This is a genomic window from Pseudomonas sp. LBUM1674 (assembly GCF_059695635.1).
Window position 1 is genome coordinate 6,248,020 of sequence record NZ_CP166779.1, and the last position, 461,373, is coordinate 6,709,392.

Annotated in this window: 406 protein-coding genes, 9 tRNA genes, 6 rRNA genes, 11 pseudogenes and 1 riboswitch (2 of these 433 cut by a window edge); of the genes and pseudogenes, 203 read left to right on the forward strand and 229 right to left on the reverse strand. The window is 59.1% G+C overall.

Annotated features, from left to right (window positions below; translation table 11 throughout):
- The 10 genes from ACA067_RS28630 to ACA067_RS28675 form a co-directional block, all read left to right on the forward strand.
- A protein-coding gene (locus tag ACA067_RS28630; RefSeq protein ID WP_497459532.1) for an ATP-binding protein crosses the window boundary here: on the forward strand, positions 1 to 1,186 show its 3' portion. The gene continues 581 nt to the left of window position 1, outside the view; 1,186 of the gene's 1,767 nt are visible here — the last part of the coding sequence; the start codon falls outside the window, past its left edge; its stop codon occupies positions 1,184 to 1,186.
- 380 nt (positions 1,187 to 1,566) lie between these two features.
- The gene (tnpA, locus tag ACA067_RS28635) at positions 1,567 to 1,899 is read left to right on the forward strand and encodes an IS66-like element accessory protein TnpA (RefSeq protein ID WP_074758583.1); all 333 of its coding nucleotides are present in this window, start codon (positions 1,567 to 1,569) and stop codon (positions 1,897 to 1,899) included.
- Entirely contained in the window at positions 1,896 to 2,231 is a 336-nt protein-coding gene (tnpB, locus tag ACA067_RS28640) for an IS66 family insertion sequence element accessory protein TnpB (RefSeq protein ID WP_074758581.1), read from the forward strand. The genes tnpA and tnpB overlap by 4 nt, the downstream gene beginning before the upstream one ends.
- A 61-nt stretch (positions 2,232 to 2,292) precedes the next feature.
- Positions 2,293 to 3,855 carry an IS66 family transposase gene (gene tnpC / locus ACA067_RS28645; protein WP_497458018.1) on the forward strand — a complete coding sequence of 521 codons (1,563 nt, stop codon included), beginning with the start codon at positions 2,293 to 2,295 and terminating at the stop codon, positions 3,853 to 3,855.
- A 98-nt stretch (positions 3,856 to 3,953) separates the two neighbouring features.
- Positions 3,954 to 4,568 carry a LysE family translocator gene (locus ACA067_RS28650; protein ID WP_461984405.1) on the forward strand — a complete coding sequence of 205 codons (615 nt, stop codon included), beginning with the start codon at positions 3,954 to 3,956 and terminating at the stop codon, positions 4,566 to 4,568.
- A gap of 1,256 nt (positions 4,569 to 5,824) precedes the next feature.
- A complete protein-coding gene (locus tag ACA067_RS28655) occupies positions 5,825 to 7,225 on the forward strand; it encodes a YfjI family protein (RefSeq protein ID WP_497459533.1) in 1,401 nt (466 codons plus the stop codon).
- Positions 7,209 to 7,559 (forward strand): hypothetical protein, encoded by a 351-nt coding sequence (locus ACA067_RS28660; protein ID WP_497459534.1) that lies wholly within the window; start codon positions 7,209 to 7,211, stop codon positions 7,557 to 7,559. The genes ACA067_RS28655 and ACA067_RS28660 overlap by 17 nt, the downstream gene beginning before the upstream one ends.
- Complete coding sequence (locus tag ACA067_RS28665; protein WP_497459535.1) at positions 7,546 to 8,526, forward strand: integrase domain-containing protein; 981 nt, start codon at positions 7,546 to 7,548, stop codon at positions 8,524 to 8,526. Before ACA067_RS28660 ends, ACA067_RS28665 begins: the two co-directional genes overlap by 14 nt.
- Complete coding sequence (locus ACA067_RS28670; RefSeq protein WP_122552632.1) at positions 8,523 to 8,816, forward strand: hypothetical protein; 294 nt, start codon at positions 8,523 to 8,525, stop codon at positions 8,814 to 8,816. The genes ACA067_RS28665 and ACA067_RS28670 overlap by 4 nt, the downstream gene beginning before the upstream one ends.
- 275 nt (positions 8,817 to 9,091) lie before the next feature.
- On the forward strand, positions 9,092 to 9,820 hold the full coding sequence (locus tag ACA067_RS28675) for a hypothetical protein (RefSeq protein WP_447889934.1): 729 nt from the start codon (positions 9,092 to 9,094) through the stop codon (positions 9,818 to 9,820).
- Between the two features lie 181 nt (positions 9,821 to 10,001).
- Here the strand turns inward: ACA067_RS28675 and ACA067_RS28680 are convergent, their stop codons facing one another.
- On the reverse strand, positions 10,002 to 11,081 hold the full coding sequence (locus tag ACA067_RS28680; RefSeq protein WP_447889933.1) for a helix-turn-helix transcriptional regulator: 1,080 nt from the start codon (positions 11,079 to 11,081) through the stop codon (positions 10,002 to 10,004).
- A gap of 156 nt (positions 11,082 to 11,237) precedes the next feature.
- Here ACA067_RS28680 and ACA067_RS28685 point away from each other — a divergent pair, with 156 nt between their 5' ends.
- Positions 11,238 to 12,578 carry a hypothetical protein gene (locus ACA067_RS28685; protein WP_497459536.1) on the forward strand — a complete coding sequence of 447 codons (1,341 nt, stop codon included), beginning with the start codon at positions 11,238 to 11,240 and terminating at the stop codon, positions 12,576 to 12,578.
- Positions 12,579 to 12,686: 108 nt separating this feature from the next.
- On the forward strand, positions 12,687 to 12,980 hold the full coding sequence (locus ACA067_RS28690; protein WP_447889931.1) for a hypothetical protein: 294 nt from the start codon (positions 12,687 to 12,689) through the stop codon (positions 12,978 to 12,980).
- A gap of 189 nt (positions 12,981 to 13,169) precedes the next feature.
- On the opposite strand, the gene ACA067_RS28695 is transcribed toward ACA067_RS28690, so the two are convergent.
- Together ACA067_RS28695 and ACA067_RS28700 are read right to left on the reverse strand one after the other, a co-directional pair.
- Positions 13,170 to 16,391: a hypothetical protein gene (locus tag ACA067_RS28695; protein WP_497459537.1), complete on the reverse strand. Its 3,222-nt coding sequence runs from the start codon at positions 16,389 to 16,391 to the stop codon at positions 13,170 to 13,172.
- 187 nt (positions 16,392 to 16,578) lie between these two features.
- Positions 16,579 to 17,292, reverse strand: coding sequence for a hypothetical protein (locus ACA067_RS28700; RefSeq protein ID WP_497459538.1), 714 nt, complete (start codon positions 17,290 to 17,292; stop codon positions 16,579 to 16,581).
- Positions 17,293 to 17,665: 373 nt separating this feature from the next.
- Between ACA067_RS28700 and ACA067_RS28705 the strand changes: the two are divergent.
- A pseudogene (locus ACA067_RS28705) lies at positions 17,666 to 17,796 on the forward strand (LysR family transcriptional regulator); the annotation flags it as partial.
- A gap of 363 nt (positions 17,797 to 18,159) precedes the next feature.
- Here the strand turns inward: ACA067_RS28705 and ACA067_RS28710 are convergent.
- Together ACA067_RS28710 and ACA067_RS28715 are read right to left on the reverse strand one after the other, a co-directional pair.
- On the reverse strand, positions 18,160 to 18,471 hold the full coding sequence (locus ACA067_RS28710) for a hypothetical protein (RefSeq protein WP_497459539.1): 312 nt from the start codon (positions 18,469 to 18,471) through the stop codon (positions 18,160 to 18,162).
- 46 nt (positions 18,472 to 18,517) lie between these two features.
- Positions 18,518 to 18,799, reverse strand: coding sequence for a DUF2790 domain-containing protein (locus tag ACA067_RS28715; RefSeq protein ID WP_497459540.1), 282 nt, complete (start codon positions 18,797 to 18,799; stop codon positions 18,518 to 18,520).
- A gap of 1,226 nt (positions 18,800 to 20,025) precedes the next feature.
- Here ACA067_RS28715 and ACA067_RS28720 point away from each other — a divergent pair.
- The 6 genes and pseudogenes from ACA067_RS28720 to ACA067_RS28745 all read left to right on the forward strand — a co-directional run bounded on the left by ACA067_RS28720 (position 20,026) and on the right by ACA067_RS28745 (position 24,805).
- Positions 20,026 to 20,673, forward strand: a complete 648-nt coding sequence (locus ACA067_RS28720; protein WP_497459541.1) for a ferric reductase-like transmembrane domain-containing protein — start codon at positions 20,026 to 20,028, stop codon at positions 20,671 to 20,673.
- 774 nt (positions 20,674 to 21,447) lie between these two features.
- Positions 21,448 to 22,538, forward strand: a pseudogene (locus ACA067_RS28725) (IS110 family RNA-guided transposase).
- A gap of 369 nt (positions 22,539 to 22,907) precedes the next feature.
- Positions 22,908 to 23,054 (forward strand): annotated as a pseudogene (locus ACA067_RS28730) (hydrolase); the annotation flags it as partial.
- A gap of 136 nt (positions 23,055 to 23,190) precedes the next feature.
- Entirely contained in the window at positions 23,191 to 23,886 is a 696-nt protein-coding gene (locus ACA067_RS28735) for a hypothetical protein (RefSeq protein WP_497459542.1), read from the forward strand.
- A gap of 242 nt (positions 23,887 to 24,128) precedes the next feature.
- Entirely contained in the window at positions 24,129 to 24,512 is a 384-nt protein-coding gene (locus ACA067_RS28740) for a DUF6124 family protein (protein WP_497459543.1), read from the forward strand.
- Between the two features lie 38 nt (positions 24,513 to 24,550).
- Entirely contained in the window at positions 24,551 to 24,805 is a 255-nt protein-coding gene (locus ACA067_RS28745; protein WP_497459544.1) for a hypothetical protein, read from the forward strand.
- A 128-nt stretch (positions 24,806 to 24,933) separates the two neighbouring features.
- Here ACA067_RS28745 and ACA067_RS28750 read toward each other — a convergent pair whose 3' ends face one another.
- Positions 24,934 to 25,182 carry a helix-turn-helix transcriptional regulator gene (locus ACA067_RS28750; RefSeq protein ID WP_497459545.1) on the reverse strand — a complete coding sequence of 83 codons (249 nt, stop codon included), beginning with the start codon at positions 25,180 to 25,182 and terminating at the stop codon, positions 24,934 to 24,936.
- A 305-nt stretch (positions 25,183 to 25,487) separates the two neighbouring features.
- On the opposite strand from ACA067_RS28750, the gene ACA067_RS28755 reads away from it, so the two are divergent.
- The 4 genes from ACA067_RS28755 to ACA067_RS28770 all read left to right on the forward strand — a co-directional run bounded on the left by ACA067_RS28755 (position 25,488) and on the right by ACA067_RS28770 (position 29,065).
- Positions 25,488 to 25,922 (forward strand): hypothetical protein, encoded by a 435-nt coding sequence (locus ACA067_RS28755; RefSeq protein ID WP_497459546.1) that lies wholly within the window; start codon positions 25,488 to 25,490, stop codon positions 25,920 to 25,922.
- Positions 25,919 to 27,379: an ATPase domain-containing protein gene (locus tag ACA067_RS28760; RefSeq protein WP_497459547.1), complete on the forward strand. Its 1,461-nt coding sequence runs from the start codon at positions 25,919 to 25,921 to the stop codon at positions 27,377 to 27,379. The genes ACA067_RS28755 and ACA067_RS28760 overlap by 4 nt, the downstream gene beginning before the upstream one ends.
- A gap of 10 nt (positions 27,380 to 27,389) precedes the next feature.
- Positions 27,390 to 28,412 (forward strand): sensor histidine kinase, encoded by a 1,023-nt coding sequence (locus ACA067_RS28765; RefSeq protein WP_497459548.1) that lies wholly within the window; start codon positions 27,390 to 27,392, stop codon positions 28,410 to 28,412.
- A 386-nt stretch (positions 28,413 to 28,798) separates the two neighbouring features.
- Entirely contained in the window at positions 28,799 to 29,065 is a 267-nt protein-coding gene (locus ACA067_RS28770) for a DUF6124 family protein (RefSeq protein ID WP_497459549.1), read from the forward strand.
- 220 nt (positions 29,066 to 29,285) lie between these two features.
- Here the strand turns inward: ACA067_RS28770 and ACA067_RS28775 are convergent, their stop codons facing one another.
- Both ACA067_RS28775 and pmrG read right to left on the reverse strand, forming a co-directional pair.
- Positions 29,286 to 30,119, reverse strand: coding sequence for a phosphatase PAP2 family protein (locus ACA067_RS28775; RefSeq protein WP_497462862.1), 834 nt, complete (start codon positions 30,117 to 30,119; stop codon positions 29,286 to 29,288).
- 26 nt (positions 30,120 to 30,145) lie between these two features.
- Entirely contained in the window at positions 30,146 to 30,817 is a 672-nt protein-coding gene (gene pmrG / locus ACA067_RS28780) for a lipopolysaccharide core heptose(II)-phosphate phosphatase PmrG (protein ID WP_497459550.1), read from the reverse strand.
- A gap of 342 nt (positions 30,818 to 31,159) precedes the next feature.
- On the opposite strand from pmrG, the pseudogene ACA067_RS28785 reads away from it, so the two are divergent.
- Positions 31,160 to 32,221: pseudogene (locus tag ACA067_RS28785) on the forward strand (methyl-accepting chemotaxis protein); the annotation flags it as partial.
- A 144-nt stretch (positions 32,222 to 32,365) separates the two neighbouring features.
- Entirely contained in the window at positions 32,366 to 33,079 is a 714-nt protein-coding gene (locus ACA067_RS28790; protein WP_497462863.1) for a methyl-accepting chemotaxis protein, read from the forward strand.
- Positions 33,080 to 33,236: 157 nt separating this feature from the next.
- Here the strand turns inward: ACA067_RS28790 and ACA067_RS28795 are convergent, their stop codons facing one another.
- From ACA067_RS28795 to mdaB, 9 genes and pseudogenes are all read right to left on the reverse strand, one after another.
- Positions 33,237 to 33,530, reverse strand: a complete 294-nt coding sequence (locus ACA067_RS28795; RefSeq protein ID WP_497457514.1) for a helix-turn-helix domain-containing protein — start codon at positions 33,528 to 33,530, stop codon at positions 33,237 to 33,239.
- Entirely contained in the window at positions 33,530 to 33,844 is a 315-nt protein-coding gene (locus ACA067_RS28800; protein ID WP_497459551.1) for a hypothetical protein, read from the reverse strand. The genes ACA067_RS28795 and ACA067_RS28800 overlap by 1 nt, the downstream gene beginning before the upstream one ends.
- A 301-nt stretch (positions 33,845 to 34,145) precedes the next feature.
- Entirely contained in the window at positions 34,146 to 35,600 is a 1,455-nt protein-coding gene (locus tag ACA067_RS28805; RefSeq protein WP_497459552.1) for an N-acyl-D-amino-acid deacylase family protein, read from the reverse strand.
- A 1-nt stretch (position 35,601) separates the two neighbouring features.
- Positions 35,602 to 36,462: a MurR/RpiR family transcriptional regulator gene (locus ACA067_RS28810; RefSeq protein WP_497459553.1), complete on the reverse strand. Its 861-nt coding sequence runs from the start codon at positions 36,460 to 36,462 to the stop codon at positions 35,602 to 35,604.
- Positions 36,463 to 36,477: 15 nt separating this feature from the next.
- Positions 36,478 to 37,637, reverse strand: a pseudogene (locus ACA067_RS28815) (GntT/GntP/DsdX family permease).
- A gap of 287 nt (positions 37,638 to 37,924) precedes the next feature.
- On the reverse strand, positions 37,925 to 39,370 hold the full coding sequence (locus ACA067_RS28820; RefSeq protein ID WP_497459554.1) for a SulP family inorganic anion transporter: 1,446 nt from the start codon (positions 39,368 to 39,370) through the stop codon (positions 37,925 to 37,927).
- A gap of 221 nt (positions 39,371 to 39,591) precedes the next feature.
- Complete coding sequence (locus ACA067_RS28825) at positions 39,592 to 40,485, reverse strand: NAD-dependent epimerase/dehydratase family protein (protein ID WP_497459555.1); 894 nt, start codon at positions 40,483 to 40,485, stop codon at positions 39,592 to 39,594.
- A 103-nt stretch (positions 40,486 to 40,588) separates the two neighbouring features.
- On the reverse strand, positions 40,589 to 41,500 hold the full coding sequence (locus tag ACA067_RS28830) for a LysR family transcriptional regulator (RefSeq protein WP_497459556.1): 912 nt from the start codon (positions 41,498 to 41,500) through the stop codon (positions 40,589 to 40,591).
- A 166-nt stretch (positions 41,501 to 41,666) separates the two neighbouring features.
- Entirely contained in the window at positions 41,667 to 42,257 is a 591-nt protein-coding gene (mdaB, locus tag ACA067_RS28835; protein ID WP_497459557.1) for an NADPH:quinone oxidoreductase MdaB, read from the reverse strand.
- 160 nt (positions 42,258 to 42,417) lie between these two features.
- Between mdaB and ACA067_RS28840 the strand changes: the two genes are divergently transcribed.
- Positions 42,418 to 42,732 (forward strand): putative quinol monooxygenase, encoded by a 315-nt coding sequence (locus ACA067_RS28840; RefSeq protein WP_497459558.1) that lies wholly within the window; start codon positions 42,418 to 42,420, stop codon positions 42,730 to 42,732.
- Here ACA067_RS28840 and ACA067_RS28845 read toward each other — a convergent pair.
- Positions 42,722 to 43,486, reverse strand: a complete 765-nt coding sequence (locus tag ACA067_RS28845; RefSeq protein WP_497459559.1) for a sulfite exporter TauE/SafE family protein — start codon at positions 43,484 to 43,486, stop codon at positions 42,722 to 42,724. The genes ACA067_RS28840 and ACA067_RS28845 overlap by 11 nt on opposite strands.
- Before the next feature lie 231 nt (positions 43,487 to 43,717).
- Here ACA067_RS28845 and ACA067_RS28850 point away from each other — a divergent pair, with 231 nt between their 5' ends.
- From ACA067_RS28850 to ACA067_RS28865, 4 genes are all read left to right on the forward strand, one after another.
- The gene (locus tag ACA067_RS28850; RefSeq protein WP_497459560.1) at positions 43,718 to 44,602 is read left to right on the forward strand and encodes a LysR substrate-binding domain-containing protein; all 885 of its coding nucleotides are present in this window, start codon (positions 43,718 to 43,720) and stop codon (positions 44,600 to 44,602) included.
- Positions 44,603 to 44,647: 45 nt separating this feature from the next.
- Positions 44,648 to 45,223: an NAD(P)H-dependent oxidoreductase gene (locus ACA067_RS28855; RefSeq protein WP_497459561.1), complete on the forward strand. Its 576-nt coding sequence runs from the start codon at positions 44,648 to 44,650 to the stop codon at positions 45,221 to 45,223.
- 49 nt (positions 45,224 to 45,272) lie between these two features.
- Positions 45,273 to 45,644, forward strand: a complete 372-nt coding sequence (locus ACA067_RS28860) for a MerR family transcriptional regulator (RefSeq protein WP_497459562.1) — start codon at positions 45,273 to 45,275, stop codon at positions 45,642 to 45,644.
- Positions 45,645 to 45,767: 123 nt separating this feature from the next.
- Complete coding sequence (locus ACA067_RS28865; protein WP_007946320.1) at positions 45,768 to 46,112, forward strand: cupin domain-containing protein; 345 nt, start codon at positions 45,768 to 45,770, stop codon at positions 46,110 to 46,112.
- A gap of 166 nt (positions 46,113 to 46,278) precedes the next feature.
- Here the strand turns inward: ACA067_RS28865 and mmsB are convergent, their stop codons facing one another.
- Together mmsB and ACA067_RS28875 are read right to left on the reverse strand one after the other, a co-directional pair.
- The gene (mmsB, locus tag ACA067_RS28870; protein ID WP_497459563.1) at positions 46,279 to 47,166 is read right to left on the reverse strand and encodes a 3-hydroxyisobutyrate dehydrogenase; all 888 of its coding nucleotides are present in this window, start codon (positions 47,164 to 47,166) and stop codon (positions 46,279 to 46,281) included.
- Positions 47,167 to 47,176: 10 nt separating this feature from the next.
- Positions 47,177 to 48,703: a CoA-acylating methylmalonate-semialdehyde dehydrogenase gene (locus ACA067_RS28875; RefSeq protein WP_497459564.1), complete on the reverse strand. Its 1,527-nt coding sequence runs from the start codon at positions 48,701 to 48,703 to the stop codon at positions 47,177 to 47,179.
- Between the two features lie 162 nt (positions 48,704 to 48,865).
- Between ACA067_RS28875 and ACA067_RS28880 the strand changes: the two genes are divergently transcribed.
- Positions 48,866 to 49,813 carry a LysR family transcriptional regulator gene (locus ACA067_RS28880; RefSeq protein WP_497459565.1) on the forward strand — a complete coding sequence of 316 codons (948 nt, stop codon included), beginning with the start codon at positions 48,866 to 48,868 and terminating at the stop codon, positions 49,811 to 49,813.
- A 444-nt stretch (positions 49,814 to 50,257) separates the two neighbouring features.
- A pseudogene (locus ACA067_RS28885) lies at positions 50,258 to 50,532 on the forward strand (metal/formaldehyde-sensitive transcriptional repressor).
- Between the two features lie 410 nt (positions 50,533 to 50,942).
- On the opposite strand, the gene ACA067_RS28890 reads toward ACA067_RS28885, so the two are convergent.
- Positions 50,943 to 51,860, reverse strand: a complete 918-nt coding sequence (locus ACA067_RS28890; protein ID WP_497459566.1) for a MerR family transcriptional regulator — start codon at positions 51,858 to 51,860, stop codon at positions 50,943 to 50,945.
- A 164-nt stretch (positions 51,861 to 52,024) separates the two neighbouring features.
- Here ACA067_RS28890 and ACA067_RS28895 point away from each other — a divergent pair, with 164 nt between their 5' ends.
- The 7 genes from ACA067_RS28895 (at position 52,025) to ACA067_RS28925 (ending at position 57,552) form a co-directional block, all read left to right on the forward strand.
- The gene (locus tag ACA067_RS28895; RefSeq protein ID WP_497459567.1) at positions 52,025 to 52,471 is read left to right on the forward strand and encodes a PAS domain-containing protein; all 447 of its coding nucleotides are present in this window, start codon (positions 52,025 to 52,027) and stop codon (positions 52,469 to 52,471) included.
- Positions 52,472 to 52,596: 125 nt separating this feature from the next.
- A complete protein-coding gene (locus tag ACA067_RS28900; RefSeq protein WP_282482366.1) occupies positions 52,597 to 53,019 on the forward strand; it encodes a nuclear transport factor 2 family protein in 423 nt (140 codons plus the stop codon).
- Positions 53,016 to 53,765: an SDR family NAD(P)-dependent oxidoreductase gene (locus ACA067_RS28905; RefSeq protein ID WP_497459568.1), complete on the forward strand. Its 750-nt coding sequence runs from the start codon at positions 53,016 to 53,018 to the stop codon at positions 53,763 to 53,765. Before ACA067_RS28900 ends, ACA067_RS28905 begins: the two co-directional genes overlap by 4 nt.
- Before the next feature lie 6 nt (positions 53,766 to 53,771).
- The gene (locus tag ACA067_RS28910) at positions 53,772 to 55,019 is read left to right on the forward strand and encodes an NAD(P)/FAD-dependent oxidoreductase (protein ID WP_497459569.1); all 1,248 of its coding nucleotides are present in this window, start codon (positions 53,772 to 53,774) and stop codon (positions 55,017 to 55,019) included.
- Positions 55,016 to 55,828 (forward strand): DUF1365 domain-containing protein, encoded by an 813-nt coding sequence (locus tag ACA067_RS28915; protein WP_497459570.1) that lies wholly within the window; start codon positions 55,016 to 55,018, stop codon positions 55,826 to 55,828. The genes ACA067_RS28910 and ACA067_RS28915 overlap by 4 nt, the downstream gene beginning before the upstream one ends.
- On the forward strand, positions 55,803 to 57,062 hold the full coding sequence (locus ACA067_RS28920) for a class I SAM-dependent methyltransferase (RefSeq protein ID WP_497459571.1): 1,260 nt from the start codon (positions 55,803 to 55,805) through the stop codon (positions 57,060 to 57,062). The genes ACA067_RS28915 and ACA067_RS28920 overlap by 26 nt, the downstream gene beginning before the upstream one ends.
- A 1-nt stretch (position 57,063) precedes the next feature.
- Positions 57,064 to 57,552, forward strand: a complete 489-nt coding sequence (locus ACA067_RS28925) for a DUF2878 domain-containing protein (RefSeq protein WP_497266554.1) — start codon at positions 57,064 to 57,066, stop codon at positions 57,550 to 57,552.
- A 55-nt stretch (positions 57,553 to 57,607) separates the two neighbouring features.
- Here ACA067_RS28925 and ACA067_RS28930 read toward each other — a convergent pair whose 3' ends face one another.
- The 4 genes from ACA067_RS28930 to ACA067_RS28945 form a co-directional block, all read right to left on the reverse strand.
- Positions 57,608 to 58,144: a DUF3833 domain-containing protein gene (locus ACA067_RS28930; RefSeq protein ID WP_348123559.1), complete on the reverse strand. Its 537-nt coding sequence runs from the start codon at positions 58,142 to 58,144 to the stop codon at positions 57,608 to 57,610.
- 10 nt (positions 58,145 to 58,154) lie between these two features.
- On the reverse strand, positions 58,155 to 58,712 hold the full coding sequence (locus ACA067_RS28935; RefSeq protein WP_497459572.1) for a chalcone isomerase family protein: 558 nt from the start codon (positions 58,710 to 58,712) through the stop codon (positions 58,155 to 58,157).
- 385 nt (positions 58,713 to 59,097) lie between these two features.
- The gene (locus ACA067_RS28940; RefSeq protein WP_497459573.1) at positions 59,098 to 60,552 is read right to left on the reverse strand and encodes a TrkH family potassium uptake protein; all 1,455 of its coding nucleotides are present in this window, start codon (positions 60,550 to 60,552) and stop codon (positions 59,098 to 59,100) included.
- A gap of 187 nt (positions 60,553 to 60,739) precedes the next feature.
- Complete coding sequence (locus ACA067_RS28945; protein ID WP_497459574.1) at positions 60,740 to 61,675, reverse strand: LysR family transcriptional regulator; 936 nt, start codon at positions 61,673 to 61,675, stop codon at positions 60,740 to 60,742.
- A gap of 117 nt (positions 61,676 to 61,792) precedes the next feature.
- Here ACA067_RS28945 and ACA067_RS28950 point away from each other — a divergent pair, with 117 nt between their 5' ends.
- From ACA067_RS28950 to ACA067_RS28960, 3 genes are read left to right on the forward strand one after another with little or no spacing between them, the layout of a single operon-like run.
- Positions 61,793 to 62,212 carry an ester cyclase gene (locus tag ACA067_RS28950; protein ID WP_497459575.1) on the forward strand — a complete coding sequence of 140 codons (420 nt, stop codon included), beginning with the start codon at positions 61,793 to 61,795 and terminating at the stop codon, positions 62,210 to 62,212.
- Between the two features lie 3 nt (positions 62,213 to 62,215).
- Entirely contained in the window at positions 62,216 to 63,304 is a 1,089-nt protein-coding gene (locus tag ACA067_RS28955; RefSeq protein ID WP_497459576.1) for an SDR family oxidoreductase, read from the forward strand.
- 17 nt (positions 63,305 to 63,321) lie between these two features.
- On the forward strand, positions 63,322 to 63,864 hold the full coding sequence (locus tag ACA067_RS28960) for a histidine phosphatase family protein (RefSeq protein ID WP_497459577.1): 543 nt from the start codon (positions 63,322 to 63,324) through the stop codon (positions 63,862 to 63,864).
- Positions 63,865 to 64,148: 284 nt separating this feature from the next.
- On the opposite strand, the gene ACA067_RS28965 is transcribed toward ACA067_RS28960, so the two are convergent.
- The gene (locus tag ACA067_RS28965) at positions 64,149 to 64,568 is read right to left on the reverse strand and encodes a DUF5625 family protein (RefSeq protein ID WP_497459578.1); all 420 of its coding nucleotides are present in this window, start codon (positions 64,566 to 64,568) and stop codon (positions 64,149 to 64,151) included.
- Between the two features lie 482 nt (positions 64,569 to 65,050).
- On the opposite strand from ACA067_RS28965, the pseudogene ACA067_RS28970 reads away from it, so the two are divergent.
- Positions 65,051 to 65,188, forward strand: a pseudogene (locus ACA067_RS28970) (LysR family transcriptional regulator); the annotation flags it as partial.
- A gap of 43 nt (positions 65,189 to 65,231) precedes the next feature.
- Here ACA067_RS28970 and recD read toward each other — a convergent pair.
- The 10 genes from recD to aptA all read right to left on the reverse strand — a co-directional run bounded on the left by recD (position 65,232) and on the right by aptA (position 83,523).
- Positions 65,232 to 67,337, reverse strand: coding sequence for an exodeoxyribonuclease V subunit alpha (recD, locus tag ACA067_RS28975; protein ID WP_497459579.1), 2,106 nt, complete (start codon positions 67,335 to 67,337; stop codon positions 65,232 to 65,234).
- Positions 67,334 to 71,023: an exodeoxyribonuclease V subunit beta gene (gene recB / locus ACA067_RS28980; RefSeq protein WP_497459580.1), complete on the reverse strand. Its 3,690-nt coding sequence runs from the start codon at positions 71,021 to 71,023 to the stop codon at positions 67,334 to 67,336. Before recB ends, recD begins: the two co-directional genes overlap by 4 nt.
- Positions 71,020 to 74,472, reverse strand: coding sequence for an exodeoxyribonuclease V subunit gamma (gene recC, locus ACA067_RS28985; RefSeq protein ID WP_497459581.1), 3,453 nt, complete (start codon positions 74,470 to 74,472; stop codon positions 71,020 to 71,022). The genes recB and recC overlap by 4 nt, the downstream gene beginning before the upstream one ends.
- Before the next feature lie 149 nt (positions 74,473 to 74,621).
- A 5S ribosomal RNA gene (gene rrf / locus ACA067_RS28990) occupies positions 74,622 to 74,737 on the reverse strand.
- A 152-nt stretch (positions 74,738 to 74,889) separates the two neighbouring features.
- Positions 74,890 to 77,782 (reverse strand): 23S ribosomal RNA (locus ACA067_RS28995).
- 239 nt (positions 77,783 to 78,021) lie between these two features.
- A tRNA-Ala gene (locus ACA067_RS29000) sits at positions 78,022 to 78,097 on the reverse strand.
- Positions 78,098 to 78,131: 34 nt separating this feature from the next.
- Positions 78,132 to 78,208 (reverse strand) — tRNA-Ile (locus tag ACA067_RS29005).
- Positions 78,209 to 78,332: 124 nt separating this feature from the next.
- Positions 78,333 to 79,869: ribosomal RNA gene (locus tag ACA067_RS29010) — 16S ribosomal RNA — on the reverse strand.
- Together the 16S, 23S and 5S rRNA genes with 2 tRNA genes alongside form the textbook arrangement of a ribosomal RNA operon.
- Positions 79,870 to 80,503: 634 nt before the next feature.
- Positions 80,504 to 81,997, reverse strand: coding sequence for a CoA-acylating methylmalonate-semialdehyde dehydrogenase (locus tag ACA067_RS29015; RefSeq protein WP_497459582.1), 1,494 nt, complete (start codon positions 81,995 to 81,997; stop codon positions 80,504 to 80,506).
- 176 nt (positions 81,998 to 82,173) lie between these two features.
- Entirely contained in the window at positions 82,174 to 83,523 is a 1,350-nt protein-coding gene (gene aptA / locus ACA067_RS29020; RefSeq protein WP_497459583.1) for an omega-aminotransferase AptA, read from the reverse strand.
- Between the two features lie 139 nt (positions 83,524 to 83,662).
- Between aptA and ACA067_RS29025 the strand changes: the two genes are divergently transcribed.
- The 3 genes from ACA067_RS29025 (at position 83,663) to ACA067_RS29035 (ending at position 85,919) form a co-directional block, all read left to right on the forward strand.
- Positions 83,663 to 84,583 (forward strand): LysR family transcriptional regulator, encoded by a 921-nt coding sequence (locus tag ACA067_RS29025; protein WP_064679855.1) that lies wholly within the window; start codon positions 83,663 to 83,665, stop codon positions 84,581 to 84,583.
- A gap of 97 nt (positions 84,584 to 84,680) precedes the next feature.
- Positions 84,681 to 85,331: a TetR/AcrR family transcriptional regulator gene (locus tag ACA067_RS29030; protein ID WP_497459584.1), complete on the forward strand. Its 651-nt coding sequence runs from the start codon at positions 84,681 to 84,683 to the stop codon at positions 85,329 to 85,331.
- A gap of 6 nt (positions 85,332 to 85,337) precedes the next feature.
- A complete protein-coding gene (locus tag ACA067_RS29035; RefSeq protein ID WP_497459585.1) occupies positions 85,338 to 85,919 on the forward strand; it encodes an IMPACT family protein in 582 nt (193 codons plus the stop codon).
- 543 nt (positions 85,920 to 86,462) lie between these two features.
- Here ACA067_RS29035 and ACA067_RS29040 read toward each other — a convergent pair.
- Positions 86,463 to 86,885 (reverse strand): hypothetical protein, encoded by a 423-nt coding sequence (locus ACA067_RS29040; protein ID WP_497459586.1) that lies wholly within the window; start codon positions 86,883 to 86,885, stop codon positions 86,463 to 86,465.
- 82 nt (positions 86,886 to 86,967) lie between these two features.
- Here ACA067_RS29040 and ACA067_RS29045 point away from each other — a divergent pair, with 82 nt between their 5' ends.
- From ACA067_RS29045 to ACA067_RS29055, 3 genes are all read left to right on the forward strand, one after another.
- The gene (locus tag ACA067_RS29045; RefSeq protein WP_497462864.1) at positions 86,968 to 87,318 is read left to right on the forward strand and encodes a MerR family transcriptional regulator; all 351 of its coding nucleotides are present in this window, start codon (positions 86,968 to 86,970) and stop codon (positions 87,316 to 87,318) included.
- A 25-nt stretch (positions 87,319 to 87,343) separates the two neighbouring features.
- Entirely contained in the window at positions 87,344 to 88,030 is a 687-nt protein-coding gene (locus tag ACA067_RS29050) for an SDR family oxidoreductase (RefSeq protein ID WP_497459587.1), read from the forward strand.
- A gap of 252 nt (positions 88,031 to 88,282) precedes the next feature.
- Positions 88,283 to 89,641 (forward strand): 8-oxoguanine deaminase, encoded by a 1,359-nt coding sequence (locus ACA067_RS29055; RefSeq protein ID WP_497459588.1) that lies wholly within the window; start codon positions 88,283 to 88,285, stop codon positions 89,639 to 89,641.
- A gap of 142 nt (positions 89,642 to 89,783) precedes the next feature.
- Here ACA067_RS29055 and ACA067_RS29060 read toward each other — a convergent pair whose 3' ends face one another.
- Positions 89,784 to 90,872 carry a calcium:cation antiporter gene (locus ACA067_RS29060; RefSeq protein WP_497459589.1) on the reverse strand — a complete coding sequence of 363 codons (1,089 nt, stop codon included), beginning with the start codon at positions 90,870 to 90,872 and terminating at the stop codon, positions 89,784 to 89,786.
- Positions 90,873 to 91,237: 365 nt separating this feature from the next.
- On the opposite strand from ACA067_RS29060, the gene ACA067_RS29065 reads away from it, so the two are divergent.
- Complete coding sequence (locus ACA067_RS29065) at positions 91,238 to 92,191, forward strand: adenosine deaminase (protein WP_064679941.1); 954 nt, start codon at positions 91,238 to 91,240, stop codon at positions 92,189 to 92,191.
- 144 nt (positions 92,192 to 92,335) lie between these two features.
- Here the strand turns inward: ACA067_RS29065 and ACA067_RS29070 are convergent, their stop codons facing one another.
- Together ACA067_RS29070 and vimR are read right to left on the reverse strand one after the other, a co-directional pair.
- Positions 92,336 to 93,070, reverse strand: a complete 735-nt coding sequence (locus ACA067_RS29070; RefSeq protein WP_497459590.1) for an ArsR/SmtB family transcription factor — start codon at positions 93,068 to 93,070, stop codon at positions 92,336 to 92,338.
- Between the two features lie 133 nt (positions 93,071 to 93,203).
- Positions 93,204 to 94,133, reverse strand: a complete 930-nt coding sequence (vimR, locus tag ACA067_RS29075; RefSeq protein ID WP_497459591.1) for a transcription regulator VimR — start codon at positions 94,131 to 94,133, stop codon at positions 93,204 to 93,206.
- Between the two features lie 119 nt (positions 94,134 to 94,252).
- On the opposite strand from vimR, the gene ACA067_RS29080 reads away from it, so the two are divergent.
- The 3 genes from ACA067_RS29080 (at position 94,253) to ACA067_RS29090 (ending at position 95,991) form a co-directional block, all read left to right on the forward strand.
- Entirely contained in the window at positions 94,253 to 94,546 is a 294-nt protein-coding gene (locus ACA067_RS29080; protein ID WP_497459592.1) for a putative quinol monooxygenase, read from the forward strand.
- Positions 94,547 to 94,575: 29 nt separating this feature from the next.
- Entirely contained in the window at positions 94,576 to 95,589 is a 1,014-nt protein-coding gene (locus ACA067_RS29085) for a zinc-binding alcohol dehydrogenase family protein (RefSeq protein WP_497459593.1), read from the forward strand.
- 231 nt (positions 95,590 to 95,820) lie between these two features.
- Positions 95,821 to 95,991, forward strand: coding sequence for a hypothetical protein (locus tag ACA067_RS29090; protein WP_497459594.1), 171 nt, complete (start codon positions 95,821 to 95,823; stop codon positions 95,989 to 95,991).
- Between the two features lie 6 nt (positions 95,992 to 95,997).
- Here ACA067_RS29090 and ACA067_RS29095 read toward each other — a convergent pair whose 3' ends face one another.
- Together ACA067_RS29095 and ACA067_RS29100 are read right to left on the reverse strand one after the other, a co-directional pair.
- A complete protein-coding gene (locus ACA067_RS29095; RefSeq protein WP_497459595.1) occupies positions 95,998 to 97,194 on the reverse strand; it encodes a multidrug effflux MFS transporter in 1,197 nt (398 codons plus the stop codon).
- Between the two features lie 250 nt (positions 97,195 to 97,444).
- Positions 97,445 to 97,642, reverse strand: a complete 198-nt coding sequence (locus tag ACA067_RS29100; protein ID WP_497459596.1) for a heavy-metal-associated domain-containing protein — start codon at positions 97,640 to 97,642, stop codon at positions 97,445 to 97,447.
- Between the two features lie 146 nt (positions 97,643 to 97,788).
- Here ACA067_RS29100 and ACA067_RS29105 point away from each other — a divergent pair, with 146 nt between their 5' ends.
- From ACA067_RS29105 to cueR, 3 genes are all read left to right on the forward strand, one after another.
- Positions 97,789 to 98,172 (forward strand): hypothetical protein, encoded by a 384-nt coding sequence (locus ACA067_RS29105; protein ID WP_497459597.1) that lies wholly within the window; start codon positions 97,789 to 97,791, stop codon positions 98,170 to 98,172.
- Positions 98,173 to 98,342: 170 nt separating this feature from the next.
- Positions 98,343 to 100,736, forward strand: a complete 2,394-nt coding sequence (locus tag ACA067_RS29110) for a heavy metal translocating P-type ATPase (protein WP_497459598.1) — start codon at positions 98,343 to 98,345, stop codon at positions 100,734 to 100,736.
- On the forward strand, positions 100,733 to 101,146 hold the full coding sequence (cueR, locus tag ACA067_RS29115; RefSeq protein WP_497459599.1) for a Cu(I)-responsive transcriptional regulator: 414 nt from the start codon (positions 100,733 to 100,735) through the stop codon (positions 101,144 to 101,146). Before ACA067_RS29110 ends, cueR begins: the two co-directional genes overlap by 4 nt.
- 64 nt (positions 101,147 to 101,210) lie before the next feature.
- Here the strand turns inward: cueR and ACA067_RS29120 are convergent, their stop codons facing one another.
- Positions 101,211 to 102,104 (reverse strand): PA4780 family RIO1-like protein kinase, encoded by an 894-nt coding sequence (locus ACA067_RS29120; protein WP_150747300.1) that lies wholly within the window; start codon positions 102,102 to 102,104, stop codon positions 101,211 to 101,213.
- A 501-nt stretch (positions 102,105 to 102,605) separates the two neighbouring features.
- Between ACA067_RS29120 and arfA the strand changes: the two genes are divergently transcribed.
- Positions 102,606 to 102,770, forward strand: a complete 165-nt coding sequence (arfA, locus tag ACA067_RS29125) for an alternative ribosome rescue factor ArfA (RefSeq protein ID WP_017340991.1) — start codon at positions 102,606 to 102,608, stop codon at positions 102,768 to 102,770.
- A 62-nt stretch (positions 102,771 to 102,832) separates the two neighbouring features.
- A complete protein-coding gene (locus tag ACA067_RS29130) occupies positions 102,833 to 104,155 on the forward strand; it encodes a lytic murein transglycosylase (RefSeq protein ID WP_497459600.1) in 1,323 nt (440 codons plus the stop codon).
- Between the two features lie 117 nt (positions 104,156 to 104,272).
- Here ACA067_RS29130 and ACA067_RS29135 read toward each other — a convergent pair whose 3' ends face one another.
- From ACA067_RS29135 to ACA067_RS29195, 13 genes are all read right to left on the reverse strand, one after another.
- Positions 104,273 to 105,223 carry a S66 peptidase family protein gene (locus ACA067_RS29135; protein WP_497459601.1) on the reverse strand — a complete coding sequence of 317 codons (951 nt, stop codon included), beginning with the start codon at positions 105,221 to 105,223 and terminating at the stop codon, positions 104,273 to 104,275.
- A 175-nt stretch (positions 105,224 to 105,398) separates the two neighbouring features.
- On the reverse strand, positions 105,399 to 106,421 hold the full coding sequence (lipA, locus tag ACA067_RS29140) for a lipoyl synthase (RefSeq protein WP_497459602.1): 1,023 nt from the start codon (positions 106,419 to 106,421) through the stop codon (positions 105,399 to 105,401).
- 1 nt (position 106,422) lies between these two features.
- A complete protein-coding gene (lipB, locus tag ACA067_RS29145; protein ID WP_497459603.1) occupies positions 106,423 to 107,070 on the reverse strand; it encodes a lipoyl(octanoyl) transferase LipB in 648 nt (215 codons plus the stop codon).
- Positions 107,070 to 107,345, reverse strand: a complete 276-nt coding sequence (locus ACA067_RS29150; protein ID WP_008152827.1) for a DUF493 domain-containing protein — start codon at positions 107,343 to 107,345, stop codon at positions 107,070 to 107,072. Before ACA067_RS29150 ends, lipB begins: the two co-directional genes overlap by 1 nt.
- An 80-nt stretch (positions 107,346 to 107,425) precedes the next feature.
- Positions 107,426 to 108,583 carry a D-alanyl-D-alanine carboxypeptidase family protein gene (locus tag ACA067_RS29155; RefSeq protein ID WP_497459604.1) on the reverse strand — a complete coding sequence of 386 codons (1,158 nt, stop codon included), beginning with the start codon at positions 108,581 to 108,583 and terminating at the stop codon, positions 107,426 to 107,428.
- Between the two features lie 182 nt (positions 108,584 to 108,765).
- Positions 108,766 to 109,782, reverse strand: coding sequence for a septal ring lytic transglycosylase RlpA family protein (locus ACA067_RS29160; protein ID WP_497459605.1), 1,017 nt, complete (start codon positions 109,780 to 109,782; stop codon positions 108,766 to 108,768).
- Complete coding sequence (gene mltB, locus ACA067_RS29165) at positions 109,782 to 110,792, reverse strand: lytic murein transglycosylase B (RefSeq protein ID WP_497459606.1); 1,011 nt, start codon at positions 110,790 to 110,792, stop codon at positions 109,782 to 109,784. Before mltB ends, ACA067_RS29160 begins: the two co-directional genes overlap by 1 nt.
- A 17-nt stretch (positions 110,793 to 110,809) precedes the next feature.
- Complete coding sequence (rodA, locus tag ACA067_RS29170) at positions 110,810 to 111,913, reverse strand: rod shape-determining protein RodA (protein WP_168187363.1); 1,104 nt, start codon at positions 111,911 to 111,913, stop codon at positions 110,810 to 110,812.
- A 31-nt stretch (positions 111,914 to 111,944) separates the two neighbouring features.
- Entirely contained in the window at positions 111,945 to 113,840 is a 1,896-nt protein-coding gene (gene mrdA / locus ACA067_RS29175) for a penicillin-binding protein 2 (RefSeq protein ID WP_497459607.1), read from the reverse strand.
- Positions 113,841 to 113,850: 10 nt separating this feature from the next.
- Positions 113,851 to 114,318, reverse strand: a complete 468-nt coding sequence (gene rlmH / locus ACA067_RS29180; protein WP_007937439.1) for a 23S rRNA (pseudouridine(1915)-N(3))-methyltransferase RlmH — start codon at positions 114,316 to 114,318, stop codon at positions 113,851 to 113,853.
- Positions 114,319 to 114,327: 9 nt separating this feature from the next.
- Entirely contained in the window at positions 114,328 to 114,822 is a 495-nt protein-coding gene (gene rsfS, locus ACA067_RS29185; protein WP_154855662.1) for a ribosome silencing factor, read from the reverse strand.
- Between the two features lie 72 nt (positions 114,823 to 114,894).
- Positions 114,895 to 115,617 (reverse strand): nicotinate-nucleotide adenylyltransferase, encoded by a 723-nt coding sequence (nadD, locus tag ACA067_RS29190; RefSeq protein ID WP_497459608.1) that lies wholly within the window; start codon positions 115,615 to 115,617, stop codon positions 114,895 to 114,897.
- A complete protein-coding gene (locus ACA067_RS29195) occupies positions 115,586 to 116,857 on the reverse strand; it encodes a glutamate-5-semialdehyde dehydrogenase (protein WP_497459609.1) in 1,272 nt (423 codons plus the stop codon). Before ACA067_RS29195 ends, nadD begins: the two co-directional genes overlap by 32 nt.
- Before the next feature lie 189 nt (positions 116,858 to 117,046).
- Between ACA067_RS29195 and ACA067_RS29200 the strand changes: the two genes are divergently transcribed.
- From ACA067_RS29200 to ACA067_RS29210, 3 genes are all read left to right on the forward strand, one after another.
- Entirely contained in the window at positions 117,047 to 117,742 is a 696-nt protein-coding gene (locus tag ACA067_RS29200) for a DNA-3-methyladenine glycosylase (RefSeq protein ID WP_497459610.1), read from the forward strand.
- Between the two features lie 49 nt (positions 117,743 to 117,791).
- Positions 117,792 to 119,108: a bifunctional DedA family/phosphatase PAP2 family protein gene (locus ACA067_RS29205; protein ID WP_497459611.1), complete on the forward strand. Its 1,317-nt coding sequence runs from the start codon at positions 117,792 to 117,794 to the stop codon at positions 119,106 to 119,108.
- Between the two features lie 411 nt (positions 119,109 to 119,519).
- The gene (locus ACA067_RS29210) at positions 119,520 to 123,062 is read left to right on the forward strand and encodes a calcium-binding protein (protein WP_497459612.1); all 3,543 of its coding nucleotides are present in this window, start codon (positions 119,520 to 119,522) and stop codon (positions 123,060 to 123,062) included.
- Positions 123,063 to 123,192: 130 nt separating this feature from the next.
- Here the strand turns inward: ACA067_RS29210 and ACA067_RS29215 are convergent, their stop codons facing one another.
- From ACA067_RS29215 to ACA067_RS29225, 3 genes are read right to left on the reverse strand one after another with little or no spacing between them, the layout of a single operon-like run.
- Complete coding sequence (locus ACA067_RS29215; RefSeq protein ID WP_497459613.1) at positions 123,193 to 123,783, reverse strand: LON peptidase substrate-binding domain-containing protein; 591 nt, start codon at positions 123,781 to 123,783, stop codon at positions 123,193 to 123,195.
- 10 nt (positions 123,784 to 123,793) lie between these two features.
- On the reverse strand, positions 123,794 to 124,510 hold the full coding sequence (locus tag ACA067_RS29220; RefSeq protein ID WP_497459614.1) for an LrgB family protein: 717 nt from the start codon (positions 124,508 to 124,510) through the stop codon (positions 123,794 to 123,796).
- Positions 124,507 to 124,869 (reverse strand): CidA/LrgA family protein, encoded by a 363-nt coding sequence (locus ACA067_RS29225; protein WP_497459615.1) that lies wholly within the window; start codon positions 124,867 to 124,869, stop codon positions 124,507 to 124,509. Before ACA067_RS29225 ends, ACA067_RS29220 begins: the two co-directional genes overlap by 4 nt.
- 197 nt (positions 124,870 to 125,066) lie before the next feature.
- On the opposite strand from ACA067_RS29225, the gene ACA067_RS29230 reads away from it, so the two are divergent.
- The 3 genes from ACA067_RS29230 to ACA067_RS29240 all read left to right on the forward strand — a co-directional run bounded on the left by ACA067_RS29230 (position 125,067) and on the right by ACA067_RS29240 (position 128,022).
- Positions 125,067 to 125,522, forward strand: coding sequence for a MaoC family dehydratase (locus ACA067_RS29230; protein WP_150767562.1), 456 nt, complete (start codon positions 125,067 to 125,069; stop codon positions 125,520 to 125,522).
- A gap of 112 nt (positions 125,523 to 125,634) precedes the next feature.
- Positions 125,635 to 127,353: a C13 family peptidase gene (locus ACA067_RS29235; protein ID WP_497459616.1), complete on the forward strand. Its 1,719-nt coding sequence runs from the start codon at positions 125,635 to 125,637 to the stop codon at positions 127,351 to 127,353.
- A 27-nt stretch (positions 127,354 to 127,380) separates the two neighbouring features.
- The gene (locus ACA067_RS29240; RefSeq protein WP_497459617.1) at positions 127,381 to 128,022 is read left to right on the forward strand and encodes an oxidoreductase; all 642 of its coding nucleotides are present in this window, start codon (positions 127,381 to 127,383) and stop codon (positions 128,020 to 128,022) included.
- A gap of 86 nt (positions 128,023 to 128,108) precedes the next feature.
- Here ACA067_RS29240 and ACA067_RS29245 read toward each other — a convergent pair whose 3' ends face one another.
- The 4 genes from ACA067_RS29245 to ACA067_RS29260 all read right to left on the reverse strand — a co-directional run bounded on the left by ACA067_RS29245 (position 128,109) and on the right by ACA067_RS29260 (position 132,502).
- Positions 128,109 to 128,393, reverse strand: coding sequence for a YceK/YidQ family lipoprotein (locus tag ACA067_RS29245; protein WP_497459618.1), 285 nt, complete (start codon positions 128,391 to 128,393; stop codon positions 128,109 to 128,111).
- Positions 128,386 to 129,018 carry a flavin prenyltransferase UbiX gene (ubiX, locus tag ACA067_RS29250; protein ID WP_497459619.1) on the reverse strand — a complete coding sequence of 211 codons (633 nt, stop codon included), beginning with the start codon at positions 129,016 to 129,018 and terminating at the stop codon, positions 128,386 to 128,388. Before ubiX ends, ACA067_RS29245 begins: the two co-directional genes overlap by 8 nt.
- On the reverse strand, positions 129,015 to 130,364 hold the full coding sequence (gene mpl / locus ACA067_RS29255) for a UDP-N-acetylmuramate:L-alanyl-gamma-D-glutamyl-meso-diaminopimelate ligase (protein ID WP_497459620.1): 1,350 nt from the start codon (positions 130,362 to 130,364) through the stop codon (positions 129,015 to 129,017). The genes ubiX and mpl overlap by 4 nt, the downstream gene beginning before the upstream one ends.
- 224 nt (positions 130,365 to 130,588) lie before the next feature.
- Positions 130,589 to 132,502 carry a sigma-54-dependent Fis family transcriptional regulator gene (locus ACA067_RS29260; protein ID WP_497459621.1) on the reverse strand — a complete coding sequence of 638 codons (1,914 nt, stop codon included), beginning with the start codon at positions 132,500 to 132,502 and terminating at the stop codon, positions 130,589 to 130,591.
- 290 nt (positions 132,503 to 132,792) lie between these two features.
- Between ACA067_RS29260 and exaC the strand changes: the two genes are divergently transcribed.
- The 11 genes from exaC to ACA067_RS29315 all read left to right on the forward strand — a co-directional run bounded on the left by exaC (position 132,793) and on the right by ACA067_RS29315 (position 143,310).
- On the forward strand, positions 132,793 to 134,313 hold the full coding sequence (gene exaC / locus ACA067_RS29265; RefSeq protein WP_497459622.1) for an acetaldehyde dehydrogenase ExaC: 1,521 nt from the start codon (positions 132,793 to 132,795) through the stop codon (positions 134,311 to 134,313).
- A gap of 112 nt (positions 134,314 to 134,425) precedes the next feature.
- Entirely contained in the window at positions 134,426 to 135,874 is a 1,449-nt protein-coding gene (gene eat / locus ACA067_RS29270) for an ethanolamine permease (RefSeq protein WP_497459623.1), read from the forward strand.
- 52 nt (positions 135,875 to 135,926) lie between these two features.
- Positions 135,927 to 137,321, forward strand: a complete 1,395-nt coding sequence (locus ACA067_RS29275; protein WP_497459624.1) for an ethanolamine ammonia-lyase subunit EutB — start codon at positions 135,927 to 135,929, stop codon at positions 137,319 to 137,321.
- An 8-nt stretch (positions 137,322 to 137,329) separates the two neighbouring features.
- On the forward strand, positions 137,330 to 138,154 hold the full coding sequence (eutC, locus tag ACA067_RS29280) for an ethanolamine ammonia-lyase subunit EutC (RefSeq protein WP_497459625.1): 825 nt from the start codon (positions 137,330 to 137,332) through the stop codon (positions 138,152 to 138,154).
- Between the two features lie 113 nt (positions 138,155 to 138,267).
- Positions 138,268 to 138,729 (forward strand): GNAT family N-acetyltransferase, encoded by a 462-nt coding sequence (locus ACA067_RS29285; RefSeq protein ID WP_497459626.1) that lies wholly within the window; start codon positions 138,268 to 138,270, stop codon positions 138,727 to 138,729.
- A gap of 318 nt (positions 138,730 to 139,047) precedes the next feature.
- Positions 139,048 to 139,704, forward strand: a complete 657-nt coding sequence (locus tag ACA067_RS29290) for a DedA family protein (RefSeq protein WP_497459627.1) — start codon at positions 139,048 to 139,050, stop codon at positions 139,702 to 139,704.
- 6 nt (positions 139,705 to 139,710) lie between these two features.
- The gene (locus ACA067_RS29295) at positions 139,711 to 140,532 is read left to right on the forward strand and encodes a M90 family metallopeptidase (protein ID WP_497459628.1); all 822 of its coding nucleotides are present in this window, start codon (positions 139,711 to 139,713) and stop codon (positions 140,530 to 140,532) included.
- A gap of 273 nt (positions 140,533 to 140,805) precedes the next feature.
- Entirely contained in the window at positions 140,806 to 141,333 is a 528-nt protein-coding gene (gene ppa / locus ACA067_RS29300) for an inorganic diphosphatase (RefSeq protein ID WP_028620880.1), read from the forward strand.
- 229 nt (positions 141,334 to 141,562) lie between these two features.
- Positions 141,563 to 142,309 carry a S24 family peptidase gene (locus ACA067_RS29305; protein ID WP_497459629.1) on the forward strand — a complete coding sequence of 249 codons (747 nt, stop codon included), beginning with the start codon at positions 141,563 to 141,565 and terminating at the stop codon, positions 142,307 to 142,309.
- A 469-nt stretch (positions 142,310 to 142,778) separates the two neighbouring features.
- On the forward strand, positions 142,779 to 143,018 hold the full coding sequence (locus ACA067_RS29310) for a type II toxin-antitoxin system RelB/DinJ family antitoxin (RefSeq protein ID WP_497459630.1): 240 nt from the start codon (positions 142,779 to 142,781) through the stop codon (positions 143,016 to 143,018).
- A gap of 40 nt (positions 143,019 to 143,058) precedes the next feature.
- A complete protein-coding gene (locus ACA067_RS29315) occupies positions 143,059 to 143,310 on the forward strand; it encodes a type II toxin-antitoxin system RelE family toxin (RefSeq protein ID WP_497462865.1) in 252 nt (83 codons plus the stop codon).
- Positions 143,311 to 143,382: 72 nt separating this feature from the next.
- On the opposite strand, the gene ACA067_RS29320 is transcribed toward ACA067_RS29315, so the two are convergent.
- The 6 genes from ACA067_RS29320 to ACA067_RS29345 are packed head-to-tail and all read right to left on the reverse strand — an operon-like array spanning position 143,383 to position 153,559.
- Positions 143,383 to 144,198: a YfaP family protein gene (locus ACA067_RS29320; RefSeq protein WP_497459631.1), complete on the reverse strand. Its 816-nt coding sequence runs from the start codon at positions 144,196 to 144,198 to the stop codon at positions 143,383 to 143,385.
- A 3-nt stretch (positions 144,199 to 144,201) separates the two neighbouring features.
- Entirely contained in the window at positions 144,202 to 145,821 is a 1,620-nt protein-coding gene (locus ACA067_RS29325; protein WP_497459632.1) for a DUF2300 domain-containing protein, read from the reverse strand.
- Position 145,822: 1 nt separating this feature from the next.
- A complete protein-coding gene (locus ACA067_RS29330) occupies positions 145,823 to 150,388 on the reverse strand; it encodes an alpha-2-macroglobulin family protein (protein WP_497459633.1) in 4,566 nt (1,521 codons plus the stop codon).
- Positions 150,385 to 151,050 (reverse strand): DUF1175 domain-containing protein, encoded by a 666-nt coding sequence (locus ACA067_RS29335; protein ID WP_497459634.1) that lies wholly within the window; start codon positions 151,048 to 151,050, stop codon positions 150,385 to 150,387. The genes ACA067_RS29330 and ACA067_RS29335 overlap by 4 nt, the downstream gene beginning before the upstream one ends.
- Positions 151,020 to 152,732: a DUF2138 domain-containing protein gene (locus ACA067_RS29340; protein ID WP_497459635.1), complete on the reverse strand. Its 1,713-nt coding sequence runs from the start codon at positions 152,730 to 152,732 to the stop codon at positions 151,020 to 151,022. The genes ACA067_RS29335 and ACA067_RS29340 overlap by 31 nt, the downstream gene beginning before the upstream one ends.
- 35 nt (positions 152,733 to 152,767) lie before the next feature.
- Positions 152,768 to 153,559, reverse strand: coding sequence for a YfaP family protein (locus tag ACA067_RS29345; protein WP_497459636.1), 792 nt, complete (start codon positions 153,557 to 153,559; stop codon positions 152,768 to 152,770).
- Positions 153,560 to 153,838: 279 nt separating this feature from the next.
- Between ACA067_RS29345 and ACA067_RS29350 the strand changes: the two genes are divergently transcribed.
- The 5 genes from ACA067_RS29350 (at position 153,839) to ACA067_RS29370 (ending at position 160,236) form a co-directional block, all read left to right on the forward strand.
- Positions 153,839 to 154,984: a Fic family protein gene (locus tag ACA067_RS29350; protein ID WP_497459637.1), complete on the forward strand. Its 1,146-nt coding sequence runs from the start codon at positions 153,839 to 153,841 to the stop codon at positions 154,982 to 154,984.
- A gap of 108 nt (positions 154,985 to 155,092) precedes the next feature.
- Positions 155,093 to 155,335, forward strand: coding sequence for an exodeoxyribonuclease VII small subunit (locus ACA067_RS29355; protein WP_064680011.1), 243 nt, complete (start codon positions 155,093 to 155,095; stop codon positions 155,333 to 155,335).
- A complete protein-coding gene (gene ispA, locus ACA067_RS29360) occupies positions 155,332 to 156,219 on the forward strand; it encodes a (2E,6E)-farnesyl diphosphate synthase (RefSeq protein ID WP_497459638.1) in 888 nt (295 codons plus the stop codon). Before ACA067_RS29355 ends, ispA begins: the two co-directional genes overlap by 4 nt.
- A gap of 92 nt (positions 156,220 to 156,311) precedes the next feature.
- Positions 156,312 to 158,210, forward strand: coding sequence for a 1-deoxy-D-xylulose-5-phosphate synthase (gene dxs / locus ACA067_RS29365; protein WP_497459639.1), 1,899 nt, complete (start codon positions 156,312 to 156,314; stop codon positions 158,208 to 158,210).
- Between the two features lie 142 nt (positions 158,211 to 158,352).
- Positions 158,353 to 160,236 (forward strand): TonB-dependent receptor domain-containing protein, encoded by a 1,884-nt coding sequence (locus ACA067_RS29370; protein ID WP_497459640.1) that lies wholly within the window; start codon positions 158,353 to 158,355, stop codon positions 160,234 to 160,236.
- 109 nt (positions 160,237 to 160,345) lie between these two features.
- Here the strand turns inward: ACA067_RS29370 and ACA067_RS29375 are convergent, their stop codons facing one another.
- The 12 genes from ACA067_RS29375 to nrdR all read right to left on the reverse strand — a co-directional run bounded on the left by ACA067_RS29375 (position 160,346) and on the right by nrdR (position 169,326).
- Positions 160,346 to 161,149, reverse strand: coding sequence for a cobalamin-binding protein (locus ACA067_RS29375; RefSeq protein ID WP_497459641.1), 804 nt, complete (start codon positions 161,147 to 161,149; stop codon positions 160,346 to 160,348).
- A complete protein-coding gene (locus ACA067_RS29380) occupies positions 161,146 to 161,565 on the reverse strand; it encodes an MFS transporter (protein ID WP_497459642.1) in 420 nt (139 codons plus the stop codon). The genes ACA067_RS29375 and ACA067_RS29380 overlap by 4 nt, the downstream gene beginning before the upstream one ends.
- Positions 161,562 to 162,179: a GTP cyclohydrolase II gene (gene ribA / locus ACA067_RS29385; RefSeq protein ID WP_497454230.1), complete on the reverse strand. Its 618-nt coding sequence runs from the start codon at positions 162,177 to 162,179 to the stop codon at positions 161,562 to 161,564. Before ribA ends, ACA067_RS29380 begins: the two co-directional genes overlap by 4 nt.
- A 252-nt stretch (positions 162,180 to 162,431) precedes the next feature.
- Complete coding sequence (locus ACA067_RS29390) at positions 162,432 to 163,169, reverse strand: substrate-binding periplasmic protein (protein ID WP_497459643.1); 738 nt, start codon at positions 163,167 to 163,169, stop codon at positions 162,432 to 162,434.
- Positions 163,170 to 163,191: 22 nt separating this feature from the next.
- Entirely contained in the window at positions 163,192 to 163,695 is a 504-nt protein-coding gene (locus ACA067_RS29395) for a phosphatidylglycerophosphatase A family protein (protein WP_128872471.1), read from the reverse strand.
- Entirely contained in the window at positions 163,692 to 164,657 is a 966-nt protein-coding gene (gene thiL / locus ACA067_RS29400; protein ID WP_497459644.1) for a thiamine-phosphate kinase, read from the reverse strand. Before thiL ends, ACA067_RS29395 begins: the two co-directional genes overlap by 4 nt.
- 178 nt (positions 164,658 to 164,835) lie before the next feature.
- Positions 164,836 to 165,336 carry a transcription antitermination factor NusB gene (nusB, locus tag ACA067_RS29405; RefSeq protein ID WP_154854745.1) on the reverse strand — a complete coding sequence of 167 codons (501 nt, stop codon included), beginning with the start codon at positions 165,334 to 165,336 and terminating at the stop codon, positions 164,836 to 164,838.
- Complete coding sequence (ribH, locus tag ACA067_RS29410; protein WP_128872473.1) at positions 165,333 to 165,809, reverse strand: 6,7-dimethyl-8-ribityllumazine synthase; 477 nt, start codon at positions 165,807 to 165,809, stop codon at positions 165,333 to 165,335. The genes nusB and ribH overlap by 4 nt, the downstream gene beginning before the upstream one ends.
- A gap of 91 nt (positions 165,810 to 165,900) precedes the next feature.
- Positions 165,901 to 166,992: a bifunctional 3,4-dihydroxy-2-butanone-4-phosphate synthase/GTP cyclohydrolase II gene (ribBA, locus tag ACA067_RS29415; protein WP_403102729.1), complete on the reverse strand. Its 1,092-nt coding sequence runs from the start codon at positions 166,990 to 166,992 to the stop codon at positions 165,901 to 165,903.
- Between the two features lie 30 nt (positions 166,993 to 167,022).
- Positions 167,023 to 167,685: a riboflavin synthase gene (locus ACA067_RS29420; RefSeq protein WP_497459645.1), complete on the reverse strand. Its 663-nt coding sequence runs from the start codon at positions 167,683 to 167,685 to the stop codon at positions 167,023 to 167,025.
- A 46-nt stretch (positions 167,686 to 167,731) separates the two neighbouring features.
- A complete protein-coding gene (gene ribD / locus ACA067_RS29425) occupies positions 167,732 to 168,865 on the reverse strand; it encodes a bifunctional diaminohydroxyphosphoribosylaminopyrimidine deaminase/5-amino-6-(5-phosphoribosylamino)uracil reductase RibD (protein ID WP_497459646.1) in 1,134 nt (377 codons plus the stop codon).
- Positions 168,862 to 169,326 (reverse strand): transcriptional regulator NrdR, encoded by a 465-nt coding sequence (gene nrdR / locus ACA067_RS29430; protein WP_003228656.1) that lies wholly within the window; start codon positions 169,324 to 169,326, stop codon positions 168,862 to 168,864. The genes ribD and nrdR overlap by 4 nt, the downstream gene beginning before the upstream one ends.
- A gap of 128 nt (positions 169,327 to 169,454) precedes the next feature.
- Here nrdR and ACA067_RS29435 point away from each other — a divergent pair, with 128 nt between their 5' ends.
- The 3 genes from ACA067_RS29435 to trxA all read left to right on the forward strand — a co-directional run bounded on the left by ACA067_RS29435 (position 169,455) and on the right by trxA (position 171,638).
- Positions 169,455 to 169,913: a YbaY family lipoprotein gene (locus ACA067_RS29435; protein WP_497459647.1), complete on the forward strand. Its 459-nt coding sequence runs from the start codon at positions 169,455 to 169,457 to the stop codon at positions 169,911 to 169,913.
- Positions 169,910 to 170,563 carry a class I SAM-dependent methyltransferase gene (locus ACA067_RS29440; protein ID WP_497459648.1) on the forward strand — a complete coding sequence of 218 codons (654 nt, stop codon included), beginning with the start codon at positions 169,910 to 169,912 and terminating at the stop codon, positions 170,561 to 170,563. Before ACA067_RS29435 ends, ACA067_RS29440 begins: the two co-directional genes overlap by 4 nt.
- 202 nt (positions 170,564 to 170,765) lie before the next feature.
- The gene (gene trxA, locus ACA067_RS29445) at positions 170,766 to 171,638 is read left to right on the forward strand and encodes a thioredoxin (protein ID WP_497459649.1); all 873 of its coding nucleotides are present in this window, start codon (positions 170,766 to 170,768) and stop codon (positions 171,636 to 171,638) included.
- Positions 171,639 to 171,758: 120 nt separating this feature from the next.
- Here trxA and ACA067_RS29450 read toward each other — a convergent pair whose 3' ends face one another.
- Positions 171,759 to 172,106, reverse strand: a complete 348-nt coding sequence (locus ACA067_RS29450; protein ID WP_497459650.1) for a hypothetical protein — start codon at positions 172,104 to 172,106, stop codon at positions 171,759 to 171,761.
- A 134-nt stretch (positions 172,107 to 172,240) separates the two neighbouring features.
- Between ACA067_RS29450 and ACA067_RS29455 the strand changes: the two genes are divergently transcribed.
- The 5 genes from ACA067_RS29455 to ACA067_RS29475 all read left to right on the forward strand — a co-directional run bounded on the left by ACA067_RS29455 (position 172,241) and on the right by ACA067_RS29475 (position 176,445).
- The gene (locus tag ACA067_RS29455) at positions 172,241 to 172,819 is read left to right on the forward strand and encodes a DUF2796 domain-containing protein (RefSeq protein WP_497459651.1); all 579 of its coding nucleotides are present in this window, start codon (positions 172,241 to 172,243) and stop codon (positions 172,817 to 172,819) included.
- A 170-nt stretch (positions 172,820 to 172,989) separates the two neighbouring features.
- Positions 172,990 to 173,700: an ABC transporter ATP-binding protein gene (locus tag ACA067_RS29460; RefSeq protein ID WP_497459652.1), complete on the forward strand. Its 711-nt coding sequence runs from the start codon at positions 172,990 to 172,992 to the stop codon at positions 173,698 to 173,700.
- Position 173,701: 1 nt separating this feature from the next.
- Positions 173,702 to 174,967, forward strand: coding sequence for an ABC transporter permease (locus tag ACA067_RS29465; protein ID WP_497459653.1), 1,266 nt, complete (start codon positions 173,702 to 173,704; stop codon positions 174,965 to 174,967).
- A gap of 11 nt (positions 174,968 to 174,978) precedes the next feature.
- Positions 174,979 to 175,497 (forward strand): DUF3299 domain-containing protein, encoded by a 519-nt coding sequence (locus ACA067_RS29470; RefSeq protein WP_497462866.1) that lies wholly within the window; start codon positions 174,979 to 174,981, stop codon positions 175,495 to 175,497.
- Positions 175,498 to 175,746: 249 nt separating this feature from the next.
- On the forward strand, positions 175,747 to 176,445 hold the full coding sequence (locus ACA067_RS29475; RefSeq protein ID WP_497459654.1) for an OmpW/AlkL family protein: 699 nt from the start codon (positions 175,747 to 175,749) through the stop codon (positions 176,443 to 176,445).
- 157 nt (positions 176,446 to 176,602) lie between these two features.
- On the opposite strand, the gene pgnE is transcribed toward ACA067_RS29475, so the two are convergent.
- Together pgnE and ACA067_RS29485 are read right to left on the reverse strand one after the other, a co-directional pair.
- Positions 176,603 to 177,532, reverse strand: coding sequence for a UDP-N-acetylglucosamine epimerase PgnE (gene pgnE / locus ACA067_RS29480; protein ID WP_497459655.1), 930 nt, complete (start codon positions 177,530 to 177,532; stop codon positions 176,603 to 176,605).
- Complete coding sequence (locus tag ACA067_RS29485) at positions 177,525 to 178,409, reverse strand: sugar nucleotide-binding protein (protein WP_497459656.1); 885 nt, start codon at positions 178,407 to 178,409, stop codon at positions 177,525 to 177,527. The genes pgnE and ACA067_RS29485 overlap by 8 nt, the downstream gene beginning before the upstream one ends.
- Before the next feature lie 339 nt (positions 178,410 to 178,748).
- On the opposite strand from ACA067_RS29485, the gene ACA067_RS29490 reads away from it, so the two are divergent.
- Complete coding sequence (locus ACA067_RS29490) at positions 178,749 to 183,065, forward strand: DEAD/DEAH box helicase (RefSeq protein WP_497459657.1); 4,317 nt, start codon at positions 178,749 to 178,751, stop codon at positions 183,063 to 183,065.
- A gap of 184 nt (positions 183,066 to 183,249) precedes the next feature.
- Here the strand turns inward: ACA067_RS29490 and ACA067_RS29495 are convergent, their stop codons facing one another.
- A complete protein-coding gene (locus ACA067_RS29495; RefSeq protein ID WP_497459658.1) occupies positions 183,250 to 185,367 on the reverse strand; it encodes a mechanosensitive ion channel family protein in 2,118 nt (705 codons plus the stop codon).
- Between the two features lie 317 nt (positions 185,368 to 185,684).
- Between ACA067_RS29495 and ACA067_RS29500 the strand changes: the two genes are divergently transcribed.
- From ACA067_RS29500 to ACA067_RS29520, 5 genes are all read left to right on the forward strand, one after another.
- Positions 185,685 to 186,896 carry an MFS transporter gene (locus ACA067_RS29500; RefSeq protein ID WP_497459659.1) on the forward strand — a complete coding sequence of 404 codons (1,212 nt, stop codon included), beginning with the start codon at positions 185,685 to 185,687 and terminating at the stop codon, positions 186,894 to 186,896.
- A gap of 213 nt (positions 186,897 to 187,109) precedes the next feature.
- Positions 187,110 to 188,036 (forward strand): DUF72 domain-containing protein, encoded by a 927-nt coding sequence (locus ACA067_RS29505; protein WP_497459660.1) that lies wholly within the window; start codon positions 187,110 to 187,112, stop codon positions 188,034 to 188,036.
- Positions 188,033 to 188,830: an endonuclease/exonuclease/phosphatase family protein gene (locus ACA067_RS29510; RefSeq protein ID WP_497459661.1), complete on the forward strand. Its 798-nt coding sequence runs from the start codon at positions 188,033 to 188,035 to the stop codon at positions 188,828 to 188,830. Before ACA067_RS29505 ends, ACA067_RS29510 begins: the two co-directional genes overlap by 4 nt.
- Positions 188,827 to 190,110 carry a cardiolipin synthase ClsB gene (gene clsB, locus ACA067_RS29515; protein WP_497459662.1) on the forward strand — a complete coding sequence of 428 codons (1,284 nt, stop codon included), beginning with the start codon at positions 188,827 to 188,829 and terminating at the stop codon, positions 190,108 to 190,110. Before ACA067_RS29510 ends, clsB begins: the two co-directional genes overlap by 4 nt.
- The gene (locus ACA067_RS29520) at positions 190,110 to 191,096 is read left to right on the forward strand and encodes a lysylphosphatidylglycerol synthase domain-containing protein (RefSeq protein ID WP_497459663.1); all 987 of its coding nucleotides are present in this window, start codon (positions 190,110 to 190,112) and stop codon (positions 191,094 to 191,096) included. Before clsB ends, ACA067_RS29520 begins: the two co-directional genes overlap by 1 nt.
- 140 nt (positions 191,097 to 191,236) lie before the next feature.
- On the opposite strand, the gene ACA067_RS29525 is transcribed toward ACA067_RS29520, so the two are convergent.
- From ACA067_RS29525 to ACA067_RS29535, 3 genes are all read right to left on the reverse strand, one after another.
- On the reverse strand, positions 191,237 to 191,995 hold the full coding sequence (locus tag ACA067_RS29525; RefSeq protein WP_497459664.1) for an alpha/beta hydrolase family protein: 759 nt from the start codon (positions 191,993 to 191,995) through the stop codon (positions 191,237 to 191,239).
- Positions 191,985 to 193,094: a DUF3182 family protein gene (locus ACA067_RS29530; protein WP_497459665.1), complete on the reverse strand. Its 1,110-nt coding sequence runs from the start codon at positions 193,092 to 193,094 to the stop codon at positions 191,985 to 191,987. Before ACA067_RS29530 ends, ACA067_RS29525 begins: the two co-directional genes overlap by 11 nt.
- 288 nt (positions 193,095 to 193,382) lie before the next feature.
- On the reverse strand, positions 193,383 to 194,375 hold the full coding sequence (locus tag ACA067_RS29535; RefSeq protein ID WP_497459666.1) for a GlxA family transcriptional regulator: 993 nt from the start codon (positions 194,373 to 194,375) through the stop codon (positions 193,383 to 193,385).
- Between the two features lie 102 nt (positions 194,376 to 194,477).
- Here ACA067_RS29535 and ACA067_RS29540 point away from each other — a divergent pair, with 102 nt between their 5' ends.
- From ACA067_RS29540 to ACA067_RS29580, 9 genes are all read left to right on the forward strand, one after another.
- Entirely contained in the window at positions 194,478 to 195,032 is a 555-nt protein-coding gene (locus ACA067_RS29540; RefSeq protein WP_497459667.1) for a cysteine hydrolase family protein, read from the forward strand.
- Positions 195,033 to 195,297: 265 nt separating this feature from the next.
- A complete protein-coding gene (locus tag ACA067_RS29545; RefSeq protein ID WP_497459668.1) occupies positions 195,298 to 195,879 on the forward strand; it encodes a YjfI family protein in 582 nt (193 codons plus the stop codon).
- 16 nt (positions 195,880 to 195,895) lie between these two features.
- Positions 195,896 to 196,594 carry a PspA/IM30 family protein gene (locus ACA067_RS29550; protein ID WP_497459669.1) on the forward strand — a complete coding sequence of 233 codons (699 nt, stop codon included), beginning with the start codon at positions 195,896 to 195,898 and terminating at the stop codon, positions 196,592 to 196,594.
- A gap of 169 nt (positions 196,595 to 196,763) precedes the next feature.
- The gene (locus tag ACA067_RS29555) at positions 196,764 to 197,327 is read left to right on the forward strand and encodes a rhomboid family intramembrane serine protease (protein ID WP_497459670.1); all 564 of its coding nucleotides are present in this window, start codon (positions 196,764 to 196,766) and stop codon (positions 197,325 to 197,327) included.
- Positions 197,328 to 197,378: 51 nt separating this feature from the next.
- On the forward strand, positions 197,379 to 198,053 hold the full coding sequence (locus tag ACA067_RS29560) for a DUF2491 family protein (RefSeq protein ID WP_497459671.1): 675 nt from the start codon (positions 197,379 to 197,381) through the stop codon (positions 198,051 to 198,053).
- A gap of 15 nt (positions 198,054 to 198,068) precedes the next feature.
- Entirely contained in the window at positions 198,069 to 198,497 is a 429-nt protein-coding gene (locus ACA067_RS29565; protein ID WP_497459672.1) for a DUF350 domain-containing protein, read from the forward strand.
- An 18-nt stretch (positions 198,498 to 198,515) separates the two neighbouring features.
- Positions 198,516 to 199,244: a DUF1190 domain-containing protein gene (locus tag ACA067_RS29570; protein WP_497459673.1), complete on the forward strand. Its 729-nt coding sequence runs from the start codon at positions 198,516 to 198,518 to the stop codon at positions 199,242 to 199,244.
- A gap of 12 nt (positions 199,245 to 199,256) precedes the next feature.
- The gene (locus ACA067_RS29575) at positions 199,257 to 200,414 is read left to right on the forward strand and encodes a glutathionylspermidine synthase family protein (RefSeq protein WP_497459674.1); all 1,158 of its coding nucleotides are present in this window, start codon (positions 199,257 to 199,259) and stop codon (positions 200,412 to 200,414) included.
- A 155-nt stretch (positions 200,415 to 200,569) separates the two neighbouring features.
- Positions 200,570 to 202,780 (forward strand): OsmC domain/YcaO domain-containing protein, encoded by a 2,211-nt coding sequence (locus tag ACA067_RS29580; RefSeq protein WP_497459675.1) that lies wholly within the window; start codon positions 200,570 to 200,572, stop codon positions 202,778 to 202,780.
- Positions 202,781 to 202,853: 73 nt separating this feature from the next.
- On the opposite strand, the gene ACA067_RS29585 is transcribed toward ACA067_RS29580, so the two are convergent.
- Together ACA067_RS29585 and ACA067_RS29590 are read right to left on the reverse strand one after the other, a co-directional pair.
- Positions 202,854 to 203,384 carry a single-stranded DNA-binding protein gene (locus ACA067_RS29585; protein ID WP_008145505.1) on the reverse strand — a complete coding sequence of 177 codons (531 nt, stop codon included), beginning with the start codon at positions 203,382 to 203,384 and terminating at the stop codon, positions 202,854 to 202,856.
- Positions 203,385 to 203,393: 9 nt separating this feature from the next.
- Complete coding sequence (locus ACA067_RS29590; protein ID WP_497459676.1) at positions 203,394 to 204,791, reverse strand: MFS transporter; 1,398 nt, start codon at positions 204,789 to 204,791, stop codon at positions 203,394 to 203,396.
- Between the two features lie 191 nt (positions 204,792 to 204,982).
- Here ACA067_RS29590 and uvrA point away from each other — a divergent pair, with 191 nt between their 5' ends.
- A complete protein-coding gene (gene uvrA, locus ACA067_RS29595) occupies positions 204,983 to 207,817 on the forward strand; it encodes an excinuclease ABC subunit UvrA (RefSeq protein ID WP_497459677.1) in 2,835 nt (944 codons plus the stop codon).
- Between the two features lie 64 nt (positions 207,818 to 207,881).
- Here uvrA and bfr read toward each other — a convergent pair whose 3' ends face one another.
- The 55 genes from bfr to tyrS all read right to left on the reverse strand — a co-directional run bounded on the left by bfr (position 207,882) and on the right by tyrS (position 250,403).
- A complete protein-coding gene (gene bfr / locus ACA067_RS29600) occupies positions 207,882 to 208,346 on the reverse strand; it encodes a bacterioferritin (protein WP_007943775.1) in 465 nt (154 codons plus the stop codon).
- Positions 208,347 to 208,495: 149 nt separating this feature from the next.
- On the reverse strand, positions 208,496 to 209,950 hold the full coding sequence (locus tag ACA067_RS29605) for a catalase (RefSeq protein WP_497459678.1): 1,455 nt from the start codon (positions 209,948 to 209,950) through the stop codon (positions 208,496 to 208,498).
- A 187-nt stretch (positions 209,951 to 210,137) separates the two neighbouring features.
- Positions 210,138 to 210,524, reverse strand: coding sequence for a 50S ribosomal protein L17 (gene rplQ / locus ACA067_RS29610; protein WP_008145500.1), 387 nt, complete (start codon positions 210,522 to 210,524; stop codon positions 210,138 to 210,140).
- A 42-nt stretch (positions 210,525 to 210,566) separates the two neighbouring features.
- Complete coding sequence (locus ACA067_RS29615) at positions 210,567 to 211,568, reverse strand: DNA-directed RNA polymerase subunit alpha (protein ID WP_003186012.1); 1,002 nt, start codon at positions 211,566 to 211,568, stop codon at positions 210,567 to 210,569.
- Between the two features lie 22 nt (positions 211,569 to 211,590).
- Entirely contained in the window at positions 211,591 to 212,211 is a 621-nt protein-coding gene (gene rpsD / locus ACA067_RS29620) for a 30S ribosomal protein S4 (RefSeq protein WP_003210056.1), read from the reverse strand.
- Positions 212,212 to 212,229: 18 nt separating this feature from the next.
- Positions 212,230 to 212,619, reverse strand: a complete 390-nt coding sequence (gene rpsK, locus ACA067_RS29625) for a 30S ribosomal protein S11 (RefSeq protein WP_002555466.1) — start codon at positions 212,617 to 212,619, stop codon at positions 212,230 to 212,232.
- Positions 212,620 to 212,649: 30 nt separating this feature from the next.
- On the reverse strand, positions 212,650 to 213,006 hold the full coding sequence (gene rpsM, locus ACA067_RS29630; protein ID WP_003186020.1) for a 30S ribosomal protein S13: 357 nt from the start codon (positions 213,004 to 213,006) through the stop codon (positions 212,650 to 212,652).
- Between the two features lie 129 nt (positions 213,007 to 213,135).
- On the reverse strand, positions 213,136 to 213,252 hold the full coding sequence (gene rpmJ / locus ACA067_RS29635) for a 50S ribosomal protein L36 (RefSeq protein ID WP_002555468.1): 117 nt from the start codon (positions 213,250 to 213,252) through the stop codon (positions 213,136 to 213,138).
- A 28-nt stretch (positions 213,253 to 213,280) separates the two neighbouring features.
- Positions 213,281 to 214,609 carry a preprotein translocase subunit SecY gene (gene secY, locus ACA067_RS29640; RefSeq protein ID WP_064680055.1) on the reverse strand — a complete coding sequence of 443 codons (1,329 nt, stop codon included), beginning with the start codon at positions 214,607 to 214,609 and terminating at the stop codon, positions 213,281 to 213,283.
- On the reverse strand, positions 214,610 to 215,047 hold the full coding sequence (gene rplO, locus ACA067_RS29645; protein ID WP_064680056.1) for a 50S ribosomal protein L15: 438 nt from the start codon (positions 215,045 to 215,047) through the stop codon (positions 214,610 to 214,612). It lies immediately after the preceding gene.
- A 3-nt stretch (positions 215,048 to 215,050) separates the two neighbouring features.
- Entirely contained in the window at positions 215,051 to 215,227 is a 177-nt protein-coding gene (rpmD, locus tag ACA067_RS29650; protein WP_003186033.1) for a 50S ribosomal protein L30, read from the reverse strand.
- Between the two features lie 2 nt (positions 215,228 to 215,229).
- Positions 215,230 to 215,730 (reverse strand): 30S ribosomal protein S5, encoded by a 501-nt coding sequence (rpsE, locus tag ACA067_RS29655; RefSeq protein WP_007943782.1) that lies wholly within the window; start codon positions 215,728 to 215,730, stop codon positions 215,230 to 215,232.
- A gap of 3 nt (positions 215,731 to 215,733) precedes the next feature.
- A complete protein-coding gene (rplR, locus tag ACA067_RS29660; protein WP_003186037.1) occupies positions 215,734 to 216,084 on the reverse strand; it encodes a 50S ribosomal protein L18 in 351 nt (116 codons plus the stop codon).
- A gap of 10 nt (positions 216,085 to 216,094) precedes the next feature.
- Positions 216,095 to 216,628 (reverse strand): 50S ribosomal protein L6, encoded by a 534-nt coding sequence (gene rplF, locus ACA067_RS29665; protein ID WP_003176412.1) that lies wholly within the window; start codon positions 216,626 to 216,628, stop codon positions 216,095 to 216,097.
- A 12-nt stretch (positions 216,629 to 216,640) separates the two neighbouring features.
- Positions 216,641 to 217,033 carry a 30S ribosomal protein S8 gene (rpsH, locus tag ACA067_RS29670; protein ID WP_003186040.1) on the reverse strand — a complete coding sequence of 131 codons (393 nt, stop codon included), beginning with the start codon at positions 217,031 to 217,033 and terminating at the stop codon, positions 216,641 to 216,643.
- Positions 217,034 to 217,242: 209 nt separating this feature from the next.
- Positions 217,243 to 217,548 (reverse strand): 30S ribosomal protein S14, encoded by a 306-nt coding sequence (gene rpsN / locus ACA067_RS29675; protein ID WP_003176414.1) that lies wholly within the window; start codon positions 217,546 to 217,548, stop codon positions 217,243 to 217,245.
- Between the two features lie 13 nt (positions 217,549 to 217,561).
- Positions 217,562 to 218,101 carry a 50S ribosomal protein L5 gene (gene rplE / locus ACA067_RS29680; RefSeq protein ID WP_003176415.1) on the reverse strand — a complete coding sequence of 180 codons (540 nt, stop codon included), beginning with the start codon at positions 218,099 to 218,101 and terminating at the stop codon, positions 217,562 to 217,564.
- Positions 218,102 to 218,123: 22 nt separating this feature from the next.
- Positions 218,124 to 218,438 carry a 50S ribosomal protein L24 gene (gene rplX, locus ACA067_RS29685; protein ID WP_003176416.1) on the reverse strand — a complete coding sequence of 105 codons (315 nt, stop codon included), beginning with the start codon at positions 218,436 to 218,438 and terminating at the stop codon, positions 218,124 to 218,126.
- 11 nt (positions 218,439 to 218,449) lie between these two features.
- Positions 218,450 to 218,818, reverse strand: a complete 369-nt coding sequence (gene rplN, locus ACA067_RS29690; RefSeq protein WP_002555479.1) for a 50S ribosomal protein L14 — start codon at positions 218,816 to 218,818, stop codon at positions 218,450 to 218,452.
- A gap of 23 nt (positions 218,819 to 218,841) precedes the next feature.
- Positions 218,842 to 219,108, reverse strand: a complete 267-nt coding sequence (gene rpsQ / locus ACA067_RS29695) for a 30S ribosomal protein S17 (RefSeq protein ID WP_003176419.1) — start codon at positions 219,106 to 219,108, stop codon at positions 218,842 to 218,844.
- Positions 219,109 to 219,110: 2 nt separating this feature from the next.
- A complete protein-coding gene (rpmC, locus tag ACA067_RS29700) occupies positions 219,111 to 219,302 on the reverse strand; it encodes a 50S ribosomal protein L29 (protein ID WP_008030901.1) in 192 nt (63 codons plus the stop codon).
- Positions 219,302 to 219,715 (reverse strand): 50S ribosomal protein L16, encoded by a 414-nt coding sequence (rplP, locus tag ACA067_RS29705; protein WP_008145497.1) that lies wholly within the window; start codon positions 219,713 to 219,715, stop codon positions 219,302 to 219,304. The genes rpmC and rplP overlap by 1 nt, the downstream gene beginning before the upstream one ends.
- 12 nt (positions 219,716 to 219,727) lie before the next feature.
- Positions 219,728 to 220,414, reverse strand: coding sequence for a 30S ribosomal protein S3 (rpsC, locus tag ACA067_RS29710; RefSeq protein ID WP_003176422.1), 687 nt, complete (start codon positions 220,412 to 220,414; stop codon positions 219,728 to 219,730).
- A 13-nt stretch (positions 220,415 to 220,427) separates the two neighbouring features.
- Complete coding sequence (rplV, locus tag ACA067_RS29715) at positions 220,428 to 220,760, reverse strand: 50S ribosomal protein L22 (RefSeq protein WP_003103908.1); 333 nt, start codon at positions 220,758 to 220,760, stop codon at positions 220,428 to 220,430.
- Between the two features lie 13 nt (positions 220,761 to 220,773).
- Positions 220,774 to 221,049, reverse strand: coding sequence for a 30S ribosomal protein S19 (gene rpsS, locus ACA067_RS29720; RefSeq protein ID WP_002555486.1), 276 nt, complete (start codon positions 221,047 to 221,049; stop codon positions 220,774 to 220,776).
- Between the two features lie 16 nt (positions 221,050 to 221,065).
- The gene (gene rplB, locus ACA067_RS29725; RefSeq protein WP_003210080.1) at positions 221,066 to 221,890 is read right to left on the reverse strand and encodes a 50S ribosomal protein L2; all 825 of its coding nucleotides are present in this window, start codon (positions 221,888 to 221,890) and stop codon (positions 221,066 to 221,068) included.
- 14 nt (positions 221,891 to 221,904) lie between these two features.
- Positions 221,905 to 222,204 carry a 50S ribosomal protein L23 gene (rplW, locus tag ACA067_RS29730; protein WP_002555488.1) on the reverse strand — a complete coding sequence of 100 codons (300 nt, stop codon included), beginning with the start codon at positions 222,202 to 222,204 and terminating at the stop codon, positions 221,905 to 221,907.
- Complete coding sequence (gene rplD, locus ACA067_RS29735; RefSeq protein ID WP_007896707.1) at positions 222,201 to 222,803, reverse strand: 50S ribosomal protein L4; 603 nt, start codon at positions 222,801 to 222,803, stop codon at positions 222,201 to 222,203. Before rplD ends, rplW begins: the two co-directional genes overlap by 4 nt.
- Before the next feature lie 12 nt (positions 222,804 to 222,815).
- Positions 222,816 to 223,451 (reverse strand): 50S ribosomal protein L3, encoded by a 636-nt coding sequence (rplC, locus tag ACA067_RS29740; protein WP_003186059.1) that lies wholly within the window; start codon positions 223,449 to 223,451, stop codon positions 222,816 to 222,818.
- Positions 223,452 to 223,531: 80 nt separating this feature from the next.
- Positions 223,532 to 223,843 (reverse strand): 30S ribosomal protein S10, encoded by a 312-nt coding sequence (gene rpsJ / locus ACA067_RS29745; RefSeq protein WP_003186070.1) that lies wholly within the window; start codon positions 223,841 to 223,843, stop codon positions 223,532 to 223,534.
- A gap of 158 nt (positions 223,844 to 224,001) precedes the next feature.
- Entirely contained in the window at positions 224,002 to 225,195 is a 1,194-nt protein-coding gene (gene tuf, locus ACA067_RS29750) for an elongation factor Tu (protein ID WP_497449149.1), read from the reverse strand.
- Between the two features lie 31 nt (positions 225,196 to 225,226).
- Positions 225,227 to 227,332, reverse strand: coding sequence for an elongation factor G (fusA, locus tag ACA067_RS29755; RefSeq protein WP_128872502.1), 2,106 nt, complete (start codon positions 227,330 to 227,332; stop codon positions 225,227 to 225,229).
- Between the two features lie 30 nt (positions 227,333 to 227,362).
- Positions 227,363 to 227,833 (reverse strand): 30S ribosomal protein S7, encoded by a 471-nt coding sequence (rpsG, locus tag ACA067_RS29760; protein WP_002555493.1) that lies wholly within the window; start codon positions 227,831 to 227,833, stop codon positions 227,363 to 227,365.
- Between the two features lie 118 nt (positions 227,834 to 227,951).
- Positions 227,952 to 228,323, reverse strand: coding sequence for a 30S ribosomal protein S12 (gene rpsL, locus ACA067_RS29765; RefSeq protein WP_002555494.1), 372 nt, complete (start codon positions 228,321 to 228,323; stop codon positions 227,952 to 227,954).
- A 216-nt stretch (positions 228,324 to 228,539) separates the two neighbouring features.
- Positions 228,540 to 232,739: a DNA-directed RNA polymerase subunit beta' gene (rpoC, locus tag ACA067_RS29770; protein ID WP_462011127.1), complete on the reverse strand. Its 4,200-nt coding sequence runs from the start codon at positions 232,737 to 232,739 to the stop codon at positions 228,540 to 228,542.
- Between the two features lie 64 nt (positions 232,740 to 232,803).
- Positions 232,804 to 236,877, reverse strand: a complete 4,074-nt coding sequence (rpoB, locus tag ACA067_RS29775) for a DNA-directed RNA polymerase subunit beta (RefSeq protein WP_497459679.1) — start codon at positions 236,875 to 236,877, stop codon at positions 232,804 to 232,806.
- A 220-nt stretch (positions 236,878 to 237,097) separates the two neighbouring features.
- The gene (rplL, locus tag ACA067_RS29780) at positions 237,098 to 237,463 is read right to left on the reverse strand and encodes a 50S ribosomal protein L7/L12 (protein WP_497459680.1); all 366 of its coding nucleotides are present in this window, start codon (positions 237,461 to 237,463) and stop codon (positions 237,098 to 237,100) included.
- Between the two features lie 80 nt (positions 237,464 to 237,543).
- The gene (gene rplJ / locus ACA067_RS29785) at positions 237,544 to 238,044 is read right to left on the reverse strand and encodes a 50S ribosomal protein L10 (protein WP_008145489.1); all 501 of its coding nucleotides are present in this window, start codon (positions 238,042 to 238,044) and stop codon (positions 237,544 to 237,546) included.
- A gap of 198 nt (positions 238,045 to 238,242) precedes the next feature.
- Positions 238,243 to 238,938, reverse strand: a complete 696-nt coding sequence (rplA, locus tag ACA067_RS29790; protein WP_007896626.1) for a 50S ribosomal protein L1 — start codon at positions 238,936 to 238,938, stop codon at positions 238,243 to 238,245.
- Positions 238,938 to 239,369 carry a 50S ribosomal protein L11 gene (rplK, locus tag ACA067_RS29795; RefSeq protein WP_003210097.1) on the reverse strand — a complete coding sequence of 144 codons (432 nt, stop codon included), beginning with the start codon at positions 239,367 to 239,369 and terminating at the stop codon, positions 238,938 to 238,940. Before rplK ends, rplA begins: the two co-directional genes overlap by 1 nt.
- A 117-nt stretch (positions 239,370 to 239,486) precedes the next feature.
- Positions 239,487 to 240,020 carry a transcription termination/antitermination protein NusG gene (gene nusG, locus ACA067_RS29800; protein ID WP_007896622.1) on the reverse strand — a complete coding sequence of 178 codons (534 nt, stop codon included), beginning with the start codon at positions 240,018 to 240,020 and terminating at the stop codon, positions 239,487 to 239,489.
- 9 nt (positions 240,021 to 240,029) lie between these two features.
- Positions 240,030 to 240,398, reverse strand: a complete 369-nt coding sequence (gene secE / locus ACA067_RS29805) for a preprotein translocase subunit SecE (protein ID WP_150766964.1) — start codon at positions 240,396 to 240,398, stop codon at positions 240,030 to 240,032.
- Between the two features lie 45 nt (positions 240,399 to 240,443).
- A tRNA-Trp gene (locus ACA067_RS29810) sits at positions 240,444 to 240,519 on the reverse strand.
- A 169-nt stretch (positions 240,520 to 240,688) separates the two neighbouring features.
- Positions 240,689 to 240,764 (reverse strand) — tRNA-Thr (locus tag ACA067_RS29815).
- A 26-nt stretch (positions 240,765 to 240,790) separates the two neighbouring features.
- Positions 240,791 to 240,864: transfer RNA gene (locus ACA067_RS29820), tRNA-Gly, on the reverse strand.
- A 24-nt stretch (positions 240,865 to 240,888) separates the two neighbouring features.
- Positions 240,889 to 240,973, reverse strand: a tRNA-Tyr gene (locus ACA067_RS29825).
- A 142-nt stretch (positions 240,974 to 241,115) separates the two neighbouring features.
- The gene (locus ACA067_RS29830; protein ID WP_497459681.1) at positions 241,116 to 241,556 is read right to left on the reverse strand and encodes a hypothetical protein; all 441 of its coding nucleotides are present in this window, start codon (positions 241,554 to 241,556) and stop codon (positions 241,116 to 241,118) included.
- A gap of 7 nt (positions 241,557 to 241,563) precedes the next feature.
- Positions 241,564 to 242,313 carry a pantothenate kinase gene (locus tag ACA067_RS29835; RefSeq protein ID WP_497459682.1) on the reverse strand — a complete coding sequence of 250 codons (750 nt, stop codon included), beginning with the start codon at positions 242,311 to 242,313 and terminating at the stop codon, positions 241,564 to 241,566.
- Positions 242,303 to 243,262, reverse strand: coding sequence for a bifunctional biotin--[acetyl-CoA-carboxylase] ligase/biotin operon repressor BirA (gene birA, locus ACA067_RS29840; RefSeq protein WP_497459683.1), 960 nt, complete (start codon positions 243,260 to 243,262; stop codon positions 242,303 to 242,305). The genes ACA067_RS29835 and birA overlap by 11 nt, the downstream gene beginning before the upstream one ends.
- Positions 243,263 to 243,398: 136 nt before the next feature.
- A 5S ribosomal RNA gene (gene rrf / locus ACA067_RS29845) occupies positions 243,399 to 243,514 on the reverse strand.
- A 158-nt stretch (positions 243,515 to 243,672) separates the two neighbouring features.
- Positions 243,673 to 246,565 (reverse strand): 23S ribosomal RNA (locus ACA067_RS29850).
- 239 nt (positions 246,566 to 246,804) lie between these two features.
- A tRNA-Ala gene (locus ACA067_RS29855) sits at positions 246,805 to 246,880 on the reverse strand.
- 34 nt (positions 246,881 to 246,914) lie between these two features.
- Positions 246,915 to 246,991 (reverse strand) — tRNA-Ile (locus tag ACA067_RS29860).
- 124 nt (positions 246,992 to 247,115) lie between these two features.
- Positions 247,116 to 248,652: ribosomal RNA gene (locus ACA067_RS29865) — 16S ribosomal RNA — on the reverse strand.
- 551 nt (positions 248,653 to 249,203) lie between these two features.
- Complete coding sequence (gene tyrS, locus ACA067_RS29870) at positions 249,204 to 250,403, reverse strand: tyrosine--tRNA ligase (protein WP_497459684.1); 1,200 nt, start codon at positions 250,401 to 250,403, stop codon at positions 249,204 to 249,206.
- A gap of 213 nt (positions 250,404 to 250,616) precedes the next feature.
- On the opposite strand from tyrS, the gene ACA067_RS29875 reads away from it, so the two are divergent.
- Complete coding sequence (locus ACA067_RS29875) at positions 250,617 to 252,050, forward strand: OapA family protein (RefSeq protein WP_497459685.1); 1,434 nt, start codon at positions 250,617 to 250,619, stop codon at positions 252,048 to 252,050.
- 3 nt (positions 252,051 to 252,053) lie between these two features.
- Entirely contained in the window at positions 252,054 to 253,145 is a 1,092-nt protein-coding gene (locus tag ACA067_RS29880; protein ID WP_497459686.1) for an anhydro-N-acetylmuramic acid kinase, read from the forward strand.
- A 70-nt stretch (positions 253,146 to 253,215) separates the two neighbouring features.
- Here the strand turns inward: ACA067_RS29880 and erpA are convergent, their stop codons facing one another.
- Together erpA and argC are read right to left on the reverse strand one after the other, a co-directional pair.
- Positions 253,216 to 253,566 (reverse strand): iron-sulfur cluster insertion protein ErpA, encoded by a 351-nt coding sequence (gene erpA, locus ACA067_RS29885; protein ID WP_007947969.1) that lies wholly within the window; start codon positions 253,564 to 253,566, stop codon positions 253,216 to 253,218.
- A gap of 167 nt (positions 253,567 to 253,733) precedes the next feature.
- Positions 253,734 to 254,768 carry an N-acetyl-gamma-glutamyl-phosphate reductase gene (argC, locus tag ACA067_RS29890; RefSeq protein ID WP_497459687.1) on the reverse strand — a complete coding sequence of 345 codons (1,035 nt, stop codon included), beginning with the start codon at positions 254,766 to 254,768 and terminating at the stop codon, positions 253,734 to 253,736.
- Positions 254,769 to 254,903: 135 nt separating this feature from the next.
- Here argC and hemJ point away from each other — a divergent pair, with 135 nt between their 5' ends.
- The 6 genes from hemJ (at position 254,904) to coq7 (ending at position 259,447) form a co-directional block, all read left to right on the forward strand.
- Positions 254,904 to 255,332, forward strand: coding sequence for a protoporphyrinogen oxidase HemJ (gene hemJ, locus ACA067_RS29895; RefSeq protein WP_497459688.1), 429 nt, complete (start codon positions 254,904 to 254,906; stop codon positions 255,330 to 255,332).
- Between the two features lie 30 nt (positions 255,333 to 255,362).
- Positions 255,363 to 256,331, forward strand: a complete 969-nt coding sequence (locus ACA067_RS29900; protein WP_497459689.1) for an NAD(P)H-dependent flavin oxidoreductase — start codon at positions 255,363 to 255,365, stop codon at positions 256,329 to 256,331.
- A gap of 90 nt (positions 256,332 to 256,421) precedes the next feature.
- Positions 256,422 to 257,396, forward strand: a complete 975-nt coding sequence (locus tag ACA067_RS29905; RefSeq protein WP_497459690.1) for a DUF805 domain-containing protein — start codon at positions 256,422 to 256,424, stop codon at positions 257,394 to 257,396.
- Between the two features lie 62 nt (positions 257,397 to 257,458).
- A complete protein-coding gene (locus ACA067_RS29910; RefSeq protein ID WP_150768029.1) occupies positions 257,459 to 258,247 on the forward strand; it encodes an SDR family NAD(P)-dependent oxidoreductase in 789 nt (262 codons plus the stop codon).
- 79 nt (positions 258,248 to 258,326) lie between these two features.
- Positions 258,327 to 258,665: a histidine triad nucleotide-binding protein gene (locus ACA067_RS29915; RefSeq protein WP_128873945.1), complete on the forward strand. Its 339-nt coding sequence runs from the start codon at positions 258,327 to 258,329 to the stop codon at positions 258,663 to 258,665.
- Positions 258,666 to 258,799: 134 nt separating this feature from the next.
- On the forward strand, positions 258,800 to 259,447 hold the full coding sequence (coq7, locus tag ACA067_RS29920) for a 2-polyprenyl-3-methyl-6-methoxy-1,4-benzoquinone monooxygenase (RefSeq protein WP_497459691.1): 648 nt from the start codon (positions 258,800 to 258,802) through the stop codon (positions 259,445 to 259,447).
- 75 nt (positions 259,448 to 259,522) lie between these two features.
- Here coq7 and ACA067_RS29925 read toward each other — a convergent pair whose 3' ends face one another.
- Positions 259,523 to 259,945 carry an OsmC family protein gene (locus ACA067_RS29925; RefSeq protein WP_003228794.1) on the reverse strand — a complete coding sequence of 141 codons (423 nt, stop codon included), beginning with the start codon at positions 259,943 to 259,945 and terminating at the stop codon, positions 259,523 to 259,525.
- A gap of 247 nt (positions 259,946 to 260,192) precedes the next feature.
- Here ACA067_RS29925 and crp point away from each other — a divergent pair, with 247 nt between their 5' ends.
- Positions 260,193 to 260,837, forward strand: a complete 645-nt coding sequence (gene crp, locus ACA067_RS29930) for a cAMP-activated global transcriptional regulator CRP (RefSeq protein ID WP_497459692.1) — start codon at positions 260,193 to 260,195, stop codon at positions 260,835 to 260,837.
- A 24-nt stretch (positions 260,838 to 260,861) separates the two neighbouring features.
- Here the strand turns inward: crp and ACA067_RS29935 are convergent, their stop codons facing one another.
- The 4 genes from ACA067_RS29935 to ACA067_RS29950 all read right to left on the reverse strand — a co-directional run bounded on the left by ACA067_RS29935 (position 260,862) and on the right by ACA067_RS29950 (position 264,146).
- Entirely contained in the window at positions 260,862 to 261,563 is a 702-nt protein-coding gene (locus ACA067_RS29935; protein WP_497459693.1) for a lipoate--protein ligase family protein, read from the reverse strand.
- A gap of 97 nt (positions 261,564 to 261,660) precedes the next feature.
- On the reverse strand, positions 261,661 to 262,497 hold the full coding sequence (gene trpC / locus ACA067_RS29940) for an indole-3-glycerol phosphate synthase TrpC (protein ID WP_497459694.1): 837 nt from the start codon (positions 262,495 to 262,497) through the stop codon (positions 261,661 to 261,663).
- Positions 262,494 to 263,543, reverse strand: coding sequence for an anthranilate phosphoribosyltransferase (gene trpD, locus ACA067_RS29945; RefSeq protein ID WP_128873950.1), 1,050 nt, complete (start codon positions 263,541 to 263,543; stop codon positions 262,494 to 262,496). Before trpD ends, trpC begins: the two co-directional genes overlap by 4 nt.
- Before the next feature lie 9 nt (positions 263,544 to 263,552).
- Positions 263,553 to 264,146 carry an aminodeoxychorismate/anthranilate synthase component II gene (locus tag ACA067_RS29950; protein ID WP_154852410.1) on the reverse strand — a complete coding sequence of 198 codons (594 nt, stop codon included), beginning with the start codon at positions 264,144 to 264,146 and terminating at the stop codon, positions 263,553 to 263,555.
- 406 nt (positions 264,147 to 264,552) lie between these two features.
- Between ACA067_RS29950 and estP the strand changes: the two genes are divergently transcribed.
- The gene (gene estP, locus ACA067_RS29955) at positions 264,553 to 266,460 is read left to right on the forward strand and encodes an esterase EstP (protein WP_497459695.1); all 1,908 of its coding nucleotides are present in this window, start codon (positions 264,553 to 264,555) and stop codon (positions 266,458 to 266,460) included.
- A gap of 190 nt (positions 266,461 to 266,650) precedes the next feature.
- On the opposite strand, the gene trpE is transcribed toward estP, so the two are convergent.
- From trpE to ACA067_RS30000, 9 genes are all read right to left on the reverse strand, one after another.
- Positions 266,651 to 268,132, reverse strand: coding sequence for an anthranilate synthase component I (gene trpE / locus ACA067_RS29960; protein ID WP_497459696.1), 1,482 nt, complete (start codon positions 268,130 to 268,132; stop codon positions 266,651 to 266,653).
- A 71-nt stretch (positions 268,133 to 268,203) separates the two neighbouring features.
- Positions 268,204 to 269,022: a phosphoglycolate phosphatase gene (locus ACA067_RS29965; protein ID WP_497459697.1), complete on the reverse strand. Its 819-nt coding sequence runs from the start codon at positions 269,020 to 269,022 to the stop codon at positions 268,204 to 268,206.
- The gene (gene rpe, locus ACA067_RS29970; RefSeq protein ID WP_028621492.1) at positions 269,019 to 269,693 is read right to left on the reverse strand and encodes a ribulose-phosphate 3-epimerase; all 675 of its coding nucleotides are present in this window, start codon (positions 269,691 to 269,693) and stop codon (positions 269,019 to 269,021) included. Before rpe ends, ACA067_RS29965 begins: the two co-directional genes overlap by 4 nt.
- Before the next feature lie 256 nt (positions 269,694 to 269,949).
- Positions 269,950 to 270,774, reverse strand: coding sequence for an ABC transporter permease (locus ACA067_RS29975; protein ID WP_497459698.1), 825 nt, complete (start codon positions 270,772 to 270,774; stop codon positions 269,950 to 269,952).
- Between the two features lie 12 nt (positions 270,775 to 270,786).
- A complete protein-coding gene (locus tag ACA067_RS29980; RefSeq protein ID WP_497459699.1) occupies positions 270,787 to 272,034 on the reverse strand; it encodes an ABC transporter permease in 1,248 nt (415 codons plus the stop codon).
- Positions 272,035 to 272,232: 198 nt separating this feature from the next.
- Positions 272,233 to 273,276 (reverse strand): ABC transporter substrate-binding protein, encoded by a 1,044-nt coding sequence (locus tag ACA067_RS29985; protein WP_497459700.1) that lies wholly within the window; start codon positions 273,274 to 273,276, stop codon positions 272,233 to 272,235.
- Between the two features lie 50 nt (positions 273,277 to 273,326).
- Positions 273,327 to 274,451 carry an ABC transporter ATP-binding protein gene (locus ACA067_RS29990; protein ID WP_497459701.1) on the reverse strand — a complete coding sequence of 375 codons (1,125 nt, stop codon included), beginning with the start codon at positions 274,449 to 274,451 and terminating at the stop codon, positions 273,327 to 273,329.
- Positions 274,452 to 274,793: 342 nt separating this feature from the next.
- Positions 274,794 to 275,423, reverse strand: a complete 630-nt coding sequence (locus ACA067_RS29995; RefSeq protein ID WP_428278099.1) for a response regulator — start codon at positions 275,421 to 275,423, stop codon at positions 274,794 to 274,796.
- Between the two features lie 157 nt (positions 275,424 to 275,580).
- Positions 275,581 to 277,977: a PAS domain-containing sensor histidine kinase gene (locus tag ACA067_RS30000; RefSeq protein ID WP_497459702.1), complete on the reverse strand. Its 2,397-nt coding sequence runs from the start codon at positions 277,975 to 277,977 to the stop codon at positions 275,581 to 275,583.
- Positions 277,978 to 278,049: 72 nt separating this feature from the next.
- Here ACA067_RS30000 and ACA067_RS30005 point away from each other — a divergent pair, with 72 nt between their 5' ends.
- Positions 278,050 to 279,042: an alpha/beta hydrolase family protein gene (locus ACA067_RS30005; protein WP_497459703.1), complete on the forward strand. Its 993-nt coding sequence runs from the start codon at positions 278,050 to 278,052 to the stop codon at positions 279,040 to 279,042.
- Positions 279,043 to 279,177: 135 nt separating this feature from the next.
- Here ACA067_RS30005 and ACA067_RS30010 read toward each other — a convergent pair whose 3' ends face one another.
- The 3 genes from ACA067_RS30010 to ACA067_RS30020 are packed head-to-tail and all read right to left on the reverse strand — an operon-like array spanning position 279,178 to position 281,634.
- Positions 279,178 to 279,945 carry a DnaJ domain-containing protein gene (locus ACA067_RS30010; RefSeq protein ID WP_497459704.1) on the reverse strand — a complete coding sequence of 256 codons (768 nt, stop codon included), beginning with the start codon at positions 279,943 to 279,945 and terminating at the stop codon, positions 279,178 to 279,180.
- A 1-nt stretch (position 279,946) separates the two neighbouring features.
- Positions 279,947 to 280,618 (reverse strand): N-acetylmuramate alpha-1-phosphate uridylyltransferase MurU, encoded by a 672-nt coding sequence (gene murU, locus ACA067_RS30015; protein WP_497459705.1) that lies wholly within the window; start codon positions 280,616 to 280,618, stop codon positions 279,947 to 279,949.
- Positions 280,615 to 281,634 (reverse strand): aminoglycoside phosphotransferase family protein, encoded by a 1,020-nt coding sequence (locus ACA067_RS30020; protein ID WP_497459706.1) that lies wholly within the window; start codon positions 281,632 to 281,634, stop codon positions 280,615 to 280,617. The genes murU and ACA067_RS30020 overlap by 4 nt, the downstream gene beginning before the upstream one ends.
- Positions 281,635 to 281,764: 130 nt before the next feature.
- On the opposite strand from ACA067_RS30020, the gene ACA067_RS30025 reads away from it, so the two are divergent.
- The 11 genes from ACA067_RS30025 to ACA067_RS30075 all read left to right on the forward strand — a co-directional run bounded on the left by ACA067_RS30025 (position 281,765) and on the right by ACA067_RS30075 (position 295,958).
- Positions 281,765 to 284,563 carry an LPS-assembly protein LptD gene (locus ACA067_RS30025; protein WP_497459707.1) on the forward strand — a complete coding sequence of 933 codons (2,799 nt, stop codon included), beginning with the start codon at positions 281,765 to 281,767 and terminating at the stop codon, positions 284,561 to 284,563.
- The gene (surA, locus tag ACA067_RS30030; RefSeq protein WP_497459708.1) at positions 284,538 to 285,860 is read left to right on the forward strand and encodes a peptidylprolyl isomerase SurA; all 1,323 of its coding nucleotides are present in this window, start codon (positions 284,538 to 284,540) and stop codon (positions 285,858 to 285,860) included. The genes ACA067_RS30025 and surA overlap by 26 nt, the downstream gene beginning before the upstream one ends.
- Positions 285,857 to 286,846, forward strand: a complete 990-nt coding sequence (gene pdxA, locus ACA067_RS30035; RefSeq protein WP_497459709.1) for a 4-hydroxythreonine-4-phosphate dehydrogenase PdxA — start codon at positions 285,857 to 285,859, stop codon at positions 286,844 to 286,846. Before surA ends, pdxA begins: the two co-directional genes overlap by 4 nt.
- Complete coding sequence (rsmA, locus tag ACA067_RS30040; protein WP_497459710.1) at positions 286,843 to 287,661, forward strand: 16S rRNA (adenine(1518)-N(6)/adenine(1519)-N(6))-dimethyltransferase RsmA; 819 nt, start codon at positions 286,843 to 286,845, stop codon at positions 287,659 to 287,661. Before pdxA ends, rsmA begins: the two co-directional genes overlap by 4 nt.
- Positions 287,662 to 287,784: 123 nt before the next feature.
- Positions 287,785 to 288,165: a Co2+/Mg2+ efflux facilitator ApaG/CorD gene (apaG, locus tag ACA067_RS30045; protein ID WP_497459711.1), complete on the forward strand. Its 381-nt coding sequence runs from the start codon at positions 287,785 to 287,787 to the stop codon at positions 288,163 to 288,165.
- A complete protein-coding gene (locus ACA067_RS30050; protein WP_497459712.1) occupies positions 288,165 to 289,049 on the forward strand; it encodes a symmetrical bis(5'-nucleosyl)-tetraphosphatase in 885 nt (294 codons plus the stop codon). The genes apaG and ACA067_RS30050 overlap by 1 nt, the downstream gene beginning before the upstream one ends.
- A gap of 33 nt (positions 289,050 to 289,082) precedes the next feature.
- Positions 289,083 to 289,412 carry a thiosulfate sulfurtransferase GlpE gene (gene glpE / locus ACA067_RS30055; RefSeq protein ID WP_497459713.1) on the forward strand — a complete coding sequence of 110 codons (330 nt, stop codon included), beginning with the start codon at positions 289,083 to 289,085 and terminating at the stop codon, positions 289,410 to 289,412.
- Positions 289,413 to 289,709: 297 nt separating this feature from the next.
- Positions 289,710 to 291,632: a PrkA family serine protein kinase gene (locus ACA067_RS30060; protein WP_045059965.1), complete on the forward strand. Its 1,923-nt coding sequence runs from the start codon at positions 289,710 to 289,712 to the stop codon at positions 291,630 to 291,632.
- Between the two features lie 202 nt (positions 291,633 to 291,834).
- Positions 291,835 to 293,106: a YeaH/YhbH family protein gene (locus tag ACA067_RS30065; protein ID WP_497459714.1), complete on the forward strand. Its 1,272-nt coding sequence runs from the start codon at positions 291,835 to 291,837 to the stop codon at positions 293,104 to 293,106.
- The gene (locus ACA067_RS30070; RefSeq protein WP_128873971.1) at positions 293,103 to 294,665 is read left to right on the forward strand and encodes a SpoVR family protein; all 1,563 of its coding nucleotides are present in this window, start codon (positions 293,103 to 293,105) and stop codon (positions 294,663 to 294,665) included. The genes ACA067_RS30065 and ACA067_RS30070 overlap by 4 nt, the downstream gene beginning before the upstream one ends.
- 63 nt (positions 294,666 to 294,728) lie before the next feature.
- On the forward strand, positions 294,729 to 295,958 hold the full coding sequence (locus tag ACA067_RS30075; RefSeq protein WP_497459715.1) for a multifunctional CCA addition/repair protein: 1,230 nt from the start codon (positions 294,729 to 294,731) through the stop codon (positions 295,956 to 295,958).
- 93 nt (positions 295,959 to 296,051) lie between these two features.
- On the opposite strand, the gene folK is transcribed toward ACA067_RS30075, so the two are convergent.
- The gene (folK, locus tag ACA067_RS30080) at positions 296,052 to 296,570 is read right to left on the reverse strand and encodes a 2-amino-4-hydroxy-6-hydroxymethyldihydropteridine diphosphokinase (RefSeq protein ID WP_497459716.1); all 519 of its coding nucleotides are present in this window, start codon (positions 296,568 to 296,570) and stop codon (positions 296,052 to 296,054) included.
- The gene (gene folB, locus ACA067_RS30085) at positions 296,561 to 296,917 is read right to left on the reverse strand and encodes a dihydroneopterin aldolase (protein WP_008027044.1); all 357 of its coding nucleotides are present in this window, start codon (positions 296,915 to 296,917) and stop codon (positions 296,561 to 296,563) included. The genes folK and folB overlap by 10 nt, the downstream gene beginning before the upstream one ends.
- A gap of 74 nt (positions 296,918 to 296,991) precedes the next feature.
- Between folB and plsY the strand changes: the two genes are divergently transcribed.
- Positions 296,992 to 297,561 carry a glycerol-3-phosphate 1-O-acyltransferase PlsY gene (gene plsY, locus ACA067_RS30090; protein ID WP_497459717.1) on the forward strand — a complete coding sequence of 190 codons (570 nt, stop codon included), beginning with the start codon at positions 296,992 to 296,994 and terminating at the stop codon, positions 297,559 to 297,561.
- Positions 297,562 to 297,583: 22 nt separating this feature from the next.
- Here plsY and tsaD read toward each other — a convergent pair whose 3' ends face one another.
- Positions 297,584 to 298,609 carry a tRNA (adenosine(37)-N6)-threonylcarbamoyltransferase complex transferase subunit TsaD gene (gene tsaD, locus ACA067_RS30095; protein ID WP_497459718.1) on the reverse strand — a complete coding sequence of 342 codons (1,026 nt, stop codon included), beginning with the start codon at positions 298,607 to 298,609 and terminating at the stop codon, positions 297,584 to 297,586.
- Between the two features lie 199 nt (positions 298,610 to 298,808).
- On the opposite strand from tsaD, the gene rpsU reads away from it, so the two are divergent.
- The 5 genes from rpsU to ACA067_RS30120 all read left to right on the forward strand — a co-directional run bounded on the left by rpsU (position 298,809) and on the right by ACA067_RS30120 (position 307,353).
- Positions 298,809 to 299,024: a 30S ribosomal protein S21 gene (gene rpsU / locus ACA067_RS30100; protein WP_002551877.1), complete on the forward strand. Its 216-nt coding sequence runs from the start codon at positions 298,809 to 298,811 to the stop codon at positions 299,022 to 299,024.
- A gap of 482 nt (positions 299,025 to 299,506) precedes the next feature.
- Complete coding sequence (gene dnaG / locus ACA067_RS30105; RefSeq protein WP_497459719.1) at positions 299,507 to 301,474, forward strand: DNA primase; 1,968 nt, start codon at positions 299,507 to 299,509, stop codon at positions 301,472 to 301,474.
- 67 nt (positions 301,475 to 301,541) lie between these two features.
- Positions 301,542 to 303,392 carry an RNA polymerase sigma factor RpoD gene (gene rpoD, locus ACA067_RS30110; protein ID WP_497459720.1) on the forward strand — a complete coding sequence of 617 codons (1,851 nt, stop codon included), beginning with the start codon at positions 301,542 to 301,544 and terminating at the stop codon, positions 303,390 to 303,392.
- Between the two features lie 122 nt (positions 303,393 to 303,514).
- Positions 303,515 to 307,261: a bifunctional diguanylate cyclase/phosphodiesterase gene (locus tag ACA067_RS30115; RefSeq protein WP_497459721.1), complete on the forward strand. Its 3,747-nt coding sequence runs from the start codon at positions 303,515 to 303,517 to the stop codon at positions 307,259 to 307,261.
- Between the two features lie 15 nt (positions 307,262 to 307,276).
- Positions 307,277 to 307,353, forward strand: a tRNA-Ile gene (locus tag ACA067_RS30120).
- A 218-nt stretch (positions 307,354 to 307,571) separates the two neighbouring features.
- Here ACA067_RS30120 and ACA067_RS30125 read toward each other — a convergent pair.
- Positions 307,572 to 307,757: pseudogene (locus ACA067_RS30125) on the reverse strand (YjaZ family protein); the annotation flags it as partial.
- 457 nt (positions 307,758 to 308,214) lie between these two features.
- Between ACA067_RS30125 and ACA067_RS30130 the strand changes: the two are divergent.
- Positions 308,215 to 308,522, forward strand: a pseudogene (locus ACA067_RS30130) (DUF3077 domain-containing protein).
- A 102-nt stretch (positions 308,523 to 308,624) separates the two neighbouring features.
- Complete coding sequence (locus ACA067_RS30135) at positions 308,625 to 309,107, forward strand: YjaZ family protein (RefSeq protein ID WP_497459722.1); 483 nt, start codon at positions 308,625 to 308,627, stop codon at positions 309,105 to 309,107.
- Between the two features lie 207 nt (positions 309,108 to 309,314).
- Here the strand turns inward: ACA067_RS30135 and ACA067_RS30140 are convergent, their stop codons facing one another.
- A complete protein-coding gene (locus ACA067_RS30140; protein ID WP_497459723.1) occupies positions 309,315 to 309,962 on the reverse strand; it encodes a peptidase M41 in 648 nt (215 codons plus the stop codon).
- 147 nt (positions 309,963 to 310,109) lie between these two features.
- Entirely contained in the window at positions 310,110 to 312,464 is a 2,355-nt protein-coding gene (locus tag ACA067_RS30145; RefSeq protein ID WP_497459724.1) for a glucose/quinate/shikimate family membrane-bound PQQ-dependent dehydrogenase, read from the reverse strand.
- A 175-nt stretch (positions 312,465 to 312,639) separates the two neighbouring features.
- On the opposite strand from ACA067_RS30145, the gene ACA067_RS30150 reads away from it, so the two are divergent.
- The 10 genes from ACA067_RS30150 to ACA067_RS30195 all read left to right on the forward strand — a co-directional run bounded on the left by ACA067_RS30150 (position 312,640) and on the right by ACA067_RS30195 (position 323,688).
- On the forward strand, positions 312,640 to 313,101 hold the full coding sequence (locus ACA067_RS30150; protein WP_497459725.1) for an Lrp/AsnC family transcriptional regulator: 462 nt from the start codon (positions 312,640 to 312,642) through the stop codon (positions 313,099 to 313,101).
- Positions 313,102 to 313,321: 220 nt separating this feature from the next.
- Positions 313,322 to 315,004 carry a flavin monoamine oxidase family protein gene (locus tag ACA067_RS30155; RefSeq protein ID WP_497459726.1) on the forward strand — a complete coding sequence of 561 codons (1,683 nt, stop codon included), beginning with the start codon at positions 313,322 to 313,324 and terminating at the stop codon, positions 315,002 to 315,004.
- A 12-nt stretch (positions 315,005 to 315,016) separates the two neighbouring features.
- Positions 315,017 to 315,811: a carbon-nitrogen hydrolase family protein gene (locus ACA067_RS30160; protein ID WP_497459727.1), complete on the forward strand. Its 795-nt coding sequence runs from the start codon at positions 315,017 to 315,019 to the stop codon at positions 315,809 to 315,811.
- Between the two features lie 105 nt (positions 315,812 to 315,916).
- A complete protein-coding gene (gene pqqF / locus ACA067_RS30165) occupies positions 315,917 to 318,349 on the forward strand; it encodes a pyrroloquinoline quinone biosynthesis protein PqqF (protein WP_497459728.1) in 2,433 nt (810 codons plus the stop codon).
- 157 nt (positions 318,350 to 318,506) lie between these two features.
- Complete coding sequence (gene pqqA / locus ACA067_RS30170) at positions 318,507 to 318,581, forward strand: pyrroloquinoline quinone precursor peptide PqqA (protein WP_009045898.1); 75 nt, start codon at positions 318,507 to 318,509, stop codon at positions 318,579 to 318,581.
- A gap of 85 nt (positions 318,582 to 318,666) precedes the next feature.
- Positions 318,667 to 319,578, forward strand: a complete 912-nt coding sequence (gene pqqB, locus ACA067_RS30175) for a pyrroloquinoline quinone biosynthesis protein PqqB (protein ID WP_497459729.1) — start codon at positions 318,667 to 318,669, stop codon at positions 319,576 to 319,578.
- A 149-nt stretch (positions 319,579 to 319,727) separates the two neighbouring features.
- Positions 319,728 to 320,480, forward strand: coding sequence for a pyrroloquinoline-quinone synthase PqqC (gene pqqC, locus ACA067_RS30180; protein ID WP_497459730.1), 753 nt, complete (start codon positions 319,728 to 319,730; stop codon positions 320,478 to 320,480).
- The gene (gene pqqD, locus ACA067_RS30185) at positions 320,477 to 320,752 is read left to right on the forward strand and encodes a pyrroloquinoline quinone biosynthesis peptide chaperone PqqD (protein WP_008024193.1); all 276 of its coding nucleotides are present in this window, start codon (positions 320,477 to 320,479) and stop codon (positions 320,750 to 320,752) included. Before pqqC ends, pqqD begins: the two co-directional genes overlap by 4 nt.
- A 16-nt stretch (positions 320,753 to 320,768) precedes the next feature.
- Complete coding sequence (gene pqqE / locus ACA067_RS30190) at positions 320,769 to 321,899, forward strand: pyrroloquinoline quinone biosynthesis protein PqqE (RefSeq protein ID WP_497462867.1); 1,131 nt, start codon at positions 320,769 to 320,771, stop codon at positions 321,897 to 321,899.
- Positions 321,865 to 323,688 carry an alpha/beta hydrolase family protein gene (locus tag ACA067_RS30195; protein WP_497459731.1) on the forward strand — a complete coding sequence of 608 codons (1,824 nt, stop codon included), beginning with the start codon at positions 321,865 to 321,867 and terminating at the stop codon, positions 323,686 to 323,688. Before pqqE ends, ACA067_RS30195 begins: the two co-directional genes overlap by 35 nt.
- Before the next feature lie 167 nt (positions 323,689 to 323,855).
- On the opposite strand, the gene ACA067_RS30200 is transcribed toward ACA067_RS30195, so the two are convergent.
- Complete coding sequence (locus tag ACA067_RS30200) at positions 323,856 to 324,014, reverse strand: YqaE/Pmp3 family membrane protein (RefSeq protein WP_003228885.1); 159 nt, start codon at positions 324,012 to 324,014, stop codon at positions 323,856 to 323,858.
- Positions 324,015 to 324,217: 203 nt separating this feature from the next.
- On the reverse strand, positions 324,218 to 325,501 hold the full coding sequence (locus ACA067_RS30205; protein ID WP_497459732.1) for an aspartate aminotransferase family protein: 1,284 nt from the start codon (positions 325,499 to 325,501) through the stop codon (positions 324,218 to 324,220).
- A 169-nt stretch (positions 325,502 to 325,670) separates the two neighbouring features.
- On the opposite strand from ACA067_RS30205, the gene ACA067_RS30210 reads away from it, so the two are divergent.
- Positions 325,671 to 326,594, forward strand: a complete 924-nt coding sequence (locus ACA067_RS30210; RefSeq protein ID WP_497459733.1) for a LysR family transcriptional regulator — start codon at positions 325,671 to 325,673, stop codon at positions 326,592 to 326,594.
- 247 nt (positions 326,595 to 326,841) lie between these two features.
- On the opposite strand, the gene ACA067_RS30215 is transcribed toward ACA067_RS30210, so the two are convergent.
- From ACA067_RS30215 to bioB, 8 genes are all read right to left on the reverse strand, one after another.
- On the reverse strand, positions 326,842 to 328,620 hold the full coding sequence (locus ACA067_RS30215; protein ID WP_497459734.1) for an acyl-CoA dehydrogenase C-terminal domain-containing protein: 1,779 nt from the start codon (positions 328,618 to 328,620) through the stop codon (positions 326,842 to 326,844).
- 190 nt (positions 328,621 to 328,810) lie between these two features.
- Positions 328,811 to 330,607, reverse strand: a complete 1,797-nt coding sequence (locus ACA067_RS30220) for an acyl-CoA dehydrogenase C-terminal domain-containing protein (RefSeq protein WP_497459735.1) — start codon at positions 330,605 to 330,607, stop codon at positions 328,811 to 328,813.
- Positions 330,608 to 330,914: 307 nt separating this feature from the next.
- Positions 330,915 to 332,720, reverse strand: a complete 1,806-nt coding sequence (locus ACA067_RS30225) for a phenylacyl-CoA dehydrogenase (protein ID WP_497459736.1) — start codon at positions 332,718 to 332,720, stop codon at positions 330,915 to 330,917.
- 294 nt (positions 332,721 to 333,014) lie between these two features.
- Positions 333,015 to 333,695 (reverse strand): dethiobiotin synthase, encoded by a 681-nt coding sequence (gene bioD, locus ACA067_RS30230; protein WP_497459737.1) that lies wholly within the window; start codon positions 333,693 to 333,695, stop codon positions 333,015 to 333,017.
- Positions 333,692 to 334,504: a malonyl-ACP O-methyltransferase BioC gene (gene bioC / locus ACA067_RS30235; protein WP_497459738.1), complete on the reverse strand. Its 813-nt coding sequence runs from the start codon at positions 334,502 to 334,504 to the stop codon at positions 333,692 to 333,694. Before bioC ends, bioD begins: the two co-directional genes overlap by 4 nt.
- A complete protein-coding gene (locus tag ACA067_RS30240) occupies positions 334,497 to 335,228 on the reverse strand; it encodes an alpha/beta fold hydrolase (RefSeq protein WP_497459739.1) in 732 nt (243 codons plus the stop codon). The genes bioC and ACA067_RS30240 overlap by 8 nt, the downstream gene beginning before the upstream one ends.
- Positions 335,221 to 336,399, reverse strand: a complete 1,179-nt coding sequence (bioF, locus tag ACA067_RS30245; RefSeq protein WP_497459740.1) for an 8-amino-7-oxononanoate synthase — start codon at positions 336,397 to 336,399, stop codon at positions 335,221 to 335,223. The genes ACA067_RS30240 and bioF overlap by 8 nt, the downstream gene beginning before the upstream one ends.
- Before the next feature lie 172 nt (positions 336,400 to 336,571).
- Complete coding sequence (gene bioB / locus ACA067_RS30250) at positions 336,572 to 337,627, reverse strand: biotin synthase BioB (RefSeq protein ID WP_497459741.1); 1,056 nt, start codon at positions 337,625 to 337,627, stop codon at positions 336,572 to 336,574.
- Between the two features lie 93 nt (positions 337,628 to 337,720).
- Here bioB and ACA067_RS30255 point away from each other — a divergent pair, with 93 nt between their 5' ends.
- The 5 genes from ACA067_RS30255 to rarD all read left to right on the forward strand — a co-directional run bounded on the left by ACA067_RS30255 (position 337,721) and on the right by rarD (position 343,627).
- On the forward strand, positions 337,721 to 338,461 hold the full coding sequence (locus ACA067_RS30255; protein ID WP_497459742.1) for a double zinc ribbon domain-containing protein: 741 nt from the start codon (positions 337,721 to 337,723) through the stop codon (positions 338,459 to 338,461).
- Positions 338,462 to 338,673: 212 nt separating this feature from the next.
- On the forward strand, positions 338,674 to 339,438 hold the full coding sequence (locus ACA067_RS30260) for a TOBE domain-containing protein (RefSeq protein WP_497459743.1): 765 nt from the start codon (positions 338,674 to 338,676) through the stop codon (positions 339,436 to 339,438).
- A gap of 58 nt (positions 339,439 to 339,496) precedes the next feature.
- Positions 339,497 to 341,398: a PhoX family protein gene (locus ACA067_RS30265; protein WP_497459744.1), complete on the forward strand. Its 1,902-nt coding sequence runs from the start codon at positions 339,497 to 339,499 to the stop codon at positions 341,396 to 341,398.
- A gap of 195 nt (positions 341,399 to 341,593) precedes the next feature.
- Positions 341,594 to 342,568, forward strand: a complete 975-nt coding sequence (locus tag ACA067_RS30270; protein WP_064680141.1) for a serine/threonine protein kinase — start codon at positions 341,594 to 341,596, stop codon at positions 342,566 to 342,568.
- Between the two features lie 171 nt (positions 342,569 to 342,739).
- On the forward strand, positions 342,740 to 343,627 hold the full coding sequence (rarD, locus tag ACA067_RS30275; RefSeq protein ID WP_497459745.1) for an EamA family transporter RarD: 888 nt from the start codon (positions 342,740 to 342,742) through the stop codon (positions 343,625 to 343,627).
- Positions 343,628 to 343,842: 215 nt separating this feature from the next.
- Here the strand turns inward: rarD and ACA067_RS30280 are convergent, their stop codons facing one another.
- On the reverse strand, positions 343,843 to 344,361 hold the full coding sequence (locus ACA067_RS30280; RefSeq protein ID WP_497459746.1) for a glycine cleavage system transcriptional repressor: 519 nt from the start codon (positions 344,359 to 344,361) through the stop codon (positions 343,843 to 343,845).
- Between the two features lie 568 nt (positions 344,362 to 344,929).
- Here ACA067_RS30280 and ACA067_RS30285 point away from each other — a divergent pair.
- Complete coding sequence (locus ACA067_RS30285) at positions 344,930 to 347,107, forward strand: malate synthase G (RefSeq protein ID WP_497459747.1); 2,178 nt, start codon at positions 344,930 to 344,932, stop codon at positions 347,105 to 347,107.
- 159 nt (positions 347,108 to 347,266) lie between these two features.
- Here the strand turns inward: ACA067_RS30285 and ACA067_RS30290 are convergent, their stop codons facing one another.
- On the reverse strand, positions 347,267 to 347,713 hold the full coding sequence (locus tag ACA067_RS30290; RefSeq protein ID WP_497459748.1) for a response regulator: 447 nt from the start codon (positions 347,711 to 347,713) through the stop codon (positions 347,267 to 347,269).
- Between the two features lie 254 nt (positions 347,714 to 347,967).
- Between ACA067_RS30290 and ACA067_RS30295 the strand changes: the two genes are divergently transcribed.
- From ACA067_RS30295 to ACA067_RS30330, 8 genes are all read left to right on the forward strand, one after another.
- Positions 347,968 to 349,908 (forward strand): putative nucleotidyltransferase substrate binding domain-containing protein, encoded by a 1,941-nt coding sequence (locus tag ACA067_RS30295; RefSeq protein ID WP_497459749.1) that lies wholly within the window; start codon positions 347,968 to 347,970, stop codon positions 349,906 to 349,908.
- Entirely contained in the window at positions 349,905 to 350,612 is a 708-nt protein-coding gene (locus ACA067_RS30300) for a 3'-5' exonuclease (RefSeq protein ID WP_497459750.1), read from the forward strand. The genes ACA067_RS30295 and ACA067_RS30300 overlap by 4 nt, the downstream gene beginning before the upstream one ends.
- A gap of 221 nt (positions 350,613 to 350,833) precedes the next feature.
- Positions 350,834 to 351,352: an RNA polymerase sigma factor gene (locus ACA067_RS30305; RefSeq protein WP_497459751.1), complete on the forward strand. Its 519-nt coding sequence runs from the start codon at positions 350,834 to 350,836 to the stop codon at positions 351,350 to 351,352.
- A complete protein-coding gene (locus ACA067_RS30310) occupies positions 351,349 to 352,320 on the forward strand; it encodes a FecR domain-containing protein (RefSeq protein WP_497459752.1) in 972 nt (323 codons plus the stop codon). Before ACA067_RS30305 ends, ACA067_RS30310 begins: the two co-directional genes overlap by 4 nt.
- 247 nt (positions 352,321 to 352,567) lie before the next feature.
- Entirely contained in the window at positions 352,568 to 355,006 is a 2,439-nt protein-coding gene (locus ACA067_RS30315) for a TonB-dependent siderophore receptor (RefSeq protein WP_497459753.1), read from the forward strand.
- A gap of 72 nt (positions 355,007 to 355,078) precedes the next feature.
- A complete protein-coding gene (locus ACA067_RS30320) occupies positions 355,079 to 356,209 on the forward strand; it encodes a PepSY-associated TM helix domain-containing protein (RefSeq protein ID WP_497459754.1) in 1,131 nt (376 codons plus the stop codon).
- Positions 356,206 to 356,385 carry a hypothetical protein gene (locus ACA067_RS30325; protein ID WP_497459755.1) on the forward strand — a complete coding sequence of 60 codons (180 nt, stop codon included), beginning with the start codon at positions 356,206 to 356,208 and terminating at the stop codon, positions 356,383 to 356,385. Before ACA067_RS30320 ends, ACA067_RS30325 begins: the two co-directional genes overlap by 4 nt.
- Positions 356,386 to 356,597: 212 nt before the next feature.
- Positions 356,598 to 357,227, forward strand: coding sequence for a glutathione S-transferase (locus ACA067_RS30330; protein ID WP_497459756.1), 630 nt, complete (start codon positions 356,598 to 356,600; stop codon positions 357,225 to 357,227).
- Between the two features lie 170 nt (positions 357,228 to 357,397).
- Here ACA067_RS30330 and ACA067_RS30335 read toward each other — a convergent pair whose 3' ends face one another.
- The 5 genes from ACA067_RS30335 to ACA067_RS30355 all read right to left on the reverse strand — a co-directional run bounded on the left by ACA067_RS30335 (position 357,398) and on the right by ACA067_RS30355 (position 362,619).
- On the reverse strand, positions 357,398 to 357,760 hold the full coding sequence (locus ACA067_RS30335) for a DUF6124 family protein (protein WP_497454346.1): 363 nt from the start codon (positions 357,758 to 357,760) through the stop codon (positions 357,398 to 357,400).
- Positions 357,761 to 358,543: 783 nt separating this feature from the next.
- Positions 358,544 to 359,914 (reverse strand): cell envelope integrity protein CreD, encoded by a 1,371-nt coding sequence (creD, locus tag ACA067_RS30340; protein WP_497459757.1) that lies wholly within the window; start codon positions 359,912 to 359,914, stop codon positions 358,544 to 358,546.
- Positions 359,915 to 360,102: 188 nt separating this feature from the next.
- The gene (creC, locus tag ACA067_RS30345; protein ID WP_497459758.1) at positions 360,103 to 361,521 is read right to left on the reverse strand and encodes a two-component system sensor histidine kinase CreC; all 1,419 of its coding nucleotides are present in this window, start codon (positions 361,519 to 361,521) and stop codon (positions 360,103 to 360,105) included.
- Positions 361,521 to 362,201: a two-component system response regulator CreB gene (creB, locus tag ACA067_RS30350; RefSeq protein WP_497459759.1), complete on the reverse strand. Its 681-nt coding sequence runs from the start codon at positions 362,199 to 362,201 to the stop codon at positions 361,521 to 361,523. The genes creC and creB overlap by 1 nt, the downstream gene beginning before the upstream one ends.
- Before the next feature lie 187 nt (positions 362,202 to 362,388).
- Positions 362,389 to 362,619, reverse strand: a complete 231-nt coding sequence (locus ACA067_RS30355) for a hypothetical protein (RefSeq protein WP_497462892.1) — start codon at positions 362,617 to 362,619, stop codon at positions 362,389 to 362,391.
- On the opposite strand from ACA067_RS30355, the gene ACA067_RS30360 reads away from it, so the two are divergent.
- Positions 362,524 to 363,447, forward strand: a complete 924-nt coding sequence (locus tag ACA067_RS30360; RefSeq protein WP_497462868.1) for an RHS repeat-associated core domain-containing protein — start codon at positions 362,524 to 362,526, stop codon at positions 363,445 to 363,447. The genes ACA067_RS30355 and ACA067_RS30360 overlap by 96 nt on opposite strands.
- Positions 363,448 to 363,491: 44 nt before the next feature.
- Here ACA067_RS30360 and rloA2 read toward each other — a convergent pair whose 3' ends face one another.
- A complete protein-coding gene (gene rloA2, locus ACA067_RS30365) occupies positions 363,492 to 363,998 on the reverse strand; it encodes a retropepsin-like aspartic peptidase RloA2 (RefSeq protein WP_497459760.1) in 507 nt (168 codons plus the stop codon).
- A gap of 231 nt (positions 363,999 to 364,229) precedes the next feature.
- Between rloA2 and yihG the strand changes: the two genes are divergently transcribed.
- Positions 364,230 to 365,117, forward strand: a complete 888-nt coding sequence (gene yihG, locus ACA067_RS30370; RefSeq protein ID WP_497459761.1) for a 1-acylglycerol-3-phosphate O-acyltransferase, YihG family — start codon at positions 364,230 to 364,232, stop codon at positions 365,115 to 365,117.
- 1 nt (position 365,118) lies between these two features.
- Here the strand turns inward: yihG and ACA067_RS30375 are convergent, their stop codons facing one another.
- The gene (locus tag ACA067_RS30375) at positions 365,119 to 365,673 is read right to left on the reverse strand and encodes a DUF2780 domain-containing protein (protein WP_497459762.1); all 555 of its coding nucleotides are present in this window, start codon (positions 365,671 to 365,673) and stop codon (positions 365,119 to 365,121) included.
- Between the two features lie 281 nt (positions 365,674 to 365,954).
- On the opposite strand from ACA067_RS30375, the gene ACA067_RS30380 reads away from it, so the two are divergent.
- Positions 365,955 to 366,911: an RHS repeat-associated core domain-containing protein gene (locus ACA067_RS30380; RefSeq protein WP_497459763.1), complete on the forward strand. Its 957-nt coding sequence runs from the start codon at positions 365,955 to 365,957 to the stop codon at positions 366,909 to 366,911.
- A 161-nt stretch (positions 366,912 to 367,072) separates the two neighbouring features.
- Here ACA067_RS30380 and fdhA read toward each other — a convergent pair whose 3' ends face one another.
- The 8 genes from fdhA to ACA067_RS30420 form a co-directional block, all read right to left on the reverse strand.
- Entirely contained in the window at positions 367,073 to 368,272 is a 1,200-nt protein-coding gene (fdhA, locus tag ACA067_RS30385) for a formaldehyde dehydrogenase, glutathione-independent (RefSeq protein WP_007947729.1), read from the reverse strand.
- Between the two features lie 220 nt (positions 368,273 to 368,492).
- Positions 368,493 to 369,350, reverse strand: coding sequence for a formyltetrahydrofolate deformylase (gene purU, locus ACA067_RS30390; protein ID WP_497459764.1), 858 nt, complete (start codon positions 369,348 to 369,350; stop codon positions 368,493 to 368,495).
- Between the two features lie 140 nt (positions 369,351 to 369,490).
- Entirely contained in the window at positions 369,491 to 370,123 is a 633-nt protein-coding gene (locus ACA067_RS30395; RefSeq protein WP_497459765.1) for a sarcosine oxidase subunit gamma, read from the reverse strand.
- A gap of 193 nt (positions 370,124 to 370,316) precedes the next feature.
- Positions 370,317 to 373,334, reverse strand: a complete 3,018-nt coding sequence (locus ACA067_RS30400) for a sarcosine oxidase subunit alpha (RefSeq protein WP_497459766.1) — start codon at positions 373,332 to 373,334, stop codon at positions 370,317 to 370,319.
- Positions 373,331 to 373,660 (reverse strand): sarcosine oxidase subunit delta, encoded by a 330-nt coding sequence (locus tag ACA067_RS30405; RefSeq protein WP_008147095.1) that lies wholly within the window; start codon positions 373,658 to 373,660, stop codon positions 373,331 to 373,333. Before ACA067_RS30405 ends, ACA067_RS30400 begins: the two co-directional genes overlap by 4 nt.
- Positions 373,661 to 373,674: 14 nt before the next feature.
- On the reverse strand, positions 373,675 to 374,925 hold the full coding sequence (locus ACA067_RS30410; RefSeq protein ID WP_007947735.1) for a sarcosine oxidase subunit beta: 1,251 nt from the start codon (positions 374,923 to 374,925) through the stop codon (positions 373,675 to 373,677).
- A 23-nt stretch (positions 374,926 to 374,948) separates the two neighbouring features.
- Entirely contained in the window at positions 374,949 to 376,202 is a 1,254-nt protein-coding gene (gene glyA / locus ACA067_RS30415) for a serine hydroxymethyltransferase (RefSeq protein WP_214379345.1), read from the reverse strand.
- Between the two features lie 298 nt (positions 376,203 to 376,500).
- On the reverse strand, positions 376,501 to 377,217 hold the full coding sequence (locus ACA067_RS30420; protein WP_497459767.1) for a TraX family protein: 717 nt from the start codon (positions 377,215 to 377,217) through the stop codon (positions 376,501 to 376,503).
- Between the two features lie 131 nt (positions 377,218 to 377,348).
- Between ACA067_RS30420 and ACA067_RS30425 the strand changes: the two genes are divergently transcribed.
- The 3 genes from ACA067_RS30425 to ACA067_RS30435 all read left to right on the forward strand — a co-directional run bounded on the left by ACA067_RS30425 (position 377,349) and on the right by ACA067_RS30435 (position 380,209).
- Complete coding sequence (locus tag ACA067_RS30425) at positions 377,349 to 378,389, forward strand: threonine aldolase family protein (RefSeq protein ID WP_497459768.1); 1,041 nt, start codon at positions 377,349 to 377,351, stop codon at positions 378,387 to 378,389.
- Between the two features lie 244 nt (positions 378,390 to 378,633).
- Positions 378,634 to 379,167 carry an REP-associated tyrosine transposase gene (locus tag ACA067_RS30430; protein ID WP_497459769.1) on the forward strand — a complete coding sequence of 178 codons (534 nt, stop codon included), beginning with the start codon at positions 378,634 to 378,636 and terminating at the stop codon, positions 379,165 to 379,167.
- Positions 379,168 to 379,384: 217 nt separating this feature from the next.
- Positions 379,385 to 380,209, forward strand: a complete 825-nt coding sequence (locus ACA067_RS30435) for an SDR family oxidoreductase (RefSeq protein ID WP_497459770.1) — start codon at positions 379,385 to 379,387, stop codon at positions 380,207 to 380,209.
- Positions 380,210 to 380,336: 127 nt separating this feature from the next.
- Here ACA067_RS30435 and gbcB read toward each other — a convergent pair whose 3' ends face one another.
- Positions 380,337 to 381,437: a glycine betaine monooxygenase reductase subunit gene (gene gbcB, locus ACA067_RS30440; RefSeq protein WP_497459771.1), complete on the reverse strand. Its 1,101-nt coding sequence runs from the start codon at positions 381,435 to 381,437 to the stop codon at positions 380,337 to 380,339.
- 283 nt (positions 381,438 to 381,720) lie between these two features.
- Between gbcB and gbca the strand changes: the two genes are divergently transcribed.
- Positions 381,721 to 383,016: a glycine betaine monooxygenase oxygenase subunit gene (gbca, locus tag ACA067_RS30445; protein ID WP_497459772.1), complete on the forward strand. Its 1,296-nt coding sequence runs from the start codon at positions 381,721 to 381,723 to the stop codon at positions 383,014 to 383,016.
- Positions 383,017 to 383,144: 128 nt separating this feature from the next.
- Here gbca and ACA067_RS30450 read toward each other — a convergent pair.
- From ACA067_RS30450 to ACA067_RS30490, 9 genes and pseudogenes are all read right to left on the reverse strand, one after another.
- Positions 383,145 to 383,273, reverse strand: a pseudogene (locus ACA067_RS30450) (metallophosphoesterase); the annotation flags it as partial.
- Positions 383,274 to 383,994: 721 nt separating this feature from the next.
- Positions 383,995 to 384,996, reverse strand: a complete 1,002-nt coding sequence (locus ACA067_RS30455) for an RHS repeat-associated core domain-containing protein (RefSeq protein WP_497459773.1) — start codon at positions 384,994 to 384,996, stop codon at positions 383,995 to 383,997.
- Positions 384,997 to 385,096: 100 nt separating this feature from the next.
- Entirely contained in the window at positions 385,097 to 385,663 is a 567-nt protein-coding gene (locus ACA067_RS30460) for a GNAT family N-acetyltransferase (RefSeq protein WP_497459774.1), read from the reverse strand.
- Positions 385,664 to 385,788: 125 nt separating this feature from the next.
- Positions 385,789 to 386,559, reverse strand: coding sequence for an electron transfer flavoprotein subunit beta (gene etfB, locus ACA067_RS30465; protein ID WP_497459775.1), 771 nt, complete (start codon positions 386,557 to 386,559; stop codon positions 385,789 to 385,791).
- Positions 386,560 to 386,574: 15 nt separating this feature from the next.
- Positions 386,575 to 387,795, reverse strand: coding sequence for an electron transfer flavoprotein subunit alpha (gene etfA / locus ACA067_RS30470; protein WP_497459776.1), 1,221 nt, complete (start codon positions 387,793 to 387,795; stop codon positions 386,575 to 386,577).
- A complete protein-coding gene (gene dgcB, locus ACA067_RS30475; RefSeq protein ID WP_497459777.1) occupies positions 387,795 to 389,747 on the reverse strand; it encodes a dimethylglycine demethylation protein DgcB in 1,953 nt (650 codons plus the stop codon). Before dgcB ends, etfA begins: the two co-directional genes overlap by 1 nt.
- A 163-nt stretch (positions 389,748 to 389,910) precedes the next feature.
- On the reverse strand, positions 389,911 to 391,971 hold the full coding sequence (gene dgcA, locus ACA067_RS30480; protein ID WP_497454366.1) for a dimethylglycine demethylation protein DgcA: 2,061 nt from the start codon (positions 391,969 to 391,971) through the stop codon (positions 389,911 to 389,913).
- 15 nt (positions 391,972 to 391,986) lie between these two features.
- Positions 391,987 to 392,517, reverse strand: coding sequence for a DUF5943 domain-containing protein (locus tag ACA067_RS30485; RefSeq protein WP_128874052.1), 531 nt, complete (start codon positions 392,515 to 392,517; stop codon positions 391,987 to 391,989).
- A 78-nt stretch (positions 392,518 to 392,595) separates the two neighbouring features.
- Positions 392,596 to 393,573 carry a dipeptidase gene (locus ACA067_RS30490; protein ID WP_008033250.1) on the reverse strand — a complete coding sequence of 326 codons (978 nt, stop codon included), beginning with the start codon at positions 393,571 to 393,573 and terminating at the stop codon, positions 392,596 to 392,598.
- A gap of 235 nt (positions 393,574 to 393,808) precedes the next feature.
- Between ACA067_RS30490 and ACA067_RS30495 the strand changes: the two genes are divergently transcribed.
- From ACA067_RS30495 to ACA067_RS30515, 5 genes are all read left to right on the forward strand, one after another.
- On the forward strand, positions 393,809 to 394,210 hold the full coding sequence (locus tag ACA067_RS30495) for a lysozyme inhibitor LprI family protein (protein WP_497462869.1): 402 nt from the start codon (positions 393,809 to 393,811) through the stop codon (positions 394,208 to 394,210).
- A gap of 215 nt (positions 394,211 to 394,425) precedes the next feature.
- Positions 394,426 to 394,680 (forward strand): type II toxin-antitoxin system RelE family toxin, encoded by a 255-nt coding sequence (locus ACA067_RS30500; protein WP_497459778.1) that lies wholly within the window; start codon positions 394,426 to 394,428, stop codon positions 394,678 to 394,680.
- A complete protein-coding gene (locus tag ACA067_RS30505) occupies positions 394,664 to 394,987 on the forward strand; it encodes a helix-turn-helix domain-containing protein (protein ID WP_497459779.1) in 324 nt (107 codons plus the stop codon). Before ACA067_RS30500 ends, ACA067_RS30505 begins: the two co-directional genes overlap by 17 nt.
- A 32-nt stretch (positions 394,988 to 395,019) precedes the next feature.
- The gene (locus ACA067_RS30510; RefSeq protein WP_497459780.1) at positions 395,020 to 395,436 is read left to right on the forward strand and encodes a DUF3010 family protein; all 417 of its coding nucleotides are present in this window, start codon (positions 395,020 to 395,022) and stop codon (positions 395,434 to 395,436) included.
- A 161-nt stretch (positions 395,437 to 395,597) separates the two neighbouring features.
- Entirely contained in the window at positions 395,598 to 398,342 is a 2,745-nt protein-coding gene (locus ACA067_RS30515) for an RHS repeat protein (protein ID WP_497459781.1), read from the forward strand.
- Here ACA067_RS30515 and ACA067_RS30520 read toward each other — a convergent pair.
- Positions 398,339 to 399,334, reverse strand: a complete 996-nt coding sequence (locus ACA067_RS30520) for a GlxA family transcriptional regulator (RefSeq protein ID WP_497459782.1) — start codon at positions 399,332 to 399,334, stop codon at positions 398,339 to 398,341. The two genes, ACA067_RS30515 and ACA067_RS30520, sit on opposite strands and share 4 nt — an antisense overlap.
- A 209-nt stretch (positions 399,335 to 399,543) precedes the next feature.
- Here ACA067_RS30520 and choX point away from each other — a divergent pair, with 209 nt between their 5' ends.
- From choX to ACA067_RS30550, 6 genes are all read left to right on the forward strand, one after another.
- Positions 399,544 to 400,488 (forward strand): choline ABC transporter substrate-binding protein, encoded by a 945-nt coding sequence (gene choX / locus ACA067_RS30525; RefSeq protein ID WP_497459783.1) that lies wholly within the window; start codon positions 399,544 to 399,546, stop codon positions 400,486 to 400,488.
- A gap of 73 nt (positions 400,489 to 400,561) precedes the next feature.
- Positions 400,562 to 401,449: a 3-dehydrocarnitine:acetyl-CoA trimethylamine transferase CdhC gene (cdhC, locus tag ACA067_RS30530; protein WP_497459784.1), complete on the forward strand. Its 888-nt coding sequence runs from the start codon at positions 400,562 to 400,564 to the stop codon at positions 401,447 to 401,449.
- A 141-nt stretch (positions 401,450 to 401,590) separates the two neighbouring features.
- Positions 401,591 to 402,556, forward strand: a complete 966-nt coding sequence (locus tag ACA067_RS30535; RefSeq protein WP_497459785.1) for an L-carnitine dehydrogenase — start codon at positions 401,591 to 401,593, stop codon at positions 402,554 to 402,556.
- A 164-nt stretch (positions 402,557 to 402,720) separates the two neighbouring features.
- On the forward strand, positions 402,721 to 403,197 hold the full coding sequence (locus ACA067_RS30540) for a thioesterase family protein (RefSeq protein WP_497459786.1): 477 nt from the start codon (positions 402,721 to 402,723) through the stop codon (positions 403,195 to 403,197).
- Between the two features lie 22 nt (positions 403,198 to 403,219).
- The gene (locus ACA067_RS30545; protein ID WP_497459787.1) at positions 403,220 to 404,383 is read left to right on the forward strand and encodes a gamma-butyrobetaine dioxygenase; all 1,164 of its coding nucleotides are present in this window, start codon (positions 403,220 to 403,222) and stop codon (positions 404,381 to 404,383) included.
- A gap of 413 nt (positions 404,384 to 404,796) precedes the next feature.
- The gene (locus ACA067_RS30550; protein WP_497459788.1) at positions 404,797 to 405,060 is read left to right on the forward strand and encodes a hypothetical protein; all 264 of its coding nucleotides are present in this window, start codon (positions 404,797 to 404,799) and stop codon (positions 405,058 to 405,060) included.
- Between the two features lie 104 nt (positions 405,061 to 405,164).
- On the opposite strand, the gene gbdR is transcribed toward ACA067_RS30550, so the two are convergent.
- Both gbdR and ACA067_RS30560 read right to left on the reverse strand, forming a co-directional pair.
- The gene (gene gbdR / locus ACA067_RS30555; RefSeq protein WP_046029844.1) at positions 405,165 to 406,268 is read right to left on the reverse strand and encodes a choline metabolism transcriptional regulator GbdR; all 1,104 of its coding nucleotides are present in this window, start codon (positions 406,266 to 406,268) and stop codon (positions 405,165 to 405,167) included.
- 540 nt (positions 406,269 to 406,808) lie between these two features.
- Positions 406,809 to 408,185 carry an L-serine ammonia-lyase gene (locus ACA067_RS30560; RefSeq protein ID WP_497459789.1) on the reverse strand — a complete coding sequence of 459 codons (1,377 nt, stop codon included), beginning with the start codon at positions 408,183 to 408,185 and terminating at the stop codon, positions 406,809 to 406,811.
- Positions 408,186 to 408,620: 435 nt separating this feature from the next.
- On the opposite strand from ACA067_RS30560, the gene ACA067_RS30565 reads away from it, so the two are divergent.
- The 3 genes from ACA067_RS30565 (at position 408,621) to choV (ending at position 411,668) form a co-directional block, all read left to right on the forward strand.
- Positions 408,621 to 409,571, forward strand: a complete 951-nt coding sequence (locus ACA067_RS30565; RefSeq protein WP_497454378.1) for a choline ABC transporter substrate-binding protein — start codon at positions 408,621 to 408,623, stop codon at positions 409,569 to 409,571.
- Between the two features lie 76 nt (positions 409,572 to 409,647).
- Complete coding sequence (choW, locus tag ACA067_RS30570; protein ID WP_497459790.1) at positions 409,648 to 410,493, forward strand: choline ABC transporter permease subunit; 846 nt, start codon at positions 409,648 to 409,650, stop codon at positions 410,491 to 410,493.
- Entirely contained in the window at positions 410,490 to 411,668 is a 1,179-nt protein-coding gene (choV, locus tag ACA067_RS30575; RefSeq protein ID WP_283181978.1) for a choline ABC transporter ATP-binding protein, read from the forward strand. Before choW ends, choV begins: the two co-directional genes overlap by 4 nt.
- Before the next feature lie 189 nt (positions 411,669 to 411,857).
- Here choV and ACA067_RS30580 read toward each other — a convergent pair whose 3' ends face one another.
- A complete protein-coding gene (locus tag ACA067_RS30580; protein WP_497462870.1) occupies positions 411,858 to 413,807 on the reverse strand; it encodes a BCCT family transporter in 1,950 nt (649 codons plus the stop codon).
- A gap of 378 nt (positions 413,808 to 414,185) precedes the next feature.
- On the opposite strand from ACA067_RS30580, the gene betI reads away from it, so the two are divergent.
- The 10 genes from betI to ACA067_RS30630 all read left to right on the forward strand — a co-directional run bounded on the left by betI (position 414,186) and on the right by ACA067_RS30630 (position 428,775).
- The gene (betI, locus tag ACA067_RS30585; RefSeq protein ID WP_045059882.1) at positions 414,186 to 414,779 is read left to right on the forward strand and encodes a transcriptional regulator BetI; all 594 of its coding nucleotides are present in this window, start codon (positions 414,186 to 414,188) and stop codon (positions 414,777 to 414,779) included.
- Between the two features lie 110 nt (positions 414,780 to 414,889).
- Complete coding sequence (betB, locus tag ACA067_RS30590) at positions 414,890 to 416,362, forward strand: betaine-aldehyde dehydrogenase (protein ID WP_497459791.1); 1,473 nt, start codon at positions 414,890 to 414,892, stop codon at positions 416,360 to 416,362.
- A 171-nt stretch (positions 416,363 to 416,533) separates the two neighbouring features.
- Positions 416,534 to 418,237 carry a choline dehydrogenase gene (betA, locus tag ACA067_RS30595; protein WP_497459792.1) on the forward strand — a complete coding sequence of 568 codons (1,704 nt, stop codon included), beginning with the start codon at positions 416,534 to 416,536 and terminating at the stop codon, positions 418,235 to 418,237.
- A gap of 281 nt (positions 418,238 to 418,518) precedes the next feature.
- Positions 418,519 to 419,961 carry a TldD/PmbA family protein gene (locus tag ACA067_RS30600; RefSeq protein ID WP_497459793.1) on the forward strand — a complete coding sequence of 481 codons (1,443 nt, stop codon included), beginning with the start codon at positions 418,519 to 418,521 and terminating at the stop codon, positions 419,959 to 419,961.
- A complete protein-coding gene (locus ACA067_RS30605; protein WP_497459794.1) occupies positions 419,961 to 421,298 on the forward strand; it encodes a TldD/PmbA family protein in 1,338 nt (445 codons plus the stop codon). The genes ACA067_RS30600 and ACA067_RS30605 overlap by 1 nt, the downstream gene beginning before the upstream one ends.
- A gap of 143 nt (positions 421,299 to 421,441) precedes the next feature.
- Positions 421,442 to 422,869, forward strand: coding sequence for a multidrug transporter subunit MdtD (gene mdtD, locus ACA067_RS30610; RefSeq protein ID WP_497459795.1), 1,428 nt, complete (start codon positions 421,442 to 421,444; stop codon positions 422,867 to 422,869).
- Positions 422,870 to 423,131: 262 nt separating this feature from the next.
- Positions 423,132 to 424,469 carry an ATP-dependent RNA helicase DbpA gene (dbpA, locus tag ACA067_RS30615; protein ID WP_497462871.1) on the forward strand — a complete coding sequence of 446 codons (1,338 nt, stop codon included), beginning with the start codon at positions 423,132 to 423,134 and terminating at the stop codon, positions 424,467 to 424,469.
- 132 nt (positions 424,470 to 424,601) lie between these two features.
- Entirely contained in the window at positions 424,602 to 425,780 is a 1,179-nt protein-coding gene (locus ACA067_RS30620) for a BaiN/RdsA family NAD(P)/FAD-dependent oxidoreductase (RefSeq protein ID WP_497459796.1), read from the forward strand.
- 250 nt (positions 425,781 to 426,030) lie between these two features.
- Positions 426,031 to 428,214, forward strand: a complete 2,184-nt coding sequence (gene yccS, locus ACA067_RS30625) for a YccS family putative transporter (RefSeq protein ID WP_497459797.1) — start codon at positions 426,031 to 426,033, stop codon at positions 428,212 to 428,214.
- Between the two features lie 108 nt (positions 428,215 to 428,322).
- Positions 428,323 to 428,775 carry a GNAT family N-acetyltransferase gene (locus ACA067_RS30630; protein WP_497459798.1) on the forward strand — a complete coding sequence of 151 codons (453 nt, stop codon included), beginning with the start codon at positions 428,323 to 428,325 and terminating at the stop codon, positions 428,773 to 428,775.
- Between the two features lie 126 nt (positions 428,776 to 428,901).
- Here ACA067_RS30630 and ACA067_RS30635 read toward each other — a convergent pair whose 3' ends face one another.
- The 3 genes from ACA067_RS30635 to ACA067_RS30645 are packed head-to-tail and all read right to left on the reverse strand — an operon-like array spanning position 428,902 to position 431,894.
- Positions 428,902 to 429,198, reverse strand: coding sequence for a winged helix-turn-helix domain-containing protein (locus ACA067_RS30635; protein WP_085688643.1), 297 nt, complete (start codon positions 429,196 to 429,198; stop codon positions 428,902 to 428,904).
- 35 nt (positions 429,199 to 429,233) lie between these two features.
- The gene (locus ACA067_RS30640; protein WP_497459799.1) at positions 429,234 to 429,725 is read right to left on the reverse strand and encodes a M48 metallopeptidase family protein; all 492 of its coding nucleotides are present in this window, start codon (positions 429,723 to 429,725) and stop codon (positions 429,234 to 429,236) included.
- Positions 429,726 to 429,770: 45 nt separating this feature from the next.
- A complete protein-coding gene (locus ACA067_RS30645; RefSeq protein ID WP_497459800.1) occupies positions 429,771 to 431,894 on the reverse strand; it encodes a putative bifunctional diguanylate cyclase/phosphodiesterase in 2,124 nt (707 codons plus the stop codon).
- Positions 431,895 to 432,217: 323 nt separating this feature from the next.
- Here ACA067_RS30645 and ACA067_RS30650 point away from each other — a divergent pair, with 323 nt between their 5' ends.
- Positions 432,218 to 432,886 (forward strand): polysaccharide lyase family 7 protein, encoded by a 669-nt coding sequence (locus tag ACA067_RS30650; RefSeq protein ID WP_497459801.1) that lies wholly within the window; start codon positions 432,218 to 432,220, stop codon positions 432,884 to 432,886.
- Positions 432,887 to 433,034: 148 nt separating this feature from the next.
- Here the strand turns inward: ACA067_RS30650 and ACA067_RS30655 are convergent, their stop codons facing one another.
- From ACA067_RS30655 to tkt, 8 genes are all read right to left on the reverse strand, one after another.
- Positions 433,035 to 433,430: a hypothetical protein gene (locus ACA067_RS30655; protein ID WP_497459802.1), complete on the reverse strand. Its 396-nt coding sequence runs from the start codon at positions 433,428 to 433,430 to the stop codon at positions 433,035 to 433,037.
- Positions 433,431 to 433,600: 170 nt separating this feature from the next.
- Entirely contained in the window at positions 433,601 to 434,035 is a 435-nt protein-coding gene (locus ACA067_RS30660; protein WP_497459803.1) for a DUF3757 domain-containing protein, read from the reverse strand.
- A 215-nt stretch (positions 434,036 to 434,250) separates the two neighbouring features.
- Positions 434,251 to 435,315: a class II fructose-bisphosphate aldolase gene (gene fba / locus ACA067_RS30665; protein WP_008151974.1), complete on the reverse strand. Its 1,065-nt coding sequence runs from the start codon at positions 435,313 to 435,315 to the stop codon at positions 434,251 to 434,253.
- A gap of 253 nt (positions 435,316 to 435,568) precedes the next feature.
- Positions 435,569 to 435,901: an MliC family protein gene (locus tag ACA067_RS30670; protein ID WP_497459804.1), complete on the reverse strand. Its 333-nt coding sequence runs from the start codon at positions 435,899 to 435,901 to the stop codon at positions 435,569 to 435,571.
- A 56-nt stretch (positions 435,902 to 435,957) separates the two neighbouring features.
- On the reverse strand, positions 435,958 to 436,179 hold the full coding sequence (locus ACA067_RS30675; RefSeq protein WP_497459805.1) for a hypothetical protein: 222 nt from the start codon (positions 436,177 to 436,179) through the stop codon (positions 435,958 to 435,960).
- Positions 436,180 to 436,213: 34 nt separating this feature from the next.
- On the reverse strand, positions 436,214 to 437,377 hold the full coding sequence (locus ACA067_RS30680) for a phosphoglycerate kinase (protein ID WP_150658412.1): 1,164 nt from the start codon (positions 437,375 to 437,377) through the stop codon (positions 436,214 to 436,216).
- Positions 437,378 to 437,389: 12 nt separating this feature from the next.
- Positions 437,390 to 438,457 carry an erythrose-4-phosphate dehydrogenase gene (gene epd, locus ACA067_RS30685; protein WP_497459806.1) on the reverse strand — a complete coding sequence of 356 codons (1,068 nt, stop codon included), beginning with the start codon at positions 438,455 to 438,457 and terminating at the stop codon, positions 437,390 to 437,392.
- 165 nt (positions 438,458 to 438,622) lie between these two features.
- Positions 438,623 to 440,620 (reverse strand): transketolase, encoded by a 1,998-nt coding sequence (tkt, locus tag ACA067_RS30690; RefSeq protein WP_497459807.1) that lies wholly within the window; start codon positions 440,618 to 440,620, stop codon positions 438,623 to 438,625.
- 273 nt (positions 440,621 to 440,893) lie between these two features.
- Here tkt and ACA067_RS30695 point away from each other — a divergent pair, with 273 nt between their 5' ends.
- The 4 genes from ACA067_RS30695 to ACA067_RS30710 all read left to right on the forward strand — a co-directional run bounded on the left by ACA067_RS30695 (position 440,894) and on the right by ACA067_RS30710 (position 445,554).
- Positions 440,894 to 441,889, forward strand: coding sequence for an ArsR/SmtB family transcription factor (locus tag ACA067_RS30695; protein ID WP_497459808.1), 996 nt, complete (start codon positions 440,894 to 440,896; stop codon positions 441,887 to 441,889).
- 18 nt (positions 441,890 to 441,907) lie between these two features.
- Positions 441,908 to 443,098 (forward strand): methionine adenosyltransferase, encoded by a 1,191-nt coding sequence (gene metK / locus ACA067_RS30700; RefSeq protein WP_064680209.1) that lies wholly within the window; start codon positions 441,908 to 441,910, stop codon positions 443,096 to 443,098.
- A gap of 283 nt (positions 443,099 to 443,381) precedes the next feature.
- On the forward strand, positions 443,382 to 445,061 hold the full coding sequence (gene ligB, locus ACA067_RS30705) for an NAD-dependent DNA ligase LigB (protein ID WP_497459809.1): 1,680 nt from the start codon (positions 443,382 to 443,384) through the stop codon (positions 445,059 to 445,061).
- A gap of 97 nt (positions 445,062 to 445,158) precedes the next feature.
- Positions 445,159 to 445,554, forward strand: a complete 396-nt coding sequence (locus tag ACA067_RS30710) for a DUF1090 domain-containing protein (protein WP_497459810.1) — start codon at positions 445,159 to 445,161, stop codon at positions 445,552 to 445,554.
- 41 nt (positions 445,555 to 445,595) lie between these two features.
- Here the strand turns inward: ACA067_RS30710 and ACA067_RS30715 are convergent, their stop codons facing one another.
- The gene (locus ACA067_RS30715) at positions 445,596 to 446,045 is read right to left on the reverse strand and encodes a c-type cytochrome (RefSeq protein ID WP_497459811.1); all 450 of its coding nucleotides are present in this window, start codon (positions 446,043 to 446,045) and stop codon (positions 445,596 to 445,598) included.
- Positions 446,046 to 446,173: 128 nt separating this feature from the next.
- Between ACA067_RS30715 and mltA the strand changes: the two genes are divergently transcribed.
- Positions 446,174 to 447,358 (forward strand): murein transglycosylase A, encoded by a 1,185-nt coding sequence (mltA, locus tag ACA067_RS30720; protein WP_497459812.1) that lies wholly within the window; start codon positions 446,174 to 446,176, stop codon positions 447,356 to 447,358.
- 116 nt (positions 447,359 to 447,474) lie between these two features.
- On the opposite strand, the gene ACA067_RS30725 is transcribed toward mltA, so the two are convergent.
- Together ACA067_RS30725 and ACA067_RS30730 are read right to left on the reverse strand one after the other, a co-directional pair.
- A complete protein-coding gene (locus ACA067_RS30725) occupies positions 447,475 to 447,858 on the reverse strand; it encodes an MAPEG family protein (protein WP_497459813.1) in 384 nt (127 codons plus the stop codon).
- Between the two features lie 56 nt (positions 447,859 to 447,914).
- Positions 447,915 to 448,748: an EamA family transporter gene (locus ACA067_RS30730; RefSeq protein ID WP_497459814.1), complete on the reverse strand. Its 834-nt coding sequence runs from the start codon at positions 448,746 to 448,748 to the stop codon at positions 447,915 to 447,917.
- 328 nt (positions 448,749 to 449,076) lie between these two features.
- Here ACA067_RS30730 and ACA067_RS30735 point away from each other — a divergent pair, with 328 nt between their 5' ends.
- Positions 449,077 to 450,246, forward strand: coding sequence for an MFS transporter (locus ACA067_RS30735; protein ID WP_497459815.1), 1,170 nt, complete (start codon positions 449,077 to 449,079; stop codon positions 450,244 to 450,246).
- 176 nt (positions 450,247 to 450,422) lie between these two features.
- On the forward strand, positions 450,423 to 451,694 hold the full coding sequence (locus tag ACA067_RS30740) for a cation:proton antiporter (RefSeq protein ID WP_497459816.1): 1,272 nt from the start codon (positions 450,423 to 450,425) through the stop codon (positions 451,692 to 451,694).
- On the opposite strand, the gene ACA067_RS30745 is transcribed toward ACA067_RS30740, so the two are convergent.
- Both ACA067_RS30745 and ACA067_RS30750 read right to left on the reverse strand, forming a co-directional pair.
- Positions 451,695 to 452,582 (reverse strand): formate/nitrite transporter family protein, encoded by an 888-nt coding sequence (locus ACA067_RS30745; protein ID WP_497459817.1) that lies wholly within the window; start codon positions 452,580 to 452,582, stop codon positions 451,695 to 451,697.
- A gap of 271 nt (positions 452,583 to 452,853) precedes the next feature.
- On the reverse strand, positions 452,854 to 453,246 hold the full coding sequence (locus tag ACA067_RS30750; RefSeq protein WP_059402550.1) for an acyl-CoA thioesterase: 393 nt from the start codon (positions 453,244 to 453,246) through the stop codon (positions 452,854 to 452,856).
- Positions 453,247 to 453,444: 198 nt separating this feature from the next.
- Positions 453,445 to 453,543, forward strand: a riboswitch (S-adenosyl-L-homocysteine riboswitch).
- Positions 453,544 to 453,566: 23 nt separating this feature from the next.
- Between ACA067_RS30750 and ahcY the strand changes: the two genes are divergently transcribed.
- The 5 genes and pseudogenes from ahcY to rhlE2 all read left to right on the forward strand — a co-directional run bounded on the left by ahcY (position 453,567) and on the right by rhlE2 (position 460,171).
- The gene (gene ahcY / locus ACA067_RS30755; RefSeq protein ID WP_497459818.1) at positions 453,567 to 454,976 is read left to right on the forward strand and encodes an adenosylhomocysteinase; all 1,410 of its coding nucleotides are present in this window, start codon (positions 453,567 to 453,569) and stop codon (positions 454,974 to 454,976) included.
- A 193-nt stretch (positions 454,977 to 455,169) separates the two neighbouring features.
- Positions 455,170 to 456,015: a methylenetetrahydrofolate reductase [NAD(P)H] gene (gene metF, locus ACA067_RS30760; RefSeq protein WP_497459819.1), complete on the forward strand. Its 846-nt coding sequence runs from the start codon at positions 455,170 to 455,172 to the stop codon at positions 456,013 to 456,015.
- Positions 456,016 to 456,090: 75 nt separating this feature from the next.
- Positions 456,091 to 457,169 (forward strand): annotated as a pseudogene (locus ACA067_RS30765) (hypothetical protein).
- A gap of 87 nt (positions 457,170 to 457,256) precedes the next feature.
- On the forward strand, positions 457,257 to 458,072 hold the full coding sequence (locus ACA067_RS30770; RefSeq protein ID WP_497459820.1) for a substrate-binding periplasmic protein: 816 nt from the start codon (positions 457,257 to 457,259) through the stop codon (positions 458,070 to 458,072).
- A gap of 221 nt (positions 458,073 to 458,293) precedes the next feature.
- The gene (rhlE2, locus tag ACA067_RS30775) at positions 458,294 to 460,171 is read left to right on the forward strand and encodes an RNA helicase RhlE2 (protein ID WP_497459821.1); all 1,878 of its coding nucleotides are present in this window, start codon (positions 458,294 to 458,296) and stop codon (positions 460,169 to 460,171) included.
- 275 nt (positions 460,172 to 460,446) lie between these two features.
- On the opposite strand, the gene ACA067_RS30780 is transcribed toward rhlE2, so the two are convergent.
- Together ACA067_RS30780 and ACA067_RS30785 are read right to left on the reverse strand one after the other, a co-directional pair.
- Positions 460,447 to 461,034, reverse strand: a complete 588-nt coding sequence (locus ACA067_RS30780) for a YceI family protein (protein ID WP_497459822.1) — start codon at positions 461,032 to 461,034, stop codon at positions 460,447 to 460,449.
- Positions 461,035 to 461,066: 32 nt separating this feature from the next.
- Positions 461,067 to 461,373: the 3' portion of a cytochrome b gene (locus ACA067_RS30785; RefSeq protein WP_497459823.1), read on the reverse strand. The gene runs 245 nt beyond the window's last position; only the last 307 of its 552 coding nucleotides appear in the window; its start codon lies beyond the right edge, outside the window — the gene reads right to left on this strand; it ends in the stop codon at positions 461,067 to 461,069.

Consider the following 461,373-nt stretch of genomic DNA (forward strand, 5'->3'; position numbering starts at 1 on the left):
CATCAATGGTAAACCGCTGGGCATTGATGATCTTGAAGGCGAATTCACTGAAGTGCGGGGTACGTTTCCTGATGCGGGAGATGCAACTCTTCGTTTTGCGATTAGCAAAAAGAAGAGTGGTCTGAGACGCCCCGGCATTACTTTGATGGTGGAAGGAAAGGCAGTCGGCAAGCCTGGTTTTTTTGGGCTGGAGAACAGCGATGAGATTTCTGCTCGTCTGCTGAGAAAGTTGTATGGCGAGGTCGAAGCTGACGGGCTGATGGATTATGTGACAGCCGGTTGGGACTCGGTAATCGAAAACAGCGAGGCCTACCTACAGATCGTCACCTTCGTGCAGGGAAATTTGGTTGAGGCTTTCCGCTCTACGCACGGTATGGAAATGCGGATGGCGCATGCTCGCTTGAAAAAAGCGGTCGCCGGCCGATTGGAAAAACTGCCCCAGCACAAGCGCGAGTTCGCAGATCGAGCAATCAAAAAGGTTTTGAAAAAGTATTACGACGAACCTGCTCACAAGGTACAGGCCCTCGCGTTTGTCGTTCTTGAGGCCGTAGAACGCACCGAATACCGCTCTATCGTCGAGCATCTCGCTGAAGCAAATCGCGGCGATATCGTTAACCTTGCTGATGCGCTGGAGAGCTTTGGCCTTGCCGACATGGCCGTTCTGGTCGATCAAGCTAGAGCCAGATTGCAGTTCTTGGACGACTTGGAGCGCCTAGTCCGAAATGAAGGCTGCCTTGAGTCAACGGTACACAAAGCTATAGAAGTGAATCTTTGGATTTTGGGTGCTGCATTCACCATCTTCAGCTCCAATATCACTTTGAAACGGCAGATTGAGGAGCTGCTGAAACAGAAGTACTCCGGAGCGCAAGGCACGACCCGCCCAGACTTGCTGTTAAATGAAAGCTTGCTGGGGGAGTTCTTGCTGATCGAGTTTAAGCGTCCCTCGCATCCTTTGAGCTTTGCAGATTACCAGCAAGCAACTAGGTATCGGCATGAGCTTACCGGGTATAGCGCTAAGCCAATAAAAGTTCTAGTAATAGGAGGGCGGATTGATGGCTTCCCGACCCGAGAGCTTGAGCCTGGAGTCAGCTGCCTATTGTTTACAGATATTATTTCCACAGCACGCCGACAAATTGAATGGCAGCTTCAACGTGCACCGGGTTTTCCTGGCGCGCGGCTGGTGTAGGCCGTCTCTAGTGGGTTTTGGACAGATTCCTGACTCTAGCCTTCGGAATTCAGCGACCCCGGGACTGCTCGCCATTATGGCTTGTGGCAGCTGAAAAAAGGGCTCTGAGGTCGGGATACCTGATGCGGCAACAGGCCCGATACAAAAACTGAAGACGGCTTCTGCAATTTTATCTAGAAGCGCGCTGAGCTGCCTGAAACAGGCCCTGGACAGACTGCATTGTCGAGGGCCTGCAATGTCCACGCTACTGATTCAAGTGGTCCGAGCGCGCTTGCTACGTATCCGTCCGGCCAAGTCATCTACCCAGCGCTGCAAAGCCAAGACATGGTGTGCACTTAATTTAAGTGGACACCAGTTCTAGCCTTTTAAGCGGGTATTTCATGCAGCCACAACGCCGTTCCTACTCCAACTCCTTCAAAGTCCAGGTCATCCAAGAGTGCGCCCAGCCTCGTGCCTCGATTGCCAGCGTCGCCCTCAGCCATAGCCTCAACGCAAACCTCGTCCACAAATGGATTCGGGTTCATGCGCAGAAAAGCACGGCGCTGCAACCTGCATTCATTCCGTTACCCATCCAGTTGGCCGGAGCAAATTCGCAAGCGGCATCCTCGAACATCTGCGTTGAGATCCAGCACCCGAGCGGCACCGTCAAAGTGAACTGGCCAAGCGAAAATGCTGCTGCCTGCGCGACCTTTCTTCGAGACCTGCTGCGATGATCCGCATCGACTTCATCTGGCTCGCTACTGAGCCGATGGACATGCGAGCGGGCACCGAAACCGCGTTAGCCAGGGTGATCGCGGTGTTCGGTGCGGCGAAGCCGCACTGTGCTTATCTGTTCGCCAACCGCCGGGCCACTCGGATGAAAGTTCTGGTGCATGACGGCTTCGGGATCTGGCTGGCGGCTCGCCGTTTGAATCAAGGCAAGTTCCACTGGCCAGGCATTCGCCAGGGTTCTGAAATGCAGTTGGGTACCGAGCAACTCCAGGCGTTGGTGTTGGGCCTGCCATGGCAGCGCGCGGGCTCCGGCGGCGCAATCACACTGCTTTAACAGCTGCCATTAGCCTATCGATCTATCGCCGTGAATTGTCTGGTCTGGCAAAATCGGCACCATGACTTCGCTCCCCAATCCCGACCACCTTACCCCTGAACAACTGCGCGCTTTGGCGGCGCAGTTGATACAGCGTGTCGAGACGCTCGACCAGCAAATCGAGACCATGGGCAAGAAGATCAACCGCGATCAAACGGTGATCGAGAAGCTGACCCACGAGATCGCCCAACTCAAGCGATTGAAGTTTGCCAAGCGTAGCGAGCAGATGAATCCGCAGCAGGCCAGCTTGCTCGATGACCTGATCGATACCGATATCGCGGCAATTGAAGCAGAGCTTCAGGCGTTGCAAACAGCTCCGACGCCGACCGAGAAAAAGCAAAAGCCCAAGCGCACTGCATTGCCAGCAGAGTTTCCACGCACGTTGATCCATCACGAACCGGACAACACTCACTGTCCATGTGGCTGCGCACTGAAACGCATCGGTGAAGACGTCAGCGAGAAGCTGGACTACACGCCCGGCGTGTTTACCGTTGAGCGCCATGTCCGTGGCAAATGGGTCTGTGATGACTGCGAAACACTGATCCAGGCGCCGGTTCCGGCGCAAGTCATCGACAAGGGCATCCCGACCGCCGGGCTACTTGCCCACGTCATGATCGCGAAGTTTGCTGACCATTTGCCGCTTTACCGTCAGGAATCGATTTTCGGTCGTGCCGGCTTGGCGATTCCACGTTCAACGTTGGCTCAATGGGTTGGCATGACGGGCGTGCAGTTGCAGCCTTTGGTCGATGCGCTGCGCGACCTAGTGCTCGGGCAGCAGGTTATCCATGCCGATGAAACGCCGGTGCAGATGCTTGCTCCGGGCTCAAAGAAAACCCATCGCTCTTATGTGTGGGCCTACGCCACCAGCCAGTTCTGCGAAACAGCGGCTGTTGTCTACGACTTCAGCCCGAGCCGCGCTGGGGAGCATGCTCGCAACTTCCTGCAAGACTGGAAGGGCAAGCTGGTGTGTGATGATTTTGGTGGCTACAAGGCCAGTTTTGAACTCGGCGTGACCGAGATCGGCTGCATGGCCCATGCACGGCGCAAGTTCTTCGAACTGCACGCCACCAACAAAAGCACGCTCGCAGAGCAAGCCTTGCGCTACATCCAGTTGCTGTACGAAATCGAGAGCGAAGTCCGCGACCTGGAGCCGGATTTACGGCGCCGAATACGCCAAGAAAAAGCCGTGCTGGTGATGGATATGCTGCACGCCTGGATGATCGCCCAGCGCGATCTCGTGCCTGAAGGCTCAGCAATCAGCAGAGCACTGGATTACAGCCTGAAACGCTGGGCAGCGCTGTCGCGCTACCTCGATGACGGGACTGTACCCATTGATAATAACTGGTGCGAGAACCAGATCCGGCCCTGGGCTCTTGGACGTAAGAACTGGCTCTTCGCAGGGTCGCTACGCAGCGGCAAGCGGGCTGCGGCGATCATGAGTTTGATCCAGTCTGCGCGGCTGAATGGTCATGATCCGTATGCATATTTGAAGGACGTGCTCACGCGGCTGCCGACGCAGCGGGCGAGTGAAATCGATCAGTTGTTGCCGCATAGGTGGCAACCTATCTTGTTACGCAAGGCTTGATGCCCGGACGCATACGTAAAAAGCCCCTAATCTGAAGGTGCTGTGTAAAACTCTTACTTTGGTGACGATCACCGCCTACAGACCTCGCGAGAAATCATATGATCGACGGTTCCGCTGTTTTGACAGTGTTTTTGGTCTACTTGGCTGGTGTCGTTATTCCTGGGCCGAATTTCGTTGCAGTCGTCCATAAGGCGGTGGCTGCGACACGGTCTGAAGCCCTGGCCTTGGTAGCGGGAATCGTGGTGGTCAACCTGTTCTGGTCAACCTGTGCGATTGCAGGGCTTGGGATTGTATTTGCTGCGCTCCCCTGGGCTGCGCTTGTTGTAAAGGTGCTGGGGGCAGCCTATCTGATGTGGTTCGGGCTCCGATTGCTAATCAACGCAGGGAGGAACGCTCTCGGCCCGCTAAATGATGCCGTCGCCGGCAGTTGCCGACAGTCCTTTACTCAAGGGGTGATCACCAACATTGGTAACCCCAAGTCCATGGCCTTCTATGCCGCTGTTTTTTCAGCCGCAGCTCCCGCCCACGTTTCGCTAGGCACGTTTTTGTCGATGCTGGCAGTTGTAGTGGTGGTTTCAATGGCTTGGTATGGAATGGTCGCAATCGCTCTTTCGCAGCCTAAGATTGCTTCCGCTTATCAAGGGAGGAAAAAAGCAATTGACCGCCTGTGCGGTGGGTTGATTTTGTCGTTGGGAATCCGCCAGCTGGTTTAGCAATCCTGTGACTGAAAACTGGGCTGGGTAGGTGACTTCGCTGGACGCATACCTTGCTACTTTTCGGTGTGCAACTCAATGGCGGGGGAGCGCATGACACAGGTCGATGGCCTTACGATCTGGTCGTCCGCTTTTGGCCGATTCTGTTGAAAAAATCGACCCGGCCTGGCCAGCCATGCATTGAGTGGTGAAAACGCCATTTTTGCACGCTGCTACGTCAAATCTGAGCCCTGAACCTTCTGTTCAACACGCGGATTTCAATCTCAGAGGCGTACTTTTCTGCCGTGGAAATCGAAGCCGACTTTTTCAACAGAATCGGCCGTTCTCCGCCGGTCGTCACTACGGTGTGTGCTGGTCAAGTCGAATGCAAACGGTTGATCAGCACGAATGCAATTGACTGGTCAGTGACAATGCAAATGGTCAAGTCCATGCAATTACGCAGGCTCACATTAAAAACCGACGAACGACCACCCGGCCATGGAAAACCACCGGGTTCCAAGGTCTTCCAGCGCTACCGATTGGCGCAAGAGTCGCCCCCAAAATACGGTTGACCGCGAGCAGAACGAGCGCTAAACCAGAACCGTACCAGCGCTGTCCTCGACAGCAACCAGGTAGCCAGAACCTTTGAGGCTACGCCACACCGTGGTGGTTCTCCCCCAAGTGTGATTAGCGTCCGGCGGCTCGCACGGTCACAGCGATGTGATGGATGCCCACTCTTCCAGAATGCCCACTGCGGCAACTGATGCCCCCTCCTGGCTGCTCTGCAGCAACTTATCCGCTTGGCCATTTCTTGCGCCAACCTGTTGCCCGTCTCTTTGCCCCTAAAGAGACGGGCGCATATCACACTGCTGCAGCCCTGCTCGCACAGGCCTTTGCGGCTTTCCCCCTCGTGACAATCGGCGTGACAAACACCGAATGCTCACTCGCCACAGCGATGCCGATGATGGTGCCGCAGCCCACGGAATGGACTGCACTTGACTGACAGTCAGGCATGCCCCAGTCATCGCCTCACTGCCTTCACCCGACTCAGGATCTCGCCGCACCGGACTCGTCAGCCAGTGCAGCCTCCACCCGCCCACCGCTATCGGTGTTCAGGAGGCCAGATCATGAGATGCCCAAGCTCCCGGTCGTAAGGAGCCGTCAGTCCCGCGTTAATGGATAAACCTCACAGGTCGCAGGGGCCTTGATCCCTGATAACACTCAACAACCGTGGCGGGATGAGTGAGGACGAAGTCGATAATCTCTGGAGAATGGCGATGCAACTGTGCGAAGCGTTCGAGCCCCCACAACCCTTGCTGGAATACCAGCAGGCGCCACTGCCCTACCCAGTCGAAGCACTCGGGGATTTGTTAGGCCCTGCGGTCGAACGACTGGCCGAGGTGATCGGCGTGCCCTGCGCCATGGCGGCGCAATCGGTGCTGGCCAGCGCTGCCCTGGTGAGCCAAGGTCATGCCAATGCCCAACTTGATGGCCGAACCTATCCGCTGTCCCTCTACCTACTGACGGTGGCGTCCTCGGGTGATCGCAAAAGCGCGGTGGATCAGCTGGCACTGAAGGCGGCGCGCGACTGGGAACGCCAGCAGTGGACCCTGTATGCGGAAAAGCTCAAAACCTATCGTGCAGCCAGCAGCCTCATGACCAAACCCAAAACCGCAAAAAAACACGCGGAGACGGAAGGCAGTGAGCTGTCCGAGCCGGTACCGCCGAGACTGATCATTGCCGAGCCCACCATTGAGGCCCTGGTCAAAGGTCTGTGCCAGGGCTTGCCCAGCATGGGCTTGTTCAATGATGAAGGTGGACAGTTCTTGGGCAGCAGCACCATGAGCAAAGAGAATCGGCTCAAGGCGATCACTACCTTGTCGACACTGTGGGATGGCAGCCCGATCGACCGGGCGCGCTCCATGGCCGGGGAAAGTCTTCGTGCCTATGATCGCCGCCTCAGTCTGCACCTGATGCTGCAGCCCTACCTGGCCAACCAACTGTTCAAAGACCCGGTGATCAATGGCCAAGGCATCCTCGGCCGTTGCCTGATCAGTTGGCCCGAGCGCCTGGCCGGCCAGCGACTCTACAAGGCGATCGACCTGACCCGGGATGCCCGAGTCCAGCGCTACCAACAACGGATCACGGCCTTGCTGCAAAAGCCCTGGTCGCTTCACCAGGATGGCTCACTCAATCCCGCAACACTGGAGCTGACTGCCCGGGCCCGTCGTGCCTGGATTGATATTCACGACACCATCGAGTGCCAGTCCGGCGAGTTCGGCGAGCTGGCCGGCGTCCAGCCTGTCGCGAGCAAGGCCGCGGCGAATGTACTGCGCATCGCGGGTGTGCTGGCCATGGTTGAAGAGGCCAGCGCGTTGGACGAAGCACACATTCAGCGCGCCTCCACGCTGATGGATTACTACCTGGCCGAGATCCAGCGCCTCACCGAACAGGCCCCAGTCAATAGCCGATGCGAAGAGGCGGATCGATTGCTGCGCTGGTTGGTGCAGAAAAGCTGGACCCGCTTCACCATTCGCGACGTCAATCGCAACGGCCCTCGCTTTGCCCGCAAGAGCGCTGACCATACCGCCTCTTTATTGGTCGTACTGATCACGCATCGCTGGCTGAGCAGCCGCGACGGAAAAACGTTCGAGGTCCGTCATGTTTCGCCTCAATGACGCGGTGCGCCGCTACCAGGCGCAACATCAAGTGCAACCAGAATCGCGGCGTGTCGCCGCCTCTGTAGCCACCCTGTCGCCACGCGCCAGGCCAGCAACGACGCGGGTTGTCGCCACTGTCGCCGCTGTCGCCACACCACCTCTGGAGCTTACCAATCTCGCCCAACTGATCGAGCAACTGCGTGAGGAAGGGGCACTGCTGCAACACCACGAGAACGCCCTCCTGATCCGCCCGACACACTGGCGGCAGGTGGACAGACTCAGCCCTCACTGGAAAGCCCTACTGCTCTTTCTGCAAACAAACGAAAACGGTGATGACGATGACCTTGATTAGTCGGCGTGATGGTCGCAATTTTGGCTATGGCCGCCAGCTGAGCTATGCCGGCTCACAAGCGCTAAAGGGTTTGTTTGCCGGCGGCCACTTCGCCACGGTCAAAGCGCATAGCGATCGCTGGCGAGCGTTCGTGCGTTGGTGTCGGTCCGAGGACGGCCCCGGTTACAACGATGCGCGCCAGATCGATCGACAGACGCTGCAAGACTACGCCGCTTACCTGCGCCAGCAGATCCAGCAAGGTGAACTCTGCATCGCCACCGCGCAGAACCGCCTGAGCAGCGTTAACCGCACCCTCGCTGCGCTGCGCGGTGATCAAGACGTGAGGATCGCCAGCCCGAGCCAGGCGTTGGGACAGAAGCGCTCGACCATACGCACCCGCGCGCCAGATGGCCAAGACCACCAACAGGTGCGCCGAGTACTCGAGGCGCTTGGCGAACAGCACCACGAGCGGGTTGCCGCGATTGTCCTGTTGGCCCGAGCAACCGGCATGCGCCTGCGCGAAGCGATCCTGGCTGACCTGCCACGCTTGCACCGCGAAGCCGAACACTTAGGCCGCATCAATATCCAGGACGGCACCAAAGGCGGCCGCTCAGGCGCTTCAGCGCCGCGCTGGGTCGTGGCCAATGAAGAGGTAAAGGCGGCACTACAATTGGCTCGTCATGCATCGCCGCCCCGCAGCCGCAACTTGCTGGCTCGAGACGAAAGCTACGCCGCGTTCCTGCAACAGACCGTGCTCCCCGCCCGCGAAAGACTGCATGAACATGGACTGAAGGGTTTCCATGAACTGCGAGCGGCCTACGCCTGCGAGCGTTACGAACAGCTCACTGGCCACGCCGCACCGGTCAATGGTGGCCACTGCTATCGCATTGACCGCGACCTTGATCAACAGGCGCGCCAACAAATCAGCCTAGAGCTCGGGCATAACCGGATCGATGTGGTTTCGGCCTACATTGGAGGTCGAGAGTGACCAAACCATTCGATATAGCGCTGTTCCTGAGCGGCGTACTGACCGGCTCGCAGGTCACGCAGCAACGACACCTACGGCAAGCCCGAATCATGCAAGCGGCCATTCAACAGCGATGGCAGCGAGACAATCCCTGGACCTGGCAGCTCAAGCATGTGCGCTGGTTTCTCACTCAGCACCTGAAAGACCATTCCGGCGCCACCCGGTATTACTATCGACTCACCGCTCTGCTGATCTGGAAGCGATTAGGGAACGGCCGGCAATTGCTGATGGATCGCTCGAATCGTGAGTAGGCAGCCTTCCAGGCACACTTGTCCGCCGTCATCTATCTCAGCGCGGATATCCTCTTGCTGATGAACCTGCTCGAAGCACACGCGGCAACGGCAAAAAGCGGCCAAAAGCGGTCAGTCGTGACGGTTAGCTATCGGCCAAAAGCGGGAACTCGGTAAACACAGCTTTGGGCTAAGGCGGACATTCACCAGCTCATCCTTGCTGGAGCATGGCCTTCTAATCGAGTGCATATTCCTGCGATGCTTGTCTTTGGATCTTCGTATTCCCAAGGAATCTCATGACAATCGAAAACGACAAATACCTGCGAATCAAGGCAGAGATCGAACAAGCCTACAAGCGAACCGTGCGAACGAACCGCAAGCAGCAAAAGTCCAGTAGAAACTACCGTCTGGGAACTCAATACTTTTGGTTCGCAATGATAAGCCCGTCCGTTCTTGCAGTGTTGCTGGCCGTACTCGGTAAGTCCATCCACGCCTATTGGCTTTTCAATATCAGTTGGGTACTGATTGCTGTGTCTTATCTGGCCCTATTCTTCTACCCCTTCATGGGTATGGTGCTATACCGCCATTCGCTGAAGAAAGTGCTCGCTGCTCCCTTTGCCTCTCTGTTGGAATGGAACGTTAAAACGGTAATGCAAGTCGACGCACAGTACTTGCCCGAACTTGCAGCACTCTCCCAGGAGACTCTCAAGCTCGGCGCGCTCGAACTCAAAAGCGAGCGCAACGGATTCGAAAAGCGCACCTATATGGTTACCGGCGCCTTGGAAAAGGTAGGAATTTTCCCTGGCTCGCTCGCCTTGTTTATAGGCATTTCGACTCTCATTAAAACCCTCGACGGCGCTGGTATCAGCGCACGTATGGACTGGGTATTCGCAGTAGCAGTGGCGAACGTCTTTTTCTTCTTCATGTGCGGCTACGTGCAAATGATGATTGTGCAATATGACCGTATGATCGCGCTCACTGAGCTGGCAATAGAGCTTAAGAAACAACACCTCGAATCCGACTAAGCGGTGTGCTAAATAACGCTGCCGACCCACCTACCGCAATGACCCACGGGCGTGGTTTGCAGGTGCAGCCAGGCGGCTTTTCTCATGCATGGACTTTACCGATCGGCAGTGGCAGCGCGAGTGCTGGGCCGCTGTCGGCCAAAAGCAGGTACTCGAGAGCGACTTCGAAATCAGGAACGATTCAGGCTGAGTGCCCAAGGTGCCCATATGCTTGGGCCATTTGCCTGACGCAACTGCTGATGCTTTCCCGCAACTGGGCCGGTTCAAGTACCTCGATGGCGGCACCGTGGCCGAGAATCCACCATTCAAGGCCTTGGGTGTACTCGTAATCACATTCCAGCATCCAGTCGCCGGTACCCAGAGGGGTCAGCACCTGATTTTCTGTCAATGGGGTCTCCGACTCATCCAGCCTCTCACGAAGTGCCTCATTGATCCTCATTTTTAATCGGACGGGGCCGTGCGCTTTGTGAATTTTCTGAACATGCTCAGCCGGTTCGAAATTCTCCGGTGTCGATACTCGGCGAGACTGAAGTACATGAACGGTTTCGAAGCGTTGAAGTGGCAGCTTGCGAATGATCTGATCACCGTCCAACTGGCAAATCAGGTAAATGCTTGAGTCCTGGTAAGCAAGACCGAGAGGGTTCAGGAGCATGCTTTTGGTATCTTTGCTTCGACGAGATCGGTAGCGCCCCCTGACTTGGGTGCCCTCCAGAATAGCGGTCTGGAAAGCGTGAAGCACCACACTGGAGACCTTGGCTGGGCGGAGTTGAACTTGCTGGGTTCCGTGCACGACCTTTCCAACCCAGCCATGTTCCAGTGAATGATTTTTTCTAAGAATGTCTCTGGACCGTTCATAGATCGGTTTCAAGTCAGCTAGCGCTGCGTGGTGCAAGAGGTGCTGAGCGTGCTCGTAAAGTGTCACGATTCCCAGAGCCACACGGCTGGACTTCAGTTGGGAGGGTGATAATTCCAGTGCCTCTGCCCGCCCATAGCCACCCGCAAAGTTCAGATCAATAGGACTTTCATCATTTAAAAACCACGTCGGGGTTTCATGTTTACCACGCGATTTCACCTTGAGTACCCCTGCCTTTGCCATGACTTCCAGATCACGCTGGATCGTTCGAATGTCCGCACCACTGTCATCGCTACCCTGTAACTCAGCCGCTGTAATGCCCTTCCCCTTGGACGACATCACATTGCGTAGCAGTTCGAATCGCCGCTTCAAGGTCTTTATGGCATTTGGCAAATCCTGCTTGGTCACATTCAGCTTCTCTGTTGGCCCGCATTAGGATACGAAGATCAAGGCGTCTCTATAGGCGTTAATGCGGGATAAACTAGTCGCCCCTGTGCGACAGGTTATGTCGCACCTAAAGGGATACTAGCGCAACTCAAGTCGCCCACCACAAGGAATCGGGACATGCATCGCGATCAGTACCTCGGCACCACTTCTTCCACCACGACAAATCATGTGGTGGGTGACTTTGTCGATTGGCTGGCCAAAAACCTGAGTAGCACAGCGCTTTTCACTCATGAATACACGGACCGCCGCAGCGGCATCCTTTGGAAATGCCAAGGGCTTCAAGACGCTTGCGCACGCTATCAATGGCGGCACAAAGGCGCTCTTGGCGTTCCACCAGGAACAGACCTCACCAGCAACGGTGCAGCGCTGAACGCACTGAGTAGCGCGTTGCATAGCAGCATCAACCCGGCAAACGACAAGGCTGCATTTTCCGCTGCTGCAGATGTGATGACATGGGGCGGCGTCCAGGCAGGAAACATTCGCTGGCTGAGTATCAACATTAACAACCTGGCCCAGACTCTGACGTCGACAGCCGCCGCATTGACCCGCGGCGACTTGGCTGAGCAGATCCTCGTGAGTAATGATCTACGCTTTAACGCTGGCATGACTAAGGTCTACTCGCTGCTGGTCAACGATTTCATCATTTACGACAGCCGTGTTGCGGCCGGCCTGGGCTGGATTGTCGTGAAGTATTGCCAGGAGAAGCAGCTCTCGAGTGTCCCCGCCGAACTCGCCTTTCCCTGGGCGCCTTCGAAAGAGGGCCCTCATGCCAAGTCGCCCAAGAACCGCAACCCTGGTCGGGATGGTTTCAGCTTTCCGCGTTTGATCGCCGGTGCTCACCATGCAGAGTGGAATCTCAAGGCCAGCTGGATTCTGGCAGCGGCATTGGCCCGGGCACCTGCCAGCAGCTTCGCTGCCTCCTCTGCCGTACCGGCGCTACGCCAACTGGAGGCTGCATTGTTCATGATCGGTTATGACCTGCCCCGTGACGGGAGCAATGCTCAGGCTATATTGACCACACCCCCGATGCCTGGTGACGCTTGGACCGAGTGCTACACCGCTGCAAGAGGGAATAAGTTCCACTACCAGATTGACGACGGCGCAATACGGCTCCATGAAGGCCGCCGCTACCCGATCGTGGTCATCAACAAGATGTTGAATATTCTTTGGGAAGTATCGGGCAGCACGCCATTCCCACTAGCCAACAGCGCAACGAAGGTCCGTGCCGGCGAAAGCGCGTTTGGTATCGGCAAAGCCTACTACGAGGCGACCGACAAGAAGGGTAACCCGCCTGACGCCAGCGCGCTTGCAGCCATACTTCAAGATATTGGTGCACTGCGCTTCATACCGGGCCGTCGTGACGCGTGGTCGATCAATACTGAAGTGTTCCCCCGCGAAGGGATGATTGACGTCACTGCACTCATCACCCGCGAAATCGAGCTGCTCGAAGACCTGTAGCCAATCACTTGAACCGGAGCGTGCATCGTGCACGCTCCGAGATTCTTATCCCTTCAACTTGTAAAGGAGGCCGCCATGTCAACCAGATAATGATATGGAGATTTGGATATGGCACGCACCTACAGGCGCCGTGGCTGCCAGTACGATTATATTTTTGTGCTCTGGGACATCGAGCCCGAGCTGCTCACTTCGCGCTCTCCCGCAATCCGCAAGCGTTTGGCGCGTTTTCACAGCGACAGCTTCGCAAGTCAGCGAGAGACGCCGCCGAGACGTTTTCGAAAGGTCACCGATCGCAAAATGCGCTCCGGAAACCTAGCGATCCTCGTACTTTGGCTCAAGAACCCGGACTTCGATCTGCTGTTTTGCGATTTCCGCCGCTGCCCTGCGTGGAGGCCCATGTAAGTCCTGATGTAACGCCAGAATCGACATTCAGGTGTTCGTAACGAGCGAATGCAGCCCTTGGTAACAGACAGCAATCGGCCAGAAGCGGATGCTCGACCCCATCTGACTTCAGCCAAATGCATCATTCGTCGCAAAGGCAAAAAAACCAGAGGCGCCGTTGATGGGACGCCTGGGTCAGGTGACTTACCCTTATCTGGTTTCAAATGAACGAAGCTTCGCCAGCGCACGACTGATCGGAGGATTTTCCATACCTGCCGGAACAAAGATATCGTCGTCAGGCTTGATCGCCGAAATCTCTTGGTCGTTTTCATCGATCTCCCAGGCATACATGAAAATGACGCCAGAAGTTATCAAATGGCTAACGAGCTTGCCCTTGGCATTCACTGTAGCGACATGACACTTCTTATGTACTTCGTAATCCTTCAAAAATCTGTCAATGTTTTCAGAGGAACTTGGCGTCATAGTATGTAGTCTAGACAGTCCCGCTTGGACTCTCAAAGACCCATCTTCAGATCGATCAAGATCACTTGTAACCGCCACGCGATAATGCGCAGGATTCTGACTGTCAATGCCCCGTATCAATGCGATGCGCAACGTATTGTTGGAATCTTTGTCTCCGATAGTTTTTGCGATGTTCTCGAATATCTTGTGTCCGATAGCGGCATTCTCGAAGCCGAATATCAGCACTGGAATTTCGCCTTCGCATGTCTGAAAGCCTAAACCCCTCCAGCCGGCTTTACTCCACAGGCTTTCTTGGATAATAGAAACAACTTTAAGCTCTCTATGCTTCATTGTTGAAAACTGAAACGGATGTTTCGGGCGCTCCTCAGACTCATCAGATTTAGAGGGCCAGTCCATAGGTTCTACATTGTGGTGCTCATGCCAGGTTACGCGCCGAGTTGGCTTGTAAAGTTCTAAGGCATCATCCTGATGAGATTCGATGCCTGGTACAGCATCACGCCCCATAAAATAGCTGTCCAATCCAATATTACAATTGAAGACAACTGATCGCTCCAAGGCCTTGTCTTCCCGAAGCATCTCTTCGATTTTTGACCAGCTTATTTGAGGGCAAATAATGGACACAAAGTGAAGGCAGAATTCACTGTAAAATTGTCTGATCGTATCTCGTTGTTCATCGGTCAAACTGGCGATGCTGAACGGTGAACAGAGGATCTCCGCAGAGGTCACCTGCGCAGCGGTGTCGAAGCTGTGCTGCAGTATGAAGCCATCCTCATCTTCCAATAAGATATCAATGTTCACGGCGGGCACTGTAGCCGTTGCATGATCTGCCATCATCGGTGCACAGAAGCTCTCCAGCACAGCCAGCAATTGCTGCGCTAACTCAATGCATGGAGATTTTACCGGGAAGGACGCAGACACCTTACAACCCAAGATACAGGAGCTTATGGTTGTCCAGCGATCCAGATAAAGGTCGAGCGGGGCCACCGGAGCACCCATATCGATACTGCGCCACATGTTCATAAGGTGAAAATCAATTGGCTCACCCTCAGGCCCCGCTTTATCTTCATGGCCTAAGCATACCAATAGCGCATCTGCACTGAGCCCTAGATCCAACTGATTCAGCTTGTCCGGCAGCCAGGCTATTCTTTCAACGTCTGAAAAATTAGCATTGAGAAATAGCTGACCAATTAGAACCTCATAATTCATTTTCTGATTTTCTGTCCACAGCTTTTCATCCACCGCTTGAGAGACAAGTTGAGCTAAGTGGTACCAAGTCAAAGACTGACTCACACGACCTAGTTGACCTTCGATCCACATGAGTCGTTGGTAAATAGCAGCTTGCTTAGCACTGCTTCGCTGTTCCTTCAGTGCGTCAGAGGTGACCACATAAGCTGCCATCAGCGCTGCTCCTCGCGCAGCCCACAGCAGGCCCTGCTTATCGTATGCATGGGACAGCATATAAAGGGCAGCGAAGACTTCCGCCTTGCTTTCACTGCTATACAGCCCATACAGGGATAACCCGAAGCACTTGATCGCCCTGTAATAATCCTGTTTATCGCTGCTCAGCGCTCCTCGTCTCAGGTACTTATCTGCCTTTATCCGGCTATTTTCCCGTTCCCCCGCATCATCAATGAGCTTATCCATGAGATATTCGTAGGCCTTGAGATCTCCAAAGGCCACGTCGAGTTCTTCGAGCAAGTTGACGAGACGAGCCATAGGGTAGCCAATCAGCTTATGAGCACTATCAGCGATTTCGCTCAAAGACCGGAATGTATTACTGGCTTGCTCCTCATTTTCGGCAACCAGCAGATCCAGAAGCGCCAGAGAGGTCTTGGCTTGTAATGCGCCGCTTATCATGTCCGCGTTGTCGGCTATCGAGTTCAGTTTCTCTCGAATGGTGGCCTCAATGGAGTTCATATCAAGGGTACACTTACCGTCTCGATGAGTGGTGACCACCAGATTGAACAACGTTACGACTTTTTCCCACACCTCAACGTTGTCGGTCTCTCGGGCCACGCCGAGCGCTTTCTCAAAGGTTTCCTCAAAGAGATCGGCATTTTCCAGCCACCAGTACGCGGCCCAGGTTAGCTGGTAAAGGGCGTCGAAATGCTGTCTCTGGGTACCAAACTTTTTCGCTGTTCGCACAGCAATATTGAACTGGTGCTCCACAGCAACGGCATCATGTTCCAGCTCTTTGTAAATGATGGCCCGCTTGGTGTAGAGGTCGACCTGGGAGAGCGTCAGATGGTCCGGATCTTCAATCTGTTCGATCTGGCGTTCGATCTCTGTGAGCTGAATTTGCTTGTCAGCGTCGAATGGGCCGATCTGAATTTTGCTCTCAATGCTGCCTGTAAGACCCAGGTGATCGATGGCGAGTTGCTGATTCTTGGGCTGCAGTGTTTTATCAAGCAGCCAAGTGCGATCGAGGATTGTGACCTTGACGCCATACTTTTCGGAAAGCTCGTCTTGGAGCTCTGCTCTGGAGCTGTTCTTGATGAAACGGCTGGAGACACAGAAGATTTGAACGTAGCCACGCCCTGTCGACATGATGCTCTCGACGTCCTTTCTGCATTTTGCCCTCCAATCTTTCTGTGTACTGACACCGAATGCCCATCGCTCGGACTCCGGGGTCTCGTTTAATCCCCAGAAAAAGGCGATTTGGCTGGCTACAGGATACGTCTCGGTATCGGTTTTACCGTCTCCACCCGCAGTCGGGCCGGTCTGGGCAACAAGGTTGGGGCAAATTTCTCGCTCACAAAGCTTCCGTACGAATATCTCGAACTCAAGCTCTTGGCTTCGATTGTTCAGGGTCTCGAAGTGATACTCCAGCATGGAGCGATCGATAGTCGACTCCTGTAGCTTTAAAGAGTCCGAGAACTGCTCCGGACGTCTCGCTCGCAGAAAGTCTTGCGGCTTGGTTATCTTGGTAGCCGATTGTTTCTTATCCATCATCCACTCCTGAAATGATCACTGGCACTGCCCGGCTACGATCAACGCTCTGGCCCTAGGTTAATGCAGGGCTCGACGTCATCGTGATGGTGTGCGGTACACGATGACTGGGAACGTCCGCGCACACTGGGTGAGCGGACGGTCGTATACACCAGCCCCTATTACCAAGGCTGATGCTTGCTCGAATTTATGGTGCTGGCCTCTCGGCCTGCCAAAAATTGCAGCTGAAGTTGTTCAACCCCCCACCGTAGGGACTAGGTCTCACCGCGAACACCTCAGGCACAGCATCACCGTCGCCACCATCGCGGAAGAACTCCCTCATAGAGAAGAGGGCCTGAGCCTTCAAACGCTCCCATTCTCTGTACAGAGTGTCTTCTAGATCCCTCGCTTCTTGGGCGGCGCTGGGTTTGCGCTTGGGCAGCGGCAACGTGTAGCTGGGCTGAGGGTAGAAATCGTAGACGAACGTCAGGTGCCCGTACTTCCAGTCCGCAGACGGCGACGCTCGCCAGCGAAACGACACTTGCACTGACAGTCGCTTACTGAGATGGAAAGGCGGCCTGATCTGATCATCAATGAAGAACAGCTCACCCTCTTTACGCTCAGTTTCGAGCCGCCCTTTCATCTGCTGCAAAGCGTGAATGAGGTCATTGCCGGCATACAGCGCATCCTGCCGAGTGCGTTCGCGCTTGGCATGGGCCTTGGCCCTGCTGTACTCAGCGATCGCTTGTTGGAACCGATGGAGCTTGGTAGCCACGTAGGGCCCACAGTCACTGAGACCGAGGCCATGAATCGGCCCTACGCGCCCTTCATCCAGGCACTGGCGTACCGCTGCCAGAAGCACCGCTTCATCGACGTCGCTGATTGCCGCTTGCTGATCACTGGGCAAGATAATGTACGACATAACCAAAACTATCCTTGTGTAATGGAGGCTTGGCTAAGGCCTCATCTCAGCCCTTGGCCACTAGCAAGCCTTCGCCCGCGCCTATGGGAGATTGATTGTCCATGATGGCAGGAAGCTCTTGAGGTTAATTGGGCGATGCTGTCACAAATTCTCAGATAGGCACAATGCCAGCATTGCTGGCTCCTGAAGGCGGACCGATCAACTGCTGCAAAACGTTGAGCGTGTATCTCCCCTGTTTTTGTCGACGCCTTCAAGCTTCAAGGAGGGCTGCTAACCCTGCGTACCTGTCCGCTTTTGGCCGTTTTCTGCTCCTCGCGACGGGCAGAAAACGGCCAAAAGCGGGCAGTCGACGCAACGCCAGTCTAATGATGTGGCGGCAGCGCATCTGCTAGGCTTTGGCGCGGTTACCGATCCCATCAGGAAAAGCTTGAAGACCAGCTACAAGCCATCAAAGGCCTGCAACAAGGCCAGGTGCGAGTTGTTATAAGTGAGGGTTACGTCGATACCCGAAGATTCAGTTCTGCGGGATACTCTCCCAGCAACACGCGCAAATTTTTGAGGGAGCACCGATATAATGCCGACGAAGGCAAAAGCCAACGTCTATGACAATGTGATCGGTCCGCTGGCCTTGCGGGTGCATTTTGTTCTCCACTGCCAATGTCACAGTCGACGAAGCATATCTTGCAGAGATTTTGGCCGTCCGCCCTGCGGTATCTGCCGACTGTTTCAAACATAATTGTAGTCCTGAGACATCCCGCAGGCTGACCACCGTCTGAGCTTCGAACAACTGATCCAGTGGCGCTCAGTTGACAACCATGGAGCCATTTACCTGGATCAGCAGGACCATCGAGTCTGGCTAAAACCATCCTAAGAAATGCGGTCCGGTTGCTTCCCCGTCGATGCCCTATCGAAACCATCAGAGGCTTGGGACTGGGTTTTCTTGCCTTGTGGGGCGCGACTATAACCATCCAGCGCGACAAGTTCATGTTTCAGGTCCAGTTGAGTGCGGCTGGAACCGTTCTCCGTCAGCGTCGGCTGCGTCCCTGCACAGGCAAGTGAGCGTTGTTGAAAGCAGACCCCGCTTTCGCTCCGATTATGCTCTGCGGCTGCGTTTGCATGTATGGCTGCGCCGGCGAAGTTAAAAACAATAATAGTTAGATAGCTCTTGAGAGTTTTCATAAGTGATTCTTTAACAAATGATTGGAAGTAAACGGCGGATGTAGCATCAATTGCCGTCGTTGCAATTCTCGGCCAGCTTGCTGTAGCCCAGAACCCGCTTTTGGCCTTGCGACTCCAGATAGCTCATCTGTACACGCCAGGACTGGATCTTTTCTTCGGTCAGACAAAGCACTTTCTGAATGTCAAGCTGGATGCCGTAGGTGAGATCTCGATCGCTTCGTTGGTTTGCGCCGTGGTTGGCAGAGCTGCGATGTTCATGAGTGAACAGGCAGCAGCTGCGATGGCTTTGAAATTCATTGTCGTTCCCCGTGTTCGATGAATAAATCATGGTTTGTTAGCCGATCCAGTTGGTCTCGATGGGCCCCATTGAACGCTTTTCAGGTATATATACTGTGTCGAAAAAAACACCGATAAATTCTTTTTGTGTCTGAGGGGCGTTGCGATACAAAGCGATACAATCAGCGCCGTTTTGCATGCGCTGCCTTGCATACATCGGGCGCCCACAGACAGGTGCTTCTGACACCGCCAAACTGCGCCCATTAATGAAGGTACGTTTTATGAAGCATGTCGCGGCAATTGCCTAAGAAATGTCGGCTATTTACCGTAGTGATCGTAGTCGGTCTGTGGTGTGCGCTTTCTTGGAATCCAACTAGGTCGATATGGCTACCCTAGACGACAGATGCCGGGCGACGATGGCCTGCCCTCTGTGCAGCGAGCGTGTGCACAACCAGCATAAGGCCACGCCGAGCGGCTTGCTCATCTCGCGTTTAGATAACGCTGATCACAGCATCCGCCTTAAAGCGTGCTGAAGATTCGCTTGGCAAACCGTTTGCTGCTCGAGAAATGCGTCGCATAGGCACGCCGCCGTCCAGCCTGGTGGTGCAGAAAAGCGGGCGCCTCGTTAGGTTCAGACCCCAGCAATTGGACACTACCGCCCGTTACCGTGAGACGAAAACGAATTCCCGGTCCGCAATGAGAGGTGCCAATTACTGTCTTCTGCGGGGTGCTGATTGGTCACAATGGAGGCTCAGTCGGCACGCAGTAACTTAGTTTAACCAAGGCAGCGGAGCCAACCTGTTCGACCGGTCCATCGTCTTGCTTGTCAGCTACCTACACCATCCGCTGAGAGCAGCCACATCTAATGCGCACCATAGATAGTTTTTGTACCCCACTGTATCCAGTGCACCCATAGACTCATAAACATTCAAAACGACCGGATTCGGACATAACAGGATCACCCCACCCTGCAAGAATTCGCCACGCCGGCTAGCCCTTGACCAGGGTTTTCGTTCGAACAGTTGGCATTGCATCTTGGTTCGTCAATGTTCGCTACGGCGTCGTATGGCGCGCTCTTTCCGCCAAAACTCAATCAGAAACGGGTGCAGCGACACAAAGTACGTATGCCTCGATCTGGGTTTCAGTGGAAACGAATGGCGGTAGCTGATGTTAGGAAAAGCACAGTGCTGTCGCCTGTGTCACAGCAGGGATCGCAGACTGTAGCAAAAGTCGTCCGACTTATCGGGCGATCCCAAACCTTACTGAGGAATACTTGCCATGAATATTCAATCCAAGAGTTTGCGAGGCTGGCAGTTGTTCAGCCTGATCGCGGTACTGGTTACGGCGATGAGCGCTACGGCCATAGCAATCCAGCCAGACCTTGTCGACGGGCTTCGCAGTGCCATACGCGCCACCGCACGTTCATCCTTCGTGCTCTTCCTGATCGCCTTTACGGCCTCTGCCTTCGCCGTACTGGTACCGTCACCGCTCTCAAAAGCTCTAGTCCGTGAGCGTCGCTTCATTGGGCTTGCCTTTGCTTTTTCACACTTGGTGCATGCCGTAATGGTCTACGTCTATGCGCTAGTTGATACGGAATTTCGGCAGTCGGCCACAGTGGCGAACAACATTCCAGGCACGATTGGCTATATGTTTATCCTGCTGTTGGCGCTGACTTCATTCAAATCGTCAGCCCGTTTATTAGGGCCAAAAGCCTGGAAGAAACTGCACGTTACCGGTATGTGGGTTATTGCCGCCGTATTCATCTACGCCTACTTCACGGATATCTCTAAGAGCGCCTGGTACGTCCTCCCCTTCGGTCTCATTTGCGGTGCGGTAGCTGTCCGCTTGGTTGGCAAACTGGCAATAGCTAACAAGCGCAACCAAACCAAGCAGACACCGAGCCGCCAGGCTGCCAGCGCATCTTAATGCGTAGAACATAAGGTCAGTGTCGGAGACCGCCGTTAGCCAAGCGGCGATCCACGGCACAACCTTTTTTAGGCAACTTAATTCAGAAGCAATTACACCGATTGCTGTCTAAATTACCGCCAACGCTAGCTTCGGGTCGTTCACTGCAGGCAGCGCGGCGGACTGAGCTGATCAAGCCGAGAAATTGCCACTGACAATATTTCCGCACGTTCCTTAGGTTACGAGTTCAAAAAAAGGGGTTCTAGTGAAATCCATATCACCATAGAGTCCTGCAGCCAACGGACACAGAAGGAGTCTCAGCTAGCCGCGATCAGGGCCAAGATTATCTTGATCTTTTCCGGTGATAGCTCCGCACCTAATGCCATGATTTCTGCCCGAAAAACGGGTTCTCTTGAGCGTCCGCTTCTGGCCGATTTCTGCCTGTCGCAACCGGCAGCTATGGGTAGTTCACTGCCAATCATGGTTACGAAACGTGCTGATCAGATCGAATGCAAACGGGTGGTCAACTGGAGTGCAGTATTCCAATTGGTATTCCAACTAAAAATAAAATTATATATTAATGTTATAAATCAACAATTTACTAAACGGATTCAAATTACCCCGGCCCACCAATCGAAGCTAACGAAGCCCGCCAAGTGCGGGCTTTGTTGCATCTGGGATTCGGTAATCGATGGCCCGCACATCCCCTGTGTAATTGAATGGACTCGCCCAAGCCGAGGCGTCTATGCGCCACGGTGGCATTCTATGAAAGCCAACGACAGCGAGGGCGAGGCCATGAGCAAGCATACGACGATAATCAAATCCTTGTCGCCAGCCGATCTTGCGGCGTGCACGACAGTAGCGGTGGATCTTGCGAAGAATGTGTTTCAGGTCGCGGGGGAAGATTCCCTTGGCCAAGTGGTCCACGAACAACGGATCAAGTCCCGTGAAGCTTTCCACCGGTTCCTGCGCCAGTTGCCGGCGGATGTGACGGTACTGATGGAGACCGGGCCGGGCGCGCAGGCCTGGGCACGGCTATTACAGGCGCAAGGCAATCCAGTGCGGATACTGCCGGCGCAGCGTGTGGCCGAGCACCGTAGCGGCGCGAAGAATGACCGCAACGATGTGCTGGCGATATTGCGTGCAGGCCGAGACCAAAAAATTGCAGCAGTGCCGGTTAAGAGTGAGTCGGCGTTAGCAATGCAAGCGCTGCACCGCGTCCGGCAGGGATGCATGCGACGGCACACGGCCTTGGGTAACCAGATGCGTGGCTTGCTGCTGGAACACGGCATTGCCATGGCGCAGGGCGAGACAGCCCTCAGTCGAGGTGTACCGCGGGTACTGGAAGACCCCAGCCATCCGCTACCGGATATGTTGCGCGAACTGATCGCCGAAATACTGGTTGAATGGAGCCAACTGGGCGAACACATCAACGTGCTGACGGGACGCCTGGAAGCCAGTGCACGCGCGGACGAAACGGCGAAACGACTGATGACGATACGGGGTGTCGGCCCGATCTTCTCCACGGAGATGCTGGCCAAACAGACCGAACCTGAACGCTTTGCCAACGCGCGCCAGTTCGCCGCCTATTTCGGCACGGTGCCCGAACAGCACAGCACCGGGCAAAAGATTCGACTGGGCAAGATGTGCAAGCGCGGTGATGCCTACCTGCGCAGCTTGGCGATTCAAGGTGCGCACGCCGTATTGAGGCAGGTGCGGCCAGATTCGGAGCATCCAGATGACCAGCGTCTGCGACGCTGGTTGAGCCGTCACGGTCAAAAAGGCGCGGCGGTGCGGTTAGCCAACCGCAACCTGCGCATCATGTGGTGCTGTTGCAAAACGAGCAGACCTATGATCGACAACCGGCCACTGGTCAGAGGCTGTGATGAGGGACTGATCGAGAGGATTTGACAGAGTTCTGCCACCGGGGCGCTGAGCCGCCTCAACCCATGCTGAAGAACATTGACCCCAGGTCAGACCGTCGCGGATAGATGCCTGAGCTCCTACCGGCCCTTGAGACCTGAATGTAATTGGTATCCCGCGAGCTCACCCAATGTTGGCCAGAAGCCGATGAAGGCTTCCTCGAATAGGCCTTATACATAGATGCAACCGGGTAGCAGTGTTCAAAAGCGGGTTGAAAGTGGGGGCGAGTCCATACATAGGAGCTGGCTTGCCAGCGAAGACGCCAGCCAGACCACCACAAAATCCCGCGGCCGCATCAACCACCGTCGCCGCGACCGTCCTCGGAGACGCCCATGCACCAAGCCCTCCTCATCATCGACGTCCAACCCAGCTTCACCCCACCCCAATGGCTCATCGACGGCATCCGCACATTGATCGGCACCCTGCCCAGCGCCGCCACCGTCGAACAGCACGACGAATCTAAAACACCCTTCCAGAAACATCATTTCAAGCACACCGTGACATTGGACAAACTGCAGCAACGTTAAAGTCGGGATGCTTGGCGCTACACCCTCTATGCTGCTGTCTCATCTACGTGGACAACACCACCGAACAGAAGCATTCAGGAAGATGTACATGATTGCCCGGATTTCAGCTTCCTTCGCTGTCACGATTTCTTTGGCTGCCCACGCCACCGCCGAGGTCGCACCTCTTGTCGAAACCCCTTTCAATAACGGCGCCGAAACCGTGACGGCCACCCAATCCATCAAAGGCCCGCTCACAGCACAGTACCTTTCATCGAGCCTTGTCGGTGATACCACGGACAGCATCCAGCCGTACGACCAAACGCTCGAATTGCAGGGCATTCGTTTTCATGTGACGACGGCGTTGGTCGATGGAAATCCTGTGCTCTACATCGCACCCCAAGGGCTGGAAATCGATAACTCGAAGGTGACTCACCCTCTTACCGGCAACATCGTTCGGGCGGAGGTCGCGGACCTTGATCGCGACGGCTCACCCGAGATTTACGTCTTCGTCAGATCATCGGGGCGATCGATGGCGGGCGAGCTCGTTGCCTACTCCGCTAACCGCAAGAAATCGCTCAGCGAGATTTATCTGCCACCTGTCAGTGACAACCCGAAAATTGCAGAGGGTTACCAAGGCGAGGATGAGTTCGCTGTGATGGAAAATGCGCTGGTGCAGCGGTTTCCAGTCTATGACGGTACTGACGCCGGGGCGGGGCGGACGGGAAAAATGCGGCAGGTTCAGTACAGGTTGATCCCAGGGGAGGCAGGGTGGCTGTTGAGGGTTTCTGAGGTGACGGAATACTGAGATATTTTTTTGGGTGCCACAGAAATGACCACCTCTGATCCGTTAGCTACTAGGCGAGTAGGCGAGTAGGCGAGTAGGCGAGCGTGTAGTAACAGTCCTAGGAAATTTCCTGCAAGTTGTAGCGCCTTCCATGAACTGGCGGACGCTACTACTGACCGATAATCTTCTCTCTTCGCTGTAACTCAGCGAACGGTTTTGACAGGCCGAAAAAGCGTGGGGTCCCGAAACTATTGGAGTCTTCCATGAAAAACAACATCCCAAATTCGCTTGAAAAAGCGAACCTTGCAGAATCAGAAACCCTCAGCTTGGCCGAACTCTCCGAAATCACCGAACGACGCGTCAGTGCCCGCCTCCGCAATCCCAATCACCCCGATCCCGTCAGCCACGTCTTCACCATCCTCCCCAACATCGACACACCCTCCCTGCTCGCTCACGCCTGTGAAACCCTGGCCTCGCTCAACGTCATGAGCACGGACCTTGCCTGCGATCTGGAAAGCTCTCGCCGCAACGTAGCGTTGGCGATCCAGCAGTTGGCGGTGGTGGCCGAACTGTTGGTAAACCGAGCGCTGGACAATCTGGACCCACCCGATGGATTGCCAGAGCCCCAGCCCACCAGCCACCCCTGAGTGGCGACGCTCCTTTGTTACCGACTGGAGGTTTTGTCATGGATCGATACATGCCGGTTACCGGCATCGATTGCAGCATTGCGTCGCTGTTGATCGACACCGAAGCGCCGCTGGACGTGTTGCATGAAACCGCGGCCTACCGCATTCGCACGGCAACCCAATTGCTGGAGACCTTCGCCGTAAACGAAAATGTTCACAGTGAACTGGCGCGGGTGTTGGTCACTTCACTGCGCGACGGCTGCGATTTGTTGGACGTCGTCGGGCGGCGATTGCAGGCGCAGGTTTTGATGTAAAAAGAAAATGGGCGACCGCTGAGTTCGCCCATTTTTAGACTGTCATCCAACGCGGCTTTATGCACAACGACTCAACAGAAAGTTTCACTTTATGTAACCTTCTGTGGAGTCCGCCTCCTCACATTTATTCAGAACAGCTCCCCAAGTTCTTCAAGAGTCGGCATGGCCGCTGGAACAACGGTGATCTCACAATCCAAAGCGCCCAATACACGCGCATACGCCATCATGCTCACAGATAGAGCACCCTTTTCCACGGCAATGACTTTCTGCCGCGTCAGCCCGGCTAGTTCGGCTAGCTGTGCTTGCGTGTGGCCACGATTTATACGCTTTTCACGTATTTGTTTGCCAAGCCGCGAGGCTAGTAGGGTGTAGTCCATGTTCGGTTACCGTGACATTGATGTCAAAGTGTAGCGCATACGTAACATTAAGCGATTCACAAATCATTCTCCTATTGCAGCAGATGCGCCATGCAGATGAATTTTTCTTCACCCCATCGCCCCTCAACAACCGGTACATTGCACTCGCTCTTCAAGAAACTACGGTTTGCCCGCCCTCCCGCGGGCTTTTTTTTGCCTTTTGTATGGCCAGCTGCATTCTGTAACCACCCTCCTCTGACGCAAATCACTCCCCACACCTCCATAGGGTGTACCATCAAAGACTGTCCATCAGATATCAGTTAGCCATGTCCACGCTAAGCGAAGAGAGCCGTCAGATCGTAGCTTCTCTGACGCACCGCGTTGGCCCCAACGCTGACATTGCGACCGTCGCACAAGCGATCGCTTCGATATTGCAGGCTATGGACGCCGCCCTCACGCCCATCCTTGGCCAGCAAGGGGTTGTCGCGCTTTATCGCCGCAGCCTTCATCTGTGCGTCGCCAATCATCCGCGTCTGGCCGGCACCTATGACGGTGTGCAGGCCTCCCTGGATCTGCCTGCCCTCAAGTCCGTACTCGTTGAGCAAAGCGAAGCCGATGCCCTGTTTTTCGGTGAAGTGTTGCTGACTACTTTCTACCAGCTGCTGACCACGCTGATCGGGCCCTCGCTCACCGCACGTTTGCTTCGTGGCGTGTGGGAACCTTCTTTGAGCGACACCCTTTCGCAGGAAACTTCGCAATGAGCACCAAAGTGACTATCAACCGTCTGGCCACCGGCGTGCCAGGACTGGACGAGGTGCTGGGCGGAGGTTTGCCGGAGTTTTCGTTCAACCTGATCGCCGGCCCGCCTGGCTGCGGCAAAACCACCCTGGCGCATCAAATGATGTTTGCCCTGGCGACGCCTGAACGCCCGGCGTTGTTCTTTACCGTACTCGGCGAGCCGCCGCTGAAGATGCTGCGTTATCAGCAGCAATTCGACTTTTTCGACAGTGAAGCGATCAACCAGTCGATTCGCTATGTCAACCTGGCCGACGATACCTTGGCCGGGAATCTGGACGAAGTGCTGCGGCGCATTGTCAGCGAGGTGGAGGCTCATTCCCCGGCGCTGGTGTTTGTCGACTCGTTCCGTTCCGTGGTGCTGGCCAGCCAGACCCAGGACAACCCCAACAACAACCTGCCGCAGTTCGTTCAGCAATTGGGTATGTTGATGACTACCTGGCAGGCGACGACCTTCCTGATTGGCGAATACTTCACCGAAACCGACACCAACCCGATTTTCACCGTGGCCGACGGCCTGATCTGGCTGCGCCAGAGCGTTCAGCGCAACTCCATGGTGCGCAAGATGGAAATCATGAAGATGCGCGGCCAGCCGACGCTGCCCGGCCTGCACACCTTCCGCATCGCCACGTCGGGCATCAAAGTCTTTGCGCCTGCGGCACTGAACCCGGATGAAGCGCCGCAGGTGTTCCCGATCAAGCGGTTGAAAATGGGCGTGGCGCAGCTCGACGAGATGCTCGGCGGTGGCCTGCCTTGCGGTTACTCCTTGCTGGTGGCCGGGCCGTCGGGCTCGGGCAAAAGCATTCTGGCCTCGACATTCCTCGCTGAAGGCGCGCGCAATGGCGAAACCGGCGTGATTGCAGTGTTCGAGCAACGACCCAATCACTCCCAGAACTCCACCCTCGCCAGCCTGATCCAGAGTGGTCAAGTCGGTCTGGTGGACAGCCGCGCCCCGGACCTGTCCATCGACGAAATCGTGCAGTTGTTGTTGAGCGAGGTCACCCGGCTGAAAGCCACCCGCGTCGTCATCGATTCGCTGTCGGGCTTCGAGCTGGCGCTGGCGCCGACCTTCCGCGAAGACTTCCGTGAGTCGCTGTCGCGCATGGTCACCGCGCTGACCAGGGTCGGCGTCAGCGTGTTGATGACCTCGGAGCTGGAAGACCGCTACACCGACTTGCGTTTCAGCCCTTACGGCACGGCGTTTCTCACCGACGCCATCATCGTCCAGCGCTATATTGAAGTAGAAAGCCGTTTGCTGCGCATCATGGCCGTGGTCAAGGTGCGAGCCAGCGCCCATTCCGATGAACTGCGCCTGTACCGCATCGACAACAACGGATTACAGATTGGCGAGATGTTGCCGGACCAGGAAGGTTTGCTCGGAGGCCGGCCTACCCGGCGGCGTTTAAGCAGAGACGATGGATGAGCAAAAATTCATGAATGAGGCAAATGGCAAGAACGAGCAAGCGATGGTCACTGCCGCTCGCGAACTGTTCCTGCTCGGCCAGAAAACCGTTGAAGCGCGGGCAGTACTGGCGGCATTGCATAAGGAAATGTGCGACGCCAATACCCAGCTCGCCGATAGCCAGCAGATCGAGCAACTGATCGAAGCCAACCAGCAATTGGTTCTGGCGATTCTGTTGGCGCAGTCGGATGCTGAAAAACCAAAAGTCACGCAGGCAGAACAACGGCTGTACCTGGAAATGCGCGAAGCCAACGAGCAATTGGTGGTTGCCGCCCTAAGCGCGCAACACCTGCAAGCCTCGGCCGAACACGCGCTGGAACAGCAACGCAACGTCCTCACCTTGGTGGCCCACGAACTGCGCAATCCGCTGACCCCGATAAGCATGATTGCCGGCCGACTGGTGCGGGTGCCTAGTGAGGAACTGCCCCGCATGCAGAAGTTGATCGAAGGTCAGGTGCAGCACATGTCTCGGTTGGTGGAAGATTTGCTCGACGTCGCTCGCGCCAGCACCGGCAAGTTTCGCCTCGATTGCCGCATTGTCGATATGTTTCAGATCATCCATGAGGCGATAGAAATCTGTAACCCGGTCATGATCGCTCACAACTTGCATTTCAGCGCAGAACTGCCCGAGTGCGCGCTGGCAGTGAGCGGCGATTCTGTGCGGCTCGCTCAGATTCTCGGCAACCTACTGGGCAATGCGGCCAAGTACACACCGGCGGGCGGTACGGTCAGCCTTTCGATCACCGCAGAGAACGGCGTGTTGGAGATGAGCATCCGCGATACCGGCATCGGTATCACCGCCAAGGCACTGCCGTTCATATTTGAGCCATTTGTGCAGGATGTTCACGCGATCGGTTTCAACGGCGCAGGCCTGGGCATCGGCCTGACAGTGGTTCGCGAGCTGGTCGAGGCCCATGGCGGCACGGTCATCGGCCTGAGCGATGGCGACGGCAAGGGCAGTACCTTTATGGTGACGTTGCCCTTGGTGGTTTGAGTTTTTCCAATAATCGCTATGCCCCCTGACCAGCGCTGGTCCCGGCGCCTTGCGTGACATGTCCTACGTGTGAAGAAAACCAGAAGAAAAATCCCACAGGACTTTAAGGTTGTCGGTCGGAAGCTCGCTCAATAACCTTTGGCAGTCGCTGAAAACTCAGCGATCGGGTGTGAGATCCCGGCAAAAAGTATGCATCTAGCGCCAGTGCCTTCATAATTGGCGCCAGCTTATCCGCTGCCAGAAAATGCGTTATGGCGGCTGTGTGCGGGCAGACTTCGGTCTGGCCGGGTGCCTACTACCGGTGATCTCACACTGCACATAGCTGCCACCTCTTCGCCGCTTGAGATCCGGCAAGTGATGGCTCCCATTTCAGTAGGAGTTTTCACATGGATAAATTAACCCCCGATCCCCCCTGCGAAACCGCCAGACCCTATCGCCCCAACACCCTGTTCATGGTCGTCCCGGACATGGACACCGAAAGCCTCCTCGCCCATGCCTGCGAGTCATTGGCTTCAGCCAACGTCATGGCCAATGATTTCGCCACCTACCTGAACGGTCCGCAGCGCAACACCGCGCTGGCCATTGCGCAGATCATCATGTTGGCGGAGCTGGCAGTGAACCGGGCGTTGGATAACGTCGATCCGCAGGGGTAGGCAGGCGTTCATTCAGGTGTACGGCGTTATCGCTCATCGCGAGCGAGCTCGCTCCCACAGGGGGCATCGTCGTCCACGGATTCGGTGTACGCCATCGATCACTGTGGGAGCGAGCTTGCTCGCGATGACGGCCGACCCGTTAATGGAGAGGTCGTCTGCCCCACCGCTTTCGCGAGCAGGCTCGCTCCCACAGTTGATCTGCGACAACAAAAAACCTACCTCAATTGACGGGCTGAGGCTGAGCCACTGACGCCGGTTCTTCATGCTGTTGCAGAACCGGCAACTCCAGCCGCGCTCGCCCATAAAACGCCAGCGCCGTCAGCAAACACGCCAGCCACACGAAGATCCCCGCCCAAAAGGTGTGGGACATGTAGTGCCAGCCTTGTAGAACCCGCGTCGTGCCGTAGACGAAACCGAGCGCCAGCGAGCCGTACATTACCGCTCTGGAATGGCGCCAGCGGTAGCGGCGCGCGACGAAGTACAACGCCAGCATGGTAAAACCACCCGAAGCATGACCGCCCGGCCAGCAGCGCCCGTCCCCGGCAACGTTCAGCAGATCGAAATTCTGGTACCACTCCTTGTGTTCAATTTTTCCACCGTACTGGGTCGTTTCGATCGGGCAATACACACTGGTATGGCCCTTGAGGTAGTGGATCACGCCCGTGCTAATGGAGAACGCGAACACCACATAAAGGAAATCACGACGGTGCTTGCTGGCGAATCGAAGCACCGGAGCGACCTTGATCTTTTCCAGGAGCGCGACGATTTTCGAATGTTTTTCAGACTTCAGACGCGGCCAGAGAAATGACAGCAAGGCGCCGACGATCGCGATCTCGCCGGTCCAGTTCGGGATGATCCGCGTCCATTTGTGGGTGATCTTTTCGAACAAATGGATTTGATCCAGCGGGAACACTTTCGCAGTCGGGTCATAGAAAAGGTCGCTGAAGGCGATGTCGATTCTGGTCAGATCGAACATCAGGAAAACCACGACCGCACAGGCCAGCGGGATACCGAAGTTCACCCAGTAAAAACGCGAACGGGAGGAAATCAACATTGAGTGCCCTGATCGAGAAAGTGAATTCATTCGCGGGTCACCGAGCGCCAGTCCGAGGCTTCGATGAAACCGAGCATGCGCGGTGCCTGTAACGATTCGGCCGAAATGAACAAGGAAGCGCCGTAACCCAGGGTCGAGCTTGGCAACTTGAGGTCTTTCAGGAGTTGCGACATGCATTCGCTGTGGGTCACCAGAATCAGATTGCGGCCCGCCACTTTGTGCGCCAGGGCGTCACGCAACATGGTGCCCTTGCAATTGATCAACCAGTCTTCATCGAAACTGACCTTGTTGAACATATAGCCGGCGGTCTGCGCTGTCCGCATGACCGGGCTGTTGTAGATGTCGGCCTTGTTCAAGCCCAGTTGCTCGAACTGAGCACCCACCGCCACCGCCACGCTGCGAGAACGCTCGGTGATGCCGTCATTGCCGCTCAGGCAGGCTGCCGAGGAGTGATCGCAACGTTCGACGTGGCGCACCAGCACGATCATCTCACCTTTGGCCCAGCCGGCCGCCAACGCACGGGCGCCCGCCACATTACCGTCGGCCAGGTCCGGCACGGCGGCGGGTCGCAACAGCCATACCGTCAACGGGATCACCAGCAGCGCCGAGGCCAGCACCACAGCCCCGTTGCGATAGCGGGCCAAACGGCTCAGGTCGAGGGAGCGTTTAAACCCGAACAGACTCAGTCTCAATTCCACATCAAGCCGCCTCGCCGGCATGCATCACTGTCATTCGATGCCGCGAGGGTAGAGAGGCGCGCGTTGGCTGGGAGTGAAACGGTTGTGAAAAAAAGCTTAAAAACAACAGCAAAAAATCGCAGCCTGCGGCAGCTCCTACATTGGAAAACGCGCACTCCTGCATGAACGTTGTAGGAGCCCTGTAGGAGCTGACGAGTGAAACGAGGCTGCGATCTTTTGATCTCCCTACAGTTCCCAACCTCGCTGCCGATACACACCTGCTACCTACCTTGCTGGCGCCCAAAAACAACAATCTTCCAGCCAACCGACGATCAAGAAACACAACGTTCCTGGAGGAATTTGATGAATAGCTGGTTCGGCAATATCAGCGTGAACCTGAAACTGGGCCTGGGGTTCGGCCTGGTCCTGACCCTGACCTGCATCCTCGCCCTGACCGGCTGGACGAGCCTGGGCGGTTTGATTGACCGCAGCAACTGGATGAGCGACATCACCCAGCTCAATGCCGGCCTGACCAAACTGCGCGTGGTTCGTCTGCAATACATGCTGACCAACGGCGACGAAACCGCCGCGCAAAACGTACAGACCACCCTGGACGCGTTCTCCGCCCAGCAACAAGCGCTGCTGGTGAAATTCAAGAGTCCGGAAAACCTCAAGTTGTTGAGGGAACAAGGCGCCGTCATCGAGGCTTACAAGACGTCCCTGAACAAAATGCGCAGCGCCTATCGCACCGGTAACAGCGCCCGCGACGTCATGGGCAGCAACGCCGAAACCGCCAGCAAACTGATCGACGCCATCAACACCGCCGTGCTGCAAATGCCCCCGAGTGATCAGCGCTTCGAACAGTTCCAGGCCATCACGGCCGCCAAGGAAGCCTTCTTGCTGACCCGCTACGAAGTGCGCAGCTACACCGCCACCACCAATGCCGAGACTGAACAAAAGGCCGTCCGCCAACTGGATATGGCGATTGCCAGCCTGAAGTCACTGCACGGGCATTTCGCCGAGACTCAGCCTGACACCCTGCGTCAGCTGGAAACCGCGCTGAGCAACTACCGCAGTGCCTTGCAGGCTTATAAAAACGCCAGCAACGACGCCGTCCAGGCGCGCAAGGAAATGACCGACCAGGGCGCCGCCATCGTGTCCCTGAGCGATCAGCTGTATCAGATTCAGCTCGAGCGCCGTGACGCCGAAAGCGCCCAGGCCCGCACCCTGCAACTGATCAGCACCCTGCTGGCATTGTTGGTGGGCATCATTGCTGCCGTCATCATCACTCGCCAGATCACCGGCCCGTTGCGCGACACCCTGGCCGTGGTCGAGCGCATCGCCAGCGGCGACCTGTCCCACGACGTCAAGGTGACCCGCCGCGACGAACTCGGCGTATTGCAGCAAGGCATTGCGCGCATGGGCGTCACCCTGCGCGATTTGATCAGCGGCATTCGCGATGGCGTCGCCCAGATTGCCAGCGCCGCCGAAGAGTTGTCAGCCGTGACCGAGCAGACCAGTGCCGGGGTCAACAGCCAGAAGATCGAGACCGATCAGGTGGCCACGGCCATGCATGAGATGACGGCCACGGTGCAGGAAGTCGCGCGCAATGCCGAGCAAGCCTCCCAGGCGGCGGCTGCCGCTGACGGCGAAGCTCGCGAGGGCGACAAGGTGGTCAACGAAGCCATCGCCCAGATCGAACGCCTGGCCAGCGAAGTGGCGCGTTCAACCGAAGCCATGAATGTGCTGCAACAGGAAAGTGACAAGATCGGCAGCGTCATGGACGTGATCAAGGCTGTTGCTGATCAGACCAACCTGCTGGCGCTCAACGCCGCCATCGAAGCGGCCCGTGCCGGTGAAGCCGGTCGAGGTTTTGCCGTGGTGGCCGACGAAGTCCGTGGCCTGGCCCAACGCACCCAGAAATCCACTGAAGAAATCGAAGGCCTGGTCGCCGGCTTGCAAAATGGCACCCAACAAGTGTCGGCGGTGATGAACAACAGCCGCACCCTGACCGACAGCAGCGTGGCGCTGACCCGCAAGGCCGGCGTGTCACTGGAAAACATCACCCGCACAGTGTCCAACATCCAGTCGATGAACCAGCAGATCGCTGCCGCCGCCGAGCAGCAAAGCGCCGTGGCCGAAGAGATCAGCCGCAGCATCATCAACGTGCGCGACGTGTCTGAACAGACGGCCGCCGCCAGCGATGAAACCGCAGCGGCCAGTGTTGAACTGGCGCGGTTGGGCAATCAGTTGCAGATGATGGTGAGTCACTTCCGGGTGTAGATGGTAACGTCTATTGAATCCCGCTGAAGGTCTCTGTGAGAACAGCAAGCCATTAACTTAACTTGCAGCAAACGTAAAAAACAACAAACCCCGCAATTAGCGGGGTTTGTTGTTTTTCGGGCGCGATGGCAATGGAGCACATCGAGATACAAGTATTCTAGCGCTGCTCAAGGGCAGCTAACACATGCCCAGGGTCATTGTGTATGGCGCGCAACAACGCTCGAGCAGGACCTTCTGGCTCCCGCCGACCTTGCTCCCAGTTCTGAAGCGTTCCCAGCGCGACATCAATCGCTTTGGCAAACCGCGCCTGTGATAGCCCTGTGGCCTTGCGGATCATTTTGACCTTTACCGCGTCAACGTGAAACTCACGCGATGGCGGACGCTCGCCACGATCAATCTCATCCATCTGGGTCATGCTTTCGACCAGACGGTTGAATAGATTCTTTTCCATCATTTCCACCCTCTGTTTAATTCGATCAGTACTTTCTTTTCGGCTGGGGAGAGATCATCTTTGATCCCCTTGCGGTAGATCAGAATCAGCCGGATCTGATAGGCCGCTGAGATGTGGTAGTAGATCACCCTGACCCCACCTCTCTTACCTTTCCCGTTCGCGGCCCAGCGGACCTTTCTCAATCCATTGGTCCCTTGAATCACATCACCGGCCGCGGGGTTCTCGGCCAGGTACTCTTGAAATTCGCCGTAGCTTTCATCGCTCAGAAGCTCGCCAAGGTCTTCTGTAAAAATAGGGGACTCAATGAATATCATCTTGATGCGCTGTCCGTCATTGGCGTATACGCAGGATAGTCAATCATGCTTTGGCGCGCAACACCCTGCCGATCATTCAGTCTGTGGTGAATGACAGATCCAATCGCGGGCAAGCCCGCTCCCACAGGGTGCAGATCAGACCTGTGGGAGCGGGCTTGCCCGCGATGGCGATATGACAAGCAACCTATAGCCCCAACTAATCACGAGATTCTGGATTTCTCTGATGCCGCCATGAGACAAAGATCAAAAGATCCCAGCGTTCGGCAGCTCCTACATTGATATGTGTTTCTGCGTACCACGCTCAATGAAAGCCTCTGCGCAAATCCCCTTCCCGCGCCAGAAACCGCCCTGCCCTTTTGCCATTCGCCTGCCCCTCGCAGTAACTCAACACGCCATTGACCCAAACCCCATCAATCCCTTCCGCCGCTTGCTGCGGATCATTGAAGTCCGCCACGTCGCGAATTGTTGCAGGATTGAACAACACCAGGTCCGCCCAATGTCCTTCGCGGATTTCGCCACGTTCTTTCAAGCCGAACCGCGCCGCCGACAATCCGGTCATCTTGTGCACCGCGGTGTGCAGTGGAAACAGCCCCACATCGCGACTGAAATGTCCCAGAACCCGTGGAAACGCGCCCCACAAGCGCGGATGCGGAAATGGGTCTTCCGGCAATCCGTCGGAGCCAACCATCGACAGCGGATGCGTGAGGATTCTTCGCACATCGGCCTCGTCCATACCGTAATACACCGCGCCGGCCGGTTGCAGGCGGCGGGCGGCATCGAGCAACGGCACGCCCCACTCGGCGGCGATGTCCATCAGGTCGCGGCCGCCCAACTCCGGGTGCGGCGTGGACCAGGTGATGGTGATGCGATGGGCATCGGTCACTTGCTTGAGGTCCAGGGTCGATGAGCTGGCCGCGTAGGGATAACAGTCACAGCCCACCGGATGGGTTTTCGCCGCTTGTTCCAGGGACGCCAGCAATTGCGGACTGCGCCCCCAGTTACCGGCGCCGGCACATTTGAGGTGGGAAATGATCACCGGGGTTTTCGCATGGCGGCCGATCTGGAAGGCCTCATCCATGGCTTCCAGTACCGGTTCGAATTCGCTGCGCAAATGGGTGGTATACACCGCGCCGAAAGCGCTCAGCTCTTCAGTCAGTTGCATCACTTCGTCGGTGGACGCCGAGAACGCGCTGGCGTACGCAAGACCCGTGGACAAGCCCAATGCACCGGCCTCCAGGCTTTCACGCAGCTGTTCGCGCATCGCATTGATTTCATCAGGCATGGCGCTACGAAACAGGTCGTCGAGGTGATTGCTGCGCAATGCGGTGTGGCCGACCAGAGCCGCCACGTTCAACGTGGTATTCGCCGCTTCGACGGCTGCGCGGTAAGCACTGAACGTCGGATAAACAAACGCGGCGGCCGTGCCGAGCAGGTTCATCGGATCTGGCGGATCGCCGCGCAAACTCACCGGCGAAGCGCTGATCCCGCAGTTGCCGACAATCACCGTGGTCACCCCCTGGCTGAGCTTGGGCAACATCTGCGGCTGACGGATCACCACGGTGTCGTCGTGGGTGTGCACGTCGATGAAGCCTGGCGCCAATACGCGGCCGGCGGCGTCGATTTCTTCGATGGCGCTGGCGTCGAGGTCGCCGATGCGTTCGATGCGACCCTTCAGAATCGCCATGTCGGCGGGATAACCTGGGGTGTTGCTGCCATCGATGATCAGGGCGTTGCGAATCAGCGTGTCGTACTTCATGTCAGTCTCCCAGCGGCAGGTGATCGTCACCGCCGCGGTAGTCGTCCAGGGCGAGTTTGATCCGCCGCAGACGCTCTTGATTGTGTTCAGGGTTGGCCAGCGCCAGTTCGGTGGCGAGCACGTCGATGGCCAGCAACATGCCGTAGCGCGCCGCCGTGGGTTTGTAGATGAACGAGGTTTCGACGCCTTGCAGCGGCAGCAGCACATCGGCCAATTGCGCCAGCGGCGAGTCGGCCCGGGTGATGGCGAGAATGCGTGCGCCGTAGCTGCGCGCCAGTTCGACGGCTTCGAGCAGTTCGGGGGTGATGCCGGTCAGCGAACAGGCAATGACGGCGCGGTCGGCATCGAGGCTGGCGGCGGTGACACGCATCATCACCGGGTCGTGGCACACCGCGATCGGGTAGCCGAATCGCACCAACCGCACTTGCAGTTCATCGCTGCACAAGGTCGAGCAACCGCCCATGCCGAAGGCGTGGATCATCCGCGCCTTGCCCAGCAACTTCACCGCGTCGGCGAAGCGCGACTCGTCGAATGCCGACAGATGCTGGCGCAGGGTCGATTCGATATCGCCAACGATCTGTCCATAGAACGCCGACTGGTCGGGTGTGCCCGCCGGGTCGAGGAAACGGCTGCCGACGCCGCTGGCCTGGGCCAGTTGCAGGCGCAGGTCGCGCAAGTCGCGACAGCCGACGGTGCGGGCGAAACGCGAGAGCGTGGCGGTGCTGACTTCCGCCCGCTGCGCCAGTTCATCGAGGCTGGCGGACGCGGCAAATCCTACGTCGTCGAGCATCAGCCGGGCGATGCGTCCTTCGCCGGCGCTGAAGGAGTCCTGACGGGCGCGGATCTGGTAGAGGATGTCCATGGCAGGCGGCTCCGGCTAAAGCAGATAAGAAAGGCCGACGGTCAGACCGAAGGCGACCACCGAGATAATGGTCTCGAGTACGGTCCAGGTCTTGAAGGTCTGGGCGACGGTCATGTTGAAGTATTCCTTGATCAACCAGAAGCCGCCGTCGTTGACGTGGGAAAAGATGACCGACCCGGCGCCCGTCGCCAGCACCAGCAGCTCCGGATGGGGATAACCCAGACCAATGGCCACAGGCGCAACGATGCCCGACGCGGTGGTCATGGCCACGGTGGCGGAACCGGTGGCGATGCGCATCAAGGCGGCGAACAGCCAGCCCATCAACAGCGGTGACAGATGGAAGACCTGGGCCAGGCTGACGATCTGATCGGTCACCCCGGCATCCACCAGAATCCGGTTCAAGCCACCGCCCGCGCCTACCAGCAAGGTGATGCTGGCGGCAGCACCACCGGCAGCAGAATGGTCGCCATGGTGATGCCGAAACCCGGCAGGCTGTCGCGCGGTTCACGCTCGAGGAACTGACGTTCCAGGGGATTATCTTCCGGCAGCTGAATGCGCGGCACGATGAACTTGGCGTACAGGGGGCCGGCGATGATCGCGGTGGGAATGCCGATCAGAATCGCGTAAAGCAAGGTCTGCCCCACGGACGCCTGATAGGCCTGCACCGCCAGCATCGCCGCCGGATGCGGCGGCACCAGCGCATGAACCACCGAAAGCCCGGCGACCATTGGCAAACCGACCATCAGAATCGAAACGCCGACGCGCCGCGCCACGGTAAAGGCGATCGGCACCAGCAATACAAAACCGACCTCGAAGAACAGCGGCAGGCCGACCAGAAACGCGATGCAGACCATCGCCCAATGCGCATTTTTCTCACCGAAGCGGTCGATCAGCGTACGGGCCATCTGCTTTGCGCCCCCGGACTCGGCCATCATCTTGCCGAGCATCGTCCCCAGCGCAACCACCAGCGCGATATGCCCCAGGGTTTTGCCCACCCCGGCCTCGTAAGCGCCCACCACACCGGACGGCGGCATACCCGCGAGCAAGGCCAGGCCGATGGACACCAGGGTGATGACAATGAACGGATTGAGTCGGTAACGGGCGATCAGAACGATCAGCGCAATGATGGCGACGGCGGCATAAACCAGCAGCCAATAGCCGAAGGACGGTGTCATGCGGTACTCCTCGAAAGGGTCACGTCGAATGGGTTGCGAAACTCATAAATCATTTCGAGGCGTGATTTTCAAACGAGGTGAAAGTAATTTTCGTGCAGAGGTAAGGGATGTCGCTGAGAGGTATGCGGTGTCGGACGATATGAAAATCGGATAGTGAGACTTTCATCGCCCCGACGCTGATCGTTCCCATGCTCTGCGTGGGAATGCAGCCCGGGACGCTCTGCGTTCCAAGAGCGAACGCGGAGCGTCCGGCGAGGCATTCCCACGCAGAGCGTGGGAACTATCATTCAGTCGTGGGTCATGTGGGCACGTTTGAGCAACTTCTTGCAGCGTTCCGACAAGTGCAGCACACGCAAGTGCTTGCCCGCCTTGTCGTAGCGTTCACGCAGGGTCTTGAGCGCAGCGATGGCCGAATAGTCAACAAAGCTCAGGTGGCGACAGTCGATGGTGACCACGGAGGGGTCATTGGCGGGATCGAACTGGTTGAGAAAAGGCGTAGTCGATGCGAAGAACAGCGTGCCATGCAGGAGGTAAAGCTTGCTGCCGTCGGCTTCCAGGTGAGCGTCGGCATAGAGCTCGCGAGCCTGTTGCCAGGCGAAGTTGAGCGCGGCAATGATGATCCCGCAGAGTACGGCGGTGGCCAGATCGGTGAACACCGTAATCACCGTGACTGCGATGATCACCAACACATCGTTCAGCGGGACTTTGTTCACCACCCGCAACGAAGCCCAGGCAAACGTCTGCTGTGCGACCACGAACATGACCCCGACCAGTGCCGCCAGCGGGATGCGCTCGATCAGCGGCGACAAAAACAAGATGAACAATAGAATCAGGACACCGGCCACCACACCGGACAGTCGGCCACGACCACCGGAACTGAGGTTGATCACCGTCTGGCCGATCATTGCGCAGCCGCCCATGCCGCCGAACACACCGGAGACCATGTTGGCCGCCCCCAGCGCCACGCATTCGCGATCCGGGAAGCCACGGCTTTCGGTGATCTCGTCGGTGAGGTTCAGGGTCAGCAGGGTTTCCAGCAGGCCGACCAACGCCATCAATATCGCGTAAGGGGCGATGATGTGCAGGGTTTCCAGGTTCCAGGGGATGTCTGGCAGCGCGAGCGTCGGCAAGCCGCCGGCAATGTGTGCCATGTCACCCAGGGTGCGGGTTGGCAAGCCGAGCAGATAAACCGCGAGGCCAACACCCAGGATTGCCACCAGCGCCGGCGGTACGGCGCGGGTCAAGCGCGGCAACAGGTAGACGATGGCCATCGTCACCGCTACCAGCCCCGTCATCAGGTACAACGGCTCTCCGCTCAGCCAGGTGTCACCGCTCTTGAAGTGCTCCAATTGGGCCAGCGCGATGATGATCGCCAGGCCGTTGACGAAGCCGAGCATCACCGGGTGCGGCACCATGCGCACCAGTTTGCCGAGCCGCAGCAGACCGAACGCCAGCATGATCAGGCCCCCCAGCAGCACGGTGGCCAGCAAGTACTGCACGCCGTGCTGGACCACCAGCGCGACGATCACCACCGCCATCGATCCGGCGGCGCCGGACACCATGCCCGGCCGCCCGCCGAAGAGCGCGGTCAGGGTGCAAATGATGAAGGCGCCGTAAAGGCCCATCAAAGGATTGAGGTGGGCCACCAGCGCGAAGGCGATGCATTCTGGGAGCAAGGCGAAGGAGGTGGTGAGTCCGGCCAGCACATCGGCGCGCAGACGTTTTGATTTCATGGTTTACCCGGCAATACAGGCCGCAGGAAGTGGCCGGAAAAGAGAGGTGCGGATGTTACGGAATCGAGGGCGGCCCGGCCAGTTGTCGGGTTGCTGAAAACGCAATCGCGGGCAAGCCACGCTCCCACAGGTAGTGTGTCGTTCGCGAAATTGATGAACGACACAATACCTGTGGGAGCGTGGCTTGCCCGCGATGAACGATGACGCGGTCTAGAGCGAACTCACACCATCTCGTCCCGAATCCACTCAACCACCGAAGTCCGCTTCGGCGCCCAGCCCAGCAGTTCACGCGCATGCTTGCCGCGAACCCGGCTGTTGGAACCCAAGCCATAATTGGCCATCTCATAACCCCACTCGGCTTCGGCCTCTTTCAGCGGCCAGTCTTGTGGCGCCCCCAGATTCAGCGCCAGCGCAATCGCAGTGGTCATGTCGATGAACGACGCCTCACCGCTTTCGACGAAGTAGAAGGTGCCCGGTACGTTTTTGGTCAGCGCCAGCAGGTACAGGGACACCACGTCCTCGATGTGCACGTTGGACCAGATGTTCTGGCCCGGGCCGACATGCCGGACCACACCGCTTTTGCGTGCCTGCTTCAGCAAACGCGGCAACTGTACGCTGTCACGATTGACGCCGAGGCTGTGACCGTAGATCAGGGTGTTGCAGATAACGGCTGAGTTCACCCCGTCTTTGGCAGCGGCGAGGATCAGGTTATCGATGGCCACGCGAGCAGCCTTGTCCACCGTCGGCTCCGGCAGGCTGTCTTCGTAATAGATGACGTCGCTGGATTTACCGCCCGACGCATCGCCGACAATGCTCGACCCGCTGGTATGCAGGAACACTTTGTTGGAACCGCGCAGCGCATCGAGCAAGGCGTCCACTGCGCCGCGATGGTCGCTGCTGGCGGCATTGATGACGGCATCGGCAGTCCTGGCTTGTTCGGCCAGTAGTGCACTGTCGTCCAGCGTGCCGATCACCGGGGTGATGCCCAGTGCGCTCAGTTCATTGGCTTGTTCGGCGCTGCGCACCAGGCCGGTAACCTTGTGACCTGCCCGGACCAGACCGGTGGCGATGGAGCCGCCGATAAAACCGGCAGCGCCGGTAATGAATACGTTCATGGAGAAACTCCCTGCGTCAGTAAGTGATGCAACCAGTATCGAGGAGTGATGCCTGGGGAAACAGGCGGCGTGGCCCAATTCACTCTTGCGCAGGGGTCACGAATCAGCCCTTGAAGTCCGCTATTGCATAATCCGCCAATTTGCCCTGGATGAAGTCCAGGAAACACTGAATGCGCAGCGCCAGTTGCGAGTTTCGGTAGTACACCGCATTGATCGGCTGACGATAGCCGCTATTGAATTGCGCCAGCAGCACCTGCAGCCGCCCGGCACGGATGTCGTCGATCGTCATGAAATGCGACAGGCTGGCGATGCCCTGCCCTGCCAGTGCCAGGTGCCGGATGGTCTCGCCGCTTGAGGCGCTGATCGACGCCTGGATCGGCCAGCGATCACCGTGTACATAACGCAGCGGCCATTGATTCAAGCCTTCGTTCTGGGTAAAGCCCAGCAGCGTGTGCCCGGACAAATCCGCCACTGCAACCGGCACGCCGTGTTTTTCAAGATAAGCCGGGCTGGCGACGATGTGCAGCGGACTGCATCCCAGGGAACGAGCGTGCAAGGTCGAGTCGGCGAGCGTGCCGATGCGGATGGCGATGTCGGTGCTTTGCTCGAGCAGATCGATGATCAGGTCATTGCTGTTGAGCTCGAGCTGGATGTCCGGATAGAGACTGCGGAACTCATCGATATACGGCACGATGGCGTGCAGCATGAACGGCGAGGCGGCGTTGATCCGTAGACGCCCGGACGGGGTTTGCTGGCGTGAGGTCAAGCGCTCTTCAAGTTCGTCCATCTGATCGAGAATCAGCTTGGCGTGCTCGAAGAAGTACTTGCCCTCCTCGGTCAGGTCCATGCGCCGCGTGGTGCGGTTGATCAACGTGGTATCGAGCTTTGCCTCCAGCCGCGACAAGGTGCGACTGACCGCCGAAGGCGTTTGTCCGACCTGTTCGGCCGCGGCCGAAATCGACCCGCATTCGATCACGCAGACGAAAATCTGCAATTCATCGGATCTGGCTTTCACGTGTGTCCTCTTTGACGAATTGGCGTGACATGAATCGCCAAGATCGCAGCCTTCGGCAACTCCTACAAGGATTGCGCCTCCCGGAATCTTGGGTGTACGCCATCTGTAGGAGCTGCCGAAGGCTGCGATCTTTCCCGCCGTTGCGACGGATACTAGCCGGAAAAATTCAGGCAGGCAGACCAAACACCTCGGTCAAATGCTGCTCGTAACGCGCCACGTCGGCTTCGATATTGGGGCGTTTCATCACGTCAACACTCAGGAAGGTTGGCAATCCGGTCATGCCGAGGAATTCGTTGGCCTTGTGGAACGGGAAGTACACCGCGTCCACACCCTTGGCTTCGAAAAAGTCGGTCGGGTCATCGAACGCTTGCTGCGGCGCGTTCCAGGTCAGCGAAAGCATGTACTGCTTACCCTGTAACAGACCGCCGCTGCCATACTTCTGCGAGGCATCGGAACGGGTGCGGCCGTCGCTGGCGTAGAGGCTGCCATGGCCTTCGGTGAAGACTTCGTCGATATATTTCTTCACGGTCCAGGGCGCGCCCATCCACCAGCCGGGCATCTGGTAAATGATCACGTCGGACCAGAGGAATTTGGCGACTTCTTCGGCGACGTCATAGCCCTCGTCGATGAAGGTGGCTTTCACATCCACGCCGCCGCGATCCAGCACACCCAGCGCGGCGTCATGCAGGGTGGCGTTGTAGCGGCCATCGGAGTGGGCGAACTTTTTGCTGCCATTGAGCAACAGGACTTTTTTCATCAGAGGTCTCGGAAGGTTGAAATTCGATGGCGGCATCGTATCGATCTGCCTCGCGCGGAATAAGCGTTGAATTCGCAAAAATCATTTGACCCATACGCACGAATCGACAGGCGATTGTTGCCATAAACTAGTGCCGATTCTGAACTTGAGGGAATTTCTGATGAGTGAAATTCAAGGCTTCATCCTGTACGCCAAGACCCGCCCGAAAAAATCCGCTGCCTTCGAAGCGCTCTTCCGCGGCTATGTGCAAGCGAGCCGCGCCGAACCCGGTTGCATCGAGTACCACATGCTGCGCGACAAGCAGGACCCGACGCTGTTTATCTTCTACGAGATCTGGCAGTCCCAGGCCCACCTGGATGTGCACTCGAACCTGCCGCACATGAAGCAGTTCCTCGACACGCGCATGGAATATCTGGAGCGGGATTTCGATATCCGCGCCATCGACATGCTCAGCCCGTCGTCCGCTACCCGCTGATCAACAAGTGGCCGCCGAGTACGCCGAGGCCGATGAAGAACACGCGCTTGAACAGCACGGCGCTGATCCGCTGGCGCAGCCATTGCCCCAGCAACATGCCGAGCACCGCCGGGATCAGCGCCAACAATGACGCACTCAACTCGCCACCGCCGAGGGCCCCGCGCCATAACAGGCCGGCGGCCAGGGCGAGGGTCGAGACGGTGAATGACAGGCCCAGCGCCTGCACCAGTTCATCCTTGCTCAGACCCAGCGCTTGCAGATACGGTACCGCTGGAATCACGAAGACGCCGGTGGCCGAGGTGATAACGCCCGTCACCAGGCCGCAAAACGGAGCGAGCCAGGGCTCGCTGCTACCGGTGATGCGCAAGGTCGGCAGGAACAGACCGCTCAACGCGTACAGCAACAATGCCGCCCCCAGTCCGCGCACTACCCAGTGACCATTCGCCATGCCGATCCACACCGTACCGACAGCGGTGCCGATGAAGATCGCCAGCAGCATCGACCACAGCCGTTTGACCAGCTTCAGTAAATGCCCGCCGAAGGCAAGCTGCCAGACGTTGGTAAGGGTCGCGGGGATGATCAACAATGCGGCAGCCTGCGACGGCGCCATAGCCAGACCGAGCAAGCCCATGGCGATGGTGGGCAGGCCGAGGCCAATGACCCCCTTGATCATGCCGGCCAGCAGGAAGGTGGCGATGACCAGCAAGGTAAGGGTCAGACCGAGGTTTTGATAGAACGCGGCGAGTGTATTCATGGGGTTATGGTGAGCCTGGATGGGCGGATTGGAAATCTGCCATATACTGAGGCTGCCTCTTGATTTGTCAGAGGCTAAAGCTTTCGCTGGGGCTACTGACGTCTTCGCGGGCAAGCCCGCTCCCACAGGGATCACCGTCTGCCGCAAATCGAGTGTCCACTGAAGATCAAATGTGGGAGCGGGCTTGCCCGCGAAGGCGTCCGCCCAGACAACAAACCTCTTGGGGCTGTAATGCACTTCGATCTGACCGACCTGCGCCTCTACCTCAACACCCTCGACAGCGGCAACATCACCGCCGGCGCTGCCCGCAGTCATCTGTCCCTGGCAGCGGCGAGTGCACGCATCCGCGCCATGGAAGCATCCTTGGGAATCGCGTTCCTGGAGCGAGGTCGTCGCGGCGTCACCCCTACACCCGCCGGCAACGCCTTGGCGCAACACGCTCGCGTTTTACTGCAACAGGCAGAACGCATGCAGCAGGACCTGGCCGACTACGCCAAAGGCGTCAAAGGCCAGGTACGTCTGTTGTGCAATACCACCGCGATCACTGAATACTTGCCGGAGCTACTCGCGGATTTCTTGCGCGGCCACCCAAACCTCGACATCGACCTGCAAGAACTCCCCAGCACCCGCATCACCCACGCCTTGCGCCAGGGCGCGGCAGACCTCGGTATCGTGTCCGACGCCGTAGACACCGACGACCTGCAGACCCGCCCGTTTCGTGACGATCCGCTGGTGCTGATAATGCCGCGCGATCATCCCTTGGCGGACGCCGGATCCGTGAGCTTCAGCGACACGTTGCACCACGATTACGTCGGCCTTAACGCCAATAGCGCCTTGGCTGTATACCTTGAAGAACAGGCACTGCACGCAGGCGTACGCCTGCAGATCCGCATCCGCGCCGACGGCTTCGATGGAGTGATGCGCATGGTCGCCCGGGGGGCGGGACTGGCGATCGTGCCACTCGCTGCAGTCGAACGCAGGTCCAGTGAAACGTCCTTCAAGAGCCTCGTCCTGCAAGAACCCTGGGCCCAACGCAAACTCCTGCTCTGCGCCCGGGACTTCGCGGTGTTGCCCGGTTACGCCAAGGCCTTGCTGCAGGCCTTGACTCTCCCCTGAGGGGCAGACTTTACCCTTGGAGTTTCCTCTTCAAGGACAGAACTGATGGGCAAGCGAATTCTGGTGATTCTGGGTCATCCGTCGAGCAACAGCTTCTGCGCTGCCCTTGCCGAGCATTACACACAATCGGCGTTGCGCGCCGGGCACGAGGTGCGTCAATTATTTCTGGGTCGCATGGACTTTGACCCGGTGCTGCGTGAAGGCTATCAACAGGTCCAGCCACTGGAAGCCGATTTGCGCCGCGCCCAGGCGGACATCCTGTGGTCCGAACACCTGGCGCTGATTTATCCGATCTGGTGGGGTGGAGTGCCGGCCTTGCTCAAAGGCTTTTTCGATCGGGTGTTCCTGCCCGGTTTCGCCTTCAAGTACCGCGAAGGCAAATCCTTTCCCGAGAAGTTGCTGCGGGGTCGCAGCGCGCATTTACTGGTGACCATGGACACGCCACCCTGGTACTACCGCTGGGTCTATCGCATGCCCGGACTGCACCAGATACGCAAAACCACCCTCGCCTTCTGCGGCATCGAGCCACAACGCACGCTCACGTTCGGCCCGATTCTCGGTGCAAGCCTACGGCAGCGTGAAGCCTGGCTGTTGCAAGCCCAGGCTATCGCCAGCCGCTGAGTCTGCCGATAATGCGCGAGGCTGTATCACGGCAAAAAAGGGACTTTTCATGTACATCGGCCAAGCCGCGCAACGCTCCGGAACCACGATCAAGAGCATCCGCCATTACGAGTCGATCGGCTTGCTGCCGACTGCCCGGAGACAGGGGAAATACCGCATCTATGATCAGCAAAGCGTCGATCTGCTGATCTTCATCAAGTGCGCTCAGCAGCTGGGGTTCCGGCTCAAGGAGTTGCAGGCGATCTTTACCGGGCATCAAGGCCAGGCGATGCCCTGGGCACAGGCGCAGCAGGCCATCGATGCCAAGAAGCACGAGATCAGCGAACGGATTGCCGCGCTCACACATCAACACGAGCAATTGGTGGAATTCGAAGGCAGCCTCGTACAGGCCAGAACCGAATGTCCGCTGGAAAATCTTTGAGGGTATGGCGCGTTTCTGGACAGTTCGATGTCGACCCCAGACAACTGACCGGCGAACCGACGCTATAGGGTGCGACTTCAGTTCTCGAACGCTACTTCTTATAGCTAAAGGCCCGGAGTCCACATGACCGCACCTATTACCGTTCTTCGCGATACTCACCCGCTGCCGGTACTCGACGCCTGCAAATGGGAGAAGCTCGAAGGCGACCCGCACACCGTCAACCTCAACGCCTACACCAGCGAAGATGGCAGCAAGATCATGGGCACCTGGATCTGCACGCCTGGCAAGTGGTATGTGGAATATGTGAAGTGGGAATACTGCGATTTCCGCGAGGGGTACTGCATTATCACCCCAGAGGGAAAGGAGCCGATCCATCTGCGCGCCGGTGATATTTTCGTCATCGAGCCGGGGATGAAAGGCACGTGGGAAGTGGTTGAGACCGTGCGCAAGTATTTCGTGTTTGCCTGATGCAAAAAAACCGGGAGATCACCCGACGTGATTTCCCGGTAAATGTCGATGCGTACCTGTAGGAGCGAGCTTGCTCGCGAAAAACTCGAGAGCGACGCGGGGTGTCAGATTCTCCGCGTTATCGTTAACGACCATCGTCGGAACGCCGCCCGGAGCGAGTTCGCTCCTACAAGGGTTTGCGATAGCTGTTGATGATCGCCGAGAAGTCCTTGCCACCTTCCCCACGCTGACTCATCGCCTGATACAGCTGCTGCGCCACCGCGCCCAGCACCACCGGTTGGTGGGCCTGACGCGCCGCTTCAGTAGCCAGCCCCAGATCCTTGAGCATCAGCTCGGCACCGAAACCGCCGGTATAGCCGCGCGATGCCGGCGCCGTCTCAACGATGCCCGGGTACGGGTTGTACATCTCCGAGCTCCAGCAACGTCCGGTGGAACTGTTGATGACGCCCGCCAGCACAGTGCTGTCGATGCCCAGGGCCTCGCCAAGCGCCATGGCTTCGCTGACGCCGACCATGGAAATTCCCAGCAGCAGGTTGTTGCAGATCTTGGCGATTTGCCCGGTGCCGACTTCGCCGCAACGGACGATGTTTCGGCCCATCTGCGCCAGCACCGGTTGCAGGATGGCGAACAATTCAGGGGTGGCACCGACCATGAAAGTCAGGGTCCCGGCGGCCGCACCGCCGGTACCGCCGGAGACCGGCGCATCGGCCATGGCCACGCCTTGTTTGGCAGCGGCCGCGGCCACATCACGGGCCGTCTGCGGATCGATGGTGCTGCAATCCACGGCCGGCACGCCCTTGGCGATACCTGCCAACACGCCGTCTTCACCCAGCCAGACGCTGCGCACATGCACCGCGGCAGGCAGCATGGTGATCACCAGTTCGGCGTCTTGCGCCGCTTCACGGGCCGAAGCGCTGATGCTGCCACCCAGTTGCTCCAGCTCTGCCAGAACGGTTTTATTCAGGTCGACCAACCGCAGCGAATGGCCGGCCTTGATCAGGTTGCGCGCCATCGGCGCACCCATGTTGCCGAGACCGATAAAAGCGATTTTCATGTCCGGCTCCTTAACGCAAGTGGATGGTAGTGTTCACACCGTCGTTGACGCTGTCGTCATCGAACCAGCGACTGGTGACAGTCTTGGTCTGAGTGTAGAACTGCACCACTTGCTTGCCATACGGGCCGAGGTCGCCGAGTTTGGAACCGCGTGAACCGGTGAAGCTGAAGAACGGCACCGGCACCGGAATCGGGATGTTGATGCCGACCTGGCCAACGTCGATTTCAGTCTGGAATTTACGCGCCGCCGCACCGCTCTGGGTGAACAACCCCGTGCCGTTACCGAACGGGTTGGCGTTGACCAGTGCGATGGCCTCATCGAGGGTAGCGACTTCCAGCACCACCAGCACCGGGCCGAAGATTTCCTGGGTGTAGATCTGCATCTCGGGCGTCACGCCGGAGAACAGGGTCGGGCCGACAAAGTTGCCCTTCTCGAAACCTGGAACCGTGATGTCGCGACCGTCCAGTTCCAGCTTGGCGCCTTCCTTGATGCCGCTCTCGATCAGATCGAGAATGCGCGCCTTGGCTTTTTTGGAGATCACCGGGCCCACGTCAGTGCCCGGCTCGCTGCCGGCATTGACCTTGAGTTTCTGCGCCAGCGCCTTCAGGTCGGGCAACCATTGCTTGGCCGCGCCCACCAACACCACCACTGACGTGGCCATGCAACGTTGCCCCGCCGCACCGAAACCGGCACCGACCAGCGCATTGAGCGCTTGTTCGCGGTTGGCATCCGGCAGCACCACGGCGTGGTTCTTCGCGCCCATCATCGATTGCACGCGCTTGCCGTGTTTGCCGGCCAGGTCGTAGACATGAGTACCGACGGCAGTCGAACCGACGAAGGACACCGCCTTGATGTCCTTGTGGGTGCAGAGCGCATCCACCACGTCCTTGCCACCGTGTACGACGTTAAGCACGCCCGCCGGCACGCCGGCTTCGATCGCCAGCTCCACCAACAGCATGGTCGACATCGGGTCCTGTTCGGACGGCTTGAGCACGAAGGTGTTGCCGCAGGCGATGGCCATCGGGAACATCCACAGCGGAATCATCGCCGGGAAGTTGAACGGGGTGATGCCGGCGCAAACGCCGATCGGCTGACGCAGGGTGTAGGTATCGACGCCACCAGCGACGTTCTCGGCGAATTCGCCCATTTGCAGGCTGCCGATGGAGCAGGCGTGCTCGACCACTTCCAGGCCGCGGAAGATATCGCCTTCCGCGTCGGCGATGGTTTTGCCCTGTTCGTTGCTGAGCACCACGGCGATGCGCTTGGAGTGCTCGCGAATCAGTGCCTGGAGCTTGAGCATGATGCGCATCCGCGCGCCGATCGGCGTCAGCTTCCAGGTCTGGAAGGCGCGGTGGGCGGCGCTGATCGCGGCGTCCACTTCCTGCGCGGTGGCGAACGGAACCTTGGCCAGCACTTGCTGGGTGGCCGGGTTGATGATGTCGTGCCATTCGGTGGTCTGGGACTCGACCCACTCGCCGTCGATCAACAGCTTGACCTTTTGAACGGTGGTGTCGTTTGGCGTGAGCGATGCGTTCATGCTGGTCTCCTGGACGTTGTTGTTATCGAGAGAACTATCGGGGCAGCCAAGGCGAAAAAGCCGCCTTGCGATGAGACGTGTGTCGCGAATTGGTTGTCGGACTGTTTTTGGAGTATAGATGTGCAAACTTCTAATAAGAACGCACATAAAAGCCGGTCCATCATGCAAAAAAACATCACGTCCTTAGGTTCGTTGAACTGGGATGACCTCAAGTTTTTCCTCGAAGTCGCCCGCACCCGCAAGGCCAGCACCGCGGCCAAGCGCCTGGCGGTGGACTACACCACCGTGTCGCGGCGCATCAGTTCGCTGGAAGCGGCGCTGGGTACCTTGCTGTTCGAGAAGTCCCGGACCAGCGGGTTCGTCCTGACCGCCGAAGGTCAGCGGCTGCTCGGTTACGCCGAGTCGATCGAAAGCACCCTGCACATGGCCTGCGAGCAGGTATCAGGCTCCGGAGTGGCGTTATCCGGCCATGTGCGCATGGGCTGCACCGAAGGTTTCGGCAGCTTTTTCATCACCCCGCAACTGAGCCATTTCGTCGACGCCTACCCGGCGATCTCGGTCGACATCCTGCCGCTGCCGCACTTCATCAGCCTGTCCAAGCGCGAGGCCGACATCGTGATCGCCCTGGAGCGACCGGAGCATGGTCCGTACGTCTGCTGCAAACTCTGCGATTACCGATTGCAGCTGTACGCGACCCAGGACTATCTGGACAAGCACCCACCGATCCGCCGCCCGGCAGACCTGGGTAAACATTCATTCATCAGTTATGTCGACGACCTGGCGTTCAGCTCGGAGCTGTTGTACCTGGCCAACGTGCTGCCGGGCGCCAGCGCCAACTTGCGCAGCACCAGTGTGATCGCGCAATTCGTCGCGGCCCAGCAAGGACGGTCGCTGGCGATTCTGCCGTGCTTCCTGGCCGCCCAGGATTCGCGCTTGCTGCCGGTATTGCCGCAAGAGATCACGATCACCCGACAATTCTGGATGTACTGCCGCGAAGACCTGCGCAAGCTCAAGCGGATCACCCTGTTGTGGGATTACATCCGTGCGGTCACTGAGCAGAATCAGGGGCTGTTGATGGGTGAAAGTCGGGAGATGCTGTTCGCCGACTGACTGTTCTTCAAGGCATCAGGTAGCGGAATCGTACCGAGGTCAGCAGGCCTTTGCCAAGGGTTTGTAACAGCGGTTGGTACGCAACTTGTAACACCTCGACGTCGACATTCGGAGACGCACAGTCACTCAATAAGGACCACGCGAGGCCACCCATCGCAGACAGATTGAACACCGCCGCTGAGACCTATACTGTACGTACATACAGCATATAGTGTGTGCGTGATGGAAGACGATTTGATCCATTTCACGACAAATACTCTTTTACCGGGCCATTGGCACGGGATTTAACGTCCCCTTAGCAACCATGACCGGCAGTGATCGGCCAGAAGCGGCCCTCCAAATCCTCTCGCTCTCCCTTCGAAATTGAAGTCTCTCTTTCCCGCAAGGGCCCGTAGATAATCCCTCCGCCCGCCGCCCCTTTGCATAGGTATAGGGGGGTATCTCATGGGTCATATCGCAGCAAATAAAGACGATCTTCTTAAACGCGTAAACGCATCGCTGGACAAATTCAAGCCGTTGAACGGGCATTGGAATCGGATCTCGATTGCGCCAAAACACTGCACGTTGTTGCTGCCACTCGCGGAGCCATCAACGGCTTGATGGAGAAAATCATTGAGGACCACGCGCGGGAGCATGTCGCGAACCCTGCGCTCAGTGAAGAAGAGCGTGACAAGGGGGTCGAAGAGCTTCTTGAAGCCATTCGCCGTTACTCCAAGTGAACGCATCCAGGCAGCTGCCGCGGTCTGTACCGTTTTACTCAGCGTGCTGGTACTTGGCTTGAGTGCCAATCCATGGGTCTCAAGGCTGGCCCGTCGAACAGCGGATAAAGTCGATTGAAAATAAACAAAATCTCTACAACAAAGTAAGCTCTGTACAGAATTTGTAGAGGCTTTGATGGGCCATGACACCTTCCGAGAAACTCGTTGCATGGCACGGAAACTGGTTCCTTTCGCAAACAAAGATCATCTACAGAAACTGCAGGGCAGAGCAGTCCGAGTCAGATAAAGAACTCAAATTCCCTCACATCTCCCAGTGTTCCAGATCAGGCTCTGTATCCAACCCTTGGCAGGAGCTGGATGAAGTTTGCAATGCAGTTTGAGATAACCCTCCTTAACTGGAGCGACTGGATTCAAATTTGCAGTGTTCCCCTTACCAAGGCTTCCAGTCTGGGCAAAATACTCGCTTCGTCATTGCCCAAAATGGCAATCGAAGAACCACGCAACCCTGCCGACGAAGCGGCAGCTGCGTCGCCGGCCAAGGCCACTGGGCACGTAACGCCCATTTGAAGCGCACGCAGTCGCTTGTGCGCATCTGCCTGCAGTGGCGCCTGAACCAATAGCACCAGCGCGGCGGGCTGAATTGCTTCACACAGCAACGGCAGTTCTTCCAGTGGCTGGCCCGTGCCCAACACCTCGATGCGCATCTGGTCATTACTCATCAACAAACCAGCACACAACAGCTCCAATTCGCGCGCATGGCCCGAGCCGTCTGCTAGCAGCACGCAAGCACCGTTGCTCTGGTTCATCTGCAGTCGCAATAACATCCGCGCACGCAAGAAGGCGTCAAGGAACAACCACTGACTGCGTCGACCGAAATTATTACCGGATGCCAGGCTGCGCCAGACCGGCAGCAGAATAGCCTCCAGTGCAGTAGCTTTCGGATAGATCGTAAATAGTTGCCCGTGCAGGCGCTCCAGCTCAGCGCCATCAAAAGCCTGCGTGGCACGATGAACTGCCTCTTGCCACTGGACCAGGGGGGCTTCGGCCGAGCCAGATACAGTGATACCGGGCGTGTCCTGCTGCCGGACGAGCAAAGCGCCTATCTTGCTGATGGGCAGGCCCCGGCTGGTCCAGAGCATGATGCTACGAATATGTTCGATGTCCTGTTGCGAATACAGGCGATGCCCTCCCACAGTGCGTACTGGTCGGATCAGCCCGTGGCGGCGCTCCCATGCCCGCAAGGTGATCGGGTTGACGCCAGTCAGGCTGGCGACTTCCCGCATGGGGAGCAAGGCGTCGTCGGAGGTGGATTCGATGGGCTCGGTCATTGAAAGTCGTTGCATCCTGAGTGTGTCGGCATTCTAAACCAGGCATGACACTTTTTAACCAGCACCAATCGATGTCCGACGGCCCTGCGTCCTGCCATCTAGGCATGGCAGTCGCTGACGACTACGCTATGGGGCAAACCCACGAATCACAATGAGCCCAGACCATGATTGACGCCAAACTCCTGCAACTTATGGTCGAAGCCTCCAATGACGGCATCGTCGTGGCCGAGCAGGAAGGCAATGACAGCATCCTCATCTATGCCAACCCTGCCTTCGAACGCCTGACCGGCTACAGTGCCGACGAAATTCTCTACCAGGATTGCCGGTTCCTGCAGGCAGACGATCATGCCCAGGCCGCCCTGGAGGCAATCCGCGACGCCATCCGCCTCGGTCAGCCCTGCCGTCAGGTGCTGCGCAACTATCGCAAGGATGGCAGCCCGTTCTGGAACGAGCTGTCTATCACTCCCGTGCACAATGATGCCGACCAGTTGACCTACTACATTGGCATACAGCACGACGTCAGCGACAAGATTGCCGCTCTGGAAAGGATTCAGTCACTTGAGACCGAAGTGGCCGAGCTTCGCAGTAAACTGGCAAAGCTCGGTGGCTAACGACGAGTAGCGCTACGACCGACACAAAAAGTGTACAAGAATATTGACTTGTACAATTTTCCCCGTAGGCTTCAAGTAAATCTGTACAGTTTTCTCGAATTGTACAACTTTGCCTGGAGCCTGCCATGTCTGCATATCTCCACCATTTCGCTGATACGTTCGCAACGCTGAACGCTGATTGCCTGGACCGACTGGGCGAGCTATACAGCAACGATGTTCAGTTTCGTGATCCCTTGCATCAGCTGGATGGCCTGCCGGCACTGCGCAGTTACTTTGAAAAGCTGTACACCAACGTCGAGGATATCCGCTACGACCTCCTTGACGTGGATGAAACCACCCCCGGCCACGGTTATCTGCGCTGGAACCTGCATTTTCGTCATCCACGCCTGTCCCACGGCCAGCCGATCAGTCTGCAAGGCTGCAGCCACCTGCGCTGGGCGCAACAGGTCTACCTGCACCACGACTACTTCGATGCCGGCGCCCTGCTCTACGAGCACGTCCCGGTTCTTGGCGGGGTGATCGGCTGGATCAAGGGCAGGCTCGCATGAGCCGCTGCTGGCTGACAGGCGCCAGCAGCGGCCTCGGTGCTGCCCTGGCTAAACGGCTGCTGGAGCAAGGCCATGAGGTGGCCTTGGGTGGCCGCCGGGCGGAGGCTCTGATGCCGCTAGTGCTGCGCTACCCTGGGGCCCTGCTCGCTACCGGCGACGTGACTGACCCATGCCAGGTCTCGGCTATCTGCGAGAACATCGAGCATGCCTGGGGCGCACTGGACCTGGTGATCCTGAACGCCGGCACCTGCGAATACCTTGTGCCGGGCAGGTTCGAGGCCGAGACAGTCGAGCGCGTGATGCGCACCAATCTGTTGGCAGTCAGTTACTGCCTACAGGCGGCCCTTCCACTGCTGCGCCGCGGGCAGAGACCACACCTGGTAGTGATCGGCAGCTCGGTGACCTGGCTGGCGCTGCCCCGGGCTGGAGCCTATGGCGCGTCCAAGGCGGCCCTGCGTTATCTGGTCGAGTCCCTGCGCCTGGATCTGCATGCCGAAGGCATCGATGTAACGCTGGTCAGCCCAGGCTTCATCGACACCCCCCTGACTCAGCGCAACACCTTTGCCATGCCACAACTCTGGACGGCCGACCGCGCCGCGCGGCATGTCCTCGCGCGCCTGACGCGACGACCGTTGGAGATCAACTTTCCACGCCTCTTCATTCTCGTCCTGCGCCTGCTTGGCGCCCTGCCAGCGCGTTGGCGCCTGGCCCTGGGCGTTCGGATGGCGCGAACCGAACAGGAATAGCGTCATATGCGTATCGCCATTATCGGCAGCGGGATCTCTGGGCTGACCTGTGCCTATCTGCTGTCACGTCGCAGTGAGGTGACCGTGTTCGAAGCGGCCGACTGGATCGGCGGTCATACCCATACTGTCGACATAGAATGGCAGGGCCAGCGTTATGCAGTAGACACCGGTTTCATCGTATTCAACGACTGGACCTATCCCAACTTCATCCGCTTGATGGATCGCCTTGGAGTCGTCTCGCGCCCCACCGAGATGAGCTTTTCCGTGAACGATCCGGAGAGCGGCCTGGAATACAACGGCAATAACCTGGACACCCTCTTCGCCCAGCGCGGCAATCTGCTATCGCCGGGCTTCTGGGGTATGTTGCGCGATATCGTGCGCTTCAACCGGCAGGCGGTGGCCGACCTTTACGGCCACCGCATTGAGCCGGGCATGAGTCTTGGCGATTACCTGCACACGCGAGGCTACGGGCAGCGTTTCATCCATCACTACATCGTACCCATGGGCTCGGCCATCTGGTCGGTATCACGGGCCGATATGCTGCGCTTCCCGTTGCACTTCTTCGTCCGTTTTTTTCGTAACCATGGTCTGCTCTCGATCAGCCAGCGGCCACAATGGCGAGTGATCGAGGGTGGCTCGCGCAGCTATGTGGAGCCGTTGTGCAAGACCTTCAGCGAACGCATTCGGCTCAGCTGCCCGGTGATGAGCGTCCGCCGGGGCGACAACGGCGTGGTGATCACTAGTGCGGCAGGCCATGAGCGTTTCGACAAGGTCGTGTTCGCCTGCCATAGCGACCAGGCTTTGGCGCTGCTAGAGAAACCGACGGCCACCGAGCACGAGGTGCTAGGAGCCCTCGACTATGCCGCCAACGAAGTATTGCTTCACACCGACACCCGCCTGCTGCCCAGCCGGCGCAAGGCTTGGGCCAGCTGGAACTATCGCCTCGGTGGACCCGCGCACGCCCCGGCGGCCGTGACCTATAACATGAACATTCTGCAAGGCCTCGATGCCCCGGTAACCTTCTGCATAAGCCTCAATCAGGGCGATTACGTGGACCCGTCGCAGGTGCTCGCTCGCTTCAAATATGCACATCCTCAATACAGCCTTGCCGCCATGGCGGCCCAGGCGCGCCAGGGTGAGCTACAGGGAAACCAGCACAGCTACTTCTGCGGCGCTTATTGGGCAAACGGCTTCCATGAGGATGGCGTGGTCAGCGCACTGGACGTCGCCCAAAGATTCGGGGAGCGCCTGTGAACAGCAGCCTTTGCTACGGTTGGGTCAGCCACCGGCGTCTGGTGCCGCGGTTCCATGGATTCCGTTATCGCATTGGCATGCTTTATCTGGATCTGGACGAACAGGATCTGCTGCTGGGCCTGTCCCCGTTACTCGGTGCTTCTCGCCTGGCGCCGTTGTGCTGGCGAGAAACCGATTACCTGCCAGCCTGGACTCGTCGCGGTATCCCCTTGAAGGAAGCGGTGCGCGAAGTGGTGGCCAAGGCCTTGGGCCAGGCGCCCTGCGGCACCATTCATTTGCTGACCCAGCCGCGCAGTTGGGGGATTTCATTCAATCCGGTCAGTTTCTACTTTTGCCATGACAGTGACGGTCTCCTGGCGGCGATTGTGCTGGAGGTACGTAACACCCCTTGGCGTGAACGTTTTCACTACGTGTTGCCGGTGCTGCCCGGTCAGCCCCGGCAGTTCTCGGTCACGAAGGCATTCCATGTCTCGCCATTCCTGCCAATGGATATGCAGTACCACATGCGTTTTTACATTGATGACGCGCACATGCGCATCCACATGGAAAACCGCCGCGAAGGACAAAAAGTATTCGAGGCCGGCCTGTCCCTGCGCCGACAGCCGCTGGATGCCGCCGCACTACAACGGCACGTACTGGCCTTCCCCTGGATGAGCCTGCGCACCCTCGGTGCGATTTATTGGCAAGCCATGCGCCTGTTACTCAAACGCACCCCGCTCTATGCCCACAAGACCAGTCAGAGCAGCCAAAACCTTGGCCATCACGTCCACGAGGAGCCCAAGCATGTCCGATCCAACTCTGAGCGTTAGCAAATCCTTGGGCCTGGCGCCGTTATTCGGCGGCCTGGCCAGGAGCGCCGTGCTCACTCAGCTTCGCAACTTGCGCCAAGGCCGGCTGCGCCTGGTCTACCAAGACCGGCAGTGGCTGTTCGGCGACGTCGGCAGCGCGCTGCACGCTGAGGTCGAGATCTTCGACGAGGCAGCTTGGGGTATGGTGGCTGCCAACGGCTCTATCGGTGCCGGCGAAGCTTACATTCATGGCTACTGGCGCAGTCCGGACCTGGCCGCGGTCACTCGCCTCTTCGTCGCCAACCTGGAGGTGCTCGACGCCCTTGAAGGCGGGTTGGCGCGCCTGGGCCGTCCGATCCTACGCCTGCTGCACTGGCTAAACCGCAACAGCCGGCGCGGCGCGCGACGCAACATTCTCGCCCATTACGATCTGGGCAATGCCTTGTTTGAGCGGCTGCTGGACCCGACCATGATGTACTCGGCAGCCATGTTCGACAGTCTGGAGCAGAGCCTGGAGCAGGCCCAACTGAACAAGCTCGAGCGTATCTGCGCCAAACTTGCGCTGCGCCCCGATGACCATCTGCTCGAGATCGGTAGCGGATGGGGCAGCCTGGCGATCCACGCCGCTACCCGCCACGGGTGCCGGGTGACCACCACCACGTTGTCCGAGGCGCAGTACGCCCATACCCTGCAGCGCGTCCAGGATCTTGGTCTGCAACACCGCATTACCGTCCTGCGCGAGGACTACCGCGACCTTGGCGGACGCTTCGACAAGCTGGTCTCTATCGAGATGATCGAGGCGGTCGGGCACCGCTATCTGCCTGTTTACTTTCAGCGCTGCGCGTCGCTGCTCAAGGATGACGGCTTGATGCTGCTGCAGGCCATCACCATCCGTGACCAGCGTTATGAACAGGCGCGGCGGTCGGTAGATTTCATTCAGCGCTATATTTTTCCCGGTGGTGCCCTCCCCTCCCTGAGCGTCATGCTGCAGACCGCCAGTTGCCATACCGCGTTGAACCTGGTGCACATGGAGGACTTCGGCCTGGACTATGCGCGGACTCTTCAGCACTGGCGCGACAACTTGCGTCAGTCGCGCACCGCCTTGACCGAGCTGGGCTATGACGACACCTTTCAGCGCCTCTGGGAGTTCTACCTGTGTTACTGCCAGGGTGGTTTCGAGGAGCGTACTATCGGCGTCGCGCAACTGCTCTGGGCAGCTCCGGCCGCACGCCGCGCAGCGCTGCCGGGCGCCTGATTTGAGCCGGGCCTGGTTGATCGGCAACGCGCTATGGATGCAGGCCGCCTGGTGGGCTTGCGTACTGAGCGAGCGGCATCCTTGGCTGCTACTCCCCGTGGTGGCAGGCCTGTTGGTGCATGTGGCTGCTTGCCCACGACCAGGCGACGAAGCAACCGCTCTGGCCTGTGTGGGGATGGCAGGCTGTTTACTGGATGCCAGCCTGGGTGCGCTGGGAGTCTTCGATTTTGCCCAGCAACCCCTTCCCCTGTGGCTTGCCTTGCTGTGGCTGGTACTGGCCAGTGGGCTTCGCCACAGCCTGGCGTGGGCCCGACGTCCCATCTGGTACGGGGCGCTACTGGGTCTGTGCGGTGGACCTCTGGCTTACATCGCCGGCGCAACGCTGGCCGGTGTAGGTTTGCCTTGGGGCACCCTTGGCACGGCCCTGCTGCTTGCGATGCTGTGGGCTGTATGGATGCCAATCATCCTGCGACTGGCTGCGTCCCGCTGATAAACAACAGCTTTTGAATGCGTGAATATCGCCTGCTTTGCCGGTTATTGTGGGTTTACGGCAGCGACTCCGGCTGACGGCGGAAGAACAGGATCACTTGTCCCAACTCGACTCCAAGCTTGCTCATATTCGAGCGATTGATCATCGTGTCTTCGTCCATCAGGTACATCCAGTCGTCCAGATCCACTTCCCAATGCCTGCCGTCAACCGGCAGGTCAAGGCGATAGCGCCAGCGCAGCGCGTTGCCAGCGACCTCGCCGCTAGCCTCTCCGACTACGTCGTCCGCACGACCACGCCAACGCCCGGCGCCGGCCGGTTCCAGCGTCCAGACGCGCCGTTGACGCGTGCCATCGCTGTAGAGAAATCGCTCGTCGAGGATCAACTGCTGGCCCTCGACGCGGCTTTCGATCTGGACATGGAAGCGCTTGACCACCTCGCCCGAGCGATTCTGGAACAGGCCCCAAGCCTGTACCGGCCGAGAGAAGAACGCCACGAGATCAAGCGTCGGTCGCTCCTTTGCGTAGTGCTCCACGCCAACGTTGTTACAGCTGACCAGCAACAGGCTAACGAGCAGTACCAGTATTTGACGCATCTCAACCTCCTCACTCCGCCGGCCCGGCCATCCCCAGCAGTCGTTGACGCAGTTGCTTGTCCCGAGTGCGCGGATCAAGCCAGATATCGAAGAAGGCGCGGGCGAATGCAGGGTCGTCGACCCGCCGGCGCAGCTGGCCGTCGACGAAGAACGTGCAGCCTTTGCCGGGATGGTAGACCCCGGTGATGCGCATTCCGGGCCGAACATCGACGAAGGCTTCACGCATTTCATTGGACCAGCGTTGGAGGGTGGACTCCTCTAGACGAGCCTCCGCCATGCGCTCCATTTCATTGAGGCTGACCTCCACCAGCGTGTCCCGGGAAAAGACACGGTGATAAGTCAGTTCGAGTGCAAAGGGCTGATCCCAGGTCAGGGGCAACCCAGAGCTCCACAACCGCGCGGTGTATAGACTCACGCCGAACCAGGTAAAGTCGCCGCTGCCCACCAGACGCCTATCGGGCAGCGCGGGATGCCAGTCCGCCCAGGCAGGTACGGCGAGTAACATCGCGAACAGCCAGCATATCGACAGACGATGTTCGAGAAAGCGTCTGGAATCAGCCACGTTCATCAACGTCTCGGCCTTTTTTAAAAATTCTATACAAGACTAGCTCAATGTATAGTTTTTACGCCACCAGTACAGAACGTGTACAATTTTTTACCCCCAAGGGAAGCGGTTGAGAACATAGGTGCCGTCGGCAACCCACTGGAGGTCTCCAACTTTATGCGCTAGAGGCTTCTTTGATGATCATCTTTATTGGGTCGTTTTCAGCCGGTCACGACAGGCAGAAATCGGCCAAAAACTGCCTCTCGACAAGGGCAGCCATCGGCCAACAGCGGCAACCCAAACGACTACTAATTTCTCTATGGAAGTACTCGCTGCCTCTTGGGTAGGTATCGACGAGTTGATTTTCGTCCCCCATGTACCTTGTAGTCTCAGCGCCCGACAAGGTGGGTCAATATCTCCAGAAAACTGGAGTTACGAGTACCAACACAGTCAGGATTTCCAGCCTTCCTAGAAGCATTCCAACGGTCAGTAGCCATTTGGCGGCATCAGGTAATGATGAGAAATTACCTGCCGGCCCAATGATCGTGCCAAGCCCTGGCCCGACATTACACACCGCAGTTGCTGCGCCGCTCAATGCTGTTGTCCAATCAAGTCCAATGAGAGCCAAGCCCAAGGCGATGGCGGCAATAGTGATGGTGAAGAAAAACGAGAAGGTCAAAAGCGAGCGCAAGATCTCCTCGTCGATGGGATGACCGTTGTACTTCTTCTGAATCACGGCTCGAGGATGGATCAACTGCTTCAAACTACTTACCAGTAGGGCGGCAGCAACCTGAAAACGGAAGATTTTAAGACCTCCTGCAGTTGAGCCTGAACATCCACCGACAAAGGTCAGATAGAAAAAGAGCAAGACAGCAAAGCTGCCCCATAACGTGTAGTCGCCAACCGCAATTCCGGTGGTCGTGACGACCGAGGTCACATTGACTGCCACGATACGAAACGCATCCCACCATCCGTAATCGCTGTGAAAACAAAGCCAACTACCCACAGCCAGCGATGTGACGAGCAAGAATCCAATGAATCCGCGTACCTGGTGGTCCTTAATCAGCGCACGCCGATCGCCCCGCAATGTCGCGACGTACAAGGTGAATGGCAGGCTGCCCAGAATCATGATGGCCACTGCCACCCAGTGAATCGTTGGTTGCGTCCAATGCCCAAGTGAGGCGTCCGAAGTTGAGAACCCCCCGGTAGAGATCAACGACATTGCGTGGTTGACTGCTTCAAATGGCGTCATGCCAGCGAGCCAGAGCGCCAGAGCTCCGATGCCAGTAAGCCCCAGATAGAGCAAAAGAATGTACTTGGCTGCCACATGGGAACGCGGTGTCACTTTCTCCGACCAATCTGAGGACTCTGTCTGGAACAGACGCATGCCGCCTACCCGCAACAGTGGAAGGATCGCCACAGCCATGCCGATAAAACCGATGCCTCCCAACCAATGCAGCATGGAGCGCCATATCAACAATCCGGGAGATGAGCTATCCAAACCGGTGAGTACAGTCGAGCCAGTGGTTGTGATGCCAGACATCGTTTCAAAGAATGCGTCGGTGTAGGTGATATCGCTGATGAACACCATTGGCAACGCTGCGAAGGTGCACACAACTACCCAGCTTCCGGTAGTCAGCAGGTACATATCCCTAGGACGAAGCTGGCCAGTATCCGGGCGCCCCCGCACGATCAACAGGAGGCCACAGATGAAGGTAATCAAACTCGACCAGAGAAATGCCGACAGATCGTCGCTACGCTCGTAGGCCACCAGTGTGATCATGGGAATAGCCATGCTTACGGCCAGCGTGATCAGAAAAATGCCTAAGATGAAGCCGATAAGCCGAATTGCTGCGAGGGACATAACAGTAGCGTTCCAAATTAGCACCGCTCAGTATCGGATGCCCAACCTAAAGGCTCCGTAAATTCTGCGTAAAACTTCTACGAGCAATCAGTCAGGCTGCGTGCGTCAAAGGGCAGCTTTTGGTCGATCTCTGCCGGTCATGGTTTCATTGGTAACTTCGTTAGCTGATGTCATGACTGAACCAATCTCAATTATTTTGGCTAGCGCCCCCATGCCCCCATTTCAGGTCGCCCCCCAACAGGTAACCTTCCACATTTTCAATGGAAAGGGCTTCGAGCAGCACCTGCTCCAGGATGGCAAAAAAACATTTAATGTGAGCCTGTTTCAATGCCTGAGGCCGGGTCACCAGATAGACTTCCATATCTGGAAGTTGGAGATCCGGGAACAACTCGATCAGGTCCTTCGCCAGAATACGGGGCAGTACTGCCACACCCATTCCTCGCCTCACCGATTCGAGCTGAACCGCGAACGAGTTCACGCTGATCTGCGCGCGTTCCAGACCCGCGGCCTTTGCCGCACGCATTTGCGGCAACATGTCCAGCGGAGGAAGCAAGGCAATATTGATCGCAGTGGCCGGAGTCACTCCTGGATACCGTTTCAGATAACCTGCATCGGCGAAGACACCGTAAGCGAGCCTGCCTATTGGTCGATAAATCAGCGACGGTTCGCCTAGATGAGCGGTGCGTACAGCAATGTCTGCCACGCCGCGGACGATCTTGTGAAAGTCGGCTGTTGCCATCAACTCCACCGAGCAACGCGGGTGAAGAGAGGTGAAGCGACTCGCAGCCTCCAGCACGCAAGACGAAAATCCCTCTCCTGCACTGACCAGGACACTGCCAAATAGCTCTGTGTGTAGCCCGGACATGCCAGCAACGGTTTGACGCCTCAAGCCCGCCTCCGCCGCTAGGGCAACTTCCACGAGGGATTGGCCGCGCGAGGTCAACCAGCATCCTTCAACGCCCCGCTCGACGAGTAGCTCGCCCAGGGCGCTCTCAAGTTGGGTCAACCGGCGGGACACAGTAGACGCCGCAATACCCAGCATCTGGCCAGCTTGAAGAAAGCTGCCACGCCGCGAGACTGCCAACAACAGACGAAGATCGTCCCAATTTGCTTGCAACGCCATGCTTCATATCCTCCCTGGTCTGCATATGTGCAAATCCATTATGCAGTAGTCGCTGTTTTTCGGGAGAGGCCTCAAAGGTATATCTACAAGCCCTCGAAGACGAATGGAATGGACTGTATGACTACTGGCCCCAACGACTATGCGGAACGCGCCGCCAGTGCCTTCAATCGCCGTGATGTGGAGGCGATGCTTGCGCTGGTTTGCGAAGACTTCATCTACCTCGATAGTATGGGGATACAAACCGGTCGCGAAGACATGCGCAAACGAGAGATCGCATTGCTCGAAGCGCTCCCCGATGCCCAAGTGATTTTCAGCCCATTCGCCGTCGGTAACGATCGTTTGGCGCTGACTGCCTTCCTGACCGGCACATTCGCCGCACCCTTGGTGCTGCCAGGCCGGGTGATTCCACCTCATGGACGCCATATTACCGCGTACTACGCCGCACACTTCACCTTCAGAGACGGGCTGGCCATCCGTGAAGAGGCCTTCTTCGACAGTGCGGTGCTGATGCCGTTAGCCTATCCAGCTGAGGGTTGAGCCATGCACAGCGCATTCGTTACTGGCGCAACCGGCTTGTTGGGCAACAACCTGGTGCGTGAATTGGTCGCTCGTGGCTACGCGGTCAAAGCCCTGGTCCGTTCAAGAGCCAAAGGTGAACAGCAGTTCTACAATTTGCCGGGTGTGGAACTGGTCGTTGGGGACATGGCCGATGTCGACGCATTCGCAGCGTCGCTGCAAGGCTGCGATACGGTGTTTCACACCGCGGCGTTCTTTCGCGACAACTACAAGGGCGGCAGCCACTGGAAGGAACTCGAAAAGATCAATGTGTCTGGTACGCGGCGCCTGCTATACCAGGCCTACCGCGCCGGTATACGACGGTTCATCCATACGTCTTCCATTGCCGTGCTCGACGGCGCACCTGGCACGTCCATCGATGAGACATGTCTGCGGGCCGACGCCGATGCGGATGACTACTACCGTAGCAAGATTCTCGCCGACCGTGTCGTCTTGTCGTTCCTGGAGGTCCATCCCGAGATGCATGCCTGCATGGTCCTGCCTGGCTGGATGTGGGGCCCGGCCGACATGGGCCCCACCTCCTCGGGACAGTTGGTTAACGATGTCGTGCTCGGCAAACTGCCCGGACTGATCCCCGGTAGTTTCTCCGTTGTCGATGCCCGCGATGTGGCATTGGCGCAGATTGCCGCAGCCAGACATGGGCGGCGAGGTGAGCGCTATCTCGCGGCGGGCCGGCATATGACAATGCGTGAGCTGGTGCCTATGCTTGGACGTATAGCGGGCGTCAAGACACCCGTTCGACAACTACCGCTCCCCTTTCTATACACGTTGGCGGCTGTGCAGGAGATGTATGCGCGTATTACCAGCAAGCCCATTCTGCTGAGCATGGCCACGTTGCGCCTGTTGGTACGAGAGAAGGACCGCACCTGTTTCAACCACAGCAAGAGTGAACAAGAGCTTGGCCTGAGTTTCCGGCCACTAGAGCTGACAATCACCGACACGGTGGCGTGGTACCGCGATCACGATTGGTTTGAGAGTCAAACCTTAAGTTCCCGGAACCGCACTCCTTCCACATTGACCGCACACCTGAACAAGGACGTAAACATACAGTGAGTAGGGAAATAATCCTGATGCGTCACGGCCAGCCAAAACTGGTCGCAACCGACAAAATGTCAGCGCTCGATATGAAAGACTGGATCGAGCAATACAACCGATCCGAAATTACCAACCAATCCGTCCCGGATGCCAGCATGCAGCTCGCCGCAACCGCCAAGGTGATTGTCTCAAGCAGCGCGCCTCGTGCGCTGACCTCCGTCCAGGCTCTTGGCCTGAAGCCCGCCCTTGTCGACGCGCTTTTCTGTGAAGCGCAACTGCCTTATGGTCACTGGAAACTGCCACGGCTATCGCCGTTTACCTGGGCATTTATCCTTCGAGTCTTATGGTTGTGCGGTTACTCACGCAGCGTCGAATCCGCCGGAATTGCGAGGATGCGCGCCAGCACGGCAGCTCGACGACTTCAGTCCCTTGCCAACGAAGGACCGGTTCTGCTGCTCGGTCATGGCTTTATGAATCGAATGATCGCCAAACAACTGGTGGCCGATGGATGGGTTCGCCAAAAACGTAACGGCAGCCAGTATTGGAGTGCGACGGTGTATCAATATAGCGGTGTTTAAAAGTGCCATCTGGCGCGGAGATTAAACGAAGGGAAAGTTCAGGTTGGTCGTTCATTTGTAGAGACCTCTTTGGGACGCGAAAACCACGTTTTTCTACTCGCTCGGCCCCGTACAAAGGCGGGGGCTTGGAGTGTAGGTTGGCGATTTGTCTCGCTGGACAGATACCTATTGCTGCTGGTGGCGACAGGCAGAAATCGGCCAAATGCGGACATTCATAATCATCCGCTGTGAAAACCCAACAAAGGGACAATTCATTGAGTGTGGGCGGGCGGCGTAAACTCCTCCTATTTCCCATGATAGGCCTCCACGACGCTTATATTCACACCCGTTTTCGCCAGATCACTGGCGCTGCCGATGCGACGTACCAGTAGCTTGTATCTACCTTTCTTCAAAACAACCCTACAAGTTTCAGCATACAAAGCGCTTCCTCCAATAGAAGTGAGCTTGGGATGCGATATTGATGACCGATGCACTTCTGTTCCGGACTTTGCGTCGGTAATTATCGTTTCAAGATCGAACGGTGCGCCTGCCGCTGCCCAATGCCCGGGCCCTAGACGCAAGTCCCCACCCGCTGCTTTCCATACCTGTTCGCGATTCGATGAATCTTTAGCATCAAAAAAATAGCTGAGCTCCACTGCATAATCGTCCTCTTCTCTGATCGTGAAATCGAGCATTGACTCACCAGCAACCCCGGCTAAATTCATAGGAGTCTCCAGGGGTGGGTACGTAGGGGACTTGTTAGCGATACACCACATGAACAGGACTGACAGCACCTTAACAACCTTGAACACGCCCACCTCCTTTTGATCCACCTAAGGATAAGAGATCCTGCCGCTTGAATCGCGTGCCACAGCCATCTCCCCAGCTTAGAGGTGCGCCACGGCGAGCCTAGCAGGCTCAGCGACAAAGCATCCTGACGAACCCCGCAAGCTGTTCTGAAGCGTCCAATGCATCCCGCCTGTTGCTGGTCTTGAGGGAAACCGAAGCGAACTCAGTGGTGCTGCCCGTGGCCCTGAGACGCATGTAGTAAATCCCGTTACGCCTGAAGTGATACGGCTTGGCGAGTCTTGTCGTCGGCTTCACGGGAACAGCGAGGTTTGTAACAGTGTTTGTAACAGCAGATCGAACTTCAAGAATGCTCATGACGGTTAGCCCCTGTATTCATTGGGTTAACCTGGGTTCCTTGAAGTTCTGGATATACTGCCGCGAAGACCTGCGCAAGCTCAAGCGGATCACCTCGCTGTGGGATTACATCCGCGCGGTCACAGAACGGAATCAGGGGCTGTTGATGGGGGAGAGCCGGGACATGTTGTTCGCCGACTAGTCGGCGTTCGCACAGTGTCCGTCGCCGGCGTCGCCCCATTCAATCACCCGGCCAGGGGCGTCTCTTCCAGCTCCAGCATCAACCCGCTCAAGCGCTTGACCTTGCGCCGCACCGCCTCTTCGAACACCCCGGCGCGCGGTTCGATCAAGGTGAACCAGTGCTTGGCCCGGGTAATGCCGGTATAGATCAGCTCCTTGGTGAGGACCGGGTTAAGGGCGTCCGGCAGGATCAACGCCGTATGGGCGAATTCCGAACCCTGGGATTTGTGCACGGTCATGGCGTACACGGTTTCGACATCATTGAGCCGGCTCGGCAAGACAAAACGCACGCCGCCCTGCCCGTCATTGCGCGGGAACGCCACGCGCAGTACCCGCTTCCCGGCGTCGGGGCCATCACGTTCCGGCAACTTGAGCGCGATGCCGATATCGCCGTTCATCAGGCCCAGGCCATAGTCGTTGCGGGTCATGAGCACCGGGCGGCCTTCGTACCATTGATGGTCACTGTCGATCAGCCGCGCCTTGAGCAGCGCGGCGGTCACTCGTTGATTCAAGCCTTCCACGCCCCAGGGCCCCTTGCGTACGGCGCACAACAACTGGAACGCGTCGAAGGCTTGCAGCACGCTACGTGCCCAGTCGACCCAGGATTGATCATGAAGGGGTCTGTCGAGCGCTGGCCGCTGGCTGCGCAGCAAGGTCAGGTAATGCCGATACCCTTGCGGCCCGTCGCCATGCCCCTCGAGCAGCAGGCGTTCCAGCGCCCGATCCTGCTCGCCCTTGAGGGACAGGCAAAACACATCGTCGTGACTGCGCGTCGCCAATAGCTTGCGCGCTTGTTCAGGGTGCTGCTGGTTGACCCAGCGCGCCAGTTGTCCAATGCCGCTGCCCTCGCCGAACCGCCGTGAGTGGCGCAGCATCACCACTTGCTGGGCGAGTGGATGAGTCCCATTGAGGTCTTCCTGCAAACCGCTGGCGTCCAGGCGTTCGCCACTGACCGACTCCAGCCACTGCCGGGTCTGCGGGCTGTACCAACCGGCCTCTGCATCGCGGCACAGATCGCCGAGCACGGCACCGGCCTCCACCGACGCCAGCTGGTCCTTGTCACCCAGCAGCACCAGTCGCGCATGGGCCGGCATCGCGTCGAGCAGGTTGGCCATCATTTCCAGGTCAATCATCGAGGCTTCGTCCACCACCAGCACATCCAGCGGCAGGCGATTACCCGCGTGATGCCGGAAATGGCGGGTACCGGGACGGCTGCCGAGCAGGCGGTGCACGGTGGTGACGTCCGACGGGATCTTTTCCCGTACCGCTTCAGCGACTTCCAGGGTGCGAACCTGCGCACTGATGGACTCGGTCAGCCGGGCCGCGGCTTTACCGGTGGGGGCGGCGAGACGGATGCGCAACGGTTTGCCTGCCTCCACTGCCGGCGCCTGGAGCAGCGCCAGCAACCGCACCACGGTCGTGGTTTTGCCGGTGCCCGGGCCACCGGTGACGATGCTGAAGGCACTGCGGGTGGCCAGGGCGCAGGCGAGCTTCTGCCAGTCGATCATTTCGCCGGGCCGGGCGGGACCGAACAGGCCGGTCAGACGTTGGGATAAATCATCCGGGGTTGTTTCGTGTTCCGCCAGGCGCTGGCGCAGGGAATGATCGATGCGCCGTTCGTAAGCCCAGTAGCGACGCAGGTACAGGCGCTTGCCGGACAATACCAAAGGCCTCTGCTGCGCTGCTTCACGACCGTCGACCGCCAATGCCACCAGGTTGCTGGCGGCCAGCACCTTGCACCAATGAGCGCCGTCCAGGGCTTCAAGCAATTGCGACGGCAACAGCATCGCGTCACTTTGCAGATCCCCTTCAGGCGGTAGCGACAGGGCGAAGTCCGGCTCTTTGAGGGTCTCGAACAGATCCAGGCAGACATGCCCGTGTCCGAGTTGGTGACTGGTCAATGCCGCGGCCAGCAGCACCAGCGGATCATCATCGGGTGCGAGCTCATGCAGAAAGGCAACGAAGGCCTTGTCCAGCGCCCGCAACCAGCCGCGTTCGACCCAGCGCGAGAGCAACAGCAACAAGTCATCGGCACGACTCAACGGGGCCAGGTCCGCCAGGCTTTCGGCGGCCAATGGCGTGGGCAGCAAATCGGCGAAGGTGCGACTCATAGCAGTTCTCCCTGTTCCCAGGCCGGTTCTGCCTTGGGTTCTGGCTTGCCCTGGAACATCCGGTCCAGACGCTGGATCAGTTCCTTTGGCGGACGGGCGAAGTACGCCCCCTGGCTGGGTGCGCGCGTACCCCGCAGGAACAGGTACAACGCACCGCCGACATGCCGGTCGTAATCGTAATCGGCAAGCCGCGCCTTGAGCTGACGATGCAGGGCCAGCAGGTACAGCACGTATTGCAGGTCGTAACGGTTGTCGAGGATCGACTGCTCCATGGCCTGCTCGGTGTAGGCCATGTCATCGACACCCAGCCAGTTGGATTTGTAGTCGGCGACGTAGTAGCGGCCGTCGTGCTCGAATGTCAGGTCGATGAAGCCCTTGAACATGCCGTTGAGCAACACCGGTTCGGCGGCCACCCGTGCCACACCGTTGTGGGTGTATTGGCGCACGAGCTCATCGAGTTTGAGTACATCTACCTTGTGGCTGGCGAACCAGAACTCCATCTCGACGCGGTATTGGCTCAGTTGGCTGAAAATCACCGGCGACTGTCCTGCACCGATAGGCAGTGGGGATTTGAGCAGATGCTGCAGCCAGTCACTCAGGGCGGTGATCCAGCCTTCCCAGCCGCGACGGTTACAGCGACGCGCAATGGCGTCTTCCACCGCTTGCGGTGTGACGGCAAAACCTTCGTCTCCGGCCCACTCCAGCAAGCCATGAAGAAAAGTACCGGGGCTCGGGCCACGGGGGAATCGATGGATGTCCGCGCCGCCGGCAACCACTTCTCGTGGTGCTTGCGGATCGAGGCGTTCGTCGTCGAAGAGTTTTTGCGCTTGAGGACTCTCGGGGGCTTCGTCACTGCCTTCGCTCAGGCGCTCGCCAATGCGCAAGGCGCTGTAAGAGGCGATCCACCAGTTTTCACTGGCCTTGCGCTGGGGGATCCGCGCAGCGAGCAGTGCCGCTTCGTTGTGTGGCGGATGGTAATGCTCGGCACTTGCTTCAGGCATTTCACCGTAGCTCAGTGCCGGGCAGTCCTGTTGCAGGTCTTCCAGCCAACGCTTCAACCCGGCCGACTCAGCCAATGGCGCACCGCCCCCCAGCAGATAACCCAACGCCGACAGGTGCAGCACCGAGCTGTGGTTATTGCCGCGCTTGAGGTCGGTCACGCCGAGCCAGCAAGCATGTTGCGCCCGGGTCAAGGCCACATAGAGCAACCGCAGATCCTCGGCCAGACGCTCGTCGTCGGCCAGGGCAATCAACTCGGCCGTCGGTTTCAAGGTCACCTGGGCCTTGCCGCTGGCGTCGTGGTAATGCAGCGGCAGACGGCTGCCATCCACCGGCTTCGCCGAGCAAATGAACGGCAGGAACACCAAGGGGTACTCAAGCCCCTTGGACTTGTGGATGGTCACGACCTTGACCAGTTGTTCATCGCTCTCCAGGCGCAGGATCTGCTCTTCGCCAGCCTGGCCGGACAACGCCAGGTGCTCGGACAAATGCCGGATCAGCGCCTGCTCGCCATCGAGTTCGGCAGCCGCCTGTTGCAGCAACTCGGACAGGTGCAGCAGGTTGGTCAACACGCGCTCGCCATCACTGCGCGCGATCAACGCCTGGGGCAGGCGGAAGTCATGCAGCAAGCGCCGCAGCATGGGCAACACACCCTGCTTGCGCCACAGCTCGCGATAACCGCGGAACTGCATGACCCGCGCTTCCCAGGCCAGTTCGTCCTGATTCAACCGTTCCAGTTCGGCCAGCGACAGGTTCAGCGTGATGCAAGCCAGTGCAGCCCGCAGTGGACGCTCGACATCCGGCTCGGCGCACGCCTTGAGCCAGGTCAGCACGTCGTGGGCTTCCTGGGCGGCGAACACCGAGTCCTTGTCCGACAGGTAAACACTGCGCACGCCCCGGGCCGAGAGTTCGGCGCGTACGGCCTGGGCTTCCTTGCCGTCGCGCACCAGGATCGCGATATCAGCCGGCAACAGGCCCCGAAAGTCTTTGCCGTCCTGTATGAAGCCCGCACGACCTTGTTGCCCGCCGTTGAGCAACGCCGTGATTTCACTGGCGCAAGCGGCGGCCAGTTGTTGCCGGTACACCGCACCGGAGAGTGGCTGATCGGCAGACAGGTGCCAGACATTCAGGGCGGGGATAGCCCGGCCTTCAATGTGCAGAACTTCTTTGCGCCCCTGGGATTCGACGGGCAGGAACGGCACCGGGTTGTCGCCGTTGTTTTCACGAAACAGGAAAGCGCCCCGCCCGGCCTCGCGCGACTCAGCACGCGCGAACACATGGTTGACCGCACTGACCATGCCATGACTGGAGCGGAAGTTGGTGCCCAGGGTATGCAGGCGGCCAGCGGTGGCCTGGCGGGCGCGCAGGTAGGTATAGATGTCGGCACCGCGGAAGGCATAGATCGCCTGCTTCGGGTCGCCGATCAGGAACAGGCCGCTTTCGGCGTTGTTGTCTTCGATGCGATAGATGCTTTCGAAGATCCGGTATTGCACCGGGTCGGTGTCCTGGAACTCATCGATCAACGCCACCGGAAACTGCTCGCGGATCAAGGTGGCCAGGCGCTCGCCGCCCTCGGATTGCAAGGCTGCATCGAGGCGCAGCAGCATGTCATCGAAGCCCATTTCCGCGCGCCGACGTTTCTCTTCCTCGAACCGTGCACCCACCCATTGGGCGGCATGTTGCAGAACCGCCGCATCGGGCGTCGGCAATCCATCGAGGCTGAGCTTCAGGCCGGGCATCGCATCCAGACCGGGATGACGGGGCGACTCACCTTTCCAGGCTTCAGCCATGCCATCCGGCGTCAGGCGGGTGAAACCGGTACCGATATCCAGTTGCTCGAGGGATTCGTCCTCGGCCCAGGCTTTAATTTTTTCGAACCAGGGTTCGAAGTAACGCGCCTGCATCTTGCGCCCGTCGACGCTCTTGCTCGCAACGCCCTGATGGCACAGCGCAAGTAACTCGTCCGCCCACTGGCGCCAGGGCATCTTGAGTTCGAGCAAGGCGGCCCGTCGTTCCAACAGGCATTGCGCGATCAGCTCGGCAGGCGCTCTACCCACGACATTGTCACGCTCGCTGGCAAACAACCCGCGTACTCGCGGCAGCAATGCCGCCGGGCCGCCCCAGTTGCTGCGAACCCAGTTCAGCGCATCGCCTTGCATCGGGTAGCAGAACATTCGCCAGTAATCGCGCAGGACCTCACCCAACAAATCGCTGTGATCGGTTTCCAGGGTCTGGGTAAACAGGCTGCCGCTGTCGAACGCGTGTTCGCGCAACATGCGCTGGCACCAACTGTGGATGGTCGAGACGGCGGCTTCGTCCATCCACTGGGCGGCGATATCCAGGCGGTTGGCGCAGCCGGACCACTGCTCGGGCAGGTACTGATCACGCAACCCGGCAATCAGCGCATCCGGCGCCGGGGTTTCCTCGCGGAAAAACCGTGCAGCCTCGGCCAGACGCGTGCGAATACGTTCACGCAGTTCTTTGGTGGCCGCATCGGTGAAGGTCACAACCAGGATGTGCGGGGGTAACAGCTCACGTCCGAACCCGCTCGGCTCCCCGCCGTGGTCCAGGACCAGGCGCAGATAGAGCGCGGAAATGGTGAAGGTCTTGCCGGTCCCGGCGCTGGCTTCGATCAGTTGGCTGCCACGCAGCGGGAAGGCCAGGGCCAGCGGTGTTTTCGTGGTCATGAGCGCGCTTCCTCGCTGGTCAGTGAACGCCAGGGCGCTTCAAGCAGTGGCCGATACAAGGCGTCGCACCAATCGGGGAACGTCTCGTCGGCCATCAGCACGTCGTAGTCGGCAAACTGACGACCCAGCGCCGGGCTTTCACGGCGCTCGCCATCCGTGGTCAGGCCATCGCCTTCATAGGCCTTGCGCGCAGCGGCCTGGGCTTTGACCGGATCGGTCTGACCCAGCCAGGCGAAGGCTGTTTTCACTGCAATCGGCAGCGGTTGGCGCATACCGGTTTGCCAAGCCATTAGCAGGTTACCCAGAATCCGCGAAGCGGCACCCTGCTCCAATGGAGCGAGCAGCAGACTGTCGTCGCTGGCCACCAACGCCGTGGTCAGCGCCATGCCACTGGCGCAGGCCACCAGGTGGTTGACCCATGGCCGCGTCAGTCGATGCCATTTGCGCGACTTGATCGAACCGATGCTGTTGGGGATCGTCGTGACCGACAGCAAACCACCGTCTGCACGCTGATGCAGGCCGCTGAGCCAACCTTCCAGGCGTAGGCCTTGCAGCTCCAGACTCACCGGCAGTGCGCTGGTGAGCGGTGTGGGCCATAACGCCAGAAGTTGTCGGTAGCGCTGCAGCAGATCCGGCAATGGCTCGATCAATTCTCGCTGCAGGCATTCGCCAAAACCGGCCATGGGCAGCAACCCGCTGTGCTGCAGGCGCCTGGCCTGCGCCTCCAGCGCCTGATCGGTGTGATCCGGCTGTCCCAGCGCCGCTTCGAGCAGCCTGTCGCTGAGGCTGTAGCGTTGCAGCGCGTCGAGTACAAACGGTTCTTCATCGGCCAGGGGTACGTCTGCAGCTTCGAAGAACACCTTGAGGCGCTGGCTGAAGAAATGTCGTACAGGATTACGCAGGAAATCCTGCAATTGACCCAGGCTCAATGGCTCTTCCTGAAGGTAGGCATCGAGGACTTCGATCTCAGTCTCGGGCTCGCTCGCTTGGTGCAGCACCTGCCATTCGTTGGCATAGCTGAACAGATCATCGCCTTCGTGGAAATAACGGGCGCTAAAGGGTTGCAACGGGTGCTCCTGAGTCATGGCCTCAAGCAGGTCTTCGTCCGCTTCGTGCAATCGCCAGCCGCTGGCCAGATGGTCGCGCAGCTGGCCAATCAGCACCGATGCAGGCCGCTCGCTGTTATCCCGAATGCTGCGGCCGACCCAGCTGATATACAGTTGGTCACGCGCCGACAGCAGCGCCTCCAGCAGCAGATAGCGGTCATCTTCGCGCCGGGAGCGATCGCCGGGGCGGTAATCGCTGCCCATCAGGTCGAAGTCCAGTGGTGGTTGCGCCCGCGGATAATCGCCGTCATTCATGCCCAGCAGGCAGACCAGTTTGAACGGGATCGCGCGCATGGGCATCAAGGTGCAGAAGTTAACCGCACCGGCCAGGAAGCGCTGGGACAAGCGGCCTTGATCCAGCCCGGCCAGCCAGGCTTCACGGACGACGGTCAGGGGTAACTCGTCGCGCAAGCCAACTGATTCACAGGTCTCGAGCCAGGTTTCACGCAACGCTTCGAGCTGGGACAGCAAGTAGTCGTCATGCTCGTTGCTGGCCTGGAAGAACAACTGCACCAGCGCTTGCAATCGCATGCCCCACTGCTTGGGGGGAGCAGGCCGAGAGAGTTCCTGGTGGGCAATCTCCAGCGCATCCAGCAGCGCGACCAACGGACCGATGAGCGCGGCATCCAGACCACCGATCTCATCGTAGGGCTCTATGCCCTCGCAGGCACCGGCGCTGCCCACGGCATAACCGAGCAGCATCCGTCGCAAGCCGAAACGCCAACTGTTTTGCTCCAGCTCCGCCGGCAGACCGAGACCCGCACGCTGCTCGGCGTTCATGCCCCAGCGAATGCCGGCGCCTTCGATCCAGCGGTGCAGGGTTGGCAGGTCACGCTCTTCCACCGCGAAGCGTGCGCGCAGTGCCGGGACGTCCAGCAAGTCGAGGATTTCGCTCACCGGGAAACGACTGTCAGGCAGTTTGAGCAGATGCTCGACTGCGATCAGTAGCGGATCACGGCCACGTTGGCCCTGGTCTGCCAGCGTGAAGGGAATGAAGCGCGGATCATGGCGATCAAGCTGGCCAAATACCGCACGAATATGCGGGGCGTAGCTGTCGATATCCGGGACCATCACGATCACGTCGCGCGGCCTCAACTGCGGGTCGGCACTGAAGCGCGCGAGCAATTGATCGTGGAGGATTTCCACTTCGCGCTGAGCGCTGTGGGCAATGTGAAAACGGATCGATTCGTCCTTCGCCAGATCGATCGCAGGCCAGCGCTCGCGAGTCTCGCTCAGGGGACGTAATTCAAGGATGTCGTCCTGCAGCTGGTTGAGCATGTTCTGCGGTTGGCTGTCGCTGAACAGGTCAATGCGCCCATCGCGAAATGCCGAACGATAGCTGTTGGGATCATCGTAGCTGTCGAGCAGGTTGATGTAGTCCCGTCCCTGCTTGCCCCATGCCGCCAGTAGCGGGTGGGCATGCTGATGCAGGGTTTGCGGATCGAGCACCACCGGCATGCCGTGCTTGCGCGCCTGACGCTTGTATTGATGCCGCAACAGGTCTTTATCGGCGACGATGTCTGCCCAATGGTGACGACAAGGGTTATGCACGCACAGCAAAACCTGGCTGAAACGAGACAGTCCGGCCAAGGCTTCCAGGGCTTGAGCCGGCAACGAGGAAATCCCGAAAACGATCACCCTGGAAGGCAATCCGCTGGGGGCCACTTCGAGGTTGTTGATGCGTTCGATGAACCGCTGATGGACCCCGGCACGGCTTTGCGCCATGCCTTGCTCACCCACATCCAGCAACAGTGCACGCCACAACTCTGCCTGCCAGCAGTTGGCCGGGGTCAGGGGTTTGATTTCGCCTCTGCCGTTGCGTAATTGATGGCGGCCTTCGGCCCAGTCTTCGAGCCAGTCGGCCCGGTATACCTGGTATTGGTCGAACAGATCCGCGAGCCGCTCGGCCAACTGGTAGCGTTTACGTAGATCGGTGTCATTGGCCAGGAAGCGTTGCAGGGGCTCGAAGTGCGGTTGATTGATCAATTGCGGGAGCAGGCGCATCAGACGCCAGGTCAACGGGGCTTTATCGAGCAGGGATTTGACCGGGATTTCATCACGGCCAAGGACCATGCGATAGAGTTGCCACATGAAGCTGCCCGGTAACTGCACGTCGATGGCGGCGGCGATGCCACAGCCACCCATGTCGCCATCTTCCGGGTCTTCGGCCAGTGCCAGCTTCAGCCATTGGGCGATGCCGTTGCTCTGTACCAGGGCGATTTCATTTTCCAGGGGCGCCAGCGGGTACCGCCGCATCCAGCTGACCACCAGACTGCGCAACTCGTCCAGGCGGTTGCCGTGAACCACCATAAAACCAGCACTGAGGGACGTCGCGTCCGGCATAAAGGCTTCCTTGGGGAAAGCAAAATCGAGGAAGGGACTTTAGCATTGAAGGCGACTTGTGTAGGAGCGAGCTTGCTCCTACAGCGGCTTTCCTGCGGACAAAAACAAAACCCCTACCTGCATACGCAGATAGGGGTTTCGGAATTTAATCTTGACGATGACCTACTCTCACATGGGGAAACCCCACACTACCATCGGCGATGCATTGTTTCACTGCTGAGTTCGGGATGGGATCAGGTGGTTCCAATGCTCTATGGTCGTCAAGAAATTCGGGTACTGAACCGTCTTTCGACGTTTCAGCAAATTGGGTATGTGATAGCTTTCGGTGTTTTGTGAGGTCTCGAACTTTCGGTTCGTTTCGTCTTCACACACCGCAATCTGATGCTCTTTCGAGTAGTCAAATTGCTTGGGTGTTATATGGTCAAGCCTCACGGGCAATTAGTATTGGTTAGCTCAACGCCTCACAGCGCTTACACACCCAACCTATCAACGTCGTAGTCTTCGACGGCCCTTCAGGGGACTCAAGGTCCCAGTGAGATCTCATCTTGAGGCTAGTTTCCCGCTTAGATGCTTTCAGCGGTTATCTATTCCGAACATAGCTACCCGGCAATGCCACTGGCGTGACAACCGGAACACCAGAGGTTCGTCCACTCCGGTCCTCTCGTACTAGGAGCAGCCCCTCTCAAATCTCAAACGTCCACGGCAGATAGGGACCGAACTGTCTCACGACGTTCTAAACCCAGCTCGCGTACCACTTTAAATGGCGAACAGCCATACCCTTGGGACCGGCTTCAGCCCCAGGATGTGATGAGCCGACATCGAGGTGCCAAACACCGCCGTCGATATGAACTCTTGGGCGGTATCAGCCTGTTATCCCCGGAGTACCTTTTATCCGTTGAGCGATGGCCCTTCCATACAGAACCACCGGATCACTAAGACCTACTTTCGTACCTGCTCGACGTGTCTGTCTCGCAGTCAAGCGCGCTTTTGCCTTTATACTCTACGACCGATTTCCGACCGGTCTGAGCGCACCTTCGTACTCCTCCGTTACTCTTTAGGAGGAGACCGCCCCAGTCAAACTACCCACCATACACTGTCCTCGATCCGGATAACGGACCTGAGTTAGAACCTCAAAGTTGCCAGGGTGGTATTTCAAGGTTGGCTCCACGCGAACTGGCGTCCACGCTTCAAAGCCTCCCACCTATCCTACACAAGCAAATTCAAAGTCCAGTGCAAAGCTATAGTAAAGGTTCACGGGGTCTTTCCGTCTAGCCGCGGATACACTGCATCTTCACAGCGATTTCAATTTCACTGAGTCTCGGGTGGAGACAGCGCCGCCATCGTTACGCCATTCGTGCAGGTCGGAACTTACCCGACAAGGAATTTCGCTACCTTAGGACCGTTATAGTTACGGCCGCCGTTTACCGGGGCTTCGATCAAGAGCTTCGCGTTAGCTAACCCCATCAATTAACCTTCCGGCACCGGGCAGGCGTCACACCCTATACGTCCACTTTCGTGTTTGCAGAGTGCTGTGTTTTTAATAAACAGTCGCAGCGGCCTGGTATCTTCGACCGGCATGGGCTTACGCAGTAAATGCTTCACCCTCACCGGCGCACCTTCTCCCGAAGTTACGGTGCCATTTTGCCTAGTTCCTTCACCCGAGTTCTCTCAAGCGCCTTGGTATTCTCTACCCAACCACCTGTGTCGGTTTGGGGTACGGTTCCTGGTTACCTGAAGCTTAGAAGCTTTTCTTGGAAGCATGGCATCAACCACTTCGTGTTCCAAAAGGAACACTCGTCATCAGCTCTCGGCCTTAGAATCCCGGATTTACCTAAGATCCCAGCCTACCACCTTAAACTTGGACAACCAACGCCAAGCTGGCCTAGCCTTCTCCGTCCCTCCATCGCAATAACCAGAAGTACAGGAATATTAACCTGTTTTCCATCGACTACGCTTTTCAGCCTCGCCTTAGGGACCGACTAACCCTGCGTCGATTAACGTTGCGCAGGAAACCTTGGTCTTTCGGCGTGGGTGTTTTTCACACCCATTGTCGTTACTCATGTCAGCATTCGCACTTCTGATACCTCCAGCAAGCTTCTCAACTCACCTTCACAGGCTTACAGAACGCTCCTCTACCGCATCACCTAAGTGATACCCGTAGCTTCGGTGTATGGTTTGAGCCCCGTTACATCTTCCGCGCAGGCCGACTCGACTAGTGAGCTATTACGCTTTCTTTAAAGGGTGGCTGCTTCTAAGCCAACCTCCTAGCTGTCTAAGCCTTCCCACATCGTTTCCCACTTAACCATAACTTTGGGACCTTAGCTGACGGTCTGGGTTGTTTCCCTTTTCACGACGGACGTTAGCACCCGCCGTGTGTCTCCCATGCTCGGCACTTGTAGGTATTCGGAGTTTGCATCGGTTTGGTAAGTCGGGATGACCCCCTAGCCGAAACAGTGCTCTACCCCCTACAGTGATACATGAGGCGCTACCTAAATAGCTTTCGAGGAGAACCAGCTATCTCCGAGCTTGATTAGCCTTTCACTCCGATCCACAGGTCATCCGCTAACTTTTCAACGGTAGTCGGTTCGGTCCTCCAGTTAGTGTTACCCAACCTTCAACCTGCCCATGGATAGATCGCCCGGTTTCGGGTCTATTCCCAGCGACTAGACGCCCTATTAAGACTCGCTTTCGCTACGCCTCCCCTATTCGGTTAAGCTCGCCACTGAAAATAAGTCGCTGACCCATTATACAAAAGGTACGCAGTCACCCAACAAAGTGGGCTCCCACTGCTTGTACGCATACGGTTTCAGGATCTATTTCACTCCCCTCTCCGGGGTTCTTTTCGCCTTTCCCTCACGGTACTAGTTCACTATCGGTCAGTCAGTAGTATTTAGCCTTGGAGGATGGTCCCCCCATATTCAGACAAAGTTTCTCGTGCTCCGTCCTACTCGATTTCATGACTAAGAGATTTTCGCGTACAGGGCTATCACCCACTATGGCCGCACTTTCCAGAGCGTTCCGCTAATCTCAAAGCCACTTAAGGGCTAGTCCCCGTTCGCTCGCCACTACTAAGGGAATCTCGGTTGATTTCTTTTCCTCAGGGTACTTAGATGTTTCAGTTCCCCTGGTTCGCTTCTTAAGCCTATGTATTCAGCTTAAGATACCTAACTTATGTTAGGTGGGTTCCCCCATTCAGACATCTCCGGATCAAAGTCTGTTTGCCGACTCCCCGAAGCTTTTCGCAGGCTACCACGTCTTTCATCGCCTCTGACTGCCAAGGCATCCACCGTATGCGCTTCTTCACTTGACCATATAACCCCAAGCAATCTGGTTATACTGTGAAGACGACATTCGCCGAAAATTCGATTCTTGCTCATAAAGAGCAACTCACAAATTTTACCTTAGCCTGATCCAACACCAGTGAAAGTGTTGTCCAGTCTATCTTTCTATCACATACCCAAATTTTTAAAGAACGATCTAATCAAAGACTAGAAATCAATATTCACAGTGGAATACTCATTTCTAAACTCTAACGTCAGAAGCAGTGAATGGTGGAGCCAAACGGGATCGAACCGTTGACCTCCTGCGTGCAAGGCAGGCGCTCTCCCAGCTGAGCTATGGCCCCGTATTTCTACAGGCGTTTCCCACACAGGCAAAATTGGTGGGTCTGGGCAGATTCGAACTGCCGACCTCACCCTTATCAGGGGTGCGCTCTAACCAACTGAGCTACAGACCCAATTTTGATGCTTTCGCAATCAAACTTGAAGCGTGTAGCTTAAAGCTTGAAGCTGCTTCTATCGTCTTCTTCAATGAATCAAGCAATTCGTGTGGGAACTTATGGAGCAGCTGATGTCGTCGATTAAGGAGGTGATCCAGCCGCAGGTTCCCCTACGGCTACCTTGTTACGACTTCACCCCAGTCATGAATCACACCGTGGTAACCGTCCTCCCGAAGGTTAGACTAGCTACTTCTGGTGCAACCCACTCCCATGGTGTGACGGGCGGTGTGTACAAGGCCCGGGAACGTATTCACCGCGACATTCTGATTCGCGATTACTAGCGATTCCGACTTCACGCAGTCGAGTTGCAGACTGCGATCCGGACTACGATCGGTTTTCTGGGATTAGCTCCACCTCGCGGCTTGGCAACCCTCTGTACCGACCATTGTAGCACGTGTGTAGCCCAGGCCGTAAGGGCCATGATGACTTGACGTCATCCCCACCTTCCTCCGGTTTGTCACCGGCAGTCTCCTTAGAGTGCCCACCATAACGTGCTGGTAACTAAGGACAAGGGTTGCGCTCGTTACGGGACTTAACCCAACATCTCACGACACGAGCTGACGACAGCCATGCAGCACCTGTCTCAATGTTCCCGAAGGCACCAATCCATCTCTGGAAAGTTCATTGGATGTCAAGGCCTGGTAAGGTTCTTCGCGTTGCTTCGAATTAAACCACATGCTCCACCGCTTGTGCGGGCCCCCGTCAATTCATTTGAGTTTTAACCTTGCGGCCGTACTCCCCAGGCGGTCAACTTAATGCGTTAGCTGCGCCACTAAGAGCTCAAGGCTCCCAACGGCTAGTTGACATCGTTTACGGCGTGGACTACCAGGGTATCTAATCCTGTTTGCTCCCCACGCTTTCGCACCTCAGTGTCAGTATCAGTCCAGGTGGTCGCCTTCGCCACTGGTGTTCCTTCCTATATCTACGCATTTCACCGCTACACAGGAAATTCCACCACCCTCTACCATACTCTAGCTTGTCAGTTTTGAATGCAGTTCCCAGGTTGAGCCCGGGGATTTCACATCCAACTTAACAAACCACCTACGCGCGCTTTACGCCCAGTAATTCCGATTAACGCTTGCACCCTCTGTATTACCGCGGCTGCTGGCACAGAGTTAGCCGGTGCTTATTCTGTCGGTAACGTCAAGACAGCAACGTATTAGGTAACTGCCCTTCCTCCCAACTTAAAGTGCTTTACAATCCGAAGACCTTCTTCACACACGCGGCATGGCTGGATCAGGCTTTCGCCCATTGTCCAATATTCCCCACTGCTGCCTCCCGTAGGAGTCTGGACCGTGTCTCAGTTCCAGTGTGACTGATCATCCTCTCAGACCAGTTACGGATCGTCGCCTTGGTGAGCCATTACCTCACCAACTAGCTAATCCGACCTAGGCTCATCTGATAGCGCAAGGCCCGAAGGTCCCCTGCTTTCTCCCGTAGGACGTATGCGGTATTAGCGTCCGTTTCCGAGCGTTATCCCCCACTACCAGGCAGATTCCTAGGCATTACTCACCCGTCCGCCGCTCTCAAGAGAAGCAAGCTTCTCTCTACCGCTCGACTTGCATGTGTTAGGCCTGCCGCCAGCGTTCAATCTGAGCCATGATCAAACTCTTCAGTTCAAACATCTTTGGGTTTTTAAGAAACCCTAAACTTGGCTCAGCAATCGTTGGTTACATCTTTGATTTCTCGCGGAGTAACTTGTGATGCTGATAATCTTGTTGACTATCAGTCTGACTCCACAAGCACCCACACGAATTGCTTGATTCAGTTGTTAAAGAGCGGTTGGTTAAGATCTTTCGTCTCAACCGAGGCGCGCATTCTACGCTTTCCTCTGCTGCTGTCAAGCGGTTATTTTCAGAAGTTTTCAAAGTTTCCTTTGCAACTTCAACCACTTGCGCTTCCGATCTCTCGTTAGCGGGAGGCGAATTCTACAGCGTTACTCGCTGCTGTCAACACCTCTTTTTCTCCGCTTTCGACCGAGAAGATCGAACCGTCAAAAGAGCCAAACATCACCGCTCTTTCAACTCCTTCTGGGCTTCGATGAACTGAAGCAACTCGCTGTCGAAAACTGCGTAACTCTTTGTTTACCAAGGAGTTTTCCGTTTCGACTGCGCCGGAAGTGGGGCGAATTATAGACTACAGAATCTGCCGTCAACACTTAATTTAACAATTCTGTCATATAAGGCAAAAACCCCTGAAAACGCGAAGGCCGGGCCCCCTTCAATAGAGGGTGCCGGCCTTCTTCCCTTCTACTTACAAGCTAGGGAATGCGAATTGCGACGCCTCATGGCTCGCCCGTTGCGGCCAGCGCTGGGTAATGGCCTTGCGACGGGTGTAGAAACGCACGCCATCCGGACCATACGCATGCAAGTCGCCGAACAGCGAACGCTTCCAGCCACCAAAGCTGTGATACGCCACTGGCACCGGCAAAGGTACGTTGACGCCAACCATACCGACTTCGATCTCATCGCAGAACAGCCGCGCCGCTTCCCCATCACGGGTAAAGATGCAGGTGCCGTTGCCATACTCGTGATCGTTGATCAGCTGCATGGCCTCTTCCAGGCTGTTGACGCGCACAACGCACAGCACTGGCCCAAAGATCTCTTCTTTATAGATGCGCATTTCTGGCGTGACGTTGTCGAACAGGCAGCCACCCAGGAAGAAGCCTTCCTCGTGACCGGCCACACTCAGACCTCGACCATCGACCGCCAGCGATGCACCGGCCGAAACGCCGTCTTCTATATAGCCACTGACTTTGTCACGAGCCTGACCGGAAACCAGCGGCCCCATGTCCAGACCACAGGTCGTACCGGCACCGATCTTCAGCGCCTTGATCTGCGGCGTCAGTTTGGCCACCAACGCATCCGCCACCTGGTCGCCAACGCACACGGCCACCGAGATCGCCATGCACCGCTCACCGCAGGAACCGTAAGCCGCGCCCATCAGTGCGCTGACGGCGTTATCCAGATCCGCATCCGGCATCAGCACCGCGTGGTTCTTCGCCCCGCCCAGCGCCTGAACGCGTTTGCCGCGCTTGGTGCCTTCGGCATAGATGTACTCGGCAATCGGCGTCGAGCCCACGAAGCTCAGCGCTTTGACTTCCGGCGCTTCGATCAGCGCATCCACCGCCGCCTTGTCGCCGTGCACTACGCTCAAAACGCCTTTAGGCAAACCGGCTTCCAGCAACAGCTGAGCGATCAGCAGCGTCGAGCTTGGATCACGCTCGGACGGTTTCAGGATGAAGCAGTTGCCACAGACGATCGCCAGCGGATACATCCACAGCGGCACCATGGCCGGAAAGTTGAATGGCGTAATACCGGCGACCACGCCCAACGGCTGGAAGTCCGACCAGGCATCGATGTTCGGGCCGACGTTGCGGCTGTATTCACCCTTGAGGATTTCCGGCGCCGCGCAAGCGAACTCGACGTTCTCGATGCCACGCTTCAGTTCACCGGCAGCATCCTCGAGTGTCTTGCCGTGTTCTTCGCTGATCAGTTGCGCGATGCGCGCTTCGTTCTGCTCCAGCAGTTGCTTGAAACGGAACATCACCTGAGCACGTTTGGCCGGTGGCGTATTACGCCAGGCCGGAAACGCAGCCTTGGCCGAGTCGATGGCTTTCTGAATGGTTTCGCGGCTGGCCAATGGCAGCTTGTGAATGGCCTGGCCGGTGGACGGGTTGAACACGTCGGCGGTGCGACCGTCTTCGGTCACCAGTTCGCCATTGATCAAATGCGGGATAAGGCTCATGCAGGGCTCCAGAAAAATTGTCCACAGGCGCCCATCGAAGGACGCCTGTATATAGAGGCTACTGTAGGAGCAAGCTTGCTCGCGAAAGATACGAGGGCGCCGTGTTCATCCAGGCAGCCCCCATTTTCGTTGACGTCCATCGCGAGCAAGCTTGTTCCTACAGGGGCTGTGTGAAATCAGTCGATTTTGTTCAGCACTTCACCGACCGCGTCGAACAGACGATCAAGGTCTTGCGGCTTGCTGTTGAAGGTTGGGCCGAACTGCAGGGTGTCGCCGCCAAAGCGTACGTAGAACCCGGCTTTCCACAGCGCCATACCGGCTTCGAACGGACGCACGATGGCATCGCCGTCACGCGGTGCGATCTGGATCGCGCCGGCCAGGCCGTAGTTACGGATGTCGATAATGTTCTTCGAACCCTTCAGGCCGTGCAGCGCATTTTCGAAATGCGGTGCGACTTCGGCCACGCTCTGCACCAGGTTTTCCTTTTGCAGCAGGTCGAGTGCTGCCAGGCCCGCAGCGCAAGCCACCGGGTGCGCGGAATAGGTGTAACCGTGGGGGAATTCCACCGCGTACTCAGGCGTCGCCTGGTTCATGAAGGTCTGGTAGATCTCGGAGCTGGCAATCACCGCGCCCATCGGGATCGCGCCGTTGGTGACTTGCTTGGCGATGCACATCAGGTCCGGAGTCACGCCGAAACTGTCGGCGCCGAACATCGAACCGGTCCGGCCGAAACCGGTGATCACTTCGTCGAACACTAACAGGATGCTGTGTTGATCACAGATCTCGCGCAGACGCTTGAGGTAACCCTGTGGCGGAACCAGTACCCCGGCGGAACCGGCCATGGGTTCTACGAACACTGCCGCGATGTTCGAAGCGTCGTGCAGCTCGATCAGCTTGAGCAGTTCATCGGCCAGGGCGATACCGCCCTCTGTCGGCATGCCACGGGAATAGGCATTGCTCGCCAGCAAGGTGTGCGGCAGGTGATCGACGTCCATCATCGCCTGACCGAACATTTTGCGGTTGCCGTTGACGCCGCCGAGGCTGGTGCCAGCGATGTTCACACCGTGGTAACCACGGGCACGACCGATCATTTTGGTCTTGGTCGACTGACCTTTCAGGCGCCAGTAAGCGCGGACCATCTTCACCGCGGTGTCGGCGCACTCGGAACCCGAGTCAGTGAAGAACACGTGATTCAGGTTGCCCGGTGTCAGGTCGGTGATTTTCTCGGCCAGTTGGAACGACAGCGGATGCCCGTACTGGAAGCCTGGCGAATAATCGAGGGTGCCCAGCTGCTTGGAGACCGCGTCCTGGATTTCCTTGCGAGTGTGCCCGGCGCCGCAGGTCCACAGACCGGACAGCGAATCGTAGACCCTGCGGCCCTTGTCATCGATCAGCCAGCTGCCCTCGGCACCGACGATCAGGCGCGGATCGCGCTGAAAATTACGGTTGGCGGTGTAAGGCATCCAGTGAGCATCGAGCTTGAGCTGGCTGGCCAGGGAAGACGGGGCGTTTTCGGGCAAGTTCATGAGCAAAACCTCGCAGGGCAATAAGCGGCATAGAGATCAAAAGCGTTCTTGCAGCTAAATTGCCACGGGGATAAAGTCGGTGAAATCCAACTTTTGTAACGTTCAGTCAGTCCTCCACTAAACTTTGAGTCATTAGAGCATGAGCAGTCGTCGTCCCGATCCGTTGGCACAAGTCAGCGACTTTGATATCCGCCTGCTGCGGATTTTTCGCAGTGTGGTGGAGTGCGGCGGTTTCTCCGCGGCGGAATCGGTGCTGGGGATCGGCCGTTCGGCCATCAGCCAGCAGATGAGCGACCTGGAGCAGCGCCTCGGCCTGCGTCTGTGCCAACGCGGGCGTGCCGGGTTTTCCCTGACCGAAGAAGGTCGCGAGGTTTACCAGTCGGCGTTGCAGCTGTTAAGTGCCCTGGAAAGTTTCCGCACCGAAGTCAACGGCCTGCACCAACACTTGCGCGGCGAGTTGACCATCGGCCTGACCGACAACCTGGTCACCCTCCCCCACATGCGCATCACCCACGCCCTGGCGCAACTGAAGGAACGGGGCCCGGATGTGCAGATTCAGATCCGCATGATCGCGCCCAACGAAGTCGAACAAGGCGTACTCGACGGTCGCTTGCATGTCGGCGTGGTGCCGCAGGCCAGTGCGCTGTCGGGCCTGGAATATCAGCCGCTCTACAGCGAACGTTCGCTGCTGTATTGCGCGGTGGGTCATCCGTTGTTTTATGTTGACGACAAACAACTGGACGACGAGCGTCTCAACAGTCAGGACGCCATTGCGCCGACCTTCCGTTTACCGGCCGAGATCCAGGCCCATTACCAGGCGCTCAATTGCACCGCCAGCGCGTCCGACCGTGAAGGCATGGCCTTCCTGATCCTGACCGGACGTTACATCGGATACTTGCCGGACCACTACGCCAGCCTCTGGGTACAGCAAGGTCGCTTGCGTGCGCTGAAACCGACAGCGCGGTTCTATGACCTGAGCCTGGCGTCGGTCACACGCAAAGGCCGCCGCCCGCATCTGGTGCTGGAGAGTTTTCTGGAGAGCCTGGCGGCGACGCGTTAAAGCGTCCCGGGCTTTTATCGCACCCGGGACTTGTCTGGAGCCTGTGGGTGCGCTATCAACGCATTCGCTGCACCCACCCACCTGTTCGGAAGTGCCTATGACCTTTGACGTCCCAGCCCACGGTGGCAAACCCGCCAGCCGCATTCGCCAGAAGAACGAAGAGACCATCATCAAAGCTGCCGAAGACGAGTTTGCCCGTCACGGGTTCAAAGGCACGAGCATGAACACCATCGCCCTGAATGCCGGGCTGCCCAAAGCGAACCTGCATTACTACTTCACTAACAAACTCGGTTTGTACGTGGCGGTGCTGAGCAATATCATCGAACTGTGGGACAGCACCTTCAACACCCTGACGGCCGAGGACGATCCGGCTGAAGCGCTGACGCGGTATATCCGCGCCAAGATGGAGTTCTCCCGTCGTCAGCCACAAGCTTCGCGGGTCTTCGCCATGGAAGTGATCAGCGGTGGCCAATGCCTGACCGAATATTTCAACCAGGATTACCGGGCCTGGTTCCAGGGCCGAGCGGGTGTATTCCAGGCGTGGATCGACGCCGGTAAAATGGACCCGGTCGACCCCGTGCATCTGATCTTTTTGTTGTGGGGCAGCACTCAGCATTATGCCGATTTCGCCACGCAGATTTGCCGCGTCACCGGGCGCACCAAACTGACCAAACAAGACATGGACGATGCCGGTAACAACCTGATCCGCATCATCCTCAAAGGCTGCGGCCTCTCACCTGCCATTTAAGTCCCTATGCCTTTTACCCTCAGCGGTTTTTGCGAGTACCGCGAAGAGATTCGCAAAAGCCGCTTCATCACCTTTGCCGCGCCCATCGGCAGCCCGGCTGACGCCCAGGCGTTCATCGAGCAGCACAGCGACTTGAATGCCACGCACAACTGCTGGGCGTGGAAGCTGGGCGATCAATACCGCAGCACCGACGATGGCGAACCTGGCGGCACCGCCGGGCGGCCGATTCTGGCGGCGATCGAAGCCCAGGATTGCGATCAGGTCGCGGTGCTGGTGATCCGTTGGTACGGCGGTATTCAACTGGGCACCGGTGGCCTCGCCCGGGCGTACGGCGGCGGTGCCAACAAGTGCCTGCAAGCGGCGCCGAAAGTCGAGTTGATCAGTCGGGTGCCGGTGAGTTGTGCCTGTGCGTTTGCCGAATTGGCATTGGTAAAACTTCGGGTAGCCGAGGCAGGCGGGTTGATTGTGGAGGAAAACTTCACGGCCAATGGGGTCGAGTTGCAACTGGCCGTTGGCGAGGCCCGGATCGACACCCTGCAATCGCAACTGGCTGACCTGAGTCGCGGACGCATTCTGTTGCAGCACTAATCGCACCAACAACGTTCACTGCCCGTTCGTCACAGCGATGTACTTGCCCACATCTGCTGTGCACCCGCCTGTGGATAACCTGAGCACATCCGGCTGTAACCCTTCTGTCATGCGGCTTTGCGGCCTTTGTATACTTTTTGTCCAATGCGCCATCAAAAAAGCTAAATCCATGTAAAAACAATTAGTTAGCGAGGTTTATCACCTTTAGGACAAAGCCGCACTTTGCTTATGCCCGAGCCTGGAGCTTGCGCACAAATACTGTGGAGCAATCTGTGGATAACCCGTTCATGACTGTCGCCGCCCCACATCCGGCATGGGCTGGTTGCGGCTGCTCGTTTTTTGACCAGAGCACCTGAGCAAAACCGGAGCTTGATCAAGGGTTTTGCCCTTAAACAGTGCCTGGCCCGGATCGACATAGAGCAAGGTTCCGATTTCAACACCTTGGTCTGCGCGGGCATTAGCGCAGACTTCGAGGGCCTCATCGCGGGCAAGCCCGCTCCCACAAGTTTTTGCGTCTATCAAAAATTCTTTGTTTACTCGGGATTACTGTGGGAGCGGGCTTGCCCGCGATGACGCCCGAACCGGCAACACTTGAGCAACGCCCCACGCTAATTCGAAGAACAGGAAAATCACCAACAACGAAGTGGCGCCATGGAGCAAGGCATAGAGCTGCCAGGTGGCAAACAGGAATCGCCCCACCGCGTCATACCGCCCATACACCTGCTGCGGATCGCGAATCCGCAGCACCGCCCACACGCACACAATCGACCCCAACAGATTGGCCATCAGCATGTGCATCGGCGCGAACGACGGCAACGCTCCAGGCAGATCCAACGCCTGACTCAAACCCGACAACACCCCATGCAACGCCGCGAAACCCCAGGGCGTGACAAACGCCGCCGTGACGATCAGGTCGTACCACGCACTGCCGCGCACCAATTGACGATATTGCGTTGAAGTCCACATCGGCATTGCTCCATAAATTCAGGGAGCAACCAGGCTAAAGCCTGGAGTATGCTCCAGGGTCAAGCCCCTTCGAGACGTCATGATGCGCATCGGTGAATTAGCCCAGGCCAGCGCCGTCAGCCGCGACACGCTGCGCTTCTACGAGCAGCGCGGATTGATCGCGGCGCAACGCAGTGCCAACGGGTATCGCGACTACCCGGCGGACATGGTGCAACTGGTGCTGTACATCAAGACCGCTCAACGGCTGGGCTTTACCCTGGGCGAAATCGGCAACAGCGTCGCCGCCCTGTGGCAGTCGCCCGATCCGGACCGCGCCGTCACGCAACTGCTGCAAGACAAGCTCAAGCTGATCGAAACCCGCATGGCCGAACTTGATGTGTTGCGCCAGGAGTTGCAGCAACGTATCGGGCAGCATTGTCCTTTAAATCCGTGATCTTCATTTATCAAGGAAACCACTCATGTCTACGGCAAAAACCGCACTCATCATCGGTGCCTCCCGGGGCTTGGGCCTCGGCCTGGTGAAGACCCTGCTGGCGGATGGCTGGCAAGTCACCGCCACCGTGCGCAATCCACAGAACGCCGATGCCTTGCGGGCGTTGGGCGCGGTGCGGATCGAAAAACTCGACATGGACGATCAACAGGCGGTGATCGCCCTGAGCCAACAGCTCAAGGATGAAGTGTTCGACCTGTTGTTCGTCAATGCCGGGGTCAAGGGGCCGGACGTTCAAACACCGGGTGGCGCGACGCTGGCCGAAGTCGGCCAGCTGTTCTTCACCAACGCGGTGGCCCCGATCAATCTGGCCCAGCGCTTCGCCGGGCAGATCCGTCCAGAGACCGGCGTGCTGGCATTCATGAGTTCGGTGCTCGGCAGCGTGACCATGCCTGACGCGCCGGAACTGGCGTTGTACAAGGCCAGCAAGGCGGCGCTGAACTCCATGACCAACAGCTTAGTGACGCAGTTGGGCGAGCAGAAACTCACGGTGTTGTCGCTGCATCCAGGCTGGGTGAAAACCGATATGGGCGGTGAAGGTGCTGACATCGATGTGCAAACCAGCACGCGCGGTCTGGTTGATCAGGTCAACGCGTACACCGGTAAGGGCGGGCATCATTTTGTGAATTACCGGGGTGAAACCATTCCCTGGTAAACACAGCCGTCCCCCCTGTAGGAGCTGGCTTGCCAGCGATGGTGTGTCAGTCGACATCAATGTAGCTGACACACCTTCGCTGGCAAGCCAGCTCCTACAGGGGGTCATTCGTCGCCTGGTCGGGGTGGGCTTGCCCGCAGCGCAGTTTTGTTCGAAACTGCGCACCTCGTCCCCCGCGACGACCCTGGATCAGCAGACAGGGCAACACTGAGCTGGCAACCCTGAACCCAACTTTCAGAGGAGCCGGCCACTATGCCTGCGACCCGTACCTGGTTAAAAAATCCCCTCGCGACCTTCACGGCCAATGACCTCGATGCCCGTGGCGGTCTGGTGCTGCAAGACGGTTTGATCGTCGAAGTACTCGCCGCTGGCCAGCAACCTTCCACGCCCTGTGGACAAGTGTTCGATGCCCGCGAGCATGTGATCCTGCCGGGGCTGATCAACACCCATCACCACTTCTACCAAACCCTCACCCGCGCCTGGGCGCCGGTGGTCAATCAGCCGTTGTTCCCGTGGCTGAAAACCCTGTATCCGGTCTGGGCGCGCCTCACCCCTGAAAAACTCGCCCTCGCCAGTAAAGTCGCGTTGGCCGAGCTGCTGCTGTCCGGCTGCACCACCGCTGCCGATCACCATTATCTGTTTCCGCAAGGCCTGGAAAATGCGATCGACGTGCAAGTCGAGAGCGTTCGCGAACTGGGCATGCGCGCCATGCTCACTCGCGGTTCCATGAGCCTCGGCGAAGCCGATGGGGGGCTGCCGCCGCAACAGACCGTGCAGGAAGGCGAAGTGATCCTGGCCGACAGCCAACGCCTGATCGCCGAGTACCACGAACGGGGTGACGGCGCACACATCCAGATCGCGCTGGCGCCCTGCTCGCCGTTTTCGGTGACCCCGCAAATCATGTCCGCCAGCGCCGACCTGGCCAATAAACTCGACGTGCGCCTGCATACTCACCTGGCGGAAACCCTCGACGAAGAAGACTTCTGCCTGCAGCGTTTCGGCCTGCGCACCGTGGACTATCTGGACAGCGTCGGCTGGCTCGGCCCGCGTACCTGGCTAGCGCACGGTATCCATTTCAACCCGGATGAAATCGCCCGTCTCGGCGCGGCGGGCACCGGGATTTGCCATTGCCCGAGTTCGAACATGCGCCTGGCTTCCGGCATCTGCCCGACACTGGACCTGACCGCTGCCGGCGCCTTGCTCGGCCTGGGCGTGGACGGTTCGGCCTCCAACGATGCCTCGAACATGATGCTCGAAACCCGTCAGGCGCTGTATATCCAGCGGTTGCGTTATGGCGCGGAAAAGATCACTCCGCAATTGGTGCTGGGATGGGCCACCAAGGGCTCGGCGCAGTTGCTCGGGCGCACGGACATCGGCGAACTGGCGGTGGGCAAGCAGGCGGATCTGGCACTGTTCAAGCTCGATGAACTGCGCTTCTCCGGCAGTCATGATCCGGTTTCTGCGTTGTTGCTGTGCGGCGCGGATCGGGCGGATCGGGTGATGGTCGGTGGCAGGTGGCGGGTGATTGATGGGCAGGTTGAGGGGTTGGATCTGAAAGGATTGATTGCGGATCACAGCCAGGCGGCCCGGCAACTGATCGCCAGCGTCTGATTCAACACCTGACAAAACTGTGGGAGCGGCGGTGCGACGATTCGACTTGCCCGCGAAGACGGTGTACCTGCCGCAGAAGATACGGTGGATGTACCGGCCTCTTCGCGAGCAAGCTCGCTCCCACATTGGTTATGTGATGTGTTCAGAGGCCGAGCAACGACAACATGATGAACGTCGCGAACAATACAAAGTGGGTCATCCCTTCGATGGCATTGGTTTCGCCATCGTTGAGGTTGATCGCGCTGACGATCAGGGTGAGGAAGACCATTACGGTCTGCACCGGGGTCATCGCCATCTGGAATGGCTGGCCCGTGTAGAGCGCCATTGCTTCCATCACCGGCACCGTCAGGATCACCGTCGACAGCGACGCACCCATGGCGATGTTGACCACCGACTGCATGCGGTTGGCCAGCGCCGCGCGCAACGCCGTCAGAATTTCCGGAGCCGCGGAAATCGCCGCCACCAGGATCGCCGTCATCACCGGCGGTGCGCCCGAACCTTCCAGCCCCAGGTCGAGGGTCTTGGACATCACTTCGGCCAGTGCGCCGATCACCACCACACCGAACACCAACGTCCCGATGCTCAATGCCAGATTGATCGGCTCCGGCTCTGCAGTCGGTTCCTTCTTGCGACGCTTTTGCGGATAGCTGTAGCTGAAGAAATAGCTATGCGGCCCGACCTGCATGCGCAGGAACAGGGTGTAGAGCACGACCATCGCACCGATGGTGAAGGCCGAATAGAGTTTCCAGTTCGCCTCTGGGATGAACTCCGGTACTACCATGGACACGCCCATGGCGGTGAGGATCATCACGCTGTAGCTGCGCGCCGAGTCGTCGTTGTAGGACTGTTCGCCATGCTTGATCCCGCCCATCAACGCGGCCAGGCCGAGGATGCCGTTGATGTCGAGCATCACCGCGCAATAGATCGTGTCGCGCACCAGGGTCGGTGATGCTTCATTGCTCATCATGATCGCCAGGATCACCACTTCCACCAGTACCGCGGCCAGGGTCAGGATCATCGTGCCGTAGGGATCGCCAACTTTTTCGGCGAGCAGTTCGGCGTGATGGGCGACGCGCATGGAGGCGATGACAATGAACGCGACCAGCACCAGGCCGCCGGTCAGCGCGATGGGCTGGCCGCTGTGCAACATCCAGTGCTCCAGCGGATAGGCGACGAAGGCAGCGATCAGGGCCAGCAGCAGAAACTTTTCTTGCTTGATGAGTGTGAGCATTGCGGGCCTTTTTTGCCGTGTGAGGCGCAATCAATGTGCTGAGCTACTGACTGCGGAGCGACGCTAACGTTTCGTTACACCTTAGCGCACCCGTGGATGGCAACCGCGCCAGGCCATGCACTTTTGTTGGCCTTTCGGGGCTATTCGCCGGCAAGCCGGTCTCGCTCCCACAGGGACTGCGCTGCTGTTGTGGGAGCGAGACCGGCTTGCTCGCGACGGCCGTCACGCGGTTTTGCGCTTCTTCGATACCTACGTCAATCGACGGAAACAGGCGGCGCTGCGATGAACCGCCTGGTCAGGTTTTGCCAAATGTTTCCACGAGCACCTGTAGAATGCTCGCCATCTGCACCTGATGAGAAAAGACTATGTACGACTGGCTGAACGCCCTGCCCAAGGCAGAACTGCACCTGCACCTGGAAGGCTCGCTGGAGCCTGAGCTGCTGTTCGCCCTCGCCGAACGCAACAAGATCGCCCTGCCGTGGAGCGATGTCGAAACCCTGCGCAAGGCGTACGCTTTCAACAATCTGCAAGAGTTTCTCGACCTGTATTACCAGGGCGCCGACGTGCTGCGCACTTCTCAGGATTTCTACGACCTGACTTGGGCCTATCTGTTGCGGTGCAAGGCGCAGAACGTGATTCACACCGAACCGTTCTTCGACCCACAGACCCACACCGACCGTGGCGTGCCGTTCGAAGTGGTGCTCAACGGCATCGCCAGCGCGCTCAAGGATGGCGAGCAGCAACTGGGCATCACCAGCGGCTTGATCCTGAGCTTCCTGCGCCACTTGAGTGAAGAACAAGCCGAGAAAACCCTCGATCAGGCGCTGCCGTTCCGCGATGCGTTTGTTGCCGTTGGCCTGGACAGCTCGGAAATGGGTCATCCGCCGAGCAAGTTCCAGCGCGTGTTCGATCGGGCCCGCCACGAAGGTTTCCTGACGGTCGCCCACGCCGGTGAAGAAGGTCCGCCGGAGTACATCTGGGAGGCTCTGGACCTGCTGAAGATTCAGCGCATCGACCATGGTGTGCGCGCCATCGAAGACGAGCGTTTGATGCAGCGGATCATCGACGAACAGATTCCGTTGACCGTGTGCCCGTTATCGAACACCAAGCTTTGCGTGTTCGACCACATGTCCCAACACAACATTCTCGACATGCTGGAACGCGGCGTGAAAGTGACCGTGAACTCGGATGACCCGGCGTACTTCGGTGGGTATGTGACCGAAAACTTCCATGCCCTGTATACCGATCTGGGCATGACCCAGGATCAGGCCAGGCGATTGGCGCAGAACAGCCTGGATGCGCGGTTGGTCAAGCCATAAGCATCACCGCCCCCCTGTAGGAGCTGGCTTGCCAGCGAAAGCGGACTCACATTCAACATCAATGCTGAATGTGATGGCCTATTCGCTGGCAAGCCAGCTCCTACAGGGGATGCGGGGAATCCCAAGCCCCTGACGCCGCTCGCCCTAAGGCACCACTTGCAGCTCGGTCTCCTTGGCAAAACGATGAATTTCCCGCTGCCCCGCGGCGGTGATTTGCACGGCTGGCGAATCATTGGACACACCCATCCAGCCAGACTGCATGAACAGTTGCAGCAACGCCGCGCCCAGTGAACCGCCCATGTGTGGACGTCTTTCGCTCCAGTCAGGACAAGCGCAGGCGGCTCTGCTGGTGCTGTTCGCCAGCGCCTGGACGAACACTCCGCGTTTCGCCAGTTGCGTGGCGCCCTTGTGAGTGATCGACACCCGCTGTTCGAACTGTTCGATCCAGCCCGCATTCAGCAGACGCTGGTAGAGGTCGGCGGCCAAAGTGCCGCCCAAATGATCGTTGCACAGCCTGGCGCGCAACAATGGCGAAGGCGCTGCCTGAGTCTTGGAGAGGGGTGTATTGCGTTTGAAAATATCCGGGATGTCCCGTGGCGTGCTGGCAATCGTTGCACTGGCCAATGCTTCTATCGCAGCAGCGACTTCGGGTGCGGCAAGCCGAAAGAACCGCTTTCGGCCGCGGATTTCAACGTTCAACAGACCACCGGCGGACAGACGTCCCAGGTGTGCACTGGCCGAAGACGGTGACACGCCGGCCAGCAACGCCAGCTCTTCGGATTGTCGCGCCGTGCCATCCATCAAAGCCCACATCATTGCGCTGCGCTTTGGGTCAGCCAGCAACGTGGCGATGTGGCTGATGCAAGGTGCATGTTCCATGTATTCACTCCCTGTTGAATCGTTTCGTCTACTGCTCAATGGCATAGTATAAGCGGGTTGACCGCTGGATCCTGCCCTGCGTAACCCATCGGTGGTGATAGTTCCTGAGGGAAATTTCGCTATTTTCCTGCGACTAATGACCTTCGCCCGAGAACGTCGGAAATTGACTACTTGAACTGGCGCAGCGGCTGACGAGCATTTCCCGCAACAGGTTCACCGGTTTACTCAATTGCGCGCGATGGGCGCACAGCAGATTCAGTGGTGCGCGCTCACATTGCAGCTCCGGCATCAGCACCTTTAACCGACCGGCCAGCACGTCGGGGGCGACATCGAGCCAGGATTTGTAGGCGATTCCGGCACCCGCGACAGCCCACAGTCGCACCACATCGGCATCATCGCTGAAGCGATCACCGCTGACCGTCAGGCTGACCTCGCGTTTGCCGTCATGAAAACTCCAGTGATCGTGGACCCGGCTGCCGAGCATGAACAGCAGGCAATTGTGTTGCGCCAATTGCTCAAGCTGTCGTGGCTCACCCTGCCGGGCCAGGTAACTCGGGGCGGCGCAAAGAACGCGGCGATTCTGCGGGGCGATGGGCAGCGCCACCAGGCTCGAGTCTTCCGGCTCGCCGTACCTGAGGGCAATGTCCACCGGTTGGCGGAACAGGTCGGCGATGCGGTCCCCCAGTAGCAGGCGCACCGTGAGTCCGGGATGCTCGCGCTGAAACTCGTCGAGCCACGGTAGCAGCAGGTTTCGACCGAAATCCGAAGGCGCCGACAGCTGCAGGATCCCACTGACCTGATCCTGACTGCTGGCCAATAACCGGCGCCCCTCGTCGAGATTGCTCAACGCCGCCCGGGCGTATTCGAGAAACCCCTCTCCCTCGGCGGTCAGGCGCAGGCTGCGCGTTGAACGGGCAAGCAAACGGGCGCCGAGTTGCTGTTCAATACGCTTCAACGCCGCGCTGGCCACCGCAGCGGACATGTCCATTCCTCGCGCCGCCGCCGACAAACTGCCCAGGTCCGCTGCCCGGACGAACAATTGCAAGTCATCGAAACGCAGCATTTCCAGCCTCGATTATCAAAAAAATATTGAAAGAGACTGCTCTTGTAGCGGGTTTTATATTGCGCAGAAATAGCCAATCATCTGCCCATCGAAATCAACCCCCTCTCCCGGAGTCGAATATGTCCCAGCCGTTCACCGCCATTGCCACCCTGATCGCCAAAATCGACAAACAGGACGCCCTCGAACAGCACTTACGTGCGCTGCTGGAACCCACCCGTGCCGAGGCCGGTTGCGGTCAATACGACCTGCATCAGGACCTCGCCAATCCGCTGGCCTTCTACATGATCGAACAGTGGAGCAGCGACGAGGCCCTGCAAGCCCATGACGCCAGCGCGCATATCCAGAATTTTCGGGCCAGGGCCGGCGATTTCCTCGAACACTTCGAACTCAAGCGCCTGCGCACCCTGGCCTGACGTTCTGTTATCAATTTTCGGAGTCCTCCATGAAAGCCATTGCTTATTACACCTCCCTGCCGATCAGCGACGAGACATCCCTGCAGGACATCGAACTGCCGGAACCGGTTGCCGGTCCGCGTGACCTTTTGGTGGAAGTCAAAGCCATCTCGGTCAACCCGGTCGATACCAAAGTCCGCCAGAACGTCCAGCCGGAAGCTGGCATGGCGAAAGTGCTGGGCTGGGACGTGGCCGGTGTGGTCAAGGCCGTCGGCAGTGAAGTGACCTTGTTCAAGGCGGGCGACAAGGTGTTCTATGCCGGGTCCATCGCTCGAGCTGGCGGCAACAGTGAGCTGCACGTGGTGGATGAGCGGATTGTCGGCCATATGCCCGAAGCCCTGGATTTCGCCGAAGCCGCCGCCCTGCCGTTGACCGCCATTACCGCCTGGGAACTGCTGTTCGAACGCTTGCAAGTGCACGAAGGCCAGACCGATGAAGGTCAGAGCCTGTTGATCGTCGGGGCGGCCGGCGGAGTGGGGTCGATCCTGACTCAACTGGCCAGCCAGCTTACCGGGCTGAAAGTCATCGGCACCGCCTCCCGCCCGCAAACCCGAAGCTGGGTCAGCGAGCTGGGCGCCGATCTGGTCATCGATCACAGTCAGCCGCTGAGCGAAGAACTCAAACGTGCCGGCATCGAGCATGTCACCCATGTTGCCAGCCTGACCCAGACTGACCATCACCTGGATCAACTGATCGAGGCGCTGGCGCCACAAGGCAAACTGGCGCTGATCGATGATCCGAAGGCCCTCGACGTGACCAAGCTCAAGCGCAAGAGCCTGTCGCTGCACTGGGAGTTCATGTACACCCGCTCGCTGTTCGAGACCGCGGACATGATCGAGCAACATGAACTGCTCAATCGCGTCGCGCAGCTGATCGACGCCGGGACGCTGAAAACCACGGTAGGAGAGCACTTCGGTACGATCAACGCGGCCAATCTGCGTCGCGCCCATGAGCTGCTGGAAAGCGGTAAATCAAGGGGAAAGATTGTGCTTGAAGGGTTCTGAAGATCTAAAAACCTGAAAATCAAAAGATCGCAGCCTGCGGTAGCTCCTACAGGATCTGTGAACATCCGAAATATTCGGATACACATCGATCGATGCAGGAGCGGCCGCAGGCCGCGGTCCTTCGCGCTCAAACCGTCAGTCCGAGAGTTGACCGTTGTCACAATTGCGACCGTATTCGGGTCTACAATCGTGGCCACTGCAAAGCAATCTTTTACATAAAGGAGGTCAGCAATGAAGATCCTGATAAAAGAATTGGCAAAATCCCAGTGGCAGGTCCGCCTGGACCAACTTACCGTGACCTTCCGCAGCGAAGCCGAAGCTCGCGCCTTCACCCGAACCCTTGAAGCACGCCTTCACGCCCCTCATCAATTTCCCGACCAGCAGCAGCGCGCGGCTGGCTGACCGACCTCAGACCTGGGCTTGCGCCAGTGCCCGGGCATTTTGCAAACGTCGGGTGAGCATCGCCACGCTCACCACCAGAATCCCGCACAGACTGATGACCATGGCCATCGGCACGGCGCTGCCATCGTGTAAAACACCCACCAACGCCGCAGCGCCGGCGGCGACGCTGAATTGCAGGCAACCGAGCATCGCCGACGCACTGCCGGCCCGGGCACCCTGCCCGTTCATGGCACAGGCCGAGGCGTTGGGCAGGATGCAACCCAGGCTGGCGATGCAGATAAACAGTGGAATCAGCAGCGGCCACAACTGCGCGGTGTGCATCGAAGTGACGGCGAGCAGCACCAGGCCGGCACCGACATAGATCCAGACCGTGCGGGTCAGCAGAAACGCCGGGCCACGCTTGGCCAGCATGCGTGCATTGACCTGCGCCACCAGGATGAATCCTGCCGCATTGGTGCCGAACAGCCAGCCGAAATGCTCGGCCGGAACGCCATAAAGTTTGATAAACACAAAGGGTGAACCGGCAATGTAGGCAAACATCCCGGCGATGGCGATGCCACCTGTCAGGGCGTGGCCGAGAAACACTGGATCCGCCAACAGCCGAGCGTACTGACGCAGCGCCCCCGATAACGGTTGGCGTGGCACATGGGCGGGCATGCTTTCCGGCAGCCCGAGGGCGACGGCCAGTCCCACCAGGGCACTGAAACAGGTCAGCACGAGAAAGATCGACTGCCAGCCTGTGGTGTTGATCAACAGCCCACCCAGCATTGGCGCCAGAATGGGTGCCAGGCCCATCACCAGCATCAGTTGCGAAAAGACCTTCGCCGAACCCACCGCATCGCATTTATCGCTGACCACTGCGCGGGCAATCACCATCCCCGCGCAACCACCCAGGGCCTGAATGAAACGCGCACCGATCAGCCATTCCAGGTTCGGCGCGAACGCGCAGGCCAGGGAGGCAGCGGTGAACAAGCCGACACCGGTCAGCAAGGGGATGCGTCGCCCGAAGCGATCCGCCACCGGTCCATAGGCCAGTTGACCGATAGACAAGCCGAGAAAATAGGCCGCCAGGGTCATTTGAACGTGCTGTTCATCGGTGCCAAACGCGAGCGCCATCGCCGGGAAGGCCGGCAAATAGAAATCGATCGCCAGCGGGCCGAAGGCGCTGAGGGCGCCAAGAATCAAAATGGTACGAAAGTTCATCAGGCATCCAGTGGGACAGGTCGGCAGCCCCACAGTCTAGCCGCGCATGGACCCCTTGAACATTCTGTTAGGTCGCTAACTATTAAAAATCACTCGATGAATGCGGATGCCCCTGTAGGAGCTGGCTTGTCGGATCGCCGCACCGCAGCGAAGGCGGCGTAACTGCCAACACGCATGTTGAATGTTATGGCCTCTTCGCTGCGGTGCGGCGATCCGACAAGCCAGCTCCTACAGGGGATTGCGCTTGATCTCAGGCGACTTTCGCTTCGAAGCCTTCTTCGGTCATCAGCGCGATCACTTGGTCCGTCGTCAACGCACTCTCGACCCCGACTTCTTTCGCCGCCAGATCGACCCGTACGCTAGCCGCCGGATCCTTCGCTTGCAGCGCCTGAGTGATGGCTTTGACACAGTGACCGCAGGACATGCCTTGAACGTTGAACACTTGCATGGGAGGACTCCTTGAGTGGATTGCGAGCAGTCTGGAGCTTGACACCATGGCAAGGTCAAGTTCTGCAGCAAACTGCCGGGCTGGCAATCGTCGCCGCGCTCGGCCAAGCTGCGTCCATCAGTGATTCGACTTCAGGAGATTCAGCCATGCGCTGGTCAGCTCTCAGCCTGTTTGGCTTCATCAGCCTGTTTGCCGCGACACCTTCGGTACACGCCGCCGGGGAGGACTATGGCGTGCTGATCATCTCCCGCGAGCGCCTGGAAGTCGCGACCTCCTGCGAGATCGGCGTGTATGTCCAGGACCAGTTGGCAGCGCGGCTGTTTCAGGAACAGAGCACCTCGTTCAACCTGCCGCCGGGCACTGTGTCCCTGCGCCTGAAACTGCTGCCGGGACAGGCCCCGGGTTGCAATCCGGGGATGCTGGCGCCGGGCTCGCAGAACGTCACGCTCAAGGCTGGGGATGTGTTGAAGTTCCGGATTGCGATGACGCAGGAGGGGATGTATTTGAAGCCTGCGGCTTTAGAGTATTGAGTTGCCTGTTAAAAGATCGCAGCCTGCGGCAGCTCCTACGGGATCGGGTTAACACGCGGTCGATGTAGGAGCTGCCGCAGGCTGCGATCTTTTGATCTGAATCATGGCGCTTGACCTTGCCCGCATGGCAAGGTTGATCCTGTAGGCATCTTCTACAGGGAGCGCGACCGATGTCCGAATCCACCACTTTCGATCTGCCGATTGCCGGCATGACCTGTGCCAGTTGCGCCGGGCGTGTCGAGCGCGCTTTGAGCAAAGTCATCGGCGCCAGTGCCGTCAGCGTCAACCTCGCCACCGAGCAGGCCCGGGTTCAAGCGCCCAGCGACAGCCTGCCGGCCTTGATGGACGCCGTGCAGCAAGCCGGCTACAGCGTGCCGCAGCAGACCCTGGAGTTGAGCATCGACGGCATGACCTGCGCCTCCTGTGTCGGCCGGGTCGAACGTGCGCTGGCGAAGGTGCCGGGGGTGAAGCGTGTCAGCGTCAACCTGGCCAACGAACGCGCCCACCTCGAGTTGCTCGGCCAGATCGATCCGCAGGCCTTGGTCGCCGCCGTGACCAAGGCGGGTTACGGCGCCAGCGTTTGGGAAGTCGAACACCCGCTTACCGACCATCAGCAACAGCGCCTGCACCGCGAGCGGTGGGCCTTGATCATGGCGATCGTCCTCGCCCTGCCGCTGGTGTTGCCAATGGTGCTGCAACCCTTCGGCGTGCACTGGATGCTCCCGGCCTGGGTGCAATTTGCGCTGGCGACGCCCGTGCAATTCGTCTTCGGTGCGCGTTTTTATATCGCCGCATGGAAAGCCGTGCGAGCCGGTGCCGGTAACATGGACTTGCTGGTGGCCTTGGGCACCAGCGCCGGGTATGGCCTGAGTCTCTACGAATGGGCCACCGCCGCCGGGCGCACGCCGCACCTGTACTTCGAAGCCTCGGCGGTGGTGATTGCGCTGGTGTTGCTGGGCAAATACCTGGAAAGCCGCGCCAAGCGCCAGACCGCCAGCGCCATCCGCGCCCTCGAAGCCTTGCGTCCGGAGCGAGCGATTCAAGTGATCGACGGCCGTGAGCAGGACGTTGCCATCAGCGCCTTGCGCCTCAACGACCTGGTCATGGTCAAACCCGGCGAACGTTTCCCGGTGGACGGCGAAGTCGTCGAAGGCCAGAGCCACGCCGACGAAGCGCTGATCAGCGGCGAAAGCCTGCCGGTGCCGAAACAGCCCGGCGACAAGGTCACCGGCGGTGCAATCAATGGCGAAGGCCGGTTGCTGGTGCGCACCCAGGCCCTGGGCGCGGAAACGGTACTGGCGCGGATCATCCGCCTGGTGGAAGACGCTCAAGCGGCGAAGGCGCCGATCCAGAAACTGGTGGATAAAGTCAGCCAGGTATTCGTCCCGACAGTGTTGCTGATCGCGTTGGCGACCTTGATCGGTTGGTGGCTGTACGGGGCGCCGATGGAAACGGCGCTGATCAACGCCGTTGCGGTGTTGGTGATTGCTTGCCCTTGCGCACTCGGGCTGGCCACGCCGACGGCGATCATGGCCGGCACCGGGGTGGCAGCGCGCTACGGGATTCTGATCAAGGACGCCCAAGCGCTGGAGCGTGCCCATGAAGTCAGCGCCGTGGTATTCGACAAGACCGGCACGCTGACCTCGGGTGCGCCGCGCATCGCCCATTTGAGTGCGATCGACGCTGATGAAACCGCCTTGCTGCAAAGGGCCGGTGCCTTGCAGCGCGGCAGTGAACATCCACTGGCCAAGGCCGTGCTGGACGCTTGCGCCGAACGTGGCTTGAATGTGGCCGAGGTCAGTGACAGCCAGTCCCTGACCGGGCGCGGTATTGCCGGCACCCTCGAGGGTCGGCGGCTGGCGCTGGGTAATAGGCGCCTGCTGGAAGAGAGCGGTTTGAGCGCCGGTCCATTGGCGGATAGCGCAACCGCATGGGAAACCGAAGGCCGGACCCTGTCCTGGCTGATCGAGCAAAGCCCCGAGCCGACAGTGCTGGGCTTGTTCGCTTTCGGTGACACCCTCAAGGCCGGCGCGCTGCAAGCGGTGCAACAACTCGCCGCACGCAACATCAGCAGCCACCTGTTGACCGGCGACAATCGCGGCAGTGCCAACGTGGTCGCCGAGGCGCTCGGTATTCAAGATGTCCACGCCGAAGTGCTACCGGCCGACAAAGCCGCCACCGTCGCCACACTCAAGAAAACCGGGGTCGTGGCAATGGTCGGCGACGGCATCAACGATGCCCCGGCCCTGGCCGCTGCCGACATCGGCATCGCCATGGGCGGTGGCACTGACGTGGCCATGCACGCCGCCGGAATCACCTTGATGCGCGGTGACCCACGGCTGGTGCCGGCGGCGCTGGACATCAGCCGCAAGACCTACGCGAAGATCCGGCAGAACCTGTTCTGGGCCTTCGTCTATAACCTGATCGGCATTCCGCTGGCAGCCGCAGGCTTGCTCAACCCGGTGCTCGCCGGCGCGGCCATGGCGTTGTCGAGCGTCAGCGTGGTGAGCAATGCGCTACTGTTGAAAACCTGGAAACCCAAGGATCTGGAGGACAACTCATGAACATCGGCCAAGCGGCCCGCCAGAGCGGCCTGAGCGCGAAGATGATTCGTTATTACGAATCCATCGGCCTGCTCAAGGCCGCCCATCGTACCGACAGTGGCTATCGAATGTACGGCGACGACGACCTGCACACCCTGGCGTTCATCAAGCGCTCCCGTGACCTGGGATTTTCACTGGAAGAGGTCGGCAAATTGCTGACCCTCTGGCAGGACCGTCAACGCGCCAGCGCCGACGTCAAGGCGCTGGCCCGTCAGCATATCGAGGAACTGAACCGCAAGATCCTCGAGCTCGGCCAACTGCGCGACACGCTGCAGGACCTGGTCGAGCACTGCCATGGTGATCACCGTCCCGATTGCCCGATCCTCAAAAATCTCGAGTCTGGCTGCTGCGCCGCGACTGCTCGCGCCTGAACGCCATCAATCCTTGAATGTGGGGCAAAAAAAACCGGCCGAAGCCGGGTTTTTTATTGACCTGTCACTGCATCCAGGGCGGAGGCGGTTCTTCGGTCTTGCCAGGTGGCGCGTCGTCTGCGGCGCGTACCGCCTGCTTGCGTTCTTCATCGAGGCGTGCGGCCTCGATTTCGCGCATGATGCCGCCAACGTCGGCCAACTCTTCCGGCTCGTCGAACTCACCGGTCAAAGCACTGGCCGGGTGCAAGGTGCCGGCTTCGTACAGTGCCCACATTTCCTTGGCGTACCGGGTCTTCTTCAACTCCGGGGCAAACCGCCCGAAGTAGGACGCCATGTTGCCCACGTCCCGCTCCAGCATGCTGAACGCGTGGTTGTTACCCGCCGCATCCACCGCCTGCGGCAAGTCGATGATCACTGGACCGGTAGGGGTCAGCAGCACGTTGAATTCCGACAAATCACCGTGCACCAGACCGGTACACAACATCAGCACGATCTGCGAAATCAGGAACGCGTGATATTCGCGCGCCTGGTCCGGCTCCAGCACAACGTCGTTCAGACGCGGTGCGGCATCGCCATATTCATCGGCTACCAGCTCCATCAGCAGCACGCCTTCCAGGAAGTCGTAAGGTTTGGGCACCCGAACGCCCGCACCGGCCAGACGGAACAACGCCGCCACTTCGGCATTCTGCCAGGCGTCTTCGGTTTCTTTCTTGCCGAACTTGGAACCCTTGGCCATCGCTCGGGCCTGACGGCTGTTGCGTACCTTGCGACCTTCCTGATACTCGGCCGCCTGACGAAAACTGCGTTTATTCGCCTCCTTGTAGACCTTCGCGCAACGTAACTCGTTACCGCAGCGCACCACGTAAACAGCTGCTTCTTTACCACTCATGAGTGGGCGCAGCACCTCGTCGACCAGACCGTCCTCGATCAGGGGTTCAATGCGTTTTGGAGTCTTCATCAGCTTTTATTGTGGGTCCTTTATTACCAAACACGCGAAAGTCATTCGTTATACGGCAATCCACTCATTCGGGGGAGGGGTTGCCGACCTATGAACAGTGCGAACGCGCACAATGTGCCGGAAAACCCGGCAAACCCGACCACCGTTTATCGTCCGCTCAGGATCATAACCGAGCCTGCATCATTTGTTGGCGAAAGGTTGCAAGGGCATTTGCGACATGAAGTTGATATCCGGACTCATACCCTTCGCTGGATTTTTTTTGATCAACCTCCATTTGCGCCGCCCGCGGTTTAGAACCTGAAGACTTGAAGACAGGATCAATAGATCATCCGAATGCGGCCCAAGCGTTCGGCAGCTCCTGTAGGCGCTGTCGAGCGAAGCGAGGCTGCGGTCTTTTGATCCTGATTCCTACAAACCGGTGATCCATTTGCCCTATAGACAAAACCACAACTTCGGCAGATTATTTTTCCCCGCAAAACCCCTCACTCAAGAGAGCTGTTCATGAGCAAAAAGCCATCGAAAAATGGCCCGAACAAGGCCAAATCCATCATCGCCCAGCCACTGTTCCGCAGCCGTCAGGAACGAGCCGGTAAAGGCAAGGGCAGCTACCGCCGCGAAGCCTTCCAGTCTGACAACTGGGAGGCTTCTTACTTTCTGGCGGCCTGAAAGGCAAGCAATCGCTCAACATGTTAAGGTCTGCACCTGATTCGTATTCCCTGGACCTGTGCATGCCCCTTTGTCTTTCCCGTCGTTGGCACGTTCGCCAACTGATAGCTGCCTCCAGCCTCATTTTGCTAGTCGCCTGCGCGGAAAAACCGACCGCCGCCGACGCCCAACCGCTTCAGACCCTCCCCGTCGCGACAGCCCCTGCGGTGATTCCTCCCGTGGTGCCGACCGGTGACAACCTCGACATCCAGCCGACCCAGACCTTCGCCGAATGGCAGGCGGGTTTCCGCAGGGACGCGCTGGCCGCCGGTATCCGCGCCGATCTGTTCGACCGCGCCTTTGCCAATGTCAGCCTGGACACCAGCGTGATCCGCGCCGACCGCAGCCAACCGGAGTTTTCCCGCCCGGTGTGGGAATACCTCGACGGCGCCCTTTCGCCGCTGCGCGTACGCAAAGGCCAGGCGCTGGTCAGCCAATATGCCGACATCCTGCAAAGCATCGAGCAGCGCTATGGCGTCGATCGTCAGGCACTGGTTTCGGTGTGGGGCATGGAGAGTAACTTCGGTCAGTTCCAGGGCAGCAAGTCGGTGATCAACTCCCTGGCGACCCTGGCCTATGAAGGTCGGCGTCCCGGATTCGCCCACGCGCAACTGATTGCTGCACTGCAAATCCTGCAACAGGGTGATATCGAACAAGAGGCGATGCTCGGTTCCTGGGCCGGAGCCATGGGCCAGACCCAGTTCATCCCCACCACGTATAACACCCACGCCGTGGACTTCGACGGTGACGGCCGGCGCGACATCTGGGGCAGTCCTGCCGATGCACTGGCCTCGACCGCGCATTACCTGCAAAGCTCGGGCTGGCAGAAAGGCCAGCCGTGGGGATTCGAGGTACAACTGGCCAGTAGCTTCAACTACGTTCTGGCCGACGGCACGACTCGCAAGAGTGTTGCCGAATGGCTGCAACTGGGGGTCACGCTGCCCAATGGCGCCCAGGTTCCGCCAGGCTCCGAACAGCTGTCCGCGGCCCTGCTGCTGCCAGCCGGTTATCGCGGCCCGGCGTTCCTGGTCCTCGACAACTTCCGAGCGATCCTCAAGTACAACAACTCGTCGTCCTACGCGTTGGCCGTCAGCCTGTTATCCGAGCGTTTCAACGGCGCGGGCCTGATCAGCGGCACCTGGCCGAAAGATGATATGCCGCTGAGCCGTACCGAGCGGATTGAACTGCAAAGCCTGCTGAGCGCGCAGAACTACGATGCGGGCACCGCCGACGGCATCATCGGTGCCAACACCCGCAAGGCGATCCGCAGTGCACAGCAGTCGTTTGGCTGGCCGGCGGATGGGTATCCGACGCATAAGTTGCTCGAAGGCCTGCGTAACCGCTAAAAGCTTCGCGGGCAAGCCCGCTCCCACAGGGTTCAAGGTGTACGCCAATATTGCGTTCACCTTTGAATGTGTGGGAGCGGGCTTGCCCGCGATGACTGACTGTCAGGCAGCAACGATCTAACGCTTGATTACCACATCCTGCTCCAACACCAACGCCTTATTCCCCGCATCCAGCCTCACCAACGCCCCCATCGGCAACGTCAGGTTCGGATCGCAATGCCCGCTGCGCCACCCGGACAGCACCGGTATCCGCAACGGCGCGAAGGTCTGCTTGAGCAAGCGCTCCAGCGCAGCGACATCAACTCCTGCGATATCCCCCACCAGCACCCCGCGCAGCTTGTGCAGCGTGCCGGCCAGACGCAGATGAGTCAGCAGCCGGTCAATGCGATACAGCGGCTCGTTGATGTCCTCGATGAACAGGATGACACCCTCGGCATCCATCTCGTACGGTGTGCCCATGGTCGCGGCAATCATCGACAGATTGCCCCCCAGCAAACGCCCGTGAGCGATACCAGGCTCAAGGGTGGTCAACGGGTAAGCCACCGGGTGCGTCAGCACACTGCCCGCCTTCATCTGCCCCCTGAGCATATTGAAAAACGACGACTCGGTTGGTTTTTGCTTTTCGCCCAACAGATCAGCGTTGAGCATCGGCCCATGAAAGGTCACGAAGCCTGCGTAACGGCTGATCGCCAGGTGCAGCGCGGTGATGTCGCTGTAGCCGATGAATGGCTTGGCGTTGCAGCGCAATAGGTCGAAGTCGATGCGATCAAGCAATCGCGGCGTACCGTAACCGCCGCGAAGACAGATGATTGCATCGACCTCGCTGTCGGCAAATGCTGCGTGCAGGTCATTGAGCCGCATCTCGTCGCTACCGGCCAGGTAGCCATCCCGCTCGTACACTCCGGGATACACCCGCAGCGAATAACCGCGCGTGCGCATCCAGGCGATGGCTTTGTCGGTGTCCAGCGCTGCGGGACCGGCGGGTGCAATGACGCCTATCAGCCCTTGCGACGGCAAGGCGGGAACAGGCGCGTGAGGACACAGCGTGTGGGTGGGTCTAACGGTCATCCATGAATCTCCCTGCGTGAAAGCGTCAACACACAGTAGTCAGGAACGGGGACAAACAGAAGAGGGTCAGTCGCCCCGCAGGTTGCAGGAAAAAACTGTAATGGCTGTGGGACGGGCAAAAAAACGCCCGCAAGGCCGGAAAGCCTTACGGGCAATTCTTTTTCTTACCGCTGGATCAGGAGGACATCAACTCGGCCTTGACCAGTTTCGCCTGCTCGTCGGCGTGGTACGAAGAGCGTACCAGCGGGCCGGAAGCGACGTTCTTGAAGCCCATCTTGTAACCTTCCTCGGCGAACCAGGCGAAGGTGTCCGGGTGCACGAAACGCTGGACCGGCAAGTGGCTGCGGGACGGTTGCAGGTACTGGCCCAGGGTCAGCATGTCGATGTCGTGTTCGCGCATGCGCTTCATGACTTCGATGACTTCTTCGTCGGTCTCGCCCAGACCCAGCATGAGGCCGGACTTGGTCGGAATGTGCGGCATCATCTGCTTGAAGCGTTGCAGCAGGGTCAGGGACCACTGGTAATCCGAACCCGGACGCGCAGCCTTGTACAGGCGCGGCACGGTTTCCAGGTTGTGGTTGAACACATCCGGTGGCTCGGCAGCGGTGATGTCCAGCGCGACGTCCATGCGGCCACGGTAATCCGGGACCAGGGTTTCAAGCTGCACGTTCGGCGACAGCTTGCGGATCTCGCGGATACAGTCGGCAAAGTGCTGGGCACCGCCGTCGCGCAGGTCGTCGCGGTCTACCGAAGTGATCACCACGTACTTGAGTTTCAGGTCGGCGATGGCGATGGCCAGGCTTTGCGGCTCATTGACGTCCAGAGGTTTCGGACGACCGTGGCCAACGTCGCAGAACGGGCAGCGACGGGTGCAGATGTCACCCATGATCATGAAGGTCGCGGTGCCGCCGGAGAAGCATTCGCCCAGGTTCGGGCAGGACGCTTCTTCGCACACGCTGTGCAGCTTGTGTTTGCGCAGCAGGGCCTTGATACGGTCGACTTCCGGCGAAACCGGGATGCGCACGCGAATCCAGTCGGGTTTCTTCGGCAGTTCGGTGGTCGGGATGATCTTCACCGGGATACGTGCAACCTTCTCGGCGCCGCGCAGCTTGACGCCGGCTTCTACCTTGGCACGCGGGGCCGGACGCTCGGTGACATCCAGCGTCGGGATCATGGTTTGCACTGCATCAGTAGTCATATCAGTCGATTCCGCCCGTTAGGGTCGTCTGCTCAGCATAGTCGAGGTGTTTGACGAGCTGCGCGCGCAGCCGGGCACTTACCTCGGCAAATTCAATCGATCCTGCGTGATCGCTCAGCTGGGTCATCGCCAGCCCGGCGTAGCCGCAGGGATTAATCCGTCGAAACGGTTCCAGGTTCATATCCACGTTCAGGGCCAGGCCATGAAAGGAGCAACCGTGGCGGATCCGCAGACCCAGAGAAGCGATTTTCGCCCCGTCGACGTAGACACCCGGGGCATCCGGCTTGGCCGCGGCCATGACGCCGTAGCTGGCCAACAGTTCGATCAGGCACTGCTCCATGCGGCTGACCAGGTCTCGCACGCCGAAACCCAGCTTGCGCACATCGAGCAACAGGTAAGCCACCAATTGGCCTGGACCATGGTAAGTCACCTGACCACCGCGATCGACCTGCACCACCGGGATATCCCCCGGCACCAACAAGTGCTCGGCCTTGCCGGCCTGGCCCTGGGTGAATACCGGCAGGTGCTCGACCAGCCAGATCTCGTCCGCGGCATCACTGCCGCGTTCGTTGGTAAAGCGTTGCATGGCATGCCAGACCGGCTCGTAAGCCATCTGGCCAAGCTCGCGAAAGCCCAGCGTGCCAGACATCACAGCACCATGTGCACGAAACCGGTGGCCCGCAATTCGCTGTTGATGTCGTACAGCTGTTCCTGGCCGGTGGCGATGATGTGCAGCTGGATGGTCGTGTACTTGCCGTTGGTACTCTGGCGTTCGGCCAGGGTCTTGTGGTCAACGGTCGCGTGTTTCTCAAGGATCGCAATGATCTTGTCCTTGAAACCCACACCAGTGTCGCCGATTACCTTGATCGGGTAATCCGCGCAGGGGAATTCGATTTTTGGCGCCTTTACTTCGGTGTCTGTCATGGCGTAACGGCCTCGTAAGCCGTGGCAACGGACATGGCCCCGCTCCGGATCGGGGCGGGGCCATGCAAGTCCACACTAATTCAGTTGAACAAGCCGTAGAAGAATAGACGGATGCTATCCCACATGCGGCGGAAGATACCACCCTCGTCGACCGCGTCGAGGGCGATCAGGTCGGCGCTGTGCACCACTTTCTCGTCCAGCTTCACTTCGACTTTACCGATCACGTCGCCCTTGGCGATTGGTGCAATCAGTTGCGGGTTCATGGTCATGCTGGCGGCGAGCTTTTTCAGCTGGCCCTTCGGCAGGGTCATGGTCAGGTCTTGGGCCAGGCCGGCCTTGATCTGGTTGGTGGTGCCTTTCCAGACAGGCGCCTGAGCCAGCTCGGCGCCTTTCTGGTAGAAGGTCTGGGTTTCGAAGAAGCGGAAACCGTAAGTCAGCAGCTTCTGGGTTTCGGAGGCACGCGCCACGTCGCTGTTGGTACCGAACACCACGGCGATCAGGCGCATGCCATCACGGACAGCCGAGGACACCATGCAATAGCCGGCTTCGTCGGTGTGGCCGGTTTTCAGGCCGTCGACAGTCTTGTCGCGCCACAGCAGCAGGTTGCGGTTCGGTTGCTTGATGCCGTTCCAGAAGAACTCTTTCTGCGAGTAGATCGCGTAGTGAGCCGGGTCTTCGTGGATGATCGCGCGAGCCAGCACGGCCATGTCATGAGCCGACGAGTAATGCTCCGGGTTCGGCAGGCCGGTCGGGTTCATGAAGTGGGAGTTGGTCAGGCCCAGATCGGCGCCGGTTTTGTTCATCATGTCGGCGAACGCGTCTTCGCTGCCGGCGATGTGCTCGGCGAGCGCAACACTGGCGTCGTTGCCCGACTGAATGATGATGCCGTGCAGCAGGTCGCTGACGGTGACTTGCGAGCCGACCTTGATGAACATCCGCGAACCGCCGGTACGCCAGGCGTTTTCGCTGACGGTCACCGGATCGTTTTCACCGATCTGGCCACGACGGATTTCCAGGGTCGCGATGTACGCGGTCATCAGCTTGGTCAGGCTGGCCGGAGGCAGACGCTGGTCACCGTTGTTTTCCACCAGCACGTTGCCGCTGCTGGCATCCATGAGCACATAGGATTTGGCGGCCAGTTGTGGTGGTGACGGCATCATCTCGACCGCGAACGCGGCAGGCGAGAGGAGCAGCGGGACTAGCAGGCACAGTCGTTTGGCAAAGGTGGTGATGTTCATCCGTCTCTCGAAATCGCTAATGGAAACTGCCCAAGGGCAAAACTAATCAGATGACCTTCTAACGGGCCATCGCGTGTTCAGTTGTTCACTCAGAACCCTTGCCGGGCTTTTGTTCTAAAACGAGCCAACAACCAGGTTCACCCCCCAAGACCGCAAGCGAACCGTCAATCAAGTACTACGTCTTACTCGGCGGTGACCAGGCTCGGCGAACCGAGATTGGCCAGGCGCACGCTGTTCTGCACTTGCTGGATTTCACCCGGCGAGCCGATCGGCCCCAGGCGAACCCGATGCAGTGTCTGTTGGTTACGCACGATCGAGCTGATGAACACCGGAGCGCTCACCATCCCGCTGAGCTTCGATCTCAGGAGCTCTGCAGCGTCCGGGTTGGCGAACGCGCCCACCTGCAGATACTGGCCAGAGGCTGGTGCAGAAGCGTTTTTTTTTGCATCGATCGGCACAGGTACGACGGCCGCGGCGTGTTGCTGCGGCGGTGGCGTCCATTGTTCAACGGTGCCCGCCGAAGCCGTGATCACCGGGGCGTTATTTTGCGCGATTTTCGGCTCGTTGAGCATCAACGGTGCCGGACGCCCTTTGGCGGCCCACCATTGCTGCGGGTCGATGCCTTCGACCTTGACCCGCGCCGTGCCGCTTTCGGCATAACCGAGCTTCTTGGCGGCGGCGTAGGACAAATCGATGATCCGGTCAGAATAGAACGGCCCGCGGTCGTTGACGCGCAGGACCACGGTCTTGTTGTTGTCCAGGTTGGTCACCCGAACGTAACTGGGCAGCGGCAAGGTCTTGTGTGCGGCACTCATGCCGTACAGGTCATAGACCTCGCCATTGGCGGTGTTCTGGCCGTGGAATTTGGTGCCGTACCAGGACGCCGTGCCCGACGCGACGTAGGACTTGGATTCTTGCTGCGGGAAATAAGTCTTGCCCAGCACGGTATACGGGTTGGCTTTATAAGGACCCGTGTGCAGGGTCGGCGTCGCGTCAGGGATGCGTGATACGTCGACGTCCCACCATGGCGCACCGTCTTTGTGCGCGCGGTTGATGTCCAGGCCTGGCGTTGCACGCACGACGGTGGGAGAAGACTTTGTTGGCGTCGGCGAGCGACTGGTCGAACAACTGGCGACCAGCACCGTCAACGCGGCGCATGCCATCAGCTTCAGGGGTTTATTCATAGGCAATGCCCGCATTACTTGACGCCCCGTGCTTGGACCAGCTGTTCAGACAGTTGATGTACGGCCATGGCGTACATCACGCTGCGGTTATAACGCGTAATCGCGTAGAAATTCGTCAGGCCCATCCAGTATTCAGGACCCTTGTCACCTTCCAGGCGGAATGCCGTGACCGGCATATCATCGCGCAGCGCATCATGACTTGACCACCCTAGCGCTCGCAACTCCCCAACGGTTTTAGTCGGTTCGATACCGGTGGTCAAACCCAGATCCACCTGATCGCCACGCACATCGGCGCGGCTGACCACGGGTTCACCGCCTACCCAGCCGTGACGTTTGAAGTAACTGGCGACGCTGCCGATGGCATCGTCCGGGTTGTTCCAGATATTGATGTGGCCATCACCGTCGAAGTCCACCGCATAGGCGCGAAAGCTGCTCGGCATGAACTGCGGCAAGCCCATCGCCCCCGCGTATGAGCCCTTGAGGGTCAACGGATCGACCTGCTCTTCACGGGCCAGCAGCAGGAACTCACGCAATTCCTTGCGGAAGAATTCGGCACGGGGAGGATAGTCGAAACCCAGGGTCGACAAAGCATCGACCACCCGGAAATTTCCGGTATTGCGTCCGAAAAAGGTTTCAACACCAATGATCGACACAATAACCTGCGCCGGCACGCCGTATTCCTGCTCGGCACGGGCCAGTACCGCCTCGTGCTGACGCCAGAAGTCCACACCGCGGGCGATGCGCGCATCGGTGATGAACATCGGGCGGTACTCGCTCCACTGCTTGACGCGCTCGGCGGGTTTCGAGATCGCGTCCAGGATCGACTGCTTGCGCTCGGCTTCGCGGAACACGCCCATCAGCTGTTCACCGGCAAAACCGTAGTCGCGGGTCATTTCACCGACGAATTCGGCCACCTGGGGTGAGCCTTCGTAATCGCCGGCCAACGCGTCCTGCGCTGTGCCAAGGATGCTTACCAGGCCGACCCATGGCGCGTATCGAGTCGCCCAGCCACGCATTGCTTGCATTGAAATCTTCACCTTATTCAAACTTGTGCGATCCACTTACGATGGGTATGGATCGACATCAAAACCCCAAACGCTGACAGCAGCGTCACCAGCGAAGTTCCTCCGTAGCTAATGAACGGCAACGGCACCCCCACGACCGGCAACAGGCCACTGACCATACCGATGTTGACGAAAACGTAAACAAAAAACGTCATGGTCAGGCTGCCCGCGAGCAATTTGCCGAACAATGTCTGGGCCTGGGCGGTAATGACCAGCCCGCGACCGATCAACAGCAGGTAAATCAGCAGCAGTGCGCAGATGCCCACCAGGCCGAACTCTTCACCCATGACTGCAATAATGAAGTCGGTGTGGCTTTCCGGCAGGAAGTCCAGGTGCGACTGGGTGCCCAGCAGCCAGCCCTTGCCGAACACGCCGCCGGAACCGATGGCGGCCTTGGACTGAATGATGTTCCAGCCGGTGCCCAGCGGATCGCTCTCCGGGTCGAGGAACGTCAGGACTCGCTGCTTCTGGTAATCGTGCATGACGAAGTACCACATGGCGACAGCCACCGGCACGGCGGCGGCGAGCACGCTGAGGATCCAGCGCCAGCGCAGGCCGCCCATGAACAGCACGAACGCACCACCCGCCAGGATCAGCAATGAGGTGCCAAGGTCGGGTTGACGCACGATCAGAATGAATGGCAAGCCGATCAGAAACAAACTGACGCCCACGTGCTTGAGCTGGGGCGGCAAGGTGCGCTTGGACAGGTACCAGGCGATGGTCGCCGGCATCAGGATCTTCATGAATTCCGAGGGTTGGAAGCGGATCACCCCGGGAATATTGATCCAGCGCGTGGCGCCCATGGCGTTGTGGCCCATGATGTCCACCACCACCAGCAAAAGCACGCCGAGCACATAACCGACCGGCACCCAACGGGCCATGAAGCGCGGCTCGAACTGGGCAATGACGACCATCGACACCAGGCCGATACCGAACGAAGTGGCTTGCTTGGCCAGCAGGTCCCAGCTCTTGCCGCTGGCCGAATACAGCACGAACAGGCTGCCGGCGGCGAGGGTCAGCAACAGGATCAACAACGGGCCGTCGATGTGCATGCGTTGCAACAGCGTCGCACGACGACGCATCACATCCTCGCTGGAGAGAATGCGATCGAAATTACTGTTCACGGGCCGTAGCCTCCGCGCTGATTGGGCTGGCGTATTCGGCTTTCAACCGACCGTTCTGGTCCAGGAGCCAGGCGTCCATGATTTGACGCACCACGGGTGCAGCAACGCCGGAGCCGGACTCGCCATTCTCGACCATCACCGACACCACGATCTTCGGGTTGTCGGCCGGCGCGAAGCCGACGAACAAGGCGTGGTCACGATGGCGTTCCTGGACCTTGGACCGGTCGTATTTCTCGCCCTGCTTGATCGCGACCACCTGGGCCGTACCACTTTTACCGGCGATGCGGTATTGCGCACCGAGCGCCGCTTTGCGTGCCGTACCCCGGGCGCCGTGCATCACCTGCTGCATGCCGTGGTTGACCTTGGTCCAGTCGGACGGGTCGCGCAGGATGATGTCCGGCATCGGATTCTCGTCCTTGGGCCGCTCGCCTTCGACGGTCTTGGCCAGGTGCGGCCGGTTCCAGACACCCTTGTTCGCGACCAGCGCCGTTGCCTGGGCCAGTTGCAATGGCGTTGATTGCATATAGCCCTGACCAATCCCGAGAATCAGCGTTTCGCCCGGGTACCAGACCTGACGCCGGGTTGCACGCTTCCATTCACGTGTAGGCATCAGCCCCGGCGACTCTTCGAACATGTCCAGCGAAACCTTCTGGCCGATGCCGAACTTGCTCATGTACGCCGACAAGCGATCGATTCCCAGTTTGTGGGCCAGGTCGTAGAAGTAGGTGTCGTTGGACCGCATGATCGCCGTGTCCAGATCGACGTAGCCGTCACCGGTACGGTTCCAGTTACGGTATTTGTGATCGTAGTTGGGCAACTGGTAATAGCCGGGGTCATACACCCGACTCGACGCGGTCACAACGCCAGCATCCAGGCCGGCAATTGCCACTGCCGGTTTGATGGTCGAGCCCGGCGGGTACAGGCCGCGCAGCACGCGGTTGAACAGCGGTCGATCAATGGAATCGCGCAGCTCGGAATAGGCCTTGAAACTGATGCCGGTGACGAACAGGTTTGGGTCAAAACTCGGCTGACTGACCATCGCCAGGACTTCGCCGGTTTTCGGGTCCAGCGCCACCACTGCGCCACGGCGACCGCCGAGTGCAGCTTCGGCGGCCTCCTGCAATTTGATGTCCAGGCTCAGGACGATGTCCTTGCCGGAAATCGGTTCGGTACGTTTGAGTACCCGCAGCACGCGGCCACGGGCGTTGGTCTCGACTTCTTCGTAACCGACCTGACCGTGCAACTCGGGCTCGTAGAAACGCTCGATACCGGTTTTGCCAATTTGATGGGTGCCGCTGTAACTCACCGGGTCCAGAGACTTGAGCTCTTTCTCGTTGATCCGCCCCATATATCCCACCGAGTGCGCAAAGTGCGCGCCCTGCGGATAGTGACGAACCAGCTGCGCGACCACTTCCACACCCGGCAGACGGAACTGATTCACCGCGATACGGGCGATCTGTTCTTCGGTCAGCTCGAACAGGATCGGCACCGGTTCGAACGGCCGGCGCCCCTGCCGCATGCGTTTCTCGAAGATCACCCGGTCCTCGGGCGTCAGCTCCAGCACTTCGACGATCACGTCGAGCACTTGCTGCCAGTCACCGGAGCGCTCGCGGGTCATGCTCAGGCTGAAACTAGGCCGGTTATCGGCCACCACCACGCCATTACGGTCGAAGATCAGTCCGCGAGTCGGAGGAATCGGTTGTACATGGACGCGGTTGTTTTCCGACAGGGTCGAGTGGTACTCGTACTGAATCACCTGGAGAAAATACAGCCGCGCAATCAGCACACAGATCAGCGCCACCACCGCGATTGCCCCGAACACGACGCGGCCACGCACCAGACGGGCGTCTTTTTCGTGGTCCTTGAGGCGGATCGGCTGGGGCATGAGGGCAGAACTACTTGTGGTAAGGGTGGCCGGACAAGACTGTCCAGGCACGATACAGCTGTTCGCCGATCAGAATGCGCACCAGCGGGTGCGGCAACGTCAACGGCGAGAGCGACCAGCGCTGATCGGCCCGGGCACAGACTTCCGGCGCCAGCCCTTCGGGGCCGCCGACCATGAAATTCACCGTGCGCGAGTCCAGCCGCCAGCGATCGAGTTCGACCGCCAGCTGCTCGGTGCTCCAGGGCTTGCCGTGGACTTCGAGGGTGACGACACGCTCGTTCGGCCCGACCTTGGCCAGCATGGCTTCGCCTTCCTGACGGATGAAGCGCGCCACGTCGGCGTTCTTGCCGCGGGTGTTGAGCGGTATTTCCACCAGTTCCAGCGCCAGCTCGGACGGAAGACGCTTGGCATATTCATGCCAGCCTTCTTCCACCCACTTGGGCATGCGTGAACCGACGGCGATCAGTCGCAGTCGCACAGCGGTCCCTTATTGCTGGTCTTTGTTGAGCTTGACGAAGTGCTCATGGGTGTTTTCCGGGCTGTGGTGAGCCGCGTTCAGAGCACGGCTCTGTTCTGCACCGGACCACAGACGCTCCAGGTCATAAAACTGACGAGCCGAAGCGGTCATCATGTGGACGATGACATCATCCATGTCCAGCAATACCCAGTCGCTGTCGCCCTTGCCTTCTTCACCCAATGGCTTGACGCCCTGGGCCTTGACCGCCTCGCGGACCTTATCCAGCATCGCGCCGATCTGGCGGTTGGACGTACCGGTAGCGATGATCATGAAGTCGGTGATGCTCTGCTTTTCACGAACGTCGATCACCTGAATGTCCTGGCCCTTCACGTCTTCCAGGGCCGCTACGGCAACCTTGACCAGCTCTTCGCCGCGCAGCTCTGGGCCGGTTGGAGCTTCTACTGGCAGAGGGGCGCTCTTGAACGTGCCTTTGCGCTTTACTTTAGTTACGTCTTTGTCAGTCATATAAAACTCGTTTTGCTCGTATGTTCGGGCGCTTCGGTACACGCGTTCACGTGTTTTGAAGCGCTCCCTTTTTCAGTTCGACGCACGGTAGAGTCCGTGCGCATCGATGTAGGCCAGGACCGCGTCGGGCACCAGGAAACGTACCGACTTACCGCTGGCCAGCAGTTGACGGATCTGGGTGGCGGATACCGCGAGCGGTGTCTGCCAGACGAATGCAATCTGTCCGCTCGGCCCTTTGAGGGCCAGCGGGTCGCTCACCGAGCGTGCCGCCAACAGATTGCGCAAGGCATCCGGCGGTTCGCTGTCGGCATCCGGGCGTTGCAGCACCAGGATGTGGCAATGCTGGAGTAACTCTTCCCAGCGGTGCCAAGTGGGCAGGCCGCAAAATGCGTCCCAGCCCAAAAGTAGAAAAACCTGGTCCTGTGCGGCCAGTTCGCCACGCATCAGCTCCAGGGTATCGATGGTGTAGGACGGTTTGTCCCGCTGCAATTCGCGGGCATCCACCACCAACGGCGCCACACCGGCCACCGCGCACTCGACCATCGCCAGACGGTCTTTGGCCGACACCTGCGGCGTACCGCGATGAGGCGGCCTGGCACTGGGCGTCAGGCGCAGCTCATCGAGCGCCAGCGATTCGGCGACTTCCAGCGCACCGCGCAAATGGCCGATGTGCACTGGGTCGAAGGTCCCGCCCAGCATGCCGATGCGTCGAGGCGCAGGTTCGCTGGTGGTCACCGGGGCCGACAGTTTGAGGTCGCCCAACTCAGACCGACGCCTGGCCGCGCAACTGACCATCACCGACCACGATGTACTTCTCGCAGGTCAGTCCTTCGAGACCCACCGGGCCGCGGGCGTGCAGCTTATCAGTAGAAATGCCGATCTCGGCACCCAATCCGTATTCAAAGCCATCGGCGAAGCACGTCGGGGTGTTGATCATCACCGATGACGAATCGACTTCCGCGACGAAACGCCGGGTGTCGGCCAGGTTTTCGCTGACAATTGAATCGGTGTGATGCGAGCCGTGCTTGTTGATGTGTTCGATGGCCTGGCCCAGTCCGTCGACCACGCGGATCGAGAGGATCGGCGCCAGGTATTCGGTGTTCCAGTCTTCTTCTGTTGCCGCAACAGCCTCGATGATCGCCCGGGTACGTTCGCAGCCACGCAGCTCGACGCCTTTTTCGTGGAACTGTGCCGCCATGGCCGGCAGAAACTCCTTGGCAACAGCTTGATCCACCAACAGCGTTTCCATCGCGCCGCAGATGCCATAACGGTAAGTCTTGGCGTTGAAGGCGATGCGACGGGCTTTCTGCAGGTCGGCGTGGGCGCTGACATAAACGTGGCAGATGCCGTCCAGGTGCTTGATCACCGGCACGCGCGCATCGCGGCTGATCCGTTCGATCAGGCCACGGCCGCCACGGGGCACGATGACATCGACGTATTCAGGCATGGTGATCAGCGCGCCAACGGCAGCACGGTCGGTGGTTTCGACCACTTGCACGACGGCGGCAGGCAGATCGGCCTCGGCCAGGCCGCGCTGGATGCAGGCGGCAATGGCACGGTTGGAGTTGATGGCCTCGGAGCCGCCGCGCAGGATGGTCGCGTTGCCGGATTTCAGGCACAGGCTGGCAGCATCGATGGTCACGTTCGGCCGCGATTCGTAAATGATCCCGATCACGCCCAATGGCACTCGCATCTTGCCGACCTGAATGCCCGACGGCCGATAGCTCATGTCGCGGATCGCACCCACCGGATCCGGCAGCGCGGCAACCTGACGCAAACCGACAATCATGCCGTCGATGCGTTCCGGGGTCAGCGCGAGACGCTCCAGCAGGGCCGGTTCAAGACCGTTGGTGCGGCCAGCCGCCAAATCCAGCTCGTTGGCGGCTGTCAGCTCGGCGCGTGCAGCGTCCAACGCCTGGGCAGCAGCCTCCAACGCGCGGTTTTTCTGCGCAGTGCTGGCACGGCCGATGACGCGAGACGCTTCGCGGGCTGCGCGACCCAAACGGGTCATATAGTCAAGAACGGACTCAGTCATGGTCTGGAGTGGTCTTTGATAAGGTCTTGGTAAAGAGTAAAGCGGCAGATTATAGCTGTCGCGTCCCGGGACTAACAGCGGTGACAGGCGGATGGTCGAAATCGAGGGCAATTTGCCGACGTTCAGCCGTGATTAAGCTGCAAATTGTTATCATCACGACCCAATCAGCCTTGATAAACGCCGTTCATCATGACCAACCTGACTGTTCGTGCGTCCGCAACGAGCCTGCCCACGGCACTTGCGGACGCGTTTTTCGACCGAGACGCGCAAACGCTGGCCCGGGAATTACTGGGCAAAGTGATCCGGCATCGGGTCGGTGAACTCTGGCTGAGCGCTCGAATCATCGAGACCGAAGCCTATTACTTCGAAGAAAAAGGCAGCCATGCCTCCCTTGGCTACACAGAAAAGCGTAAGGCTTTGTTTCTGGATGGTGGTCACATCTATATGTATTACGCCCGTGGCGGCGATTCCCTGAACTTCAGTGCCCAAGGTCCCGGCAATGCGGTGTTGATCAAGTCCGGCTATCCATGGGTCGATGAATTGAGCGGCGCGGCGAGCCTGGCGCAAATGCTGTTGAACAATCCGGATGCCCAGGGCCGCCCTCGGCCCTCGCAAAAGCTCTGTGCCGGACAGACATTGCTCTGCAAGGCGCTGGGCCTGAAGGTGCCGATCTGGGACGCCAAGCGCTTCGACCATGAAGTACTGCTGGTGGAAGATATCGGGCCCGCACCCGCCCACATCATTCAAACCACACGCCTGGGCATTCCCCATGGGCGTGACGAACACCTGATGTACCGCTTCGTCGATGCCGCCTACGCTGCCTATTGCACGCGGAACCCGCTGCGACGAGGGCAGGTCGAAGGTCGCGACTATTTTTTGCTGTGAACACAATCCCCTCTACAGGGCTCAATCGATAAGTTGGGAGTTGTTTTTTATGGGTCCATGGCTCGATAGCGTGACCGGATGGTTAACGGTCAACCCGCAATGGCTGGCCGCTGCGGTGTTCATAGTGGCCTTTGTGGAATGCCTGGCAATTGCCGGGCTGATCGTCCCCGGTACGGTATTGCTGTTTGCCGTCGCGGTCCTGGCCGGCAGCGGCGCGCTGTCGTTGAGCGAAACACTGCTGCTGGGTTTCGTCGCCGGCGTGCTGGGCGATATCGTTTCGTACTTCGTGGGGCGGCATTTCCATCAGAACATCCGGCGCCTGCCCGGGCTGCGCCATCACCCGGAATGGATCGCCGGGGCCGAGGCCTATTTCCAGCGTTATGGCATCGCCAGCCTGCTGGTCGGACGCTTCATCGGCCCGTTGCGCCCCATGCTGCCAATGGTCGCCGGGATGTTCGACATGCCCTTCCCGCGCTTCGCTGCCGTCAGCCTGCTGGCCGCCGCCGGCTGGAGCGTCGCCTATCTGCTGCCCGGCTGGGCCACGGGTGCAGCCATTCGCCTGCCGTTGCCGGAAGGTTTCTGGCTGCAGGCGGGCATCGTTGCCGGGAGTATCGCGGTGATGGTTGGCTTGAGCGCGACCAGCAGCCTGCGCCGCCATCGCCGGGCCACGACGTGGATCAGTTGCATGAGCCTGCTGATCCTGATCGGCCTGTTCATCGGCTATCCGCATTTGACCGCTCTTGATCAGGGCGTGATGACCCTGGTGCAGGAGCACCGCGGCCCGACGCTGGATGAAGTGGCGGTCACCTTCACCCTGATCGGTGAGTTCCGCAACATGTTGCTGTTCAGCGCCCTGCTCACCGGCTTGCTGTTACTTTGCCGACAATGGCGTCAGGCGCTGTTCGCCGGCGGCACCCTGCTCTGCACCGCCCTGGCCAATACCGCGACCAAAAACTTCTTCGCCCGGGTACGCCCGGAAGTGTTGAGCGATCCCTTGACCAGCTACAGCATGCCCAGCGGCCACGCTTCGGGGTCGTTTGCCTTGTTTCTGACCCTGGCCGTGCTCGCCGGTCGCGGACAGCCGCCTCGGATGCGCCTGACCTGGCTGCTGCTGGCCTGCCTGCCGGCACTGTCGATTGCCTTGTCGCGGGTTTATCTGGGCGCGCACTGGCCGACCGACGTGCTGGCCGGTGCCATGCTGGCGGCGTGCGTGTGTGCAGGGAGTTTGTGGCTGAGCCAGCGGCAGACGCCGCTCAATGCCATGCCGTTCAAGGTCTGGTGGCTGATCCTGCCGGCGTTGCTGGCATTGTTCAGTTTCTTCGCCCTGCGCCATCTGCCGCATGCAATGTTGCGGTACGCGTATTGACACCACGGGTTCGCCGCTCTATTCGCCAACAGCAAAGAGCGCCCTCCTCGCCACTCTTCAAGGATTTCTCCGACGAGAGTGGCGCTTGATCCCGTGAATCGAACATCTGCGTCGCGACCACGTCTTTTCAGAATAATCAGTCAAGCAATAATCGAAGTTACATATTATTCCATAACTTCCAACGCCTGCACCTTTCACGACATGGAAAATCAATTACATTAAAGCCAATGGCATGAACTATCAATTTCCTGATCAAACTTCAATCTGCCACAGATAAAAAAAGATACAACCACGACAGCGTAATTACGACTCACTGTCTTTCCGCAAAACCCCATAGGATCGCTACACGTAGTCGACAAACAGCATCCAGACACCAGTGTTTTATACAGTCATTATTTAAAGGATTAAACAATGGCACAACTTATCGAACCCGCCGTAGAAAGCTCAACCCGCAGTACCATTCAGGTGACAGCGATCAGCGTCTCAGCCAACATTCATGCGCCCGCCGCTGGCCGAATCGACACTGCGCCACTATTGCCACCTGTGTTAACGCCAGCGCCGGACACAACGATCCCGGGCCAATTATCCCGTCGGACACTCAAAATTCTCGACGAACATTTCGGGCCTTTGCGCTTCGGCAATTCCAACGTCACTCGCGTAGAACTCAAGGCCATGGGCGCGACAGTGCATGGCCGCGCCATCAGCTCGGCAAACGCGAACATACCGGTGCCCGATCAGGATTTTGTCGACGGATTGGGCTTCGACACAACCAAGGTCGAGGGCCGGGTAAAGTCCGCAAAAACCCCGGACAGTGCCACCGTCGCCACTCTTTTCTATGAAATCGCCATGAGTCGCTCAGCCGACGCCCAGCCCATGTTCGCTACCACCGACTTGCTTGTGCCCGGCAGCTCGATGGATCGCCTCAACAAGCTTGGGAATGCGGCGCAAAAAATCGACATTCATCACGTCGACTCCCTTAACAATCATCCCGCCTGGGTCAACAAGAGCAAAAGCTACCTGCAGGGCGGTACGGGCGTGGGCTTGCAAGCCTACGGAATTTACAGCGGCTTCATGGGGGCCATGGAAGCCCTCAAGACCGGCGACGTGGGCGAAGCCGCGTTCAACGGCGGATCGATTGCGAGTGAAGTCGGTTCATTGATCGTCGAACGAGGCCTGACCAAAGGCGGCGAAGCGATGATCAGGAACGGGTCGATCGTATTCAGCCGGTTTTCCGCCACATCGGTAGGTGCCGTATTCAGCCGGGGGGCCGGGTTATTTGCCAGCGCGATCACCCTGCCGTTCGACGTTATCAGTGCCGTCAAATCCTTTAATGCCGCAGCCGCTTCCCAAGGCAAGGAGGCCCAGGACCATTACGTCAGTGGTGGCTTGAGCGTGGCTGGCGCGAGTGTCAGCCTGGTCTTGGGCGTGGCGGCACTGGCCGGATTCGGTAGCACCGCCGGTCCCATTGGTCTCGCCGCCGCGGCCGTGCTCATTGCTGGAGCGGAAATTTACCGGGCGGCCCGGGTCGTGGACGACATCGATGACTACATTGATTTGACCACGCACGAACGTTTGCGCTCAGGCTGGTTCGCCTTCACCCGGCAGGAGCTGGATCAGGACGTCATGGATCACTACAAGATCGCCAAAGCCCGTAGCGACCACGGCAAACAGCTGGAAATATCCGCAAAGGACTTGCTTCAAAACGAGCATTACAAACACTACCTGGAATACGTCGTAAACGGCAGTTTCAACGTCGAGTTGAAGCCCGTGAAAATCTGGCGCCATCAATGGAACGAGGAGGCCGGGGAGCCGCCGTTCAAGCTCAATAACGAACCGGTCATCGTTGGTAGCGATGACATCATCGACGCTCGGGACGGGTTGCCGCAAAACCTCAAGGGCAACGTCAAAGGTAGCCCCGGCGAAAACAAAGGCGTGTTATGGCGACTCGGCGATGGCAACGACCAGGTCTTCGGCGTCAAGGACCAGCCCAATCTCTTCAGCTATCGGGAGGGCGCCAAGGCACTGACCGGCGGTGACAAGGATGACGGGTTTTACTTCGAAACAACCGAAGCGCAACTGAATCGGTCAGCGAGACCTGCACGAATCACTGTTCTTGACGGGGGAGAGGGTTCCGACACGCTGGCCTTCGAAGGCACCCGCCCCGCCCCGGATACCCGCAACACCCGCGAGGATGTTGATACCCGCCACATCGGCTATGACGTCAATCTGCAGACCGGAACGGTTGCCTTGCGCAGTCACGATCCGGCGATAGACGAGGTCATGGTCGCGCAAATCAACTCCATCGAAAACGTCTCGACATTGCGCGGCGGAACCAATCAGGTCACCGGGAGCGACAAGGCAGAACGAATCTCGGCCAACGGTAACGACCATGTCATTGCCGCAGCAGGTGACGACACAATCGCCATCCGCGGGGCGGACTGCCGGGTTGATGGCGGCCCTGGAAAGGATCGCTATTACATCGCCGACACATCGGCTCGAGTGACGATTGTCGAAGACGGCGAACAATCGAGCCTCATCGAATTCGGCTGGCCAATGGAGAGCATTCAACGCTGGCAGATCGTTGATACCTCGCTGGTCGTCAGCTCGTTACGTGGCAAGGATGGCGAACTCCCTGAACACCTGTTGACCATCGAGAATGTTTACAAGCGTGTCGACGGTCAGCGTCAGGTGAAAAATAGCCAGTTGCTGTTTAAAACCCAGGACGGTTACGAGATGGCGCCCATCTTGCCTGTTCACCTGACTGATTCATCCATTCACGACGTCGAATGCATAGTGACCATCATCGGTCAGCCCATGCCTGCTCCGCACATTATCAACAGCGGAACCGTAGTGATCGCAGAGCAGAAATCGAATCACTACTATGTTTCACGGGCGGGCCTCAGGGTCGATTTCATTGCGTATGCCGATACGCCTACAACCCCCAGCACCATTTATCTGGATTATAAATATGAAGAAATACATGCAATCAGGGCCAGCTACCAGGTAAAGGTAACCGAAGGTGTTTCGGGTTACACACTCCTCAGTTATAGCCGCTTCAATATATGGATTCAACTTCCATCAAAAATCGTTAATCTCACGGGTGTCATTAGAGAAAAGCCACAGAAAAAACCCGCAAGCACCATTTATTCAAGTATCAAGTCAGCCGTCATAGAGTGCGTACAAGACATTGTACTGGTCATGCAGGACGGCGAATCCTATCGATTGATGCCGCCCGATATCCCCTATCAGGAGGATGCTGCTGCTCCGGGCTATAAATCCCGTCTCGCCACGATGTGCCTGAAGCGTCGATACGGCAATTACAGTTTTATCCGACCACAACGGATAAAACCTTTCTTGCTCGCAGCTACCCCTAAGAAGATTGACTTTCCATCAGCTTCCCATGCCGGTATCTATGTGCTGCAAGGCCAAGCCTCGTCCTACGATGTTTATCCTACCAGCAACACAACTTTTAGCCTGTCGACACCAGGCGCCGCTGAACAAACCTCCAATGCATCGACCTGGACCATCTACAGCACAGAATTGACAGAAGCCGTAACACGCAACGAAATACGGCTGACGTCCGAAGAACTGCAAGTCGGTAGCGCAGTGCTCCAGTTACCGAGTGTGGATCATGCAGGGCCGGTGGAATCCATCAGCGTGGCAACTTCATCCGGAAATATTTATTCAGTTGAACTGTTATTTGAAGTGCTGCAACTTTACGTGATCAACGCACAAGGCTACGCAAGTGTCGATGCCTTGTTGACTGATATTCGTGCTCACCAGGCACGAAACGAACTGGCCGTAAAAGTGAACGTTAACAATATTGGCTTCACACCACGAATTGACGGCCAGGTGTATTACAACTCGACGAACGATTACTGGGGTATCGATACGGATCTGAATTTTCGCATCAAACCCGAGGATCTGATCATAGAACCGATCCAGTACGCTTGATCCCTGATTAACCGACCTGGCAATGCAGACCTGGCGTGACGTATATCGGCACGCCGGCGCTTGCCTCATTCAGTCGAAGGAGTGGCTGAATCATTACAAATGGAGTGTGCCCCTTACGCGCCAGAAGCAATCAAGCAAACAATTCCCCCTGCAACTCATCCAGCAGCGCCTGGATCGCATCCAGTCGCTGCTGCGGATCATCGAGCTGCAGCAGATCGATCTTGTCCAACTCGGCGAATGGCAGCAGATACGCCAACTGATTGGCCAGCGACTGTTGTCCGGTCGCTTCGTTGCCCATGTTCAGCGCTTCGACCATCGGGTGTTCCGCCAGGGCCTTGAGCAGCGCGACCAGGTCGGCGTCCTCGTCCTGGAGCGGTTGCTCGGGCTCGTCCTCCAGCCACTGGACCTCGGCGACAATCAACTGATCGCGCTGCACTTCGGTGCGCACCACGTGGAAACGCCGCCCGCCCTGCACCCGAATGCCCAGCAGGCCATTGTCCTGCTGCTTGAAATCGGTGATCAGCGCTTCGCACCCTACCAGCGCATAGCCCGCCGGAGCGATGCCCACCTCTTCGCCATCGAGAATGCACACCACGCCGAAGCCGCCGCCCTGTTTCATGCAGCGGCTGATCATGTCCAGGTAGCGCGCCTCGAAAATCTGCAAGTCGAGGATGCAGCCAGGAAACAGCACCGTGTTCAGCGGAAAAAGCGGCAAGCTCATAAATATTTCCTTACACCACCATCGACACCGCCAACGGCAGGAACACCGCCGTGGCCACGCCCATCAGACTCATCGCCAGCGCCGCGAAGGCGCCGCACTCTTCACTTTCCTGCATCGCCACCGCCGTGCCGACCGCGTGGGCGGTCATGCCCAGGGCCATGCCGCGTGCCTCAGGACTGTGGACACCGAGCCGGGTCAAAAGACTCGGCCCGAAGATCGCCCCGATCACCCCGGTGATCAACACAAACACCGCCGCCAGCGCCGCGACGCCACCGATCTGTTCGGCCACCAGCATGGCAATCGGCGAGGTCACCGACTTCGGCGCCATGGTCATCAGGATCATGTGTTCGGCGCCAAACCACCAGCCCAGCAATACACCCATGCCCGTGGCAACCACACCGCCTACCACCAGCGTAGTAAATATCGGCCAGAACAACTGCCGAATCCGCCGCAGGTTGAGGTAAAGCGGCACTGCCAGCGCGACCGTCGCGGGGCCAAGCAAGATGCTGAGAATCTCGGTGCTCTTGCGGTATTCAGCGTAGGTCAGGCCGCATCCCACCAGCACACCGATCACCAGCAGCATGGAAACCAGCACCGGTTGCAGAAAGATCCAGCGGGTTTTCTCAAACGCCGCCAGCACCAGTTGATAGGCGCCCAAGGTCACGCCAATGCCGAACAACGGATGATGAATCACCGATGCCCAGGCCCCGTGCCAGTCGAAGATCATTGGCCGTCCTCGTGAGGAGCGTGACGCTTGATCATGCGCTGCATCAAGACACCGGCAAACGCCAGGGACAGCACCAGCGACAACACCAGCGCGCCGACGATGGCCCAGAAATCCGCCGCGATATCGGCAGCGTAAACCATCACGCCCACCGCCGGCGGCACCAGCAGCAACGGCAGGTAGCGCAGCAGACTGCTGGCCGCCTGGTTCAGCGGCTCACCCACCTGGCCACGGCTGATCAGGAACACCAGCAACAGCAGCAGGCCGATGATCGGCCCCGGTAGCACCGGCAAAAACAAATGGTTGATGGCGGTGCCGAGCAATTGGAACAGCACCAGCCAGGTCAGGCCACGTAACAACATCCTTCTTCTCCCGCAAAACCCGTCACCCGCAGTGGCGGGTCGACCATTATAAGCATGCCGACGCTATGGATCGGCATTCGCAAACAGCATGGACAGTTGACCGGAGCCATTTGCCATGTTGATCTAAAGCGGTAATCCGGGAGGTCAAATCCCCCCACCTCAAAACTATAAAACCGATGAACCCAAGGAGAGTCTCAATGCCCTATGTTCCCGTTGCAGAGCTCAAAGATTATGTCGGCAAGGAACTCGGACGTTCCGAATGGCTCACCATCGATCAGGCGCGCATCAACCTGTTCGCCGAAGCCACTGGGGACTATCAGTTCATCCATGTCGACCCGGTCAAAGCCGCGCAAACGCCATTTGGCAGCACCATTGCACACGGTTTCCTGTCGCTGTCGTTGATCCCCAAACTGATGGAAGACATCCTTGTCATGCCTGAAGGCTTGAAGATGGTGGTCAATTACGGCCTCGACAGCGTGCGTTTCATTCAACCGGTCAAGGTCGACTCGAAAGTGCGACTCAAGGTCGATCTGACCGAAGTCACCGAGAAAAAACCCGGTCAATGGCTGCTCAAGGCCACCGCCACCCTGGAAATCGAAGGCTCGGAAAAACCGGCGTATATCGCTGAACCCTTGTCCCTCTGCTTCGTGTAAACCCTCCCGGAGGCGAAGCAGCTCACGCTGTTTCGCGCCCTCTCCTTTTTCCTGGCTATTTAAGAACACAGAGCTGCGGCATACTCGGTCGCCTAATTGCCCGGATCCCGCTATGCGCTCATTAGCACTCCTTGCCTTGACCCTGTTGCTCACCGCTTGCGGCGATGGTGAATCACTGTTGCCTCCCGACGCCCGCCTGCCGGACGGCGGTCGCTATCGCGGCGATCTGGTCAATGGCTTGCTGCAAGGCCAGGGCCGCGTCGATTATCCGAACGGCAGCTGGTATGCCGGCGGGTTCGACCAGGGCCAATGGCATGGCCAGGGCGAATGGCACGGCAGTAACGGCGAAGTCTATCGCGGGTCCTTCAATCAAGGGCTGTTCGACGGCAAGGGGCAACTGAGCACCAGCGGCAGCAGCTATTCCGGCGGTTTCAAAGCCGGGCGCCGAGACGGTGAAGGCACCCTCAAAGAAAACGGCATGACCTATCGCGGGGAATTCAAAGCCGATCAATACTCGGGGCTCGGGCGTCTCGAGCTCGAAGACGGCAGCTCGTATCAGGGCCAGTTCGCCCTCGGCAAACCCAACGGCGAAGGCCAGCGTGGCGACGCCAGCGGCAATCAGTTCACCGGGCATTTCGTCGACGGTCAGCTGGAGGGCAACGGGACATTCAACAGTGCCGATGGCGACATGTACGTCGGCGGTTTCAAGAACAATCAACTGCACGGCAAGGGCCGCTACGAGAACGCCGACGGCGATGTCTGGCTCGGCCTGTTCAAGGAAGGCTCGCTCAACGGCAAGGGCGAGATGATCGGCGCCGACGGCAGCCACTATATCGGCCAGTTCAACGACTGGCGCTTTACCGGCCAAGGCCGATTGAACCTGCCCGATGGCAGCTTCTATATCGGCCAGTTCGACGTCGACAATTACAACGGTCACGGCACGCTGGTGCTGACCGATGGCACGGTGCAGAGCGGTACCTGGATCAACGGCCAGCGCGTGCGCGATGCCGACGGCAAGTTACTGCCCGACCCGCTCGAGCTCGGCTTGCTGGCCCAGGGCCGCCTGCTCGACGACGCGCTGGCCAACATACCGGCCTCGACCCCGACGATCGAGCTGTACACCCTGACCCTCGGTGGTGACGGCAAGCAAAGCGTGTTCCTGCGCGAGTCCGATTACGTCAGCAACATGCTCACCAGCCGTTTCGGCGCCTTTGGCCAGATCCGCCTGGTCAACCATCGCGACCACCTTGCCGACCGGCCGATGGCCACCCGGGAAAACCTGCGCCGCGCCGCCCTGACGCTGGCCGAGCGCAGCGGCCCGGAAGATTTGATTTTCCTTTACCTGACCAGCCACGGCACCAGCGAACATGAACTGGTGCTCGACCAGCCGCGCATGGAACTGTCCGATCTGCCGGCCGACGAACTCGCTGCCGTCCTGGCACCGCTGAAAAATCGCGACAAGATCATCGTGATTTCGTCCTGCTACTCCGGCGGCTTCATCCCGGCCCTGAAAGACGAACGCACCCTGGTCATGACGGCCTCGCGGGCCGACCGTGTGTCCTTCGGCTGCTCCGAACAAGCCAACTTCACTTACTTTGGCGATGCCTTGTTCGCTCAGGCGCTGAACCAGACCGACGACCTCGAACACGCCTTCAAGCTGGCCAGCGCCACCGTGGCCGAGCGCGAGCTGGCAGACAGCTTCGAAGCCTCCGAGCCGCAGATCTGGGCGCCAAAAACCGTGCTCTCCCACTGGCAACTGCTACGCAAACAGCAAGCACGAAAGGCACTGCAAAGTGCCTCTATCCGCAGCAAGGATGCAAAGAGCAACTAAGCTGAATAGTATCAAGGGGGAAACACTATGTACTTGACGCCTCAGCACGTATTGCTTGCCGGAGCTACCGGTTTGACCGGCGAACATCTTCTCGACCGTCTGCTCAATGAGCCAACGATTTCGCGAGTATTGGCGCCATCACGCCGGCCATTGGCCGAACACCCTCATCTGGAAAATCCGGTCGGCGACCCCGCGGAGTTTCTGCCGCAATTGAATGGTCGCGTCGACATCGCCTACTGCTGCCTCGGCACCACGATCAAGCAGGCCGGCTCGGAACAGGCGTTTCGCGCGGTGGACCTGGACATGGTGGTGGCGTTCGCCAAACGTGCACGGGAGATGGGCGCACGGCATCTGATCGTGATCAGTGCCTTGGGGGCCGATCGGCGATCCTCGATTTTCTACAACCGGGTCAAAGGCGAGATGGAATACGCATTGCGCGCGCAGGACTGGCCGCAACTGACCATTTGCCGACCTTCGTTGCTGCTGGGCGAGCGCATTGAACCGCGTATGGCCGAGCAATTCGTTGGGCCCTTGTCCCGCTTGATCCCCGGCAAATATCGCGGCATCGAAGCCTGTCAACTGGCTCGCGCCATGTGGCGGCTGGCGCTGGAAGAGCAGGATGGGTTGCGGATTGTCGAGTCGGATGAGCTGCGCAAGTTAGGCAAGTAGTCCTGTGGCGTCTGAAATGACGCCTTCGTCGGAATGCCGCCCAGAGCAGGCTCGCGAAGGGCGCGACACCCATGTAAAGCCGAACGCTACAACCCGCCAGTCGCCTGGAAACTGACCCCGATTACCGTCAGCACGGACAACGGCAACAACAATGTGTCGAGCAAGGCGCTGGCCGGCAGGTCGACGCCTGGGTAGGCCGGTGCTTCGGCGCCGAAGCGGTCCATGGCACAGCAACCGCCATTCATGGCATACAAATCCAGTCGAGTCCCCGAGTACACCACCGGCGCCCCCGGCTTGGCGGCATCGAGCGTGCGCGCGGTGGCGCAACCCGTCAGTTGCAACGCCAGCACAATCGCCAGCAGCTTATTCATCGCTGGTCAGATGGTGTTCGCCCCAACGCGGCAGCATGTCCTGGGGAATGTTCAGCAGGTTGAGAATCCGCGCCACCACGAAGTCGATCAGGTCATCAATCGTTTGCGGCTGATGATAGAAACCCGGCGAAGCCGGCAAAATTGTCACACCCATGTTCGACAACTTGAGCATGTGCTCCAGATGGATGCTCGAATACGGCGCCTCGCGCGGCACCAGAATCAACTGGCGACGCTCCTTCAAAGTGACGTCGGCGGCACGCTCGATCAGGTTATTGCAGGCCCCCGTCGCAATGGCCGACAAGGTTCCGGTGGAACACGGCACCACCACCATCGCTGCGGGTGAGCCGGAGCCCGAGGCCACCGGCGACATCCAGTCTTCCTTGCCGTACACGCGGATCTGCCCCGCGGCAGCGCCGGTGTATTCGGTGAGGAAGGCCTGCATCATCTGGGTTTTCGGCGGCAGCGTAACGTCAGTCTCGGTGGCCATCACCAGTTGCGCCGCCTTGGAGATCAGGAAGTGTACCTCGCGGTCTTCTCGTATCAGGCAGTCCAGCAGGCGCAAACCGTACTGGGCGCCGGAAGCGCCGGTCATCGCCAGCGTGATGCGTTCCGGACCGTTGTTCATTGCAGCGCCTCGGCGAGTTTGCCGTGCAGGCCGCCGAAGCCGCCGTTGCTCATGATCACCACGTGGGTGCCGGGTTGGGCCTGGCTCTTCACGCGCTCGATGATGCCTTCCAGTGAATCGCTGACGATCGACGGCACGGTGCACAACGCGGCGGTTGCGCCCAGGTCCCAGCCAAGGTTGGCGGGCGCGTACCAGATCACCTGGTCGGCATCGACCACGCTTTCCGGCAAGCCATCACGGTGAGCGCCGAGCTTCATCGAGTTGGAGCGTGGCTCGATGATCGCAATCAACGGCGCATCGCCGATGCGCTTGCGCAGGCCGTCGAGGGTGGTGGCGATGGCGGTCGGGTGATGAGCGAAGTCGTCGTAGATAGTGATGCCTGCGACTTGCGCGACGATCTCCATTCGGCGTTTCACGCTTTTGAAGGCACTCAGCGCGGCGATGCCCATGGACGGCACGACACCGACGTGACGCGCCGCAGCCAAAGTAGCCAGGGCATTGGCAACGTTGTGCTGGCCGGTCATGTCCCACTCGACCACGCCTTGTGCGACGCCTTCGAACATCACTTCGAATGCCGAACCGTCTTCGCTCAGCAACTTGACCTGCCACTGACCGCCTGCACCGGTGGTTTGTACCGGAGTCCAGCAGCCCATTTCAATAACGCGCTGCAAGGCAGGCTCGGTGGTTGGATGAATCACCAGGCCTTCGCTCGGGATGGTCCGCACCAGGTGGTGGAACTGCCGCTCGATAGCAGGCAGATCGGGGAAGATATCGGCGTGATCGTACTCCAGGTTGTTCAGGATCGCTGTGCGCGGGCGGTAATGCACGAACTTGGAGCGTTTATCGAAGAAGGCGCTGTCGTATTCGTCAGCTTCGATGACAAAAAACGGTGTGTCACCCAAGCGCGCCGACACCGAGAAGTTCTGCGGCACGCCGCCGATCAGGAAACCCGGGCTCATGCCCGCATGTTCCAGCACCCAGGCAAGCATGCTGCTGGTAGTGGTCTTGCCGTGAGTACCGGCAACGGCCAGCACCCAGCGACCTTGCAGTACGTGATCCGCCAGCCATTGCGGGCCGGAGACGTAAGGCAGGCCTTTGTTCAGCACGTATTCGACGGCCGGGTTGCCGCGGGACATGGCGTTGCCGACCACCACCAGATCCGGTGCCGGATCGAGCTGCGCCGGGTCGTAGCCCTGGGTCAACTCAATGCCCTGCGCCTCAAGCTGAGTGCTCATCGGCGGATAGACGTTGGCATCGGAGCCCGTCACGTGGTGGCCCAGCTCTTTGGCCAGCACCGCCATCGAACCCATGAAAGTACCGCAGATACCAAGAATATGAATATGCATAGTCGACCTCGTAAAACATGGCCGCAGGTTAGCCCAGGGAGGGGAAATTCGCACTCTTTAGCTGAGATTCACCGCGACCCCTGTGGCGAGGGGGCTTGCCCCCGTTGGGCTGCGCAGCAGCCCCAAAACCCATGCAACTTCGGTGTGTCAGACACATCGCGAGTTAATGTTGTACGACTGCTGCGCAGCCCAACGGGTGTAAGCCCCCTCCCCACAAAAGCGGGTTACCGGGCTATGCCGTGTTTACGCAGCTTTCTATAGAGGGTATTGCGGCTAACCCCCAACTGTTCGGCCGTGTGGGTCATATGCCACCGTGTCTGCTCCAGCGCATTGAGCAGCGCCAGCCGCTCGGCATCCTCCAGCGGATGCTCGGACGGCGCTTCAACGGCCACGACCTGCGCCGGCCGGGCTTGTCGAATCATCGCGGGCAAATCCTCCCACCCAATCCGCCCGCCATCGCACAACGCCGCCAACGTACGCAGTACATTGCGCAACTGCCGTACATTCCCCGGCCATGCAAAACCCAGCAACGCCTGCCGTGCCGGCGCGTCGATGATCACCGTTTCGCCGCCAGCCTCCTCGGCCAGCAAAAAATCGAGCAGCTGGGATTTGTCACTGCGCTCGCGCAGCGCCGGCAGCGCAACTTCCAGACCATTGAGCCGGTAATACAAATCCTCGCGGAAACTGCCGTCCTGCACCCGTTCCAACAGATTGCGGTGGGTGGCACTGATGATTCGTACATTGACCGACTCCGGCTCGCCGCCAATCGGTACCACCTGACGATCTTCCAGCACCCTTAACAGCCGGGTCTGCAAGGCCAGCGGCATGTCGCCGATTTCATCGAGAAACAAGGTGCCGCCATCGGCCTGCTGCAACTTGCCGCGCATGCCTTCCTTGCGCGCCCCGGTGAAACTGCCCCCGCGATAGCCAAACAGCTCGCTCTCGATCAGGCTTTCCGGAATGGCCGCGCAATTGAGCGCGACGAAGGCTTTTTCGGCCCGTTGACTGGCGAGGTGCACGGCCTTGGCGAAGGCTTCCTTGCCGGAACCGGTTTCGCCGTTGATCAGCAAGGGTACGTCACGCTCGAAGACTCGCAGGGACTTGCGGAAATCGTCCTGCAGCGCCGTGTCGCCCAGACAGATCCCGGACAGCCGGGGACGCTCGGCAACCCTCGGACTGCGCACCAGCGGCACCGGAATGCTACGTGGTTGCCCTCGCAACAATGCAAACAGGCTCCGCCCGTCACGGGTGCGCAGCGGCCAACTGGCGCTGGCATTGACGCTCGCACGGCCGAGCAGTTCATCCAGCGAGCAATCGAAAAACGCCTCGACCGGTTTGCCCAGCAATCCACCGCGGATATGTCCCAACAGATTCAGCGCGCTCTGGTTGACTGCGCTGATTCGCCCTTCCCCGTCGAACGCCAGCAGTCCTTCGCTGAACAAGCCGACGGATTCGGCCTGAAGATGAAAACGCAGCAACCATTGATTGTCGAAATACCGCAGGAAATAGCAGCTCTCGATCATCTTCGCCGAAAGGTTGACCAGGGCCATGGTGTGGAACTGGCTCTGCCGCGAGACCTCGTGGCGCGCCGAGGACACGTCGAGCACCGCCAGCAGTTCACCATGAGGATCGAATACCGGGCTTGCCGAGCAGGTCAGGCCTGTATGGCGACCGCGAAAGTGTTCGTCCTGGTGGATGGTCAGGGACTGACGCTCCACCAGGCAAGTGCCGATACCATTGGTGCCTTCACAGGCTTCGCTCCAGTCGGCGCCAAGCCAAAGCCCGGCGCGTTCGAAAATTTTCCGCTCGGCCGGCGCGGTGACGCAGTTGAGAATGACCCCGCGGGCATCGGTGAGCAGCACCGCGTGGCCGGCGCCCGAGAGCTGCTGATGAAGGCTGGACATTTCGTTGCCGGCAATGTGCAACACCTGCTGCAAGCGTTCGCGACTTTCCAGGAGCCGCCCATGCTCCAGCACCGTCGGGGCCATGGTCAGGGCCGGGTCGAGGTGGTAGTCCTCAAGACAGCGCAGCCAGGAGCGGGCAATGGATGGATCGCTGCCGGGACCCTGCAGGTGTGATTTTCCCTGAGTGACGGTCAACACCTGCTGGGCATGGCGACTCAAATGGTTGTCGTGCATTTCTTGTTGTTCTCCCCGAGCGGTTTACACCCCTGTACCGAGCATCCTCCAGCCGAGCTTGCATTGCAATGCTGGCCAGACCGCCCGGTCACAAGCTGTGCCATAAACGGTACAAAGTGTCACAGCGGCTGTACCGAAAGCGTCACAGGCTGCGCCCGCCTGTCCGACAAAAATCACGCAAGACCTTGATTTACCTGAGCTGCAGCGCAGTGGCCCGACCTTTGCTCTACGCTTATAACAAGCGCACATGCGCGCTCCCTTATAAGTACAAAAGCCAAGGAGAAATCACCATGCGTTACGCTCACCCCGGTACTGAAGGCGCTATCGTTTCGTTCAAGAGCAAATATGGTAACTACATCGGCGGCGAGTTCGTCGCGCCTGTCAAAGGTCAGTACTTCACCAATACCTCGCCAGTAAATGGCCAACCGATTGCCGAATTCCCGCGTTCCACGGCTGAAGACATCGACAAGGCCCTGGACGCTGCCCACGCGGCCGCCGATGCCTGGGGCGCCACGTCCGCCCAGGCGCGCTCGCTGGTGCTGCTGAAAATCGCCGACCGCATCGAACAGAACCTGGAAGTCCTGGCGATCACCGAGTCCTGGGACAACGGCAAAGCCGTGCGCGAAACCCTCAACGCCGACATCCCGCTGGCTGCCGACCATTTCCGCTACTTCGCCGGCTGCATCCGTGCCCAGGAAGGCAGCGCTGCCGAGATCGACGGCAACACCGTGGCCTATCACATCCATGAACCGTTAGGCGTGGTCGGGCAGATCATCCCGTGGAACTTCCCGATCCTGATGGCCGCCTGGAAACTCGCCCCGGCCCTGGCCGCCGGCAACTGCGTGGTCCTCAAGCCTGCCGAGCAAACACCACTGGGCATTACCGTGCTGATGGAACTGATCGGTGACCTGCTACCGCCCGGCGTGTTGAACGTGGTGCAAGGCTTCGGCAAAGAAGCCGGTGAGGCCCTGGCCACCAGCAAGCGCATCGCCAAGATCGCCTTCACCGGCTCGACCCCGGTCGGCTCGCACATCATGAAATGCGCTGCCGAAAACATCATTCCGTCCACGGTGGAGCTGGGTGGCAAGTCGCCGAACATCTTCTTCGAAGACATCATGCAAGCCGAGCCGTCTTTCATCGAGAAGGCCGCCGAAGGTCTGGTGCTGGCGTTCTTCAACCAGGGTGAAGTCTGCACCTGCCCGTCCCGTGCCCTGGTGCAAGAGTCGATCTACGACGAGTTCATGAAAGTGGTCATGAACAAAGTCCTGCAAATCAAACGCGGCGACCCGCTGGACACCGACACCATGGTCGGCGCCCAGGCGTCCGAGCAGCAATTCGACAAGATCCTCTCGTACCTGGAAATCGCCAAGGGCGAAGGCGCCGAGCTGCTGACGGGCGGCAAGGTGGAAAAACTCGAGGGCAACCTGGCGACTGGATATTACATTCAGCCGACCCTGCTCAAGGGCACTAACAAAATGCGTGTGTTCCAGGAAGAAATCTTTGGCCCGGTGGTGAGCATCACCACCTTCAAGGACGAAGCCGAAGCCCTGGCCATCGCCAACGACACCGAGTTCGGCCTGGGTGCCGGCCTCTGGACCCGCGACATCAACCGCGCCTACCGCATGGGCCGTGCCATCAAGGCCGGTCGTGTGTGGACCAACTGCTATCACCTGTACCCGGCGCATGCCGCGTTCGGTGGTTACAAAAAGTCCGGCGTCGGCCGTGAAACCCACAAGATGATGCTCGATCACTATCAGCAGACCAAAAACCTGCTGGTGAGCTACGACATCAACCCACTGGGCTTCTTCTAACCCGGTCGGATACAGCAAAACCCTGTAGGAGCGAGCTTGCTCGCTCCTACAAAGGCCTTCGCGCCAACCCGGCCACCACGCCGGTCAAAAGAATAAGAACAGGTGAATCCCTATGCCTAGCGATCAAGCCAGCGTGCAGCCGGCTTCCTCCTCTGTGGACTTTGAAAAAGTCGGCTCCGACTATTTCCAGCAACGCGAACTGAAAAAAGGTGCGGCAGGCTGGGTCCTGCTGGTCGGCCTCGGTGTGGCCTACGTCATCTCCGGCGATTACGCGGGGTGGAACTTCGGCCTGGCCCAGGGTGGCTGGGGCGGCATGTTTCTCGCCACGTTGCTGATGGCGACCATGTACCTGTGCATGTGCTTTTCCCTGGCGGAACTGTCCTCCATGATCCCGACCGCAGGCGGTGGCTACGGTTTTGCCCGCAGTGCGTTCGGCCCTTGGGGCGGGTTCCTGACCGGAACCGCGATCCTGATCGAATACGCCATCGCACCCGCGGCGATCGCGGTGTTTATCGGCGCCTATTGCGAGTCGCTGTTCGGCATCGGCGGCTGGATGATTTACCTGGCGTTCTACATCATCTTTATTGCCATCCATATTTTCGGCGTCGGTGAAGCCCTGAAACTGATGTTCGGCATCACCGCCGTCGCCGCCCTGGCGCTGGGCGTATTTCTGGTGAGCATGGTGCCGCACTTCAGCGTCGCCAACCTGCTCGACATTCCCGTCACCGAGGCCAAGGGCGCCAGCAGCTTCCTGCCCTTCGGCTACGTCGGCGTCTGGGCTGCCATTCCCTATGCCATCTGGTTTTTCCTGGCGGTCGAAGGTGTGCCGCTGGCCGCGGAAGAAACCAAAAACCCGAAACGCGACCTGCCCCGCGGGCTGATTGGCGCCATGCTGGTGCTGGTGAGCTTTGCCCTGCTGATTCTGGTGATCGGCCCCGGAGGTGCAGGTGCCCATGCCCTGGTGACCTCGGGCAACCCGTTGGTCGAAGCATTGAGCAAAGCCTATGGCGGCTCGACCTGGATGGGCCACTTCGTCAATCTGGTAGGCCTGGCCGGGCTGATCGCCAGTTTCTTCTCGATCATCTACGCCTACTCGCGGCAGATTTTCGCGCTGTCCCGCGCCGGCTACCTGCCGCGCAAACTGTCGGAAACCAACAAGAGCAAGGCCCCCGTACTGGCGTTGATCATTCCTGGCATCATCGGGTTCGGGTTGTCACTGACCGGTCAGGGAGACTTGCTGATCCTGGTGGCAGTATTCGGTGCGACCATTTCCTACGTCTTGATGATGGCGGCGCACATCACGCTGCGCATTCGGCGCCCCAAAATGGATCGGCCATACCGCACGCCGGGCGGTATCTTCACCTCGGGTGTCGCGCTGGTGCTGGCTTGCATCGCCGTGGTCGCGGGTTTTCTGGTGGATCCGCGCGTGGTGATTGGCGCTGCGATCATCTATGGAGTGTTAATTGCTTACTTTGCCTTCTACAGTCGGCATCACCTGGTAGCAGGCACGCCCGAAGAAGAATTCGCGGCCATTCAGAAGGCCGAAAAAGCCTTGCACTAAACGGCCGCACATTACGGCGCAGCCCCCATCTGCGCCGTCACGGAGAATCTTCATGGCTAGTTTTGCTCACACTGTCGGTGCCCACACCTACCGTTTCGACAGCCTCAAAGAGGTCATGGCCAAGGCCAGTCCGGCGCGTTCCGGGGACTTTCTGGCGGGTGTCGCTGCCCTTAACGATGGCGAGCGGGTGGCCGCGCAGATGGCGCTGGCGAACATCCCGCTCGCCCACTTCCTGCAGGAAGTACTGATTCCCTACGAGTCCGATGAAGTCACCCGGCTGATCATCGACACTCACGATAAACAGGCTTTTGCGGCGGTCAGCCACCTCACTGTCGGCGGCTTTCGCGACTGGCTGCTCGGCGATGCCGCCGACGAACACAGCCTGCGCGCCCTCGCCCCGGGCCTGACCCCGGAAATGGTCGCCGCCGTGTCGAAGATCATGCGCGTGCAGGATCTGGTACTGGTGGCGCAGAAAATCCGCGTGGTCACCCAATTCCGCGGCACGCTGGGCCTGCGCGGCCGGTTATCCACACGCCTGCAACCGAACCACCCCACCGACGAACCCGCCGGCATCGCCGCGAGCATTCTCGACGGCCTGCTGTACGGCAATGGCGATGCGATGATCGGTATCAACCCGGCCACCGACAGCATCAACTCCATCTGTGCCATGCTGGAAATGCTCGATGCCATCATCCAACGCTACGAGATTCCCACTCAAGCCTGCGTACTGACCCACGTCACCACCTCGATTGAAGCCATCAATCGCGGTGTTCCGCTGGACCTGGTGTTCCAGTCAATCGCCGGCACCGAAGCGGCCAACGCCAGCTTCGGCATCAACCTCAACGTATTGCAGGAAGGCTACGACGCCGGTCTGAGCCTGAATCGCGGCACCCTGGGCCAGAACCTGATGTATTTCGAGACCGGTCAGGGCAGTGCCCTGTCGGCCAATGCCCACCACGGCATCGATCAGCAGACCTGTGAGACTCGTGCCTACGCCGTGGCGCGACATTTCAACCCTTTCCTGGTGAACACAGTCGTCGGCTTCATCGGCCCGGAATACCTCTACAACGGTAAACAAATCATCCGCGCCGGCCTCGAAGACCACTTCTGCGGCAAGCTTCTGGGCGTACCCATGGGCTGCGACATCTGCTACACCAACCACGCCGAAGCCGATCAGGATGACATGGACACCTTGCTGACCCTGTTGGGTGTGGCCGGGATCAACTTCATCATGGGCATCCCCGGTTCCGACGACATCATGCTCAACTACCAGACCACTTCGTTCCACGACGCACTCTATGCTCGTCAGACCCTGGGGCTGAAACCGGCGCCGGAGTTCGAAAAATGGCTGGCAAACATGGGTATCTTCACTCAGGCGGACGGCAAAATTCACTTCGGCGACAGCCTGCCGCCGGCCTTCCGTCAGGCCATGGCGCAACTGGGATGAGCGTTGTAATGGATAAACCACCTGTTGATCAGCAAAACCCGTTACTGGGGCTGCGCCGCCTGACGCCCGCGCGGATTGCCTTGGGCCGCACCGGCACCAGCATACCAACCCAGGCGCAGCTGGATTTCCAATACGCTCACGCTCAGGCCCGGGATGCGGTGCACTTGCCGTTCGACCATGCCGCGCTCGGTTCGCAACTGGCGGCGCGTGGACGTGAAAGCCTGTTGCTGCACAGCGCGGCAACGGACCGTAACAGTTACTTGCAGCGCCCCGATCTGGGGCGAAAATTGAGTGATGCGTCAGCACAGACCCTGCGCGATCTCGCAGCGGCCAATCCCGGCGGCGTTGATCTGGCCATCGTCGTCGCCGACGGCTTGTCGGCCCTGGCCGTTCATCGCCACACCGTTCCATTTCTGACCCGGATGGAAGAACAGATCGAGGCAGAAGGCTGGTCTGTGTCACCTGTGGTCCTGGTTGAGCAAGGCCGGGTTGCCGTGGCCGACGAGATCGGCGAGTTGCTGGGCGCCAGGATGGTCGTCATCCTGATCGGTGAACGCCCTGGCCTCAGCTCGCCAGACAGCCTGGGACTATATTTCACCTACAATCCAAAGATCGGCCTGACGGATGCTTATCGCAATTGCATCTCCAACGTGCGACTCGAAGGCCTGAGTTACGGTATGGCGGCACATCGTTTGCTTTATTTGATGCGCGAAGCCTGCCGGCGCCAGTTGTCGGGGGTCAATCTCAAGGACGAGGCCCAGGTTCAGACGCTGGAGTCGGACGCTGGTGCAGACACGAAAGGTAATTTCCTACTCAACCCGCCCCTTGCCTGAACCGTTTCCGCATTGCGTTTCCATTCCGGTTTCAGGCAGGATCGATGCACGGCCGCCAGGGGTTTCCCATCGCCGTCATCATGTAAGACAGCCACTTGAAGACGAGACCTACCATGCGGATTATTCAAGCGACCCTCGAACACCTGGACCTGTTGGCCCCCTTATTCGTCAAATATCGCGAGTTTTATGGCTCGTTGCCGTATCCGGACTCGTCCCGGGCGTTCCTAGAGAAACGCTTGCGTCGCAAGGAATCGGTGATCTACCTGGCCCTGGCCGATGACGACACCCACCGACTGATGGGTTTCTGTCAGCTGTACCCGAGCTTTTCGTCGCTGTCGCTCAAGCGCGTGTGGATTCTCAACGACATCTACGTCGCCGAAGATGCCCGCCGCCAGCTGGTGGCCGACAACCTGATCCGTACGGCGAAGAAAATGGCCAAGGAAACCAATGCCGTACGCATGCGTGTATCCACCAGCAGCAACAATGAAGTGGCGCAGAAAACCTACGAATCCATAGGGTTCAAGGAAGACACCGAGTTCAAGAACTACGTGTTGCCGATCAGCGACGAGCTCTGATTCGCCTCACATCTGTAGGAGCAGCCGGTCGACGCTCGATTGCTCGCGATAGCTGTCTTACTTGCGATACATGTGTTGAATGACACACCGTCATCGCGAGCAATCGAGCGTCGACCGGCTGCTCCTACAAAAAAAATCGCGCCAACTCCCGCTGGTCTTGTGTGAAATCCCCCGCTACAAACTCCACGCGCTTTTCACCCCTCAGCCCGTATAATGCTGATCTTTCCGGCTTGTAAGAAAAACTACTCCCATTCGTAGGCTTTCGCGAAGTCATCCGCACAGGCCTGCCGAGTCGGGCCGTCACCACAGGTGCCCTCCATGGATTTCAACCCGCTCGACCTTATCCTGCATCTCGATGTTTACCTCGACTTGCTGGTGAACAACTACGGGCCATGGATCTACGCCATCCTGTTTCTGGTGATCTTCTGCGAGACCGGCCTGGTGGTAATGCCATTTCTGCCGGGCGATTCCCTGCTATTCATCGCTGGCGCCGTCGCGGCCGGTGGTGGCATGGACCCGGTGCTGCTCGGCGGCTTGCTGATGCTGGCGGCGATCCTCGGCGACAGCACCAACTACGTAATCGGACGAACGGCAGGAGAAAAGCTGTTCAGTAACCCGAACTCGAAGATCTTCCGTCGAGATTATCTGCAACAAACCCATGATTTCTACGACAAGCACGGCGGCAAAACCGTGACCCTGGCGCGCTTCCTGCCGATCATCCGCACCTTTGCACCGTTCGTCGCCGGTGTGGCGAGAATGCCTTACCCGCGTTTCTTTGCCTTCAGCGTCCTCGGCACTATCCTGTGGGTCGGCGGCCTGGTCACCCTCGGTTACTTCTTCGGCAACGTACCCTTCATCAAGCAAAACCTGTCGCTGCTGGTGGTCGGTATCATCCTGCTGTCGCTGGTACCGATGATCATCGGCGTCGTCCGCAGCCGCTTCGGCAACGCCGCGTCCAAAGCCCACCCGCGCTGATCCGGCATGTGGTCACTTAGCGCCTGGCGTCGCCGGCGCATCCTGGGCAAGCACCCGATTGCCGATGACATGTGGCAGCGGGTGCGCCGTCACCTGAGTTTTCTCGATGGCATCAGCGCCGCCGAAGACCAGTGGTTGCGTGAAGCCTGCGTGCTGTTTCTCGACGACAAACACCTGACCGCCCTGCCCGGCGTCGAACTTCACCAGGAGCAACGCCTGCTGCTTGCCGCCCAGGCGCAACTGCCGCTGCTGCATCTGGGCGATCTGAACTGGTATCAAGGGTTCCACGAAATAGTGCTATACCCCGACGATTTCCTCAGCCCCCAACGCCATCGTGACGCCAGCGGCGTCGAGCACGAGTGGGAGGGCGAGCATAGCGGCGAGGCCTGGCAGCAAGGCCCGGTCATCCTTGCCTGGCCCGGCGTGATGGCCAGCGGCGGCTGGGAAGGCTACAACCTGGTAATCCACGAACTCGCGCACAAACTCGACATGCTCAACGGCGACGCCAACGGCCTGCCGCCGCTGCACGCGGACATGCGCGTCAGCGACTGGGCCAAGGTCATGCAAGAGGCCTACGACGACCTCGACCGCCAACTGGAGCGTAATCCCGACGCCGAAACCGCCATCGACCCGTACGCAGCGGAAAACGCTGCCGAGTTTTTCGCGGTCACCAGCGAATACTTCTTCAGCGCCCCGGATTTGCTGCACGAGGCGTATCCTGAGGTCTATGAACAGCTGAAGCTGTTTTACCGGCAGGACCCGCTCGCCCGGCTGCGGCAACTTCTGGCCGAGAACCCGGTCTATCAGGCACACGAGGCACACGACTAGTGTCCTGTCTCACCGATACGTCGCTCTTTTGACGTGTGGCCGTTGTGGCCAGGCAAGGCGCCGCGACGAGTCATGGCTGGCTATGGCGAGGAGCGGCAACGCAGCATGGCCGCAACGGACGCCGTCAAAAAGCGATAGTATCGGTGAGACAGGACACCCCGGTCTCTACGACCTCTGGTACATGGCATCGGTGGCGGAATATGCCTATAATCGCCGCCACTTTTTGGTCAATCCGGCCAAGTGTTTTTGGTCAACTAACGGGGGCACCGCCCAATGAGCTACAGCAAGATTCCGGCTGGCAAAGACCTGCCGAACGACATCTACGTCGCGATCGAGATCCCGGCCAACCACGCGCCGATCAAATACGAAATCGACAAAGACAGCGATTGCCTGTTCGTTGACCGTTTCATGGCCACCCCGATGTTCTACCCGGCCAACTACGGTTTCATCCCGAACACCCTGGCCGACGACGGTGACCCCCTCGACGTGCTGGTCGTGACCCCTTACCCGGTTGCTCCAGGGTCGGTCATCCGCGCCCGTCCGGTCGGCATCCTGCACATGACCGACGACGGCGGCGGCGATGCCAAAGTCATCGCAGTCCCACACGACAAGCTGTCCCAGCTGTACGTCGACGTGAAGGAATACACCGATCTGCCGCCTCTGCTGCTGGAACAGATCAAACACTTCTTCGAGAACTACAAAGACCTCGAAAAAGGCAAATGGGTGAAGATCGAAGGCTGGGGCGACGCAGAAGCCGCTCGCACCGAGATCATGAAGTCGGTTGCTGCCTACAAGGGCTAAAGCCAGCTGTCAGCGTTTAGCTGCAAGCTGCAAGAAAAACCCCGGTTGATCCGGGGTTTTTTGTGGGAGCCTGAAAACCCTACTTTAAACACCCCGTATAGAGGCCTGCGAATATGGGTTGGGTTGTTTAGTTTTCCCCAAAAGCGTCTTACATCCGGTCTGAATTTCCCTCGCAAATTGAACAGTTCGTTTATTCAAAGCCCCACCCGGCGCCAGTAGACTCGCGTTTATGAAAAAGAACACTAGCGGTCCACGGTTTAAAGCGCTCCTCGAAGCGGCGAACATTACGACAACAGGATTCGCCGAATTCCTGGACACGGCGCCGCAAAACGTCCACAACTGGTACACCCGCGGTGTGCCCGCCCACTGCATGGAAGAAGTCGCCAGAAAACTGTCTGTGAACAGTCAGTGGCTGAAAACCGGCGAAGGCCCGAAAGACCCCAAAGAGCTGCGTCTACTCGACGAGTCCGGCAACACCTTCGACGCCCAGGCGATCCGCGGCACCTACAGAGTCATCGAGCCGACCGATGTCGAACTGCCCTTCTACAAGGAAACAGTCCTCACGCTTGGCACCCACAAAACCCAGGTCGTGAAGGACCCCAGCCAATCCATCCGCCTGCCTCGCGTCGATCTCGACTCCCTGGAAATCAACCACGCCGACGCCATCTGCGCACGCATGATCGGCAACAGCATGGCCGAAAAGATTGAAGACGGCTCCCTCCTCGCCATCGACCGCGGGCTCACGCAAATTATCGATGGAGAGATTTACGCCATCGAGCATGACGGTATGTTGCGGATCAAATACCTGCATCGGATTCCGGGCAACGCACTACGCATGCGCAGCCACAACAGCGCCGAATACCCGGATGAGATCTTCAGGGCGTCGCAAATCGACGATCAAAACATCAGGGTATTGGGCTGGGTATTCTGGTGGTCGACCCTGAACAAACGCAGACCGCCGGTGCCGTTCCTCTAATGCCGCGGTTCTTTCTTCGCCATCACCCCCTTGTAGGAGCTGGCTTGTCGGATCGCCGCACCGCAGCGAAGGCGGCGAAACATTCACCCTCAAAATCCAGGTCTGCTCCATGGTCTAAAGCATCCCCGACAGCCCTATCACACACACCAAGCTGGGAATTCCCCAAAAAAATCAGTATGCTACGCCCCACATTTGCGCATCGACCCTTCCCAAGGCCCAGATCGCACCGACCCGGCAGATCACTTTCTCGCCGAGTCCCACAGCCGGACGCAAGATCCGGGTGTACGTTTTGAAGGCTGTTGCGGTTTACCAAAAATGAACCAAGCCAGTCCCCGAGAAGCCGGCCACAAGCCGGCTTTTTAATGCCTGGAAGAAAGCATACCCGTCGTCTGATAACTCTGAACAAGGGTTGCCGAGCAAGCGAAGCAATTGCTATCGTAACGACAAACGTCATTACAGGTATCTCACCATGGCTTCCATCAATATCCGCATTGACGATGACTTGAAGCAGCGTTCATTTGCCGAACTGGAAAAGCTTGGAGTAACTCCTTCAGAGCTTCTGCGCCAAACCCTTCAATACGTCGCCGAACGAGGCAAGCTACCTTTCAAGACTGCATTACTCAGTGAAGAGGATGAAGCGCTCATCGCAGTGGTCACCGAACGCCTTGCCGCCCCTCAGCGAGTCAAGGTAAGTCTGGATGACCTATAGTCTCGAATTTGATCGTCGTGCACTGTAAGAATGGAACAAACTGGGCGATACGTTACGCCAACAGTTCAAGAAAAAGCTTGTCGAAATCCTGGAAAACCCACGCATTGAAGCTAATCGTCTGCGCCACCTGCCCGATTGCTACAAGCTAAAGCTTCGAACCGCTGGCTACCGTCTGATTTATCAGGTTCTGGATCAAGAAGTCGTAGTGTTCGTGGTTGCTATAGGAAAGCGCGAGCGTGAGGTCGCATATCAAGATGCGCAGAGCCGAATCAGTCAGCAGCCTGCCGACTAATTCAATTTGTCGCACCACGGTTGCGACAAATGCAAAATAGATAGTGACGGCACCGCCGTCACTACTTGCGCCTCACGGATAACTAAACCCCTTCACCAACGTCAACTCCCCCACCGCCCGCATCGGCACCAGAAACGTTTCCATCTTCTCATCCGGCGTCCCCTCCTCCGTAATCACCGTTACTTGCGCCGTGGTCAATGCCTGAACCGCCTCCTCCTGCCCCGACTCATCACTCCGATACCCGCCCCCGAAGTAGTTCACATACACCAGATACTGCCCCTTGATCGGCGCAGGCATGGCGAAGATCTCCGGGCCATAGCCTGTCGTCACGTCAACATCGAGCGCCGCACCATTGGCAACGACGCGATCGCCGTACCAGATGTGCGCGCCATCCGGGGTTATCAGGTGCAGATCCAGATCCGTGCCGTCGCTGTCCCACGCCAACAGCACGCGCAATTTGGCCGCAGTGGCACCGCCGCTGGTATTGAGGAACTGCGTGCGATGACGTTGCTGGCCATCGGGGCTGCGCACTTCGACGCTGTTGCTGCCGTTGGGGAATGAGAACGGCCGATCAAAACGACCAGCAGGATCGATCTTCAGCGGCATGCTGACGCCATTGACGATCAACCGGCCGGGTTCATCGGACTTGGGCGTGGCGGTGATCTGGCCAGTGATGCGTGCAGTGTTGGCCTGCCCGACCGGGGTGTTCACCGAGGACGCGGGGTAGTTGACGACCTGGCGGAAATTTTCGCCTTCACCTTCAGGTGCACCGGTACGCCAGCCGCCCATCGGCGTGTCGAGTTTGAGCGCGGCATCGGCGGCCATCGTCATCGGCAATACGCAACAGGCGTAAAGGAACAGCAAGCCCTGTGGATAACGGAGTTTCATGGTCTATTCCAACAAGAGGTGGCGGGCGAGCCCTTCGATGTAGGGTTCATCCTGGCCGTTGGGGTGTGCTTCGAAGGCCAGGTGCAGGTATTCGTGAGTCAGGTCGAGACGGTCTTGCAGTGACAACACGCCGCGCACGTAGATGCGCTGGCGTTCGCGGTCGACATGGGGGCGGCCGAAGGACAGGCGGCAGACGGCGAAGGTGCTGACTTCGTTGTAGCCGGTTTCGCTTTCCAGGCGCTGGCGCCAGCCGCGGCGCTGTTTTTGTAGCCAGTCCTGGGCGGCGGGGAGTGCTTCGCAGGAGGCCACGGGATTGTCCCAGCGACTGAGGCTGGCGCGCGGGTAGGCGTGCAGCAGGATGGCGTCGTAGCGTTGGCCGGCGTTGGCTTGTTCGACGGCTTGCCGCCAGGAGAGCTTGTCCGGGCCGGGTTGGTCGGAGTGGTAGGTGACGGCGCTGCCGGCGAGGACCAGGTCGCTGGTCCAGGCAGCGATGTTGCGCGACTCGGCGGTGGCCGGGCGTGGGGCGACCCGCTGGCGATTGCTGCTGTCGTCGATGCGCAGGCAGTCGCCGTTGCGGCTGGCGTTTTGCAGGAGGTAGGTGCGGATAGCGACGGCCAGGGCTTTGGCCGCTTCGGCGGGTTCGTCCCTGGCTTCGCGCTGCAGGACGCGGGCGACGTATTCTTCGCGGTCCAGGCGGGCGACCAGTTTGTCCTTGAGCAGAAAGAGTTCGCTGTCGCTGTGGATATCGAGTTGGTTGCCGTTGGCGAACTCGACGCGGTAGTCGCCCTGCATGGGCCCGGACTCAACCACCCGATCCCCGGCGAGAACGCGTCCGATCGGATAGCGAGAAAACAGGCCGACTTCGACGCAACGCCCCGCGTCTGCTGGCCACTCAACAGGCAGCACCGAAGACAGTGCTTCGCCGTAATTGCGCAATACTCTCTGACTGGTTCCTCGCCCACCGGCCCAGATCGGCGTTCCATCCGCCAACCACCCGGCAAACCCGCCCTGACGCGACGCAGGATCCTGATCGTCCAACCAACTCCAGGTTTTCACTCGTAACCGGCCGCCAAGCTCGCCCACGACATTGCCGTCGGCAGCGTTCAAAACCACATCGAGTAGCACCCGCCGTGCCTGATCCTGCGCTGGCATCATGCTTAGCGCCTGCAACAACTCTGTCACTGAAACCCGAGTGGCAGGCTGCAACGACGGCAAGTCCAGCAACCACTCCGGTGCCTGGCGCGCCTGCCAATACTGGCGCCACTCAACGCCAGTAATGCCCAAACGCTCAGGTTCAAAATACAACCCGCAGGACTTCACCAGTGCTTGATCGCGCTCAATCTTGCCGCCCGCCGTGCAGCAATAAACTTCCTCTTTCGACTGCCCGCGACATTCATAAGCCGGTTCACGCGCGCCGGTATCCACCAGCCAGCCATAAACGAACAACTTCCACACACTGCCCAGCGGAGTCTCCAACCCGGAAGGCAATGGCTCACGGGAGATCAACTGAGTCTGACTCAAGGAAAGCAATTCACCCTTGAAGCCCAGGCGCAGCGGCTCGTCCTGCGCGGTCGCCAGCGCAGGGATCAAGCACAGCAGCAACCAGACCAGGGGCCGGGTCATGTCAGTGGACCGTGACCTGGCCCAGGGCCGGTTTCTGTTCCTGGGCCTGATGCTGTGGCGCATAGACCTGGGTGAAGCGAACCGGCGGCAGGTTGAACTGACCTTTTTGCGAGAAGCGCACCAAGTGACGCAAGCGCAATTCGCCGCTCAAGGCGTCGACTGGAATGGCGTAGGCCATTTGCCCCGGTTCGAAACGAGCCTTCTCCAACGCCGTCGGCTCGGTACCCGCCTTGCCGATGAGCTTGATGCCCCAGGTGGTGCGCTCGACGTCCGCACCCGGTGGCAGCGGCACTTCGAGCATGCCGTAACGCAGCGGTTTCGCGGCTTTGCTGGTGATGATCACTTCGTCGAGGTACAGGCTGTCACTGGACAGTGGCTTATTACCGAGCGCTTCCAGCTTGAAGGTGAAGGCTTCGTCACCCGGCACCAGGCGCGACAGTCGACGGGTGATGGTCACGGCCATCGGATCAACCGGCGCTTGACGGGTCTGGAAGCTCAAGGCCGCTCGCAGCGGACGCTCCTGCGCGCCAGCCAGCGACAGCACTGCAGGTACTGGCGAGCCCCCCTGCCATGCCCAATAAACTTCACCCGTAGCGCCCTGCTCTTGCTTCCAGCCTTCACCCGGCGTCAGTGCGACGGCGGGCGATGCCTGCTCGATGCTGCGTTGCAGCCAGGTCAGCGCCAAGGCGCGCTCCAGCGTCGATTGCTGTGGCAGCAAACGCTGCAACAACGCTTGAGCGTGAGCCTGATCGAAGGTTCGCAGCGACAGGTTCAAGGCTTCAGCGAACGGCTGGGAGCTGACTTCCAGACGCTGCTGCGCGTCCGCCAGTTGCCGAGTGAAAGCCTCCGGCAAATCGACCTTCGCCTGGCGAGCCAAAGACGCGGTCAACACGCGAGCAATGGCCAGACCCAGCGCCGAATCCGGATCGCTCATGACGATGCTGTCTTCACCCTCTTCCATCAGGTTCGCGGCATTACCCTCGCCCGCTTTCTCCAGGTCATCCATCAATCCGCTGAGCAAGGTGCTCACTGGCAATTGCATCTGCTTGGCGAACGACAGAATCAGCGCCCGCTGCAACAGCGGCGTGTTCTTCGCCTGCTTGGCATAGACCTCCAGCACCCGCTGCCAATGCTCCGGCGGCAAGCTCAGTTGCAGCGCCTTGCTGGCGTGCCAGTCAGCGAAGTAGGCGTAAGCCGTGAGGAACGCATCCGGCTCGCCGTCCATGCCCCACCAAGTGAAACTGGCCGACGGCCCGGCCATTTGCACCAGACGCAGACGACTGTTCTGCATGATCAGTCGCAAGCGATCGCGAATCTGCGGGTTCGAGGACAAGGTCGGATAAGCGATGCTCAACGGCAGCAAGCGGCTAGCGGTTTGTTCAACGCCGCCGTATGGATAACTCAGCAGATCATCAAGGGCCGAACGGAACAGCGCTTGCGCACTGTCATCCAGGCGCAGGCGAATATCCGTCGCGTCCGCCGGCAAGGCCAGCGGCGTATCACCACTGGCTACGTCCAGGCTTTGGCTCTGGATCACCTGCCAACCTTCACCGGTCGCGGTCAGGCGCACGGCCAAGGCGTCAGCGGTTTTGCCGTCTTGCACCAACTCGGCGGTCCACTCACCGCTGGCCAATGCGAACGCCGGTAGTGCGACGTAATTGATGCCGTTATTCAATGTCACCGGGACACGCTGTTCGGTACCGCCGTAATGAATCACCAGCTCAGCCGCCAGCGGTTTTTCGGCCTGGCTGAAGGCGAATACACCGAGATCCGGTTTGTCGCCATTGCGGAATCGGGTCGGCCCGCTCCACTTCAGGTACAGCGGTTTTTCCGAGCGTACGAATTGTTTTTTCTGCCCGACCTGACCGTCATCGGCGATGGCCCGGGCGGTGATGCGCCAGCGGGTCAAGGAGTCCGGCATCTTGAAGGTGAAGCGGATTTTTCCGTTGGCATCGGTCACCAATTCCGGTTGCCAGGCGGCGGTGTCGACGTCTTCGCGACGCGGGCGCTCCAGCACTTTTACCCCGCGCTCGCTGCGGTTGGCTTTGCCCGGTGCACCCGGGCTGCCCGGCAGTGCCACGTCGTAGCTGATGAACGACAGGCTGGCGCTGGTGCGCACGTTGTTGCGGCGCGGGTGATAGAAGAACTGGTCAATGCTCGGTGCGACTTCCGGTTGTAGCGCGTAGATCATTTCATCCACCACGCTGACGGTCAGGTGCGCCGGAATCGGCTTGCCGGCGAACTGGGTGGTGAGGTCGACGGACACTGTGTCGCCAGGTTGATACGACGCTTTATCGGTGGTGATCGCTACGTCGATTTGCGGCGCTACGACCTTGATGCCGGCGTTCTGAAAACTGTACTGCCCGCCCTTGGTGTAGAGCACAGAGAAGGTCAGGTTTGGCGCGAAGCTGTCTTTCACCGGGATCCGCGCGCGGTATTGCGTGTCGCTGAGTTTTTCCATCTGCAGCCAGTCGCCGCCCTTGGACAGGAGCGCCGTGGCCTCGACTTTGTCCCGCTCCAGCGACAGCAATGCATCGCTGACCGGCTCAGGGAAAGTGATCAGCGCGAGCGCCTCATCGCCCGCTTTGTACTCCGGTTTGTCGAGGACGATTTCCACGGTTCCCGGGACGGCTTTAACGCCATCGCCGGTGACCGAATGACCAGTGGCGCCGATGGCTCGGCCATGATCATCCTTCAAGGTCAGGTTGTAAGTGCCCGGGCGCTCGAACGCCAAGGTGAAGCCTTTATCGGTGGCCGCCAGTTTGCCCTCGCCGGTGCTCTGGTCTTCCAGTCGCACCCACCCATAACTGCTCGGCGTGACGGCCTTGCTCTGCTCGCTGCCACCTTCATTCAGATAACTGAATGCAACCTTGTCGCCCACCGCGCTGAAACGCTGGGGCGCGCGGAGACTGAAACTCGCGGTGCCGCGATCGATGAGGATTTCCTTGGTGGTCTTGACCCGATATGCCGCGCCATCACTGGCAAACACGGTGAGCATATAGCGGCTCGGCTTTTCGGCAGCCGGCAGGTCGAGGGTCGCGTTGCCTTTGGCATCGGTGGTCAGTTCGGTGCTGGTCAGCTCCACCGGGAAGTGCCCGAGGTACTGCAGCTCGTTGTCGACCATCGACAGTTGCTGGGCGCGCAGGCTGAGGCTCAATTTGGCATTGGCCACGGGTTTGCCGTCCGGGTACAGCAGCACCAGGCTACCTTTGACCGGTTCGCCAGTGCGGTAATCCTGCTTGGCCAGGTTGAGCGAGATTTCAAAGTGCGGCTTGATGTATTCCGCGACGCGAAAGGCGCTGCTGTAGGCCTGGTCCTTGTAGCTGAAGCGCAGTTCATAACCGCCAGCCACGGCGTTGTCCGGCAACTGGAAACGACCCTGGGTCCCAGACTTGGAATCGAGTTTCAATGCCAGCGATTGAAGTGCGGTGCCGGTGGCATCGAGCACGGTGACGTTGACGTCGGCGGCGCTCGGCTGCACCGAGTCACGAGCATTCTTGAACTCGCGACCGACGATTTTCAGCGACACCCAATCCCCCGGCCGATACAGCGGCCGGTCGGTAAAGGCATAGAGTTTGGTGTCGTAGATTTCGCTGTCGTAATAGAAGTTTTCAGCGACGAACACCCCACCCTCTTCGTCCTCGCCAATCACAAACGAACGCTCCGGGCTGACGTGTTTCATGCGCAGCAACCCATCGGCATCGGTGGCGCCACTGCTCATCACGCCCAGGCCATCGGTCCACAGCACATTGACCTTCGGCACCGAACTGCCTTGGTGTTTGCGCGCAGCCCAGACCAGCAGTTCATCACCGGCAATCTTGCTCACGGCCACCGTATTGGAAACGAAGACCATGGTGGTCGCGCGGTACTTGCCGATCAGTGCTTCCACCAGATACAGGCCCGGTTTCAGGTTGCCCAACGGGATGTACACGTTGCCCGGCGCGACACTGACGAATTCGCTGGAAGAACCGGCCAGGTTCACCCCTTCAGGCGGCTGGATCGGTTTGGCTTGCCACAGCGGATAACGAAATTGACTGACCACCGGCAGGCCAGGAATCAGTGCGAATTGCGGCTGAGCATCGTAAGGCGTTGGCGCGGCCATGGCGGCGCCCATCTTCAATTCCGGCACTTCTTCGGTGACTTGTTTACGCGACTCGTAGGAAAACGCCCGTTGCATCACTCGACGGGATTTGCGGTACCAGTTGTCCCACAGGTACGCGAGGGTATTCGACAGGCCTTCGCCTTTGAATTGACCGTCACTGACCACCCGGTGCAGGTTCTTCTGGCGCTTGAGGAAATCCAGCGGCTTGTCGATCCGATACACGCGAATGTCGGCGCCGCCGTAAGGCTCCATGCGGAATCGGCGATAGTCACGGCCCGGCGCTTCGAGGCGCACCATCGCCTGTTCATCGCTGGCAAAGCTGCTGTCGGCCAGCAGGAAAAAGCTTTCACCGGCCACTGGCGTGTAGCCGCTGGGCTCGACGGTGTCTTCGGCATTGACTGCCGAAAAAGGCAGCACTAATACCAACAGCAGAGGCAAAAAACGCAGCATGCGGGCACCGATCATTGGGAGAGAAAGTTCAGTCGATAGACGCCGATGAAGTTGGGATTGGCTGCGTCGGGTATCCATCGGGTGTCCTTCCATGTCATGAGTTGCTGCAGGCTCGCGGAACGCATGCCGTTGTCGGTTGGGGTAGTGGTGCCGGTGTGATAGCCGATGTAGCGGCCCATCCAGATCATCAGGTGCTGGTCGTCGCCCTGATCGAAAAACATCAGGTCGCCGGGTCGGGCCTGGGCCAGGTCGCGGCCAATCAAATGGCTGTTGAACTGGATCAGCTTGATCGCGTTGACGTAAGGCCCGACCTTGCCGCCGCCCTGCTGCCATTGCTGGGCGAGGCCGCGCTGGGCCTCGCTCAATTGCAGTTCCGGTGGTAGGTAGCGATTGGAAAGGCCATTGCTGCGCAGCCATTTGTCGTCATGAACTTTCAGAGCTTCGTTGGCGGCGAACCGAACCAGGCCGGCGCAGTCCTGCTGATACCAGCGCGGGCTCGGGCCCTGGGTCAATTGTTCCTGGGCAATGCGCACGAACCAGGCGCGGAACACCTGGGATTGCTGCACGTCGAGTGGCGGCGCCTCAGTGGCAAATACCCGACTGCCAAGCAGCATCGCCAGCAAGCCGAGGCCTCGGATGAGTGCGCTCACAGGGATTTCCACTCCAGCGGCAACCATTGCCAGTGGCCGTCGGGCTCGCTGCCCTCGGGCAAGGTCAGGGCATATTTCCCGTAGCCGCCGAGCTTGCGCAGTTTCGGGATCAGATAGGTTTGCGCGGCGTTGTAGAACACCGGCTCCATGTCTTGCGGCAAGCTGTCGAAAGTTTCCTGCTGCATCAGCTGCGCCATGGAATCCGGGCCGAAGTAGACCGGCATCAGCAGATCTTTCGGCAACACATCGGCCAGCGGCGGGAAACGTTTGTCGAGTGTGCCAAGTGCCTTGTCGACAAGCTTGTCATCGAGGGAAAACAACAGCGTCGAACCGTGGCGCGCCAGGCTCACGCGCATGAATGCCTTGCCGGTGATCAAGTCCGGTTGCTCGGCATCCTTGGCTTTATAGGGGCCGAAGTTGGAGCTGACCTGGCGCTGCCACTGGCGGGTCTGGCCTTCCTGCTTCTCGACCACCGGGAACGCATGCGCTTCGACCTTGCCTTCGTAAGCGCCGACCATCGAGCCGAACAGGTTGCCCAGATCGCCGTCGAGCTTTGCGCTATCGTCGTCGTTCAGGCTGGCCACCAACAATGGCGTGTACAGCCGCGAATCGGCATACCAGCACAGGCCGGCGGCACCCGCCATGTGTTCGGTCAGGGCCTGCGCAACCGCATCGTCAGCGCCGAGTTTTACCAGCAGCGGTTGCTGTTGTTCGGCGGCCAGGGGCAAGGCCACGCAAGCGCTGGCACCCATGGGCATGGCTTGCCAGATCGGCTTGAAATCGAAATCCGGCTGGTTTTCCAGTTCATCCATGGCAAGGAAGCTGTGCCAGCCCTTCTCATCCATGTCGAAGCGCAGGCCGGCGAAATTCGGGATGAAGCGCTGATACCCCATGGCCAGGACGCTGGCATTGACCGACAACCGTTGTTTCACCTCAGGCGCACGGGGTTGCAGACCGAAGGCTTCGGGGAACAGTTTGTCGCCATTGAGCAATGCGCCGATGGCCTGGGTCGAGACGCTGCCCGGTGCTTCAGGCATGCCGCTGCCCGGATCGTAGAGTTTGGCCGGATTCGACAGCACCACCAGTTTGTCGCCATGGGAGGCGAACACCAATGCCTTGCTGGCGTTGTAGTTGAGCTGATAAAGCGCCACCTCGTCGGCACCGACTTTCACCTCGCCGAGCCTGGTCAGCTGCGCATCATCCAATGCCACTTTGGCCAGCGGCTCCAGCACCTTGGCCAGGCCACCGCGATCCATCACCAACAGGAAATCCTTGAGCCGGCCATCCGCCCCGCGCCACAGCGCCACGTCCGCCGGTTGATCGAACAGCTGCTCGATCAGGCTGTCCTGCAGTTTCAGGTCATGCTCGTAAATGATCCGCCGCAGACTGCCGATCAGCCCGAGACGATCGGCATGGGTTTGGTAATAGAAGACGAAATCTTCGGTGAGGGTTTCCTTGAGAAAAGGCACCGCCAGCAAGTCCTTGGGCAATTGGCTCAAGGAGTGGGTTTCGAGCAGACCGTCCGGCCGGCTCATGCCCAGTTTGTCGCTGGCCAATTGCGCCGGCGGCGCCTTGGGCTGGTGCATGAACCAGCCCAATCCGCCCGCCACGCCAGCCACCAGGCACAGTCCGCCCAGCAGCACCGGCCAGCGCCGGGAAGGTTTGGCATCGGGTGCGTCGGCGGCCGGCGTCACAGTGTTATCGCTCATTTCACAACACCCAATTCATCCGTGGTGCGGGATGTTCAATAGTTGAAAGTCTTGACCAGCAGCAGGTCACCGATCGCGCGCAGGGGCACGATGAAGGTCTCGCGTTTCTCGTCCACGGTGTTTTCGTTCAGTACCAGGTTGATTTGCGAGGTGATCACCTCGTTCTGGTTGCCGCGCTCATCGAAGTTATAGCCGCCACTGCCGAAGTTGCCCCAATAGTTCACATAAACCAGATAGGTGCCCTGCATCGGCGCGGTCATGGTGAACATTTCCGGGCCGGGGCCATCGACGCCATCCGGGTCCAGGCCGCCGCCATTGCTCATCGCCGGGCGCGCCCAGAACGCATGCTGGCCGTCGGGGGTAATGATGTGCAGGTCGAGCTCGGCCTTCGGATCGTCCCAACCGAGCACCACGCGAATCCGCGCCGGCGTGCGCAGGTTGTTGGCTTCATAGAATTGAACGCGCTTGAGCGACTGGCCTTCGGCACTGCGCACTTCGACGCTGTTGGAGCCGGCGCCAAAGGCATACGGCCGGGCGAAACGTCCCTGGTCGTCGGTGTACAGATTGAGGGGATTGCCGTTGACCGCCAGGGTATGGGGCCCGCGTTGGCTGCCGATGGCCTTGAGCTGGCCTTCGATCATCGTGCGATTGCGCTGCACGCCCCGGTCGATGGGCGGCGTGGGATAGGCGACTTGAGGCTGTTCACTGCGATCCAGCAGGCCGTTGTAGCGCCAGCCGCCTACCGGTTCCGACAGTTCGGCCGTGGGCTCGGCCTTGGCAACGGTGGCGCAGACCAGCCCCATCAGCAACAGCAGCAATGAACGCATGTGACGCCTCCTGCCATGCCTGACGAAACCTTGCGCCTGATCCTCGGCGCGTTACAGATCCAAACCCTGCGCTTCGTCTGAAAGACCCGTGACTATGGGGTCGTAGAAGGCCCGAAGGTTAGCCATTTGGGTAGTTTTTAACAATCGCAAACCTCTGAACTTGCGGTAGGAAACACGGTGATGATTGGACGGTGAGCCGAATAAGCGTCATATTCGGCTCACCATATGAGCCGAATAGGTCTTTTATTCGGCTCACCCTACCCTTGGAGCATCCAGTTCATGGCACAAAAATGGATCTGGCAGCAGCCTGATTGGCCAAATTTCACTTGGCAAGCTGAGCGCTTGGGGCCGTTATTGCGCGAGTGCGTGCAGGCACAAGGGCGATTGATGGGCATGGCCAGCTCCGTAGGCAATTCGCTGAGCGCTCAAAGCGAACTGGACGCTCTGTTGCAGAACATCGTGACCTCCTCCGCGATCGAAGGTGAACAACTGAATGTCGGCTCGGTTCGCTCGTCTTTGGCACGACGGTTGGGCCTGGAGCCGCTCGATAGCAATAACCTCAGCCCGCGCAGCGAAGGGTTGGCGCAATTGATGCTCGATGCCACTCAGCATTTCGTTGAACCGTTGACCCTGGAGCGATTGCTGGATTGGCATGAATGGCTGTTTCCCGAACAGGACACCGATCTCGCCACCCGGCCGATTCGTATCGGGGCGTTACGCGGCGATGACCCGATGCAAGTGGTGTCCGGCCGCCTCGACAGGCCGACCGTTCACTTTGAGGCTCCGCCGCGCTCGGGTCTTGAGCGCCAACTCGACACCTTCCTCACCTGGTTTGAGACCAGCCGACATCAGGCGGGGCTCGATCCATTGCTACGGGCCGGTATCGCGCATTTCTGGTTCGTTACACTGCACCCTTTCGACGATGGCAACGGTCGCCTGACGCGAACCATCACTGACCTGGCACTGGCTCAGGGCAAGGATCAAGCCATCCGCTTCTATGCCATGTCGGCGAGCATTCTCGAGGATCGCTCCGGCTATTATCGGGTGCTCGAAACCAGCCAGAAAGCCATGCTGGATATCACCGAGTGGCTGCAATGGTTTCTACAAACCTTGCTGCGCAGCTTGCAGCAGGCCATGGCGCGAATCGAATCGGTGATGGGCAAGACGCGTTTTTGGCAGGCGCATCGGGAGTCCGGGTTGACGGCCGAACAGATGAAGGTCCTTAACCGCTTGCTTGATGGCGGGGAAAGAGGTTTCGCGGACGGTATCAGTGCGGCTCAGTATCAGGCAGTGGCGAAAGTTTCGAAGGCCACTGCGACTCGGCATTTGGCCGAACTGTTGGAGTTGGGCTGCCTGGAACGCCTGCCAGGTGGCGGGCGCAGTACTCGATACAAGATCAGCTATCCCAATGGCGCGACATCCTGAGTAAGATTTTTACGACGCTGCAACAGGGGGGTTCAAGCCGCTCATTTGCCCATACCCCCCATGTCTGCTAGTGTCGCGCCGGTTTAACGTCAACCGGAATTAGCCGCCATGGCCCGCAAAAAAGCTGCACTGGATTTCGAACAATCGCTCGCTGAACTGCAAACGCTGGTCGAGCGTCTGGAGAATGGCGAATTGTCGCTGGAAGACTCGCTGACGGCTTTCGAGCAAGGCATCGGCCTGACCCGCGATTGCCAGGCGGCGCTGGCCCAGGCCGAACAAAAGGTTCAAGTGCTGCTCGAACGTGATGGCGAGTTGGCCGAGGAACCCTTCGACGCGGATCTGCCAGAATGATTGCAGCGTATTCGGCAACCAGCCAGGCTCGCGTCAACGCGGCATTGGAAAGCCTGTTCATCGCACCCGGCCCTGAGCTTGCACGTCTTTACGAAGCCATGCGCTACAGCGTGATGAATGGCGGTAAACGGGTGCGTCCGCTGCTGGCCTACGCCGCCTGCGAAGCGCTGGGCGGCAAAGCTGAGCACGCCAATGGCGCGGCGTGTGCCGTGGAGCTGATCCACGCCTATTCCCTGGTGCACGACGATTTGCCGGCCATGGATGACGACGACCTGCGTCGTGGCCAGCCGACTACGCACAAGAAATTCGACGAAGCCTGCGCGATCCTTGCTGGCGACGGTTTGCAGAGCCTGGCCTTCAGCGCCCTGCTCGATCCGCGCCTGAGCGCTTCGGATGCCGAGATCCGCCTGCAAATGGTCAGCGCCCTGGCGTTGGCGGCAGGCCCGGCCGGCATGGTCGGCGGCCAAGCCATCGACCTCGGTTCGGTGGGTCTGAAGCTCGATCAAAAAGCCCTTGAGTACATGCATCGGCACAAGACCGGTGCGCTGATCGAGGCCAGCGTCAAACTCGGCGCCCTGGCCAGCGGCCGTGCCGAGAAAGACCAACTGAAGTCGCTGCAGGCTTATGCACAAGCCATCGGCCTGGCGTTTCAGGTGCAGGACGACATTCTCGACGTCGAAAGCGATACCGAAACCCTCGGCAAACGCCAGGGTGCCGACATCGCGCGGGACAAGCCAACCTACCCGTCACTGCTCGGCCTCGACGCAGCCAAGGCCTACGCCCTGGAACTGCGCGATCAGGCCCTGCACGCCCTGCGACCGTTTGACGCGGCCGCCGAGCCGTTGCGCGATCTGGCCCGTTATATCGTAGACCGGCGCAGCTGACGGCGTATCCGCCAACTTGAGACCTACGCGTGGGCAGGGGGCGATGCATCAGGTAAACTGCCGCATCTTTTATACCTATAACGATTCGCCTGATGCCCACGACGTTTCATGAGATTCCCCGCAAGCGCCCGACCACGCCCCTGCTCGACCGTGCCAACACGCCGGACGGCCTGCGCCGGTTAGGCGAAGCCGAGCTGGAAACCCTGGCCGATGAGTTGCGCCTGGAATTGCTCTACACGGTCGGTCAGACCGGCGGGCATTTCGGTGCCGGCCTGGGCGTCATCGAGCTGACCATCGCGTTGCATTATGTCTTCGACACCCCGGACGACCGGCTGGTGTGGGACGTGGGTCATCAGGCCTATCCGCACAAAATCCTCACGGGCCGTCGCGAGCGCATGGGCACCCTGCGCCAGAAGGACGGCGTCGCCGCTTTCCCGCGTCGCTCCGAGAGCGAGTACGACACCTTCGGCGTCGGCCACTCCAGCACGTCGATCAGCGCAGCGCTGGGCATGGCCATTGCCGCCCGCCTGCAGAACAGTGATCGCAAGGCGATTGCCGTGATCGGCGATGGTGCATTGACCGCCGGCATGGCGTTCGAGGCGCTGAACCACGCGCCGGAAGTGAACGCCAACATGCTGGTGATCCTCAACGACAATGACATGTCGATCTCGCGCAACGTTGGCGGGCTGTCGAACTACCTGGCGAAAATCCTTTCCAGCCGCACTTACGCGAGCATGCGTGAAGGCAGCAAAAAGGTCCTGTCGCGCCTGCCCGGCGCCTGGGAAATCGCCCGTCGCACCGAAGAATACGCAAAAGGCATGCTGGTTCCCGGCACGCTGTTCGAAGAGCTGGGCTGGAACTATATCGGCCCGATCGATGGCCACGACCTGCCGACCCTGATCGCCACCCTGCGCAACATGCGCGACCTGAAAGGTCCGCAATTCCTGCACGTGGTGACCAAGAAAGGCAAAGGTTTCGCCCCGGCGGAAGTCGACCCGATCGGCTACCACGCCATCACCAAGCTCGAACCCGTGGACGCGCCGGCCGCAGCGCCGAAAAAAGCCAGCGGGCCGAAGTATTCCGGTGTGTTCGGCGAATGGCTGTGCGACATGGCCGCTGCCGACTCGCGGTTGGTGGGCATTACCCCGGCGATGAAAGAAGGCTCCGACCTGGTGGCGTTCAGCGAGCGTTTCCCGCAGCGCTACTTCGACGTGGCGATTGCCGAGCAACACGCCGTGACCTTCGCCGCCGGCATGGCTTGCGAAGGCGCGAAACCGGTGGTGGCGATCTATTCGACGTTCCTGCAACGGGGGTACGACCAGCTGGTGCATGACGTGGCGGTGCAAAACCTCGACGTGTTGTTCGCCATCGACCGCGCAGGCCTGGTGGGTGAAGACGGCCCGACACACGCGGGCAGCTTCGACCTGTCGTTCCTGCGCTGCATCCCCGGCATGTTGGTGATGACTCCGAGCGACGAAAACGAACTGCGTAAAATGCTCACCACCGGCCACCTGTTCGACGGTCCGGCGGCGGTGCGTTATCCGCGTGGCTCCGGCCCGAACGCGACGATCGAGAAAGACCTCAAGCCGATCGAAATCGGCAAGGGCGTGGTTCGCCGCCAGGGCAGCAAAGTCGCCCTGCTGGTGTTCGGTGTGCAACTGGCCGAGGCGTTGAAAGTTGCCCAGACGCTGGATGCGACCGTGGTCGACATGCGCTTCGTCAAGCCGTTGGATGAAGCACTGGTTCGCGAGATCGCCGGCAGCCACGAGCTGTTGGTGACCGTCGAAGAGAACGCGATCATGGGCGGTGCCGGTGGCGCGGTCAGCGAGTTCCTCGCCCGGGAAAACATCCTCAAGTCGATGCTGCATCTGGGTTTGCCGGACAGCTACGTCGAGCACGCCAAGCCTGCGCAGATGCTGGCGGAGTGCGGGTTGGATGAGGCCGGGATCGAGGCTTCGGTGCGTGAGCGCCTGAAACTGCTGAACATCTAAAGGAACATATAACTCCCTGTGGGAGCGAGCTTGCTCGCGATAGCGGCTGCCAGTCGACACATTTGTTGACTGACACACCGTCATCGCGAGCAAGCTCGCTCCCACAATTGTTCGCGTCATGCTGCCTGTACGGATTGTCCCAATGAAACTCTCGCGCTTCGCCCTCCCCCTTCTCCTGCTGCCCACCGCTAACGTAATTGCCGACACCTTCGAACGCGACCAGGCCCTGAAGCTGCCGGACGTTCTGATCAGTGCCAACCGCCAGGTGGAAGCCCGCAACGACAGCAGCGCCGCCAATACCGTGTTCACCCGCGAAGACATCGATCGCCTGCAACCGGGCAGCGTCACGGATCTGCTGCGTCGGGTACCGGGCGTGCAGATCGGGCAAACCGGCGGGCGCGGCAGTCTGCCGGGGGTGTACATACGTGGAACCAAGTCGGCACAGAGTCTGGTACTGGTGGACGGTCAACGCATCGGCAACTCCACCTCCGGCGACAGCAACCTGCAACACATCAATATCGAGCAAGTCGAGCGCGTGGAAGTGCTGCGTGGCTCGCGTTCGGTGATTTACGGCAGCGATGCAATTGGCGGGGTCATTCAGATATTTACCCGTCGTGGCGGCGAACAAGGCCTGCATCCGCGCCTGCACGTGGGCTTTGGCAGCAACCAGACCTGGGAACGCAGCCTCGGGCTAGCCGGAGGCGATGAGCAGACCCGCTTCAACCTCGGCGCCAGCCTCGATGAAACGGCCGGGATCAATCGCACCCACGCGTCTTATCCGAGCGATGGCGATCACGATGAGTACCGCAACAAGTCGCTCAGTTTGAGCCTGAGTCACGCCCTCGACGATGACATCGAAATCGGCGCCAACCTGCTCGATAACCGTGGCAAAAGCGCGTTCGACAATCCGTTCGGCCGCTTCGACATGACCACGTTCGAATCGGTTCAGGAACAGCCCTATAACGAATTCACGGTCAGTGGTGTCAGCAGTTACCTTGACGCGAAGATCAACGAGGTATGGAAAACCCGCGTCGAAGTCGGCCACAGCGAAAACCGCGAGAAGACACTCGACAAGCTCAGCGAGGAGCGCAGCGTGTTCAACACCTATCGCGACTCGGTGAACTGGCAAAACGATCTGACCCTGAACGACCGCAACAGCCTGATCCTCGGCGGCGACTGGTACGAAGACCGCATCAATAGCAGCACACCCTTCGACGAAGACAGCCGCTGGAACCGCGCGGCGTTTATCCAGCATCGCTATCAGGCGGACAGCTTCTCCACGGAACTGGGATTGCGCCGCGACCAGAATCAGCAGTTCGGCGGCCAGAACAGCTGGAGCGGCACCTTCACCCTGCCGCTGGACCCGGACAACGACCTGTTGCTGACCTACAGCGAAGGCTTCCGCGCACCGACCTTCAATGACTTGTACTACCCGGGCTTCAGCAACCCGGATCTCAAGCCCGAGACCTCGAAAAGCTACGAGCTGCAATGGCGCAGTCAGCTGACTGAAACCAGCCGACTGGAAGCTTCGCTGTATCGCACGGACCTGGAAGACGCGATTATTTTCGGCAGCAACTCACGGCCGCAGAACGTTGCCTCGGCCCGGATCAACGGGTTTGAAGCGGCATTGAAGCAGGAGCTGTTTGGCTGGCAGAGCAACCTCGGCGTGGCGCTCATCGACCCGCGAGATCGTGACAGTGGCCACACGTTGGCGCGACGTGCGCGGCGAACCTTGAGCCTGGATCTGGATCGGCAGTTCGACCGCCTTGGCCTCGGCGCCAGCTGGCAGGCGGTGAGCAGCAGCTATGACGACGAGAACAATCAGCAGCCGCTCGGTGGGTACGCCTTGCTGGGGTTGCGCAGCAGTTGGGCACTGAATCGCGAGGTCAAGCTTGAGCTGAAGGTCGATAACCTGCTAGACAAGGGTTACAGCCGGGCGCTGTACAGCCATGACGGTAGTCAGTATGGGTATCGGGAAGAAGGTCGGGCGTGGATGTTTGGGGTGACCTGGACACCGGAGCTCTGATCTAAAGTTTGCGGCGTCTCGGCCGACCTCATCGCGGGCAAGCCCGCTCCCACAGGTTCAGCGTAACCCCTGTGGGAGCGGGCTTGCCCGCGATGGCCGCACCTCGGTCTCAGAGGTCCGGCGCGATAATCTCGCACAACTTGGCCGTCGCCTCGATCATCTGCCCACTCGGCCGCTCCAGGCCTTTATCCGTCACCAACAGCAATTGCCCCTGCGCCACCGCCGCCACCTGCGGCCACGTCTTCCACGCATCGAGCTGCGCCTGATCACCGGCCAGAATCACTTCGGGATTACGCTGCAACACCGCCTCCACACTGACCTGCGGCGCCGGCAATGTCAGGTCGTCAAACACATTGCGCGCCCCGCAAACTTGCAGTGCGTCACTGATGATCTGCCCGCCGCCGACGGTGTACAGCGGTCGATCCCAGACCTGATAAAACACCCGCAACGGTTCATCCCGTCGATAACGCTGGCGCAACGAATCCAGGCGCTGACGCAAACCTGCGGCCAGGGAAACACCACGCTCTGGCCGCCCGAGTTGCGTGGCGATCGCTTCAATCTGCGCGGTGAGTTGTTCTAGGCTGTGAGGTTCAGCGACGTACACAGGAATGTTCAACCGCTTGAGTTGCTCACGCTGGGCCGGGCCGACGCTGCCGGGCCAGAGCAGCAACAAGTTGGGTTTCAGGCTGAGCAACTGCTCCATGTCCAACTGACCATAGCGGCCAACGGAAGGAATGTCTTTGAGTTCAGCAGGACGTTCACCGGCATCCAGCACCCCCACCAGAAGGTCGGCTGAACCCAGTTCGACGACGATTTCTGAGAGCGATGGCGCCAGGCTGACGACGCGCTCGACCGCAGTCGCCGAGCCGCTGACGGCCAGCAGCAACACCGCCAGCCAGACGCTGCGCTTCAACCGAGTTGACGCGGAATACGGTAAAGGTAGAACAGTACCAGGGTCGACAGCGCCAGCAGCATCAGTGGCACCGCTTCAAGGCCGACGAACACCGCCAACGCACCGATCCAGGCCGGCAGGCCAGCGGCCAGGAAGGCGGTACGACGCCTGGCGGCCAAGGCAATCCAGGCGGCGGGCTCTTCAGGGGTGTCGAGCGCTTTCTGGGTGGCGATCAGCCCATGCTTGTAGCCACCAAAGAATTTCAGGCTGACAAACATCGAGGCCACACCGGCGATGAACAATGGCATCGCCAGCACCGGCAGGATCGCCTCGCCCTGGCCAAATACGCCGTTGATCACAAACAATGGCACCAAGGCAAGCGCCAGGTATTGCCACCAATTGACGGACAGTCGCCGCCGCACCTGACCGCGGGTCACGCCCGATCTACCTCGCCCTGATGCTCGTTGCCCATCATGTGGTCGAGCTTGCTGGCCTTGGTGGCCAGGTACAGTTTGTTGTGCGGATTGTGGCCGGTGTGCAGCGGTACGCGCTCCGCGACCACGATACCCATGTCGGTCAAGGCTTTGACCTTGCGTGGGTTGTTGGTCATCAAACGCAGGGATTCCACGCCCAGGTGCTGCAGCATCGGCAGGCACATGGCGTAATCGCGCTGGTCGGCGGCAAAGCCCAGGCGCTCGTTGGCTTCGACGGTGTCGGCACCGCCATCTTGCAATTCATAGGCGCGGATCTTGTTCAGCAAGCCAATGCCACGGCCTTCCTGACGCAAGTAAAGCAACACGCCGCGGCCTTCACGGGCGATGGCCTGCAAGGCTGCTTCGAGCTGCGAGCCGCAATCGCAGCGCTGGCTGAACAGGGCATCGCCCGTCAGGCATTCAGAGTGCAACCGGCCGAGTACCGGGGCACCGTCGACGAACTCACCCAGACTCAGCACGACGTGCTCGCGCCCGTTTTCCTCATCGAGAAAGCCGTGCATGGTGAATTGCGCAAAAGGCGTTGGCAGCTTGGAAGCGGCGACAAAAACGACAGGCACCGGTGTGCTCCTGATCTATAGGTACTGGAGATTCGCAGACGCGGCATTGTAACAGCAGGTTCCAGCAGACGCTTAGGCTGAATTATGGGGCATAACGATCAAAATGTTTGATATCGGGCCCACCCCATTCCTCTGTGGGAGCGAGCTTGCTCGCGATAGCGGACGGTCAGCTAATAATAGAGGTGACTGACAATCCGCTATCGCGAGCAAGCTCGCTCCCACAGGAGTCCTCGCCAGCCACGTGATCGGTGTTCAATTCGAGTCAAATGGATAGGGTTGCTTCCAGCGCTCGAAGATCGGTTTCAGCCGGCCGCTTTTCACCAATTCTTCCATGCGTTGGTCGAACAGTGCCATCAAGGCGCGAGCTCTGGGCGTATCGGCGAAGCACAGGTACAGCGGTAACTCCGCTATATGGGTGCGACGGAACTGCGAGGGATCCCTGGCCCGCCTGACGACGTAGTCGACCTCGGTCAGCGCATCGATGTAAAAGTCGGCGCGATTGTGAACCAGCATCGACAGGATTCCGGTACGCCGCAAGACTTCGTTGTAGCGACGCACGTTGGGCAGGTAGTCCTGATAATCGTAGCCGCGGACCCAGGCCAGTCGGTAGTTGCCCAGGGTTTCCGGGGTTGGCGCCGGGTTGCTGGACAGACCCAGGGCATAGATGTGATCGGTATCGAAGCTCCAGCGTGGGTAGAGCAAGTCGCTGGCCTCGTCACGATAGGAGCCGACACAGGCGTCCACTTCACCACGCTGGGCCAGCCCCATGGAACGCACGTAGGGCTCGGTACGGATATCCAGCTTGACCCCGGCCGGCTCGAACACCTCGCGCAACACGTCCCAGCCCAGGCCGTGACCGTCAGCGGCGGTGTAGTCTTCCCAGTCTTCGCTGGCCAGATGAATCACGGAGGGGGTCGTCGGTTCATCCGCCGCCTGGGCAAGCGCACCAAACATCGCGAACACCATCACCAGCAACCAGCGTCGAGCCATCCCTAGTCCCCTGTTCCGCCACTCAGGCGAAAATCCATACCAGTCCCTGCATCGCCAACCACGCAAATACCCCGGCCAATACGTCGTCGAGCATGATCCCGACGCCACCATGCACATGCCGGTCGATCCAGTGAATCGGCCACGGCTTGAGGATATCGAAGAAACGGAACATCAGAAAACCTGCCAGCAACCAATACCAACCTTCCGGTACCAGCCACAGGGTGATCCACATCCCGACCATTTCGTCCCAGACGATGCCTTCGTGGTCGTGTACCCGCAAATCGTCGGCCACCTTGCCGCACAGCCAGAAGCCGAACAGCATGGTGATGCCCAGCATCAGCCAGTAACCCCAGTCGGGCAACATCTGCCATAACGGAATAAAGGGTAGCGCAACTAACGAACCCCAGGTGCCTGGTGCTTTTGGCAGGGTGCCCGAACCGAAGCCGAACGCGATAAAATGCCAGGGGTTGCGCCAGACCGAGGGCGGTACGAATTCCGCCGGGACTTGATTGGGATGATCTGTCACGGTGTCTCCCGAAAATGTTGATAGCCCCGGGTTTGCGGGGTGATGTCTTGTCCGTCGGCATCCAGTAATGTCACGCCCTGCCCCGCGATGACTCGTCCGACCACATGGATCGGCCAGCCGTCAGCCAGCAATTGCGCTAACTCGACGGGCGGCAAGGTAAAGGCCAGCACGTAATCGTCACCGCCGCTGAGCGCTGCCGCTTCGGCGCCCGACTGACCAAGCAAGGCCACTAAAGCCTTCGACAGCGGCAAACGGTCCCGTTCAACTTGAATGCCGACCTTCGATGCGAGGGCGATATGCCCACAGTCGGCGAGCAGGCCGTCGGAGATGTCCAGCGCCGAGGTTGCCTTGCCCCGCAACGCGATGCCCAGCCCCAGCTGCGGTTGCGGCGACCAGTATTGCGCCAGCAACGGTTCGGCAATGGCTGGTTCAGCCGTACGCTGGCCAAGCACCAGCGGCAAGGCGCCAGCGGCATTGCCCAGTTCACCGCCCACACACAACAAATCGCCTGGCTTCGCGCCGCTACGGATCAACGCCAAACCACCCGGCACACGCCCGAACACGGTCATGGTCAGGCTCAGCGGCCCACGGGTCGTATCGCCGCCTACCAGTGCCACACCGCAGTGCTGCGCCATGAGGTTCAATCCACGGGCGTAGGCTTGCAGCCAATCGGCGGTCACCGTCGGCAAGGTCAGGGCAAGGGTAAAGGCAACGGGAGTGGCGCCCATGGCAGCCAGGTCGCTGACAGCCACGGCCAGCGAGCGCTGGCCGAGCAGAAACGGGTCGCAAGGGTCTGCGAAATGCACACCGGCCACGAGCGTGTCGGTGGAAATTGCCAACTGCTCCCCGGGAGGAACAGCCAGCAAGGCGCAATCATCGCCGATCCCGAGGGCAACGCCCTCGCCGCCTTGCGCACAGGGCGCGACGGCGAAGAAATTGCGGATCAGCTCAAACTCACCCATCAGGTATCCTGTCTCACCAATGCTGTTCCTTTTTTAGCGGCGTCTGTTGTCGCCAGACTGCGTTGCCGCTCCTCGCCATAGCCAGCTATGACTCGTCGCGGCGCCTTGTCTGACAACAACAGCCACTCGCCAAAAAAGGAACGCATCGGCGAGACAGGACACTGGATTCAAACGCCGATCAGCGCTTGAACGCCTTCACTTCAGCTTCACGCAGACGTGGGGCCAGCTTGTCGAGTACACCGTTGACGAACTTGTGGCCGTCGGTGGAGCCGAAGACTTTCGCCAGTTCGATACCTTCGTTGATCACAACGCGGTACGGCACGTCGACGCGCTCGAGCAGCTCCCAGGTCGACAGGCGCAGAACGGCCAGTTCAACCGGGTCCAGCTCCTCGATCGTGATGTCCAGGCAAGGCGCCAGTGCGGCGTCGATCCGGTCCTTCTGCGCTGGAACCCCGTGCAGGATTTCACGGAAGTAGGCACCGTCGACATCGCTGAAATCGTTATCGACCCGGAACTGCGCTTCGATCTCGTTCAGCGACTGCCTGGCCATATGCCATTGGTACAGCGCCTGAGTCGCGAGCTGACGGGCTTCGCGACGCTTGACGCTTTTCGATGGCTTGCCGGCATCCGCAGGTTTTGGATCGCGCGGGTTGAAACGATCACTTTCGTCGCTAATCACTTGGCCTCCAACTGCGCCAGCAGGCTGACCATTTCCAGAGCGGACAGGGCAGCTTCAGCACCTTTGTTACCGGCCTTGGTGCCGGATCGTTCGATGGCTTGCTCGATGGAATCAACGGTCAGCACGCCGAAAGCGACCGGTAAACCGAACTCCATGGACACCTGGGCCAGGCCCTTGGTGCACTCGCCCGCCACGTATTCGAAGTGCGGAGTACCGCCACGAATGACCGCGCCCAGGGCGATGATGGCTGCGAACTCGCCTTTCTGAGCGACTTTCTGCGCAACCAGCGGGATTTCGAAGGCGCCAGGCGCACGGATGATGGTGATGTCGCTTTCGCTCACGCCATGGCGAACCAGGGCATCAACTGCACCGCTGACCAGGCTTTCAACCACGAAGCTGTTGAAACGGCCCACTACCAGAGCGTAGCGGCCTTTAGGGGCGATGAAGGTACCTTCGATGGTCTTCAGGGTCATTCGTTAGATCTCTTAAAGAGCCGGGACGCGTTTTCTACGCGTCCCTCAGTGATTTGTTAACCGCGAATACAGGCCCGCAAACTGCCGGTCATTATTCGGAGGGCACGTATTCTACAACTTCCAGATCGAAACCGGATATCGCATTAAATTTCATCGGCGCACTCATCAGGCGCATTTTGCGCACGCCCAGGTCCCGAAGGATCTGCGAACCGGCACCGACGATGCTGTAGGTGGTCGGTTTTTTCGCCGGTGCGTGCTCCGCGGTTTCACGGATGTGTGCCAGCAACACGTCGCCATCGAGCGGGTGACCGAGCAACAGCACCACGCCGCTGCCGGCCTCGGCGACCGCGGCCATGGCGGCGCGCAGGCTCCAGCGGCCGGGCTGCTTGACCATCAGCAAGTCGCGCAACGGGTCCATGTTGTGCACCCGGACCAGGGTCGGCTCTTCAGCGCACACGGTGCCCAGGGTCAGCGCCATGTGCACGTCGCCTTCCACGGAATCACGATAGGTCACCAGGTTGAATTGGCCCAGTTCGCTATCCAATGGCTGCTCGGCAATCCGCTGAACGGTACGTTCGTGGATCATCCGGTAGTGAATCAGGTCGGCGATGGTGCCGATCTTGATGTTGTGTTCGGCAGCAAACGCTTCCAGTTCCGCGCGGCGGGACATGGTGCCGTCGTCGTTCATCACTTCGCAGATCACCCCGCTCGGCTCGAAACCGGCCATGCGCGCCAGGTCGCATGCCGCTTCGGTGTGGCCGGCACGGGCCAGGGTGCCGCCGGCCTGGGCCATCAGCGGGAAGATGTGGCCGGGGCTGACAATGTCTTCAGCCTTGGCGTCTTTCGCGGCGGCGGCCTGCACGGTGCGCGCGCGGTCGGCGGCGGAAATGCCGGTGGTCACGCCCGTGGCCGCCTCGATGGACACGGTGAACTTGGTGCCGAAACCGGAACCGTTGCGCGGCGCCATCAGAGGCAGCTTCAGCAGTTCGCAGCGCTCGCGGCTCATCGGCATGCAGATCAAGCCACGGGCGTGCTTGGCCATGAAGTTGATGTGTTCAGGCTGGCAGCACTCGGCGGCCATGATCAGGTCGCCTTCGTTCTCGCGGTCTTCGTCATCCATGAGGATGACCATCTTGCCTTGGCGGATGTCTTCAACCAGTTCTTCGATGCTATTGAGCGCCACAAGGCACCCCCCTTCTTTCAAAATTGAGTTTCAGGAATTGAGGTAGCCGTTCTCGGCCAGAAAGCTTTCGGTGATGTTACTGGAGGTTGGCTCTGCGGCCTTGTCGCCTAGTAACAGGCGTTCCAGATAACGTGCCAGCAAGTCAACTTCAAGATTCACCCGGCGACCTGGCTGGTAAGACGCCATGATGGTTTCGCTCAGGGTGTGCGGAATGATCGTCAGCAGGAACTCGGCGCCATCGACCGCGTTCACGGTCAGGCTGGTGCCGTCAACAGTGATCGAGCCTTTATGGGCGATGTACTTGGCCAGGTCTTTCGGGGCACGGATGCGAAATTCCACGGCACGCGCGTTTTCGGTGCGGGCAACCACTTCACCCACGCCATCGACGTGACCGCTGACCAGATGCCCGCCGAGGCGAGTGGTCGGAGTCAGGGCTTTTTCCAGATTGACCGGGCTGCCGCTTTTCAGGTCATTCATGGCGGTGCAGTCGAGGGTTTCACGGCTGACGTCTGCGGCAAAACCGTTACCCGGTAATTCAACCGCCGTCAGGCATACGCCGTTGACCGCAATGCTGTCGCCCAGTTTGACGTCGCTCAAATCGAGCTTGCCGGTTTCTACGTGCACCCGCACATCTCCGCCTTTTGGGGTCAATGCACGAATACTGCCGATGGATTCGATGATGCCGGTAAACATGGAGTCCTCCTCGAGAACAAAGCCGTCGCGTGGCGCAGGCCGGGAATTATACGCTCGCTGCTGGGACAGGAATGGCAATGACTCGCCAATCATCGCCAACCGCGCGGATTTCGGTGATTTTGAGCTCGGGCGCGTCTTTCATCTGCGCCAGCGGCCAGTCCAGCAGCGGCCGTGCCGAGGAGCCAAGGAACTTGCCGGCGACGAAAATCTGGAATTCGTCCACCAGCCCCTGCCGGGCAAAGGCGCCGGCGAGACGCGGACCCGCTTCGACCAACACTTCATTGACGCCACGATGAGCGAGCTCGACCAGCAGTTTACGCAGGTCGACCAGGCCATCGTCACCGGCCACGATCAGGCATTCCGGGCCGTTGGCGTATTGCTCTTCGATTGCCATGCAAGTGGCGACCAGCGCCGGGCCGGCCTTGAAGAACGGCGCATCCAGCGGCACCCGCAGACGACCGTCGATCAACACGCGAAGCGGCGGGCGGCTCATGGCCAACGCGGTTTGCTCAGGGTCCAGACCCAATTCATCGGCACGCACGGTCAAGCGGGCGTTGTCCGCCAGCACCGTGTCGGCGCCAGTCAGCACCACGCTGGCCTGGGCGCGCAGGCGTTGCACCGCCGAACGCGCCGCTGTGCCGGTGATCCACTGGCTTTCGCCGCTTTCCATCGCCGTGCGACCGTCCAGGCTCATGGCCAACTTGACCCGCACGAACGGCAAGCCGTGTTCCATGCGTTTGAGGAAGCCTTCATTGAGCTTGCGCGCCTCACCTTCCAGCACGCCGCTTTCGGTCGCGATGCCGGCCTGGGCCAGGCGTTGCAGGCCGCGACCGGCGACTTCCGGGTTCGGGTCTTGCATCGCCGCAACCACCCGCGCCAGCCCGGCATTCACCAGCGCATCGGCGCAGGGCGGCGTGCGGCCGTGATGGCTGCAAGGTTCGAGGGTCACGTAAGCCGTGGCGCCCCGCGCCTTGTCGCCAGCGGCGCGCAGGGCGTGGACTTCGGCGTGGGGTTCGCCGGTGCGCACGTGCCAGCCTTCGCCGACGATTTGCCCGTCACGCACGATCACGCAGCCGACCCGCGGGTTGGGGTGTGTGGTGTAATGACCTTTACGCGCCAGTTCCAGGGCGCGGGCCATGTAGTGGGCGTCGAGGATGGCTTGTTCTGGGGACAGGGTCATTCTTTCACCGGCTCACGGGCCAGGCGATCGATCTCTTCGCGGAACTCGTTGAGGTCCTGGAAGCGCCGATACACGGAGGCGAAACGAATGTAGGCGACTTCGTCGAGCTTTTGCAACTCGGCCATCACCAGTTCACCGACCACGAGGGATTTGACCTCGCGCTCGCCGGTGGCGCGCAGTTTATGTTTGATGTGCACCAGCGACGATTCGAGGCGCTCGACACTCACCGGACGCTTCTCCAGCGCACGCTGCATACCGGCGCGCAGTTTTTCTTCGTCGAACGGCTGGCGGCTGCCGTCGGTTTTGATCAGGCGCGGCAACACCAGTTCAGCAGTCTCGAACGTCGTGAAACGCTCGCCGCAGGCCAGGCATTCGCGCCGGCGGCGCACCTGTTCGCCCTCGGCGACCAGACGCGAGTCGATGACCTTGGTGTCGTTGGCACCGCAGAAGGGACAGTGCATGGTGGCAGGCAACAAAAAAAGGGAGGGCCATGGTAGCGCATCCCCGTGGCAAGACAAGCCATAGGCTTTGCGGTATACAGACGGGTTATACCGTTTGATCCATGGATTTCACCCAGCTGGAGCCACCAATGTCCATACGACCGCTCATTTTGCTCAGTCTTTTCAGCCTGCTGGTGGCCTGTAGCAGCGATGCGCCTCAGCCACCGACACCCGGCCCCGCGCCGCAACAGGCGCAAAAGAAAGCCAAAGAGGCTGCCGACCTCGGCCCGTTGCCTGCGCATCAACGTGAATTGAGCGGCACCTTGCAAGGCGTGCCGGCCGGCGCAGAAGTCGAACTGGCGCTGCTGGTGATCGACAACCAGGACCGCCCGCAACAATTGCTCGCCAGCTCCAGCCTGATCGGCACCAACCAGGTGTTGCCCTTTCGCCTGCGTTTCAACCCGGCATCCTTTCCGGCAGGTGCCCGCGTTGAACTGCGTGGCCGCGCCAGCCAGTCCGGTCAGTTGATTTTGCACCTGCCGTCGCAAGTCATCACCCAGCCAACGACCCAGGCGATGGGTCAACTGCAATTCGTCAAAGCACCATGATTGCACCGCTCGACCTGCAACAGGCGTTGGCCGGACTGCTCGGTGATGCACAGCTGGTGGCCTGTGCCTTGCCGGATACCAAACTGAAGCTTTGGCTGATCGACGGCGACAACATGGACCGCGCCTTCAGCCCGGAAGAAACCCGGCGGATTCTGCATGAGCCGCCGTACTGGAGTTTCTGCTGGGCCAGCGGGCTGGCGGTGGCGCGCTATCTCGACCGATTCCCTGAATGGGTCAAAGGCAAGCGGGTGCTGGATTTCGGCGCCGGTTCCGGGGTGGCGGGGATTGCCGCCGTCAAGGCCGGGGCGCTGGAAGTGGTGGCTTGTGACCTGGACCCGCTGGCGATCGCCGCGTGTCGGGCGAATGCCGAACTCAATGAGGTACAGCTTAGCTACTCGACGGATTTTTTTGCCGAGGCGGATCGGTTTGATCTGATTCTGGTGGCCGATGTGCTGTATGACCGGGCAAATTTGCCACTGCTCGACGAGTTCCTGACCCGTGGCCGGGAAGCGTTGGTAGCGGATTCGCGGGTGAGGGATTTTCGTCATCCGCTGTATCAGCGCATTGAGATGCTGGAGGCGATGACCCTGCCGGATCTGGCTGAGCCCGAAGAGTTTCGGCATGTGAGCCTCTACCATGCGCGGCGATAGTTAAAAGCTTCGCCGGCAAGCCGGTCTCGCTCCCACAAGGGATCTGCGTCATGACACAGATCAATGTGGGAGCGAGCCGGCTCCGGGCGGCGATCCGACGAAGGCGTCCGGTCAGACAACACTCCTATCAACTCCTCCCCGCTTCCGGCCGCCCCCCACCAAGCCGTATAGTTGCCACATCCACGCTTTTACGAGATCCCCCATGAGTCAGGAAACGCCGTACATCTTCGACGCCACGACTGCCGACTTCGAGCAATCGGTGATCGAGAACTCTTTCCACAAACCGGTACTGGTGGATTTCTGGGCCGAATGGTGTGCGCCGTGCAAAGCGCTGATGCCGATGCTGCAAACCATCGCCGAGAGCTATCAGGGCGAGTTGCTGCTGGCCAAGGTCAATTGCGACGTCGAGCCGGACATCGTCTCCCGCTTCGGCATTCGCAGCCTGCCAACGGTCGTGCTGTTCAAGGACGGTCAGCCGGTGGACGGTTTTGCCGGTGCGCAACCGGAATCCGCAGTCCGCACGATGCTTGAACCTCATGTGCAGATGCCGCCGCCCGCAGCTGCCGATCCTTTCGAACAGGCTCAGGCACTGTTCGATGACAACCGCTTTGCCGACGCCGAAGCCGCCCTCAAAGTGCTGCTGGGCGAAGACAACAGCAACGCCGGTGCGCTGATTCTTTACGCCCGCTGCCTCACCGAACGTGGCGAGCTGGGTGAAGCGCAAATCGTGCTCGACGCGGTCAAGAGCGATGAACACAAGGCGGCCCTGGCCGGTGCCAAGGCACAGATCCAGTTTCTCGGCCAGGCCAGGGACCTGCCGGATGCGGCGGACCTGAAAGCGCGCCTGGCGAAAAATCCGCAGGACGATGAAGCGGTGTACCAACTGGCGATCCAGCAGCTGGCCCGCCAGCAGTACGACGCAGCGCTGGATGCCTTGCTCAAGCTGTTCATCCGCAATCGCAGCTACAGCGAAGGCTTGCCGCACAAGACGTTGCTGCAGGTGTTCGAACTGCTGGGCAACGATCACCCGCTGGTGACCACGTATCGCCGCAAGTTGTTTGCTGCGCTCTATTAAAAGATCAAAAGATCGCAGCCTGCGGCAGCTCCTACAGAATCGGGTTTACACGCGGTCAATGTAGGAGCTGCCGAAGGCTCGGGCCGCGTTCGGACGATCTTTTGCTTTTGACATTCGGGTTTATTCGATCCAGCTGTAGAGCGGCGTATCCCCGCCGCTCGTCACCTTCACGTCAGAGCAATGGCGCAAACGCACCAGCAGCCGCTTGCCCGACGCCGCGCTGCCAGTCAGCCCTTCCAGTTGCTCCAGCAGATCCGGCCCGCTCAACTGCCCGGCCTTGCGCAGCAGGTCCTTGGCAATCTGCCACAGTGCCTCATCCTGATTCACCGGTCTGGCCGGCGCAGCACTGGCCTCGGCCTCGGGTTTGCTCACCTGCAACTGCGCACCAAGCCGTGCCCAGTCAGCGTCATCCAGCTCCAGCGTCAAATCCACCGGCCAGTCGCCGATACTTCCGCGTATACGCAACATAAGTCTGCTCCCGCACATTTCTGACTCACATGCTCCCATGGGACTTGTGCAACGCCAAGCGGGCGGTCAAACTCTCCACACTTACGTTATAAGATCACATAACAAAATATTCATTTTACTTCCGGAGACTCGTCATGCGCCGTCTGCTTCTCGCTCTGCCGTTTGCCTTGCTGCCGTTGGCCGTGGCCCATGCTGCCGATGAACACGACCATGAGCACGGCAGCCTTGGCGCCCACGAACACGGAGTCGGTCGTTTGAATGCGGCGCTGGACGGCCAGACCCTGGAACTGGAGCTGGAAAGCCCGGCGATGAACCTGGTGGGTTTCGAACACGCCGCTACCACCGACGCCGACAAGGCCAAGGTCGCCGCCGTCCGTGCGCAGCTGGAAAAACCCCTGGTGCTGTTCAACCTGCCAAAAGCCGCTGGCTGCGTGATCGCGACTCAGGAACTGGAAAGCCCGTTGTTCGGCGACAAGCCGGATGCCGATGATGATCACGACAAAGAGACCAAGGAAAAGCATCACCACGACCACAGCGACATCCACGCGCATTACCAATTCAGTTGCTCGTCACCGGGGGCGCTGAAAACCCTGGACCTGGCGAACATCTTCAACACTTTCCCGGCGACCCGGAAAATTCAGGTACAACTGATCAGCCCGAGCGGGCAGCAAGGGGTTGAAGTGACGGCCAAGGCGGCTGCCCTGAAGTTCTAAATTCACCGAAGATCCCCTGTGGGAGCGAGCTTGCTCGCGATAGCGGCGTAACAGTCAACATCGATGCTGAATGTTATGGCCTTATCGTCGGAACGCCGCCCGGAGCAAGCTCGCTCCCACAGGAGGGTGTGTTGGATGTGAGATTAAGACAACCCCATGAAACCGGCGCTATGACCCAAGCACTCATCGAACTGTCCGACCTGGGCTTCAGCTGGCCCGGTCACCCGCCACTGCTGGATATCCCGTCGTTTCGCCTGGAGCCGGGTGAAACCCTGTTCCTCAAAGGCCCCAGCGGCAGCGGCAAGACCACCCTGCTCGGCCTGCTCGGTGGTGTGCAGAAACCCGATCGCGGCAGCATCCGCCTGCTCGGCCAGGAACTGACCGAACTCGGCGCCGGCGCGCGTGATCGTTTTCGCGTCGATCACACCGGCTACATCTTCCAGCAATTCAATCTGCTGCCGTTTCTCTCGGTGCGCGAGAACGTCGAGCTGCCCTGCCACTTTTCCCGACTGCGTACCGAACGGGCGATCCAGCGCCACGGCAGTGTCGATCAGGCGGCCGCCATCCTGCTCGCGCATTTGGGCCTGACGGATGAAAGCATCCTCGGCCGCCGCGCCGATTCGCTGTCCATCGGCCAACAGCAACGGGTCGCCGCCGCACGGGCGTTGATCGGCCAGCCGGAACTGGTGATCGCCGACGAACCGACTTCGGCCCTGGATTACGACGCCCGGGAAAATTTCATCCGCTTGCTGTTCGCCGAATGCCGCGAAGCCGGATCGAGCCTGTTGTTCGTCAGTCACGACCAGAGCCTCGCGCCGTTGTTCGATCGCAATCTGTCGCTGGCCGATCTCAATCGCGCCGCCACCCCGTTCGAGGTCTGAGATGTATTTGTTCCGTCTAGCCATGGCCAGCCTGGCTAACCGCCGCTTCACCGCGATGCTTACCGCGTTCGCCATCGCCCTGTCGGTCTGCCTGCTGCTGGCCGTGGAGCGGGTGCGCACCGAGGCCAAGGCCAGTTTCGCCAGCACCATCAGCGGCACCGACCTGATCGTCGGCGCCCGTTCCGGTTCGGTGAATCTGTTGCTGTACTCGGTGTTCCGCATTGGCAATGCCACCAACAACATCCGCTGGGACAGCTTCGAACACTTCGCCAACAACCCGAAAGTGAAGTGGGCGATCCCGATGTCTCTCGGTGACTCCCATCGCGGATATCGGGTGATGGGCACCAGCGAGGCGTACTTCGAACATTACCAGTACGGCCATCAGCAACACCTGGAACTGGCCGCCGGTCGCGCCTTCGCCACCGATCCGTTCGAAGTGGTACTCGGCGCCGAAGTGGCCGATGCGCTGCATTACACACTTGGCGACAAACTGGTGCTGGCCCACGGCGTGGCTGTGATCAGCCTGGTCCAACACGACGACAAACCATTCACCGTGGTCGGCATTCTCAAACGCACCGGCACCCCGGTGGACCGCACGTTGCACATCAGCCTCGGCGGCATGGAAGCAATCCATGTCGATTGGCACAACGGGGTGCCGGCGCGCGGCAACGGTCGGATCAGCGCCGATCAGGCGCGCAACATGGACCTGACGCCGCAAGCGATCACCGCGTTCATGCTCGGCCTCAACAGCAAGATTTCGACCTTTGCCTTGCAGCGCGAGATCAATGAATTCCGTGGCGAACCGATGCTGGCGATCCTGCCGGGGGTGGCGCTGCAAGAACTGTGGAGCTTGATGAGCACGGCGGAAAAGGCCTTGTTCGTGGTGTCGCTGTTCGTGGTGCTGACCGGGTTGATCGGCATGCTCACCGCCATTCTCACGAGTCTCAATGAACGGCGGCGCGAGATGGCGATTCTGCGCTCGGTAGGCGCCCGGCCGTGGCACATCGCGACCCTGCTGGTGCTGGAAGCGTTTGCGTTGGCGCTGTCGGGGGTTATTGCCGGCGTGGCGCTGCTCTACATAGGTATTGCCGCCACCCAGGGTTATGTCCAGGCGAATTACGGCTTGTATCTGCCCCTGGATTGGCCAAGCGAATATGAATGGACGCTGCTTGGTGGCATCCTGGGCGCCGCGTTGCTGATGGGCAGCGTGCCGGCCTGGCGCGCGTATCGCCAATCCCTGGCCGATGGCCTGTCGATCCGACTATGAGGACGTTGATGATGCCCCGCGCTGTGCTTGCGCTGTTGATGCTGGTCGCCCTGCCGCTGTGGGCGGCCGCGCCGAAAGACCTGACCTGGTCGGAAATGATCCCGCCGGACGCCGCACCGGAAGTGCCGAACATGACGCCGCTGCACGACCTGTCGCAAATGGGTGACGCGCTGAAGGCAGAATCGGCGCCCGCGGCCAGGCAGGACATGCCGAATGCGCCGGTGGTGAACACCCTCAATGGCCAGAACATTCGCTTGCCGGGCTACATCGTGCCGCTGGAAGTCAGTGAAGAAGGTCGCACTACGGAATTTTTGCTGGTGCCCTATTTCGGCGCCTGCATTCATGTGCCGCCACCGCCGTCGAACCAGATCGTGCATGTGAAAAGCGAAGTCGGCGTGAAGCTCGATGAGTTGTATCAGCCGTACTGGATCGAGGGTGCGCTGCAGGTCAAGGCATCGAGCAGTGAGTTGGCGGATGCGGGGTATCAGATGGAGGCGGACAAGATTTATGCGTATGAATTGCCGGAGTGAATCCGGTAGTTATGTGTCACCTACACGTCAGCCATCGTCGGAATGCCGCCCAGACCAAGCCCGCTCCCACATGATTTAGGTGATCCCTGTGGGAGCGGGCTTGCCCTGGGCGGCGATCCGACGATGAGGCCATCAGCCGCACCACAAAAACCAAGGCCATCACAGTTTCATTGAGCTGAATCAAAAGACCGTACCAGACGCCTCAGTACCATTGGACATCGAACATTTTCAACGTCCTTTGGAGCCCCCATGCACAAGCCCTTGCTCAGCGCTTCGCTGTTCGCCCTCGCGCTCGCAGCCCCGCTCGCCTATGCCCATGACGCCGGCGACATCATCGTTCGTGCCGGTGCGATCACCGTCAACCCGAAAGCCGACAGCTCCAGCGTCAAGGTCGACCAGGGCCCGCTGGCGGGCGCCGACCTGGGTGGCAAGGCCACCATGAGCAGCGACACGCAACTGGGCCTGAACTTCGCGTACATGCTCGACAGCCATTGGGGGATCGAGCTGCTCGCGGCCTCGCCGTTCGAACATGACGTGAAGCTCAAGGGCACCGCCCTGGGGGCGGCCAACGGCAAGCTCGGCAGCCTGAAACACCTGCCGCCAACCTTGAGCATCGTGTACTACCCCCTGGACGCGAAGTCCGCGTTCCAGCCGTATGTCGGTGCCGGTATCAACTACACCTGGATCTATGACGAACACGTCGGCAGTGAAGCCAGCGCCAACGGCTTCAGCAACTTCAAGGCGGAGAATTCCTGGGGCATGGCGTTTCAGGTCGGCGCCGACTACATGCTGACCGACAACGTGATGATCAACGCCCAGGTGCGCTACATCGACATCGACACCACCGCGACGGTGGAAAATAACGCAGTGGCGCAGGGCACCCGCGCCAAGGTCGATGTGGACGTGGATCCGTTCATCTACATGGTTGGCTTGGGTTACAAGTTCTAAACCCGCCGCATAAAAAAGGCGCCTCGAAAGGCGCCTTTTTCATGCGTTCCCACGCTCTGCGTGGGAACGCAGCCCGGGACGCTCCGCGCCTCCTAAAGCGGACGCGGAGCGTCCATTGAGGCATTCCCACGCAGAGCGTGGGAACGATCATCAAACCTCAGCGACCCAGCAACCGCGCCAGACCAACGCGCAACGGGGTCTGCTGCGGATAGGTAAAACGCTCCAGCAATCGCCGATTGTTCGCCCGCGAATGACGGATGTCACCGGAGCGCGCCGGGCCGTAGCTCACCGGCGGCAATTGACCGACCACCGCTTCAAGGGCTTCAAGCATTTGCTTGAGGGTGGTGGCCTGGTTCCAGCCAACATTGACCGCGCCGACCTCGACCTGCGGTTTCTCGATGGCTTGCACCAGCAAGTCGACCAGGTCTTCGACGTAGACAAAATCACGCGTCTGCTCGCCATCACCGAACACGGTGATCGGCAGGCCTTTCTGCGCCCGCTCGCTGAAAATGCTGATGACGCCGGAATACGGCGAGGACGGATCCTGACGGGGGCCGAAGATGTTGAAGAAGCGGAAGATCACCGGTTCCAGAGCATGCTGGCGACGGTAGAAATCGAAATAAAGCTCGCTCGCCAACTTGTCGGATGCGTAAGGTGTCAGAGGCGCCTTGGGCGTGTCTTCATCGATCGACTCGCCCTCGCCGTTGTTGCCGTAGACCGCCGCGCTGGACGCAAACAGCACGCGCTTGACCCCGGCTTGGCGCATGGCTTCGCAGACATTCAGCGAGCCGATGAAATTACTCTGGTGAGTCTTCACCGGATCGTCCACCGACGCCTGCACCGAAGCCACCGCGGCCAGATGCGCGACAGCGCTACAGCCGACCATCGCCCGAGCGACCAGCGTCGCATCGGCAACATCACCCAAAATCAGCTCGACCTGGGGGTTATCCAGCGGCAGATTAGTGCGCTTGCCGGTGGACAGATCATCGAGAATCCGCACCGAATGGCCCTTGGCGAGCAAGGCATCGGTCAAGTGCGAGCCGATGAAACCGGCACCGCCGGTGATTAAAACAGGGCCGTCAGCCATGGCGATAAAACCTATCCAGTAAGCCCGGGAGTGCCGCGCGCCAGGCGCGGGGCTTGATGCCGAACGTGTGCAGAATTTTCTTGCAGGCCAGCACCGCGTGTTGCGGCTCCTCTGCGGCATCCGGGCGCGCGGCGTGAGCCTGGGCGGTCGGTGCTTCGATGGCCAACGGATGCAGCGCGCGGGCTTCGGTAAGGATCGCCTGGCCCAATGCCAGCGGCGTGGTCGCCTCATGCCCGGCGTAATGATAGGTGCCCCACAGCGGCGCGGCACAATCGAGTTGCTTGAGCACCGAAATGATCACCCGGGCGGCGTCATCCACTGGCGTCGGATTGCCCCGACGGTCATCGGCCATCAGCAGTTCTTCTGGTGTTTCTGCCCGAGCGAGGAAACGCCCGAGGCTGCCGTCGGGACTGTCATCGAGTAGCCAGCCGAAACGCAGCAGCACATGCTGCGGGCAGGTGGCGCGCACACTTTGCTCGATCCGCCACAAGGCCTGACCGCGCAGGCCCAAGGGCACCGGTTCGTCTTTTTCGCTGTAGGCCGTCGCCCGGGAGCCATCGAACACGCGATAGCTCGACGGTTGCAGCAGAACAATGTTGTGATGCTGGCACAGCTCGGCCAGACGCTCGATCGCCCGTTCCTGCCCGGCCAGACGCTGCTCGCTGACCACCTCCGCCTGGAACCAGTCGAAGTAGTAGGCGAGGTTGATCAGCGCGTCCGGGCGGGTGTCGTCGAGCAGTTGCGTCAGGCTCGCGGCATCCCAGCCGTCTTGCGGTGGGCGGGGGGCGAGGAAGCCGATGTCTTCCTCCGCACCGAGGCGAATCAGCGCCTGCCCAAGGGCATTTCCGCCGCCCAGTAACATAAGGCGCATTCGCATAGAGTCAGCAGGCCCAGTCTGATTGGAACAATGGCTAATCGACACTGCACGCGGGCAATGTCGTCGATAGTGCCGGAATCGTTGCATTTTGCGGGTTTAGAGCGCAACCGTCATCCGTAAAGTGTACATCCCTTGGATATGGGCTGCCTGTGCCGGCCCCTTCGTCGGAACGCCGCCCGGAGCAAGCTCGCTCCCACATTGGATCTCCTGCGTGCCCACATTTTGTGTCAGGCACAGTTCAAATGTGGGAGCGAGCTTGCTCGCGAAGGGGCCCTGAGGGTCGCTAGAGATCCTGAGTGGTACTTGCATCTTCCCTGACTCGCCTGCATAAATCAGGACATGAATCTGCCCATCCCAGCAGACAGCGCCCTGACAGGCTTCCACCCCGCCGTCAGCGCCTGGTTCAACAACACTTTCCCGACGGTCACCGCCGCCCAGGCCCGGGCGTGGCCGTTGATTCGTCAGCGCCGTTCAACATTGATCGCCGCCCCCACCGGCTCTGGCAAAACCCTTACCGCGTTTCTCGCAGTCATCGATGACCTGGTCCACCGCGGCCTGGAAACCGAAGGTGGCCTGCCCGACGAAACCCTGGTGGTCTACGTCTCGCCACTAAAAGCCCTGTCCAACGACATCCAGATCAACCTGCAAAACCCCTTGGCCGGTATCACCGAGCAATTGCGCGTGACGGGCCTGCCCGGGTTGCAGATCAACACCGCCGTGCGCACCGGCGATACGCCGCAAAAAGACCGTTCGGCGATGCGCAGAACAGCGCCACACATTCTGGTGACCACTCCGGAATCCCTGTATGTGCTGCTTGGCTCCGACTCCGGCCGGCAAATGCTCAAGACCACGTGCACGGTCATCGTCGACGAAATCCACGCCATCGCCGCCAGCAAACGCGGCAGTCACCTGGCTCTGAGCCTGGAACGCTTACAGGCACTTTGCGCGGCCCCCTTGATGCGCATCGGCCTGTCTGCCACGCAAAAGCCGATCGAAGCGGTCTCGCGTTTTTTGGTCGGTCGCGATCGCTCGTGTGAAATCATCGACATCGGCCACGCCCGGCCGCGCGATCTGGACATCGAAGTGCCACCGGTGCCGTTGTCGGCGGTCATGGCCAACGACGTCTGGGAACTGGTATATGACCGCCTCGCCGCCCTCGCCCGCGAGCACCGCACCACGCTGATCTTCGTCAACACCCGGCGTCTGGCCGAACGGCTGAGCCGGCACTTGAGCGAGCGTCTGGGCAAGGACGCGGTCGCCGCCCACCACGGCAGCCTGGCCAAGGAATTTCGCCTCGACGCCGAGCAACGGCTCAAGCGCGGCGATCTGCAGGTGCTGATCGCGACTGCCTCGCTGGAGTTGGGAATCGACATCGGCGACGTCGACCTGGTCTGCCAGATCGCCTCGCCGCGCTCGATTGCCGGGTTTCTGCAACGGGTCGGCCGCTCCGGGCACCAGGTCGGCGGCACGCCCAAGGGGCGGCTGTTTGCCACCACCCGCGACGACCTGATCGAATGCGTCGCCCTGCTCGACTGCGTGCGTCGCGGCGAGCTCGACACTGTGCAGATTCCCCGGGCACCGCTGGACGTACTCGCGCAACAGATCATCGCTGAAGTCAGCTGTCAGGAATGGCCGGAGCAGGCACTGCTGGAGATGTTCCGCCGGGCTTCGCCTTATGCCGAACTCGACGACAAGCATTATCAGGCGCTGCTGCACATGCTCGCCGATGGCTACGACGGCCGTCAGGGCATCCGCAGCGCTTACTTGCACCGCGACGCCCTGACCCGCACCTTGCGCGGTCGTCGAGGCAGCAAACTGGCCGCCGTGACCAGCGGCGGGACCATCCCGGACAACGCCGACTACAGCGTGCTGCTGGAGCCTCAAGGGCTTAACATCGGCAGCGTCAACGAAGACTTCGCGGTGGAAAGCATTGCCGGCGATGTCTTCCAGCTAGGCAACACCTCTTATCGAATCCTGCGGGTGGAAACCGGCAAGGTCCGGGTCGAAGACGCTCAGGGCCAGCCGCCGACCATCCCGTTCTGGCTTGGTGAAGCGCCCGGTCGCAGCGATGAACTGTCGTTCGCCGTGGCACGCCTGCAAGGGCAACTCGATGACCTGCTGGGCGCCACGCCCGGGGATTTGCAGCCCGCGCTCGACTGGCTGAGCGACACCCTCGGCCTCAACCTCGCCAGCGCCGAGCAACTGGTGGATTACCTGGCCCGCGCGCGCCTGACCCTCGGCGCGCTGCCATCGCAAGACACGCTGCTGACGGAGCGGTTTTTCGACGAGTCCGGCGGCACCCAACTGATCATCCACACCCCGTTTGGCAGCCGCATCAACCGCGCCTGGGGTCTGGCCTTGCGCAAGCGCTTCTGCCGCACCTTCAACTTCGAATTGCAGGCGGCCGCCAGCGAAGATGCCATCGTGCTGTCGCTGTCCAGCAGCCACAGTTTTGAGCTGGAGGACGTCTGGCACTATCTGCACAGCAACAGCGCCGAGCATATCCTGACTCAAGCGGTGCTCGAAGCGCCGCTGTTCGGCGTTCGCTGGCGCTGGAATGCCGGGGTGGCGCTGGCGCTGCCGCGTTTTACCGGTGGACGCAAAGTCCCACCGCAGATCCAGCGGATGAAAAGCGAAGACCTGATCGCCAGCGTGTTTCCCGACCAGATTGCCTGTGTGGAAAACCTCGCCGGCGAGCGGGAGATTCCCGATCATCCCCTGGTGGAGCAGACCCTTGACGATTGCCTCCACGACGCCATGGACAGTGAAGGCTGGCTGGCCTTGTTGCGCCGCATGGAGCATGGCGACGTTCGCCTGATCAGCCGCGACCTGCCGGCGCCCTCGCCGCTGGCGGCAGAAATCCTCAGCGCCAGGCCCTATACCTTTCTCGACGATGCGCCGCTGGAAGAGCGTCGCACGCAAGCGGTGCTCAATCGGCGCTGGACCGATCCGCAATCCACCGACGACCTCGGGGCGCTGGATGCCGAGGCCATTCAAGCCGTGCGCGACGAAGCCTGGCCCGCGCCCACGGGCATCGATGAAATGCATGAGGCGTTGATGAGCCTGGCGTGCATCACCGATGCCGAGGCGCGGGCCAACCCTCATTGGCGCGAATGGCTTGGCGCTTTGGCCGACAGCGGCCGCGCCAGTCGTTTGCAGTTCAACCCGCAGCAATCACTGTGGCTGGCGCTTGAACGGCTGACCTGCGTGCAGGCGCTTTATCCACACGCCACATTGTTGCCGCCGCTGGAAGCATTGCCGGGTTTCGATGAAGTCTGGGAGACGGACGCAGCGGCACTTGAAGTGGTTCGCGCACGGCTCAGCGCCTTTGGTCCGTTGCCGCTGCAAGCGATCGCCGAGCCTTTGGGATTGCCGGCGACTCAGGTCACCCAGGCGCTGGCGCAACTCGAGCGTGAAGGTTATGTGCTGCGCGGCCGATTCTCGCCGGGCGTTACGCAAGAAGAATGGTGCGAACGGCATCTGCTGGCGCGCATTCATCGTTATACGGTCAAGCGTCTGCGGCGGGAAATCGAGCCGGTGGCGCTGCAGGAGTTCATGCGTTTTCTGTTTGACTGGCAGCATCTGTCCGCGGCGACCCAAGGCCAAGGCAGCGCGGTGTTGCCGGCGATTGTCGCTCAGTTCGAAGGCTACCCTGCCGCGGCTTCAGCCTGGGACAGCGACATTCTGCCGGCGCGGATCAAAGGTTATTCGGCGAGCTGGCTGGATGATCTGTGTCGCAGCGGAAAACTGGTCTGGACTCGCCTGACGGCGCGCAACAAGAGCGCCAGCACGGCGCTGCGCAGCACGCCGATACTGCTGCTGCCACGCAATCAGGTCGGGGCGTGGAGCGGATTGACCGAGCAGACACCGGCCAGCGAACTGTCGCCCAAAACCCAAAAAGTTCACGAAGCCCTCAGCCAACACGGCGCACTGTTTTTCGATGAGCTGATGCACGAGGCGCACCTGCTGCGCGCGGAGTTGGAAATCGCCTTGCAGGAACTGGTCGGCGCCGGCCTGGTGAATGCCGACAGTTTCGCCGGCCTGCGAGCACTGATCACCCCGGCCAGTAAGCGCCAGGCCCGCAGCAGCCGACGCGGGCGCGGGGCGTTTGTCGGCGGGATGGACGATGCCGGGCGCTGGGCCTTGCTGCGCCGCACTGCTGCCGCGCCGGTGGTGGATAACAAACGTCCGGCGCCGACGCCGAGCGATACCCTTGAACATATCGCCATGACCTTGCTGCGCCGCTATGGCGTGGTGTTCTGGCGCCTGCTGGAACGCGAGGCGGACTGGCTGCCGAGCTGGCGGGAATTGCTGCGTACCTTCCATCGGCTTGAGGCGCGGGGTGAGATTCGTGGCGGGCGGTTTGTCAGTGGTTTGGCGGGCGAGCAGTTTGCATTGCCAGAAGCGATTCCGTTGCTGCGCGAAGTTCGGCGCCGGCCGCATGATGGAAGTCTGGTTGCAGTGTGCGGAGTCGATCCGCTGAATCTCGCTGGCACGCTCTTGCCCGGCGCGAAAGTGCCGGCGTTGGCAAGTAATCGGCTGGTGTATCGCGATGGGTTGCCGGCGGCCGCGGAGATCGCTGGCAAGCAGGTTTTTTGGCTGGAGCTGGATCAGCAGGCCAGTGCTGAGGTTCGTAGCAAACTGATCCGGCATTGATGTTGTCTGGCCGGGCCCCTTCGCGAGCAAGCTCGCTCCCACAGGGGATCTGTGTCGGTTACAAAATCTCGCTCAAACACAGATCAAATGTGGGAGGGATCTGTGCTGAATGCAAAACCTGCAAACAACAGAAAACCTGTGGGAGCGAGCTTGCTCGCGATGAGGTCAGCAGCAGCAACACAAATCATTGGGTCCGCGGCTGATCCGGCAACAACACCGACGAATGCTCCACCATCGCCCCCTCATCCTCCGGCTCATGCACCTGCCGCCCGGGCATCAAAACCTGCTGTGGATAAGTCTGCGCGAAATGCACCCATGGGCTGTTATCCACAAGCTTTTTCAACCGCTGATTGAACGCCCGGCTCACCGCATATTGCCCGCCCGATACGGTACGGAACTGCGCCGTCAGCACCACGCCGTTGAGGTCCATCTTGTCGACGCCGAATACATCCAGCGGCCCTTGCAGGTTGTACTTGAGGAACGCATCGTCACGGATCGACTCACCCGCCTCGCGGATCAGTTCGATGGCCTTGTCCACGTCAGTGTCGTAGGTGAACTGCACAGAGAAAAACGCATAAGCGAATTGTCTCGATTGGTTGGTCACCGCCTTGATCTGGCCGAACGGCACCGAGTGCACGAACCCCTTGCCGTCACGCAGACGCAACGTGCGGATGGTCAGGCCTTCGACTGTCCCCGCATGGCCGGAATCGAGCACCACCCAGTCGCCGATCGACAAGGTGTCTTCAATGATGATGAACAGCCCGGTGATGACGTCCTGCACCAGTTGCTGCGAGCCGAAACCGATGGCCAGGCCGACCACCCCGGCACCGGCCAGCAGCGGCGCGACATTGATGCCCAAGTTGGCCATGGTGGTGATCGCACAGATCACCACCAGGATGATTTTGATCGCGTTGCGCAGCAGCGGCAGGATGGTTTTGACTCGCGTACTGGGCTGCGCCGCGCGTTTGTTGACCGGCGGTTTCAGCGCTTCCTGGATCGCCGTATCGAGCACCACCCAGAGCAGCCAGGTGACCAGAAAGATAAGCCCGATGCTGCTCAACGAATCGCTGATCGCCCGGCCCACCGAGTTGCGCTCGGCGAATTCGAACAGCGACACGCCCCAGATCCGCCCGAGTATTTCAATGAAAGCTACGGCCATGACGATCCGCGACAAGGCGTGCAGCAGGCTGAGAAATCGCTCCTTGTAGGCGCTGCTGCGCTTGAGCGCTTCGGCCTGGCTCGACTTGAACATGTGCTGGAAGATCGTACTGAGAAATACCGTGGCAATCAGCAAAATGGTGGTGAACAGCGCACAGCGCAGCGCCTTTTGATTGTCCTCGCCGACGCCGATCAGGTTGATCGCCGAGACCATGACCATCAGCAGAATCGGCCAATACCAGAGCCCGGAAAAAATCCGCAGCGATTCCTGCAGCGAAGGCTGTTTGATGCGTTGGGCCAGCGGTCGATTGCGGATCAGGTGCGCCACCGGACGACGCAGGCGGATCACCAGCAAACCGAAGATGATCGAGGCGAACAGACCGGTAAACACCGCAATGCTGCTGGTGATGTTGCCACCCAGTTGCCGGGCGATTTGCGGGCTGGTCAAGGCGTCGCTGAGCGCTGCGAGGAAGCCGATGAGGAACAGGGGCTTGGGGCAGTAATCGCGAATGAGCTGCACCGCCGTGCGCTTGTGCCCGGTGTTGAACATGACAATCACGCAGAGCAGCATCGAGGTGGAGAAAATGCCGCTGCTGGTGGCGTAGGCGAAGCACAACGCCAGGGCGCGACCCACCGAGGCTGGCAGGAAGTGGCTGACATAGAGCGTCAAAGGCAGGCAGATCACGGCAGGCAAGGTGTAAGGCAGCAAATAGATGAGCAAGTCCTGGCTACGTTGGCGGGTACGCAGCCAGCGCCCCTGGTTCAGGCGTTTGGCGAGAATCCCACCGAGTACGGTGAGCAAGGCAAAGACGCCGAGCCAGACCCCGGACAACATCAGAAAATCACCCGCCACGCTCCAGCCTGAGCGACTCGAGGGCCGATTGACCAGTTTGTCCACTTCATCCACCGCCCGATCGGCCCGCAGGCGCCAGGCGTCGACCAGGTTTTCGTTGAGGTCGAGCTTGTCCTGAACGTCGTCGATGCTGGAGCTGATGGCCCCGAGCAGACCGCCCTGTACCAGTGGCTCGGGCTTTGCGGCTTCCTCGGCGACACCAGGAACACCCGGCAGTGTGGCGGCTTCCAGCTCGTTGCTACCCAGAATCAGCAACGCCCCCAGTAGTATCGCGGTCTTGAGTTTGAGCAAAACGCGGAGCTCCTTGAAAAGGGTCTGTAAGAAACTGATTGGCAAATGGCGGTCAAGTTCACACACCGCATTGTAGGAGCCGGCTTGCTGGCGATGAGGCCCTTGAGTGTTGTGGTGTAGTTGAGACCGCCTTCGCTGGCAAGCCAGCTCCTACACAAGCCAGCGCATCCCCAAGCCAGCGCCTATAAGGGACCGGTGATCCCGTTGGGGCGATCTTTGCGCACAGCTCAAATATCAAATGCCCATCCCTCTATTTTTCCGCACAACCGAAACCCCGACACTGCGCTCCATCAAACAAATCCACCGGAGTTGCAGCCATGCCCATTGCCTTGCTCGCGCTGACCCTCAGCGCCTTCGCCATCGGGACGACCGAGTTCGTCATCGTTGGCTTGTTACCCACTATAGGCGCCGATCTCGGCGTCAGCCTGCCGTCCGCCGGGCTGCTGGTCAGCCTCTATGCCCTGGGTGTCGCCATCGGCGCCCCGGTATTGACTGCCCTCACCGGTAAAGTCCCGCGCAAATTGCTGCTGTTGTCGCTGATGGTGCTGTTCACCCTCGGCAACCTGCTGGCGTGGCAAGCACCGAGCTACGAATCGCTGATCATTGCGCGGATCGTCACCGGTCTGGCCCATGGGGTGTTTTTCTCGATCGGTTCGACCATCGCCACCAGCCTGGTGCCAAAGGAAAAAGCCGCCAGCGCTATCGCCATCATGTTCACCGGCCTGACCGTGGCGCTCGTCACTGGCGTGCCGCTGGGGACATTCATCGGCCAGCATTTCGGCTGGCGTGAAACCTTCCTCGCCGTGTCCGCGTTGGGTGTGATCGCCTTTATCGGCAGCCTGCTCTATGTGCCGAAGAACATCACCCACAGCAAACCGGCCTCGCTGCTGGAGCAATTGCAGGTACTCAAGCAACCACGCTTGCTGCTGGTGTACGCCATGACCGCGGTCGGCTACGGCGGATCGTTCATCGCGTTTACCTTCCTGGCCCCGATTCTTCAGGACATTTCCGGCTTCAGCGCCGGCACCGTCAGCCTGGTGTTGCTGGTTTACGGCATTTCGGTGGCGGTCGGTAATATCTGGGGCGGCAAACTGGCGGACAAACGTGGCCCGATCAGTGCCCTGAAAATCATTTTCGCCCTGCTCGCCGCGGTGCTGTTCGTACTGACCTTTACCGCTGGCAACCCATGGCTGGCCCTGGCTACCGTGCTGGTCTGGGGAGCAGTCGCGTTCGGTAACGTGCCGGGCCTGCAGGTTTATGTAGTGCGTCAGGCCGAACACCACACCCCGAATGCAGTGGACGTGGCTTCCGGTCTGAACATCGCAGCGTTCAACCTCGGCATTGCCGGTGGCGCCTGGGGCGGTGGATTGATCGTCGCTCATCTGGGCTTGATCCATACCGCGTGGATTGGCGGGCTGGTGGTGCTGGTGGCGCTGGCGCTGACTGCGTGGAGTGGTCGTCTTGATCGCCTCGGTCCGGTGTATGTGCAACCCGCTGAAGGCGCCACCCGCGTAGTCACCGGCCACTGATCAACCCCTGTGGGAGCGAGCTTGCTCGCGATGATGGCGGCACATTCAACAGGGATGTGACTGATGGACCGCTATCGCGAGCAAGCTCGCTCCCACTTAGAGCGTTGGTGTTCTTCAGAGTCTGTACCGTCCGTAATTCCGTCGAACTTTATCGCTCACCCCGCAGTCATCAAAAGACAGGGGCAGTCCGAGGACCATTAGACGGGAGGCGACATGGCGGCGATTCACATTGGTATTTCAGGTTGGCGGTACACCCCCTGGCGGGGGGATTTCTACCCGAAGGGCCTGGCCCAGAAGCGCGAATTGCAATTCGCGTCGCGGGCCGTCAACAGTATCGAAATCAATGGATCGTTCTACGCTCTGCAACGTCCCGAACGTTACGCGCAGTGGTACGCCGAAACTCCGACGGAGTTCGTGTTCAGCGTCAAAGCCCCACGTTTCATCACTCACATCAAACGTTTGCGTGACATCCACACACCCCTGGCGAACTTCTTCGCCTCCGGGGTGCTGGAACTCAAGGACAAACTCGGTCCGATCCTCTGGCAATTCCCGCCCAACTTCAAATTCAATGCCGAACTGTTCGAAACCTTTTTGCAACAATTGCCGCACGACACCGAACAGGCCGCCACCTTCGCCCATCAGCATGATTCGCACGTGCAGGGTCACGCCAGCATGAAGGCTTACAAGAAAAAGCCTTTGCGCCATGCCGTAGAAATTCGTCATGAAAGCTTTATCGACCCGGCTTTCGTCCGTCTGCTGAAACGCTACAACACCGCCTTGGTCATCGCCGATACCGCGGGTAAATGGCCATACCGCGAAGACATCACCAGCGACTTCGTCTACCTGCGCCTGCACGGTGCCGAGGCACTTTACGCCAGCGGCTACACGCCACAAGCGCTGAAACGCTGGGGCGACCGCATCGAGGCCTGGCACCACGGCAAGCAACCCGGCGACCCGCAATTGATCGCGCCAAAGCAAAAGCCCAAGGTGCGCAAATCCCGCGAGGTGTTCTGCTATTTCGACAATGACATCAAAGTCCGCGCGCCCTTCGATGCACGTAGCCTTCTGCAGCGCTTGCATCTCGACAAAAACCTCGCCACTGCCCCCGGCGAGCCTGCCGCCGAAGGAGTGTTGCCATGAATACTTCCGAGCAGCTCAGCCCCTCAGATGATCAGCCACAAACGATTGCCTCGGTACGCCGTTTCACCGTGCTGACGGTCAACACCCACAAGGGGTTCACCGCCTTGAACCGGCGCTTCATCCTTCCGGAATTGCGCGAAGCGGTGCGTAGCGTGTCTGCCGACGTGGTGTTTTTGCAGGAAGTTCACGGCACCCACGAGCATCATCCGGCGCGTTACAGCGACTGGCCGCAGATGCCGCAGTACGAATTCCTCGCCGACACCCTGTGGCCGCAGTTCGCCTATGGACGCAACGCGGTCTACCCGGCGGGCGATCACGGCAATGCGCTGCTGTCGAAATTCCAGATCATTCGCCATGACAATCTCGACGTGTCCATCAGCGGTCATGAGAACCGGGGCATCCTGCACTGCGTGCTGCGCCTGCCCGGCGACGGCCAGGAAGTGCATGCCATTTGCGTCCATCTGGGCCTGCGCGAAAGCCACCGTAATGAACAGCTCAAGCTATTGATCAGCCGTCTTGCAGAGTTGCCGGCCGATGCCCCGGTGGTAGTCGCCGGTGACTTCAATGACTGGCGCCAGCGCGCCGACGCGCTGCTCAAGCCCTGTGGTCTGCGAGAAGTGTTCGCCGAACACCACGGCAAACCGGCGCGCAGTTTCCCGGCACGTCTGCCGGCGTTGCGCCTGGACCGCATCTACGTGCGCAACCTCAAGGCCAGCCGTCCGCAAGTGCTGGCGGCGCGTCCCTGGTCCCACCTTTCCGATCACGCACCGCTGTCGGTGGAGATCGAGCTATGAGCAGTCCTTCGATGGAAAAAACCAGCGTGGAACACCTGTCCACCACCCCGCCCGTCCGTGAGCCCGGCATACTCGACATCGAATACGGTTGGCAGGGCAATAATCGCGTGGTACTGCTGGAAAACGGCGAAGCGTACTTTCCCCGGGTGTTCGAGGTCATGCGCCAGGCCAAGAGCGAAATCCTCCTGGAAACCTTCATCGTGTTCGAGGACAAGGTCGGCGATGAGCTGCAGCAAGTGCTGATCGATGCCGCTAAACGCGGCGTGCGGGTCACCGCCAGTCTCGATGGTTTTGGCTGCGGCGAACTGAGCACCGCCTTTCTCGCGGCGTTGAGCGAGGCCGGCGTGCGTATCCAGATATTCGACCCTGCGCCCAAGCACTTCGGCATTCGCACCAACTGGTTCCGCCGCCTGCATCGCAAGATAGTGGTCGTGGACGGCACGGTCGCGTTCATCGGCGGGATCAACTTTTCCGCCGACCATCTGGCCGACTTCGGCCCCGAGGCCAAACAGGATTATTCGGTGGAAGTGCAAGGGCCGGCAGTGACCGACATCCACCACTTCGCCCTGCTGCAAAGCGGCCGTCCGGCCCGGGCCAAATACTGGTGGCAACGTCGCCGGCAGCGGCGCCAGGAGCTGGCCTTCACCGATCACGACGGTCAGGTGCGCCTGGTGTACCGCGACAATGGCGAACATACGACCGATATCGAAGAGGTTTACCTGCAGGTGCTACGCAGTGCCCAGCGTCGCGTGGTGATCGCCAATGCCTACTTCTTTCCGGGTTATCGCCTGCTGCGCGAGATCCGCAACGCGGCCCGGCGTGGTGTCGAGGTGCGACTGATTCTGCAAGGTCAGCCGGACATGATGGTGGCTAAACTCGCGGCGCGCATGACCTATGACTACCTGCTCAAGTCAGGCGTACAGATTTATGAATATTGCGACCGGCCGCTGCACGGCAAAGTCGCGCTGGTGGATGAGGACTGGAGCACCGTGGGTTCGAGCAACCTCGATCCGTTGAGCCTGTCCATGAATCTGGAGGCCAATGTGTTGATCCGCGATCGCGCCTTCAACCGCGAACTGTCTCAACGCCTCGAGGACCTGAGCAACAACCATTGCAAGGCCATGTCCGTGGACAAGTCACCCCGCGGACGAGTGTGGCACATGACCGTCGGTTTTCTGGTGTTTCACTTCCTGCGGCACTTCCCGGCTTGGGCCGGTTGGCTGCCGGCACACAAGCCGCGCCTGAAACATTTTACCCACACCGCCCGGAGTGACACCTGATGAGCCACTCTGAAACACAACCGGCGACACACGCCGACCACCCGCACAAGTCGCGCTGGAGCCGCTGGAAAAAACCGCTGACGATGCTGTTTTTCCTGGCGCTGATCGTACTGTTCACGATGCTCGCCCAGCGCATCGAATGGGATGAAGTGTTCAACAACCTCACTGATTTCAAGGTGCGCACGCTGATCATCGCCTCCGGGCTGACCCTGGTGAGCTTTCTGGTTTACGCCTGCTTCGACCTGATCGGGCGGACCTATATCCGCCAGGACCTGACCTGGAAGCAGATTCTGCCGGTGGGGATTATCAGCTACGCCTTCAACCTCAACTTGAGCGCCTGGGTCGGCGGCATCGCCATGCGTTATCGCCTGTATTCGCGACTCGGGGTGAGCAAAAGCAACATCGCGAAGATCCTCGGCCTGAGTCTGGCGACCAACTGGTTCGGCTACATGGTCATTGCCGGCGCGGTGTTCACCAGCGGCTTGGTGCGGATGCCGCCAGGCTGGAAGCTGAGCACCGGTGCGTTGCAAGGTGTGGGCGTGTTGTTGCTGATAGTGAGCGCGGGATACCTGGTGGCCTGTCAGTTTTCCCGGCGCCGGGAATGGTCGATCCGCGGGGTGGAAATCAATCTGCCGTCCCTGCGCATGGCGATCTTGCAACTGGCCCTCGGCGCGCTGAACTGGTCGCTGATGGCTGCCGTGATTTTCACCCTGTTGCCGAGCAAACTGGACTATCCGCTGGTGCTTGGGGTGCTGTTGATCAGCGCGATCGCCGGAGTGATCACGCATATTCCTGCCGGGCTTGGGGTGTTGGAGGCGGTTTTCGTCGCGCTGCTGCAACATGAGGCTTCACGGGGGAGTCTGGTGGCAGGATTGCTGGCTTATCGGGCGATCTATTTCATCTTGCCGCTGTTGATTACGGTGGTGATGTATCTGGTGGTGGAGGCCAAGGCCAAGTCGCTGCGGATCTCAAAGAAACCTTCTTGAGCGTTGTGGCGAGACGGATGCCGTCATCGCGAGCAAACTCGCTCCCACAGTTGATCGGTGCTGGTCAAAGATCCTGAGATCGACACAAATCACTGTGGGAGCGAGCTTGCTCGCGATTGATCGCAAAGAACACCACCCGGTCAACTGGATTGAATAATGCTCAACCGCTCACCCACCACCATCTCTGTAATCCAGTCCACCAGGATCGAGGTATACGCCTGTTGCGAAACCGGGTCGCTCAAGGCGTGATCCGATCCGTCGATAATCCGGTGTGTCAGCGAATGCGTCTGTTGACAGGCCGCCCGGTAACTCATGATGGTGGCGTGTGGCACATAGTCATCGGTTTCGGACTCGACCAGCAGCACATCCCCGGTAAATTGCGAACAGGCATGCAACGCTCGATTGCTGTCGGCGCGAACCAGCGTGCTGCGGTAGTCACGCAGGTCGGGCTTGTCCAGGTCACGCTTGGGTGTGTTCCATTGATCGTCGCGATACAGCGCCGGCACTCGCAGCGCCAACCAGCGCACCGGGCGCAACGACGTCAGGATCGACGCCAGATAACCACCATAACTGGTGCCGACCACGGCAATCGCCGAGGTATCGAGCGCTGGATGGGCAAGCAACCGGTCATAAGCCGCCAGCAGGTCGCGCAGGTTGTCCTCACGCGTCACCCGTGTCAGCGGAATACCGGTGCCCCCGGTGTGCCCGCGCAAGTCGAACGTCAGGCACACACACCCCAGGCCGGCAATGCCTTTTGCCCGTTCAAGGTCCCGCTCCTGGCTGCCGCCCCAACCGTGCACGAACAGCACGCCCGGGACTTTTGACTTGGGGCTGAGGAAGGTCCCGGTCATCTGCTCATCGTCGATGTCGATCTGAATGGTTTCGCTTCTAGCCGTCATAGGATTTAACCGTTACGTACTTGAGTAGAAAATCACTGTTCTGCGCCGGCCCCCGGTAGACCTCGATGGCGTCCGCGGGCAGGGGCTGATCGATGTACGTTTCCACCGACGACACGCGAATCGCACGCATCCCCGGATCGTTGACGAAGCTCTGCAAAGCCGCCACTTCGGCACTGCTGGCACCACCCATGCGCCAGGATTGTTCGAGCACGCCACTGCGCCGCTTGCCGTTACTGTCCAGTCCCTGGGCAATGTCGTAGTTGCGCCGCGAGGCGTAGAAACCTGGATAAGATTCATCCGCGGCGCTGTCGAAGACCTGCGCTTGCTGGATCGCCAGCCGCACATCGTCAGGCAGTGCCAACTCAAGCAAGTCGTCATAATAACCCTGCACCACGAGCAGATTGGAGCCTCCATAAACCTGCTCGCCTTGACCGTCTTTGGTCAAGTATTGATCACCGCAGTAACTCAACACCCTGTCGCCGATGAAGCTCTGGCCGACGCTGTGGGTGACGACATTGTCCAGATCCTGCTCCAGCACCACGCCTTCGGTGAACAGCGTTTCGGCATCGGGCCTGGCAAGAATCGCGTCGAACTGGTCGAGGCTCTTGATCACTTCCTGACCGCGTCCGGCGCAGGCATGGATCGGCTTGAGGCGAATCGGACCGGTGTAGAGCAGGTGTTCTGCCGCAGGACGCGCATCGTCCAGGGAAAAAACACTGAGGCCATCAAGCACAACACTGCGCACGCGCTCGGAAAACAGCGACGACCACCCTTGCGGGGCGTGAGCATTTTTGTTGCGCAACCCATGGCTGATGGCTTTGGTGCAGATGAAGTCATGGTCGACGTAACCACCCCACAAATCATCCGGCCCTTTCACGCCCAACTGTAGGGCGGCCGCAGCGCCTACCAGGGTCTGGGTCGGTAACAGATAAAGGTCATGGCCGCGGTGTAATTCAGGGTCGTAACTGCCACCGAATTTAAGCCCGAGAATTTGCGCCAGCCACCGGGCCAGCGCGCGATTGGTTTCGACTTCGTGCAGTGGAGCGTCGGGGCGCACCGAATGGGCGACCACCAGTTTCTTGCGGGTTGCTGGGGTCATGCATCCCCCTTCAATTGGCGCTTGATGAATGTAATTGGAGGGGGTGCAGAGATCAGGCCAAGGACGACTGGCACGAAACGGTTTTTAAATCAGGTAGTTGTGGGAAGATTGATGGCATTTAGCCTGTTTGATTCTGCACGACATTGGTTTCATCTCCTGCATTCTGCACGACTCAAACTGTGGGAGCGAGCTTGCTCGCGATGGGGCCATAACATTCAATATTGATGCTGCCTGACAGACCGCTATCGCGAGCAAGCTCGCTCCCACAAGGGATTTGGGGTGATGCTCTTACCGAGTTGCTGCAGTCGGAGACACCCCAAACCGCGCCCGGTAATCACTCGGCGCCAACCCGGTAATCTTTTTGAACATCGCCCGAAACGCACCTGGATCCTGATACCCGACGGTCCAGGCGATGTGATCGATAGTGCCGTTGGTGAACTCAAGCATTTCCCGAGCCTTGCCGACCCGCAGATGCTGGCAGTACTCGGTGGGTTTCAAGCCCGTCGCCGCGCGAAATCGGCGCAGGAAGGTGCGCTCTTCCAGCCCTCCCCGCTCGGCCATCGCCGTCAGCGACACATCGGTCGCGCCAGTGCTTTGCAGCCAATGCTGAACCTTGAGTATCGACGCATCGCCATGACTGAGAATCGGTGAAAAATTGCTGCCGCACTCGCTCGCGCTGTCGCTGTGTTCCACCACCAGGAAACGCGCGGTGCTGGTGGCGATGCTCGGCCCGAGCAGACGGTCTACAAGACGCAAACCCAGTTCGGACCAGGCCATCAAGCCAGCAGTCGTAATCAAATCGCCGTCATCGACGATGGGCGTATCGGCCTTGAGTCTGATCGCCGGATAACGCTCGGCGAAAGTCTTGGCCGAGGTCCAGTGGGTGGTGGCGCTGCGACCATCGAGCAGGCCGCTTTCGGCCAACAGAATCGAGCCCACGCAGACGCCGCCCAGGATCGCGCCATTGGCATGTTGCTGACGAAGCCAACGAATCAACGCCTGTGGTGCCTGGTCTTCGGAAAAACCGGCGATCGATGGGGGTATCAACACCGCAACCAATGCGCTGTCCAGGACGGGATGGCTGTCATAGACCCGCTCGGGCACCTGCTCGCCATCGACCTGCCAATGGCTGACCCGCAGCTGCGGCAACCGCGCACTCTGGTGCTCGGCGGCAATCCGGTTCGCCACGGCGAACAAGTCCGTCAGCCCGTGCACCGCCGCCATCTGAGCGCCGGGATAGATCAGCACACCCAGTTCGACGATTGCCCTTTCTGCGTCCATTGTCAGTTTTCCCCCTTCTATTGTCGGTGCGGCCAATCCTCGCACGGCCTGCCAGACCCGATACTCCATTCCACACCCACACACACTTCAAAGGAAACAGTCATGACCCGACAAGCACTCATCGTAGTCGATATCCAGAATGACTACTTCCCCCAAGGCAAGTGGCCGCTGGTCGGCGCCGATGCCGCGGCGGACAACGCTGTACGCTTGATCAAAGCCTTCCGTGACGCCGGTGACCCGGTGGTACACATCCGCCACGAATTCACCTCCGACGACGCGCCGTTCTTCACGCCCGGCTCCGAAGGCGCGAAGCTGCACCCCAAAGTCCTCAACCGCGCCGACGAGCCGGTCGTGCTCAAGCACTTCGTCAATTCGTTCCGCGAAACCGAACTCAAATCGATCCTCGACGAGCAAGACATCGAGGCGCTGGTAGTGGTCGGCAGCATGAGCCACATGTGCGTTGACGGCATCACCCGCGCCGCGGCCGACATGGGTTACACCGTCACGGTGATTCACGACGCCTGTGCCTCCCGCGATCTGGAGTTCAACGGTCTTACCGTTCCGGCAGCCCACGTGCACGCGGCCTTCATGTCGGCCCTGGGCTTTGCCTATGCCAGCGTGGTGTCCACCGACGAGTTCCTGGCGGCCAGCGACTAAAACGCCCTCAAAACCAAAAGGCCAGTAGCGCTCGCACGTTGCTGGCCTTTTTTATGCGCCGCATGCCTGTCATAAAATCTCACGCGTGAGTTGTTGAGGGCTGCAAAAATTGCCTGTAGTGTTTTGACGCGTGAGTGTTCACAACGAGGTCAGCACCATGAAAAGCAGCTCTCCATCAGATCCGCCTGACGGGTCTGTAACGGATTCAGCGAGCCGAAAGGGAGAGCGCTCGAAACCCTCCGCGAAAAAACCGTCGAGTTTTTACATGAAGCAGATGCGCGCGGGCCTGGGTGCCGCCGGTTATGTGAAACACGAGACTTGGGTGCTTCCCGAAAACCGAAGCCTGCTCAAGCAGATGGAGAAACAGCTACGCCAACCGATTCGGGCTGGCTCATTCATGTCGGAGAATTACATGAGCGCAGGTAACAACTGGAACATCGATCGCCTTTACAGCGCCCTTCAAGCCCTGGACGAAGTGGTCTCGAGCGACATCACCCTCTCCCTCGTTCAAGGCTCCGAGTCCAGCATCAAGCTGGCAATGAACGACTTCGGTGGCTTGCCGATTTACATCGCAGTGGTGGGCGATCAGATCATCGTGGATACCGTTCTGGTTGATGTCGAGTCGATCAAAGACGTGCCGGCCTTCAATGATGCCGTGCTGCGCAGCCGGGAAATGTTCCCGCTGTCGTCGATCGGTATCGAATCCATGCCCAACGGGCAGGTCGTTTACAACATGTTCGGCGCGCTGAGCTCCGACTCGAGCCTGACCAACGTCGTGACCGAGGTCAAAACCCTCGTCGACAACGTCCAGCGCGCCAGCGAAGCCTTTGAACGTTTCTTCAATTAATTTTCGGGAATATCCAATGACTCAGTCCATCTGGAGCAAATTGTTCACCGCGCTGCGTGGCGGTGCCAACGAAGCCGGTGAGGCCATCGCCGACCAACAGGCGCTGCGCATCCTCGACCAGGAAATTCGCGATGCTGACAGCGCCCTGGCCAACGCCAAGCGCGAGCTGGTCACCATCATGGCCAAGCACAAACTGTCGGCCGACCGCGTCAGCGAGCACAACGCCAAGATCAAGGACCTGGAATCCAAAGCCATGGCCGCGATTCAGGCCAACCGCGAAGACCTGGCATTGGAAGTGGCCGAAGCCATTTCGACCCTGACCAGCGAACTGGAGGTCGAGCAAAAGCAGGCCACCGAATTCGGCGGTTATGCAGACAACATGCGCAAAGACATCACCAAGGCCGAAAGCCGCATCAAAAGCCTGCGCCAGCAAGTGGACATGGCCAAGGCGCGCGAAAGCGTACAGAAAGCCCAGGTCAGTGCTTCGATCGCCAGTGGCGGCGCCAACGGCAAGCTGGAAACCGCCGTCGGTACGCTGAACCGTCTGCAGGCCAAGCAGCAACAACGCGCTGCTGAGCTGCAAGCCCAGGACCAACTGGCCGATGCCTCCACCGGCACCGACCTGGAGCGCAAACTGCGCGAAGCCGGCATCACCCCGGACACCGGCAGCGCCAACGCGATTCTTGAGCGCCTGAAGCAAAAATCGGCGGAGTAATCGACTCAGGTACCGGATGCATAACCTGTGGGATCGAGCCTGCTCGCGAAGAGGGAGTGTCTGTTGACATCAATGTTGCCTGACAAACCGCTTTCGTCGGAACGCCGCCCGGAGCAGGCTTGCTCCCACAATGGATTGTGTTTCAGTTTTCGTCGAGTCGAGGTCAAGGATGGATGCCCTGAAGGGTTTCAAGACAATCGCAGGGCTGGCCATTTTCATGCTTGCGCTGCAGCTGTTCAATGTGGCGACCGGCTACAGCCTCATCGCCCTCGGCCTGGTGCCGAGAACGCTGCACGGCCTCGGCGGCATCATCACTTCTCCCTTTTTGCACGCGTCCTTCGCGCACCTGAGCGCCAACCTGATTCCCTTTCTGATTCTCGGCACTCTGGTCATGATCGACGGGCTCAAGCGGTTCGTAGTCGTCAGCGCGATCATTATTCTGCTGGGGGGCGCGCTGGTCTGGCTGTTCGGTTTTTCCGGCGTGCACATTGGCGCCAGCGGCTGGGTATTCGGGCTGTGGGCGTACCTCCTGTCTCGCGCCTGGTTCCACCGGAGCTGGGGCAACCTGACCATCGCCAGTATCGTGGCGCTGCTGTATGGCGGCCTGGTTTTTGGCTTTTTTCCGCGTCAGGGCGTTTCCTTCGAAGGGCATCTGTTTGGTGCGTTCGCCGGATTCATAGCGGCCAAAGTGCTTTTATCTGCGTCGAACAGCAGGTTAAATGCCGTCCGATAATCGCATTCGAACGCGCCAGGCTCGCCTCCACTCGCCTCAAGGAAATCTCCAATGGGATGGTTTAAACAGCTGATGGGGCTTGAGGCCCCGAAAGCGAATACAGAATCGAAATGGACAGCCAACGAAACCCTGCCGGTCACCGGCCCGCTGGGCCTGGCAATGGGCAAGGGCGTGATGTTCGACAGCACCCTGAGATTGCTGCTCGACGAAAAAACCACGGTGGTCATCCCGGACTCCCAACAGATCTGGAGCGCAGGCACCATTGACCTCGGGCAGTCGACCTGGCTGTCGCGCTATTACATGAACGACGAAGACTACTGGCTGCAAGTGCACACCACCGGCGACATCGCCGGCCAGGTCGAGTCGGTGATCCTGTTCAATTACCTCAGTTACGTCACCATCGGCAGCGAAGCCGAGCTGCGTCGGCTGGCCGGCCCTCAAAGCCTGATCGGGCTGCCGACCTACACCCACAACGGCGTCGAATACACCCGCGAATGGGGCACCGAGAACGGTCAGACGGAACTGGTGGCGCTGAGCGAACGCCTGAGCAATCCGGATGAGTCCTACAGCATCGAGCACCGTTCGATGTTGTATGCCCGCGAAACCGGCCTGACCGAGCGCAGGGAGTTCCTGCTGTTTTCCGTCGAAGAAGACGCCGAGGGCACCATCAGCCTGAGCACTTCGCTGGGGATGTCGCTCTATACCACCGACCTGAGCATTTTTTAAAAAAGGAAGAAGTCCATGCTAGAAGCACTCTCCATTTCCCTGAACAAAGCCGCCGTGCTCGGGTTTGTCTTGTACATCCTGGGTGCCGCGGTGCTGTTTGCGCTGTTCCAGTTCATCTACACCCGAATCACCCCGCACAAAGAGTTCCAACTGATCCGTGCAGGCAACGTGGCGGCCGCGATCGCCCTGGGCGGCGCCATCATTGGTTTCGCGATTCCTGCCAGCAATGTGATCGCCTACTCGATCAGCATTCTGGATTTCGTCGTTTGGGCAGTGATCGCCGCGTTCGTGCAGCTGCTGGCATTCCTGATGACCAGCCTGGTGCTCAAAGGCACTTCTGAACGCATCAAAAAAGGCGAAATCGCGGCGGGCATCTATGTCGCTGCAGTGGCCATCAGCGTCGGCATGTTGAACGCCGCCTGCATGACCCCTTCCCAGAACTGATTGCGCACGGAGCTCCCGATGAAACGAAGCAAGTACGTTCAGCTGTCACTGGCAGCGTCGGTCGCCATGGCGATATCAGGCTGCGGGCCGACTGAAAAAACCTACCCGGTGCAGAAGAAGTACAACTTCCAGTCCGTTCAGCAATGCGCCGATGAAAAGCTTCCGGTGGACGTCTGCTCTGACGCCTATATGGCCGCCATGGCTGAGCATCGCCGCATTGCGCCGGTATACGACAACCAGGCCGATTGCGATGCCGACTTTATCGCCGACTGGTGCCAGCAGGACTCCGCCGGCAAGTTCATCCCCAAGCTCGGAGGCTTCGAACTGACCGCCGATGGCGAGGTGACACAATCCCAAGTGGACGCTGCCAAGGCTCAATTGCCGGCCTCGGAAGCGAACAGTGGCGGTTCGGGATTCTCTGGCACCAGCCTGCTGACCGGCCTGCTGATCGGCAATATGCTGAGCAACAACCGCAACAGCTATTACTCCCAACCGGTGTACCGCTACCGCGATGACCGCGGCAGTTATTCGTCTTCGACGCTCGGCCAGCGGATTGCCAAGGGCTCGACCTTTACCAAATCCAATCAGGCGCGATACGGCAGCAGCAACTATGCCGAATCCATTCGTTCCGCCAGCAAACCGGTTTCCGTTGCCTCGTCCACCTCCCGTGGCGGTTTCGGCAGCAAGGCCAGTGCACGCAGCGGCTGGGGCGGGTCGGGCAAGAGTTTTGGCGGGTCGAGCAGTTAAGGAAACCGTGCCATGAAGAAAATCCTCTGTGCAGAGCGTCATGACTGGAAACAGACCGCCGACAGTCTTGGCTTTCTGTTCCATACCATCGACGACGAACCCTATTGGGACGAGAGCGCGTATTACCGGTTCACGCTCAAGCAGATCGAGAACGACCTCGAAGACCCGACCACCGAGATCCATGAGATGTGCATGGATCTGGTGGCCCGCGTGGTTCAGAGCGAAGAACTGCTGGAGCGCCTGAGCATTCCTGCACCCTTCTACGATATGGTTCGGACTTCATGGCTCGAAGGCCACCCGCACCTGTATGGGCGCATGGACTTCTCGTATAAGGGTATCGGACCGGCGAAACTGCTGGAGCTCAACTACGACACGCCGACCAGCCTGTATGAGGCCGCGGCGTTTCAGTGGGGCTGGCTGGAGCAATGCATCGAACGCGGTTTGCTGCCCAGGCATGCCGACCAGTTCAACAGCATCGACACCAAACTGCATCAGGCCTTTGCTCAGCTGCAACTCAAACACCCCTTCTATTTCGCCTCGATGAAAGACTCGGTCGAAGACAAGGGCACCACCGACTACCTGCGCCTGATCGCAGAGAAAGTCGGCATAGAATCCCGCCACATCGACATCGAAGACATTGGCCTCACCAGTGACGGACGCTTCGTCGATCTTGAAGACCGCTGGATTCCCCACCTGTTCAAGCTGCATGCCTGGGAGTTCATCTTCCACGAGCCCTTTGGTGCAGCGATTGCCCAGAGCGACACGCAGTTTTTCGAGCCGGCCTGGAAATCCATCATCTCCAACAAAGGCATCCTGCCGCTGCTGTGGGAGTTTCACAAAGGTCACCCGAATCTGCTCGCCGCCCACCTGGATACCGACTCGAACAAAGCGGTGCCCAAGGGCTGGGTGCGCAAGCCGTTTTTCTCCCGGGAAGGTGCCAACATCGAGCTGCAAACTGCCGAGGGTCTGATTGTGAAAGAGGACGGACCCTACACAGACGCGCCGTTTATCCTTCAGGAATTTGCGCCACTGCCGCAGTTTGGCGACAGCTACACATTGATCGGCTCCTGGGTGATCGGCGATCAGGCCGCGGGGATTGGTGTGCGTGAGGACAACAGCTTGATTACCAAGGATTCGAGCCGTTTCCTGCCACACCTGATACTCGACTGAACAATTCATCGTTCATGAAAAGGCCGGTGCCGTGCATCGGGCATCAGGCTGAAGCAGGTGTAAACCTGGCTCAGGACCGGACAACTACAAGACTTACAGCTGAAAAGCCGGATAATGGCGGCCAAATCGTCTAGCCGTTATTCTGGTAATCCCCCATGGAAATCAAGGTCAACTTTCTCGACAACCTTCGACTTGAAGCCAAGTTCGATGACTTCACGGTGGTGGCCGATCAACCTATCCGCTACAAGGGCGATGGCTCGGCTCCGGGTCCGTTCGACTACTTCCTGGCTTCGTCGGCGTTGTGTGCGGCGTACTTTGTGAAGTTGTACTGCAGCACGCGCAATATCCCCACCGATAACATCCGCCTGTCGCAGAACAATATTGTTGATCCGGAAAATCGTTACAACCAGATTTTCAAGATCCAGGTCGAGTTGCCGGCGGACATTTCCGACAAGGACCGCCAGGGCATCCTGCGTTCCATCGACCGTTGCACCGTGAAAAAAGTGGTGCAAGCCGGGCCTGAGTTTGTGATCGAAGAGGTGGAAAATCTCGACGCCGATGCTCAGGCGTTGCTGATGCCTGCTTCTAATTCGGCTTCTGAGGCGGGCACTTATATTGCGGGCAAGGATCTGCCGCTGGAGCAAACCATCGCCAATATGTCGGCCATTCTGGCGGACCTGGGCATGAAGATTGAAATCGCCTCGTGGCGCAATATCGTGCCCAATGTGTGGTCGCTGCATATCCGCGATGCGCACTCGCCGATGTGCTTTACCAACGGCAAGGGTGCGACCAAGGAAGGCGCGTTGGCGTCGGCGTTGGGCGAGTTTATCGAGCGACTCAACTGTAACTTCTTCTACAACGATCAGTTCTGGGGCGAAGACATCGCCAACGCAGCGTTTGTGCACTACCCGGATGAACGCTGGTTCAAGCCTGGCCGTAAAGATGCCCTGCCGGCCGAAATTCTCGACGAGTACTGCCTGAAGATTTACAACCGCGACGGCGAACTGCGTGGTTCTCATCTGATCGATACCAACTCCGGCAATGAAGAGCGTGGCATCTGCTCGTTGCCGTACGTGCGCCAGTCGGATGGCGAGGTGGTGTATTTCCCGTCCAACCTGGTGGAAAACCTGTTCCTGAGCAACGGCATGAGTGCCGGTAACACCCTGGCCGAAGCCCAGGTGCAGTGCCTGTCGGAGATCTTCGAGCGCGCGGTAAAACGCGAAATCATCGAAGGCGAATTTGCCCTGCCGGATGTGCCGCCCAACGTGCTGGCGAAGTATCCCGGGATACTGGCCGGTATTCAGGCGCTGGAAGAACAGGGATTCCCCGTGTTGGTGAAAGATGCCTCCCTGGGTGGTGAATTCCCGGTGATGTGCGTCACGCTGATGAACCCGCGTACCGGCGGTGTGTTCGCCTCGTTCGGCGCGCACCCGAGCCTGGAAGTGGCGCTGGAACGCAGCCTGACCGAATTGCTGCAGGGCCGCAGTTTCGAAGGCCTCAACGACTTGCCCCAGCCGACGTTTGAAGGCCATGCGGTGACCGAGCCGAATAACTTCGTCGAACACTTCATCGACTCCAGCGGCGTGGTGTCGTGGCGCTTCTTCAGCTCAAAGTCGGATTACGAGTTCGTGGAGTGGGACTTCTCCGGCCAGGGTGAAAACTCGAATGCCGAGGAAGCCGCAACCTTGTTCGGCATTCTCGAAGGCATGGGCAAGCAAGTGTACATGGCGGTCTACGAACATATCGGCGCGAAGGCCTGCCGCATCCTGGTGCCGGACTATTCGGAAATTTATCCGGTAGACGATCTGATCTGGGATAACACCAACAAAGCGCTGTTCTTCCGCGCCGATATCCTGAACCTGCATCGCCTGGACGAAGACGAACTGCAAGCGCTGGTTGAGCGCCTGGTGGAAAGCGAGCTGGACGACTACACCGACATCACCTCCTTGATCGGCATCGAATTTGACGACAATACCGCCTGGGGTCAGCTGACGATCCTGGAGTTGAAGCTGCTGATTTACCTCGCCTTGCAGCAATATGAAGAGGCGAAAGAAGCGGTGGAAATGTTCCTGCAGTACAACGACAACACGGTTGAGCGTGGCTTGTTCTATCAGGCCATCAACGTGGTGCTGGAGATGAAGCTGGACGAAGACCTGGAATTGGAAGACTACGAGGCCAATTTCCGCCGGATGTTTGGCAACGAGCGGATGGATGCAGCGATCGGATCGGTGGACGGCAGCGTGCGCTTCCATGGCTTGACGCCGACCAGCATGAAACTGGAGGGGCTCGACCGGCACCTGCGGTTGATCGAGAGCTACAAGAAACTGCACTCGGCACGGGCCAATGTGACCGCGTTATCCCGTTAACAGCGCCAACAAAAAAGCGAAGCCAGATTAATGGCTTCGCTTTTTTTGTTTACGGTTCTGAAAGAGCTACGGATCAGAACGGAATATCGTCATCAAAGCTGTCGAAATCCGGAGCCGGTTGCGGAGCAGCCTGCTGTGGAGCCGGAGCCTGACGCGACTGTTGCGGTGCTGCCGACTGCTGCGGACGCGGAGCCTGTTGGCGTGGGGCTGGGGCGGACTGCTGGTAGTTATTGCCCCCGCCTTGTTGATCGCCCTGCTGCGGACGGCCGCCCAGCAGTTGCATGGTGCCTTGCATGTCGACCACGATTTCAGTGGTGTAACGCTTGATACCGTCTTTTTCCCACTCGCGGGTCTGCAGTTTGCCTTCGATGTAGACCTGCGAGCCTTTACGCAGGTATTCGCCGGCGATTTCCGCAACCTTGCCGAACATCGACACACGGTGCCATTCGGTTTTCTCGACCTTCTGACCGGTTTGCTTGTCGGTCCACTGTTCGCTGGTCGCCAGACTTAGGTTAGTCACGGCGTTACCGTTCGGCAGGTAGCGAACTTCGGGATCCTGGCCGCAAGTGCCGACCAATATGACTTTGTTAACCCCACGGGCCATAACGTTCTCCTAGGCTTCGCACGCTGTCGCGGCCGGGTTGTTCACCAGACGCTCGAGGGTGGTGCGATCCAATAGTTCTGTGTCCAATTTGATGTAAATGGCCGCTTCATCCGCGACTATCACTGCATCTGTTACCCCTACGACGGCCATCAGGCGCTCGACCAGACCCGCTTCGCGGATTGCCTCGGGCGACAGCGGCAAGCGCAGGCTCGTGACGTAGGGAGGTTCGCGCATGGTAACAGCAAAGGCCAACCAGAGGGCAGCCAGCCCGGCGCATCCGAGGAAGACAACCGACAAACCGCCATGCTGGTACAGCCAGCCGCCGAGGATCCCGCCCAACGCCGAACCGAGGAACTGGCTGGTGGAATAAACCCCCATCGCCGTGCCCTTGCCGCCCGCCGGTGAAACCTTGCTGATCAGCGATGGCAATGAAGCTTCCAGCAAGTTGAACGCGGTGAAGAACACCACCGTCCCGATCACCAGAGCCCGCAAGCTATCGCCGAACTGCCAGAAGAATAGCTCAGTGAGCATCAGCGTCAGCACCGCGCCCAGTAAAACTCGTTTCATTTTGCGTTTCTTCTCGCCGTAGATAATGAACGGGATCATGGCGAAGAAAGAAATCAGTAGCGCGGTAAGGTACACCCACCAGTGCTGCTCCTTGGGCAGCCCGGCTTTTTCGACCAGGGCCAGGGGCAATGCAACGAAGCTCGACATCAACATCGCGTGCAACACAAAAATGCCCAGGTCCAGGCGCAGCAGGTCCGGGTGCTTGAGCGTCGGCAGCAGCGCCTGACGCGCGACGCCGGACTCGCGATGCTGCAACGGTCCGGTGGAGCGCGGCACCATGAACATCACGATCAGGATGCCGAACAGCGCCATGCCGCCCGTGGCCAGGAACAACCCGGACAGACCGAAGGCGCGCGTCAGTAACGGCCCCACCACCATGGCGACAGCGAACGACAGACCGATGGTCATGCCGATCATGGCCATGGCTTTCGTCCGATGCTGTTCGCGAGTCAGGTCCGACAACAGCGCCATCACCGCCGCTGAAATCGCCCCGGCGCCTTGCAGGATGCGTCCGGCGATCACGCCCCAGATCGAATCGGCATTGGCCGCCAGCACGCTGCCGAGGGCAAAGACGATCAGTCCCAGGTAAATCACCGGTCGGCGGCCGATGCGGTCGGAAATGAAACCGAAAGGAATCTGAAAAATCGCCTGGGTCAGGCCGTAAGCGCCAATCGCCAGCCCGATGAGGGCCGGGGTCGCTCCCGCCAGATCCATGCCATAGGTCGCCAGTACCGGCAACACCATGAACATGCCAAGCATACGGAACGCGAACACCAGGGCCAGACCGCTTGCTGCGCGTGTCTCACTGCCACTCATGCGTTCGCTGTGGGGATCGTGCATGGAAAAACCTCATGTGAACCGGCGGCGATTCTACCAGTCCCATCGATTGACGGGGTATATCGCGACGCTTTGACGCGCTTCGCTGACAGACTCTTCATGTAAGGCAACAATCCGCTCGTTTGATAGTGTGCATCCATCCAGTATTTGGCCGTATACTCCTACGTTTTCGACGCCCGCCAAGCGAGGCCACTTTGGACAAGATCCTGATTCGTGGGGCCCGAACCCACAACCTGAAGAACATCGACCTGACCCTGCCACGGGACAAACTGATCGTTATCACCGGCCTGTCCGGATCCGGCAAATCTTCCTTGGCATTCGACACGCTGTACGCCGAAGGCCAGCGCCGCTACGTCGAATCGCTGTCGGCCTACGCCCGGCAGTTCCTGTCGATGATGGAAAAGCCAGACGTCGACACCATCGAAGGTTTGTCGCCAGCCATTTCCATCGAACAGAAATCGACCTCGCACAACCCGCGTTCGACGGTCGGCACCATCACTGAAATCTACGACTACCTGCGTCTGCTCTACGCTCGCGTGGGTATTCCGCGTTGCCCGGATCACGACATTCCGCTGGAAGCCCAGACCGTCAGCCAGATGGTCGACCTGGTCCTCGCCCAACCGGAGGGCAGCAAACTCATGCTGCTGGCCCCGGTGATCCGCGAGCGTAAAGGCGAACACCTTTCGGTCTTCGAAGAACTGCGCGCCCAGGGCTTTGTGCGAGCCCGGGTCAATGGCAGGATCTGCGAACTGGATGAGCTGCCGAAGCTGGATAAGCAAAAGAAGCATTCGATTGATGTAATAGTCGACCGCTTCAAGGTCCGCGCCGATCTGCAACAGCGCCTGGCCGAGTCGTTCGAGACCGCGCTGAAGCTGGCAGACGGCATCGCCCTGGTCGCGCCGATGGACGACGAGCCCGGCGAAGAAATCATCTTCTCCGCGCGCTTCGCCTGCCCGATCTGCGGCCATGCCATCAGCGAGCTGGAACCCAAGCTGTTCTCCTTCAACAACCCGGCTGGCGCCTGCCCGACTTGCGATGGCCTGGGCGTTAAGCAGTTCTTCGACATCAAGCGATTGGTCAATGGCGAACTGACGCTCGCGGAAGGCGCGATTCGTGGCTGGGACCGACGCAACGTCTATTACTTCCAGATGCTCGGGTCGCTGGCTTCGCACTACAAGTTCAGCCTGGAAGTGCCGTTCAACGAACTGCCGGCCGATCAGCAGAAGTTCATCCTGCACGGCAGCGGTTCGCAGAACGTCGACTTCAAGTACCTGAACGACCGTGGCGACATCGTCAAACGTTCGCACCCATTCGAAGGCATCGTGCCGAATCTGGAACGCCGCTACCGCGAAACCGAGTCCGCCTCGGTACGTGAAGAGCTGGCCAAGTTCCTCAGCACCCAGCCTTGCCCGGATTGCCGTGGTACCCGGCTGCGTCGTGAGGCGCGACATGTTTGGGTGGGTGAGAAAACGCTGCCGGCAGTGACCAATCTGCCGATTGGCGATGCCTGTGAATATTTTGGCGGACTGAAACTTACTGGCCGTCGCGGTGAAATTGCCGACAAGATTCTCAAGGAAATTCGCGAGCGACTGCAGTTCCTGGTCAACGTTGGCCTGGATTATTTGTCGCTGGATCGCAGTGCCGACACGTTGTCCGGTGGTGAAGCCCAGCGTATCCGTCTGGCCAGCCAGATCGGCGCAGGCCTGGTGGGCGTTCTGTACATTCTCGATGAACCGTCAATTGGTTTGCACCAGCGGGACAACGATCGGCTGCTCGGCACCCTCAAGCACCTGCGGGATATCGGCAACACGGTGATCGTGGTCGAGCACGACGAAGATGCGATTCGCCTGGCTGACTACGTGGTGGATATCGGTCCGGGCGCAGGTGTACACGGCGGGCATATCGTCGCCGAAGGTACGCCGGCCGAGGTGATGGCTCACCCGGATTCGCTGACCGGCAAATACTTGTCGGGCCGGGTGAAGATTGCAGTCCCGGCCAAACGCACGCCGCGTAACAAGAAGTTGTCGCTGTCCCTCAAGGGCGCCCGTGGCAACAACTTGCGCGATGTCGATCTGGACATTCCAATCGGCCTGCTGACCTGCGTGACCGGCGTGTCCGGTTCCGGCAAGTCGACGCTGATCAACAACACGCTGTTTCCCTTGAGCGCTACGGCTCTCAACGGTGCCACGACGCTGGAAGCTGCCGCGCATGACAGCATCAAGGGCCTGGAGCATCTGGACAAGGTCGTCGACATCGACCAAAGCCCGATTGGCCGTACGCCGCGCTCCAACCCTGCCACCTACACCGGGCTGTTCACACCGATTCGCGAGCTGTTCGCCGGCGTGCCGGAATCTCGCTCACGGGGTTATGGTCCGGGACGTTTCTCCTTCAACGTGAAGGGCGGACGTTGCGAAGCTTGCCAGGGCGACGGCTTGATCAAGGTTGAAATGCACTTCCTGCCCGACATCTATGTCCCGTGCGACGTCTGCAAGAGCAAGCGCTACAACCGCGAAACCCTGGAGATCAAGTACAAGGGCAAGAGCATCCACGAAACCCTCGAGATGACGATCGAGGAAGCGCGGGTGTTCTTCGACGCGGTTCCGGCCCTGGCGCGCAAGCTTCAGACGCTGATGGATGTCGGCCTGTCGTACATCAAGCTCGGGCAATCAGCGACCACGCTGTCGGGTGGTGAAGCCCAGCGGGTGAAGCTCTCCCGTGAACTGTCCAAGCGCGATACCGGCAAGACGCTGTACATCCTCGATGAGCCGACGACCGGCCTGCACTTCGCGGATATTCAGCAACTGCTCGATGTATTGCATCGCCTTCGCGACCACGGCAACACGGTGGTGGTGATCGAGCATAACCTCGACGTGATCAAGACCGCTGACTGGTTGGTGGACCTGGGACCTGAAGGTGGTTCCAAGGGTGGGCAGATCATTGCCGTCGGTACACCGGAGGAAGTGTCCGAGATGAAACAATCGCATACCGGCTTCTACCTAAAGCCGCTGCTGGCTCGCGACAAAGCCTGAATCACGGCCAAGAAAAAGCCCCTGTCACTTTGTCGGTGACAGGGGCTTTTTTGTATCGGTGCAATCAGGCGTGGGATTGCAGGTAGTTCTCGAGACCGATCAACTTGATCAGACCCATCTGCTTTTCAAGCCAGTAGGTGTGGTCTTCTTCGGTGTCATGCAATTGAACCCGCAGCATCTCGCGGCTGACATAGTCCTTGTGCTGCTCGCAGAGCTTGATGCCCTTGCATAGCGCGGCGCGGACCTTGTATTCCAGTCGCAGGTCAGCGGCGAGCATGTCCGGCACGGTAGTGCCGACATCAAGGTCGTCCGGACGCATGCGCGGCGTGCCTTCGAGCATCAGAATCCGACGCATCAGGGCATCAGCGTGCCCGGCCTCTTCTTCCATCTCGTGGTTGATACGTTCGTAGAGCTTGGTGAAACCCCAGTCCTCATACATCCGCGAATGGACGAAATATTGATCACGCGCCGCCAGTTCGCCGGTCAGCAACGTGTTGAGGTAATCGATTACGTCTGGGTGGCCTTGCATCGCCCTACATCTCCCTGCTTGAAAGTCTGTAGTTTGAACCAAGCAGACTGTTTGGTCACTCTGCTTGCGCGATAAAAGCGAAGATATTCTGAGAAAAGTGGTTTAAATAACGCAAAAACCGCCCTAATGAGGGCGGTTCTGCTTCTCGTTTAGACTTCGTTAAGCTGTACGCCCAACGCCGTTGCGATTGCTTCTCCGTACGCCGGGTCGGCCCTGAAGAAGTGTTGTAGTTGACGGTCAACCACATCACCGGAGACCCCGGCCATCGCACCGGCAATGTTGTTGATCAATAGGGTTTTCTGCTCATCATTCATCAGACGGAACAGCGCACCCGCGTGGCTGTAGTAGTCAGTATCTTCGCGATGATCGTAACGATCAGCTGCACCACTCAGCGCCAGCGCCGGCTCTGCATAGCGAGGTGCTTGTTTCGGCGATTCGATGTAGCTGTTCGGCTCGTAGTTAGGTGTCGCACCACCATTGCTGCCAAACGCCATCGAACCGTCGCGCTGATAGCTGTTTACCGGGCTGCGAGGCGCGTTCACCGGCAATTGCTGGTGGTTGGTGCCAATGCGGTAGCGGTGAGCATCGGCGTAAGCGAACACCCGACCTTGCAGCATGCGGTCAGGCGACAAACCGACACCCGGGACCATGTTGCTCGGCCCGAACGCCGCTTGCTCGACTTCAGCAAAATAGTTCTGCGGGTTGCGGTTAAGCTCCAACTCGCCCACTTCGATCAGCGGAAACTCTTTCTGCGACCAGGTTTTGGTCACATCAAACGGGTTCTCGTAGTGCGCTGCGGCCTGAGCCTCGGTCATGATCTGGATGCACACGCGCCATTTCGGGAAATCACCGCGCTCGATCGCGCCGAACAGATCACGCTGTGCGTAATCCGGATCGGTACCAGCCAGGCGTGCCGCTTCTGCTGGCGCCAGGTTTTTAATCCCTTGCTTGGTCTTGTAGTGCCATTTCACCCAGTGACGTTCTCCATTGGCGTTGATCAGGCTGTAGGTGTGGCTGCCAAAGCCGTGCATGTGACGGTAGCCATCTGGGATGCCGCGGTCCGAGAACAGAATGGTGACCTGGTGCAACGCCTCAGGTGAGTGCGACCAGAAGTCCCACATCATTTGCGCGCTTTTCAGATTGCTTTGTGGCAGACGTTTTTGGGTGTGAATAAAGTCCGGGAATTTCAAAGGATCGCGGATGAAGAACACTGGCGTGTTGTTGCCGACGATGTCCCAGTTACCTTCTTCGGTGTAGAACTTCAGTGCGAAACCACGTGGATCGCGCTCGGTGTCAGCAGAACCGCGCTCGCCGCCCACGGTGGAAAACCGCAAAAAAGTTGGAGTTTGCTTGCCGACAGATTCAAACAGTTTGGCGCTGGTGTACTCGGTGATGTCCCGAGTTACGGTGAACGTACCGTAAGCACCCGAGCCTTTGGCGTGTACACGGCGCTCAGGGATGTTTTCACGGTTGAAGTGGGCGAGCTTCTCGATCAGATGGAAGTCGTCGAGCAGTAGCGGGCCACGAGGGCCGGCGGAGCGGGAATTCTGGTTGTCGGCGACAGGAGCGCCACTGGCGGTCGTAAGCGTTTTGTTTTGGCTCATGCGATCTCTTCCTCTGTCAGTCATTAACTGCCGGCTAGTCGGCTGAGAGGGAGTATCGATCACGAACGTTGCACCTACAAATTCATTAACCTTTAGTAACCGATAGAAATAAGCAATGCAGTAAAGCTTTTCGAGCGCGCACAAAAAACCGGGCACTAGGCCCGGTTCTTCGTTTCAGACTGACGTCTTACTCAGCGGATACAGCTTCACCACCGGCAGGACGATCAACCAACTCGACGTACGCCATAGGCGCGTTGTCGCCAGTGCGGAAGCCGCACTTGAGGATGCGCAGGTAGCCACCCTCACGGGTAGCGTAACGCTTGCCCAGGTCGTTGAAGAGCTTACCAACGATAGCTTTCGAACGAGTACGGTCGAAAGCCAGACGGCGGTTAGCCAGGCTGTCTGTCTTGGCCAAAGTGATCAGCGGCTCAGCAACGCGACGCAGTTCTTTAGCTTTCGGCAGTGTAGTTTTGATCAGCTCGTGCTCGAACAGCGACACTGCCATGTTTTGAAACATGGCCTTGCGGTGCGAGCTAGTGCGGCTCAGGTGACGACCACTTTTACGATGACGCATGGTTCATTCCTTACCAAACACAACGTTCGGTGATTACGACGATCAGGCAGTCGCCTTGTCGTCCTTCTTAAGACTTGCAGGCGGCCAGTTGTCGAGGCGCATGCCGAGGGACAGACCGCGGGAGGCCAGAACGTCCTTGATTTCAGTCAAGGATTTCTTGCCCAGGTTCGGAGTCTTCAACAGCTCTACTTCGGTACGCTGAATCAGGTCACCGATGTAGTAGATGTTTTCCGCCTTAAGGCAGTTAGCCGAACGTACAGTCAGTTCCAGATCGTCAACCGGGCGAAGCAGGATCGGATCGATCTCGTCTTCCTGCTCAACAACCACTGGCTCACTGTCACCTTTGAGGTCGACGAACGCAGCCAACTGCTGTTGCAGGATGGTTGCAGCACGGCGGATAGCCTCTTCAGGATCCAGGGTACCGTTGGTTTCCAGATCAATAACCAGCTTGTCCAGGTTAGTACGCTGCTCGACACGGGCGTTTTCCACCACGTATGCGATTCGGCGAACCGGGCTGAACGAAGAGTCAAGCTGCAAGCGACCGATGCTGCGGCTTTCGTCTTCATCGCTCTGACGCGAGTCTGCCGGTTCATAACCACGACCACGAGCTACGGTGAGCTTCATGTTCAAGGCGCCGTTAGACGCCAGGTTAGCGATTACGTGATCGGGGTTAACGATCTCGACATCATGATCCAGCTGAATATCGGCAGCGGTAACCACCCCCGAACCCTTCTTCGACAAGGTCAGCGTAACTTCGTCACGGCCGTGCAGCTTGATAGCCAGACCTTTAAGGTTCAACAGGATTTCAATTACGTCTTCCTGTACACCTTCGATGGCGCTGTACTCGTGGAGCACACCGTCAATCTCGGCCTCGACTACTGCACAGCCGGGCATTGAGGACAACAGGATGCGGCGCAGCGCGTTGCCCAGGGTGTGGCCAAAACCACGCTCGAGAGGCTCGAGAGTGATCTTGGCGCGGGTTGGACTGACAACCTGCACATCAATATGGCGGGGTGTCAGGAACTCATTTACCGAAATCTGCATGGATGCACCTATTTTCTAGCCCTTACTTGGAGTAGAGCTCGACAATCAGGCTTTCGTTGATGTCGGCGGACAGATCACTGCGAGCTGGAACGTTCTTGAAAACGCCCGACTTCTTCTCAGTGTCTACTTCTACCCATTCTACGCGGCCACGTTGGGCACACAGATCGAGAGCTTGGACAATGCGAAGTTGGTTCTTTGCTTTCTCGCGAATCGCGACCACGTCACCAGCACGAACCTGGTACGACGGCACGTTTACGGTCTGACCGTTAACGCTGACGGATTTGTGCGATACCAGCTGACGGGATTCGGCACGAGTAGAGCCAAAACCCATACGGTATACAACGTTGTCCAGACGGCATTCGAGCAGTTGCAACAGGTTTTCGCCGGTTGCACCTTTCTTGCCAGCAGCTTCTTTGTAGTAGCCGCTGAATTGACGCTCGAGAACGCCGTAGATACGACGGACCTTCTGCTTTTCACGCAGTTGGGTGCCGTAATCGGACTGGCGACCGCGGCGTTGGCCGTGGATACCAGGTGCTGCTTCGATGTTGCACTTCGATTCGATCGCGCGCACGCCGCTCTTCAGGAAGAGATCGGTGCCTTCGCGACGAGCGAGTTTGCATTTTGGACCAATGTAACGAGCCATTCTTTACAATCTCCTGGATTACACGCGGCGCTTCTTCGGCGGACGGCACCCGTTGTGCGGGATTGGCGTCACGTCGGTGATGCTGGCGATCTTATAGCCACAGCCGTTCAAAGCACGGACAGCAGACTCACGACCTGGACCTGGACCCTTGACGTTAACGTCGAGGTTTTTCAGGCCGTATTCCAGCGCAGCTTGACCAGCACGTTCAGCAGCTACTTGAGCAGCAAACGGGGTGGACTTGCGGGAACCGCGGAAACCCGAACCACCGGAGGTAGCCCAAGAAAGCGCGTTACCTTGACGGTCGGTGATGGTCACGATTGTGTTGTTAAAAGAAGCATGGATGTGGGCGATGCCATCAACCACTGTCTTTTTAACTTTTTTACGAGGACGAGCAGCAGGTTTTGCCATGATAATTTTCCTGTCGATTCGCTGGGGCGATTACTTGCGGATCGGCTTACGCGGACCTTTACGGGTACGCGCGTTAGTCTTGGTACGCTGACCGCGCACTGGAAGACCACGACGATGACGCAGACCGCGATAGCAACCGAGGTCCATCAAACGCTTGATTTTCATGTTGATTTCGCGACGCAGGTCACCTTCAGTGGTGAACTTCGCCACTTCGCCACGCAGCTGTTCAATCTGCTCGTCGCTCAGATCCTTGATCTTTGCGGCTGGGTTTACCCCAGTCACTGCACAAATTTTCTGTGCAGTTGTGCGACCAACACCATAGATGTAGGTCAGCGAGATAACAGTGTGCTTGTTATCTGGAATGTTAACGCCTGCAATACGGGCCATTCAGTGGGACTCCAATTGACAGCTACCTACGCCCCGGAAGCCAAGAAATAGGGCGCGAGATAATATCGCTGTAATAACAAATAATCAACCCGGCAGCGCACTAGCTGCCGGGCTTCAAGCGGATCACACTCAGCCTTGGCGCTGTTTGTGACGCGGTTCCGCGCTGCAAATTACTCGAACAACACCTTCGCGGCGAATAATTTTGCAGTTGCGGCACAGCTTTTTCACCGATGCACGAACTTTCATCACCAACTCCTCGAACCTTATGGGGTACTCAGCGCAACATGCCGCTGCCGTAACCCTTCAGGTTGGCTTTCTTCATCAGGGATTCGTACTGGTGCGAAACGAGGTGCGATTGTACTTGGGACATGAAGTCCATCACAACCACGACGACGATCAGCAACGAGGTCCCGCCAAGGTAGAACGGAACGTTTGCTGCAACCACCAGGAACTGGGGCAACAGGCACACGGCCGTCATATATAGAGCACCGAACAGGGTCAAACGGGTCAGAACGCCATCAATGTAGCGCGCCGACTGCTCGCCTGGACGGATGCCCGGAATAAAGGCACCGGACTTCTTCAGGTTTTCCGCTACGTCTTTCGGATTGAACATCAACGCCGTATAGAAGAAGCAGAAGAAAATAATCCCTGCACTAAACAGCAGAATATTCAACGGCTGACCAGGAGCGATCGACTGCGAGATGTCCTGCAACCAGCCCAAACCTTCGGACTGGCCGAACCAGGTACCCAACGAAGCCGGGAACAGCAAGATGCTGCTCGCGAAAATGGCCGGAATAACACCGGCCATGTTCACCTTCAGCGGCAAGTGGCTGGTCTGCGCAGCGAAGACCTTGCGGCCCTGCTGGCGCTTGGCGTAGTGAACAGCAATACGACGCTGACCACGCTCAATGAACACCACGAAACCGATAATCGCTACTGCCAGCAAACCGATGGCAACCAGGGCGAAAATGTTGATATCACCCTGACGCGCAGACTCGAAAGACTGCCCGATCGCTCTCGGAAGACCGGCGACGATACCTGCGAAAATCAACATCGAGATACCGTTGCCAACACCACGCTCAGTAATCTGCTCACCCAGCCACATCATGAACATCGCACCAGCCACAAAAGTGGATACCGCGACGAAATGGAAGCCAAAGTCACCAGTGAACGATACGCCCTGCCCCGCCAGACCAATGGACATGCCAATGGCCTGAACAAGAGCGAGGACGACAGTGCCGTAGCGGGTGTACTGGGCGATCTTGCGACGACCAGCTTCACCTTCCTTCTTCAACTGCTCCAGTTGCGGGCTGACGGCGGACATCAGTTGCATGATGATCGATGCCGAAATGTACGGCATGATCCCCAGTGCAAAGATGCTCATCCGTTCCAGCGCACCGCCGGAAAACATGTTGAACAAGCTAAGAATGGTCCCCTCATTCTGTCGAAACAGGTCCGCGAGTCGGTCCGGGTTGATACCTGGAACCGGGATGTGTGCGCCTATTCGGTAGACGATAATCGCCAGGAACAGAAAACGCAGACGAGCCCAGAGTTCAGACATACCGCCTTTGCCGAGCGCAGAGAGAGCACCTTGCTTAGCCATTTATTCCTCGAACTTGCCGCCAGCTGCTTCGATAGCCGCACGCGCACCTTTGGTGGCGCCGATTCCCTTTCCGATGGTGACAGCGCGAGTAACTTCGCCGGACAGCATGATTTTCACACGCTGTACGTTGACGTTGATCACGTTGGCATCTTTCAGGGACTGCACGGAGACGATGTCGCCTTCCACTTTAGCCAGCTCGGACAAACGCACTTCTGCGCGATCCATGGCCTTCAGGGAAACGAAACCGAACTTCGGCAGGCGACGATGCAGCGGCTGTTGACCGCCTTCAAAGCCTGGAGCGATGGTGCCACCGGAGCGGGAGGACTGACCTTTGTGGCCACGGCCACCGGTCTTGCCCAAACCACTACCGATACCACGGCCCGGACGATGCTTTTCGCGACGGGAACCCGGCGCTGGACTCAGATCATTGAGTTTCATCGATTAACCCTCGACACGCAGCATGTAGTAAGCCTTGTTGATCATCCCGCGATTCTCGGGAGTATCAAGTACTTCTACAGTGTGACCGATGCGACGCAGACCCAGACCCTTAACGCACAGTTTGTGGTTAGGGATGCGGCCGGTCATGCTTTTGATCAGCGTAACTTTAACGGTAGCCATGATCAGAAGATCTCCTTGACGCTTTTGCCACGCTTGGCGGCAATGGATTCAGGAGACTGCATGGCCTTCAAACCTTTGAAAGTGGCGTGAACCACGTTTACCGGGTTAGTCGAGCCGTAGCACTTGGCCAGAACGTTCTGAACGCCAGCAACCTCGAGGACAGCACGCATAGCGCCGCCAGCGATGATACCGGTACCTTCAGAAGCAGGCTGCATGTACACCTTCGAAGCGCCGTGACCGGACTTCATTGCGTACTGCAGCGTGGTGCCGTTCAGGTCAACTTGGATCATGTTGCGGCGAGCAGCTTCCATTGCCTTCTGGATCGCAGCAGGCACTTCACGTGACTTGCCACGGCCGAAGCCAACACGCCCTTTACCATCACCAACCACGGTCAACGCGGTGAAAGTGAAGATACGGCCGCCTTTAACGGTTTTGGCTACGCGGTTAACTTGAACCAGCTTCTCGATGTAGCCTTCGTCGCGCTTTTGGTCGTTATTTGACATAACTTAGAACTCCAGCCCAGCTTCACGAGCAGCATCAGCCAGCGCCTTGACGCGGCCGTGGTACTTGAAGCCAGAGCGGTCGAAAGCCACCTGCGAGACGCCAGCGGCTTTTGCACGCGTAGCGACCAGCTGGCCAACCTTAGTGGCCGCGTCGATGTTGCCAGTGGCGCCATCACGCAGTTCTTTATCCAAAGTCGAGGCAGATGCCAGGACTTTGTTGCCGTCGGCCGAAATGACCTGGGCGTAGATGTGCTGCGACGAGCGGAACACGCAGAGACGCACGACTTCGAGTTCGTGCATTTTCAGGCGTGCTTTGCGAGCGCGACGCAGTCGAGTAACTTTTTTGTCGGTCATTTGCTATGCCCTACTTCTTCTTGGCTTCTTTACGACGGACGACTTCGTCCGCGTAGCGCACACCTTTGCCTTTGTACGGCTCTGGTGGACGGAAGTCGCGGATCTCGGCGGCCACTTGACCTACCAGCTGCTTATCGATGCCCTTGATCAGGATATCGGTCTGGCTAGGAGTCTCAGCGGTGATGCCTTCCGGCAGTTCATAATCCACTGGGTGCGAGAAGCCAAGAGCCAGGTTCAGCACTGTGCCTTTTGCTTGCGCTTTGTAACCAACACCGACCAGCTGGAGCTTGCGCTCGAAGCCTTGGCTTACGCCTTGGACCATGTTGTTTACCAACGCACGAGTGGTACCAGCCATTGCGCGAGTCTGTTGATCGCCATTGCGAGCAGCAAAACGCAGCTCACCGGCTTCTTCAACAATCTCAACGGACGAATGGATGTTCAGTTCGAGAGTGCCCTTGGCACCCTTCACCGAAAGCTGTTGGCCTGCGAATTTGACTTCGACACCGGCTGGCAGCTTAACGGGGTTCTTAGCGACGCGTGACATGCTTATCCCCCCTTAGAACACAGTGCAAAGAACTTCGCCGCCGACACCGGCAGCGCGCGCAGCACGATCCGTCATCACACCTTTGTTGGTGGAGACGATAGACACACCGAGACCGCCACGAACTTTCGGCAGATCATCGACGGACTTGTACTGACGCAGGCCTGGACGGCTAACGCGCTTCACTTCTTCGATGACCGGACGGCCTTCGAAATATTTCAGCTCGATAGACAGCAGTGGCTTGATTTCGCTGCTGATCTGATAACCCGCAATGTAACCTTCGTCCTTCAGGACTTTGGCAACAGCTACCTTCAAAGTAGAAGATGGCATGCTTACGACGGACTTTTCAGCCATCTGGGCATTACGGATTCGAGTTAGCATGTCCGCTAACGGGTCCTGCATACTCATGGGCTAGACGCTCCTAATACACAAAAAATTAGCCTTGCGGCTACTACGTGTCGCCGAGTCATCCATGCGAAAAAAGCACGGGCTCAGGCGAGCCGGGTATTCTAGACACACCCCACAAATGAATCAAGCCCCAAAAGGGGCTTGATTCAAGTTCAAGGTCACCGGCGGTCAGGATCTTGCGATCCCGAACACCGAGACTTTGACAGTGCTTACCAGCTGGCTTTAACCAGACCAGGTACGTCACCACGCATTGCAGCTTCACGCAGCTTGTTACGGCCAAGGCCGAACTTGCGGTAAACGCCGTGTGGACGACCGGTCAGGCGGCAGCGGTTACGCATGCGCGAAGCGCTTGCGTCACGTGGCTGCTTCTGCAGAGCGACTGTAGCTTCCCAACGTGCTTCTGGACTTGCGTTCAGATCAACGATGATAGCTTTCAGTGCTGCACGCTTTTTGGCGTACTTGGCAACCGTGAGCTGACGCTTCAGCTCGCGGTTTTTCATGCTCATCTTGGCCATTTTCCTACTCCAATCAGTTGCGGAACGGGAATTTGAAAGCACGCAACAGGGCGCGACCTTCATCATCGTTCTTGGCAGTGGTGGTCAGGGTAATGTCCAGACCGCGGAGAGCATCGATCTTGTCGTAGTCGATTTCCGGGAAGATGATCTGCTCTTTAACGCCCATGCTGTAGTTACCACGACCATCGAAGGACTTGGCATTCAGGCCGCGGAAGTCGCGAACCCGAGGCAGGGAGATCGACAGCAGACGATCCAGGAATTCGTACATACGCTCACGGCGCAGAGTCACTTTGACGCCGATCGGCCAACCTTCACGGACTTTAAAGCCAGCGATGGATTTCCGAGCGTAAGTCACAACGACTTTCTGACCGGTGATCTTTTCCAGATCGGCAACAGCGTGCTCGATGACTTTTTTGTCACCGACCGCTTCGCCCAGACCCATGTTCAGGGTGATTTTGGTAACGCGTGGAACTTCCATCACGTTCGAAAGCTTAAGTTCTTCCTTAAGCTTCGGTGCGATTTCCTTCCAGTAAATCTCTTTTAGTCGTGCCATGGTCTCATCTACCTAGCAGTGTTCAAGCATCAACCGCTTTTTGGGTCGACTTGAAGACACGAATTTTCTTGCCGTCTTCTACTTTGAAACCAACGCGATCAGCCTTGTTGGTTTCGCCGTTGAAAATGGCGACGTTAGAAGCGTCCAGTGGAGCTTCTTTTTCGACGATACCGCCCTGCACGCCCGACATCGGGTTAGGCTTGGTATGACGCTTGACCAGGTTCAGACCACCAATAACCAGACGGTTATTAGCGAGAACCTTAAGCACCTTACCGCGCTTACCTTTGTCTTTGCCGGCGATCACGATGATCTCGTCGTCACGACGAATCTTTTGCATGTCGGATCTCCTTACAGCACTTCTGGGGCGAGCGAGACGATCTTCATGAACTTCTCAGTACGAAGTTCACGGGTCACTGGCCCAAAGATACGGGTGCCGATCGGCTCTTGCTTGTTGTTCAGAAGAACAGCAGCGTTGCCATCAAAGCGGATAATGGAGCCATCAGCACGACGTACGCCGTGACGAGTGCGGACTACAACAGCAGTCATCACTTGGCCTTTTTTCACTTTACCGCGAGGAATTGCTTCCTTCACGGTAACTTTGATGATGTCACCGATACCAGCGTAACGACGATGGGAGCCACCCAGCACCTTGATGCACATAACGCGGCGTGCGCCGCTGTTATCGGCCACATCGAGCATGGATTGAGTCTGAATCATATAATTTCTCCGACCCCTAGTCCTTAGACTTCCACAGCGCGTTCGAGAACATCAACCAGCGCCCAAGACTTGGTCTTGGCCAAAGGACGAGTTTCACGAATAGTGACTTTGTCGCCGATGTGGCACTGATTGGTTTCGTCGTGCGCGTGCAGCTTAGTCGAACGCTTAACGTATTTACCGTAGATCGGGTGCTTTACGCGACGCTCGATCAGAACGGTGATGGTCTTGTCCATTTTGTCGCTGACAACACGGCCAGTCAGCGTACGGACGGTTTTTTCGGCTTCAGCCATGATTACTTACCTGCCTGCTGTTTGAGCACAGTCTTCACGCGAGCGATGTCACGCTTAACTTGCCGGAGCAGGTGAGACTGCCCCAACTGGCCAGTTGCTTTCTGCATGCGCAGATTGAACTGGTCGCGCAGCAGGCCGAGCAGTTGCTCGTTAAGCTGCGGCGCGTCTTTTTCACGAAGTTCATTCGCTTTCATCACATCACCGTCCGTTTAACAAAGGCGGTGGCGAGCGGCAGCTTTGCAGCAGCCAGGGCAAAAGCCTCACGCGCCAGCTCTTCAGTAACACCCTCGATTTCATACAGGACTTTGCCTGGCTGAATCTGGGCAACCCAGTATTCCACGCTACCTTTACCTTTACCCATCCGAACTTCGAGTGGCTTTTTGGAGATAGGCTTGTCCGGGAATACACGGATCCAGATCTTGCCGCCACGTTTAACGTGACGGGTCAAAGCACGACGCGCTGACTCGATCTGACGAGCGGTGAGACGACCACGAGCTACAGACTTCAGCGCGAACTCGCCGAAGCTGACTTTGCTACCGCGCTGAGCCAGACCACGGTTGTGGCCTGTCATCTGCTTGCGGAACTTCGTACGCTTTGGTTGCAACATTTGGCGTACCCCTTACTTAGCAGCTTTTTTACGAGGCGCTGGTGCTTGTGGTTTCAGTTCTTCTTGGCGACCACCAATTACTTCGCCTTTGAAGATCCAAACCTTTACACCGATCACACCGTAAGTGGTGTGAGCTTCGTAGTTGGCATAGTCGATGTCGGCACGCAGGGTGTGCAGTGGCACACGACCTTCGCGATACCATTCAGTACGTGCGATTTCAGCACCGCCGAGACGACCGCTCACTTGGATTTTGATGCCTTTGGCACCAATGCGCATGGCGTTCTGAACAGCGCGCTTCATAGCGCGACGGAACATTACACGACGCTCCAGCTGCTGAGCTACGCTCTGCGCAACCAGCATACCGTCAAGCTCCGGCTTGCGGATCTCTTCGATATTGATGTGCACAGGCACACCCATTTGCTTGGTCAGGTCCTGACGCAGTTTCTCAACATCTTCACCTTTCTTCCCGATAACGATACCTGGACGAGCAGTGTGGATGGTGATACGTGCAGTTTGAGCCGGACGATGGATATCGATACGGCTTACGGACGCGCTTTTTAGTTTGTCTTGGAGATACTCGCGCACCTTCAGATCAGCGAACAAATAGTCCGCATAAGTCCGACCGTCTGCGTACCAGACGGAGGTGTGCTCCTTGACGATTCCCAGGCGAATGCCAATGGGATGTACTTTCTGACCCATCTCTTCGACTCCGTTACTTGTCAGCAACCTTGACAGTGATATGGCAAGACCGCTTGACGATGCGATCAGCACGGCCTTTGGCACGTGGCATGATTCGCTTCAGCGAACGCCCTTCGTTGACGAAAACGGTGCTGACTTTAAGGTCATCAACGTCTGCGCCTTCGTTATGCTCGGCGTTGGCTACGGCCGACTCCAGCACTTTCTTCATGATCTCGGCGGCTTTCTTACTGCTGAAAGCCAACAGGTTGAGCGCTTCGCCCACCTTCTTCCCGCGGATCTGGTCGGCGACCAAGCGGGCTTTCTGGGCGGAGATTCGAGCGCCCGACAACTTAGCGGCTACTTCCATCGTTCCTTACCCCTTAACGCTTGGCTTTCTTGTCTGCCACGTGCCCACGATATGTGCGGGTACCGGCAAACTCGCCTAGTTTGTGGCCGACCATGTCTTCGTTCACGAGAACTGGAACATGTTGACGACCGTTATGCACAGCAATGGTCAAACCGACCATTTGTGGCAGGATCATCGAACGGCGCGACCAGGTTTTCACTGGTTTGCGATCGTTCTTTTCCGCCGCCACTTCGATCTTCTTCAGTAGGTGAAGATCAATAAAAGGACCTTTTTTCAGAGAACGTGGCACTGTCGTATCCCTCTATTTACTTGCGACGACGGACGATCATTTTGTCGGTACGCTTATTACCACGAGTCTTCGCGCCCTTAGTCGGGAAGCCCCATGGCGATACCGGATGACGACCACCAGAGGTACGACCTTCACCACCACCATGTGGGTGGTCAACCGGGTTCATGGCAACACCACGAACGGTTGGGCGAACGCCACGCCAGCGTTTGGCACCAGCTTTACCCAGCGAACGCAGGCTGTGCTCGGAGTTCGAGACTTCACCCAGGGTCGCGCGGCATTCAGCCAGCACTTTACGCATCTCACCAGAACGCAGACGCAGGGTCACGTAGACACCTTCACGAGCGATCAGCTGAGCCGAAGCACCAGCGGAACGAGCGATCTGTGCGCCTTTACCTGGCTTCAATTCGATGCCGTGTACGGTGCTACCAACTGGAATGTTACGCAGTTGCAGAGCGTTGCCCGGCTTGATCGGTGCCAGAGCACCTGCGATCAGCTGGTCGCCAGCACTCACGCCTTTAGGCGCGATGATGTAGCGACGCTCGCCATCTGCGTACAGCAGCAGAGCGATGTGAGCAGTACGGTTTGGATCGTATTCGATACGCTCGACAGTGGCAGCGATGCCATCTTTGTCGTTGCGACGGAAATCGACCAGACGATAATGCTGCTTATGGCCACCACCGATGTGACGAGTGGTAATGCGACCATTGTTGTTACGACCACCAGTCTTCGATTTTTTCTCGAGCAGCGGTGCGTGAGGAGCGCCTTTATGCAGCTCCTGGTTGACCACCTTGACCACAAAACGGCGGCCAGGGGAAGTCGGTTTGCATTTAACGATTGCCATGATGCACCCCTTCCTTACTCAGCACTGCTGCTGAAATCGAGATCTTGGCCTGGCTGAAGGGAGATAACTGCCTTCTTCCAGTCATTACGCTTGCCCAGACCGCGAGCAGTGCGCTTGCTCTTACCCAGAACATTCAGGGTAGTAACACGCTCTACTTTCACGCTGAACAGGCTTTCGACGGCCTTCTTGATTTCCAGCTTGGTTGCGTCAGTTGCAACCTTGAAAACGAACTGGCCTTTCTTGTCAGCCAGAACCGTAGCCTTCTCGGAAACGTGCGGGCCAAGCAGAACTTTAAATACGCGTTCCTGGTTCATCCCAGCAGCTCCTCGAATTTCTTCACGGCCGACACGGTGATCAACACCTTGTCGTATGCGATCAGACTAACTGGATCGGAACCTTGCACGTCACGTACATCAACGTGTGGCAGGTTGCGAGCAGCCAGGTACAGGTTCTGATCAACCACTTCAGACACGATCAAGACGTCAGTCAGGCCCATGCCGGTCAGTTTGTTCAGCAGATCTTTGGTCTTCGGTGCATCAACAGCGAAGTCCTGAACCACAACCAGACGATCAGTACGCACCAGCTCAGCAAGGATGGAACGCATTGCTGCGCGATACATCTTCTTGTTCAGCTTCTGGGTGTGATCCTGAGGACGAGCTGCGAAAGTGGTACCGCCGCCACGCCAGATTGGGCTACGGATAGTACCGGCACGAGCACGGCCAGTACCTTTCTGACGCCATGGGCGCTTACCGCCACCACGAACGTCGGAACGGGTCTTTTGCTGCTTGCTACCTTGACGGCCGCCGGCCATGTAGGCCACGACTGCTTGGTGAACCAGCGTCTCGTTGAATTCGCCGCCAAATGTCAGTTCGGAAACTTCGATCGCTTGAGCGTCATTTACATTTAATTGCATGTCAGCTTCCCCTTAACCGCGAGCCTTGGCTGCTGGACGTACAACCAAGTTGCCGCCAGTAGCGCCAGGAACAGCACCCTTGACCAACAACAGATTGCGTTCAGCGTCCACGCGCACTACTTCGAGGGACTGCACGGTCACGCGCTCAGCGCCCATATGACCGGACATTTTTTTGCCCTTGAATACACGACCAGGAGTCTGGCACTGGCCGATAGAGCCTGGAACGCGGTGGGACACGGAGTTACCGTGGGTATTATCTTGCCCGCGGAAATTCCAACGCTTGATCGTACCCTGGAAGCCTTTACCCTTGGACTGACCGGTTACATCAACCAGTTGACCAGCGGCGAAGATTTCAGCGTTGATCAGATCGCCGGCCTGGTACTCGCCTTCTTCAAGGCGGAATTCCATTACGGTACGACCAGCGGCAACGTTCGCTTTAGCGAAGTGGCCAGCCTGCGCAGCTGTAACACGCGAAGCACGACGCTCGCCTACAGTGACTTGCACTGCACGATAGCCATCGGTCTCTTCAGTTTTGAACTGGGTGACGCGATTCGGCTCGATCTCAATGACCGTGACCGGAATGGAGACACCTTCTTCGGTGAAAATACGGGTCATACCGCATTTACGACCGACTACACCAATAGTCATGTTGTAAACCTCATGAGTGTACGGGGCTTTCACCCGCTATGGCCGCCCATTTCAGAGCGTTACACGACTAAGACCGAGTCTTAGCCGAGGCTGATCTGCACTTCCACACCGGCCGCAAGATCAAGCTTCATAAGTGCATCAACGGTTTTATCCGTTGGCTGGACGATGTCCAGAACGCGCTTATGAGTACGGATCTCGTACTGGTCACGCGCGTCTTTGTTGACGTGCGGGGAGACCAGAACGGTGAACCGCTCTTTACGGGTAGGCAGTGGAATTGGACCACGCACTTGAGCACCAGTACGTTTCGCGGTTTCCACGATTTCCTGGGTGGATTGGTCGATCAGGCGATGGTCAAAAGCCTTCAACCTGATACGGATTTGCTGATTTTGCATTGGATTTCAGACTCCGGCTGCTATTCCCACCGAGCGCAATACGCCCGTTAAAAGGAGGCGCAATTCTATAGACGCCCCATATGGGTGTCAACCCAATAAAAAAGCCCCCCGCTGAGCGGGGGGCTTCTTCAACTCATCGAAGCTTGCTCAAAAAGAGCTTACTCGATGATTTTGGCTACGACGCCAGCGCCGACGGTACGACCGCCTTCACGGATAGCGAAACGCAGACCGTCTTCCATTGCGATGGTCTTGATCAGGGTGACAACCATTTTGATGTTGTCGCCTGGCATTACCATTTCAACGCCTTCCGGCAGTTCGCAGTTACCAGTCACGTCAGTAGTACGGAAGTAGAACTGTGGACGGTAGCCTTTGAAGAACGGAGTGTGACGACCGCCTTCTTCTTTGCTCAGTACGTACACTTCAGCTTCGAACTTGGTGTGCGGCTTAACCGAACCTGGCTTAACCAGAACCTGGCCACGCTCAACGTCGTCACGCTTGGTACCACGCAGCAGAACGCCGCAGTTCTCGCCAGCACGACCTTCGTCGAGCAGCTTACGGAACATTTCAACACCGGTGCAGGTGGTGACGGTAGTGTCACGCAGACCAACGATTTCCAGTGCATCCTGAACCTTGACGATACCGCGCTCGATACGGCCAGTTACAACAGTACCGCGACCGGAGATCGAGAATACGTCTTCGATTGGCATCAGGAACGGCTTGTCGATAACACGGACTGGATCTGGAATGTAGCTGTCCAGAGTCTCAACCAGTTTACGAACGGCAGTGGTGCCCATTTCGTTGTCGTCTTGGCCGTTCAGAGCCATCAGAGCCGAACCGATGATGATCGGAGTGTCGTCGCCCGGGAAGTCGTAAGTGCTCAGCAGATCGCGCACTTCCATCTCAACCAGTTCCAGCAGCTCAGCGTCGTCTACCATGTCAGCCTTGTTCAGGAAGACAACGATGTACGGAACGCCAACCTGACGGGACAGCAGGATGTGCTCACGGGTTTGCGGCATCGGACCATCAGCGGCCGAGCAAACCAGGATAGCGCCGTCCATCTGAGCAGCACCGGTGATCATGTTCTTCACGTAGTCAGCGTGACCTGGGCAGTCAACGTGAGCGTAGTGACGGATCAGCGAGTTGTATTCAACGTGCGCGGTGTTGATGGTGATACCACGAGCCTTTTCTTCCGGAGCGCTGTCGATCTTGTCGAAAGCAACAACGGCCGAACCGAAAACTTCGGAGCAGACGCGAGTCAGAGCAGCGGTAAGCGTGGTTTTACCATGGTCAACGTGACCGATGGTGCCAACGTTAACGTGCGGGAGGTCACGTACAAATTTTTCTTTAGCCACGACAATTAACTCCTAGCCTAAAGGGGCTGAATCAGCCTTGTTTTTTGGTAACAGTTTCGACGATGTGCGACGGAGCTGTATTGTATTTTTTGAATTCCATAGAGTAGCTTGCGCGACCTTGGGACATGGAACGGACGTCGGTCGCATAACCGAACATCTCACCCAGCGGAACTTCGGCGCGAATCACTTTGCCGGAGACCGTGTCTTCCATACCCAGGATCATGCCGCGACGACGGTTAAGGTCGCCCATCACGTCACCCATATAGTCTTCAGGCGTAACCACCTCTACCGCCATGATCGGCTCAAGCAACTCACCACCGCCCTTCTGGGCCAGTTGCTTGGTCGCCATGGAAGCAGCCACCTTAAACGCCATCTCGTTCGAGTCGACGTCGTGGTAGGAACCATCAAACACGGTAGCCTTCAGGCCGATCAGCGGATAGCCGGCAACAACACCGTTCTTCATCTGCTCTTCGATACCCTTCTGGATAGCCGGGATGTATTCCTTAGGAACTACACCACCCACTACTTCGTTCAGGAATTGCAGACCTTCCTGACCTTCGTCAGCAGGAGCAAAGCGAATCCAGCAATGACCGAACTGGCCACGACCGCCGGACTGGCGAACGAACTTGCCTTCAATTTCGCAGCTCTTCGTGATGCGCTCACGGTACGAAACTTGAGGCTTACCGATGTTGGCTTCGACGTTGAACTCACGGCGCATCCGGTCAACCAGGATGTCCAGGTGCAACTCGCCCATGCCAGAGATGATCGTTTGACCAGTCTCTTCATCAGTCTTGACGCGGAAAGACGGGTCTTCCTGAGCAAGCTTGCCCAGAGCGATACCCATTTTTTCCTGGTCATCCTTGGTCTTAGGCTCTACGGCAACCGAAATAACCGGCTCCGGGAAGTCCATGCGAACCAGGATGATTGGCTTGTCAGCGTTGCACAAAGTCTCACCAGTGGTGACGTCCTTCATGCCGATCAAGGCCGCGATGTCACCAGCGCGTACTTCCTTGATTTCTTCACGGGCGTTTGCGTGCATTTGCACCATACGACCCACGCGCTCTTTCTTGCCTTTGACCGAGTTGATCACGCCGTCGCCGGAGGCCAACACGCCCGAGTAAACGCGGACGAAGGTCAAGGTACCCACGAATGGGTCGGTAGCGATCTTGAACGCCAGCGCCGAGAACGGTTCGCTGTCGTCTGCATGACGCTCCATTTCCTTGGTCTCGTCATCCGGGTCAGTACCCTTGATGGCAGGAATGTCGGAAGGAGCCGGCAGGTAGTCGATCACGGCGTCGAGAACCAGGGGAACGCCCTTGTTCTTGAAGGAAGAACCGCAAACAGCCAGGACGATCTCACCAGCGATAGTACGCTGACGCAGAGCGGCCTTGATTTCCGCGTTGGTGAGTTCTTCACCTTCGAGGTACTTGTTCATCAGCTCTTCGCTGGCTTCGGCCGCAGCCTCAACCATGTTGCCGCGCCACTCGTCAGCCAGTTCCTGCAGTTCAGCAGGGATAGGCTTGCGAACTGGAACCATGCCTTTGTCAGCATCGTTCCAGTAAACAGCTTCCATGGCCATCAGATCGATCTGACCCTGGAAGTTGTCTTCGGAACCGATGGCCAACTGGATCGGCACCGGAGTGTGACCCAGACGCTGCTTGATCTGACCGATCACGCGCAGGAAGTTGGCACCAGCACGGTCCATCTTGTTTACGTAAACAAGACGTGGAACGCCGTACTTGTTGGCTTGACGCCATACGGTTTCCGACTGAGGCTCAACACCCGAGGTGCCGCAGAACACAACGACCGCGCCGTCGAGAACACGCAGGGAACGTTCAACTTCAATAGTGAAGTCAACGTGGCCCGGGGTGTCGATGACGTTGAAGCGGTATTGGTCCTTGTGCTGCTTCTCGGAACCCTGCCAGAAGGCGGTAATGGCAGCAGAAGTAATGGTAATACCACGCTCCTGCTCCTGAACCATCCAGTCTGTGGTCGCGGCGCCGTCATGCACCTCGCCCATTTTGTGACTTTTGCCAGTGTAAAAAAGGACGCGCTCGGTGGTGGTGGTTTTACCAGCATCCACGTGAGCGACGATACCAATGTTACGGTAGCGGTTAATCGGTGTAGTACGAGCCATAAAGCCCTCGCAAAATTAGTGACGCTAAAATTAGAAGCGGTAGTGCGAGAAAGCCTTGTTGGCTTCAGCCATACGGTGCACGTCTTCACGCTTCTTAACTGCAGCACCTTTGCCTTCGGCAGCGTCCAGCAGTTCGCCGGCCAAACGCAGAGCCATAGACTTCTCGCCGCGCTTGCGGGCGAAGTCTACCAACCAGCGCATTGCCAGAGCATTACGACGGGACGGACGAACTTCAACCGGAACCTGGTAAGTAGCACCGCCTACACGGCGCGACTTCACTTCGACCAGCGGAGCGATGGCGTCGAGAGCTTTCTCGAAGATTTCCAGGGGGTCGCTGTTCTTGCGTTCTTTAACCTTTTCCAGCGCGCCATAAACGATACGCTCGGCAACGGCTTTCTTGCCGCTTTCCATCACGTGGTTCATGAACTTGGCCAGGATCTGGCTGCCGTATTTTGGATCGTCAAGCACTTCGCGCTTGGCTGCTACGCGTCTTCTTGGCATGGATAAGCCCTCAAACGGTCTTCAGGTTCGCTCGGAATCGGTGCCCTTTCGGGACGCCTCCGACCTTACTCTTATCGACTCAGAAAAATAGAAAATCGGTTTTTACAAAAAGCCACTACTACTTAGGCTTCTTGGTACCGTACTTCGAACGACCCTGGTTACGACCTTTAACGCCGGAAGTATCCAAAGAACCGCGTACGGTGTGGTAACGAACACCTGGCAAGTCTTTTACACGACCGCCGCGGATCAGTACCACGCTGTGCTCTTGCAGGTTGTGGCCTTCACCGCCGATGTACGAGGAAACCTCGAAACCGTTGGTCAGACGCACACGGCATACTTTACGCAGTGCCGAGTTAGGTTTTTTCGGCGTGGTGGTATACACACGGGTGCATACGCCACGACGTTGCGGGCAGTTCTGCAGCGCAGGCACGTCGGATTTCTCGACGATACGCTTACGCGGCTGACGTACCAGCTGGTTGATAGTTGCCATCTACTAGCTCCACTGTTGTCTTGCGACGCTATTGTCTTGCAAGAAAAGCAAAATGGCAGGAACGAATTCCCGCCAAATTTAGGGGTACAAGAGTCTAAAGAGGATCTTGCCCCCAGTCAAGGCAAGGCCCCGACCTCCCCGCTCATCCAACCTCGACAAATTGTCTCGATTCGATGAACGGAGCGACCAGGGCCTTACGCTCATTTACCGCAGAACTCAGTTACCGCTCGAGTTCAGCGCTTCGGTCAGTGCAGCTTCCACTTCACTGGCGCTTACGCGCAACGGTTTGTCAGCCTCACGGCGACGCTTGCGCTCGCTGTGATAAGCCAGACCGGTACCGGCCGGGATCAGACGACCCACGACCACGTTTTCTTTCAGGCCGCGCAGGTAATCGCGCTTGCCGGTTACCGCCGCTTCGGTCAGTACGCGAGTGGTTTCCTGGAAGGAAGCCGCCGAGATGAACGATTCGGTGGACAACGACGCCTTGGTGATACCCAGCAACACACGAGTGAACTTGGAAACGAATTTCTCGTCGCCAGCCAGACGCTCGTTCTCTACCAGAACGTGAGTCAACTCCATCTGGTCGCCCTTGATGAAAGTCGAGTCGCCGGATTCAGCGATTTCAACCTTACGCAACATCTGACGCAGGATGGTCTCGATGTGCTTGTCGTTGATCTTCACGCCTTGCAGACGGTAAACGTCCTGGATCTCGTTCACGATGTACTTGGCCAGCGCACTCACACCCAGCAGACGCAGGATGTCGTGTGGATCGCTCGGACCGTCGGAGATAACTTCGCCGCGGTTTACCTGTTCGCCTTCGAAGACGTTCAGGTGACGCCACTTCGGAATCAGCTCTTCGTACGGATCGCTACCGTCGTTCGGGGTGATAACCAGACGGCGCTTGCCTTTGGTCTCTTTACCGAACGCGATGGTGCCGCTGACTTCCGCCAGAATCGAAGCTTCTTTCGGACGACGAGCTTCGAACAAGTCGGCAACACGCGGCAGACCACCGGTGATGTCACGGGTTTTCGAAGTCTCTTGCGGAATACGAGCGATAACATCACCGATCGCGATTTTCGCACCGTCCGCTACACCGACCAGGGCGTTGGCAGGCAGGAAGTACTGAGCAATTACGTCGGTACCCGGCAGCAAGAGATCCTTGCCGTTGTCATCAACCATCTTCACAGCAGGACGGATATCTTTACCGGCAGCTGGACGGTCTTTGGCGTCGAGTACTTCAATGTTGGTCATACCGGTCAATTCGTCTGTCTGACGCTTGATCGTGATGCCTTCTTCCATGCCCACGTAGGTCACGGTACCTTTCATTTCGGTAACGATTGGGTGAGTGTGCGGATCCCACTTGGCCACGATTGCGCCAGCGTCGACCTTGTCACCTTCTTTAACCGAAATCACAGCACCGTACGGCAGCTTGTAACGCTCACGCTCACGACCGAAGTCATCAGCGATCGCCAGCTCACCGGAACGGGACACGGCAACCAGGCAACCATCCACTCGCTCAACATGCTTCAGGTTGTGCAGACGGACGGTACCGCCATTCTTCACCTGAACGCTGTCGGCTGCGGAGGTCCGGCTTGCCGCACCACCGATGTGGAACGTACGCATGGTCAGCTGGGTACCCGGCTCACCGATGGACTGGGCAGCGATAACGCCGACCGCTTCACCGATGTTCACCTGGTGACCACGAGCCAAGTCACGGCCGTAGCACTTGGCGCAAATGCCGTAGCGGGTTTCGCAGCTGATCGGCGAACGCACGATCACTTCGTCGATGCTGTTCAGCTCGATGAACTCGACCCACTTCTCGTCTACCAGAGTGCCACCAGGAACGATAACTTCCTCGGTACCCGGCTTGAATACGTCACGGGCAATGACACGACCCAATACGCGCTCACCCAGCGGCTCGACAACGTCACCGCCTTCAATGTGCGGCGTCATTACCAGGCCATGCTCGGTGCCGCAATCGATCTCGGTCACGACCAGATCCTGCGCCACGTCTACCAGACGACGAGTCAGGTAACCGGAGTTCGCCGTTTTCAACGCGGTATCCGCCAAACCTTTACGAGCACCGTGAGTGGAGATGAAGTACTGAAGTACGCTCAAACCTTCACGGAAGTTCGCAGTAATCGGCGTTTCGATGATGGAACCGTCCGGCTTGGCCATCAGGCCACGCATACCGGCGAGCTGACGGATCTGCGCAGCAGAACCCCGTGCGCCCGAGTCGGCCATCATGTACATCGAGTTGAAGGACTCTTGGTCGACTTCGACGCCATGACGGTCGATGACTTTCTCTTTCGAGAGGTTGGCCATCATCGCCTTGGAAACTTCGTCGTTCGCCTTGGACCAAAGGTCGATCACTTTGTTGTACTTCTCGCCCTGGGTTACCAGGCCGGAGGCGTACTGACTTTCGATCTCTTTCACTTCATCAGTAGCAGCATTGATGATGCGGGCTTTTTCATCCGGGATAACGAAGTCGTTAACACCGATGGAAACGCCGGAGATGGTCGAATAAGCAAAACCGGTGTACATCAACTGGTCAGCGAAGATCACGGTCTCTTTCAAACCAACCACGCGGTAGCACTGGTTGATCAGCTTGGAGATCGCCTTTTTCTTCATCGGCTGGTTGACGACGTCGTACGACAGGCCAGGTGGAACAACCTGGAACAACAGCGCACGGCCGACAGTGGTGTCGACGATACGGGTGTTCTTGACGCTGCCACCATCACGATCGTTGACGGTTTCGTTGATCCGCACTTTAACCTTGGCGTGCAGTGCAGCTTCGCCGGCACGGAACACACGGTCAACTTCCTGCAGATCCGCGAACACACGACCTTCGCCCTTGGCGTTGATCGCTTCACGCGTCATGTAGTACAGACCCAATACAACGTCCTGCGACGGAACGATGATTGGCTCACCGTTGGCTGGCGACAGAATGTTGTTGGTCGACATCATCAACGCACGCGCTTCCAACTGGGCTTCCAGTGTCAGCGGTACGTGCACGGCCATTTGGTCGCCGTCGAAGTCGGCGTTGTACGCAGCACAGACCAGAGGGTGCAGCTGGATAGCCTTGCCTTCGATCAGTACCGGTTCAAACGCCTGGATACCCAGACGGTGAAGGGTCGGTGCACGGTTGAGGAGAACCGGGTGTTCGCGAATCACTTCAGCGAGAACGTCCCAAACCTCTGGCAGCTCGCGCTCGACCATCTTCTTGGCAGCTTTGATGGTGGTCGCGAGACCACGCATTTCCAGCTTGCCGAAAATGAACGGTTTGAACAGCTCGAGAGCCATCTTCTTCGGCAGACCGCACTGGTGCAGACGCAGGGTCGGACCTACGGTAATTACCGAACGACCGGAGTAGTCAACACGCTTACCGAGCAAGTTCTGACGGAAACGACCTTGTTTACCCTTGATCATGTCAGCCAGGGATTTCAGAGGACGCTTGTTCGAACCGGTGATAGCGCGGCCACGACGACCGTTGTCGAGCAGTGCATCGACGGCTTCCTGCAACATACGCTTTTCGTTGCGCACGATGATGTCCGGAGCGGACAGATCGAGCAGACGCTTCAAGCGGTTGTTACGGTTGATCACTCGACGATACAGATCGTTGAGGTCGGAAGTCGCGAAGCGACCGCCATCCAGCGGGACCAGTGGACGCAGATCTGGCGGCAGAACCGGCAGAACGGTCAGCACCATCCATTCTGGAAGGTTGCCGGAACCCTGGAAGGCTTCCATCAACTTCAGACGCTTGGACAGCTTCTTGATCTTGGTTTCGGAGTTGGTTTGCGGAATTTCTTCGCGCAGACGGCCAATCTCGTGTTCCAGGTCGATAGCGTGCAGCAGTTCACGGACAGCCTCGGCACCCATGCGGGCATCGAAATCATCGCCGAACTCTTCCAGCGCTTCGAAGTACTGCTCGTCGTTGAGCAGCTGACCTTTTTCAAGGGTGGTCATGCCCGGGTCGATAACGACATAGCTCTCGAAGTAGAGAACGCGTTCGATATCACGCAGGGTCATGTCCATCAGCAAGCCGATACGCGACGGCAGCGATTTCAGGAACCAGATGTGGGCAACTGGCGAAGCCAGTTCGATGTGCGCCATGCGCTCACGACGAACCTTGGCCAGCGCGACTTCAACGCCGCACTTCTCGCAGATCACACCGCGGTGCTTCAAGCGCTTGTACTTACCGCACAGGCACTCGTAATCCTTTACCGGGCCAAAGATCTTGGCGCAGAACAGGCCGTCACGTTCAGGTTTGAACGTACGGTAGTTGATGGTTTCCGGCTTTTTAACTTCACCGAACGACCACGAACGGATCATCTCAGGCGATGCCAATCCAATACGGATGGCGTCGAACTCTTCGACTTGACCCTGGTTTTTCAGCAAATTCAGTAGGTCTTTCAAGGCCTTTCCTCCTGGCGGAGCAGAGAGCGGGCAATCCTGCCCCGCTCTCGATTCGCGTCACGTGTTATTCGGTTTCCAGATCGATATCGATGCCGAGGGAACGAATTTCCTTGATCAACACGTTGAAGGACTCGGGCATGCCCGGCTCCATACGGTGATCGCCGTCCACGATGTTTTTGTACATCTTGGTACGGCCGTTCACATCGTCCGACTTCACTGTGAGCATTTCTTGCAGAGTGTAAGCAGCACCGTATGCTTCCAGTGCCCAGACCTCCATCTCCCCGAAACGCTGACCACCGAACTGCGCCTTACCACCCAGCGGCTGCTGGGTAACCAGGCTGTACGAACCGGTAGAACGAGCGTGCATCTTGTCGTCTACCAAGTGGTTCAGCTTCAGCATGTACATGTAGCCAACAGTAACCGGGCGCTCGAACTTGTTGCCGGTACGGCCGTCGGTCAGCTGCATCTGGCCGCTTTCTGGCAGGTCTGCCAGTTTCAGCATGGCCTTGATTTCGCTTTCCTTGGCACCGTCGAACACTGGAGTGGCCATTGGAACGCCGCCACGCAGGTTCTTCGCCAGATCCAGGATTTCCTGGTCGGAGAAGCTGTCCAGATCTTCGTTGCGACCGCCGATCTCGTTGTAGATCTCGTGCAGGAACTTGCGCAGATCGGCAACTTTACGCTGCTCTTCGATCATGCGGTTGATCTTCTCGCCCAAGCCTTTGGCCGCGAGGCCCAGGTGGGTTTCAAGGATCTGACCAACGTTCATACGCGAAGGTACGCCCAACGGGTTGAGGACGACGTCGACCGGGGTGCCATTGGCATCGTGCGGCATGTCTTCAACCGGCATGATCACGGAGACCACACCTTTGTTACCGTGACGACCGGCCATCTTGTCGCCCGGCTGGATGCGGCGACGGATTGCCAGGTAAACCTTGACGATTTTCAGCACGCCTGGAGCCAGGTCATCGCCCTGCTGCAGTTTGCGCTTCTTGTCTTCGAACTTGTCGTCCAGCAGACGGCGGCGATCAACGATGTAGGCCTGAGCCTTCTCGAGCTGCTCGTTCAGAGCATCTTCAGCCATGCGCAGTTTGAACCACTGGCCGTGCTCAAGACCGTCGAGCACTTCGTCGGTGATGTCCTGACCTTTCTTCAGACCGGCGCCGCCTTCGGCTTTACGGCCGACCAGAGCGGAACGCAGACGTTCGAAAGTCGCGCCTTCAACGATACGGAACTCTTCGTTCAGGTCCTTGCGGATCTCGTCGAGTTGAGTCTTCTCGATCGACAGTGCACGAGCATCACGCTCAACACCGTCACGGGTGAAGACCTGTACGTCGATGACGGTACCCTTGGTGCCGGTAGGCACGCGTAGGGAGGTGTCTTTAACGTCGCTGGCTTTTTCACCGAAGATCGCACGCAACAGCTTCTCTTCCGGAGTCAGCTGGGTCTCGCCTTTCGGAGTGACCTTACCGACCAGAATGTCGCCTGCGCCAACTTCAGCACCTACGTAAACGATACCGGCTTCGTCCAGTTTGTTCAGTGCAGCTTCACCCACGTTCGGGATGTCTGCAGTGATTTCCTCTGGCCCAAGCTTGGTGTCACGTGCCACACAGGTCAGTTCCTGAATGTGGATCGTGGTGAAGCGATCTTCCTGAACCACACGCTCGGACAGGCAGATGGAGTCTTCGAAGTTGAAGCCGTTCCATGCCATGAACGCGATGCGCATGTTCTGACCCAGCGCCAGCTCACCCATGTCGGTGGACGGACCGTCGGCCATGATGTCGCTGCGCTGAACCCGATCACCTTTACGCACCAGCGGACGCTGGTTGATGCAGGTGTTCTGGTTGGAGCGGGTGTACTTGGTCAGGTTGTAGATGTCGACACCAGCTTCGCCGGTTTCAACTTCGTCATCAGCAACACGAACCACAATACGGCTGGCATCGACGGAATCGATCACGCCACCACGACGAGCCACGACGCAAACGCCGGAGTCACGGGCTACGTTACGCTCCATGCCAGTACCGACCAGCGGCTTGTCAGCGCGCAGGGTGGGTACAGCTTGACGCTGCATGTTCGAACCCATCAACGCACGGTTGGCGTCATCGTGCTCGAGGAACGGGATCAGCGACGCTGCAACCGAAACTACCTGTTTCGGCGATACGTCCATCAAGGTGACGTCTTCCGGCGCCTTGACGGTGAACTCGTTCAAGTGACGAACAGCTACCAGTTCGTCGATCAGGACTTTCTTGTCGTTCATCGTGGCCGAAGCCTGGGCGATCACGTGATCGGCTTCTTCGATGGCGGACAGGAAGACGATCTCGTCGGTGACCAGAGCGTCTTTCACCACACGGTACGGGCTTTCGAGGAAGCCGTACTGGTTGGTACGCGCATAGGCAGCCAGGGAGTTGATCAGACCGATGTTCGGACCTTCCGGCGTTTCAATCGGGCATACACGACCGTAGTGAGTCGGGTGTACGTCACGGACTTCAAAGCCAGCACGCTCACGAGTCAAACCGCCAGGGCCGAGTGCAGACACACGACGCTTGTGGGTGATCTCGGACAGCGGGTTGTTCTGGTCCATGAACTGGGACAGCTGGCTGGAACCGAAGAACTCTTTCACCGCCGCAGCCACTGGCTTGGCGTTGATCAGGTCTTGCGGCATCAGGCCTTCGCTTTCAGCCATCGACAGACGCTCTTTGACCGCACGCTCAACACGTACCAGGCCAACGCGGAACTGGTTCTCGGCCATTTCGCCTACGCAGCGAACACGGCGGTTACCCAGGTGGTCGATGTCATCGACGATGCCTTTACCGTTACGGATGTCGACCAGAGTCTTCAGTACCGCGACGATGTCTTCCTTGCACAACACGCCCGAACCTTCGATCTCGGTACGACCGATACGACGGTTGAACTTCATCCGGCCGACCGCAGACAGGTCATAGCGCTCAGGGCTGAAGAACAGGTTGTTGAACAGGGTCTCGGCAGCGTCTTTGGTTGGCGGCTCGCCTGGACGCATCATGCGATAGATCTCGACCAGCGCTTCCAATTGGTTGCTGGTGGAGTCGATCTTCAGCGTGTCGGAGACGAACGGACCGCAGTCGATATCGTTGGTGTACAGAGTCTCGATGCGAACAACCTGAGACTTGGCGATTTTCGCCAGGATTTCGGTGTTCAGCTCGGTGTTGCACTCAGCCAGGATTTCGCCGGTTGCCGGATGCACGATGACCTTGGCGGTAGTGCGACCCAGGACGTAGTCCAGAGGCACTTCCAGGGTCTTGAGACCGGCTTTTTCGATCTGGTTGATGTGGCGCGCAGTAATACGGCGACCAGCCTCAACGATGACCTTGCCCTTCTCGTCCTGAATATCAAGAACAGCGATTTCACCACGCAGACGCGAAGCAATCAGTTCCAGACTGAGGGTTTCGCCGCTCAGGTGGAAAACGTTGGTGGTGTAGAACGCGTCGAGCACTTCTTCAGTGGTATAGCCGAGCGCGCGCAGCAGTACCGATGCAGGCAGCTTGCGACGACGGTCGATACGCACGAATACGCAGTCTTTCGGGTCGAACTCGAAGTCCAGCCACGAACCGCGGTAAGGAATGATGCGCGCGGAGTACAGCAGTTTGCCGGAGCTGTGCGTCTTGCCACGGTCGTGGTCGAAGAACACGCCCGGAGAACGGTGCAGCTGGGAAACGATTACTCGCTCGGTACCGTTGATTACGAAGGTACCGTTCTCGGTCATCAGGGGGATTTCACCCATGTAGACTTCTTGCTCTTTGATGTCCTTGATCGCTTTGTTCGACGATTCTTTGTCGAAAATGATCAGGCGCACTTTTACCCGCAAAGGTACGGCGTAAGTTACACCGCGCAATACGCATTCTTTGACATCAAATGCCGGTTCGCCCAGGCGATAACCGACGTACTCCAGCGCAGCATTGCCGGAGTAGCTGATGATCGGGAAAACGGATTTGAAGGCCGCATGCAGGCCCACGTCGCGGAACTGATCTTTAGTCGCTCCCGCCTGCAAGAATTCACGATACGAATCCAGCTGGATTGCCAGGAGATACGGCACATCCATGACGTCCGGCAACTTGCTAAAGTCCTTGCGGATACGTTTTTTCTCAGTATATGAGTAAGCCATCAGCGTTCCCCAGCTTGGTCACCTGCTTGTTTGGCCCCTCCCGACGGGAGCAGCCAGAAAATCGTGCAAACCCCATGGTTTGCGCCACCGCATCGGGTGGTTACAGCTCGTTATCGGCGCCGACCGAGTCGGCTGCCAATAACGGAAAAAGGCCGGTGGCAAGAGCCACCAGCCATCAGCCTTTCGCTTAACGCTCGGGCTGGAGACGCAAAGTCGATGCTTACTTCAGCTCGACTTTAGCGCCTGCTTCTTCCAGAACAGCCTTGGCTTTGTCAGCTGCGTCTTTCGAAACAGCTTCCAGAACCATGCCTGGGCAGCCGTCAACTACAGCCTTGGCTTCTTTCAAGCCCAGACCGGTCAGTTCACGTACAGCCTTGATCACGTTAACTTTCTTCTCGCCAGTCTCAACCAGATTGACGTTGAATTCAGTTTGTTCTTCAACAACGGCAGCAACAGCAGCAGGACCTGCGGAAGCAGCGGCAGCGGAAACGCCGAACTTCTCTTCCATGGCCTTGATCAGCTCAACGATTTCCAGAACGGATTTTTCGCCGATTGCTTCGATGATTTGGTCGTTAGTCAGAGACATGACTATAAATTCCTGTATTGGGGTGACAGCCTACGCGGCCATCGAAATAAACAATAAACGCTGAAAGGAGTCGCTTAGCCTTAGGCTGCGGCAGCTTCTTTCTGGTCGCGAAGAGCCGCCAGAGTACGAGCCAATTTGCTGGTTGCGCCTTGAATCACGCTCATCAGCTGAGAAATTGCTTCGTCACGGGTCGGCAGGCTTGCCAGTACGTCGATCTGATTAGCTGCGAGGAACTTGCCCTCGAACGCAGCTGCCTTGATCTCGAACTTGTCCTGACCTTTTGCGAACTCTTTGAAGATACGGGCAGCAGCGCCCGGATGATCTTTGGAGAATGCAATCAAGGTCGGGCCGGTGAACACGTCGTTGAGCACGTCATATTGAGTGCCAGCAACGGCGCGCTTGAGCAGGGTGTTACGTACAACACGTACGTATACGCCAGCTTCACGAGCCTCTTTACGGAGTCCGGTCATAGCGCCTACTGTTACGCCACGGGCATCAGCCACGACAGCGGACAGAGCAACTTGGGCAGCCTTGTTGACTTCAGCGACGATGGCCTTCTTGTCTTCAAGTTTAATTGCCACGGGAAAAACTCCTGCTTGTTACCGTTTCATCCAACCGAGGCCAGATGTCGTTTTGGTGTCTGATTCGGTAAGGAACCGGGAGCACCATCTGCGTAGGCTTGAGGTTTAAGACTTGCGTCGCCTACGGTCTTGGATAGCCCCCGCCAGGCAGGGACCCCAATCTTTCAATTGGCGCAATCACTTGCGCCAACCTGTGTCTTACGCGTCGAGCGAGCCTTGGTCGATGACCAGGCCTGGACCCATGGTGGTGCTCAGGGTCACGCGCTTGACGTAAATACCTTTCGAGGAAGCTGGCTTGATACGCTTCAGATCAGCGATCAGGGCTTCAACGTTTTCCTTCAGCTTGACGGCATCGAAGCCGACTTTGCCAACGGAGGTGTGGATGATGCCGTTTTTGTCGGTGCGATAACGAACCTGACCAGCCTTGGCGTTTTTAACCGCGGTAGCTACGTCTGGGGTTACGGTGCCGACTTTAGGGTTAGGCATCAGGCCACGTGGACCGAGGATCTGACCCAACTGGCCTACAACGCGCATGGCATCCGGGGATGCGATAACGACGTCATAGTTCAGGTCGCCGCCTTTCATTTCGGCAGCCAGGTCGTCCATACCTACACGGTCAGCGCCGGCAGCCAGAGCGGCCTCAGCAGCTGGACCCTGGGTGAACACGGCAACGCGAACGGTCTTGCCAGTGCCGTGTGGCAGCACAGTAGCGCTACGAACGACCTGGTCGGATTTACGCGGGTCAACACCCAGGTTTACAGCAACGTCGAACGACTCGCTGAACTTGACAGTCGACAGCTCAGCCAGCAGGGCGGCAGCGTCTACAAAGTTGTAGGACTTGCCTGCTTCGATTTTGCCGGCGATAGCCTTTTGACGCTTGGTCAGCTTAGCCATTACACACCCTCCACGTTAAGGCCCATGCTACGAGCAGAACCGGCGATAGTACGCACGGCTGCGTCCATATCAGCTGCAGTCAGATCCGCGTTTTTGGTTTTCGCGATTTCTTCCAGCTGAGCACGGGTCACGGTGCCAACCTTAACGGTGTTCGGACGAGCGGAACCGCTAGTCAGACCAGCAGCCTTCTTCAGCAGAACCGAAGCAGGGGTGGACTTGGTTTCGAAAGTGAAGCTACGGTCGCTGTAGACAGTGATGATCACTGGAGTCGGCAGGCCTGGCTCAATACCCTGAGTACGGGCGTTGAAAGCCTTGCAGAATTCCATGATGTTCACGCCGTGCTGACCCAGTGCAGGACCAACAGGTGGGCTTGGGTTAGCCTGAGCGGCCTTCACTTGCAGCTTGATGTAAGCGGTAATCTTCTTGGCCATGAGGCACTCCAATTACGGGTTCGAACGCCTCGAAAGGCTCCCCGGTTACTTGCGCGTTTATCCCAGTGACGACAAAACCCCACAGCCTGAGGCTGCGGGGTTGGGATGCTTGCTCAGCTAGACCTTTTCGACCTGGCTGAACTCCAACTCTACCGGAGTAGAGCGTCCGAAAATGAGCACTGCCACTTGGATCCGGCTCTTTTCGTAATTAACTTCTTCAACCGTGCCGGTAAAATCAGCAAACGGGCCGTCGTTGACGCGCACCGACTCGCCCGGCTCGAACAACGTCTTCGGCTTCGGCTTGTCGCTACCGTCAGCAACACGACGCAGAATCGCTTCTGCCTCTTTATCTGTGATTGGCGCAGGCTTATCAGCAGTACCGCCGATGAAACCCATCACCCGAGGTGTATCCTTGACCAAGTGCCAAGTACCCTCGTTCATGTCCATCTGGACCAGCACATAACCTGGGAAGAACTTGCGCTCGCTTTTGCGTTTCTGGCCATTACGCATTTCAACCACTTCTTCAGTGGGAACCAGAATTTCGCCAAAGCCATCTTCCATGCCAGCCAGCTTTACGCGCTCTACCAACGAGCGCATGACATGCTTCTCGTAACCGGAGTAAGCATGCACAACGTACCAACGCTTAGCCACGGGACACCCTTAGCCGACAATCAAGGAAACAAGCCAGCCGAGCAGGGAATCAAGCCCCCACAACAGCAACGCCATAACCAGGACAACAGCCACAACAATCAACGTGGTCTGCGTGGTTTCTTGGCGAGTTGGCCATACGACTTTACGAATCTCGGTGCGAGCTTCCTTCACCAGTACAAAGAAAGACTTGCCCTTGACTGTCTGCAGGCCTACAAAGGCAGCTACAGCAGCAATGACAAGCAAAGCGAGTACGCGGTACAGGATCGGCGAAGCAGAGTAATACTGGTTGCCAACAACGCCAACAACCACCAAAGCAGCTACTGCTAGCCACTTGAGCAGATCGAAGCGAGAGCCTTGAGCTTCAGCTTTAGGAGTCATCTATGAAGATCCTGTGAAAAGAAAGCCAGACACACCGGGTGAATCTGGCAGGTCAGGAGGGAATCGAACCCCCAACCTACGGTTTTGGAGACCGTCGCTCTGCCAATTGAGCTACTGACCTAAAACAAAATCAGGCCGACCATTATGCCGGCCCGAAAAAGACTTTACAACAATTTACTCAACGACCCTTGCACTCCACCAGCACTGGGGCTCAAACCACCCTCAGGGACAACGAAACACAACCAGGCCATTAAAACAAAGGCAGATATTTTCATATCTGCCTTGTTATATGGAGCTCTTGAGCGGATTTGAACCGCTGACCTCACCCTTACCAAGGGTGTGCTCTACCAACTGAGCTACAAGAGCGTAACACCGTGCAAAACCTGCAAACTTGGAGCGGGTAGCGGGAATCGAACCCGCATCATCAGCTTGGAAGGCTGAGGTTCTACCACTAAACTATACCCGCGAGGCTTGCAGCTCTCGCTAAAAATGGTGGAGGGGGAAGGATTCGAACCTTCGAAGTCGTAGACGTCAGATTTACAGTCTGATCCCTTTGGCCGCTCGGGAACCCCTCCTAAGCGAGCCGGCATTCTATACTACGCCGGCCTTCTGTCAAGCATTTTCTCATTAAAAACCTGAGGTTAGCTGCGTTGACCTCGCTTCGCATCGTTGACCCTTAAAGGTCTTCACTGCGGAGCGGGCGCCATTCTATGCAAACTATTGAGCAGGTGCAACCCCCTCGCACGGCATTATTTTATGTTTTAACTCATTGAATTCCCTGGAAAGGTTTTTCAGCTGCGAATCATCCAGCCGACGCCGGCTTTCGGGCGCCACACGCACCCAGTAACCAGCAGATTCGGCGAAATCCTTCGGCAATGACTGGAATCTGATTTCCATGCCATTCAATCGCCGCTCGACCGCCTGAGCGGCTTCCTGACGCGCAAAACCGCCCAGATACAGGCAACCATCATCCGCCCGGGGCGATTTTTCTTTATCTCGCGCCGCATCAGTCGCCTCACTCAACAGGCGGATATCCTGCTGCGAGCCTCGATACAAGCTCAACGGCGTTACATCTTTCGCACGCAGAGGCGCTTCTTGTTGGTGCCAGATGTAATAGAACACATTGAGAACGAGCAGCAGCAGCAACAACCAACGCATAAAAACCTCAGGACAAGGGACATGCCATAGCCAAGCCTACGAACACCAGGTCTGGAACCACCCTGGCCTCAGGCACGATCCCGGAGACCAGGTCTGCATCCCCTCCAGTGAGGAACACAGTAAAATCATCCCCCCAGTAGCTGCGCGCCATCTCCAGCTGGGTCAGGACAAAGCCCCTGAGCATCAGCGAGCACCCTCGCTCCACCGCCTCGACGGTGGTGCGACCCGGTACCAGACTTTCCAGGGCGCGCTCAGCGGCGAGATCCCCATAGCGGATTCTACGAGTATGGGTCCGCAGCTGATTGCGCATCAGAGGCATTCCCGGGCAGATGAATCCGCCGAGATGCTCCCCATCGCCGGCAATGAAGTCGGCAGTGACTGCGGTACCGAAATCGAGCACCAGGCAGGCACCCGAGGCCAGGTGAAACCCGCCGAGCATCGCCAGCCAACGATCGAGCCCCAGCCGCTCGAATTCCTCATACCCGTTACGAACACCGGACATTTCGCGAGCCGGCGCCGCACTGACCACCGATACACCGAAGGCTTGCGCCAGCAGAGAAATCAACGCATGGGTTTCTTCAGGGGTCCTGACACTGACCAACCGGCAATACTTGAGAGCGAGCCCCTTGAGCGCCTTCAAGCTCTCCAGCAAAGCGAGGTCCGAATCTACGACACCCTCACCTACCACCCGACGGACATCCGCATCGAGCACCCGCCACTTGATAAAACTGTTTCCACAGTCGAGCTCAAGAATCATCACGCAACCTCAGACTGAGCTCACCGCCACTAAAGATTTTTTCCACACCATCCACCTTCAAGCGCAAGGCACCCTGGCTATCAATACCCAGCACTTCGCCATCTATTTGGTTAACGCCAGCGATCAGCGACACAGCGCGCCCCTGCCAAAGATGATTTTGCTCCCACTCCGCCTGGACAGCTGAAAATCCGCCGACCTGGTGACGACTCAAATAGGCCTGGAGCTTCTCCCCCAAGGCGGCAACGAGGTGATTGCGATCAAATACCTTGCCCGACTCAAGCCGCATGGACGTCCACTGCTGATCAACCTCATCGGTCATCTGCATGTTCACATTAATCCCGACACCCAAGACCACGTGACAGACATCAGCGGGATCCCCCACCAACTCGAGCAATATGCCTGCGATCTTTTTTTGCCCTACCAGAACATCATTGGGCCACTTCAGCCCTGCTGCCGAAATACCAAGTTCTCGCAAGGCCTGCATTACTGCAAGCCCGACAACCAGGCTCAAGCCCTCCAGCTGCCGCATCCCCCCCTCAATCCGCAATACCAGGCTGTAATAGATGTTTTCCGCAAAAGGACTGGCCCATTTTCGCCCGCGACGTCCTCGCCCGGCAGTCTGCCGCTCGGCAAGCACCAGGAATGGCGCAGCCTGGCCGCGCTCTATGGCGCGCAAGGCTTCGGCGTTGGTGGAGTCTATTGAGTCGAATACCAGGACGGGCCAGTCACAGGAAGGGGCCTGCTCTCTGATACCGAGAGGATCAAGCAGCGTCAAGGGTGCAGCCAGCTGATACCCGCGCCCGCGCACCTTGTGAATGGACAAGCCAAGTTCAGCCTCCAAATGCTGAAGCTGCTTCCATACCGCGCTACGACTGATACCCAAGGCAACGCCCAGGGCCTGGCCGGAATGAAACCGACCATCTTTAAGAAGCTCTAACAACGTCAGCATGCAAGTCTCGCCTCACAATGAGGCCCGCATGATAGCCATGCCCCGAGCCGTTGCATAGAAAACCTGGGGGTCTGATTTCCGGCGGACAAAAACAAAACCCCTACCTGCATACGCAGATAGGGGTTTCGGAATTTAATCTTGACGATGACCTACTCTCACATGGGGAAACCCCACACTACCATCGGCGATGCATCGTTTCACTGCTGAGTTCGGGATGGGATCAGGTGGTTCCAATGCTCTATGGTCGTCAAGAAATTCGGTAGCCAGGTCGTTCACCTTTCGGTTTACGCTCCAGCGAATGGGTATGTGATAGTCAGGTGTTTTGTGAGTCTCTCGAACTTTCGGTTCGTTTCGTCTTCACACACCGCAATCTGATGCTCTTTCGAGTAGTCAAATTGCTTGGGTGTTATATGGTCAAGCCTCACGGGCAATTAGTATTGGTTAGCTCAACGCCTCACAGCGCTTACACACCCAACCTATCAACGTCGTAGTCTTCGACGGCCCTTCAGGGGACTCAAGGTCCCAGTGAGATCTCATCTTGAGGCTAGTTTCCCGCTTAGATGCTTTCAGCGGTTATCTATTCCGAACATAGCTACCCGGCAATGCCACTGGCGTGACAACCGGAACACCAGAGGTTCGTCCACTCCGGTCCTCTCGTACTAGGAGCAGCCCCTCTCAAATCTCAAACGTCCACGGCAGATAGGGACCGAACTGTCTCACGACGTTCTAAACCCAGCTCGCGTACCACTTTAAATGGCGAACAGCCATACCCTTGGGACCGGCTTCAGCCCCAGGATGTGATGAGCCGACATCGAGGTGCCAAACACCGCCGTCGATATGAACTCTTGGGCGGTATCAGCCTGTTATCCCCGGAGTACCTTTTATCCGTTGAGCGATGGCCCTTCCATACAGAACCACCGGATCACTAAGACCTACTTTCGTACCTGCTCGACGTGTCTGTCTCGCAGTCAAGCGCGCTTTTGCCTTTATACTCTACGACCGATTTCCGACCGGTCTGAGCGCACCTTCGTACTCCTCCGTTACTCTTTAGGAGGAGACCGCCCCAGTCAAACTACCCACCATACACTGTCCTCGATCCGGATAACGGACCTGAGTTAGAACCTCAAAGTTGCCAGGGTGGTATTTCAAGGTTGGCTCCACGCGAACTGGCGTCCACGCTTCAAAGCCTCCCACCTATCCTACACAAGCAAATTCAAAGTCCAGTGCAAAGCTATAGTAAAGGTTCACGGGGTCTTTCCGTCTAGCCGCGGATACACTGCATCTTCACAGCGATTTCAATTTCACTGAGTCTCGGGTGGAGACAGCGCCGCCATCGTTACGCCATTCGTGCAGGTCGGAACTTACCCGACAAGGAATTTCGCTACCTTAGGACCGTTATAGTTACGGCCGCCGTTTACCGGGGCTTCGATCAAGAGCTTCGCGTTAGCTAACCCCATCAATTAACCTTCCGGCACCGGGCAGGCGTCACACCCTATACGTCCACTTTCGTGTTTGCAGAGTGCTGTGTTTTTAATAAACAGTCGCAGCGGCCTGGTATCTTCGACCGGCATGGGCTTACGCAGTAAATGCTTCACCCTCACCGGCGCACCTTCTCCCGAAGTTACGGTGCCATTTTGCCTAGTTCCTTCACCCGAGTTCTCTCAAGCGCCTTGGTATTCTCTACCCAACCACCTGTGTCGGTTTGGGGTACGGTTCCTGGTTACCTGAAGCTTAGAAGCTTTTCTTGGAAGCATGGCATCAACCACTTCGTGTTCCAAAAGGAACACTCGTCATCAGCTCTCGGCCTTAGAATCCCGGATTTACCTAAGATCCCAGCCTACCACCTTAAACTTGGACAACCAACGCCAAGCTGGCCTAGCCTTCTCCGTCCCTCCATCGCAATAACCAGAAGTACAGGAATATTAACCTGTTTTCCATCGACTACGCTTTTCAGCCTCGCCTTAGGGACCGACTAACCCTGCGTCGATTAACGTTGCGCAGGAAACCTTGGTCTTTCGGCGTGGGTGTTTTTCACACCCATTGTCGTTACTCATGTCAGCATTCGCACTTCTGATACCTCCAGCAAGCTTCTCAACTCACCTTCACAGGCTTACAGAACGCTCCTCTACCGCATCACCTAAGTGATACCCGTAGCTTCGGTGTATGGTTTGAGCCCCGTTACATCTTCCGCGCAGGCCGACTCGACTAGTGAGCTATTACGCTTTCTTTAAAGGGTGGCTGCTTCTAAGCCAACCTCCTAGCTGTCTAAGCCTTCCCACATCGTTTCCCACTTAACCATAACTTTGGGACCTTAGCTGACGGTCTGGGTTGTTTCCCTTTTCACGACGGACGTTAGCACCCGCCGTGTGTCTCCCATGCTCGGCACTTGTAGGTATTCGGAGTTTGCATCGGTTTGGTAAGTCGGGATGACCCCCTAGCCGAAACAGTGCTCTACCCCCTACAGTGATACATGAGGCGCTACCTAAATAGCTTTCGAGGAGAACCAGCTATCTCCGAGCTTGATTAGCCTTTCACTCCGATCCACAGGTCATCCGCTAACTTTTCAACGGTAGTCGGTTCGGTCCTCCAGTTAGTGTTACCCAACCTTCAACCTGCCCATGGATAGATCGCCCGGTTTCGGGTCTATTCCCAGCGACTAGACGCCCTATTAAGACTCGCTTTCGCTACGCCTCCCCTATTCGGTTAAGCTCGCCACTGAAAATAAGTCGCTGACCCATTATACAAAAGGTACGCAGTCACCCAACAAAGTGGGCTCCCACTGCTTGTACGCATACGGTTTCAGGATCTATTTCACTCCCCTCTCCGGGGTTCTTTTCGCCTTTCCCTCACGGTACTAGTTCACTATCGGTCAGTCAGTAGTATTTAGCCTTGGAGGATGGTCCCCCCATATTCAGACAAAGTTTCTCGTGCTCCGTCCTACTCGATTTCATGACTAAGAGATTTTCGCGTACAGGGCTATCACCCACTATGGCCGCACTTTCCAGAGCGTTCCGCTAATCTCAAAGCCACTTAAGGGCTAGTCCCCGTTCGCTCGCCACTACTAAGGGAATCTCGGTTGATTTCTTTTCCTCAGGGTACTTAGATGTTTCAGTTCCCCTGGTTCGCTTCTTAAGCCTATGTATTCAGCTTAAGATACCTAACTTATGTTAGGTGGGTTCCCCCATTCAGACATCTCCGGATCAAAGTCTGTTTGCCGACTCCCCGAAGCTTTTCGCAGGCTACCACGTCTTTCATCGCCTCTGACTGCCAAGGCATCCACCGTATGCGCTTCTTCACTTGACCATATAACCCCAAGCAATCTGGTTATACTGTGAAGACGACATTCGCCGAAAATTCGATTCTTGCTCATAAAGAGCAACTCACAAATTTTACCTTAGCCTGATCCAACACCAGTGAAAGTGTTGTCCAGTCTATCTTTCTATCACATACCCAAATTTTTAAAGAACGATCTAATCAAAGACTAGAAATCAATATTCACAGTGGAATACTCATTTCTAAACTCTAACGTCAGAAGCAGTGAATGGTGGAGCCAAACGGGATCGAACCGTTGACCTCCTGCGTGCAAGGCAGGCGCTCTCCCAGCTGAGCTATGGCCCCGTATTTCTACAGGCGTTTCCCACACAGGCAAAATTGGTGGGTCTGGGCAGATTCGAACTGCCGACCTCACCCTTATCAGGGGTGCGCTCTAACCAACTGAGCTACAGACCCAATTTTGATGCTTTCGCAATCAAACTTGAAGCGTGTAGCTTAAAGCTTGAAGCTGCTTCTATCGTCTTCTTCAATGAATCAAGCAATTCGTGTGGGAACTTATGGAGCAGCTGATGTCGTCGATTAAGGAGGTGATCCAGCCGCAGGTTCCCCTACGGCTACCTTGTTACGACTTCACCCCAGTCATGAATCACACCGTGGTAACCGTCCTCCCGAAGGTTAGACTAGCTACTTCTGGTGCAACCCACTCCCATGGTGTGACGGGCGGTGTGTACAAGGCCCGGGAACGTATTCACCGCGACATTCTGATTCGCGATTACTAGCGATTCCGACTTCACGCAGTCGAGTTGCAGACTGCGATCCGGACTACGATCGGTTTTCTGGGATTAGCTCCACCTCGCGGCTTGGCAACCCTCTGTACCGACCATTGTAGCACGTGTGTAGCCCAGGCCGTAAGGGCCATGATGACTTGACGTCATCCCCACCTTCCTCCGGTTTGTCACCGGCAGTCTCCTTAGAGTGCCCACCATAACGTGCTGGTAACTAAGGACAAGGGTTGCGCTCGTTACGGGACTTAACCCAACATCTCACGACACGAGCTGACGACAGCCATGCAGCACCTGTCTCAATGTTCCCGAAGGCACCAATCCATCTCTGGAAAGTTCATTGGATGTCAAGGCCTGGTAAGGTTCTTCGCGTTGCTTCGAATTAAACCACATGCTCCACCGCTTGTGCGGGCCCCCGTCAATTCATTTGAGTTTTAACCTTGCGGCCGTACTCCCCAGGCGGTCAACTTAATGCGTTAGCTGCGCCACTAAGAGCTCAAGGCTCCCAACGGCTAGTTGACATCGTTTACGGCGTGGACTACCAGGGTATCTAATCCTGTTTGCTCCCCACGCTTTCGCACCTCAGTGTCAGTATCAGTCCAGGTGGTCGCCTTCGCCACTGGTGTTCCTTCCTATATCTACGCATTTCACCGCTACACAGGAAATTCCACCACCCTCTACCATACTCTAGCTTGTCAGTTTTGAATGCAGTTCCCAGGTTGAGCCCGGGGATTTCACATCCAACTTAACAAACCACCTACGCGCGCTTTACGCCCAGTAATTCCGATTAACGCTTGCACCCTCTGTATTACCGCGGCTGCTGGCACAGAGTTAGCCGGTGCTTATTCTGTCGGTAACGTCAAGACAGCAACGTATTAGGTAACTGCCCTTCCTCCCAACTTAAAGTGCTTTACAATCCGAAGACCTTCTTCACACACGCGGCATGGCTGGATCAGGCTTTCGCCCATTGTCCAATATTCCCCACTGCTGCCTCCCGTAGGAGTCTGGACCGTGTCTCAGTTCCAGTGTGACTGATCATCCTCTCAGACCAGTTACGGATCGTCGCCTTGGTGAGCCATTACCTCACCAACTAGCTAATCCGACCTAGGCTCATCTGATAGCGCAAGGCCCGAAGGTCCCCTGCTTTCTCCCGTAGGACGTATGCGGTATTAGCGTCCGTTTCCGAGCGTTATCCCCCACTACCAGGCAGATTCCTAGGCATTACTCACCCGTCCGCCGCTCTCAAGAGAAGCAAGCTTCTCTCTACCGCTCGACTTGCATGTGTTAGGCCTGCCGCCAGCGTTCAATCTGAGCCATGATCAAACTCTTCAGTTCAAACATCTTTGGGTTTTTAAGAAACCCTAAACTTGGCTCAGCAATCGTTGGTTACATCTTTGATTTCTCGCGGAGTAACTTGTGATGCTGATAATCTTGTTGACTATCAGTCTGACTCCACAAGCACCCACACGAATTGCTTGATTCAGTTGTTAAAGAGCGGTTGGTTAAGATCTTTCGTCTCAACCGAGGCGCGCATTCTACGCTTTCCTCTGCTGCTGTCAAGCGGTTATTTTCAGAAGTTTTCAAAGTTTCCTTTGCAACTTCAACCACTTGCGCTTCCGATCTCTCGTTAGCGGGAGGCGAATTCTACAGCGTTACTCGCTGCTGTCAACACCTCTTTTTCTCCGCTTTCGACCGAGAAGATCGAACCGTCAAAAGAGCCAAACATCACCGCTCTTTCAACTCCTTCTGGGCTTCGATGACCTGAAGCAACTCGCTGTCGAAAACTGCGTAACTCTTTGTTTACCAAGGAGTTTTCCGTTTCGACTACGCCGGAAGTGGGGCGAATTATAGACTTCCAGAATCTGCCGTCAAGCCTTAATTCTGCTTTATTCGGATTTGAGCGTAATACGCGCAAATGCCTTCTTCCCGGCCTGGCAAACATGCGTCGCACCCAGTGCATATATAAAGGTGCGATCGACCACTTCACCATCTATACGCACACCACCAGAACCGAGAAGATCACGCGCCACGGCCGAGTTCTTCACCAGGCCTGCCTTATTAAGGACGGCAGCGATCGGCATATCTTCGGTCGCAGTCAATTCGATTTCCGGCAGATCATCCGGCAGCTCGCCTTCCTTCATACGATTGCCCGCCCCACGATGAGCATTGGCCGCAGCCTCCTCACCATGGAAACGCGCAACAATTTCTTCAGCCAGCTTGATCTTGATGTCTCGCGGATTGGCACCCGCTTCTACATCAGCCCGGAACGCGTCGATCTCATCCATGGAGCGGAAGCTGAGCAACTCGAAGTAACGCCACATCAGCACATCAGGGATGGAGACCAGCTTGCTGTACATGACGCCCGGCGCTTCCTGAATACCGACGTAGTTACCCAAGGATTTGGACATCTTCTTCACGCCATCCAGACCTTCGAGCAATGGCATAGTCAGAATGCACTGAGGCTCCTGGCCATAACCACGCTGCAGCTCACGCCCCATCAGCAGGTTGAACTTCTGGTCGGTTCCGCCAAGCTCGACGTCCGCGCGCAATGCGACAGAGTCGTACCCCTGCACCAGCGGATAGAGGAACTCATGAATGGCAATCGGTTGATTGGTCGTATAGCGCTTGTCGAAGTCGTCGCGCTCGAGCATGCGCGCAACGGTGTACTGCGAAGTCAGGCGAATGAAGTCAGCCGGCCCCATCTGATCCATCCAGGTGGAGTTGAACGCCACCTCGGTCTTGGCCGGATCAAGGATCTTGAACACCTGCGTCTTGTAGGTCTCGGCATTTTCGAGAACCTGCTCGCGGGTGAGCGGAGGACGCGTCGCGCTCTTGCCGCTCGGATCACCGATCATCCCGGTGAAGTCACCTATAAGGAAAATCACCTGATGACCCAGGTCCTGGAACTGGCGCAGCTTATTAATAAGCACGGTGTGACCCAGGTGCAAATCCGGCGCGGTCGGATCGAAGCCCGCCTTAATACGCAGCGGCTGGCCACGCTTGAGCTTTTCGATCAGCTCGGCCTCGACCAACAGTTCTTCCGCACCACGTTTGATCAGCGCTAGCTGCTCTTCAACCGACTTCATAACAGACCCGCAAGGCTCGAATTCAAAGGGGACCAACCATACAAGATCGCGCGTCAAATACAAAGTTTTGCCCGGCGCACGGACACCAATCCACCGACAGAGCGTCCGCGGACTTGCTTCAGAGATGATTTGGTTATATTTTATACAGTTATTTCATCTTCATCATGTCATTCATCTTTTCCAATTCATCTTTTTCAAAGTCAACCATTACCTATGACCAAAGAACCGTCTAAAGCGCCGCCGCTTTACCCGAAGACCCACCTGCTCGCAGCGAGTGGCATCGCCGCTCTCCTGAGCCTGGCGCTTCTGGTATTCCCTTCCAGTGATGTTGAAGCCAAAAGAACGACCCTGAGTCTTGAACTGGAAAGCCCTGCTGAACAACTGACACAAGATCAAGACGCTGCTGAAGCCGTCCAGGCCACAAATGAGCCGCAGGGTTCGCCTTTCGCGCAGATCGAAAACAGTAGCGAAGAGCCTACCGAAACCGCTCAGGTCGAGCCGGCACCTGAGCCCGCGACTGCGCCAGTCATTGAAGAAAAGAAGGCTCCCAGCCACAGGGAAGTGATCGTTGCCAAAGGCGACACGCTCTCCACTCTATTCGAGAAAGTCGGCCTCCCCGCCACTTCGGTGCATGAAGTGCTGGCCAGTGGCAAACAAGCCAAGCTGTTCAGCCAACTCAAGCGCGGCCAGAAACTCGAGTTCGAACTCAACCCGCAAGGCCAACTGATCAATCTGCACAGCAAGGTCAGCGATCTTGAAACCATCAGCCTGACCAGGAACGACAAGGGTTATGCCTTCAACCGCATTACCGCCAAACCAACCGTGCGCTCGGCCTACGTTCACGGCGTGATCAACAGCTCGCTGTCGCAGTCTGCCGCTCGTGCCGGTCTGTCCCATAGAATGACCATGGACATGGCCAGTGTGTTTGGTTATGACGTCGACTTTGCCCAGGACATTCGCCCGGGTGACCAGTTCGACGTGATCTACGAGCAGAAAGTCGTCAATGGAAAAGCAGTCGGCACTGGCCCGATCCTTTCAGCACGCTTCGTCAACCGCGGCAAGACCTACACCGCCGTGCGTTACACCAACAAACAAGGCAACACCAGCTACTACACCGCAGATGGCAACAGCATGCGCAAGGCGTTCATCCGTACGCCGGTGGATTTCGCCCGCATCAGCTCGAAATTCTCCATGGGCCGCAAGCACCCGATCCTGAACAAGATCCGCGCACATAAAGGTGTCGACTATGCGGCACCACGTGGCACCCCGATCAAGGCTGCCGGCGACGGCAAAGTACTGCTCGCCGGTCGCCGCGGCGGCTACGGCAATACCGTGATCATCCAACACGGCAATACTTACCGCACGCTTTACGGCCACATGCAAGGTTTCGCCAAGGGCGTCAAGACTGGCGGCAGCGTGAAGCAGGGCCAGGTGATTGGTTATATCGGTACCACCGGGCTTTCCACCGGCCCGCACTTGCACTATGAGTTCCAGGTCAATGGCGTGCACGTCGACCCGCTAGGCCAGAAGGTGGCGATGGCCGATCCGATCTCCAAGGCCGAACGCGCACGCTTCCTCGCGCAGAGTCAGCCATTGATGGCGCGCATGGACCAAGAGAAAGCCACAATGCTGGCTTCGAAGCGCTAAGTCATGACCCTCTATATAGGTGTGATGTCCGGGACCAGCCTTGATGGACTGGACGTTGCGCTGATCGAGCAAACCTCGGCGATCAGGCTGATCGCCACGCACTACATCCCGATGCCTGACGCCCTGCGCGCCGAGCTGCTTGGCTTGTGCGCCAGTGGCCCGGACGAGATCGCCCGCTCCGCCATCGCCCAGCAGAACTGGGTGAAGCTGGCCGCGCAAGGTATTCACGCCCTCCTCGATCAACAACACCTGAAACCTGCAGACATTCGCGCGATTGGCAGCCACGGCCAGACCATTCGCCATGAGCCGTCGCGCGGGTTTACGGTGCAAATCGGCAACCCTGCCCTGCTGACCGAGCTGACCGGCATCACCGTCGTCAGCGACTTCCGCAGCCGTGACGTCGCGGCTGGCGGGCAAGGCGCACCCTTGGTTCCGGCCTTTCACGAAGCTTTGTTTGAAGAACAGGCAGGTAACCGCGCGGTGTTGAACGTCGGCGGCTTCAGCAATCTCAGCCTGATCGAACCTGGCAAACCTGTAGCCGGTTTCGACTGTGGTCCCGGGAATGTGCTGCTGGATGCCTGGATTCACCAGCAACGCGGCGACCACTTTGATCGTGACGGCCAATGGGCTGCCAGCGGCAAGGTCGAACCTGTTCTGCTAAAGGCATTGCTCAGCGATCCGTTTTTTGTGACCCAGGGCCCGAAAAGCACCGGTCGCGAGGTGTTCAACCTGCCGTGGCTGACCCGGCACCTGTCACGGTTGCCCAGCTTCGCCGCCGAAGACGTACAGGCAACACTGCTTGAGCTGACCGCGCTGACCATCGTCGAGTCATTGCAAAGTGCTCAATCGGATACCCGCCAATTGCTGGTTTGTGGCGGCGGTGCACACAACGCCACGTTGATGGACCGTCTGGCCAGCCTGCTGCCCAAGGCAAACGTCAGCAGCACCGCGGCTTGCGGTGTCGACCCGGACTGGGTTGAAGCCATGGCCTTTGCCTGGCTGGCCCATTGCTGCCTGGAAGGCATTGCAGCCAATCGCCCCAGCGTCACCGGCGCCCGAGGCCTGCGCATACTGGGCGCCATCTACCCCGCCTGAATCCGAACTCCGGACAGCAAAACGCCGCAGGGCCCTGAGGCCATGCGGCGCCTGGCGAAGCTCTGCGCGATCAGATCGAGAACGAAGAGCCGCAACCACACGTGGTGGAGGCGTTCGGATTCTTGATGACGAAACGCGAACCTTCCAGACCTTCCTGATAATCCACCTCGGCACCTGCCAGGTACTGGAAGCTCATCGGATCGACGACCAGACTCACACCCTCGCGCTCGACGATGGTGTCGTCATCGGCCACTTCTTCATCGAAGGTGAAGCCGTACTGAAAACCTGAACAACCGCCGCCCGTAACGAATACGCGCAGCTTCAAGCGATCATTCCCCTCTTCATCGACCAGGCTCTTCACCTTGTGCGCGGCACCGTGGGTGAATTGCAAAGCCGTGGGGGTGAAGGATTCGACGCTCATGCTGACTATCTCCCGGCGTTACGCCGCCATAATGCGTGATGACGTGCATTATCCGCTTCTCCCAGAAAATCGGTCAACTATTGTTACGGTATATCAATCGAACCATCGCCCTTCCGGAATGCAAAAAGGCCCGTCAGACGGGCCTTTTTGTCGAGCGCAATACAGACTTACGGCAGCATGCCGGCGTGGGACAGGCCCAGGCGTTCATCCAGTCCGAACAGAATGTTCAGGTTCTGCACCGCCTGACCCGACGCGCCTTTGACCAGATTATCGATCACCGACAACACCACCACCAGATCACCGTCCTGCGGCCGATGCACGGCGATCCGGCAAACGTTGGCACCGCGCACGCTGCGGGTTTCGGGATGACTGCCAGCGGGCATGACGTCGACGAACGGTTCGTTGGCATAACGCTTTTCAAACAGCGCCTGCAAATCAACCGAGCGATCCACGACGGTGGCGTAGAGCGTCGAGTGAATGCCTCGAATCATTGGCGTCAGGTGCGGGACGAAGGTCAGATCGACGTCCTTGCCCGCTGCACGCCGCAGACCCTGGCGGATTTCCGGCAAGTGACGGTGCCCCTTGACGGCGTAGGCCTTCATGCTTTCGGAGGTTTCGGCATACAGCGAACCTATGGAGGCGCCACGGCCGGCACCGCTGACACCGGATTTGCAGTCTGCGATCAAGCGAGTGGTATCGGCCAGACCGGCTTCGAGCAACGGCAGGAAACCCAATTGCGTGGCCGTCGGGTAGCAACCCGGTACGGCGATCAGGCGAGCCTGCTTGATCTGCTCACGATTGACTTCCGGCAAGCCGTAGACCGCCTCCTCCAGCAATTGCGGCGCACCGTGCGGCTGACCGTACCACTTGGCCCATTCAGCGGCGTCTTGCAGACGGAAGTCGGCCGACAGGTCGATGACCTTGGTCCCAGCCGCGAGCAAATCACCAGCCAAGGCATGGGCAACACCGTGAGGCGTTGCGAAGAACACCACGTCGCAAGCGCCCAGGGTCTTGATGTCCGGAACGCTGAACGCCAGGCCATCGTAATGACCGCGCAGGTTCGGGTACATATCAGCCACGGCCAGACCGGCCTCGGATCGGGAAGTGATCACTGCCACTTCAGCTTGCGGATGCTGTGCCAACAAACGCAGCAATTCGACACCGGTGTAACCCGTGCCGCCGACGATACCGACCTTGACCATAAACCTGCCCTCAACGAACCCACTGGAAAGCCGTCGATAATAGGGCCCGTATCGTCCTGCGACAACCGCCAAGGTGACGTGCGGAGCCTCAAGCCTCTACTATCGCGCTTACCGTGAACCTGGGAATAACTGAAAATGCTTTATCTGTGGCTCAAAGTGCTTCACATCGTCAGCATGGTCTGCTGGTTTGCCGGCCTGTTCTACCTGCCGCGCCTGTTCGTCTATCATGCGCAAAGCGAAGACACCGTCAGCAAGGAACGCTTCAGCATCATGGAGCGCAAGCTGTACCGCGGCATCATGGGACCGGCGATGATCGCCACGCTGATTTTCGGCATCGCGCTGATCGGCTTGAACCCCGGCATATTCAGTCAGGGCGCCTGGATTCACGCGAAGTTGACCCTGGTGGTGATCCTGATCGGCTACCACCACATGTGCGGCGCCCAGGTAAAACGTTTTGCCCGTGGCGAAAACACCCGCAGCCATGTCTTTTATCGCTGGTTCAATGAAGTGCCGGTTCTGATATTGCTGGCTATCGTAATTCTAGTCGTCGTTCGGCCGTTCTGATTTCAAGCACAACTCACCGGGGTACTTCCAATGTCGCTGCCCGCTTTGCTCGAACAATGTTTGCGCCTGCCCGTGGTGGCAGCGCCGATGTTCCTGATTTCCAACCCGCAACTGGTGCTCGCTTGCTGCCGAAATGGTGTGGTGGGCAGCTTTCCCGCACTGAATCAACGCGAGAGCAGTGGCTTCAAGGCCTGGCTGGAAGAAATCGAAGCAGGGCTGGCGACACTGGACAACCCTGCGCCTTACGCGGTGAACCTGATCGTCCACAACAGTAACCCGCGCCTGCAAGCGGACCTGGAAATCTGCATCGAGCACAAAGTGCCGATCGTGATTACCAGCCTTGGTGCCGTTAAGGAACTGGTCGATGCCGTCCACGGCTATGGCGGCCTGGTGTTCCACGACGTGACAACCCGACGCCATGCCGAGAAAGCGGCCGAGGCCGGGGTAGACGGCTTGATCGCCGTGGCTGCGGGTGCCGGTGGACACGCTGGCACCTGGAGCCCGTTTTCGCTGATTGCCGAGATCCGCCAGTTCTTCGACAAGACCTTGCTGCTGGCCGGTTGCCTGAACCACGGTCACGAGATTCTTGCCGCACAATTGCTCGGCGCGGACCTGGCCTACTTCGGTACGCGATTTATCGGCACTACCGAAAGTCATGCCCCTGACGCCTACAAGCAGATGTTGCTGACTTCCAGAGCCGCGGACATCGTCCATACTCCCGCAGTGTCGGGCGTACCGGCGAGCTTCATGCGTCAAAGCCTGGAGGCCGCCGGTTTCGACATGGCGGCATTGCAAGGCAAGGGCGAGGTCAACTTTGGCTCCAAGCTCAAGCCGTTGAGCGATGAAGCCAAAGCCTGGAAAACCGTGTGGTCCGCGGGTCAGGGCGTCGGCGAAATCGATGACCTGCCGAGCGTCGATCAATTGGTTGCACGTCTGGACGATGAATACCGCAAGGCCCTGGAACGTGCGGCACAGCTGCGTGAGCGCTGGCCTCGCTGACAGGACAACTCGGCCAGTCGCTTTCGGCTGGCCTTACACGCCGGCGGCGCAACACTCCATTCAAATTTTTCGCGACAAGGATGCCTCGCAATGAGCGAAAACCGTTACAAGATCGTATTCGACGGCGCTCTGCTGCCTGGTGTCGAGGCCACCACCGCCAAACTCAATCTCGCCGAGCTATTCAAATCCGATGTCGCTGCCATCGAGCGGCTGTTCAGTGGCCGGCCGGTTGCACTCAAACGCGACCTGTCACAGGCCGATGCCCGGATTTATCTGCAGGCGCTGACGAAAACCGGCATCGATGCCCGAATCGAAAGTGAACCCCGGGTCGAACTGAACCTGTCAGATGTACACGAACACACGCCTGCCAACCCGCCTCCATCGACAGATCCGGAATCGCCCTACGCACCGCCGCGCGCGGCTGTCGGCGAAGCGCTGCCGGAGTTCGCCCCGCTCAAGGCGTTCAGTTTCGAAGGCCGTATCGGCCGCTTGCGTTATCTGGCCTGGACGATGGTCCTGATGCTGGTGACGCTTGGCATCGGCACCGTGCTGGGGGTTTTCGGCCTCGCCCTTATCAATACGGACTCCAGCGCCGGCCTGATTCTCGGAGGCCTGTTGGCCTTTACGCTCATCGTGGTGCTCGGGTTCATCAGCATCCAGTTCAGCGTCCAGCGTCTGCATGATATCGGCTGGTCCGGCTGGCTCTGGCTGCTGACGCTCGTGCCGTTCGTGGGCAGCTTCTTTCCGTTCGTGATGATGATTATGCCGGGCAACAACACCGCCAATCGATACGGTGCGCCACCACCGCCCAACAGCACAGCAGTCAAAGTCCTGTCTGGGCTATGGCTGGTGTTTGTTGCGATCCTGTTGATTGGCGGGCTGACCGGTGGACTCACTGCGATCCATAGCGAATACGAAAGCGCCGCCGAGAGCCACTACGAAAGTGACTCGGTCACCACCGAAGAGATCGAAGATCAAACCGCTGTGGAAGCAGAGCCTGCGCCAAATTCAGCTGACGATGCAGCCGAAGAAGCCCGGCCCCCTGTAGACTCTGCGAAAGAATGAACAGCGCTTCCCGCCCGTGACACCTGCGTCGCCGGCGCGGAGCTGTTGCGATGGAGAACTGCATGACCCGTTACGCTCTGATCACTGGCGCCTCCAGCGGCATCGGCCTGGCGATGGCCGAAGCGCTGGCCCGACGCGGCCGCAGCCTGATTCTGGTGGCCCGACAGCGTGATCAGCTGGAAAGTATCGCGATTGAACTGACTCAACGTTTTGGCGTGGAAGTGTTGTTCCGGGCCTGTGACCTGGGCGAACCGTTGCGTCTGTCCGGGTTTCTGCTGGAACTGGAGGAAGGTGATCGCCAGATCGATCTGTTGGTCAATTGCGCCGGCATGGGTACCTGCGGTCCTTTCCTGGCCCAGGACTGGATGACCGAGCAGGATCTGATCGAGGTGAACATCCTCGCCCTCACCCGCCTGTGTCATGCGGTCGGCAACAGCATGGCCTTGCAGGGTGGCGGGCAGATTCTCAACGTCGCCTCGGTCGCTGCATTCCATCCGGGCCCGTGGATGAGCACTTATTACGCCAGCAAAGCCTATGTGTTGCACTTTTCCGAAGGGTTGCGCGTCGAGCTTAAGAAATGTGCGGTCAAGGTTTCGGTGCTCTGCCCTGGCCCGACTCGCACAGCTTTTTTCCGCACCGCGCAACTGGACACCGACAAACTGGTCGACAGCAAACTGCTGATGAGCCCCGAGGAAGTCGCGCTCTACACCGTGCGCGCCCTGGAGAAAAATCGCGCCATCATCATTCCGGGCCGACGCAACCGCTGGCGCGCCTTCCTGCCGCGCCTTGGTTCACGCTGGCTGACCCGGACAATTGCCGGCATGGTCAACAAGGCATACTGCCCGCGCTGAATGGTCCTGCGGTAAAACACTGGGCTGGCGCATCTCCCGTGAGTACACTCAGGCCAGCCCAAACAACGGAGAAACTGCTGTGGATACTCTGTTCACCAAGATCATCAACCGGGAAATCCCGGCGAAGATCATCTACGAGGACGACCAGGTACTGGCCTTCCACGACATCGCCCCACAGGCACCCGTGCATTTTCTGGTGATCCCGAAAAAATCTGTGCGCACCCTGAACGACCTCACCGAGGACGACAAGGCATTGGCCGGGCATATTCTGTTCACTGCCCAGCGTCTGGCGCTGGAGCTGGGCTGCGAAGAAGGTTTCCGTGTGGTCATGAACTGCAATCCACTGGGTGGGCAGACGGTCTATCACATTCATATGCATGTATTGGGTCAGCGCCAGATGCATTGGCCGCCGGGCTGATTCACCACCGTCGTCCTCTGTAGGAGCCAGCAAGCCGGCTCCTACAGAACAAGCCTGCGACGCAATGACCCAGCGTAAACCTTCACCGGCCGATTGGGTTAAACTGGCCGCCGAGATTCTTCCCGGAGGTCAGCATGACTACCCAACGTCACTACTCGCCGATTGACCGTCTTCTGCTGCAAGCCGATGCCGCGATGCGAACCCTGCTGCCCTCCAGCGGCCAACCGTACCGTCCGTCGCCCGCCATCGTGCAGCCGGATGCGAAAATGAGCGACGAAGACACCCGGCACGTTGCCGGCCTGATGCGTATCAACCATACCGGCGAAGTCTGTGCCCAGGCGTTGTATCAGGGTCAAGCCCTGACCGCCAAACTGCCGCAAGTACGGGCCGCCATGGAACACGCTGCCGAAGAAGAAATCGACCACCTGGTCTGGTGCGAGCAACGTATCCATCAGCTAGGTAGCCACACCAGCATTCTCAATCCACTGTTTTACGGCATGTCGTTCGGGATTGGCGCGGTAGCCGGGCTGATCAGCGACAAAGTCAGCCTGGGTTTCGTTGCGGCTACCGAGCATCAAGTCTGCAAGCATCTGAACGAACACCTTGAGCAACTGCCAACGGAAGACGAAAAGTCCCGGGCGATCCTCGAGCAGATGCGCATCGATGAAGAGCAGCATGCTGAAAGCGCGCTGGATGCTGGCGGTTTCCGCTTTCCGGCGCCAGTGAAGTTCGGCATGAGCCTGATGGCCAAGGTAATGACCAAAAGTACTTACCGGATCTGACAGCGGCGTCAGCCATAAAAAAGGCGATCACCTTGAGGTAGTCGCCTTTTTTGTGTCCGAAAATATTGACTCAATTCAACCGAGCTCAACGATCTCGTAATCATGGGTGATTGCAACACCGGCCGCGCCGAGCATGATCGACGCCGAACAATATTTCTCTGCAGACAGTTCGATGGCGCGTTTGACCTGGGCTTCTTTCAGCCCACGGCCTTTGACCACAAAGTGCATGTGAATCTTGGTAAAAACCTTCGGATCCTCGGTCGCGCGTTCGGCTTCGAGGAAAGCTTCGCAGCTTTCGACCGCCTGGCGGGACTTCTTGAGGATGCTGACCACGTCGAAATTACTGCAACCGCCCACACCCAGGAGGAGCATTTCCATTGGCCGGACACCAAGGTTGCGACCGCCGGCATCGGGCGGACCGTCCATGACCACGACATGACCGCTGCCGGATTCGCCGAGGAACATGGCTTCGCCAGCCCATTGGATGCGTGCCTTCATCGCCAAGACTCCACTGTATAAAAAAGGGTCGCCAGCTTAGCACAGGGCCCTTGATTGACAGCGCTCGCCTTCTTGGGACATAACCACCCGCGCTGTAGGTAAATGCTCGAATATTGCAGGAAGCGTCTGTTAAGCTGGCGCCAATTAGCTGGCGCATAGCCAGCCTTGTTGCTGACAACACAGATTGCAGGCTTCGCCAGCCCCTAAAAAAACCAATCACTCCGTGCAGTCTTTTCGGGATAGAACCATGGTTGCTATTGCGCCCACGCCCAAAATCAAAAACCTCGACAAACTGTTGATGCATTGCCAGCGCCATCGCTACCAGGCCAAGACCAATATCATCTGCGCCGGGGATCGCTCGGACACGCTGTTTTTCATCATCAAAGGCTCGGTCACCATCCTGATCGAAGACGACGATGGTCGCGAAATGATCATCGCCTACCTGAACGCCGGGGACTTTTTCGGTGAACTGGGTCTGTTTGAACAGGCCGGCCTGGAACAGGAACGCAGCGCCTGGGTGCGCGCCAAGATCGAATGTGATGTCGCGGAAATCAGTTATGCGAAATTCCGCGAATTGTCCCGGCAGGATCCGGACATTCTTTACGTACTCAGCGGACAAATTGCACAACGTCTGCGCAACACCACCCGCAAGGTGGGTGACTTGGCGTTTTTTGACGTGACCGGACGTGTTGCTCGCTGTCTGCTGGAACTGTGCAAACAGCCAGATGCCATGACCCACCCCGACGGCATGCAGATCAAGGTGACCCGTCAGGAAATCGGGCGGATTGTAGGCTGCTCCCGTGAAATGGTCGGACGCGTACTCAAGGATCTGGAGGAGCGCAACCTGGTGGACGTCAAAGGCAAGACCATGGTGGTCTTCGGTACGCGCTAATCTCGAAAACTCAAACGTTGAAACTCAAGCACCGAGCATCTCTGCCAGCAATTGGCGGTACAGCCCGTCGAGCCGTTCCAGCGCATCCGGGGCGGCGAATTTTTCATGCAAGGCGATATGGCTCTCGGCGCGAACCCGCTGTTCAAGACCACAGGCTTCATTGAAGCGATTGACCGCCGCGACCATCGACTCGCGCTCGTTATCCAGTAACAAAGCCCCGTGCACCAATCCCACCGGACGCGAACCACCCTTGCTCTGGCGCCAGCGCTGAGCGGTGCCGACCATCTTGCGACCATCGAGGTTGACGTTGAAACGGCCATCGCAGAATGCGCCTTCGACTTCACCCAGGGATGAAACACCGCCCAGCTCATCCAGCAGCTGACAGATCGGATCGCAGAGTCGTCGGTAGGCGGTTTCGATCCGATTCTGATCGCCCTCGCTACGCGGTGGCGCGTAGACCAGTGCGATGTTGATGGTTGATGCCGATTGCGGCACCGGTTCACCGCCGGTTTCACGTAACAGCACCGGCCAGTCTGCGGCGGCAGATACTTCGCATGCAGCCTCGAAGTCGGGCAGACGATTCAATCGGCGCGGCATGACCAATGCCTGGTCGCTGGGTTGCCAGAACAGCAAGCCAAAATCCGAATCGCCGGTGCACACATGGGCCAACAGGTCTTGTTCGGCCAGGAGGCCGGCTTCAACGGTCAGAGAAATTGGCTGGGGCATGGATGACTCCGTAAGACATGAAGTCTCTGGGGTACTTGATGGCCTCTTCGCGGGCAAGCCCGCTCCCACAGGGGATCGGGTTGCCTGGAAGGTGTGGTCAGTCGAGGGTCGAGCCGCTGACAGGAATACCGCGCTCAGGGAAAAACAGACGCTGCAACTCGGTGCCCGGATTTTCGGCGCGCATGAACGCCTCGCCAACCAGGAACGCATACACGTCGCTGATTTCCATCAGTTCGACATCGGCTCGATTGAGAATGCCGCTTTCGGTAATCACCAATCGATCACGCGGGATACGCGGCAACAGATCAAGCGTGGTTTCCAGATTGACGTCGAAGGTGTGCAGGTTGCGGTTGTTGACGCCGACCAGCGGAGTATCGAGCGTCTTCAACGCCCGTTCCAGCTCGTCGCCATCGTGGACTTCCACCAGCACATCGAGGCCGACGCTTTTGGCCACGGCCGCCAGCTCGGCCATTTTCACGTCATCCAGAGCGGCGACGATCAACAGCACACAGTCAGCGCCCAGGGCACGGGCTTCGACGATCTGATAGGGATCGATCATGAAGTCCTTGCGGATCACCGGCAGTTTGCATGCCGCACGCGCCTGCTGCAGATACGCATCGGCACCCTGGAAGTAATCGATATCGGTGAGCACCGACAGGCAGGTCGCCCCGCCCCGTTCGTAGCTACTGGCGATGTCGGCGGGAACGAAGTTCTCGCGGATCACGCCTTTGCTCGGCGAGGCTTTCTTGATTTCAGCAATGACTGCAGGCTGCTTGAGCTTGGCCTGATCGATCAATGCCTTGGCAAAACCGCGTGATGCATCGGCCTTCTTGGCCAGACTTTCCAGCTCGGCGAGACTCACACGAGCACTGCGCTCGGCGACCTCCTCGACTTTGCGGGCCAGAATGTTTTCCAGAACCGTCGGTACACTCATCCCTCATTCTCCACCTTGAATACCGCGGTAAACGCACCCAACTCCTCGAGTTTTTCCCGAGCGAGACCGGTGTGCAGCGCATCGTGCGCCAGGGCAACGCCCTCTTTTAAAGTGCTGGCCAGGTCGGCGGCATACAACGCGGCACCGGCATTGAGCACGATCATCTCGGCGGCTTTCTGACCGTTTTCGGTCTTGCGCTTGCCCAAGGCATCGCGAATCAGTTCAAGTGACTGGGCCGGACTTTCAACCACCAGACCATACAAGCTCTGGCTCTTTATACCGAGGTCTTCCGGCTGGACCCAGTATTCTGTTATTTCGTCGTTTTTCAGTTCAGCCACATAGGTGGGTGCCGCCAGGCTGAACTCGTCCAGACCGTCCTGGGAATGCACCACCAGCACATGTTTGCTGCCCAGACGCTGCAACACCTCGGCCAATGGCCGGCACAACGCCTGATTGAACACACCCACAACCTGATGTTTCACCCCGGCCGGATTCGTAAGCGGGCCGAGCATGTTGAACAAGGTACGCAGGCCCAGCTCCCGGCGCGGACCGGCGGCGTGCTTCATGGCACTGTGGTGGGTCTGGGCAAACATGAAACCGATGCCGACGTTATCGATGCAGCGTGCCACTTGAACCGGTGTCAGGTTCAGGTAAATGCCCGCCGCCTCCAACAGGTCGGCACTGCCGCTTTTACCCGAGACCGCACGGTTACCGTGCTTCGCCACGGTGCAACCGGCTGCTGCGACGACAAACGAAGAAGCGGTGGACACGTTGAAGATGTTCGCACCGTCACCGCCGGTGCCGACGACATCGACGACGCCGTCCAGCGTCTTGAGTTCGACCTTGTCCGCCAGCTCGCGCATGACCGACACCGCACCCACGATCTCATCGATGCTCTCACTCTTCATGCGCATGGCCATCATGAACGCGCCAATCTGCGCGTCGGTGCACTGCCCGGTCATGATTTCGCGCATCACATCGCGCATTTCGTCGGTGCTGAGGTCGAGATGGTCGACGATACGGCTCAGGGCTGTCTTGATATTCATTAAAAGTCCTTAGCGCGTGCCGCCGGTTTGTTTGAGGAAGTTGGCGAGCAGCTCGTGCCCCTGTTCGGTCAGGATAGACTCAGGGTGGAACTGCACGCCTTCGATGTTCAATGTCTTATGGCGCAGGCCCATGATCTCGTCCACCGAGCCGTCTTCAAGCTGGGTCCAGGCAGTCAGCTCGAGGCAGTCAGGCAGGGTTTCGCGCTTGACGATCAGCGAGTGATAGCGGGTGACCGTCAGCGGATGATTCAAGCCTTCGAAAACGCCCTTGTCCTCGTGGAACACCGGACTGGTCTTGCCGTGCATGACGTGACGGGCGCGGACGACGTCGCCGCCAAAGGCCTGGCCAATAGACTGGTGGCCCAGGCAGACGCCGAGAATCGGCAGTTTTCCACCGAAATGCTTGATTACGTCGATCGAGACGCCGGCTTCGTTCGGAGTGCAAGGACCGGGGGAAACGACGATCCGCTCAGGGTTGAGCGCTTCGATTTCGGCAATGGTGAGCTCATCGTTGCGCACGACTTTGACCTGGGAGCCGAGCTCTCCAAGGTACTGCACAACGTTGTAGGTAAAAGAGTCGTAGTTATCGATCATCAGCAACATGGCGTTAAGAACCTCTTGAATTCACTGACTTTAATTCAGCCTTCGAAGGATTTACCCGCAGCGTCCTGCGCTTTGTCAGTCGCTGGAATCGCGCAGCAAAGCGGTTTGTCTTGCGGGTAAAAGAAGGCAAAGCGGTAAAGATCCGGCCGGGCCGGCAGAAGGATTCAGGCGCGCCAACGCCAACGGGCGTGTGCCTTGATGACTTGATCCAGGAGTTTGCTGACGATCAACACGGAGAAGGTCTCATTTATACGTCTTGGCACAGTAACTTAGCTGGGCGGAGCGTGCAATATGGGGCGATCGAAGCGCGTGAAACAATCGACGGGTTCGCGCCGAATGGCAACAGGCTCTATAGTTTTTGGCACTGTCGTTTTGCTCACTAAAACAATAACAAACGGATTTGCTCATGCTCAGACAGACATTGACTGTACCGCTTGCCGGCTGCTTGCTCGCCATGGCCTGCACCCAGGCGATCGCGGCACCTAACCCTTATTCGAATTTCATTGTGTTTGGCGATAGCCTAAACGATGCCGGACAGTTTACCGACACGGGCGGCCCTCCCGGTTCGACCCTGCGCTTCACTAACCGGACCGGACCGGTTTACCAGGACGGCAGCGGCGAAGTCTATTCCGCCAACTCGACCCAGCTGCTGGGTGGAAGGCTCGGGTTTTCATCGGACCAGACGGCCGCCTCGACCTCGGCGGCGCGTGCGAGCCTGGGACTGCCGGACGGTAATAACTGGGCCGTTGGCGGTTACCGCACCGACCAGATCCTGACCTCAATCACCACCGCATCCGCCACGGGCGAACGCACGCGTTCGGGCTATCTGCCGACCAACGACTTCAGCGCCGATCCGAACGCTCTGTATTACCTCTCCGGGGGCGGTAACGACTTTCTTCAGGGACAAGTACAAAGTGGTGCCCAGGCAAATGCGGCAGCTGACCGACTGGCCAACAGCGTCCAGGTTCTGCAAACCGCCGGTGCCCGGTACATCATGGTCTGGCTGCTGCCCGACCTGGGTTTGACGCCGGCCATCAATGGCTCGCCCCAGCAGACACCCACCTCACTACTGAGCTCTGCCTTCAACCGGCAGCTGGTCACTCGACTGGCGGGAATCGATGCCGAAATCATTCCGCTGAACATTCCGCTGCTGTTGCAGGAAACCTTCGCCGATCCGGCTCGATTCGGTTTTGCTTCCGGCCAGAACCTGACGGCGACCTGTTTCAGCGGTAACAGCTGCACCGAAAACGCTACGTACGGCATCAACAGTGCCACCCCGGACCCCACTAAGCTGATTTATAACGATGGGGTTCATCCGACCGAAGCCGGGCAAAAATTGATTTCCGACTACGCCTATTCCTTACTCGCAGCGCCTTGGGAGCTGACGCTGTTGCCGGAAATGGCCCACGCTACTCTACGTGCGCACCAGGATGAACTGCGCAGCCAATGGCAATCGGACTGGGAGAACTGGCAAGCGGTCGGCCAATGGCGCGCGATTGTCGCCGGTGGCGGCCAGCATCTGGATGTCGATAGCCAAAGCAGCAGCGCCAGCGCCGATGGCAGCGGTTACAACCTGAACATCGGCGGCAGCTACCGCCTCAATGAAGCCTGGCGGGTCGGTGTGGCGGCAGGCTTTTATCGGCAGAACCTTGAAGCTGGCAGCGATGATTCGGACTACAAGCTCAACAGCTACCTGGCCACCGCCTTCGCCCAGTTCCAGCAGAATCGCTGGTGGGCCGATGCCGCATTGACCGGCGGCAAGCTGGATTACGACAACCTCAAACGCAAATTTGACCTGGGTGCCAGCGAAGGAGCGGAAAAGGGTGATACCGACGGCCATCTTTGGGCCTTCAGCACTCGCCTTGGCTATGATATTGCGCAACCTGGCAGCGAATGGCACTTGTCGCCGTTCATCAGCGCCGATTACACGAAAGTGGAAGTCGACGGTTATTCGGAAAACAGCACTCGTTCCACAGCGCTGACCTTTGATGACCAGAAACGCGATTCAAAACGTCTGGGGGCCGGGCTGCAGGGTAAATACCAGATCACCCCGCAGACTCAAGTGTTCGGCGAATATGCCTACGAGCGTGAATACGAGGATGACACTCAGAAAGTGAACATCGCCCTCAATAGCCTGCCGTCGCTGGACTTCGAGCTCGACGGTTACACACCGCAAAGTCATTTGAATCGCGTGAGTCTGGGGGTCAGCCACAAGTTGACGGCCGATTTGGCGCTGCGCGGTGGGTATACGTTTCGCAAGGATGATGACTTTACCCAGCAAGGGCTTACCGTTGGGGTTGCGCTGGATTTCTGATACGGCAAACAGCAGGCACAAAAAACGCGACACCCTCACAGGCGTCGCGTTTTTTTATGGTGATGAGGCCCTTGTGGGAGCGAGCCGGCTCCGGGCGGCGTTCCGACGAAGAGGTCAGGACAGCCAGCATTAATATTGTCTGACCAACCGCTTTCGCGAGCAGGCTCGCTCCCACAGGTTTTGCGTGAACTCAGGCGTCCGGGGTTTGCTCGGCCAGCGCCACCGCACGGAACATCGCGCGGCGTTTGTTCAGGGTTTCTTCCCATTCCAGCGCCGGCACCGAGTCGGCGACAATGCCGCCACCGGCCTGCACGTGCAGCTCGCCGTTCTTGATCACCGCGGTGCGGATCGCAATGGCGGTGTCCATGTTGCCGTTCCAGGCGTAGTAACCGACCGCTCCGCCATACACGCCACGCTTGACCGGCTCCAGTTCGTCAATGATTTCCATCGCGCGAATCTTCGGCGCCCCCGACAAGGTGCCGGCTGGGAGAATCGCCCGCAGTGCATCCATCGCCGTCAGCCCCGCCGTCAGTTGCCCGGTGACGTTGGACACGATGTGCATGACGTTGGAGTAACGCTCGATCACCATCTTTTCGGTGAGCTTCACTGAGCCGATTTCCGAAACGCGACCGGTATCGTTACGGCCCAGGTCGATCAGCATCAAGTGCTCGGCGATTTCCTTGGCGTCGGACAGCAGGTCTTTTTCCAGCGCAACATCAGCCTCTTCATTGGCACCCCGCGGACGGGTGCCGGCGATGGGGCGCACGGTGATCAGGTTGTCTTCGACCCGTACCAGCACTTCCGGCGAACTGCCGACGACGTGGAAGTCGCCGAAGTTGAAGAAGTACATGTAAGGCGTCGGGTTGAAGCAACGCAGCGCCCGGTACAGATCGATCGGCGCAGCCTTGAAGTCGATCGACATGCGTTGGGACGGCACGACCTGCATGCAGTCACCGGCCAGGATGTATTCCTTGATGGTGTCGACGGCTTTTTCGTAATCGTCCTGGGTGAAACTCGAACGAAACACCGGATCAGCGGATTGCTGCTTGCTGAAATCCAGGCCGCGACGCGGGGTGATCGGCTGACGGAGTTTTTCCAGCAGCGCTTCAAGACGTGCCCGTCCGAGTTCGAAAGCATCGTCCTGGGACGGATCGGCCAGGACAATCGCGTGCATCTTGCCGGCGAGGTTGTCGAACACCACCACCGCGTCGGAGACCATCAACAGAATGTCCGGCACGCCCAGCGGATCCGGGTTCGGGCATTTGCCCAGACGCTTCTCCACATAACGTACGCAGTCGTACCCGAAGTAACCCACCAGGCCGCCATTGAAACGCGGCAGGCCGGGGATGGTCGGCACGTTGTAACGGGCCTTGAATTCTTCGACGAAGGTCAGCGGGTCTTCAGCTTCATGACTTTCGATCTCGACGCCGTCGTGGGTCACGCTGACGTGATGGTCGTGAACCCGCAGCACGGTGCGGCACGGCAACCCAATGATCGAATAACGGCCCCACTTTTCGCCGCCCTGCACCGATTCGAGCAGGTAGGAGTTGGGCTCATCGGCCAGTTTCAGGTAGATCGACAGCGGGGTGTCGAAGTCGGCCAGGGTTTCGCAGGCAAGCGGGATGCGGTTGTAGCCGGCAGCGGCCAAACGCAGGAATTCTTCGCGGATCATGGAGTAGCCTCGTGGCTTGAGGGTCTAACAGTCAGGTATGCAAACGCGCCGGGATGCCGGTCAGGAACAAGTCAGGCGCGCCAACGCCAGCGGGCCAGGGCCTTGATGACTTTCATCCAGAGTTTGCGAGTGACCACCACGATGGGATTTCCAGAAGGGGGTTGAACAGCGTCGGCCAACGTTATCTCAGCGGCCGGATCCAGGCAACCGCGAATTAGCTTGCGCAGATCGTCGATCACCAGCGCCGGCGACTCTTCGGCGATCGGCCGGCCATGGTTATAGCCATAACTGAGCGCCACGCATTTGACCCCCGCCGCTTTCGCCGCCTGCACATCGCTACGCGAGTCGCCGACGAACAACGATTGGGATGCCGGAATGTTGGCCATTTTCATTACGAAAAACAGCGCGGCCGGGTCCGGCTTCTTCTGTGGCAAGGTGTCGCCACCGATGATCCATTTGAAGTAACGACCGATTTTCATCTGATCCAGCAGCGGTGCGACGAAGCGCTCCGGCTTGTTGGTGATCAGTGCCATTTCCACGCCTTGCTTGTTCAGCCACTTGAGGGTGTCACGCACGCCAGGGTAAACCACCGTCAGCTCGTGACCGTCCTCATAAAAGCCGTTGAACAACTCCAGGGCATGCTCGGCCTCGACCTCATCGACACCCTCGGCATCGATGTGGTTGGCCAAGGCCCGGCGCACCAGCATGTGCACACCGTTGCCGACCCAGTCGCGCACGGACTCGATTCCCGCAGGTGCGCGGCCGAGTTTGAGCAGCATGTTATCCACAGCCGCCGCGAGGTCGGGGACCGAATCGACCAGCGTGCCATCCAGATCGAACATCACCAGCCGCGGCAAAGCGCCCGGGAACAGCTGCTCAAAGCCACTCATGGGCGGGTCAGCGCCAGTTCGGAACGCATCTTTTCAATCACCTCTTGGTAGTTCGGTGCATTGAAGATCGCCGAGCCGGCGACGAAGGTGTCGGCGCCAGCGGCGGCAATTTCGCGAATGTTGTTAACGTTCACGCCGCCGTCGATTTCCAGGCGGATGTCACGACCGGAGGCATCGATCAGTGCCCGCGCTTCACGCAGCTTGTCAAGGGTGCCAGGAATGAATTTCTGCCCGCCGAAGCCCGGGTTGACGCTCATCAGCAGGATCATGTCGACCTTGTCCATCACGTACTTGAGCACGTCCAGCGGCGTCGCCGGATTGAACACCAGGCCCGACTTGCAGCCGCCTTCGCGGATCAATTGCAGGGAGCGGTCGACGTGCTGCGTGGCTTCCGGGTGGAAGGTGATGTAAGTCGCGCCGGCCTCGATGAAGTCGCCGACAATGCGGTCCACAGGGCTGACCATCAGGTGGGCGTCGATCGGTGCAGTCACGCCGTACTTGCGCAGCGCGGCGCAGACCATCGGGCCGATGGTCAGGTTCGGCACGTAATGGTTGTCCATGACATCGAAGTGTACGAAGTCGGCGCCGGCGGCCAGGACGTTGTCCACTTCCTCACCCAGGCGGGCGAAATCGGCGGAGAGAATCGACGGAGCAATGACGAAGGGCTGCATGACGCACCTTTACTGAGCAAAATCACGATGGCGCGCATTGTATACCGCATGCTTTGACGCGCGCGACGGGACCGCGATGATCAGTACGCCGCTCGGTAGATCTTCTCGATATCGACGGTGCTCGATTTGCGCATTATCCCCGTAAGAGCCGGCTTGCTGGCGAATGGCACAACGCGGTTCGCCTGACACACCGTGTTATGCCATTCGCCGGCAAGCCGGCTCCTACAGGGATCGGCGTCAAATATAACGACCGGTGTCAGACCTGGGCGGTGCGCAGTTTTTCGCTGCGGCCACGCAGCCATTCCAAAGTCAGCAGCAGGATCACCGAGAAGGCAATCAGCAGCGTCGCTGCGGCAGCAATGGTCGGACTGAGGTTTTCGCGGATACCACTGAACATCTGCCGTGGCAGGGTTGCCTGTTCGGGGCCGGCGAGGAACAGCGTCACCACCACTTCATCGAACGAGGTGGCGAAGGCGAACAAGGCCCCCGAGATCACGCCCGGCGCAATCAACGGCAAGGTCACCCGCCGAAACGCCGTCAGCGGCGAAGCCCCCAGGCTTGCAGCGGCCCGCACCAGGTTTTGATTAAACCCCTGCAAGGTCGCCGACACCGTAATGATCACGAACGGCACACCCAACACCGCATGCACCACGATCAGCGAGAAGAAGCTGTTGCCCAGCCCCAGCGGCGCAAAGAACAAATAGCTGGCGACACCGATGATCACCACCGGCACCACCATCGGCGAAATCACCAGCGCCATCACCAGCGGCTTGCCCGGGAAGTCGCCACGGGTCAGGCCAATCGCCGCCAGCGTACCGAAGATCATCGCCAGCACCGTTGCCGCCGGGGCGACGATGATGCTGTTCCTCAGCGCCCGCATCCATTCCGCCGACGCGAAAAAGTCGTGGTACCACTGCAGCGAGAAGCCTTGCAGCGGGTACACCAGGAAACTTCCTGAGTTGAACGACAGCGGAATGATCACCAGCACCGGCAGGATCAGGAACAACAGGATCAAGCCGCAGAGAATCCGCAAGCTGTAGAACCACACCCGCTCGATGGGCGACATATAAGGACTCAGCATTTCGTTCTCCCCTTAACTCAGGCGCAGGCGACTGGCGCCCACCAGCCAGTTGTAAATCAGATACAGCACCACGGTCGCCAACAGCAGCAGCCCACCCAGCGCGGTCGCCATGCCCCAGTTGATGCTGGTGTTGGTGTAGAAGGCGACGAAGTAACTGACCATCTGATCGTTCGGGCTGCCCAGCAAGGCCGGGGTGATGTAGTAACCGATGGCGAGGATGAACACCAACAGGCAACCGGCGCCGACACCGGCATAGGTCTGCGGGAAGTACACCCGCCAGAAGCTGGCGAACGGGTGGCAGCCGAGGGAAATCGCCGCTCGCATGTAAGTCGGCGAGATGCCTTTCATCACGCTGTAGATCGGCAGGATCATGAACGGCAGCAGGATGTGCACCATCGAGATGTAGACCCCGGTACGGTTGAACACCAGCTCCAGCGGTTTATCGATGATACCCATCGCCATCAGGCCGCTGTTGATCAGGCCGCCCGATTGCAGCAGCACGATCCACGCGGCGACCCGTACCAGAATCGAGGTCCAGAACGGCAGCAGAACGAGAATCATCAGCAGGTTGCTTTGCCGCGACGGCAGGTTCGCCAGCAGATAGGCCAATGGATACGCCAGCACCAGGCAGATCACGGTGATGATCAGGCCCATCCAGAAGGTCCGGGCGAAGATATCGAGATAGATGGCCTGATCGGGCGTGGCGGGGGCGATTTCGCCGAGGTCGTCGATCCGGTGGTCCACCGCCGCCAGCAGGTAGTACGGCGTAATGCTGCTGGTGTTGCGGCGAACGGCTTGCCAGTAGGCCGGGTCACCCCAGCGCTCGTCGAGACCTTCCAGCGCTTCTTTATAAGAGGCCGGTTCGGTGGCGAACGGCAAGGCGCGGGCGGTTTTGGTCAGCAGGCTGCGATAGCCGGCCAACTCCATGTTCAAGCGCTTGGACAGGTCGCCCAAGGTCTGATTCTTGCGGGCTTCGGCCAGGTCTTCACTGGCCGCCTTGTAAACCGGTTCAGCGGGCAGGCCGCGGCCGTCCCAGCTGGCGATGGCCGCCACGGTGCGTGGCATGCCGCCGACCACTTCCGGGTTACCGACGCTTTTGTAGAGCAGCGCCACGATCGGCACCAGGAACACCAGCAGCAGAAACAGCACCAGCGGCGCGATCAAGGCCTGGGCCTTCCAGCGGTTGATCCGCTCGGCATGCTTGAGCCGCTGCTTCAAGGTGGGGTCTGTGCCCGCGTTCAGGGGAATGGCGGTGGCCATGGCGTACTCCGGAAATCTTTGATCGTTGCAGAGGCGGCAAACGCCGCCTCGAACTTTGGGTGCTGATCGTTCCCACGCTCTGCGTGGGAACGCATCCAGTGACGCTCTGCGTCACAGGGACGCGGAGCTTCCCGGGCGGCATTCCCACGCAGAGCGTGGGAACGATCATCCGGTGAACCGTCGTCCCGTGTGACTTGCTTACTTCGCAGCCCAGGAATTGAAGCGCTGCTCCAGTTGCTCGCCGTTGTCAGCCCAGAAGCTGACGTCGATCTGCACCTGGTTGGCGATGTTTTCCGGGGTGGTCGGCATGTCCTTCAGGATATCCTTGGCCAACAGCGGTACGGCTTGAACGTTGGCCGGGCCGTACGCGATGTTTTCCGAATAGGTCTTCTGCTGTTGCGGCTGCACCGAGAACGCGATGAATTTCTTCGCCGCTTCAGCACGTGCCTTGTCCAGACCTTTTGGAATCGCCCATGCGTCGAAGTCGTAGATACCGCCGTTCCACACCACTTTCAGGTTGCTTTCTTTCTGCACGGCAGCGATCCGGCCGTTGTAGGCCGAGCTCATGACCACGTCACCGGAAGCGAGGTATTGCGGCGGTTGTGCGCCGGCTTCCCACCACTGAATGCTTGGCTTGAGCTCATCAAGCTTCTTGAACGCGCGATCCTGACCATCCTTGCCAGCCAGCACTTTGTAGACGTCTTTCGGCGCAACGCCGTCGGCCATCAGTGCGAATTCCAGGGTGTACTTGGCGCCTTTACGCAGGCCGCGTTTACCCGGGAATTTCTTTGTGTCCCAGAAATCCACCCAACTGGTGGGTGCGGTTTTCAGCTTGTCGGCGTTGTAGGCCAGCACGGTCGACCACACGAAGAAGCCCACGCCGCACGGCTGGATAGCGCCTTTGACGTAGTCTTCATTCTTGCCGAACAGCGCGGGGTCGAGTTGCTCGAACATGTCTTCGTCGCAACCACGGGACAGTTCCGGCGATTCAACTTCCACCAGGTCCCAGGACACGCTCTTGGTGTCGACCATGGCCTTGACCTTGGCCATCTCGCCGTTGTACTCGCCTGCCACGATCTTGCCGTTGCCTGCCGCTTCCCACGGCGCATAGAAGGCTTTGACCTGCGCCGCCTTGTTCGCCCCGCCAAAGGACACCACGGTCAGGTCCGGGCCCGCCGCCATCGCGTGTGCCGCACCGATCATGCCCATGACCAAAGCGGTGAATTTCAGGGATCTCAACATTTATTGTTCTCTCCACGTGCAGGGTTGGTGTTGTTGAAGCAGGGGGGCGATCAATGCGCCTCTAGAAGCGGGTCGAGCGCGCGAACGTGCTCGACCTGCCAGCCAAGCGGTACCACGTCGCCAACCGCCAGCTCGGGATCGAGCTCGGCAATCGGTTGTTTCACGAAGAAGTCGGTCTTGCCGCAGACTTCCAGGCGAACCCGGACGTGGTCGCCCAGATAGATGAATTCCGCCACCCTCCCCGAGAAGCGGTTGACGCAGGATTCGCTCGAACCATTGAGGCTCACGCGTTCCGGGCGAATCGACAGCGTGACGGGTTCGCCGGTCTTGCCGACATTGACCGCCAGGGCTTCTACCTTTTCACCGCGGCCGAGCTCGACGACGCAGCGGTCGCCGGTGTGGCTGTGCAAGCGGCCATTAAGACGGTTGTTCTCGCCGATGAAGTTGGCGACGAAGGTGTTTTTCGGTTCTTCATAGAGGGAGCGCGGCGCGGCGATCTGTTGGATTTCGCCCTGGTGGAACACCGCCACACGGTCGGACATGGTCAGGGCTTCGCCCTGGTCGTGGGTCACGTAGACCACCGTTACGCCCAGACGCTGGTGCAGATGCTTGATCTCCATCTGCATGTGTTCGCGCAGTTGTTTGTCCAGCGCGCCGAGGGGTTCGTCCATCAGCACCAGTTGCGGTTCGAACACCAAGGCACGGGCCAGGGCCACACGTTGTTGCTGACCACCGGACAACTGCGCCGGATAACGCTGGGCGAACGCATCGAGCTGGACCATGCTCAGGACTTTTTTGACCTTGTCGCTGACATCGTTCTTGTTCAAACCGCGCACGGTCAACGGGAACGCCAGGTTCTCGGCCACCGTCATGTGCGGGAACAACGCGTAGTTCTGGAACACCATGCCGATGTCGCGCTTGTGCGGCGGCACGTTGTTGATGGAACGCCCGGCCAGCAGGATTTCGCCGGCGGTCGGGGTCTCAAAACCGGCGAGCATCATCAGGCTGGTGGTCTTGCCGGAGCCGGACGGCCCGAGCAAGGTGAGGAATTCGCCTTTGCGAATGTCCAGGTTGAGGTCTTTGACGATCAGGTTCTCGCCGTCGTAGCTCTTTTGCACTCCACGAAAGCTGACCAGAATGTCGCTGGCCCCTGCGCTTGAATCGACCTGGCTCATACCCACACCTTTGTTGTTGATGACTGCTGAGGACTAAGCCTAGTGGACGCTGGTGACCACGCAAATCGGGGCGCAGGAGAGAATGGCCTCAGCCGGATGGAAGGTTGGGGGTAGGGATTGCCCTACAAGGATGGCGGGGATGGGTAGGGGCAGCGGCAAGTTTCAAGCTGCAAGCCGCAAGAACGGGCAAAAGCGGCTGTGCAGGATGTCGTAAATGGGCATGCGACCACTATTCATGTGGGAGCGAGCTTGCTCGCGATTGCGGTCTGACATTCAACTTTTATGTCGACTGATGGTCCGCTATCGCGAGCAAGCTCGCTCCCACATGGGACAGCGGTGTTCTTAGAGGAGCTTGTGCTCCATGGCGTACTTCACCAGTTCCGCCAGGGAGGTGATGTTGAGCTTCTGCATCAGCCGCGCCTTGTGGGTGCTGATGGTCTTGCTGCTCAAGGCCAGTTGCTGGGCAATGTCGTTGACGTTGGCGCCCTGAGCCAGGCGTTCGAACACTGAGAATTCGCGCTCGGACAGTAACGAGTGCAACGGCCGCGAGTCGGTAAGCCCGACTTCGAAGACCATGCGATCGGCCAGGTCCGGATCAATATAACGCCCGCCCGCCGCGACTTTGCGGATCGCGGTCAGGAGCAGCGCCGGATCGCTGTCCTTGGTTGCGTAACCGGCGGCGCCGACCTTCAACGCACGGGCGGCCATTTGTGCTTCGTCGTGCATCGACAACACCAGAATCGCCGGTGGATTGTTCATTGCGCGAATCCGCGGAATGGCTTCCAGGCCATTGACCCCAGGCATGGAGATATCCAGCAACACCACTTCGCAGGGAACATGACGCAAGGTTTCGAGCAACTGCTCGCCATTGCTCGCCTCCCCTACCACCAGAAGGTCCTTGGCCAGGCCTATCAATTGCTTGATGCCTTCGCGGACGATGGTGTGGTCTTCGGCTACCAGTACACGGATCACAGACTTCTCCAGATTCAAGATCTATCGCGGGCAAGCCCGCTCCCACAGTGGACTTCGGTGTTCCAGAGATTTGTGCACTGACCCAATTCCCTGTAGGAGCGACGGTGCGACGATTCGACCTGCTCGCGAAGACGTCAGCACAGGCACCACTTTACCTTCAGGCTTCACCCACCGGCACTCGCACACTCAAGGTCGTGCCTTCCCCCGGTTCACTTTCAAGCGACAACTGCCCACCCATGATCAACACCCGCTCGCGCATGCCGACTACACCAAAGGATGTCGACCTACCGGTGGCGGGGACGAATCCTACGCCATCATCACTGACCGTCAGGCACAACTCGTCGCCTTCCAGCGTCAATGTCAGTTCAACAGTATGCGCCCGGGCATGGCGCATGACATTGGTCAGCGCTTCCTGAAGGATCCGGAACAAGCCAATCGCCTTGGCATCACTGAGCACTGGCAGGTTGTCCGGCACCTGCACCAGACACGGAATCTGTGTACGCGCCTCGAAGCGGCGGGCCTGCCATTCGATGGCCGATGCAATCCCGGCATCGAGAATCGGTGGGCGCAACGCCGTCGCCACATCGCGCACCAGTTGGAACAACTGAGCGATCAAGCGCTTCATGCTGTTCAAGCGTTCGTTCAGACCGGGGTCGAGCTGGGCGTAGGCCAGTTCGCACATGGACGTTTCCAGCTTCAACACGGTCAACATCTGACCCAACTCATCATGAACTTCCCGGGCGATGCGGGCCTTTTCCTCCTCCCGTACACTCTCCAGGTGAGCGGACAACTCACGCAATTGCCCCCGGGAGCTGGCCAGTTCCAGCTCGATGCGTTTGCTCTCGCTGATGTCCCAGACAATGCCGTCCCAGACATAGGCACCGTCTTCGAGCCGGCGGGTAATGGCCTTGATCTCCGCCCAGCGTTGCTCGCCCGAACGGGTGAGAATCCGTCCTTGCCACGACCAGTCGCTGTCGGTGTCCAGCGCATGGTCCTGAGTCTGGTGATAGCTGGCCTTGTCGTCCGGATGCACCAGGCTGCGCAAGCCTTTGTCACGGTGGGCCAGAGTGGCTGGCGAGTAACCCACCAGGCTCTCGCTGCCTTCGCTGATGTAGGCAAAGTCGATCTGTCCGGTCACCGGCGCACGTTCCAGGCGAAAGACCAATCCCGGAACATTGGCGGCGATCCCTTGCAGCCTCGCTTCGCTTTCCTGCAAGGCGGCCAGGGCACGGCGGCGTTCGGTGACATCGTTGAGGTACACCACCAGATATTCGCCGTCACGAAAACGCAGGAAGCTCAACGAAACATCCGCCGGCAGAATACTGCCATCGGAGCGCACACAGTTGGTTTCGAAACTTTGCGGGCCTTCCTCGCTGGCCCGGGCGCGTTTCCACAGGTTCAGCCAACGGTCCATGTGCAGGCCCGGCTCAAAGTCGATCAACGGTCTGTCGATAATCCCGCCTGCCGGATAGCCCAACATGGTTTCGGCCGCGCGGTTGGCGTAGCGCACATGGCTGTCCCAGTTGACCCAGAGAATGCCGACGGTGCTCTGGTCGATGGAAAACTGAGTGAGGCGCAAGGCTTCTTCGCTGGCGGCACGCAGGGCAATGTCTTCCCGCGCCGCCAATAACCGTTGCTCCAGGCTGCGCTGCTGCCGACGTTGCCAGTACACGATGGCCATGCTGCTCAGCATCAACACTGTCAACAATAGAGAAAGGTTTTGCCAGAAACCCGGTGATTCGGTCAGCCGCGGGTATTTGGGTTGCAGCCATTGACTGTGCAACTGCTCCAGGTCCTTGGCCGGGATCGCCCGCAATGCGCTTTCGACGATACCGGCCAGCTCCGGCCAGTCCCGGCGCGTGGCCACCCGCAGCAGTTGCGGCAGGCCAATGTCACCGACCACGACCAGTGCGGCGAACTCCGGCTCGGCGGACAGGCGCCCCAGCTGCGCTTCATCGACCACGGCGTAACTGGCTTGCTGACTCAATAACAGTTGCAGTGCCTGGCGCTCGATCGGTACGCCCTGAAGGTTCAAATGCGGGTAATTGCCGCGCAGGTAATCGGCCGTGGCGCTGGGCATGCGCACGGCGACGCGGGTCTGACTGTCGAGTTTTTCCAGCTCCACTATGCCGGTGCTTTTCTGGTCACTGACCACCAGTTGCGGTACCCGCATGTACGGATCGGAAAACTGCCAGAGACGCAGACCGCCAGGGGTTTGACTCAGCCCTGGAGCGATATCGATTGCACCTTCACGCGCAGCGGCTTCCAGCTGCGCAAGGTCGGAAAAGTGACGCCAGCTCAGTTCGACCTTGAGTGACTTGGCCAGCCACTGCATCAGCTCGACGTTAGCGCCCGACAATCGCTGCAAACGGCGATCGTATTGGGCGTAAGGCACTTGCAGCAACAGTCCGACGCGCAACTCACGATGCTGGGCCAGCCATTGCTGCTGGTCCGTGGACAACGGCGTGACGTGCGCCGGAGGCACGGACGCCGCCCAGCTCATCGAGGGGAACCACAAACAGCCGATAACCCAAAGGCAGCGAAAACGTATCATTGAAGTCTCACACACTGACAAATACTGACCAACCCATTAGGCTGCGGAATTACTTCTGGCCTGGACTATCCGATGCTCCCTGTCTACCGCCTGGCAATGCCAGCATTGTGCCTGTCGCTGATCCTGCCTTGCGCCTTTTCCGTCGAGGCGGCCGACCCGGCTTCCAGCGCCGCGGGGAAAACCGCAGAAAAACCGCTTGAGCGCCCGCCGTTGCCAGAGCGAAGCCAGGAAGACGCGACCGCCCTTGAGCGACAGGTCCCGGTCCAGGAACAGCAACAACTGCAAGCCGGTGCCGATACCTTTCTGGCCCTGTGGAAACCGGCCAATACCGCCAGCCCCAAAGGCGCGGTGATTATCATCCCGGGCGCTGGCGAAACCGTTGACTGGCCGCAAGCGATCGCTCCATTGCGGCGCACATTGCCGGATGCCGAGTGGAGCAGCCTGAGTATCACCTTGCCGGACCCGCAAAGCGATGCCATTGCGCCACGTATCGCTGAAATGCCGCCAACGCTCAAAGCGCCCGAAACCGGCAGCAAGGATGCCACCACTGCCGCGCCCATCGAGCAAGCGGTCGGCAGCGAAGCGGAGATGGCGGACAAGGCGATCGTCGAAACCACCGAGGAACGGGCCGGGGCTGACGCCGAACGAATCTTCGCCCGCATCGACGCGGCCATTGCCTACGCCGAACAGCAAAGCGCCCGCAGCATCGTTGTATTGGGTCATGGCACCGGTGCTTACTGGGCCGCGCGTTATCTGAGCGAAAAACAGCCCCCGCAGGTCGAAAAACTGGTGATGGTCGCCGCCCAGACGCCGGTTAGCGCGAAACCCGGACTGGCTGAACTCGCACCCACATTGAAACTGCCTACTGCAGACATTTTCTATAGGGATAAGCCGGTGGATCGCAATGCGGCGCTGGAGCGTTTGCAGGCAAGCAAACGCTTGAAGGCTTCGGGTTTCAGCCAGGTATCGCTCAAGGCCTTGCCGGGTAACAGCAAGGCTGAGCAAGAGCAATTGGTTCGTCGGGTTCGGGGATGGTTGAATCCTCAGCCTGAGGAAAATCGATAGACCGAGTCGCCCTCATCGCGGGCAAGCCACGCTCCCACAGGATTCAGGTTGCCGCATGATATGGGCACGACTAAAACCTGTGGGAGCGTGGCTTGCCCGCGATGGCGGCATCAGAGACAACACAACTCTGTTGCCCTACCGAAAATCCCGCCGCTCACGAATCAACGTGTAGGCAGTATGCAGTTCACGAGTCTTGTCGGTCGCCTCACGCACCTGCAACGCCGTCGCCCCACTGCCGGCGATCTTGTCCGGGTGATGGCGACTGAGCAAGCGTCGATAAGCGCGCTTGATCTGCGCCGGCTCGCTGGTGGCGGACACGCCCAATAGCCGCAAAGCCTCCTGGTAAGTCACGGTGCCGCTGACCAACGGACGTTTCTGCGGTTCATAGTCGGTCGCCAGCGCTTGCACCTGTTGCCGCGTCCAGCCCAACCATTTACCCCACTGGGCTAGCAGCTCAAGCTCACCGACACCGGCGTGTCCATCGGCCCAGATCATCCGCCAACAGGCGCGCAAGACGCCTTCCGCTGCATGGGGTTGAGCACTTAGACGGCGCATATAACCACGCAACCGGTCATGCCCCGATTTGCCGCGATTAAACGCCGCAATCGCACGGCGCTGAGCCGACTCGGTCATTGCCAGCGAGCGCATCTCCTGGCGCGCCTGATGGATGTGTCCATCCACCACCCGCCCATCGCACTTGGCCAGGCGCCCCAACAACACGAACAGCAGTTCATCGTTGCGCAGCGTCGGCCGGCCGCCGAGCTTTTCCCGCACATCCGCCCAGCTCTGCAGTTGCAGTCGCCGATCCAACGCCTGTCCCAACAAGCCGCCAAGCATGGCCCCCGGAATACTGGCGATGGCAAAGCCCGCTCCGGCTCCGATCAGAGTCCCTGGCCACAGCATGTCAGCGTCTCGCTTCTATCAGAGTGTCCACTTCGGCCAGACGCTCGTGTGTGCCTACATCTACCCAGATCCCGTTCAGGTGCTCGCCGGTCACTTGCCCGTCTGCCATGGCGGTACGCAGCAGCGGCGCAAGCTTGAAGGCCCCTGCCGAGCAACCCTCGAACAGCTGCGGGTGCAGCACTGCGATGCCGCTGTAGGTCAAGTTGGCGGTGTCCGCCTGACCATCGTGCACCTGCCCGTCGACCAGGTTGAAATCCCCGGCCGGGTGATGAGCCGGATTGTCCGCCAGCACCAGATGCGCCAACCTGGCGATAGGCTGATGCAACACGCTGAAGTCGTAATCGGTCCAGATGTCACCGTTGACCACCAAAAAGGCCTCAGCCCCCAGCAGCGGTAATGCGCGCAAGATCCCGCCGCCGGTTTCCAGCGGTTCACCTTCCGGCGAGTATTGGATGCTCACGCCATACTGCGAGCCGTCGCCCAGATAGTCTTCGATCTGCTGGCCGAGCCAGGCGTGATTGATCACGATCTCGGTAAAACCGGCGGCGGCCAGCGCGCGCAGGTGATACTCGATCAGCGGCACCCCGCCGGCGCGAACCAGCGGTTTCGGCGTGGTCAGGGTCAACGGGCGCATGCGCTCGCCTTTGCCTGCCGCCAGAATCATCGCCTTCATGCATTCGCTCCAGCGCGCAGGCTGGCCAGCAATACATCCAGCTCAGCCAGTTCGGGACGGCGGGCAACCACGGCCTCTATGTACGCAAAGAAGCGCGGCACATCACCCAAGTAACGCGGCTTGCCGTCGCGGTGGCAGATCCGGGCGAAGATGCCGATCACTTTCAAGTGACGCTGCACGCCCATCAGGTCGCTGGCGCGCAGAAAATCCTCGAAGTCGGGCTGAACCGGGATCCCGAGATCGCCCGCCTGCTGCCAGTAATCTTCCAGCCAGCCGCGTACACGCTCCTCGGGCCAGCTGAGGAACGCATCCTTGAACAGACAGGTCACGTCGTAAGTCACCGGACCATAGACTGCATCCTGGAAATCCAGCACACCCGGATTCGGCTCGCTGAGCATCAGGTTGCGCGGCATGTAATCGCGATGCACCAGGACCTTGGGCTGGGCCAGGGCGCTATCGATCAGCAACTCGCTGACCTGCTGCCAGAGCATTTGCTGAGCCGGGTCGAACTCGATGCCCAGCTCGCACTTCACGTACCATTCGGGAAACAATTCCAGCTCGCGTCGCAACAAGACCACGTCATAACTTGGCAGCGGTGCGACCATCGGCAACTGCTGAAAAGCCAGCAGCGCTTGCACGGCATCCTTGAACAAGTCGTCGGCATTTTCGCTGTCAATCACGTCCAGATAAGTCTTGTTGCCCAAGTCATTGAGCAACAGAAACCCCTGTTCGAGGTCTTCGGCATAGATTTTCGGCACGTTTATTCCGGATTTCGCCAGCAGAAAAGCAATATCCACGAAGGGTTTGCAGTTTTCCTTAGGGGGGGGAGCGTCCATCACAACAAAGCTTCTGCCCTCGCCTTCCCAGCGAAAGTAGCGCCGAAAACTCGCGTCGCTACTGGCTGCGGTCAACGTGGCCGGGGGCACGGGTCCCCAGCCTTGTTCTGCAAAGAGGATCGGCAACTGCTCATCGAGCCAAACTTTCAGGTGTTGCAAACGTACATCTTGGTCAGGCATTGCAAGGGTCTCCGACGGCGCTAGCCGTCAAGCGGGTCATGCTTTATTATCCAGCATCTTTTTCAGACCATCGAGAGGCGTGCGGCCCACACCGCGGGCAGATGGCACGCAGGAAGCCCGGACTAATAAGATGGCATTGAAATCCCCCGCGTTTCGTAAAAAATTTCCGTTGTTGGTGACCGGCAGTCTGCTGGCCCTGCAACCATTCGCCACTTCGTTCGTGGTCGCCGCGGAACAGTATGACTGCTCAGTCTCTGCTTCGGGTGCCTGGAATTGTGCACCAAAATCTCCAGCAGCTGCCTTGCCACCGCGCCCTGCCCATGAGGGCAGCTCTGTCAGCACGGGCGGCGAGACGCCGGCTGACGGCAGTGTCAGTCAGGACACCGGTGCCAAGCCAGTACTGGTGACCGAAGCCAAGGGCCGCGGCCTGAAGTCGCGTAGCGAAGACTACAGCCACCTCGACTGGGTTCCGCGCGAGAACCTCACGCCAGCGCAATTGGCTGAAACCGGTCCTTACTGCGCGGGTTCCTATGTCGAACCGATTCGTCCTGGCATGACTGACAAGACGAATAAAAGTGACGCACCAACCTTTATCGGCGCCAAAGCCTCTCGCTATAAGCAGGAAGAGCAGGTCGCTACCCTGGCCGGTGACGTGGTCATGCGTCAGGGCAGCATGCAGGTTGAAGCCGACGAAGCAAATCTCTACCAGGCCGAGAGCCGTGGCGAACTGAGCGGTAACGTGCGCGTTCGCGACAACGGCGCACTGATCGTCGGCGACCACGCCGATGTACAGCTCGACACCGGTGAAGCCAAGGTCGACAACGCCGAATACGTGATGCACAAATCGCGCATTCGCGGCAGCGCGCTGTACGCCAGACGCGCCGAGAACGCGATCATCCGCCTCAAGGATGGTACGTACACCACCTGCGAACCGAACAGCAACGCCTGGCAGCTCAAGGGCAACAACATCACCCTGAACCCGGCCACTGGCTTCGGCACCGCGACCAACGTGACACTGCGGGTCAAGGACATTCCGGTCCTGTACACGCCATATATCTATTTCCCGATCGATGACCGTCGCCAGTCGGGCTTCCTGCCGCCGACCATCGGTACCGGTACCGACACCGGCTTCCTGCTGGTCACCCCGTACTACTTCAACCTGGCACCGAACTACGATGCCACGTTGTACCCGCGCTACATGAGCAAGCGCGGCCTGTTGATGGAAGGCGAGTTCCGTTACCTGACCAAGTCCAGCGAAGGTCAGTTCGGCGCCGCTTACCTCAACGACGACGATACAGAGCGCAGCCAGCAGACCGACTACGAAAAAACCCGCTACATGTACAACTGGCAGCACAAGGGTGGCCTCGACTCCCGCGTCTTCTCCCAGGTCGACTACACCAAGATCAGCGATCCGTATTACTTCCAGGATCTGCAAACTGACCAGATTGGCGTGAAGAGCTCTGATTATGTGAACCAGCAGGGTTCCGTCAGCTATCGCGGCGACAGTTACACCGCTCGCGTGAACGCCCAGGCTTATCAGCTGGCAACCGTATCGAACATCACGCCATATGATCGTTTGCCGCAGATCACCTTTGATGGTGCACTGCCCTACCATCCGGGCGGCCTGGACTTCTCGTATAACACCGAGCTCGTCAGGTTTGACCGGGATCTGAAAACCGGCAGCTTCTCGGACGAAGACGGCAATTTAAGCCCGCGCCTGGACACTAACGTCCAAGGCCTGGCTCGCGCCACTGGCGACCGTCTCAACCTGGCGCCAGCCGTGAGCCTGCCGCTGGACTGGACGTATGGTTTCGTGAAACCAACGCTCAAGTACCAGTACACGCAATACCAGCTGGACCTGGACGGTACAGGTAAATCCCAGATTGCCGCGCAGAACGCAGAACAGAACAGACTCAACGGTACCTTCGACAGCAACCAGAACCGTGGCGTGCCGATTGCAAGCATCGACAGCGGCCTGTACTTCGACCGCAACACCCAATGGTTCGGCAAAAACTACCGCCAGACCCTTGAGCCGCGCCTGTTTTACCTCTACGTTCCGGAAACGGACCAGGAAGACATTCCAGTCTTCGACACCAGCGAGTACACCTTCAATTACGCGTCGCTGTTCCGCGACAACCGTTTCTCTGGCAGCGACCGTGTCGGCGACGAGAACAAACTGTCCCTGGGCATCACCAACCGCTGGATCGAAGAAAACGGCTTCGAGCGTCAACGCATCAGCGTCGGCCAGGCCGTCTACTTCAAGGATCGCAAGGTTCAGTTGCCAGGCATCGATGCCAGGACCCGCAAGGATTCACAGGCGGACGTTTCGCCTTACGCCCTGGAATACGAATACCGCTGGAACCGCGATTGGCGCACCACCGCCGATTACAACTGGGACCCGGACAGCCGCAGCCCTCGCTCGGGCAGCGCAATGTTCCACTACCAGCCTGAAGACAACCCGAACAAGGTCATCAACGCCGGTTATCGCTATCGCAATGACCAGGTTCGTTACGATCAGACGACCGGCCAATGGTCGGTGGGCGGTGGTGACTACGGTACTCCGGGCACCCCGGGTTACGTGAAGGACTACTACAAGATCCAGCAGCACGACTTCTCGGTCATGTGGCCGATCGTGCCGCAATGGAACCTGATCAGCCGCTGGCAGTATGACTACAACCGCAACCGTACCCTGGAAGCCTTCGGTGGCTTCGAGTACGACAATTGCTGCTGGAAGCTGCGCCTGATCAACCGTTACTGGGTCGACTATGACGAAACCAGTCAAGACGCTCCGCAAAACGAAAAAGGCGACCATGGCGTCTTCCTCCAAATCGTTCTGAAGGGACTCGGCGGCCTCACCGGCTCTAAAGTAGAGAGCTTCCTCGACAAAGGCATCCAAGGTTATCGTGAACGTGAAGACCAAGCTTTCTGATTGTCTGCGCCCGCTAATGCTGGGCGCGCTGTTCCTGGGTACCGCGGCTAACGCCTCGGTACAGTCCATCGATAAAGTGGTGGCCATCGTCGACAACGACGTGGTCATGCAGAGCCAGCTGGACCAACGGGTCCATGAAGTTCAGCAAACCATCGCCAAGCGCGGTGCTGCGGTACCGCCGGCCAACGTGCTGGATCAGCAGGTGCTCGAGCGTCTGATCGTCGAGAACCTGCAACTGCAGATCGGCGAACGTTCCGGTATCCGCATTACCGATGAAGAACTGAACCAGGCTGTCGGCACCATTGCCCAGCGCAATAACATGTCTGTGGATCAGTTCCGCGCCGCCCTGACTCGCGACGGCCTGTCTTACGACGAAGCCCGTGACCAGATTCGCCGCGAAATGATCATCAGCCGTGTGCGTCAGCGTCGTGTGGCGGAGCGCATCCAGGTGTCCGAACAGGAGGTGAAGAACTTCCTCGCTTCCGATCTCGGCAAGATGCAGTTGTCCGAAGAGTTCCGCTTGGCCAACATCCTGATTCCTACGCCGGAAAGCGCCAACTCCGACGCGATTCAGAATGCAGCCAAACAAGCCGACGCGGTTTACCAGCAGCTCAAGCAAGGCGCTGACTTCGGTCAACTGGCAATCGCCAAATCCGCCAGCGAAACCGCACTGGAAGGCGGGGACATGGGCTGGCGTAAAGCCGCCCAACTGCCACCTCCGTTCGATCGCCTGCTCAGCACCATGGCTGTCGGGGACATTACTCAACCGATGCGTACACCGGGCGGCTTCATCATCCTGAAGATCCTCGACAAGCGTGGCGGTGAGACCCAGGTGCGTGACGAAGTGCATGTGCGTCATATCCTGGTCAAACCCAGCCCGATCCGCGACGAAGAAAAAACCAAGGCCCTGGCTCAGTCGCTCTACACCCGAATCGAAGCGGGTGAAGATTTCGGCGAACTGGCGAAAAACTTTTCGGAAGACCCGGGTTCCGCACTCAACGGTGGCGACCTGAACTGGATCGACCCGAATGCACTGGTTCCCGAGTTCCGCGAAGTGATGGCCAAGACCCCGCAAGGTCAGCTGTCCCCACCGTTCCAGACCCAATATGGCTGGCATGTCCTTGAAGTCCTGGGCCGCCGCGCCACCGACAGCACCAGTCAGGCCCGTGAACAGCAAGCGATGACCGTTTTGCGTAACCGCAAATATGACGAAGAGCTGCAAACCTGGCTGCGTCAGATCCGTGACGAAGCGTACGTAGAGATCAAACTCCCTGGTGCAGACCAGGCAACGCAGTGAAACCCAAACGTTTCGCGCTGACACCCGGCGAACCGGCCGGCATAGGTCCAGACCTGTGCCTGCTGCTCGCGTCGCAGGCCCAGCCTCACCCCCTGATTGCCATTACCAGCCGCGATCTGCTCCTTGAGCGGGCCGCGCAGCTGGGCGTGGTGGTCGATCTGCTGCCGGTTGCGCCGGACAGCTGGCCGGATGTACCTGCGCCGGCCAATAGCCTGTACGTCTGGGATACCCCGCTCAACGCCAGGGTCACTGCCGGACAACTGGACAAGGCCAATGCGGCGTTCGTCCTGGAAACCCTTACTCGCGCTGGCCAGGGCTGCCTGGATGGGCATTTTGCCGGCATGATCACCGCCCCCGTACACAAGGGCGTGATCAACGAATCCGGCATCGCTTTTTCCGGGCACACGGAGTTTCTCGCTGACCTGACCCATACCGCGCAAGTGGTGATGATGCTCGCCACTCGCGGATTGCGTGTAGCACTGGTCACCACTCACCTGCCCCTGCGCGAGATTGCCGACGCAATCACGCCGGAGCGCCTGGAACGGGTCACGCGAATCCTGCATGCCGATCTGCAAGAAAAATTCGGCATCGTCCAGCCACGCATCCTGGTCTGCGGGCTCAACCCCCATGCCGGTGAAGGCGGACACCTGGGCCATGAAGAAATCGACATCATCGAACCCACATTAGAGCGCCTGCGCGGCGAGGGCATGGACCTTCGCGGCCCCCTGCCCGCCGACACTCTGTTTACCCCAAAATATCTGGAGCACTGCGATGCAGTGCTGGCGATGTACCACGACCAGGGCCTGCCCGTGCTGAAATACAAAGGTTTCGGCGCGGCAGTCAACGTGACCCTCGGCTTGCCGATCATCCGCACCTCGGTCGACCACGGCACCGCCCTGGATCTGGCCGGCAGCGGCAAGATCGACACCGGCAGCCTGCAAGTCGCCCTGGAAACCGCCTATCAGATGGCCGAGACCCGTTTATGACCGAGCATTACCAACACCGGGCGCGCAAGCGTTTCGGCCAGAACTTCCTGCATGATGCTGGCGTTATCGACCGCATCCTGCGCTCCATCCACGCCAAACCCGAAGACCGCCTGCTGGAAATCGGTCCGGGCCAGGGTGCGCTGACTCAAGGCCTGCTCAGTAGTGGTGCCCAGCTCGACGTGGTGGAACTGGATAAGGATCTGATCCCGATCCTTAACCAGCAATTTGCCAGCAAGAGCAACTTCAACCTGCACCAGGGCGACGCACTGAAGTTTGACTTCAACAGCCTTGGCGCCGCACCGAACAGCCTGCGAGTCGTCGGCAACCTGCCGTACAACATCTCTACGCCGCTGATTTTTCACCTGCTGCACAACGCCAGCCTGATCCGCGACATGCACTTCATGCTGCAAAAGGAAGTGGTCGAGCGCATGGCCGCAGGTCCTGGTGGTGGTGATTGGGGCCGGCTGTCGATCATGGTTCAGTACCACTGCCGGGTCGAGCATCTGTTCAACGTGGGCCCGGGGGCGTTCAATCCGCCACCGAAAGTCGACTCGGCCATCGTGCGCCTGGTGCCTCACGCGGTGCTGCCGCACCCGGCCAAGGATCACAAGCTGTTGGAACGCGTCGTGCGTGAAGCCTTCAATCAACGACGCAAGACCCTGCGCAACACCCTCAAGCTGCTGCTGAGCAATGCCGAGATCGAAGCCGCCGGTGTCGATGGCAGCCTGCGCCCAGAGCAGCTCGACCTGGCCGCCTTCGTGCGCCTGGCCGACAAGCTGAGCGAGCAAGTCCTGCACACGCCCAGCGCCGACTGACGGGCGATAAGCGTTATCGGGTAGGACACCAGCCTTCATGTCTGGTTTACTACCCGATACTTGGCCTAGACTGAGTTCCATCAGCTACGCCCCGCGTCCCGCTCCGTTTTTAAGGCCTCTTGCATGTCCGATCCTCGTTATCAGGTCGACGTCAGCGTCGTCACTCGCTATCTGGCAGAACAATCGCAACCTGAACACAGCCGCTTTGCCTTTGCCTACACCATCACCGTGCAGAATAATGGCGAGTTACCGGCCAAGCTGATGTCTCGGCACTGGGTGATCACCGATGGTGACGGGCATGTCGAGGAGGTTCGCGGAGCAGGCGTGGTTGGCCAGCAACCGTTGATCAAGCCAGGCCAGAGCCACACCTACAGCAGTGGCACGGTCATGACCACCAAGGTCGGCACCATGCAGGGCACTTATCAAATGATTGCCGACGACGGTAAGCATTTCGACGCTGTCATCGCTCCATTCCGCCTGGCGGTGCCCGGAGCCCTGCACTGATGACGACGTATGCCGTCGGCGATCTGCAAGGCTGCCTTGAAGCCCTGCAATGCCTGCTCAAGCAGGTTGCCTTCGACCCAACGAAGGATCGCCTGTGGCTGGTGGGCGACCTGGTCAACCGTGGTCCTCAATCGCTCGAGACGCTGCGTTTTCTCTATAGCCTCCGCGAGTCGCTGGTGTGCGTGCTCGGCAACCACGACCTGCACTTGCTGGCCGCCGGGCAGAACATCGAGCGCCTGAAGAAAGCCGACACCCTGCGCGAAATCATCGAAGCACCTGATTGCGCCGAACTGCTGGACTGGCTGCGCCAGCAAAAACTCATGCACTACGACGAACAACGAAATGTTGCGCTGGTGCATGCCGGCGTTCCGCCGCAATGGTCACTGCGCAAAGCCCTGAAGTGCGCTGCCGAGGTCGAGACCGCCCTGCGCGACGACAACCTGTTTCCAGCCTACCTCGATGGCATGTACGGCAACGATCCGGCGAAATGGGACAACGACCTCAAGGGCATAGCGCGCCTGCGAGTGATCACCAACTATTTCACCCGGATGCGCTTCTGCACCGCCGAGGGCAAGCTTGACCTCAAGAGCAAGGAAGGTCTCGATACTGCGCCGGCAGGGTACAAACCCTGGTTCCAGCACAAGGAACGCAAGACCAAGGGCCTGAAGATCATTTTCGGCCATTGGGCAGCACTCGAAGGCAAATGCAATGAGCCGGGGATCTCGGCCCTCGACACCGGCTGTGTCTGGGGCGGTGCCTTGACGCTCATGAATGTCGACAGCGGCGAACGCCTGTCTTGTAAATGCGACGCGCAAGGGCATGCCGCCGTGCCGCCAGTCGCCCCACGAATTTCCGAACCATCGTCAGCCAGCGCCCCGCGCTAGACTGCGCTTTCAGCCGAGCCACAGGAGCCCGCCATGAGCGAATTCAAACGTATTCCCCCGGAACAGGCCCAGGCCTTGCGTGAACAAGGTGCAGTGGTGGTCGACGTTCGCGACCCTGCGACCTTTGCCGCCCTGCACATCAGCGGCTCGAAGCATCTGGATAACCATTCTCTGCATGCCTTCATTCAGGGCGCCGACCTGGACGCACCGACCGTAGTGGTCTGCTATCACGGTAATTCCAGCCAGGGCGCCGCCGCCTACCTGATCAGCCAGGGCTTTTCCGACGTCTACAGCATGGACGGCGGATTCGAACTGTGGCGGTCGACTTATCCTGCGGAAACAGCGCAAGGCACCGGCGAATAATTTTTTTGTAATGCGCAAGCCCCCGGCCCCCGCGGGTTAGCGCGGTGGCAGACGAACGGTCTGCCACAACTAATTACGTATCTCGCCTTTACCTCCCGAATAAGCAACTATCCTTAAGCGCAGGCCATCCAAAACAGGGGAGAGCCGGTACACCGGCGCGCGGGTCATCGGGAGTAGCTTTCGGGGCGCTAAGCCTTGAAAGGGTTCTGGGGGGTAAACAGCAACTGCATATCCGGTTGCTGCCAGCATCGACTGAGTGATCCGGCGTCGGCTCCACGTATCGAGCGAGGTGACGTCATGAGTATCTTTAGCCACTTCCAACAACGCTTCGAGTCCACACGCCAGGAAGAACTCTCGCTGCAAGAGTATCTTGAGCTGTGCAAACAGGACCGCAGCGCCTACGTTTCCGCAGCCGAGCGTCTGTTGCTGGCTATCGGTGAACCGGAGCTGCTCGACACCTCGACCAACTCGAGACTGTCGCGAATCTTTTCCAACAAGGTGATCCGTCGCTATCCGGCCTTTGAAGACTTCCACGGGATGGAAGAATGCATCGACCAGATCGTGTCGTATTTCCGCCATGCCGCTCAGGGCCTGGAAGAAAAGAAACAGATCCTCTACCTGCTCGGCCCCGTCGGCGGTGGTAAATCGTCCCTGGCCGAGAAGCTCAAACAGCTGATCGAGAAAGTGCCCTTCTACGCGATCAAGGGCTCGCCGGTATTCGAATCGCCCCTGGGTCTGTTCAACGCCACTGAAGATGGCGCGATCCTCGAGGAAGACTTCGGCATTCCACGGCGCTACCTCAACACCATCATGTCGCCATGGGCCACCAAGCGCCTGGCTGAATTCGGCGGAGACATCAGCCAGTTCCGCGTGGTGAAACTCTATCCGTCGATCCTGAACCAGATCGCGGTGGCCAAAACCGAACCGGGCGACGAAAACAACCAGGACATCTCGGCGCTGGTGGGCAAGGTCGATATCCGCAAGCTGGAAGAATTCCCGCAGAACGATGCCGATGCCTACAGCTACTCGGGCGCATTGTGCCGGGCCAACCAGGGCCTGATGGAATTCGTCGAAATGTTCAAGGCGCCGATCAAGGTGCTGCATCCATTACTGACCGCCACCCAGGAAGGCAACTACAACAGTACCGAAGGTCTCGGCGCGATTCCGTTCACCGGGATCCTGCTGGCCCACTCCAACGAATCGGAATGGCACACCTTCCGTAACAACAAGAACAACGAAGCTTTCATCGACCGGATCTACATCGTCAAAGTGCCGTATTGCCTGCGGGTCAGCGACGAAGTGAAGATCTACGACAAGCTCCTGTTCAACAGTTCGCTGGCCAAGGCTCACTGCGCGCCTGACACCCTGAAGATGCTCGCCCAGTTCACCGTGCTCTCGCGCCTCAAGGAGCCGGAAAACTCCAACATCTACTCCAAGATGCGGGTGTATGACGGCGAGAACCTCAAGGACACCGATCCAAAGGCCAAGTCGATTCAGGAATACCGCGACAACGCGGGCGTCGACGAAGGCATGAACGGCCTATCGACCCGCTTCGCCTTCAAGATCCTGTCGAAGGTGTTCAACTTCGATCCGCACGAAATTGCCGCCAACCCGGTGCATTTGCTCTACGTACTGGAACAACAGATTGAACAGGAACAGTTCCAGGCCGAAACCCGCGAACGCTACCTGCGCTTCCTGAAGGAGTACCTGGCACCGCGCTATATCGAATTCATCGGCAAGGAAATCCAGACGGCCTATCTCGAGTCTTACAGCGAGTACGGCCAGAACATCTTCGATCGTTATGTGCTGTACGCCGACTTCTGGATCCAGGACCAGGAATACCGCGACCCGGAAACCGGCGAAATCCTCAACCGCGTCGCGCTGAATGAAGAACTGGAAAAAATCGAAAAACCGGCTGGCATCAGCAATCCGAAGGATTTCCGCAACGAAATCGTCAACTTCGTGCTGCGCGCCCGGGCTAACAACAATGGTAAGAACCCGACCTGGCTCAGCTACGAAAAACTGCGGGTGGTCATCGAGAAGAAAATGTTCTCCAATACCGAGGACCTCCTGCCAGTCATCAGCTTCAACGCCAAGGCCAGTAAAGAGGACCAGCAGAAGCACAACGACTTCGTCACACGGATGGTCGAGCGGGGCTACACCGACAAACAGGTACGACTGCTGTCCGAGTGGTACCTGCGGGTCAGAAAATCACAGTAACCCGCTGCCGGTCAGACCGGTTGTCGTCAGCCAGAGGTCTGTGTACACATTTTCTGTTACACAGGCTTCTGGAAGGTGTTCGAAAGACGGTCGCGAGGTTCAGGCAGCATCCAAAAGCGCTTGGGGGAGCGTGTACATCCCTTGGCACGGTCGATGCTGCATAACCGCTCGCCCCTTTCAGGACAGCTTCTAAGGAGCAGTCATGAGCTATGTGATCGACCGACGTCTCAATGGCAAGAACAAGAGCACGGTGAACCGCCAGCGGTTTCTGCGGCGTTACCGTGATCACATCAAAAAGGCTGTCGAAGAGGCGGTCAGCCGGCGCTCCATTACCGATATGGAACACGGCGAACAGATCAGTATCCCCGGCCGCGATATCGACGAGCCGGTGCTTCACCATGGTCGCGGCGGCAAGCAGACCGTCGTGCACCCGGGCAACAAGGAATTCACCAGCGGCGAGCATATTGCCCGCCCGCCGGGAGGTGGCGGCGGCAGAGGCCCCGGCAAGGCCGGCAACTCGGGCGAAGGGATGGACGAATTCGTCTTCCAGATCACCCAGGAGGAATTCCTCGAATTCATGTTCGAGGACCTCGAACTGCCGAACCTGGTCAAACGCAACCTGACCGGCACTGATACCTTCAAGACAGTTCGTGCAGGTATCAGTAATGAAGGCAATCCATCGCGGATCAACATTATCCGCACATTGCGCTCGGCCCATGCGCGCAGAATCGCCCTGTCCGGCAGCAGCCGAGCGAAATTGCGCGAAGCCAAGGAAGAACTTCTACGACTCAGACGGGATGAACCGGACAACTTCGGCGATATTCAGGAAATCGAAGCGGAAATCGAAAAACTCAGCGCGCGCATCCATCGCGTTCCGTTTCTCGACACTTTCGACCTCAAGTACAACCTGCTTATCAAACAACCCAACCCGAGCTCCAAGGCGGTAATGTTCTGCCTGATGGACGTATCCGGCTCCATGACCCAAGCGACCAAGGACATCGCCAAGCGATTCTTTATCCTGTTGTACCTGTTTCTCAAGCGCAACTACGACAAGATCGACGTCGTATTCATCCGCCACCACACCAGCGCCAGGGAAGTGGATGAGGAAGAGTTTTTCTACTCCCGCGAAACCGGTGGCACCATCGTTTCCAGCGCCTTGAAACTGATGCAGGAAATCATGGCCGAACGCTATCCGAGTAACGAATGGAACATTTATGCCGCCCAGGCTTCCGATGGCGACAACTGGAACGACGACTCACCGATCTGCCGCGATATCCTGATCAACCAGATCATGCCGTTCGTGCAGTACTACACTTACGTTGAGATCACCCCACGCGAACACCAGGCCCTGTGGTTCGAATACGAACGCATCGCGGAAGCCTTCTCTGACACTTTTGCCCAGCAACAACTGGTCTCGGCCGGGGATATCTATCCGGTCTTCCGTGAACTCTTCCAGCGCAGGTTAGTGACATGACCGCCAAAGAGCAGAAGCGCCAACCCATTTCCACCGGCTCGGAATGGACGTTCGAGCTGATCCAGGCCTACGACAAGGAAATCAGTCGCCTGGCGGCTCGTTATGCCCTGGATACGTACCCCAACCAGATCGAAGTGATCACCGCCGAGCAGATGATGGACGCCTACGCCTCCGTCGGCATGCCGCTGGGCTATCACCATTGGTCCTATGGCAAACACTTCCTCAGCACCGAGAAATCCTACAGTCGCGGCCAGATGGGGCTGGCCTACGAGATCGTGATCAACTCGGACCCGTGCATCGCCTATCTGATGGAAGAAAACACCATCTGCATGCAGGCACTGGTCGTCGCTCATGCCTGCTATGGGCATAACAGCTTCTTCAAGGGCAATTACCTGTTTCGTACCTGGACCGATGCCAGTTCGATCATCGACTACCTGGTGTTCGCCAAGCAGTACATCATGCAGTGCGAAGAGCGCCACGGCATTGACGCAGTGGAGGACTTGCTCGACTCCTGCCATGCGCTGATGAACTACGGCGTTGACCGCTACAAACGCCCCTATCCGATTTCGGCCGAAGAAGAACGTCGTCGACAAAAGGATCGGGAAGAACATCTTCAGAAGCAGATCAACGACCTGTGGCGGACCATTCCCAAAGGCGCTGATAAATACAGCGACAAGGACAATGCGCGCTTCCCCGCCGAACCTCAGGAAAACATCCTCTATTTCATCGAAAAACACGCACCTTTGCTGGAGCCTTGGCAGCGGGAAATCGTACGGATCGTGCGCAAGATCGCCCAGTATTTCTATCCGCAACGTCAGACTCAGGTGATGAACGAGGGGTGGGCCACCTTCTGGCATTACACCCTGATGAATGACCTGTACGACGAAGGCCTGGTGACCGACGGCTTCATGATGGAGTTTCTGACGTCCCACACCAGCGTGGTCTACCAGCCCGGTTTCGACAGCCCCTACTACAACGGCATCAACCCCTACACCCTGGGTTTTGCCATGTACCGGGACATTCGGCGCATGTGCGAAAACCCGACCGAAGAGGACTATCGCTGGTTCCCTGAGATTGCCGGCACTGATTGGCTGTCGAGCATCAAGTTCGCCATGAGCAGCTTCAAGGATGAAAGTTTCATCCTGCAGTATTTGTCACCCAAAGTGATCCGCGACCTGAAGTTGTTCAGCATTCTCGATGACGACCAGAAAGAAGACCTGCTGGTCCCGGCAATTCACGACGAAGGAGGTTACCGCATCATCCGGGAAACCCTGGCGGCGCAGTACAACCTGGGCAATCGCGAACCCAACGTGCAGATCTACAGCATCGACCGGCGAGGCGACCGCTCCCTGACCTTGCGTCACCAGCAACATGACCGAAAACCGCTGGGTGAGTCCACAGAGGAAGTACTCAAGCACCTGCACCGCCTCTGGGGCTTCGACATTCACCTGGAAACCCTGCAAGGCGATCAAGTGATGAAAACCCACCATGTTCCGCCCAGAGGCGAGCACAGTGAGGGTGATTACGGGCGACTGGACCTCGCCGTCATCCATCTTTGATTCTGTTTCTGCCTCCGGAAGTTCGACGCAAAGGTTATTCTGTCGAGCTAACGGAGGTTTTTTATGCAGATTTATAAAGTCGGTGGCGCCGTTCGCGATCGCCTGCTGGGCCAGCCTGTCACCGATATCGATTGGGTCGTGGTAGGCGCCACCACCGAAGAAATGCTCGCCAAGGGCTTTCGCCCGGTGGGCACGGACTTCCCGGTGTTTCTTCATCCGAAAAGCGGTGAGGAATACGCCCTCGCCCGGACCGAACGCAAAAGCGGGCGCGGTTACGGCGGCTTCACCTTTCACGCCAGCCCTGAAGTCACCCTCGAAGAAGACTTGATCCGTCGCGATTTGACGATCAATGCCATGGCTGAAGACGATCAACAGCATTTGACCGATCCCTACCAAGGTCAAAAAGATCTTGAGGCGCGCCTTTTGCGTCACGTTTCCCCCGCGTTCGCCGAAGATCCGCTCAGGGTTCTGCGTGTTGCGCGGTTTGCGGCGCGTTACGCCGAATTGGGTTTCACCGTTGCGCCCGAAACACTGGAACTGATGCGCCAACTGAGTGAGTCGGGCGAACTGCAAGCGTTGACCGCGGAGCGGAGCTGGAAGGAAATTGCTCGCGCACTGCTGGAAGATCAGCCGCAGGTGTTCATTGAGGTGCTGCGCGAGTGCGGCGCGCTCAAGGTGCTGATGCCGGAAGTCGATGCACTGTTCGGCGTACCGCAACCGGAAGCCCATCATCCGGAAATCGATACTGGCGTGCATACCTTGAGCGTGCTCGAGCAAGCAGCGCAGTACAAACAACCGCTGACGGTACGCTGGGCCTGCCTGCTGCATGACTTGGGCAAGGGATTGACGCCCGAGGAAGAATGGCCCCGCCACATTGCCCACGAGCACAAAGGTCTGAAACTGATCAAGGCAGTCAACGAACGCTTCAAGGCGCCGAGGGATTGCCAGGAACTGGCCCTGCTGGTGGGCGAATATCATACCCATGGCCATCGCGCCCTGGAGCTGAAAGCGTCGACTTTGCTGGAGTTGTTGCAGAGTTTCGACGTGTACCGTCGACCCCAGCGGTTCGAGGAATTTATCGCGGCGTGCGAGATGGACGCACGCGGCCGCAAAGGGCTGGAGCAACGAAGTTATCCACAGGCGGATTATTTACGCGGGGCGGCGAATGCAGCCCGAAGCGTGGCGGTTCAGCCGTTGCTGGAGAAGGGGTTCAAGGGACCGGAGCTGGGTGAGGAGATCAAGCGCGAACGCCTCAAGGCGCTGAAGGCTTACAAACAGACGGCGTCTGCCTGAAAAGCTTCGCGAGCAAGCCCGCTCCCACATTTGATCAGCGTCGAACACAAATCAAATGTGGGAGCGGGCTTGCTCGCGAAGGCGTCATCCGCCTCACAACAAACTCAAAGGGGTCAGCTGCTCACCGCGCCACTCAAACGCCACTGGCGCCAACACCTGATCAATCTGCGCCTCGCGCCACAACGCCGCAAAGCTCTTGCCTACACCGGGATGCACGCGATCCGGCGCAATCAGCGACAAAGGCCACAGCACAAAGGCATTTTTCAGGATTTCCGCCCGCGGCAGAATCAAACCATCGAAGTTGCCCGCCAGATCGCCGAACAGCAGCACGTCGATATCCAGCGGCAGACCCTTGCGGTCCGGCGCGTAGCGGCCGTTGTCCGCCTCGATGATTTTCAACCGACGGTCCAGTTCCATCAGCGGTAGATCGGTGTAGGCCGAGAGCACGAAATTGAAAAACGGCCCGCTTTTGATTCCCACTGGCTGGCTTTCGAATACCGCCGAGCAGCGTATATCCACCAGAAAACCCGCCAAGGCTTCCAGGCCAGCCTGCAAATGGGATTCACGCTCGATATTGCTGCCGAGCCCGAGATACACCTGAGTCAGCGACATCCGCGCTCGATCTCCACGCCCACACCGCCCGTGGCAGCCGGGACTGCACCGGGCTTGGTCAACTTCAGGCGCATCCAGGTGATGTTGAACTCACTCATCAGGACCTCAACCAGGCGTTCGGCAAAAGTCTCGACCAGTTGGAACTGCGCCTGCTCGGCAAACGCCTGGATGCGCGATGAAACGCTCGCGTAGTCGAGCGCCAGGGTCAGGTCGTCACCGGCAGCGGCCGGGCGATTATCCCAGGCGAAGCTCAGATCAAGACGCAAGCACTGCCGGATGCCTCGCTCCCAGTCGTAGGCACCAATCACGGTGTCGACTTCCAGGCCCTCGATAAACACTCTGTCCAAGCACTCTTCTCCGCTGCACGACAAGGGCGCAATGCGCCGTTAGAATCAGGGCGTCCTCACCCGGAATAGTTAGCATGTTTTGGTTACTGGCGACCCTCGCCTACCTGCTCGGCTCTCTGTCCTTTGCCATTTTGCTCAGCCGCCTGACCGGCAACCCCGATCCGCGAATGAGTGGCTCGGGCAATGCCGGTGCTACCAACATGCTGCGCCTGGCCGGCAAAAAGCTCGCCACTCTGACCTTGCTCGGCGACCTCTGCAAGGGTCTGCTGCCCGTGCTGATCGCAGCTGTTGCGGGTCTTTCGCTGCAGGAACAGGCCTGGATCGGCATCTGTGCCGTCATCGGCCACCTGTTCCCGTTGTACTTCCGCTTTCGCGGCGGCAAGGGTGTTGCCACCGCTGCCGGAATGTTACTGGGCCTCTATCCGCCCGCAGCACTGCTGGCGGTCTGCGCCTGGTTGCTGACGTTCTACCTGACCCGCACCAGCTCGCTCGCCGCCTTGATCGCCACGCCGCTGACCCTGCCATTGCTGGCGTGGCAAGAGCCGGCAGCACTGCTGCCCATGAGCGCGCTCACAGGGCTGATCGTCTGGCGTCATCGCGGCAATCTACGCGACCTGTTTGCCGGGCGCGAACGGCATTTTTAATACCGCACGTGAACACCGCTCATCACAGCGCCGACAATTGCTCCATCGGCCAGCGCGCCTGAACGCTGATCGCCAGGCTTTCGTGCTGGCCAGCTTGCAAGCGCTGGCAACCGGCGAACGCAATCATCGCGCCATTATCCGTACAGAACTCCGGACGGGCATAAAACACATCGCCGCGCATGTCCCCGAGCATTTTCTCCAGAGAAGAGCGCAATGCCTTGTTGGCGCTGACGCCCCCAGCGATCACCAGACGCTTCATACCCGCCTGCTTAAGGGCACGCTTGCACTTGATGGTCAAAGTCTCCACCACGGCCTGCTGGAACGCCAGCGAGATGTCGCAACGGGCTTGCTCGCTGTCGTCCCCGGCGCTAACGCATTGTTGCCAGGTGTTCAGGGCGAAGGTTTTCAAGCCGCTGAAGCTGAACGCCAGGCCGGGACGGTCACACATCGGACGCGGAAAAGTGAATCGTCCTGCAACCCCTTGCTCCGCCAGACGTGCGATTTCCGGGCCGCCCGGATAATTGAGGCCCATCATCTTCGCGGTCTTGTCGAACGCTTCACCGGCAGCATCATCGAGGGTCTCGCCCAACAACGCGTATTGGCCGATACCGTCGACTTGAACCAGCTGCGTATGACCGCCCGACACCAACAAAGCGACGAACGGAAATTGCGGCGGTTGCGACTCCAGCATCGGCGCCAGCAAATGGCCTTCCATGTGATGCACGCCCAAGGCCGGAATGCCCCAGGCAAAGGCCAGCGCCTGGGCGCAGGAAGCGCCCACCAATAGCGCACCGACCAGCCCGGGACCCGCGGTATAGGCGATCGCGTCGATTTCGGTCGGTACGCAGTCGGCTTCAGCCAACACCTGACGAATCAAGGGCAGCATGCGTTTGACGTGGTCACGCGAAGCCAGCTCCGGCACCACACCGCCATAGGCACGGTGCAGGTCGATCTGACTGAACAGCGCGTCGGCCAGCAGGCCACGCTCACTGTCGTAAAGTGCGACACCGGTTTCGTCGCAGGAGGTTTCTAATCCCAGTACTAGCATGGGTTTGCGCCTTGTTTAGGCTGAATTCGAAGGCGCGCATAATAGTCTCCACGAGATGCCCCGACCAGCGGTTTTCGATCAGAGGCTTTGCATTCCGAGCGATGAGGGGTTAACATCCGCAACCCTTAAAAACCGACGTCTTCAAGTGCTCTTTTGCCACGAGGATGTTGACCCCGGTAATGAATGAAGGTAGCTCTGGATGCCAGCCGTCAAAGTAAAAGAGAACGAACCCTTCGACGTAGCTCTGCGTCGTTTCAAGCGCTCCTGCGAAAAAGCCGGTGTACTGGCTGAAGTTCGTAGCCGCGAATTCTACGAGAAGCCTACTTCTGAGCGTAAGCGTAAAGCAGCAGCCGCTGTTAAGCGTCACGCCAAGAAAGTTCAGCGCGAACAGCGCCGCGCCGTTCGTCTGTACTAATACACAGACGTCCGTAGCAAGCTTCTGCCAAGCCCGGCCCTCAGCCGGGCTAATGGCATTTGCGGAACACGCTTGATGCTTCACCGTCAAAGCCGCAGACGCGACCGAGACAAACCTGCTTCACAGCGTCAGACCTGGCTCTTTTGCCAGCGGTGCACGTCTTTTCTGACGAGCCTTCCAAGGCTACTGACGAGCACACCCACTGATTCCTCTCACGACGATCAGCCCAAGGCACCTTCTTGCGTGCCCGCTTATGAGCGATCCGGGGCCATTGACTGGCCACAGCGGATTTCAGCGCAATATTTTCAAATAGTCGAATACTGATTAGCACTAACGTCAGTGGATTTTCGGCGGATACACTTCCCGACAGCGATTACGCAGACGACACTGGTCGAGCCGTATATTTTGCGCGCCTCAAACAACGACCCGCATTCGGCTGCCCTTTGTTTCGGGTCCATTTCAGCGCAGATGACGAGAACGCCATGGCCGGGCTAATTCCCCAGAGCTTCATTGACGACCTTCTGAACCGCACCGACATCGTCGATGTGGTCAGCTCGCGCCTGCAAATGAAAAAGGCCGGCAAAAACTACACCGCCTGCTGCCCTTTTCACAAGGAAAAAACCCCGTCCTTCAGCGTCAGCCCCGACAAACAGTTCTATTACTGCTTCGGCTGCGGCGCTGGCGGCAATGCCCTCGGCTTCATGATGGACCACGACAACCTGGATTTCGTCCAGGCTGTCGAAGAACTGGCCAAAGCCGCCGGCATGGAAATCCCCCGCGAAGAAAGTGGCCGCCCGCACAAACCGCGGCAGCCGACCGATTCGCCGCTGTACCCGCTACTCACGGCAGCCGCCGACTTCTACCGTCAGGCCCTCAAAAGCCATCCCTCGCGCAAAGCCGCTGTGGATTACTTGAAGGGTCGTGGGCTAACGGGCGAAATCGCCCGGGACTTCGGCCTCGGCTTCGCCCCGCCCGGCTGGGACAACCTGTTCAAGCACTTGAGCAGCGACACCCTGCAACAAAAAGCCATGGTCGATGCCGGCCTGCTGATCGAAAACGCCGAAACCGGCAAACGCTATGACCGCTTCCGCGATCGCGTGATGTTTCCGATCCGCGACAGCCGTGGGCGCATCATTGCGTTCGGTGGCCGGGTATTGGGCGACGACAAGCCGAAATACCTGAACTCACCGGAAACCCCGGTATTCCATAAAGGCCAGGAACTCTACGGCCTCTATGAAGCACGCAAGAACAACCGCAACCTCGACGAAATCATCGTGGTCGAAGGCTACATGGACGTTATTGCTCTGGCCCAACAAGGCCTGCGCAATGCCGTAGCCACCTTGGGCACCGCCACCAGCGAAGAGCATTTGAAGCGACTGTTTCGCGTCGTGCCCAACGTGCTGTTCTGCTTCGACGGCGACCAGGCTGGCCGTAACGCCGCGTGGCGGGCGCTGGAGGCCACCCTGCCCTGCCTGCAAGACGGGCGTCGGGCGCGCTTCCTGTTCCTGCCTGAGGGCGAAGACCCGGACACCCTGGTCCGCTCCGAAGGCACCGACGCTTTCCGCGCGCGGATCAACCAGCATGCCCAGCCACTGGCAGACTATTTCTTCCAGCAACTGACCGAGGAATCGGACCCGCGCTCACTCGAAGGCAAGGCCCACATGGCCACCCTCGCCGCGCCGCTGATCGACAAAGTCCCGGGCGCCAATCTGCGCATTCTGATGCGTCAACGGCTGAGCGAAATCACCGGCCTTAGCGGTGAAGCGGTTAGCCAGCTGGTGCAAAGCGCCCCCCAGGAAGCGCCACCGGCGTACGACCCGGGCATCGATTACGACGCCATGCCGGATTACAGCGACTACCATCAGCCGCAGGCACAAGAGATGTATGTGCCGCAGCAGGAGTGGACGCCGAAGAAACCCGGCGCCGGCGGTAAAAAATGGGACAAAAAACCGTGGGACAAAAATGGCAAGCGCGGCGGTGATCGCGATCAACCGCGTGCTCCACGGGTGCCGGCCGCTGTAGAACCGCCAACCCTGGCCGCCCTGCGAACGCTGCTGCATCACCCGCAACTGGCCAAAAAAGTCGAGGATGCCGGGCACTTTGCCGCCGAGGATCACACCAATACACAATTACTGGTGGCACTGCTCGAAGCCGTACAGAAGAATCCCAAGCTAAACTCATTTCAGTTGATCGCGCGTTGGCACGGTACCGAGCAAGGACGTTTGCTCAAGGCGCTGGCGGAAAAGGAATGGCTGATTGACGGAGATAACCTTGAACAACAGTTTTTCGACACCATTAATAGCTTGTCCGCCCGCCAACGCGAGCGAAACCTGGAACAACTGCTCAGGAAAGCACGTCAAAGTGAACTGACTGCCGAAGAGAAAAATCAACTGCGCGACCTTTTAAGTCGCAATGTTTCCGCATCAAGCCCGACCTCAACTGGCGCGTGAGGTCATAGCTCAGGTATAATCCTCGGCTTGTTTTTTGCCCGCCAAGACCTTCAGTGGATAGGGTGTTATGTCCGGAAAAGCGCAACAGCAGTCTCGTATCAAAGAGTTGATCACACTTGGTCGTGAGCAGGGCTACCTGACTTACGCGGAGGTCAACGACCACCTGCCGGAGGATATTTCAGATCCGGAACAGGTGGAAGACATCATCCGCATGATCAATGACATGGGGATCAACGTATTCGAGGTTGCGCCAGATAAGGATTCCCTTATGCTGGCCGACGCCGATACCGACGAAGCCGCGGCCGAAGAGGCAGCAGCAGCGCTGGCAGCGGTCGAGACCGACATTGGTCGCACCACCGACCCGGTGCGCATGTACATGCGTGAAATGGGTACGGTAGAGCTCCTCACACGTGAAGGCGAAATCGAAATCGCCAAACGTATTGAAGAGGGCATCCGCGAAGTGATGGGCGCAATTGCGCACTTCCCTGGCACGGTTGACCATATTCTCTCCGAATACACTCGCGTCACCACCGAAGGTGGCCGCCTGTCCGACGTCCTGAGCGGTTATATCGACCCGGACGACGGCATTGCGCCGCCTGCTGCAGAAGTGCCGCCGCCTGTCGACCCGAAAGCCGTGAAAGCGGACGACGACACCGACGACGACGACGCTGAAGCCAGCACCGACGACGAAGAAGAAGCCGAAAGCGGTCCGGATCCGGTCATCGCAGCTCAGCGCTTTGGCGCTGTCTCCGATCAGATGGAAATCACCCGCAAGGCGCTGAAAAAGCACGGTCGTGGCAACAAGCTGGCGATTGCCGAGCTGGTGCTTCTGGCTGAGCTGTTCATGCCGATCAAACTGGTTCCGAAGCAATTCGAAGGCCTGGTCGAGCGTGTACGCAGTGCCCTGGATCGCCTGCGTCAGCAAGAGCGCGCGATCATGCAACTTTGCGTTCGTGATGCGCGCATGCCGCGTGCCGACTTCCTGCGCCAGTTCCCGGGCAATGAAGTCGACGAAAGCTGGTCCGATGGCTTGGCCAAAGGCAAAGGCAAATACGCCGAAGCCATTGGTCGCCTGCAACCTGACATCATTCGTTGCCAGCAGAAGCTGATCGCGCTGCAAACCGAAACCGGTTTGACGATTGCCGAGATCAAGGATATCAACCGTCGCATGTCGATCGGTGAGGCCAAGGCCCGCCGCGCGAAGAAAGAGATGGTTGAAGCGAACTTGCGTCTGGTGATCTCCATCGCCAAGAAGTACACCAACCGTGGCCTGCAATTCCTCGATCTGATCCAGGAAGGCAACATTGGCTTGATGAAAGCGGTAGACAAGTTCGAATACCGCCGCGGCTACAAATTCTCGACTTATGCCACCTGGTGGATCCGTCAGGCGATCACTCGCTCGATCGCCGACCAGGCCCGCACCATCCGTATTCCGGTGCACATGATCGAGACGATCAACAAGCTCAACCGTATTTCCCGGCAGATGTTGCAGGAAATGGGTCGCGAACCGACCCCGGAAGAGCTGGGCGAACGCATGGAAATGCCTGAGGACAAGATCCGCAAGGTATTGAAGATCGCTAAAGAGCCGATCTCCATGGAAACCCCGATCGGTGATGACGAAGACTCCCATCTGGGTGACTTCATCGAAGACTCGACCATGCAGTCGCCAATCGATGTGGCTACCGTTGAGAGCCTTAAAGAAGCGACTCGCGAAGTTCTCTCCGGCCTCACAGCTCGTGAAGCCAAGGTTCTGCGCATGCGCTTCGGTATCGACATGAATACCGACCACACCCTCGAGGAGGTTGGTAAGCAGTTCGACGTGACCCGTGAACGGATTCGTCAGATTGAAGCCAAGGCGCTGCGCAAGCTGCGCCACCCGACGAGAAGCGAGCATCTGCGCTCCTTCCTCGACGAGTGATCACAAAACCCCCGGCCCAGGCCGGGGGTTTTGCTTTTTGCAGATAAAATTTCCCACGCTTCACTCCTGCCTGATTGCCCGTCTACACTCGAAACATTCCCCCGTGCCGCAACGAGATCGTTATGCCCAGACTGCCGACCGTGCTTTTTTTGCTGTCGCTGATAACCTGGACCGCAACGGCTGGCGCGCTGACTCTGACCGACGAAGAACGTAGCTGGCTGGCGGCTCACCCGGACTTGCGCCTGGGCGTTGATGCGTCCTGGCCACCCTTCGAGTTTCGCGACGATCAGGGCCGATACCAGGGTCTTGCAGCGGACTACATCAACATGATTCGGCAACGCCTGGCCATCAAGCTCACGCCCATCGAGCCGGTCAGCTGGACGGTTGTCCTCGAACAGGCCAAACAAGCGAAGCTGGACCTGCTGCCGGGCATCATGTCGACCCCGGAGCGCCAGAGCTACCTGTCGTTCACCCGCCCCTATCTGGACTTTCCGATTGTCATTCTTGCCCATGTCGGAGGTCCCCAGCCGCGCAAACTGGTAGACCTGTACGGCCTGAAAATCGCCGTGGTGGAAAATTACGCCCCCCATGAGCTGCTGCGTACGCACCATCCAGATCTGAACCTGGTGGCAATGCCCAATGTCAGCTCAGCCTTGCAGGCACTGGCCACCGATGAGGTGGACGCCGTGGTCGGCGATCTCGCCTCCAGCATCTGGAGCCTGCGCCAGCTCAAGCTCGACGGGCTTTATGTCAGCGGCGAGACACCCTATCGCTATCAACTGGCCATGGGCGTGCCCAAGGACAATAAGGTGCTGGTGGGCATCCTGGACAAGGTCCTGGCCGATATGACCCCGGAAGAAATCAGCGCTATCCAGGAGCATTGGGTCGGCAACGTCCTCGATCATCGAACGTTCTGGTCCGACTTGCTGGTTTACGGCCTACCCGGATTACTGCTGTTGATCGGCGTGCTGGCGACGGTGATCCGGATCAACCGCCGGCTGAGTTCGGAAATCACCCGCCGGGTCGATCTGGAACAGGAACTGCGCAGCAGCGAATACCACTACCGCGGACTGGTAGAGAGTCTTTCGGCCATCGCCTGGGAAGCAAGGATCACCGATTTCACCTACAGCTACGTATCGCCCCATGCCGAGGATCTGCTCGGCTACCCCTTGTCTCACTGGCTGATTCCGGGCTTCTGGCGCAACATCATCCACCCCGCTGACCTGACCCGCGCCCAGACCTTCTGTGATCAGGAAGTCCTGGCCGGGCGCGATCACACCCTCGATTACCGAGTTATCACCGCCGACGGCCGTTGCCTGTGGGTGCGTGACATCGTCAGCCTGATCGAGCACGGCCATGAGCCGGTGATGCGCGGGCTGATGATCGACATCAGCGATGCCAAGCGCACCGAAGAAGCGTTGCGCCTGTCGGAACAGAAGTTCGCCTCGGTATTCCAGCAATGCCCGGACATTCTGGTCATCGCGCGGCTTTCTGACGGTTGTTTGCTGGAGGTCAACGAAGCGTTCGAAGAACAGATCGGCCTCAAGGCTGAAGACGTCATCGGCCAGAGCGCCACCGACCTGAACATCTGGGGCATCCCCGGCGTCGGGCCGGGCTTGTTGCAGCGGTTGCAGGCCGGCAGCATTCGTAACCTGGAGATGCCCTTTCGTCGCAACAATGGTCAGGTGTTTACCGGCCTGATTTCCGCCGAACCGTTCGACCTCGACACCACCGCTGCGCTGGTGGTCGTCGTGCGCGATATCAGTCAGCTCAAGGAAACCCAACAACAGCTGCAAACCTCCGAAGAGAAATTCGCCAAGGCTTTCCATGCCTCCCCAGACGGTTTGCTGCTGTCCCGGCAAAGCGATGGCTTGCTGCTGGAGGTCAACGAAGGGTTTAGCCGCATTACCGGTTTCAACAGCGCGATGTCCGTGGATCGCTCGGCGCTCGAACTGGGGATCTGGGTCAACCTCAACGAACGCAAACAGATGCTCGACCTGCTGCACCGTGACGGTTTCGTCCGCGACTTCAGCTGCCACATCCGCCGTAGCGACGGCCAGATCCGCCTCTGCGAGGTGTCCAGCCGTCCGCTGCCCATCGGCGACGAAGATTGCATGCTGACCATCGCTCGAGACATCACCGAGCGGCACGTGATGCAAGAGAAACTGCAACAGGCCGCCACCGTGTTCGAAAGCACCGCCGAGGGGGTGTTGATCACTGACACTCAACAACACATCAGTGCGGTCAACCGCGCGTTTACCGAAATCACCGGCTACAGCGAAAGCGAAGCACTGGGCCACACCCCTCGCCTGCTCGCCTCGGGCCTGCACGACAGCGCGTTCTATGCAGCCATGTGGCATCAACTGACCGCCGAAGGGCATTGGCAGGGCGAGATTTCCAATCGACGCAAGAACGGCGAGCTCTACCCGAGCTGGCTGACCATCAGCGCGGTGCGCAACCGGGACAAATTCATCACCCACTTTGTGGCCGTATTCGCGGACATTTCCAGCCTCAAGCACGCCCAGGCCAAGCTCGACTACCAGGCGCACCACGACCCGCTGACCGGCCTGCCGAACCGCACCCTGTTCGAGAGCCGGCTGCTGACCGCGCTCAACAATCAACAGGAAAACGGTGGCCAGGGCGCCGTGCTGTTCCTCGACCTGGACCGCTTCAAACACATCAACGACAGCCTGGGGCACCCCGTCGGCGACCTGTTGCTCAAAGGCATCGCCGTGCGCCTCAAGGAACAGTTGCGCGACATCGATACCGTGGCGCGCCTGGGGGGCGACGAGTTCATCATCCTGCTCCCCGGCCTGCAGCAATCCAGTGACGCCGACAACATCGCGACCAAGCTGCTCAATTGCTTCAGCGCCCCCTTCCAGGCCGGCGTGCACGAGTTTTTCATCAGTGCCAGCATTGGCACCAGCCTCTATCCCAAAGACGGCTGTGACGTCGCCACACTGGTCAAGAACGCCGACGCGGCGATGTATCGCTCCAAAGCCAAGGGCCGCAATCGGGTCGAAAGCTATACCCGCGACCTGACCGCCCAAGCCAGCGAGCGCGTCGCGCTGGAGCACGAACTGCGGCGCGCCATCGAACGCAATGAACTGTTCCTGCACTATCAGCCGAAGATCAGCCTGGACGACCATCGCCTGGTCGGCGCCGAAGCACTCATTCGCTGGCGTCACCCGACCTTCGGCGATGTGCCGCCGGAGCACTTCATCCCCCTGGCCGAAGAAAACGGCATGATCCTGCAAATCGGCGACTGGGTACTCGAGACCGCCTGCCGGCAGATGTACGAATGGAACCAGGTCCACGAATGCCTCGGCCCACTGTCGGTCAACCTCGCCGGCGCGCAGCTGCGTCAGCCGAACCTGCTCGGCCGCATTGAACAATTGCTCAAGGACAACGGCCTGCGGCCCGATTTCCTGCAACTGGAAATCACCGAAAACTTCATCATGAGCCAGGCCGAAGAAGCGCTGGCGGTGCTGCATCAACTCAAACACCTGGGCGTGCAACTGGCGATCGACGACTTCGGCACCGGTTACTCGTCCCTGAGCTACCTCAAACGCCTGCCGCTGGACATCCTCAAGATCGACCAGTCCTTCGTTCGCGGCCTGCCGGACGATCCCCACGACGCGGCCATCGTTCGCGCCATCATCGCCTTGGGTCGCAGCATGCAATTCACCGTGATTGCCGAAGGCGTCGAGACCCTCGCGCAGCAGCAATTCCTCGCCGCGGAGGGCTGTGAACAAATCCAGGGCTACATCGTCAGCCTGCCCTTGCCACCAGCCGAATTCGCCGCGACGTTTCTTCGTACAGTCAAATTGGATTTTTCGGATAGCACAGCCGGGAAACCATCGCTATAATCCGCGGCCTACTGAGGGCCTATAGCTCAGTTGGTTAGAGCAGAGGACTCATAATCCTTTGGTCCACGGTTCAAGTCCGTGTGGGCCCACCATACTCAAAGCCGCGCATTGCGCGGCTTTCGACCGAATTAATGATTGACGTGAATATTTACTTTCCTTAGATTTGACCTGTCGAAGCGACTGACCGGATGAGATCGAGCGCTTCCCAGCAGCGAGAGCTGTAACCGCGCAAGGCGGTTCGCAAGTGGTGTCCGGATCTGCTTTACCGAATCGAAAAAGACGCCTATGGCGTCTTTTTTCGTTTCAGCCCCTAGCGTTTGGTCGAGCTCGCTTGCCGCAGGTAGACCTTACCGCACAGCAACATAAACCCCATCTTGCCCAGCAGCCTCGGCGGCTGATCGGTTTGGTGATAAGCACTCTCAACGACCAGATTTAGGTCCTGCGGCTTTTCCTTGGCAGCACGACGTATCTCAAAGAACACGTGGTAAGCCCCTGAATCCTGAATGTCCTAAAATAGTTGCACATCTGATTTCAGGACGAAGGAGTCGAAGTGAAAAAAGCCGCGCAATGCGCGGTTTCGTGTAACTGACGTTTAACTTTGTTTGCTGGAGCTGTCGAAATATCGGATGACGTCCTAGGACCTTGTAGGCAAACTCCGAAAATTGCGTTTGGGCATTTTGATGCCTTATTGGGCTTTTCTTCGACGGGATACTCTCCGGATGTCGCTGACCATTCAGCGATCGGGCTTGGAAACCCGTCTAGTCAAGTCAAGCGCAACAGTCCCATCACGACTCCAGACGTTTTTACGGCTGCGACTCAGTGTTATGGCAGCTGTGCGTGGGACGTCTTCGGACGTGCCGGTTTCCTTGGCTCCCGGTTTCCAACCTGCGCACAGCTGCCACCCATTCGCTTGGAAACGAACGTGGCAGCTCTTTAAGTCGAGGAGCTTCATCATGACAAAAGCAAATTCATCTGATTATTCAGAACTAAAAACCGTCGGCTTCACCCCTTCCTATACCTCTCGGACCAACCGCTTTTCCACGTCTGCCGCAACGTCCCCATCGCCGATGCCTTGGCCCAAGCCTCCGACCTATTGTTCCTCGCCAAGTCCCTGACCGTCGACGCAGCCTACGTCCAAGGCTCCGATAGCCACGCATGGGCCGCGCACTATCTGACGACGATGAGCAAAGCAGTGATTGATGATGTGGTGAAGGTGCTGACGCGGGAGCCGGCTCGAACGGCGGCAAAATCTGAAGAATAGCGGCAAATCAAGCAGCACTATTAGCCCCGAACTGCCGGGGCTTTCAAATCATGATCGGGATTGCAACTACTGCACCCCACCTTGCGCCCGGCGACGATCTACATGCAATGGAATGACCTGACAATTGGCGGACGCCAGTACAGCATGGAACATCTACAACCATTCGAATTGAAATTCGAGGTCGCGGGTGAGCTGATCAACGTCAAATTCGAATTCGGATTTCATTGCTTCACCGACGCCAAAGGCAATGGGCAATTACTAGTGCACAGAGGGGAGCGTCGCTATTTCTGTGCCGAACGACATCATTGCAGCAGCCAGATTGTAGAGTACATTCACAAGAGGTTTTTCAAAGGGCTTGCCGTTCCGTTTTACGTGGAAAACAGCCAACGCTATTTCTGCCTGGATCTGCATGACTACGCGATTTTCTTCTCGATCAGCAAACCGCAAGGGACGACGAATCTTCTCAAACTCAGGGTGATTTCCGCGTATGAGGTAGCTGAATGGGGGCGGGCGAAGCTGCCCAAAGGAAAGCCGCATAACGTGCGTTATATTCTTGAAATGCGTAATGCAGGCAAACCTGTCTGATAGACAGCAAAAAGCCTCGATGCTTTCGCATCAAGGCTTCTTGTGAATCTGAATATCGGCCTCTCCTTTCACGGTTTCCCGCTTATCCCGCTCACTGGCTAGGAGTGGCTTGCGCCACCGAAATCAACACCCCTTGCTTCCAAGGTTCCGGTCTGTGCTGACAACGTAATAATAGCGTTTGTATCAAACTGGAGCAACCAACGTTTTTTACGCCCAAACCTTTAACGCGGGAATAGCCTGCACTGACCCCAGCCGTTCAAGCCTTTCCCTCGTCAACACAACCTCATACGTATCCGCCGCCCTTCCCCACTGCTCCACCATGACCATGCCGTCCACCAACGCCAATGCCAATTCAGTAATCGTATCGGCCAACGCCTCCACGATTCCTTGAGTCCGCAGCCACACGCGATCAGTAATCTCTTTAAGCTCAGCCGTTATGCGATCCGACGATGCGGGATTTGTATCGGGGTAGGCGATGTTGCGTAGCAGCTGCTGCAATTCCCTTACTTTTGCGTAATCCTGTTCCGCCCCAAGGCCTCCTTTGAGGATGGCTGTCGCTTTCGGCTTATCGACGAGTTTCCTGGGCGAAGGTGTTGAAGATAAGGTCTGCCCCATGGCGCCAGCCAAGAGGACCATCATCCGGGCTTCCAAATACTCCTTCATCGCGTCTATCGACGAAATTGACCGCGCCAAGGTGATGGAAGCGCCCCCTTGATGCCTTAAGTCCATGGTCACTGTCAGGGTCACGCCGCCCGTTGCAAACCCCAAGGCACGGGCCATGACGTAGTGCCCCATTTCGTGATGTGCAATCTGTAATGCATGGTCCCGTACAGCGGCAGGCATCTTCTTCGTCATCTGCGTCACCTCGCATCCCTGATTTTGCATTCGACTACGAGTGACTGTCGCTGTCCATCCTGGCGTCCCGTTGATGGCGTCAGGTCAGTTCGCACAGCCAAAAAAGCCGCGCAATTGCGCGGCTTTTTCGTACCTGCGATTCAGCCTTTACTCAGGCAAGGCGTAAGCAATGACATAGTCCCCACGGTCCGGCGACTGACGTGCGCCACCCACAGTGAGCAGGATGTACTGCTTGCCGGTTTTCGGCGACACATAGGTCATCGGTCCGGATTGGCTACCCACCGGCAAACGCGATTTCCAGATTTCGTTGCCGTTGCCGGTATCGAAAGCACGCAGGTAGAAGTCTTGAGTACCCGCGAAGAACAGCAGGCCCGACTGGGTCGCCAGCGACGCTCCAAGGGTCGGCATGCCGATCGGGATCGGCAGGTGCATGCGGATGCCCAACGGACCAGTGTCCTGCACCGTGCCGACCGGTACCTGCCACATCAGCTTGCGGGTCTTGAGGTCGATGGCGGACATCGTACCGAACGGTGGTTTCTGGCACGGAATGCCGGCCGCCGACAGGAAGCGTTCACGCATGGCGCCAAACGGTGTGCCTTCCTGCGGCACCACGCCCATTTCGATACCGCTGGCACCGGCGGCAATCTTGTCACGGGGGATCATGTAGTTGGCCAGGCCCAGGCGCATGTCGTTGACGAACATGTAATTGGTGTTCGGATCCACCGAGACGCTGCCCCAGTTCATGCCACCCAAGGAACCCGGGAACTGCAAGGCACGGTCCATGCCCGGCGGGGTGTAGACGCCTTCATGGCGCATGCCTTTGAACTGGATGCGGCACATCAGCTGGTCAAACGGCGTAGCGCCCCACATGTCGGATTCGGTGAGTGTCTGATTGCCGATGGACGGCATGTCCACCGAGAACGGCTGGGTCGGCGAGTAGCGTTCGCCAGGCACGTTGCCCTGGGGCACCGGACGCTCTTCGACGCGGGCGATCGGCACGCCGGTTTCGCGGTTGAGCAGGAAGATCTCGCCCTGTTTGGTGACTTGCGCCAGGGCTGGCTGGGTGCCGCCCTTGTCGTCAGGCACGTCGTACAGCAGCGGTTGGGCTGGCAGGTCGAAGTCCCACAGGTCGTGGTGAGTGGTCTGGAAGTGCCAGCGCACCTGACCGGTCTTCACATCGATGGCGACGATGGACGAGTTCCACTTGTCGTCGAACTCCGTGCGCTGGCCGCCGAAGAAGTCCGGGGTGGCGTTGCCGGTTGGCAGATAGACCAAACCGAGTTTGGCGTCGTAGGACATGGCCGACCAGACGTTCGGCGTGCCGCGGGTATAGGTCTCACCGGCCGGCGGACGTTTTGTGGTGTTCGGGTTGCCCGGATCCCACGCCCACATCAGTTCACCGCTACGCACGTCGTAGGCACGGACCACGCCTGGCGGTTCGCCGATGGAATAGTTGTCGGCCACGCGTCCGCCGACAATCACCACGTCCCCTGCGACCAGCGGGGTCGAAGTCTGCTGGTAATAACCGGGCTTCACTTCGCCCATGTCGGTGGTCAGGTCGACGGTGCCGTTGTTGCCAAATTCTTCACACGGTTTGCCGGTTTCAGCGTTGATCGCGATCAGACGGGCATCGCCGGTCGGCAGAAACAGACGTTTCGTACAGGCAGCAGGCTGATTGTCCGAGGTCGCAGGCGTTTCGGAATAGCCCAGGCCACGGCAGCGCTGCCAGTTTGGCGCGGTGCCTTGCGGGTCGAACTTCCAGCGCTGGGTACCAGTGTCGGCATCGAGGGCGAAGACCTTGCCGTAAGCGGTGCAGGTGTAGACCGTGTCGCCGATTTGCAGCGGGGTGTTCTGGTCTTCGGCACCGGCGCCGGTGCTTTGCGGGATGTCACCGGTGCGGAAGGTCCAGGCCACCTGCAATTTGTCGATGTTGCCTTTGTTGATCTGGTCCAGCGCGGCAAACCGGTTGCCGGCCGTGGTGTTGCCCCAGTGGGCCCAATTTTTCTGCTCGGTGCCAGGCGCGACCGGCGTAACGGCCGGTTCACTGCTGGCCTTGACCACATGGGTCGGCACGAACATGTAGGCCATCGTCGCGACAACGCCGACGCCCAGGATACCGGCCAGGCCGTAGGCGCCACGGCCCGCGGTCGCGCCCGAAGCGCGCACGAGCGTCGGGTAGATCATCGCGATGACCAGACCGATCACGGCGAAGGTCAGCACCCGCGAAACCAGCGGCCAGTATTCGAACCCGGCATCCCACACCGCCCAGATTGCCGTCAGGATCAGCGCCAGGCCATACAGCCATGCACCCTGCGGTTTACGCAGGGCGATCATCAGCCCGGACACCAGCATCGCCAGGCCCATCAACAGGAAGTACGTGCTGCCGCCGAGCGAAATCAGATAGCCACCGCCACCGGCCAATCCAAGCCCGATCAATGCAATCAGAACACCCAGCCCCAACAGCAACCATTTGCCGCCGCCGGCAGCCCCAGAATTATTCATGTCGGAAATTTTCCCCATTTGTGACAAGCGCGAAATAATGTACGAACTAGTTACTTATGGCAAATTGTCGCAGGCAAAAATGGCATGAACGGTATTGAACCTAGATCAAACATCCGAGTGACGAGATGTGCCTGTAACATGCATGCCCATTGCTTTGTGCCGCTGGAGCCCGACCTTGCCTGACACCCGTCCGCCCGTCCTTGACGAAATCGACCGCCAATTGATCGCGGCCCTGCAAATCAATGCCCGCGAAAGCGTGGCCATGCTCGCCCGGCAATTGGGTATCGCCCGCACGACCGTTACGTCGCGGCTGGCGCGACTGGAAAAGGCCAAAGTGATCACCGGTTACGGCGTGCGTTTGGGGCAGCGGCTGGTGGATGGCGGATTGCAGGCGTATGTCGGGATCACGGTGCAGCCGCGATCCGGTAAGGAAGTGTTACGTCGCCTCAGCGCCATGGCTCAGGTACAGCAGTTGTGTGCCGTGAGTGGCGAGTTTGATTATGTGGCGTGGTTGCGCACTGACTCGCCGGAGCAGCTGGATCAGTTGCTGGATCAGATTGGCAGTGTGGAGGGGGTGGAGAAGACGACGACGTCGATCATCTTGAGCAGCAAGATTGATCGGGGGCAGCCGGTGTGAGTTTCTGCCGATGGATTTTCACTGCTGATCGGGCCTCTTCGCGGGCAAGCCCGCTCCCACATTGAACAGTGTGTATCAATAGATCGTCATATTGTTCAATTAACTATCAAAACGACGACACTTTGCGTCTTATTAACGTGTTCTATGCTCTCTAGAATGGCTGTCATCTTTTCCTATACTCAGATGCGCATCCCGCGTCGGGTCGCCAGCAAGGTCAGCCATGAACAACAACAATCGCCATCCTGCAGACGGTAAAAAACCAGTGACCATTTTTGGTCCGGACTTTCCCTTCGCCTTCGACGACTGGATCGAGCACCCGGCCGGCCTGGGCAGCATTCCTGAGCACAATCACGGTGCCGAGGTAGCGATTGTCGGCGCCGGTATCGCAGGGCTGGTGGCGGCTTACGAATTGATGAAGCTGGGCCTCAAGCCCGTCGTTTACGAAGCCTCGAAAATGGGCGGTCGCCTGCGTTCCCAGGCGTTCAACGGCGCCGAAGGCATCATCGCCGAACTCGGTGGCATGCGTTTCCCGGTGTCGTCCACCGCGTTTTATCACTACGTCGATAAACTCGGCCTCGACACCAAGCCCTTCCCGAACCCGCTGACCCCTGCTTCGGGCAGCACCGTGATCGATCTGGAAGGCAAAACCCATTACGCACAGAAGCTGGCAGATCTTCCTGCACTGTTCCAGGAAGTGGCCGACGCCTGGGCGGATGCCCTGGAGGCCGGTTCGCAATTCTCCGATATCCAGCAAGCGATCCGTGACCGCGATGTGCCACGCCTCAAGGAACTGTGGAACACCTTGGTTCCACTCTGGGACGACCGCACCTTCTATGACTTCGTTGCTACCTCCGAAGCGTTCGCCAAACTGTCGTTCCATCACCGCGAAGTGTTCGGCCAGGTCGGTTTCGGCACCGGCGGCTGGGATTCGGACTTCCCCAACTCGATGCTGGAAATCTTCCGCGTGGTGATGACCAACTGCGACGATCACCAGCACCTGGTGGTCGGCGGCGTGGAACAAGTGCCACTGGGCATCTGGCGCCATGTGCCGGAACGCTGCGTGCACTGGCCCGAGGGCACCAGCCTCAGTTCGTTGCACAGGGGCGCTCCGCGTTCCGGCGTGAAGAAAATCGCCCACGCAGCGAACGGCCGTTTTACGGTCACCGACAACTACGGCGACACCCGCGAATACGCGGCGGTACTGACCACCTGCCAGAGCTGGCTGTTGACCACCCAGATCGAGTGCGACGAAACCCTGTTCTCGCAAAAGATGTGGATGGCCCTGGACCGCACCCGCTACATGCAGTCGTCGAAAACCTTCGTGATGGTCGACCGCCCCTTCTGGAAGGACAAGGACCCGGAAACCGGCCGCGACCTGATGAGCATGACCCTCACCGATCGCCTGACCCGCGGCACCTATCTTTTCGACAACGGCGACGACAAGCCGGGCGTGATTTGCCTGTCGTACTCATGGATGAGCGACGCGCTGAAAATGCTCCCGCACCCGGTGGAAAAACGCGTGAAGCTGGCGCTGGATGCCTTGAAGAAGATCTACCCGAAAGTCGACATTGCCGCACGGATCATCGGCGATCCAATCACCGTGTCCTGGGAAGCCGACCCGCATTTCCTCGGTGCTTTCAAAGGCGCCCTGCCCGGCCACTACCGCTACAATCAGCGGATGTACGCGCATTTCATGCAGGCCGACATGCCGGCCGAGCAGCGCGGTATTTTTATCGCTGGCGACGACGTTTCGTGGACGCCGGCCTGGGTTGAAGGCGCGGTGCAGACCTCGCTCAATGCGGTGTGGGGCATCATGAAACACTTCGGCGGTGAAACTCACGCCGAGAACCCGGGTCCTGGAGATGTGTTCAACGAGATCGGTCCGATCGCACTGCCCGAGTAAGAGGAATCCGAAATGCGCGTAGCCCTTTACCAATGTCCACCTTTGCCCCTGGAGGTTGCCGGCAATTTGCAACGCCTGCATCAACTGGCGTTGGAGGCCAAGGGCGCCGACTTGCTGGTGCTGCCGGAGATGTTCCTGACCGGCTACAACATCGGCCTCGATGCGGTCAGCGTACTGGCGGAAGTGTACAACGGCGAGTCGGCGCAGCAGATCGCGCGCATCGCCAAGACTGCGGGGATTGCCATTTTGTATGGCTATCCCGAGCGCACTGAAGACGGACAGATCTACAACGCTGTGCAATTGATCGACGCTCATGGCGAACGCCTGTGCAACTACCGCAAGACGCATCTGTTCGGCGATCTCGATCGCTCGATGTTCAGCGCAGGCAAGGATGATTTCCCCCTGGTTGAGCTCAATGGCTGGAAGCTCGGCTTCTTGATCTGTTACGACCTGGAATTTCCGGAAAACGCCCGGCGCCTGGCCCTGGCCGGTGCCGAGCTGATTCTGGTACCCACGGCAAACATGATTCCCTACGACTTCATCGCCGACGTCACCGTCCGCGCACGGGCCTTTGAAAACCAGTGTTATGTGGCCTATGCCAACTACTGCGGACAAGAAGGCGACATCCACTACTGCGGCCAGAGCAGTATCGCCGCGCCGGATGGCAGCCGCATTGCCCAGGCCGGCCTCGATGAAGCACTGATCGTCGGCGAGCTGGATCGCCAGTTGATGGTCGATTCCCGCGCCGCCAATCGCTACCTCCTCGATCGCCGCCCCGAGCTATACAGCGACCTGCACAAGCGCTGATCCACTTAAGGAATGTTCTGGATGAGTTTCCCCAGCAGAGTGGAAATTCATTGAGAACGCCCCCTGATCCGCTAGCATTAGCGCTTCTCTGTTCTGGAAGTGCTCATGCCTGCGCTGAATCATCCCTGCCTTCACACTGAAACCCTGGCCAACGGCCTGCGGGTGACGTTGCGTCATGCTCCCGAGTTGAAGCGTTGCGCTGCGGCGTTGCGCGTCGCCGCGGGCAGCCATGATGTGCCGCTGGCCTGGCCTGGCTTGGCGCACTTTCTTGAACACCTGTTGTTCCTCGGTACCGAGCGCTTTCCTGCAGGCCAAGGCCTGATGGCCTACGTACAAAGTCACGGCGGGCAGGTGAATGCGCGGACCAGTGAACGCACAACCGACTTCTTTTTTGAATTGCCCCCCCAGGCGTTTAGCGGTGGGCTGCAGCGTCTGTCAGACATGCTCGCTCATCCGCGTATGAATCCGGACGATCAGCGGCGGGAACGGGAAGTGCTGCACGCAGAATTTGTCGCCTGGTCCCGGGATGCGACGGCCCAGCAGCACTTTGCGCGGTTTGATGGCGTTTGCGCCGCTCACCCGTTGCGCGCGTTTCATGCGGGCAATCGCTACAGCCTGCCGCTGCCGCAGACTGAGTTCCAGCACGCGCTGAAGGATTTCCATCAACGGTTTTATCAGACCGGGCAGATGACGCTCAGCCTGGTGGGGCCGCAGCGTATCGATGAGTTGAAGTCGATGGCTCAAAGCGTTGGCGCTGTCCTTTTGGCAGGAAAAAAAGTCCCGCAACAACCCCCTGTGCCGCTGATGGCGTCTTCAAGCAATAGTTATCAACAGGCCGGCGAGGGCCGGCTGGACCTGTTGTTTGCCTTCGAAGCGCTGCCCGATTCATCGGCCGAAGCCTTGGCATTCCTGTGCCATTGGTTGAACGCGGCAAAACCCGGGGGGCTGCTCGCGGTATTGCGCGCCGGCGGGATGGCTGACAGCCTGAAAGCCACGCCGCTGTACCGGTTCGTCGGGCAAGCGTTGCTGCACATCGAATTCACCTTGCCCGCCCACGCAGCCCACGTCGGGATCCGCGAGCAGTTACTGGACTGGCTGGGCTTTTTTTCCTCTCGGCAAGACTGGAGCGCATTGCGCGAAGAACACGCCGCCCTGTTGCGACGACAGCAGCAAGTCAGCACGGCCCTGCAACTGGCCCGACTGGACAGCGAGCAGCTTGAGACCGGTTTATCCGACCAGGGTGTCGTTGCCCTGAAGCAGATCCTCCAGCAAATGGGCGCTGTGGATAACTTCAGCAACCCATGGCAACTGCCGACAGCCAATCCGTTTTTATGCACTGAACCACAAGCGCCGAGTGCCGGACTGATCCGCGGCCAGACCAGCCGACACCGCGGTCTGCGAACCTTTGCCCAGGATCGCACGCGCAGTCGCCGCGAACACTCGCCGATGCTCTTCAGCCAGGCATTGCCGGATAACACGGCTGAAGGCGCCGTATACCTGCGTTGGCGCCTGGACTCGGCGTCTTGCAGCAACCTTCAATCCGCACTGGAGAACCGCCTGCAACCCTTGCGTGACGATGCTCGGCAGGCGGGTGTCGAGTTTTCTCTCAGCGCTTCGGGCAATGAATGGCTGCTGAAAATGACCGGACTGCAAGAGCCGATGCCGGTAGTCCTCGAGCATGCGCTGAAAGAACTGACAAATGCTGATATCGCTGTCTCACAAGCGACCGCGACAAGCACCCCGCTCTTGCCGATTCGACAGCTGCTCAAGGCACTGCCTGAGCACTGCCTTGAGTACACTCCTGACTCGGACGACTGGCAGCAGCTTTGGGCGAATGCACACTGGGATGGTCTGGCGACCGGCCTATCCGCCCGGACTCAAACCGCGATGGGCCTGGCCTTGAGCCGCGTACCGGGCAGCCCGGACAATCAACTGACGCCACTTTCATCGATCTGCTCGCAGCACCTATGGCACCGCATCGACACCGGCTCCAGCGAGCACGCGCTATTGCTCTTCTGCCCGAGCGCAACCCGGGCCATCGCCGACGAAGCCACCTGGCGATTGCTCGCTCACCTGTGCCAGACACCCTTCTATCAGCGCCTGCGGGTCGAACTGCAACTGGGCTATGCCGTATTCAGCGGCCTGCGCCAGGTTCATGGGCAGACCGGACTGTTATTCGGCGTGCAATCACCCAGCGTTGCGCCTGTGGACCTGCTGGGGCACATCGAACAATTCCTGAACGAATTGCCGGGGATGATCGATGGCATCGATGACTTGGCCTTCGTCGCCCAACGCCAGGCCTTGGCCGACCAGTTCGTCAGCACCGCGCTGCCCGTCGCTCAGGCCGCCGAACTGTTGTGGCAGGGCAAACTGGCCGGCCACTCGTCGGATTATCTGACCCAACTACCCGAGGCGATTTTGAGGATTGACCGCACAGCCCTGCTCGACGCCACCCAGCGACTGAACAAGGCGGACGGTGGCTGGCGCTGCCTGGCCAGCAGCGCGGCGCCGGGCGCTCCTTGGCAAGCGGCAAAATGATCATTACCGGTGCTGCAATTAGCTTTCTCAAAGATTCGCGGCCAATCATTCTGAAATTTTGAGTAACATAGCCGCCTAACTATCTGAACATCTCCGACTGGAGGTGGACTATATGTATAGGTATCAACTGTCCCATCTACCTGAAAGGAGCACTCTTATGTCCTGGTCCAAACCTGCTTACACCGACCTGCGTATCGGCTTTGAAGTCACCATGTACTTCGCAAGCCGCTAAGTTCTGCCATTTAGGTGGAGAATGATGTGCAACGCCTCGGTTCGCCGAGGCGTTTTTATTTTCAGCGTTAAATGATGGAGCAGCCATGTTTGTCCAGATTCTAGGTTCCGCCGCTGGCGGCGGCTTCCCCCAGTGGAACTGCAATTGCGCGAACTGCGCGGGTTTTCGTAGCGGTAGCCTGCGGGCCAAGGCGCGAACCCAGTCGTCCATCGCGATTTCCGATGACGGCGTGAACTGGGTGTTGTGCAATGCCTCGCCGGACATCCGCGCCCAGCTCCAGAGCTTCGCGCCCATGCAACCGGGCCGCGCCCTGCGCGATACCGGGATCAGCGCGGTCATCCTGATGGACAGCCAGATCGACCACACCACCGGCCTGCTCAGCCTGCGCGAAGGTTGCCCGCATCAGGTCTGGTGCACCGACATGGTCCACGAAGACCTGAGCACCGGCTTTCCGTTGTTCACCATGCTGACCCACTGGAATGGCGGGCTGAGCTGGAACCGCATCGAACTCGACCACAGCTTCACCATCCCGGCCTGCCCGAGCCTGCGCTTTACCCCGCTGCCCCTGCGCAGCGCAGCGCCGCCGTATTCGCCGCACCGCTTCGACCCGCACCCGGGCGATAACATCGGCCTGATCGTCGAAGACCTGAACACCGGCGGCAAGCTGTTCTACGCCCCGGGCCTGGGCAAGGTCGATGCGCCGCTGCTGGAAATCATGGCCGGCAGCGATTGCCTGCTGGTGGACGGCACCATGTGGGACGACGACGAAATGCAGCGTCGGGGCGTCGGTACTCGCACCGGCAGGGAAATGGGCCACCTGGCGCAGAACGGCCCCGGCGGCATGCTGGAAGTGCTGGAGCAACTGCCCAAGCCGCGCAAAGTGCTTATTCACATCAACAATACCAACCCGATTCTCGATGAGGACTCGCCGGAGCGTGCGGAGCTGGGTCGGCGTAAGGTTGAAGTGGCGTATGACGGCATGAGTATTGTGTTGTAAGTATCCGAGACCGCTGCGCGGTCTATCGCGAGCAAGCTCGCTCCCACAGGGATTTGCGTGATAACCCAATCCAATGTGGGAGCGAGCTTGCTCGCGATGACGCCAGATCAGACACCAAAGAATTAACCGGTCGTACCCGGAGAACCGAAATGACTGACACCCCAATGTCCCCCGCCGAATTCGAAGCAGCCCTACGGGCAAAGGGCGCCTATTACCACATCTACCACCCCTACCACGTGGCAATGTATGAAGGCCGTGCGACCCGCGAGCAGATCCAGGGCTGGGTCGCCAACCGCTTTTACTATCAGGTGAACATCCCCCTGAAGGACGCCGCCATCCTCGCCAACTGCCCGGACCGCGAAATCCGCCGCGAGTGGATTCAGCGCCTGCTGGACCATGACGGTGCCCCTGGCGAAGACGGCGGTATCGAAGCCTGGCTGCGTCTGGGCCAGGCCGTCGGCCTCGACCCGGATCAGTTGCGTTCCCAGGAACTGGTGCTGCCCGGCGTGCGTTTCGCCGTGGACGCCTACGTCAACTTCGCCCGCCGGGCCAGTTGGCAGGAAGCTGCCAGCAGCTCACTGACCGAACTGTTCGCACCGCAGATCCACCAATCGCGCCTCGATAGCTGGCCGCAGCATTACCCATGGATCGACCCGGCCGGCTACGAGTATTTCCGCACCCGCCTGGGGCAGGCGCGCCGGGATGTCGAGCACGGTCTGGCGATCACTTTGCAGCACTACAGGACGCGGGAAGGTCAGGAGCGCATGCTGGAAATTCTCCAGTTCAAACTGGACATCCTTTGGAGCATGCTCGATGCCATGAGCATGGCCTACGAACTGAACCGCCCGCCGTATCACAGCGTGACCGGGCAACGGGTCTGGCATAAAGGAATCACCTTATGAGTTTCGACCGCAGCAAGACCCCGACCTGGCGTCCCGGCTACCGCTTCCAGTACGAACCGGCGCAGAAAGGCCATGTGTTGCTCTATCCGGAAGGCATGATCAAACTCAATGAAAGTGCCGCGTTGATCGGCGGCCTGATCGACGGCGAACGCGATGTCGCGGCGATCATTGCCGAACTGGACGCGCAATTCCCCGGCGTGCCCGAGCTCGGTGACGACATCGAGCAATTCATGGAGGTCGCCCGTGCTCAGCACTGGATCGAACTTGCCTGATTCCGTTTCAGCCAGGTTGCCGCCCAAACCCGAGATCGGCCTGCCGCTGTGGCTGCTGGCCGAGCTGACGTATCGCTGCCCGCTGCAATGCCCGTACTGCTCCAACCCACTGGATTTTGCCGAGCAAGGCAAGGAACTGAGCACCGAACAGTGGATCAAGGTGTTCCGCGAAGCACGGGAAATGGGCGCGGCGCAGTTGGGTTTTTCCGGGGGTGAGCCGCTGGTGCGCCAGGACCTCGCCGAGCTGATCGCCGAGGCGCGCAAGCTGGGTTTCTACACCAACCTGATCACCTCGGGCATCGGCCTCACCGAGCAGAAAATCAGCGACTTCAAGAAGGCCGGCCTGGACCATATCCAGATCAGCTTCCAGGCCAGCGACGAGCAAGTGAACAACCTGCTGGCCGGTTCGAAAAAAGCGTTCGCGCAGAAACTGGAAATGGCCCGTGCGGTGAAAGCCCACGGCTATCCGATGGTGTTGAACTTCGTCACCCATCGGCACAACATCGACAAGATCGACCGTATCATCGAGCTGTGCATCGCCCTTGAAGCCGACTTCGTCGAACTCGCCACCTGCCAGTTTTACGGTTGGGCACAGCTCAATCGGGTCGGCTTGTTACCGACCAAGGAACAACTGGTCCGCGCCGAACGTATCACCAATGAATACCGCGCCAAGCTGGAAGCCGAAGGGCATCCGTGCAAGCTGATTTTCGTCACCCCGGACTATTATGAAGAACGCCCGAAAGCCTGTATGAACGGCTGGGGCAGTATTTTTTTGACCGTCACGCCGGACGGAACCGCCCTGCCTTGTCACGGTGCCCGACAGCTGCCGGTGCAATTTCCCAACGTGCGCGACCACAGCATGCAGCATATCTGGTACGACTCGTTCGGCTTCAACCGCTTTCGCGGTTACGACTGGATGCCCGAGCCATGCCGCTCTTGCGACGAGAAAGAAAAAGATTTCGGCGGCTGCCGCTGCCAGGCGTTCATGCTCACCGGTGACGCGAGCAACGCCGATCCGGTGTGCAGCAAGTCGCACCATCACGGCGTGATCCTCAAGGCCCGCGAAGAAGCCGAGCACGCGACCCAGACCATCGAACAACTGGCCTTTCGCAATGAACGAAATTCACGCCTCATCGCCAAAAGCTGAACCCTTCAGCGCCGCCAGAGCCGTCGCCGCCGGTGTCGACTTTGCCGAATTGCAGCTCGGTCGGCATGGCCTGTTCTGGAACGAGTACCGCCCCGAAGATGCCGCCTGCCGTCTCTGGCAGTGGCGTGACGACCAGGCCCATTGCCTGACGCCGCCGGGCTTCAGTGTGCGCAGTCGAGTGTACGAATACGGCGGTGGAGCGTTTTGCCTGACCGATGACGGGATCGTTTTCGTCAACGAGGCAGACCAGCAGTTGTATCGACAGGCGCTCACAGGCGAGCCTGAGGCGCTGACTTCAAACGAGTGCCGCTACGGCGATCTGCAGTTCGCCGACGGGCGGGTTCTGGCTGTTGAAGAGAACCGTGACCGGCATCGTCTGGTCACCATAAACCTGCTGGACGGGGCGCGACATTTGCTGGCCGAAGGTGCGGATTTTTACGCCTCACCGACTCTGAGCCCGGATGCTCGCCGCCTGGCCTGGATCGAATGGCGCCGCCCGGATCAGCCATGGACCGCGACCCGGCTGATGGTTGCCGAACGCCAGGGCGATGGCCATTATGCTCAGCCGCGCTGCGTAGCCGGCGATGGCGTTCAGGAGTCGCTGCAACAGCCTCGGTTCGATGCCAGCGGTCGGCTGTTTTGTCTGACGGATCGCGGTGGCTATTGGCAGCCATGGATGGAGTCGGGCGATAGTCTGAGCCCTATACCCAGCGCCGCAGCCGACCATGGGCCGGCACCGTGGCAACTGGGCGGATGCACCTGGCTGCCATTAGACGAAGGCCGCTATCTGGCAAGCTGGACCGAAGGCGGTTTTGGCCGGCTGGGACTTGGCGGTGACAACGGTGAGGATTTCACCGGCGACTACAGCCGCTTCCGCCATCTCGCCCTGGACGAGCAGTTCATTTACTGCATCGCCGCCTCGCCGATCAGCCCTGCGGCGGTGATTGCCATCGATCGCAGCACCCGTCAGGTCAAAGTGCTGGCCGGCGGTGTCGCGCCATTGCCTGCCGAGCAGATCAGCCTGCCGCAAACCCTGCGCTATCCGAGCGGCTCAGGCGAAGCCCATGGCTTCTTCTACCCGGCGATGAGCGGGGAGGCGAAACCGCCACTCGTGGTGTTCATTCACGGCGGCCCGACCTCGGCCTGCTACCCGATGCTCGACCCTCGTATCCAGTACTGGGCACAACGCGGCTTCGCCGTGGCCGACCTCAATTACCGCGGCAGCAGCGGCTACGGTCGGGCTTATCGCCAAGCGCTGCATTTGAGCTGGGGCGATGTCGATGTCGAAGATGCTTGCGCGGTCATCACCTATCTCGCCGAGCGTGAGCTGATCGACGGTGACAAGGCGTTTATTCGCGGGGGCAGCGCCGGCGGCTACACCACTCTTTGCGCACTGGCCTTCCACAAGGTCTTCCGCGCCGGTGCCAGCCTGTATGGCGTCAGCGATCCTGTCGCTCTCGGCCGTGCGACCCACAAGTTCGAAGGTGACTATCTGGATTGGTTGATCGGTGATCCGGTCGTGGATGCCGAACGTTACGCCGCGCGAACGCCGCTGCTGCACGCGGGCAACATCAGTGTCCCGGTGATTTTCTTTCAGGGTGAACTGGATGCCGTGGTGGTGCCGCAACAGACGCGCGACATGGTCGAGGCACTGCAGAAAAACGGCATTCTGGTTGAAGCGCATTATTACGCGGATGAACGCCATGGTTTCCGCAAGGCCGGCAATCAGGCCCATGCGCTGGAGCAGGAGTGGTTGTTTTATCGGCGGGTGATGGATCTGGCGGACTGAAGCCTGCGCTTGGCGCAGAAATTGTGGCGCCTCATTCGCGAGCAAGCTCGCTCCCACATTAGATCTTCAGTGAGCACAGTATTTGTGTGCGACCGAGATCAAATGTGGGAGCGACGGTGCGGCGATCCGACTTGCTCGCGAAGGCGATCTATCGAACGCTACAGACTTCAGCGCTTGGCAATGATGTACACCGCATGCACGATCCCCGGAATATAACCGCACAACGTCAGCAGAATATTCAGCCAGAACGCGCCACCGAAACCGACCTGCAGGAACACACCCAGCGGCGGCAACAGAATAGCGATGATGATTCGAATAAAGTCCATGGGGCAGCTCCTGGTTGAGGTTGGCTCGTGGGAGCCTACACCTTATCGACCCATACCGTTCGTCAGGGTTCAGTATCGTCACAGTCCGAGCGTTAAAGCCCAATTCGGGCCGACAAAAAAACGCCCCACGCCAAAAGAATCAGGCATGGGGCGATGCGTTATACCGCCAGACGGTTCGGGAATTCGTGCAGGACCGGGTCTGATCAGACCGCAATCCCTTTGCGGCACTGCAGTTGCGCGGTGCGCACACGGGAGAAGGCACGTGCCAGGCGCAGGAGCATTTCGTCGATGTTGGCCTTGCTGACGGTGAGGGCCGGGGTAAAGCGCAGGCAACCGGGTTGCGGGGCGTTGAGCAGCAGGCCTTCATACAGCGCAGCTTTGACGACGGCATCCGCCGAATCGTCAGACAACGTCAGCCCCCAAAGCAGCCCCTGCCCGCGTAATTCGCCGTGTCCGTAACGATGGGCCAATCGAGCCAGGCCTTCGCGCAGGTGCTGGCCGGTAGCCCCGACATGCTCGAGAAAAGCCTTGTCCTGCACACTGTCGAGCACCGCAAGACCGGCAGCCGTCATCAGTGCATTGCCATGGTGAGTCCCCATCAGCTCGCCGATATCGAAACAGCAGGCCTTACCCCGCGCCAGCAAGGCCGCCAATGGCACGCCCCCGCCCAGACCTTTGCCGAGGACGACGATATCGGCGCGCACACCGTAGGACTGTTCGGCTAGCAGCGTGCCACAGCGACCGACACCGGTTTGCACTTCGTCAAGGATCAGCAGGATGCCCAGTTCACGGCACAGCTGTTCGACCCCCTTGAGGTAATGTTCGGTGGCTGGAATCACCCCGGCTTCACTCTGGATCGGCTCAAGCATGATGGCCACAGTCCGGGCATCCACGGCCGCATGCAGCCCCGGAAGATCATTGAACGGAACGTGACTGAAGCCTGGCAGTTGCGGCTCGAATCGATTGATCAAGCGGGAACTGTCCGACGCCGACATCGTCGCGAGACTTCGCCCGTGGCAACCGTTATGGGCAACGATGATTCGCGAAGCACCACCGCGATGCCGCTGTCCCCACTTGCGTGCCAGTTTGATAGCCGCTTCGCAGGCTTCACTGCCACTGTTGAGCAGGTACACCTGATCACTGCCGGTGCTGGCACACAATCGCTGGGCGAGGTTGAGCATCCCGCGGTTTTGCAGGCCGAAACCAGGGTTGATCAGCGACCGGGCTTGCGCCGCGAGGGCATTGACCAGTGCTGAAGGGCTGTGTCCGAGGCTATTGGCGCCCACACCCTGTGAGAAATCCAGGTACGCGCGGTCATCGCTGTCCCACAACCAGGAGCCCTGGCCGCGCACAAAAATCTGTTTCGGCCGCTCGACACTGGGCATCAGGCACTCGCTGGAAAGGTTGTCGCCCTTGGACGGCGGGTGGTCGTCAACGGCCAAGTCATCAAGACTCGGTGGATTGCGCCGCAGTTTGAACAAATTCATCTGCTCAAACCTCGTGAGAGGTTTTTTGCCTTACCTATGTAAACACCATCGATATAAACGGTATTCATCGCGCTCTATGGCCCTGCAAGCCTTGTGAATGCGGTTAGACTAGGCTCAGACAAGGCGTTGAACCATTTCGATTTCACAGCATTTTCGATAAGCATTACTTATGGATTTCAAGCAACTGCGTTATTTCGTCGCGGTCTATGAAGAGGGCCATGTGGGCCGGGCCGCCGAGCGACTTTCAATCTCCCAGCCGGCGCTGTCCCAGCAGATTCGCCACCTCGAACAGAACCTCGATGTAAGCCTGTTCGAACGCAGCAGCAAACGTCTGCTGCCAACCCTGGCCGCCCACACGTTGTACAACCACGCTCTGCCGTTGCTTGATGGCCTGCAACGGGCGCGCGAAGCCTTGGGCAACTTCAAGGGACAAGCGCTACGCACCCTGGCCATCGGTGTGTTGCAGACCGTCCATACCAGCCTGGTGCCACAGATGCTCGAACGCGTGCGCAAGGCGCAGCCGCATCTGGTGGTGCAGATCTATGAACTGACGGGGCTGGAAATCGAGCGGCGGCTGCTCAACGGTTCGCTGGATATCGGCATCAGCTACTTGCCGCCCCGTCAGCCAGGCCTGCACGGTGTGATGCTCTACGAAGACGAACTGACCCTGGTCATCCCGGCGGACCATCCATTGCGCGAATTCAAGAAAGTGTCCATGAGTCAGGCTGCCGAGTTACCGATGTTGCTACTGGGTGAAGAGTTCCAGGTGCGACAGATCTGGCAGACGCAACTGGCCAGCCTGGGACGACGTCCGCAGGTGCAGGCCGAACTGAACAACATGGCGGGGATTCTCGACAGCCTGCCCCACACCCGGTTGGCGACTGTCCTTCCCGGACGCTCGCAGAAGGCACTCGGCAACACCGGGTTGCTGTGGAAACCATTGACCGAGCCGCGGGTGCCGCTGAAAGTCGGATTGGTGTGTCGGGATGTGCAGCGTCAACAAGCCTCACTGGCGTTGTTGCGGACCTTGCTGGAAGAAGTGATGAACGGACCGGATGATCGCTTGAACAGCTCGACACCCTTAAGGGGTTAGGCTGAACAGTTTTCTACCGGACACTTTTCAATGGAGCAAAGAAAACCCCGCCGAAGCGGGGCTTTACAGACTGTTTCCCTGACATCCATTTCACTCCGCCGTCCTGGCAGAATCCTACGTGTCCGTGTTGTTGCTTAGCGCTTCCTGCGCGACGTCCATGTGAAGTAGATTAGCCGTGGATCCAATCTTCGACTATGGGAAAACAGCATCACGCATTGTAAGAGATTGCTTACATGGCGTTACATAGTCAGAACTGGGCTGCATCCAACAGGAACAGCGATTCGCTACCGGCCTTCACCGACGCGCTCAACGAATGAATACGCGGCAGCAGGCGGGCGAAATAGAACCGCGCCGTGCCCAGTTTGCTGGCATAGAAATCGTCCTGCGCTTCTTTGCCCAAGGCCGCCTTGGCCATCAGTGCCCACATGTAGGCGTAGGCCACGTAACCGAAGGTTTGCAGGTACTCGACCGAGGCGGCGCCGATTTCGTTCGGGTTGTTTTTCGCCCGGTCGAGCAGCCATGCGGTCAGTTCGTCGAGGGTGGTCACGGCATCGTTCAGTGGTTTGGTGAACTCGGCGAGACTGGCGTCGGCGGTCGCGGTGAAATGGCGGATTTCGTCGGCGAACAGGTTGTAGAACGCCCCGCCCGTGCCGACGATCTTGCGGCCTACGAGGTCCAGCGCCTGGATGCCGTTGGTGCCTTCGTAGATCTGGGTGATGCGCACGTCACGCACCAGTTGCTCCTGGCCCCATTCGCGGATGTAGCCGTGGCCGCCGAACACCTGCTGGCCGTGCACCGTGGTTTCCAGGCCGAGGTCGGTGAGGAACGCCTTGGCCACCGGGGTCAGCAAGGCCACCAGGTCTTCCGCGCGCTTGCGGGTGGTGGCGTCTTCGCTGAACTTGGCGGTGTCCAGTTGCATCGCCACGTAGGTGGAGAAGGCACGGCCGCCTTCGTTCGAGGCTTTCATGGTCAGCAGCATGCGGCGCACGTCCGGGTGGACGATGATCGGGTCAGCGGCCTTGTCCTGGTGCTGTGCACCGGTCGGCGAACGACTTTGCAGGCGATCGCGGGCGTATTCCACGGCGTTCTGGTAGGAGCGCTCGCCCGTGGCCAGGCCCTGGATACCAACCCCCAGGCGCTCGTAGTTCATCATGGTGAACATCGCCGCCAGGCCCTTGTTTGGCTCGCCGACCAGGTAACCCACGGCCTCGTCGAAGTTCATCACGCAGGTCGCGGACGCCTGGATGCCCATCTTGTGTTCGATCGAACCGCAGTTGGCCGGGTTGCGTGCGCCGAGGCTGCCATCGGCATTGACCATGAACTTCGGCACCAAAAACAGCGAAATGCCTTTGGGCCCCGCCGGCGCGTCCGGCAGTTTGGCCAGCACCAGGTGGATGATGTTCTCGGTCAGGTCGTGTTCGCCGCCGGTGATGAAAATCTTGGTGCCGCTGACCTTGTAGGAGCCGTCGGCCTGGGGTTCGGCCTTGGTCCGGATGATCCCCAGGTCGGTTCCGGCATGCGGCTCGGTCAGACACATGGAACCGGCCCAGACCCCGGCGTACATGTTCGGCAGGTACGCAGCTTTCAGTTCTTCGCTGGCGTGGGCGTTGATCGACAGACAGGCACCGGCGGTCAGCATCGGGTACAGGCCGAACGACAGGCTGGCGGAGTTGACCATTTCTTCGACCTGGGCCGACACCGCCTTGGGCATGCCCATGCCACCGTAGGTGGGATCGCCACCGACGCCGACCCAACCGCCTTGCGCGTAAGTCTGATAGGCCTGTGGGAAACCGGCCGGCGTGGTCACGGCACCGTCCGCCCAGTGGCAGCCTTCTTCGTCAGCCGCACGGCTCAGCGGCGCGATGCTTTTGCTGGTGACCTTGCCGGCTTCTTCGAGAATGGCTTCGACGGTTTCGGCATCGACGGTCTCGGCCAACGCCGGCAGTTCGGCCCAGAGTTTCGTGACCTCGAACACTTCATTGAGGACGAAGCGCATATCGCGCAGGGGCGCTTTGTAGTCAGCCATGGCAAACCTCGCAAGATCTAAACAGGTGAGTCGTAGGAATGTTACTTTCGTTGGGTCTGAGTGTACCTCAACAACTTTTACGACACATAGAGTCAGACCGTGACCGTTTTGTAATTTATAGTCACCGACTAATCAGTCATAAAAAAGCCCGCAAATAAGGCGGGCTTCTTTATGGCTGGTTTATCAAAGGCTAAAGCGCAAACAATTGCGCCGGCAGACTCATCAGACAATCGCTCCCCGCCTCGATGGCGGCCCGATGAGCGGCGGTGCGTGGCAACAATCGTTTGAAGTAAAACTCACTGGTCGCCAGTTTGCCCCGACAGTAATCGGCATCGCCACTGCCGTCGTCGAGCTGCGCCTGAGCCACCAGCGCCATACGCAACCACAAATAGCCGAGGATGATGTAACCGCTGTACATCAGATAATCCACCGATGCAGCACCGACCTCATCCGGATTTTTCATCGCAGCCATGCCGACTTTGGTGGTCAACTCGCCCCACTGCTGATTCAGTCCGTTGAGCTGCGCCACATAGCTGGCGAGCTGTGGATGCCCGACGTTGGCGGCGCAGAATGTGTGAACGATTTTGGTGAATCCTCGCAATAGCTTGCCCTGGCTACCGAGCACCTTTCGTCCGAGCAAGTCCAGTGCCTGAATACCGTTGGTGCCCTCGTATATGGGCGCGATCCGGCAGTCGCGGACCAACTGCTCCATACCCCATTCACGAATGAAACCGTGACCACCGAATACCTGCATGCCGTGGTTAGTCACCTCCAGGCCAGTGTCGGTCATGAAGGCTTTGCAGATCGGCGTCAGGAACGCCAACAGGTCTTCAGCCTCTTGCCGTGCCGCAGCGTCCGGGCTCAGATGCGCGGTATCCAGCCATTGCGCGGTGAAGTAGGTCAGTGCCCGATTGCCTTCGTTGAACGCTTTCATGGTCAGCAACATCCGGCGCACATCAGGATGAACGATGATCGGGTCGGCGACTTTTTCCGGTGCTTTCGGGCCGGTCAGCGAGCGCATCTGCAGACGGTCATTGGCGTATTTGATTGCCCCCTGGAAACTGGCCTCCCCCAGACACAAACCCTGCATCCCGGTGCCAAGGCGCGCATGGTTCATCATAGTGAACATGCAGTTCAGGCCCTTGTTCGGCTCACCGATCAAAAAGCCCTTGGCCCCGTCGAAGTTCAGCACGCAGGTGGCCGAGGCCTTGATGCCCATTTTGTGTTCGATCGAACCGCAGGACACACCGTTGCGCTCGCCCGCCTCGCCTTGTGCATCGGGGAGGAACTTGGGCACGATGAACAGCGAAATGCCCTTGGTCCCGGCCGGCGCCTCCGGCAGCTTCGCCAGCACCAGGTGAACGATGTTATCGCTCATGTCGTGCTCACCGGCGGAGATGAAAATCTTGCTGCCGGAGATCGCGTAACTGCCGTCGGTCGCGGGTACGGCGCGCGTCTTGATGATGCCCAGGTCAGTGCCGCAATGGGCTTCGGTCAGGCACATGGTGCCGGTCCATTGGCCGGCAGTGAGTTTGCTCAGGTAGGTCTGCTTTTGCGCTTGCGTACCATGCGCGTGGATCGCCGACATCGCGCCGTGGGTCAGGCCGGGGTACATGCCCCAGGACGTGTTGCTGGAGCCGACCATTTCACTGATGACCAGGCCCAGGGAGCTGGGCAAACCCTGACCGCCGTAGGTCGGATCCGCTGCCAGACCATGCCACCCGCCTTCCACGTATTGTGCGAATGCCTGCTTGAACCCTCCTGGCGTCGTCACCACGCCGTTGTCGAAATGGCAGCCTTCTTCGTCACCGCTGCGGTTCAGCGGTGCGAGAACGTTCTCACAGAATTTTGCACCCTCTTCGAGGATCGCATTGACCATGTCCGGGCTGGCATCGGTGGCGCCCAGCGCGGCGTAGTGGCGGTGAAAGTCGAAGACATGGTCGATCAGAAAGCGCATGTCGCGCAGGGGAGCTTTGTACTCAGGCATGGTTATTTCTCCGGCAGCAGATTCCTCAAACCTACCGCCGCCCGCCAGGCCTCACAATCACAGTCCAGACGCTGAATGCGCGATCATCACTCAACCCGTAGCGGCGTCCTTCGCACTCTAGAGCGTCTCGTCAGCAGACTTGAGCATTGGCTCCCGATTGAGTGTTCCAGACTTTGCGGCTCAAGCGGCGTATCTGGTCCACCGCGCCGCCTGGTTCGCCAGCAAGCCGGCTCTTACAAGCTACGGCGGGCACAAAAAAGCCGCTGCTCCCGAAGAAGCAGCGGCCTTGTGAAGAACCGCGTGAGGCTTAGTAGCCCAGTGCGAAGTCTTCTTCTTTCATGTCCATCAGATTGCTCGCGCCCGACAGCATGGTTGCCACGTGAGTGCGAGTACGCGGCAGGATGCGCTGGAAGTAGAAGCGTGCGGTCTGCAGCTTGGCGGTGTAGAACGCCTCTTCGGAGGTGCCGGCAGCCAGTTTTTCAGCTGCCAGGCGCGCCATGTCAGCCCAGAAGTAGGCCAGGCAGGCATAACCGGAGTACATCAGGTAGTCCACCGACGCCGCGCCGACTTCTTCGCGGTCTTTCATGGCCGCCATACCGACCTTCATCGTCAACTCGCCCCACTCTTTGTTCAGCGCAGCCAATGGCTCGACGAACTCTTTGACCGCTTCGTTGCCTTCGTTGGTCTGGCAGAACTTGTGGACGATCCTGGTGAAGCCCTTCAGGGCTTCGCCTTGAGTCATCAGCACTTTGCGGCCCAGCAGGTCGAGTGCCTGGATACCGGTGGTGCCTTCGTACAGCATCGAAATGCGGCTGTCGCGAACGTTCTGCTCCATGCCCCACTCGGCGATGAAGCCGTGGCCGCCGTAGATTTGCACGCCATGGTTGGCGGATTCGAAGCCGACTTCAGTCATGAAGGCTTTGGCGATCGGCGTCATGAACGCCAGCAAGGCGTCGGCCTTCTTCTTCTCTTCGTCGTCTACGCCATATTTGACGATGTCGACTTGCTTGGCAGTGAAGTAAACCATCGCACGGTTGCCTTCGGCGAAGGCCTTCATGGTCAACAGCATGCGACGTACGTCAGGGTGCACGATGATCGGGTCAGCGGCTTTTTCTGGCGCTTTCGGGCCGGTCAGCGAGCGCATTTGCAGACGATCACGAGCGTATTTCAGGCCGCCCTGGAAGCCGATCTCGGCGTGAGCCAGACCTTGCAGCGCAGTACCCAGACGTGCGGTGTTCATGAAGGTGAACATGCAGTTCAGGCCTTTGTTCGCCGGGCCGATCAGGAAACCGGTGGCCGCGTCGAAGTTCATCACGCAGGTGGCGTTGCCGTGGATGCCCATCTTGTGTTCCAGGGAACCACAGGTCACGGCGTTACGAGCGCCGATCGAACCGTCAGCGTTCGGCATGAATTTCGGAACGATGAACAGGGAAATGCCTTTGGTGCCCGCCGGTGCATCCGGCAGACGTGCCAGCACGATGTGCACGATGTTGTCGGCCATGTCGTGTTCACCGGCCGAGATGAAGATCTTGGTGCCGGAGACTTTGTAGGAACCGTCGGCCTGAGGTTCGGCCTTGGTACGCAGCATACCCAGGTCAGTGCCGCAGTGCGGTTCGGTCAGGCACATGGTGCCAGTCCACTCGCCGGACACCAGTTTGGTCAGGTAGGCGTGTTGCTGCTCGGGCGTGCCGTGCTCGGAGATGGTGTTCATCGCGCCATGGGACAGGCCTGGGTACATGCCCCACGACCAGTTGGCCTCGCCGACCATTTCGCTGACGGCCAGGCCCAGAGACTCCGGCAGGCCCTGGCCGCCGTGCTCTACGTCGTGGGCCAGGCTTGGCCAGCCACCTTCAACGAATTGCTTGTAGGCTTCTTTGAAGCCGGTCGGGGTTTTAACGCCGGACTCGCTCCAGGTGCAGCCTTCGGTGTCACCCACGCGGTTCAGCGGAGCCAGCACCTGCTCACAAAACTTGGCGCCTTCTTCGAGAATGGCGTCAACCATGTCCGGAGTTGCGTCTGCACAAGCCGGAAGGCTCTGATAGTGCGCTTCGTAGCCGAGCAGTTCGTCACGAACGAAGCGAATATCACGCAAGGGGGCCTTGTAGTCAGGCATAGCGATAAACCTCTGCTGATGTAACCGGGAAGAACGACCGTGTCGATTTATTGTGACGGTCAAACAGTTGTTTGAAACATACGTTTACCACCAAACCTTGTCAAGCGCCGATCTTTTGCCGTTCATCATCACACCACGTGAATGGCGGGCGTGCAGCCAGGCAACAGCGTCGATGGGATCAATTGGCCATGGAGAAAGATTAGTTGAGGGATAAGGACTTACGCAGAAAAACGCCGCGAAGGGTCGCGGCGTTGGCAGGTAGATTCAGCCAGGTGGATTCAGCGAGGCGCAGCCCTAGTCCAGCAGATCCAACTGAAGATGCTCGGCCACCGCTTCAGCCGTCACCAGCTTGAGTTTCGGCACGCGCCCAAGGCATGGCGCCGGGATTCGCTCGGCGAGTGTCGCCAGGTTCTCTTCCAGGCGCGCGGTTTTCGAATCGATGATATTGGCCACCCAACCCGCTAATTGCAGACCGTCCCGCGCAATCGCCTCGGCCGTCAGCAGCGCATGATTGATGCAACCCAGGCGCACGCCAACCACCAGAATCACCGGCAGGTCCAGCGCAATCGCCAGATCCGACAGGTTGTCCTGATCCGCCAGGGGCACGCGCCAGCCGCCGGCGCCTTCGATCAGGGTGAAGTCAGCCTGCAGGTCGAGGATCTGCTGCATCGGCGTCAACAGTGATTGCACTGTCAACGCCACGCCAGCCTCCCGCGCCGCCAGATGCGGAGCGATCGCCGGTTCGAATGCCACCGGATTGACCTGTGCATAGGTCAAAGGCACCGAGCATTGCGCCATCAACGCCAGTGCGTCGGCATTGCGCAGTCCCTTGGGAGTGACCTCGCAGCCGGAGGCCACCGGCTTGCCCGCCGCCGTGCTCAAGCCCGCCAACCGCGCGGCATGCAGCAGGCCTGCGGCAACGGTGGTCTTGCCGATATCGGTGTCAGTGCCGGTGATGAAATAGGCTGCACTCATAAGGGTTTCTCCAAAACGGCGTACACCACTTGATAAGTCGCCGGCAGACCTTCGGCCTGGCGAAACTGCTCATAGGCCTCGACCAAGCCGAGGATTCGCGCCCTGCCCGTCAAACCGCCCGGCCGACCGGGGTTCAGGTTGTGCGCACCCAGCGCCTTGAGTTCATGGGTCAGGCTGCGCACATCCGGGTAATGCAACACATGGGGACGGGTTTGCAGCTGCGCGACGGTCAATCCGCTGCCCGCGCAAAGCTGTTGATAAACCCCGAACTCACGGAAGCGATTGACGTGCACCATGCCGTCCACCTGACGCCAACTGTCTCGCAGTTCGTACAACGTACCCACGCACAGACTAGCAAATGCGAAAATTCCGCCAGGTTTCAGCACTCGATGCGCCTCACTGAGCACCGAGGCGAAGTCTGCGCACCACTGCACCGCCAGGCTGGAGAAGATCAAATCGCAGGTCGAAGCCTGCAATGGCAGACGCTCGGCATCCCCGGCGATGAAATGCGTGGCCCCACCCAATGGCCGTGCGTGATTGAGCATGCCTTCGGCGAGGTCCAGCGCCACGCCGTGGCAGGTAGGGAAACGCTCGTTCAACGCCCGGCTGAAGTGCCCGGTGCCGCACCCCAGATCCAGCCAGCGACCCGGTACGAAGTCTTCCGGCAAGCGGTTCAACAACTGGCTGCCAACATCGCGCTGCAATTCGGCAACGCTGTCATAACTCGCCGCTGCGCGGGAAAAGGAGGCCGCCACCTGGCGCTTGTCAGGCAAGCCGCCGGGCAGGTTGGGAAGGGATAAATCAGTCATGACTGAACTCATGCAAAAAGGCCTGGATCGCCCCCGCCACACCGTGGGGGTCTTCCAGAAGAAACGCGTGACCGGCCCGTTCAATCAGGCCGATTTCTACATCCGGCAGCAACTTCAGCAGGTCTTGCGCGGCTTCGGCCGGGACCAGCCCGTCGAGGCCGGCGAACAGGTGCAATTGCGGGCCGCGGAATGTTTGCAGCGCTTGACGGGTATCCAACTGCGCGAGCACTTCCAGACCGTTTATCGACACCGATGTACTGGTATGCGGCGCGCCACCGAGCAACAGCCTCGATAATCCGCGCGGGTCTGCAGAACCCTGAGCGCAGAGCAGCGAAAAGCGTTTCAAGGTCATGCGCGGTTCTGCCTTGCAGCCGGCCAGAAACGCGTCAAAGGTCTCGCCGGGCATCGCACTCGGCCATTGCTCATGGGCGACAAAGGAAGGATTGCTCGCCAGGGTCAGCAAGCCGCAGCAACGATCGCCGCGTCGCGCCGCCAACTCGGAGGCGAGCATACCGCCGAGGGACCAGCCACCCAGCCAGGCATCCTCAGGCACGGTCGAATCCAACTCATCGAGCCATTCTTCAACATCGCTCGACTCCAGTTCCGGCAAGGGCTCGATCTCGACCCGCAAGTGTTCATCCAGCCCCTGCAATGCCGCCGCCAATGGCTCCAGCGGTGAAATCCCGAGGCCCCAGCCGGGCAGCAGAATCAGACGATCACGCATGGCTTGACTCCGGTCCCAGTTGTTGAAAGCAATCGGCCAATCCATTCAACAATAGCTGCACCTGCGCCTCACTGTGGGCAGCGGTCAGGGTCACGCGCAAACGGGCGCTGCCGGCGGGCACGGTCGGCGGCCGAATCGCCGTCACCATCAGCCCGCGTTCGCGCAGCATCTGCGACAGTCGGACCGCACGCCCGGCATCGCCGATCATGATCGGCTGGATCGGCGTGAAGCTGTCCATCAATGCCAGGCCGATCTGCTCGGCGCCCTGGCGGAACTGGCGGATCAGCGTGTTCAGATGCTCACGTCGCCAGTGTTCGCTGCGCAGCAGCTCCAGGCTTTTCAACGTCGCGCAGGCGAGGGCCGGTGGCTGGCTGGTGGTGTAAATGTATGGGCGGGCGAACTGGATCAGCGTTTCGATCAGCTCTTCGCTGCCGGCTACAAAAGCACCTGCCGTACCGAACGCCTTGCCGAGGGTGCCGACCAGTACCGGCACGTCGTCCTGGCTCAGGCCGAAATGCTCGACGATCCCGCCGCCATTGGCCCCCAGCGGACCAAAACCGTGGGCGTCATCGACCATCAGCCACGCGCCTTTGGCCTTGGCCTCCCGGGCCAGCGCCGGCAGGTCGGCGATGTCGCCGTCCATGCTGAACACGCCGTCGGTGACCACCAGCGTATTGCCGGTGGCCTTCTCGAGACGATTGGCCAGACTCGCCGCGTCGTTATGCAGGTAGCGATTGAAGCGCGCACCAGACAGCAGACCCGCGTCCAGCAAAGATGCGTGATTGAGGCGGTCTTCGAGCACCGTATCGCCCTGCCCCACCAGTGCGGTGACCGCGCCAAGGTTGGCCATGTAACCGGTGGTAAACAACAGCGCGCGCGGGCGACCGGTCAGGTCGGCCAGCGCTTCTTCCAGCGCATGATGCGGGCTGCTGTGGCCAATGACCAGGTGCGAAGCCCCGCCGCCGACGCCCCAACGGGTCGCACCGGCGCGCCAGGCTTCGATCACTTGCGGGTGATTGGCCAGGCCCAGGTAATCGTTGTTACAGAACGCCAGCAACGGCTGCCCATCGACCACCACTTCCGGGCCTTGAGGGCTTTCGAGCAGGGGTCGTTGACGGTAGAGATTTTCGGCACGGCGGGCAGCAAGGCGTGCGGCGAGATCGAAAGACATGCAGGCCTCGGGTGTCAGATCACAGAGTGCGAAAATTGCACAATCCCCTGTGGGAGCGAGCTTGCTCGCGATGACGGAGTGACATTCAACATTGATGTTGATTGAGCCGCCGCCATCGCGAGCAAGCTCGCTCCCACAGGGATTTGCATTCCATTCAGAGGAATCGGTGTGGTCAAACAGCCGCGTTGTAGAACTGCTCGCTGCTCTTCTGCTCCACCAGCGCCTGCTCGATCGCCGCCTGATGCACCTCGTCGGCGTGCTCTTCGCGCGCTTCCGGCAGGATGCCCAGGCGCGAGAACAGTTGCATGTCCTTGTCGGCCTGCGGGTTGGCGGTGGTCAGCAGTTTGTCACCGTAGAAAATCGAGTTCGCGCCGGCGAAGAACGCCAGGGCCTGCATCTGCTCGTTCATGGCTTCGCGGCCAGCGGACAGGCGCACGTGGGACTGCGGCATCAGGATACGGGCGACGGCGAGCATGCGGATGAAATCGAACGGGTCGATATCGTCGGCATTTTCCAGCGGTGTGCCGGCGACCTTCACCAGCATGTTGATCGGCACCGACTCCGGATGCTCCGGAAGGTTGGCCAGCTGGATCAGCAGATTGGCGCGGTCATCCAGCGACTCACCCATGCCGAGGATGCCGCCGGAGCAGATCTTCATCCCCGATTCACGCACGTAGGCCAGGGTTTGCAGGCGCTCGCTGTAGGTTCGGGTGGTAATGATGCTGCCGTAGAATTCCGGCGAAGTGTCGAGGTTGTGGTTGTAGTAGTCGAGGCCAGCCTGGGCCAGCGCTTCGGTCTGGTCCTGATCCAGGCGACCGAGGGTCATGCAGGTTTCCAGGCCCATGGCTTTCACGCCTTTGACCATTTCCAGCACGTACGGCATGTCTTTGGCCGAAGGATGTTTCCAGGCAGCACCCATGCAGAAACGAGTCGAGCCGATGGCCTTGGCGCGAGCGGCCTCTTCGAGGACCTTCTGCACTTCCATCAGTTTTTCTTTTTCCAGGCCGGTGTTGTAGTGACCGGACTGCGGACAATATTTGCAATCTTCCGGGCAGGCGCCGGTCTTGATCGACAGCAGCGTCGAAACCTGGACCCGGTTGGCGTCGAAATGCGCGCGGTGCACCGTCTGCGCCTGGAACAACAGGTCGTTGAATGGCTGAACGAAGAGTGCTTTGACTTCAGCCAAAGACCAGTCATGACGCAGGGTTGCAGTGGTGCTGGCGCTCATGGGCGTTTCCTTTGTTTTATGCTTGGCAAGCGCCTGCGGGGATGCAATACCCACAGACGCGATACGGATGTTCGGCATATTTAAGGAAGACCTATGCGCTGTCAACCACAATACGACGGACCGGTTTACATCTGGTTAAAAAACACCCAATCCTGTTTGCTGTGCGGCGAAGCGTCCGATGATGCGACACCCATTTGCACCGCCTGTGAAACCGACCTCCCCTGGCTCGGCACTCAATGCCGGACCTGCGCCCTGCCCCTGCCCGCTGCAGAGTTGACGTGCGGCCAATGCCTGAAACAACCGCCGGTCTTCGAACGGGTCGCCGTCCCCTGGACCTACAGCTTTCCGGTCGACAGCCTGATCACCCGTTTCAAGCACAGCGCAAAATGGCCGTTCGGTCGCCTGCTCGCCGAACTTCTCGCCCGATTTCTGCTACATCGGTTCGATGAAGACCTGGATCGACCCGACACGCTGGTTCCGGTACCACTCGCTGCCAAACGCCTGCGCCAACGGGGTTTCAACCAGGCTGCGATGCTTGCACGCTGGCTCGGCACCCGCCTCGACATTCCTTGCGATGAAAGGCTGTTGCTGAGGGTCCAGGACACCAGCGCGCAACAGGATCTGAAGGCCGACGCCCGCAAAAAGAACCTGCGCCATGCCTTCGCACTCGCGCCCGATGCGCCGATCAAGGGTCGGCACCTGGCGCTGGTGGATGACGTGTTGACCACCGGCGCCACGGCCCAGGCTCTGGCGCTTTTGTTAATTGAAGCCGGTGCCGCACGGGTCGATGTCTATTGCCTGGCTCGCACACCCAAACCCGGCGACACGGTTTGACCCAAGGACGCAGAACCTGTGGGAGCGAGCCGGCTCCGGGCGGCGATCCGACGAAAGCGGTCGGTCAGCTAACGACATTGTTGAATGTGACGGCCTCTTCGCGAGCAGGTCGAATCGTCGCACCGTCGCTCCCACAAGGACCGGGTCTGACTTGACTCCCGCAGCCCAAGCCGCCAACGTCCTCCCATCGCCACAGTCCAAAGCGTCTTGCCATGTCCCTGCCTACGTTGTTGTCCCAGCACATTGTCCGTCGTCCGCAGCGCATTGCCTTGCTGCAACACATTGCCGAACAGGGCTCGATCACCCGTGCCGCAAAAAGCGCAGGCCTGAGTTACAAGGCGGCGTGGGATGCCATCGACGAACTGAACAACCTCGCGCAGAAACCGCTGGTGGAGCGCAGTGTCGGCGGCAAGGGCGGCGGTGGCGCCAGACTGTCCAGCGAAGGCGAGCGCGTCTTGCGCCTCTATCAAAAGCTGCAAGCGTTGCAGGCGCAGGTGCTGGAAGCTGCCGAAGATGCCAGCGACCTCGACCTGCTCGGTCGACTGATGCTTAGAACCAGCGCGCGCAATCAATTGCATGGAAAGGTCGTGGCGATTGAAAGCCAGGGTCGCAACGACCTGATTCACCTGGAACTGGCCGCCGGGTTGACCATCGATGCGCAGATCACCCACGACAGTACCCTGCGCCTGGAGCTGGAGAGCGGCACCGAAGTGGTGGCGCTGATCAAGGCCGGCTGGCTCGATCTGCTCGGCATCACGGATGCAGTGACCCCAGGACACAATGGCCTGACAGGCATCATCGAAGAAATCCTCGACGCCGAAGACGGTCCCAGCGAAGTGCGCATCGGCTTGCCCAATGGCCAGACCCTGTGTGCGCTGGCCGAACCGCTGCACTTGCGGACCCTGGGCCTGGGCACGGATAAAGCGGTACGGGTGCAGTTCGCGCCATCCAACGTGTTGCTCGGTACACCGCTCTGAAACATTAGCGTCACGATCGCTCTTTAAGGTGGCTGCAAAAACCCGCAGGGAGCCTGATGTGAGCCTATTAGAAGAAAACCAGTCCACCGACCTCGAAAAGATGGTCGGCCTCAGCCGCCGCAGCTTTATCAGCGCCGGCGCCCTGTGCGGTGCAGCGATGTTCCTCGGCGGCAATCTGCTGAGCCGCAGCGTGCTCGCTGCCAGTGTCAGTGCAGGCACCGGCACACTGTTGGGTTTTGACAGCATCCCGGCCGCCACCAGTGATGCCATCAGCCTGCCGCCTGGCTACAAATCCTCGGTGTTGATCAGCTGGGGCCAGCCGTTGCAAAAGGACGGCCCGGCGTTCGACCCGAGTGGTAACGGCACCGCCGAGCAACAAGAAGCCCAATTCGGTGACAACAACGACGGCATGAGCCTGTTTGAGTTTCCCGCCGAGAAAGACCGGGCGTTGATGGCGATCAACAACGAGTACACCAACTATCGCTACCTCTACCCTCACGGCGGCATGCCGCAATCGGCCGACGATGTGCGCAAGGCACTGGCCTGCGAAGGCGTGTCGGTGATCGAGGTTCAGCGCAAGGACGGCCAGTGGCACTTCGTCCAGGGTTCGCGCTACAACCGGCGCATCCACGGTAACGCGCCGATCAGCCTGAGCGGGCCGGCCGCCGGCCATGAACTGCTGAAAACCAGCGCCGACCCCCAGGGCAAGAACGTCCTCGGCACCTTCCAGAACTGCGCCAATGGCAAGACACCGTGGGGGACTTATCTGACTTGCGAAGAAAACTTCACGGATTGCTTCGGCAGCAGCAATGCCGAGCAAAAATTCGATGCTGCGCAGAAACGCTACGGTGCGGTGGCGGCCAGCAAAGAGATCAACTGGCATCAGCACGACGAGCGCTTTGACCTGGCGAAGAATCCGAACGAGCTCAACCGTCATGGCTGGGTGGTGGAAATCGATCCGTTCGATCCGCAATCGACCCCAGTCAAGCGCACGGCCTTGGGCCGCTTCAAGCATGAAAATGCTGCCCTGGCCGAAACCAAAGACGGTCACGCCGTGGTGTACATGGGCGATGACGAGCGCGGCGAATTCATCTACAAATTCGTCAGCCGCGACAAGATCAACCACAAAGACCCCAAGGCCAACCGCGACTTGCTGGACCATGGCACCCTGTACGTGGCGCGCTTCGACGCAGGCGACGGCAATGCCGATCACCCCAGGGGCCAGGGCGAATGGATCGAACTGACCCACGGTAAAAACGGCATCGATGCCAGCAGCGGTTTTGCCGATCAGGCGCAGGTGCTGATTCACGCGCGCCTCGCGGCCAGTGTGGTGACAGCCACGCGCATGGACCGCCCGGAATGGATTGTCGTCAGCCCCAAGGATGGCCAGGTCTATTGCACCCTGACCAACAACGCCAAGCGCGGCGAGGACGGCCAACCGGTGGGAGGGCCGAACCCGCGTGAGAAGAACCTGTACGGACAGATCCTGCGCTGGCGCACTGACCGTGACGATCACGGCGCCAAGACCTTCTCCTGGGACTTGTTCGTGGTTGCCGGCAACCCGGGCGTGCATGCCGGCACGCCGAAGGGCGGCTCGTCCAACATCACGCCGCAGAACATGTTCAACAGCCCGGATGGCCTGGGCTTCGACAACGCCGGGCGGCTGTGGATTCTGACGGATGGTGATTCGAGCAACGCGGGTGATTTTGCCGGTATGGGCAATAACCAGATGCTGTGTGCCGACCCGGCGACCGGGGAGATTCGGCGTTTCATGGTCGGGCCGGTGGGCTGCGAGGTGACGGGGATCAGCTTTTCGCCGGACCAGAAGACGTTGTTTGTCGGGATTCAGCATCCGGGGGAGAACGGCGGGTCGACATTCCCTGAGCATTTGCCCAATGGCAAGCCGCGATCTTCGGTGATGGCGATTTCCCGGGTAGATGGCGGGATCGTCGGCGCCTGACAGGGCCGCAGCAAATGATCGTTCCCACGCTCGGCGTGGGAATGCCTCACCGGACGCTCCGCGTCAGCTTCTGGGGACGCGGAGCGTCCCTGGCTGCATTCCCACGCAGAGCGTGGGAACGATCCCCCTAAAGACGCCCCGTCTGCGCTACCATGTTTGGCCGGACGCGGCAGCCTGCTGCGCGCAGGAGTCAGCATGGCCCACCCGTTTGCAACCCTAACCCCAGACCTCGTGCTCGATGCCGTCGAAAGCATCGGCTTTCTCAGCGACGCGCGCATCCTGGCGCTCAACAGCTACGAAAACCGTGTCTATCAGGTCGGTATCGAAGACTCCGAGCCGCTGATCGCCAAGTTCTACCGTCCGCAACGCTGGACCAACGAGGCGATTCTCGAAGAGCACCAGTTCACCTTCGAGCTCGCCGAGTGCGACGTGCCAGTGGTGGCGCCGATGATTCACAACGGTGCCAGCCTGCACGAACACAACGGTTTTCGCTTCACCTTGTTCCCCCGCCGTGGCGGACGCGCGCCGGAGCCGGGCAATCTCGATCAGTTGTATCGCCTCGGCCAACTGCTCGGTCGTTTGCATGCCGTGGGCGCGACCAAGCCGTTCGAGCACCGTGAAGCCCTTGGCGTGAAAAACTTCGGTCACGACTCACTGACGACATTGCTCGAAGGCAATTTCGTCCCCAAAAGCCTGCTGCCGGCCTACGAGTCCGTGGCCCGCGACCTGCTCAAGCGGGTGGAAGAGGTCTACAAGGCGACGCCGCACCAGAACATCCGCATGCACGGCGATTGCCACCCCGGCAACATGATGTGTCGCGACGAGATGTTCCATATCGTCGACCTCGATGACTGTCGAATGGGCCCGGCGGTGCAGGACATCTGGATGATGCTCGCCGGCGATCGCCAGGAATGTCTCGGCCAGTTGTCGGAATTGATGGACGGCTACAACGAGTTCCACGACTTCGACCCGCGGGAATTGGCGCTTATCGAACCGCTACGCGCCCTGCGCCTGATGCACTACAGCGCCTGGCTCGCCCGCCGCTGGGACGACCCGGCATTCCCGCACAGCTTTCCTTGGTTCGGCAGCGAGCGGTATTGGGGGGATCAGGTGTTGGCGTTGCGTGAGCAACTGGCTGCACTCAACGAAGAACCGCTAAAACTTTTCTGATTCACATGGATCTGTAGGAGCCGGCTTGCTGGCGAAGAACGATAACGCGGTCTTGCCTGACACACCGCATCATCGTTCTTCGCCAGCAAGCCGGCTCCTACAGGGATCAGCACATCGACACAAATCTCCTTACAATCCCCTCATTGTTAGCTGCCTAAGCAAGGATTCTGCATGCAAGCCGCCAACCCGCGTCGCGGGTACATTCTGGGCCTGAGTGCCTACATCATCTGGGGATTGTTCCCGCTCTATTTCAAAGCCATCGCCAACGTGCCCGCCGTGGAGATCATCATCCACCGCGTGCTCTGGTCCGCACTGTTCGGCGCCTTGCTGCTGATGGTCTGGAAACATCCGGGCTGGTGGCGCGAGTTGCGTGACAACCCGAAACGCCTGGCGATCCTGGCCCTTAGTGGCACGCTGATCGCGGCCAACTGGCTGACCTACGTCTGGTCGGTGAACAACGGCCGCATGCTCGAAGCCAGCCTTGGTTACTACATCAACCCATTGGTGAATGTCCTCTTGGGCATGCTGATCCTCGGCGAACGGCTGCGGCGCATGCAGTGGCTGGCCGTAGGTCTGGCGGCAGTCGGCGTCGCACAGCAGGTGTGGCAAGTCGGCAGCCTGCCGTGGGTGTCGCTGGTGCTGGCGCTGACCTTTGGCTTCTACGGATTGATTCGCAAACAAGCGCCCGTCAAGGCACTGCCTGGGCTGGTGGTGGAGACCTGGATGCTGGTGCCGATTGCCGTCGCCTGGTTGCTGTTCAATCCGACCGCGACTAGCGCCCAGGCCGAATTCTGGACCACCTCCGAAGCCTGGTGGTTGGTGGCCGCGGGCCCGGTGACGTTGGTGCCGCTGGTATGTTTCAACGCCGCTGCACGGCATTTGCCCTACACGACGCTCGGATTTCTTCAGTACCTGGCGCCGACGCTGGTGCTGTTGCAGGCCGTCCTGCTGTTTGGTGAACAGCTGTCGTCCAGCACACTGCTGGCGTTCATCTTTATCTGGGCCGGTTTGGCGGTCTACAGCGTCGATGCGTGGATAAGTCTGCGCCGCCGCAGCTGATCAAAAAACGCACAACCCTCCACAGGCCACGTCTTTCGTGGCCTGCATCGATCTTTCCCAAGGTTATCCACAGTGTGATCCCCGCCGTTTGTGCGCAACTTGTTGAAACTGTTGGTTTTTTGATCAGATGCAGAAGAAGCCCGGTCGGCGTGGCCTGGCGGGCTGTCTCTACAGGTTATCCACAGGCAGGTGCACGTTTAACTTGGATAACCCTGTCAGGGTTCGCTGCGCAGTACCAATTCCACCATCAAATCGTCCGCCAGGGTTTCCAGGCGCGATTGCAGAACGTCCAGAGACAACGTCAGCGGCACCGCGAGAATCGCCTCGGCATGGAACAAAGGTTCGCTGCTCATTGGCGCCGGACGTACCTCGGTTACCAGACTCTCCAGGTTCACCCCTTGCTCGCTCAGCAGGCGAGTGATGTCACGGACAATCCCCGGACGATCATTGCCAACCAGTTCCATGGCGATTGGCTTCCAGGTGCAGGATTGCTCAATGCCGCTTTCGGCAATCAGTACCCGAATGCCATGGGCGGACAATGCCTGTAGGGCATCGACCAATTCATCGTAGGCTTCGGCCGGCACACCCACCCGAAGAATCCCGGCGAACTGCCCGGCCATGCGCGACATTCGACTTTCCAGCCAATTTCCGCCGTGCTCGGCTATGCACTGGGCGATGCGCTCGACCTGCCCAGGCTTATCCGGAGCGATTACAGTGAGTACGAGGTGGTCCATGGCGCAGCCCTCTTTGTCATGACTTTGTTATAGAAAGGCAAGTATAGGCAAGGGTTGAGCGGGCACCGAGACAGGACCGAATTCGATGTCGTCTCGACTGGCCTCTTCGCGGGCAAGCCCGCTCCCACAAGGGTTTTGCATAACCCTGTGGGAGCGGGCTTGCCCGCGAACGGAACACTGCCGATAAGCCTGCCAAAACACAAATCGTGTACAAGTTTTTATATTTAGCTGGAACAATCCAATGGTTTTTTGAGAACATCCATGGCCGCGCCGTGACTGCAATGCGTCACGGGGTCGCAGAACGACGTAATTAGTCTGATTTTCACAAGCGCAATTCATCATGTAGTATGCCGCTGCGCGCACTACATAACGTTGGATCGATGTCTGCCACAGGCGCAGTCGCAACCCTGAAAGCCCCGTCAGCAAGGCCCCAAGCCGTTGATTGGTCCAAACCCAGCCGCCCGCATGGCATGTACTGGTAGACGGGTTTGTGGTTTAAATAGCCAGAGGCTTCATTGTTAAATTGAAGAGCTGAAAAGCGAAATAGCTGAGCAGAGTGAGGCAAGCAATGACTGAACACGTTCAAGTCGGTGGCCTGCAGGTCGCCAAAGTCCTGTTCGACTTCGTGAGCAACGAAGCCATTCCCGGTACCGGTCTCACCGCCGATAAGTTCTGGGCCGGTGCCGACAAGGTCATTCATGACCTGGCACCGAAGAACAAAGCCCTACTCGCCAAACGCGATGATTTCCAGGCTCGTATCGATGGTTGGCACCAAACCCGGGCCAGCCAGGCGCACGACGCCGTGGCTTATAAAGCCTTCTTGCAAGACATCGGTTATCTGCTGCCAGAAGCGGCCGATTTCCAGGCAACGACGCAAAACGTCGATGACGAAATCGCCCGCATGGCCGGTCCACAGCTTGTTGTGCCGGTGATGAATGCCCGTTTCGCCCTCAATGCCTCGAACGCCCGCTGGGGTTCGTTGTATGACGCGCTCTACGGCACCGATGCCATCAGCGAAGCTGACGGCGCGGAAAAAGGCAAAGGCTACAACAAGGTCCGCGGCGACAAGGTCATCGCCTTCGCCCGCGCCTTCCTGGACGAAGCCGCCCCTCTGGCAGCCGGCTCCCACGTCGACGCCATTGGCTACAAGTTCGTTGAAGGCAAACTGGTGGTCGCCCTTAAAGGCGGCAGCAACACCGGCCTGCGCAACGATGCGCAACTGATCGGTTTCCACGGCGATGTCAGCGCCCCGACCGCGATCCTGCTGAAAAACAATGGCCTGCACTTCGAAATCCAGGTCGACGCCAGCACCCCGGTCGGCCAGACCGACCCGGCCGGCGTCAAAGACATTCTGATGGAAGCTGCGCTGACCACCATCATGGACTGCGAAGACTCGGTCGCCGCCGTCGATGCCGACGACAAAGTGGTGATCTACCGCAACTGGCTCGGCCTGATGAAGGGCGATCTGTCGGAAGAAGTTTCCAAGGGCGGTCAGACCTTCACCCGCACCATGAACGCCGATCGCACCTATACCGCCCTCGATGGCAGCGAACTGAGCCTGCACGGTCGTTCGCTGTTGTTCGTGCGTAACGTCGGTCACCTGATGACCATCGATGCGATCCTCGATAAAGACGGCAACGAAGTACCGGAAGGCATCCTCGACGGCCTGGTGACCAGCCTGGCGGCCATCCACAGCCTCAACGGCAACAACTCGCGCAAGAACAGCCGCACCGGCTCGGTCTATATCGTGAAGCCGAAGATGCACGGCCCTGAAGAAGCCGCGTTCACCAACGAGCTGTTCGGTCGCATCGAAGACGTGCTCGAGCTGCCGCGCAATACCCTGAAAGTCGGGATCATGGACGAGGAGCGCCGTACCACGGTCAACCTCAAGGCCTGCATCAAGGCGGCCAGCGAGCGCGTGGTGTTCATCAACACCGGGTTCCTCGACCGCACCGGCGATGAAATCCACACGTCCATGGAAGCCGGCCCGATGGTGCGCAAGGCGGACATGAAGGCTGAGAAGTGGATTGGCGCCTACGAAAACTGGAACGTCGATATCGGCCTGAGCACCGGCCTGCAAGGTCGCGCGCAGATCGGTAAAGGCATGTGGGCCATGCCGGACCTGATGGCGGCGATGCTTGAACAGAAAATCGCTCACCCGCTGGCTGGTGCCAACACCGCCTGGGTGCCATCGCCGACCGCCGCCGCGTTACACGCGCTGCACTATCACAAGGTCGATGTGTTCGCCCGTCAGGCCGAACTGGCCAAACGTGCCCGCGCTTCGGTGGACGACATCCTGACTATCCCGCTGGCAGTGAACCCGAGCTGGACCGCGGAACAGATCAAGAACGAACTGGACAACAACGCCCAGGGCATTCTCGGTTACGTGGTGCGCTGGATCGACCAGGGCGTGGGTTGCTCGAAGGTGCCGGACATCAACGACATCGGCCTGATGGAAGACCGTGCGACGTTGCGTATTTCCAGCCAGCACATCGCCAACTGGCTGCGCCATGGCATCGTCACTGAAGACCAGGTGATGGAAAGCCTCAAGCGCATGGCGCCGGTGGTTGACCGCCAGAACGCCAATGACCCGCTGTACCGCCCGCTGGCACCTGACTTCGACAGCAACGTCGCCTTCCAGGCGGCGGTCGAACTGGTGGTCGAAGGCAGCAAACAACCGAACGGCTATACCGAGCCGGTTCTGCACCGTCGTCGTCGCGAGTTCAAGGCTGCCAATGGCCTGTAACTGAAGATTGCGCCAGACAAAAAAAGGCCCTGATCGGAAGATCGGGGCCTTTTTTGTTGGAGCAAGATCAAAAGATCGCAGCCTGCGGCAGCTCCTACATTGAAATGCGATCCCCTGCAGGAGCTGCCGCAGGCTGCGATCTTTTGATCTTTTAGCGGCTCACACATCCATGCCCAGTTCATGCTTGACCAATACCAGCAGCTTGCCGGTATCGACAGGCTTGAGCAAAAAGTCCACCACGCTCAGATGCATGGCGGCGATCGCGTCTTTCACATCGGCATCGCCAGAAACGATGATAAACGGCATGGCCGCCCGCACCGACTCACGCACCTGGCGGATCAAGTCCAGGCCATCGACATGTCCCATTCGCAGATCGGTGATCACCAGGCCAATCGACGGCTTCTCGCTCAACATCTTGAGGGCGGTTTCGCCACTGGCTGCGGTCATGCAGCGGATGCCATCCAGGCCGAGAATCTCTGCCAGCAGCTCACGTGCGTCCTTATCGTCGTCGACGATCAGCACCCGTTGCGGGGGCAAGTCAGGCTCAAGCATGACCGCACTCAGCGCTTCGCGCTCGGCGTCAGTCAAAATATCGTGGTCGGACATGGCTTACTCTACAGTTCAAATTCAATCACCTGACTCATTTGTCAGACATCGCCAGCAAGACCTTCAATGTGCACTTCGTCGGAAAGTTCTCCTATAGCCAATGTAGGAGGCTTTTCCGATAGTTGCGTCAGATATTTCCTAACTTCCAACAACTGCACCGCCTACCTAGACTTACGTCCAATGGGCACCCAGAGCGCAGGGGCCGACCATGGTCGAGTCATCCGACAACAACAATTCAAAAAAAGACTGCGGTAATGGTTATGAGTAAAGCGGACGCCTTCACACAGGCAGGGAAAACCGCGGTGTTGCAGAACATCCAGGGTACTTTGCAATTTCTTCAGCGCTTCCCGCCCTTCAATCAAATGGAACACGCCCACCTGGCGTACCTGGTCGAGCAATGTCAGCTGCGTTTTTATGCGCCCGGCGAGAGCATCATCAAGCCGGCCGATGGCCCGGTTGAGCATTTCTACATCGTCAAACAAGGCCAGGTCGTGGGTGAACGTCCCCACACGGCCAAGGGCGGGACTGAAACCACCTTCGCAATCACCACCGGCGAGTGTTTCCCCCTCGCCGCGCTGTTGGGCGAGCGTGCGACCCGCACCGAACACCTGGCCGCCGAAGACACCTTTTGCCTACAGCTGAACAAGCTGGCGTTCATCAAACTGTTCGCGCTTTCCAACGCGTTTCGCGACTTTGCCCTACGCGGCGTCAGCAGCCTGCTCGATCAGGTCAACCAGCAAGTCCAGCAAAAAGCCGTGGAAACCCTGGGCACCCAATACTCACTGAACACCCGGCTGGGTGAATTGGCCATGCGCCACCCAGTGACCTGCAGCCCCGCCACGCCATTGCGGGTCGCCGTGACGCTGATGCACGACCAGCAAGTCGGCAGCATCGTCATCGTCGACGAGCAGAAAGCCCCACTGGGTATTTTCACCCTGCGCGACCTGCGCCATGTCGTGGCCGACGGCACGGACGACTTCAACGAAGCCATCGAGCGCCACATGACCCAGGCGCCGTTTTTCCTGTCGCCGGACCACAGCGCCTTCGACGCGGCGATCGCCATGACCGAACGGCACATCGCCCACGTCTGCCTGGTCAAGGACCATCGCCTGTGCGGCGTAGTGTCCGAGCGGGATCTGTTTTCCCTGCAGCGGGTCGATCTGGTGCATCTGGCGCGGACCATTCGCAGCGCCCAGCGCGTGGAAAACCTGGTGGCGATGCGCGGCGAGATTGGCCAATTGGTGGAGCGCATGCTGGCCCACGGCGCGTCGTCGACCCAGATCACCCACATCATCACCCTGCTCAACGACCATACCGTGTGCCGGGTCATCGAACTGACCCTCGCCGAGAAGGGCGACCCCGGCATTCCATTCAGCTGGCTGTGCTTCGGCAGCGAAGGCCGTCGCGAGCAGACGCTGCACACCGATCAGGACAACGGCATTCTGTTCGAAGCCCGGGACGCGGCCCATGCCGCCGAGATCCGCGGCAAGCTGTTGCCCATCGCCCAGCAGATCAACCAGAGCCTGGCGCTCTGCGGCTTTACCCTGTGCAAGGGCAACATCATGGCCGGCAATCCCGAGCTGTGTCTGTCCCGGGCCGAGTGGGCCCGGCGTTTCGCGGCGTTTATCCGCGAAGCCACGCCGGAGAACCTGCTGGGTTCGAGCATTTACTTCGACTTGCGCGTGGTCTGGGGTGACGAGCAAGGCTGTGAGCAGTTGCGCCGGGGTATTCTCGACCAGGTCGACGACAACCGGTTGTTCCAGCGCATGCTGGCCGAGAACGCCCTGCGCAATCGCCCGCCCGTAGGGCGTTTCCGCGATTTTGTGCTGGCTCGCAAGAATGGTGAAAAAGCCACCCTGGACCTGAAAATCCAGGGCCTGACCCCATTTGTCGACGGTGCCCGCTTGCTGGCGTTGGCCCACGGGATTGAAGCGAACAATACCCTGGAGCGCTTTCGCCAACTGGTGGAGAAAGAGGTCATCGAACGGCTGGACGGTGCCGCGTACGAAGAGGCTTATCACTTCATCCAGCAAACCCGCATGCAGCAACATCAGTTGCAGACCCGGGAGAACTTGCCCTACTCCAATCGGGTCGATCCGGACAGCCTCAACCATCTGGACCGACGGATCCTGCGTGAATCTCTGCGCCAGGCTCAACGCCTGCAAAGCAGCCTGGCCCTGCGGTATCAGCTATGAGCCTGTTTTCATGGTTGCGCCCGGCAGGGCCGATGCTCAGCGGTGAACTTCAACTACGCCTGCAACACTTGCCCGCCGCTGCCGAGCTGGGCGAGTGCAGCCTGCGTGAGCAACGCTGGGTCGTGCTCGACCTGGAAACCACCGGGCTGAACCTGAACAAGGATCGAGTGCTGTCCATCGGCGCGGTGGTGATCGAGGACGGGGCGATCGACTTCAGCCAGCAATTCGAACGCACCTTGCAATGCAGCGAACTCAAACTCGGCCCCAGCGTGCTGATTCACGGTCTGGGCCCGAGCGCGATTGCCGCCGGCAGCGACCCGGCCCAGGCCCTGCTCGACTTTATGGAATTTGTCGGTGACAGTCCGGTGCTGGCCTTTCATGCGCCGTTCGATCAACACATGCTCGGCCGCGCGTTGAAAGATCATCTGGGCTACAAGTTGCAGCATCTGTTTCTGGATGTCGCTGATATCGCGCCGCTGCTGTGTCCGCAGGCGCATATTCGCGAGGCCGGGCTGGATGAGTGGATCGACTGGTTCAAGCTGGAGGTGTTCGAGCGGCACAACGCCAGTGCCGACGCGCTGGCCACGGCGGAGCTGGCGCTGATCCTGTTCAGCCGGGCACGACAGCAGCAGATTCATACCCCATTGAATTTGCAGCAGCGGTTGAGTCAGTGGAAACGGCGGCAGCGAGCGCCTTCATTCTGAATGCAACCGCCGCCCCTGTAGGAGCTGCCGAAGGCTGCGATCTTTTGATCTTAAAATCAAAGTCAAAAGATCGCAGCCTTCGGCAGCTCCTACAGGGGGTTCTGCGCCCATACAAGACGCTGGGCACCCACCCGACCAGTGGCCAATTGCTTACCTCCCCCGCCTCTGCCACAATCGCGAACAATTCTCGTTAGTTAACACTTCCCAATCGGTGATACGGCGTGCCGTCAGTCCAAAGCCCCCAGAGTGAGCTCGTTGGTGCGTTGTATCGCGACCATCGCAGCTGGCTTTTGGCCTGGCTGCGACGCAACGTGGCCTGCCCACAACGGGCAGAAGACCTGAGCCAGGACACCTTCGTCCGCCTGTTGGGCCGTGATGAACTCAAGGAACCTCGCGAGCCGCGGGCGTTTCTGGTGGCGATCGCCAAGGGCTTGCTGTTCGACTATTTCCGCCGCGCCGCGCTGGAACAGGCTTACCTGACCGAATTGATGCTGATCCCCGAAGCCGAACAACCTTCAGTGGAAGAGCAACAGCTGATCCTGGATGACCTGAAAAACATCGACCGCCTGCTCGGCCAACTCTCGAGCAAGGCCCGGGCAGCGTTTCTCTATAACCGACTCGACGGCCTTGGCCACGCGCAGATCGCCGAGCGTCTGGGCGTGTCGGTGTCGCGGGTGCGTCAATACCTGGCCCAGGGCATTCGTCAGTGCTACATCGCGCTGTACGGTGAGCCGGTATGAGCCCGACCAGCTCCCGACCGGTATCGGCGCAGGTGCTGGATGCCGCCATCGCCTGGCAACTGACCCTGGATGCCGGCAACCCGGTCGATCGCGAAGAATTCGCCAAGTGGCACGCCGCCCACGAAGAACATGCCCGAGCCTGGCGCCAACTGGGCATGCTCGATGCGCGATTCAGCGTCGCCAGCGGTCCGGCCCGCACCGCGTTGCTGCAATCGCGTACAAGCATTCGCCGTGGGATACGCAAACTGGGCAGCGGCCTGGCGAGCGTCGTTGCAGTGATCGGCCTGGCGCTGTTCGCCGGTGATCGTTATCTGCCGCTCGACTATTGGCTGGCCGACCAGCGCACCGCCACCGGCGAGCAACGCACCCTGCGCCTGAGCGACGGTACGCTGGTCAACCTCAACACCCACAGTGCCATGGACGTGCGCTTCGATGAACAGCAGCGGCGGATCATTCTGCTGGAAGGGGAAATCCTCGTCGAAACTGGCCATGGCGACGCCCGACCGTTCATCGTCGAAACCCGCGAAGGCAGCATGCGCGCACTGGGCACCCGGTTCCTGGTCAAGCGCGAGGAAGAAGGCACGCGCCTGAGCGTGTTGCAGTCGGCGGTGGCCGCCCATCCGCTTTCAAGCCCTGAAGAACAGATTCTGCGCGAAGGCCAGCAAGTGCTGATGCGCAACAACGGCCTCGGCCCGATCATCGCGCTCAACCTCGGCGCCGATGCCTGGACCCGCGGCATGCTGGTGGTCGATAACGCGCGACTGGAGGACCTGGTCAACGAACTCGGACGCTATCGCCGCGGGCATTTGGGCGTTGCACCGGAAGTTGCCGACTTGCGAATCACCGGCAGTTTCCCGCTGCACGACACCGACCTGGCCTTGAGCGCCCTGCTGCCGACCCTGCCGGTGCAGATCGAACAGCACACGCCGTGGTGGGTGACGGTGGCGAAGGCTGAAGCCAGGCCCTGATATTTCAGTGCCTGATCCGACGCCATCGCCGCGCTGCGGCGATCCGACAAGCCCGCTCCCACAGGGTCTGTGTCGTGCGCCAATCTCGCGAACGACGCAGAACCTGTGGGAGCGGGCTTGCCCGCGAAGAGGCCGCCAGCGTCACCGCAAATAATGAATCGAAATTATTTTCATCCAGCCCTAACACTTTCAGATTCTCGTTCGGCACCTAGGCAATTGAGAAATATTTCCATTCAGGAGCCGCCGTATGTCCCGCTCGCTAGACACCTTGTTGCGCCCCGGTTTGCTGGCCGTCGCCATTGCCCTCTGCGCCCCTCTGGCCTGTGGTCAACTGATCGCCGCCGAACAGGCGTCCAGCGTTCGCGCCTACAACCTGCCGGCCGCGCCACTGGCCAGCACGCTGAACCAGATCGCCAGCCAGGCGGGCCTGGCGCTGTCGCTGAATCCATCCCTGGCGGCAGGCAAGACCTCGGCCCCGGTCCAAGGTCAGTTCGACGCTGCCGGCGCCCTGCGCGAAGCCCTGCGCGGCACCGGTCTGCAACTGGAACAGAGCAGCGCTGGCACTTACTCCCTGGTGGCCGTGCCCGAAGGTGTGATGGCGCTGCCGGAAACCGCCGTCATCGGCGTGCAAAACACTGAAAGCGCCTGGGGTCCGGTGGAAGGCTACCTGGCCACTCGCACCGCCGCCGGCACCAAGACCGACACCGCGCTGGTCGAAGCACCGCGTTCGATTTCGGTCGCCACCCGCGAGCAGATGGACGACCGCAAAGTGCAAAATATCGATGACGCCGTGCGCTACATGCCCGGCATCGTCGCCAGCAGCTACGGCAGCGACACCCGCGCCGACTGGCTGCGTGTGCGCGGTTTCGAACCGACTCAATTCCTTGACGGTCTGCCGCTGCCCAAAGGCGTGTACGCCAACCCGAAACAGGAAACCTGGAACCTGGATCGCCTCGCCCTGCTGCGCGGACCGGCTTCGTCGGTGTACGGCCAGACCCCGCCGGGCGGCTTGCTGGACATGGTCAGCCGCCGCCCCAGCGCCGAGTCGAGCCATGAAATCCAGGTGCAATACGGCAGTGACAACCACCGCCAGATCAACTTCGCCAGCACCGGCAAGATCGACGATGAAGGCCGGCTCCTCTATGGCCTGAGCGGTGTGATACGCGACAGCGGCACGCAGATCGACCACGTCGACAACCAGCGCTACAACATTGCGCCGAGCCTGACCTGGAACATCGACGACGACACCCGACTCACCCTGCTCACGCAGTTCACCCGTGACGATACCGGGATCACCAGCCAGTTTTATCCCATTCAGGGCACCAAGATCGATATGCCGTTCGGCAAGATCTCCCACCACAAGAATCTGGGTGATCCGAATTACGAATACTACGACCGCACCTACTACGCACTGGGCTATGCCTTCGAACATCGGCTGAACGATGTATGGCAGTTCCGGCAAAACCTGCGCTACACCAAGTCTGACCTGTCGTTCCAGGCAATCACCGTCAACAGCTACTTCCCCGAGTTCGGTTTAGTCGTCGACGATGAAGGCAATACCGGGCGGGGCACTACCAATGTGGACGAAGATATCAGCCAGTTCGCGGTGGATAACAATTTCCAGGGCGACTTTTCCACTGGCGATATCCACCATACCCTGCTGGTCGGGCTCGACCACCAGCGTAACAACACCAACTACACCTCAATCTTCGGTTCCGCCCCGAGCATCAACGTCAATCACCCGGAATATGGCTTGCCAATCACGCGCCCACCACGCTCCGCCGCATTTTATGACTATGACCAAAAAACTCGCCAGACCGGTCTGTACATCCAGGACCAGATGGCCCTCGACCAATGGCGTCTGACCCTGGGCGGTCGTGAAGACTGGGTACACACCGGCACCAAGTTCTTCAACAGTGGCAATGCAACAAATACCGAGCGCGACAAGAAGTTCAGCGGCAACGCGGCGATCAGCTATGTGTTCGACTCAGGCTTCGTGCCGTACCTGTCTTATGCCGAGTCGTTCCAGCCGACCAGCAACGCCACGGCGTCGCCGACCGAATCGTTCAAGCCTACTGAAGGCAAGCAATGGGAACTGGGCATCAAGTACCAACCGCCCGGCAGCAACACCCTGCTGACCGCAGCGGTGTACAACCTGACCCAGAAAAACGTCTCCGTCACCACCACCAACTCGGACAACGTTGCAATCACCAGCCAGACCGGTGAAGTCAAAGTCAAAGGCCTGGAACTGGAAGCCGTTTCCGACGTGACCGAAAACCTCAAGGTCATCGCCGCCTACACCCTGGCCAAGTCCGAAGTGCAGAAAGGCGACTTCAAAGGCAACCGTCTGCAACTGATGCCCAACCAACAAGCCTCGCTGTGGGCCGATTACACCTGGCACAACGGCGTACTGGACGGCTTCGGCATCGGCGCCGGCGCGCGTTACACCGGCAATACCTATGGCGATCAGGGCAACACATGGCTGGGCAAGGCCGACGCCTACACCGTGTTTGATGCGGCGGTGCATTACGACCTGGGGCGTCTGGACAACAGCCTCAAAGGCGCTTCCCTTGCACTCAACGCGACCAACTTGTTCGACAAGGATTACATCTCCACGTGCGACAGCTTTTATTGCTACTACGGCGACCAACGCAGTGTCGTCGCCAGTGCCACTTATAAGTGGTAATTGCTTGATCTGACACGCTCGATCCCCAGGCCGTCCTACGAGGACGGCTTTGGTATTTCTGAAGGCCATGAAATGAAAAGTAAAACAATTCGCCGCTGGTCCTTCGTCCACACCTGGACCAGCCTGATCTGCACGGTGTTCCTGCTGATGCTGGCACTGACCGGACTGCCGTTGATCTTCCATCATGAGATCGACCACCTGCTGGGCGATGCCGCCGAGCTCAAGCAGATGCCGGCGAACACCCCGCAGCTGAATCTGCAGCAGCTGGTGCAGGCCGCGCAAAGACATCGTCCCGGCGAAGTCATGCAGTACTTCGGCTTCGAAGAAGACGAGCCCAACGCCGCGATCGCGATCATGGCGGCCACTGCCGGGACCGAGCCGAACTCGTCTCACACCTTCATGCTCGACGCCCGCACTGGTGAAGCCCTGGAAATGCCGTCGGCCAACGGCGGCTTCATGATGATCATGCTGCGCCTGCACGTGGACATGTTCGCCGGGCTGCCGGGCAAGCTGCTGCTTGCGTTCATGGGGCTGCTGTTCGTGCTCGCGATCGTCTCCGGGACCGTGCTTTATCTGCCGTTCATGCGCCGCTTGAAATTCGCCACCGTGCGCCAGGACAAATCCACCCGCCTGCGCTGGCTCGACTTGCACAACCTGATCGGCGTGGTCACCCTGACTTGGGCCCTGGTGGTCGGCGTGACCGGCGTCATCAGCGCCTGCGCCGACCTGCTGATCGCCGCCTGGCGTAACGATAGCCTCAGCGCAATGGTCGCGCCGTACCGCGACGCACCACCGCTGACGCAACTCGCTCCGGCGACTCGCTTGCTCGACATCGCCAAAGACGTCGCGCCCGGCATGCAACCGGACTTCATCGCCTTCCCCGGCACCCGGTTTTCCAGCGAACACCATTACGCCGTGTTCATGAAAGGCAGCACGCACCTGACTTCGCATCTGCTGACGCCGGTGCTGATTGACGCCAGCACCCTGCAAGTCACTGCCGTGGCCGAACGTCCGTGGTACATGGACGCCATGGGCATGTCGCAGCCGCTGCACTTCGGTGACTACGGCGGCATGCCGATGAAAATCCTCTGGGCGGCGCTGGATGTGCTGACCATCATTGTGCTCGGTAGCGGGGTTTACCTGTGGGTCGTTCGGCGCAAGGCTGCAAAACCTGTCCTTGAAAACGCGCAGGCTCAAGCATGAAGCCGAGGCAGTCGAACTTCTGGAAGGTCTTCGCCACGCCCACCGTGATTGCCCTGCTCAGCGGCGCGGGGTTGTTCGCCGCGTTGCTGGGCGATGGCGTGTGGGATGGGTTGAGTTGGCTGGGCCTGGGCGTCCCCGCCGTGCTTGCCTTGCGCGGATTGCTGCAACGCCCCTGACGATTTGTAGGGTCGCCACATCCCCTATGCCTATCGGAGACCCTAATGTAGGAGCTGTCGAGTGAAACGAGGCTGCGATCTTTTGATCTTGATCTTGTCTTCGACGGGTAAAAGCAAGATCAAAAGATCGCAGCCTCGTTTCACTCGACAGCTCCTACAGAGCGAAAGTTACGCGCTATGCTGCCGACACTACCATTGACCGAGACGCCGCCATGTCCGCCCCAAGCATGACCCTGTACCACAACCCCTTATCGCCCTTCGTTCGCAAAGTCATGGTGCTGCTCCACGAAACCGGCCAACAAAACCGCGTAGCCCTGCAAAACTGCGTGCTCACGCCAGTCGATCCGGACCTTGCGCTTATCAACGACAACCCCCTGGGCAAAATCCCGGCCCTGCGCCTGGCCGACGGCAACGTCATCCATGACAGCCGGGTAATCCTCGACTACCTCGATCACCAGCACGTCGGCAACCCGCTGATCCCGCGTGATGGCTCTGCCCGCTGGCGGCGCCTGACCCTGGCTTCCATGGCCGACGGGATCATGGACGCTGCAGTACTGACCCGCTACGAAGTGGCCCTGCGCGCTCCGGAAAAACATTGGGACGAATGGCTGGATGGCCAACGTGACAAAATCCGCCGCACCCTGGCACTACTGGAAAAAGACGCGATTGCCGAGCTGACCAGCCATTTCGATGTGGCGGCAATCAGCGTGGCCTGCGCATTGGGTTATCTGGATTTGCGCCACCCGGATCTGGAGTGGCGCGAGGCGAATCCACAGCTGGCGGGCTGGTATTTCGAGGTGAGCCAGCGGGCTTCGATGCTGGCGACAATGCCCAAGGTTTGAAGCCAGCAAGGGTAGATTATTGATGAGCGTAAACAGCGGGATAGATTTGAACCAAACAAAACTGTCCCGCTTCTTATTTTCAAAAAATTGTCCTTTCCTGTAATTATTTTTTGCTCGCCTCAAATTCCCTGTGGGAGCGAGCTTGCTCGCGATGGCGGTATCACTGGCGCCTAATGACCTGGATCAGACCCAGCTTTCTTCATCCCCAGACAATCAATCGACCGATCAACCATGGCTTTGGCGATCTCCAGCAAATGCCAGACGGAAAACACCATGGCCCTGTCTGCGCCTTTGAGGTGGTCGCCGCATTGATAGGCCGTGACCGAGGCACAGCGCAGCAGGTCGGCGACATAGAGTTGGGTGTCTTCGAAACTCACATCATCACTGACGTTGTAGAACCGGAGTTCATCCGGTGCCGACGGTTGTTCGCCGGTCAGGTAGAAATCGATTGCACGGTAGAGTGCGGAGCGGTCTCTGAGGGGATCGTCGTTTCTATTTGAATTGGAGGGTGGATCGGGGACAGATTTTTTCATTGGTAAAACTCCTAGAGCTAATTGGAGCCAACCGATATCGCGACTAAACGAACAGGGGTGGCGGCTGCACGCAGGTTAGTCGACCGGTCTCTAGGCAACCCGGCGCACCCGAGGGTGCCCTGCGCACAGCCACCATAACTTTCAGGCAATGAAAACACCTGGAATGAGGTGGCGCTGTGCGCCTAGAAAGATCCGGGCGACTAAACCCGATCACTGATGAGCAGTGACGGACGGAGATTAGGCACGGAATTCTGTCGGCGCAAGCGTGCGGAATAATCTAGGAAACGTCCTGCAAAGGGAAGGGATTGGCCCTGTAGGAAGCCTGTTTTTCCTGTAGGAAAACCTACTTTTTTACGAGAGAGGCTTCCTATAGCGAGGGAGCAGGAACGGCGAAACCCTAACAGTTCTGATAGTAGCCACCCACTGAAAAAGTAACGATGCTAAAGACTCGGCTTTTTCGACCTTGCACGGAGCTCAGTCAATGCCTGCCTCTACTCGCGAAACCCTCTTAGGTCGCTACCACTACGACCCACTTGATCGCCTGGTCGATTGCGCGCCATTCCGAAGGTTTAGACCGTCTTTGGCTTTACTTACCTCATCGCGAGCAAGCTCGCCCCCACATCTGATCTACGGTGAACACGATCTTTGTGTCCATTTGAGATCTTTTGTGGGAGTGAGCCCGCTCGCGATGGCACCGCACCGGATCTAACGGAAACAATCGAAAAATCAGCGTCGCCAATACCTTCCCTTCCCGCTGATCCTCACGCAATCCCAGCGACCGGCTCATTCCACCACCCCAATATCAAACTCCAGCGGCTTGGCAGTCTTCTGCCCAACCCGATACCAATCCAGTTTCCGCGTCAGCACCATAAACACACCCAGCAACCCGAACAGCAACAACGAGCCCATCAACAGCGCGTAATCCTCTGCACTCAACAAGCCATAGAGCAAGCCATACAACGCCGCCAACCCAGCTGAAAAACTCAACCCGTGACGCACGCTGCGCAGCACGTGGCAGACATAGAACCCAATCAGCAACACACAGGCGCTTGCCGACAACAGATACGCCAAGACAAAGCCGATGTGTTCGGACAGCGACAGTAACAACAAGTAGAAAAATGCCAGGGCCACGCCGACCAGGGCATATTGCACCGGGTGCACCGCCAGGCTTTTCAGCACTTCAAAAAGGAAGAAGCCAGCGAAAGTCAGGACGATAAACAGCAGCGCGTATTTGATCGCCCGATCGCTTTTCAGGTACTGGTCCACCGGGTCGATGAAGCTCACGCCGAAGCTGCGGCCGCTGAATGCTTCGCAGCCACTGCCAGACAAGCAGCTGGTCAAGGCTTCTTGCAAGTTGGTGGAGAAAAACGAGGTTTGCCAATGGGCAGTGAACCCCAGGTCGGTGACTTCGCGCTGAGCCGGCAGGTAGTTGCCGATGAAGCTCGGATGCGGCCAGTTGGCGGCCAGTGACACCTTGCTGGTCTTGCCCACCGGCACGACCTGCAGCTGACCGGTGCCTTGCAGGCGCAGGTCGAAGCCGAAGGTCAGTTCAGTCGGCTGCCTGGCGTCCAAGGCGGGCAGCGTTACGTGTACGCCTTCACCCAACCAGCGAACCTGACTGCCTGGAATGAAGTCCAGCCGCTGGCCGTCCAGCTCCAGTTTCAAGGCGTTCTCGATGCCGCGAATGTCGCTGATACCGACGGCAAGGAAAGGCTGATCGAACTGGTAATCGTTGAAGTCTTCCTTGATCCCCAATTGCGCCGGTAGCGAAAAATGCCCACTGATGCGATTGTCGGCGTGGAACAGCCGCGCCTCATAAATGCCCCGTTTACGCAATTCAGTCTGAACCTGGCCATCGAGTTCAAAGCGCTCTGGCAGGAAATACAGGCGACCCCGTTCTTCACCGACTTCCTGATAACGCTGGTTGGTTTTTTCGTTGAGCTTCCAGGTGCGCACCACCTTGCGATACGGCACCACCATCAACGGGCCGCTCAGGTGTTGGCTGTAACTGGAACTGCGGGCGATGTCTTCGAGCACGCCATCGCGCAGTTGCTGGCGGTCCTGGATCACGCCGCTGATCATCAGCAACGGGATGAGCAACAACAGAATCAGCAGGGCAATGGCCCCGAGTTTGAGGGTCAGGCTTCGGTTCATGGAACTCTCCTTGTTTGATGGGGAGAGTCTGGTGTGGGTGTGTGGGGGTTTTATGTGGGGAATATGGAGACTGTGTGGAGACTGGGCCGGCCTCTTCGCGAGCAAGCCCGCTCCCACAATTGATTTGCGCTGTGGCCACTCAATCTCCATGTGGGAGCGAGCCTGCTCGCGAAGGGCGTGACTCGGTACTAGGCCAGGCGCAACCTGACTTCAACCCCGCCCTCGACATTACCGATACTCATTTCTCCGCCATGCAGCTTTACCACTTCCTCAACAAAGTTAAGCCCTAACCCGGTGCTTTTACGTCCACTGTCCGGGCGCGGCAGCGAGTAAAAACGCTCGCTCAAACGCGGCAACGCATAGTCGGGAATTGGCTCGGCCTGGTTGAATAGCCTGAACTCGATCCGGCCCCCGACCCGCTCGGCGCTGAATCGCAGCAAGCCCTGGACCGGAGTGAAATCCAGGGCGTTCTCAAGCAGATTGCCCAGCGCCTGACGCAACAGGAAAGGTTCGCCGAACAGCTCCAGATCCGTCGTGATCTGCTGCTCGACTCGCAACTGCTTGCCCTCGATCCGCGCCGCTTGCGCGCTCAACAACCCATCAACCAAAGCCGCCAACGGCACCCTCACCCGCTCCTCCAACCCCTGCCGTTGCTCCACCTGTGCCAGGTTCAACAAGCGCTCGATCAACTGCTGCATCCGCACACTTTCGCTGTCGATGTTGCCGACGAACCGTTGCCGCTGCGCTAGCGGCATCTCGCCTTGCAGCAGCTCCGCCGCACCACGAATCGCCGCCAGCGGGCTCTTTAATTCATGGGTCAGCGTGTGGACATAACGCTCCACGTAAGCCTTGCCTTCAAGCAGGGTGCGCATCTGCTCTACCGCTGTCGCTAACTGCTCCAGCTCCCCGCCCCGATAGTGCGGCACCTCGACCCGCCGGCCTTCACTGACGGCCTGGGCATACACCGTCAACCGGCGTAGCGCTGCGCTCAACCACCAGGACAACAATGCGCCAAACAAAAGACCGAGACCGATCAGCCCGGCGCCGTACGCGAGCAATCGCCGTTCGGTGCGATCAACATAAGGCTGCAACGAGCTATTGGGTTTGGCCACGGTGACCACGCCGATGATCTGGCCGTTGTCGCGGATCGGCGCGCCGACGTGCATCACCGAGGAGGCTGGATCATCCGGATCGCTGCGGCTGGAGCGCGCACCGTATTCCCCGCGCAGAGTGAGGTAGACGTCGTTCCAGCGCGAGTAGTCCTCCCCCACCGCCACCCCGCTGGAGTCCAGTACCACAATGCCTTTGGCGTCGGTAACGTAGATGCGGTGGTTAACCTGATTCTTCGGCAAACCCCAAATGCTCGCCTTCGGTTGCCGCTCGCCGTAGGCCTCGAGCAGTTGCGGCCAGCGGTTCTGATTGAGGGTACCGGCCTTGAAGTCATCGCGCAGAATCTCGGCCATCAGGTTGGCAGTGTCGACCAAGGTTTCTTCGGTGGATTGGCGCACGCCGGGGCGGATTTCCTCCATGACAGTGTTGAGCACGAAGTAACCGGTCAGGCCGATAAACAGCACATAGACCAGGAAAATTCGGATCCCCAGCGGCATCAGCTGCGTCCTGGGCTGTAGCTGTAACCCAGGCCACGGTGGGTCTGGATCGGCTCGGCATCAGCCTTAACCAGCCGCAATTTGGCGCGCACGCTTTTGATATGACTGTCGATGCTGCGCTCATAACCGGCGTCTGCGGCGACACCCAGCGCATCGAGCAACTGCTCGCGGCTGAACACACGCTCGGGTTGCTCCAGCAGGCATTGCAGCAGACGAAATTCGTGACGGGTCAGGCTCAGCGACTGGTTGCGATAGCTGATCTGCACGCGCTCGCTGTCGATGCGAAACAATGCCGAGGAGACTTCGGACACGGCTCGTGGCGCCATGCGCTTGAGAATCGCCCTGACCCGCGCCGCCACTTCACGGGGACTGAACGGCTTGACTACATAATCGTCCGCACCGATTTCCAGACCCACAACGCGATCGATTTCCCCATCCCGGGCGCTGAGGAACATCACCGGCACTTCGCTGAACCGTCGCAGTTGCTTGCAGGTTTCGAAGCCGCTGATGTCCGGCAGCCCGATGTCGAGAATAATCAGATCGGCCGGGGTCTGGCGCTGATGCTCAAGCGCCGCCGCGCCGAGACTCAACCAGGTCGTGGTAAAGCCCTCGCTCTGCAAGGCGAAAATCAGGGTGTCGGCAATGGCGGCTTCGTCTTCGACAATCAGGATATGGGGCATGGCGTCCGAGCACAGAGAGTTCGTTGGCGAACGGTGCCGGATGCCTCAACGCGCGTCAATCGGCAGTCGGTGGTTGCGGTGACCGGGTGTCGAACCTAGCAGTTCTGATAGTAGCCAACGGCTGAAGAATCTTTGATGCTGGTGGTCCGGTTTTTGGATTCTGCATGGAGCTCAATCGATGCCTACGTCACCTCGCCAGATCGTGTTGTGCCGTTACCACTACGATCCGCTGGATCGGTTGGCGAATTGCACGCCACTGGAGGAGGCCGGTATCCAGCTCTATTACTGCAAAACGCGGCTGGCTACGGAAATACAGGGCGCGGTGCACAGCAGTGTCTTTCAGCATGACGATCAGTTGTTGGCCCAACAAAAGCGACACGGCAAGAAAGTCGATACGGCGCTGTTGGCGACCGATCAACAGCGCTCGGTATTGAACGCGCTTGACGCGAGCCAACCTAATCCTCTCGCCTACACAGCTTACGGGCATCGTCCGCCGGAGAACGGATTGCTCAGTTTCCTTGGATTTAACGGTGAGAGGCTGGATTCGGTGACCGGGCATTATTTGTTGGGTAATGGGTATCGGGCGTTTAATCCGGTGTTGATGCGGTTTAACAACCCGGATAGTTGGAGTCCGTTTGGGGAGGGGGGGGTGAATGCGTATGCGTATTGTGGGGGGGATCCCAGAAATCGGATTGACCCAGAGGGACATAACTTCTTCACAGTTTCTAAAGCAGTGGACAGGTTTTTGAACCTCATTGGCAGATCTCGCACCACTGCTGCAAGCACAAATAGGACAGGCCGTACGCTCACTAGCAGTACTACCAACGCGATATTGGAAAATACCCCCTCTAGATCGTCCGCAAATATTGCCGCAGTCTCAGCCCGACCAACCTATCGAAATCCGATGGCTAATGCTGCGCAGACTTCATATTTAAAACGCCCTGAATTTACAATAGCCCGTCAATCTAAGCTACCTAGTTATGACGAAGCAATAATGACTCCGCCAGCTTATTCCCTGCCAAACTCAATTTCAGACTTTGAGAGGGTTTGGAGCAGAGAGATGCCACCTATTTACTACAGAATTACCCCGCGACCTCCGCCACCCTATTCCACAATCCAACAAACACCCGTTCAAACCCGACGTATTACACGCCCAATCGGGCCACCACCGCCAGTGCCTGATCGCCCCCCTGAAACACTTTTGCCACGGACGTCCAATGCCAGGGTGCGGCGCAACTCAGAGTGACCTAAGAGTTGTACCGACGAAAAAATGAATCCTAGGGGTGCAAATCAACAATCCGGCTTATCCGCCGTAAACCGCCGAGCCGGATTCACCGCCGCGCCAAACTCACGCAACGCCTTGGCTCCAATCAACAACGGATAGTTAAAGCTGCTGCGGTCGGTCAGATTGACCTCAACCGTGCGCTTGACGTTACCCAGGCACAACTCCAGATCAACCACTGGCCGCTTGGTGGGTGCGACTTCGTCGTCGTCATCGTCGCCTTCTTCCGAGCGGGTCTTGATCTTGCTGATCCGCGCGACCTTGTGTTCGTAGACCTTGTTGCTCGCGTCCTTGGTGCCAAGGCGGAAGCGTACCCACTCGTCGCCATCGCGGGTGAAGGTTTCGATGTCCTTGGCCGACAGCGACGCGGTGAGGGCGCCGGTGTCCATTTTGGCCTTGAGCACTTCGCCGCCGATTTCCGGCAGCGCGATGTATTCGTAGCGCCCGTACAGGGTCGGCTCGGCGGCCAGGATTGGCAGGGCCACCAGGGAGAGCAGTGCAAGGAGGGATTTCACGTAATGGGCTTCCTTGGGGAGTTGGGGCAATGGGGTTTTAGACCGTTACCTTTGAATTCGTTCGGTGTGGTTGAAGATCAAAAGATCGCAGCCTGCGGCAGCTCCTACATTGGGATGGTGTACACCCTTGGGATCATACCGCTGCCAAGGTGAAACATTTGTCACCGCCGATTTGGCCTCTCGGCCGAAGCTGCCTATCATGGCGCGCCCAAACGCTTTCAAGAGTTATCTATGCGCCGCCTGCTCACCGGCTGTTTCGTTACCCTGCTACTGTTGCTCAACACCCTGGTCCTGTTCGGGCCGCTGATGGTGTTTGCCTTGCTCAAACTGATCCTGCCCGGGCGTCTTCGCGATTACGCCTCAGGGACGGTGATGTGGATTGCCGAGACCTGGGCCGAGATCGACAAGCTGATTTTCCACCTGTGCATCCCCACCCAATGGGACATTCGCGGCGGCGATGACCTGCGCTGCGACACCTCGTACCTGGTGATCAGCAACCATCAATCCTGGGTCGATATCCCGGCGCTGATCCAGACCTTGAATCGACGGACGCCGTTCTTCAAATTCTTCCTCAAGAAAGAATTGATCTGGGTGCCGTTCCTGGGACTGGCCTGGTGGGCACTGGATTACCCGTTCATGAAGCGCTATACCAAGGCCTTCCTGGCGAAGAACCCGGAGCTGGCCGGCAAGGATCTGGAGATCACCAAAGCGGCATGCGAGCTGTTCAAGCGTCAGCCGGTGACGGTGGTCAATTATCTGGAAGGCACTCGGTTCACCTCGGCGAAGAGCACTCAGCAGCAATCACCCTTCACCCATCTGCTCCAACCCAAGGCGGGTGGCGTGGCCTTTGTGCTGGCGGCGATGGGCGAACAGCTGGACGCCATTCTCGATGTGACGGTGGTGTACCCGCAGCAGCCGATTCCGGGGTTCTGGGACTTGATCAGCGGCAACGTGCCTAGGGTGATCATCGACATCAAGACCCGCGAACTCGACCCCGCGCTATGGCAGGACGATTACGAAAACGATCCGCTGTTCCGCGAAACCGTCCAGAACTGGGTCAACCAGCTCTGGATCGAAAAGGACCAGCGCATCGACACCTTGCGTGCCGAGCGCCGCTGAATCAGCTGCCGGTGCCGGTGCCCCAGATTCCGCCCAGGCTTTGCAGCAGCGAACCGCCGACGCCCTGCTGACCGAAGTATTGCAGGATCAACGGAGCAAACTGGCCGATCATGCCAGTGTCCATGCCCAAGGCGCTGAAGGCGTTGTTCAGGTCGTTGGTGTCCTTGACGGCGCCCAAGGCGTTGTCCAGGCCGGCCGACTTGCCAGACGAACCGAGCAACCCGGCGAGGGCGCCCAGTTCACCGCCACCCGACAACTTGTCGATCCCCGGTACGCTTTTGGCCAGTTCCGAATAGTCGGTCGAGCTCAATTGATTCTTCGCCAACCCAAGCATCGCGCTGGTGCCACCAACGGCCTGTTGTGGTGTCACGTTCAATTGGCTGAGCGCACTCAGCAGGCCGGCAGTCTCCGACGACGGCGCGGCCGCTGCGGCGGCGTTACCGCCTTTCATGCCGGAAATGGCATTAGCCGCGTCATTCAGACTGAACTGAGCAAAGACCGGGCTGGCCGCCAGGGTCATGAGCGATGCCAGTGCAAAACCGCGTAAAATCTTCATCCAGACATCCTCTTGTGCCATGAAACCGTCTGTGTATAGACGGAAAAACTGCCGGTTTGACCGGGTATTCCCCGGCATGTTCCTCGACGCTGCATCCATTTTTAGCCCCGTTCGCGTTGGCAAAATGTGAAACCACGAAAGCCTCGCGATGAATGGTTTTACTGGCGAGGCCTGAACACTCACGACTACCCAGCGACACTATCAGTTCTGCTAGTAGGCAGAAGTGGCCGAATGCGGGACAGTAGTCCCCTGAATCGACGGATTTTTCAGGAGCGCTGCCCATGCATACCCGTCGCGAAACCCTGCTGTGCCGCTATCACTACGACCCACTGGATCGACTAGTTGATTGCAGACCATCAGAGCAAGCCATCACCCAACGCTTCTACCTTAAAGACCGCTTGGCCACCGAGATTCAAGGCGCGGTGCAGCGTTCCATCATGCAGCACGACGATCAATTGCTGGCGCAGCAACAGCGACAGAAGGGCAGCGCAAAAACAACCTTGCTCGCCACCGATCACCAACGTTCGGTGTTGAAAGAACTCGACGCAACGTCATCTCGTTCCTTCGCCTACACACCTTACGGCCATCGTTTACCGAAAGGCGGTTTGCTCGGGTTCAATGGCGAACGGCCTGATCCTGTGATGGGATGGTACCTGCTGGGCAATGGTTATCGGCCGTTTAACCCTGTGTTGATGTGTTTTACCAGTCCGGACAGTTGGAGCCCGTTTGGGGAAGGCGGATTGAATGCATATGCGTATTGTGCGAGGGATCCGGTAAATAGAAACGATCCGACTGGACATGCATTCTTTTTAGACATACTCAGGAAAATGAAATTCTGGAGCTCACCTCCGTCTGTTAAAAAGAACGTGAGTCCAGCCGCGACGAAAGACTTTCTTGTAGGCACCTATAAAAAAACCGTCCCAACAAAATCCAATCAAATGAGCCCCCCTCACCCCCGACTCGATCAACGACTTCCATCAAACAATATCGAGAGGACCTCTCCGGCGCCCAAGCAGGCTGACGTCCTCTTCGAATCGGCCACCCGAGCTCTCATAACACGAGAGCAAAGGGCAGTTAAACAACTGATCGGTTCGCTTGGGGAATCACCAAGCAAGAACCATTCGGAACTGTTGAGAATCGAAATAAACGTTAGAGACAAAAGAACATTAAAATATCAACATGAACTTTCGTCGAAGCCAGCACCCGCTCAATCAAGGAATGACATTCGCGAAGAGTGAAATGCAAGTATTCCCGTTCAACAAGCTTGAATCGCAACAAGAAAGGGCGAGGCTATCCGGCTCAAATCCCCTTTCCTATCAGTTCTGCCAGTAGGCAGACCTGATCTAAAAAAAGATGAAAAGGGCGACATTACGTCGCCCTTTGCTTTTATGTGAATTTCTTACGCCGCACTAAACAACTTATGCGGATCAATCACAAACTTCTTCGGCACGCCCGCATCGAACTCGCCATACCCACGTGGTGCATCATCCAGGCTGATCACCTCGACCCCAACAATGTCAGCAATATGAATACGATCCCACATGATCGCCTGCATCAACTGACGGTTGTACTTCATCACAGGCGTCTGCCCGGTGTGGAAGCTGTGGGATTTGGCCCAGCCCAGACCGAAGCGAATGCTCAGGCTGCCCATTTTCGCAGCGGCGTCCACAGCACCTGGATCTTCAGTGACGTAGAGGCCAGGGATACCGATCTTGCCAGCCACCCGAACCACGCCCATCAGCGAGTTGAGCACGGTAGCCGGCGCTTCGTGTTTCACACCGTCATGACCGTGACCGCGCGCTTCGAAGCCTACGGCGTCGACGGCGCAATCCACTTCCGGTTCGCCCAGCAGTGCGGCAATCTGTTCGTGCAGCGGGGTATCCAGGGACAGGTCGGCGATTTCAAAACCCTGGGCCTTGGCGTGTGCCAGGCGGACGGTGTTGACGTCACCGATGATCACCACGGCCGCGCCCAGCAGGCGAGCGGAAGCGGCAGCGGCCAGGCCGACGGGGCCGGCACCGGCGATGTATACGGTGCTGCCCGGGCCAACGCCGGCAGTCACTGCGCCGTGGTAACCGGTGGGCAGGATGTCGGAGAGGCAGGTCAGGTCACGGATTTTTTCCATGGCACGATCGCGATCCGGCAGTTTCAGCAGATTGAAGTCGGCGTACGGCACCATGGCGTATTCGGCCTGGCCACCGGTCCAGTCGCCCATGTCGACATAGCCATAGGCACCCCCCGGACGGGCAGGGTTGACGCTGAGGCAGACGCCGGTGTGCATTTCCTTGCAGGAACGGCAGCGCCCGCAAGCCACGTTGAACGGAACGGACACCAGGTCGCCGATTTGCAGGTTTTCGACGTCGCTGCCCTTCTCGATCACTTCACCGGTGATCTCGTGGCCCAGCACCAGACCGGTCTGGGCGGTGGTACGACCGCGCACCATGTGCTGATCGGAACCACAGATGTTGGTGGAAACCACACGCAGGATGACAGCGTGGTTAATCTTCCTGCCGCGCGGGTCCTGCATTTTTGGATAGTCGATTTTCTGTATTTCGACTTTGCCATTGCCGAGATACACCACACCACGATTGCCAGACATGCTTTCACCTCGCTGTTGTTTTTATGTAATAGCCGCGTCGCCCGGGATCGGCGGCGCGTTGTTTGCTCGGGTTATTGCCTGTGTGTCTTGCGTTGTTTGTTATGCCGCCATCGCGAGCAAGCTCGCTCCCACGGTGGATCGGGGTGTACACAAGGTCTGCGAACGACACAAAACCCTGTGGGAGCGAGCTTGCTCCGGGCGGCGTTCCGACGATAGCGATCTAAAGAACGACCGTGCGATTCGCGTTCAAAAACACCCGTCGTTCAATGTGATAACCCACGGCCCGCGCCAAGGTCAGCCCTTCGATATCCCGCCCCTTGGCGATCAGATCTTCGGGGTAATGACTGTGGTCCACAGCCTCCACGCCCTGGGCGATGATCGGGCCTTCGTCCAGGTCGTTGTTGATGTAGTGCGCCGTGGCGCCGACCAGTTTCACACCCTTGTTGTAGGCCTGGTGATACGGTTTGGCGCCTTTGAAACCCGGCAGCAGGGAGTGGTGGATGTTGATCGCTTTTCCGTCGAGTTTGCGACACAGCTCTGGCGACAGGACTTGCATGTAACGCGCAAGGATCACCAGCTCGGCGCCGGACTCTTCGATCACTTGCCAGACCTGGCGCTCCTGGGACGGCTTGTCGTTCGGGTCCAGCGGGAAATGGTAGTAGGGAATCTGGTGCCAGTCTGCCAACGGCTTGAGGTCAGGGTGGTTCGACACCACGGCGGCCACATCCATGGACAACTGGCCGATGCGCTGGCGGTAGAGCAAGTCGTTGAGGCAGTGATCGGCCTTGGAGACCATGATCACCACTTTCGGCCGGTAGTTCGGCGCGGTCAGTTCGAAGATCATGCCGAAGGCTTCAGCGCGTTCGGCCAGACCGGCGCGGAAGGCTTGTTCGTCGAAGCCGTCGGGCTGGCGGAACTCCACGCGGATGAAGAAACGGCCCGAGAGCCGGTCATCGAAGGAGTGGTGTTCGGTGACGTAGCAGCCCTGCTCGAACAGAAAGCGGGTCACCGCGTCCACGGTGCCGAGGACGCTTGGGCAGTCGGCGGTCAGAATCCATGTGTCTGGGGCGCGGCTCATAGTGCGGTGACTCCTGTAGCGAAACTGATCGTTCCCACGCTCTGCGTGGGAACGCCGCCATGGACGCTCTGCGTCCGCTTTTGGGACGCGGAGCGTCCCGGGATGCATTCCCACGCAGAGCGTGGGAACGATCATCCGTGTCAGGCCTGAACGCTGAGGCCGTATTCGGCAGCCGCATCCTGCAACCACAACCACCAGTAATCCGAGAAGCTGCGACGGATCAGCAGTTCCCAGGTGTCTTCGCCGGTATGGCGGATCATCAGTTGCGATTTGGCAAACACCGTGCCCACCGCCTTGCCGACCGGGAAGCTGTTGGGATGCACGTCGTAGCTGGTGGATTTCATCAGCACCTGGCGCACGTTCGGGCCGCTCAGTTCGAGGAGCTGCTGACCGCCGCTGACGTTGACGATGGCGATGTGCAGGTTGCCCAGCGCTTCACGCAGTTTTTTCTCTACGGCGAATTCTTCGCCGGTCGGGACGATCAGCAACCATTCATCCGGCCCCATCCATTGCAGGCTGGTTTCGCCTTTGACGATGACGGTCAGCGCACCCGGCAATTCGATGCCGAGGGCCTTGTGCACGCCAGCGGCGAAGGCCGCATCGTGGCCATCGCCACGAATGGTCAGGTGGCCGAGGAGTTTTTTCTCACGCACGATCACGCCGGCGCTTTTACGGCCCTTGCCCACCAGGCTGGCGAGGTCGGCATGATGCAGCGACGACTCGGCCTTGGCCCCGGTGGTTGGGCGTTGTTGGTACACATTGGCTGCGGTCATAAAGCACCTGTTCCTGAATTCTGTTGGTTCAATACCTTGTGGAGGCTGTTCTGCCGCCATCGCGAGCAAGCTCGCTCCCACAGTGGATTGATGCCTGACACAAACTTCGCGAGTCACTGCAATCCTGTGGGAGCGAGCTTGCTCGCGATGCAGACGACGCGGTTTGGCGGCGCGCCCACAGGACCCGGAGTGACTACACGTTCTGGCGATCACCCTTTGGATCGAAGAACACCGAAGAAACGATTTCCGCCTCGATCACGCTGCCATCCGCCAGCGGTGCGAACACACGCTCACCGATACGCTTCAAGCCGCCTTTGACCACACCCATGGCAAACGAATAGCCCAGGGAGTTGTGCAGATAGCTGGAAGTCACGTGACCGACCATGCTCATCGGGATCGCTTGCTTGGTGTTGAACACCAGCTGTGCACCTTCCGGCAGCCATTTGGTCGGATCGATCGGCTTCAGGCCAACCAATTGCTTGCGTTGATCACGCACGCAGTCTTCACGGTTCATGCCACGCTGGCCGATCCATGAGAACGGTTTAGTGCGACCGACACACCAGCCCATGTTCAGGTCATCCGGCGTCATCGACCCGTCAGTGTCCTGCCCTACGATGATGAAACCCTTCTCGGCCCGCAGCACGTGCATGGTTTCGGTGCCATATGGCGTCAGGTTGTACTTCTTGCCAGCATCAACAATTTTTTCCAGGACACCCATCGCATAGTCGGCCTGCACGTTGACTTCGTACGACAGTTCACCGGTAAACGAAATCCGGAATACCCGCGCCGGCACACCGCCGACCACACCTTCTTTCCAGGTCATGAACGGGAAGGCTTCGTTGCTCAGGTCGATGTCGGTGACTTCGCTGAGCAGCTTGCGGCTGTTCGGCCCGGACAGGGTCATGGTCGCCCAGTGATCCGTCACGGAGGTGAAGTACACCTTCAGGTCCGGCCATTCGGTCTGGTGGTAGATTTCCAGCCATTGCAGCACGCGTGCAGCGCCGCCGGTGGTGGTGGTCATCACGAAGTGGTTGTCGGCGAGACAGGCGGTTACGCCATCGTCGAATACCATGCCGTCTTCTTTGCACATCAGGCCGTAGCGCGCCTTGCCCACGTCGAGCTTGGTCCAGGCGTTGGTGTAGATGCGGTTGAGGAACTCACGGGAATCCGGGCCCTGGATGTCGATCTTGCCCAGGGTCGAAGCGTCCAGCAGGCCGACGCTGTCGCGCACGGCTTTGCATTCGCGCTTGACCGCGGTATGCAGGCCTTCACCGTTTTTCGGGAAGTACCACGGACGTTTCCATTGCCCGACGTCTTCGAACTCGGCGCCGTTCTTCACGTGCCAGTGATGCAGCGCGGTGAAGCGAACCGGCTCGAAGATGTGCCCACAGTGACGGCCGGCCACGGCGCCGAAGGTGACCGGCGTGTAGTTCGGACGGAACATGGTGGTGCCCATCTGCGGGATGGTCACGTTCAGTGAACGGGCGGCGATGGCCAGGCCGTTGACGTTGCCGAGCTTGCCCTGATCGGTGCCGAAGCCCAGTGCGGTGTAGCGTTTGACGTGCTCGACCGACTCGAAGCCTTCACGGGTCGCCAGTTCGATGCCGCCAGCGGTGACGTCGTTCTGGAAGTCAACGAATTGCTTCGGCGCACGCGCAGAGTTCTTTTCATGAGGCACCTGGAACAGGGCCAGCGTCGGCTCTTCAACACGGCTCAGGGCTTTAGGCAAGGTGCCTTCGACCACACTGAAACCAGCTTCGCTGGCCGCGCGAGCGCCACCTTCGAAACCATCGGCCAGGGAATCGCCGAGACCGTAGACGCCGTTGATGCCACCGACACACACGCGTTTCTGCGGTGCTTCGCCCGGTACGAAACCGAGGATGTCATCGCGCCAGATCGGCTTGCCGCCCAGATGCGATGCCAGGTGAACCACCGGGCTGTAACCGCCGGAACTGACGACCAGGTCGCACTCAAGCCACTCACCAGGACTGGTGACGGCGTGCGCCTTGACATCGATCGCCGCCACGCGAGCAGCGGTCACGCGCTTGGTGCCGCGGGCCTCGATCACGGCGCTGCCGGTCAGGATTCGGATGCCTTTGGCTCGAGCTTCTTCAACCAGTGCACCGCGCGGATTGCTGCGGGCGTCAGCGATCGCCACGACTTGCAGGCTGGCGTCGAGCCAATCCAGAGCAACGCGGTAGGCGTGGTCGTTGTTGGTCGACAGCACCAGTTTTTTACCCGGTGCCACGCCGTAACGACGTACGTAAGTCGACACAGCGCCGGCGAGCATGTTGCCCGGCACGTCGTTGTTGCCGTAAACCAGTGGACGCTCGTGAGCGCCGGTCGCCAGCACCACACGCTTGGCGCGAACGCGGTGGATGCGCTGACGGACCTGGCCAATCGGGGCGCGATCGCCGAGGTGATCGGTCAGACGCTCGTGAATGGTCAGGAAGTTATGGTCGTGGTAACCGTTGACTGTGGCGCGCGGCAACAGCAGCACGTCCGGGGTGTCTTTCAGTTCGGCGATGACGCTGGCGACCCACTCGGTGGCAGGCTTGCCGTCGAGGCTTTCGCGGGAGTCGAGCAGGCTGCCGCCGAACTCTTCCTGCTCATCGGCGAGGATCACACGAGCACCGCTGCGAGCGGCTGCCAGTGCAGCGGCCAGGCCTGCCGGGCCAGCGCCGACGATCAGCACGTCGCAATGCTGGTTCATGTAGTCGTAGGTGTCAGGGTCGTTCTCGGTCGGCGAACGGCCAAGACCGGCAGCCTTACGAATGTACTTCTCGTAAGTCATCCAGAACGATTGCGGGTACATGAAGGTTTTGTAGTAGAAGCCCGGCGGCATCAGCTTGCCGCCGACCTTGCCGAGAATCCCCATCATGTCGTTGTTCACGCTCGGCCAGCCGTTGGTGCTGGTGGCGACCAGGCCTTGGTACAGCGCTTGTTGTGTGGCGCGCACGTTCGGGATTTGTGTGGCTTCGGTCGCACCGATCTGCAGCACCGCGTTCGGCTCTTCGGCACCGGCGGCGAAGATGCCGCGCGGACGTGAATACTTGAAGCTGCGCCCGATGATATCCACACCGTTGGCGATCAGGGCTGCGGCCAGGGAGTCGCCTTCAAAGCCTTTGTAGTTCTGGCCGTTGAAGGTGAAGCTCAACACTTTGTTGCGGTCGATCCGTCCGCCGTTGGACAGGCGATTGATCTGGCTCATACCTTCTCTCCCAGAGCCGTGGCGGCCGCTTTCGGGCTATCGGTCTTGTCGGTGAATTGTGGCTTGGTGCCGATCTTGTAGGTTTCGAGAATCTCGTAGGTCACGGTGTCACGGGTGGCGTTGAAGTACTGACGGCAACCGGCGACGTGATCCCACAGCTCGTGGTGCAGACCGCGAGGGTTGTCGCGGAAGAACATGTAGTCGCCCCACTCCTCGTCGGTGCAGTTGGTCGGATCCAGTGGACGCGGGATGTGCGCCTGGCCGGATGCGTGGAATTCCTCTTCGGAGCGCAGTTCGCCGCAGTGAGGACAGAAGATATGCAACATGGGGATTTCTCCTGTTAGTGGGCAACCGCAGCAGCGCCGTGTTCATCGATCAACGCACCGTTGTGGAAACGGTCGATGGAGAAAGGTGCGGCCAATGGGTGCATTTCACCCTTGGCCAGGCTCGCGGCAAATACGTTGCCCGAGCCAGGTGTTGCCTTGAAGCCACCGGTGCCCCAACCGCAGTTGAAGAACATGTTCGGGACCGGGGTTTTCGAGATGATCGGGCAGGCATCCGGCGTGGTGTCGACGATGCCGCCCCACTGCCGGTTCATGCGCACGCGGGACAACACCGGGAACATCTCGACGATGGCCTGGATGGTGTGCTCGATCACCGGGTACGAACCACGCTGGCCGTAGCCGTTGTAGCCGTCGATACCGGCGCCGATCACCAGGTCGCCCTTGTCGGACTGGCTGATGTAACCGTGTACGGCGTTGGACATGATCACGCTGTCGATAATCGGCTTGATCGGCTCGGACACCAGCGCTTGCAGCGGGTGGGATTCGATCGGCAGACGGAAACCGGCGAGTTTGGCCATGTGCCCGGAGTTACCCGCCGTCACTACGCCGACGCGCTTGGCGCCGATGAAACCCTTGTTGGTTTCAACACCGATGCACACGCCGTTTTCCTTGCGGAAGCCGATCACTTCGGTCTGCTGGATCAGGTCGACGCCCAAGGCGTCAGCGGCACGGGCAAAGCCCCAGGCCACGGCATCGTGACGGGCTACGCCGCCGCGACGCTGGACGGTGGCGCCCATCACCGGGTAGCGCGTGTTCTTGGAGCAGTCGAGGTACGGAATCTCGTCGGCCACTTGTTTGGCATCGAGCAGTTCGCCATCCACGCCGTTGAGGCGGTTGGCGCTGACCCGACGCTCGGAATCACGAATGTCTTGCAGGGTGTGGCACAGGTTGTAAACGCCACGCTGGGAGAACATCACGTTGTAGTTCAGGTCCTGGGACAGGCCTTCCCACAGTTTCATCGCGTGTTCGTACAGGTGCGCCGACTCGTCCCACAGGTAGTTGGAGCGAACGATGGTGGTGTTGCGCGCGGTGTTACCGCCGCCCAGCCAGCCTTTCTCGACCACGGCCACGTTGGTGATGCCGTGTTCCTTGGCCAGGTAGTAGGCGGTCGCCAGACCATGCCCGCCACCGCCGACGATGACCACGTCATAGACCTTTTTCGGGGTCGGCGTGCGCCACATCTTCTGCCAGTTTTCGTGATGGCTGAGGGAGTGTTTGAAGAGGCCGAAGCCCGAATAGCGTTGCATAGTCATTTACTCCAAAACCGCGCTCAGCGATAAACCGGGAAGTCCGCGCACAGGGCTGAAACTTGCTGCGCAACATTGGCCTCGACATCGGCGTCGCCGAGGTTGTCGAGGATGTCGCAGATCCAGCCGGCAAGCGTGACGCACTGGGTAACCTTGAAGCCGCGAGTGGTCACCGCCGGGGTGCCGATGCGCAGGCCGGAGGTCACGAACGGTGACTGTGGATCGTTCGGCACAGCATTCTTGTTCACGGTGATGTGGGCGCGACCGAGTGCTGCGTCCGCCTCTTTACCGGTGAGGCCCTGACGAATCAGGCTGACCAGGAACAGGTGGTTATCGGTGCCGCCGGACACTACATCGTAGCCGCGTTTGATAAATACGCCGGCCATGGCCTGGGCGTTGTCGATCACTTGTTGCTGGTAAGCCTTGAAACCTGGCTCCAGCGCTTCCTTGAAGCACACCGCTTTACCAGCGATCACGTGCATCAGCGGGCCGCCCTGGGCACCGGGGAAGACTGCCGCGTTGAGCTTCTTCTCGATTTCTTCGTTGGACTTGCACAGGATCAGGCCGCCACGCGGACCGCGCAGGGTCTTGTGGGTGGTGGTGGTGACCACATCGGCGTACGGCAGCGGGTTCGGGTACAGGCCGGCAGCGACCAGACCTGCGACGTGAGCCATGTCGACAAACAGCAGCGCTCCGACCTTATCGGCGATCTGACGGAAACGTGGGAAGTCGAGGGTCTTGGAGTAAGCAGAGAAGCCGGCGACGATCATCTTCGGTTTGCATTCGACAGCCAGGCGCTCGACTTCGTCGTAGTCGATCAGCCCGGTCTTGGTGTCGATGCCGTACTGCACGGCGTTGTACAGCTTGCCTGAGGACGACACTTTGGCGCCGTGGGTCAGGTGACCGCCGTGGGCCAGGCTCATGCCGAGAATGGTGTCGCCGGCTTGCAACAGGGCCAGGTAAACGGCGCTGTTGGCCGAGGAACCGGAGTGCGGCTGCACGTTGGCATAGTCGGCGCCGAACAGTTGCTTGGCGCGTTCGATGGCCAGCGCTTCAACCTTGTCGACGTGCTCGCAGCCACCGTAGTAGCGCTTGCCCGGGTAGCCTTCGGCATATTTGTTGGTCAGGCCGCTGCCTTGCGCTTCCATCACGCGTTTGCTGGTGTAGTTCTCTGACGCGATCAGCTCGATGTGATCTTCCTGGCGTTGCTCCTCGGCATTCATCGCCGCCAGCAGTGCATCGTCGTAGCCTTTGATCTGGTCTTGCTTGCTGAACATCGCGTCTCTCCCAGCGGCGGTGGTGCGCCATTCGTCTCGGTGAGGCACGTACCTTTCGGCAGTGCCCTTTGAATGCGATGGTATGACCGGCGCAGACAGGCCAAATGCCTACGGACGCCACGCAAAGGTGCGTTTACGACATGGCGGGAGATGGCATGCCAAACACACTCTCCAATTCAGCAGAGAACCTTGTGGGAGCGGCGGTGCGACGATTCGACTTGCCCGCGATAGCGGTGGATCAGTCGCCATTAATGCTGAATGTTATGACGCCATCGCGGGCAAGCCCGCTCCCACAGGGTTAAGCGACGATCTTGCGAACGAGTAACAGCACGAGAAAATGCAATGGATAGAGCGCATACGCCCAACGCCGCATTGGCGGGGGCTTGAGATGTCTGGCATGTCGCAATAAGACCAGCCCCAGCAATGGCGCGATCAGACAAGCGGCGAAGCCAAGGATCGCCGCACCGTTGCCGAGTCGGGCGGAGTAATACAGCACTTCCCATTGATTGGCAGCGACGCACACCAGCCCCGGCAACAGGCAAAAATACCAGGGCCGCCTGATGACCAACAGCATCGCCAACGGCAACAGCACGCCGAAAAAACCGAACATCAATCGTTCCGGGAACAGCGCTGCCAACACCACGGAAGCGACCGCCAGCAGTCGCGATTGCAGCAGCGGTTGCCGCCAGCCACGCGCCACCAACAGGCCCAGGGCCAGCGTGGGCAACACATTCAAGGTGTCGGGATCAGGGATGAACATTCGGTAGGGTATTTCGCTAATGGCGCTAAACAGCAGCAACCACCCCAGATAACGCCACTGGACATCGGTCCTTACGCTATCAGCTCGCGACAGATTGGCCGCCATCGCCAGACAGAACCACGGGAACGCCAACCTGCCCGGAACATACAGAATATCGACGGAATAACCGACATATCGCAGGTGATCGAGCACCATGCTCAACAGCGCCAGCCACTTGAGCAGATCCAGTGCACCGTCGCGTTGAGTCATGTGCATAATTGCCCGTCATCCCGTATTTTTCTGACAGAAACATCCCATGCGCTCCCCGGACGATCTTCGGTAAAGTGCGCACCATCATTGACCACGAATGCTCTTCACCATAAGAGTCTCGACCACGGAAGCCGGCCATGACCGATAAGAGCCAACAATTCGCCAGCGACAACTATTCCGGTATCTGCCCTGAAGCCTGGGCTGCCATGGAACAGGCCAACCACGGCCACCAGCGCGCTTACGGCGACGATGAGTGGACCGCTCGCGCGTCCGATCAATTCCGCAAATTGTTCGAAACCGACTGCGAAGTGTTCTTCGCCTTCAACGGCACCGCCGCCAACTCCCTGGCCCTGTCGTCGCTGTGCCAGAGTTACCACAGTGTGATCTGCTCGGAAACCGCCCACGTCGAAACCGACGAATGCGGCGCCCCGGAGTTCTTCTCCAACGGCTCCAAGTTGCTGGTTGCGCGGACCGAAAATGGCAAGCTGACGCCGGAATCGATCCGTGAAGTCGCCCTCAAGCGCCAGGATATCCACTACCCGAAACCCCGCGTGGTGACCCTGACCCAGGCCACCGAAGTCGGCAGCATCTACACCCCCGAAGAAATCCGCGCGATCAGCGTCACCTGCAAAGAGCTGGGCCTGAACCTGCACATGGACGGCGCGCGGTTCTCCAATGCCTGCGCATTCCTCGGCTGCTCGCCGGCAGACCTGACCTGGAAGGCCGGCGTGGATGTGTTGTGTTTTGGTGGCACGAAAAACGGCATGGCGGTGGGTGAGGCGATCCTGTTCTTCAACCACAAACTGGCTGAAGACTTCGATTACCGCTGCAAACAGGCCGGCCAGCTGGCTTCAAAGATGCGCTTCCTGTCGGCGCCTTGGGTCGGGATCCTGGAAAACGACGCCTGGCTCAAATACGCCCGTCACGCCAACCATTGCGCGCAATTGCTGGCTGAACTGGTCAGCGACATTCCAGGCGTGGAACTGATGTTCCCGGTGCAGGCCAACGGCGTATTCCTGCAACTGTCGGAACCGGCAATCGCTGCATTGACGGCCAAGGGCTGGCGCTTCTACACCTTCATCGGCAACGGCGGCGCACGCTTCATGTGCTCGTGGGATACCGAACAAGAGCGTGTGCGGGAACTGGCGGCGGATATTCGCGAAGTGATGTCCCGGTAACGTCCGTTTCTGATCGTTCCCACGCTCCGCGTGGGAATGCCTCCCGGGACGCTCCGCGTTCCAGCCTCACTGCATCGCCATACTCCGCTAGTGACGCAGAGCGTCACGGCTGCATTCCCACGCAGAGCGTGGGAACAATCATTACGGGTACGTCGCAATTTCTCACAGAATCTGCGGCACTTTCCTCTAGCGCCACCGCACAACCCCGCTCACCCTAGTCATTCCCTCGCAAAGGAATGCACCCATGGGCCGAAGCCGCTACACCATCACCGAACCCGACAAGCCCCACTTCCTCACCTGCACCCTCATGGAATGGCTGCCGCTGTTCATCCGTCCCTACATCGTCAACCATCTGCTCAATTGCTGGCGCTATCAACAAACCCATCAAGATCTAAAGCTGTACGGCTATGTCGTCCTGGAAAATCATCTGCACTTTGTTGCCGAGGCTCCAGATCTCAGCAAATGCCGCTGTCAATTCAAGTCCTTCACCGCCCGACAAATCATCGACGATCTGCAAAGCAAAGGTGCCGAGCGCGCATTGCAGCGCCTGCGTTTCAGTAAACGAGCGCACAAAAAGGATCGTGTTTATCAGCTTTGGCAGGAAGGTTCACACGCAGAGATGGTGTACAGCGAAACAGTGATGCGCCAGAAACTGGATTACATTCATTACAACCCCGTGAAGCGTGGGTACGTGGATTTGCCGGAGCATTGGAGGTATTCAAGTGCCCGCGATTACGCAGGCCAAGAGGGTTTGATTGAGATTCAACGGTGGTACTAAACCGATGGTCACTCCCCTCGACCAGGATCGTTCCCACGCTCCGCGTGGGAATGTCTCCAGGGACGCTCCGCGCTCCAGCTCCACCGCTAGTGCAAGATCAGATACCGATTGTGACGCAGAGCGTCACGGGCTGCATTCCCACGCAGAGCGTGGGAACGATCAATGAGCACTGGGTGGTCTACCATTCGCTCAGACAATAATAATCAGGAGTGTACGCATGTCATTACAAGGAAAAACCCTGTTCATTACCGGCGCCAGCCGCGGGATCGGGCGCGAGATTGCGCTGCGTGCCGCGCGGGACGGGGCCAACATTGTGATTGCCGCCAAAAGCGCCGCGCCGCACCCCAAGCTGCCGGGCACGATTTTCAGCGTGGCGCAGGAAGTCGAAGCCGCAGGTGGCAAGGCGTTGGCCCTGCAAGTGGATGTGCGCGATGAAATCGCGGTGCGTGACGCCCTGGCCCAGGCCAACGAACATTTCGGCGGCATCGATGCACTGGTCAACAACGCCGGCGCGATCAAGCTGACCGGTGTGCAACACATCGAACTCAAGCGTTTCGACCTGATGCACCAGATCAACACCCGCGCCGTGCTGCTGTGCAGCCAGGCTGCCCTGCCTTACCTGAAGAAGAGCAGCGGCCATATCCTCAACCTGTCGCCGCCGCTGAACCTGGCGAGCAAATGGTTCGCCCAGTACAGCCCCTACACCGTGACCAAATACGGCATGAGCATGCTGACCGTCGGCATGAGCGAGGAATTCAAGAACTACGGCATCAGCGTCAACTCGCTGTGGCCGCAGACCATGATCGCCACCGCCGCCATCGAATTTCAGCTGGGGTCACGCGAGTCCTTTAAACATGCACGTACGCCGGAGATCATGGCGGATGCCGCCCACATCATTCTGAGCAGCACCGAACGCAGCCTGACCGGACGGTTGTTGATCGATGAGGAAATACTGCGGGAGAACGGTGTAACCGAATTCGAACACTATCGGTTCGCCTCCGACAGCAGCGACAAGCTGATGCCGGACTTGTTTGTGGATTGAAAAACGGCCAACCGCGCAACCTGTGGGAGCGAGCTTGCTCGCGATGACGGCGGTACATTCAACTTAAATATTGGCTGACCTGCCGCTATCGCGAGCAAGCTCGCTCCCACAAGGTTACGCGGCGTGTTTAGAACTCGATGCGCACGTCGCCCTTCGGCACGCTGCAGCACGACAGGATGAACCCTTCGGCTTCGTCTTCTTCGGTGATCCCGCCGTTGTGGTCCATTTCGACCTCGCCACCCAGTTTCAACACCTTGCAGGTGCCGCAGATCCCCATCCCGCACGCTTTCGGAATCAACAGGCCCAACTTGGCAGCAGCGGCGTGAACGGTTTCCCCCGGTGCAACACGAATGCTTTTGCCCGACGCCGTGAACTCCACCTGATGCAAATCCGCCACGTCGATGTCCGGTGCGTCAGCGGCGATTTCGGCCTGCTCCACCGCATCGGCGCGGGCTTCCGGCGGCGTCGCGCCGAAGGATTCTTCGTGATAACGCGACATGTCGAAACCGATGGTCTCGAGCATGCGTTTCACCGCGTTCATGTACGGGGTCGGGCCACAGCAGAACACTTCGCGCTCAAGGAAGTCCGGCGCCATCAACTCAAGCATCTTCTGGTTCAGGTAACCGCGGTAACCGGCCCATGGCTCACCCAGACCATGCTTCTCGCAGATCAGGTGCAGGCTGAAGTTGTCGATCCGCGAGGCCATGTGTTCCAGCTCGCGGTGGTAGATGATGTCTTTGGGCGAACGGGCGCTGTGGATGAACACCATGTCGACGTTGCCGTTGGTGTCGTAGAACCAGCGCGCCATGGACATGACCGGCGTGATGCCGACGCCGCCGCTGAGGTACAGCACTTTCGGCGCAGTGAAGTCCATGGCGTTGAACAGCCCGACCGGCCCGTGCACCGCCAGCTCCTGGCCTTCGTGCAGGGTATCGTGCAACCAGTTGGAGACCTTGCCGCCCGGCACGCGCTTGATCGTCACCGAAAAGCTGTACGGCACCGATGGCGAGCTGGAAATGGTGTAGGAGCGCATGATCGGCACGCCGTCGATTTCCAGCTCCAGGGTGACAAACTGCCCCGGTTTGAAGAAGAACAGGATCGGCTGGTCGGCCATGAAGCAGAAGGTGCGCACATCCCAGGTTTCCTGGATGACTTTGACGCAACGGACGATGTGTCGACCATTGGCCCAGGTCTGGGTGGTTACCGGATTCAGGAAGCTGTTGGACATGCTGTTCTCCACCGCCGATGGTCGGCCTTATGTTGGCGATTCTGCGTATACCGCGAACCACCCATTTACCTATCTGCGACATTCACATACTTATCGCGACCAGCCCCCAACTACCGGGGGTTGCGCGTCGGGAACAGATTGGGCCATGTCGCCCATGGATAAGGTTCCGGACAGCGCCGGCCCCACACTCGCCCCATACAACGACAGCTTCTTTACACCTTGCGTAGCAAACCTGATTAGCCACTTTCGCCGGCCACACAGAATGGCCTTGAGGATCAAATCGATGGACGTCACCGCAAAAATCAGCCTGGGCGATCCGCTGGAACCCGCACGCAAGGCCACCGCGCAGATGCTGCAAGAGCGCGAGCGTACTTTCTCGCTGCCGCAGCCGTTTTACTCTGACGAGCGGCTGTTTGATATCGACATGCAGGAAATCTTTCAGAAAGAGTGGTTGATCGCCGGCATGACCTGCGAGATCCCGACCAAGGGCAACTACCTGACCCTGCAAGTCGGCAAAAACCCGATCATCGTGATTCGCGGCGCCGAAGGCGTGGTGCATGCGTTCCACAACGTCTGCCGCCACCGTGGTTCGCGGCTGTGCACCAGTGAAAAGGGCAAGGTTGCCAAGCTGGTCTGCCACTACCACCAGTGGACCTACGAACTGGACGGTCGCCTGCTGTTCGCCGGCACCGAGATGGGCGCCGACTTCGACATGAAGCAATACGGCCTCAAGCCCGTGAATGTGAAGACTGCCGGCGGCTACATCTTCATCAGCCTGTCGGAGAACCCGCCGGCCATCGATGACTTCCTGTCGACACTGAACCATTACATGGAACCCTACGACATGGAGAACACCAAGGTGGCGATTCAGACCACCTTGTTCGAAAAAGCCAACTGGAAGCTGGTGCTGGAAAACAACCGCGAGTGCTACCACTGCAACGCCTCGCACCCGGAACTGCTGAAAACCCTGCTGGAATGGGACGACGTCACCGACCCACGCGCCGACCAGGCGTTCAAGGACCACGTGGCTTCCTCCGCTGCCGCCTGGGAAGCAGAGAAGATTCCTTACGCTCACGCCAGCTTCGGCCTGCGTAACCGTATCGTGCGCATGCCGCTGCTCAAGGGCGCCGTGTCGATGACCATCGACGGCAAAGTCGGCAGCAAAAAACTCATGGGCCGGATCAAGAATCCGGACCTGGGCTCGATGCGCATCCTGCACCTGCCGCACTCGTGGAACCACTGCATGGGCGACCACATCATCGTCTTTACGGTGTGGCCGATCAGTGCGCAGGAAACCATGGTCACCACCAAGTGGATCGTGCACAAGGACGCGGTCGAAGGCGTGGACTACGACGTGGAGCGCATGCGCCAGGTCTGGGATGCGACCAACGACCAGGACCGTCGCCTGGCGGAAGAGAACCAGCGCGGGATCAACTCCACGGCGTACCAGCCAGGGCCTTATTCCAAGACCTATGAGTTTGGTGTGGTGAACTTTGTGGATTGGTATAGCGAGCGGCTGCTGAATAATCTTGGGGCTGAGCCAGCGCCTTACCTCAAAGGCGTTCCGGTTCAAGGCTGATCAAGATCAAAAGCTTCGCGAGCAAGCCCGCTCCCACAGTGGATCGGTGGCGTACACAAGTTTTGTGAACGACGCAGATCAAGTGTGGGAGCGGGCTTGCTCGCGAAAGCGGCCTTACATTCACCCGATCAACTGGAAGACCACCGCACACTGCCATCCTCCCCAATAAACGCCTCGATAATGCTCTCCCCCACCAACCGCACTTTCACATAACCATTCAACACCCGATCAGGGTACGCCTCATCCCACGCGTTCTGCCTGAACCGGATGTGGATAAGTGACGGCTGTCCTGGTGCCGTGGGAGTGAAAATAGGTGACGGGTTGAAGTCAAGAAGGGCCTTGGAACTGTATGAAATCTGATCTATTGCGTTCAGGCCTATGCGGAACGTGGCTTGCAGGGTTTGGCGAACAAGTTATCCACAACTCCACCCACAGCTAATGGGGACAAGTGTGGAATCGGTGGAAATTTTATTCACAGAATGCGAAGAAAATCCGTGACTTATCGGGAACAAGGGTTCTTGACAACTATTGATTGTTTTTTGATCTAAAGCCTGCAAGCCACGGTTTACCTGACCCCCAGAGGATGGCGAACACCTTATCCACAGAAGCACCAACAGACTTTGGGGGCAACTATGGCTGATCTGTGGAAAACCATGAGAAACCCCGATAAATCGGGATTTACGCCGGATATTCCACAACAAAACGGTGATTTGGCTGTTTTTTAATCAGACGCTTGAGAAACCCGGTTTATATGGCCTGTAGCCGACAGCAAACATCTTATCCACAGATGCACCAACAGAGATTGGGGGCAAGTATGGATGGGCCAGTAAAGTTATCCTCTGGAAAAAGCTCGAGAAAACCGTGAGTTAGGCTGGTTGTTTTTTATACGAGGGGTTGCAGGGCTTGTTTTACATGGGGTGCAGCGAAGGGCGAACATGTTATCCACAGAAGCGCTAACAGGGTTTGTGGGTAAAACGTTCACATACTCTTTCTACGGCTGTTTGCCGGGTCCAGCGATCCGCCGCGTCGGATTGCAGTCCCGTTGAGGGTCTGTCCAGTCGACGCGGTAGCCTGTGAAGCAGGGGACGCTAGGGGAACAAGACTCATAGGAATGTCAACGTGTTCGGCAGCTCCCCTGCCTGGCGAGGGTGGAGAGGTTACCGTCTGTGGTTTCGGAAAGGCTGTTCCCCAGGCCAAATTCCTCAAGTTGCTTCTGACCGTTGCCCACAACGTACCTGCGCGAAAACCATTGGTAATCGCTGGAGCATATCGGACCATAGTTGCCATCGCAGATACCGTAGTAGCAACGTTTGAAACATAAACGGCAGCAGGCCAGCCCGCCAGTTGCCCAACAGTACCGACGATAGCAGTCGTAGATGCAACCGTACTCATGCGCGCAGCGTGCAACATCCAGCCGGCTGCCTTGGCCCCCACCAGGTTGGTCGTTACTATTCCTGCATGCAAGGCGGTAGTTGCCGAAAGCTGAATCAATCGGGCAATCGCTTCACCATACTGTCCTGTGGGGTCCTCGAAGTTGACCGGATCACCCTTGCAATAGACGTACGCATTCCATCCCCCCTTACCAAACGGACTTAACCGATCCGGGCTATGAAAGCGCATCAGCACTGGGCTATATGTACGGTGCCCATTGCCAAGGTGATACCAATCGGTAGGCCGCTCTCTTACCTGTCCATTGAAGCCAAGCCGACCTTGTGCCGCAAACGGGCTGCTGTGCGAACCATAAGGGGTATAAGCGAAACGATTCGGCCCACCGCTATCCAGTTCAGCGAGGATCGTCTGTTGCAGATCCGGCGCCAGCAACAGGGTTCGCGAAAAGGCCGCCGAAGGAGCGCGGACAAAACCTTGGGTTTGACGAGGAGCGGGCATCGACAGCGTCCTTTTGCGACGTAATTGACCCGCAGTGTTTCGGCAAATTCGCGGGGTGGTCGAGTGATCAGCCCGCTCAGGGTAAGCGGGCATCACCTGTCCATTAACCTAACAAACCACCAGAAAAACCGACACTAGCAGTTCTGCTAGGGTCGCCCCCAAATCCGGTGCAGAAAAACCGCAAATACCAAGCCTAAGGTCGATACATCAGATACGCCTCACCCGTCACCCGAATCATCGGATGCGGCGTTATCTGGCAGGTATCGGCGATACGAAAGCCATGTCGCTCATAAAACCGGCGGGCGCCAGTGTTCGCGGCGTAGTCGATCAGGCTCAAGCCATTGAGGCCGAGCTGGTTGGCACGGTCGTAGGCGTAGGCGAGGAATTGCTTGCCCAACCCCTGGTTGCGCCAGCCCTCATGCAGCGCCAGGCTGGAGATGTAAAGGGTGTCGGGGATTTCCATCGTCGCGTAGGGCGCAAGGACCGGGTCCGTCGTCGGCTCCGCCAGCGGATCGTGACGCATCACGTAACTGTGCATCATGCCAATGACCTCGCCCCCGGCCTGCGCGATCAGGCAGTTCTGGTAGGAGAAATCGACGTCTTCACGGGCGTAGCGACTGGCACCGACATCCAGCAAGTCCTGGCCGGGCTGCGCGAGTTGGCTCCAGATGTAATTCGCCGCGCCTTCCGATGAAATCTGAAACAAGCGAGCAATCTCCCGCGCATCCGCGCGCAGGGCCGAACGAAATTCAACAGTCATTATTTTTCCTTGTGGGAGCGGGCTTGCTCGCGAAGGCGGTGTGTCAGTCGCAATCGAAGTTGCCTGACACTCCGTCTTCGCGAGCAAGCCCGCTCCCACATGATTAGATGTGTGCTGGTTATCCGTTAGCGGACGACGCCTTCTTCGATCAACAACTTGAGAATCGCCTCAGCGCCCGCTTGCGCGGTCACGCCCTTGAGCACCTGCCCCCCACCACCACTGGCCTTGGCCGTGGCCGCCTTCATCCGGTCCGCGCCGCTCTTGGCCTTGATCACCTTCAGGCGTTTGGGCCGTGGTTTGGCCGGTTGCAGCGTCGCAACAGCCAGTAACTCATCATCGACCACTTCAACGTCGTCGGCCTGCAGCACGCCACGCCGAGCCGGGCCGTAGGCGCTCTGCCGAGGCTTCGGCGCGGCGTTATCCACAGTGGCGAGAAACGGCAACCGCACTTTCAACCGACGACGCTGACCCCGGGGCAAGGCTTGCAGCACCAGCGCCGAGCTGCCGTCGATGGATTCAACCTGGGCCAGCCCCACCACCAGCGGCCAGCCAAGACTTTCCGCCAGCAGGAACGGCAGCATGCCAGAGCCTTCACCGGTTTCCGCCTGGCTACCGGTCAATACGACCTGAGCCCCGGCGTCACGCAAATAGGCGGTCAATGCGGGCAGCGCATCGGCGCCTGAAGGTTGCTCCAGTACATGCAACTGTTCCAGGCCCATGCCCAAATAGGCGCGCAACGCCGGTTCCGCGACGTCGCCGGCATGCAGCACTTGCAGGTTGTCCCCAGCCAGTTGCAGGCCCAGTTCCACCGCCCGCGCGTCCTGCTCCGCACGACGCGGCCGGCCGGAGGTCGGGTGGGCGCCGATGGACACCAGGCTGATGATTTTCGTGCTCATAACCCTTTCCTTCCCTTAAGCCGCATCGCGCCTGGCTTCGTTGCGGTAAGCCTCTACCGCCGCGATCAAGGCTTGAAGAATATCGGCGCTCTCGCCGATCACCGACAGGTCGGCCCGTTTGATCATGTCGCAGCCAGGGTCGAGGTTGATCGCCACCACCTTGTCGCAGGCACCGATGCCTTGCAGGTGCTGGATCGCCCCGGAAATCCCCACGGCCACGTAGACCCGCGCAGTGACCCAGGTGCCGGACGCGCCGACCTGACGGTCGCGAGCCATGAAACCATCGTCCACCGCCACGCGGGACGCGCCTTCGGTGGCGCCAAGGGCGGCGGCGGTCTGGTGGAACAAATTCCAATCCTTGACCCCGTTTCCGCCGGAGAAAATGAATTCCGCTTCGGCCATCGGAATTGCCGCCGGGTCCACCGCCACCGCGCCCAGATCCTCGATGCGCGACAAACTGCGCGCGATGGTTGTGGATAACTCCACCGGCAACGCCTCATGACGGGTTTCGCTAACCGGTTCGGCGCATTCGACGGCGGCCAGAATCAAGCGCGCCACCGGGCGCGCAAGGTCTTGCAATCCTGCACCTGCTCGACCGATGCACGCCTGATCCTTGACCTGCCAGACCCGCGTGGCCGGGCGTTCGCCCAGTGCTGCGGCAAAGCGTCGGCCCAGTTCGCCGCCACCGGTGCGACTGTCAGGCAGTAACCAGTGACGCGGGCTGAACTGGTTATCCACAGCCCGCAGGCCCTGGACCCGTTGTTCCGGTGCATAACCGCTAAATTCATCGCCATCGAGTACCAGCAAGCGATCGACGCCCGCGGTGGTGAAGGCATTTTCCTTGTGTTCACCGAAGACCACGGCCAATACCGCTCCGTCCTTGCCGGCCAGTTGATGCGCGAGGCCGAGCAGGTCGCGGTCATGGCTGCTCAAGCGGCCACCGACCATGTCCGGCACCACGCTGATGTAAAACGCAGGTGCAGGCACCTGATGCAACGGCAATTGCACTTCAACCGCGGCCGAGCGTTTGCTCGTCCCGCCCTGCTGAGCGCCGCTGCGGTCGATGCGCTTGATGCCGTTGGGACCGATAAACCCGATGCCATGGGGATTCTTGCGGATGATGCCGTTAGGTCCCATCCAGCTGTGTTGCACCGGTTGCATCGCCGCATGCAGTGGATGCAGGCGGTTGCGGGCAATCCATTCGGCGCGTGGATCGCGGCGGATAATGTCGCTCATCAGTGGGCCTCCGCAGGTTCTTCACGTTTGGCCGGTGCATTCGGTTTGCTCGGGGCAGCGTCTTCGAGCAAGGCATCCGCAACCAGTTCGGCGATGTCCTTGATCAGCGGACGGGGTTCAACCACGCCTTCGAGCATCGCGGTGCATTGTGGGCAACCCACGGCCACCAGTTCGGCGCCGGTTTCGCGGATGTCATCCATGCGCATGTCGGGAATCCGTTGCTTGCCTGGAATGTCGGTGATCGGCGCACCGCCGCCACCGCCGCAGCAGCGCGAGCGGAAGCCGGAGCGTTGCATCTCTTTCACTTCAATCCCGAGGGCGCGCAGTACTTCGCGTGGCGCCTCGTATTCGCCGTTGTAGCGGCCGAGGTAGCACGGGTCGTGATAGGTCACGCTGCTGCCTTTGTGCTGGCCGAGGTTCAGGGCGCCAGCATCGATGATTTCCGCCATGTAGGTGCTGTGGTGCTGCACAAGGTAGTTGCCATCGAAGGCGCCGTACTCGTTTTTCAGCACGTGGAAGCTGTGCGGGTCGCAGGTGACGATGCGGTTGAAGCTGTATTTGGCCAGGGTCTGGATATTGCGTTTGGCCAACAGCTGGAAGGTCGCTTCGTCGCCCAGACGTCGGGCCACGTCACCGCTATCGCGCTCTTCGAGCCCCAGCACCGCGAAGTCGACCTTGGCCGCTTTCAGCACTTTGACGAAGGCACGCAGGGTGCGCTGGTTGCGCATGTCGAAGGCACCGTCGCCGACCCAGAACAGCACGTCGACCGATTTCTTCTCGCTGAGCAGATTCAGGTTCAAATCCGCCGCCCAGTTCATCCGCCCGCCCGGGGCGAAGCCGCCCGGGTTGTCGGTGGCGATCAGGTTCTCCAGGACTTCGGCGCCCTTGTTCGGGGTCGCGCCTTTTTCCAGGGTCAGATGACGGCGCATGTCGACGATGGCATCGACGTGCTCGATCATCATCGGGCATTCCTCGACGCAGGCACGGCATGTAGTGCAGGACCACAGGGTTTCGGCATCGACCAGACCGTTGACGATCGGCTGATGCGGGTTACCGGCGTGTTCGCCAACGGCTTTGCCGGGATACGGGCTGCCGGCAAACTTGGCATCGGTGCCACCGGCCAGCCCGACCACCATGTCTTGAATCAATTTTTTCGGGTTCAGCGGCTGGCCGGCAGCGAATGCCGGGCACGCGGCTTCGCACTTACCGCACTGCACGCAGGCGTCGAAGCCGAGCAATTGGTTCCAGGTGAAGTCCTTGGGTTTTTCCACGCCCAGCGGTGCGGTCGGATCGTTCAGGTCCAGCGGTTTCAAACCTGTGGAACGGCCGCCACCAAAGCGTTCGGCGCGACGGTGCCAGGCCAGGTGCAAAGCACCGGCGAAGGCGTGCTTCATCGGCCCGCCCCAGGTCATGCCGAAGAACAGTTCGCTAACGCCCCACAGCACACCGACGCCGAGGATCGCAGCCACCACCCAGCCGCCGAAGTTTTCCGGAAGGATACCGGCCACCGGCAGGGTCAACAGGAAGAAGCTCGCAGAGAACGCCAACAGGCTTTTCGGCAGACGCATCCATGGCCCTTTGGACAGGCGAGCCGGTGGGTTGCGACGACGCAGGAACATGAAAATCGCACCGACGAACATCACCGTCGAGGCAATCAACAGGGCAACACCGAGAATGCGATTGTGCAGGCCGAAACCGTGAACCAGGATCGCCAGCACAATCGACGCTACCGCACCGCCAGCCGTGGCGACGTGAGTGTTGGCGATGTATTTGTCCCGCGCGACGACATGGTGCAAGTCGACCATGTAGCGCTTGGGCATGGCGAACAGGCCGCCGATCAGGTCGACTTTCGAAGCCCGGCCCCGGCGCCACATAGCCACCCGCCGCAACGCGCCCAGGACAGCCAGGCCCAGGGCAGCGAACAACAGGATTGGAAGAAGGGTGTTCAACATAGGTGTTGCTCCCAAAGACCTCGGGTCTTGCAGGTCGAGATGCCTTACTCGGTCACTGTGGGAGCGAGCTTGCTCGCGAAGGCGGACTGACATTCAACATCGATGTCGACTGACCCACCGCTTTCGCGAGCAAGCTCGCTCCCACAGGGTTGTGTGCAAGCCGTTAGAAGTCTTTACACAGTCTGAGTGCGTCGTAGATCGCCGCGTGTATGTTGCGTTGCGCCACGCAGTCGCCGATGCGGAACAGCAGGTAGCCGTCGCCGCTCTGTTCCAGGCAAGGTTGCGGCTTGATCGCGAACAAGGCTTCGACGTCGATCTGGCCTTTATTGCGCGAGCCTTCCTTCATCGCGTAGTAGATCTCTTCATCCGGACGCACGCCGTTTTCGACCACCACCTGGTCCACCACCCGCTCCTCTTTGGCGCCGGTGTATTCGTTTTCCAGTACCGCGATCAGCTTGTCGCCTTCGCGGTAGACCTTCTCCAGCATCATGTCGCCGGTCATGATCACTTCTTTGGGGTACATGCTGCGGTAGTAGGTCGGGAACGATGTACCGCCAATCGCCACGCCGGGCTTGATGTCGTCGGTGACGATCTCGACCTGGCTGCCTTTGTCGGCCAGGAAGTCGGCCGTCGACATGCCGGTGAACTCGCAAATGGTGTCGTAGACCAGCACGTTCTTGCCCGGTGCAACCTTGCCATCGAGGATGTCCCAGCTGCTGACCACCAGGCCTTCAGCCGCGCCCCAGTGCTCGTTCTGCTCCAGGAAGGGATGACCGCCGACGGCGAGCACCACCACGTCCGGACGCAGGTCGAGAATGGTCGGCGCATCGGCCGCCACGCCCAGGCGCAGGTCGACTTTCAACCGCGCCAGCTCCAGCTGATACCAGCGGGTGATACCGGCGATCTGGTCCCGTTGCGGTGCTTTCGAAGCGGTGGTGATCTGCCCGCCGATGAATTCCTTTTTCTCGAACAAGGTGACGTCGTGGCCACGCTCGGCGGCCACACGCGCGGCTTCCATCCCGGCAGGGCCGGCGCCGACCACCACCACTTTGCGTTTCACGCCAGTGGTCTTTTCGATGATGTGCGGCAGGCCCATGTACTCGCGGGATGTCGCGGCGTTCTGGATGCACAACACATCCAGGCCCTGGTATTGCCGGTCGATGCAGTAGTTGGCGCCGACGCATTGTTTGATCTGGTCAATCTGGCCCATTTTGATCTTGGCGATCAGGTGCGGGTCGGCGATGTGGGCGCGGGTCATGCCGACCATGTCGACGTAACCGCCTTCCAGGATACGGGTCGCCTGATTGGGGTCCTTGATGTTCTGCGCGTGCAACACCGGAGCCTTGACCACTTCCTTGATACCGGCCGCCAGGTGCAGGAACGGCTCCGGTGGATAACTCATGTTCGGGATCACGTTGGCCAGGGTGTTGTGGGTGTCGCAACCCGAACCCACGACGCCGATGAAGTCCAGCATGCCGGTATCGTCGTAGTACTTGGCGATCTGTTTCATGTCCTCATGGGACAAACCGTCCGGGTGAAATTCGTCACCGCACAGACGGATGCCGACGCAGAAATCCGGCCCGACTTCGGCCCGCACGGCCTTGAGCACTTCCAGGCCGAAGCGCATGCGATTCTCGAAACTGCCGCCCCATTCGTCAGTACGTTTGTTGACCCGCGGGCTCCAGAACTGGTCGATCATGTGCTGGTGCACAGCGGACAGTTCGACCCCATCCAGGCCCCCGGCCTTGGCCCGGCGAGCGGCCTGCGCGTAGTTACCGATCACCCGCCAGATTTCTTCCGGCTCGATGGTCTTGCAGGTGGCACGGTGCACCGGCTCGCGCACGCCCGACGGCGACATCAGCGTCGGCCAGTTAAAGCCGTCCCAACGGGACCGACGGCCCATGTGGGTAATCTGGATCATGATCTTGGCGCCGTGCTTGTGCATGGCGTCGGCGAGATTCTGGAAGTGCGGAATGATGCGGTCGGTGGAGAGGTTCACCGAACTCCACCACTCCTGCGGGCTGTCGATGGCCACCACGGAAGAACCGCCGCAAATCGCCAGGCCGATCCCGCCCTTGGCTTTCTCTTCGTAATACTTGACATACCGGTCGGTGGTCATGCCGCCGTCGGTCGCGTAGACCTCGGCGTGCGCGGTGCTGAGCACGCGGTTGCGGATGGTCAGTTTGCCGATCTGGATCGGCTGGAACATTGCTTCGAAAGCCATGGCGGGATCCTCAACTTACAACGGCTTGACGGTGAACAAACCGTCGTCGTGGCCTTCTTCGGAGCCACCGTAGACTTGTTCGGCAACCGTGCGAATCTGGCTGCCGCGGGCTTGCAGAATCTGGTCCATGGCACCGGCAAACCAGCCCGTGAACATGTAGTCGACCTTGCGCCCGACCTTGCCGTACACGTAGACGAACGCCGAGTGTTCGAGCTTGACGCTGGCAGTGCCCTTGTCGAGGTCGATGTCCTGGATCTTGAACAGGCCCCAGCCGCGCTGCGACAGGCGCTTCATGTAGTGCTCGAACACCGCAACGCCTTCCAGGCCGTGGCATTCAGCTTCTTTTTCACACCAGTGCCAGGCGGACTTGTAACCGGCCTTGTAGAGGATGTCGGCGTAGGCGTCGGCGCCCAGCACTTCCTCGATGCCCATGTGGTTGTTGACGAAGAAGTGGCGCGGTACGTACAGCATCGGCAGGGCATCGGAGGTCCAGACACCGGTTTCGCTGTCGACTTCGATGGGTAATTGCGGGGCGATCTTGGCCATGGAAACTTAACTCCAGAAAAATTTTGGTGTCGCCCCCGGCACGGACGGCCGGGGGAAAGGATTCAGAGGTGTGGCGGCTTATTCGCCCCAGACGTCTTTCAAGACGTTGACCCAGTTCTCGCCCATGATCTTGCGCACCACGCGCTCGGAATGGCCGCGCTTGAGCAGGGTTTCGGTCAGGTTCGGGAACTCGCCGACGGTGCGGATGCCCAGCGGGTTGATGATCTTGCCGAAGCTCGTCAGACGGCGGGCGTAGCCCTTGTCATGGGTCAGGTATTCGAAGAAGTCCTGGCCATGGCCCTGGGTGAAGTCGGTGCCGATGCCGATGGCGTCTTCGCCGACGATGTTCATGGTGTATTCGATGGCTTCGGCGTAGTCGTCGATGGTCGAATCGATACCCTTGGCCAGGAACGGCGCGAACATGGTCACACCGACGAAACCGCCGTGGTCAGCAATAAACTTAAGCTCTTCATCGGACTTGTTGCGCGGGTGGATTTTCAGGCCCGACGGCAGGCAATGGGAGTAGCAGACCGGCTTCTTCGATTCGAGGATCACTTCTTCGGAAGTCTTCGAACCGACGTGGGACAGGTCGCACATGACCCCGACGCGGTTCATCTCGGCGACGATCTCACGACCGAAACCCGACAGGCCGCCATCGCGCTCGTAGCAGCCGGTGCCCACCAAGTTCTGGGTGTTGTAGCACATCTGCACAATACCGACGCCCAGCTGCTTGAACACCTCGACATAGCCGATCTGGTCTTCGAAGGCGTGGGCATTCTGGAAACCAAACAGGATCCCGGTCTTGCCCTGCTCCTTGGCCTTGCGGATGTCGGCGGTGGTGCGCACCGGAATCACCAGGTCGCTGTTCTCGCGGATCAGTTTCTGGCTGGCAGCGATGTTGTTGACGGTGGCCTGGAAGCCCTCCCACACCGACACGGTGCAGTTGGCTGCGGTCAGACCGCCCTTGCGCATGTCTTCGAACAGCTCACGGTTCCACTTGGCAATAATCAGCCCGTCGATAACGATGCTGTCGGCGTGCAGTTCGGCTGGGCTCATCAGGCTGTCCCCTATTAGCGATTCATGCGCCGAATCGTGTGCCGGCGCTTTGGGGCCAGCATATGCCTCAGTGCCTTGGCAGCCGGGTGCAAAAACGACAGGGGAATTGCCGAAAGCGTCAATCCGCGACAAAGGGTCGTCAACCGGCCGGATAAGCCACCTGTTCAAGCCCGGCCGCTTACGCCAGAATCCATCGCATCACTGGATTTTTCACTGGATTAAGGGCGGCGACGCGATGAAATCGATCTTCCTGGCTTTGGCACTGATAGCGACTGGCGCGCAGGCGGCTGAAGAGGCCGACGACAACCCCTGCGACGCCGTCGAAAACGAAATTCAGACCCTGGAATGCTCGGCCTACAGCAGAACCACAGCCGAAGATCTGCTGAGTGAAAACTACAAAAGCCTGACCGAGCGCATGCAGACGCTCTACGGCAAGAACCCGGCGCAATTGACCGATATCACCGCCAAACTAAAGACGGCCCAGCAACAGTGGCTGAAGACCCGGGATGCGGATTGCGCGGTCGAGGCGTTTCCGGCGACCAGTGGCAGCAAGGCGTTCACCATTGCGCAAAATGATTGCGTGGCGCGGGTGAGTGATGAACGGTCGGAGTTTTTGGAGTCGATCGGGCAGGAGTAATCCTGATGGCCTGTCGGAAGCTGGCTCTATTGTCAGCTTTCAACCTCGAGAAGGTCCCTTCCTACAACATCGGTTTACTGAGACTACAACGGCCCTCCCGCCCCCCCCCCGACTGACCACACTATTCGGGCAACATGCCGACATGGTTTGTTGGTTGGACGCTGTCATATTATAAGTAAAGATTGGAAAATCTTATAAAAGACTTATATTCTCCTATGAACAGTATCCACTGGACGCGAAAGGCCGTTAAGCAACTGTTGAAATTGCACTCCGCTCATCAGATCCAGGTACGTGATGCCGTCACGGTGCTGGCTGGCATGCCTGATGTAGCCGATGTCAAAGCACTGGTTGGTCATGACTGCTCCTATCGTCTGCGTGTGGGCAATTATCGGGTCATGTTCGACTGGGCCGGCGCAATTAAAGTGATCAGTATTCAAGAGGTAAAAAAATGCGATGAACGCACCTACTGACGTTCAAATCATCAACGACGCAGACGGAAACCCTGCGTTCGTGGTCATCCCCTATGCGCAATACGTGGCGCAGAAGATTGAGCCCGAACTGATTCCCCATGCGGTGGTCAGTCGCATCGTCGACGGCGCAACGCCTATTCGGGCCTGGCGCGAACACCTGAACCTTACACAGGATGAAGTGGCCAGGCGCATGGGCATTTCCCAGCCGGCCTTCGCCCAGCAAGAAACCGTCGCCAAGCCTCGCAAGGCGACCCGTGAGAAAATCGCCGCGGCATTTGGCATCACCGCCAACCAACTAGAGCTGTAAGCTGAACGCCAGCATCAGGAAAAGGGATTGAAATGAACATCTGCGGCATCGAAATCAAAGGCAGCGAAGCGATTATCGCAATGGCCTCCCTCGAGGATCAGGTGCTGAGTCACGTCGCCCTGGCCACAAAGAAAATCGCCCTCGACGATGACGACGAGGCGGCGAACGTCAAAGTGTTTGCTGCTCAAGTGGCGTCGTTTGTGCGCGAAAATTCCATCGATCGGATCGCGATCAAGAAACGCAGCAAGAAAGGCGAGTTTGCCGGTGGCCCGACCACGTTCAAGATCGAAGGGGTTTTCCAGTTGCTGGAAAATTGCGAGGTGACACTGCTGTCGCCGCAGACCATCAATGCCCAGGCCAAAAAGCACAATTTCGACCTGCCGGGAACGCTGAACAAGTATCAGCATGAGGCCTATAAGGCAGCGTGTTCGGCGTTGATGAAGAAGTAAGCAAATTCGAATAGATCCAACCGGCGCCCCACCCACAGGCGCCGTCTTGCACCGTCACCCACTGCTGCTCATAAACAGACATAAACCTGTCATTTATGACAGTTAACAAGCTCAAAGCCAAGCGCATATATTGGAACTTTCCATAAGCGCTCGACAATCACATGGCCGATTTCCTGCAGACCAACATTCACTACGCTACCCCTACCCTGATGGCACACGACCCGCGCCGCCAGTTGATTCGTAGCGTGGCCTACTACCGTGCCCAAGTGGAACAAACGCCTGAACCGCGAATCAATCGCCAGGCTTACAACCCGAACGGGCACCTGAGCGCTGGGTGGGACGCACGTCTATGGGCAACGCAAGGCCAGCCTAATCTGACCATGGTGTACGCCCTCTCCGGTAAACCATTACTGAACAGCAGCGTTGATGCCGGCTGGAAAGCAAAACTGCCGGGAGCCAGCGGCGAGCTTGGATTCGAGTGGGATGGTCGGGACAATCAACGTCAGATCGAGTACGACAACCTGTTACGCCCGATCGCCATCTCAGAGCAAACTGTCAACGCTGCCTCTGCCACGACTGAGCGGATGGTCTATGCCGACAGCCTCGCCGAGTACAGCTCACATAATCAGTGCGGACGCCTGATTCGCCACGATGACACGGCAGGCTGCCTGCATCTCCACGAATACAGCCTTGCGGGCACTCTGTTAAGCGAATCCCGACAGTTCATGAACGAGCTGTCAATTGCCAATTGGCCAGAGCGTTTGACTGACCGCGACAGCAAACTCGAAGCCGAAGGTGAAACCACCCAATGGCGCTTCAATCCCCTGGGCAACCTGTTGACCCAGACCGATGCACGGGAGAACCAAAGACTATTGGGCTATGACATCGCAGGCCAGCTCACACAGGTAACCCTCAAACGCAGGCATCTGCCGGACAAAACGCTACTCAGTAACAGGTGCTACGGCGTCAGTGGTCAGATCGAGCACGAAACTGCGGGTAATGGTGTTACGACAACCCGCCGTTATGACATTCAAAGCGATCGCCTGTTGCAACTCACCTCAAGTCGTCCAGGCCATACGCTCCAGGACCTTGCCTATACCTACAATCCTGTCGGCAATATAACCCGGATCCGGGACTCGGTCGCAGCTATACGCTACTTCAGGAACCAGCGTACTGACCCCACCAACCACTATCGATATGACACGCTTTCTCAGTTGATAGAGGCAAGCGGTCGAGAGTCCGTTGCCGCGAACCAGGCCCCCGTAATGCGTCGGTCGCAATCGACCGTGACAAGTGCCTACAAACAGAGATTCACATATGACTCCGCAGGAAATCTACAAACCCTCATCCATGAAGGTCTTCGAGGTTACTGCCGTGAGAGGGTGACCGAGCCTTCAAGTAACCGAAGCCTGCCCAAACCGCAGACAGGTGAGCCGGATTTCATCAACAGCTTCGACAATAACGGCAACTTGCTGGTCCTGTCATCCGGCTCACAGGCCATGCATTGGGACAGCCGCAACCAATTGAGCAAGGTCATCCAGGTCGTTAGGGATGAGACACCGAGTGACGATGAATGCTATCGCTACGACGCCCACGGCCAGCGGCTACGCAAGGTGCTCCATCGCAAAGCAAAATCTGCGACCTTGGTCAGCGAAGTGCGTTATCTGCCCGGGTTGGAGATCCATTACAACGGTTGCGAAGAAGTGCGGTATGTCGTGAATGCTGATACCGGAGATTGCAACGCGCGGGTTTTGCATTGGCACGAAACTCCGCCCGAAGGCATTGCCAACGACCAGATCCGTTACAGTTTGAGCGATCACCTCGGCTCCTGCACGCTAGAACTGGACGAGGATGCAGCGCTGATAAGCCAGGAGGGCTACTACGCTTTTGGCGGCACCGCCTGGTGGCTCGCTCGAAGTGACGCTGAGGCCAGTTACAAAACCCTCCGATACTCCGGAAAAGAACGGGATGCCACCGGGCTTTACTACTATGGACTTCGTTATTACGCACCCTGGTTACAGCGTTGGATCAACCCGGATCCCGCGGGTGACATCGATGGTTTGAACCGCTACCGGATGGTTCAGAACAATCCACTGCGCTTCAAGGACAGCCAAGGCCTTGCACCGGTTGAGCCCGTCAATGAATTCGAAAGAAAAATGCTCGCTGCCGGGCAGGCGATACTTTATCGGCGTGCCAACGACTTGCCCGAGGATCAGCGACGCGAATTCCAGAACGACTTTTCAGCCATGATCAACTTTACAAAAAATGCGATTTCAGCGCTCACCGGTCCAGATCGGACACCTTCGACGCAAGAAAAATTAAGAAATATTTTCGGCCGCAGCATGGACGAGAAGCACCTGAACATCGCTGTAAACGCAGCCAGGAAAAAACTCAAAAAAACTCTTCATGGCGCCATCAAGGACCAGGCTAGCGGTGATCGTTTTGTTTTCTCCGGGAACAATCCGTTAAAGCCGGGGCAACGGGCTCATCGAGAAAAATCCAAGTCTGAGGGGGTGAATGCTATCTACTTGAACCTCAAGGGCCGCCAACAATCACCACCACGAAACGCTGCGACAATATTTCACGAACTCAGTCATGTTCATGCGAAGACAAAAGACTTCTGGTATTTATTTGCCGACTCATCACATGGCGATACGGCAGAGGCCATCGACGCCAATATAAATGCCGCACTTGAGAAATCTCTATCAATTGCCACAAACGCGCCTGACGTATCAAAAATCAAGGAAAAGAACCGACCTGCATTCTTGAAGCACATCGTCCGCGCACAAAAAGAACCCCAGTCGCCAGAAATTCAGGCGTGGAATGCGCAAATAGCAATCACCACGCACAATGCAGACAGTTTGAGCGCTCTGGTCCTCCAGTTCAGGTCTCGGGATGCTCACTAAATGACAGGTGCCTTTGCGCAAGGGGGCTGTGGCACACCGATGCGCTTTTGAGCCCCAACACCGCGCCGATCCTCCCGCGGGCACCGCTCAAACCGCGACCGGTAGCTACGAGTAAAATACGACGGTGACTCAAACCCACAGGCAATGCTGACTTCAAGCACGCTCATGTCGGTCTGACGGAGCAGTTGCCGCGCCTTTTCAAGCCTCAAGCGCAAGTAGAAGTTGCTCGGTGTGTCATTCAAATGCAGGCGAAACAAGCGCTCCAGCTGCCGGCGCGTTACTTTGATCGATTCGGCCAACGCCAGCGTGCTCAACGGCGGCTCACTGTGCTGCTCCATCTCCCCAATCACCTGCACCAGTTTCTTGTTACTGATGCCATACCGCGTGGCGACTTCCATTCGCTGGTGGTCTTTGCGCGGGCGAATGCGGCCGAGCACAAATTGTTCGCTGACCTGGATCGCCAGTTCCGGGCCGTGGGCCTGGGCGATGAGGTCGAGCATCAGGTCGATGGAAGCGGTGCCGCCCGCAGAAGTGATACGCCGACGGTCGATTTCGAACAGCTCCTGGGTGACGCTGAGCTGTGGGTACGACTCCTTGAACGCGTCGATGGCTTCCCAGTGCAACGTCAGGCGATGGCCGTCGAGCAGGCCGGCCTCGGCGAGGACGAAGCTGCCGGTGTCGATGGCGCCGAGGGTCACGCCTTCGTTGTCCAGGCGACGCAGCCAGTGTTCCAGTGCCGGGGTGGCGAACTTCAGTGGTTCGAAACCGGCAATCACCAATAGGGTTGCACCTTTTTTCAGCGGTTCCAGCGCCGCGTCGGCGTTCACCGACATGCCGTTGCTGGCCAATACCGCGCCACCGTCGGCGCTCAGGACATGCCAGCGATACAGCTCGCCGCGAAAGCGATTGGCGACCCGCAGCGGCTCGATGGCCGAGATGAAACCGATGGCCGAGAAACCCGGCATCAACAAGAAGTAGAAATCCTGGGACATGGAGCGCACTCGATAGGCGGGTAACGTGAGGGCGGGTAGCGTGTGGACGTTGATACGCCACTTGCAACAGGCTTTCAAGAGCACAGGTCGCTGCAGTGCAAGAGCTGGTCGCCGCAGTGCGCTTTCACGGGGGCTATGCTGCGTAACTTGGCATCACCGGCACACGAAGATGTCGGAACCCACAATAACGTCTGCCGAGGAACCCCGACATGAAACAACTGATCAGCAGCTGTGTTCTTGCACTCAGCGGTACCGCCTTCTTGAGCGCCAGTGTCATGGCGGCCGAACCTGCATCGTGCCAGAACGTGCGCATGGGCGTCGTGAACTGGACCGACGTGATCGCCACCAGCGCCATGACCCAGGTCCTGCTCGACGGCCTCGGCTACAACACCAAACAAACCAGCGCGTCCCAGCAAATCATCTTCGCCGGGATTCGCGACCAGCGCCTGGACCTGTTTCTGGGCTACTGGAACCCGTTGATGACCCAGACCATCACGCCTTTCGTCCAGGCCAATCAAGTCAAGGTTCTGCAAGAGCCAAGCCTGAAAGACGCCCGCGCGACCCTGGCCGTGCCGACTTACCTCGCTGACAAGGGCCTGAAAACCTTCGCCGACATCGCCAAGTTCCAAAAAGAACTGGGCGGCAAGATCTACGGCATCGAGCCTGGCTCGGGCGCCAATACCCAGATCAAGGCGATGATCGCCAAGAATCAGTTCGGCCTCGGCAAGTTTCAGCTGGTCGAGTCCAGCGAGGCCGGCATGCTCGCCGCGGTGGATCGCGCCGTACGGCGCAAGGAAGCGGTGGTGTTCTTCGGTTGGGCGCCGCACCCGATGAACGTCAACGTGCAGATGACTTACCTCACTGGCAGCGAAGACGCCCTGGGCCCGAACGAAGGCATGGCCACCGTCTGGACGGTCACCTCGCCGAACTACGCCGAACAATGCCCGAACATCGGTCGCTTGCTGAGCAACCTGACCTACACCGCCGAAGACGAGAGCCGGATGATGCAGCCGTTGCTGGAGCACAAGGACGCTTTCGAATCGGCCAAGCAATGGCTGAAAGATCACCCGCAAGACCAGCAACGCTGGCTCGAAGGCGTAACCACCTTCGATGGCAAACCGGCGGCTGAAAACCTGAAATTGACCACCAAATAAACCCGATTGAACCACCGATCCGCAGCCCGACCGGACTGCGGACGGAATCATCACGCCTGCAAGGAACCGCCTCATGAACCACGACGTCATCATCACCTGCGCACTCACCGGTGCTGGCGACACGACCGCCAGAAGCCCACACGTGCCGGTCACCCCGAAACAAATCGCCGCGGCCGCCGTGGAAGCCGCCAAGGCTGGCGCCACCGTGGTCCACTGCCACGTTCGCGACCCGCAAACCGGCAAGTTCAGCCGTGACGTGGCGCTGTATCGCGAAGTGATGGAGCGCATCCGCGAGGCGGACGTCGACATCATCGTCAACCTCACCGCCGGCATGGGCGGCGACCTGGAAATCGGCGGCGGCGAGAACCCGATGGAGTTTGGCCCGAACACCGATCTGGTCGGCCCGCTGACCCGTCTGGCCCACGTCGAAGCATTGCTGCCGGAAATCTGCACCCTTGATTGCGGCACCCTGAATTTCGGCGATGGCGACACCATCTACGTGTCCACCCCGGCGCAGCTGCGCGCTGGCGCCAAACGCATTCAAGAGCTGGGCGTTAAGCCTGAGCTGGAGATCTTCGACACCGGTCACCTGTGGTTCGCCAAGCAGATGATCAAGGAAGGCCTGCTTGATAACCCGCTGTTCCAGCTGTGCCTGGGCATTCCGTGGGGCGCCCCGGCGGACACCACCACCATGAAAGCCATGGTCGACAACTTGCCGGCAGACGCGGTCTGGGCCGGGTTCGGCATCGGTCGCATGCAGATGCCGATGGCCGCACAGGCGGTGCTGCTCGGTGGCAACGTGCGGGTTGGTCTGGAAGACAACCTGTGGCTGGACAAAGGCGTGCTGGCGACCAACGGTCAACTGGTCGAACGCGCCTCGGAAATCCTCAGCCGCCTCGGCGCCCGGGTTCTGACGCCGGCTGAAGGCCGGGCAAAAATGGGCCTGACCAAGCGCGGCTAAACCTCACACATAACTCCTGTAAGAGCTGGCTTGCCAGCGAAGAGGCCAGGACATCCGCCGCAATGTTTGGCGGTGCTGAAATCGCCTTCGCCGGCAAGCCGGCTCCTACAGGGGATCACCGAATTCTTTTAGGACGATGCCATGACCTTCATCACCGAAATCAAAACCTTCGCCGCCCTGGGCAGCGGTGTCATCGGCAGCGGCTGGGTCTCCCGCGCCCTCGCCCACGGACTCGACGTGGTGGCCTGGGACCCGGCGCCTGGCGCCGAGGCGGCCCTGCGCAAACGCGTCGCCAATGCCTGGGGCGCGCTGGAAAAACAAGGCCTGGCACCCGGTGCATCACAGGATCGCTTGCGCTTTGTCGCCACCATTGAAGAGTGCGTTCGCGACGCGGACTTCATCCAGGAAAGTGCTCCGGAACGCCTGGACCTGAAACTGGAATTGCACAGCAAAATCAGCGCGGCGGCCAAGCCCAATGCCCTGATCGGCTCCAGTACTTCGGGCCTGCTGCCGAGCGAGTTCTACGAGAGTTCGACGCACCCGCAACGCTGCGTGGTCGGGCACCCGTTCAACCCGGTTTATCTGTTGCCGTTGGTGGAAGTAGTGGGTGGCAAAAACACTGCCCCGGAAGCGGTGCAAGCGGCGATAAAAGTGTATGAGTCCTTAGGAATGCGTCCGCTGCATGTGCGCAAGGAAGTCCCGGGTTTCATCGCCGACCGCTTGCTCGAGGCGCTGTGGCGTGAAGCCCTGCATCTGGTCAACGATGGCGTGGCGACCACGGGTGAAATCGACGATGCGATTCGTTTTGGAGCCGGTCTGCGCTGGTCGTTCATGGGTACGTTCCTGACTTACACCCTGGCCGGTGGCGATGCGGGCATGCGCCACTTCATGGCGCAGTTCGGCCCGGCGCTGCAGCTGCCGTGGACGTACCTGCAGGCGCCGGAGCTGACTGACAAGTTGATTGATGACGTGGTGGATGGCACCAGTGATCAGTTGGGTACGCACAGCATTTCGGCGCTGGAGCGCTATCGTGATGATTGCCTGCTGGCGGTGCTGGAGGCGGTGAAGACCACCAAAGAGAAGCATGGGATGGCGTTCAGCGAGTAACCCTCAGGTTTAGGGGCCAGCAGGTCTGGCCCCTTCGCGGGCAAGCCCGCTCCCACAGGGATCTGCTGAGTGGCATAGAGTGTATTTACACCTCAAATCACTGTGGGAGCGGGCTTGCCCGCGATAGCGACAGTCCAGACACCACCAATGTTGGAACAATCACCATGCCCACCCTCACCCCCTACCAAACCAAAATCATCCCCGACTGGGTCGACTACAACGGCCACCTTCGCGACGCCTTCTACCTGCTGATCTTCAGCTACGCCACCGATGCCTTGATGGATCGTCTGGGCATGGACAGCAACAACCGCGAAGCCAGCGGCAACTCGCTGTTCACCCTCGAACTGCACCTCAATTACCTGCACGAAGTGAAGCTCGATGCCGAGGTCGAGGTGCACACCCAAATCATCGGTCACGACAGCAAACGCCTGCACCTCTACCACAGCCTGCACCTGGTGGGCGATGACAAGGAACTGGCGGGCAATGAGCAAATGCTATTGCACGTCGACCTCGCCGGGCCGCGATCCGCACCGTTCAGCAATGAGACCCTGACCAAGCTGCAAGCCATTGTCGCCGAGCAGGCCGATCTGCCCACCCCCGCCTACATTGGCCGCGTGATCGCTCTACCCCCGACGAAATAACCACCGAACAAGGAGATCGCCATTGAACACCGCCGCCGCTTTCGCCGACTTCCGTACTTACCCGTTGATCAGCGCGCTGGCTGGCGTGCAGGCCCTGACGGATCACGTTCTGGTGAAGTGGGCCGATGACCGTGTCAGCCCCTTTCATCATCAATGGCTGCGGGACAACTGCCCGTGCCCGCTCTGCGTGTACACGGTGACTCGCGAGCAGGTGCTGGAAATCGTCGACGTCGAAGAAGATCTGGTTGCTGCAGAAACAAGCGTCGATGCCCAAGGCTGCCTCTGCGTCGCATGGCAGGACGGCCACCGCAGTCGCTTCGATCCGGGCTGGCTACGGGCCCACGCCTATGACGATGAGTCTCGCGCCGAGCGCCGCGTCGGCAAACCGCAAGCCAGACTCTGGAACAGCGATTTGCAGTTGCCGGTGTTCGATTACCTGGCGCTGATGAACGACAACGACACCTTGTTGCAGTGGCTGCTGGCGGTGCGCGACATTGGCCTGACCCAGGTCCGTGGCGTGCCCACCGAGCCCGGCTCGCTGAAGCTGATCGCCCAGCGGATTTCCTTCATCCGCGAGAGCAATTTCGGCGTGCTGTTCAACGTGCAATCCAAGGCCGATGCCGACAGCAATGCCTACACTGCCTTCAACCTGCCACTGCACAGCGACCTGCCGACCCGGGAGCTGCAACCGGGGCTGCAATTTCTGCATTGCCTGGTCAATGACGCCGACGGTGGCGAGAGTATTTTCGTCGACGGGTTCGCCATCGCCGAAGCCTTGCGCCAGGAAGATCCCGAAGCGTTTCAAGCCTTGTGTGAAATCCCCGTGGAGTTTCGCAACAAGGATCGTCACAGCGACTATCGCTGCCTCGCGCCGATCATTGCTCTGGACGCGTTCGGGCAGGTGTCGGAAATTCGCATGGCAAACTTTCTGCGCGGTCCGTTCGATGCGTCGGTGGAGCAGATGCCGAGGCTGTATCGCGCTTATCGCCGGTTCATTGCCATGACCCGAGAGCCTCGATTCAGGCTGATGCAAAGGCTCAATCCCGGGGAGCTGTGGTGTTTCGACAACCGCCGCACCCTCCACGCCCGCAATGCGTTCGACCCGGCCACTGGCGCGCGGCATTTCCAGGGTTGCTATGTCGACCGGGATGAATTGCTGTCGCGGATCCTCGTTTTACAACGTTAAACCGCGTCAGTCGAGCGCGACCCCGGCGTCATCGCGGGCAAGCCACGCTCCCACAGGGATTGGGGATTACCGCAGATTTGGCTAACGACGCCAAACCTGTGGGAGCGTGGCTTGCCCGCGATGACGTCAGCCCAGGCACCATCTCCCCCCATGAATCACAGGCAAAAAAAACCCCGATCAAGCCGTGACAGGATCGGGGCAGAGGTGGGTACTGTTGAGGAGCCGTTGCGCGAGGGTGACCAAACCTTCGTGAAGCCAGCTGAATCCAGTGTGCCCCCTCCTCTCTCTGGCAAGTTAGCCGAAAACGACATGTTCATAGCCATTGCGGCCATTGCGACAAATCTCCCTTGCCGCCAATCCGCGCCCCAACCAGAATCGAGCCAAGACAACGTTCCCTGAAGAAGGATTGCGTCATGATGCACGCGGATTTGATTGACCAGGAAGACCTGTTGGGCCAACTGAAGTCGTTGGGTTTTCAAGTACCGAGCGGCTCCACCGCCGAGCAAGCTTGTGAGTGTGCGGTGCGAGGCTTGAACGATGAACGGGCGATGACGCTGCGGATCATGGTCAAGCAGATGTACACCAGCAGCGCGACCATTCTGCCGGCCGTGCGCCAGGCTATCGACAAGCAATTGCTGCCGGCATTGGCGGAGTATCAGCAAAGCCGTAGCGCCTGATAGAACCCATCGCGAGCAAGCTCGCTCCCACAGTTGACCGCATTCCCCTGAGAGAACTCGGTCAATGTGGGAGCGAGCTTGCTCGCGATGAAGCCAACCCGGTCTTAGAGCCTTACGCTGGCGAACGTCGACTCATTGCGCGCCTGACTCAATGCCGACAACGGCCCGGACAACGGCGACAGCACCAGTGCCTGCGGCAGCGGCATCATCGCCACTTGTTGCGTGGTGTTGGAACCTACGCGCTCGTCACGCGGCGGAATGCCGAAGTATTCGCGGTAGCACTTGGAGAAGTGCGGCGTAGACACGAAGCCACACACCGACGCCACTTCGATGATCGACATCGGCGTTTGCTTGAGCAACTGCCGGGCGCGGATCAAGCGCAGTTTCAGGTAATAACGCGACGGCGAGCAGTGCAGGTACTTCTGGAACAGCCGCTCCAGCTGACGCCGCGACACGGCGACATACACCGCCAGTTCGTCGAGGTCGATCGGCTCTTCCAGGTTGGCCTCCATCAGCGCGACGATTTCCTGCAGCTTCGGCTGGTTGGTGCCGAGCATGTGCTTGAGCGGCACACGCTGGTGATCCTGCTCGTTACGGATACGCTCGTAGACAAACATTTCCGAGATCGCGGCCGACAGTTCACGCCCGTGATCGCGACTGATCAGGTGCAGCATCATGTCCAGCGGTGCGGTTCCGCCGGAACTGGTGAAACGGTTACGGTCGAGGGTGAACAGGCGAGTGCTCATGGCGACACGCGGGAAGGCTTCCTGCATCGAGGCCAGGCATTCCCAGTGCACGCTGCAGTCGAAGCCGTCCAGCAGGCCGGCGCACGCCAGGGCCCAGCTGCCGGTGCACACCGCGCCGAGACGGCGGGACTGACGCGCCTGGCTTTGCAGCCACGACACGTGTTCGCGGGTAACAGTGCGTTGAATGCCGATACCGCCGCAGACAATGATGGTGTCCAGGGCGGGCGCTTTGTGCATGGAGCAATCGGGGGTGATCTGCAGACCATCACTGGCCCAGACCTGACCGCCGTCGACGGTAATCGTGGTCCAGCGATACAGCTCGCGGCCGGACAATTGGTTGGCCATGCGCAGCGGTTCCACTGCGGAGGCCAGAGAAATAAGCGTGAAATTGTCCAGCAGCAGAAAGCCGATGGATTGAGGCGCACGGTTCTGGGGTTGAGCCCCGGAGTTGAACGTCGTCATCGCGGTATCTCCTCACACAAAGCGGGTGATGGCCTCAGGCGGAGGCTCTTGTTATGGCCATCGTTCTCGCGCGGGAGACGGGCTTTGTAATGACAGAGCAATTGCCATGCCTAAAATTGAATGCGCGTTCAATAACTCCTGAAAACGACGTCGGAATGTGTCTGTATATGACGTGAATGGAGTGTGGAATTTAAGTGCCATCAATGGCAGCAAGCGCTCTGTCCCGTTACCTGTGAGCAAATCGGTAGCACTTGTGGGAACAGGGCTGCGACGGAGCTGGGAAGAGTGTCACCACAAGCACGGGTGACGGGCGGTCAGGGCCGATTTTGATCCTTGCCCTGGGACGGGCGGCTTATCTGTAAGCGACGCGCCAAAACGTGGCGCGTTTTGAATCGGGTGTTCACTTTGCGCGCAGTTTTGATTGGTCTGGCCCCTTCGCGGGCAAGCCCGCTCCAACAGGATTCGTTTTGTAATCGAGAACCGAGGCCCACCATAGATCCCTGTGGGAGCGGGCTTGCCCGCGATGGGGTCAACGCGGTCTCAACACTCGACCGCGCTAACCGCCAACCCACCCCGGGATGTCTCTTTATATTTGTCATGCATATCAGCCCCGGTATCACGCATCGTGCGGATCACCCGATCCAGCGAGATGAAGTGCTGACCATCACCGCGCAAGGCCATTTGCGCCGCGTTGATCGCCTTCACCGCGGCAATCGCATTGCGCTCGATGCACGGCACCTGTACCAGCCCGCCCACCGGGTCGCAAGTCAGGCCGAGATTATGTTCCAGACCGATCTCCGCCGCGTTGCACAGTTGTTCCGGCGTGGCACCGAGGATCTCGGCCAGTCCGGCTGCCGCCATGGCGCAAGCCGATCCCACCTCACCTTGGCAACCGACTTCCGCACCCGAAATCGACGCGTTCTTCTTGCACAGAATTCCCACCGCCGCCGCACTGAGGAAATAGTCGACCACGTTGGCGTCAGTCACCGCTTCGCTGAACTTCATAAAGTAATGCAGGACCGCCGGAATAATCCCCGCCGCGCCGTTGGTCGGTGCCGTGACCATGCGCCCGCCCGCGGCGTTTTCTTCATTGACCGCCAGGGCAAACAGGTTGACCCACTCCATGGCGCTCAGCGTCGAGCCAATCACGTTGGGCTTGTTCAACTCCTGCAGGCTACGGTGCAGTCTGGCCGCGCGCCGGCGCACATTCAGGCCGCCGGGCAGGATGCCTTCGTGTTTGAGGCCCTGTTCGACGCAATCCTGCATCGCGCGCCAGAGCGTCATCAGGCCGGCGCGGATTTCTTCTTCGCTGCGCCAGACCTTCTCGTTGGCCATCATCAATTCGGCAACACGCAGGTTGTGTTGCTTGCAGAGACTGAGCAGCTCGACGGCGCTGGAGAAATCGTACGGCAACACCGTGCGATCCAGGTCCACCACACCGCTGCTGGCTTGTGCTTCATCAACGACAAACCCGCCGCCGATGGAATAGTAGGTGTCGCGATGCAGTTCACCGCCATCGCCCTCGGCAACCAGGGTCATGGCGTTGGGGTGGAACGGCAGGTTTTCGTCGATCAGGCGCATGTCCCGGGCCCAGATGAACGGCACCGGCAAACGCCCATCGAGCAACAGCGTGTCGGTTTCGCGCAGGGTGGCAATGCGCAGGCCAATCTGCGACGGATCGATCGCATCCGGCCACTCGCCCATCAGGCCCATGATCACCGCGTTATCGCTGCCGTGACCGATGCCGGTGGCCGACAGCGACCCATATAGCTGAACCTCGACGCGGCGCACTTGCTCCACAAGCCCCTGCTCACGCAAACCTTGCACGAACAACGCCGCGGCCCGCATGGGTCCCACGGTGTGCGAACTGGAAGGGCCAATACCGATTTTGAACAGGTCGAAAACGCTGATAGCCATTACTGCCGAACTCCTGGATGTGCCAACTCCAGACGCAAAAGCGCCTGGTGACGGAGCTGCTACGCTCAAGCTGCAATCCGCCGGTATGGCTGCATCATCAGGCTTTTACCGTGTCATTCGACGTCTGACACCGACGTACTCTTGTCCACAAACGCCGCGTGCGTTTTCCGCTGTGTTTTCGCCGTTTTTTTGCGGTTCAGAACAGCAAACAGGGCTGAAAAAAGCTGTAAGCGACGTCACCGACACTGGATGCGACCCTCCCTGTACTGGTTACGACGCACCCTGTAGGCGTCAGATTTTCACTGGTACATGATCGTATCGACTCGATTGCAAGGCGCCGTGGTAGAGATGTCTCCAAAACGCCATCCAACCGCAACCTATAAGTGCGGTGGTCCAGTCGGAACACTGCCAAAAAAAACACCAAGGAGTCCATTCATGAAAGGTTCCCCGCCGTTGTTGTTGGCCGCCATGCTGAGTCTGCCGTTTCTGGCGCAAGCCGCAGAACCGGCTCAGTGCAAAACCGTAAACTTCTCCGATGTCGGCTGGACTGACATTACCGTGACAACCGCCACCACCAGCGTCGTGCTCGATGCCCTGGGCTACAAGACCAAGACCACGATGATTTCCGTGCCGGTGACCTACAAATCCCTGGCCGACGGCAAGAACATGGACGTATTCCTGGGTAACTGGATGCCGACCATGGAAAACGACATCAAGGCCTACCGCGATGCCGGCACTGTGGACACCCTGCGTGCCAACCTGGAAAACGCAAAATACACACTCGCCGTCCCCGAAGAGTTGTATAACAAGGGTCTGAAAGATTTCGCCGACATCGCCAAGTTCAAGAAAGAACTCGACGGCAAGATCTACGGCATCGAACCGGGCAACGACGGCAACCGCCTGATTCAGAGCATGATCGACAAGAACGCCTTCGGCTTGAAAGACGCCGGCTTCAAGGTGGTCGAATCCAGCGAGGCAGGCATGCTCTCGCAAGTCGATCGCGCCCAGCGCCGCAACACCGCCGTGGTGTTCCTGGGCTGGGAACCGCACCCGATGAACACGCGTTTCAAGATGAAGTACCTGACCGGCGGCGACGACTTTTTCGGCCCGAACTTCGGTCAGGCGACCATCTTCACCAACACCCGCAAGGGTTACGCCCAGGAGTGCAGCAATGTTGGTCAGTTGCTGAAAAACCTGGCGTTTACCCTCGACATGGAAAGCACGCTGATGGGCAACGTCCTGGACGACAAAATGAAGCCTGACGCGGCCGCCAAGGCCTGGCTGAAAAAGAATCCACAGGTGCTCGATACCTGGCTCGCTGGCGTGACCACCATTGACGGTAAACCAGGCCTGGAGGCCGTGAAAGCCAAGCTGGCGCAGCCTTGAATCAGGAAGCATCGCTTACGCCGGGCGAGCGTGCTCGCCCGGGCTGTTTATTCCTTGCATGCGGACGTTCACTACCATGCTGATTGATCAGAAAATACCTTTAGGCCAGTACATCGCAGGCTTCGTTGAATGGTTGACGCAAAACGGCGCCAGCACTTTCGACGCCATCGCCGTGTCACTGGAAACGATGATTCACGGCGTGACTTTTGCGCTGACCTGGTTCAACCCGCTGGCATTGATCGGCCTCATCGCCCTCATCGCACACTTCATCCAACGAAAGTGGGGACTGACCGTTTTTGTCATCGCCTCCTTCCTGCTGATCCTCAACCTGGGGTACTGGCAGGAAACCATGGAAACCCTCGCCCAGGTGTTGTTCGCCACCCTGGTCTGCGTGCTGATTGGCGTGCCCTTGGGCATCGTCGCCGCGCACAAACCGATGTTTTACACACTGATGCGTCCGGTGCTCGATCTGATGCAGACCGTGCCGACCTTCGTGTACCTCATTCCTACCCTGACCCTCTTCGGTCTGGGTGTGGTCCCGGGCCTGATTTCTACGGTGGTGTTCGCAATTGCCGCGCCTATCCGCCTGACCTACCTGGGTATCCGTGATGTTCCCGCAGAATTGATGGACGCCGGCAAAGCCTTCGGCTGCTCGCGCCGTCAACTGCTCGCACGCATCGAACTGCCCTACGCCATGCCAAGCATCGCGGCCGGTATCACCCAGTGCATCATGCTGTCGTTGTCGATGGTGGTGATCGCGGCACTGGTGGGCGCCGACGGCCTGGGCAAACCCGTGGTCAACGCACTGAACACTGCTGATATCGCCCTGGGCTTCGAAGCGGGCCTGGCGATCGTTTTGCTGGCGATCATGCTCGACCGTATCTGCAAACAACCCGAAGCTAAAGTAGGGGGTGACGCATGAGCATTATTCGCTTCGAAGACGTCGACGTAATCTTCTCCAAAGACCCGCGCGAGGCGCTCAAACTCCTCGACCAAGGCATGACCCGCGACCAGATCCTGAAAAAGACCGGGCAGATTGTCGGCGTCGAAAAGGCCAGCCTGGACGTCGAGAAAGGTGAAATCTGCGTGCTGATGGGCCTGTCCGGCTCTGGCAAATCCAGCTTGCTGCGTTGCATCAATGGCCTCAACACCGTCAGCCGTGGCAAGTTGTTCGTCGAGCACGAAGGCAAGCAGATCGACATCGCATCCTGCACCCCGGCGGAACTGAAAATGATGCGCACCAAGCGCATTGCGATGGTGTTCCAGAAGTTCGCCCTGATGCCTTGGCTGACCGTTCGCGAGAACATCAGTTTCGGCCTGGAAATGCAGGGACGTCCGGAGAAGGAACGCAAAAAACTGGTCGATGAAAAACTCGAACTGGTGGGCCTGACCCAGTGGCGCAACAAGAAGCCCGACGAGCTGTCCGGCGGCATGCAACAACGAGTGGGCCTGGCCCGCGCGCTGGCGATGGATGCCGACATTCTGCTGATGGACGAACCGTTCTCGGCCCTCGACCCGCTGATCCGCCAGGGTCTGCAAGACGAGCTGCTGGAACTGCAAAGCAAGCTGAACAAAACCATCGTGTTCGTGAGCCACGATCTCGATGAAGCCCTGAAGCTGGGCAGCCGTATCGCGATCATGAAAGACGGCCGGATCGTCCAGTACAGCAAGCCGGAAGAGATCGTGTTGAACCCTGCGGACGATTACGTGCGGACCTTCGTCGCCCACACCAATCCGCTGAACGTACTGTGCGGTCGCAGCCTGATGCGCACCCTGGACAACTGTAAACGCATCAACGGTTCGGTATGCCTCGATCCAGGTGGCGATTCCTGGCTGGACCTGGCCGAAGGCAACACCATCAAGGGCGCACGCCAGAACGGCGCGAGCCTGGACCTGCAGAACTGGATTCCAGGGCAGGCGGTTGAAGGGCTGGGTCGTCGGCCGACGCTGGTGGATTCGAACATCGGCATGCGCGATGCGCTGCAGATTCGTTATCAGACCGGCAACAAGCTGGTGCTGCACGATAACAACAAGGTGGTCGGGATTCTCGGGGACAGCGAGCTGTATCACGCGCTGCTCGGCAAGAATCTGGGTTAAAGCAATACACACAAAAACGCCGCGAGAGGATCGCGGCGTTTTTGTTAGTGCGTAGAACCTGTGGGAGCGAGCTTGCTCGCGATGAGGGCTTAACAGTCAGCCTGATTGTCGACTGACCCACCGCCATCGCGAGCAAGCTCGCTCCCACAGGGATTGCGGTGCAGCTACTTGCACCGCAGCCCTCAAGTTTTAGCTATAGACACGGCCAAGGAGCTGCCGATGGCTTTCAAACTGATCGAGCACGTCACGGGTGATCTGATCCTGAGTGAAGCCCATCAAATCGTAGTCCTGGCTGCCGTTGTGCAGGTACACCTCGGCGCGGTAGTAGCGTGCTCGGGGTTCCTCGGCACTTTCTGCCGACACCGTGTCGCTCGCCGCCGCCAGATAACCATCCAGGCTCACTTCGTAGACAAACGGGTTGCCCTCTTCCATCTCGATCCGCACGCCCATGCAGCGCTTGGCTTTGCCCAGCAGCGTTTGCACGTTCAGGCCCTTGCCACGCAATTGAACCACAGCCTCTTCCAGCGCCGGGCTGACTTGCTTGTCCATGAAGCGCTGAACGATCGACTGGTTCGGTTGCAGGTCCAGCTGAGTCAACCGCTCGCTGAAACCACGACGACCACGGGCGGCGAGTTCCGCTTGCTCCTGTTCGATCTGCACGTCCTGGCGCATGGCCTTGTGCAAGCCGAACATAAAGCACACCAGCACCACCGAGAACGGCAGACCGGCCAGCACCACCATGGTCTGCATGGCTTCGAAGTTACCGGCGAACAACAGGCCGATGGTCACCAGGGTGATCACCACCGACCAGAAGATCCGCAGCCAGTGCGGCGCATCTTCGTCAACATTGCCGCCCTTGCACGAAAGGTTGGCCATCATCACCGCGCCGGAGTCCGCCGGGGTCAGGAACAGCACGAAACCGACGAAGATCGACACGCCGATCACCACCTTCGACGCCGGGTAATGCTCCAGCAACTGGTAGATCGCCATGGATGGCTGTTCCAGCGCCGTCTTTCCGAGCTCCACCGCTCCATGGTTCATCACCAGGTCCAGGGCCGAGTTACCGAAGATCGACAGCCAAGCCAGGGTGAAACCCAGCGGGATGAGCAGCACGCCAGCCACCAGTTCACGCACCGTGCGACCACGGGAAATACGCGCGATGAACATGCCGACGAATGGCGCCCAGGAAATCCACCACGCCCAGTAGAACAGAGTCCACAGGCCCAGCCAGCGGTCGGACTTCTCACTGTCGCCTTCATAGACATAGAGGTCAAACGTCTTCAGCACCACACCGTTCAGGTAGTCACCGACGTTTTGTACGAAGCCGTTGAGCAGGTGCAGGGTCGGGCCAAACAGCAGCACGAAAATCAACAGGCCGCTGAACAACACGATGTTCAGGTTGGACAGACGGCGAATGCCGTTTTCCACACCGGACACGGCAGCTATCGTCGCCACGGTGCTCATCACGATGATCACGATCAGCAGGTTGGTGTTGCTGTGTTCCATGCCGAACAGGTTTTCAAGGCCCGACGACACCTGCAGCGAGCCAATCCCCAGGTTCGTCACCAGACCCAGCAGGGTCACGAACATGCCGAAGCCGTCTACCGCGTGTCCGGCCGCGCCTTTGACCCAGCGCTCGCCCACCAGCGGATACAACGCCGACCGCAATGCCAGCGGCTGGTTATGCCGGTAAGCAAAATAGGCAACGGCCAACCCGACCAAGGCATAGATCGCCCAGCCATGCAGGCCCCAGTGCAGGAACGTCAGCTGCACCGCCTGACGGGCGGCAAGGTTGCTGCCAGCCACGCCTTCCGGCGGGTTGAAATAGTGGTCCAGCGGCTCGGATGCACCGAAGTACAGCAGCGAAATGCCAATACCCGACGAGAACAGCATCCCCGCCCAGGCACCGTAGCTGAAGTCCGGGGTGTCGTCCTTGCTGCCCAGCTTGAGCTTGCCATAGGAGGAAAATGCCAGGCCGACCACGAACACCAGGTAAGCGGCGATCACCACCATGTAGTACCAGCCAAAGCTGCGGGACAACCAGGCCTGAGCCACTCCGAGCATTCTGCCGGCCTCTTGCGGGGCGATGATCAGAATGGCGGTCAACAGCAGGATCAGCGCGGTAGAGGTGTAGAACACCCAACCGTTGACCGTCACCTTCTCGGGCGGGGTCTTTATAAGAGAGGCAGAACTCATGGCACAGAGGCTCCGGCAGTGCGAGAGAAAAACACAAGGCAACGCGATACCCGACCAATCGGTTAGAGGGCAGCCGACCGACGGGTGATATAAAGACACCCCGAAAAAAGCCCGATCCCCAGGAACGCCAGCGCGTATAGGTTTCGAGCGGTTTTGGATGTCGGTTTATCGCCATTTACACGTAGGAAAAATCTGTAAGCAGCGACGATTTGTCGCAGATCTTATTCTTTGTTGATTGAACGTTCAATCAAAACAAAATAGACTGGCCGTCAATCCGATAGACGTTTTACGTCCACCGGTAGGCCTAAGGAGATGTGCAAGATGCCCAAGGTCGGTATGCAACCCATCCGCCGCCAGCAGTTGATCGAAGCCACGCTGCAGGCGGTAGATCAGGTCGGAATGGGGGACGCCAGCATTGCGCTGATCGCCCGTCTGGCCGGTGTCTCGAATGGCATCATCAGTCATTACTTTCAGGACAAGAACGGCCTGATCGCTGCCACGGCGCAGTACCTGATGAGTGTCCTCAGTGAGAACGTCACCGCGCGCCGTCAGGCGCTGACAGATGACAGCCCGCGGGCGCATCTGCAGGTGATCATCGAAGGCAACTTCGACGCCAGCCAGGTCAATGGCCCGGCAATGAAAACCTGGCTGGCCTTCTGGGCCACCAGCATGCACCACCCGTCATTGCACAGGTTGCAGCGGATCAACGATCACCGTCTGTATTCCAACCTGTGCTGCCAGTTCCGCCGTGTATTGCCGCTCGATGACGCGCGCAGTGCAGCCCGGGGCCTGGCAGCCCTCATTGACGGCTTGTGGTTGCGCGGCGCGCTGTCGGGAGATGCTTTCGACACCGCGCAGGCGCACCAGATCGCTTACGAATACATGGATTTCCAATTGGCCAAGCAGGTGAGCTAGAGCACACATAAAACGCTCAGCCCCTGAACCGCCACTGGACAGCGCCGCCAACGCTACACGGCACGCCCCAGTGGTTAACGCCAACCCACTTATGCACTTGCGAGGACTTTATGGCCCGTTTCGAACTGCAAAAACTCTATATCGATGGCGGCTACAGTGACGCCAGCAGCGACGCCACCTTCGAAGCCATCAACCCGGCTAACGGTGAAGTCCTCGCAACTGTTCAGCGCGCGACCAAGGACGACGTCGAGCGCGCGGTAGTCAGCGCCGAAAAGGGCCAGAAAATCTGGGCCGCGATGACCGCCATGGAGCGTTCGCGCATTCTGCGCCGTGCCGTGGACATCCTGCGCGAGCGCAACGATGAACTGGCCGCCCTGGAGACCCTGGACACTGGCAAGTCGTACTCCGAAACCCGTTACGTCGACATCGTCACCGGCGCTGACGTGCTGGAGTACTACGCAGGCCTGGTGCCGGCCATCGAAGGCGAGCAGATCCCGCTGCGCACCACTTCCTTCGTCTACACCCGTCGCGAGCCGCTGGGCGTCGTGGCCGGTATCGGCGCGTGGAACTACCCGATCCAGATCGCCCTGTGGAAATCCGCGCCAGCCCTGGCAGCCGGTAACGCGATGATCTTCAAGCCAAGCGAAGTCACTTCCCTGACCACGCTGAAACTGGCCGAGATCTACACCGAAGCCGGCGTTCCGGCAGGCGTGTTCAACGTCCTGACCGGCAGCGGCCGCGAAGTCGGCACCTGGCTGACCGAGCACCCGCGCATCGAGAAAATCTCCTTCACCGGCGGCACCGACACCGGCAAGAAGGTCATGGCCAGCGCTTCCGCCTCGTCGCTGAAAGACGTGACCATGGAACTGGGCGGCAAATCCCCGCTGATCATTTTCGACGACGCCGACCTCGATCGCGCCGCCGACACCGCCATGATGGCCAACTTCTACAGCTCCGGCCAGGTCTGCACCAACGGCACTCGCGTGTTCGTGCCAAGCCACCTGAAAGCCGCTTTCGAAGCCAAGATCGCTGAGCGCGTAGCGCGCATCCGCATCGGCAACCCGGAAGACGAGAACACCAACTTCGGCCCGCTGGTCAGCTTCGCCCACATGGAAAGCGTGCTCGGCTACATCGCCAAGGGTAAGGAAGAAGGCGCTCGCGTGCTGTGCGGCGGCAACCGTCTGACCGAAGGTGAATTCGCCAAAGGCGCGTTCGTGGCACCAACCGTGTTCACCGACTGCACCGACGAGATGACCATCGTGCGCGAAGAAATCTTCGGCCCGGTGATGGCGATCCTGACCTACGAAACCGAAGAAGAAGTGATCCGCCGTGCCAACGACACCGACTTCGGCCTGGCGGCTGGCGTCGTCACCAAGGACCTGAACCGCGCTCACCGCGTGATTCATCAACTGGAAGCCGGTATCTGCTGGATCAACGCCTGGGGCGAGTCCGACGCCAAGATGCCGGTCGGCGGCTACAAGCAGTCGGGCGTGGGCCGTGAGAACGGCATCAGCTCGCTGAACAACTTCACACGCATCAAATCGGTACAGGTCGAACTGGGCGATTACGCCTCGGTTTTCTAAGGCGGCATTTGCTTCGCCTGCGAGATCGCTATCGCAGGCAAGCCAGCTCCCACAGGTTTGGCGTCGTCCGCCAAATCTGCGGTGCCCCCGATCCCTGTGGGAGCGTGGCTTGCCCGCGATCGAGTGCGCAGCACTCGCCTGACCTGACCATATTCAAAGAGGGTGCATTTAATGTCCCAAGAATTCGATTACATCATCATCGGTGCCGGCTCGGCCGGTAACACCCTGGCGACCCGCCTGACTGAAGACGAAGGCGTCAGCGTCCTGCTGCTCGAAGCCGGCGGCCCGGACTACCGCCTGGACTTCCGCACGCAAATGCCGGCCGCCCTGGCGTTCCCGCTGCAAGGCCGTCGCTACAACTGGGCGTATGAAACCGATCCAGAGCCACACATGGACGGTCGCCGGATGGAATGCGGTCGCGGCAAGGGCCTGGGTGGTTCTTCGCTGATCAACGGCATGTGCTACATCCGTGGCAACGCCATGGACTACGACAACTGGGCCAAGCTTCCAGGTCTTGAAGACTGGGACTACCTCAACTGCCTGCCGTACTTCAGAAAAGCGGAAACCCGCGACATTGGCCCGAACGACTACCACGGTGGCGACGGTCCGGTCAGCGTGACCACGCCGAAAGCCGGCAACAACCCGCTGTTCCACGCGATGGTTGAGGCAGGCGTGCAGGCCGGTTACCCGCGCACAGAAGACCTGAACGGTTACCAGCAGGAAGGCTTCGGCCCCATGGACCGTACCGTGACGCCGAACGGCCGTCGCGCCAGCACCGCCCGCGGTTACCTGGACATCGCCAAGAAGCGCTCGACCCTGAACATCGTCACCCACGCCCTGACCGACAAGATCCTGTTCGAAGGCAAGCGGGCGGTCGGCGTGCGTTATTTGATCGGTGCCGCTGAAGAGCGCATTGAAGCCCGCGCCCGCAAGGAAGTGCTGCTGTGCTCCGGCGCCATCGCTTCGCCGCAGATCCTGCAACGCTCCGGCGTCGGCCCGGCCGAGCTGCTGAACAAGCTCGACATCCCAGTGGTCCACGACCTGCCAGGCGTCGGCGAAAACCTGCAGGATCACCTCGAGTTGTACCTGCAATACGCTTGCACCCAACCGGTCTCGCTGTACCCGTCGCTGCTCTGGTACAACCAGCCGGCCATCGGTGCCGAGTGGCTGTTCAACGGCACCGGTATCGGCGCCAGCAACCAGTTCGAAGCCGGCGGTTTCATCCGCACCCGTCCGGAATTCGATTGGCCGAACATCCAGTACCACTTCCTGCCGGTCGCCATTAACTACAACGGCAGCAACGGTGTGAAAGAGCATGGCTTCCAGGCGCACATGGGTTCCATGCGTTCGCCGAGCCGGGGTCGCATCCAGGCCAAGTCCAAGGATCCGCGCGAGTACCCGAGCATCCTGTTCAACTACATGGCCACCGAGCAGGACTGGCAGGAATTCCGCGACGGCATCCGCCTGACCCGGGAAATCATGCAACAGCCTGCACTGGACGCCTTCCGTGGCCGCGAAATCAGCCCGGGCATCGACGTGCAAACCGATGAGCAGCTCGACACGTTCATCCGCGAACACGCCGAAACCGCGTTCCACCCGTCCTGCTCGTGCAAGATGGGCACCGACGAGATGGCCGTGGTCGATGGCGAAGGCCGTGTGCATGGCATGCAGGGCCTGCGTGTGGTCGATGCCTCGATCATGCCGATCATCACCACCGGCAACCTGAATGCGCCGACGATCATGATCGCAGAGAAAATCGCCGACAAGATTCGTGGTCGCCAGCCGTTGCCTCGTAGCAAGGCTGACTACTACGTCGCCGGTGATGCACCGGTGCGTGGCAAGCCGCTGCGGGATGTGAGCCTGACTGCCCAGTAAGACCGTTACACCGAGGCGAACCCATCGCGGGCAAGCCCGCTCCCACAGGTTCCTGGGTGGATTGCAGAAGTGTAATCGACCCGAATCCCTGTGAGAGCGGGCTTGCCCGCGATGAGGCCCGAACAGCCAGTACATCTCTACCAGACACATCCAGGTAATCCTTTCCCACACCGCTCCACCCTTGATCTACCCCCCGCCCAGGCCTAATCTAGCGCCACGCAATCGTTTCACCCCCCTCGCAATACCGATACATCGCAACCCCATACCAAGGAGGTTCCCGAATGTTCGATTTCCACCCCCAGCTCAAGCAGCGCTTCGCTGCCTTGCGCACGGGCGCTGAATTCTTTTCGCTGCGTTATGTGCGCGAGTCCGGCCAGTACCTGTCAGTGCGCAAGAACGTCGCCGAACCTCCGAGCCTGAGCCGTGACGAAGGCGCAATGCTGACCGTTCGGGTCAACGGCGTGGAAGCCTACGCCGCGACCAGCGACCTGTCCCAATCCGGCCTGCAAGCCGCGCTGGAGAGAGCCGAGCAGCAAGCCCGCCGACTCAAGCCGCACGCCCTGCTCGACCTGCGCGAGCAAGCCGTTTCCAGCGACCGCGCCGACTACTTTTCACCGAACCTGGACCAGCCCTTCCCGTCCCTGAGCGACTGCTACCAACTGCTCGGCGCCGAATCCGCCGCCGTGCCCAAGGACGAGCGCCTGGTGAACTGGCAGGTGAGCATCGGCATCACTAATGTCGAGCAGATCTACCTCAACAGCGCCGGCGCCGAGCTGCGTCAGGCACAGCGCTTCGTCTATCCAAGCCTGGAAGTCACCGCCTACGACGGCAGCGACAGCCAGACCCGCACCCTCGGCCGCGAGAACTTCGGCCAACAGGGTGGCTTTGATGTGATCAGCCGTTGCGGGTTGGTGGGTGCCGGCCCGAAAATCGCCGATCAGGCGCTGCAGTTGCTACTGGCGCCGAACACTCCGCAGGGCCCGCGTGACCTGTTGTTGATGCCGGACCAGATGATGCTGCAGATCCACGAATCCATCGGTCACCCGCTGGAACTGGACCGCATCCTCGGCGACGAGCGCAATTACGCTGGTACCAGTTTCGTCAAGGCAGAAGATTTTGGCAGCCTGCAATATGGCTCCAAACTGCTCAACGTGACCTTCGACCCGGACATCCCCGAACAGCTCGCCAGCTACGGACATGACGACGACGGCAGCGCCGCCAGCAAGCAATTCCTGATTAAAGAAGGCTTGCTGTTGCGGCCATTGGGCGGCGCGCTGTCGCAATTCCGGGCCGGCATGGAGGGCGTTGCCAACAGCCGCGCCTGCGGCTGGAATCGTCCGCCGATCGACCGCATGGCCAACCTGAACATCGAGCCTGGCGATCAACCGCTGGAGCAACTGATCGGCAACATCGAGCACGGCATCTTGATGAGCACCAACCGCTCCTGGTCCATCGACGATGCGCGCAACAAGTTCCAGTTCGGCTGCGAATGGGCTCAGTTGATCGAAAACGGCGAACTCAAGGGCGTGGTGAAAAACCCTAACTACCGGGCGATTTCCGCGCAGTTCTGGAAAAGCCTCAGCGCCGTCGGCGACGCCAGCACCTTCAAGGTTCTCGGCACACCGAACTGCGGCAAGGGTGAACCGAATCAGGTGATCCGCGTCGGCCATGCGTCACCGGCCTGCGTATTCAGCCATGTTGATGTGTTTGGGGGAGACGCCTGATGAGTACGTCCAACAATCAGGCCGAAGCGTTCAAGGCCTTGGTCCACTGGTTGCGCGATGCTGTGCGCGAACCGGAACAATTCACCCTCAGCTACGCCGCCGAGTCGTCGGCCTTCGTGCGTTTCAACCACGCCAAGGTGCGCCAGGCCGGTCAGGTGCAGCAAGCGAGTGTCGGCTTCAAGCTGATCAACGATGGGCGCCACGCCGACCTGGACATTACCCTCTCCGGTGATGTGCAAGTCGATGTTCAGCGCCTGGCCGAAGGGCTGCAACAGTTGCGCGAAACCCTGCCGCTGCTGCCGCAGGACCCGTACCTGCTGCTCAACTACACCGGTTGGCAGAGCAAGAATGTGCAGGACCATCCGCTGCCGGACACCGCGCAAGTGGTCGCTGAAATCACCCAGGCGGCCGAAGGGCTGGACCTGGTGGGCTTCTACGCTGCCGGCCCGATCAGTCGGGGTTTCGCCAGTTCTGCGGGCGCGTTTGGCTGGCATCAGGCCAACAGCTTGAACTTCGATTTCAGCCTGTTCCATGAAAATGGCCAGGCCGTCAAAGCGAGCTACGCCGGGCATGAGTGGAACAGCGAAGGGTTCGCCAGGCGCTTTGCGCAGGCGCGCGAGCAGTTGGCGTTCCTAGGCAGACCGCAACGCACCCTGGCGCCGGGTCAATACCGCGCCTACCTGGCTCCGGCAGCCATGGGTGAAATCATGGATATGCTGGGTTGGGGCGGTTTCTCGGCGCAGTCGATTGCCAGCAAAAACAGTCCGCTGCAAAAGCTTTACGCTGGCGACAGTTTGTTCAGCCCGTTGGTCTCGGTCGATGAAAAGGTCAGCGGTTCGTTGAGCCCGGCGTTTTCCGGCGAAGGCTATCCGCGCAGCGATCTGGGGTTGATCATCAACGGCAAGGCCGGCGCGCAAATGGTCAGTTCACGCAGTGCCGCCGAGTACGGCCTGACGGCCAACGGCGCCAGCCATGGTGAAATGCCCAGCGCATTGAACATGGCGGCTGGCACGCTGCCTGATGCAGAGATTCTCAAGCAACTGGGCACCGGCTTATACATCAGCAACCTCTGGTACCTGAACTACTCGGACCAGCCGGCGGCACGCCTGACCGGCATGACGCGGTTTGCGACCTTCTGGGTCGAGAACGGCGAGATTCAGGCGCCGGTGAGTACCATGCGCTTTGATGACAGTGCTTACAGCTTGCTGGGTTCGCAGTTGGAAGCATTGACCGAGGATCGGGAGTTGTTGTTGTCAGCCAGCACCTATAGCCAGCGGGCCACGGCCTCGGCGTTGCTGCCGGGGGCGCTCATCAGCCAACTCACGCTAACCCTGTAAACACGCAAAACCCTGTAGGAGCTGGCTTGCCAGCGAAGGGGCCGTCACATTCAACATCATTGTTGCCTGACAGTGCGCCTTCGCTGGCAAGCCAGCTCCTACAGGGGTCGGTGAAACGCAGATACTCCCTGACAAGAGGCCCCATGCCCAACCGCCAACCTCTCGATGCTGTCACTGCCCGCTGGTTGCCTTGGGTTGTCGCCATCGCGTTCTTCATGCAATCCCTCGACGGGACCATCCTCAACACCGCCCTGCCCGCCATGGCCCGGGACCTGGCGGAAAATCCGCTGCGCATGCAGGGCGTGATCATCGCCTACATGCTCACCGTTGCCTTGCTGATCCCGGCCTCGGGCTGGATCGCCGACCGCTTCGGCACCAAGAAAATCTTCTTCGGTGCGATCCTGCTGTTCAGCATTGGCTCCTTGCTCTGCGCCCTGTCGAACACCTTGAGCATGCTGATCGGCGCCCGAGTGATTCAGGGCCTGGGCGGTGCGCTGATGCTGCCGGTCGGGCGCCTGGTGGTGCTGCGCGCCTACCCACGCTCGGAGCTGGTGCGGATCATGGGCTTTATCACCATTCCCGGTCTGCTCGGCCCCTTGCTCGGCCCGACCATGGGCGGCTGGATGGTGGAATACCTGACCTGGCACTGGATATTCCTGATCAACCTGCCGGTGGGCGCTGTCGGTTGCTACGCCGTGTGGAAGTTCATCCCTGACCTGCGCGGCACCGAGCGCACCCGTTTCGACAGCCTGGGTTTTTTGCTGTTTGGCGCGGCGATGGTGCTGATCACCATCGCCATGGAAGGACTCGGCGAACTGCACCTGCCGCACTTGCGTGTGATGTTGCTGCTGTTCGGCGGCATGGCGTGTCTGGCAGCGTACTGGCTGCGGGCCGGGCACATCAATAATCCACTGTTCGCACCCTCGCTGTTCAAGACCCGGACGTTTGCCGTGGGCATTCTCGGCAACCTGTTCGCCCGTCTGGGCAGCGGCGCGTTGCCGTTCCTCGTGCCGTTGCTGCTGCAAGTGGCGCTGGGTTATTCGCCATCCCAGGCCGGGATGAGCATGTTGCCGCTGGCTGCTGCCGCAATGGTCGCCAAGTCGGTGGCGCGGCCGCTGATCGAACGCTTGGGCTATCGCATCGTGCTGACCGGCAATACCTTGGCGCTGGGGTTGATGCTGGCGAGCATGGGGCTGGTCAGCGAGCAGACGCCGTACTGGTTGCTGCTGGTGATGCTGTCGATTCTCGGCGCGATCAACTCGTTGCAGTTCACCGCGATGAACACGGTGACCCTGATCGACCTCGACGACGCCAGTGCCAGCAGCGGCAACAGCTTGCTGTCGGTGGTCGCGCAATTGTCCCTGAGCCTGGGTGTTGCCTGCGCCGGCGCCCTGCTCGGCGGGTTCACGGCAGAAGCCGGCAATGACGGCGTAGACACGGTGCTGGGCGCGTTCCAGCTGACCTTTGTGACCGTTGGAGTTATGGCGATGCTGGCCGCGACGATCTTCTCGCAGCTCTCAAAGGAAGACGGACGGCGCGTCAGAAGTCCGGAAGAACACATAGAGCCTTAGTTTCCAGACGATAAGTGCCTGCGCTCGACCATGCTGCGTTGAAAACAGGCTCGAAATGCTCATTGGCTAAAGCCAAGTCGAGTGCGACCCCAGCCGTTTCTCGCCTGTTTTCGCCTTGCCTGGCCTTCGCTCGGCGACTTCTCGTCTGGAAACTACGGGCGAATGGCCATGGGACTGATACACTGCGCGACATTTTGTTTTGCAGGCCAGTCCCGTGACCACCATCGCCACCGCTTTTAATACTTTGCCGCTGTCCGCCGCCATGCTGGCTAACCTCGACTCCCTCGGTTATGCCCAGATGACGCCGATCCAGGCGCAAAGCTTGCCGGTGATCCTCAAGGGGATGGACCTGATCGCCCAGGCCAAGACCGGCAGCGGCAAGACCGCCGCCTTCGGTATCGGCCTGCTGAACCCGATCAATCCGCGCTTCTTCGGTTGCCAGGCACTGGTCATTTGCCCGACGCGCGAGCTGGCTGACCAGGTCGCCAAGGAAATCCGTCGTCTGGCCCGCTCCGAAGACAACATCAAGGTCCTGACCCTGTGTGGCGGCGTGTCCTTCGGCCCGCAGATCGGCTCTCTGGAGCACGGTGCGCACATCATCGTCGGCACCCCGGGCCGCCTTCAGCAACATTTGCGCAAAGGTTCGCTGGTGCTCCATGGCCTGAACACGCTGATCCTCGACGAAGCCGACCGCATGCTCGACATGGGTTTCTACGATTCCATCGAAGAAATCATCGCCCAGACCCCGGAACGCCGCCAGACTCTGCTGTTCTCCGCCACGTACCCGACGGGTATCAAGCAACTGGCGGCGAAATTCATGCGCACCCCTCAGATCGTGAAGGCCGAGGCGTTCCACGACGACACGCAGATCGAGCAGCGCTTCTACGAGATTTCCCCGGAAGAGCGCATGGACGCCGTGGTCAAAGTCCTCGCGCATCACCGTCCGGCGTCATGCGTAGCCTTCTGCTTCACCAAGCAGCAGGTTCAGGAAACCGTCGATCACCTGTCCTCCAAAGGCATCTCCGCCGTCGGCCTGCACGGCGATCTGGAACAGCGTGATCGTGACCAGGTGCTGGCCATGTTCGCCAACCGCAGTACCTCGGTACTGGTTGCCACCGACGTCGCCGCTCGCGGTCTGGACATCGATGCGCTGGACATGGTGATCAACGTCGAACTGGCCCGTGACTCGGAAATCCACATCCACCGTGTTGGCCGTACCGGTCGTGCCGGTGAAAAAGGCATCGCGATCAGCCTGGTCGCTCCGTCCGAAGCGCACCGCGCCCAGGCCATCGAGCAACTGCAGAAGTCGCCGTTGAGCTGGGATCAGCTGGACAACCTCAAGTCCCAGGGCGGCGCACCGCTGCTGCCGGTGATGAGCACGCTGTGCATCGGCGCAGGTCGTAAAGACAAGGTGCGTCCGGGTGACATTCTGGGTGCGCTGACGGGCGATGCCGGGATTCCGGGTGCCCAGGTCGGCAAGATTGCGATCTTCGATTTCCAGGCATTTGTAGCCGTGGAGCGCGGGATCGCCAAGCAGGCCCTGCAGCGCCTGAACGACGGCAAGATCAAAGGCCGCTCGCTGCGCGTGCGCATTCTCTGACTCTGATCGTTCCCATGCTCCGCGTGGGAATGCATCCCGTGACGCTCCGCGTCACATAACGGCGGACGCAGAGCGTCCATGGCGGCATTCCCACGCAGAGCGTGGGAACGATCATTGTATGAGGACACCGTTTTGCGCTCTACCGAAGTCGTGATCATTGGCGCTGGCGCCGCAGGATTGATGTGTGCGCTGACCGCCGCCGGGCGTGGGCGCCAGGTGATGTTGCTCGATCATGCGAACAAGGCCGGCAAGAAAATCCTGATGTCGGGCGGTGGTCGCTGCAATTTCACCAACATGTACAGCGAACCGGGCAATTTTCTCTCGCAAAACGAGCACTTCTGCAAATCCGCCCTGGCGCGTTACACCCAGTGGGATTTCATCGGCATGGTCGCCAAACACGGCGTGCCATACCACGAGAAAAAACTCGGCCAGCTGTTCTGCGATAACAAATCCAGTGACATCCTCGAGATGCTGTTCAGCGAGTGCGATAAGGTCGGCGTGAGCCTGCACCTGGACACTTCGATCCAGACCATAGAGAAACTCGAACGGGGTTACCTGCTGGACACCACGCTGGGCCAGATCACCTGCGAATCGTTGGTGATCGCCACGGGCGGCCTGTCGATTCCGACCCTGGGCGCAAGCGGTTTCGGCTATCAAGTGGCCAGACAATTCGGCCACGATTTGCTCCCGACACGCGCAGGTTTGGTGCCGTTCACCATCACCGATCAGCTCAAGGAGCTTTGCACCGAGCTGTCCGGTACGTCGGTGGATTGCCTGGTGAGCTGCAACGACCAGAGCTTTCGCGAGAACATCCTGTTCACCCACCGCGGACTCAGCGGCCCGGCGATTTTGCAGATTTCTTCGTTCTGGGAGTCCGGCGACACGGTGGAGATCAACCTGCTGCCGGATCACGACGTGCCGGGCTGGCTGCAACAGCAACAAGCCGAACGCCCGAACAGCGAACTGAAAACCCTGCTCGGTGAACTCTTCACCAAGAAGATGGCCAACCTGCTGGCGGACAACTGGTTCGTCTCCAAGCCGATGAAACAGTACACCCACGCGGAAATTGCCGACATCGCAGAAAAACTGGCGAGCTGGAAAGTCGTGCCGGCCGGCACCGAAGGCTACCGGACGGCGGAAGTGACCTTGGGCGGCGTCGACACCCGTGAGGTTTCGTCCAAGACCATGGAATCGCTGAAAAGCCCTGGCCTTTACTTCATCGGCGAAGTGCTCGACGTGACCGGGCATCTGGGCGGTTTCAACTTCCAGTGGGCCTGGGCCTCCGGCTACGCTGCCGCGCAGTACGTCTGACACACCGCGTTATCGTTCTTCGCCAGCAAGCCGGCTCCTACAGGATTTGCCATGGCCACCAAATCCGGGCATGGCACATCACCCTGTAGGAGCTGGCTTGCCGGCGAAGGCGGCGCACCTGGCACACCGCGGTGCATCATTCACCAGCAGGGAAGGAACAGATTTTGCTGTCGGATGTGATCGGCGCCATTGCGTCGACGTCATTACTGGCTCAATTTAGCTTTATTGCCTCGGAAGGCCTTCGCACTTCATGTCCTCGACCCCGTTCAGTCAGTCTCTGCGTCGCCTCTGGGCGCTGGATAAATTCAGCTACAGCGTGCGGGTGTTCATCGCCCTGACCGGCAGCATGGCGCTGTGTTGGTATCAGGATGAAATGGCGCTGCTGATCCCGTTGTTCCTGGGCATCATCGCCAGCGCCCTGGCCGAGACCGACGACAGTTGGCAAGGCCGTCTCAACGCCCTGGCCGTGACGCTGGTGTGTTTCAGCGTCGCCGCCCTTTCCGTCGAACTGCTCTTCCCCTACCCCATCGTCTTTGTCATCGCCCTCGCGCTGGCCAGTTTCGGCCTGACCATGCTCGGCGCCTTGGGCGAACGCTATGGTGCGATTGCGTCGGCAACGCTGATTCTGTCGGTCTACACCATGATCGGTGTCGAACAGCGTGGCGGTGCGGTCACTGATTTCTGGCATGAACCGGTGCTGCTGGTGGCCGGTGCGGCCTGGTATGGTTTGCTCTCGGTGCTGTGGCAGGCGATGTTCTCCAACCAGCCGGTGCAGCAGAGCCTGGCGCGATTGTTCCGTGAATTGGGTTATTACCTGAAGCTGAAATCGTCGCTGTTCGAGCCGATCCGGCAGATGGACGTGGAAGCACGCCGGCTGGAACTGGCCCGGCAGAACGGCCAAGTGGTGGCCGCACTGAACGCCGCCAAGGAAATCATCCTGCACCGGGTCGGCAATGGTCGACCCGGGTCGAAAGTCAGCCGTTACCTGAAATTGTACTTCCTCGCCCAGGACATCCACGAGCGCGCCAGTTCCTCACACTACCCTTACAACGCCCTGGCCGATGCCTTCTTCCACAGCGACGTGCTGTTCCGCTGTCAGCGCCTGCTGCGCCAGCAAGGCAAAGCCTGCCGCGCGCTGGCCGAGTCGATCCAGATGCGCCAGCCATTCATTTACGACGCGGGTTTTGCCCAAGCCCTGATCGACCTGCACGCCTCCCTCGAACACCTGCGCAACCAGAGCAACCCGGCCTGGCGCGGCCTGTTGCGTTCACTGCGCGCACTGGCGGCCAACCTCGGCACCCTTGACCGTTTGCTCAGCGATGCCAGCAACCCCGACGCGCTGGCCGATGCCACCGACAGCAGCCTGCTCGACCGTTCGCCACGCAGCCTCAAGGATGTGTGGATACGCTTGCGCACACAGCTGACACCGACCTCGCTGCTGTTCCGTCACGCCCTGCGATTGCCCCTGGCCTTGAGCATCGGCTACGGCATGGTGCATTTGATCCACCCGTCCCAGGGTTACTGGATCATCCTCACGACGCTCTTTGTCTGCCAGCCGAACTACGGCGCGACAAGACTCAAGCTGGGTCAGCGGATCATCGGCACCGGCATCGGCCTGACCGTGGCCTGGGCGCTGTTCGATCTGTTCCCCAACCCCTTGGTCCAGTCATGCTTCGCGATCGCAGCCGGGGTGGTGTTCTTTATCAGCCGTACAACCCGCTATACCCTGGCGACGGCTGCAATCACCCTGATGGTGTTGTTCTGCTTCAACCAGGTCGGGGACGGTTACGGGCTGTTCCTGCCGCGACTGTTCGATACCTTGCTCGGCAGCCTGATCGCCGGACTGGCGGTGTTCCTGTTCCTGCCGGACTGGCAGGGTCGACGCCTGAACAAAGTGTTGGCCAACACCCTGACCTGCAACAGCGTTTACCTGCGCCAGATCATGCAGCAATACGCCGTCGGCAAAAGCGACGACCTGGCGTATCGCCTGGCCCGACGCAATGCCCACAACGCCGACGCCGCGCTGTCGACCACGTTGGCGAACATGCTGATGGAACCGGGGCATTTCCGTAAGGAAGCGGATGTCGGGTTCCGGTTTCTGGTGCTGTCGCACACCTTGCTCAGCTATTTGTCAGGTCTGGGCGCGCATCGCGAAACCCCGCTGCCGCCGGACGTGCGCGCGCATTTGATCGAGGGTGCCGGGGTGAGACTGGCCGCCAGCATCGATGAAATCGCCCAGGGCCTGGCGAGCAAACTGCCGATTGCGATTCAGAGCGATGAGGAAGAGGCGCTGGCCAATGCGCTGGAACACATGCCGGATGAGATCGATGAAGGGCAACGGTTGGTGCAGACGCAGCTGGGGTTGATTTGCCGGCAGTTGGGACCGTTGCGCACGTTGGCGGCGCATTTGATCAAGGATACGGGTGAGGATTGAGCCGTCGAAATGATGAGTGACAGTTGGCCTGCCACAGACGCATTCGCCATCAAGACATCTTTGACCCGAGCGTCTAGTATCGGAGCGAGTTGATCAAGGAATGGGACGATGACAATCGATTGGGTCTGCAAACACCACAGTGACCTGGGCAAAGAGCAGCTGTACGCCATTCTGCAGTTGCGTGCGCAAGTGTTCGTTGTCGAGCAGAAATGCATTTATCAGGACGTGGATGGCCAGGATCTGGAGGGCGACACTTGCCATTTGATGGCTTGGGACGGTGATCGGCTGGTGGCGTACCTGCGGTTGCTGGATCCGGAGCTACAGGGTGGCGATGTGGTGATCGGACGGGTGATTACCGCACCGGAGGCGCGCGGTCAGGGGCTGGGTCATGAGTTGATCAACCAGGCATTGAAGCAGACTGAAAAGCGCTGGCCTGAGGTACCGGTCTATTTGTCGGCCCAGTCGCACTTGCAGGGTTATTACGGGCGGTACGGGTTTGTCGTGGCGGGTGAGGAGTTTTTGGAGGACGGTATTCCGCATATCGGGATGCGTCGTTCCTGAGGGCCTCTTCGCGAGCAAGCCCGCTCCCACATTTGATCTTCAGCGAACACTGTATTTATGTACGACGAAGATCAAATGTGGGAGCGGGCTTGCTCGCGAAGGGGCCGGATCAGTCAATACAGGCGCTCAGGGATACTCAAGCACCGCCTTGATCTGCCGCAAATGACGCTCGATCCACCCCCGGTCAATCGCCCCCCACTCGCGAATCCGATAGCGCCCGGCATGGTTGCGCGCGCCTTCTTCCTGTTCGAACTCGCAAACAATATCCAGATCCGCCAGCGCCGCGATGGTGTCCTGGGCCGTGCGCCGGGGCATGCCGGTGACCTCGGTCAGCGCCGGGACGCTGCTCGCCAGGCCACTGTCGATCAGGTACGCCACGTACAACCGGCGGTAGAAGCTGCTTTTGGTCTTGCTGACATCCATCCCTGCGCTCCGCATTATTCAGAAGATCTTGATCTTTATTGCATATCCCGCCAAGTCAGGTACACCCGCAAATCAAACTCCACCTGGTGATACCCCGGCAACATGTGTTCGCACAACTTGTAGAACGCCTTGTTATGATCCGACTCCTTGAAATGCGCCAGCTCATGCACCACGATCATTTTCAGAAACTCGGAAGGTGCGTCCTTGAACAACGAGGCCACGCGAATTTCTTTCTTGGCCTTGAGCTTGCCGCCCTGCACCCGGGAGATCGTGGTGTGCAGGCCGAGGGCACGATGAGTCAGGTCCAGGCGGTTGTCGAACAAGACCTTGTCGATGGCCGGGGCGTTACGCAAGAACGCCTGCTTCAAGTCCAGCGCGTACGTATAGAGCGCCTTGTCGCTCTGCACGCCGTGCTTTTGCGGGTAACGTTGGCTCAGGTAGCCATCCAGTCGACCTTCGGCGATCAGCTGGCGTACCTGGTCCTGCAATGCAACGGGATAGGCCTGGAGGTATTTCAACACGGTCATCGGGGCGGGCAACATCAGAACGAACAGGTCGCCAGTGTAGCGAATTCAACGGACCAGCGTGCTCCAGTCGAACGGCTGCACAAAGTCGCCGACGTCCTCGGCCATCATCGGCCGTGCGACCAAAAACCCTTGTACGTACTCGCAGCCATTGGCGTGCAGCCACTCATATTGCGCAACGGTTTCTACGCCTTCGGCAACCACCAGCATTCCGTATTGCCTGCACAGGTCGATCACATTGCGCACCAGCGCCGCATCCCGTGAAGACGCCGGCAGCCGAGAGATCAAGTGCCGGTCGAGCTTAAGTGTGTCCAGCTCCAGGTCGCGCAGATGAGACAGCGAGCACGGCCCGGAACCAAAGTCATCCAGGGCCACCCGCACCCCCAGATTGCGCAGCAAGCGCAGCTGTTTGCGGGTTTCGTCGGGATTGTGCATCAAGGCCTCTTCGGTGACCTCGACTTCCAGATGGCGAGCCTGCAAACCGTTGCGCTCCAGCACCTGGCGCAACTCGGAGACCAGATTGGGCATGCCGAACTGCGTGCCGCTCAAACTGACGCCCAGCACCAGGTCCTCGGCAAACAAGGCTTCCCAGGCCTTGCGCTGGCCTGCCCCGCGCTGGTAGATCCAGCTGCCCAACCGACTGATCAACCGCGCCTCTTCCAGCAACGGCAAAAACAGTCCTGGCGATACATCGCCGACACTCGGATGGCGCCAGCGCAGCAGCGCTTCGAAGCCGCGAATCTGTCCGCTGGCAATGGCCACCTGAGGTTGATACACCAGATTGAAATCACGGTTATCGATGGCCGTGCGCACACTTTCTTCGAGCATCAACCGCGAGCGTGCCCGGCCATTCATTTCGTGATCGTAGAAGCGATACTGCTGACGGCCGGCACGCTTGGCTTCATACATGGCGATGTCCGACGCTCGTAGCAAGCCGTCGAGATTGGCCCCGCAATCCGGGAAAGTGGCGATACCGATGCTCGCGCCCAAGGCGATATCCAGGCCGTCGATCTGCTGACAGATCGACACACGCTCAATCAGCTTCTCGGCAATCTTTGCCGCTTGTTCGGGGAATTCAAGGTCCAGTAACGCCGTGAACTCGTCGCCGCCCATGCGCGCCAGAATGTCGAAAGATCGCAGACAGGCCTTCAACTGTTCGGAGACCCAGCGCAGTACCCGGTCGCCGGCATCGTGACCGAGGGAGTCATTGACCCGCTTGAAGCCGTCGAGGTCCAGATACAGCAATACCCAGACACTGTCATTACGTTCGCCACGCAGCAGAAGGTTTTCCACCGTCTGGTAGAAACCCCGACGATTGAGCAGCCCGGTCAGCGGGTCGGTGACCGCCTGATACTCCAGCTGTTGGTGCAAATGACACACGACCGACATGTCCAGCACCGTCACCACCATGGCCTGCTGCTCGGCGGGCAAAGGTGCGCAGGACAGCGCGACCGGCACTTGTTGACCCGGAGCCGTGCGCAGCAGTGCATCATGCAGGCGCAGGGTTTCACCGCGCCTGTAACCGCGGAGCAATTCGGAGTCGGCCCAGACAGGGATGTGTGGCTTTTGCAGGTAATCCAGAAATTCCTTGCCCTGCAGGTCTTGCACCGTGGCATTGAGCAGACGCGACATCGCTGGATTGGCAAAGCGGATCAGACCGTCCTCACCGACCACCAGAATGCCTTCGGCGGCGTTGTCCAATACCGAGGCATTAAACGCGCGAGCGAGCTCCAGATCGTGACTCAGGCGCTGCAACGCGCGGCGATTGCGCTGATGCTCAAGCAGCGCCTGGACTTTCGGCTTGAGGATTTGCGGGTCGAACGGTTTGAACAGGTAATCCACCGCACCACTGGCATAGCCCTTGATCACGGCGGCCTGGGACTGTTCGTTGGCGGTGAGGAAAATGATGGGGGTGTGGCAGGTGCGCTGACTGCCGCGCATCAGGCGCGCGACTTCAAAGCCGTCCATGCCCGGCATCTGCACATCCAGCAGCACCAGGTCGACATCGTGTTCGAGCAACAGGTCGAGGGCTTCGAAGCCCGAGGCGGCGGTCATGATCTGCCAGTCCTGGCGCTGGAGCAGCGCGCGCATGCTGATCAGGTTTTCCGGGTAATCATCGACGATCAAAAGAATTGAGCTGGCTTCGGCTGGCGTCGCTTGCGCGCATTCCATGCTGCTTCTCTTTTTCGGGGCGGCAGGCCGGCTTCTTGTGGAGCCGGACAGATACTAAGCCTTCACTCTAGACCGGGATCTGTGAAAGCAGAAGGTGTCAGTACGCCATCATTTAACCATTGCGTACATTTGCCGACTAACGGTCGCCCCTACAAGCCCCTGAAACCGGGAAAGATGGCACTCGACAGGATGTTGACGCCAACCATCTGCCAGACGGGCATTAACAAATCAGCCTGCTGCGATTATAAAGACCGCCCTCCAAGGCGCGAGCTAGAGCATCTGGCACGTGCGTGCAGCAAAAAAATCGTGGAAGCTTTTTGACTATGATCGATCTCGCAACCTGGAACCTGAGTGTTCCCGTCGGCAATCCGCCGTATACCGTCGACACTCCCAAACTGGTGAACGGCTTCAAGGATCAATACTTCCACTCCAATACCGGCACACTTTTTTTCTGGTCGCCGGTGACGGGTACACGCACTGAAAACGCAAAATATCCTCGCACCGAATTGCGCGAAACCTATAGCAACGGAACCCTGCGCAATTGGCTCTACCCGGACGCCGACAACTCCTTGAGTGCTACACTGGCCATCAACCAGGTGCCCAGTTCCGGCAAGATCGTCATCGGCCAGATTCACGCCTATAAAAGCCAGAATCCCATGGTGAAGATCGAGTACCAATACAAGACCAGCACGCAGTCGGGCAACATTGTCGCCAAAGTGCGCATGCGCCCCGACGACGGCGACGGCCGGGTGATCACCATCGCCACCGGCGTGAAACTGGATCAGTCATTCTCCTACATGATTCACCTGAGCCGCGGCGGCGCATTGGGCATCAGTGCGGCGGGCTACAAGTGGGACACCGACATCAGCAAGACCTGGAGCGTCAAGCCGCTGTACTTCAAGGCCGGGGTGTATGTGCAGGACCACACTGGATACACCAGCGAAGGCGGGAAAGTGACGTTCACCAAGCTGGATATTGATCACAATAAGTAACTGGATCGTATCAACCGCATTAAAATATCGCAGCTTTCCAGGCCGTATGAAAATCTGGCACTCTGCTGGCCGATAAGAAAATGCCCGTTTCTTGCGACACGGGCATTTTTTTTTGCGCCTCATGGTGCGCTGCTTACAGGCTTTGTGTTTACTTGATACACAGCAACATAAAACTCTGGGAACCATCCCCCGAAGGCCCCGACTTGCCGGCGCGCTGAGTAATCACAGTAACATGGCTCTGCTTCGGCATAGCGCCCAGCCTCGCCTGCCCATAAAAAATATCATCATTCGAACGGCTGTCCGTCAGAGAGACGGAACAGAAACCCGGAGCTTTCTTGTACACGCCCGATTTGAAGTTGATTTTATAATCTGCGAAGTAATCCTTTTGAACATTATATTCCACCCCGGTGATCCACTCAGGGTTTTGCGCCAGTACCTTCCCTTCGCTACTGATAGACGCCGTAAAAATAGTGGTATCAGCGTTGGCAGACGCAGCCACACTGGCAGCACACATGGCCGCTAACAGACCTATATATTTCAGCATTTTATAAACTCCATTTTACGCATCCTGATCAATTGGTTTATCCGCCTTCAAAGACGCCGTCATGATCAACGGCCACCGAGTGCCGGCAGTGGGTAAAAACAGGGTGAAGCGACCCAACTAAAACCCTGTGGCTCAGATTTTCAGTTTCGCTTCTACCTTCAACTCGTTACTCAATCAAACTTGAAAGCGCACTCGCTCAGCCCGGCAGAACAGAAGTTATCCTTCCAGGCTCCGCCAACTGGCTTGGCTGGCGTTGGAAAACGTTGTGACATCCTGACACCTGCCTTGCCCTCGCCTTCATAGTCACAGGCAACAAAATAGACCGGGTTTCCGTTATCGGTGGTTTGCCTGATGGCCGCCGAGGTAAATTTGACCTTGTCCAGATAAGACTCGGTTGCTGCGGGATTCTCGCCTTTCCAGCCGCCACGGATAGCATTGGCGGCATAGGTGAATCCGCGTTCCGGGCTGATCGATTGAGCCATGATATTACTGACCTGCGGACACATTTCTTCAGAGGCATAAACAGTGCCTGTAAGGGCAAATAGACTCAATAGCCCAGCTGCAACGACTTTGATCACTTGTAGCTGTTTATTGTTGCTGCTCACTGGCAGCGCTGGACACTTCATAACAAATAACTTCCATAACCTGAATTTGAAGTAAGATACTGAAGACCGAAAAACAACTTGTCCACCGTCACTTCTGACAGTTATTTTAAAAGTTATTTCAAATATATACTTACATAAAACCCATCCAGGTAAACGCAGGCAATAAAAAACCCGCATCGCTGCGGGTCTTTTAGTACCGGTCAAACGCTGAGGTCTTAGTTGACCTTGGCGTTCAATTCACCTTTCAAGTAACGTTGATACATCCCTTCCAGCGAGATCGGCTTGATCTTCGAAGCATTACCGGCGGTACCGAAGGCTTCGTAACGAGCAATACACACATCACGCATAGCAGTGACGGTCGCACCGAAGAACTTGCGCGGGTCGAATTCGCTCGGGTTGGTGGCCATCAGGCGACGCATCGCACCGGTGGACGCCAGGCGCAGGTCGGTGTCGATGTTGACTTTACGCACGCCGTGCTTGATGCCTTCGACGATTTCTTCAACCGGTACGCCGTAGGTTTCTTTGATGTCGCCGCCGTACTGGTTGATGATCGCCAGCCAGTCTTGCGGCACCGAAGACGAACCGTGCATCACCAGGTGGGTGTTCGGAATGCGTTTGTGGATTTCTTTGATGCGGTCGATGGCCAGTACGTCGCCGGTAGGCGGCTTGGTGAACTTGTACGCGCCGTGGCTGGTGCCGATGGCGATGGCCAGGGCGTCGACCTGAGTGCGTTTGACGAAGTCAGCGGCTTCTTCCGGGTCGGTCAGCATTTGGCTGTGATCCAGAACGCCTTCGGCGCCGATGCCGTCTTCTTCACCGGCCATGCCGGTTTCCAGCGAACCCAGGCAGCCCAGCTCGCCTTCTACCGATACGCCGCACGCGTGAGCCATGGCCACGGTTTGTTGGGTTACACGGATGTTGTAGTCATAGTCGGTCGGGGTCTTGCCGTCTTCACCCAGGGAACCGTCCATCATCACCGAGCTGAAGCCCAGCTGGATGGAGCGCTGGCAGACGTCAGGGCTGGTGCCGTGGTCCTGGTGCATGCACACCGGGATATGCGGGAATTCTTCGATCGCCGCCAGGATCAGGTGACGCAGGAACGGTGCGCCGGCATATTTGCGAGCACCCGCCGAAGCCTGGACGATCACCGGGGAGTCAGTCTTGTCAGCGGCTTCCATGATGGCGCGCATCTGCTCAAGGTTGTTGACGTTGAAGGCTGGAACGCCGTAGCCGAATTCGGCTGCGTGGTCCAGCATCTGGCGCATGCTGATAAGTGCCATTGTGTGTGTCTCTCCCGGTTGAGGGTCGTTAATCGTGTCAGCCTGCCGTAGCGACGGCGGCTATTCAAGTTATTGCAGATCGGGGGTTGGCCCCGAATGCGAATTCGGTGTTGCCTAAATCTTAAAAACCTACACAGATCCACTGTGGGAGCGGGCTTGCTCGCCAATGCGGTTTCACATTCAACATTTATGCAAGCTGACCCACCGCATTCGCGAGCAAGCCCGCTCCCACATTAGGTCCGTGGTGTGTCAATTACTGCGTTTTACAACCGCGGCCGATCAAATCATTGGTGGCGACCCAGTACACCAGGCCTTCCTCACCTTTTATGTGAAATGCCAGCATGTCGTTGCTGTACATCGAACCTTCGGCGCCCGGTTCAAGCTTCAAACGGTAGACCTGATCGGCACCACCCAGGCGAACGTCGACTTCCTTGCGGGCGGCGTCGGTGTAGCGCCAAAGCACGTTGGCCCGACTGTCGCAGGTCCAGGTGGTCCAGCTGTCCGTCGATTCGGCAGGCTTGAACAGGTCCAGACTGGAGCAACCTGCCAGCAGAGCCAGCGCCGTAACGGCGATAAAACCTTTCATCCATGTTCCTCGACTGACGGCGCACGCCACCAGTCCTGAGTAAAGTGTCAGACCCGTCAAGGGCAACCATGTTCCTTGACCGGGGTCTGGGTCTCGTATTTTTCCAGGCCATCAGGCCCGGAACGCTTGTTGATCACCGGATTGGTTTCGGCCTGCCAGTCCGCCTGGTAGCAGCCTTTGTCCTGTTCAGGCGTCTCGGGTACCTTCGGGGCTTTCGGGTTACTCCCGCAAGCTGCCAGCGATCCCGCGATAATCAACAACGCTAATGTTTTGACCATCTGAACACTCCTTTGCCTGGTCAAATGGGCGGCCTCAGGCCTTGGCCCGGCTTTCCAGGACTTCAACGGCCGGCAGAACCTTGCCTTCGACGAACTCGAGGAACGCGCCGCCACCGGTAGAAATGTAGGAGATCTGATCAGCTACGCCATATTTATCGATGGCTGCGAGGGTGTCGCCGCCGCCAGCGATCGAGAATGCCGAGCTTTCCGCGATGGCCTGGGCCAGGACCTTGGTCCCGTTACCAAACTGATCGAATTCGAATACGCCTACGGGGCCGTTCCACAGGATGGTCTTGGACGACTTCAGCAGCTCGGCGAAATTCGCCGCGGTCTGTGGGCCGATGTCCAGAATCATGTCGTCTGCGGCCACATCAGCGATCAGCTTGACGGTAGCGGTCGCGCTTTCAGCGAATTCCTTGGCAACCACGACGTCGACCGGCAGCGGCACGCTGACCTTGGCGGCGATGGCGCGAGCGGTGTCCAGCAGATCCGGCTCGTACAGGGACTTGCCGACCGGGTGACCGGCAGCGGCCAGGAAAGTGTTGGCAATGCCGCCGCCGACGATCAGCTGGTTGCAGATCTGGCTCAGGCTGTTGAGGACGTCGAGTTTGGTCGAGACCTTGGAGCCGGCAACGATGGCAGCCATGGGTTGAGCTGGAGCGCCGAGGGCTTTGCCCAGTGCGTCAAGTTCGGCGGCCAGCAACGGGCCAGCGGCCGCGACTTTGGCGAACTTGGCCACGCCATGGGTCGAACCCTCGGCGCGGTGAGCGGTGCCGAAGGCGTCCATCACGAACACGTCGCACAGGGCGGCGTATTGCTTGGCCAGTTCGTCAGCGTTCTTTTTCTCGCCTTTGTTGAAGCGCACGTTTTCGAACAGCACGATGTCGCCGGCCTTCACGTCAACGCCGTTCAGGTAATCGGCCACCAGCGGCACTTCGCGGCCCAGAGCCTTGCTCAGGTAGTCAGCGACTGGCTTGAGGCTGTTCTCGGCCGAGAACTCGCCTTCGGTCGGACGGCCAAGGTGCGAGCAGACCATCACGGCCGCGCCTTTTTCCAGGGCCAGCTTGATGGTCGGCAGCGAGGCCAGGATTCGCGCATCGCTGGTGACTACACCGTCCTTTACCGGGACGTTGAGGTCTTCGCGGATCAGTACGCGCTTACCTTGCAGATCGAGGTCGGTCATCTTCAACACGGTCATGGGTCGCATTTCCTACTGTTTTGGGGAGCAGTGTTTTGGAGAGCCAGCTGACTGCAGATAGTGCTCTGCAACGTCCAGCATTCGGTTGGCAAAACCCCATTCGTTGTCGAACCAGGCCAGGATGTTCACCAGCCGTGGGCCGGAAACTCGGGTCTGACTGGCATCGACGATGGCCGAATGTGGGTCATGGTTGAAATCACAGCTTGCGTGGGGTAGCTCGGTGTAGGCCAGAAGGCCCTTGAGCGGGCCGCTAGTGGCAGCCTCGCGCAAAATCCGGTTGACCTCGGTGGCGTCGGTATCACTCACGGTCTGCATCGTAATGTCGAGGCAAGACACGTTAACTGTCGGCACCCGCACGGCTTTGGCCTGAATTCTCCCGGCAAGTTCCGGCAATAGCCGTTCGATGCCTCGTGCCAGACCAGTGGACACCGGAATCACCGACTGAAACGCCGAACGGGTGCGCCGCAAGTCTTCGTGATGATAGGCGTCGATCACCGGCTGATCGTTCATCGCCGAGTGGATGGTGGTGATCGACACGTATTCCAGACCAATGGCCTGATCCAGCAGGCGCAACAGCGGCACGCCGCAGTTGGTGGTGCAGGACGCGTTGGACACCAGCAACTCATCACCGGTCAGGCAATCCTGGTTTACGCCGTAGACGATGGTGGCGTCGACATCCGCCTCGCTGGCCATCGGCTGGGAGAACAGCACCCGCGGTGCGCCAGCGTCGAGGAACCGCTGGCCATCTTCACGGGTGTGATAAGCGCCGGAGCACTCCAGCACCAGATCGACGCCCAGGGACGCCCAATCGATGCCTTCGGGGGTGGCACTGCGCAAGACCTTCACGCAGTCGCCATTAATATGCAGACAATCGCCGTCGACCTTCACTTCACCGGGAAAGCGCCCGTGAGTGGAGTCGAAGCGTGTCAGGTATTCGATGCTGGCCATGTCGGCCAAGTCGTTGATCGCGACAATTTCAAACCCGGCCGTCGAGCCTCGCTCAAACAACGCACGCAAGACGCAACGACCAATCCGGCCGTAGCCGTTGAGTGCAACTTTGTAAGGACGCGGTTGAGGCATGGGGTTCTCGATTACCGTGGTGAATCCGTCATTGCAGCGTTGAATGTCCCATCGTCATCGTCGGAACGCCGCCCGGACCAAGCTCGCTCCCACAGGGATATACACCGTCCCTGTGGGAGCGAGCTTGCTCGCGATTGCGTCAGATCAGACGACACATTTTCTGGATCAGTCTTCCAGCAGCTCTTCAGCCTGACCCAGGATGTTTTCCAGGGTGAAGCCGAACTCTTCGAACAAGGCAGGCGCAGGCGCCGACTCGCCGTAGGTGGTCATGCCGATCACGCGGCCTTCCAGGCCCACATACTTGTACCAGTAGTCCGCATGGGCGGCTTCGATGGCGATACGGGCGCTGACCTGCAGCGGCAGAACCGCTTGCTTGTAGCCGGCGTCCTGGGCATCGAACACGCTGGTGCAAGGCATCGACACCACACGCACCTTGCGACCTTGCTCGGTCAGCTTGTCGTAAGCCTGAACCGCCAGACCGACTTCGGAACCGGTAGCGATCAGGATCAGCTCAGGCTCGCCAGCGCAGTCCTTCAACACGTAACCGCCACGCGCGATCTCTTCGATCTGAATCGCGTTGCGGGTCTGGTGCTGCAGGTTCTGCCGGGAGAAGATCAAGGCCGAAGGACCGTCGTTACGCTCGAGGGCAAGTTTCCAGGCCACTGCCGACTCAACGGCATCGGCTGGACGCCAGGTGTCGAGGTTCGGCGTGCTGCGCAGGCTGGTCAGTTGCTCGATCGGCTGGTGGGTCGGGCCGTCTTCGCCCAGGCCGATGGAGTCGTGGGTGTAGACGAACACCACGCGCTTCTTCATCAGCGAGGCCATGCGTACCGCGTTGCGCGCGTATTCCATGAACATCAGGAAGGTCGCGCCGTAAGGCACCAGGCCGCCGTGCAGCGACACGCCGTTCATGATCGCGCTCATGCCGAATTCGCGAACGCCGTAGTACATGTAGTTGCCGCTGGCGTCTTCAGCCGTGACACCTTTGCAGCCCTTCCACAGGGTCAGGTTGGAACCGGCCAGGTCAGCCGAGCCGCCCAGCAGTTCCGGCAACAGCGGGCCGTAGGCATTCAGTGCGTTCTGGCTGGCTTTACGGCTGGCGATGGTTTCGCCCTTGGCCGCCACTTCAGCAATATAAGCCGAGGCTTTTTCAGCGAAGTCAGCCGGCAGTTCGCCGCTTAGACGACGAACCAGCTCATTGGCCAGCTCAGGGAAGGCTGCGGAGTAGGCAGCGAAACGCTGATCCCATTCGGCTTCGGTTGCGCGACCGGCTTCCTTGGCGTCCCACTCGGCGTAGATGTCGGCGGGGATTTCGAACGGGCCGTGGTTCCATTTCAGCGCCGTGCGGGTCAGGGCGATTTCCGCGTCACCCAATGGGGCGCCGTGGCAATCTTCCTTGCCCTGCTTGTTCGGCGAACCGAAACCGATGGTGGTCTTGCAGCAGATCAGGGTTGGCTGCTCGCTTTTGCGCGCCGTCTCGATCGCGATCTTGATTTCTTCCGGGTCGTGACCGTCGACGTTGCGGATCACCTGCCAGTTGTAGGCTTCGAAACGCTTAGGGGTGTCATCGGTGAACCAGCCTTCGACTTCGCCGTCGATGGAGATGCCGTTGTCATCGTAGAAGGCGATCAGCTTGCCCAGGCCCAAGGTACCGGCCAGGGAGCCGACTTCGTGGGAAATGCCTTCCATCATGCAGCCATCACCCAGGAACACGTAGGTGTGGTGGTCGACAACATTGTGGCCGGGACGGTTGAATTGCGCCGCCAGGACTTTTTCTGCCAGGGCGAAACCCACGGCGTTGGCCAGGCCCTGGCCCAGTGGACCGGTGGTGGTTTCAACACCAGGGGTGTAGCCGAGTTCCGGGTGGCCCGGGGTACGGCTGTGCAGCTGGCGGAAGTTTTTCAGGTCTTCGATCGACAAGTCGTAGCCGGTCAGGTGCAGCAGCGAGTAGATCAACATCGAGCCGTGACCATTGGACAGCACGAAGCGGTCACGGTCGGCGAACGATGGATTGCTCGGGTTGTGCTTGAGGTAGTCACGCCAAAGTACTTCGGCGATATCCGCCATACCCATAGGGGCACCGGGATGGCCGCTGTTGGCTTTTTGCACGGCATCCATGCTGAGGGCACGAATGGCGTTGGCACGCTCACGACGGCTGGGCATCGCTGTTCTCCTGCGGATATTGAATCGAGAGTGAATAAAACGAATCGGAAAAAAGGCGAGCATTTTCCCTCACCCACCCGCCTCGGGGCAATGATAGATAGTCATCTGAGGCGGTTTTTCCAATGGATAACAGCGTATTTGACTGATGAAACCTTTCCGCTGTTCGTTTGTTGACTGAACCTGACGCTGAGAAGTGCCATCTATCGAGCAATATCAAAACTTTTTGATATTGCTCTTGCGATGCTTTCTGAGCGTCACTAGACTGCTGGCCCTATGAATTTACGCGCGCGCTCCATTCGACATGACCCTTGCGATGAGCTGTCGGCCCTGTGCAAGGCCGGTGGCGATCCTCTGCGTCTGACGGTATTGCGCGCGCTGGCCAACGACTCGTTTGGCGTACTGGAGCTGGCGCAGATCTTCGGCATCGGCCAGTCGGGCATGAGTCATCACCTCAAGGTATTGGCCCAGGCCGACCTGGTGGCGACCCGCCGTGAGGGCAACGCGATTTTCTACCGTCGCGCCCTGCCCCACACCGACTTGCCGGGTGGCAAACTGCATGCCGCGCTGCTTGAAGAAGTGGATAACCTGAGCTTGCCTGCCGATGTGCAGTCACGCATCGCTCAGGTCCATGGACAACGAGCCGCGGCCAGCCAGGACTTTTTTTCACGGGTAGCGGAGAAGTTTCGCGCCCAGCAAGACTTGATCGCCGGCCTGTCGCAATACCGCGAAAGCGTGGTGGCATTGCTCGACAAGTTGAGTTTCAGCCAAGGCGCCACGGCCATTGAAGTCGGCCCCGGCGACGGCGCCTTTCTGCCGGAGCTGGCGCGCCGCTTCACCCGGGTCACGGCGCTGGACAACAGCCCGGCCATGCTCGAACTGGCGCGCCAGGTCTGCGAGCGCGAGTCCCTGCTCAACGTCAGCCTGCAACTGGCCGATGCATTGAATGGTGTGAGCCTCAAGGCCGATTGCGTTGTACTGAACATGGTGCTGCACCACTTTGCCGCACCGGCCGATGCGCTCAAGCACATGGCCGGCCTGCTGCACCCCGGCGGCAGCCTGTTAGTGACCGAGTTATGTAGCCACAACCAGAGTTGGGCCAGGGAGGCCTGCGGTGATCTCTGGTTGGGGTTTGAACAGGACGATCTCGCCCGTTGGGCCACCGCCGCGGGACTCGTTCCCGGGGAAAGCCTCTATGTAGGCTTACGTAATGGTTTCCAGATTCAGGTCCGCCACTTTCAGCGACCGACTGGCGACACTCACCATCGGTAAATTCAGGAAAAAATCGAGATGAGCGAATACTCCCTCTTCACCTCCGAGTCCGTGTCTGAAGGGCATCCGGACAAAATCGCCGACCAGATTTCCGATGCAGTGCTGGACGCCATCATTGCTGAAGACAAGTTCGCCCGCGTGGCGTGCGAAACCCTGGTGAAAACCGGCGTTGCAATCATTGCCGGTGAAGTCACCACCTCGGCCTGGGTTGACCTGGAGCAGATCGTTCGTGATGTCATCACCGACATCGGCTACACCAGCTCCGACGTCGGGTTCGACGGTGCGACCTGCGGCGTGATGAACATCATCGGCAAGCAGTCTCCCGACATCAATCAGGGTGTCGACCGTGCCAAGCCTGAAGATCAGGGTGCCGGTGACCAGGGCCTGATGTTCGGCTACGCCAGCAACGAAACCGACGTGCTGATGCCAGCACCGATCACCTTCTCTCACCAGTTGGTGCAGCGTCAGGCCGAAGCCCGCAAATCCGGCCTGCTGCCGTGGTTGCGTCCAGACGCCAAGTCCCAGGTCACTTGCCGTTACGAAAACGGCAAGGTGGTGGGCATCGACGCGGTCGTGCTATCGACCCAGCACAACCCTGAAGTGTCGTACAAAGACCTGCGCGAAGGCGTGATGGAGCTGATCGTCAAGCACGTGTTGCCTGCTGAACTGCTGCACAAGGACACCCAGTTCCACATCAACCCGACCGGCCAATTCATCATCGGCGGCCCGGTAGGCGACTGCGGCCTGACCGGTCGCAAGATCATCGTCGACACCTACGGCGGCATGGCTCGCCACGGTGGCGGTGCGTTCTCCGGTAAAGACCCGTCGAAGGTTGACCGCTCGGCCGCCTACGCCGGTCGTTACGTGGCCAAGAACATCGTCGCTGCCGGTCTGGCCGAGCGTTGCGAGATTCAGGTTTCCTACGCCATCGGTGTTGCCCAGCCAACGTCGATCTCGTTGAACACCTTCGGCACCGGCAAGATCAGCGATGAGAAAATCATCAACCTGGTCCGCGAAGTGTTCGACCTGCGTCCATACGCAATCACCACCATGCTCGACCTGCTGCACCCGATGTACCAGGAAACCGCTGCGTACGGCCACTTCGGTCGCACCCCGGATACCAAGACCGTGGGTGACGATACGTTCACCACCTTCACCTGGGAAAAAACCGATCGCGTCGACGCCCTGCGTTCGGCTGCTGGCCTGTAAGACGTCCCTGGCAGTACAAAAAGCCCCGCCCGGTTCGCCGTGCGGGGTTTTTTATTGTTTTGCGCTTGAAACCGTGTCGCCGCTTTCGCCGGCAAGCCGGTCTCGCTCCCACAGGGGATTTGTGAACGACACAGTTCCACTGTGGGAGCGGGCTTGCTCCGGGCGGCGTTCCGACGAAGAGGCCAGCCCGATCACCGCAGAAACACCAGGCAAAACACCCGCCCTTCTCGCCAGACAATACTGACTAACCTTCGAGCACCCCCAACGAGCAAGGACGCTCACGATGCTCCCCTACCTGCGTGTATTACTCGGTTTTGTACTGAGTTTTTTCTGTCTGACCACCCACGCCACTGAATGCCCCGACTGGCCGCCGACTCGCGCTCAGGCCGAAATCAGCGCACTGCAAAAACAAATCGATCTCTGGGACGACAGCTATCATCGCGACGGCCGCTCATTGGTCGCCGACGAACTCTACGACCAGGCCCGTGTGCGACTGAGCGAATGGCGAGAATGCTTCGCCACCGGCCCCTCCCCCGAACCATTGCGCACGGCAGGCGGCCCCGTTGCTCACCCCATCGCCCACACCGGCCTGGGCAAACTCCATGACCGTCACGCCGTCGACGCCTGGCTGAAAGGTCGAAGCGATGTCTGGGTTCAGCCCAAGGTCGACGGCGTGGCGGTGACACTGGTCTACCGCAAGGGCCTTCTGGTTCAGGCAATCAGTCGCGGCGACGGGGTCACTGGCCAGGACTGGACCACCCCGGCACGACAGATTGCCGGCATCCCCCAGCAACTGTCACAGCCGCTGGATCTGCTGGTGCAAGGCGAACTCTATTTGCGCGTGACCGATCACGTACAAGCGCAGGCCGGCAGCCTCAATGCCCGCGGCACCGTGGCCGGTTTGATGGCCCGCAAGGTACTGAGTGCCGAACACGCCGCCGGGATCGGCCTGTTCGTCTGGGACTGGCCCCAGGGTCCGGCCAGTTTACCCGCGCGCGTGGCTGCACTGGATGAATTAGGGTTCTCGAGCACCGCGCCCTACAGTCAGCCGATCATGGCATTCGCCGATGCTGAACGCTGGCGCGATCATTGGTATCGCTCGCCCCTGCCCTTTGCCAGCGATGGCATCGTGCTGCGCCAGGACCAACGTCCACCCGCCGAACGCTGGCAGGCCAAAGCACCTTATTGGATCGTCGCCTGGAAATACCCTGTTGCCCAGGGGCTGGCGGAGGTACGCAGGGTCGACTTCAAGATCGGCCGGACCGGGCGCATCACGCCGGTGCTGGAACTGACGCCGCTGAGGCTCGATGACCGGCAGGTCAAGCGAGTCAGTGTGAGCTCTCTGCAACGCTGGGAAGCAATGGACATCCGGCCCGGGGATCAGGTCGCCATCAGCCTGGCGGGCCTGACCATTCCCAGGCTCGATGGTGTCGTCCTGCGCAGCACCGAACGCACTGAATTGAACGTGCCGCTGGCAGCGGACTTTCATCCGCTCAGTTGTTGGCAGCCGACACCGGGATGCGAAAGTCAATTTCTTGCACGCCTGGCCTGGCTCAGTGGTAACCAGGGGCTGGCCTTGCCCCATGTCGGTACTGGCACCTGGGAGAAACTTCTCGAAACAGGCCACCTGAACGGACTGCTGGATTGGTTAACCCTCAATGCCCAAGAGCTTGCTAACATTGACGGCTTCGGCGAGCGCAGCAGTGCTCGTCTGTTGAACAGTTTCAGCATCGCCCGGCAACGTCCGTTCGTCCGCTGGCTCAAAGCCCTGGGCATGCCGCCGACCGGCCAGGCACGCCTCGCCGCTTCATGGCAGGTACTGGCGCAACGCAACACCGAACAATGGCAGGCCGAAACCGGTATCGGTCCGGGACGTGCGGCGCAATTGAGCGCATTTTTCCGCGACCCACAGGTCCTGGCCTTGAGTGAAACATTACGTGTGGCGGGGATTGACGGTTTCTAGCGGCCGTTGTAGCCCGCCCACCTGGGAACCCAATGGTGCTGGCGGGCTCAAACAACCCATCGCCACATCGACCCGATTGCCTTCACATGGAGCTTTTATGAAATTTCTTTCACCCCTCGCCCTGTTGGCCCTATGCAGTGTGATGGCCGCTCCGCTGATGGCCGCCGAAGAAGCTCCGGGCCTGACCGGATGCGCCGCCAAGAAGCAGGGCATCATCAACCAGATCGAACTGGCCAAATCTCGCGGCAACGCCGATCAACAGGCGGGCCTGGAAACGGCTCTGAGCGAAGTCACCGCCCATTGCACCGATGCGTCCCTGAAGAAAGAGCGGGAGAACAAGGTGCTCGACGCCAAGCACGAAGTGAGCAAGCGTCAGGCCGACCTCGACAAGGCGATGAAGAAGGGCGATGCAGAGAAAATCAACAAGCGCAAAGACAAACTCGCCGAGTCCCGCAAGGCGTTGCAGGAAGCGCTAGACGAACTGGATAAGTGACCCCCTGTAGGAGCTGGCTTGTCGGATCGCAGCACCGCAAATCAGTGATCCCGAAACTCTTTATGGCACGCACTACAGGCGTCTTCGACCTTCTGCACGGCCGGCCCCAGGTTGCTGGCCTTGTAGGGCTGGACCTTGCTGGCAATCACCAACTCACCGGTGGCGGCTTCAAGGCTGCGGGCCAATTCCTGGAAGCGTGCCTGCTGCTGCCAGACATCGTCCTTCGCGCTGGTGTGATCTTCTTCGCGTACCTGCGGAAAATGTTTCCACGGCTCGCGGGACAGCGCGTCGAGTTTCACGGCACCGGCAGTGAATTTCCCGCCGTCGAATGCAATACGGCCGCGCAACATGCCGCCAAGGTCTTCACTGGTCTTGAGCATTTGCTTGAAGATCGCCTTGCGCTGGCCCAGCGGCGAGTTGGGGTCCACTCCGCCACACGCGGACAAGGCCAGGCAGGCCAGCAATACAATGGAAAGTCTTTTAAAAGTCATGGTGGCTTCAGGTCACTGGAAACGGCGGCCAGTATCCTCGCGTCACCCGCAAACACCAATAGCCCTATTATCAATACGGGTTGCATGAGCGCAGCGAGCACTCAGGCAACCGGCAAAGGAATTACTCCATGAACAGCCGTTACAAGGCATGGCGTCACAGCCTGGCCTGGACCCTTCCAATGGTGGCCGTGCTGGCGGGCTGCACCGGCGGCGAACCCGACAAACCGAAAACCCACGCCCTGGCGACCTACTCCAGCGCCACATGGGAAGCGCTTCCCGTGGTGTCCGACAATGACCTGGTGGCCGGCTTCGGTTCGTGGCGCAGCGCATGTACCCGACTCAAGGCCGACCCGGTCTGGGGTTCGACCTGCGCCGCTGCCGCCAGCGTGCCACAAACCGCCGGCGAGATTCGCGGGTTCCTCAAGCAGAACCTCGATGTCTATGGCCTGCGCGCGGCCAATGACAACCCCAACGGCCTGATCACCGGCTACTACGAACCGGTCTATCCAGGCAGCCTGACCCAGACCGACGTGGCGAATATCCCGGTGTACGGCGTACCCGAAGACATGATCATCGTCTCCCTGGACAGCCTCTACCCGGAGTTGAAGGGTAAACGCCTGCGCGGCCGGCTCGAAGGACGCGTGCTCAAGCCCTACGACGATGCGGCCACGATCGAGACCAAAGGGGTCAAGGCACCGGTCGTTGCCTGGCTGACTGATCCGATGAACCTGCAATTCCTGCAGATCCAGGGCTCGGGACGCATCCAGCTCGACAGTGGCCGGCAGTTGCGCATTGCGTATGCCGACCAGAATGGTCATCCCTATCGGCCCATCGGCCGTTGGCTCGTAGAACAGGGCGAGCTGAAGAAAGAAGACGTGACCATGGGCGCAATCAGCACCTGGGCCAAGGCCAACCCGACGCGCATTCCCGAACTGCTCGGCAGCAACCCCAGCTATGTGTTCTTCACCCGCAACCCGGACAGCAACGAAGGGCCTCGCGGCTCGCTGAACGTACCGCTGACCGCGGGCTACAGCGCGGCAGTGGATCGCAAAGTGATTCCGCTGGGCAGTCTGTTGTGGTTATCGACCACTAAACCGGATGGTTCGGCACTGGTTCGTCCGGTGGCGGCCCAGGACACCGGCGGCGCGATCGCGGGCGAAGTGCGGGCGGATCTGTTCTGGGGCACCGGCGAGGCGGCCGGGCAGCTGGCCGGCGACATGAAGCAGCAGGGGCAGATCTGGATGCTTTGGCCAAAAGGCGCGGCGTTGCCGCAAGTGCCGCAGGTGGCTGATGCGGCTAAAGCCAATCCCTGATATTGGCTGTGGCTGATAGATAGCTTTCGCGGGCAAGCCCGCTCCCACAGATTATGCGCAATCCCTGTGGGAGCGGGCTTGCCCGCGAAGGGGCCGGAAAAATCACCGCAACATTTTCAGACAGACACCACAAAAAAGCTGACGATCAACCCCATCCCCACAAACCACACCAACGACCGCAAAGTCGCCCAGTCCGCCAGGTAGCAAATGATGTACAGCAGCCGGCTGGTGATGAACAACACCGCCAGCACATCGATCGTCACCAGCTCGGCATTTTCGGCCAGGTACGCCACGATCACGGCCGCGGCGAACGCCGGGGTCACTTCGAAACCGTTCAGTTGCGCCGCATGGGCACGCCGGCCCAACCCATTTAGCGACTCGAGAAAATCCCGGGGATCATGGTTGTCTTTCAGCCCGAACCCGCCACTGATCTTGGCCACGCCCGTGCACAGATAAGGCAGGACAATAGCGATCAAAATGCACCAAAAAGCAACCGTCATAAAGCAATCCCTTCTTCAAGTTTCATGCGTCGATGCTTTCGTCGACAGTGAGCCCGTCAAAACTTCATCACCAACATGCCGATCAACACCAGCCCACAGGCTAAGAGCCGTGGCCGGCCGAAAGGTTCTTTGAGGTAACGCATGCCGAACAGCACCACCAGAATCACGCTGATTTCGCGCAAGGCCGCCGCTTCGGCAATCGAACCCAGCTGCATCGCCCACAACACCAAAGCGTAGCTGAACAACACGCAGAACCCGACCGCCAACCCCAGTCGCCATTGTTCCCGCCAGAACAACATGAACGCCGGGCGCTTGCGCACCCATGCCAGCAATGGAAAGGGCCAGGCGCTGAGTAACGTTACCCAGACCAGGTAGTCCAGTGGATGGGACCAGCGTCGCAAAGCCTGGCCATCGATAAAGGTGTAGCAGCCGATGCACAGGCCGATCAACGCCACTACCGGCAGCATCAACCACGGCAGCCGTGCACCGCCACCGCCCTGCCATAACAGGCAAAGCATGCCGAGCGGGATCAGCAGGATTCCAAAAATCTGCTGGTTCGTCAGCACCTCGCCGGCAAACAACAGCGTCAGCGCCAGCACCACCAAGGGCGACAAGCCACGCATCAACGGATAAACAAGCCCGAGGTCGCCAACCCGATAAGCCTGGATCAGCAAGTAGCGATAGAGCAGTTCGAACGCCGCCGATGCCAGGATCCACGGCCAGAGCTCCAAGGGTGGCAACGCCACGAACGGCAGCATCAGCGCGACGAAGAGCATCGCTACACTGTCCATGCAGGCCACCACCAGCAGGCGTTCGGCACTGAATTTGATCAGGGTATTCCACGCCGCGTGCAACAGCGCCGCCACTAACACCAAAGCCGTCGCAAGCACGGCACACTCCTTTTGTTGTCCCGCTCCCCTGTAGGAGCTGGCTTGCCAGCGAAAAACGTCAGGGCACCGCGTTTAAGCAGAAAACACGCGTTATCGTTGACGACCTTCGCTGCGGTGCGGCGATCCGACAAGCCAGCTCCTACCGGGTCCGCGCAGAGAATGATTCGCCATATGTCCGCAGCTGTTTATACTGCAAACGACCACGCCGCACTCAGTTGCGCACAGACTAATTCCAATAATTCCTGCCACCGCCCGCTCTCGTCGAGAACGGTCATCGGTATGCGTATGCCTGATCAAAGCGTCAAGACTACCGACAGAGACCTTGCGCATGCCACTCGCCTTGTTTGCCCTCGCTGTTGCCGCGTTCGGCATCGGCACCACTGAATTCGTCATCATGGGTTTGCTGCCCGACGTCGCCCGAGACCTTGCCGTCAGCATTCCCCACGCCGGCCTGCTGATCACCGGCTATGCCCTGGGCGTGGTGTTCGGCGCACCGATCCTCGCGGTCGGCACCGCCAATATGCCGCGCAAAGCGACGCTGCTGGGCATGACGCTGATGTTCATCCTGGGCAATATCCTCTGCGCCCTGTCTCCGAACTACGCCACGCTGATGGCCGCGCGCGTGATCACTGCGCTGTGCCATGGCGCCTTCTTCGGCATCGGCTCGGTCGTCGCGGCCGGGTTGGTGGCACCGAACAAACGTGCCCAGGCGATTGCCATAATGTTTACCGGCCTGACCCTGGCCAACGTGCTTGGCGTACCCTTGGGCACCGCGCTCGGACAATACGCCGGCTGGCGTTCGACCTTCTGGGCAGTGTCGGTGATCGGCGTGATTGCGGCGATCGCGCAGTGGGTCTGGCTGCCGAAAGACATCACGATGGACAAGGCCAACCTGGCCAGTGAGTTCAAAGTTCTGGGCAAGGTCAATGTGTTGCTGGCGCTGGGCATGAGTGTGCTGGCGTCGACCAGCCTGTTCAGCGTGTTTACCTACATCGCGCCTATTTTGCAGGACATCACCGGTGTCAGCCCCCATGGGGTGACGATCATGCTGCTGTTGTTCGGGGTCGGCCTGACCGCGGGCAGCATGCTCGGTGGGCGGCTGGCGGACAGCCGCTTGCTGCCGTCACTGGTGGGCATGGCGCTGGCGGTAGTCGTGGTCCTGGCGGCTTTCAGCCAGACCAGCCATTCCGTCATTCCGGCGGCGATCACACTGGTGCTGTGGGGGATTTTCGCGTTTGCCCTGTGCCCGATCCTGCAGCTGCTGATCATTGATCAGGCCCATGAGGCGCCGAACCTGGGTTCGACGCTGAATCAGAGTGCATTCAATCTGGGTAATGCGGCGGGCGCCTGGATTGGCGGGCTGGTGGTGGCCAGTGGCGCGGACCTGGCGGACTTGCCGTGGACCGGGGCGCTGGTCAGCGGGTTGACGGTGCTGGTGGCGCTTTTCTTTATCTATCTGCAACGTCGCGGTGCGGCTGCGGTCAATGTGTCCGGCTGAATAATTGCATCGCGGCTGACACTGCTTTCGCGAGCAAGCCGGTCTTGCTCCCACAGTTGATCTTCAGCGAATACAAAATTGTGAACCGCCGAGATCCTATGTGGGAGCGAGCCTGCTCGCGAGGAAGCCCACACGGTGCAACTGCCAAAAACCAATCCCCCCTCCAAGGACCCCGGATGCTTGAACTTGTCGCTGCGTTTATCTGCCTCACCACGCTGCTCACCTATGTAAATTTCCGCTTCATCGGCCTGCCCCCGACCATCGGGGTCATGGTCACTGCGCTGACATTCTCCCTGTTGCTGCAAGGCCTGAGCCTGCTTGGCTATCCAGGTCTGGAAGAGCGTATCCAGCAACTGATCGGCCAGATCGACTTCGGTGATCTGCTGATGAACTGGATGCTGTCCTTCCTGCTGTTCGCCGGCGCCCTGCATGTCAACCTGAATGACCTGCGTAGTTACCGCTGGCCGATCGGCCTGCTGGCGACCTTCGGTGTGTTGATCGCCACTGTTGTGATCGGCAGCCTGGCTTACTACATCTTTGCCCTGTTCGGCTGGCACGTCAGCTTTCTCTATTGCCTGTTGTTCGGTGCGCTGATCTCCCCCACCGATCCGATCGCGGTGCTCGGTGTGCTACGGACCGCCAATGCGTCCAAGCCACTGAAAACCACCATCGTCGGCGAATCACTGTTCAACGATGGCACCGCAGTCGTGGTGTTCACCGTGCTGCTCGGTATCGCACAACTGGGTGAAACCCCAACCCTCGGCGCCACCGCCATGCTGTTCGCCCACGAGGCGCTTGGCGGCGTGCTGTTTGGTGGGCTGATCGGTTATCTGGTGTACCTGATGATCAAGAGCATCGAGCAGCACCAGATCGAGGTCATGCTGACCCTGGCGCTGGTGATCGGTGGCTCGGCCATGGCTTCGGAGCTGCACGTTTCGGCGCCGATCGCGATGGTGGTCGCCGGGCTGATCATCGGTAACCTGGGCCGCAACCTGGCGATGAACGACATGACTCGCAAGTACCTGGACGGTTTCTGGGAGCTGCTCGACGACATGCTCAACGCGCTGCTGTTCGCCCTGATCGGCATGGAGCTGTTGCTGCTACCGTTCAACTGGCTGCATGTGCTGGCGGCGAGTTTGCTGGCCTTGGCGATTCTGCTGTCGCGCCTGCTGACCGTGGCGCCAGCCATCGTATTGCTGCGACGCTGGCGCACCGTGCCGCGCGGAACGATCCGGATCCTGACCTGGGGTGGTTTGCGTGGCGGTGTTTCGGTGGCGCTGGCCCTGGCCCTGGCCCTGCCGCTGGGTCCTGAGCGAGATTTGCTGCTGAGCATCACTTACATCGTGGTGCTGTCGTCGATCCTGTTGCAGGGCTTGAGCATCGGCAAGCTGGTCAAACATGTCACCCGTGATGAGCCTGCGCCAGTGGCACAGGCTAGGCATCACTGATTACTTCCTGGTCTTCTGCGGGTCAGGTTCCTGGCTTTGATCTGCAGATTCCTTTGGCGGCCCGCTCTCGCTGCGGATCTGCGCGTGGCTGATCAGCGCGAAGATAAAGCTGCCGCCAATGATATTGCCCACCAGTGTCGGTCCGGCGAATATCAGCCAGAAATCCTTCCACGGCAACTCGCCGGCAAACACCAGATACGACACCTCGGCCGAACCGACCACGATGTGGGTGAAATCCCCCAGCGCCATCAGGTAAGTGATGAGGATGATGATCCACATCTTGGCGCTCTCCATGGACGGGATCATCCAGACCATGGTCGCGATCATCCAGCCCGATACGATGCCCTTGGCAAACATCTGGCTGGCGTTGTTCTCCATGATCTTGCGGCCGATATCGAGGAAGGCCAGGTCGGTCTTGCTGTCGAAAATCGGCAGGTGCAGCATCACATACGCCACCAGTATCGTGCCGCACAGGTTGCCCACCAGCACCACCGACCACAGACGCAACAATCGCCCGAAATTGTTCAATGAGGGTTTGGTCATGACCGGCAGCACAGCCGTCAGGGTGTTCTCGGTGAACAGTTGCTGACGGGCGAGAATCACTGCCAGGAAGCCCGCGCAGTAACCGAAACTGGCAATCACCTTGAAGCCTTCGCCGTCGGGCAGGCGGGAGTTGAGAAGGCCCATGGCCATCAGCGACAGCCCCATGGTCAGGCCGGCGGCCAAGGCCGACCACCACAAGGCGGCGACACTGCGCTCGAGCTCCAGGTCGCCTTGGGTTCGGATGATTTCGTGCAGTACCGCGGCCCGCGGTGGCTGGCTCTTGTCGACCTCTTTCTTCTCTTGCGCCGAGAGGTTCGGGGTCTTGCCGTCTTTTTGCGTGTCCATATAGCTCCGGAACCGGTGGCGTGTCATGTAGGTACGACACGCGGGGGGCGGGGCTGTTCACTGCTCGCGCAAACAAGCCGGATTCTGTAGGAGCTGGCTTGCTGGCGATGGGCGTCACTCGGTTTTTGCGGTGATGCTGATGACGTCTTCGCTGGCAAGCCCCGCGCCTACGAGGCGCTTGTGGGAGCTGGCTTGCTGGCGATGGCAGCGACTCGGTTTGCGGTGACGCTTAGGACGCCTTCGCTGGCAAGCCAGCTCCTACGGACTCGCATTACTCGTCCTTGAACTGGTCTTTAACGTACTTGATCTCGGTCTGGCCGTGGGGTGCGGGCAAGCCGTCTTCACCCAGGTTGACAAAGACGATCTTGTCCACCGTCAGGATGCTTTTGCGGGTGATCTTGTTGCGCACTTCACACTTGAGGGTGATCGAGGTGCGACCAAACTCGGTGGCCGTGATGCCCAGTTCGATGATATCGCCCTGGCGCGAGGCGCTGACGAAGTTGATTTCGGAAATGTACTTGGTGACCACGCGCTGATTGCCCAGCTGGACGATCGCGTAGATCGCCGCTTCTTCGTCGAGCCAGCGCAACAGGCTGCCGCCGAACAGCGTGCCATTGGGGTTGAGGTCTTCGGGTTTTACCCATTTGCGGGTGTGGAAATTCATGTTCACTCCTGACCGTCTTGCCGATTGATGCCAACCATCATGGCAGAGCCCAGGCCAGAGCTCTATTGAGCATCGACTATGGCCTCGATAACCGTTCGGACATTGACCAACAGAAACGCTTTGGAAGATCAGCATAGCCCGCTATAATCGCCACCGTTTCAAAACGGTCATCTCCAATTGATACCGTTTTCCCGCCACCTGTCCGAGGGGCGCTGCAGCAGGTTCGACCTGTCAGGCTCGGATGGGGCGTTGCCTGGCCACGGCCAGACACTAAACGCACAACGGCGCCCATTCGCATACATTACGAATGGAGGCTCATCATGAGCGCTGTTATCACGCCTGCAGATTTTAACGATTACAAAGTCGCCGACATGTCCCTGGCGGCCTGGGGCCGTCGCGAAACCATCATCGCCGAATCCGAAATGCCAGCGCTGATGGGTCTGCGCCGCAAGTACTCCGCCGAGCAACCGCTCAAAGGCGCGAAGATCCTCGGCTGCATCCACATGACCATCCAGACTGCCGTGCTGATCGAAACCCTGGTTGCCCTGGGTGCCGAAGTGCGTTGGTCGTCCTGCAACATTTTCTCGACTCAGGACCAGGCCGCTGCCGCTATCGCCGCTGCCGGCATCCCGGTTTTCGCCTGGAAAGGCGAGACTGAAGCCGAGTACGAGTGGTGCCTGGAGCAAACCATCCTCAAGGATGGCGCGCCTTGGGATGCCAACATGATCCTCGACGACGGCGGCGACCTGACCGAGCTGCTGCACAAGAAGTACCCGGCGATCCTCGACCGCGTCCACGGCGTGACCGAAGAAACCACCACTGGCGTTCACCGCCTGCTGGACATGCTGGCCAAGGGCGAGCTGAAAATCCCGGCCATCAACGTCAACGACTCGGTGACCAAGAGCAAGAACGACAACAAGTACGGCTGCCGTCACAGCCTGAACGATGCGATCAAGCGCGGTACCGACCACCTGCTGTCCGGCAAGCAAGCGCTGGTCATCGGTTACGGTGACGTGGGCAAGGGTTCGGCCCAGTCCCTGCGTCAGGAAGGCATGATCGTTAAAGTCTCCGAAGTCGACCCGATCTGTGCCATGCAAGCCTGCATGGACGGTTACGAGCTGGTTTCGCCGTTCATCGACGGTATCAACAACGGTACTGAAGCAAGCATCGACAAAGCGCTGCTGGGCAAGATCGACCTGATCGTGACCACCACCGGCAACGTCAATGTTTGCGACGCGAACATGCTCAAAGCCCTGAAGAAACGCGCTGTTGTCTGCAACATCGGCCACTTCGACAATGAAATCGACACTGCTTTCATGCGCAAGAACTGGGCATGGGAAGAAGTGAAGCCTCAGGTTCACAAGATTCACCGTACCGGTCCTGGCGCGTTCGACGCCCAGAACGACGACTACCTGATCCTGCTGGCTGAAGGCCGCCTGGTTAACCTGGGCAACGCCACCGGTCACCCAAGCCGCATCATGGACGGTTCGTTTGCCAACCAGGTGCTGGCGCAGATCTTCCTGTTCGGCCAGAAGTACGCCGACCTGTCGCCAGAGCAGAAAGCCAAGCGCCTGACCGTTGAAGTACTGCCGAAGAAACTCGACGAAGAAGTGGCCCTGGAAATGGTCCGCGGTTTCGGCGGCGTGGTGACTCAACTGACCAAGACTCAGGCCGACTACATCGGCGTGACCGTTGAAGGCCCGTTCAAGCCGCACGCTTACCGTTACTGATCGGACCTGCTGCCTGCTCTCCCTTGTGGGAGCGGGCTTTTTGTGGGAGCTGGCTTGCCTGCGATAGCATCTCCTCAGTGTTCCTGAAACACCGAGGTGTCAGCATCGCGGGCAAGCCCGGCTCCCACAAAAGCCCGCTCCCACATTGGGATGTGCAAGCCTCCCAGGCCTATGTGCTTCCAAGGATACGACCATGTCCCAAGACCGTCGCTACAGCTTCGAGTTCTTCCCTACGAAGACCGATGCTGGGCATGAAAAGCTGATCGCCACTGCTCGTCAGTTGGCCACGTACAACCCTGATTTCTTCTCCTGCACCTACGGCGCTGGCGGTTCGACCCGTGATCGAACGCTCAACACCGTGTTGCAGCTCGAAAGCGAAGTCAAAGTGCCTGCCGCACCGCATCTGTCCTGCGTTGGCGACAGCAAGGCGGACCTGCGCGGCCTGCTGGCTCAGTACAAGGCCGCCGGCATCACCCGTATCGTCGCCCTGCGCGGCGACCTGCCTTCGGGCATGGGCATGGCCAGTGGCGAAATGCGCCACGCCAATGACCTGGTTGAATTCATTCGTGAAGAAACCGGCGATCATTTCCACATCGAAGTCGCCGCTTACCCGGAAATGCATCCGCAAGCACGCAATTTCGAAGACGATCTCGCCAACTTCGTGCGCAAGGCCAACGCCGGCGCTGACAGTGCGATCACCCAGTACTTCTTCAACGCCGACAGCTACTTCTACTTCGTCGAGCGTGTACGGGCGCTGGGCGTGGACATCCCGATCGTGCCGGGCATCATGCCGATCACCAACTATAGCAAGCTCGCACGTTTCTCCGACGCCTGCGGTGCGGAAATCCCGCGCTGGATCCGCAAGCAGCTGGAAGCCTACGGTGACGACACCGCAAGCATTCAGCGTTTCGGCGAGCAGGTCATCACGCAAATGTGTGAACGTTTATTGCAGGGCGGGGCACCGGGGCTGCATTTCTATACCCTTAACCAGGCCGAGGCGAGCCTGGCCGTGTGGAACAACTTGAAGCTACCGCGCTGACAGTGACCACCTCGTACCCAAAGGCCCTCTTCTGAGGGTCTTTTACATTCAACAGCCCATGGAATGTTGTTTCCCATGACTGAGCCATCCCCACCGCGCCCTCAACTGGTTTACCTGGCTTTCGGCGCCGAGACTTACCACCAGGAAGCGCTGTTCAGCATCGCCAGTGCCCTGGCCTGCTGCGTGAGACGCCCCACGCAGAACTCGACATCCAGGTATTCAGCGACAATCCCCAGCCCTACGCGCGACTGCCGGTACGCGTGCGCATGCTCGACGAGGCTACTCGCCGACGCTGGAACGAACCCCACGGTTATCATTTTCGAGCCAAGCATGTCGCATTACGCAGGGTGCTCGAGGAGTCGACAGTCGCCCTGCTGATCGACACCGACACGTTCTTTCATCGCTCACCGGTCGAATTGTTCGATCGCGTGCAGCCCGGCACCCTGCTGTGCAACGACTACTACACCCGATACGGCACCAATAAAGAAAATGTGCTCTACAGTGCACTGTCGACCACGCTCAGGGAGAGAGGCCTGGCAGACGATCAGATGATGCTGCTCAACTCCGGCGTGATCGGTCTGCATCAGCAGGACGCTCAAGTGCTTGACCACTCCATTGCCCTGATCGACGAATTGTTTCCCATGGCACGCGGGGCTTACACCCTTGAGGAGTTCTGCCTGTCGGTCGCGGCCTATCGCAGGCTGCAGGTCAAAAAGTGTCCGGACCTGATCCATCACTACTGGAGCCGCAAGCAACTGTTCAGGGCCAAGGTCAAAGCCTGGGTTGCCAAACACGCCAGGAACCCGAACAGTCAGGCGGCACTGGATGACACTCGTCGGGTGACGATGCACCTGCCGCGACCGCCTCGGAGCCAGCGATTGCTCTACAAGCTCATCACCCTGGCATTACCGGCACATCTGCGTCAGTTCATCCGCGAGATCCTCTACGGCTGCTATGAACACCCCAACGAGTTCGACCAGGCTTGCGGACCGGTGTGGTGGGAAAAAGCGTTGCAGAACCAGGAAGAACGCCTTGGCAAGCCGGTCACTCAGCACTTGCTCGAACGCTGGTTTGACAGGGCACTGGTACGGCTGATTCTGGGCAGCCGATGCAAAGCCATCCACGATCACTTGCTCAATTCGTCTTACAAATAGAGGCCTTGCGCACAATTCCCTGACAGTCAGCGCCAAACAGGCATGCCAGCGCTTCTCATTACGCCTTGAGAGTACTAACCTCAGGCCATGCCTCTTATCTCCCAGTTGCTGACAGTCATGCTTTTTACTTGCCTGAGCTTTACCGCTCGGGGCGAGAAACTGCGCATCGTCACCGAACCCTGGGCGCCTTACGTGTATGAAGAAAACGGCAAAGCCCTGGGCCTGGATTACGAAACCACGGCAATTGTCTTCAAGCGCCTGGGGATAGAAGTCGACTGGCAGTTCCTGCCGTGGAAACGCTGCCTGTCGATGCTCGAACAAGGTCAGGCGGACGGCGCGCTGGATATCTTCCACAGCGATGAACGCGACGCGACCCTCCTCTACCCCAGCGAACCCCTCTCGGAGGTCGAGTTCGTGATGTTCTATGCCAACGAACGGCCCCACCCGTTTCGGACCCTGGAAGAATTGCGCGGCCTGACCATCGGCACCTCGCCGGGTTATCTGTACAGCAAGGATTTTCGCGAATCGTCGCTATTCACCCGGGAACCGGCACCGAGTCATGAAGCCAACTTCGGCAAACTGGTGCGCGGGCGGATCGATCTGCTGATTACTGACCGCCGGGTCGGCCAGCATTTGCTCGACGAGCTGAACATTCGCGGCAAGATCACCGAAAACCCGGTCGTCATCAGCCAGCAAAGCCAGTTCCTGGCGGTGCGCCGCAACGCGGGCATGGACTTGCTGGTACAGCGCTTCGGCGCCGAACTCAAGCGCTTCAAGCGCGAACCCGCCTACGCTGAATTGAGCGCCCGCTATGGTGCCAACCCGGCGACGGGTGCGAAGGCCGCCGGGGCCGCGGTCATGACCCGCAAAACCGTTGAGCAGCAGGAAAGCGGCGCGCAGTGATTGCTCTGTTATACTCCGGCCTTCCCGCCAGGCTCACGCCCGGACGCTCGGACTCGTTCAAGGCATCTCGATCCCGCTACAGCGCAGCTTTCAGCCCGCGCGAGCACTCCAGATGAGCCTTCGAGGCCCAGCAGGACCGGACGGGATTGCGTCCCCTTAAACGCCATTCGCGCCAGGCAAGACTCCCATTGGGCCAAGCCCTAACTAGAACAGGATTACTCATGTCCTTTGCTTCCCTCGGTCTCTCCGAGGCTTTAGTCCGCGCCATCGAGGCAGCGGGCTATACCGAGCCTACTCCGGTGCAACAGCGGGCCATTCCCGCCGTGTTGCAAGGTCGTGACCTGATGGTCGCGGCACAGACAGGTACGGGTAAAACCGGCGGCTTCGCCCTTCCGATCCTGGAGCGGTTGTTCCCCAACGGTCATCCGGACAAGTCCCAGCGTCACGGCCCGCGTCAACCACGGGTACTGGTCCTGACCCCTACTCGCGAACTCGCGGCGCAAGTGCACGAAAGCTTCAAGGTCTATGCCCGTGACCTGAAGTTCGTCAGTGCCTGCATCTTCGGCGGCGTTGGCATGAACCCGCAGGTTCAGGCCATGTCCCGCGGTGTCGACGTACTGGTGGCGTGCCCCGGCCGTCTGCTCGACCTCGCCGGCCAAGGCAGCGTCGACCTGTCCCACGTGGAAATCCTCGTGCTGGACGAAGCCGACCGCATGCTCGACATGGGCTTTGTCCATGACGTGAAAAAGGTCCTGGCCCGTCTGCCGAGCAAACGTCAGAACCTGCTGTTCTCGGCGACCTTCTCCAAAGACATCACCGACCTCGCCGGCAAGCTGCTGCATAACCCGGAACGCATCGAAGTCACGCCGCCGAACACCACGGTCGAGCGTATCGAACAGCGCGTGTTCCGCCTGCCTGCCAACCACAAGCGTTCATTGCTGGCGCACTTGATCACCGCTGGCGCCTGGGAACAGGTGCTGGTGTTCACTCGCACCAAGCACGGCGCCAACCGTCTGGCCGAGTACCTGGACAAACACGGTCTCACCGCCGTCGCCATCCACGGCAACAAGAGCCAGAACGCCCGCACCAAAGCCCTGGCCGACTTCAAGGCCGGTGAAGTGCGCATCCTGGTCGCTACCGACATCGCCGCTCGCGGCCTGGATATCGACCAGCTGCCCCACGTGGTCAACTTCGAACTGCCGAACGTCGACGAAGACTATGTGCACCGTATCGGCCGTACTGGCCGTGCCGGTCGTTCGGGCGAGGCGATCTCGCTGGTTGCTCCGGACGAAGAAAAACTGCTGAAAAGCATTGAGCGCATGACCCGGCAGAAAATCGCCGACGGCGACCTGATGGGCTTCGATTCCAGCGCTGTGGAAGCCGAGAAACCTGAAGTGCGCGAGCGTCCGGACGTGCGTAACCCGCGCAATCCCCGTGGCCCGCGCGGCGATGGTCCGAACGGCAGTGGCGGTGGTGGCGGTCGTAAAGACAAAGGCAAGGACAAGGGCGGCAAGGAAAAACCTGCGGCCACTGGCCGTGGCGAGCGTCCGGCCCGTGAACACAAGCCACGCGAAGGCACCCCGGCCCGCGAACAGCAGCGTCCGGCCCCTCGCGCCGCCGCTGATCGTGCCCCGGACGAGTTCCTGGACGACGATATCGATAACTTCGGTAACCGCGTCGACTACGTCCCTCAAGCCAAACCGGCTCAAGGCCGTGGCCGCCGTCCGAGTGCTCCGGCACAAGGCACGGCAGCAACTGGCACCGGCGCTCCGCGTAGCGGCAAGCCACAAGGTCGCCAGAGCGGTCCACGCAGCAGCGATGGCGCCACCACCGGCACTCCACCGGCCAAGCGCAGCGGCCCGCGCAATGGTGCTCCACGTGACGGCCAGGCCCGTCGCGAAGAGTCCCGCAACCGCCGCCCGGCCCGTAGCGACGACCAGCCACGTTCGGAACCGGCCGTGCAAAACCCCCGCGGTCCGGCGCCGAAGATCATTCACAAGGAGTCGAAAACCGATCGTTTCCCGACGCCAGAGCAACTTGATCAACTGCCAGGCCGTCCTCGCGGTGAGAAACCAGCATTGCTGACTCGCAATCGCTGAGTTATCGCCGCAATAAAAAATGCCCCGGATCGCGAGATCCGGGGCATTTTTGTTTTCCGGGATAGGCAAAAATCCTCAACTGACCAAAGAATCCCTGTGGGAGCGAGCTTGCTCGCGATGACGTACTGTCAGTCACTTCCATTCTGAGTGTGATGACCCCATCGCGAGCAAGCTCGCTCCCACAGGGGACTTGTGGTGTGACTGAAGTATATGTTCGGCAATAAAAAAACGCCCCCGATCGCGAGATTGGGGGCGTTTTTTGTAAGGCGCGAATATTACTTCGCTTTCACACCCTCAAACGAAACGTACAGCTCGACCGCATCGGACGCTGGGCCCAGGTCTTTCTGCTTGCCGAAATCGGAACGCTTGATGCTGGTGGTGCCTTCGAAGCCGGCACGGTAGCCGCCCCATGGATCCTTGCCTTCACCCAGGAAAGTGGCCTTGACCACGACTGGCTTGGTCACGCCAAGGATGGTCAGGTCGCCGGTCACGTCGGCAGTGTCTTTGCCAGCGGCGTTTTTGCCGGTGGATTTGACGCTGGTGGAGACGAACTTGGCTTTAGACCCGTTCAGGAAGTCTTTGCTGGCGATGTGCTTGTCGCGCTCGGCATGGTTGGTGAATACGCTGGCGGTATTCACGTTGAACTCGATCTTGCTGTCTTCTGGCTTGGCAGCGTCGAAGCTGAACTTGCCGTCGATATCCTTGAAGGTACCGGTGATGTAGCTGTAACCCAGGTGGCTGATCTTGAAGTCAACGAAGGCGTGCTGGCCTTCCTTGTCGACGACATAGTCAGCAGCCATTACGTTGCCGGCGGACAGCAGGGCAGAACCGATTGCCAGGGCGGCGAGCGTCTTTTTCAACATGCTTTCTATTCCTTTGGAGTCGAGGTTGAACATCAGGCTTTGCGCCCCAGCATTCGCTTGAGGGTCGCGTCGCGATCGATAAAGTGGTGTTTCAATGCTGCCAACGCATGGAGACCGGAAAAAATTACCAGCACCCAGGCCAGGTAGAAATGAATCACACCAGCCGTATCTGCCTGGTCCGGTAGTCCGGAAACCAGTGCAGGCACTTCAAACAGGCCAAACACCGGAATCCCGACACCGTCTGCGGTGGAAATCAGGTAACCGGCAATTATCACAGCAAACAGGCTGAGGTAGAGGAACCCATGGCCGAAGCTGGCGCCAATGCGCGTCAGGCGGCTG

Coding starts and splice junctions, on each gene's coding strand:
- tnpA (WP_074758583.1), top strand. CDS start 1,567: ATGCAGCCACAACGCCGTTCCTACTCCAACTCCTTCAAAGTCCAGGTC.
- tnpB (WP_074758581.1), top strand. CDS start 1,896: ATGATCCGCATCGACTTCATCTGGCTCGCTACTGAGCCGATGGACATG.
- tnpC (WP_497458018.1), top strand. CDS start 2,293: ATGACTTCGCTCCCCAATCCCGACCACCTTACCCCTGAACAACTGCGC.
- ACA067_RS28650 (WP_461984405.1), top strand. CDS start 3,954: ATGATCGACGGTTCCGCTGTTTTGACAGTGTTTTTGGTCTACTTGGCT.
- ACA067_RS28655 (WP_497459533.1), top strand. CDS start 5,825: ATGCAACTGTGCGAAGCGTTCGAGCCCCCACAACCCTTGCTGGAATAC.
- ACA067_RS28660 (WP_497459534.1), top strand. CDS start 7,209: ATGTTTCGCCTCAATGACGCGGTGCGCCGCTACCAGGCGCAACATCAA.
- ACA067_RS28665 (WP_497459535.1), top strand. CDS start 7,546: ATGACCTTGATTAGTCGGCGTGATGGTCGCAATTTTGGCTATGGCCGC.
- ACA067_RS28675 (WP_447889934.1), top strand. CDS start 9,092: ATGACAATCGAAAACGACAAATACCTGCGAATCAAGGCAGAGATCGAA.
- ACA067_RS28685 (WP_497459536.1), top strand. CDS start 11,238: ATGCATCGCGATCAGTACCTCGGCACCACTTCTTCCACCACGACAAAT.
- ACA067_RS28690 (WP_447889931.1), top strand. CDS start 12,687: ATGGCACGCACCTACAGGCGCCGTGGCTGCCAGTACGATTATATTTTT.
- ACA067_RS28695 (WP_497459537.1), bottom strand. CDS start 16,391: ATGGATAAGAAACAATCGGCTACCAAGATAACCAAGCCGCAAGACTTT.
- ACA067_RS28700 (WP_497459538.1), bottom strand. CDS start 17,292: ATGTCGTACATTATCTTGCCCAGTGATCAGCAAGCGGCAATCAGCGAC.
- ACA067_RS28710 (WP_497459539.1), bottom strand. CDS start 18,471: ATGAAAACTCTCAAGAGCTATCTAACTATTATTGTTTTTAACTTCGCC.
- ACA067_RS28715 (WP_497459540.1), bottom strand. CDS start 18,799: ATGATTTATTCATCGAACACGGGGAACGACAATGAATTTCAAAGCCAT.
- ACA067_RS28720 (WP_497459541.1), top strand. CDS start 20,026: ATGAATATTCAATCCAAGAGTTTGCGAGGCTGGCAGTTGTTCAGCCTG.
- ACA067_RS28735 (WP_497459542.1), top strand. CDS start 23,191: ATGATTGCCCGGATTTCAGCTTCCTTCGCTGTCACGATTTCTTTGGCT.
- ACA067_RS28740 (WP_497459543.1), top strand. CDS start 24,129: ATGAAAAACAACATCCCAAATTCGCTTGAAAAAGCGAACCTTGCAGAA.
- ACA067_RS28745 (WP_497459544.1), top strand. CDS start 24,551: ATGGATCGATACATGCCGGTTACCGGCATCGATTGCAGCATTGCGTCG.
- ACA067_RS28750 (WP_497459545.1), bottom strand. CDS start 25,182: ATGGACTACACCCTACTAGCCTCGCGGCTTGGCAAACAAATACGTGAA.
- ACA067_RS28755 (WP_497459546.1), top strand. CDS start 25,488: ATGTCCACGCTAAGCGAAGAGAGCCGTCAGATCGTAGCTTCTCTGACG.
- ACA067_RS28760 (WP_497459547.1), top strand. CDS start 25,919: ATGAGCACCAAAGTGACTATCAACCGTCTGGCCACCGGCGTGCCAGGA.
- ACA067_RS28765 (WP_497459548.1), top strand. CDS start 27,390: ATGAATGAGGCAAATGGCAAGAACGAGCAAGCGATGGTCACTGCCGCT.
- ACA067_RS28770 (WP_497459549.1), top strand. CDS start 28,799: ATGGATAAATTAACCCCCGATCCCCCCTGCGAAACCGCCAGACCCTAT.
- ACA067_RS28775 (WP_497462862.1), bottom strand. CDS start 30,119: ATGTTGATTTCCTCCCGTTCGCGTTTTTACTGGGTGAACTTCGGTATC.
- ACA067_RS28790 (WP_497462863.1), top strand. CDS start 32,366: ATGCATGAGATGACGGCCACGGTGCAGGAAGTCGCGCGCAATGCCGAG.
- ACA067_RS28795 (WP_497457514.1), bottom strand. CDS start 33,530: ATGGAAAAGAATCTATTCAACCGTCTGGTCGAAAGCATGACCCAGATG.
- ACA067_RS28800 (WP_497459551.1), bottom strand. CDS start 33,844: ATGATATTCATTGAGTCCCCTATTTTTACAGAAGACCTTGGCGAGCTT.
- ACA067_RS28805 (WP_497459552.1), bottom strand. CDS start 35,600: ATGAAGTACGACACGCTGATTCGCAACGCCCTGATCATCGATGGCAGC.
- ACA067_RS28810 (WP_497459553.1), bottom strand. CDS start 36,462: ATGGACATCCTCTACCAGATCCGCGCCCGTCAGGACTCCTTCAGCGCC.
- ACA067_RS28820 (WP_497459554.1), bottom strand. CDS start 39,370: ATGAAATCAAAACGTCTGCGCGCCGATGTGCTGGCCGGACTCACCACC.
- ACA067_RS28825 (WP_497459555.1), bottom strand. CDS start 40,485: ATGAACGTATTCATTACCGGCGCTGCCGGTTTTATCGGCGGCTCCATC.
- mdaB (WP_497459557.1), bottom strand. CDS start 42,257: ATGAAAAAAGTCCTGTTGCTCAATGGCAGCAAAAAGTTCGCCCACTCC.
- ACA067_RS28840 (WP_497459558.1), top strand. CDS start 42,418: ATGAGTGAAATTCAAGGCTTCATCCTGTACGCCAAGACCCGCCCGAAA.
- ACA067_RS28845 (WP_497459559.1), bottom strand. CDS start 43,486: ATGAATACACTCGCCGCGTTCTATCAAAACCTCGGTCTGACCCTTACC.
- ACA067_RS28850 (WP_497459560.1), top strand. CDS start 43,718: ATGCACTTCGATCTGACCGACCTGCGCCTCTACCTCAACACCCTCGAC.
- ACA067_RS28855 (WP_497459561.1), top strand. CDS start 44,648: ATGGGCAAGCGAATTCTGGTGATTCTGGGTCATCCGTCGAGCAACAGC.
- ACA067_RS28860 (WP_497459562.1), top strand. CDS start 45,273: ATGTACATCGGCCAAGCCGCGCAACGCTCCGGAACCACGATCAAGAGC.
- ACA067_RS28865 (WP_007946320.1), top strand. CDS start 45,768: ATGACCGCACCTATTACCGTTCTTCGCGATACTCACCCGCTGCCGGTA.
- mmsB (WP_497459563.1), bottom strand. CDS start 47,166: ATGAAAATCGCTTTTATCGGTCTCGGCAACATGGGTGCGCCGATGGCG.
- ACA067_RS28875 (WP_497459564.1), bottom strand. CDS start 48,703: ATGAACGCATCGCTCACGCCAAACGACACCACCGTTCAAAAGGTCAAG.
- ACA067_RS28880 (WP_497459565.1), top strand. CDS start 48,866: ATGCAAAAAAACATCACGTCCTTAGGTTCGTTGAACTGGGATGACCTC.
- ACA067_RS28890 (WP_497459566.1), bottom strand. CDS start 51,860: ATGACCGAGCCCATCGAATCCACCTCCGACGACGCCTTGCTCCCCATG.
- ACA067_RS28895 (WP_497459567.1), top strand. CDS start 52,025: ATGATTGACGCCAAACTCCTGCAACTTATGGTCGAAGCCTCCAATGAC.
- ACA067_RS28900 (WP_282482366.1), top strand. CDS start 52,597: ATGTCTGCATATCTCCACCATTTCGCTGATACGTTCGCAACGCTGAAC.
- ACA067_RS28905 (WP_497459568.1), top strand. CDS start 53,016: ATGAGCCGCTGCTGGCTGACAGGCGCCAGCAGCGGCCTCGGTGCTGCC.
- ACA067_RS28910 (WP_497459569.1), top strand. CDS start 53,772: ATGCGTATCGCCATTATCGGCAGCGGGATCTCTGGGCTGACCTGTGCC.
- ACA067_RS28920 (WP_497459571.1), top strand. CDS start 55,803: ATGTCCGATCCAACTCTGAGCGTTAGCAAATCCTTGGGCCTGGCGCCG.
- ACA067_RS28930 (WP_348123559.1), bottom strand. CDS start 58,144: ATGCGTCAAATACTGGTACTGCTCGTTAGCCTGTTGCTGGTCAGCTGT.
- ACA067_RS28935 (WP_497459572.1), bottom strand. CDS start 58,712: ATGAACGTGGCTGATTCCAGACGCTTTCTCGAACATCGTCTGTCGATA.
- ACA067_RS28940 (WP_497459573.1), bottom strand. CDS start 60,552: ATGTCCCTCGCAGCAATTCGGCTTATCGGCTTCATCTTAGGCATTTTT.
- ACA067_RS28945 (WP_497459574.1), bottom strand. CDS start 61,675: ATGGCGTTGCAAGCAAATTGGGACGATCTTCGTCTGTTGTTGGCAGTC.
- ACA067_RS28950 (WP_497459575.1), top strand. CDS start 61,793: ATGACTACTGGCCCCAACGACTATGCGGAACGCGCCGCCAGTGCCTTC.
- ACA067_RS28955 (WP_497459576.1), top strand. CDS start 62,216: ATGCACAGCGCATTCGTTACTGGCGCAACCGGCTTGTTGGGCAACAAC.
- ACA067_RS28960 (WP_497459577.1), top strand. CDS start 63,322: ATGCGTCACGGCCAGCCAAAACTGGTCGCAACCGACAAAATGTCAGCG.
- ACA067_RS28965 (WP_497459578.1), bottom strand. CDS start 64,568: ATGAATTTAGCCGGGGTTGCTGGTGAGTCAATGCTCGATTTCACGATC.
- recD (WP_497459579.1), bottom strand. CDS start 67,337: ATGAGTCGCACCTTCGCCGATTTGCTGCCCACGCCATTGGCCGCCGAA.
- recB (WP_497459580.1), bottom strand. CDS start 71,023: ATGACCACGAAAACACCGCTGGCCCTGGCCTTCCCGCTGCGTGGCAGC.
- recC (WP_497459581.1), bottom strand. CDS start 74,472: ATGCCGGACGCGACGTCCCTCAGTGCTGGTTTTATGGTGGTTCACGGC.
- ACA067_RS29015 (WP_497459582.1), bottom strand. CDS start 81,997: ATGAGCCTTATCCCGCATTTGATCAATGGCGAACTGGTGACCGAAGAC.
- aptA (WP_497459583.1), bottom strand. CDS start 83,523: ATGAACTTGCCCGAAAACGCCCCGTCTTCCCTGGCCAGCCAGCTCAAG.
- ACA067_RS29025 (WP_064679855.1), top strand. CDS start 83,663: ATGAGCAGTCGTCGTCCCGATCCGTTGGCACAAGTCAGCGACTTTGAT.
- ACA067_RS29030 (WP_497459584.1), top strand. CDS start 84,681: ATGACCTTTGACGTCCCAGCCCACGGTGGCAAACCCGCCAGCCGCATT.
- ACA067_RS29035 (WP_497459585.1), top strand. CDS start 85,338: ATGCCTTTTACCCTCAGCGGTTTTTGCGAGTACCGCGAAGAGATTCGC.
- ACA067_RS29040 (WP_497459586.1), bottom strand. CDS start 86,885: ATGTGGACTTCAACGCAATATCGTCAATTGGTGCGCGGCAGTGCGTGG.
- ACA067_RS29045 (WP_497462864.1), top strand. CDS start 86,968: ATGCGCATCGGTGAATTAGCCCAGGCCAGCGCCGTCAGCCGCGACACG.
- ACA067_RS29050 (WP_497459587.1), top strand. CDS start 87,344: ATGTCTACGGCAAAAACCGCACTCATCATCGGTGCCTCCCGGGGCTTG.
- ACA067_RS29055 (WP_497459588.1), top strand. CDS start 88,283: ATGCCTGCGACCCGTACCTGGTTAAAAAATCCCCTCGCGACCTTCACG.
- ACA067_RS29060 (WP_497459589.1), bottom strand. CDS start 90,872: ATGCTCACACTCATCAAGCAAGAAAAGTTTCTGCTGCTGGCCCTGATC.
- ACA067_RS29065 (WP_064679941.1), top strand. CDS start 91,238: ATGTACGACTGGCTGAACGCCCTGCCCAAGGCAGAACTGCACCTGCAC.
- ACA067_RS29070 (WP_497459590.1), bottom strand. CDS start 93,070: ATGGAACATGCACCTTGCATCAGCCACATCGCCACGTTGCTGGCTGAC.
- vimR (WP_497459591.1), bottom strand. CDS start 94,133: ATGCTGCGTTTCGATGACTTGCAATTGTTCGTCCGGGCAGCGGACCTG.
- ACA067_RS29080 (WP_497459592.1), top strand. CDS start 94,253: ATGTCCCAGCCGTTCACCGCCATTGCCACCCTGATCGCCAAAATCGAC.
- ACA067_RS29085 (WP_497459593.1), top strand. CDS start 94,576: ATGAAAGCCATTGCTTATTACACCTCCCTGCCGATCAGCGACGAGACA.
- ACA067_RS29090 (WP_497459594.1), top strand. CDS start 95,821: ATGAAGATCCTGATAAAAGAATTGGCAAAATCCCAGTGGCAGGTCCGC.
- ACA067_RS29095 (WP_497459595.1), bottom strand. CDS start 97,194: ATGAACTTTCGTACCATTTTGATTCTTGGCGCCCTCAGCGCCTTCGGC.
- ACA067_RS29100 (WP_497459596.1), bottom strand. CDS start 97,642: ATGCAAGTGTTCAACGTTCAAGGCATGTCCTGCGGTCACTGTGTCAAA.
- ACA067_RS29105 (WP_497459597.1), top strand. CDS start 97,789: ATGCGCTGGTCAGCTCTCAGCCTGTTTGGCTTCATCAGCCTGTTTGCC.
- ACA067_RS29110 (WP_497459598.1), top strand. CDS start 98,343: ATGTCCGAATCCACCACTTTCGATCTGCCGATTGCCGGCATGACCTGT.
- cueR (WP_497459599.1), top strand. CDS start 100,733: ATGAACATCGGCCAAGCGGCCCGCCAGAGCGGCCTGAGCGCGAAGATG.
- ACA067_RS29120 (WP_150747300.1), bottom strand. CDS start 102,104: ATGAAGACTCCAAAACGCATTGAACCCCTGATCGAGGACGGTCTGGTC.
- arfA (WP_017340991.1), top strand. CDS start 102,606: ATGAGCAAAAAGCCATCGAAAAATGGCCCGAACAAGGCCAAATCCATC.
- ACA067_RS29130 (WP_497459600.1), top strand. CDS start 102,833: ATGCCCCTTTGTCTTTCCCGTCGTTGGCACGTTCGCCAACTGATAGCT.
- ACA067_RS29135 (WP_497459601.1), bottom strand. CDS start 105,223: ATGACCGTTAGACCCACCCACACGCTGTGTCCTCACGCGCCTGTTCCC.
- lipA (WP_497459602.1), bottom strand. CDS start 106,421: ATGACTACTGATGCAGTGCAAACCATGATCCCGACGCTGGATGTCACC.
- lipB (WP_497459603.1), bottom strand. CDS start 107,070: ATGTCTGGCACGCTGGGCTTTCGCGAGCTTGGCCAGATGGCTTACGAG.
- ACA067_RS29150 (WP_008152827.1), bottom strand. CDS start 107,345: ATGACAGACACCGAAGTAAAGGCGCCAAAAATCGAATTCCCCTGCGCG.
- ACA067_RS29155 (WP_497459604.1), bottom strand. CDS start 108,583: ATGAACATCACCACCTTTGCCAAACGACTGTGCCTGCTAGTCCCGCTG.
- ACA067_RS29160 (WP_497459605.1), bottom strand. CDS start 109,782: ATGCGGGCATTGCCTATGAATAAACCCCTGAAGCTGATGGCATGCGCC.
- mltB (WP_497459606.1), bottom strand. CDS start 110,792: ATGCAAGCAATGCGTGGCTGGGCGACTCGATACGCGCCATGGGTCGGC.
- rodA (WP_168187363.1), bottom strand. CDS start 111,913: ATGCGTCGTCGTGCGACGCTGTTGCAACGCATGCACATCGACGGCCCG.
- mrdA (WP_497459607.1), bottom strand. CDS start 113,840: ATGCCCCAGCCGATCCGCCTCAAGGACCACGAAAAAGACGCCCGTCTG.
- rsfS (WP_154855662.1), bottom strand. CDS start 114,822: ATGACTGACAAAGACGTAACTAAAGTAAAGCGCAAAGGCACGTTCAAG.
- nadD (WP_497459608.1), bottom strand. CDS start 115,617: ATGGTCAGTTGCGCGGCCAGGCGTCGGTCTGAGTTGGGCGACCTCAAA.
- ACA067_RS29195 (WP_497459609.1), bottom strand. CDS start 116,857: ATGACTGAGTCCGTTCTTGACTATATGACCCGTTTGGGTCGCGCAGCC.
- ACA067_RS29200 (WP_497459610.1), top strand. CDS start 117,047: ATGACCAACCTGACTGTTCGTGCGTCCGCAACGAGCCTGCCCACGGCA.
- ACA067_RS29205 (WP_497459611.1), top strand. CDS start 117,792: ATGGGTCCATGGCTCGATAGCGTGACCGGATGGTTAACGGTCAACCCG.
- ACA067_RS29210 (WP_497459612.1), top strand. CDS start 119,520: ATGGCACAACTTATCGAACCCGCCGTAGAAAGCTCAACCCGCAGTACC.
- ACA067_RS29215 (WP_497459613.1), bottom strand. CDS start 123,783: ATGAGCTTGCCGCTTTTTCCGCTGAACACGGTGCTGTTTCCTGGCTGC.
- ACA067_RS29220 (WP_497459614.1), bottom strand. CDS start 124,510: ATGATCTTCGACTGGCACGGGGCCTGGGCATCGGTGATTCATCATCCG.
- ACA067_RS29225 (WP_497459615.1), bottom strand. CDS start 124,869: ATGTTGTTACGTGGCCTGACCTGGCTGGTGCTGTTCCAATTGCTCGGC.
- ACA067_RS29230 (WP_150767562.1), top strand. CDS start 125,067: ATGCCCTATGTTCCCGTTGCAGAGCTCAAAGATTATGTCGGCAAGGAA.
- ACA067_RS29235 (WP_497459616.1), top strand. CDS start 125,635: ATGCGCTCATTAGCACTCCTTGCCTTGACCCTGTTGCTCACCGCTTGC.
- ACA067_RS29240 (WP_497459617.1), top strand. CDS start 127,381: ATGTACTTGACGCCTCAGCACGTATTGCTTGCCGGAGCTACCGGTTTG.
- ACA067_RS29245 (WP_497459618.1), bottom strand. CDS start 128,393: ATGAATAAGCTGCTGGCGATTGTGCTGGCGTTGCAACTGACGGGTTGC.
- ubiX (WP_497459619.1), bottom strand. CDS start 129,018: ATGAACAACGGTCCGGAACGCATCACGCTGGCGATGACCGGCGCTTCC.
- mpl (WP_497459620.1), bottom strand. CDS start 130,364: ATGCATATTCATATTCTTGGTATCTGCGGTACTTTCATGGGTTCGATG.
- ACA067_RS29260 (WP_497459621.1), bottom strand. CDS start 132,502: ATGCACGACAACCATTTGAGTCGCCATGCCCAGCAGGTGTTGACCGTC.
- exaC (WP_497459622.1), top strand. CDS start 132,793: ATGCGTTACGCTCACCCCGGTACTGAAGGCGCTATCGTTTCGTTCAAG.
- eat (WP_497459623.1), top strand. CDS start 134,426: ATGCCTAGCGATCAAGCCAGCGTGCAGCCGGCTTCCTCCTCTGTGGAC.
- ACA067_RS29275 (WP_497459624.1), top strand. CDS start 135,927: ATGGCTAGTTTTGCTCACACTGTCGGTGCCCACACCTACCGTTTCGAC.
- eutC (WP_497459625.1), top strand. CDS start 137,330: ATGGATAAACCACCTGTTGATCAGCAAAACCCGTTACTGGGGCTGCGC.
- ACA067_RS29285 (WP_497459626.1), top strand. CDS start 138,268: ATGCGGATTATTCAAGCGACCCTCGAACACCTGGACCTGTTGGCCCCC.
- ACA067_RS29290 (WP_497459627.1), top strand. CDS start 139,048: ATGGATTTCAACCCGCTCGACCTTATCCTGCATCTCGATGTTTACCTC.
- ACA067_RS29295 (WP_497459628.1), top strand. CDS start 139,711: ATGTGGTCACTTAGCGCCTGGCGTCGCCGGCGCATCCTGGGCAAGCAC.
- ppa (WP_028620880.1), top strand. CDS start 140,806: ATGAGCTACAGCAAGATTCCGGCTGGCAAAGACCTGCCGAACGACATC.
- ACA067_RS29305 (WP_497459629.1), top strand. CDS start 141,563: ATGAAAAAGAACACTAGCGGTCCACGGTTTAAAGCGCTCCTCGAAGCG.
- ACA067_RS29310 (WP_497459630.1), top strand. CDS start 142,779: ATGGCTTCCATCAATATCCGCATTGACGATGACTTGAAGCAGCGTTCA.
- ACA067_RS29320 (WP_497459631.1), bottom strand. CDS start 144,198: ATGAAACTCCGTTATCCACAGGGCTTGCTGTTCCTTTACGCCTGTTGC.
- ACA067_RS29325 (WP_497459632.1), bottom strand. CDS start 145,821: ATGACCCGGCCCCTGGTCTGGTTGCTGCTGTGCTTGATCCCTGCGCTG.
- ACA067_RS29330 (WP_497459633.1), bottom strand. CDS start 150,388: ATGATCGGTGCCCGCATGCTGCGTTTTTTGCCTCTGCTGTTGGTATTA.
- ACA067_RS29335 (WP_497459634.1), bottom strand. CDS start 151,050: ATGGTTGCCGCTGGAGTGGAAATCCCTGTGAGCGCACTCATCCGAGGC.
- ACA067_RS29340 (WP_497459635.1), bottom strand. CDS start 152,732: ATGAGCGATAACACTGTGACGCCGGCCGCCGACGCACCCGATGCCAAA.
- ACA067_RS29345 (WP_497459636.1), bottom strand. CDS start 153,559: ATGCGTTCATTGCTGCTGTTGCTGATGGGGCTGGTCTGCGCCACCGTT.
- ACA067_RS29350 (WP_497459637.1), top strand. CDS start 153,839: ATGGCACAAAAATGGATCTGGCAGCAGCCTGATTGGCCAAATTTCACT.
- ACA067_RS29355 (WP_064680011.1), top strand. CDS start 155,093: ATGGCCCGCAAAAAAGCTGCACTGGATTTCGAACAATCGCTCGCTGAA.
- ispA (WP_497459638.1), top strand. CDS start 155,332: ATGATTGCAGCGTATTCGGCAACCAGCCAGGCTCGCGTCAACGCGGCA.
- dxs (WP_497459639.1), top strand. CDS start 156,312: ATGCCCACGACGTTTCATGAGATTCCCCGCAAGCGCCCGACCACGCCC.
- ACA067_RS29370 (WP_497459640.1), top strand. CDS start 158,353: ATGAAACTCTCGCGCTTCGCCCTCCCCCTTCTCCTGCTGCCCACCGCT.
- ACA067_RS29390 (WP_497459643.1), bottom strand. CDS start 163,169: ATGGCTCGACGCTGGTTGCTGGTGATGGTGTTCGCGATGTTTGGTGCG.
- thiL (WP_497459644.1), bottom strand. CDS start 164,657: ATGGGTGAGTTTGAGCTGATCCGCAATTTCTTCGCCGTCGCGCCCTGT.
- ribH (WP_128872473.1), bottom strand. CDS start 165,809: ATGACCCTGAAGACCATCGAAGGTACCTTCATCGCCCCTAAAGGCCGC.
- ACA067_RS29420 (WP_497459645.1), bottom strand. CDS start 167,685: ATGTTTACCGGCATCATCGAATCCATCGGCAGTATTCGTGCATTGACC.
- ribD (WP_497459646.1), bottom strand. CDS start 168,865: ATGACCCTGTCCCCAGAACAAGCCATCCTCGACGCCCACTACATGGCC.
- nrdR (WP_003228656.1), bottom strand. CDS start 169,326: ATGCACTGTCCCTTCTGCGGTGCCAACGACACCAAGGTCATCGACTCG.
- ACA067_RS29435 (WP_497459647.1), top strand. CDS start 169,455: ATGTCCATACGACCGCTCATTTTGCTCAGTCTTTTCAGCCTGCTGGTG.
- ACA067_RS29440 (WP_497459648.1), top strand. CDS start 169,910: ATGATTGCACCGCTCGACCTGCAACAGGCGTTGGCCGGACTGCTCGGT.
- trxA (WP_497459649.1), top strand. CDS start 170,766: ATGAGTCAGGAAACGCCGTACATCTTCGACGCCACGACTGCCGACTTC.
- ACA067_RS29450 (WP_497459650.1), bottom strand. CDS start 172,106: ATGTTGCGTATACGCGGAAGTATCGGCGACTGGCCGGTGGATTTGACG.
- ACA067_RS29455 (WP_497459651.1), top strand. CDS start 172,241: ATGCGCCGTCTGCTTCTCGCTCTGCCGTTTGCCTTGCTGCCGTTGGCC.
- ACA067_RS29460 (WP_497459652.1), top strand. CDS start 172,990: ATGACCCAAGCACTCATCGAACTGTCCGACCTGGGCTTCAGCTGGCCC.
- ACA067_RS29465 (WP_497459653.1), top strand. CDS start 173,702: ATGTATTTGTTCCGTCTAGCCATGGCCAGCCTGGCTAACCGCCGCTTC.
- ACA067_RS29470 (WP_497462866.1), top strand. CDS start 174,979: ATGCCCCGCGCTGTGCTTGCGCTGTTGATGCTGGTCGCCCTGCCGCTG.
- ACA067_RS29475 (WP_497459654.1), top strand. CDS start 175,747: ATGCACAAGCCCTTGCTCAGCGCTTCGCTGTTCGCCCTCGCGCTCGCA.
- pgnE (WP_497459655.1), bottom strand. CDS start 177,532: ATGGCTGACGGCCCTGTTTTAATCACCGGCGGTGCCGGTTTCATCGGC.
- ACA067_RS29485 (WP_497459656.1), bottom strand. CDS start 178,409: ATGCGAATGCGCCTTATGTTACTGGGCGGCGGAAATGCCCTTGGGCAG.
- ACA067_RS29490 (WP_497459657.1), top strand. CDS start 178,749: ATGAATCTGCCCATCCCAGCAGACAGCGCCCTGACAGGCTTCCACCCC.
- ACA067_RS29500 (WP_497459659.1), top strand. CDS start 185,685: ATGCCCATTGCCTTGCTCGCGCTGACCCTCAGCGCCTTCGCCATCGGG.
- ACA067_RS29505 (WP_497459660.1), top strand. CDS start 187,110: ATGGCGGCGATTCACATTGGTATTTCAGGTTGGCGGTACACCCCCTGG.
- ACA067_RS29510 (WP_497459661.1), top strand. CDS start 188,033: ATGAATACTTCCGAGCAGCTCAGCCCCTCAGATGATCAGCCACAAACG.
- clsB (WP_497459662.1), top strand. CDS start 188,827: ATGAGCAGTCCTTCGATGGAAAAAACCAGCGTGGAACACCTGTCCACC.
- ACA067_RS29520 (WP_497459663.1), top strand. CDS start 190,110: ATGAGCCACTCTGAAACACAACCGGCGACACACGCCGACCACCCGCAC.
- ACA067_RS29525 (WP_497459664.1), bottom strand. CDS start 191,995: ATGACGGCTAGAAGCGAAACCATTCAGATCGACATCGACGATGAGCAG.
- ACA067_RS29530 (WP_497459665.1), bottom strand. CDS start 193,094: ATGACCCCAGCAACCCGCAAGAAACTGGTGGTCGCCCATTCGGTGCGC.
- ACA067_RS29535 (WP_497459666.1), bottom strand. CDS start 194,375: ATGGACGCAGAAAGGGCAATCGTCGAACTGGGTGTGCTGATCTATCCC.
- ACA067_RS29540 (WP_497459667.1), top strand. CDS start 194,478: ATGACCCGACAAGCACTCATCGTAGTCGATATCCAGAATGACTACTTC.
- ACA067_RS29545 (WP_497459668.1), top strand. CDS start 195,298: ATGAAGCAGATGCGCGCGGGCCTGGGTGCCGCCGGTTATGTGAAACAC.
- ACA067_RS29550 (WP_497459669.1), top strand. CDS start 195,896: ATGACTCAGTCCATCTGGAGCAAATTGTTCACCGCGCTGCGTGGCGGT.
- ACA067_RS29555 (WP_497459670.1), top strand. CDS start 196,764: ATGGATGCCCTGAAGGGTTTCAAGACAATCGCAGGGCTGGCCATTTTC.
- ACA067_RS29560 (WP_497459671.1), top strand. CDS start 197,379: ATGGGATGGTTTAAACAGCTGATGGGGCTTGAGGCCCCGAAAGCGAAT.
- ACA067_RS29565 (WP_497459672.1), top strand. CDS start 198,069: ATGCTAGAAGCACTCTCCATTTCCCTGAACAAAGCCGCCGTGCTCGGG.
- ACA067_RS29570 (WP_497459673.1), top strand. CDS start 198,516: ATGAAACGAAGCAAGTACGTTCAGCTGTCACTGGCAGCGTCGGTCGCC.
- ACA067_RS29575 (WP_497459674.1), top strand. CDS start 199,257: ATGAAGAAAATCCTCTGTGCAGAGCGTCATGACTGGAAACAGACCGCC.
- ACA067_RS29580 (WP_497459675.1), top strand. CDS start 200,570: ATGGAAATCAAGGTCAACTTTCTCGACAACCTTCGACTTGAAGCCAAG.
- ACA067_RS29585 (WP_008145505.1), bottom strand. CDS start 203,384: ATGGCCCGTGGGGTTAACAAAGTCATATTGGTCGGCACTTGCGGCCAG.
- ACA067_RS29590 (WP_497459676.1), bottom strand. CDS start 204,791: ATGCACGATCCCCACAGCGAACGCATGAGTGGCAGTGAGACACGCGCA.
- bfr (WP_007943775.1), bottom strand. CDS start 208,346: ATGCAAGGCCACCCAGACGTAATCGATTACCTCAACACGTTGCTGACC.
- ACA067_RS29605 (WP_497459678.1), bottom strand. CDS start 209,950: ATGAGCCAAAACAAAACGCTTACGACCGCCAGTGGCGCTCCTGTCGCC.
- rplQ (WP_008145500.1), bottom strand. CDS start 210,524: ATGCGTCATCGTAAAAGTGGTCGTCACCTGAGCCGCACTAGCTCGCAC.
- ACA067_RS29615 (WP_003186012.1), bottom strand. CDS start 211,568: ATGCAGATTTCGGTAAATGAGTTCCTGACACCCCGCCATATTGATGTG.
- rpsD (WP_003210056.1), bottom strand. CDS start 212,211: ATGGCTCGTTACATTGGTCCAAAATGCAAACTCGCTCGTCGCGAAGGC.
- rpsK (WP_002555466.1), bottom strand. CDS start 212,619: ATGGCAAAACCTGCTGCTCGTCCTCGTAAAAAAGTTAAAAAGACAGTG.
- rpsM (WP_003186020.1), bottom strand. CDS start 213,006: ATGGCCCGTATTGCAGGCGTTAACATTCCAGATAACAAGCACACTGTT.
- rpmJ (WP_002555468.1), bottom strand. CDS start 213,252: ATGAAAGTTCGTGCATCGGTGAAAAAGCTGTGCCGCAACTGCAAAATT.
- secY (WP_064680055.1), bottom strand. CDS start 214,609: ATGGCTAAGCAAGGTGCTCTCTCTGCGCTCGGCAAAGGCGGTATGTCT.
- rplO (WP_064680056.1), bottom strand. CDS start 215,047: ATGAAACTCAATGATCTGAGTCCAGCGCCGGGTTCCCGTCGCGAAAAG.
- rpmD (WP_003186033.1), bottom strand. CDS start 215,227: ATGGCTACCGTTAAAGTTACGCTGATCAAAAGCATGACCGGCCGCATC.
- rpsE (WP_007943782.1), bottom strand. CDS start 215,730: ATGTCAAATAACGACCAAAAGCGCGACGAAGGCTACATCGAGAAGCTG.
- rplR (WP_003186037.1), bottom strand. CDS start 216,084: ATGACCGACAAAAAAGTTACTCGACTGCGTCGCGCTCGCAAAGCACGC.
- rplF (WP_003176412.1), bottom strand. CDS start 216,628: ATGTCACGCGTCGCTAAGAACCCCGTTAAGCTGCCAGCCGGTGTCGAA.
- rpsH (WP_003186040.1), bottom strand. CDS start 217,033: ATGAGTATGCAGGACCCGTTAGCGGACATGCTAACTCGAATCCGTAAT.
- rpsN (WP_003176414.1), bottom strand. CDS start 217,548: ATGGCCAAGATGAGCATGAAAAACCGCGAGCTGAAGCGTCAGCTCACG.
- rplE (WP_003176415.1), bottom strand. CDS start 218,101: ATGGCACGACTAAAAGAGATTTACTGGAAGGAAATCGCACCGAAGCTT.
- rplX (WP_003176416.1), bottom strand. CDS start 218,438: ATGCAAAAGATTCGTCGTGACGACGAGATCATCGTGATCGCCGGCAAA.
- rplN (WP_002555479.1), bottom strand. CDS start 218,818: ATGATTCAGACTCAATCCATGCTCGATGTGGCCGATAACAGCGGCGCA.
- rpsQ (WP_003176419.1), bottom strand. CDS start 219,108: ATGGCTGAAGCCGAAAAAACCGTCCGTACGCTGACTGGCCGTGTTGTC.
- rpmC (WP_008030901.1), bottom strand. CDS start 219,302: ATGAAAGCGAATGAACTTCGTGAAAAAGACGCGCCGCAGCTTAACGAG.
- rplP (WP_008145497.1), bottom strand. CDS start 219,715: ATGTTGCAACCAAAGCGTACGAAGTTCCGCAAGCAGATGACAGGCCAC.
- rpsC (WP_003176422.1), bottom strand. CDS start 220,414: ATGGGTCAGAAAGTACATCCCATTGGCATTCGCCTGGGAATCGTCAAG.
- rplV (WP_003103908.1), bottom strand. CDS start 220,760: ATGGAAGTAGCCGCTAAGTTGTCGGGCGCTCGAATCTCCGCCCAGAAA.
- rplB (WP_003210080.1), bottom strand. CDS start 221,890: ATGGCAATCGTTAAATGCAAACCGACTTCCCCTGGCCGCCGTTTTGTG.
- rplW (WP_002555488.1), bottom strand. CDS start 222,204: ATGAACCAGGAACGCGTATTTAAAGTTCTGCTTGGCCCGCACGTTTCC.
- rplD (WP_007896707.1), bottom strand. CDS start 222,803: ATGCAATTAAATGTAAATGACGCTCAAGCGATCGAAGTTTCCGAACTG.
- rplC (WP_003186059.1), bottom strand. CDS start 223,451: ATGACTATTGGTGTAGTCGGTCGTAAATGCGGTATGACCCGTATTTTC.
- rpsJ (WP_003186070.1), bottom strand. CDS start 223,843: ATGCAAAATCAGCAAATCCGTATCAGGTTGAAGGCTTTTGACCATCGC.
- fusA (WP_128872502.1), bottom strand. CDS start 227,332: ATGGCTCGTACTACACCGATTAACCGCTACCGTAACATTGGTATCGTC.
- rpsG (WP_002555493.1), bottom strand. CDS start 227,833: ATGCCAAGAAGACGCGTAGCAGCCAAGCGCGAAGTGCTTGACGATCCA.
- rpsL (WP_002555494.1), bottom strand. CDS start 228,323: ATGGCAACTATCAACCAGCTGGTACGTCAGCCGCGTAAGCGTATCGTC.
- rpoB (WP_497459679.1), bottom strand. CDS start 236,877: ATGGCTTACTCATATACTGAGAAAAAACGTATCCGCAAGGACTTTAGC.
- rplL (WP_497459680.1), bottom strand. CDS start 237,463: ATGTCTCTGACTAACGACCAAATCATCGAAGCAATCGGCGAAAAATCC.
- rplA (WP_007896626.1), bottom strand. CDS start 238,938: ATGGCTAAGCTGACCAAGCGTCAAAAGGCTATCGCCGGCAAAATCGAA.
- rplK (WP_003210097.1), bottom strand. CDS start 239,369: ATGGCCAAGAAGATTACCGCTTACATCAAGCTGCAAGTGAAGGCCGCT.
- secE (WP_150766964.1), bottom strand. CDS start 240,398: ATGACTCCTAAAGCTGAAGCTCAAGGCTCTCGCTTCGATCTGCTCAAG.
- ACA067_RS29830 (WP_497459681.1), bottom strand. CDS start 241,556: ATGCGTTGGTTGTTGCTGCTGCTGCTCGTTCTCAATGTGTTCTATTAC.
- ACA067_RS29835 (WP_497459682.1), bottom strand. CDS start 242,313: ATGATTCTTGAGCTCGACTGTGGAAACAGTTTTATCAAGTGGCGGGTG.
- birA (WP_497459683.1), bottom strand. CDS start 243,262: ATGCTGACGTTGTTAGAGCTTCTTAAAGATGGTCGGTTTCATTCCGGC.
- tyrS (WP_497459684.1), bottom strand. CDS start 250,403: ATGAAGTCGGTTGAAGAGCAGCTAGCGCTGATCAAACGTGGTGCGGAA.
- ACA067_RS29875 (WP_497459685.1), top strand. CDS start 250,617: ATGACCAAAGAACCGTCTAAAGCGCCGCCGCTTTACCCGAAGACCCAC.
- ACA067_RS29880 (WP_497459686.1), top strand. CDS start 252,054: ATGACCCTCTATATAGGTGTGATGTCCGGGACCAGCCTTGATGGACTG.
- erpA (WP_007947969.1), bottom strand. CDS start 253,566: ATGAGCGTCGAATCCTTCACCCCCACGGCTTTGCAATTCACCCACGGT.
- argC (WP_497459687.1), bottom strand. CDS start 254,768: ATGGTCAAGGTCGGTATCGTCGGCGGCACGGGTTACACCGGTGTCGAA.
- hemJ (WP_497459688.1), top strand. CDS start 254,904: ATGCTTTATCTGTGGCTCAAAGTGCTTCACATCGTCAGCATGGTCTGC.
- ACA067_RS29900 (WP_497459689.1), top strand. CDS start 255,363: ATGTCGCTGCCCGCTTTGCTCGAACAATGTTTGCGCCTGCCCGTGGTG.
- ACA067_RS29905 (WP_497459690.1), top strand. CDS start 256,422: ATGAGCGAAAACCGTTACAAGATCGTATTCGACGGCGCTCTGCTGCCT.
- ACA067_RS29910 (WP_150768029.1), top strand. CDS start 257,459: ATGACCCGTTACGCTCTGATCACTGGCGCCTCCAGCGGCATCGGCCTG.
- coq7 (WP_497459691.1), top strand. CDS start 258,800: ATGACTACCCAACGTCACTACTCGCCGATTGACCGTCTTCTGCTGCAA.
- ACA067_RS29925 (WP_003228794.1), bottom strand. CDS start 259,945: ATGAAGGCACGCATCCAATGGGCTGGCGAAGCCATGTTCCTCGGCGAA.
- crp (WP_497459692.1), top strand. CDS start 260,193: ATGGTTGCTATTGCGCCCACGCCCAAAATCAAAAACCTCGACAAACTG.
- ACA067_RS29935 (WP_497459693.1), bottom strand. CDS start 261,563: ATGCCCCAGCCAATTTCTCTGACCGTTGAAGCCGGCCTCCTGGCCGAA.
- trpC (WP_497459694.1), bottom strand. CDS start 262,497: ATGAGTGTACCGACGGTTCTGGAAAACATTCTGGCCCGCAAAGTCGAG.
- trpD (WP_128873950.1), bottom strand. CDS start 263,543: ATGAATATCAAGACAGCCCTGAGCCGTATCGTCGACCATCTCGACCTC.
- ACA067_RS29950 (WP_154852410.1), bottom strand. CDS start 264,146: ATGTTGCTGATGATCGATAACTACGACTCTTTTACCTACAACGTTGTG.
- estP (WP_497459695.1), top strand. CDS start 264,553: ATGCTCAGACAGACATTGACTGTACCGCTTGCCGGCTGCTTGCTCGCC.
- trpE (WP_497459696.1), bottom strand. CDS start 268,132: ATGATCCGCGAAGAATTCCTGCGTTTGGCCGCTGCCGGCTACAACCGC.
- ACA067_RS29965 (WP_497459697.1), bottom strand. CDS start 269,022: ATGAGTGGCTTTGAGCAGCTGTTCCCGGGCGCTTTGCCGCGGCTGGTG.
- rpe (WP_028621492.1), bottom strand. CDS start 269,693: ATGCAGCCCTTCGTCATTGCTCCGTCGATTCTCTCCGCCGATTTCGCC.
- ACA067_RS29975 (WP_497459698.1), bottom strand. CDS start 270,774: ATGCTGAGTCCTTATATGTCGCCCATCGAGCGGGTGTGGTTCTACAGC.
- ACA067_RS29980 (WP_497459699.1), bottom strand. CDS start 272,034: ATGGCCACCGCCATTCCCCTGAACGCGGGCACAGACCCCACCTTGAAG.
- ACA067_RS29985 (WP_497459700.1), bottom strand. CDS start 273,276: ATGTTGAGATCCCTGAAATTCACCGCTTTGGTCATGGGCATGATCGGT.
- ACA067_RS29990 (WP_497459701.1), bottom strand. CDS start 274,451: ATGAGCCAGGTCGATTCAAGCGCAGGGGCCAGCGACATTCTGGTCAGC.
- ACA067_RS30000 (WP_497459702.1), bottom strand. CDS start 277,977: ATGATACGTTTTCGCTGCCTTTGGGTTATCGGCTGTTTGTGGTTCCCC.
- ACA067_RS30005 (WP_497459703.1), top strand. CDS start 278,050: ATGCTCCCTGTCTACCGCCTGGCAATGCCAGCATTGTGCCTGTCGCTG.
- ACA067_RS30010 (WP_497459704.1), bottom strand. CDS start 279,945: ATGCTGTGGCCAGGGACTCTGATCGGAGCCGGAGCGGGCTTTGCCATC.
- murU (WP_497459705.1), bottom strand. CDS start 280,618: ATGAAGGCGATGATTCTGGCGGCAGGCAAAGGCGAGCGCATGCGCCCG.
- ACA067_RS30020 (WP_497459706.1), bottom strand. CDS start 281,634: ATGCCTGACCAAGATGTACGTTTGCAACACCTGAAAGTTTGGCTCGAT.
- ACA067_RS30025 (WP_497459707.1), top strand. CDS start 281,765: ATGGCATTGAAATCCCCCGCGTTTCGTAAAAAATTTCCGTTGTTGGTG.
- rsmA (WP_497459710.1), top strand. CDS start 286,843: ATGACCGAGCATTACCAACACCGGGCGCGCAAGCGTTTCGGCCAGAAC.
- apaG (WP_497459711.1), top strand. CDS start 287,785: ATGTCCGATCCTCGTTATCAGGTCGACGTCAGCGTCGTCACTCGCTAT.
- ACA067_RS30050 (WP_497459712.1), top strand. CDS start 288,165: ATGACGACGTATGCCGTCGGCGATCTGCAAGGCTGCCTTGAAGCCCTG.
- glpE (WP_497459713.1), top strand. CDS start 289,083: ATGAGCGAATTCAAACGTATTCCCCCGGAACAGGCCCAGGCCTTGCGT.
- ACA067_RS30060 (WP_045059965.1), top strand. CDS start 289,710: ATGAGTATCTTTAGCCACTTCCAACAACGCTTCGAGTCCACACGCCAG.
- ACA067_RS30065 (WP_497459714.1), top strand. CDS start 291,835: ATGAGCTATGTGATCGACCGACGTCTCAATGGCAAGAACAAGAGCACG.
- ACA067_RS30070 (WP_128873971.1), top strand. CDS start 293,103: ATGACCGCCAAAGAGCAGAAGCGCCAACCCATTTCCACCGGCTCGGAA.
- ACA067_RS30075 (WP_497459715.1), top strand. CDS start 294,729: ATGCAGATTTATAAAGTCGGTGGCGCCGTTCGCGATCGCCTGCTGGGC.
- folK (WP_497459716.1), bottom strand. CDS start 296,570: ATGTCGCTGACTCAGGTGTATCTCGGGCTCGGCAGCAATATCGAGCGT.
- plsY (WP_497459717.1), top strand. CDS start 296,992: ATGTTTTGGTTACTGGCGACCCTCGCCTACCTGCTCGGCTCTCTGTCC.
- tsaD (WP_497459718.1), bottom strand. CDS start 298,609: ATGCTAGTACTGGGATTAGAAACCTCCTGCGACGAAACCGGTGTCGCA.
- rpsU (WP_002551877.1), top strand. CDS start 298,809: ATGCCAGCCGTCAAAGTAAAAGAGAACGAACCCTTCGACGTAGCTCTG.
- dnaG (WP_497459719.1), top strand. CDS start 299,507: ATGGCCGGGCTAATTCCCCAGAGCTTCATTGACGACCTTCTGAACCGC.
- rpoD (WP_497459720.1), top strand. CDS start 301,542: ATGTCCGGAAAAGCGCAACAGCAGTCTCGTATCAAAGAGTTGATCACA.
- ACA067_RS30115 (WP_497459721.1), top strand. CDS start 303,515: ATGCCCAGACTGCCGACCGTGCTTTTTTTGCTGTCGCTGATAACCTGG.
- ACA067_RS30135 (WP_497459722.1), top strand. CDS start 308,625: ATGCAATGGAATGACCTGACAATTGGCGGACGCCAGTACAGCATGGAA.
- ACA067_RS30140 (WP_497459723.1), bottom strand. CDS start 309,962: ATGACGAAGAAGATGCCTGCCGCTGTACGGGACCATGCATTACAGATT.
- ACA067_RS30145 (WP_497459724.1), bottom strand. CDS start 312,464: ATGAATAATTCTGGGGCTGCCGGCGGCGGCAAATGGTTGCTGTTGGGG.
- ACA067_RS30155 (WP_497459726.1), top strand. CDS start 313,322: ATGAACAACAACAATCGCCATCCTGCAGACGGTAAAAAACCAGTGACC.
- ACA067_RS30160 (WP_497459727.1), top strand. CDS start 315,017: ATGCGCGTAGCCCTTTACCAATGTCCACCTTTGCCCCTGGAGGTTGCC.
- pqqF (WP_497459728.1), top strand. CDS start 315,917: ATGCCTGCGCTGAATCATCCCTGCCTTCACACTGAAACCCTGGCCAAC.
- pqqB (WP_497459729.1), top strand. CDS start 318,667: ATGTTTGTCCAGATTCTAGGTTCCGCCGCTGGCGGCGGCTTCCCCCAG.
- pqqC (WP_497459730.1), top strand. CDS start 319,728: ATGACTGACACCCCAATGTCCCCCGCCGAATTCGAAGCAGCCCTACGG.
- pqqD (WP_008024193.1), top strand. CDS start 320,477: ATGAGTTTCGACCGCAGCAAGACCCCGACCTGGCGTCCCGGCTACCGC.
- ACA067_RS30195 (WP_497459731.1), top strand. CDS start 321,865: ATGAACGAAATTCACGCCTCATCGCCAAAAGCTGAACCCTTCAGCGCC.
- ACA067_RS30200 (WP_003228885.1), bottom strand. CDS start 324,014: ATGGACTTTATTCGAATCATCATCGCTATTCTGTTGCCGCCGCTGGGT.
- ACA067_RS30205 (WP_497459732.1), bottom strand. CDS start 325,501: ATGAATTTGTTCAAACTGCGGCGCAATCCACCGAGTCTTGATGACTTG.
- ACA067_RS30210 (WP_497459733.1), top strand. CDS start 325,671: ATGGATTTCAAGCAACTGCGTTATTTCGTCGCGGTCTATGAAGAGGGC.
- ACA067_RS30215 (WP_497459734.1), bottom strand. CDS start 328,620: ATGGCTGACTACAAAGCGCCCCTGCGCGATATGCGCTTCGTCCTCAAT.
- ACA067_RS30220 (WP_497459735.1), bottom strand. CDS start 330,607: ATGCCTGAGTACAAAGCTCCCCTGCGCGACATGCGCTTTCTGATCGAC.
- ACA067_RS30225 (WP_497459736.1), bottom strand. CDS start 332,720: ATGCCTGACTACAAGGCCCCCTTGCGTGATATTCGCTTCGTTCGTGAC.
- bioD (WP_497459737.1), bottom strand. CDS start 333,695: ATGAGTGCAGCCTATTTCATCACCGGCACTGACACCGATATCGGCAAG.
- bioC (WP_497459738.1), bottom strand. CDS start 334,504: ATGACTGATTTATCCCTTCCCAACCTGCCCGGCGGCTTGCCTGACAAG.
- ACA067_RS30240 (WP_497459739.1), bottom strand. CDS start 335,228: ATGCGTGATCGTCTGATTCTGCTGCCCGGCTGGGGCCTCGGGATTTCA.
- bioF (WP_497459740.1), bottom strand. CDS start 336,399: ATGTCTTTCGATCTCGCCGCACGCCTTGCTGCCCGCCGTGCCGAAAAT.
- bioB (WP_497459741.1), bottom strand. CDS start 337,627: ATGAGCGCCAGCACCACTGCAACCCTGCGTCATGACTGGTCTTTGGCT.
- ACA067_RS30255 (WP_497459742.1), top strand. CDS start 337,721: ATGCGCTGTCAACCACAATACGACGGACCGGTTTACATCTGGTTAAAA.
- ACA067_RS30260 (WP_497459743.1), top strand. CDS start 338,674: ATGTCCCTGCCTACGTTGTTGTCCCAGCACATTGTCCGTCGTCCGCAG.
- ACA067_RS30270 (WP_064680141.1), top strand. CDS start 341,594: ATGGCCCACCCGTTTGCAACCCTAACCCCAGACCTCGTGCTCGATGCC.
- rarD (WP_497459745.1), top strand. CDS start 342,740: ATGCAAGCCGCCAACCCGCGTCGCGGGTACATTCTGGGCCTGAGTGCC.
- ACA067_RS30280 (WP_497459746.1), bottom strand. CDS start 344,361: ATGGACCACCTCGTACTCACTGTAATCGCTCCGGATAAGCCTGGGCAG.
- ACA067_RS30285 (WP_497459747.1), top strand. CDS start 344,930: ATGACTGAACACGTTCAAGTCGGTGGCCTGCAGGTCGCCAAAGTCCTG.
- ACA067_RS30290 (WP_497459748.1), bottom strand. CDS start 347,713: ATGTCCGACCACGATATTTTGACTGACGCCGAGCGCGAAGCGCTGAGT.
- ACA067_RS30295 (WP_497459749.1), top strand. CDS start 347,968: ATGGTTATGAGTAAAGCGGACGCCTTCACACAGGCAGGGAAAACCGCG.
- ACA067_RS30300 (WP_497459750.1), top strand. CDS start 349,905: ATGAGCCTGTTTTCATGGTTGCGCCCGGCAGGGCCGATGCTCAGCGGT.
- ACA067_RS30310 (WP_497459752.1), top strand. CDS start 351,349: ATGAGCCCGACCAGCTCCCGACCGGTATCGGCGCAGGTGCTGGATGCC.
- ACA067_RS30315 (WP_497459753.1), top strand. CDS start 352,568: ATGTCCCGCTCGCTAGACACCTTGTTGCGCCCCGGTTTGCTGGCCGTC.
- ACA067_RS30320 (WP_497459754.1), top strand. CDS start 355,079: ATGAAAAGTAAAACAATTCGCCGCTGGTCCTTCGTCCACACCTGGACC.
- ACA067_RS30325 (WP_497459755.1), top strand. CDS start 356,206: ATGAAGCCGAGGCAGTCGAACTTCTGGAAGGTCTTCGCCACGCCCACC.
- ACA067_RS30330 (WP_497459756.1), top strand. CDS start 356,598: ATGTCCGCCCCAAGCATGACCCTGTACCACAACCCCTTATCGCCCTTC.
- ACA067_RS30335 (WP_497454346.1), bottom strand. CDS start 357,760: ATGAAAAAATCTGTCCCCGATCCACCCTCCAATTCAAATAGAAACGAC.
- creD (WP_497459757.1), bottom strand. CDS start 359,914: ATGAACCGAAGCCTGACCCTCAAACTCGGGGCCATTGCCCTGCTGATT.
- creC (WP_497459758.1), bottom strand. CDS start 361,521: ATGCCGCTGGGGATCCGAATTTTCCTGGTCTATGTGCTGTTTATCGGC.
- creB (WP_497459759.1), bottom strand. CDS start 362,201: ATGCCCCATATCCTGATTGTCGAAGACGAAGCCGCCATTGCCGACACC.
- yihG (WP_497459761.1), top strand. CDS start 364,230: ATGCGCCGCCTGCTCACCGGCTGTTTCGTTACCCTGCTACTGTTGCTC.
- ACA067_RS30375 (WP_497459762.1), bottom strand. CDS start 365,673: ATGAAGATTTTACGCGGTTTTGCACTGGCATCGCTCATGACCCTGGCG.
- ACA067_RS30380 (WP_497459763.1), top strand. CDS start 365,955: ATGCATACCCGTCGCGAAACCCTGCTGTGCCGCTATCACTACGACCCA.
- fdhA (WP_007947729.1), bottom strand. CDS start 368,272: ATGTCTGGCAATCGTGGTGTGGTGTATCTCGGCAATGGCAAAGTCGAA.
- purU (WP_497459764.1), bottom strand. CDS start 369,350: ATGAGCCGCGCCCCAGACACATGGATTCTGACCGCCGACTGCCCAAGC.
- ACA067_RS30395 (WP_497459765.1), bottom strand. CDS start 370,123: ATGACCGCAGCCAATGTGTACCAACAACGCCCAACCACCGGGGCCAAG.
- ACA067_RS30400 (WP_497459766.1), bottom strand. CDS start 373,334: ATGAGCCAGATCAATCGCCTGTCCAACGGCGGACGGATCGACCGCAAC.
- ACA067_RS30405 (WP_008147095.1), bottom strand. CDS start 373,660: ATGTTGCATATCTTCTGTCCTCACTGCGGCGAACTGCGCTCCGAAGAG.
- ACA067_RS30410 (WP_007947735.1), bottom strand. CDS start 374,925: ATGCAACGCTATTCGGGCTTCGGCCTCTTCAAACACTCCCTCAGCCAT.
- glyA (WP_214379345.1), bottom strand. CDS start 376,202: ATGTTCAGCAAGCAAGACCAGATCAAAGGCTACGACGATGCACTGCTG.
- ACA067_RS30420 (WP_497459767.1), bottom strand. CDS start 377,217: ATGCACATGACTCAACGCGACGGTGCACTGGATCTGCTCAAGTGGCTG.
- ACA067_RS30425 (WP_497459768.1), top strand. CDS start 377,349: ATGACCGATAAGAGCCAACAATTCGCCAGCGACAACTATTCCGGTATC.
- ACA067_RS30430 (WP_497459769.1), top strand. CDS start 378,634: ATGGGCCGAAGCCGCTACACCATCACCGAACCCGACAAGCCCCACTTC.
- ACA067_RS30435 (WP_497459770.1), top strand. CDS start 379,385: ATGTCATTACAAGGAAAAACCCTGTTCATTACCGGCGCCAGCCGCGGG.
- gbcB (WP_497459771.1), bottom strand. CDS start 381,437: ATGTCCAACAGCTTCCTGAATCCGGTAACCACCCAGACCTGGGCCAAT.
- gbca (WP_497459772.1), top strand. CDS start 381,721: ATGGACGTCACCGCAAAAATCAGCCTGGGCGATCCGCTGGAACCCGCA.
- ACA067_RS30455 (WP_497459773.1), bottom strand. CDS start 384,996: ATGCCCGCTTACCCTGAGCGGGCTGATCACTCGACCACCCCGCGAATT.
- ACA067_RS30460 (WP_497459774.1), bottom strand. CDS start 385,663: ATGACTGTTGAATTTCGTTCGGCCCTGCGCGCGGATGCGCGGGAGATT.
- etfB (WP_497459775.1), bottom strand. CDS start 386,559: ATGAGCACGAAAATCATCAGCCTGGTGTCCATCGGCGCCCACCCGACC.
- etfA (WP_497459776.1), bottom strand. CDS start 387,795: ATGAGCGACATTATCCGCCGCGATCCACGCGCCGAATGGATTGCCCGC.
- dgcB (WP_497459777.1), bottom strand. CDS start 389,747: ATGTTGAACACCCTTCTTCCAATCCTGTTGTTCGCTGCCCTGGGCCTG.
- dgcA (WP_497454366.1), bottom strand. CDS start 391,971: ATGGCTTTCGAAGCAATGTTCCAGCCGATCCAGATCGGCAAACTGACC.
- ACA067_RS30485 (WP_128874052.1), bottom strand. CDS start 392,517: ATGGCCAAGATCGCCCCGCAATTACCCATCGAAGTCGACAGCGAAACC.
- ACA067_RS30490 (WP_008033250.1), bottom strand. CDS start 393,573: ATGAGCCCAGCCGAACTGCACGCCGACAGCATCGTTATCGACGGGCTG.
- ACA067_RS30495 (WP_497462869.1), top strand. CDS start 393,809: ATGAAATCGATCTTCCTGGCTTTGGCACTGATAGCGACTGGCGCGCAG.
- ACA067_RS30500 (WP_497459778.1), top strand. CDS start 394,426: ATGAACAGTATCCACTGGACGCGAAAGGCCGTTAAGCAACTGTTGAAA.
- ACA067_RS30505 (WP_497459779.1), top strand. CDS start 394,664: ATGAACGCACCTACTGACGTTCAAATCATCAACGACGCAGACGGAAAC.
- ACA067_RS30510 (WP_497459780.1), top strand. CDS start 395,020: ATGAACATCTGCGGCATCGAAATCAAAGGCAGCGAAGCGATTATCGCA.
- ACA067_RS30515 (WP_497459781.1), top strand. CDS start 395,598: ATGGCCGATTTCCTGCAGACCAACATTCACTACGCTACCCCTACCCTG.
- ACA067_RS30520 (WP_497459782.1), bottom strand. CDS start 399,334: ATGTCCCAGGATTTCTACTTCTTGTTGATGCCGGGTTTCTCGGCCATC.
- choX (WP_497459783.1), top strand. CDS start 399,544: ATGAAACAACTGATCAGCAGCTGTGTTCTTGCACTCAGCGGTACCGCC.
- cdhC (WP_497459784.1), top strand. CDS start 400,562: ATGAACCACGACGTCATCATCACCTGCGCACTCACCGGTGCTGGCGAC.
- ACA067_RS30535 (WP_497459785.1), top strand. CDS start 401,591: ATGACCTTCATCACCGAAATCAAAACCTTCGCCGCCCTGGGCAGCGGT.
- ACA067_RS30540 (WP_497459786.1), top strand. CDS start 402,721: ATGCCCACCCTCACCCCCTACCAAACCAAAATCATCCCCGACTGGGTC.
- ACA067_RS30550 (WP_497459788.1), top strand. CDS start 404,797: ATGATGCACGCGGATTTGATTGACCAGGAAGACCTGTTGGGCCAACTG.
- gbdR (WP_046029844.1), bottom strand. CDS start 406,268: ATGACGACGTTCAACTCCGGGGCTCAACCCCAGAACCGTGCGCCTCAA.
- ACA067_RS30560 (WP_497459789.1), bottom strand. CDS start 408,185: ATGGCTATCAGCGTTTTCGACCTGTTCAAAATCGGTATTGGCCCTTCC.
- ACA067_RS30565 (WP_497454378.1), top strand. CDS start 408,621: ATGAAAGGTTCCCCGCCGTTGTTGTTGGCCGCCATGCTGAGTCTGCCG.
- choW (WP_497459790.1), top strand. CDS start 409,648: ATGCTGATTGATCAGAAAATACCTTTAGGCCAGTACATCGCAGGCTTC.
- choV (WP_283181978.1), top strand. CDS start 410,490: ATGAGCATTATTCGCTTCGAAGACGTCGACGTAATCTTCTCCAAAGAC.
- betI (WP_045059882.1), top strand. CDS start 414,186: ATGCCCAAGGTCGGTATGCAACCCATCCGCCGCCAGCAGTTGATCGAA.
- betB (WP_497459791.1), top strand. CDS start 414,890: ATGGCCCGTTTCGAACTGCAAAAACTCTATATCGATGGCGGCTACAGT.
- betA (WP_497459792.1), top strand. CDS start 416,534: ATGTCCCAAGAATTCGATTACATCATCATCGGTGCCGGCTCGGCCGGT.
- ACA067_RS30600 (WP_497459793.1), top strand. CDS start 418,519: ATGTTCGATTTCCACCCCCAGCTCAAGCAGCGCTTCGCTGCCTTGCGC.
- ACA067_RS30605 (WP_497459794.1), top strand. CDS start 419,961: ATGAGTACGTCCAACAATCAGGCCGAAGCGTTCAAGGCCTTGGTCCAC.
- mdtD (WP_497459795.1), top strand. CDS start 421,442: ATGCCCAACCGCCAACCTCTCGATGCTGTCACTGCCCGCTGGTTGCCT.
- dbpA (WP_497462871.1), top strand. CDS start 423,132: ATGCTGGCTAACCTCGACTCCCTCGGTTATGCCCAGATGACGCCGATC.
- yccS (WP_497459797.1), top strand. CDS start 426,031: ATGTCCTCGACCCCGTTCAGTCAGTCTCTGCGTCGCCTCTGGGCGCTG.
- ACA067_RS30630 (WP_497459798.1), top strand. CDS start 428,323: ATGACAATCGATTGGGTCTGCAAACACCACAGTGACCTGGGCAAAGAG.
- ACA067_RS30635 (WP_085688643.1), bottom strand. CDS start 429,198: ATGGATGTCAGCAAGACCAAAAGCAGCTTCTACCGCCGGTTGTACGTG.
- ACA067_RS30640 (WP_497459799.1), bottom strand. CDS start 429,725: ATGACCGTGTTGAAATACCTCCAGGCCTATCCCGTTGCATTGCAGGAC.
- ACA067_RS30645 (WP_497459800.1), bottom strand. CDS start 431,894: ATGGAATGCGCGCAAGCGACGCCAGCCGAAGCCAGCTCAATTCTTTTG.
- ACA067_RS30650 (WP_497459801.1), top strand. CDS start 432,218: ATGATCGATCTCGCAACCTGGAACCTGAGTGTTCCCGTCGGCAATCCG.
- ACA067_RS30655 (WP_497459802.1), bottom strand. CDS start 433,430: ATGCTGAAATATATAGGTCTGTTAGCGGCCATGTGTGCTGCCAGTGTG.
- fba (WP_008151974.1), bottom strand. CDS start 435,315: ATGGCACTTATCAGCATGCGCCAGATGCTGGACCACGCAGCCGAATTC.
- ACA067_RS30670 (WP_497459804.1), bottom strand. CDS start 435,901: ATGAAAGGTTTTATCGCCGTTACGGCGCTGGCTCTGCTGGCAGGTTGC.
- ACA067_RS30675 (WP_497459805.1), bottom strand. CDS start 436,179: ATGGTCAAAACATTAGCGTTGTTGATTATCGCGGGATCGCTGGCAGCT.
- ACA067_RS30680 (WP_150658412.1), bottom strand. CDS start 437,377: ATGACCGTGTTGAAGATGACCGACCTCGATCTGCAAGGTAAGCGCGTA.
- epd (WP_497459806.1), bottom strand. CDS start 438,457: ATGCCTCAACCGCGTCCTTACAAAGTTGCACTCAACGGCTACGGCCGG.
- tkt (WP_497459807.1), bottom strand. CDS start 440,620: ATGCCCAGCCGTCGTGAGCGTGCCAACGCCATTCGTGCCCTCAGCATG.
- ACA067_RS30695 (WP_497459808.1), top strand. CDS start 440,894: ATGAATTTACGCGCGCGCTCCATTCGACATGACCCTTGCGATGAGCTG.
- metK (WP_064680209.1), top strand. CDS start 441,908: ATGAGCGAATACTCCCTCTTCACCTCCGAGTCCGTGTCTGAAGGGCAT.
- ligB (WP_497459809.1), top strand. CDS start 443,382: ATGCTCCCCTACCTGCGTGTATTACTCGGTTTTGTACTGAGTTTTTTC.
- ACA067_RS30710 (WP_497459810.1), top strand. CDS start 445,159: ATGAAATTTCTTTCACCCCTCGCCCTGTTGGCCCTATGCAGTGTGATG.
- ACA067_RS30715 (WP_497459811.1), bottom strand. CDS start 446,045: ATGACTTTTAAAAGACTTTCCATTGTATTGCTGGCCTGCCTGGCCTTG.
- mltA (WP_497459812.1), top strand. CDS start 446,174: ATGAACAGCCGTTACAAGGCATGGCGTCACAGCCTGGCCTGGACCCTT.
- ACA067_RS30725 (WP_497459813.1), bottom strand. CDS start 447,858: ATGACGGTTGCTTTTTGGTGCATTTTGATCGCTATTGTCCTGCCTTAT.
- ACA067_RS30735 (WP_497459815.1), top strand. CDS start 449,077: ATGCCACTCGCCTTGTTTGCCCTCGCTGTTGCCGCGTTCGGCATCGGC.
- ACA067_RS30740 (WP_497459816.1), top strand. CDS start 450,423: ATGCTTGAACTTGTCGCTGCGTTTATCTGCCTCACCACGCTGCTCACC.
- ACA067_RS30745 (WP_497459817.1), bottom strand. CDS start 452,582: ATGGACACGCAAAAAGACGGCAAGACCCCGAACCTCTCGGCGCAAGAG.
- ACA067_RS30750 (WP_059402550.1), bottom strand. CDS start 453,246: ATGAATTTCCACACCCGCAAATGGGTAAAACCCGAAGACCTCAACCCC.
- ahcY (WP_497459818.1), top strand. CDS start 453,567: ATGAGCGCTGTTATCACGCCTGCAGATTTTAACGATTACAAAGTCGCC.
- metF (WP_497459819.1), top strand. CDS start 455,170: ATGTCCCAAGACCGTCGCTACAGCTTCGAGTTCTTCCCTACGAAGACC.
- ACA067_RS30770 (WP_497459820.1), top strand. CDS start 457,257: ATGCCTCTTATCTCCCAGTTGCTGACAGTCATGCTTTTTACTTGCCTG.
- rhlE2 (WP_497459821.1), top strand. CDS start 458,294: ATGTCCTTTGCTTCCCTCGGTCTCTCCGAGGCTTTAGTCCGCGCCATC.
- ACA067_RS30780 (WP_497459822.1), bottom strand. CDS start 461,034: ATGTTGAAAAAGACGCTCGCCGCCCTGGCAATCGGTTCTGCCCTGCTG.